Annotated in this window: 402 protein-coding genes, 9 tRNA genes and 2 pseudogenes (2 of these 413 cut by a window edge); 249 read left to right on the forward strand and 164 right to left on the reverse strand. The window is 58.3% G+C overall.

All coding sequences use genetic code 11. The annotated features are described in order from the left end of the window. From hutU to HKX41_00825, 5 genes are all read right to left on the reverse strand, one after another. Window positions 1-370 carry the 5' portion of a urocanate hydratase gene (gene hutU, locus HKX41_00805; protein NNC22697.1) on the reverse strand. The gene continues 1,328 nt to the left of window position 1, outside the view, so 370 of the gene's 1,698 nt are visible here — the first part of the coding sequence; its start codon is at window positions 368-370; its stop codon lies off the left edge, out of view. Between the two features lie 26 nt (window positions 371-396). Further along, complete coding sequence (locus HKX41_00810; GenBank protein NNC22698.1) at window positions 397-1,353, reverse strand: formimidoylglutamase; 957 nt, start codon at window positions 1,351-1,353, stop codon at window positions 397-399. Further along, window positions 1,346-2,554, reverse strand: a complete 1,209-nt coding sequence (locus HKX41_00815; protein ID NNC22699.1) for an imidazolonepropionase — start codon at window positions 2,552-2,554, stop codon at window positions 1,346-1,348. Before HKX41_00815 ends, HKX41_00810 begins: the two co-directional genes overlap by 8 nt. A gap of 358 nt (window positions 2,555-2,912) precedes the next feature. Continuing rightward, window positions 2,913-3,644 (reverse strand): histidine utilization repressor, encoded by a 732-nt coding sequence (gene hutC, locus HKX41_00820; protein ID NNC22700.1) that lies wholly within the window; start codon window positions 3,642-3,644, stop codon window positions 2,913-2,915. Window positions 3,645-3,986: 342 nt separating this feature from the next. Further along, the gene (locus tag HKX41_00825) at window positions 3,987-4,721 is read right to left on the reverse strand and encodes a class I SAM-dependent methyltransferase (protein NNC22701.1); all 735 of its coding nucleotides are present in this window, start codon (window positions 4,719-4,721) and stop codon (window positions 3,987-3,989) included. A 220-nt stretch (window positions 4,722-4,941) separates the two neighbouring features. Between HKX41_00825 and mnmC the strand changes: the two genes are divergently transcribed. Beyond that, the gene (mnmC, locus tag HKX41_00830) at window positions 4,942-6,942 is read left to right on the forward strand and encodes a bifunctional tRNA (5-methylaminomethyl-2-thiouridine)(34)-methyltransferase MnmD/FAD-dependent 5-carboxymethylaminomethyl-2-thiouridine(34) oxidoreductase MnmC (protein ID NNC22702.1); all 2,001 of its coding nucleotides are present in this window, start codon (window positions 4,942-4,944) and stop codon (window positions 6,940-6,942) included. A gap of 56 nt (window positions 6,943-6,998) precedes the next feature. On the opposite strand, the gene HKX41_00835 is transcribed toward mnmC, so the two are convergent. After that, a complete protein-coding gene (locus HKX41_00835) occupies window positions 6,999-7,556 on the reverse strand; it encodes a hypothetical protein (GenBank protein ID NNC22703.1) in 558 nt (185 codons plus the stop codon). A 238-nt stretch (window positions 7,557-7,794) separates the two neighbouring features. Here HKX41_00835 and HKX41_00840 point away from each other — a divergent pair, with 238 nt between their 5' ends. Next, a complete protein-coding gene (locus HKX41_00840; GenBank protein NNC22704.1) occupies window positions 7,795-9,504 on the forward strand; it encodes an FAD-dependent oxidoreductase in 1,710 nt (569 codons plus the stop codon). Window positions 9,505-9,538: 34 nt separating this feature from the next. On the opposite strand, the gene HKX41_00845 is transcribed toward HKX41_00840, so the two are convergent. Next, the gene (locus tag HKX41_00845) at window positions 9,539-10,132 is read right to left on the reverse strand and encodes a DUF2452 domain-containing protein (protein NNC22705.1); all 594 of its coding nucleotides are present in this window, start codon (window positions 10,130-10,132) and stop codon (window positions 9,539-9,541) included. A 196-nt stretch (window positions 10,133-10,328) separates the two neighbouring features. On the opposite strand from HKX41_00845, the gene HKX41_00850 reads away from it, so the two are divergent. Then, entirely contained in the window at window positions 10,329-11,075 is a 747-nt protein-coding gene (locus tag HKX41_00850) for a branched-chain amino acid ABC transporter permease (protein ID NNC22706.1), read from the forward strand. Beyond that, a complete protein-coding gene (locus tag HKX41_00855; GenBank protein ID NNC22707.1) occupies window positions 11,072-11,398 on the forward strand; it encodes an AzlD domain-containing protein in 327 nt (108 codons plus the stop codon). The genes HKX41_00850 and HKX41_00855 overlap by 4 nt, the downstream gene beginning before the upstream one ends. Window positions 11,399-11,405: 7 nt before the next feature. On the opposite strand, the gene HKX41_00860 is transcribed toward HKX41_00855, so the two are convergent. Further along, entirely contained in the window at window positions 11,406-12,287 is an 882-nt protein-coding gene (locus HKX41_00860) for an EamA family transporter (GenBank protein NNC22708.1), read from the reverse strand. A gap of 34 nt (window positions 12,288-12,321) precedes the next feature. Between HKX41_00860 and HKX41_00865 the strand changes: the two genes are divergently transcribed. Genes HKX41_00865 through HKX41_00880 form a run of 4 tightly spaced genes read left to right on the forward strand, consistent with a single transcriptional unit; the run spans window position 12,322 to window position 15,891 of the window. Continuing rightward, window positions 12,322-12,825 carry a hypothetical protein gene (locus HKX41_00865; protein NNC22709.1) on the forward strand — a complete coding sequence of 168 codons (504 nt, stop codon included), beginning with the start codon at window positions 12,322-12,324 and terminating at the stop codon, window positions 12,823-12,825. Beyond that, a complete protein-coding gene (gene murJ / locus HKX41_00870; protein NNC22710.1) occupies window positions 12,822-14,399 on the forward strand; it encodes a murein biosynthesis integral membrane protein MurJ in 1,578 nt (525 codons plus the stop codon). Before HKX41_00865 ends, murJ begins: the two co-directional genes overlap by 4 nt. A gap of 4 nt (window positions 14,400-14,403) precedes the next feature. After that, entirely contained in the window at window positions 14,404-15,384 is a 981-nt protein-coding gene (locus HKX41_00875; protein ID NNC22711.1) for a bifunctional riboflavin kinase/FAD synthetase, read from the forward strand. Between the two features lie 3 nt (window positions 15,385-15,387). Continuing rightward, window positions 15,388-15,891: a lipoprotein signal peptidase gene (locus HKX41_00880; GenBank protein ID NNC22712.1), complete on the forward strand. Its 504-nt coding sequence runs from the start codon at window positions 15,388-15,390 to the stop codon at window positions 15,889-15,891. Window positions 15,892-15,940: 49 nt separating this feature from the next. Here the strand turns inward: HKX41_00880 and HKX41_00885 are convergent, their stop codons facing one another. The 5 genes from HKX41_00885 to HKX41_00905 form a co-directional block, all read right to left on the reverse strand. Continuing rightward, complete coding sequence (locus tag HKX41_00885) at window positions 15,941-16,366, reverse strand: prepilin-type N-terminal cleavage/methylation domain-containing protein (protein NNC22713.1); 426 nt, start codon at window positions 16,364-16,366, stop codon at window positions 15,941-15,943. Then, on the reverse strand, window positions 16,356-18,923 hold the full coding sequence (locus HKX41_00890) for a hypothetical protein (protein NNC22714.1): 2,568 nt from the start codon (window positions 18,921-18,923) through the stop codon (window positions 16,356-16,358). The genes HKX41_00885 and HKX41_00890 overlap by 11 nt, the downstream gene beginning before the upstream one ends. Window positions 18,924-19,110: 187 nt before the next feature. Beyond that, window positions 19,111-20,400 (reverse strand): ISL3-like element ISPpu12 family transposase, encoded by a 1,290-nt coding sequence (locus HKX41_00895; GenBank protein NNC22715.1) that lies wholly within the window; start codon window positions 20,398-20,400, stop codon window positions 19,111-19,113. A gap of 21 nt (window positions 20,401-20,421) precedes the next feature. Beyond that, window positions 20,422-20,934 carry a signal peptidase II gene (locus tag HKX41_00900; protein NNC22716.1) on the reverse strand — a complete coding sequence of 171 codons (513 nt, stop codon included), beginning with the start codon at window positions 20,932-20,934 and terminating at the stop codon, window positions 20,422-20,424. 3 nt (window positions 20,935-20,937) lie between these two features. Further along, window positions 20,938-21,834 carry a cation transporter gene (locus tag HKX41_00905; GenBank protein ID NNC22717.1) on the reverse strand — a complete coding sequence of 299 codons (897 nt, stop codon included), beginning with the start codon at window positions 21,832-21,834 and terminating at the stop codon, window positions 20,938-20,940. Window positions 21,835-21,929: 95 nt separating this feature from the next. Here HKX41_00905 and cadR point away from each other — a divergent pair, with 95 nt between their 5' ends. Further along, complete coding sequence (cadR, locus tag HKX41_00910) at window positions 21,930-22,337, forward strand: Cd(II)/Pb(II)-responsive transcriptional regulator (GenBank protein ID NNC22718.1); 408 nt, start codon at window positions 21,930-21,932, stop codon at window positions 22,335-22,337. 8 nt (window positions 22,338-22,345) lie between these two features. Here cadR and HKX41_00915 read toward each other — a convergent pair whose 3' ends face one another. The 7 genes from HKX41_00915 to dacB form a co-directional block, all read right to left on the reverse strand. After that, window positions 22,346-23,419, reverse strand: a complete 1,074-nt coding sequence (locus HKX41_00915; protein NNC22719.1) for a hypothetical protein — start codon at window positions 23,417-23,419, stop codon at window positions 22,346-22,348. Window positions 23,420-23,523: 104 nt separating this feature from the next. Further along, the gene (locus HKX41_00920; GenBank protein NNC22720.1) at window positions 23,524-24,132 is read right to left on the reverse strand and encodes a hypothetical protein; all 609 of its coding nucleotides are present in this window, start codon (window positions 24,130-24,132) and stop codon (window positions 23,524-23,526) included. After that, window positions 24,119-24,973: a prepilin-type N-terminal cleavage/methylation domain-containing protein gene (locus tag HKX41_00925; GenBank protein NNC22721.1), complete on the reverse strand. Its 855-nt coding sequence runs from the start codon at window positions 24,971-24,973 to the stop codon at window positions 24,119-24,121. Before HKX41_00925 ends, HKX41_00920 begins: the two co-directional genes overlap by 14 nt. Next, window positions 24,925-25,449 (reverse strand): type IV pilus modification protein PilV, encoded by a 525-nt coding sequence (gene pilV / locus HKX41_00930; GenBank protein NNC22722.1) that lies wholly within the window; start codon window positions 25,447-25,449, stop codon window positions 24,925-24,927. The genes HKX41_00925 and pilV overlap by 49 nt, the downstream gene beginning before the upstream one ends. After that, entirely contained in the window at window positions 25,446-25,964 is a 519-nt protein-coding gene (locus HKX41_00935; GenBank protein NNC22723.1) for a prepilin-type N-terminal cleavage/methylation domain-containing protein, read from the reverse strand. Before HKX41_00935 ends, pilV begins: the two co-directional genes overlap by 4 nt. 257 nt (window positions 25,965-26,221) lie before the next feature. After that, a tRNA-Leu gene (locus tag HKX41_00940) sits at window positions 26,222-26,308 on the reverse strand. Between the two features lie 48 nt (window positions 26,309-26,356). Further along, on the reverse strand, window positions 26,357-27,835 hold the full coding sequence (dacB, locus tag HKX41_00945; protein NNC22724.1) for a D-alanyl-D-alanine carboxypeptidase/D-alanyl-D-alanine-endopeptidase: 1,479 nt from the start codon (window positions 27,833-27,835) through the stop codon (window positions 26,357-26,359). Window positions 27,836-27,949: 114 nt separating this feature from the next. Between dacB and tgt the strand changes: the two genes are divergently transcribed. The 4 genes from tgt (at window position 27,950) to secF (ending at window position 32,392) form a co-directional block, all read left to right on the forward strand. Further along, on the forward strand, window positions 27,950-29,095 hold the full coding sequence (tgt, locus tag HKX41_00950; protein NNC22725.1) for a tRNA guanosine(34) transglycosylase Tgt: 1,146 nt from the start codon (window positions 27,950-27,952) through the stop codon (window positions 29,093-29,095). Window positions 29,096-29,188: 93 nt separating this feature from the next. After that, window positions 29,189-29,521 carry a preprotein translocase subunit YajC gene (gene yajC, locus HKX41_00955; protein ID NNC22726.1) on the forward strand — a complete coding sequence of 111 codons (333 nt, stop codon included), beginning with the start codon at window positions 29,189-29,191 and terminating at the stop codon, window positions 29,519-29,521. A 65-nt stretch (window positions 29,522-29,586) separates the two neighbouring features. Further along, window positions 29,587-31,440, forward strand: a complete 1,854-nt coding sequence (gene secD, locus HKX41_00960) for a protein translocase subunit SecD (GenBank protein NNC22727.1) — start codon at window positions 29,587-29,589, stop codon at window positions 31,438-31,440. Between the two features lie 10 nt (window positions 31,441-31,450). Continuing rightward, entirely contained in the window at window positions 31,451-32,392 is a 942-nt protein-coding gene (gene secF / locus HKX41_00965) for a protein translocase subunit SecF (protein ID NNC22728.1), read from the forward strand. An 8-nt stretch (window positions 32,393-32,400) separates the two neighbouring features. Here secF and HKX41_00970 read toward each other — a convergent pair whose 3' ends face one another. Beyond that, entirely contained in the window at window positions 32,401-33,174 is a 774-nt protein-coding gene (locus HKX41_00970) for an inositol monophosphatase (protein NNC22729.1), read from the reverse strand. 69 nt (window positions 33,175-33,243) lie between these two features. Here HKX41_00970 and HKX41_00975 point away from each other — a divergent pair, with 69 nt between their 5' ends. The 13 genes from HKX41_00975 (at window position 33,244) to der (ending at window position 44,906) form a co-directional block, all read left to right on the forward strand. Continuing rightward, window positions 33,244-34,008: an RNA methyltransferase gene (locus HKX41_00975; GenBank protein ID NNC22730.1), complete on the forward strand. Its 765-nt coding sequence runs from the start codon at window positions 33,244-33,246 to the stop codon at window positions 34,006-34,008. Between the two features lie 82 nt (window positions 34,009-34,090). Further along, window positions 34,091-34,816: a serine O-acetyltransferase gene (gene cysE, locus HKX41_00980; protein ID NNC22731.1), complete on the forward strand. Its 726-nt coding sequence runs from the start codon at window positions 34,091-34,093 to the stop codon at window positions 34,814-34,816. Between the two features lie 45 nt (window positions 34,817-34,861). Beyond that, window positions 34,862-36,028 (forward strand): cysteine desulfurase, encoded by a 1,167-nt coding sequence (locus tag HKX41_00985; protein ID NNC22732.1) that lies wholly within the window; start codon window positions 34,862-34,864, stop codon window positions 36,026-36,028. 11 nt (window positions 36,029-36,039) lie between these two features. Beyond that, a complete protein-coding gene (locus HKX41_00990) occupies window positions 36,040-36,441 on the forward strand; it encodes a hypothetical protein (GenBank protein NNC22733.1) in 402 nt (133 codons plus the stop codon). Window positions 36,442-36,443: 2 nt separating this feature from the next. Then, window positions 36,444-36,791 (forward strand): iron-sulfur cluster assembly accessory protein, encoded by a 348-nt coding sequence (locus HKX41_00995; GenBank protein NNC22734.1) that lies wholly within the window; start codon window positions 36,444-36,446, stop codon window positions 36,789-36,791. A gap of 128 nt (window positions 36,792-36,919) precedes the next feature. Beyond that, window positions 36,920-37,345, forward strand: coding sequence for a nucleoside-diphosphate kinase (ndk, locus tag HKX41_01000; protein ID NNC22735.1), 426 nt, complete (start codon window positions 36,920-36,922; stop codon window positions 37,343-37,345). Window positions 37,346-37,376: 31 nt separating this feature from the next. Next, the gene (rlmN, locus tag HKX41_01005) at window positions 37,377-38,558 is read left to right on the forward strand and encodes a 23S rRNA (adenine(2503)-C(2))-methyltransferase RlmN (protein NNC22736.1); all 1,182 of its coding nucleotides are present in this window, start codon (window positions 37,377-37,379) and stop codon (window positions 38,556-38,558) included. Continuing rightward, window positions 38,555-39,310, forward strand: coding sequence for a tetratricopeptide repeat protein (locus tag HKX41_01010; GenBank protein ID NNC22737.1), 756 nt, complete (start codon window positions 38,555-38,557; stop codon window positions 39,308-39,310). The genes rlmN and HKX41_01010 overlap by 4 nt, the downstream gene beginning before the upstream one ends. Then, window positions 39,307-40,434 (forward strand): helix-turn-helix domain-containing protein, encoded by a 1,128-nt coding sequence (locus HKX41_01015; protein ID NNC22738.1) that lies wholly within the window; start codon window positions 39,307-39,309, stop codon window positions 40,432-40,434. Before HKX41_01010 ends, HKX41_01015 begins: the two co-directional genes overlap by 4 nt. Continuing rightward, entirely contained in the window at window positions 40,427-41,713 is a 1,287-nt protein-coding gene (gene hisS / locus HKX41_01020; protein NNC22739.1) for a histidine--tRNA ligase, read from the forward strand. The genes HKX41_01015 and hisS overlap by 8 nt, the downstream gene beginning before the upstream one ends. Window positions 41,714-41,722: 9 nt before the next feature. Then, window positions 41,723-42,385, forward strand: a complete 663-nt coding sequence (locus HKX41_01025; protein NNC22740.1) for a tetratricopeptide repeat protein — start codon at window positions 41,723-41,725, stop codon at window positions 42,383-42,385. After that, the gene (bamB, locus tag HKX41_01030; GenBank protein ID NNC22741.1) at window positions 42,382-43,557 is read left to right on the forward strand and encodes an outer membrane protein assembly factor BamB; all 1,176 of its coding nucleotides are present in this window, start codon (window positions 42,382-42,384) and stop codon (window positions 43,555-43,557) included. The genes HKX41_01025 and bamB overlap by 4 nt, the downstream gene beginning before the upstream one ends. Before the next feature lie 5 nt (window positions 43,558-43,562). Then, entirely contained in the window at window positions 43,563-44,906 is a 1,344-nt protein-coding gene (der, locus tag HKX41_01035; GenBank protein ID NNC22742.1) for a ribosome biogenesis GTPase Der, read from the forward strand. Between the two features lie 162 nt (window positions 44,907-45,068). Here the strand turns inward: der and HKX41_01040 are convergent, their stop codons facing one another. Then, the gene (locus HKX41_01040) at window positions 45,069-46,436 is read right to left on the reverse strand and encodes an exodeoxyribonuclease VII large subunit (protein NNC22743.1); all 1,368 of its coding nucleotides are present in this window, start codon (window positions 46,434-46,436) and stop codon (window positions 45,069-45,071) included. A 79-nt stretch (window positions 46,437-46,515) separates the two neighbouring features. Between HKX41_01040 and guaB the strand changes: the two genes are divergently transcribed. Together guaB and guaA are read left to right on the forward strand one after the other, a co-directional pair. After that, complete coding sequence (gene guaB, locus HKX41_01045; GenBank protein NNC22744.1) at window positions 46,516-47,988, forward strand: IMP dehydrogenase; 1,473 nt, start codon at window positions 46,516-46,518, stop codon at window positions 47,986-47,988. Then, window positions 47,978-49,600, forward strand: a complete 1,623-nt coding sequence (gene guaA / locus HKX41_01050) for a glutamine-hydrolyzing GMP synthase (protein NNC22745.1) — start codon at window positions 47,978-47,980, stop codon at window positions 49,598-49,600. The genes guaB and guaA overlap by 11 nt, the downstream gene beginning before the upstream one ends. A gap of 47 nt (window positions 49,601-49,647) precedes the next feature. On the opposite strand, the gene HKX41_01055 is transcribed toward guaA, so the two are convergent. Next, window positions 49,648-49,809 carry a DUF1328 domain-containing protein gene (locus tag HKX41_01055; GenBank protein ID NNC22746.1) on the reverse strand — a complete coding sequence of 54 codons (162 nt, stop codon included), beginning with the start codon at window positions 49,807-49,809 and terminating at the stop codon, window positions 49,648-49,650. A gap of 127 nt (window positions 49,810-49,936) precedes the next feature. Here HKX41_01055 and HKX41_01060 point away from each other — a divergent pair, with 127 nt between their 5' ends. Next, window positions 49,937-50,347, forward strand: coding sequence for a hypothetical protein (locus HKX41_01060; GenBank protein NNC22747.1), 411 nt, complete (start codon window positions 49,937-49,939; stop codon window positions 50,345-50,347). A gap of 245 nt (window positions 50,348-50,592) precedes the next feature. Here HKX41_01060 and HKX41_01065 read toward each other — a convergent pair whose 3' ends face one another. From HKX41_01065 to HKX41_01075, 3 genes are all read right to left on the reverse strand, one after another. Further along, window positions 50,593-51,549 carry an SMP-30/gluconolactonase/LRE family protein gene (locus tag HKX41_01065; GenBank protein ID NNC22748.1) on the reverse strand — a complete coding sequence of 319 codons (957 nt, stop codon included), beginning with the start codon at window positions 51,547-51,549 and terminating at the stop codon, window positions 50,593-50,595. A 298-nt stretch (window positions 51,550-51,847) separates the two neighbouring features. Continuing rightward, complete coding sequence (locus HKX41_01070; GenBank protein ID NNC22749.1) at window positions 51,848-52,609, reverse strand: FadR family transcriptional regulator; 762 nt, start codon at window positions 52,607-52,609, stop codon at window positions 51,848-51,850. A gap of 73 nt (window positions 52,610-52,682) precedes the next feature. Beyond that, window positions 52,683-53,774 (reverse strand): cell division protein ZapE, encoded by a 1,092-nt coding sequence (locus HKX41_01075; protein ID NNC22750.1) that lies wholly within the window; start codon window positions 53,772-53,774, stop codon window positions 52,683-52,685. Window positions 53,775-53,823: 49 nt separating this feature from the next. On the opposite strand from HKX41_01075, the gene xerD reads away from it, so the two are divergent. Beyond that, window positions 53,824-54,735 carry a site-specific tyrosine recombinase XerD gene (gene xerD / locus HKX41_01080; GenBank protein ID NNC22751.1) on the forward strand — a complete coding sequence of 304 codons (912 nt, stop codon included), beginning with the start codon at window positions 53,824-53,826 and terminating at the stop codon, window positions 54,733-54,735. A 78-nt stretch (window positions 54,736-54,813) separates the two neighbouring features. Here the strand turns inward: xerD and HKX41_01085 are convergent, their stop codons facing one another. Then, window positions 54,814-55,137: a ferredoxin family protein gene (locus HKX41_01085; protein ID NNC22752.1), complete on the reverse strand. Its 324-nt coding sequence runs from the start codon at window positions 55,135-55,137 to the stop codon at window positions 54,814-54,816. A 38-nt stretch (window positions 55,138-55,175) separates the two neighbouring features. Then, window positions 55,176-55,769 (reverse strand): NUDIX hydrolase, encoded by a 594-nt coding sequence (locus HKX41_01090; protein ID NNC22753.1) that lies wholly within the window; start codon window positions 55,767-55,769, stop codon window positions 55,176-55,178. Between the two features lie 144 nt (window positions 55,770-55,913). Between HKX41_01090 and ppc the strand changes: the two genes are divergently transcribed. Both ppc and HKX41_01100 read left to right on the forward strand, forming a co-directional pair. Then, on the forward strand, window positions 55,914-58,700 hold the full coding sequence (gene ppc / locus HKX41_01095; protein NNC22754.1) for a phosphoenolpyruvate carboxylase: 2,787 nt from the start codon (window positions 55,914-55,916) through the stop codon (window positions 58,698-58,700). A 53-nt stretch (window positions 58,701-58,753) separates the two neighbouring features. After that, window positions 58,754-59,131 carry a hypothetical protein gene (locus HKX41_01100; GenBank protein ID NNC22755.1) on the forward strand — a complete coding sequence of 126 codons (378 nt, stop codon included), beginning with the start codon at window positions 58,754-58,756 and terminating at the stop codon, window positions 59,129-59,131. A 221-nt stretch (window positions 59,132-59,352) separates the two neighbouring features. Here HKX41_01100 and HKX41_01105 read toward each other — a convergent pair whose 3' ends face one another. Both HKX41_01105 and HKX41_01110 read right to left on the reverse strand, forming a co-directional pair. Then, entirely contained in the window at window positions 59,353-59,934 is a 582-nt protein-coding gene (locus tag HKX41_01105; GenBank protein NNC22756.1) for a hypothetical protein, read from the reverse strand. A gap of 275 nt (window positions 59,935-60,209) precedes the next feature. Next, window positions 60,210-60,638 (reverse strand): CBS domain-containing protein, encoded by a 429-nt coding sequence (locus tag HKX41_01110; GenBank protein ID NNC22757.1) that lies wholly within the window; start codon window positions 60,636-60,638, stop codon window positions 60,210-60,212. Between the two features lie 201 nt (window positions 60,639-60,839). On the opposite strand from HKX41_01110, the gene HKX41_01115 reads away from it, so the two are divergent. Further along, a complete protein-coding gene (locus tag HKX41_01115; GenBank protein ID NNC22758.1) occupies window positions 60,840-61,388 on the forward strand; it encodes a DUF421 domain-containing protein in 549 nt (182 codons plus the stop codon). Between the two features lie 104 nt (window positions 61,389-61,492). Here the strand turns inward: HKX41_01115 and HKX41_01120 are convergent, their stop codons facing one another. The 17 genes from HKX41_01120 to ppsA all read right to left on the reverse strand — a co-directional run bounded on the left by HKX41_01120 (window position 61,493) and on the right by ppsA (window position 83,799). Next, window positions 61,493-62,515, reverse strand: coding sequence for a transporter (locus tag HKX41_01120; GenBank protein NNC22759.1), 1,023 nt, complete (start codon window positions 62,513-62,515; stop codon window positions 61,493-61,495). A gap of 38 nt (window positions 62,516-62,553) precedes the next feature. Next, window positions 62,554-64,218: an APC family permease gene (locus HKX41_01125; protein NNC22760.1), complete on the reverse strand. Its 1,665-nt coding sequence runs from the start codon at window positions 64,216-64,218 to the stop codon at window positions 62,554-62,556. Between the two features lie 121 nt (window positions 64,219-64,339). Continuing rightward, a complete protein-coding gene (locus HKX41_01130; protein NNC22761.1) occupies window positions 64,340-66,049 on the reverse strand; it encodes an alpha-keto acid decarboxylase family protein in 1,710 nt (569 codons plus the stop codon). 959 nt (window positions 66,050-67,008) lie between these two features. Continuing rightward, window positions 67,009-67,482: an Lrp/AsnC family transcriptional regulator gene (locus tag HKX41_01135; protein ID NNC22762.1), complete on the reverse strand. Its 474-nt coding sequence runs from the start codon at window positions 67,480-67,482 to the stop codon at window positions 67,009-67,011. Between the two features lie 160 nt (window positions 67,483-67,642). Beyond that, window positions 67,643-69,130 (reverse strand): aldehyde dehydrogenase family protein, encoded by a 1,488-nt coding sequence (locus tag HKX41_01140; protein NNC22763.1) that lies wholly within the window; start codon window positions 69,128-69,130, stop codon window positions 67,643-67,645. A gap of 64 nt (window positions 69,131-69,194) precedes the next feature. Continuing rightward, window positions 69,195-70,802 (reverse strand): glucose-methanol-choline oxidoreductase, encoded by a 1,608-nt coding sequence (locus tag HKX41_01145; GenBank protein ID NNC22764.1) that lies wholly within the window; start codon window positions 70,800-70,802, stop codon window positions 69,195-69,197. A 72-nt stretch (window positions 70,803-70,874) separates the two neighbouring features. Beyond that, a complete protein-coding gene (gene hpaD, locus HKX41_01150) occupies window positions 70,875-72,008 on the reverse strand; it encodes a 3,4-dihydroxyphenylacetate 2,3-dioxygenase (GenBank protein NNC22765.1) in 1,134 nt (377 codons plus the stop codon). After that, window positions 72,001-73,902 (reverse strand): 3-hydroxybenzoate 4-monooxygenase, encoded by a 1,902-nt coding sequence (locus tag HKX41_01155; protein ID NNC22766.1) that lies wholly within the window; start codon window positions 73,900-73,902, stop codon window positions 72,001-72,003. Before HKX41_01155 ends, hpaD begins: the two co-directional genes overlap by 8 nt. 44 nt (window positions 73,903-73,946) lie before the next feature. Next, window positions 73,947-74,738: an HpcH/HpaI aldolase/citrate lyase family protein gene (locus HKX41_01160; GenBank protein NNC22767.1), complete on the reverse strand. Its 792-nt coding sequence runs from the start codon at window positions 74,736-74,738 to the stop codon at window positions 73,947-73,949. An 8-nt stretch (window positions 74,739-74,746) separates the two neighbouring features. Then, entirely contained in the window at window positions 74,747-75,550 is an 804-nt protein-coding gene (gene hpaH / locus HKX41_01165; protein NNC22768.1) for a 2-oxo-hepta-3-ene-1,7-dioic acid hydratase, read from the reverse strand. Beyond that, window positions 75,547-76,425, reverse strand: a complete 879-nt coding sequence (locus tag HKX41_01170; GenBank protein ID NNC22769.1) for a fumarylacetoacetate hydrolase family protein — start codon at window positions 76,423-76,425, stop codon at window positions 75,547-75,549. The genes hpaH and HKX41_01170 overlap by 4 nt, the downstream gene beginning before the upstream one ends. A 59-nt stretch (window positions 76,426-76,484) precedes the next feature. Next, a complete protein-coding gene (gene hpaE, locus HKX41_01175) occupies window positions 76,485-78,008 on the reverse strand; it encodes a 5-carboxymethyl-2-hydroxymuconate semialdehyde dehydrogenase (GenBank protein ID NNC22770.1) in 1,524 nt (507 codons plus the stop codon). Window positions 78,009-78,021: 13 nt separating this feature from the next. Then, window positions 78,022-78,408, reverse strand: a complete 387-nt coding sequence (locus tag HKX41_01180) for a 5-carboxymethyl-2-hydroxymuconate Delta-isomerase (GenBank protein NNC22771.1) — start codon at window positions 78,406-78,408, stop codon at window positions 78,022-78,024. Window positions 78,409-78,951: 543 nt separating this feature from the next. Next, the gene (gene hpaR / locus HKX41_01185) at window positions 78,952-79,425 is read right to left on the reverse strand and encodes a homoprotocatechuate degradation operon regulator HpaR (GenBank protein ID NNC22772.1); all 474 of its coding nucleotides are present in this window, start codon (window positions 79,423-79,425) and stop codon (window positions 78,952-78,954) included. Window positions 79,426-79,705: 280 nt separating this feature from the next. After that, on the reverse strand, window positions 79,706-80,578 hold the full coding sequence (locus HKX41_01190; GenBank protein NNC22773.1) for a DMT family transporter: 873 nt from the start codon (window positions 80,576-80,578) through the stop codon (window positions 79,706-79,708). After that, window positions 80,575-81,402 (reverse strand): sulfurtransferase, encoded by an 828-nt coding sequence (locus HKX41_01195; GenBank protein NNC22774.1) that lies wholly within the window; start codon window positions 81,400-81,402, stop codon window positions 80,575-80,577. Before HKX41_01195 ends, HKX41_01190 begins: the two co-directional genes overlap by 4 nt. Window positions 81,403-81,423: 21 nt before the next feature. Then, window positions 81,424-83,799 carry a phosphoenolpyruvate synthase gene (ppsA, locus tag HKX41_01200; GenBank protein NNC22775.1) on the reverse strand — a complete coding sequence of 792 codons (2,376 nt, stop codon included), beginning with the start codon at window positions 83,797-83,799 and terminating at the stop codon, window positions 81,424-81,426. A 181-nt stretch (window positions 83,800-83,980) separates the two neighbouring features. On the opposite strand from ppsA, the gene HKX41_01205 reads away from it, so the two are divergent. Both HKX41_01205 and HKX41_01210 read left to right on the forward strand, forming a co-directional pair. Then, on the forward strand, window positions 83,981-84,820 hold the full coding sequence (locus tag HKX41_01205) for a kinase/pyrophosphorylase (GenBank protein ID NNC22776.1): 840 nt from the start codon (window positions 83,981-83,983) through the stop codon (window positions 84,818-84,820). Window positions 84,821-85,024: 204 nt separating this feature from the next. Continuing rightward, window positions 85,025-85,513: a DUF1249 domain-containing protein gene (locus HKX41_01210; GenBank protein NNC22777.1), complete on the forward strand. Its 489-nt coding sequence runs from the start codon at window positions 85,025-85,027 to the stop codon at window positions 85,511-85,513. 12 nt (window positions 85,514-85,525) lie between these two features. Here HKX41_01210 and HKX41_01215 read toward each other — a convergent pair whose 3' ends face one another. From HKX41_01215 to HKX41_01235, 5 genes are all read right to left on the reverse strand, one after another. Next, window positions 85,526-86,290: an SDR family NAD(P)-dependent oxidoreductase gene (locus HKX41_01215; protein NNC22778.1), complete on the reverse strand. Its 765-nt coding sequence runs from the start codon at window positions 86,288-86,290 to the stop codon at window positions 85,526-85,528. A 337-nt stretch (window positions 86,291-86,627) separates the two neighbouring features. Beyond that, the gene (locus HKX41_01220; GenBank protein NNC22779.1) at window positions 86,628-87,401 is read right to left on the reverse strand and encodes a sugar ABC transporter ATP-binding protein; all 774 of its coding nucleotides are present in this window, start codon (window positions 87,399-87,401) and stop codon (window positions 86,628-86,630) included. Next, complete coding sequence (locus HKX41_01225) at window positions 87,401-88,333, reverse strand: ABC transporter permease (GenBank protein NNC22780.1); 933 nt, start codon at window positions 88,331-88,333, stop codon at window positions 87,401-87,403. Before HKX41_01225 ends, HKX41_01220 begins: the two co-directional genes overlap by 1 nt. A gap of 110 nt (window positions 88,334-88,443) precedes the next feature. Continuing rightward, window positions 88,444-89,535 (reverse strand): sugar ABC transporter substrate-binding protein, encoded by a 1,092-nt coding sequence (locus tag HKX41_01230; GenBank protein NNC22781.1) that lies wholly within the window; start codon window positions 89,533-89,535, stop codon window positions 88,444-88,446. Between the two features lie 94 nt (window positions 89,536-89,629). Next, window positions 89,630-90,733, reverse strand: coding sequence for a galactose mutarotase (locus HKX41_01235; protein NNC22782.1), 1,104 nt, complete (start codon window positions 90,731-90,733; stop codon window positions 89,630-89,632). A gap of 262 nt (window positions 90,734-90,995) precedes the next feature. Between HKX41_01235 and HKX41_01240 the strand changes: the two genes are divergently transcribed. Beyond that, window positions 90,996-91,937, forward strand: coding sequence for a sugar kinase (locus HKX41_01240; protein NNC22783.1), 942 nt, complete (start codon window positions 90,996-90,998; stop codon window positions 91,935-91,937). Here the strand turns inward: HKX41_01240 and HKX41_01245 are convergent, their stop codons facing one another. From HKX41_01245 to HKX41_01275, 7 genes are all read right to left on the reverse strand, one after another. Next, window positions 91,938-92,579, reverse strand: a complete 642-nt coding sequence (locus tag HKX41_01245; protein ID NNC22784.1) for a 2-dehydro-3-deoxy-6-phosphogalactonate aldolase — start codon at window positions 92,577-92,579, stop codon at window positions 91,938-91,940. A 27-nt stretch (window positions 92,580-92,606) separates the two neighbouring features. Further along, window positions 92,607-93,599, reverse strand: a complete 993-nt coding sequence (locus HKX41_01250) for an FAH family protein (GenBank protein ID NNC22785.1) — start codon at window positions 93,597-93,599, stop codon at window positions 92,607-92,609. A 21-nt stretch (window positions 93,600-93,620) separates the two neighbouring features. Then, window positions 93,621-95,186 carry an aldehyde dehydrogenase (NADP(+)) gene (locus HKX41_01255; GenBank protein ID NNC22786.1) on the reverse strand — a complete coding sequence of 522 codons (1,566 nt, stop codon included), beginning with the start codon at window positions 95,184-95,186 and terminating at the stop codon, window positions 93,621-93,623. A gap of 12 nt (window positions 95,187-95,198) precedes the next feature. Further along, window positions 95,199-96,401 (reverse strand): fumarylacetoacetate hydrolase family protein, encoded by a 1,203-nt coding sequence (locus tag HKX41_01260; GenBank protein NNC22787.1) that lies wholly within the window; start codon window positions 96,399-96,401, stop codon window positions 95,199-95,201. Window positions 96,402-96,404: 3 nt separating this feature from the next. Continuing rightward, entirely contained in the window at window positions 96,405-97,175 is a 771-nt protein-coding gene (locus HKX41_01265) for an SDR family oxidoreductase (GenBank protein ID NNC22788.1), read from the reverse strand. Window positions 97,176-97,203: 28 nt separating this feature from the next. After that, on the reverse strand, window positions 97,204-98,937 hold the full coding sequence (locus HKX41_01270) for a dihydroxy-acid dehydratase (protein NNC22789.1): 1,734 nt from the start codon (window positions 98,935-98,937) through the stop codon (window positions 97,204-97,206). Window positions 98,938-99,536: 599 nt separating this feature from the next. Further along, a complete protein-coding gene (locus tag HKX41_01275) occupies window positions 99,537-100,037 on the reverse strand; it encodes a lactoylglutathione lyase family protein (protein NNC22790.1) in 501 nt (166 codons plus the stop codon). A gap of 96 nt (window positions 100,038-100,133) precedes the next feature. Here HKX41_01275 and HKX41_01280 point away from each other — a divergent pair, with 96 nt between their 5' ends. Further along, complete coding sequence (locus tag HKX41_01280) at window positions 100,134-101,030, forward strand: LysR family transcriptional regulator (protein NNC22791.1); 897 nt, start codon at window positions 100,134-100,136, stop codon at window positions 101,028-101,030. A gap of 43 nt (window positions 101,031-101,073) precedes the next feature. Here HKX41_01280 and HKX41_01285 read toward each other — a convergent pair whose 3' ends face one another. The 9 genes from HKX41_01285 to speB all read right to left on the reverse strand — a co-directional run bounded on the left by HKX41_01285 (window position 101,074) and on the right by speB (window position 112,727). Next, window positions 101,074-101,994, reverse strand: coding sequence for a glycosyltransferase family 2 protein (locus HKX41_01285; GenBank protein NNC22792.1), 921 nt, complete (start codon window positions 101,992-101,994; stop codon window positions 101,074-101,076). A gap of 23 nt (window positions 101,995-102,017) precedes the next feature. Continuing rightward, window positions 102,018-103,859: a hypothetical protein gene (locus tag HKX41_01290; GenBank protein NNC22793.1), complete on the reverse strand. Its 1,842-nt coding sequence runs from the start codon at window positions 103,857-103,859 to the stop codon at window positions 102,018-102,020. A gap of 346 nt (window positions 103,860-104,205) precedes the next feature. Next, the gene (locus tag HKX41_01295) at window positions 104,206-104,670 is read right to left on the reverse strand and encodes a pilin (protein ID NNC22794.1); all 465 of its coding nucleotides are present in this window, start codon (window positions 104,668-104,670) and stop codon (window positions 104,206-104,208) included. A gap of 473 nt (window positions 104,671-105,143) precedes the next feature. Beyond that, complete coding sequence (locus HKX41_01300) at window positions 105,144-106,592, reverse strand: aldehyde dehydrogenase family protein (protein NNC22795.1); 1,449 nt, start codon at window positions 106,590-106,592, stop codon at window positions 105,144-105,146. 10 nt (window positions 106,593-106,602) lie between these two features. Then, window positions 106,603-107,337, reverse strand: coding sequence for an MBL fold metallo-hydrolase (locus tag HKX41_01305; GenBank protein NNC22796.1), 735 nt, complete (start codon window positions 107,335-107,337; stop codon window positions 106,603-106,605). After that, window positions 107,334-108,653 (reverse strand): cytosine permease, encoded by a 1,320-nt coding sequence (locus tag HKX41_01310; GenBank protein ID NNC22797.1) that lies wholly within the window; start codon window positions 108,651-108,653, stop codon window positions 107,334-107,336. The genes HKX41_01305 and HKX41_01310 overlap by 4 nt, the downstream gene beginning before the upstream one ends. A gap of 46 nt (window positions 108,654-108,699) precedes the next feature. Next, window positions 108,700-110,334: a 5-guanidino-2-oxopentanoate decarboxylase gene (locus HKX41_01315; protein ID NNC22798.1), complete on the reverse strand. Its 1,635-nt coding sequence runs from the start codon at window positions 110,332-110,334 to the stop codon at window positions 108,700-108,702. 10 nt (window positions 110,335-110,344) lie between these two features. After that, window positions 110,345-111,715: a YjiH family protein gene (locus HKX41_01320; GenBank protein ID NNC22799.1), complete on the reverse strand. Its 1,371-nt coding sequence runs from the start codon at window positions 111,713-111,715 to the stop codon at window positions 110,345-110,347. 64 nt (window positions 111,716-111,779) lie between these two features. Continuing rightward, complete coding sequence (speB, locus tag HKX41_01325; GenBank protein NNC22800.1) at window positions 111,780-112,727, reverse strand: agmatinase; 948 nt, start codon at window positions 112,725-112,727, stop codon at window positions 111,780-111,782. Between the two features lie 196 nt (window positions 112,728-112,923). Here speB and HKX41_01330 point away from each other — a divergent pair, with 196 nt between their 5' ends. After that, window positions 112,924-114,339 (forward strand): sigma 54-interacting transcriptional regulator, encoded by a 1,416-nt coding sequence (locus HKX41_01330; GenBank protein NNC22801.1) that lies wholly within the window; start codon window positions 112,924-112,926, stop codon window positions 114,337-114,339. 172 nt (window positions 114,340-114,511) lie between these two features. Here the strand turns inward: HKX41_01330 and infA are convergent, their stop codons facing one another. From infA to HKX41_01350, 4 genes are all read right to left on the reverse strand, one after another. Beyond that, entirely contained in the window at window positions 114,512-114,730 is a 219-nt protein-coding gene (gene infA, locus HKX41_01335; GenBank protein NNC22802.1) for a translation initiation factor IF-1, read from the reverse strand. An 86-nt stretch (window positions 114,731-114,816) separates the two neighbouring features. Beyond that, complete coding sequence (locus HKX41_01340; protein ID NNC22803.1) at window positions 114,817-115,542, reverse strand: leucyl/phenylalanyl-tRNA--protein transferase; 726 nt, start codon at window positions 115,540-115,542, stop codon at window positions 114,817-114,819. Next, a complete protein-coding gene (locus HKX41_01345) occupies window positions 115,539-116,729 on the reverse strand; it encodes a GNAT family N-acetyltransferase (GenBank protein ID NNC22804.1) in 1,191 nt (396 codons plus the stop codon). Before HKX41_01345 ends, HKX41_01340 begins: the two co-directional genes overlap by 4 nt. A gap of 226 nt (window positions 116,730-116,955) precedes the next feature. Then, entirely contained in the window at window positions 116,956-117,312 is a 357-nt protein-coding gene (locus HKX41_01350) for a hypothetical protein (protein ID NNC22805.1), read from the reverse strand. A 161-nt stretch (window positions 117,313-117,473) separates the two neighbouring features. On the opposite strand from HKX41_01350, the gene HKX41_01355 reads away from it, so the two are divergent. From HKX41_01355 to HKX41_01365, 3 genes are all read left to right on the forward strand, one after another. After that, window positions 117,474-120,101, forward strand: coding sequence for a cell division protein FtsK (locus tag HKX41_01355; protein NNC22806.1), 2,628 nt, complete (start codon window positions 117,474-117,476; stop codon window positions 120,099-120,101). Between the two features lie 64 nt (window positions 120,102-120,165). Continuing rightward, complete coding sequence (gene lolA / locus HKX41_01360) at window positions 120,166-120,876, forward strand: outer membrane lipoprotein chaperone LolA (GenBank protein NNC22807.1); 711 nt, start codon at window positions 120,166-120,168, stop codon at window positions 120,874-120,876. A 267-nt stretch (window positions 120,877-121,143) separates the two neighbouring features. Further along, window positions 121,144-121,791, forward strand: a complete 648-nt coding sequence (locus HKX41_01365; GenBank protein ID NNC22808.1) for a response regulator transcription factor — start codon at window positions 121,144-121,146, stop codon at window positions 121,789-121,791. Between the two features lie 40 nt (window positions 121,792-121,831). On the opposite strand, the gene HKX41_01370 is transcribed toward HKX41_01365, so the two are convergent. Then, window positions 121,832-125,383, reverse strand: a complete 3,552-nt coding sequence (locus HKX41_01370) for a response regulator (GenBank protein ID NNC22809.1) — start codon at window positions 125,381-125,383, stop codon at window positions 121,832-121,834. A 57-nt stretch (window positions 125,384-125,440) separates the two neighbouring features. Between HKX41_01370 and serS the strand changes: the two genes are divergently transcribed. Continuing rightward, on the forward strand, window positions 125,441-126,730 hold the full coding sequence (serS, locus tag HKX41_01375; protein NNC22810.1) for a serine--tRNA ligase: 1,290 nt from the start codon (window positions 125,441-125,443) through the stop codon (window positions 126,728-126,730). Window positions 126,731-126,733: 3 nt separating this feature from the next. Here the strand turns inward: serS and cysB are convergent, their stop codons facing one another. Then, a complete protein-coding gene (gene cysB / locus HKX41_01380; protein NNC22811.1) occupies window positions 126,734-127,714 on the reverse strand; it encodes an HTH-type transcriptional regulator CysB in 981 nt (326 codons plus the stop codon). A gap of 404 nt (window positions 127,715-128,118) precedes the next feature. On the opposite strand from cysB, the gene HKX41_01385 reads away from it, so the two are divergent. Together HKX41_01385 and cobA are read left to right on the forward strand one after the other, a co-directional pair. Then, the gene (locus HKX41_01385; protein ID NNC22812.1) at window positions 128,119-128,934 is read left to right on the forward strand and encodes a sulfite exporter TauE/SafE family protein; all 816 of its coding nucleotides are present in this window, start codon (window positions 128,119-128,121) and stop codon (window positions 128,932-128,934) included. Window positions 128,935-128,959: 25 nt separating this feature from the next. Further along, window positions 128,960-130,399 (forward strand): uroporphyrinogen-III C-methyltransferase, encoded by a 1,440-nt coding sequence (gene cobA, locus HKX41_01390; GenBank protein ID NNC22813.1) that lies wholly within the window; start codon window positions 128,960-128,962, stop codon window positions 130,397-130,399. Between the two features lie 37 nt (window positions 130,400-130,436). Here the strand turns inward: cobA and HKX41_01395 are convergent, their stop codons facing one another. Continuing rightward, on the reverse strand, window positions 130,437-131,108 hold the full coding sequence (locus tag HKX41_01395; protein NNC22814.1) for a Bax inhibitor-1/YccA family protein: 672 nt from the start codon (window positions 131,106-131,108) through the stop codon (window positions 130,437-130,439). A 115-nt stretch (window positions 131,109-131,223) separates the two neighbouring features. Here HKX41_01395 and HKX41_01400 point away from each other — a divergent pair, with 115 nt between their 5' ends. The 5 genes from HKX41_01400 (at window position 131,224) to HKX41_01420 (ending at window position 135,549) form a co-directional block, all read left to right on the forward strand. Beyond that, on the forward strand, window positions 131,224-132,129 hold the full coding sequence (locus tag HKX41_01400; protein ID NNC22815.1) for a DNA/RNA non-specific endonuclease: 906 nt from the start codon (window positions 131,224-131,226) through the stop codon (window positions 132,127-132,129). A gap of 66 nt (window positions 132,130-132,195) precedes the next feature. Next, on the forward strand, window positions 132,196-132,963 hold the full coding sequence (gene recO / locus HKX41_01405; GenBank protein NNC22816.1) for a DNA repair protein RecO: 768 nt from the start codon (window positions 132,196-132,198) through the stop codon (window positions 132,961-132,963). Continuing rightward, window positions 132,960-133,715 (forward strand): pyridoxine 5'-phosphate synthase, encoded by a 756-nt coding sequence (locus tag HKX41_01410; GenBank protein ID NNC22817.1) that lies wholly within the window; start codon window positions 132,960-132,962, stop codon window positions 133,713-133,715. Before recO ends, HKX41_01410 begins: the two co-directional genes overlap by 4 nt. 37 nt (window positions 133,716-133,752) lie before the next feature. After that, on the forward strand, window positions 133,753-134,964 hold the full coding sequence (locus HKX41_01415) for an MFS transporter (protein NNC22818.1): 1,212 nt from the start codon (window positions 133,753-133,755) through the stop codon (window positions 134,962-134,964). A 117-nt stretch (window positions 134,965-135,081) separates the two neighbouring features. Next, window positions 135,082-135,549 carry a hypothetical protein gene (locus tag HKX41_01420; GenBank protein ID NNC22819.1) on the forward strand — a complete coding sequence of 156 codons (468 nt, stop codon included), beginning with the start codon at window positions 135,082-135,084 and terminating at the stop codon, window positions 135,547-135,549. Window positions 135,550-135,588: 39 nt separating this feature from the next. Here HKX41_01420 and pip read toward each other — a convergent pair whose 3' ends face one another. Then, window positions 135,589-136,554, reverse strand: a complete 966-nt coding sequence (gene pip / locus HKX41_01425) for a prolyl aminopeptidase (protein ID NNC22820.1) — start codon at window positions 136,552-136,554, stop codon at window positions 135,589-135,591. 216 nt (window positions 136,555-136,770) lie between these two features. Here pip and HKX41_01430 point away from each other — a divergent pair, with 216 nt between their 5' ends. The 5 genes from HKX41_01430 to HKX41_01450 all read left to right on the forward strand — a co-directional run bounded on the left by HKX41_01430 (window position 136,771) and on the right by HKX41_01450 (window position 145,584). Continuing rightward, complete coding sequence (locus HKX41_01430; GenBank protein ID NNC22821.1) at window positions 136,771-137,958, forward strand: O-succinylhomoserine sulfhydrylase; 1,188 nt, start codon at window positions 136,771-136,773, stop codon at window positions 137,956-137,958. 214 nt (window positions 137,959-138,172) lie between these two features. Then, window positions 138,173-140,326 carry a TonB-dependent receptor gene (locus tag HKX41_01435; protein NNC22822.1) on the forward strand — a complete coding sequence of 718 codons (2,154 nt, stop codon included), beginning with the start codon at window positions 138,173-138,175 and terminating at the stop codon, window positions 140,324-140,326. A 241-nt stretch (window positions 140,327-140,567) separates the two neighbouring features. Further along, entirely contained in the window at window positions 140,568-142,022 is a 1,455-nt protein-coding gene (locus HKX41_01440; protein NNC22823.1) for an aldehyde dehydrogenase, read from the forward strand. Window positions 142,023-142,628: 606 nt separating this feature from the next. Then, window positions 142,629-144,026, forward strand: a complete 1,398-nt coding sequence (locus tag HKX41_01445; protein NNC22824.1) for an MFS transporter — start codon at window positions 142,629-142,631, stop codon at window positions 144,024-144,026. Between the two features lie 46 nt (window positions 144,027-144,072). After that, window positions 144,073-145,584, forward strand: coding sequence for an alpha-N-arabinofuranosidase (locus HKX41_01450; protein NNC22825.1), 1,512 nt, complete (start codon window positions 144,073-144,075; stop codon window positions 145,582-145,584). A gap of 120 nt (window positions 145,585-145,704) precedes the next feature. Here HKX41_01450 and HKX41_01455 read toward each other — a convergent pair whose 3' ends face one another. Together HKX41_01455 and dusA are read right to left on the reverse strand one after the other, a co-directional pair. Continuing rightward, window positions 145,705-146,415, reverse strand: a complete 711-nt coding sequence (locus tag HKX41_01455; protein ID NNC22826.1) for a UDP-2,3-diacylglucosamine diphosphatase — start codon at window positions 146,413-146,415, stop codon at window positions 145,705-145,707. Next, window positions 146,412-147,518, reverse strand: a complete 1,107-nt coding sequence (gene dusA / locus HKX41_01460) for a tRNA dihydrouridine(20/20a) synthase DusA (protein NNC22827.1) — start codon at window positions 147,516-147,518, stop codon at window positions 146,412-146,414. The genes HKX41_01455 and dusA overlap by 4 nt, the downstream gene beginning before the upstream one ends. Window positions 147,519-147,595: 77 nt before the next feature. On the opposite strand from dusA, the gene HKX41_01465 reads away from it, so the two are divergent. Continuing rightward, the gene (locus HKX41_01465) at window positions 147,596-148,612 is read left to right on the forward strand and encodes a quinone-dependent dihydroorotate dehydrogenase (GenBank protein ID NNC22828.1); all 1,017 of its coding nucleotides are present in this window, start codon (window positions 147,596-147,598) and stop codon (window positions 148,610-148,612) included. A gap of 3 nt (window positions 148,613-148,615) precedes the next feature. Here the strand turns inward: HKX41_01465 and HKX41_01470 are convergent, their stop codons facing one another. Then, window positions 148,616-149,113, reverse strand: a complete 498-nt coding sequence (locus tag HKX41_01470) for an alpha/beta hydrolase (protein ID NNC22829.1) — start codon at window positions 149,111-149,113, stop codon at window positions 148,616-148,618. A gap of 190 nt (window positions 149,114-149,303) precedes the next feature. Between HKX41_01470 and HKX41_01475 the strand changes: the two genes are divergently transcribed. From HKX41_01475 to tsaB, 6 genes are all read left to right on the forward strand, one after another. Next, entirely contained in the window at window positions 149,304-150,707 is a 1,404-nt protein-coding gene (locus HKX41_01475; GenBank protein ID NNC22830.1) for a hypothetical protein, read from the forward strand. Between the two features lie 47 nt (window positions 150,708-150,754). Next, window positions 150,755-153,358: an aminopeptidase N gene (pepN, locus tag HKX41_01480; protein NNC22831.1), complete on the forward strand. Its 2,604-nt coding sequence runs from the start codon at window positions 150,755-150,757 to the stop codon at window positions 153,356-153,358. 258 nt (window positions 153,359-153,616) lie between these two features. Then, the gene (gene mrcB, locus HKX41_01485; protein ID NNC22832.1) at window positions 153,617-156,082 is read left to right on the forward strand and encodes a penicillin-binding protein 1B; all 2,466 of its coding nucleotides are present in this window, start codon (window positions 153,617-153,619) and stop codon (window positions 156,080-156,082) included. Between the two features lie 6 nt (window positions 156,083-156,088). Then, window positions 156,089-156,724, forward strand: a complete 636-nt coding sequence (locus HKX41_01490; GenBank protein NNC22833.1) for a hypothetical protein — start codon at window positions 156,089-156,091, stop codon at window positions 156,722-156,724. After that, complete coding sequence (locus tag HKX41_01495) at window positions 156,721-158,682, forward strand: ATP-dependent DNA helicase (protein ID NNC22834.1); 1,962 nt, start codon at window positions 156,721-156,723, stop codon at window positions 158,680-158,682. Before HKX41_01490 ends, HKX41_01495 begins: the two co-directional genes overlap by 4 nt. 33 nt (window positions 158,683-158,715) lie before the next feature. Further along, window positions 158,716-159,426 carry a tRNA (adenosine(37)-N6)-threonylcarbamoyltransferase complex dimerization subunit type 1 TsaB gene (tsaB, locus tag HKX41_01500; protein NNC22835.1) on the forward strand — a complete coding sequence of 237 codons (711 nt, stop codon included), beginning with the start codon at window positions 158,716-158,718 and terminating at the stop codon, window positions 159,424-159,426. A gap of 61 nt (window positions 159,427-159,487) precedes the next feature. Here the strand turns inward: tsaB and HKX41_01505 are convergent, their stop codons facing one another. The 12 genes from HKX41_01505 to HKX41_01560 form a co-directional block, all read right to left on the reverse strand. Further along, the gene (locus HKX41_01505) at window positions 159,488-160,360 is read right to left on the reverse strand and encodes a metal ABC transporter permease (protein ID NNC22836.1); all 873 of its coding nucleotides are present in this window, start codon (window positions 160,358-160,360) and stop codon (window positions 159,488-159,490) included. Further along, on the reverse strand, window positions 160,357-161,286 hold the full coding sequence (locus tag HKX41_01510) for a metal ABC transporter permease (protein NNC22837.1): 930 nt from the start codon (window positions 161,284-161,286) through the stop codon (window positions 160,357-160,359). The genes HKX41_01505 and HKX41_01510 overlap by 4 nt, the downstream gene beginning before the upstream one ends. After that, complete coding sequence (locus tag HKX41_01515) at window positions 161,286-162,062, reverse strand: manganese/iron ABC transporter ATP-binding protein (GenBank protein ID NNC22838.1); 777 nt, start codon at window positions 162,060-162,062, stop codon at window positions 161,286-161,288. Before HKX41_01515 ends, HKX41_01510 begins: the two co-directional genes overlap by 1 nt. A gap of 71 nt (window positions 162,063-162,133) precedes the next feature. Further along, window positions 162,134-163,075: a metal ABC transporter substrate-binding protein gene (locus tag HKX41_01520; protein NNC22839.1), complete on the reverse strand. Its 942-nt coding sequence runs from the start codon at window positions 163,073-163,075 to the stop codon at window positions 162,134-162,136. A 660-nt stretch (window positions 163,076-163,735) separates the two neighbouring features. Continuing rightward, window positions 163,736-164,482: a class I SAM-dependent methyltransferase gene (locus tag HKX41_01525; GenBank protein NNC22840.1), complete on the reverse strand. Its 747-nt coding sequence runs from the start codon at window positions 164,480-164,482 to the stop codon at window positions 163,736-163,738. Continuing rightward, window positions 164,483-164,806 (reverse strand): SCP2 sterol-binding domain-containing protein, encoded by a 324-nt coding sequence (locus HKX41_01530; GenBank protein ID NNC22841.1) that lies wholly within the window; start codon window positions 164,804-164,806, stop codon window positions 164,483-164,485. A 43-nt stretch (window positions 164,807-164,849) separates the two neighbouring features. Beyond that, a complete protein-coding gene (locus tag HKX41_01535; protein ID NNC22842.1) occupies window positions 164,850-165,086 on the reverse strand; it encodes a hypothetical protein in 237 nt (78 codons plus the stop codon). Between the two features lie 192 nt (window positions 165,087-165,278). After that, a complete protein-coding gene (locus HKX41_01540) occupies window positions 165,279-166,085 on the reverse strand; it encodes a slipin family protein (GenBank protein ID NNC22843.1) in 807 nt (268 codons plus the stop codon). 4 nt (window positions 166,086-166,089) lie between these two features. Beyond that, the gene (locus tag HKX41_01545) at window positions 166,090-167,505 is read right to left on the reverse strand and encodes a nodulation protein NfeD (protein NNC22844.1); all 1,416 of its coding nucleotides are present in this window, start codon (window positions 167,503-167,505) and stop codon (window positions 166,090-166,092) included. Window positions 167,506-167,880: 375 nt separating this feature from the next. Next, window positions 167,881-169,713: a translational GTPase TypA gene (typA, locus tag HKX41_01550; GenBank protein ID NNC22845.1), complete on the reverse strand. Its 1,833-nt coding sequence runs from the start codon at window positions 169,711-169,713 to the stop codon at window positions 167,881-167,883. A gap of 130 nt (window positions 169,714-169,843) precedes the next feature. Continuing rightward, window positions 169,844-170,263: a DUF1284 domain-containing protein gene (locus tag HKX41_01555; GenBank protein ID NNC22846.1), complete on the reverse strand. Its 420-nt coding sequence runs from the start codon at window positions 170,261-170,263 to the stop codon at window positions 169,844-169,846. Next, window positions 170,260-170,853 (reverse strand): biotin transporter BioY, encoded by a 594-nt coding sequence (locus tag HKX41_01560; GenBank protein NNC22847.1) that lies wholly within the window; start codon window positions 170,851-170,853, stop codon window positions 170,260-170,262. Before HKX41_01560 ends, HKX41_01555 begins: the two co-directional genes overlap by 4 nt. Before the next feature lie 404 nt (window positions 170,854-171,257). On the opposite strand from HKX41_01560, the gene cysM reads away from it, so the two are divergent. From cysM to HKX41_01605, 9 genes are all read left to right on the forward strand, one after another. Next, window positions 171,258-172,157 (forward strand): cysteine synthase CysM, encoded by a 900-nt coding sequence (gene cysM, locus HKX41_01565; protein NNC22848.1) that lies wholly within the window; start codon window positions 171,258-171,260, stop codon window positions 172,155-172,157. 46 nt (window positions 172,158-172,203) lie between these two features. After that, on the forward strand, window positions 172,204-173,532 hold the full coding sequence (rlmD, locus tag HKX41_01570) for a 23S rRNA (uracil(1939)-C(5))-methyltransferase RlmD (protein ID NNC22849.1): 1,329 nt from the start codon (window positions 172,204-172,206) through the stop codon (window positions 173,530-173,532). A gap of 237 nt (window positions 173,533-173,769) precedes the next feature. Further along, window positions 173,770-174,240, forward strand: coding sequence for a CYTH domain-containing protein (locus tag HKX41_01575; GenBank protein NNC22850.1), 471 nt, complete (start codon window positions 173,770-173,772; stop codon window positions 174,238-174,240). Then, complete coding sequence (locus tag HKX41_01580; GenBank protein NNC22851.1) at window positions 174,224-174,730, forward strand: L,D-transpeptidase; 507 nt, start codon at window positions 174,224-174,226, stop codon at window positions 174,728-174,730. The genes HKX41_01575 and HKX41_01580 overlap by 17 nt, the downstream gene beginning before the upstream one ends. After that, window positions 174,723-175,775 carry a beta-N-acetylhexosaminidase gene (gene nagZ / locus HKX41_01585; protein NNC22852.1) on the forward strand — a complete coding sequence of 351 codons (1,053 nt, stop codon included), beginning with the start codon at window positions 174,723-174,725 and terminating at the stop codon, window positions 175,773-175,775. The genes HKX41_01580 and nagZ overlap by 8 nt, the downstream gene beginning before the upstream one ends. Before the next feature lie 238 nt (window positions 175,776-176,013). Next, entirely contained in the window at window positions 176,014-176,592 is a 579-nt protein-coding gene (locus HKX41_01590) for a hypoxanthine-guanine phosphoribosyltransferase (protein NNC22853.1), read from the forward strand. 674 nt (window positions 176,593-177,266) lie between these two features. Beyond that, window positions 177,267-178,214, forward strand: a complete 948-nt coding sequence (locus tag HKX41_01595) for a substrate-binding domain-containing protein (protein NNC22854.1) — start codon at window positions 177,267-177,269, stop codon at window positions 178,212-178,214. Next, window positions 178,214-179,218 (forward strand): ABC transporter permease, encoded by a 1,005-nt coding sequence (locus HKX41_01600; protein NNC22855.1) that lies wholly within the window; start codon window positions 178,214-178,216, stop codon window positions 179,216-179,218. The genes HKX41_01595 and HKX41_01600 overlap by 1 nt, the downstream gene beginning before the upstream one ends. A gap of 40 nt (window positions 179,219-179,258) precedes the next feature. Beyond that, complete coding sequence (locus HKX41_01605) at window positions 179,259-180,062, forward strand: sugar ABC transporter ATP-binding protein (GenBank protein NNC22856.1); 804 nt, start codon at window positions 179,259-179,261, stop codon at window positions 180,060-180,062. Between the two features lie 129 nt (window positions 180,063-180,191). Here the strand turns inward: HKX41_01605 and HKX41_01610 are convergent, their stop codons facing one another. After that, complete coding sequence (locus HKX41_01610; GenBank protein ID NNC22857.1) at window positions 180,192-180,599, reverse strand: STAS/SEC14 domain-containing protein; 408 nt, start codon at window positions 180,597-180,599, stop codon at window positions 180,192-180,194. 99 nt (window positions 180,600-180,698) lie between these two features. On the opposite strand from HKX41_01610, the gene HKX41_01615 reads away from it, so the two are divergent. Continuing rightward, window positions 180,699-181,064 (forward strand): hypothetical protein, encoded by a 366-nt coding sequence (locus HKX41_01615; GenBank protein NNC22858.1) that lies wholly within the window; start codon window positions 180,699-180,701, stop codon window positions 181,062-181,064. A 3-nt stretch (window positions 181,065-181,067) separates the two neighbouring features. Here HKX41_01615 and mfd read toward each other — a convergent pair whose 3' ends face one another. Then, window positions 181,068-184,610, reverse strand: coding sequence for a transcription-repair coupling factor (gene mfd / locus HKX41_01620; protein NNC22859.1), 3,543 nt, complete (start codon window positions 184,608-184,610; stop codon window positions 181,068-181,070). Window positions 184,611-184,760: 150 nt separating this feature from the next. On the opposite strand from mfd, the gene HKX41_01625 reads away from it, so the two are divergent. The 8 genes from HKX41_01625 (at window position 184,761) to HKX41_01660 (ending at window position 194,276) form a co-directional block, all read left to right on the forward strand. Further along, window positions 184,761-186,014: a lipoprotein-releasing ABC transporter permease subunit gene (locus HKX41_01625; protein NNC22860.1), complete on the forward strand. Its 1,254-nt coding sequence runs from the start codon at window positions 184,761-184,763 to the stop codon at window positions 186,012-186,014. Further along, window positions 186,007-186,726: an ATP-binding cassette domain-containing protein gene (locus tag HKX41_01630; GenBank protein ID NNC22861.1), complete on the forward strand. Its 720-nt coding sequence runs from the start codon at window positions 186,007-186,009 to the stop codon at window positions 186,724-186,726. The genes HKX41_01625 and HKX41_01630 overlap by 8 nt, the downstream gene beginning before the upstream one ends. A gap of 112 nt (window positions 186,727-186,838) precedes the next feature. Then, window positions 186,839-189,136, forward strand: coding sequence for a DNA internalization-related competence protein ComEC/Rec2 (locus HKX41_01635; protein NNC22862.1), 2,298 nt, complete (start codon window positions 186,839-186,841; stop codon window positions 189,134-189,136). Continuing rightward, entirely contained in the window at window positions 189,057-190,943 is a 1,887-nt protein-coding gene (msbA, locus tag HKX41_01640; GenBank protein ID NNC22863.1) for a lipid A export permease/ATP-binding protein MsbA, read from the forward strand. Before HKX41_01635 ends, msbA begins: the two co-directional genes overlap by 80 nt. Next, window positions 190,915-191,937, forward strand: a complete 1,023-nt coding sequence (locus HKX41_01645) for a tetraacyldisaccharide 4'-kinase (GenBank protein NNC22864.1) — start codon at window positions 190,915-190,917, stop codon at window positions 191,935-191,937. The genes msbA and HKX41_01645 overlap by 29 nt, the downstream gene beginning before the upstream one ends. Continuing rightward, the gene (gene kdsB, locus HKX41_01650) at window positions 191,930-192,697 is read left to right on the forward strand and encodes a 3-deoxy-manno-octulosonate cytidylyltransferase (GenBank protein ID NNC22865.1); all 768 of its coding nucleotides are present in this window, start codon (window positions 191,930-191,932) and stop codon (window positions 192,695-192,697) included. The genes HKX41_01645 and kdsB overlap by 8 nt, the downstream gene beginning before the upstream one ends. Continuing rightward, window positions 192,694-193,200 (forward strand): low molecular weight phosphotyrosine protein phosphatase, encoded by a 507-nt coding sequence (locus HKX41_01655; protein ID NNC22866.1) that lies wholly within the window; start codon window positions 192,694-192,696, stop codon window positions 193,198-193,200. The genes kdsB and HKX41_01655 overlap by 4 nt, the downstream gene beginning before the upstream one ends. 140 nt (window positions 193,201-193,340) lie before the next feature. After that, the gene (locus tag HKX41_01660) at window positions 193,341-194,276 is read left to right on the forward strand and encodes a restriction endonuclease (protein ID NNC22867.1); all 936 of its coding nucleotides are present in this window, start codon (window positions 193,341-193,343) and stop codon (window positions 194,274-194,276) included. A gap of 2 nt (window positions 194,277-194,278) precedes the next feature. Here the strand turns inward: HKX41_01660 and HKX41_01665 are convergent, their stop codons facing one another. Both HKX41_01665 and HKX41_01670 read right to left on the reverse strand, forming a co-directional pair. Continuing rightward, a complete protein-coding gene (locus tag HKX41_01665) occupies window positions 194,279-195,523 on the reverse strand; it encodes a DNA cytosine methyltransferase (GenBank protein NNC22868.1) in 1,245 nt (414 codons plus the stop codon). A 377-nt stretch (window positions 195,524-195,900) separates the two neighbouring features. Next, the gene (locus HKX41_01670) at window positions 195,901-196,896 is read right to left on the reverse strand and encodes a hypothetical protein (protein NNC22869.1); all 996 of its coding nucleotides are present in this window, start codon (window positions 196,894-196,896) and stop codon (window positions 195,901-195,903) included. A 218-nt stretch (window positions 196,897-197,114) separates the two neighbouring features. On the opposite strand from HKX41_01670, the gene HKX41_01675 reads away from it, so the two are divergent. After that, window positions 197,115-198,029 (forward strand): hypothetical protein, encoded by a 915-nt coding sequence (locus HKX41_01675; GenBank protein NNC22870.1) that lies wholly within the window; start codon window positions 197,115-197,117, stop codon window positions 198,027-198,029. Further along, window positions 198,026-198,445, forward strand: coding sequence for a hypothetical protein (locus tag HKX41_01680; protein ID NNC22871.1), 420 nt, complete (start codon window positions 198,026-198,028; stop codon window positions 198,443-198,445). Before HKX41_01675 ends, HKX41_01680 begins: the two co-directional genes overlap by 4 nt. A 55-nt stretch (window positions 198,446-198,500) precedes the next feature. Here the strand turns inward: HKX41_01680 and HKX41_01685 are convergent, their stop codons facing one another. Next, window positions 198,501-200,156, reverse strand: coding sequence for a site-specific integrase (locus tag HKX41_01685; GenBank protein NNC22872.1), 1,656 nt, complete (start codon window positions 200,154-200,156; stop codon window positions 198,501-198,503). A gap of 434 nt (window positions 200,157-200,590) precedes the next feature. Beyond that, window positions 200,591-203,503 carry an Rne/Rng family ribonuclease gene (locus tag HKX41_01690; protein ID NNC22873.1) on the reverse strand — a complete coding sequence of 971 codons (2,913 nt, stop codon included), beginning with the start codon at window positions 203,501-203,503 and terminating at the stop codon, window positions 200,591-200,593. 285 nt (window positions 203,504-203,788) lie between these two features. Here HKX41_01690 and HKX41_01695 point away from each other — a divergent pair, with 285 nt between their 5' ends. Further along, the gene (locus tag HKX41_01695; GenBank protein NNC22874.1) at window positions 203,789-204,733 is read left to right on the forward strand and encodes an RluA family pseudouridine synthase; all 945 of its coding nucleotides are present in this window, start codon (window positions 203,789-203,791) and stop codon (window positions 204,731-204,733) included. A gap of 32 nt (window positions 204,734-204,765) precedes the next feature. Beyond that, on the forward strand, window positions 204,766-205,431 hold the full coding sequence (locus HKX41_01700; GenBank protein ID NNC22875.1) for an HAD-IA family hydrolase: 666 nt from the start codon (window positions 204,766-204,768) through the stop codon (window positions 205,429-205,431). On the opposite strand, the gene maf is transcribed toward HKX41_01700, so the two are convergent. Continuing rightward, entirely contained in the window at window positions 205,415-205,999 is a 585-nt protein-coding gene (gene maf / locus HKX41_01705; protein NNC22876.1) for a septum formation protein Maf, read from the reverse strand. The two genes, HKX41_01700 and maf, sit on opposite strands and share 17 nt — an antisense overlap. A 100-nt stretch (window positions 206,000-206,099) precedes the next feature. On the opposite strand from maf, the gene HKX41_01710 reads away from it, so the two are divergent. From HKX41_01710 to clpA, 5 genes are all read left to right on the forward strand, one after another. Beyond that, the gene (locus tag HKX41_01710; protein ID NNC22877.1) at window positions 206,100-206,624 is read left to right on the forward strand and encodes a hypothetical protein; all 525 of its coding nucleotides are present in this window, start codon (window positions 206,100-206,102) and stop codon (window positions 206,622-206,624) included. A 55-nt stretch (window positions 206,625-206,679) separates the two neighbouring features. Further along, complete coding sequence (gene rpmF / locus HKX41_01715; protein NNC22878.1) at window positions 206,680-206,862, forward strand: 50S ribosomal protein L32; 183 nt, start codon at window positions 206,680-206,682, stop codon at window positions 206,860-206,862. 47 nt (window positions 206,863-206,909) lie between these two features. After that, entirely contained in the window at window positions 206,910-207,926 is a 1,017-nt protein-coding gene (gene plsX / locus HKX41_01720) for a phosphate acyltransferase PlsX (protein NNC22879.1), read from the forward strand. Window positions 207,927-208,249: 323 nt separating this feature from the next. Next, window positions 208,250-208,564, forward strand: coding sequence for an ATP-dependent Clp protease adapter ClpS (gene clpS / locus HKX41_01725; protein NNC22880.1), 315 nt, complete (start codon window positions 208,250-208,252; stop codon window positions 208,562-208,564). A 54-nt stretch (window positions 208,565-208,618) separates the two neighbouring features. Then, complete coding sequence (gene clpA / locus HKX41_01730) at window positions 208,619-210,892, forward strand: ATP-dependent Clp protease ATP-binding subunit ClpA (protein ID NNC22881.1); 2,274 nt, start codon at window positions 208,619-208,621, stop codon at window positions 210,890-210,892. Window positions 210,893-210,978: 86 nt separating this feature from the next. Here the strand turns inward: clpA and pilB are convergent, their stop codons facing one another. Further along, window positions 210,979-212,691 (reverse strand): type IV-A pilus assembly ATPase PilB, encoded by a 1,713-nt coding sequence (pilB, locus tag HKX41_01735; GenBank protein ID NNC22882.1) that lies wholly within the window; start codon window positions 212,689-212,691, stop codon window positions 210,979-210,981. 488 nt (window positions 212,692-213,179) lie between these two features. Continuing rightward, window positions 213,180-213,767, reverse strand: coding sequence for an isoprenylcysteine carboxylmethyltransferase family protein (locus tag HKX41_01740; protein ID NNC22883.1), 588 nt, complete (start codon window positions 213,765-213,767; stop codon window positions 213,180-213,182). Window positions 213,768-214,005: 238 nt separating this feature from the next. On the opposite strand from HKX41_01740, the gene HKX41_01745 reads away from it, so the two are divergent. From HKX41_01745 to HKX41_01770, 6 genes are all read left to right on the forward strand, one after another. Next, window positions 214,006-214,515, forward strand: coding sequence for a disulfide bond formation protein B (locus HKX41_01745; GenBank protein NNC22884.1), 510 nt, complete (start codon window positions 214,006-214,008; stop codon window positions 214,513-214,515). Window positions 214,516-214,527: 12 nt separating this feature from the next. After that, window positions 214,528-215,010, forward strand: coding sequence for a ribonuclease E activity regulator RraA (rraA, locus tag HKX41_01750; GenBank protein NNC22885.1), 483 nt, complete (start codon window positions 214,528-214,530; stop codon window positions 215,008-215,010). Between the two features lie 248 nt (window positions 215,011-215,258). Next, window positions 215,259-217,091: an excinuclease ABC subunit UvrC gene (uvrC, locus tag HKX41_01755; GenBank protein ID NNC22886.1), complete on the forward strand. Its 1,833-nt coding sequence runs from the start codon at window positions 215,259-215,261 to the stop codon at window positions 217,089-217,091. Between the two features lie 46 nt (window positions 217,092-217,137). After that, entirely contained in the window at window positions 217,138-217,686 is a 549-nt protein-coding gene (pgsA, locus tag HKX41_01760) for a CDP-diacylglycerol--glycerol-3-phosphate 3-phosphatidyltransferase (GenBank protein ID NNC22887.1), read from the forward strand. Between the two features lie 51 nt (window positions 217,687-217,737). Next, a tRNA-Gly gene (locus tag HKX41_01765) sits at window positions 217,738-217,812 on the forward strand. Between the two features lie 64 nt (window positions 217,813-217,876). After that, a tRNA-Cys gene (locus HKX41_01770) sits at window positions 217,877-217,951 on the forward strand. A gap of 1,146 nt (window positions 217,952-219,097) precedes the next feature. Here HKX41_01770 and HKX41_01775 read toward each other — a convergent pair. The 4 genes from HKX41_01775 to HKX41_01790 form a co-directional block, all read right to left on the reverse strand. After that, on the reverse strand, window positions 219,098-219,379 hold the full coding sequence (locus HKX41_01775) for a hypothetical protein (protein ID NNC22888.1): 282 nt from the start codon (window positions 219,377-219,379) through the stop codon (window positions 219,098-219,100). A 105-nt stretch (window positions 219,380-219,484) separates the two neighbouring features. Then, window positions 219,485-219,817 carry an AzlD domain-containing protein gene (locus tag HKX41_01780; GenBank protein ID NNC22889.1) on the reverse strand — a complete coding sequence of 111 codons (333 nt, stop codon included), beginning with the start codon at window positions 219,815-219,817 and terminating at the stop codon, window positions 219,485-219,487. Next, a complete protein-coding gene (locus HKX41_01785) occupies window positions 219,814-220,110 on the reverse strand; it encodes a hypothetical protein (protein ID NNC22890.1) in 297 nt (98 codons plus the stop codon). Before HKX41_01785 ends, HKX41_01780 begins: the two co-directional genes overlap by 4 nt. A gap of 17 nt (window positions 220,111-220,127) precedes the next feature. After that, entirely contained in the window at window positions 220,128-220,466 is a 339-nt protein-coding gene (locus HKX41_01790) for an AzlC family ABC transporter permease (GenBank protein ID NNC22891.1), read from the reverse strand. Between the two features lie 209 nt (window positions 220,467-220,675). Here HKX41_01790 and HKX41_01795 point away from each other — a divergent pair, with 209 nt between their 5' ends. Beyond that, window positions 220,676-220,891, forward strand: coding sequence for a hypothetical protein (locus tag HKX41_01795; protein NNC22892.1), 216 nt, complete (start codon window positions 220,676-220,678; stop codon window positions 220,889-220,891). 194 nt (window positions 220,892-221,085) lie between these two features. Here HKX41_01795 and HKX41_01800 read toward each other — a convergent pair whose 3' ends face one another. Further along, window positions 221,086-221,430 carry a helix-turn-helix transcriptional regulator gene (locus HKX41_01800; protein NNC22893.1) on the reverse strand — a complete coding sequence of 115 codons (345 nt, stop codon included), beginning with the start codon at window positions 221,428-221,430 and terminating at the stop codon, window positions 221,086-221,088. Window positions 221,431-221,734: 304 nt separating this feature from the next. On the opposite strand from HKX41_01800, the gene HKX41_01805 reads away from it, so the two are divergent. From HKX41_01805 to HKX41_01815, 3 genes are all read left to right on the forward strand, one after another. After that, window positions 221,735-223,222, forward strand: coding sequence for a SulP family inorganic anion transporter (locus HKX41_01805; protein ID NNC22894.1), 1,488 nt, complete (start codon window positions 221,735-221,737; stop codon window positions 223,220-223,222). An 18-nt stretch (window positions 223,223-223,240) separates the two neighbouring features. Beyond that, window positions 223,241-224,098, forward strand: a complete 858-nt coding sequence (locus tag HKX41_01810) for a universal stress protein (protein NNC22895.1) — start codon at window positions 223,241-223,243, stop codon at window positions 224,096-224,098. A 303-nt stretch (window positions 224,099-224,401) separates the two neighbouring features. After that, a complete protein-coding gene (locus HKX41_01815; GenBank protein NNC22896.1) occupies window positions 224,402-225,541 on the forward strand; it encodes a DUF971 domain-containing protein in 1,140 nt (379 codons plus the stop codon). 92 nt (window positions 225,542-225,633) lie between these two features. Here the strand turns inward: HKX41_01815 and recD are convergent, their stop codons facing one another. From recD to recC, 3 genes are read right to left on the reverse strand one after another with little or no spacing between them, the layout of a single operon-like run. Continuing rightward, the gene (gene recD, locus HKX41_01820) at window positions 225,634-227,526 is read right to left on the reverse strand and encodes an exodeoxyribonuclease V subunit alpha (protein ID NNC22897.1); all 1,893 of its coding nucleotides are present in this window, start codon (window positions 227,524-227,526) and stop codon (window positions 225,634-225,636) included. After that, on the reverse strand, window positions 227,523-231,209 hold the full coding sequence (gene recB / locus HKX41_01825; protein NNC22898.1) for an exodeoxyribonuclease V subunit beta: 3,687 nt from the start codon (window positions 231,207-231,209) through the stop codon (window positions 227,523-227,525). Before recB ends, recD begins: the two co-directional genes overlap by 4 nt. Then, the gene (gene recC, locus HKX41_01830; protein NNC22899.1) at window positions 231,206-234,589 is read right to left on the reverse strand and encodes an exodeoxyribonuclease V subunit gamma; all 3,384 of its coding nucleotides are present in this window, start codon (window positions 234,587-234,589) and stop codon (window positions 231,206-231,208) included. Before recC ends, recB begins: the two co-directional genes overlap by 4 nt. A gap of 492 nt (window positions 234,590-235,081) precedes the next feature. Here recC and HKX41_01835 point away from each other — a divergent pair, with 492 nt between their 5' ends. The 9 genes from HKX41_01835 to HKX41_01875 all read left to right on the forward strand — a co-directional run bounded on the left by HKX41_01835 (window position 235,082) and on the right by HKX41_01875 (window position 251,909). Then, window positions 235,082-235,585, forward strand: coding sequence for a gluconokinase (locus tag HKX41_01835; GenBank protein ID NNC22900.1), 504 nt, complete (start codon window positions 235,082-235,084; stop codon window positions 235,583-235,585). Window positions 235,586-236,026: 441 nt separating this feature from the next. Beyond that, complete coding sequence (locus HKX41_01840; protein ID NNC22901.1) at window positions 236,027-237,382, forward strand: gluconate permease; 1,356 nt, start codon at window positions 236,027-236,029, stop codon at window positions 237,380-237,382. Window positions 237,383-237,543: 161 nt separating this feature from the next. Then, window positions 237,544-238,707 carry a mannonate dehydratase gene (gene uxuA / locus HKX41_01845; GenBank protein NNC22902.1) on the forward strand — a complete coding sequence of 388 codons (1,164 nt, stop codon included), beginning with the start codon at window positions 237,544-237,546 and terminating at the stop codon, window positions 238,705-238,707. 307 nt (window positions 238,708-239,014) lie between these two features. Next, window positions 239,015-240,451, forward strand: coding sequence for a cytochrome ubiquinol oxidase subunit I (locus HKX41_01850; protein ID NNC22903.1), 1,437 nt, complete (start codon window positions 239,015-239,017; stop codon window positions 240,449-240,451). 12 nt (window positions 240,452-240,463) lie between these two features. Further along, window positions 240,464-241,501: a cytochrome d ubiquinol oxidase subunit II gene (locus HKX41_01855; GenBank protein NNC22904.1), complete on the forward strand. Its 1,038-nt coding sequence runs from the start codon at window positions 240,464-240,466 to the stop codon at window positions 241,499-241,501. A 348-nt stretch (window positions 241,502-241,849) separates the two neighbouring features. Next, window positions 241,850-243,598 carry a thiol reductant ABC exporter subunit CydD gene (gene cydD / locus HKX41_01860; protein ID NNC22905.1) on the forward strand — a complete coding sequence of 583 codons (1,749 nt, stop codon included), beginning with the start codon at window positions 241,850-241,852 and terminating at the stop codon, window positions 243,596-243,598. Further along, complete coding sequence (cydC, locus tag HKX41_01865; protein ID NNC22906.1) at window positions 243,591-245,315, forward strand: thiol reductant ABC exporter subunit CydC; 1,725 nt, start codon at window positions 243,591-243,593, stop codon at window positions 245,313-245,315. The genes cydD and cydC overlap by 8 nt, the downstream gene beginning before the upstream one ends. Window positions 245,316-245,931: 616 nt before the next feature. After that, window positions 245,932-250,410 (forward strand): glutamate synthase large subunit, encoded by a 4,479-nt coding sequence (gene gltB / locus HKX41_01870; GenBank protein NNC22907.1) that lies wholly within the window; start codon window positions 245,932-245,934, stop codon window positions 250,408-250,410. Continuing rightward, the gene (locus HKX41_01875; protein ID NNC22908.1) at window positions 250,407-251,909 is read left to right on the forward strand and encodes a glutamate synthase subunit beta; all 1,503 of its coding nucleotides are present in this window, start codon (window positions 250,407-250,409) and stop codon (window positions 251,907-251,909) included. The genes gltB and HKX41_01875 overlap by 4 nt, the downstream gene beginning before the upstream one ends. A 74-nt stretch (window positions 251,910-251,983) precedes the next feature. On the opposite strand, the gene ntrC is transcribed toward HKX41_01875, so the two are convergent. Both ntrC and HKX41_01885 read right to left on the reverse strand, forming a co-directional pair. Next, the gene (gene ntrC / locus HKX41_01880; GenBank protein NNC22909.1) at window positions 251,984-253,453 is read right to left on the reverse strand and encodes a nitrogen regulation protein NR(I); all 1,470 of its coding nucleotides are present in this window, start codon (window positions 253,451-253,453) and stop codon (window positions 251,984-251,986) included. Beyond that, entirely contained in the window at window positions 253,450-254,499 is a 1,050-nt protein-coding gene (locus tag HKX41_01885) for a PAS domain-containing protein (protein ID NNC22910.1), read from the reverse strand. Before HKX41_01885 ends, ntrC begins: the two co-directional genes overlap by 4 nt. 296 nt (window positions 254,500-254,795) lie before the next feature. On the opposite strand from HKX41_01885, the gene HKX41_01890 reads away from it, so the two are divergent. Next, the gene (locus HKX41_01890) at window positions 254,796-255,269 is read left to right on the forward strand and encodes a YbhB/YbcL family Raf kinase inhibitor-like protein (protein NNC22911.1); all 474 of its coding nucleotides are present in this window, start codon (window positions 254,796-254,798) and stop codon (window positions 255,267-255,269) included. A gap of 124 nt (window positions 255,270-255,393) precedes the next feature. Here HKX41_01890 and HKX41_01895 read toward each other — a convergent pair whose 3' ends face one another. Further along, the gene (locus HKX41_01895) at window positions 255,394-256,671 is read right to left on the reverse strand and encodes a nucleotide sugar dehydrogenase (GenBank protein NNC22912.1); all 1,278 of its coding nucleotides are present in this window, start codon (window positions 256,669-256,671) and stop codon (window positions 255,394-255,396) included. A gap of 183 nt (window positions 256,672-256,854) precedes the next feature. Beyond that, window positions 256,855-258,261: an argininosuccinate lyase gene (gene argH, locus HKX41_01900; protein NNC22913.1), complete on the reverse strand. Its 1,407-nt coding sequence runs from the start codon at window positions 258,259-258,261 to the stop codon at window positions 256,855-256,857. 111 nt (window positions 258,262-258,372) lie between these two features. Between argH and hemC the strand changes: the two genes are divergently transcribed. The 5 genes from hemC (at window position 258,373) to HKX41_01925 (ending at window position 263,665) form a co-directional block, all read left to right on the forward strand. After that, window positions 258,373-259,293: a hydroxymethylbilane synthase gene (gene hemC, locus HKX41_01905; protein NNC22914.1), complete on the forward strand. Its 921-nt coding sequence runs from the start codon at window positions 258,373-258,375 to the stop codon at window positions 259,291-259,293. Next, window positions 259,290-260,051, forward strand: a complete 762-nt coding sequence (locus tag HKX41_01910) for a uroporphyrinogen-III synthase (protein ID NNC22915.1) — start codon at window positions 259,290-259,292, stop codon at window positions 260,049-260,051. Before hemC ends, HKX41_01910 begins: the two co-directional genes overlap by 4 nt. Window positions 260,052-260,087: 36 nt before the next feature. Next, window positions 260,088-261,575 (forward strand): hypothetical protein, encoded by a 1,488-nt coding sequence (locus HKX41_01915; GenBank protein ID NNC22916.1) that lies wholly within the window; start codon window positions 260,088-260,090, stop codon window positions 261,573-261,575. A gap of 2 nt (window positions 261,576-261,577) precedes the next feature. After that, window positions 261,578-262,759: a hypothetical protein gene (locus HKX41_01920; GenBank protein NNC22917.1), complete on the forward strand. Its 1,182-nt coding sequence runs from the start codon at window positions 261,578-261,580 to the stop codon at window positions 262,757-262,759. Between the two features lie 123 nt (window positions 262,760-262,882). Beyond that, window positions 262,883-263,665, forward strand: coding sequence for an SDR family NAD(P)-dependent oxidoreductase (locus tag HKX41_01925; protein ID NNC22918.1), 783 nt, complete (start codon window positions 262,883-262,885; stop codon window positions 263,663-263,665). A gap of 44 nt (window positions 263,666-263,709) precedes the next feature. On the opposite strand, the gene HKX41_01930 is transcribed toward HKX41_01925, so the two are convergent. From HKX41_01930 to HKX41_01940, 3 genes are read right to left on the reverse strand one after another with little or no spacing between them, the layout of a single operon-like run. Then, a complete protein-coding gene (locus HKX41_01930) occupies window positions 263,710-266,772 on the reverse strand; it encodes an efflux RND transporter permease subunit (GenBank protein ID NNC22919.1) in 3,063 nt (1,020 codons plus the stop codon). Between the two features lie 23 nt (window positions 266,773-266,795). Further along, on the reverse strand, window positions 266,796-268,223 hold the full coding sequence (locus HKX41_01935) for an efflux RND transporter periplasmic adaptor subunit (protein ID NNC22920.1): 1,428 nt from the start codon (window positions 268,221-268,223) through the stop codon (window positions 266,796-266,798). 21 nt (window positions 268,224-268,244) lie between these two features. After that, on the reverse strand, window positions 268,245-269,708 hold the full coding sequence (locus HKX41_01940) for an efflux transporter outer membrane subunit (protein NNC22921.1): 1,464 nt from the start codon (window positions 269,706-269,708) through the stop codon (window positions 268,245-268,247). Window positions 269,709-269,925: 217 nt separating this feature from the next. Between HKX41_01940 and HKX41_01945 the strand changes: the two genes are divergently transcribed. Next, window positions 269,926-271,146, forward strand: a complete 1,221-nt coding sequence (locus tag HKX41_01945; protein ID NNC22922.1) for a Bcr/CflA family multidrug efflux MFS transporter — start codon at window positions 269,926-269,928, stop codon at window positions 271,144-271,146. Between the two features lie 56 nt (window positions 271,147-271,202). On the opposite strand, the gene HKX41_01950 is transcribed toward HKX41_01945, so the two are convergent. The 3 genes from HKX41_01950 to aroE form a co-directional block, all read right to left on the reverse strand. Next, window positions 271,203-271,757 (reverse strand): hypothetical protein, encoded by a 555-nt coding sequence (locus tag HKX41_01950; GenBank protein ID NNC22923.1) that lies wholly within the window; start codon window positions 271,755-271,757, stop codon window positions 271,203-271,205. Between the two features lie 90 nt (window positions 271,758-271,847). After that, window positions 271,848-272,573: an endonuclease V gene (locus HKX41_01955; GenBank protein NNC22924.1), complete on the reverse strand. Its 726-nt coding sequence runs from the start codon at window positions 272,571-272,573 to the stop codon at window positions 271,848-271,850. 19 nt (window positions 272,574-272,592) lie between these two features. Then, window positions 272,593-273,420: a shikimate dehydrogenase gene (gene aroE, locus HKX41_01960; GenBank protein NNC22925.1), complete on the reverse strand. Its 828-nt coding sequence runs from the start codon at window positions 273,418-273,420 to the stop codon at window positions 272,593-272,595. 139 nt (window positions 273,421-273,559) lie between these two features. Between aroE and HKX41_01965 the strand changes: the two genes are divergently transcribed. Then, the gene (locus tag HKX41_01965) at window positions 273,560-274,354 is read left to right on the forward strand and encodes an undecaprenyl-diphosphate phosphatase (GenBank protein ID NNC22926.1); all 795 of its coding nucleotides are present in this window, start codon (window positions 273,560-273,562) and stop codon (window positions 274,352-274,354) included. Window positions 274,355-274,403: 49 nt separating this feature from the next. On the opposite strand, the gene HKX41_01970 is transcribed toward HKX41_01965, so the two are convergent. The 8 genes from HKX41_01970 to HKX41_02005 form a co-directional block, all read right to left on the reverse strand. Next, a complete protein-coding gene (locus tag HKX41_01970; GenBank protein NNC22927.1) occupies window positions 274,404-275,693 on the reverse strand; it encodes a multifunctional CCA addition/repair protein in 1,290 nt (429 codons plus the stop codon). Next, window positions 275,690-277,687 carry a transglycosylase SLT domain-containing protein gene (locus HKX41_01975; GenBank protein ID NNC22928.1) on the reverse strand — a complete coding sequence of 666 codons (1,998 nt, stop codon included), beginning with the start codon at window positions 277,685-277,687 and terminating at the stop codon, window positions 275,690-275,692. The genes HKX41_01970 and HKX41_01975 overlap by 4 nt, the downstream gene beginning before the upstream one ends. Then, window positions 277,671-278,633, reverse strand: coding sequence for a LysR family transcriptional regulator (locus HKX41_01980; protein NNC22929.1), 963 nt, complete (start codon window positions 278,631-278,633; stop codon window positions 277,671-277,673). Before HKX41_01980 ends, HKX41_01975 begins: the two co-directional genes overlap by 17 nt. Beyond that, window positions 278,630-279,583, reverse strand: coding sequence for an oxygen-dependent coproporphyrinogen oxidase (hemF, locus tag HKX41_01985; GenBank protein ID NNC22930.1), 954 nt, complete (start codon window positions 279,581-279,583; stop codon window positions 278,630-278,632). Before hemF ends, HKX41_01980 begins: the two co-directional genes overlap by 4 nt. Beyond that, window positions 279,580-280,098: an L-threonylcarbamoyladenylate synthase gene (locus HKX41_01990; GenBank protein ID NNC22931.1), complete on the reverse strand. Its 519-nt coding sequence runs from the start codon at window positions 280,096-280,098 to the stop codon at window positions 279,580-279,582. The genes hemF and HKX41_01990 overlap by 4 nt, the downstream gene beginning before the upstream one ends. A 98-nt stretch (window positions 280,099-280,196) precedes the next feature. Beyond that, window positions 280,197-282,743, reverse strand: coding sequence for a DNA topoisomerase I (locus HKX41_01995; GenBank protein NNC22932.1), 2,547 nt, complete (start codon window positions 282,741-282,743; stop codon window positions 280,197-280,199). A gap of 138 nt (window positions 282,744-282,881) precedes the next feature. After that, window positions 282,882-283,997, reverse strand: coding sequence for a DNA-protecting protein DprA (gene dprA, locus HKX41_02000; protein NNC22933.1), 1,116 nt, complete (start codon window positions 283,995-283,997; stop codon window positions 282,882-282,884). Then, on the reverse strand, window positions 283,994-285,190 hold the full coding sequence (locus tag HKX41_02005) for a LysM peptidoglycan-binding domain-containing protein (protein NNC22934.1): 1,197 nt from the start codon (window positions 285,188-285,190) through the stop codon (window positions 283,994-283,996). Before HKX41_02005 ends, dprA begins: the two co-directional genes overlap by 4 nt. A gap of 67 nt (window positions 285,191-285,257) precedes the next feature. On the opposite strand from HKX41_02005, the gene def reads away from it, so the two are divergent. The 28 genes and pseudogenes from def (at window position 285,258) to HKX41_02145 (ending at window position 309,764) form a co-directional block, all read left to right on the forward strand. Then, entirely contained in the window at window positions 285,258-285,770 is a 513-nt protein-coding gene (gene def / locus HKX41_02010; protein NNC22935.1) for a peptide deformylase, read from the forward strand. Then, on the forward strand, window positions 285,770-286,693 hold the full coding sequence (locus tag HKX41_02015; GenBank protein NNC22936.1) for a methionyl-tRNA formyltransferase: 924 nt from the start codon (window positions 285,770-285,772) through the stop codon (window positions 286,691-286,693). Before def ends, HKX41_02015 begins: the two co-directional genes overlap by 1 nt. After that, a complete protein-coding gene (rsmB, locus tag HKX41_02020; protein ID NNC22937.1) occupies window positions 286,686-287,999 on the forward strand; it encodes a 16S rRNA (cytosine(967)-C(5))-methyltransferase RsmB in 1,314 nt (437 codons plus the stop codon). Before HKX41_02015 ends, rsmB begins: the two co-directional genes overlap by 8 nt. After that, entirely contained in the window at window positions 287,900-288,832 is a 933-nt protein-coding gene (fdhD, locus tag HKX41_02025) for a formate dehydrogenase accessory sulfurtransferase FdhD (protein NNC22938.1), read from the forward strand. Before rsmB ends, fdhD begins: the two co-directional genes overlap by 100 nt. Window positions 288,833-288,904: 72 nt before the next feature. Next, window positions 288,905-290,185, forward strand: a complete 1,281-nt coding sequence (gene pcnB / locus HKX41_02030; protein NNC22939.1) for a polynucleotide adenylyltransferase PcnB — start codon at window positions 288,905-288,907, stop codon at window positions 290,183-290,185. Between the two features lie 38 nt (window positions 290,186-290,223). Next, window positions 290,224-290,706 carry a 2-amino-4-hydroxy-6-hydroxymethyldihydropteridine diphosphokinase gene (gene folK / locus HKX41_02035; protein ID NNC22940.1) on the forward strand — a complete coding sequence of 161 codons (483 nt, stop codon included), beginning with the start codon at window positions 290,224-290,226 and terminating at the stop codon, window positions 290,704-290,706. A 209-nt stretch (window positions 290,707-290,915) separates the two neighbouring features. Then, entirely contained in the window at window positions 290,916-291,752 is an 837-nt protein-coding gene (gene panB / locus HKX41_02040) for a 3-methyl-2-oxobutanoate hydroxymethyltransferase (GenBank protein ID NNC22941.1), read from the forward strand. A 7-nt stretch (window positions 291,753-291,759) separates the two neighbouring features. Then, on the forward strand, window positions 291,760-292,617 hold the full coding sequence (locus HKX41_02045) for a pantoate--beta-alanine ligase (protein ID NNC22942.1): 858 nt from the start codon (window positions 291,760-291,762) through the stop codon (window positions 292,615-292,617). Window positions 292,618-292,824: 207 nt separating this feature from the next. After that, window positions 292,825-293,205 (forward strand): aspartate 1-decarboxylase, encoded by a 381-nt coding sequence (locus tag HKX41_02050; GenBank protein ID NNC22943.1) that lies wholly within the window; start codon window positions 292,825-292,827, stop codon window positions 293,203-293,205. Window positions 293,206-293,220: 15 nt separating this feature from the next. Beyond that, on the forward strand, window positions 293,221-294,810 hold the full coding sequence (gene pgi, locus HKX41_02055; protein ID NNC22944.1) for a glucose-6-phosphate isomerase: 1,590 nt from the start codon (window positions 293,221-293,223) through the stop codon (window positions 294,808-294,810). A gap of 35 nt (window positions 294,811-294,845) precedes the next feature. Then, window positions 294,846-296,366 carry an NAD(P)H-hydrate dehydratase gene (locus tag HKX41_02060; protein NNC22945.1) on the forward strand — a complete coding sequence of 507 codons (1,521 nt, stop codon included), beginning with the start codon at window positions 294,846-294,848 and terminating at the stop codon, window positions 296,364-296,366. Then, window positions 296,363-296,842, forward strand: coding sequence for a tRNA (adenosine(37)-N6)-threonylcarbamoyltransferase complex ATPase subunit type 1 TsaE (gene tsaE / locus HKX41_02065; protein ID NNC22946.1), 480 nt, complete (start codon window positions 296,363-296,365; stop codon window positions 296,840-296,842). The genes HKX41_02060 and tsaE overlap by 4 nt, the downstream gene beginning before the upstream one ends. Window positions 296,843-296,907: 65 nt before the next feature. Beyond that, a complete protein-coding gene (locus HKX41_02070; GenBank protein NNC22947.1) occupies window positions 296,908-297,657 on the forward strand; it encodes a YebC/PmpR family DNA-binding transcriptional regulator in 750 nt (249 codons plus the stop codon). Further along, window positions 297,654-298,175, forward strand: coding sequence for a crossover junction endodeoxyribonuclease RuvC (ruvC, locus tag HKX41_02075; GenBank protein NNC22948.1), 522 nt, complete (start codon window positions 297,654-297,656; stop codon window positions 298,173-298,175). The genes HKX41_02070 and ruvC overlap by 4 nt, the downstream gene beginning before the upstream one ends. Further along, a complete protein-coding gene (gene ruvA / locus HKX41_02080) occupies window positions 298,172-298,801 on the forward strand; it encodes a Holliday junction branch migration protein RuvA (GenBank protein NNC22949.1) in 630 nt (209 codons plus the stop codon). Before ruvC ends, ruvA begins: the two co-directional genes overlap by 4 nt. 76 nt (window positions 298,802-298,877) lie before the next feature. After that, window positions 298,878-299,921, forward strand: coding sequence for a Holliday junction branch migration DNA helicase RuvB (ruvB, locus tag HKX41_02085; GenBank protein NNC22950.1), 1,044 nt, complete (start codon window positions 298,878-298,880; stop codon window positions 299,919-299,921). Continuing rightward, a complete protein-coding gene (ybgC, locus tag HKX41_02090; GenBank protein NNC22951.1) occupies window positions 299,921-300,325 on the forward strand; it encodes a tol-pal system-associated acyl-CoA thioesterase in 405 nt (134 codons plus the stop codon). Before ruvB ends, ybgC begins: the two co-directional genes overlap by 1 nt. After that, window positions 300,326-301,021 carry a protein TolQ gene (gene tolQ, locus HKX41_02095; protein NNC22952.1) on the forward strand — a complete coding sequence of 232 codons (696 nt, stop codon included), beginning with the start codon at window positions 300,326-300,328 and terminating at the stop codon, window positions 301,019-301,021. A 66-nt stretch (window positions 301,022-301,087) separates the two neighbouring features. Then, complete coding sequence (gene tolR / locus HKX41_02100; GenBank protein NNC22953.1) at window positions 301,088-301,567, forward strand: protein TolR; 480 nt, start codon at window positions 301,088-301,090, stop codon at window positions 301,565-301,567. Continuing rightward, window positions 301,567-302,565 carry a cell envelope integrity protein TolA gene (gene tolA / locus HKX41_02105; GenBank protein NNC22954.1) on the forward strand — a complete coding sequence of 333 codons (999 nt, stop codon included), beginning with the start codon at window positions 301,567-301,569 and terminating at the stop codon, window positions 302,563-302,565. Before tolR ends, tolA begins: the two co-directional genes overlap by 1 nt. Continuing rightward, window positions 302,562-303,872: a Tol-Pal system beta propeller repeat protein TolB gene (gene tolB, locus HKX41_02110; GenBank protein NNC22955.1), complete on the forward strand. Its 1,311-nt coding sequence runs from the start codon at window positions 302,562-302,564 to the stop codon at window positions 303,870-303,872. The genes tolA and tolB overlap by 4 nt, the downstream gene beginning before the upstream one ends. A 54-nt stretch (window positions 303,873-303,926) precedes the next feature. Beyond that, the gene (gene pal / locus HKX41_02115) at window positions 303,927-304,532 is read left to right on the forward strand and encodes a peptidoglycan-associated lipoprotein Pal (GenBank protein ID NNC22956.1); all 606 of its coding nucleotides are present in this window, start codon (window positions 303,927-303,929) and stop codon (window positions 304,530-304,532) included. A 9-nt stretch (window positions 304,533-304,541) separates the two neighbouring features. Then, entirely contained in the window at window positions 304,542-305,351 is an 810-nt protein-coding gene (gene ybgF, locus HKX41_02120) for a tol-pal system protein YbgF (GenBank protein NNC22957.1), read from the forward strand. Then, the gene (gene queE, locus HKX41_02125; GenBank protein ID NNC22958.1) at window positions 305,352-306,071 is read left to right on the forward strand and encodes a 7-carboxy-7-deazaguanine synthase QueE; all 720 of its coding nucleotides are present in this window, start codon (window positions 305,352-305,354) and stop codon (window positions 306,069-306,071) included. It abuts the gene before it with no gap. 7 nt (window positions 306,072-306,078) lie between these two features. Then, window positions 306,079-306,771, forward strand: coding sequence for a 7-cyano-7-deazaguanine synthase QueC (queC, locus tag HKX41_02130; GenBank protein NNC22959.1), 693 nt, complete (start codon window positions 306,079-306,081; stop codon window positions 306,769-306,771). Between the two features lie 61 nt (window positions 306,772-306,832). After that, window positions 306,833-306,908, forward strand: a tRNA-Lys gene (locus HKX41_02135). A 307-nt stretch (window positions 306,909-307,215) separates the two neighbouring features. After that, window positions 307,216-307,412, forward strand: a pseudogene (locus tag HKX41_02140) (recombinase family protein). Between the two features lie 246 nt (window positions 307,413-307,658). After that, window positions 307,659-309,764: a phospholipase C, phosphocholine-specific gene (locus HKX41_02145; GenBank protein ID NNC22960.1), complete on the forward strand. Its 2,106-nt coding sequence runs from the start codon at window positions 307,659-307,661 to the stop codon at window positions 309,762-309,764. Between the two features lie 240 nt (window positions 309,765-310,004). Here the strand turns inward: HKX41_02145 and HKX41_02150 are convergent, their stop codons facing one another. Then, entirely contained in the window at window positions 310,005-310,832 is an 828-nt protein-coding gene (locus HKX41_02150; GenBank protein NNC22961.1) for a sulfotransferase family 2 domain-containing protein, read from the reverse strand. Between the two features lie 281 nt (window positions 310,833-311,113). Here HKX41_02150 and HKX41_02155 point away from each other — a divergent pair, with 281 nt between their 5' ends. From HKX41_02155 to HKX41_02165, 3 genes are all read left to right on the forward strand, one after another. Continuing rightward, complete coding sequence (locus HKX41_02155; GenBank protein NNC22962.1) at window positions 311,114-311,782, forward strand: response regulator transcription factor; 669 nt, start codon at window positions 311,114-311,116, stop codon at window positions 311,780-311,782. Beyond that, entirely contained in the window at window positions 311,758-313,125 is a 1,368-nt protein-coding gene (locus HKX41_02160; protein ID NNC22963.1) for a hypothetical protein, read from the forward strand. Before HKX41_02155 ends, HKX41_02160 begins: the two co-directional genes overlap by 25 nt. A gap of 353 nt (window positions 313,126-313,478) precedes the next feature. Then, a complete protein-coding gene (locus tag HKX41_02165; protein NNC22964.1) occupies window positions 313,479-314,573 on the forward strand; it encodes a tyrosine-type recombinase/integrase in 1,095 nt (364 codons plus the stop codon). Between the two features lie 50 nt (window positions 314,574-314,623). On the opposite strand, the gene HKX41_02170 is transcribed toward HKX41_02165, so the two are convergent. The 6 genes from HKX41_02170 to HKX41_02195 form a co-directional block, all read right to left on the reverse strand. Then, window positions 314,624-315,040: a hypothetical protein gene (locus tag HKX41_02170; protein NNC22965.1), complete on the reverse strand. Its 417-nt coding sequence runs from the start codon at window positions 315,038-315,040 to the stop codon at window positions 314,624-314,626. Between the two features lie 15 nt (window positions 315,041-315,055). Then, complete coding sequence (locus tag HKX41_02175; GenBank protein ID NNC22966.1) at window positions 315,056-316,456, reverse strand: hypothetical protein; 1,401 nt, start codon at window positions 316,454-316,456, stop codon at window positions 315,056-315,058. 104 nt (window positions 316,457-316,560) lie between these two features. Continuing rightward, window positions 316,561-316,986: a hypothetical protein gene (locus HKX41_02180; protein NNC22967.1), complete on the reverse strand. Its 426-nt coding sequence runs from the start codon at window positions 316,984-316,986 to the stop codon at window positions 316,561-316,563. 109 nt (window positions 316,987-317,095) lie between these two features. Then, window positions 317,096-317,350, reverse strand: a complete 255-nt coding sequence (locus tag HKX41_02185; protein NNC22968.1) for a hypothetical protein — start codon at window positions 317,348-317,350, stop codon at window positions 317,096-317,098. A gap of 78 nt (window positions 317,351-317,428) precedes the next feature. Then, window positions 317,429-317,938 carry a hypothetical protein gene (locus HKX41_02190; GenBank protein NNC22969.1) on the reverse strand — a complete coding sequence of 170 codons (510 nt, stop codon included), beginning with the start codon at window positions 317,936-317,938 and terminating at the stop codon, window positions 317,429-317,431. Next, entirely contained in the window at window positions 317,935-318,360 is a 426-nt protein-coding gene (locus HKX41_02195) for a hypothetical protein (GenBank protein ID NNC22970.1), read from the reverse strand. The genes HKX41_02190 and HKX41_02195 overlap by 4 nt, the downstream gene beginning before the upstream one ends. 435 nt (window positions 318,361-318,795) lie before the next feature. Between HKX41_02195 and HKX41_02200 the strand changes: the two genes are divergently transcribed. Beyond that, window positions 318,796-319,071: a hypothetical protein gene (locus HKX41_02200; protein NNC22971.1), complete on the forward strand. Its 276-nt coding sequence runs from the start codon at window positions 318,796-318,798 to the stop codon at window positions 319,069-319,071. A 703-nt stretch (window positions 319,072-319,774) separates the two neighbouring features. Here the strand turns inward: HKX41_02200 and HKX41_02205 are convergent. The 3 genes from HKX41_02205 to HKX41_02215 form a co-directional block, all read right to left on the reverse strand. Further along, window positions 319,775-320,377, reverse strand: a complete 603-nt coding sequence (locus HKX41_02205) for a recombinase family protein (GenBank protein NNC22972.1) — start codon at window positions 320,375-320,377, stop codon at window positions 319,775-319,777. Window positions 320,378-321,047: 670 nt separating this feature from the next. After that, entirely contained in the window at window positions 321,048-321,452 is a 405-nt protein-coding gene (locus HKX41_02210) for a Rha family transcriptional regulator (GenBank protein ID NNC22973.1), read from the reverse strand. Window positions 321,453-321,488: 36 nt separating this feature from the next. After that, the gene (locus HKX41_02215) at window positions 321,489-321,653 is read right to left on the reverse strand and encodes a hypothetical protein (GenBank protein ID NNC22974.1); all 165 of its coding nucleotides are present in this window, start codon (window positions 321,651-321,653) and stop codon (window positions 321,489-321,491) included. Between the two features lie 128 nt (window positions 321,654-321,781). On the opposite strand from HKX41_02215, the gene HKX41_02220 reads away from it, so the two are divergent. Then, window positions 321,782-322,126, forward strand: coding sequence for a hypothetical protein (locus HKX41_02220; protein NNC22975.1), 345 nt, complete (start codon window positions 321,782-321,784; stop codon window positions 322,124-322,126). 78 nt (window positions 322,127-322,204) lie between these two features. Beyond that, on the forward strand, window positions 322,205-322,441 hold the full coding sequence (locus HKX41_02225) for a hypothetical protein (protein ID NNC22976.1): 237 nt from the start codon (window positions 322,205-322,207) through the stop codon (window positions 322,439-322,441). Between the two features lie 224 nt (window positions 322,442-322,665). Here HKX41_02225 and HKX41_02230 read toward each other — a convergent pair. Continuing rightward, window positions 322,666-322,741 (reverse strand) — tRNA-Asn (locus tag HKX41_02230). A 130-nt stretch (window positions 322,742-322,871) separates the two neighbouring features. Here HKX41_02230 and uvrB point away from each other — a divergent pair. The 11 genes from uvrB to HKX41_02285 all read left to right on the forward strand — a co-directional run bounded on the left by uvrB (window position 322,872) and on the right by HKX41_02285 (window position 332,619). After that, a complete protein-coding gene (gene uvrB / locus HKX41_02235; protein ID NNC22977.1) occupies window positions 322,872-324,887 on the forward strand; it encodes an excinuclease ABC subunit UvrB in 2,016 nt (671 codons plus the stop codon). Window positions 324,888-324,952: 65 nt separating this feature from the next. Then, a tRNA-Val gene (locus HKX41_02240) sits at window positions 324,953-325,029 on the forward strand. A 145-nt stretch (window positions 325,030-325,174) separates the two neighbouring features. Continuing rightward, window positions 325,175-327,082 (forward strand): threonine--tRNA ligase, encoded by a 1,908-nt coding sequence (gene thrS, locus HKX41_02245; GenBank protein ID NNC22978.1) that lies wholly within the window; start codon window positions 325,175-325,177, stop codon window positions 327,080-327,082. A gap of 81 nt (window positions 327,083-327,163) precedes the next feature. Beyond that, entirely contained in the window at window positions 327,164-327,706 is a 543-nt protein-coding gene (gene infC / locus HKX41_02250) for a translation initiation factor IF-3 (GenBank protein NNC22979.1), read from the forward strand. Between the two features lie 16 nt (window positions 327,707-327,722). Continuing rightward, window positions 327,723-327,920, forward strand: coding sequence for a 50S ribosomal protein L35 (gene rpmI, locus HKX41_02255; protein NNC22980.1), 198 nt, complete (start codon window positions 327,723-327,725; stop codon window positions 327,918-327,920). A gap of 38 nt (window positions 327,921-327,958) precedes the next feature. After that, window positions 327,959-328,309 carry a 50S ribosomal protein L20 gene (gene rplT / locus HKX41_02260; protein ID NNC22981.1) on the forward strand — a complete coding sequence of 117 codons (351 nt, stop codon included), beginning with the start codon at window positions 327,959-327,961 and terminating at the stop codon, window positions 328,307-328,309. Window positions 328,310-328,462: 153 nt separating this feature from the next. Next, window positions 328,463-329,464 carry a phenylalanine--tRNA ligase subunit alpha gene (gene pheS / locus HKX41_02265; GenBank protein ID NNC22982.1) on the forward strand — a complete coding sequence of 334 codons (1,002 nt, stop codon included), beginning with the start codon at window positions 328,463-328,465 and terminating at the stop codon, window positions 329,462-329,464. A 6-nt stretch (window positions 329,465-329,470) separates the two neighbouring features. Then, entirely contained in the window at window positions 329,471-331,858 is a 2,388-nt protein-coding gene (locus HKX41_02270; GenBank protein NNC22983.1) for a phenylalanine--tRNA ligase subunit beta, read from the forward strand. A gap of 3 nt (window positions 331,859-331,861) precedes the next feature. Then, window positions 331,862-332,152 (forward strand): integration host factor subunit alpha, encoded by a 291-nt coding sequence (locus tag HKX41_02275; protein ID NNC22984.1) that lies wholly within the window; start codon window positions 331,862-331,864, stop codon window positions 332,150-332,152. Further along, window positions 332,142-332,498: a MerR family transcriptional regulator gene (locus HKX41_02280; GenBank protein NNC22985.1), complete on the forward strand. Its 357-nt coding sequence runs from the start codon at window positions 332,142-332,144 to the stop codon at window positions 332,496-332,498. Before HKX41_02275 ends, HKX41_02280 begins: the two co-directional genes overlap by 11 nt. A gap of 44 nt (window positions 332,499-332,542) precedes the next feature. Next, window positions 332,543-332,619 (forward strand) — tRNA-Pro (locus tag HKX41_02285). Window positions 332,620-332,741: 122 nt separating this feature from the next. Here the strand turns inward: HKX41_02285 and HKX41_02290 are convergent. Continuing rightward, a complete protein-coding gene (locus HKX41_02290) occupies window positions 332,742-333,239 on the reverse strand; it encodes an integrase (protein ID NNC22986.1) in 498 nt (165 codons plus the stop codon). Next, window positions 333,230-333,508, reverse strand: a complete 279-nt coding sequence (locus tag HKX41_02295; protein ID NNC22987.1) for a hypothetical protein — start codon at window positions 333,506-333,508, stop codon at window positions 333,230-333,232. Before HKX41_02295 ends, HKX41_02290 begins: the two co-directional genes overlap by 10 nt. 998 nt (window positions 333,509-334,506) lie before the next feature. Between HKX41_02295 and HKX41_02300 the strand changes: the two genes are divergently transcribed. Both HKX41_02300 and HKX41_02305 read left to right on the forward strand, forming a co-directional pair. Next, window positions 334,507-334,671 (forward strand): hypothetical protein, encoded by a 165-nt coding sequence (locus tag HKX41_02300; GenBank protein NNC22988.1) that lies wholly within the window; start codon window positions 334,507-334,509, stop codon window positions 334,669-334,671. A gap of 51 nt (window positions 334,672-334,722) precedes the next feature. Beyond that, window positions 334,723-336,243: an APC family permease gene (locus tag HKX41_02305; GenBank protein NNC22989.1), complete on the forward strand. Its 1,521-nt coding sequence runs from the start codon at window positions 334,723-334,725 to the stop codon at window positions 336,241-336,243. 104 nt (window positions 336,244-336,347) lie between these two features. On the opposite strand, the gene HKX41_02310 is transcribed toward HKX41_02305, so the two are convergent. Both HKX41_02310 and HKX41_02315 read right to left on the reverse strand, forming a co-directional pair. Next, window positions 336,348-337,307, reverse strand: coding sequence for a bifunctional enoyl-CoA hydratase/phosphate acetyltransferase (locus HKX41_02310; GenBank protein ID NNC22990.1), 960 nt, complete (start codon window positions 337,305-337,307; stop codon window positions 336,348-336,350). Between the two features lie 79 nt (window positions 337,308-337,386). Continuing rightward, the gene (locus HKX41_02315) at window positions 337,387-339,000 is read right to left on the reverse strand and encodes a choline dehydrogenase (GenBank protein ID NNC22991.1); all 1,614 of its coding nucleotides are present in this window, start codon (window positions 338,998-339,000) and stop codon (window positions 337,387-337,389) included. A gap of 496 nt (window positions 339,001-339,496) precedes the next feature. Between HKX41_02315 and xsc the strand changes: the two genes are divergently transcribed. The 3 genes from xsc to HKX41_02330 all read left to right on the forward strand — a co-directional run bounded on the left by xsc (window position 339,497) and on the right by HKX41_02330 (window position 344,162). Next, the gene (gene xsc, locus HKX41_02320) at window positions 339,497-341,314 is read left to right on the forward strand and encodes a sulfoacetaldehyde acetyltransferase (GenBank protein NNC22992.1); all 1,818 of its coding nucleotides are present in this window, start codon (window positions 339,497-339,499) and stop codon (window positions 341,312-341,314) included. A gap of 153 nt (window positions 341,315-341,467) precedes the next feature. Further along, window positions 341,468-342,598 (forward strand): glycine oxidase ThiO, encoded by a 1,131-nt coding sequence (gene thiO, locus HKX41_02325; protein NNC22993.1) that lies wholly within the window; start codon window positions 341,468-341,470, stop codon window positions 342,596-342,598. Window positions 342,599-342,803: 205 nt separating this feature from the next. Beyond that, window positions 342,804-344,162, forward strand: coding sequence for an aminotransferase class III-fold pyridoxal phosphate-dependent enzyme (locus tag HKX41_02330; GenBank protein ID NNC22994.1), 1,359 nt, complete (start codon window positions 342,804-342,806; stop codon window positions 344,160-344,162). A gap of 158 nt (window positions 344,163-344,320) precedes the next feature. Here HKX41_02330 and HKX41_02335 read toward each other — a convergent pair whose 3' ends face one another. Both HKX41_02335 and HKX41_02340 read right to left on the reverse strand, forming a co-directional pair. After that, window positions 344,321-345,640 carry a HAMP domain-containing protein gene (locus HKX41_02335; protein ID NNC22995.1) on the reverse strand — a complete coding sequence of 440 codons (1,320 nt, stop codon included), beginning with the start codon at window positions 345,638-345,640 and terminating at the stop codon, window positions 344,321-344,323. Beyond that, window positions 345,637-346,323 (reverse strand): response regulator, encoded by a 687-nt coding sequence (locus tag HKX41_02340; protein NNC22996.1) that lies wholly within the window; start codon window positions 346,321-346,323, stop codon window positions 345,637-345,639. Before HKX41_02340 ends, HKX41_02335 begins: the two co-directional genes overlap by 4 nt. A gap of 155 nt (window positions 346,324-346,478) precedes the next feature. Here HKX41_02340 and dsbD point away from each other — a divergent pair, with 155 nt between their 5' ends. The 16 genes from dsbD to HKX41_02420 all read left to right on the forward strand — a co-directional run bounded on the left by dsbD (window position 346,479) and on the right by HKX41_02420 (window position 368,535). After that, a complete protein-coding gene (gene dsbD, locus HKX41_02345; GenBank protein ID NNC22997.1) occupies window positions 346,479-348,323 on the forward strand; it encodes a protein-disulfide reductase DsbD in 1,845 nt (614 codons plus the stop codon). Continuing rightward, complete coding sequence (locus tag HKX41_02350) at window positions 348,323-349,180, forward strand: TlpA family protein disulfide reductase (GenBank protein NNC22998.1); 858 nt, start codon at window positions 348,323-348,325, stop codon at window positions 349,178-349,180. Before dsbD ends, HKX41_02350 begins: the two co-directional genes overlap by 1 nt. Then, window positions 349,177-349,965: a thiol:disulfide interchange protein DsbG gene (dsbG, locus tag HKX41_02355; protein NNC22999.1), complete on the forward strand. Its 789-nt coding sequence runs from the start codon at window positions 349,177-349,179 to the stop codon at window positions 349,963-349,965. Before HKX41_02350 ends, dsbG begins: the two co-directional genes overlap by 4 nt. 467 nt (window positions 349,966-350,432) lie before the next feature. Further along, on the forward strand, window positions 350,433-351,995 hold the full coding sequence (locus tag HKX41_02360) for an aspartate aminotransferase family protein (protein NNC23000.1): 1,563 nt from the start codon (window positions 350,433-350,435) through the stop codon (window positions 351,993-351,995). After that, on the forward strand, window positions 351,988-353,343 hold the full coding sequence (locus tag HKX41_02365) for a SidA/IucD/PvdA family monooxygenase (protein NNC23001.1): 1,356 nt from the start codon (window positions 351,988-351,990) through the stop codon (window positions 353,341-353,343). Before HKX41_02360 ends, HKX41_02365 begins: the two co-directional genes overlap by 8 nt. Next, window positions 353,336-353,986, forward strand: coding sequence for an acetyltransferase (locus HKX41_02370; GenBank protein NNC23002.1), 651 nt, complete (start codon window positions 353,336-353,338; stop codon window positions 353,984-353,986). The genes HKX41_02365 and HKX41_02370 overlap by 8 nt, the downstream gene beginning before the upstream one ends. After that, window positions 353,983-355,794, forward strand: a complete 1,812-nt coding sequence (locus HKX41_02375; protein NNC23003.1) for an IucA/IucC family siderophore biosynthesis protein — start codon at window positions 353,983-353,985, stop codon at window positions 355,792-355,794. The genes HKX41_02370 and HKX41_02375 overlap by 4 nt, the downstream gene beginning before the upstream one ends. Before the next feature lie 618 nt (window positions 355,795-356,412). Then, on the forward strand, window positions 356,413-358,557 hold the full coding sequence (locus HKX41_02380) for an FUSC family protein (GenBank protein ID NNC23004.1): 2,145 nt from the start codon (window positions 356,413-356,415) through the stop codon (window positions 358,555-358,557). 74 nt (window positions 358,558-358,631) lie between these two features. Further along, entirely contained in the window at window positions 358,632-359,630 is a 999-nt protein-coding gene (locus HKX41_02385; GenBank protein NNC23005.1) for a hypothetical protein, read from the forward strand. Between the two features lie 203 nt (window positions 359,631-359,833). Further along, window positions 359,834-359,920, forward strand: a tRNA-Leu gene (locus HKX41_02390). Between the two features lie 114 nt (window positions 359,921-360,034). Continuing rightward, the gene (locus HKX41_02395) at window positions 360,035-360,970 is read left to right on the forward strand and encodes a hypothetical protein (protein NNC23006.1); all 936 of its coding nucleotides are present in this window, start codon (window positions 360,035-360,037) and stop codon (window positions 360,968-360,970) included. Continuing rightward, the gene (gene galU / locus HKX41_02400) at window positions 360,957-361,835 is read left to right on the forward strand and encodes a UTP--glucose-1-phosphate uridylyltransferase GalU (protein NNC23007.1); all 879 of its coding nucleotides are present in this window, start codon (window positions 360,957-360,959) and stop codon (window positions 361,833-361,835) included. Before HKX41_02395 ends, galU begins: the two co-directional genes overlap by 14 nt. 124 nt (window positions 361,836-361,959) lie before the next feature. Continuing rightward, a complete protein-coding gene (locus tag HKX41_02405) occupies window positions 361,960-364,899 on the forward strand; it encodes a 2-oxoglutarate dehydrogenase E1 component (GenBank protein ID NNC23008.1) in 2,940 nt (979 codons plus the stop codon). 48 nt (window positions 364,900-364,947) lie between these two features. Beyond that, on the forward strand, window positions 364,948-366,237 hold the full coding sequence (gene odhB, locus HKX41_02410; protein ID NNC23009.1) for a 2-oxoglutarate dehydrogenase complex dihydrolipoyllysine-residue succinyltransferase: 1,290 nt from the start codon (window positions 364,948-364,950) through the stop codon (window positions 366,235-366,237). Between the two features lie 53 nt (window positions 366,238-366,290). Continuing rightward, on the forward strand, window positions 366,291-367,730 hold the full coding sequence (lpdA, locus tag HKX41_02415; GenBank protein NNC23010.1) for a dihydrolipoyl dehydrogenase: 1,440 nt from the start codon (window positions 366,291-366,293) through the stop codon (window positions 367,728-367,730). Between the two features lie 367 nt (window positions 367,731-368,097). Then, window positions 368,098-368,535 carry a hypothetical protein gene (locus HKX41_02420; protein NNC23011.1) on the forward strand — a complete coding sequence of 146 codons (438 nt, stop codon included), beginning with the start codon at window positions 368,098-368,100 and terminating at the stop codon, window positions 368,533-368,535. 267 nt (window positions 368,536-368,802) lie between these two features. Here the strand turns inward: HKX41_02420 and HKX41_02425 are convergent, their stop codons facing one another. Together HKX41_02425 and HKX41_02430 are read right to left on the reverse strand one after the other, a co-directional pair. After that, the gene (locus HKX41_02425; GenBank protein NNC23012.1) at window positions 368,803-370,272 is read right to left on the reverse strand and encodes a catalase; all 1,470 of its coding nucleotides are present in this window, start codon (window positions 370,270-370,272) and stop codon (window positions 368,803-368,805) included. A gap of 60 nt (window positions 370,273-370,332) precedes the next feature. Further along, on the reverse strand, window positions 370,333-370,767 hold the full coding sequence (locus HKX41_02430) for a transcriptional repressor (protein ID NNC23013.1): 435 nt from the start codon (window positions 370,765-370,767) through the stop codon (window positions 370,333-370,335). A 185-nt stretch (window positions 370,768-370,952) separates the two neighbouring features. Here HKX41_02430 and mutL point away from each other — a divergent pair, with 185 nt between their 5' ends. From mutL to HKX41_02485, 11 genes are all read left to right on the forward strand, one after another. Further along, entirely contained in the window at window positions 370,953-372,791 is a 1,839-nt protein-coding gene (gene mutL, locus HKX41_02435) for a DNA mismatch repair endonuclease MutL (protein ID NNC23014.1), read from the forward strand. 35 nt (window positions 372,792-372,826) lie between these two features. Next, the gene (gene miaA, locus HKX41_02440; protein NNC23015.1) at window positions 372,827-373,732 is read left to right on the forward strand and encodes a tRNA (adenosine(37)-N6)-dimethylallyltransferase MiaA; all 906 of its coding nucleotides are present in this window, start codon (window positions 372,827-372,829) and stop codon (window positions 373,730-373,732) included. Between the two features lie 67 nt (window positions 373,733-373,799). After that, the gene (gene hfq, locus HKX41_02445; GenBank protein ID NNC23016.1) at window positions 373,800-374,069 is read left to right on the forward strand and encodes an RNA chaperone Hfq; all 270 of its coding nucleotides are present in this window, start codon (window positions 373,800-373,802) and stop codon (window positions 374,067-374,069) included. Window positions 374,070-374,095: 26 nt separating this feature from the next. Continuing rightward, a complete protein-coding gene (hflX, locus tag HKX41_02450) occupies window positions 374,096-375,418 on the forward strand; it encodes a GTPase HflX (protein NNC23017.1) in 1,323 nt (440 codons plus the stop codon). 102 nt (window positions 375,419-375,520) lie between these two features. Next, window positions 375,521-376,933 (forward strand): protease modulator HflK, encoded by a 1,413-nt coding sequence (locus tag HKX41_02455; GenBank protein ID NNC23018.1) that lies wholly within the window; start codon window positions 375,521-375,523, stop codon window positions 376,931-376,933. After that, window positions 376,930-377,847, forward strand: a complete 918-nt coding sequence (locus HKX41_02460; GenBank protein NNC23019.1) for a protease modulator HflC — start codon at window positions 376,930-376,932, stop codon at window positions 377,845-377,847. Before HKX41_02455 ends, HKX41_02460 begins: the two co-directional genes overlap by 4 nt. Window positions 377,848-377,910: 63 nt before the next feature. Next, window positions 377,911-378,042, forward strand: coding sequence for a DUF2065 domain-containing protein (locus HKX41_02465; GenBank protein NNC23020.1), 132 nt, complete (start codon window positions 377,911-377,913; stop codon window positions 378,040-378,042). 26 nt (window positions 378,043-378,068) lie between these two features. Then, complete coding sequence (locus HKX41_02470; GenBank protein ID NNC23021.1) at window positions 378,069-379,298, forward strand: ATP phosphoribosyltransferase regulatory subunit; 1,230 nt, start codon at window positions 378,069-378,071, stop codon at window positions 379,296-379,298. 4 nt (window positions 379,299-379,302) lie between these two features. Then, on the forward strand, window positions 379,303-380,595 hold the full coding sequence (locus HKX41_02475; GenBank protein ID NNC23022.1) for an adenylosuccinate synthase: 1,293 nt from the start codon (window positions 379,303-379,305) through the stop codon (window positions 380,593-380,595). Between the two features lie 136 nt (window positions 380,596-380,731). Beyond that, window positions 380,732-381,601, forward strand: coding sequence for a zinc metalloprotease HtpX (gene htpX / locus HKX41_02480; GenBank protein ID NNC23023.1), 870 nt, complete (start codon window positions 380,732-380,734; stop codon window positions 381,599-381,601). 294 nt (window positions 381,602-381,895) lie between these two features. Continuing rightward, window positions 381,896-383,194 carry an NAD(P)/FAD-dependent oxidoreductase gene (locus HKX41_02485; protein ID NNC23024.1) on the forward strand — a complete coding sequence of 433 codons (1,299 nt, stop codon included), beginning with the start codon at window positions 381,896-381,898 and terminating at the stop codon, window positions 383,192-383,194. An 850-nt stretch (window positions 383,195-384,044) separates the two neighbouring features. Here the strand turns inward: HKX41_02485 and HKX41_02490 are convergent. Continuing rightward, window positions 384,045-385,238, reverse strand: coding sequence for an OmpA family protein (locus tag HKX41_02490; protein ID NNC23025.1), 1,194 nt, complete (start codon window positions 385,236-385,238; stop codon window positions 384,045-384,047). A gap of 154 nt (window positions 385,239-385,392) precedes the next feature. Between HKX41_02490 and prfB the strand changes: the two genes are divergently transcribed. Beyond that, window positions 385,393-386,494, forward strand: a protein-coding gene (gene prfB / locus HKX41_02495) for a peptide chain release factor 2 (protein ID NNC23026.1) whose coding sequence is annotated in 2 segments (ribosomal slippage) — window positions 385,393-385,467 and window positions 385,469-386,494 — 1,101 coding nt in all. Because the reading frame shifts where the segments join, the coding sequence is not laid out codon by codon here. 28 nt (window positions 386,495-386,522) lie between these two features. Further along, complete coding sequence (gene lysS / locus HKX41_02500) at window positions 386,523-388,025, forward strand: lysine--tRNA ligase (GenBank protein NNC23027.1); 1,503 nt, start codon at window positions 386,523-386,525, stop codon at window positions 388,023-388,025. A gap of 16 nt (window positions 388,026-388,041) precedes the next feature. Here the strand turns inward: lysS and HKX41_02505 are convergent, their stop codons facing one another. Continuing rightward, window positions 388,042-388,938 (reverse strand): folate-binding protein YgfZ, encoded by an 897-nt coding sequence (locus HKX41_02505; protein NNC23028.1) that lies wholly within the window; start codon window positions 388,936-388,938, stop codon window positions 388,042-388,044. A gap of 101 nt (window positions 388,939-389,039) precedes the next feature. On the opposite strand from HKX41_02505, the gene HKX41_02510 reads away from it, so the two are divergent. The 14 genes from HKX41_02510 to era all read left to right on the forward strand — a co-directional run bounded on the left by HKX41_02510 (window position 389,040) and on the right by era (window position 400,437). Then, window positions 389,040-389,234 (forward strand): DUF1674 domain-containing protein, encoded by a 195-nt coding sequence (locus HKX41_02510; protein NNC23029.1) that lies wholly within the window; start codon window positions 389,040-389,042, stop codon window positions 389,232-389,234. Between the two features lie 81 nt (window positions 389,235-389,315). Beyond that, a complete protein-coding gene (sdhC, locus tag HKX41_02515; GenBank protein NNC23030.1) occupies window positions 389,316-389,702 on the forward strand; it encodes a succinate dehydrogenase, cytochrome b556 subunit in 387 nt (128 codons plus the stop codon). 28 nt (window positions 389,703-389,730) lie between these two features. Then, window positions 389,731-390,114: a succinate dehydrogenase, hydrophobic membrane anchor protein gene (gene sdhD / locus HKX41_02520; GenBank protein NNC23031.1), complete on the forward strand. Its 384-nt coding sequence runs from the start codon at window positions 389,731-389,733 to the stop codon at window positions 390,112-390,114. 9 nt (window positions 390,115-390,123) lie between these two features. Continuing rightward, window positions 390,124-391,914 (forward strand): succinate dehydrogenase flavoprotein subunit, encoded by a 1,791-nt coding sequence (locus HKX41_02525; GenBank protein ID NNC23032.1) that lies wholly within the window; start codon window positions 390,124-390,126, stop codon window positions 391,912-391,914. Between the two features lie 36 nt (window positions 391,915-391,950). Next, window positions 391,951-392,730, forward strand: a complete 780-nt coding sequence (locus HKX41_02530) for a succinate dehydrogenase iron-sulfur subunit (protein ID NNC23033.1) — start codon at window positions 391,951-391,953, stop codon at window positions 392,728-392,730. A gap of 54 nt (window positions 392,731-392,784) precedes the next feature. After that, window positions 392,785-393,051 (forward strand): succinate dehydrogenase assembly factor 2, encoded by a 267-nt coding sequence (locus tag HKX41_02535; GenBank protein NNC23034.1) that lies wholly within the window; start codon window positions 392,785-392,787, stop codon window positions 393,049-393,051. A 19-nt stretch (window positions 393,052-393,070) separates the two neighbouring features. Continuing rightward, window positions 393,071-393,493: a hypothetical protein gene (locus HKX41_02540; protein NNC23035.1), complete on the forward strand. Its 423-nt coding sequence runs from the start codon at window positions 393,071-393,073 to the stop codon at window positions 393,491-393,493. A 299-nt stretch (window positions 393,494-393,792) separates the two neighbouring features. Further along, the gene (gene rpoE, locus HKX41_02545) at window positions 393,793-394,368 is read left to right on the forward strand and encodes an RNA polymerase sigma factor RpoE (protein NNC23036.1); all 576 of its coding nucleotides are present in this window, start codon (window positions 393,793-393,795) and stop codon (window positions 394,366-394,368) included. A 4-nt stretch (window positions 394,369-394,372) separates the two neighbouring features. After that, window positions 394,373-395,062, forward strand: a complete 690-nt coding sequence (locus HKX41_02550; GenBank protein ID NNC23037.1) for a hypothetical protein — start codon at window positions 394,373-394,375, stop codon at window positions 395,060-395,062. Beyond that, window positions 395,059-396,069 (forward strand): hypothetical protein, encoded by a 1,011-nt coding sequence (locus tag HKX41_02555; protein NNC23038.1) that lies wholly within the window; start codon window positions 395,059-395,061, stop codon window positions 396,067-396,069. Before HKX41_02550 ends, HKX41_02555 begins: the two co-directional genes overlap by 4 nt. Before the next feature lie 108 nt (window positions 396,070-396,177). Next, window positions 396,178-397,980, forward strand: coding sequence for an elongation factor 4 (gene lepA, locus HKX41_02560; GenBank protein NNC23039.1), 1,803 nt, complete (start codon window positions 396,178-396,180; stop codon window positions 397,978-397,980). A 150-nt stretch (window positions 397,981-398,130) separates the two neighbouring features. Next, window positions 398,131-398,781 (forward strand): signal peptidase I, encoded by a 651-nt coding sequence (gene lepB, locus HKX41_02565; protein ID NNC23040.1) that lies wholly within the window; start codon window positions 398,131-398,133, stop codon window positions 398,779-398,781. Window positions 398,782-398,833: 52 nt separating this feature from the next. Beyond that, window positions 398,834-399,544, forward strand: a complete 711-nt coding sequence (gene rnc, locus HKX41_02570) for a ribonuclease III (protein NNC23041.1) — start codon at window positions 398,834-398,836, stop codon at window positions 399,542-399,544. Continuing rightward, on the forward strand, window positions 399,541-400,437 hold the full coding sequence (gene era / locus HKX41_02575) for a GTPase Era (protein NNC23042.1): 897 nt from the start codon (window positions 399,541-399,543) through the stop codon (window positions 400,435-400,437). Before rnc ends, era begins: the two co-directional genes overlap by 4 nt. Window positions 400,438-400,657: 220 nt before the next feature. Here the strand turns inward: era and parC are convergent, their stop codons facing one another. Together parC and parE are read right to left on the reverse strand one after the other, a co-directional pair. Next, window positions 400,658-402,907, reverse strand: coding sequence for a DNA topoisomerase IV subunit A (gene parC / locus HKX41_02580; protein NNC23043.1), 2,250 nt, complete (start codon window positions 402,905-402,907; stop codon window positions 400,658-400,660). 34 nt (window positions 402,908-402,941) lie between these two features. Next, window positions 402,942-404,852: a DNA topoisomerase IV subunit B gene (gene parE / locus HKX41_02585; protein ID NNC23044.1), complete on the reverse strand. Its 1,911-nt coding sequence runs from the start codon at window positions 404,850-404,852 to the stop codon at window positions 402,942-402,944. A gap of 104 nt (window positions 404,853-404,956) precedes the next feature. Here parE and HKX41_02590 point away from each other — a divergent pair, with 104 nt between their 5' ends. Beyond that, window positions 404,957-405,289, forward strand: a complete 333-nt coding sequence (locus tag HKX41_02590; GenBank protein ID NNC23045.1) for an exodeoxyribonuclease VII small subunit — start codon at window positions 404,957-404,959, stop codon at window positions 405,287-405,289. 86 nt (window positions 405,290-405,375) lie between these two features. On the opposite strand, the gene epmB is transcribed toward HKX41_02590, so the two are convergent. After that, window positions 405,376-406,380 (reverse strand): EF-P beta-lysylation protein EpmB, encoded by a 1,005-nt coding sequence (gene epmB / locus HKX41_02595; protein ID NNC23046.1) that lies wholly within the window; start codon window positions 406,378-406,380, stop codon window positions 405,376-405,378. 165 nt (window positions 406,381-406,545) lie between these two features. Here epmB and efp point away from each other — a divergent pair, with 165 nt between their 5' ends. Together efp and HKX41_02605 are read left to right on the forward strand one after the other, a co-directional pair. Continuing rightward, entirely contained in the window at window positions 406,546-407,115 is a 570-nt protein-coding gene (gene efp, locus HKX41_02600) for an elongation factor P (GenBank protein NNC23047.1), read from the forward strand. 25 nt (window positions 407,116-407,140) lie between these two features. Further along, a complete protein-coding gene (locus HKX41_02605; protein NNC23048.1) occupies window positions 407,141-408,079 on the forward strand; it encodes an EF-P lysine aminoacylase GenX in 939 nt (312 codons plus the stop codon). 12 nt (window positions 408,080-408,091) lie between these two features. On the opposite strand, the gene psd is transcribed toward HKX41_02605, so the two are convergent. After that, window positions 408,092-408,880: a phosphatidylserine decarboxylase gene (gene psd / locus HKX41_02610; GenBank protein NNC23049.1), complete on the reverse strand. Its 789-nt coding sequence runs from the start codon at window positions 408,878-408,880 to the stop codon at window positions 408,092-408,094. Between the two features lie 179 nt (window positions 408,881-409,059). Between psd and prmB the strand changes: the two genes are divergently transcribed. After that, entirely contained in the window at window positions 409,060-410,031 is a 972-nt protein-coding gene (prmB, locus tag HKX41_02615) for a 50S ribosomal protein L3 N(5)-glutamine methyltransferase (protein NNC23050.1), read from the forward strand. Between the two features lie 3 nt (window positions 410,032-410,034). Next, window positions 410,035-411,093 carry a chorismate synthase gene (gene aroC, locus HKX41_02620; protein NNC23051.1) on the forward strand — a complete coding sequence of 353 codons (1,059 nt, stop codon included), beginning with the start codon at window positions 410,035-410,037 and terminating at the stop codon, window positions 411,091-411,093. Between the two features lie 198 nt (window positions 411,094-411,291). On the opposite strand, the gene HKX41_02625 is transcribed toward aroC, so the two are convergent. The 3 genes from HKX41_02625 to betC form a co-directional block, all read right to left on the reverse strand. Further along, window positions 411,292-412,233: an ABC transporter substrate-binding protein gene (locus HKX41_02625; protein ID NNC23052.1), complete on the reverse strand. Its 942-nt coding sequence runs from the start codon at window positions 412,231-412,233 to the stop codon at window positions 411,292-411,294. Window positions 412,234-412,401: 168 nt separating this feature from the next. Then, a complete protein-coding gene (locus HKX41_02630) occupies window positions 412,402-413,793 on the reverse strand; it encodes a hypothetical protein (protein NNC23053.1) in 1,392 nt (463 codons plus the stop codon). An 81-nt stretch (window positions 413,794-413,874) separates the two neighbouring features. Continuing rightward, window positions 413,875-415,389 carry a choline-sulfatase gene (gene betC, locus HKX41_02635; GenBank protein ID NNC23054.1) on the reverse strand — a complete coding sequence of 505 codons (1,515 nt, stop codon included), beginning with the start codon at window positions 415,387-415,389 and terminating at the stop codon, window positions 413,875-413,877. A gap of 657 nt (window positions 415,390-416,046) precedes the next feature. On the opposite strand from betC, the gene HKX41_02640 reads away from it, so the two are divergent. Beyond that, a complete protein-coding gene (locus tag HKX41_02640) occupies window positions 416,047-416,919 on the forward strand; it encodes a LysR family transcriptional regulator (protein ID NNC23055.1) in 873 nt (290 codons plus the stop codon). Window positions 416,920-416,964: 45 nt separating this feature from the next. On the opposite strand, the gene HKX41_02645 is transcribed toward HKX41_02640, so the two are convergent. Next, window positions 416,965-417,159 carry a cupin domain-containing protein gene (locus tag HKX41_02645; protein NNC23056.1) on the reverse strand — a complete coding sequence of 65 codons (195 nt, stop codon included), beginning with the start codon at window positions 417,157-417,159 and terminating at the stop codon, window positions 416,965-416,967. A 78-nt stretch (window positions 417,160-417,237) separates the two neighbouring features. On the opposite strand from HKX41_02645, the gene HKX41_02650 reads away from it, so the two are divergent. Next, window positions 417,238-418,131, forward strand: a complete 894-nt coding sequence (locus HKX41_02650) for a dihydrodipicolinate synthase family protein (protein ID NNC23057.1) — start codon at window positions 417,238-417,240, stop codon at window positions 418,129-418,131. A 30-nt stretch (window positions 418,132-418,161) separates the two neighbouring features. Here the strand turns inward: HKX41_02650 and HKX41_02655 are convergent, their stop codons facing one another. Next, window positions 418,162-418,479, reverse strand: coding sequence for a multidrug efflux SMR transporter (locus tag HKX41_02655; GenBank protein ID NNC23058.1), 318 nt, complete (start codon window positions 418,477-418,479; stop codon window positions 418,162-418,164). 203 nt (window positions 418,480-418,682) lie between these two features. Further along, a complete protein-coding gene (locus HKX41_02660; GenBank protein NNC23059.1) occupies window positions 418,683-419,570 on the reverse strand; it encodes a LysR family transcriptional regulator in 888 nt (295 codons plus the stop codon). Window positions 419,571-419,680: 110 nt separating this feature from the next. Here HKX41_02660 and leuC point away from each other — a divergent pair, with 110 nt between their 5' ends. The 15 genes and pseudogenes from leuC (at window position 419,681) to HKX41_02735 (ending at window position 434,447) form a co-directional block, all read left to right on the forward strand. Further along, the gene (gene leuC / locus HKX41_02665) at window positions 419,681-421,120 is read left to right on the forward strand and encodes a 3-isopropylmalate dehydratase large subunit (protein ID NNC23060.1); all 1,440 of its coding nucleotides are present in this window, start codon (window positions 419,681-419,683) and stop codon (window positions 421,118-421,120) included. An 80-nt stretch (window positions 421,121-421,200) separates the two neighbouring features. Then, entirely contained in the window at window positions 421,201-421,842 is a 642-nt protein-coding gene (leuD, locus tag HKX41_02670; protein NNC23061.1) for a 3-isopropylmalate dehydratase small subunit, read from the forward strand. A gap of 37 nt (window positions 421,843-421,879) precedes the next feature. Continuing rightward, entirely contained in the window at window positions 421,880-422,956 is a 1,077-nt protein-coding gene (gene leuB / locus HKX41_02675; protein ID NNC23062.1) for a 3-isopropylmalate dehydrogenase, read from the forward strand. Between the two features lie 42 nt (window positions 422,957-422,998). Next, window positions 422,999-424,027: an aspartate-semialdehyde dehydrogenase gene (locus tag HKX41_02680; protein NNC23063.1), complete on the forward strand. Its 1,029-nt coding sequence runs from the start codon at window positions 422,999-423,001 to the stop codon at window positions 424,025-424,027. A gap of 101 nt (window positions 424,028-424,128) precedes the next feature. Next, window positions 424,129-424,839 carry a hypothetical protein gene (locus HKX41_02685; GenBank protein ID NNC23064.1) on the forward strand — a complete coding sequence of 237 codons (711 nt, stop codon included), beginning with the start codon at window positions 424,129-424,131 and terminating at the stop codon, window positions 424,837-424,839. Window positions 424,840-424,903: 64 nt separating this feature from the next. Then, complete coding sequence (truA, locus tag HKX41_02690; GenBank protein ID NNC23065.1) at window positions 424,904-425,713, forward strand: tRNA pseudouridine(38-40) synthase TruA; 810 nt, start codon at window positions 424,904-424,906, stop codon at window positions 425,711-425,713. 12 nt (window positions 425,714-425,725) lie between these two features. Beyond that, window positions 425,726-426,394 (forward strand): phosphoribosylanthranilate isomerase, encoded by a 669-nt coding sequence (locus tag HKX41_02695; protein NNC23066.1) that lies wholly within the window; start codon window positions 425,726-425,728, stop codon window positions 426,392-426,394. 8 nt (window positions 426,395-426,402) lie between these two features. Further along, window positions 426,403-427,647, forward strand: coding sequence for a tryptophan synthase subunit beta (trpB, locus tag HKX41_02700; GenBank protein ID NNC23067.1), 1,245 nt, complete (start codon window positions 426,403-426,405; stop codon window positions 427,645-427,647). Then, window positions 427,644-428,495, forward strand: a complete 852-nt coding sequence (locus HKX41_02705) for a tryptophan synthase subunit alpha (protein ID NNC23068.1) — start codon at window positions 427,644-427,646, stop codon at window positions 428,493-428,495. Before trpB ends, HKX41_02705 begins: the two co-directional genes overlap by 4 nt. Further along, on the forward strand, window positions 428,495-429,370 hold the full coding sequence (locus HKX41_02710; protein NNC23069.1) for an acetyl-CoA carboxylase carboxyltransferase subunit beta: 876 nt from the start codon (window positions 428,495-428,497) through the stop codon (window positions 429,368-429,370). The genes HKX41_02705 and HKX41_02710 overlap by 1 nt, the downstream gene beginning before the upstream one ends. Then, a complete protein-coding gene (gene folC / locus HKX41_02715) occupies window positions 429,367-430,632 on the forward strand; it encodes a bifunctional tetrahydrofolate synthase/dihydrofolate synthase (GenBank protein ID NNC23070.1) in 1,266 nt (421 codons plus the stop codon). Before HKX41_02710 ends, folC begins: the two co-directional genes overlap by 4 nt. Continuing rightward, the gene (locus HKX41_02720) at window positions 430,629-431,396 is read left to right on the forward strand and encodes a hypothetical protein (GenBank protein ID NNC23071.1); all 768 of its coding nucleotides are present in this window, start codon (window positions 430,629-430,631) and stop codon (window positions 431,394-431,396) included. Before folC ends, HKX41_02720 begins: the two co-directional genes overlap by 4 nt. Before the next feature lie 45 nt (window positions 431,397-431,441). Then, window positions 431,442-431,969: a CvpA family protein gene (locus HKX41_02725; protein NNC23072.1), complete on the forward strand. Its 528-nt coding sequence runs from the start codon at window positions 431,442-431,444 to the stop codon at window positions 431,967-431,969. A gap of 12 nt (window positions 431,970-431,981) precedes the next feature. Further along, entirely contained in the window at window positions 431,982-433,496 is a 1,515-nt protein-coding gene (gene purF, locus HKX41_02730; protein NNC23073.1) for an amidophosphoribosyltransferase, read from the forward strand. Between the two features lie 36 nt (window positions 433,497-433,532). Then, a pseudogene (locus HKX41_02735) lies at window positions 433,533-434,447 on the forward strand (zinc-dependent alcohol dehydrogenase family protein). A 51-nt stretch (window positions 434,448-434,498) separates the two neighbouring features. On the opposite strand, the gene HKX41_02740 reads toward HKX41_02735, so the two are convergent. Further along, window positions 434,499-434,930: an META domain-containing protein gene (locus HKX41_02740; protein NNC23074.1), complete on the reverse strand. Its 432-nt coding sequence runs from the start codon at window positions 434,928-434,930 to the stop codon at window positions 434,499-434,501. 161 nt (window positions 434,931-435,091) lie between these two features. On the opposite strand from HKX41_02740, the gene HKX41_02745 reads away from it, so the two are divergent. The 3 genes from HKX41_02745 to HKX41_02755 all read left to right on the forward strand — a co-directional run bounded on the left by HKX41_02745 (window position 435,092) and on the right by HKX41_02755 (window position 438,164). Further along, window positions 435,092-436,378: an MATE family efflux transporter gene (locus tag HKX41_02745; GenBank protein ID NNC23075.1), complete on the forward strand. Its 1,287-nt coding sequence runs from the start codon at window positions 435,092-435,094 to the stop codon at window positions 436,376-436,378. A gap of 134 nt (window positions 436,379-436,512) precedes the next feature. Next, window positions 436,513-437,022, forward strand: a complete 510-nt coding sequence (gene purE, locus HKX41_02750; protein ID NNC23076.1) for a 5-(carboxyamino)imidazole ribonucleotide mutase — start codon at window positions 436,513-436,515, stop codon at window positions 437,020-437,022. Continuing rightward, window positions 437,019-438,164 (forward strand): 5-(carboxyamino)imidazole ribonucleotide synthase, encoded by a 1,146-nt coding sequence (locus tag HKX41_02755; GenBank protein ID NNC23077.1) that lies wholly within the window; start codon window positions 437,019-437,021, stop codon window positions 438,162-438,164. The genes purE and HKX41_02755 overlap by 4 nt, the downstream gene beginning before the upstream one ends. 109 nt (window positions 438,165-438,273) lie before the next feature. Here HKX41_02755 and HKX41_02760 read toward each other — a convergent pair whose 3' ends face one another. Further along, window positions 438,274-438,696 carry an acyl-CoA thioesterase gene (locus tag HKX41_02760; protein NNC23078.1) on the reverse strand — a complete coding sequence of 141 codons (423 nt, stop codon included), beginning with the start codon at window positions 438,694-438,696 and terminating at the stop codon, window positions 438,274-438,276. A 77-nt stretch (window positions 438,697-438,773) separates the two neighbouring features. Between HKX41_02760 and hrpA the strand changes: the two genes are divergently transcribed. Both hrpA and HKX41_02770 read left to right on the forward strand, forming a co-directional pair. After that, complete coding sequence (hrpA, locus tag HKX41_02765) at window positions 438,774-442,691, forward strand: ATP-dependent RNA helicase HrpA (protein ID NNC23079.1); 3,918 nt, start codon at window positions 438,774-438,776, stop codon at window positions 442,689-442,691. A gap of 71 nt (window positions 442,692-442,762) precedes the next feature. Next, window positions 442,763-443,341, forward strand: coding sequence for an invasion associated locus B family protein (locus tag HKX41_02770; GenBank protein NNC23080.1), 579 nt, complete (start codon window positions 442,763-442,765; stop codon window positions 443,339-443,341). A gap of 5 nt (window positions 443,342-443,346) precedes the next feature. On the opposite strand, the gene HKX41_02775 is transcribed toward HKX41_02770, so the two are convergent. The 4 genes from HKX41_02775 to gloA all read right to left on the reverse strand — a co-directional run bounded on the left by HKX41_02775 (window position 443,347) and on the right by gloA (window position 445,687). Further along, entirely contained in the window at window positions 443,347-443,940 is a 594-nt protein-coding gene (locus HKX41_02775) for a DUF479 domain-containing protein (GenBank protein ID NNC23081.1), read from the reverse strand. Continuing rightward, window positions 443,937-444,506, reverse strand: a complete 570-nt coding sequence (locus tag HKX41_02780) for a methylated-DNA--[protein]-cysteine S-methyltransferase (GenBank protein ID NNC23082.1) — start codon at window positions 444,504-444,506, stop codon at window positions 443,937-443,939. Before HKX41_02780 ends, HKX41_02775 begins: the two co-directional genes overlap by 4 nt. Beyond that, window positions 444,458-445,051 carry a carbonic anhydrase gene (locus tag HKX41_02785; GenBank protein NNC23083.1) on the reverse strand — a complete coding sequence of 198 codons (594 nt, stop codon included), beginning with the start codon at window positions 445,049-445,051 and terminating at the stop codon, window positions 444,458-444,460. The genes HKX41_02780 and HKX41_02785 overlap by 49 nt, the downstream gene beginning before the upstream one ends. A 123-nt stretch (window positions 445,052-445,174) precedes the next feature. Further along, window positions 445,175-445,687, reverse strand: coding sequence for a lactoylglutathione lyase (gloA, locus tag HKX41_02790; GenBank protein ID NNC23084.1), 513 nt, complete (start codon window positions 445,685-445,687; stop codon window positions 445,175-445,177). Window positions 445,688-445,802: 115 nt separating this feature from the next. On the opposite strand from gloA, the gene HKX41_02795 reads away from it, so the two are divergent. Together HKX41_02795 and HKX41_02800 are read left to right on the forward strand one after the other, a co-directional pair. Next, complete coding sequence (locus HKX41_02795) at window positions 445,803-447,458, forward strand: acetolactate synthase large subunit (protein ID NNC23085.1); 1,656 nt, start codon at window positions 445,803-445,805, stop codon at window positions 447,456-447,458. A 54-nt stretch (window positions 447,459-447,512) separates the two neighbouring features. Further along, a tRNA-Leu gene (locus tag HKX41_02800) sits at window positions 447,513-447,599 on the forward strand. A 718-nt stretch (window positions 447,600-448,317) separates the two neighbouring features. On the opposite strand, the gene HKX41_02805 is transcribed toward HKX41_02800, so the two are convergent. Next, window positions 448,318-448,632, reverse strand: coding sequence for a hypothetical protein (locus HKX41_02805; GenBank protein NNC23086.1), 315 nt, complete (start codon window positions 448,630-448,632; stop codon window positions 448,318-448,320). Window positions 448,633-448,688: 56 nt separating this feature from the next. Between HKX41_02805 and HKX41_02810 the strand changes: the two genes are divergently transcribed. The 12 genes from HKX41_02810 to HKX41_02865 all read left to right on the forward strand — a co-directional run. Further along, window positions 448,689-449,339: a TetR/AcrR family transcriptional regulator gene (locus HKX41_02810; GenBank protein ID NNC23087.1), complete on the forward strand. Its 651-nt coding sequence runs from the start codon at window positions 448,689-448,691 to the stop codon at window positions 449,337-449,339. Continuing rightward, window positions 449,320-450,561: an MFS transporter gene (locus HKX41_02815; protein ID NNC23088.1), complete on the forward strand. Its 1,242-nt coding sequence runs from the start codon at window positions 449,320-449,322 to the stop codon at window positions 450,559-450,561. Before HKX41_02810 ends, HKX41_02815 begins: the two co-directional genes overlap by 20 nt. 465 nt (window positions 450,562-451,026) lie before the next feature. Continuing rightward, complete coding sequence (locus HKX41_02820; protein NNC23089.1) at window positions 451,027-451,794, forward strand: DeoR family transcriptional regulator; 768 nt, start codon at window positions 451,027-451,029, stop codon at window positions 451,792-451,794. A 53-nt stretch (window positions 451,795-451,847) separates the two neighbouring features. Beyond that, on the forward strand, window positions 451,848-453,146 hold the full coding sequence (locus tag HKX41_02825; GenBank protein NNC23090.1) for a D-tagatose-bisphosphate aldolase, class II, non-catalytic subunit: 1,299 nt from the start codon (window positions 451,848-451,850) through the stop codon (window positions 453,144-453,146). Continuing rightward, a complete protein-coding gene (locus HKX41_02830) occupies window positions 453,146-454,321 on the forward strand; it encodes an SIS domain-containing protein (protein NNC23091.1) in 1,176 nt (391 codons plus the stop codon). The genes HKX41_02825 and HKX41_02830 overlap by 1 nt, the downstream gene beginning before the upstream one ends. 28 nt (window positions 454,322-454,349) lie before the next feature. Next, window positions 454,350-455,330, forward strand: coding sequence for an N-acetylglucosamine kinase (locus HKX41_02835; protein ID NNC23092.1), 981 nt, complete (start codon window positions 454,350-454,352; stop codon window positions 455,328-455,330). Between the two features lie 197 nt (window positions 455,331-455,527). Next, on the forward strand, window positions 455,528-456,910 hold the full coding sequence (locus tag HKX41_02840; protein ID NNC23093.1) for a sugar porter family MFS transporter: 1,383 nt from the start codon (window positions 455,528-455,530) through the stop codon (window positions 456,908-456,910). Next, window positions 456,903-457,805 (forward strand): hypothetical protein, encoded by a 903-nt coding sequence (locus HKX41_02845; protein NNC23094.1) that lies wholly within the window; start codon window positions 456,903-456,905, stop codon window positions 457,803-457,805. Before HKX41_02840 ends, HKX41_02845 begins: the two co-directional genes overlap by 8 nt. A 1-nt stretch (window position 457,806) precedes the next feature. Further along, on the forward strand, window positions 457,807-458,856 hold the full coding sequence (locus tag HKX41_02850; GenBank protein NNC23095.1) for an SIS domain-containing protein: 1,050 nt from the start codon (window positions 457,807-457,809) through the stop codon (window positions 458,854-458,856). Window positions 458,857-458,907: 51 nt separating this feature from the next. Further along, window positions 458,908-460,089: an N-acetylglucosamine-6-phosphate deacetylase gene (gene nagA / locus HKX41_02855; GenBank protein ID NNC23096.1), complete on the forward strand. Its 1,182-nt coding sequence runs from the start codon at window positions 458,908-458,910 to the stop codon at window positions 460,087-460,089. After that, entirely contained in the window at window positions 460,070-460,912 is an 843-nt protein-coding gene (locus HKX41_02860) for a hypothetical protein (protein NNC23097.1), read from the forward strand. The genes nagA and HKX41_02860 overlap by 20 nt, the downstream gene beginning before the upstream one ends. A gap of 60 nt (window positions 460,913-460,972) precedes the next feature. Further along, on the forward strand, window positions 460,973-461,373 hold the start of the coding sequence (locus tag HKX41_02865; GenBank protein ID NNC23098.1) for a LacI family DNA-binding transcriptional regulator. It continues 583 nt past the right edge of the window; the window shows 401 of its 984 coding nt (coding positions 1-401); its start codon is at window positions 460,973-460,975; its stop codon lies beyond the right edge, outside the window.

The following is a 461,373-nucleotide window of genomic DNA, read 5'->3' on the forward strand; positions in this document are numbered from 1 at the left end:
AGTCGGCCCAGGCTGGCACTAGGTTGGAATTGGCTATGAGTACTCGGGGCGCATTTTCGTGCGTTTGAAAAACGCCCACTGGCTTACCGGATTGGATGAGTAGCGTCTGGTCATTCTCCAGCCGTTTTAGTGTTTCAACGATTTTGTCGTAACAGTCCCAGTTACGGGCTGCGCGGCCGATGCCGCCGTAGACGACGAGCGCTTCCGGATTTTCGGCGACATCGGGATGAAGATTGTTCATCAGCATCCGCATTGGCGCCTCGGTGACCCAGCTCTTGCAACTCAGCTCATTACCAGTAGGTGCAGTGATGTGACGACTGGCGTCGTAACGTGCATTGGTTTGGGTGGATGCGTGGCGTTGTTGGGTCATGGTTTTTCTCGTTCGGTGTGTCGGTTTCAGGTATGACAAGCCAATTGATGGACCAGGCGGGCGGCTACCCGGGCGGTGCGTTTGTCGATGTCATAGTCGGGGTTGAGTTCAGCGATATCTGCGGCGCACAGCTTGCCGCTGTCGCGTACAGCATCGATTAGCGGTTCGAATCGAGCCAACGACACGCCGCGGGCTGCCGGGGCGCTTACACCGGGTGCCTCGCTGCTCGGTAGGCCGTCGAGATCGATGGTCAGATACAGGTAATCGCAGTCAGCGATAAACGCCTGCAGATCATCAGCGACGGTATCCGGCCCCCGTTCGAGATCGCGATCCTCGTGTACGAGCACACCCAGCTCGTGGGCGCGTCGGTACAGCGCTGCTGTGTTGGATGCTCGGGCGACGCCGAGACAGGCATATCGAAACGGCCAGCCGCGCGCCTCGCAGTCAGCGGCGATCTGATTGAAGGGCGTGCCGGAGGAGCGGATTTCGGCCGGGTCGCGTAGATCGAAGTGGGCATCGAGATTGACGATGCCGATGCGCGGCTGGGTTTCGGACGATGCTAGGTGAGTCGCGATCCCTTGCCAGCTCGCGAAGGCGATTTCATGGCCGCCGCCCAGCAGAATCGGACGCTGGCCGGCCCTCATCAAGGCCGCGGCGCGCTGACCTAGATCGTACTGCGCCTGTTCCATCGCATGGCCGTTCGTGTCGTCGCCACAAACGATATCGCCGGCATCGTAGATGCGTTGCTGGTCGTCAGCATGCCAAGCCATATTGGCAAGTGCTGTGCGGATGGCTTGAGGTCCTCGACGTGCGCCCGGCCGGCCTTTATTGCGTGCCACGCCGGCATCGGATGCCAGACCCAGCAGTGCGATGCCCGGGTCAGTCTGGCCTGTCCATGGTTCGACGCACTGATGCCAGCGCAGGCTATCGGCCTCCGGATCGATACGGCCCTGCCAGGATGTCATGTCCACGGGATCAGCCATGGGTGATCTCGCCTGCGATCACACGCTGGTGAAGCCGGTTCGGCTGGACGGCATACGCCAACTCGGCCGGCGTTTCCACATTCCATACGCATAGATCAGCGGGGGCACCGGCGGCTAGCTGACCCAGCTCGGGATGGCCAAGTGCGCCAGCCGCATTGCTGGTCATACCGGCGAGCGCCTCCTGGGGTGTTAAGCGAAACAGTGTGCAGCCGAGATTGAGCATTAGTGTCGGCATAAACAGCGGCGAGCTGCCAGGGTTGGCATCGGTGGCCAAACTCATTGGGACGCCGGCTTGCCGTAATGTCTCGACCGGCGGCTTTTGAGTCTCAGCCAACGTGTAGAACGCGCCAGGCAGTAACACCGCCGCGCTGCCGGCATCGCGCAAGGCGGCTACGCCGGTCGCGTCTAGATACTCGATATGGTCGGCGGATAGGGCACCGAAGCGTGCCGCCGCAGCTGTGCCACCGAGATTCGACAACTGCTCGGCGTGCGCCTTTATGGGCAGCCCATGCGCTGCGGCCGCTTCGAACACGCGTTCGCATTGCGCCACGGAAAACGCGATTGTTTCGCAGAACACGTCTACCGCATCGGCCAATCCTTCGGCTACGGCGGCGGGTATCATCTGCTGACAGATGAGATCGATATAAGCGTCGCTATCGTTTTTATACTCGGGCGGAATGGCGTGGGCGCCGAGCAGGGTGGTTGTCACATGGATCGGGAAACGTTGTCCGAGATGTCGGGCAACGCGCAGCATTTTGAGTTCGTCGGCGACGGTTAGCCCGTAGCCGGATTTGATCTCGACCGTGGTGACGCCGTCATCAATCAAAGCCTGCAGACGCGGCGTGGCACGCTCGAATAGTTCGTTTTCGCTGGCAGCTCGGGTGGCATACACCGTGCTGAGGATGCCGCCGCCGGCATTGGCAATTTCGGTATAGCTTGCGCCTTCTAAACGCATTTCGAATTCACCGGCCCGCTGGCCGCCGAAAACCAGATGCGTGTGGCAATCGATCAGCCCCGGCGTCATGACCCCACCGCGCCCTTGTTCCGATGCCTCGTCAAGTGTGCGCGCGTCGAGCTCAGCCTCGGGGTAGATGGCTTCGATGGTCGAGCCGGCAATAACCACGGCCATCGGTTCAGTCATCGTCCGATGGCCGTCGAAAAGTGTCATGTCACGCCAGACCTGGCGATGCGGTGTCGTCATGGTTGCCCCGGTATCTCTATATGTATATACATTTCCAAAAGGCGTCGTTGGTTGCAATAGCTCTAATACCAAAGTAGAAGGCATAGAACAATTATTGACAAGCAACTGATATTGGTCGCAAGCAAGTTGGCCCGGAGACCTCGCCTGCTACTTGAGATCAGACCAGCTATATGTATATACAAATGCGGCGAAGTGGCTGGTTCTATCGGTGCTAAGCATCAACCGGGGGCATCCAGTTCATGTGCTGGCTATAAGTGTGCCGTCGTACGGGTTTGTGGGCGTCCGATTAACGCTCCCGCCTGTTGGGTGTTTATTGACGGCAATGCCGTTGCCTGATCGCGTCGTGCTGGCTGGTGCCTCAGGTGGAATGACGCCTTGAGCGTGCATTTTTGGCCATGATCGCGCGCAGCTTATAGCGCCCGCCCGGATAGATGAGGTGGGCGTAGCTGATCAGATGATCGGCTGACCAAGTCCGGTGTGCCAGGCGTAGACAGGCTTCGCTCGGCTCGAGTTCCAACCATTCAGCCGCCTGCGCGTCCACGTTCAGTGCCTCCACGATATGTTCCATATCGGAAATGGGGCAGGCGGCGACGAGAACTTCATTGGGGGTGTGGTGGGCAAAATCGGTTTGCAGGTAATGGGGCACCCAGTGTGGATTGACGTAACGATCCTCGAGCTGGATCGGTACGTCGTTTTCGCGGTGGATGATCGTGGTATGGAACACGGATGTGCCCAAGCGGACCCCCAGTCGCAATGCCACATCATCATCGGCGCTGGTGGTTTCACGACGGACTACGTCGTTGCGATATACATGATCGCGCCCGCGGACTTCATCGGCGATATTGTGAATCTCTAAGAGCGAGGATTCGGCCTTGCGGTGGGTTACAAACGTGCCTAATCCGGCATAGCGAACCAGATAGCCGTCATTCACAAGCTCCCGGATCGCTTTGTTCGCCGTCATGCGACTGACGTCGAAATCCTCGGCCAGCTGTTCCTCGGGAGGGATCTGGTGATCGGCCGGGAAGGTGCCGCTCTGGATGCGCTCGAGTAAATAGCACTTGATTTGACTGTAGAGTGGAGACGAAGCCATAAGTTCTGTCCAAGGGCTATGCCATCGTTGGCTGTGGATATACTCAGTCGATAGTGGCCATATACATGCGATCAACGCGATGGTGTCGCCGACCGAACCGAGCTCGCAAGCAGGGCCCGAAATGGAGAGCCTAACCTATGCATGCGATCGGGAGCAGGCGGCCGATGGGCGCGTTATTGTCGATCTCGCGATAAGTTCAAATTAAGTCGGCCCACATGCCTTGGTGGTCGCTTCTGGATGGGGACGCGATGCTAGCCTTTGCGCCGATTCTTGTTGGCGTGCTGATGCGTACGGTTATTACCTTCCAGTGCCTTGATCCGGTTGGTGGTCTGATTGTTGGCTTTAGTGGATGCGACAGCGCAGCAGTACTTCGCTGATGGCCTCCGTTGTGATGAGGCCGGTGTGCAGTTGAAGTGGCTTCTGTCGATGCAGTCCGATTAGCATGAACAGTTGGTTGTAGCACCACATCGCGCGCCGTGGATGACGGGCTAAGTAACGCATGCCCCAATCCACGAGCTGCGGATGGCTGGGTTTCATGCCAAAGGCGGCACTCGCTTCGATATGAAACCCGGTGGCGGCCGCTAGCGCATGCAGTTCGTCGGCGCTATACCGTCGACAGTGGCCAACGATGTCGTCGAACGCACGCCATTGCGAGGCATGTAGGGGCACCGACAACCACAGTTCGGCGCCGGGCCGTGCGACACGCGCGAGCTCATGTAATGTGGCATGGTCGTCGGCCGTGTGCTCGATGACATCGAACGCCGCAATCGCGTCGAACGTGTGGTCATCAAACGGCAGTTGTTCGACTGTGCCAGCACATATGTGACCACCGGCCTTTGCCAGTTTATCGAGGGCTGGTCGAGACAGGTCGACGAAATGCGTGCCGCTGATCGGTAGTCGTGGCCGCAGGCCCGGTCCTAGTTCGAGTCTTGGCGTATCGGGCGTGTTCAGATGCTCGAGGTGTGGCCAGGTATTGAATTTGGTCGGAGAAATCAGATGGGCCGAGCGCCAGAGGTCATTATAGAAAGATAAATTACGTCGGCGCGCTTTGGCTGCTGGGTTATGTGGCGTTGCCATGTTCTTGCTCGATCCGCTCGCATCGCGCGTTGCGCATCCTGTCCATGTCGAGAGCATACGCACGCTCGGCACAGCATATAAGCTCGTATCATCCACGTTGTGCACAATGCTTGGGGATAAGTATGTGTAGGAAGTGGGTGCGAAAGTCTTGATCGGTTATAAGGCGGCGGTTTGGCCAGCGTTGATTATTTTTTGATCAATTATCCGAGGGCGTTACGTGATGGCTGAGACAGCGGCGGATAAGCGCCTTGGGGGCGTAGCCAACGCCTGTATCTACTGGTCGGATCGTGTGCCGATCGATGCCGATTTTGGCGATGTCTATTTCTCCACGTCTGATCCGATCGCGGAATCGGATCACGTTTTTATCCAAGCCAATGATTTGTCCGCTCGATGGGCTGATTGGGGGTGGGGCCGACCATTCGTCGTAGGCGAGATTGGCTTCGGCAGCGGCTTGAATATCCTGCGCGCGGCGGCTTGCTTTTTGAGTCAGGCGCCGTGCGAAGCGCGCCTGCATTGTGTCTCGGTCGAAGCCCGGCCGCTTGACGTGGCCGATGCCGAAAGGCTTTTGGACTATGCCGAGGTTGGCGGCGATTGTCGCGCAGCATTACTCGATCAATGGCCGCATGCGGTGGCTGGCGTCCATCGGCTCGTGCTCCATCCACGTGTCACGCTGGACCTGCATCTGGGCGCGGTCGAGACAGCATTGGCGGATATGGACGCCTGTGTCGATGCCTGGTTTCTCGATGGTTTCGCACCGGCGCGCAATCCCGCGATGTGGCAGACATCGGTTTTGAACGCGGTGGCCGATCTCTCGCGACCAGGCACGACGTTGTCCAGTTTTACCAGTGCCGGTTGGGTGCGGCGTGGCCTCATGGCAGCCGGTTTCACCTGTAAGCGTGTGCCGGGTTTCGCCGGCAAACGCTCGATGTTGACCGCGCGGCTGCATACGGATGCTCAGCCACAGCCAAGCCGTGGCCGCGCTGCGTGGACGATGCGGCCAGAGCCGATCGAAAAACCACGTCGGGTTGTTGTCATCGGCGCCGGGCTGGCGGGCACGACAGCCGCGAATGCACTGGCCGCGCGCGGTTTGTCGGTTACGGTTTTTGACCCGGCCGGCGTTGCGGGCGGCGCCTCGGGGAACCGCCAGGCGGCGACCTATATTCGGCTACCGGCCGGGTTGGACGTGACCGGCGCGTTTTATCTTGCGAGCTTGAATTACACGCTTGCTTGGTTGAGGCAACTCGATCCGGCCCGGCATCTATGGCAAGACTGTGGTTTGTTGCAGATTGCGGCCAGTGCACGGGAGGCTGACCGGCAAAAGCGTGTCGCGACAGGCTGGGCGTTGCCCGAGACCATGTTGCGGTGTGTCGATCGCGTCGAAGCCGCCGCGTTGGCCGGTGTCGAGTTGGGCAGTGATGTGCGCGGTGGGCTCTACTATCCGGCCGCAGGCTGGGTTTACTCGGCCGAGCTCTGTGGTTGGCTCCTGGCACGCCACGGGCTAGAAGTTCAGGCTGAACGTATAACCAATTTGGTGCCGAGCCAAAATGGCTGGCGCGTCGAATCCGACACCGGGCGATCCGAAATATTCGATACGGTCGTAGTCGCCGCCGCTGACAAGGCGAGCTCACTTTGTCCGGATTTGCCCGAACTCGAATTGGTGCGTGGGCAGGCGAGTGAGTTCGCGGCCAGCGAGGTGAGGGGTGAGATCGCGCCCCGTTGCGTGGTGTGTGCTAACTCGTATGTGTTGCCGTCAGACGGCGCTCGGCTGACTGTCGGCGCGACGTATGCAAGCAACGATCCGGATGCCAACGTCCGCGCGAGGGATGATGCCGCCAACGTCGATGGTTTGGCTGCTACGACGCCGTTGCTCGCACGAGCACTCGGTGAGGCTGAACCAGTCAGCGGCCGTGTCGGTTGGCGTGCCGCGATGCCGGATAGTCTGCCGCTGGTCGGGGGTGTGCCGGATCGAAGTCAGTGGCTTTCGGCATATGCTGCGTATCGCCACGATGCGAAAACCCCGTTGTCAGCGCAGCCTTCGCACTGGCCTAATCTGTGGGTCTGTGCCGGGCATGCTTCGCGCGGCGTTGTCAGCGCGCCGCTGGCGGCGGAAATAAGCGCATCGATGATTTGCGGCGAACCGATGCCGGTTGCGCGATCACTGGTCGACGCGGTTAACCCTGGCCGATCCATGATTCGCGCGCTACGCCGGTGTGAAATCTAGGCCGGGGCGTGCCACGCAGCGCATGTGGCCCGCCGTGCCACACCCCGGCCGGGTATTTAGTTGCCGGTTACGTCAGCCGCGCTTTCGGCCGCTGAATGGACCGCGTTTTTCGCACTTTCGTACAGATTTTGGCTGCCCTGTTTAATATTGGTCCAGGCGCTGTTAGCACTGTCCTTGGTCTTTTGCCAGGCGTCCGAGGCTTGCTTTTTGCTTTTGGTCCACCACGAGTTCGAATATACTGGTTGGTCCTTGAGTTGTTTGGCACTCATGTCAACGATCACGGTGTAATCGGGGTGGGTTGAATCCTGGTTGCCTTGCGTTTTTACGCGCACCTGATTGGTATTGACGACGTACGATTTACCGTCCAGCCCGAGGGTATCGTCGCTTTCGACCACGAACGAGCTGATGCGCATGCTGTTATCGAAGACGATGTCGTCTAGCTCGCCAACCTGTTTATGGCCATCTTTGGTGTAGACATCGGCATCGAGTAATTGGTCGGCCGAATAAAGCCCTTGCGGCTTGTTATTGGCCAATGCCGTGCCGGGTACGGCGAGTGCGATTGCTAACGCGGCCGGGGCGATCAGCCCGAGCGTCTTGTTGTTTGAATGTTGCATCGAAATCTCTCCTTGAGTTTGAAGGCACTATGTTGGCGTTGTACCGCGTCGGTCGTGCGCCAACGTGTCACCCGTTCGGACAATATAATGTATCGAAAGTTTAGGTATTGTTGATAACGATATCCAACCTGTTTTTCATAAGCGCTGGAAACAGCGTAGGTCGGATGTAAAGCGCGAGGTTTGGGTGTGCCTAGCCGTTCGGCTGTGTAGCACGCCCAAACAATAATGGGAGACGCCGATGGGGCTTCGTGAAAGTAATATCACCCAGCTTAAAAATGATGTCTACGACGTTTTAGTGATCGGCGGCGGGATCAATGGCTCGGTCAGCGCTGCGGCGCTGGCTGGCAAAGGCGTCAAAACCGGCCTGATCGACGCTGGCGACTGGGCTGGCATGACCAGTGAGCACACCTCGAACCTGGCTTGGGGCGGCATCAAATACATGGAGTCTTATGACTTCAGGTTGGTGCGCGAACTTTGTAAGAGTCGCAATCATCTGATGCACAACTATCCCTCTACGGTTCAGGAAATCCGTTTTCTGACCACTATCATGAAGGGGTTTCGGCACCATCCACTCTATCTCTGGGCCGGCACTTGGCTGTACTGGCTCATGGGCAACTGTTTCACGCGCATGCCGCGGTTGCCATCGCTAGCCGCGCTCAACCGCGAGGAGCCGATTGTCGATACGTCGAATGCAACCGGGTGTTTCGAATATTCCGATGCCTATCTGCACGATAACGATTCGCGCTTCGTGTTCAATTTCGTGCGTTTGGCGATGAATAGCGGCTGTGCGGCCGCTAACTATGTCGAATCGGTATCTGCGACGCGCACCAACGGGCGCTGGCAGGTACAGCTTAAAGATTCACTCACCGGTGAAACATTCGATGTCGAGGCCAAGGCCATTGTCAACGCGTGCGGACCGCTGGCCGACGATTACAACGAGCGCATTGGCGTCAAGACCGAACACGCGCACGTTCTGTCCAAGGGCATCCACATAGTCGTCGATCAACAGACGCCGAACAAGCGCGTCCTGGCTTTTTTCGATGACGATGGACGATTGTTTTTCGTCATCCCCATGGGCAATCGCACCTGTATCGGTACGACCGATACGCGCACCGAGAATCCACGGCCGGAAGTCACCGACGCCGACGTCGATTTTTTGTTGAAAAATATCAATGAGCGGCTGACCCTCGACAGACCGCTGGCACGGTCTGACATCATCTCGACGCGCTGCGGCGTGCGCCCATTAGCGGTCCAAGCGGATGCTGGCCAGGGTCGAGATTTCTTGCAACTGTCGCGCCAGCATCACATCGATTTCGATGCTGACCAGGCACATCTCAGCATTTTCGGCGGCAAATTGACCGATTGCCTCAACGTGGGCGATGAGATCACTGAACGGATTGCGTCACTCGGCATCGCAGTGCCATACCCGAAATATCGCTGGTACGGCGAGCCGCCCGACAGCGTGCGTGACGAGTTTTTCCACCAAGCGCGTCTGATGGACCTGGATGCGATGACGTCGGCGGCCGCCTCCGAGCCGCTGTCCACGCGCCTGTGGCGGCGTTATGCGGCCAACGCTATCGGCATGCTCGAAAAAATCCGGGAAGACCCGAAACAGGCCGAGATCTTGATCGAGGGTACGGAATATCTACGTTGCGAGGTCGGTCAGGCCGCTCAGCGCGAAATGGTGACCAAGCTCGAGGATTTCTTGCGGCGGCGCTCCAAGATCTCGATGGTTAGTGACACCGCAACCATCCGCCAATCGGATGGTTTGATGGAAGCTTGCAGGATCCTGTTTGGCGACGATGCACAGGCGCGTTTCGATGAGTACTTCGTCGCGCGCGGGGTAGAGCCGAGCGCTGAAAAACAGTCGCCGGCTGACGCCGAGCCGCTGGGTCATAACGATGTGGTTGCAGCAGATGGTGAAGTGTCCGAACCGCTGAACTGGTAAGTGGTCGTATCGCTTGGAGGGCGGCGGTGCGGCCTCAAGACGCGTCGCTATCCGTGGTGTCTTGGCGCCGGTTGGCAATGAGCCCTTGGGCTTCGCGATAGCCGAGCTCGCGGATGCCTGATTGGGCCATGGAACTGCCCAGCGAATGTGACAAACCGTAGGCGAATGCCTGCCCGTAAAATGATGTGTTGCGTTTGAATGTCGGCAAACTATCGGCCATCGTATCGGCCGCTTCGAGGTCGCGTTCAAACGCTGCCCGCTTGTCGGCCAGAAATGCCATGAATGCCTCATCATTGGCCACGGCGTCGGCCAGCTCGAGGGTCCAGGTCAGATCGCTTTGCAACTCACAGACGCCGATAAAACGCCCGGCAACCGATTCGCCAAGACGTGTTGGCGGCGTCAGGGCCAGCCAAAATTGGTCGGGTTGTTCGTAGAGATAGTACGGTTTGCCGACAACCGGCTGAAATCGGAATGTCGATTCCAGTATAAATAGCGATGTAAAAAGCTCGGCCGAAACCTGTTCGATGTGTTTCGGTGGGACTTGGTCCGCGATCACACGCTGAGCATCGAGGTTTGCGAGGATCGGCGACAGACCCTTGCCCTGTGGGTTGGGAGTGTTCTGACTCATGGTGTCGGCGCGCCTAACGCGCCGGGTTGAAATTCACCATTACTCTAACAATCGGGGCGACTGATTTCGCGATTATTGCCAGTGCGCGCCATAATGGTTGCGCGTCGTCGTGGCCATGTTTTTTTGCTGATTTGATGAGAAACGCCATGAGCCGTATCCGATACAAGCTGCGCCTCCAGCGTGCGGCATTTAATTCGTGAAGCATCAGGCTGACAGCGAAGTAGCGGACAGTGCTTCAGCCGACGGGAATTGGCGCGCCGATTTCCTGGCCGGTGTACGCGTCGTGTCGCCGGTTCTGGTCGGCATATTGCCGTTCGCTTTGATTGTTGGCGTCTCGATGGCACAGGCTGGATTCTCGATCGCTGCGGCGGGGGTGATGTCGCTGTTGGTATTCGCCGGTGCGTCGCAGTTGGCCGCCGTCTCATTACTGTCAGCCGGTGCGCCGGTGGCAGTGGTGGTTTTGACCGTGGTCATCATCAATCTGCGCTTTGTCATGTACAGCGCTTCGCTATCGCTCTATTTGCACCGTCTAAGTGCGCCGGTGCGGGCAATGGTCGCCTATCTGTTGAATGATCAGGATTATATGCTGAGTCTCTACGCGTTTGAGCAGCGCTCGAATACGCGTTCGCGCCTGGCGTTCTTTATGGGGACAGCGTTGCCGCTCTGGTTGGGTTGGCAGTCGGCCACGCTTGTCGGTGCAAGCCTCGGCGCTGGGGTGCCGTCTGCCTGGCGACTCGATTTTGCCGTGTCGTTGACTTTTCTAGCGATGCTGGTGCCGGCCGTGCGTGACCGGGCAGGGCTATCAGCGGCCGTTGTCGGCGGTGGCGTGGCCGTTGCACTGGCAGGCTTGCCGTCCAATCTCGGCCTGATCATTGGCGCTGCGGCCGGGGTTCTAGTGGGCATTGCCGTGCGTCGTGTAACAGGCGTGCGAATCGCGCGATGAACGGCGTCGGACTTTGGTTGACGATTGTGGTCGCGGGCGTGGCGACGTATCTGCTTCGCTGGTCGTTTCTGGGTTTTCTCGGGCGCTATCGTATGCCTGATGTTGTCGCCGAGGCGCTGGATTTTGTACCGCCGGCCGTGCTCGCTGCGATAGTGGTGCCCGCTGTTGTTAGCCACGACAGCGGTGCGCTTGTATCGATATTCGAGCCGCGGCTCTGGGCGGCCGTGATCGCCGGCGTCGTCGCGTGGCGCACCCGGAGTATCTTTTACACGATCGTCGTCGGCATGGCGGCACTCTGGTTGCTGATCGCCCTCGGTGCGTAAAGCGGAGTCAGGCGGCAGTCGATGTGCTCGGTTTATGTGGCGGCGTGTCGCGCACGAGACGTGTGGCCGCCAGGGCCAGAAGAATCACGGCCCCGCCAGCGGTCAGGCGGATCAGGTTGGCGTCGTGGTTCCAGATGACGATGTTGACGAGCAACCCGGCCGGCACCAGCACGTTGTTCATGACCGCCAATGCCCCGGCGCTGACCTGCGTCGCCCCCGAATTCCACAACAGGTAGCCGACGCCGGACGAACCCAGCCCGAGCCAAGCCAGCACAGACCACTGCATGCCCGTCGTCGGCAGTTGGTGCCAGTCGCCGAACAGGCCGAACGCCAGCGCGGCTACTGGTATGGCGCCGATAAAGAACCAGCCAAATACATGCGTCGGGTTGTAGGAGGGGAGTTTTTGTACCAGCCGACGATAGGCGACTTGGCCGATCGCGAAACACAGATTCGCTGCCTGGATCAGACAGAAGCCGACCCAAATGTTGTTACCGACACCGTGGTAGCGGATGATTGCGGCACCGGCGACCGCGCCGCCCGCAGCCAGCAGATAGATAGGGCGGAAACGCCGTACCATCAGGTCGTCCAGCAGGCTGATATAGATGGGTGTGGCAACCGTAAATAATATGAGCTCCGGCACCGATAGCCACAGGTAGGCTTGATATAGGCAGATGTACATGAGGCCGATCTGTACGGCGCCGATCGCCATCAGACCGATAATTGCGCGTGGCGGGATCGCACGCGGCCGCAGAAATGGTGCGAGTAGTAGACTGGCCAGCGCGAGTCGGGTCAGTATCGAGAAATAATTGTCGACCTGGCCACTTAGATAGACGCCGATCAAGCTAAAGGAAAATGCCCAGAGGGCAGTAACGGTCCAGAGATAACCCATGCAAGCTCGACAGTCGGCGAATCACAACCACGCTATGATGCCAGCAATTTGGAATCGCTTGAACTGCGTTCGTTCGTTCACGACCGTTGTCCATGAAACCGAACCCACCGACGGCGTGACCCGGCGCGTGGTCGGGCACGCACAGCCGTCGTTGGAAGACGACGGGCAAACATTGCGCGTCGCTGAAAATGGTTGGCTATATTTGCCCGGCAGCACACGCACGCTGGCCACATCGAATGTTTATTGCTGGCGCGTCGAAGCAGGGCAGTTGGCGCTAAGCTATGACCGCGCGCAGATCGGACGTTCGGCTCGACTAGTTGTGTTCGAGCCCGCATCGGCGGTCGGTTTGCAAAGCGCGTCGCCGCACTGTTGTGGCGCGGATCGTTATTACGCACACGTGACGCTTACTGGCGAGGATATCGAGTTGAGGTGGCATGTCGTGGGTACGGCCAAGAATTACATCATGATCACCCGCTACAGGCCGCATACGCTGCAAGGTCAGGCGACAGTATCCAGCGTAAGCGCGACTGACCAATGAAAGGGCGAGCGACACTACTAAAAGCGGCCGGCTCGGTTGGCAGCATGACGTTTGTCTCGCGCATCCTCGGTTTCGTGCGCGACGTAGCGTTCGCTACGTTATTCGGGGCCGGCATGGGCATGGACGCGTTTTTGGTGGCGTTTAAAGTGCCCAACTTCTTCCGGCGTTTGTTCGGCGAGGGGGCGTTGCGCCAGTCGGTGGTGCCAGTGCTGTCGGATACGCGAACCAACGCGTCGGAAGCAGAGGCGGCCGACCTCGTGAATGCGGCGAGCGGGACGCTGGCGGTCGTTCTGCTCGGCGTAACTGTCGTTGGCGTATTGGCCGCGCCGGGGCTGGTCTATGTCTTCGCGCCGGGGTTTAGCGACGACGCGTCTCAGTTTCATCTGACCAGCCAATTACTGCGCCTGACATTTCCCTATCTGCTTTTTATCTCGTTGGTGGCATTGGCTGGTGCCGTGCTAAACACTTACCAGCGTTTCGCTGTGCCGGCCTTCACGCCGGTGTTGTTAAACGTGTGCTTGATTCTGGCGGCTGTGTTCGCCGCGCCTTTGCTGGAGCGCCCGGAGTTGGCACTCGCGATCGGCGTACTGGTCGCCGGTGCGGCGCAGCTTGGGTTTCAATTGCCGTTTCTCGCGCGCATTGGCTGTCTGCCGCGGCCGCGCTGGGCCTGGCGTGACCTACGCGTCCAACGCATCCTGAAGCTCATGCTGCCGATCATCTTCGGTGCTTCGGTTACCCAGATCAATTTGCTAGTCAATACTGTTATTGCTTCACTGCTGGCGGCAGGTAGTGTGAGCTGGCTTTACTACGCGGACCGGTTGATGGAATTCCCGCTCGGCGTGTTTTCGATCGCGATCGCGACCGTCATCCTGCCGAACCTGTCAGCCCGCCACGCCGAAGCATCCACGTCCGGGTTCGCTGCAACCATGGATTGGGCGTTGAAACTGCTCGTTTTGCTCGGTATGCCGGCCATGTTAGGTCTGTTCATGTTGGCTGGCCCGCTGGTGACTACGCTGTTCGGTTATCATTCGTTTACGCCACACGATGCGCGTATGAGTGCCTACGCGCTGATGGCGTACGCCTTGGGATTCATGGGCTTTTCATTCGTCAAGGTGTTGGTTACAGGGTTCTTTTCGCGCCAGGATTCGCGCACGCCGGTGCGCTGTGGCGTGATCGCTATGTCGTCTGCGATGCTGTTGAACGTGGTGTTTGTATTGTTTTTCCAATGGCGCGGTTGGACAGCACCGCACGCGGGGCTGGCACTGGCAACTTCGGCGGGGGCGTTTTTAAATGCCGGGCTGTTGTATTACTACCTGCGCAAAAGCGGGGTTTACGTGCCGGGGCGCGATTGGCTTGGCTTTTTATGCCGCGTTGCGTTGGCGTGTGGTGCCATGACCGTAGTGCTGGCGTTCGGTGGCTGGGATTGGTCGCGTTGGCTGGCGCGCCCATTGGCGCTCAGGATCGGCTGGCTCGCGGCGTGGATCGCAATTGGCGCGGCGGTGTATTTTGCCGTTTTGTTTGTTAGTGGCTGGCGGCCGCGACAACTCCAACGCGTGGAAATAAGCACCGGATGAGTCGGTGTCCAACGATACGAGCCCGGAGTTTCGCTTGAAACTCGTTCGCAACGTCCAGACGATGCCGCCGCTGCCATGCTCGTCGGCGCTGACCATCGGTAATTTCGATGGGTTTCATCGCGGCCACCAGGCGATCGTGGCACGAATCCGCGAGCACGCCCGGCAGACCGGCGGTGTGTCCGTGGTTATGAGTTTCGAGCCTATGCCGAGTGCTTGGTTCGACCCTGACAATGCGCCGGCACGCCTGCTCTCAATCCGTGACAAGCTGACGTTCATCGCCGAAGCCGGTGTCGATTATTTCGTCTGTGCGCGATTCAACGCGGATCTAGCCGCCATGTCGCCGGAACAGTTTCTGCAGGACCTGGTTGTGAGCCGCCTGCGCGCTGCGTTGGTAGCTGTCGGCGACGATTTTCGTTTCGGGGCACACCGTGCCGGCGATATCGATATGATCCGTCGTTTCGGCGCCGCTTACGATTTCGATACTGAATCTGTGCCGGAAGTCATCGATGACGGCGAGCGCATCAGCTCGACCCGTGTGCGGGCCGCATTGGCGGCAGGCGAGGTTGAGACCGCGAACCGTTTGCTCGGCCGGCCTTACGCACTCACCGAACGCGTCATTCGTGGCCAGCAACTCGGTCGCGAAATTGGCTTCCCGACGCTCAATCTTTATCTGGCGCACAGTCCGGGGCTGCGTTACGGCGTCTACGGCGTGCTCGTTAACGTTTGCGATGGTCCGCATGCAGGCGCCCAACTCACGGGCGCGGCCAGTTTCGGCGTGCGGCCGACCGTCAATGGTCAAACGCCGTTGCTCGAAATCTACCTGCTGGATTTTTCCGGCGATCTTTATGGTGCTCGCGTTTCTGTATCATTCGCTACGTTCATCCGCGATGAACACCGGTTCGACGATCTGATGACCATGACTGAACAAATGCACCGCGACATCGCGGCCATTGCCGAGCACTTCGGCCAACCCTCCGGCATTTGAGATATGAGTGATTCCGGCTCCAGTGACAGTGAGGCGCCGCCACGTGTGCGAAATGTGCAGTGGCTATGGCTCGCTGTTGCAATCATCGTGCTTGATCAGGTGGCCAAGCAGCTTGTTATCACCGAGTTGTCGCTCTACCGGCCGTTAACGCTTACATCGTGGCTCAACATAACGCTGATGCACAATACTGGTGCGGCGTTCAGCATTTTTAGCGAGGCCTCGCCGTGGATGTTTGCGGTGTTGGCCGTGGCCGTTGCCGCTGGCATCCTCGTCTGGCTTTGGCGCCACCCGTTCAGTGAGCGTCTAAGCGCCGCGGCCTTGGCTCTGATCGCGGGTGGTGCTCTTGCTAACGCCATCGATCGCGTTACCCGCGGTCACGTTGTGGATTTCATCGATTTCCATATTGGCGCGTGGCACTATCCTGCTTTCAATATCGCGGATAGCGCGATTGTAATCGGCGCGCTCGGGGTTGCACTCGCTGCGTTTTTACCGGCGCGGCAGGCGTAGCGTACGCGGCTGAGGCCGCTGCAGTTGCTGGGCGATCAGCCCGTGCGGGCTACCAGCAGTTGCCCGGATCTGAAGACGACTGCTGGCCGTTGGCTCGCAGTGTGTACTGTGTGCAAGCGTCGTTTGTTTGGTCGCCTCGAGCGTTGGCGATCACCTTGAAGCCGCTAACCGAGCTGTCCGCGGACACGGTGTATGCTTTGTTATCCGTAGTTTTGTCCACGTTGATGCTCGCCAGGTTCTGCGGGTAGTGGTGAACCTGTGCGTAGAACTGCTCACCGCGGTTCACGGCTTTTTTGAGTGTGGATTTGGCGTCAACTCGCCGTGCATGACGCACTTGTGACAGGTATAGCGGATAGGCGATGGTCGCGAGGATCGTGACCACCAGCACGACGATCATTAGTTCGATTAGTGTGAAACCGCGGTAGGACCGTGCGCTCTCGCGATACATGTGTGGCGTGCCCGTTTTAGCCGCCACGTCGGATTTCGCGCCAAGTGATGCGCTTGGCCGTTGAACCTTGAGCGGTGGTTAGCGTTTGGGTCGTCTCATCCGAATGTGGGGTCAATGTGGTCTTGGCGCCGTTGGCTTTGATCATCGTGATCGTGCCTGCCGAGATGCCTTGTTGTGTGGTCTGATAAATGGCCGCTTCGCCGCTATTGATGGTGTCCGTGGTGGTAAAGCGGCCGTCGCCGTTGACGTCGAATGCGGCATTGGCGACTGGACCGCCGGTATAAGGGTTGAGCCGATAGAGTCTGCTCGTGTCGCTGGGATTACAAAGCTGGCCGGAGGGCGCTGTGGAGGCGCCGGTTAACACGACCTTGCCTTTTTGCCGGATAAGCGCCCACTGGTTGATAATTCGTTGTCCATTGGTGCCGAGGTCAAGCCGCCAGCCACGGTCGATGTTGTCGTATGTGTCGGCTGTGCCGCGCTGGTAGTGCACATCGGTGGTGGTATCGCCGATGCTGCCGAATATCTGGTCGTTGTCGGCGGCTGTCGCCTTACCAAGGCTGCGGTCAGCGAGATCGCTTGGCTCGATTTGTGTCGAAACAAACCCACGATGGGTCGCTGTCTTTGTCGCGCCCGCATCCCAGAGGCCGTAGACGTAGTTCTTGCGTGTTCTTGCGTCGGTGCCGGACGCGTCGGCGGCTTCTAGATACTTGCCCGAGCCGAAAAACACCATGACCCCGCGCGGTTTGGCCACCTCCGGTGGTCCACGGCTGACAATCGGCGCCGCAGTGATTGGCCGTGGATGTTTTTGGTCGCCGTTGGTGCGCCGCTGCGTCGTCTGATAGAGCAGATGGGCAGTCCAGCTGCCTTTGTTGGTGTCACTCAGATCAAACCGCCACATATTGCCGTGCAGGTCGCCAGCATAGACGTAATCGGTAATTAAATCGCTGTCGCTGTCGATCGAGTACGGGCTGCTCATACCGTTTGGCCCTGATCGTGGCGCTGGTGCGTTGTCGTTACTGGCCACGAATTTCTTGATCAAAGCGCCATCGGACAGTTTGACGATATACAGAACCGCTTTGTTGTCCTTGCTGTTGTAGCCGTTGCCGAATATCGCAACCCAGTCGCCATTGTTCAGCTGTGCGATCAGCGGTTTGCTATAAGTCAGGCCGAGTTCGGCAAAATCGCCGTTGTCTGGGGTGATATCCCAGAGCACACCTTGCTCCAAAAATTCGCCGGGACGCGTCACATCCAAGGCGAAAACGCCCTTGCCGCCACCGCGCAGGCCGGCGACGAGCACCGTCGCCCAATTATTGTCGATGACGGCGTCGCTAACGGTCGGTGTTGCATCGGCGTAGAACCGATGTGCGGGCGTTTGAGCCGTTAGCTCATGGATTTTGGGGCGTACTGCGGACGGAATATAGGCAAACAACTCATTACCACCGCCGCGACTTTTCGGCTCGGCGCTGAACGCGTGCAACATGCCGTCATTGGCTTCGACATAAATCGCTGAGGTGCGGTTGTTGGTGTTATTCATGAAATCGCGGTAGCTGTTGATTGCGTCACCGCTGTATTGATTGATGTAACCAACAAGGTCAGGCCGAGAGCCTACGTAGGCGGGCGTCGAATGAACGATGTCGCCGAGCACGGTCCCGTTGCGGGTGCGGAAGTCGCCGAGCCGGGTGCTCGCGTTGGCCCTGTCGCCGCGAATGTATTGAATTGTGGCTTTAGTCAGCTTATCCGAGTTGGGGAAGCTGTTGGCTTGGTCGGGCGTGAATTCGACTGTGGTATCGGCTGTGTGGGTATAAATAGTGCGGCCCGAGGGATTTTGAATATCGCCGTTTTGTGCTTGCCAGCCGTCGCCGAATGGTATGGCGTTGAAATTCGGCATCGTGTTGCCGGTAAATGGGTAAGCTCGGAGTATGCCTTGGCGCCCCTGGAATGAAGCCTGATAGATGAACGTTCCAGCAGACGCTTTGTGTCGGTTGGCTGCGAGCTTATTGCCCCTTAGCGGCTTGTTCAGAATTTGTCTCAAGATTTTCGAAAACTGTTTCTTGAGTTCGGTTGGCCGGGTCGCGCTGCGTAATCGACCTCGACTGTTAACCGCCGCATGCCATAGGTCGTCGATTTGTCCTGGTGTTGATTTCGCAGCGCCGCGCGAGCCGGGTAGCTCGCTTTCGGAGGGCCAAATGCCAGCGGTCACATTGGTTTTTAGGCTTTTATTCTTATTTGCTGATAGATCAGCCCCGGTTTTGTATGGGTTAGGTTGGTTGTTCGTGCCGAATGTGTTGCCTGACTGCCTTAATGTGACGCCGAAAAATGTGACATGTTGTTCGGATCGGCAATCGAGTGATGCATCGTGGTTGGTTTTTTCGCATCGGTTATCCGTCCCAACCGGCGCATTCTTGACGAGCTCGTCCCAATCACCTTGCTCGTCACGGTTCCAGTTCGATGGTTCGGGTGGCGCATCTAAGTTGTAATAGTATTTGGCGGCTATGTCCGCCATCGTGTTTTTCACCCCGTCATTATCATTATCGCCAATATCGAGGTTGTTGCTACGTCCGTAGCCATCCATGACAAGAATCATATAATTCTTCTGACAGGGGGATTGCACGAACCCCTTCTTCTCGAACCTCGACCCTAGGAAATTCAACGCTTTTGTATCGTGTGCGCCGCTACTTAGATTGGCATCCAGGATTCGAGTATTGAATTTGTTGGGTATACGGATTTAATGGTTGATGGGGCACCTTCACCCCATCAATCTGATACCACTCTCAGATGGTTGATAGATCGACTCCGTAGTTGAGTTCCTCTGCGAAGTCCGGCAGTCCGTAACCGATGGTTTTCTTGTAGAAAGGAGAGACCTTCGCAGTCGGTGCCTTCTTCTTGTGCTTCGTGGTGTAGAGCATTCGTGCCCGCATCACCTCGAAGGAGTAACCGCGCCCTTCACGGTTCTTGTCCTTGGCCAGTCGGTTGATGGACTCCGTGTAAGCGTTGGTGACGGGCATGTCCGTCTCGAAGTAGGTCATGGTCTCTTCGCGCCAGTTTCCCACTGCCCTGACCAGATCGCTCCAGACTTCCTTTTGGCCCTTCGGGATGGTGGCTATCCACTCGTCCAGGGCGGCTTCTGCCTGGAGCCGTGTGGTGGCGTCCCAGATGCCGTAGAAGCGCTCCTTGTGCTCGTAGGCGGCCAGCAGTTGCGGGAACGCGCCTGTCCAGGTCTCCATGATGAGGCGCTCCCGGTCTGAGACTTCGTGAGCGCGTTTCAGCAGGATTTTCCGGTCTCCCTTGAGAGTCCGGCTCTGGGACGGTTTCAGCTCCTTTCTGAGGCCCTTGCGCACTCTCTCTAGGGCATCGTTGGCCATGCGCACCACATGGAACTTATCGACCACGATACGGGCCTGGGGCAGCACAGCCTTGACCGCTGCCCGGTAGGGGTTCCACATGTCCATGCTGACGATCTCGACCTTCTGCCGGTCTTTCAGCTTCATCAGGTAGTTGGTCACCACGTCCTGGCGGCGGGTGGCCAGCAGGTCGAGCAGGGTTCGCTCCTCAATGTTGGTCAGAATGCAGCGGTAGCGCTTGTTCAGGTATAGCTCGTCAATGCCCAGGATGCGGGGCGTCTCGAAGCGGTGCCAGCGCCCCAGGAACTCGGCGCGGGCGTTGAAGATGTCGCGCACCGTCTTCTCGTCCAGGCCGGTCTGTGCCGCCACAAAGGTGTAGGGGTGGTTGAAGGATTCCTTCTCCACGTACTCATGCAGCCGCAGTGTCATACGGAATCCGTCCACCATCTCCGGTAGCTGGGGCCTGAATGTTGTCTTGCAGGCCCGGCAGGTGTATCGGCGGCGGACCACCCAGAGAGTGACCCGCTTGCCGTGGATGGGCAGATCACGATAGGGAACGTCACGCTTGCCGAACCGTACGAACTCACCCTGCACGCCGCATTCCTCGCAGGCGATGGGATCGGGCACGTCCACCTGGAAGTGCATTTCGTCGTCGGTTGATTTGCAGCCCAGTACTTGGTATTGCGGCAGGTGAAGGATGTTGTCGGGAAGTTCGGTCATGGTGTTGTATAGGCGTAGGTGTCAGTCAGATCCATCCGGCTCGGCATTGGTGTTTGCTTTTTTACCCAACAAGCTGCTGGAAACGAAAAGTAAGGCACCGAGGACAATTGCAATATCAGCCAGGTTGAAGGCCGGCCAATGCCAGTCTCGCCAATAGAAATCAAAGGAATCCACAACATAGCCGCGAAAGACCCGGTCAATCAGGTTGCCCATGGCGCCACCGAGGATAAGACTGTAAGCGATGGCTTCTCCTTTATGACGATTTTCAAGGATCAGCTTGATCAGAAAAATCGAGACCACTACCGCGATTCCGATAAAAAAGTAGCGCTGCCAGCCTCCACCATTCGCAAAAAGACTGAATGCGGCACCGGTGTTCCATAGGTGCACCCAGTTAAAGAACGGGGTCACCGAAACATACTCGCCATAGGCCATTGATTGCTGCACCAGCCACTTTACAGCCTGATCAGACGCTGCCAGCAGGCCCGATATGGACAATAGGGCATACGGCGAGAGCTTTTTGCCAATAATGAGCATTATTTAACCCTTCAACGCCAAAATGCGTCTGGCACCGTTAAGTACAATGCCCCCCGCGATGGTGCCGATAATCAGATCCGGATAATTGGAACCGGTCCACGCGACCAGGGCGCCGGCGGTGATGACCCCCAGGTTGATCACCACGTCGTTGGCCGAGAATATCCAGCTTGCCTTCATGTGCGCCCCGCCTTCCCGATGTTTGGATATGAGCAGCAGACAACTGGTATTGGCAATCAATGCGACGAATGCGATAGCCATCATCACCAGCGATTCAGGCTCACTACCGAATACAAAGCGTCTCACCACCTCTACGAGCACGCCCACAGCCAAGATCAGTTGCAGTACACCAGCAAGATGCGCGGCACGTACCTGCATTTTCACGCTATGTCCAACCGCATAAAGGGCAAGCCCGTACACCGCCGCATCGGCAAAATTGTCCAGGGATTCTCCAATCAGGCCGGTGGACTGGGCGATCAGACCGGCAGTCATTTCCACCACGAACAGAAGTGCATTGATGCCGAGCAACCAGCGCAGGGTCCCGGATTCTTGCTTAGCAGAAGCTGCCGAAAACTCGGCGGCCTTGATGGTCTCCGGATTTGCAGCGACGGTTTCCTGAAGCGAGGCGCCTAGCCCCAAGGTCTTCAGTTTCGAGGTGACGGGCTCGACCTCGCCGTCATGCACGACCTTCAGCCGGCGGTTCGACAAGTCGAAGGACAGCGCCCGAATCTCCTCAAAGCCGTTCAGGGCTAGGCGAATCATTCGTTCTTCTGATGGACAGTCCATCTTCGGCACGGCATAAACACTGACCCATCTCCCTGGCGCCTCGGAGGAGGCCTGTATATCGGTATCCGCTGCGGACGTTGCATCACCGCCACAGGCGCCACCACAGGATTTGCTCATGATACGACTCCACTTGAACAATGTTGTGGTACCATTTAAAACTATAAAGCTACTATAAGGTCAATAGAGTAAAGAATCCGTTGGGGAGGAGGCTGATGCGCATTGGTCAGTTGGCGCAGTTGGTAGGGGTCGAAACACAGACGATCCGCTTCTATGAACAGCAGGGCTTGTTGCCGCCGCCTGATCGGCAGGACAACGGTTACCGTGTCTATACCGAGAAGCATGGTGAGGGGCTGGCCTTCATCCGTCGCTGCAGAATCCTGGGCCTGTCACTGGCTGAGATTCACGAACTACAGAGCTATCAGGACGACCCTCATCAGCCTTGTACCGCCGTCAACGCCTTGCTCGATGATCACATCTCTCATGTGCGGTCGCAGATAACCGCTCTGCAAGCGCTTGAGAAACAACTCGTTTCACTGAGAGCGAGTTGCAACGATGACCGGGAAGTTGAGGCGTGTGGGGTTCTTGCTGGAATTAGCGAAGGAAACATGCACCAGCAGTAGGTGAAGCATCAACCAGATAATCCGATGAGATGCCGGTCTGTCTCACTCTCATGCAAAGGTAAGATCAACCATTTAATCCGCTTACCCAATTTGTTTCGGTTGTCGTCGAGGTTATAAGGAACGTCGTTGGCAAACCTCGGACGATGATTACTAGTGCAGATGCCGACATTGAGATGGTCGAAATCGTTGAACGCACGCACCAGTGCGTTTTTGATGGCTCCGGAACGGTTTCTGTTATACGCGAACCAGTTGGTGAAGTTACCAACTGCCGCCCGATAATCTGCCGACTTGGTAAAGTTGTCCGGTTTGATTTGGAAACGATAGAAAGGTTGGCTGGTGTTGCCCGGAGCTCGGCTGGTGGATGGCTTGATTTTATTTGTTCTATAACTGGAAAAATATTTGCCGGCTCTGGATTGGGCGTCCTCTTTACTGGCTCCAGTTAAGTAAAACGTGGCAGGAAAAAAATCATATGCGCCCGCGTTGCAAACTGAAGCGCAGTCATCCGGCTTGGGCATACCCTGGCGATAATCAAACTCTCCTGCCGTGATGGCCGTCATGTCGATTTCATCGTCTCGCTCACCTGTTATTTTTCCAGGGACATAGCGGACACGAGTCAAATTTGAAGATTTATCACGATAGTCGGTATCGCCGGGCCAAGGCCTGTATTCCTGTGTTGGTGAGAAATACTGTCGGTTGAAGTCGGGGGATCTTATAAAAGCATAGTCCGGAACGGGTGGAATAGTACTCTTGGTCCTGTTTGGAAAGACCATTTGGTATGCGAGTCCGGAACTGCGCAAATCACCATTGCTGGTAACAAAAGAGCCGTCTCGCCAATACACGTGATTTTGTGCACCGAATAACATCTCGAACTTCATGGCGCTCGAGCCGTCGACTGCAAGCAGCACGGTGGGATCCACGTGAGAACTGGCGATTAGTGGGTTTCTCGGGATGCTTATCTGGTTCGCGTTCGTGTCGGCTTGAGCGCTAATCGCGGCATTAGCGATAATAGTTGACGCCAGAGGAATGACATAAGAAAGGCGCATATAGCCGCTGATACGTTTATTTTTTGTTTTAATTTTCATGATTGTTATCCGCTAGTTGGCAAAACTCGAATAACTTAATTTTTTATGTAAAAAAATTTTATAATCGTATTAAATGTCGTTTTTATTTTCAGTAAATTCTCGTGTTACCGATGGCCGTATTGTTTTTTAAACACACTTTGCGTCACGGTCGTCGTTTGGCTGCCTGGTCCTTGGGTACGCGCGGTTGTCGTGAAGAAATATATGCCGCCGCCGTTGGCTTGCGCGGTCTGGCTTAGCTCTACGCTCGATGCTTGTTGATAGGTGACCCAGTAATCAGTATGTGTGGGCGACGTTCCGCCGGTTGAATAAGGCTGTGCGGCGTTTGGATAGGCTGTGCCGTCAATCCATTTGGAGGGCGCTAAAGACTTTTTCGGTTGGGGCGCAACGTCAATTGCAGCATCACCGCATGAGGTTGTCTGTATCACCACACCGTTGGCCTTTAGCTTGTAGCAATGACTGTTGGGCGTCGGATACCCAGGCGTTGCGCCGAGTACGGACTCGCTGTAGCGGAGTGCGTTATTAGCGGTTTGTCGGGATGCGGCTTTAGCATTTGTGTTGGTTGCCATTTTCTGCTGTAGCGTCGACGAATTGATGCTGGAAAGTGCCAGCAACGTGATGATGACGAGAAACAACAGGGAGGTGATCAGAATGAAACCGTCTTCGTCATGCGTGCGGGTTATGCTCGGGATTGTGCTGACTTTAGTTGCGTGCATTGCGGAAGAGCACCGTTCGGTCGAAGAAGAGAAAGCCGCGACGTGAGTCGTTCACATCAATATCGGGCCCGTTGACGAAGCTAAAACTGCGTGAAATCGGTGTGGAGAGCACACGTTTACGTGTTTGAAATAGCGCTTGGATGCGCAGCGTCAATATCTGACGTTGTTGCCTTGGTTTTAGCGAATCGACGTAGTGATCGACCGACCCGTCGCCGTCGGTATCAAGAGCAAACCGCGTACGAAATGCCCGGATATTATTCAGCAATGGGCGAGTGATTGGGTAACCGGTGCCATCTTTCGGGGCATAGGTGTGGCATTTGATCTGGTTTTTGTCAGTGCCACTGATGTAATATTCGAGAGAGAAATCGGCTACTCTTTCCGAAACAACAGTATTATCGGTTTTTCCAATTTTTTTGCCAAGGCAGTTATGAAGTCCGCCAGCGGCTTGAAATCGGATACGCAAGATCGTTTTCTGTTTGGTTGTCGCTGCGCCGATATAGCTGCCCCGCGCGAGTGTTGGCGCGGATCCCGGGGCTGCATCGCTTTTTAGAATATTTGTCAATTTTTGTGATGGTTCGACGTGATAGCCAGCCTGCGCGATGGCGTCGTCGAGCATCACATTAAGAAGACGTGCGCGCGCCTGGAGGCCGGCTAAAGCGTTCTGTGCGCGTAAGCTGTTTCGGTTGCCGAGCATGATGTGTAGCACGCCGGCCAAAAGAATGAGGGATATGATGAGTGCGATCATCAGCTCGATCAGTGTGAAGCCGGTTTGTTCGGCACGTGAAAATCGCTTCATAGCGTCACCCGCCGTGTCATACAGTAAGTTTTGCGTGCCGAACAACTGTTTGTCACGTCGTCGGAGCTTCCCGAATTCTGATAATTAATCTTGTTGAGATGCCAGGCGATCGTGATTCTGAAGCGGTAGGGTGGCGTTCCCGCGTCGCCAATGCTTTCGATTGACCCTTCGCCACTTGGTAGCGTCCGTGCCAGCGATTCGGCCCATTGATGTAGATCGTGTGCTGCAACTTGCCTGGGCGTGCATGACGAACTGCAATCCTGGCTGGGCACACTGGCCGTGCTTTTCCCGGCATAGTGATTGTTGATGCGTGCTGCATCCGCTTTGTTAGCGCGTATGCGGCTTACCATGCTTTGCATGGCAACAGTGGCTTGAGTCTGGGCTGCAGATGTCTGAGTGTTTTTCAAACTGGCCGTTTGCAACCCAATCAGTCCGGTTAAACCGATCGAAATGATGACAATCGCAACCAGTGCTTCGAGTAGCGTGAAACCGTCCTCGAATCCATCTGTCGAGATCCTCATTCGATATTGGTGCAATGCGCGTTTTTGTCACCATGCACGCTTCGGATGCGCCCCGTTTGCGCGACGATCAGACAAGTTTTATTCGGGGTGTTACTTGTTTGCACGGAGAAACTACCGTTGGTCCCCCGCGCGAAACCATTAGGTCCGAACACAACTTTTGCTGATGCCCGATTCCACTTGATGGTCGGGCGGTTCGAAGTGGGTGTATGCACTGTAATCGGACTGCCAGTACCGTCGTGGCGCTGAATGATCCAGCCGTCACGCCACGCGTCGTTGTTACTGCTGCAGGTGGATTGGTCGGTGCTTGCGCAGAGGGTTATTTTTCGATCGCGTTTGACCGCGGCTGTGCGTGCATGGTGGAGCGCGGCAACAAGGCTGTTCGACGTTGCTTGTATCGCGCTAGTCTGGCCGAGTGACCGATAGGCTGGTACGGCCATGGTGGCCAGTACTGCCAGCACCGCAATCGTGACCATCAGCTCTAGCAGCGTGAACCCGTGGTCGTTTTTTCTTGGCATTGTTATGTGAGGCCGCGCAGCCCTGTTGCTCTACATTACGTCTTTCCTGGATAGACGCAAGTGTGAGCTGCGTGGATGCCCGATAGCGACGGCTGCGCGACCGTGTGATCGTCGCCGGCTGTCCATGAATCCTGTAGCACTTGAAAGTGGCAGCCGGCGTTTTGATTGCGCGGCTTATCTGCTTGATGCCGCGCGTGGCGTACGGGGCTGAATCGGGATCAGCGAGCTGCTGGATTGGCTTATCGCCAGAAGGATGGTGGTGCCCGGGGTGGGATTCGAACCCACACTCTGTTGCCAGAATCGGATTTTGAGTCCGACGCGTCTACCAGTTCCGCCACCCGGGCAGAGCCGATTAGTATACCCGGCTAGAAGGCAATGCTAAACCACCGTGTTCAATGATTCGCTAATAATCGCTCGAGGTCGGATTCGTAGACGGCGACTGTGTTGTTAAAGCCCGGATGCGGATTTTGCGCTGTGCCGTTGATGAGCACGGCATAGGCGACGAAGCCGTTGTTCTTCGTTCGGAAATAACCGGCCAAGGCGCGCGCCGAGACCGGCTCGGTCAGCGTGCCGGTTTTGGCCGTGATCCGTGTCAGGAAGTCCAGGTTGGATTGCTTGAGCATGTCATGGGGTGAAAATTTCGGCACTGGCATGCTGCCGTAAAAAGCCGGGAACAGGGCGCTGTCGCGATACATGGCGGTCAACAGTGCGACAAGATCACGCGCCGACATATTATTGCGTACGCTGAGGCCGCTACCGCTGGCGAGTCGAGGCGCCGATTTGCCGGCTTCAGGGCCATATACACGCTGACGAGCGTTACGCCCGAGGCGCTCCAGCGACTGGGCGGCTTGTTCCAGAGTTAACGGCGGCGTCTGGCCCTGGGCGGCCGCGATGTCCAATGTCAACGTATCGGCCAAATAGTTGTTGGAGTAAGCCAGCATACGGTTGAGTTGCGTTTGCAGCGTACGACTTCGAACGCGTGCCAGTGTCACGGCATCATCGGCACGGGATTGTTGTTGCGTCACCCGGGCAACGCCATCGATACGCACACCGGCGTCGGCCATGATGCGATTGAGCGCCAGGGCAGTCTCGCGTTCCGCATTGGCTACTGAGCGATGGATCTCAATAGGTTGGCCATCGGTTGGCAAACGCCCGCGCAGGTGGAGCACAGTCTGGTCTTTATCGGTTGTGCGCCAGACGCGTAGATGGGGGTGGCTGCCCGCTTTTTGGGTCGTTGAATGATTGTCGATGGCGTAGCCCGCTAGACCGATGGGGTGCAGTACGACACGCGTGCGATCGCCGCGTTGCGGTCCCGGATAGACGGTGGCGTGAAGTGTGCCGAAATTGATGCCGGCTGCCGATAGGGGGGCGTCGTAGCTGTGGGCCGATTTGTCCGCCGCCTCGCAGCGATCGGGCGTCAGACAGGGGATCTGGCCGAAATGTCCGGCGTTGATAACCAGGTCGCCCGTAACGCGTTGAATGCCACGTGCCCGAAGTCGTTGGGCAAGATGTTGCAGGTCACGAGTGTTAAGCGTCGGGTCGCCGCTGCCAATCAGGTTAAGGTTGCCGCGAACCGTTGTGTCGGTCACTCGGCCCTGAGTAGTCAGCCGGGTGATGAATTTGTGATTCGGGCCGAATGTGCGAAGCGCTTTGGCCGCTGTGAACAGTTTGCTGGTCGAGGCGGGCGTGAGCCGCTCGCGCGGATTGAGGGCCGCCAGGGTCTGCATGTCGCTTAGGCGCACGACCAGCGCAGAAACGTCCGCATTCTGCGCCAGATTCCGTAATCCGGGGAGCGTTTGGGAGGCGGCACCGGTGTTGATCGCGAGTAGTGCAAACGCGATCGGGATCAGCTTGGTTAACGGTTTATTCAACGGCTTATAGTTCGTTAAAGGTGGTGGCAGCAAGGTGTACGCTATCCGCGCCGGGCTGATGTGGCAAGTGCCCCCGGTTCGCCCCGTTGCGCTTATCGCCTAGACTTATGCGCCATGATCTATGAGCGATGCGTGAATTCCGGCGCTGCACGGCTTGGGCGGTTGTGTCTCACACACGGCATGCTGGATACGCCAGCGTTTATGCCAGTTGGTACCTACGCGGCGGTTAAAGGAGTGACGCCGGACGAACTTGCGGCGCTGGGGGCGCCGATCGTGCTGGGGAATACCTTCCATCTGATGTTGCGGCCGGGCGCCGAGCTGATTGCGCGTCATGGCGGGTTGCACGGCTTTATGGGCTGGCACGGCCCGATCCTGACTGATTCCGGTGGCTTTCAAGTTTGGAGTTTAGCCGCCAATCGGCATCTGACCGAGGACGGGGCCATGTTTGCCTCACCGCTGGATGGATCCCGTCGATTCCTATCGCCGGAGGGGTCGATTGATGTCCAGCGAGCGCTTAACTCGGACGTCGTGATGTGTTTCGACGAATGCACGGATTATCCGGTGGATAAGTCCGTCGCCGCGGCATCGATGGCGCGTTCAATGCGCTGGGCGGCGCGCTGCCGGACGCACCACGCCGACAGCGCTAACGCGCTTTTCGGTATCAATCAGGGGAGTGTCTTTCCGGATCTGCGCACTGAATCAATGGATGCGTTGACCGAAATTGGCTTTGATGGCTATGCCATCGGTGGTGTCTCGGTCGGTGAGCCGTGGCCTGAGAAAGCAAGTGCTATTGAAGCTGCCATCACTCGCGCGCCTGTCGATGCGCCGCGCTATCTGATGGGGGTGGGCACGCCGGCGGATTTGGTGCTAGCAGTTGGTTACGGCGTCGACATGTTCGATTGCGTAATGCCCAGCCGCAACGCGCGTAACGGCTATCTGTTCACAAACGCCGGTGCGGTCAAGATCAAAAACGCCGCTTATCGCGAGGATTTTCGGCCACTCGACGCCGAATGTGGTTGTCCAACATGCCGCGGGTATTCGCGCGCCTACCTGCATCACTTGTTTCGCTGCGGCGAAATGTTGGGCGCGCGCCTGAATACACTGCATAACCTGTGGTACTACCAGTCGGTCATGCGTCGGATTCGCAATGCGATTGCCGCCGAGCGCTATGACCAGTTCACACGGCAATTCCTGGCGGGCCCCGAGGGTGTCGGTACGCGTGCGGCGGAATTTTTCGGCGTGGCAACCGATTGCGGGTAAAGCGACTTGTCGTGCCGGCTATGGCATACTGATAGGTTGGATCAGTCGGCCTGGTTTGCCGACGCGTGCTGATTTTTCGGAGAAAATAAATTTATGACCGGTTTTATCGACACGGCGCAGGCGGCGTCGGGCGGCGCCAGTGGACAGGGAAGTATCTGGCCGACATTGATCATGGTGGTCGTGTTTCTGGTGTTCATGTTCTTCGTCATCATTCGGCCGCAGATGAAGCGCCAGAAGGAGCACCGTCAACTACTCGAGAGCTTGGAAAAAGGCTCGGAAGTCGTGACCTCGGGCGGTGTGGCCGGTAAGGTGCGCGAACTCGGCGAGAACTTTTTGACGGTCGAAGTCAGTCGGGACGTCCATCTCCAAATACAGAAAAGCTCGGTTACTCGCGTCATGCCTAAGGGAACGCTCGGTACGTTTTAGCGCGGCGCGCTAGTTGATGCATTGCGAGGGTGTTGTCGAGTAAGCGGACGTCGAGCTAGGAGTTTATGAACCGCTATCCGTTGTGGAAGTACCTATTGCTGGCCGTGGTCATCGTGGTCGGCCTCCTTTACGCCGCGCCCAATCTGTTCGGCAATCAGCCAGCGGTTCAAATCAGCCGCGCCAGCGGTGACCCAGTGCCGCAGTCTCTGGTTCCGCGTGTTCGCGAGGTGTTGAGCCAAAACGATATCGAGCCGGTTAGTGTTGGCTACAGCAAGGGCCGCATACTAGCGCGCTATAAAACGAATGATCAGCAGCTCAAGGCGGCCAGCCAGTTAAAACAAACGCTGGGTGACAAGAATACGATTGCGCTCAACCTCGCGCCGCGAACCCCCGAGTGGTTGCGCTCGATCAACGCCCAGCCGATGGCGCTGGGCTTGGATCTGCGCGGCGGCGTACATTTCCTGCTAAACGTTGATACGCAGGCGCTTTTCAAGAAACGTTATCAACAGCATACTCGCGATCTGGCCGCTCATTTGCGCGAGCAATCGATACGCTATAAGCGCGCCCACCGCGTCGACGATGGCGTGCGCATTAGCTTCGGCAGTGATCAGGCGCTTGCCAAGGCGCGCGATTCATTATCGGCCAAGTACAGCGCATTGGAATTCAAGCGTGCAAACGACGCACGTCATACCTTGGTCGCCAGCTATACCAGCAAACAGCGCAAGTCGATCGTCGACTCGGCGCTGACGACCAACCTCAATACGCTCCGCAACCGTGTCAACGAACTCGGTGTCTCGGAGCCGCTCGTCCAGCGCCAGGGCCGCAGCCATATCGTGGTCGAGTTGCCGGGCGTGCAGAATACTGCGCGCGCCAAACGACTACTCGGCAAGACCGCCACGTTGGAATACCACCTGGTGGATCAGCAGCACAGTCCCCAGAAAGCCAAGCGCACCGGTGACGTGCCCGAGGGCTCGGCGCTTTACCAAACCAAGGATGGCAGCCCGATTCTGCTGCAAAAGGACGTTATTGCGTCGGGCGATCAATTGACCGGCGCTTCTGCGGGTTTCGACAAGAAATCCGGTAGTCCGGATGTGCAGGTCACGCTGAACAGCCAAGCCGCCGACAAGATGTTCAATGTCACCTCGGCGCATGTCGGCGATCCAATGGCTGTTTTGTATACTCAGACCAAGCTGGATACGGTCTATAAAGACGGCAAGCGCGTTACCAACCGCACAACAGAGCAGAAAGTCATCAGCGTGGCGAACATCCGCAGCGCTTTCGGCAAGCGTTTCCAGACTACCGGCTTGTCACGCGGGCAGGCTCATGATCTGGCGCTGTTGCTACGGGCGGGCGCATTGGCCGCGCCGGTCCACATCGTCCAACAGCGCACCGTCGGTCCAAGCCTGGGTGCCGATAACATCGCCAAAGGGCGTATTGCGGTCATTATCGGATTCTTGCTGGTGGTCGTGTTTATGGCGTGCTACTACAAGCTCTTCGGCTTGATCGCTGATTGCGCTTTGTTCATGAACCTGGTGTTGATTGTCGCCGCGCTTTCCATTCTGCAGGCGACACTTACGTTACCTGGTATCGCCGGTATTGTTTTGACTGTGGGTATGGCGGTCGACGCCAATGTGTTGATTTTTGAACGTATTCGCGAAGAGCTCAGTGCTGGCAACGGCCCACAGTCGGCCATCAAGATCGGCTATGACCGTGCACTGTCTTCGATTGCTGACGCCAACGTGACGACATTGATTGCTGCCTTGATGCTGTTCGGCTTTGGCACCGGGCCGGTGCAAGGCTTTGCCATCACGTTATCGATCGGCATCGTGACGTCCATGTTCACGGCCATCATAGGTACTCGCGCTATCGTCAACCTCGTCTACGGTCGACGCCAGCGGCTAACCAGCTTGTCGATCTAAGCGTACGATTATGCGACTGCTCTCCTACCAAACGAATTTTCAATTCACGCGCTACGCTCGTTCAGCGACGGTGGTGTCACTGGTCCTCATCGCGTTGTCGGTTACTTCGCTGGTAACCGGCAATTTGAGTTTTGGCATCGATTTCACGGGCGGTGTTGTCGTCGACGCGCGCTATCCACAGGCGGTCAAACTGGATGCCGTACGCTCGGCGATTGAGAAGGGCGGCTATCAGCACGCATCCGTCACGCATTTTGGCAGTGCTCAAGCGGTGTCCATCCGTTTACCGCCGCAACCGAAGCAGGATAAGACTAAGCTCGGCGACCAGATGCTTAAAACCCTGGCTGCCGGACCTGAGGGTGCGTCGATCCAGCGTGTTCAAGTTGTGGGTCCGCAGGTTGGGCAAAACCTGTTATCTAAGGGCGGGCTGGCGTTCCTTTACACAGTGATCGCGATTCTGATCTACGTGATATTCCGTTTCCATTGGAAACTGGCGTTGGGTGCCGTGGCGGCACTGATCCATGACATCGTCATCACGCTCGGTGTGTTTTCCGTGACCAGCATGGAATTCAACTTGACGGTGTTAGCGGCGATCTTGGCCGTGCTCGGCTACTCACTCAATGACACCATCGTCGTGTTCGACCGCGTGCGAGAAAACTTCCGGCGCATGCGCAAGGCGACGCCGGTCGAAGTCATCAATACATCGATCAATCAGACCTTGGCTCGGACCATTGTCACGGCAGGAACGACGCTGCTGACCTTGTTTGCGCTGTTCTTTCTGGGCGGTCAGATCATCCACGGCTTTGCTGCAGCGCTTTTGGTTGGCGTCGGTATCGGCACCTATTCGTCGATATTCGTCGCCAGTGTGTTAGCGCTATGGTTGAAGCTTACGAGTTATGATCTATTCCCGCCCAAAGAAGAAGACGCCGAGCGCGACGCGCGGCCTACAGAGTAAGCCCGGCGTCAGCCGGACTTGATCCGTTCGTGGATTCTGGGCACCAGTTTCGGCGTCGACGCCAGAATGTGGCCCGATTCCAGTGGGTCGCTGTCGTCCGGTGGTGCCACGATACCGCCGGCAGCACGAACCAGCAGCATGCCAGCAGCCACGTCCCAAGCGTGCAGGCCGGCCTCCCAGAATGCGTCGAGCCGGCCACAGGCCACGTAAGCGAGATCGAGCGCGGCCGAACCGTTGACCCGCATGCCGCCGGCAGCGCGCGTCAGTTGCTGAAAAGCCGGCATCCAAGTGTCGACATCGGCATTGCGCCGGTAGGCAAACCCGCTGGCGAGCAATGCCGTGTCTAGATGCGTCGCGCCCGACACGCGGACACGCCGACCGTCGAGTTCCGCGCCGCGGCCGCGTTCAGCCGTAAACAGCTCATTGCGGACGGGGTCAAAGATGACACCGAGCTTAAGAATACCGTCTATGCGACAAGCGATCGATACACAAAAGTGGGGCAGCCCGTGCATGAAGTTGGCTGTACCGTCGATCGGGTCGATGATCCAAACGGTGTCGGTGTCGTCATTTTGTCCCGATTCTTCGGCAATAAAACCGTGTTGGGGGTAGCGCCGCGAGATCGTTTGGATGATGACTTGCTCGGCGTGCTGATCGGCCTCGGTGGCGTAGTCGTTAGGGCCTTTCCGGGTGATCTGGCCGGGGTCGCCGCGGCGGTAATATTCGAGAATTGTGTCGCCTGCAGCACGGGCGGCGGACACCGCGACGTTGGTCAAGGGATCCATCAATTGGCCTGAAAGTAGGAATTAACCTGTAATGTTATCAGCGCTGCAAGTAGATACTGCCATCTGGCCATGACGACATGTCAGATCAATCACAACCTGGCTAATGTTCGGATCGTGCTCGTGGGGGCCCAACACCCGGGCAATATAGGCGGTGTCGCCCGTGCGATGAAAGTCATGGGGCTGACCGAACTCTGGTTGGTTGCGCCGAAGAAGGCGCTGGACGAGGAGGCCGAAGCGCGCGCCTCGGGCGCTAGCGACGTGCTCGCAAGCGCGCGCTATGCCGATACACTGACCGAGGCGGTGGCCGAGTGCACGTTAGTCGTTGGCACCAGTGCCCGCGAGCGTCGAACAGCTTGGCCGCTTGACGACCCCCGAGATGCCGCGGAGCGGCTCTTGCCAAAAGCCGCTGAGGCGCCGGTTGCGGTTGTCTTTGGCTGTGAAAGAAGTGGTTTGGATAATGAAAGTTTGGATCGGTGTCAGCGACATATGCGCATCCCGACAAACCCCGCTTACAGTTCTTTGAATCTGTCTGCGGCCGTGCAGGTTGTGGTCTATGAGCTGAGGATGGCGGCCCGGCAGACAACCGAAGACGGTACGGTGACGACGGGGCGGCCCCCTGCGACTAGTGCCGAGATGGAAGGGTTGTTCGAACATCTCGAGGCGACGCTTCACACGGCCGGTTTTTTCAAACCCAACCGTTCGGGGGCGCTCATGCGGCGAGTACGCCGACTCTTCAACCGGGCGGCGCCAGATTCGTCGGAAGTCAATCTGTTACGTGGTGGTCTGCGCGCGCTGACCAATGCCGTACGCGGACGGGGTGACCCGCCATTGTAAAATGGTTGATATATCGCAATATCGCGAGCAACGAGCAGCGGTAACATGAAAACTTCTGCCTAACCCCCGATAGGTGAGTGATATGTGGCAGCGATTGCGAGAAGATATCGACGTGATTCTGGACCGCGATCCGGCGGCGCGGAGCAGGCTGGAAGTGCTGTTCTGCTATCCGGGGCTGCATGCGCTTTGGGCGTGGTATGTGTCGCACGCGCTTTGGACGCGGCGGGCGAAATGGCTGGCGCGGTTCGTTTCCAATACAGCTCGCTGGCTGACCAGTATCGAGATCCACCCGGGTGCGCAAATCGGCCGGCGGTTTTTCATCGACCACGGGTTGGGCGTGGTCATCGGCGAAACCACCGAAATAGGTGATGACTGCACGGTGTATCAAGGTGTAACGCTGGGGGGTACACGGTTGGTCGATCAAAAACGACACCCGACCCTCGGTGATGGCGTTGTGATTGGCGCCGGTGCGCAGATCCTTGGGCCGTTTACGGTGGGTGCTGGCGCGCGGGTTGGCTCCAACGCGGTGGTGGTCAAAGCCGTGCCGCCGGGTTGTACCGCCATCGGTGTACCAGCCAAGCTGGTCAAGTGTGCGGACGGCACGCCCGAGGACCGGCGCCAAGCGACCGCCGATCGCATTGGTTTCCCCAGCTATGGTGTGGCCCAAGGCATGCCTGACCCAGTGGCCAGTGGTATCGACGCCATGCTGGATCATATCGACACGCTGGAACGCCGTCAGGAGCAACTGGAAACACGTCTCGATCAACTCCGTGGTGAGCACGAAACCGAACGTACCGAGTCGTCATAGCCCAGCAGCCCACGCGCGCCCGATATGTTCAACGATGACATTGCCGTGACCAATTCTGACTCGGATCTGCTCTATTTGGATCATGCCGCAAACACGCCAGTCGTCCCGGCAGCGTGCACGGCGATGGGCAGGTCGCTGGAGCGAGACGTCGCCAATGCCGATGGCGTGCATCCGGCGGGGCGCGGCGCAGCCGAACAGATCGATCAGGCCGCGATCGAGGTGGCCGCGGCATTAAACGGCGAGCCAGAGTCGCTCGTCTGGACGTCTGGTGCTACTGAATCGATCGATCTGGCATTGAGTGGCGCCACTGATTTCTATGGCGGTGACCATGTCGTGACGTGGGCAAGTGAGCATCGGGCAACGCTCGATGTCACTGAGCAGTTGGCGCGTCGTGGAGTGGGTGTGACAACACTGGATGTTGACGCGCGTGGTCACCCCGATCTCGACGCGCTCGAGCATGTGCTGGCCGATGGGGTGACGCTTGTGTCGATTGCACATGTCAACAACGAGACCGGTGTCGTGGCGCCACTGGCTCGGATTGGAGCGCTTTGTAAGCGCTACGGTGCCCTGTTCCATATCGATGCCGCACAAAGCGTCGGTCGGTTGCCGATCGATGTCGATGCCGTCGGCGCCTCGCTCGTCTCAGTGTCCGCCCACAAGATCGGCGGTCCGACGGGCATCGGTGCACTTTATATACGCCGCGGCGTTGGTGTGACACCGCAACTGCGCGGCGGTGGCCAACAGGACGGGCGGCGCGGCGGGACACGCCCCACGCATCAGATTGTCGGTATGGGGGCGGCTGTCGGCGCGGTGCGCGCGGGTGCCGACGACGAGCGCGCGCGCCTCGAGGCGCTCGACGCACGGCTGTGGCAGCAGCTTGCCGCGGTGCCAGGCGTCACGCGAAATGGCGCCGGCGCGCCCCGCGCCCCGGGATTCATCAACGTCAGCGTCAGCGATATTCATGGCAAAGCACTTTTGGCGGGTTTAAACGAAGGCAGTCCGGCGTTGGCGGTCTCAGCCGGCTCGGCATGCAGCGCAGCGACTCATCAGTCATCCCATGTGTTGCGCGCAATGGGGGTCTCGCCCGACCGCGCGGCGGCGAGTGTTCGTTTCAGCTTGGGTTGGACCACCGACGAATCCACGGTTGATAACGCCGCATGGCGTTTCGCCGACGAAGTCGCGCGCCTGCGCGCGCTGGCCAGCGCGGCGTGAACACAGATCCCATGCCGTGGCGACCCCGGTTTTTGACGCCGCGTTACGCGTTGGCCAGCGAAGCGAATGAAGCCGGTTTTACGGTCGGTCGCGCGTCGACGCCGGCTGGCGATACACGCGTGGCCTTGTTTGTCGCCGCATCGAGCGACGCGCCCACTGGCTGGAGCGCGCGCTTTGCGGTGTTCGGGCCGCCGGTATTGATCGCTTGTGCCGACTGGGTGTGTGAATATCTTTCCGGGTCAGCGAACGCCCGTTGCTCGATGGCATTTGGCTCGGGCGGGGGTGATGCGGCAGCATGTCCAAGTATTATGGTTTTCGAACGCGAACTGAATCTGGCCGCGGCGGATCGTTTTGCCGCAATTATGGTCCAAGATGCAGTCGTTAACGCCATGAACGCAATCGATCGGCATTAAACATGAGCACTACAGCGCCTGATATCGACAGTCTTGCCTTAACCCAGGCTGCGGCCGAACGTATCAAACAACAACTCGTCAAGCGCGGCCATGGCATCGGCTTGCGCATCGGGGTGCGCAAATCCGGCTGCAGCGGTTACATGTACACCATGGATTACGCCGACGAAGTCACCGACAGTGATAGCGTGTTTTCGGGCCACGGCGCATCGGTGGTGGTCGACCAGCAACATCTGTCGGTGCTTGGCGGTACCACCGTCGATTTCCGAGCCGAGGGGCTGAATCGGATGTTTCGTTTCGACAATCCCAAAGCCCAGAATGCCTGCGGTTGTGGTGAGTCGTTTACGGTCTAAGACGACGCCAGTCTGACCGCCGTCGGCGCTTGGCCTGACGGGGCGTGCACGAGTGGTTACAATACGGGGTTTATTGAAATAATAATCTGACGCAGAACGAAAGGCGTCAGTCATCCTTTGGAGCCCCAATGGCCGTTGAACGCACGCTTTCCATTATCAAACCCGACGCCGTCGCGAAGAACAAGGTCGGCGAAATCACGCGCCGGTTCGAAGAAGCCGGTCTGCAGGTCATCGGTGCGCGTATGCTGTGGCTGTCACGCGCCCAGGCTGAATCTTTTTACGCTGTCCACGCTGAGCGTGGCTTTTTCAACGATCTCGTCTCGTTTATGATTTCCGGTCCGGTCATGGTGCAGGTGCTCGCCGGCGAGAACGCGATCGCGAAAAACCGCGAGCTGATGGGGGCGACCAATCCGGCTGAAGCAGCGCCGGGTACGATTCGTGCGGATTTTGCCGAGACCATCGATGCCAACGCGGTGCACGGCTCCGATTCCCCGGAAACCGCCGCGACCGAGGTCGAGTTTTTCTTTGGCGCCGACGACCTAGCTGAACGCTGAGTCGCGCGCCCACCCTGTTGATCAGAACCACATGACTACCGCCGCCCCCGAAACCGTCGAGCGCACTGAGGAAGCTGTTTCCCAGGCAACCAACCTGTTTGGGTTGGATCGCCAGGGATTGGTGGCGTTTTTGTCGGACCATGGCGAGTCGCCATTCCGTGCCAAACAGATCATGCGCTGGATCTACGCACGCGGCGAGACTGACTTCGCAGTCATGACGGATCTGGGTAAGGCGCTGCGCGAAAAGCTAGCGCGCGTGGCCGTTGTGCGGCCACCATCGCTGATCTGTGAGCAGCAGGCGGACGATGGCACCCGCAAATGGTTGCTGTCGGTCGCTGGCTCTCACCAGGGTGCGGCCGGCAACGCCATCGAGGCTGTACACATTCCCGAGCCCGATCGGCACACGCTGTGTATTTCCTCGCAGATTGGCTGTGCGTTGGATTGCAGTTTCTGTGCTACCGGCAAACAGGGTTTGAACCGGAATCTCACCGCGGCCGAGATCGTGGGTCAGGTCTGGATGGCGGAACACGAACTCCGGGCACGCGGTGAATGGCGTGGTGACCGTGCGCTTACCAATATCGTGTTCATGGGCATGGGCGAACCATTGGCCAACTACCGCGAAGTCGTCACCGCCATTCGCATTTTGCTCGACGATTACGGCTTCGGTCTGTCCAAACGTCGCGTGACCGTCTCGACATCGGGGTTGGTGCCGTTGATGGATCGTTTGCATGCCGAGGTCGATGTGGCGCTGGCAGTTTCGCTGCATGCCCCTGAGGACCAACTCCGCGACGAGCTTGTGCCCATCAATCGTAAATACCCGTTAGCCGATCTTATGGCTGCCTGCGATCGCTATATCGACGGCAAGGCGCGGCGTGCCCACGTTGTTTACGAATACGTTCTGCTGGCCGGCGTTAATGATCGGCCGAGTGACGCACATGCGCTTGCGAAACTGCTGGCGCAGCGTCCGGCTAAGGTCAACTTGATTCCCTTCAACGCTTTCGACGGCACCGGTTATGAACGGCCGTCGGACGATCGGATCGACGCGTTTCAAGATATACTCCATGCGCGCGGGTTGCGAACCACGGTGCGCCGTACCCGCGGCGAGGATATCGACGCCGCCTGTGGGCAATTGGTGGGTCGTGTCACCAATCGCCAATCGCGGCGGTTGGGCGATGTGCCGATCCGCGTTGAGAAACGGCAGGCCGACGCATGAGTCGATGGGTTCAGGGTCGGTTTCTCGTACTGATGCCCGCTGCGCTCCTGCTTACCGCCTGTGCCGGTGGCCAGAACCGCGTCGATGATAAGAACGCGGCGCGCGCCAACACCCAACTGGCTGGTAATTATCTGCAACGGGGCGATCTCGACAACGCAAAAAAGTATTTCCAAAAGGCACTCAAGTACGACTCGAATCGGGTCAGGGCGTTATGGGGGTTGGCCGTCGTTAACAGTCGGAACGGCCATACGCAGCGCGCTGGTGATTACTATCGGCGGGCGATGTCGGTCAAACGACAGCCCGAGCTTGCCAATAGCTACGCTGTTTTTCTGTGCCAGAATGGCAGATCGGATAAGGCGATGTCGCTATTCAGGCAGGTTGCGAACAATCCCGATTACGGCCACCAGGACGTGCCCTTGGCCAATGCAGGCCTGTGTCTTTTGAAAGGCGGGCAGACGGGCAATGCCAAACAGCTTTTCAAGCAAGCACTAGTCAAGAATAAATATAATGTGGTGGCGCTGACGCAGTCGGCGAAGCTGGCACTGCGGCAGGGCGATAATTCGCGTGCCGCCGCTCACATGAAGCGTGTCGCGCGACATAACAAGCTCAGTCAGTCACAGCTCAAACTCGCCGCGCGTATCCAATTAGCCAATGGCGTCCGGCGGAAGGCGCTCGAATACATAAGTCGGTATAACGACAATACGGATGAGTCGCCGCTAACCGTTGGTAAGCTCCAGAGCCAGGGTCTATGACTGACACAGTAAGCGGCGCTGATGTCGGGGCCCAGATCACGGAAAACCAGGCCGACAATCAAACACCGGGTGAGTTGATACGCGAAGCCCGTGTGCGTCTCGGTTTGTCGCTCGATGATCTGGGGCGTGAGACGCGTTTGTTCAAAGCGACATTGCAACAGCTCGAAGTCGACGACTACGCGGCGTTGCCGCAACCGGTGTTGGCTGCCGGCTACTATCGACAATGTGCACGCGCCCTGCGCTTGGACGAAGAAAAATTGATCGCCGCGTATCGCAACCATGGCGGTGCCAGTGTTGCCTTGTCAGATCGCCAGACTTTCGGGCCGATGGCCGTGGCACCGGCCGATGTGACGCCGACCGGTCACCGGCGACTAACGCGTGTGCTGCTGGTAATCTTGTTGTTGATTGCACTTGCAGTTGCTGCAGTCGTGGTGTTGTTGCCATCCGTATCATTATCGGGTGGCGGTAACGAGACACACGAGGCACAGGGGCGGTCGCTATCGGTTGGTCAAGCCACATCGACAGCGTCGGACACGAGCGCCGGTAGCGGACAAACGCACAATCAAGCGTCAGCTTCAGCTCAGCCGGAATCGGCAGAGAATGATCACGTGCAGACTGGCGCCACCCAGGCGACAGCCGGCGGTGGCGATGCTTCGTCGGATATGTCGTCCGCATCGGGCAGTGGCGTCACAGAGCATGACGATGAACAGATTGGCCGTCTGATTCAGCCGCCGTCCGGTGGACGCGAAGTGGCTGAGGTGTTCGGCGATCCCAATTCGCAGGTTGCGCTCGCTCGCTCGGTACAGCAGGCGCGTGCTAACAACAAGCAGCAGACCGAACCCGAAAAGCCAGCCGTGCCGGCCGATCAGCTTAAACTTAAGTTTAAGGGTAAATCATGGGTTCGCGTGACTGGCGCACATGGAAATCAGTTGTTTCAGGGGATTTTTAAAGCCGGCGATTCGCGGGTTTTCAAAGGCGCAGCCCCGTATCACCTAGTCCTCGGTAACGTGCCCGGGGTCGAGGTAGTCATTGGCGGCCAACCGTACGAAGTGCCGGATAAGAACGGCGACGGCGTGGCCCGTCTTACGATCGAAGCGCGCGAGGAGGAAAATACCAGTGGCTGAAACCATTCGCTCTGTGCGCGGCATTAACGATGTATTGCCGGATGAAAATCCGGCGTGGGCGCGTCTCGAACGAGTCGCCAGCGAAACATTCGCCACCTATGGGTATGATCGTATCCGTACCCCGATCATGGAACACACGCCGTTGTTCGAGCGGGGTGTGGGCGAGGCGACTGACATCGTCGAAAAGGAAATGTATACCTTTACCGACCGCAGCGGCGATTCGTTGACACTGCGGCCGGAAGGCACGGCGGGCGTGGTACGTGCGGGTGTCGAACACGGGCTTTTCCATAACGCGACTCAGCGCTTCTGGTATAGCGGGCCGATGTTCCGTCACGAGCGGCCGCAAAAAGGGCGCTATCGCCAGTTCCACCAGTTCGGTGTCGAAGCTTTCGGCCAGGCCGGGCCGGATGTCGATATTGAACAGATCGCGATGTCGGCGCGCCTGTTTGCCCGTCTTGGCATCACCGGGTTGGAGCTGCAGCTCAACACCCTCGGCACGCCGGAAGAGCGCACCGCCTATCGTCAGGCGCTGCAGACTTATTTCAGCACCCACCGGGATCGCTTGGATAGCGATAGTCTGGATCGGCTGGATCGTAACCCGCTGCGCATTCTGGACAGTAAAAACCCCGATTTGGCCGATTTGATTGCTGATGCGCCAACGCTTGATATGCATCTTAGCGAGGCGTCACGCAATCACTTCGACACCGTTTGTGCTGGGCTGACAGCGCTCGGTATTGATTATCGCCTCAATCCGCGGTTGGTGCGTGGCCTGGATTACTACACCCGGACGGTGTTCGAGTGGGTAACGACTGACCTGGGCAGCCAGGACGCGGTTTGTTCTGGTGGTCGTTTCGATGGCCTAGTGGGGCGCCTCGGCGGGCATTCGACGCCAGCAACTGGTTTTGCGCTTGGCAGTGAGCGTCTGATCCAATTGATGGAGGCTCAAGGGGTGCCGGGGGATGACGTAGCGCCGCATGCATATGTCATTGCCGCCGACACGATCCCGAGCGCGGAAGTTACGCGCATAGCCGAATGGCTGCGGGATGTGCTGCCGAGCCTTCGGCTTAGAGCCAACGCTGGCGGCGGTAGTTTTAAGTCGCAGTTTAAGCGTGCCGATCGCTGTGGTGCGCGGCTGGCTTTGATTCTGGGCGAAGCCGAGGTCGAGGCTGGGCGTATTGGAATTAAACCTTTGACTGACGCTCGGGAACAAACAACGGTTGAGCTTGCCGATGCACCGCAACAGGTGACGGCTTGGCTCGATGAGCTAGCGCTCGACTAGGGATCCGATTTGGCTGAATTTGACGAAGAAGACGAACTGACACGGTTCAAACGCTGGTGGGCCAACAATGGCCGCGGCTTGATTCTAGGTGTCGTGCTGGGGTTGCTGATTGTCGGCGGCTGGTATACATGGAATTGGTATCAGGATCGCCAGGCCCGGTATGCCGCGAGCCTCTACGGGAAAGTGACTCAAGCGCTGGACAAACAAAAGATGACGGCCGGTGCCAAGCAGGCTATCAAGGATTTGAAAAACGACTACGGCGCTACGCCGTACGCGACCGCAGCAGCGATGGCGCTCGGGCGGTTTGAGGTAAGCCAGGGCAACAGTAACAAGGCGAAAGAGCAGTTCGCCTGGGCTGTCAAAAATGCACCCAATGCCGGTATGCGATCGCTAGCGCGTACACGCCAGGTGCGAATGGTGTGGAACGAAGGAAAGGCCGACAAGGCGTTGAAGCTGTTGCGCAGCAGTGAACCAGCGCCGGGGTTCGCATCGCTCTACGCTGAAATCCGGGGCGATATATTGGTCGCTAAACACCAGCGTAGCGATGCCCACGCCGCGTACAAGAAAGCGCTCGCCGAACGATCCCACCACGTACCGAAACGCCGCTTGCAAGCCAAGGTCCGGTCGACTTCGCCGGCCGACAACGAATCGACGTCATCGAGTAACCCATGATGAAAAAAGCATACGCCCGATTGATAACGGCCGCGATGCTGCTCGCGAGTGTGTTCACGCTTGCGGCCTGCGGTGGCGCGCCGCCACTTCATCAACCCAAGGAATTGCAAAGCCTGCCAAATGCTGGCTATCGCATGGAAGTGGTTTGGTCGGCCGATATTGGTCGCGGCTTGGGGCAGAGCGTGACCGGTTTGCAGCCCACGGTATCGAACGAACGCGTATACGTCGCGGGCGCCGATGGTCGTGTCAGCGCTCTCGAGACGGCGACCGGCAAAACGACATGGTCGACTGAGACCGAGAAGCCGCTTATCGCCGGCCCGGCGGTTGGTAACGGCATACTTGTCGTGACCACCGGCGATGGCGGCTTGCAGGCGCTTGCGGCCGATACGGGCGAGATGCTTTGGCATCTCTCGTTTTCCAGCGAAATCATCGCGAGCCCTGCGATCGCCGAGCAAACCGTGGTTGTACGTACATTGGATGGCCACGTCGTAGCGATCGATGCCGAGACAGGCAATCGCAAATGGACAGTACAGCGGTCTGAGCCGAAATTAACCATGCGTGGCACATCCAGCCCCGTAATCCGTGGCAACACGGTCTACGTGGGAATGGATAGCGGCAAAGTGCTGGCACTGGGCCTGGCGACCGGCGAAAAACGTTGGTCGCAGGCAGTTGAAATGCCGACTGGGCAGTCGCAGTTGGCACGTATCGTTGACGTCGACGCCGATCCGGTGGTTCGAGACAACGTCATATACGCGGTCAGCGTTGGCCGACAACTCATTGCCATGTCGCGATCCGGCGGCAATATTCGCTGGCGCCACGAGACCTCATCGTCACAGGGGATGGTCGTCGATAGCAGCAGCATCTACGTGGTCAATTCGAGCAGCCATGTGCTTGCGCTGTCGCGATCCGGTGGTGCAAACCGCTGGCAGAATGAGACATTGGCGTACCGCAAGCTATCGGCGCCCGAGGTCTATCGCGGTGGTGTGCTTGTCGGCGACTATGAAGGATATTTGCACTGGCTCAGCACGGATAATGGCAAAGAGCTTGCGCGTGGGCAGCCGGTCGGTGAAGCGATTCGCGCCGCCCCGATCGTGGTCGGCAACAAGGCGTTGGTGCTCGGCAGCGACGGCACGCTCGCGGCGGTCAAATTCGTCGCCGCCGGCGGCGACTAAGTTATATGACTCGGACGGCGACGGGCGTGGTCGCGCTGGTTGGCCGTGTCAATGTCGGCAAGTCTGCGCTTTTCAATCGCCTGACGCGCTCGCAGGACGCCCTTGTTGTCGATCGCCCCGGTGTTACGCGTGATCGCCAATATGGGTTTGCGAATCTGGGGGCGCGACACTGTGCGGTGGTTGATACGGGCGGGCTGGCCGGTGACGACGCGACCATTGACGATCAGGCCGCCATGCAAGTGGATATCGCGCTTGATGAAGCCGATGCGGTCGTGTTCGTTGTCGATGCTCGTGTTGGATTGACTGCTGACGATCAAGTTATTGCCGACCGTCTGCGCCGCAGTCGGCTGCCGGTCCTGGTGATCGCCAACAAGGCCGAAGGGATGGAGCCGACCATGGCGGCCGCCGAATTCCATGTGTTCGGTTTGGGGGCGCCGTTAGCGATTTCAGCCACCCACGGGGATCGATTTGGCGTATTGGCCGACCAGTTGGACGCCGTACTGCCGTCCGCTGTACCGGCTAGTACGGACGACAACGACAACCAACCGATCCGCCTTGCGGTCGTCGGCCGACCCAACGTTGGTAAATCGTCGCTAGTCAATCATTTGGTCGGCAGCGAGCGCATGTTGACCCAGGACCAGGCTGGCACCACGCGCGATGCGGTCGAAACACAGTTCGAGCGCGACGGGCAGTATTTCACGCTCGTCGACACCGCGGGCATGCGGCGGCGCTCGCAAAATGCTGATGTGTTGGAGCGGCTTGGCACGATCAAAGCCATGCAGGCCATCAATACGGCCGAGGTCGTGTTGGTGCTGATCGACGCTGCCGATGGCCTGACGCAACAGGATGTCCGTTTGCTCGGTCTGGCGGTCGAGCGTGGGCGCGCTGTGGTGATCGCCGTTAATAAATGGGATCGCTTGGGCAAGCGTGATCGCGAGAGGCTGCATCAAACGGTGGTTGAACGACTAGCGAGTTTCAGCTTTTTGCCGCTTTGTTTTATTAGCGCGACGACCGGCGATGGCATCGACGTCATGTTCGATGCGCTGCGTGCTGGCTCGAATGCCGCACGTGCCGATCTATCGACCGCTGCGCTAACGCGCGTGCTGGGTGAGGCCACGACGGCGCATGCGCCGCCGCTTGTCAACGGTCGGCGCATCAAACTTCGCTATGCCCATCAAGGCGGACGAATGCCGCCCACGATTGTTGTCCACGGCAACCAGACGGATGCGGTGCCGGCAGCCTATACACGTTATCTCGCTCGCTGTTTTCGCGAGGCTTTCGACCTCTTCGGTACAGTGGTCGAGATCAGCTACCGCACTAGCAACAATCCGTACGCTGATTCGCGCTGAGCCGGCGACAATACGGTAATTGCCGGCTTGTAGCTGCCCGCAGATTCTGTCGCGAAGGTTGTCGCCCTTATTGTCTGACGATGGGCGACGTGCTTGGCTAAGGCGTCGCAGGCTGTGCGATTGGCGGTAGCCGACGTCGGCAAGGAGCAATCGCTTGGCTCGTCAGGAAACCGATTGTTCGTCCGGGTCGATATCGTCGATACGACAGCGCAGCCGACCGTGGGCGAGTGCGAGGTCGACCCGATCGCCGATGCGCAAGTTCTCGGCATGACGGACGATAGCGCCGGTCTCGTCACGCGCGATGGCGTAGCCGCGCTCGAGTGTACGCAGCGGGCTCAGGCTGTCCAGCGATCGCGACAGGCCGGCGAGCTGCTGGGCGTTTCCCGTGATTTGGCGCCGCTGCGTCTCGATCAGGCGTCGCCGCAGATCAGCGACTCGCGACTGCCAACGGTTAACGACAGGCTGTGGCGTGGCTCGGCGATGGCGCGCGGCGATTGACTGAAGCCGTTGATCCGCGTCATCGAGACGGCGTCTAACGACGCGCTCGAGCTGTTCGCCCGCCGTGTCGAGCCGTTGTGCTGCATGGTCGATTCGCCGTCGTGGGTGTTGACGTGCCAGTCGGGTTGCCATGGCGTCGAGGCGCTCGGTGCGCCCGGCCAACATTTTCTGTAATGCCCCGCGCGCACGTTTGGCCAATTCGTCGAGCTTTTGCGCGTAAGCCTGGCGGTCGGGGCAGACGGTTTCGGCGGCGGCTGAGGGGGTCGCGGCGCGTTGATCGGCGACGAGATCGGCGATCGTGACGTCGACCTCGTGTCCGACGCCGGCCACGACCGGGATCGGGCAGGCGGCGATTGCACGGGCAACGGCCTCGTCGTTGAACGCCGCCAGATCTTCCAGTGAGCCACCGCCGCGGGCCACGATCAGCACATCGCAGTCGCCGCGGTGGTGCGCATGGCCGAGTGCGGCAATGATCGCCGAGGGCGCTTGTTCACCCTGGACCGGAACTGGATAGATGCGCACCGCCGACAATGGGAAACGGCGAGCCACCACGCGCAGCACATCGCGTACGGCCGCGCCTGTGGGCGAGGTGATCACGCCGATGCGGCTCGCAACCGCCGGCAGCGACTGTTTGTGATCGGCATCGAACAGACCTTCGGCGTTGAGCTTCTGCTTAACCTGTTCGAATGCCCGTTGCGCAGCGCCCGCGCCGTCGTCCTCGAGATGCTCGATGATTAATTGATAATCACCGCGTGCAGCATACAGGCCGACGCGCGCCCGCACTCGGACTGCCGCGCCGTTTTCCAGCGCGGTTTTGACGTAATACGCGCGGTTTTTGAAAAGCGCGCAGCGCACCTGGGCTTGATCGTCTTTCAAGGTGAAATAGATATGCCCTGAGCGTGGCCGGGCAAGATTGGATACTTCACCGGCCACCCAGAGCAGGCGGAAGCTCGTGCCGAGTAGATCGGCGACCGCCTTGTTCAGTTCGGCTACGCTGTAGATCGGCGCGGTTTTATCGGCTGTTTCGGCCATGCGTGTTGTGGCTTTCGGTTTTATAATACCCGTTTGCCGTCGGCTCCAGCGTCCGGCGGCCCCATCGAATGGCGAGCCTATGACGCTACGTATGGATGAGCAAGCACTGACGTTCGATGACGTTTTGCTCGCGCCCGGTTACTCCGACATGCTACCGCAAGCGGCCGATCTGACGACCCAGCTCACCCGCGGTATTCGGATTAATCTGCCGCTGGTATCCGCGGCTATGGATACCGTAACCGAGGCCGATCTGGCGATTGCACTGGCACAGGACGGTGGTATCGGCATCGTTCACAAGTCCATGCCGATCGACGTGCAGGCGCGACATGTGCGCACGGTCAAAAAATTCGAGGCCGGTGTTATCACCGACCCGATTACGACCACGCCGGATGCAAAAGTCGCCGATGTCGTCGCACTGACGCGCGAGCGCCGTATTTCCGGCGTGCCGATCGTGGATCGCGGCGAGCCGGTCGGCATCGTGACGAGCCGGGATCTGCGCTTCGAAACCCGGACCGACGTGCCCATCACCGAAATCATGACACCGCGCGAGCGGCTTGTGACTGTGCCGGAAAATGCCGACCGGGACCAAATTCTGACGCTGTTCCATAAGCATCGCATCGAGAAGGTGCTGGTGGTTGCCGACAATGGCCAGCTGGCGGGCATGATCACGGTCAAGGACGTCCAGAAATCGTCCGATTTTCCGTCTGCGGCCAAGGACGAGCAGGGCAGCCTGCGTGTGGGCGCGGCGCTCGGCGCCGGCGCCGCGGGTGTCGAGCGTGCCGAGGCGTTGATTGAGGCGGGCGTTGATGTGTTGGTCGTGGATACCGCACACGGCCATTCCTCAGGCGTGATTGAAACTGTGGCCACGCTGAAGCGTCAATGGCCTGATGTTGAGCTGATCGCGGGCAATGTGGGCACAGGCGAAGGTGCACGCGCGCTCGTCGAAGCGGGCGTCGATGCAGTCAAAGTTGGTATTGGCCCGGGATCGATCTGTACCACACGCATGGTGGCCGGTATCGGTGTGCCGCAGATAACAGCGGTGGCCAATGTAGCGGCGGCGCTGGCCGAGACTGATGTGCCGTTGATCGCTGACGGTGGCATCCGTTACTCGGGGGATCTCGCCAAGGCCATTGCAGCCGGCGCTCATTCGGTCATGATCGGCGGCATGTTTGCTGGCACGGCCGAGGCGCCGGGCGAAATCGAACTCTATCAAGGGCGTTCATTCAAATCCTATCGCGGCATGGGGTCGATCGGCGCCATGTCTGGCGAAAGTGGTTCGGCCGATCGCTACGCCCAGGATCCGAGTGCGGAAATCGAAAAACTGGTGCCCGAAGGCATCGAAGGCCGCGTGCCGTACAAGGGGCCGGTGGGCGGTGTCGTCCATCAGCTGGCTGGCGGTCTGCGTGCGGCGATGGGTTACACCGGCTCGTCGGATATCGACGTGATGCGAACGCAGCCGCGCTTTTCACGTATCAGTGCCTCGGGCGTCAAAGAGTCGCACGTGCACGACGTCAACATTGTCAAGGAAGCACCGAATTATCGTGTCGACTAATGCCGACGCGCGCGCCGCTGACGCGCCCACGCCCGACATCCACGACGAGGCGATCCTGATTGTCGATTTCGGCAGTCAATATACCCAACTGATCGCTCGGCGCGTCCGTGAAGCTGGCGTGTACTCCGAGATCGTGCCTTGCGATATCGACCCTGAGCGTGTGCGGGCATTCGCGCCACGTGGTGTCATTTTGTCCGGTGGCCCGGAATCGGTCGCCGGCGAGTCCGGGCCGCGTGCACCGGCTGTCGTGTTCGAGCTCGGTGTGCCGGTGCTCGGCATTTGCTACGGCATGCAAGTCGTGGCCTCGGCATTTGGTGGCCGCGTAGCCGCGTCTGCCACACGCGAATTCGGCTATGCCCGCGTCGAGAATCTCGATGCCGGCGGATTGCTGGCCGGTCTGAGTGACGACCAATCAGACCATGAGTCATGTGAGACATCACAGCTCGATGTTTGGATGAGCCATGGCGACAAGGTTGATCAACTCCCGCCCGGGTTCACTGCAATAGCACGTACGCCGCATGCACCACTGGCCGCCATGGCTGATATCGAACGTGGTATCTACGGGTTGCAATTCCATCCTGAGGTTACCCACACCGAGCAGGGCCAGGCCATCGTTGAACGTTTCGTGTTGGGCATTTGTGGCTGTCATGGCCTCTGGCAGTCGGATGCTATCGCTGACGATCTGGTGGCTCGTATTGCCGATCAGATCGGTGATGGCGGCGTGTTGCTGGCGTTGTCCGGTGGCGTGGATTCGGCGGTAACCGCTGCACTGGTTCATCGCGCCGTCGGTGATCGGTTGACCTGCGTATTCGTCGATAACGGGCTGCTTAGAGAAAACGAAGGCGATGCCGTGATGGCCGCTTTCGGGGATCATTTCGGCATCGATGTGCGACGGGTGGATGCCGGAGAGCGCTTTATGACCGCGCTCGTCGGCGTCGACGATCCCGAAGCCAAGCGACGTATCATCGGCAACACCTTCATCGAGGTCTTCGAGGAAGAAGCCGGGCGGCTGACCAATGTTGCCTGGTTGGCTCAAGGCACGATTTATCCCGATGTCGTCGAGTCGGCCGGCGCGGCCACCGGCAAGGCCGATCTGATCAAATCGCACCACAACGTGGGCGGTCTGCCGGCCGAAATGAATCTCGGCCTGGTCGAGCCGTTGCGTGAACTGTTCAAGGATGAGGTCCGCGCACTTGGGCACACACTTGGCTTGCCGGGGTCGATGCTCAACCGCCATCCCTTCCCGGGCCCGGGGCTCGGCGTGCGTATCCTGGGTGAAGTCAATGCGAGTTACGCTGCCCGCTTGCGGCGCGCAGACGCGATTTTCATCGAAGAGCTTGTGGCCGCTGAGTGGTACGACCGAGTCGATCAGGCGTTTGCCGTTTTCCTACCGGTTTCCAGCGTGGGTGTAATGGGCGATGGTCGTCGCTACGAGCCGGTGGTTGCGCTGCGTGCGGTGCAGACCGTGGATTTCATGACGGCACGCTGGGCGTGGCTGCCGTTTGAGCTGATTGATCGCGTTTCATCGCGGATCGTGAACGAAGTCGATGGTATTTCCCGAGTGGTGTATGACGTGACCGGCAAGCCGCCGGGCACTATTGAGTGGGAATAGTGGCTGGGCCAAGGGCCGGATGGCGCTTTGGCCCAGCCAATGCTCGGTTAACGTCTAGCGACGTTCAGAATGATCGAGATAACGAGCAGGATCAGGAAGATAACGAAGATGATCTTGGCGATACCCGCAGCCGTGCCGGCAATGCCGCCGAAGCCGAAAATGGCCGCCACGATCGCGATGATGAAAAAGGCAATGGCCCAACCGAGCATTGCAAACTCCTGTACGAATCGGCGCTACTATTCGTAGCATTGTTCCGATATAAAACCAAAATTTTTAACGTGAGCGTACGCAGCCGCTCGGGCTGCTTTTTGTCTGCCATACAATACTGACACGACCGTGCGAAACGATATCAAAGCTGTCATTGCAGGAATCGGCGCTGCAGCCACGTTGCTGCAACTCGCCGCGTGGTTAATTGCGCGCCAACACTGGGCGCCATTTGCGCCGCTCGCGTTGGCAGAGCCAGCGCTTTGGCGTGTGCCACTGGTCGCACTCGAGTGCGTGAGTGGTGCTGTGGCTGGACCGATCGCTTGGCGCCTGATCCGAAATAGTGAAGCGGCCGGGTATTACATGGCCAGCATGATTCTCGCCGCACTGGCTGCAGTCGCCATCGTCGGCGTTGTCACTTGGGCGCACGGCGGTTCGCCAGCCCAGGGGTGGCTTATTCGCTGCGAAGCAGCGGCGTTGGCCGGCGGTTTCTGGGGATTTGGCTTTGCGCTTTACATGCATGGGCTGCGGCGTTTGCCCTGAGCGCTGTACTGAAAGGCTTGTGCATGCCGGCGGCGGCCTGGTGTCCGCGCAGCGGGTGGTTGGCGCAGGTAAGTAGGGCGCTCGCAGACCGCTTAGTCGTTGTGACAGCGCTTAGCCGCGGTATATGACGCGCCTCATTAGAGGGCGTCGACATGGCGTATCGGCGCAGAATTGACGGTATTCTGACCAGTCGGGACCCACGCGCATGCTCGGATAGGCTCCACCCGATGAGACGGGGCGGCGGATTACGGTGTCGAGCTGTTGCCGGGCGCTGGGTCGTGACGCGCTTGAAACGTGGGTTCCGGGATTCCAGCGACATTCGTGCGCGCGGCGAATAGACCGCCCGCATTTGGCCATTGCGCGATCGCGTCGTGGGTCATGCCTTCACGCGCGGTGGTGACGAACAATGTTTGCCGGTCGGCGCCGCCGAAACTGCACATGGTGGGATTCGGTGCGGCTAGCGGATAACGTTCGTGTAACTGGCCGGCCGGATCGAAGCGCGCGACGGCAAAGCCGCCAAACAATGCGCACCAGTAGTGGCCATTGGCGTCGACCGCGGCGCCGTCGGGATTGCCGGCGAGATCCAGTTGATTGAAATCGATCCAGACCTCACCGGGCCCGATTTTGCCGGTTTCGGCGTCGAACGAATGGCGATAGACGAGCCGGCGTGGTGTGTCGCTGTGGTAGCAAATACGCGCGTCGGGTGAAAACGCCAGGCCGTTAGAAATAACCAAGTCGTTTTTGTGAGCGGTGAGCCCGTGGCCGTCCCAGCTATACAAACCGGCGTCGGGTGTCGTTTTGTCGTCGGCCAGCGTGCCGAGCCAGAAGCGACCGTCCGGGCCGATTCGGCCGTCGTTGAAGCGATGATTGGCCGTATTTTCCGGATTGGCGCAGACTACCGGTTGCATGACGCCGGTTTCGTCGATTGGTCGGAGGCCGCTGCGGGTGCCGGCAATCAAGCCGCCATCCGCGCGTAGGCCGACACAACCAATCGCCTCGTCATAGTCGGCGCGCCAGTGCCGACCGTCATCCGGGTGCGCGAAGTGCAGGGCGCAGCCGTCGATATCGACCCACCACAGGCCGCGACGCTGTGCGTCCCACAATGGCGACTCGCCTAGCGCCATGTCGAGTGAGGCGATGGCCGACAGATGGCCGTCGGAGCCGGGGGGCACAAAAGAAGTCGTGGTCGATCGAAGCGTCATAACGATTGCTCGATTGTCGCGAATGCGCTACAAGTATCCATGCCCTTGCTAAAAGGTCAACATATGATGAGCGTATGTTGGCATGATGATACCGGCTTATTGTCGTGTTGTTACGGCTCGGTTCGGCTGGCGTTTTCTAACCAATAGCCAGCTTTACCGGGGCCATTCGATGGTTGCTGGGCGCAATCTGCCGACATGGTGGGATCGGCGGCTAGCGGGCGTGTTGGCGGAACTGATGGGAGCAGGGATGGCCCCGATGCTATCGAGACATCTTGCTGATGCGTGTCGGTGGCTTGGGTTAGCGTTCAAATAGACCCGCGAGGCCTGTTGTTACAGGTGCGTCTGCATGGTCAAAGCCCAGTGCTTCACGTGTGCCTTGAAGCACTGCGCGGGTTGCTTCGGCCGCTCGCTCGGGCTGGCGCATACGGATAGCGTCCATGACTTCGTAATGCCGGTCGAGGCTCGTTTGTGGCTGTGAAGTGGTGACGTTGGACTCCGAGATTACCAGATAAATAGACGGCCGCAGGATATGCGACAGTTGTGCCCAGACGATGTTGTGGGTGGCCTTGAAGATGGCTTCGTGGAAGGCGACATCGGAGTCGCTGTGGATGCGCCGTTCCTCAGCGACCTCACTGTAGCGAAAGTTTTGCCCCATGCCGTCGAATGCCTGTTCCATGGCAACCAAATCGTGTGCGGTGGCGTGGCGCGCCGCAGTCATGGCAACGAAGGGTTCCGCCGCCAGGCGAAACGTGAGAATCTCGCGCTGGATTTCCTGGTTGGGGGCGGCAAAACGGGTCATCCAGTCGGTCACTGTCGGGTCGAGGATGTTCCAGTCGGCATAAGCGCGTACACGTGAGCCGTAGCCGGATATGCGCTCGATAATGTTGCCGTCGACCAGTTCGCCGAGATGACGACGCACCACGGTGCGGCTGAGCCCGAAGCGCTCGCAGATTGCCATTTCCTTGGGAATGAAGTCACCGGGCTGGTAATTACCGGCGAAGATGTCGCGAATCAGCGCTTCGGTGGGATTGGGCGGTTCGCTATCGATCGAGTCAGTCATGGTCTGCTGAATCGCTTTTTATTCATTTTCTCTTGGTATACAAAACGACCGATAAATGCAACATAGGTGCTGTCTATGTACGTAAACAGCCGACGTGCGCCGTCGACTGTATCTCGTGCAGTCGGCTCGCGGTGCGCTCGAACTCCAGGGTCAGGCGTGTGCCTTGATAGAGATCGTCCGGTGCCGCATCGGCGCTTATGAAGACATTGGTCTTGCGGTCGTAGAAGGTGTCGATAGCGCTCACGAATCGACGCGCGGCGTCGATGCGGGTGTCGTCTAGAATCGGCACGTCGCTGATCAGGATCGTGGCGAATTCACGCGCCAGGGCCAGGTAGTCGGCAGCGGCGCGGTTGCCGCCGCACAGTACTTCGAAGCGGCACCAAACCACACCGGAGGCGTGGCATACGGTCGCGATCTTGCGGTCTTCGATCTTGACGTGATTGCTAGCGCTCGATTCGCCGCTCGCCAGACGTTCGAAATAGTGTGCCAGCACGGCATCCGCGGCTTCGCCGGTGGGTGTTTGATACATGTCATTATGATCAATATGCGCTAGGCGATAATCGTCGCCGTCCGGCATGTGCTCGATGCGGCAGTGGTGTTTAATGCGCTCAATGGCCGGTAGGAAACGATCCCGTTTGAGGCCGTCCTGGTAGAGATCGTCAGGAGCAACGTTAGATGTTGCGACCAACACGACCCCTTTTTCGAACAGACGTTCGGTCAGACGCGACAAGATCATAGCGTCGGCGATGTCGTCGACAAAGAATTCGTCGAAACAAAGCACTCGGTCTTCGGCCCACTCGTCGGCGATGATGCGCAGCGGATCGCGTTTATGTTTATGACGACTGCGGGCGGCATGCACTTTCTGCATGAATCGGTAAAAATGCAGTCGTGTTTTGTTTTCGAATGGAATCGCTTCGAAGAAGCAATCCATCAAAAACGTCTTGCCGCGGCCGACGCCGCCCCAAAGGTACAGGCCTTGAACGGCCGGGCGCTGTGCTCGGCCAAACCATGTATGCGGGGTGTGTCCGTTGACAAGCTCATCGAACACCGCGTCCAGTGTCTCGGCGGCCGATTGTTGGCCGGCGTCCAAGGCGTTGCGCCCGCCGGGCAGGCGGCGTGCAACGATATCGGAGGGCTGGGCGTGGCGACTGTCGCCGTCCGGCATCGGGCATTCGGTGATCGCGAAATGAACGCCGACATTATACGCTTGGTGTATGGCACGTATTGACCACTTAACCGCGCGCGAAGCCGCGACGATCGAGGCGTTTGTCGACGGGCTGTGGGCTGAGCGCGGTCTGGCGGATGCCACTCTGGCCGCTTATAAGGATGATCTGGCGCGTTTTGCTGCCTGGCTGGAGGCGCACCATAATCTGCTGGACGTCGATCGTTCGTTAATCACGAGTTTTCTCGCCGAGTTGGGTAATGCCGGTGTTAGTGCCCGCAGCCAGGCGCGGCTGCTGTCAAGTTTGCGCCAGTTCTATCGCTATCAGCGGCGCAATGGTGTTCTAGCGGCAGATCCGACGAGTGATATCGAGATGCCCACGACGGGGCAGCGTTTGCCTGCCACGCTTGGCGAAGCTGACGTCGAGGCCCTTCTGGCTGCGCCCAACGATGGTTCGGCGCTTGCCTTACGCGACCGTGCCATGCTGGAGCTCATGTACGCCGCCGGCTTGCGCGTTTCGGAGCTCGTTAGCGCTGGACGTGATCAACTGAACCTGCGCCAGGGCGCGATTCGGATCAGCGGCAAAGGGGGCCGCGAGCGTATAGTGCCGATCGGTGAGCCGGCGGTGGCGATCGTTAGCGATTACCTGCATCGAGGTCGTGGTGCGCTACTCGGCGCCGCGGTTTGCGATCGGTTATTCGTGACGGCGCGTGGGCACGGTATGACGCGCCAGAATTTCTGGCACCGGATTCGTCGACACGCAGTGAATGCAGGCATACAGGCGTCAATTTCGCCGCATGCCCTGCGCCATGCCTTTGCGACGCATCTATTGAACCACGGTGCCGATCTGCGTGCGGTGCAGATGCTGCTCGGCCACGCTGATCTGTCGACCACGCAGATCTACACACATGTTGCCAATGCTCGCTTGCAAAAACTCCACGCCGAGCATCACCCGCGGGGGTAGAACCCGAATCAAATGCGCGTTACGCCCGGGTGGTGCCGGTATTTCACAAGCGCTGAAACGAAGGGTTAGTTGCTCGCCTCAGCGCTCTAGGAGTTCGCGCTTGTTGGGTTTGTTGGCCCAGTCATCGGCGTCGGCGGGCGCTTCTTTGACTTCGTCGATGACCGGCCACTTGGCGGCCAGATCGGCGTTTAACTGTACGAATTCCTGCTGGTCGGACGGCACGTCGTCTTCCGCGACGATGGCCTCGACCGGGCATTCTGGCTCACAGAGCGTGCAGTCGATGCACTCTTCGGGGTCGATAGCCAGGAAATTCGGACCTTCGTGGAAGCAGTCGACCGGGCAGACTTCCACGCAGTCGGTGTATTTGCACTTGATGCAATTTTCCAGGACCACGTAGGTCATGGGCGGCGACCTCGTCGCTGATCGAATATACCTTTAGTTTAGCATCGGGCGTGCCGATTCGGCGTGGGGTCGCGGTCCAGGCCGAGTGTCTGCCAACTGTCGCGCTCCAGTGTTTCGATATGGGGCTCGAAATAACCCCGGCGACGGTCGTTGAAATAGTGGGTCAGTGTACGGTGTATTGATGGGAAGGCCAATTGCGACCATGCAATGTCTTGTTCGTCGATAAAACAACTTATCTCGGATTCTGGTCCCGGCGCCCAGTAGTCGCTGACCAGCGTGGCGCGATAGAAGATGTGAATCTGGCCGATGTGCGTGATGTCGATCATCGCGAACAATTCCCCCTGATCGACCTCCGCGTTGGCTTCTTCGCGCGTTTCACGCGCCGCCCCTGAAAACCCGGATTCACCAAGCTCGAGAAATCCAGCCGGTAGCGTCCAGAAACCGCGTCGCGGATCGATCGCGCGTCGGCACATCAGAATGGCGCCGTTGCGCTCGACGATGGTGCCGACGACGTTACGCGGGTTATCGTAGAAAATCTCGCCACAGGCGCTGCAGATATCGCGCGGTCGATCGTCACCGGATGGCACGCGATGCTCGATTTGTGCAGCGCAGGTAGGGCAGTATGTCCTCATAATTACGGTATATCGCGGCCGACCGGAATAGATTCGTTGTGTGGGGCCGATCCGTCAACGTCCCCGGTCGTGTTAAGGCCGCATTGGTCAGCGATAGGCATACGCTGCTATGTTGCCAGCCGTTTGTAGAACTGGATTCGAGCCGTGAGTCAAAATAACACTAAATCAGGTGACGCTTTGCCAGACGACGACAGTGCACTTCGCGCTCAGGTGCGATCTGCGGGTGCTTTACTGGGTGATGTCTTGCGCGCACAGGCAAGCGAAGGCGTGTTTGAAACCGTCGAAACGCTGCGTCAGGGCTATATTGCGCTGCGCGCTGATCCCAACGGCGATGCCAGCCGCGCGCATGAACTACGTGCGATCGTCGATGCGCTGCCGGCCGAGACCATGACCGAGGTTACACGCGCGTTCGCGATCTATTTCAATCTCGCCAATCTGCTCGAAGAACTGCACACACATCGGCGGCGGCGAGAGCAGCAGGCCGACATGTCTGCCGAGCAGCCAGTTGGTTTTTTTGCACGTACACTGGCCGATCTAAAAAGCGCCGATATGTCGTTAGACGACGTTATGGTGCGATTGAACCGGATCGAATTCGTGCCGGTGTTCACGGCCCACCCAACCGAGGCCAAACCACGCGCGATCCTCGACGCGCTTAGACGACTGTTTGAGTGGTTCCACGCGCTATCGTTTAGTGCGCCGGACGATCAGCGCCGCGCCGAAATCGAACAAAACATCCGCGAAAACATCGAGGTTATGTGGAAGACCGAGGAGCTGCGTGGCAGTCGCCCCTCGGTCGAGGATGAAATTCGGAACGGTCTCTACTACTTCCGAGCGTCGCTGTTTGACAGTGTGCCGGTGGTTTATCGCCAACTGGAACGCGCGCTAGCCGATCAGTACGGCGCCGACATCGAGGCCCCGGCCGTGCTTAATTTCGGCTCGTGGATCGGCGGCGACCGCGATGGCAACCCGAATGTCACTGCGCGCGAGACGCGGTTTGCACTGCGTTTGCAGGCGCGAGAGGTGCTCAAATTTTACCTTAAGCGTATCGACTATCTATCCAGTCGACTATCGTTTTCCGCGCGATGGTGTACACCCAGTGACGCCTTCTGGCGGGCTTTGGAAGCCGACGAGCAGCGAATCGCCTCACAGACAGGTATGCGCCCACAGCGCTATGCGGCCGAGCCGTATCGGCGCAAACTGTATTTGATCCGACGTCGACTGGCAGCCATGGTCGACCAGATCCAGCTTGAACTGCGCCTGACGGCCGAGCGTACCGAACGGCCGGCGCTTGCCTATGGCAATGCTGGTGAACTGATCGATGAAATCCAGATCATCCGCGATTCGCTGGTCGGACATAACGACAAAATGATCGCCGACGGCGAGATCAAAGATTTTCAACGTCAGATCGAGACTTTCGGGTTTCATCTAGCCCGGCTTGATCTGCGTGAGGAATCCACACGCCACACCGAGTGTGTCGATGAATTGCTGCGCGGTTTGGGTGTTGCCGATGATTACATCGAGCGTGATGATGCCGAGCGCTGCGCGCTTCTGCGTACCGAAATTGAGCGCGTCGAGCCGAGATCGATCGAGGGGTTGCCCACCTCTGATCCGGTCACCGAGACGCTAGCGAGCCTGCGCGTGGTGCGCGAATTTACAGCCACGCTCGGTGCCGACGCGTTCGGTAGCTACGTCATATCGATGACGCACCAAGTCTCGGATGTGCTGGCACTTGTCTGGTTGATGCGCGTTAGCGGGCTGTATGAACCGGGTCAGAGCCACGCCGCGCCGTTAGCGATTTCGCCGCTATTCGAGACTATCGCTGATCTTGAACACATTGAGCCGGTGCTGGATGCGCTGCTCGGTGAGCCGACTTATCGCGCGTATCTGGCTGCAGGCAATCAGAAGCAGTTACGCCAGGAGGTCATGCTCGGGTATTCCGACTCGTGTAAGGACGGCGGCATCATGACATCGCGTTGGCAGCTCTACCGAGCACAGCAGATCGCGGTCGACTGTTGCCAGCGCCACGATATTGATTGTGTGCTGTTCCACGGTCGTGGCGGTACCGTAGGCCGTGGTGGTGGCCCGACGCACGAAGCACTCGTGTCGCAGCCGGCCGGCACCGTGCGCTCGGCGGTCAAGTTTACCGAGCAGGGCGAAATGATCTTCGCCAAATACTCGAATCCGGAAACGGCGGTCGACGAACTCGCGCTGGGCGTAACCGGGACGCTCAAAGCCAGTACGCTCGAAGGCCCGGAAGCCGATTATTCGGCTGAAGCCACGAAGCTGGCGGACACCGGCGAGCGTTTCTATCGCGAGCTGACCGAAAATACCGACGGCTTTTTCGAGTATTTCTCGTTGGCTACGCCGACCGCGGAAATCGGCGCGCTAAATATTGGTTCACGCCCGGGGTCACGCCCCAAGCTGGAAGCTGGCAAATCGGCGATTCGGGCGATTCCTTGGGTGTTTGCCTGGGCCCAATCCCGACATACATTGCCGGGGTGGCTTGGCCTCGGTACGGCGTTTTCGGAAGCCGGCGTTGACGATGAAACGTTGCGCCAACTGTATCGGGAATGGCCTTATTTTCGGACGATCATCGACAACGCCGCGATGTCGCTGTCCAAGGCCGACATGCCGATCGCGGCTGATTATGCCGCGTTGGCCGAGAGCCACGAGGCGATCTTCGCTATCATCCGCGATGAATATGAGCGCACGGTTGAACGCATCCTAGCTATCACGGGGGAATCGCGTTTGCTGGAAAATCAGGCTGTGCTCGAGCGCTCACTGGCTCGGCGCCAACCCTATCTGGATCCACTCAACCAGATCCAGATCGTGGCGCTGGGACATTACCGCGAGGATGGTGATCGGGCTTGGCTGGATCCGGTGTTGCGCTCGATCAACGCCATTGCTGCCGGCATGCGCAATACAGGGTAAGTGCGCGGTGGTAGCATCTGCATCAATACTTACCACAATGTAACCGCGAAACCATGGCTGAATCCGGTATCCCCGACATCCAGATCGATGCTGATAATCTCTATCGGGAAGAGACATTCACAGATCTTACAACCGGCACCATACGGCTTCTTGTACCAGTCACCCGGACGGGCGAGGACGACCCGGACCGCGATGTGCGTTACGAGGGGTCAGCGAGCCTGATGACGCCGGCCGGTAATCTGCCGCTCCAATTTGACCTCGGGGCGAGCAGTCTTGCGGAAGCGATCGATAATTATGCCGAAGCGGCCAGCGCCGAAGCTGAACGTGCAATCGAGGAGTTGAAACAACTCCAGCGCGAACAGTCACAAAAGATTCAGGTACCGGGCCAGGGCGGCGCCGGTGGTCAGGGCGGCGGCCAGATACAGCTATAGCTCGGTGCGCCGATCAGTTCCAGCCGGGCCGGTCTGGCCCGGCTGGCAAGCGGCACCGTTGCGCGGTGTTTATCCGTTGTTTGCCGTATTGGCGCGAATCGCACGCACGTTTTTAAAATGACAGCGTTGTTGTGACGCCGTCACACGAATGATGGCTCAATCTCCTGTGAGCGCGAGTCCACCGGGGATAGATACGAGCAGCCCGGCGGCCATATGGTCAATCAGAATTTATTCGCGTTGGTGTTGCCGAGTTCCTTGTTGTGTAAACGGCGCGACTGCCAGTAGTGCCTACGCCAATAGGCGTTGCCGAGTCGTGAAATCGTGACGCCCTGACTGGATGACGCGTGCATGAAACGGCCGTCTTTCAGATAGACGCCCACATGCCGGGAGTGGCGGCCGGTTTTGAAAAACACCAGATCGCCGGTCTCCAGGTCCGAGCGCGGAATCAGCGACCCTGTTTTGACTTGCCCGCGGGTGGTACGCGGTAATTTATAGGATGCGGCGGTATCGACCGCTTGTCGCACGAAACTAGAGCAATCTACGCCGCTTTGCGTTGTGCCGCCATATCGATACGGCGTACCGGACCAGCGATTGTAGACGCGATGCAATGCGTTTCTAAGGCGTATCGGTGTGGTGGATTGTTGGGCTGTCGATTGTTGTGCGTCAGGTGATTGGCTATTTGCGTTGTCATGTTCACCAACGCTCACCGAAGCTTGTTGTTCCTTGTGCAGGCCCTGTGTCGCACAGCCGCTTATCAGTAAAACGCTAGCCGCAATCAGGCTGAACCGTAGGCTGAATGGCATTGACGTCTTGATTGCAAGACGTGGTTGATCCGACCATCTCATACGGTTGTGTTATCGGCCGGTCGCGCCATGGTGTTCCAAACAGGGCTGGATGTGGATGATTGCAAATCGTGCAACATCGTAACCAAAACGTCTTATTTTAGAAAACCGAAAATCATAGGTTTTGCCGTTTTTCATTTTCGGGTGTCCGGCCGAGCATAGAACGAATTCGTCCGCTTGTGCGGCGATATCGAGCTATTGGCCTGGAGACGCTTCTTGGTTAAGGACGTCGCAGCTCAGCCTGAAATATAGTGTTCCAATTGCTCGATCATGAACTCCTTATCCGCGAGAACGGCCTTGACGAGATCGCCGATGGAAACCAAGCCCACCAATTCGCCAGCGTCCATGACGGGCAGATGACGGAAGTGTTTGTCAGTCATCAGCGCTAGACACTCCTCGACATCGGTGGTTGGTGAAACGTAGGCAACATGCGTTGTCATAACGTCTCTAGCCGGTGTGTCGCGCGATGTGCGATTCTCAAGGGCCAGCTTGCGGGCATAATCGCGTTCCGACAGCAGGCCGACCAGGCGGCCTTCGTCGAGGACGAGAACAGCGCCGATATTCTGATCGGACATCAGTTGCAATGCATCGAAAACAGAGGTCTCAGGCGTGACGTTCCAGACTTCAGCGGATTTGTCACGAAGCAAGGCGTTCACGGTCGTCATACGCAAATCTCCTTCCGTCGATGGCGTGGCACTGCATAGATACCACGACTGAGAGATTACAATGCTGTTGCGTGAAATGCAGCCCCGGCCAATTCTTGGCCAGCGCTGGACCACAATCTCTGGCAGATTGACGTGGTGTAAGAACGTGGGTTGCGTGATCGTGAGGCCGCGTTTACACATCGAGTTGCGTCGAGGTTGTCCATGCTGAGCCAGTGGTTTTTGCCGCATTCGACTGCATTACTTGGCGTTGCCTTGTCGGTGCTTGCGATGTATCTCACGGTCATCGTGTTCGCGCGACTGTCCGGTGTGCGGAGTTTTGCCCAGATGTCGACATTCGACATCGCGGTCACGATCGCGGTGGGGTCGCTGCTGGCTACGGTCGTTACTAGCAAGGATCCAGCCCTTTTGCAGGGGATGCTCGCGCTAATGTTGCTCTATGGCCTGCAGCTTGGCGTATCGTGGCTACGCAATAGATTCCGAGGGTTCACAAAGGCCACGGATAACCCACCGATCCTGCTCATGGAGGCGGGCGGCGAGATTAAATGGGAAAACATGCGTGTGGCTCGAGTCACTGAAAACGATCTTCGTACCCATCTGCGCAAGGCTAATGTCACCGCCCGGCGCGAAGTTCAGGCCGTTGTTATGGAAGGTACGGGCACGATCAACGTGCTACATGCCGCCGAAGGCCAGGCCAACGCGCCAGACGATGATGCGTGGATCCTTCAAGACGTTCGCGATTACACGCGCTGATATTACTCTGAACGTCACCTGTACGGCCGGGGCCGTGTGTAGGCGCGCATCCCGACGCTTTGGTCATAACCTCGACTAAGGCATCCACATCCGGGTAATCTTATCTAAAAGAACATATTTAAAGCTGCCTGCGGCGTCACTACTGCACCAGTATTGCGGCCTGCAACAGTGATTTGGGCGCCGACTATCAAGCCATAGCGTTTGTTAAAAAGATACTCTACTGCAGGGTTTACTTCGAAATGTTCGCTGGAGCGCGTGTCTTCACGTACAGTGGTATGAGGCAGCCCTTGGTTACTGCTGATGTTATGGGCTGTCCCGGAAATACGGCCGCTGCCAGTATAACTATATAATATCTCAAGAGCGGGCGCCCAATGGCGTGTCAGGCTGTATTCAACGGATGCATTAGCGGTAAATGTGTTGGCTGGATTGAAACTTCCGGAAAAGCCAGGATCCGTGCCATAAATGCTGCGGCCGTTTACTGAGACTTTATTATCGTTCGGAAACTCGTAGGATATATTGAAGCGTGCCCTCAAAATATGTCCGTTCGGCATCCAGAAATAATCTTGGGTCCAGAACCCAATCTTGGTTGACCATACGCCACTGCCAAGACCGTTTGAAACCTTGTCCAGGCCATCATACTGACCGGTCGGAATACTTTCTGACACGGCTAATGCCATTGTCGGTATTTTGCTGCCCTTGTGAAACTTGTGGAACATGTAGTGCGCACGTAGTGTCATATCACCAAGCCGGACGCCATCGCTGCTCGGTGCGCCGCTGACTTGGTTAAAGCCAAACTGTGGCAGCACACCTACTGTTAAACGGTCTGTTACACCGTATGAGAACAGTGTCACGGAGCGAAAAGCATGGGTATCAGATGTATCACGCTGATGCCAATTATCGTTATATTTTCCGTATTGAATAGCGTCGACCAAATAGGGTTCGATGTTCCAGTGGCCAGCTGGTAAGGCCGTCGCATTCGAGGCAACAAGTGGCCCAGTAAAAGGAACATCGCTTATGCTTTGATGCGAGGGAGGGTCGTTGGAAGTGGCGGCGGATGCCCCGACTGCTCCCAACAAGATAAATGCGATAACGCTGCTACGGAACCAAGCATTGTGGGTCTTGAACATGATACTTCTCCTGTTTTTGGAAGTAGTGAGAGCTCCGCCTATGATTCAGCGCGATTCGTAGAAGCTGGTTCGGCGAATGAACCTGCGGCAGCTGAATCCTCGTTATACGCGCTGGGTGCCAGAATGTTATTTATAACTTGCTTGGTTATGGATGGCGTAAGGCTCGTGGCCACCGCGATCAACATGACGATCAGGCTCCAGACTGCAATAGTGACTAGGGCCCAGCCGAATGACAGCACGCCGATGCCGCCGAGAGTTCCGAGCCCAGACAATATCCACATGCCTCCAAACCATGGCAAAAGCCAGGCAATATGAAACCAACCAAATTCATGTGCTGGTTGCTTTGCTATAAAATGATAATAGAGCGCATAAACGATAAATCCTCCTGTTAGAAGCGAATATAAAAATTGGTTGGTCTCATAACCGGTCCAATAGATCACCCAGTTGGCGGCAATAAATGCAGCAGGGGCGATAACGATTGCACCGCGTAGGCGAAATGGCCGCTCGGCGGCTGGTGCGTTACGCCGCAGGCAGATTAGTGCTACTGGACCTAGCCCGTACGTTAATACTGTAATTGCCGAGATATAGCTAACTATTTGTTGCCATGCTGGAAATGGCAATAAAAAGATACAGCCGAAAATCCACATGACAATTACTGCCACCCATGGCACACCGAAACGGTTAATATGCGTGAGCCAGGCTGGTCCTACGCGTAATTCACCATTAGCCATGAGCACACGTGTGCCACCGGTTGTCATCAATAATCCCGTCCCGGCGGGCGAAATATAGGCATCTGTATAAATAATGCCCGCTAGCCATGTCAGACCGAGCGACATAGCTAACATCGCGAATGGGCCGCCACTATTTACGAAATTCAGCTGATTCCAACCATTAGCAATAGCTTCAGGCGCTATGGCGAGCAGAAAAGCAACTTGGAGCGTGATATAAATCACAGTGGCTAGCACAATCGATCCAATTACCGAAAATGGTATGTATCGGTTTGGATTTGTACTTTCACCGGCTAGGTCTATTGCTGTTCGAAAGCCGAAAAAACTGAAGACTACGCCTGCTGTGGGTAATGCAGTAAAAATACCCGTCAGTGCATAGCTGTCCGGTGCTGCAGAGAGGTTCTCGACATGTAGAACGCTCGTTAAAAGTGCGCTGGCTGTTATTAGCGGAACCAGAATTTTTAACCAGGTGATCGTCGTGTTGAGGTTCAAAAGCCAGCGAATCGACATTAAATTCAGCAACGCAAAAATGCCGAGAAGAACCATGGCGGATACCAGGCCGACATTAGTTAATAGCCCATCGGATTGGGGTTGAAGAAATATTGGTAGATAGCTATTGGCATAGGTAACAATAGCTTCGGCTTCGACCGTAGGAATAGGCACGTAGGCGAGAAATAATAGCCATCCCCAAAGGCGTCCCAGCCCGGGGCCATGACTCGCATGACTCATGTGCACAAGCGCACCGCTGCGCGGAAACATGGTCGCCAGCTCGGCGAAACAGAGCGCGATCAACATCATGATAGCCGCGCCAATCACCCAGGATAAGATACTCCAGGGGCCGGCTAACTTAGCAACATGAAAAGCACCAAAAAGCCAGCCGGAACCAATCATAGTGGTTGTGCTGGCGAACATTAGCCCGATAGGGCCCGCAGTACGCTTTAAATTACCATTTTTGTTGGAGTGGCTGGTTAACATAGGCAGGATCCGTTGGCGTATGCGGTAAGAGTTTTTTGCAATTTATTGCATTTATGAAATAAATCTATTTTTTATTGTTATATTTTATCCAATCGCTGGTTATGGTGAATTGGCTTATATTTCATATGGAACTATGTGAAGTGTCTTCCGAAGTGTATTGATTTGGGATGTTATGGCCATAATCGAATTCAGCTGTCGCAGATCCAAATTTTTTCAAAGATTCTGGTGCGTCCAAAGCATCGAGCTGGAGTTCCACGAGCGATAGCTTGTTGCTGGATTTTATTGTCGTTATTGCCTGCTCGAGTTGCCCTTCCGTCTGGACGCGGAAGCTTATATATTGGTCTGAACTGCTAAAAATTGATGGAAGAGCGCTATAATCCCAGTTTTTTATGTCGTTGTAAGACGCGTTTATGCCGTGAATAAAGCGCTCAATGGTATAGCCGAAGTTATTTATAATAAATATGATAGGTTTTTGGTCTTGGTGTAAAAGAGTCGATAACTCCTGCATGGTTAGTTGAAAGGAGCCGTCTCCAATAAACAACAAATGGCGGCGTTTGGGAGCTGCGAGACAAGTTCCAAGCACTGCGGGCAGGGTGAAACCGATTGCACCCCAGATATTGGAGTTTATATATGTCACACCCGATGGGAGTTTCTGACCACCCAAGCCTAGACTTGAAGTTCCTGATTCGGCGATTACGACATCATTCGGTGCGATAAAGTGGGCTATCCGAGGCCATAATCGGGTTTGGGTCAAGCAGGCGTGTTCCGGGATAGGTGGCGTTTGGATCTCTTGATTGGGGCTGTATTGCTTCTGATTTGTCTTGGCGTCTTCCTGCACAGACTCCAGAAAATGCGTTAAAAGTTCACATGGATTAACCGCGTAGTATGTGACGCCGCGAATGGAGATTGCATTAGTTTGTAAATTAATAATGCTTTCATTAGGCAGGCGGTCTGTGAAATGTCCGGAGTTGGCCTCTATCAGACGTGGCGATGTAGTTATAAGAAAGTCGGATTCTTCAATGAGATCGCGGCTCTCCGGGGCCGAATAAGAGCCTTGATATACTCCTATAAAAAGGGGGTGTTGCTCTGGCAGAACTGCTTTGCCAGTGGTGAGGGTTGCATATGAGGTGGACGTAGCCTCGGCAAAATCCAGTAACAACTTGTCGTAACCGAGGCGTTCGGCGTGCATATCGGCTAAAATCGCTGGCTTATGCGAGTCTTGCCAGAGGCATGTTAATGCTGAAATGGCTGAAGAAAGCTGTTCGGCGTTGCTCTCGTTGCCAAGTTCTAAGTGTGAGCTTTCGGCATCAATGGTTATATGCGATATATCCGATGGGATTTGGATATAAACTGGTTTCTTGTTGTGGTAGCAATTCGTTAGTAAACGATCGATCTCAAAGGCGGCGTTGTCAGGCGTCAGACAAGCGTAGTCGCTACAAACTTGAGAGAAGCAATTCATAACATTGTTATAGTTGCCATCACCCAGTGTATGGTGCAACGGTGTTCCCTGTTGCATGATATGCAATGGCGGTGCTCCACTAATACATACTAAAGGGACTTGTTCCGCTGCCGCGCCAGCTACGCCACTGATCGCTCCCAAATCACCGACGCCATATGTTGTCAGCAGGACAGATATGCCATTTAGACGTGCGTAACCATCTGCTGCATAGGCGGCGTTCAATTCGTTACAGCAACCGATAAAATCAATTTTTGAACATCGTTGTATCTGGTCCATCAATTGCAAATTGAAGTCACCTGGCACCCCAAATACGTGCTCACAATCGATCTGAGCGATACGGGAAACCAGGAAGTCAGCAATCGTGGTTCTCATAGATGCAAACCTGTTAAGTAATAATATATAAACTTATTGATATTAATTTAAAAATAAACTAAATCATGTGTTGGTTTATGACCTTATATATTATTTGGCACAATAGGTGTGCGTATTATTTGGTTTTTCATATATATCGCACAAATTATGTGCAATTTTTGAAAATATTTTAAAAGCTATACTTGGGATAAGAGGTGAGGCGCGGTGATTGCCAAAGGTTGGCGCCTAAACTTGCGTGACCTCTAGTGTTGAACTGTTTAGCCTGTCGGTAATGCAGTTGCGCTTGGCCAAATTGCTTAGTCGTGGTGCGGCACTGTTAAGTCGGGGATGGTTTGGCGGATAGCGCTGTGTCGGTGCGGTCTGCACTAGTCGCTGATCGGCATGTGCTGGCTGTGGCACTGGTATAGAATCTGGTGCGTTCTATATCGCCGGTTCGATAGAACTTTGAGCGGCCGTCTTAGGAACTGTGCGCAGTGCGTAGCTTGTGCGTCCTTGTTCTTAGGCGACTATTGGAATTAAGCCTTCGGCAGGAGAGCTGGCAGCTCTTACGATAACGCTTTGGCTAAAACCGAAACCGGCTGGTTCTAGGCTGGCGTGATCCGATAAGACAGTTTGTGACCAAGCCGGCGAGCCATCGAATCGGCTATGTCATTTGGGCCATGTAGGTTTGAGCATCGGAACTTGTTCGAGCCGGTCGGCGACACCCTACCAGTCGAATCTGACATGCATTCCTATGCCACAGTTATTGAGTCTGTTGAAGACAGTATGCTTTTAACCCACGAGTGTCAGTAAAATCAGAGCTGTTTACGGTGGCATGGGGCGCTTCAACCCGTATGGTTGATGGGCTGGGGCATTTTACTTTCAGCTGGATACGCCGCCTGTTTCAATTTTCCTATGCACTGCGATGAGCATAAGCTCTGATAATGTAGCCACTATTTATTAATCGTATTAATAAATTTTCAGTTTTTATAATTATTTAGCAAATCATTGTTTGATTTGATCGTTTTTAATGCGATAGCGCTGTTTATGTGTTGTACGCTTTCGTGTGGAAGGAGGGTGTCATTGATTAACTCCGTTAACCCTTCCAAATCGGGAACCATCACTTTCAAAATATAATCCATGGGGCCTGTAAGCTCAAATGCTTCCAGAATGGCAGTCTCTTCGTTAATAAGCTCAATGAAGCGCTCATTATTTTCTTGGTTGTGATAATTGGACGTGATTGATATTAAAGCGGTCAGGGCATAACCTAGTTTTCCGAGATTGAGGTCGGCATGGTAACCGCTGATGTAGTTATCTTTTTCCAGTCGTGCCCGCCGCCGCGAACATTGGGAAGCTGACAAAAAAATCTTGCTGGCCAGTTCATTGGTTGTTAGCTGCCCATTGTCTTTTAAATGAGCGAGGATCTTGCAGTCAGACCGATCTAGCTGGTGCATCTTATAACCACATATTGTGTCGTTGGCGTCGACGGATTTGAATGAATATTTTAGCTCGGAGCGTATCCTTTATATCTGGTTGGTTGCAATTTTTTCTAAACCCCAGCCAGATGACTTATTTAAATTTATTCGTGCACCGATTTCGAGCTGTTTTTACCTTTCAGTATCGAATCATAACGGATTTGAGTTCAGTGAAATCATCAATGAACGCATCCCCAAACTCGCGACCTATCCCGGATGATTTGACGCCACCAAAGGGAACTGTTGGATCAAGAATGGTGTGCATATTAACCCAGACCGTTCCGGCTTGAATTTCAGGAATCAGCCGCATGGCAGCACTTATGTTTTCTGTCCAAAGACTTGCTGCCAAACCGTAGGGGCCGTGATTCATATAAGCGATTAACTCATCTTCATCATCGTAAGGTAAAAAGGTGGCTATCGGACCAAATGTTTCATGGGTGGCCAAAGGGTCATCAATCGATTTCGCTATGAATACGGTTGGTTCAACGTAATAGCCTGGTTGGTCAAGCGTGTGGCCACCATGGACAATAGTGTTGCCATGATCGGTCGCTTGCTGAAAAAAGCTGGCTAGTTTCTCGTGATGCTCTGCATTGGATACCGGCCCGAAATCAGTGGTTTCGTCCATGGGAGATCCGATTTTGAACTGATTTAGGCGCTGAGACAGTTTCTCCATCAACTCGTCGAAGCGGGAGCGATGGACAAAGAAGTTTTCCGCCGCGGCGCAGATTTGGCCCGAATGTAGAAAGCCTGCCTCGATAATGCCGTCTGCGGCCTTGTCTGTATCCACATCGGGTAGGAAACCCATGGGGTTCTTGCCGCCGAGCTCCAGGGTTACTCGGGTCAAGTCGGATTTCATGGCGGTGGATCCGACCTGGCGACCGGTGGGAATTGAGCCTGTGAAGCTGACTTTGTCGGAGCCTTCGTGTTCGAGCAGGGTCTGGCCTAGCTCGCCGCCGCCGGTGACAACATTCAGGGCGCCATCCGGCAAACCGACGTCAGTGGCTAACTCCGCCAGTTTGAGCATGGTTAGCGGTGTATATTCGCTGGGTTTGATGATCACGCTATTGCCCGTAACTAAAGCAGAAGCTAGCTTCCAGATCGCGATCATCAACGAGAAATTCCAGGGGATGATGCCGATCACAACCCCTAGTGGTTCACGCCGGGTAAAGGCGGCGTATTGCTCCTGATTCATGGATGGGATCGAGGGCTGCATAGTCTGGCCGTTGATCCGTTGCGCCCAACCGGCGTAGTAGCGTAAGAAGAGCACAGCCTGATCAACTTCGAACGCACGCGCCATCTGGATGGTTTTGCCGGATTGGGACGTTTCGATTTGTGCCAGCGTTTCGCGGTTGGCCTCGATTCGGTCAGCAAGTGCGCGCAGAATTATTTCGCGCTGTGCCGGGGAGACTCGGCGCCAAGCTTGAAATCCCTCGCGCGCGGCGGTCACTGCTGCATCGGCTTCTGTCGAACCGGCGTTAGGCACCTCGGCTATGGTTTTGCCGTTAGCCGGGTTGACCACGGCTATTGTTGCACTGCCGTTATTGGGATGTTGTGCACCACCGATGAAGTGGTCGTGTCTCTGGTTCAGAAAATTGCGTACTTCCGTGCTTAGTTCGATCTCGCTCATAGCTGAATCCACCATGTCCCTGATATTGCATTTGATTGATAGTTCGTCGAAATATTTAGTCAGATCACGCGTTTTGGATAACAGCTGCGGCTGCCTTTTCCGCTACAGCAATGGTAGGGGCATTAGTATTGCCACTGGGTACGATTGGAAAAACCGAGGCATCAATGACGCGCAAGTTATCAACCCCGTGTACTCGGCACTCGGTATCGACGACGGCATCGTTCGCGCTGGGGCCCATGCGGCAGGTTCCGACCGGGTGATAGGTTGTCTTCAGCGTTCGGCGTATAAAATCCACGATCTGATCGCGATCATTCCAGCTATGAGGCGCGGGTTGAATGATGTTTTCGCAAAGATCAGCCAGTGGTGACGACTGTAGAAATGCCAAGGCAGCCTCAACGGCACGCACCATGCAGTCGACATCATCTGAGTGGGTTAGATAGCCGGCGCGGATGCTGGCCAGATCACTGGCGTCAGCACTTGCCAATCTGACCGTGCCGTGTGATCGGGGTTGGAGCAGGCCAGCCTTTATAGTCAGGCCGTGTTTGTAACCGACCAAAGCGTTGTCGGGATCATCCCAAGTATCCAGAACTGGCAGAAAGTGGAACTCGACGTCTGGCCGTCCTTGTTCACAGGTATCAATAAAAGCTGCGGCTTCAAGTACGTTCGACGTTCCCACGCCACTACCGAAAGCCAGCCACTGAAATCCATTCTTGAGAGCGGCCCAACCGCTTTCCTGCCCATATAGTGAGATGGGGTCGTGGGTTGTGGCGTTAATCGAGACATGAGGATGGTCCTGCAAATGGTCACCCACGGGCTGATCAGTTATACAGTCGATACCGTGCTCGGCCAGATGTTCGGCTGGGCCGATGCCAGACAACATAAGTATTTTGGGAGAGCCGATAGCGCCGGCAGAGAGGATTACTTCTGCGTTCGCTCGAACTGTGATCGCTGTGCCGCCCTTACGGCTATAGACGATCCCGCACGCAGTCCCATTTTCTAATATGACTCGGTGCACCAAGGCGTTGGTGACCACCCGTAGTCGTGGATTATCCCGTACTTCTTTCAAATAGGTTCGGGCAGTGCTAGCGCGCCGACCTCGGCTGGTGGTCGTGGTCTGAAAAAATCCCACGCCTTCTGGATCGGATCCGTTGAAGTCATTGACGTAGTTCAGACCTTTTGCCTGGCCAGCGCGGATGAAGGCCATCGACAGTGGGTGGCGATAGCGGTTTTCCGAAATCGGCAGTGGGCCGTTACTGGCATGAAATTCATTGTGCAGGCTTTCATTGGCCTCAGCTTTTCGAAAATAGGGCAGTAACTCGTCGAAACTCCATCCGGTACAGCCATGCTCACTGGACCAAGCATCATAATCTTGGCGATGCCCCCGGATATAGATCATGCCGTTGACCGAGCTGCTGCCGCCCATCAGTTTGCCCTGGGCCAGAGTCATTCGGCGATTAGCCGCTCCGGATTCAGGTTCGGTCATGTAAGGCCAGGTTTTGGTCGGAATCACCTTGCCTACACCTGAAGGCATATGAATCAATAAATTGTTATCTGAGCCGCCGGCTTCGAGTAAGAGCACGCTGGCATCGGTTTCGGTCAGTAGGCGGTGAGCAACAACACAGCCGGCAGATCCTGCTCCGACAACAATATAGTCATATTCAGCTGTACGCATATTGCCACCCCCATTATTTGAGTCATTGGGACAAAAGTTGGAAGGTCCGCTGCCAGGTAACCGCGAGGGGGATCACAATTGGTGCCCTTTCTCATGTTCGTCGCTCGCATCCGCTTTACGGGTATACGAGAACCCATCCGCGCCAACCGTCACGGCCATTTCGGAGTTGTCCGTTCGGGCAACGATAGGCTGCGGGTTGCCGTCCAAGTCGAGTACGCAGGAGGCATCCCTATACCACGAGGCAACGACCGGATTGCCCCACCAGTCGCGTCGCTGGTTGTCATGCACATCCCAGGTGATGACTGGGTTGTCGGGATCGCCGGTGTAGTAATCCTGAGTATAAACTTCGATCCGGTGACCATCGGGATCGTGCATGTACAAATAGAAAGCGTTTGATACGCCGTGGCGGCCTGGTCCGCGCTCGATGCAATCAGATATACGTAGCGCGCCAAGCTTGTCGCAGATCGCCAGGATGTTGTGTTTTTCGTGGGTGGCGAAGGCGATATGGTGCATGCGTGGGCCGTCGCCGCCGGTCATGGCTGTGTCGTGCACAGTCGATTTGCGGCGCAGCCACGATGCGTAGATGGTGCCCTGATTATCTTGGATATCCTCGGTGACACGAAAACCCAGATCCTGCATGAAGCGTGTAGCTCGTGGTACATCTGGGGTGAACTGGTTGAAATGATCAAGCCGAACTATCGCTGCCGGGCCTTGCAGGTCGTAACGCCAGGCAAGACGCTCGACGTGTTTGATGTCGTAAAAAAATTCACAAGGAAAACCCAGCGGATCCTCCACTCGAACTGAGTCGCCAATGCCCCGAGTGAAGCCATCTGACCGGCGCTCGACCCGGCAGTCCAGCTCTTTGTAGAAGGCGACAGCCTTGTCAAGTTCTTCGGGCGAACGTACGCGGTAAGCGAAGGCAGCGACCGCAGCGACCGCCCCTTGACGCAGCACTAAATTATGATGAATGAACTCCTCGGCGGTGCGTAGATAGATGGTGCTATCGTCTTCCTCGGTGACGACAAGATCCAGCACATCGACATAGAATGCGCGAGAGGCCGCCAGGTCAGTGACCACAATCTCCATATAGGCGCAGCGTAAGATATCCGGCGGCGGTGTCTGTGGGGTCGGGACCGGATTATCGGTCGGCACGAACGCCTCCGGCGCAACGTAGAAGCCGGCGGAAGTCAGTTGTGTTTCACTCATTTCGGCTACTCCCGTGCTGCATGCAACTGTTGAAGAACGCCACTAGTTCGTCGGTTGCAGTCAGTGGCAGCACGTGGGCGACATACTGATCCGGTCGGACCACTATCACAGCGCCTTGGCGACGATCTATACCGCGTGCATCAAAGATGTCGCTATTAGCATCCACAGCAAAAATCTTCTCCCTGTTGGTGAGCTCGAAGGGGCCAACCCGAGGCAGGAAGGCTGTGGGGACATTGTTGATTTCGACGTCGCGGTGGAGCTGCTGATAGATCACCTTGATATCGAACAGACTGTCGAAACCAGCCCCTGCTGGGGTATGTGCGCGGACGGGGGAGTCGGACGATCCTGCGACCCAAGAGGCCCAATTCTCGACGGCAGCAGGTCCAGTTGCTGGGTTATCAGCGAAGACGTAGATATGCCAGCGGCCATCGGCCCTTGCCTGATGACCCAGCTCAAGCGGGTTGGCATCACAGACCCGAATCACGGGCGCTGAGTGGAAACGCTTGCCGATGGGAAACCCCGTGGCGAGATGTTGGTGGGTGTTTTTGCCGGTGATCATCGACGGCTGGTATTCCGTCATGAAGCCGGCCGGGAATTCAAAAGTTTTGACGTAGAAATCCTCGAGCTCGGCCGGGTCGTCGAAATCTTCCTCCGGCGTCGCCATCAGGTTCGACCACTGCTGGTCGAAATCAATCAGGTTTTTAGCGACTTCCTTGCGCTCCGTGGAATAGGTGTTGAGCAAGGATTCCGGGCTGATGCCCTGCACAACATGGCCGAGTTTCCAGCCGATATTGAAGCCGTCCTGGATGGAGACGTTCATGCCTTGCCCGGCCTTGGCGCTGTGCGTATGACAGGCGTCGCCGGTGATGAACACACGTGGGGTCTGACTAGCCGGATCATCCACGTCATCAAATTTATCGGTTAGGCGGTGGCCGACTTCATAGACGCTATAACGCACAAGGCTTTTAACGTCGATTTGGTAGGGATGAAGGATTTCATTGGCTTTGGCGACCGTTTCTTCAAAAGTCGTTTCTTGCACTCTGCGGCTTTGCTCATCCGTTGCGACCTCGCCCAAGTCGACATACATGCGGAAGAGGTGGCCACCTTCGCGCGGAATGTGCAGAATATTTCCCCCAGACTTCGACTGGATGATGCATTTGGTGCGAATGTCCGGGAAGTCGGTATCCACGAGCACGTCGATTACACCCCAGGCGTGGGCCGCCTGTTGGCCCGCCATTTTTCGCCCGATTGCTTTGCGGACCTTGCTATGGGCGCCGTCACAACCGACCACGTATCGGGCGTGCACGGTGCGTTCCTCGCCTTGGCGTTCGCCGGCGGTATAACGTACCCGCACAGCGACCGGGTAATCACCTTGCCCGTTATTGTCTAAGCGGACGAATTCGATACCGTAATCGGGCTCGAGACGCGCCGGAGATTGCTTCATGAAATCGACGAAGTGATCCTGTACGCGCGCCTGATTGACAATCAGATGTGGGAATTCGCTGATGCCGCCCGGGTCATCTATGGGCACTGACTGCCGTTTGATGCAGGACGGGTTGTCTGGGTCCGGGCGCCAGAAGGCCATTTCCGTTATACGGTAAGCCTCTTCTATGATGCGATTGGCAAAACCAAAAGCCTGAAAGGTTTCAACGCTACGCGCCTGAATGCCATCGGCTTGGCCGACTCCCAGTCGGTGTGGCCGGGCTTCTATGAGCCGGGTTGTAACCTCCGGAAACTGCGACAGCTGGGCAGTGGTGACTACGCCAGCCGGGCCGGCGCCGAGGACCAATACATCGACTTCGTCGGGAAGATCCACGGGCCGGTCAATGCCAACGCCAGCTGCCTGTTCAATTCTGGGATCACCTGTAACGTAACCATAGTGATGGAATTGCATTACACGAACGCCTTACATGTTTGGGTCTGTTGTCTGCGTTGCTGTTATTGCTCGCGTCGATCCGATGCCGAATAACGCCTGAAAGATGTGCAAAGGTTTTGCGCCGATTTGACTAGCAAATTGACATCATTACCGACGGCGACAAAAGTTGCGCCCCGTTCCAGACAGCGGGTCGCCAGCTCCTGATTGGAAGTCAGCATGCCGGCTGGTTTGTCGGCGGCGACGATGCGGCTGATACCTTGTTCGACCGCTTGGATGACGTCCGGATGATTCGGGTTGCCACGGTGGCCCATGTCGGCGGCTAAGTCGGCTGGGCCGATGAATACGCCATTGACGCCACCTACCGCGAGAATTTTGTCGAGCGCTTGCAGTCCGACAGTGGTTTCAATCTGTACTAACAAGCAGACTTGTTCATCGGCGGTGGCCAGATATTCCGAATAGGTGTTGTAACCCGAGGCGCGGGCCAGAGCGGCGCCGATGCCGCGTTTGCCTTGGGGCGGGTAAGTTACCGACTTGACGGCTTCTTCGGCCTGCGCGGCCGATTCGATCATCGGCACCAGAATAGTTTGTGCGCCGATATCAAGTATTTGCTTGATGGTGGCTCGATTATCATCCGGGACGCGCACGACCGGGTGGGAACGCGCACCAACGGCGCGCAATTGGCCGAGTATGTCGCGCAGGCCATTGGGACCATGCTCACCATCGATAACAAGCCAGTCGAAGCCCGTTTGGGCACATATTTCCGCGACCGAGGGATCGCCGCAAGCGACCCAGAGACCGATCTGCGGCTGGTGCTGTTTCAGGCAGGTCTTGAAATGATTGGCGGGGGCAGGCATAGAAACCTCTATTCGAAATCGAGGCCAACGTGACCAAACGAGCCGAAATCGGCATGGATGGCAGTGCCCGGGGGGCATTCGATGGGGCTGATGAAGGAACCGGCGAGTATGGTTTGCCCCGCCTCCATATGCTGGCCATAGGTCTGCATGCGACGTGCCAGCCAAACGAGTCCAGTCACGGGATCGTCGAGTATGGCGGCACCAAGACCTGTGGCCACTGTTTCGTCGTTTTTCTTGACGATGGCGCCGACCCAGCGCAGGTCGAAGGCTTCCGGCGCATGCCGGGCTTTACCGACGACGAAGCCGGCATCGGCGGCATTATCGGAGACTGTATCCGTGATCCGACGCGGCTGGCCGGTTTCGGGATCCTGGCGCAGGATGCGGGTATCCAGGATCTCTATGGCGGGCACAACGTAATCCGTGGCGGCCAGCACATCCTCGTAACTGACGTCGCCTACCAATGGCGCCTTGAGCACGAAAGCGATCTCCACTTCCACGCGCGGCTGGATGAAGCGAGTGTCCGGGATGTTGGCACCATCAGCAAAGCACATATCGTCATACAGCACGCCGCTATCCGGGGTGCTAATGCCCAGAGCATCCTGCATCACCTTCGAGGTGAGGCCGATTTTCCAACCCAGGATGGTCCGACCAGCGGCTAGCTTGCGCTGCATATGGGCTGCTTGGATGGCGTAGGCATCATCGAGCGTCATATCTGGATAATCGCGAGACAGTAGCCCAATCTGACGCCGTTCAGCCTCTGCTTCGATCAAGGCTCCAGCTGCCGTATTGGTCTGCGCGTTGGTCAGCGTCATCGTTCAACCTCCACGCCGTTGGCGAGCACGCCGATGCCCTCGGCCTCCACCTCGATGCGATCTCCGGGCTGCAACCAAACCGGGGGATCGAAACGCGCTCCGGCACCGGTCGGCGTGCCCGTGACGATTACATCGCCCGGTTTTAGAGTGGTGAATGTGGAGATGTAACTAATGAGGTAACGAAACGGGAACATCATGCGCGCGGTGCGATCATCTTGGCGGATCTCCCCGTTGACACGCGTGGTCAGTCGAATATCGGCGATCTGGCTTTCTGCCTCGAAAGGCACCAGCCAGGGTCCCATGGCGCCAGAGCGATCGAAGTTCTTGCCCTGAGTGACATTGAACTTGGCGTGCCGGACCCAATCGCGGATCGTGCCTTCATTGCACAGGGTGATGGCTGCGACGTGATCCAGCGCATCGCGCTCTGAAATACGGCGTCCAGCCTTGCCAATGACGAGTGCGACTTCGCCCTCGTAATCGAGCTTTTCCGATTCCGGAGGCTGCAATAATGGTTGGTCGTGGCCAGTAAAACTTTCCGGAAAACGCACGAACACAGAGGGATAGGGCGGTAGATCCTGCCCATCTTTGTATTCGCTGTTTCGATCAGGGTAATTCACCCCAATGCAGATGATCTTGCCGGGCCGGGCAACCGGGATATCGAATTGCACATCGCCAACGTTGATATCGGGTGACGCCCCGGCTGCGGTTTCAGCCAGCCGCCTCAGGGCGCTATCGGCGATCGCGTCGTCCAGCGTCGGCCATTGCCTCCCATGGAACGGGCCCAGATCTAGAACGCCCTGGTCAGTTATCGCGCCATAGCTGCGCCATCCTTGGTAGAAGAAGCTAGCAAAACGTGGCCGGGAAAGTGTCGACATCGGATGCTGCCTTGTTGCTCAAAAACACTCGTTTTGAATCGGATGGAAGCCCGTGAGGTTTACCCGTCGAGCTGGGTGCTGGGCAGATCTTCCTTAGCGAAGGCAATGTTTTTGGTTTCCATATAGAAGTCGAACGACCAGTCGCCACCGTCGCGACCCAGACCGGAATACTTCATGCCGCCGAAGGGCGCGGGTAGGTGTCGTATATTCTGTGAATTGACCCAGATCATGCCGGCCTCCATCTGCTCGGTGAATCGCAGCGCCCGAGTGACATTCGAAGTCCAGACATAGCCAGCCAGGCCGTAAGGCACATCGTTGGCGAGTTGCAAGGCCTCATCCTCAGTGCTGAAGGACATGGCCGTGAGTACTGGCCCGAAGATTTCTTCTTGGGCGATGCGCATCGATGGGTTAGCGTTTGTGAATAGCGTCGGGCGGACATAGCAGCCGTTGACGAAGTCACTGTCATCGACTTTCTCGCCACCAGTGGCGATAGTCGCTCCTTCCTCACGGGCGATATCGAAGTACGACAATACCTTGTCTTCGTGGCTGGGGTGGATCAGCGGCCCGATGACCGTGTCCGGATCCAGTGGGTGGCCGATGCGGATATTGGCCGCCCGCTCGGCGAGTTTGGCTACGAACTCGTCGTGCACGGAGTCCTCGACTAGCAATCGGCTGGAGGACGTGCAGCGCTCACCGTTTAACGAATAGATCATGAACAACGCCGCATCGGCGGCGCGATCGAGATCCGCATCGGCGAACACCACCACGGCGTTTTTGCCACCCAGCTCGAAATGCACGCGCTTAAGCGTGTCCGCTCCTTGTTTCAAAATGGTTTGGCCGGTGCGGCTTTCGCCGACAAAACCGATCGCCTTGATCGCCGGGTGCTCGGTTATCGCCTTGCCGGCGTCTTCGCCGAAGCCATTGACGGTATTCCAGACCCCTTTCGGCAGTCCGGCCTCCTCGGCGATCTCCACCAGCAGGCGGGCGGTCAGGGGTGATAGTTCTGCCGGTTTGTGCACGACCGTGCAGCCAGAGGCCAAGGCTGGCGCGATTTTCCAAGTGGAGAGCATGAACGGCGTATTCCACGGCGTAATGATGCCCACTGGTCCAAGCGGCGTGCGGGTGGTGATATTGATCTGGCCCGGCGCTTGCAACGATTGGCCATCACGCGCCTGGGGCGCCTGGTCGGCGAAATAGCGGAAATTAGACGCGCCGCGTAAGGCTGCCTTTGACATGAAGCGCAGCGACTGGCCGGTATCCATACACTCGACGAGTGCGATCTCCTCGGCACGGGCTTCGATGGCATCGGCAACCTGATGGAGAATCTTCTTGCGCTCGGCGCCACTCAGTGCCCGCCAGCTTTGGAAGGCTTCTTGAGCGGCTCGGGCGGCCTGGTCAATATCTTCGGCGCCACCGTGGGCCACATTCGCCAGAGGTGTCTGGTCGATCGGTGAGATGGTTTCAAAGGTTTTACCGCTGGTCGCTGGCACGGTGTGGCCGCCAATCTGGTTCAATACGCCGCCGTTGCGAAAGCGTTCCAGGTAATACTGCGCCTTGGTAAGGTTTTCTTCGAAAGAGGTCATGAAAACTCCAGAATTAAGTCTGCCGCAGGCGTGAATGAATAGCGTTGTTCTTCCAGCTCAATTCACGTGAGATCTCGCGTATCTCAAACGACAGAGCGAAATACGGGGTCTCGAAAAGCGGCGCGAGCTCTTGCTGAAAGCAATCGAATAGCGCCGTGCCGAGCTGCTGGCAGTCCGATTCACTGCGTCCGACTCCGATACGAAGTGAGGCATCGAGAAAAGCGTTGTCGGACAGTCGATCGGCTATGGCGTAAGTCTCGCAGCGAAGAGCTCGCACCCGCACCGCACCCGGCTCGAAAAAACCGGTGTCCAGCAACGTTTCCAGTAATTGGCCGGATAAACCACCCAGGTCGACGCGATCTTCGAGATTGGCCGAATATTCCATGCACAGGTGAGGCATGAGTGGTGTGTCCTTAGATGATCTATGTATTAATTAGCATGTTAAATAAATATAGCGAATGTCAATCCCAATGGCCTTAGACCAAAGTCTAATTAGAGGTGAGCAGAACCATTAGCCGTGACTACATAAGTTGGGGATGCATCGGGCTTTGGCGCCAGTCGATCGGGTGGTTGCAACGCCGACTGGCGCGACTTGGATACCGATACCTCGAGTGCCCGTGGACCCAGAGCCAAAAAAGCAGGCATCGAACTGGATGAGCTTTATTGTCAGGCATGATTACTCGGATTCACTCCTGACCTGTTACCGGCGCGGCGCGCGGCGAGCGCGGTTTCTATTGAGCCAGCGCTGGTGCAGATACTCTAGCGATTTGTCGCCAAAGAAGATTTTGGATTCTTTGAATCAGTGTTGGTTGGTCCGGAGGCGTAGATATAGGCGGTTAGCGCTTATAGATACCACACCGTTGACTATAGGTCTGACACTTATAGCGAAAGGGTGGTAACGAGGCCATCGAGAATTAGCCAAGTGTTTTGGGCGAGCTTCGATTTAGTTTAATTCTGTAAGTTCATTAAGCATACTAATCAATATTGCGACACGCTCTTTTCCGAACTCTTTTTCGAGGTTGGTATAGATCTCAAGGCTTTCCGGAGTGAGCTTGCCAATCAGTCGATGCCCGTCTTCTGTCAGCCGTAAACGAATACGTCGCGCATCAAGCAAATCTTGGTCTCGCGCTACAAATTCTTGTTTTTCAAGTGTTTTTATAATTCGTGATAGGCTTGATTCGAAAATGCAAGCGCGTTTTGAGACTTCGGATGCATCAAGGGTGTCTTCCTCGGCCAGAATGCGCATAACGCGCCATTGCTGCTCGGAGACGCCGTGTGCGGTCAACATGGGACGAAAGCGAGCCATGATAGCTTCGCGTGCTCGGAGCAAGGTCATGGGTAAGGCGCGCCTTGTTTCGAGCGGATGCCTTGCGTAATCGTCCAATTGCTCCTGTTCTTGTGTATTTATTTCACTCATCATCATCTATGGTTGGAGGTTAATTGAGCGCTTGTGCAGTAACGTTCACTTAAAGAGGGCGGGTGGTACCGTTACATATGCTCAAGTTGGTTCGGCTTATCCCGATGCCCATAAAACGGATCTCAATAATCGCAAATCCGTGGTTCTACGGCGAAGCCCCGTAGATAACCACGGCGAATTGGTTTTAGATGATGCCGTAGCACGCCGTTGGTTGGGTAAGTCCGTGGCATTTACGGCAGGTAACGCGCGCAGCTGGGGATTGAATAATCCGGTATGGGCGTTATGCGCTTGACTCTCGTGGGCGTCGGGCAAAAACCACAATCGAGCCGGCTGCGATGACGAGTATGCCACCGAGTATGCTGATGTAATCCGGTGCCTCGCCCCAGAGCAACCATGCAATCAACGTGGCGAATACGACCGTGCTGTAGACCAGGGTGCCGACATGGGCGGCTGGGGCCAGTGTATAGGCGCGTGTCAGGCAGAGTTGACCGGCTACGGCGAAGCCGCCGGCACCGATTAGTGCCAACCATTCGGTCGGTGTCGGTGTTTGCCAGAAGGCTGCAGCCGGCAAGGCGGAAAAGAGGGTGGCTAGCAAACTGAAGTAGAACACGATGCGAAGCGCGGGTTCGGTCGTCGCCATGCGGCGTATCGAAGCCATGGCGGTTGCCGCGAGTAAGCCGGCCGTAACACCCGCGACGCCTGCGATGCCGACAAATCCCAGCCCGGGTTTGAGAATGCCGGTAATGCCGATAAACCCGAGGGCAACAGCGGGGAATATCCGCATAGGTGGCTTTTCGCCGATCCAGGCCCAGGCGATGAACGGCAGAAACAAGGGTTGGCTGTAGTTGAGTAGCACGGCGTTGGCCAGATGAATCTGCGAGATGGCGTAGAAAAAGCAGTACATCCCCGCCAGTCCGGTCCCAACACGGATCAAGTGCATGCCGAGGCGGTTGGTGCGAAATGATATGCCGGCCTGACGACTCTTCATGAGCACTAGCGGTATCAACAGCACCAAGGCGACGCAGTTCCGGAAAAAAACGGTCACCGATGGGGGCAGCTCGTGGCCGGCGATTTTGACAGCCGCGCTCATGCAGGCGAACGCGGCCGCGCCAGCGACGGCCAGTGCCGCGCCTCGGCCGAGCTGGTCAGTCACGCGTCGACTGGACCGCCGGTTTCTTTCGGCGTGTCGTCGCGGTTGCCCCAGTCTGACCAAGCGCCGGGATAGCCGCGTGCCCCCGTATAGCCGAGTGCCTTTAATACCAGATAGGCATAGGATGAGCGCATGTGGCTCTGGCAATAGGTGGCGACGTCCTGATCGGGCGACAGGCCTCGTTGCGACAACAGTGCTTCGATCTCGGAGTGCGGCTTCAGGCAGCCGTTGGCATCCTTGAAATCGGTCCAGTCTAGGTGGGCGGCGCCCGGGACATGGCCGCCGTAGGCACTGCGGACGTCGCGGCCGGCGTATTCATCCACGCTTCGCACGTCGAGGAACTGGGTATCGTCGGAATCGAGTCGTTTTTCAATCCAGTTGCGATCAGCAATCGTTGAATCCCGGCGTTCGACGCGGAAATCCGTACGCTGCACTTTGGGCTGGCCACTCGCCAATGCCTGTCCGGCATTCACCCAGGCCGCAAGACCACCGTCCAGGAGGCTGATGTGGTCGTGGCCCATGGCGTCGAGTGTATAGAGCAAACGTGCGGCCTGGGCATCGCCGGCGCGATCATAGGCGACGATCGTGGCGTCATTGCGAAGACCGGCGGCCGAGCAGGCATCGGCGATTACTTGTCGTTCGGGCAGTACCCCTTTGAATGGTCCCTGACTGGCGACGATAGCGCCGAGGTCGATGCGGTGTGCGCCCTCGATGTGGCCGGTCGCGAAATCGGCCTCGCTATCGACGGCGACGATTTGGACGTCGTCGCGGTCAACGATGTCGGCCAGGGTCTTGGGGTCGATAAACACAGGCAATGTGTTTGCCATGCCAGGCTCCGGATTATGGTTTCAGCGTGTATTGTCGCCTGCGAGGTAAAGCCACGTCGATACGACCGTGTCGGGGTTGAGCGACATGCTGTCGATGTCGCGTTCAAGGAGCCAGTGTGCAAGATCCGGATGATCCGACGGGCCTTGGCCGCAGATGCCGACGTATTTGCCCCGTCGCTTGCAGGCAGCGATGGCCGGTTCGAGCAGTGCTTTGACCGCGGGGTCGCGTTCGTCGAAAGCGTGCGAAACCAGCCCGGAATCGCGGTCGAGACCGAGTGTCAGCTGGGTCAAATCGTTGGAGCCGATTGAGAAGCCGTCGAAATAGTCGAGAAACTGGTCTGCCAGCAGGGCGTTCGTCGGCAGCTCGCACATCATGATCACCCGCAAGCCGTCGCGCCCGCGCTCGAGGCCATTATCGGCGAGGATCTGCGTGACAGCCTCGGCTTCGTCGAGTGTGCGCACGAATGGGATCATGATTTCGACGTTGGAAAGCCCCATGTCGTCACGCACGCGTTTGACTGCGGCCAACTCGAGCTCGAAACAGGCGCGGAAATCGTCGGCCTGATAGCGTGAGGCACCACGCCAACCGAGCATCGGATTTTCCTCGTCTGGCTCGTAAGTCGAGCCGCCGATTAAGTTGGCGTATTCGTTGGATTTGAAATCCGATAAGCGCACGATCACGGGCTTGGGCGCGAACGCGCTCGCAATGGTGGCGATGCCTTCGGCCAGCCGTTCGACGTAGAAGCTTACGGGGTCGGCGTAGCCACTGATCTGGGCGTCGATTGCCTGACGGGTTTCGGTTGGTTGCTCGGCGTAGGCCAGTGCGGCGCGCGGATGGATGCCGATCTGGCGATTGATGATGAATTCGAGCCGCGCCAGCCCCACACCGGCGTTCGGCACGGAGGCGAAATCGAATGCACGGTCTGGATTGCCGACGTTGACCATTAGTTTGGTGCCGATATCCGGCATGGTCTCAATGGATAGATCCTCAACCGAGAAATCAAGCTCGCCGTCGTAGACAAAGCCGGCATCGCCTTCGGCGCAGGATACGGTGACAGGCGTGCCCTCGGTGAGTCGTTGTGTGGCGTCGCCCGTGCCAACAACGGCCGCAATGCCGAGTTCTCGCGCGATGATCGCGGCATGACAAGTGCGCCCACCACGGTCGGTAACCACTGCGGCGGCGCGCTTCATGATTGGTTCCCAATCCGGGTCGGTCATGCCGGTGACCAGGATGTCGCCGGGTTCGACGCGGTTCATTTCCTCGATCGAAGCCAAGTTGCGAACGGGGCCAGAACCCACACGTTGACCGATGGCACGGCCTTCGGCGAGCACGTCGCTATTGGACGAATCCAGGTGGTAGCGCTGTAGCGCTGCGCCCGGACGGCTCTGAACGGTTTCCGGACGCGCCTGCAGGATGTGCAGTGCACCGGTTTCACCGTCCTTGGCCCACTCGATGTCCATGGGGCGACCGTAGTGACGTTCGATCGCCAACGCCTGAGCGGCCAATGCCTCGGCGTCGGCATCGGTCAGTGAAAAACGGGCGCGTTCGGCGGCATCGACGTCGACGAACGCAGTTGTCTGCTCGTGGCCGGTGTCGCGGGTATAGACCATCTTGGTCGCCTTATCGCCTTGGCTGCGCCGCAGCACTGCCGGGCGTCCGGCATCGACGTTCGGCTTGTAGACATAGTATTCGTCCGGGTTGACCGCGCCCTGTACAACAGCCTCACCGAGGCCCCAGGCGCTGGTGATGAATACGACCTGGTCAAAGCCAGACTCGGTGTCGATGGTGAACATCACCCCCGATGCGCCGGTATCGGCCCGAACCATATGTTGAATCCCGGCGGATAGGGCGACGCGGTCGTGTTCGAAACCGTGATGTACGCGGTAAGCGATCGCGCGGTCGTTGAAAAGCGAGGCGAATACGTCGCGGATCGCGGCCAGCACATTCTCGATGCCACGGATGTTCAGAAACGTTTCCTGCTGACCGGCGAAGGAGGCGTCGGGCAGATCTTCCGCGGTTGCCGAGGAGCGCACGGCCACGGCGATGTCGCCGTCTTTTTCGGCCAGGCTGGCAAACGCCTCGCGAATCTGGCTTTCCAGTTCGGGAGGGAACGGATGATCGTGCACCCAGCCACGGATGGTCGCGCCGGTTTCGGCCAGTGCGTTGACGTCGTCGACGTCGAGTTTTGCAAGCGTTGCGCTGATGCGTTCGGCGAGACCGTCATGGGCCAGAAACTCGCGGTAGGCGGCCGCGGTTGTGGCAAATCCGCCGGGCACATTGACGCCGGCGGATTTGAGCCCCCCGATCAGTTCGCCGAGCGAGGCGTTTTTGCCGCCGACGCGCTCGACGTCGTTCATGTTCAGTTCGTGTAACCAGACCAGATGTTTGTCGCTCACGTTGATTAAGTCGTGTTGAACACAGTGTGCCTACCCTAGCCTACTAATAGCGCTTTGCGTAAGTAGCTGCGTCTTTTGATTGAGCAAAATCGACATATCGTTCAAAAGATGAAACATGCAAGCACGACTGCTCAGAACATGGTCGAATGCAGGGTTACGTTTGTTAGATCGCGAGTCTCGCATGCCATCAGCTCATCACCACTTGCCGATATTCTTTGTTTCCGATGGCACCGGCATTACGGCTGAAACGCTTGGTTCGACACTGCTCACGCAGTTTGACGATGGTCGTTTTAACGAGTCGACGTTGCCATTTATCAATACGCCCGATAAGGCGCATGAAGCCGTCAACAAGATCGAAAACGCTGGGCGTGCCGCCGGCATCCGGCCGATTGTGTTCTCGACAACGGTCAACGATGACGCGCGTGCGGTCTTGCGCGACAACAGTAGTGCATTGTTTCTGGATTTGTTCGACGCGTTCGTCGGCACGCTCGAAAACGCGCTGGATCGGCCGTCCACGCATCGTGAAGGTCGGGCACACGGCATTGCCGACACCGCTGCTTATGCCTCCAGGATCGAGGCTATGAACTACGCGCTGGCACACGACGACGGCCTCAAGACGAACGGCTACGATCGCGCCGATGTCATCATTGTTGCCCCGTCGCGCTGCGGTAAGACGCCCGTGTCGCTCTATTTAGCCATGCAGTTCGGGGTTTTCGCCGCCAACTATCCGTTGACCGACGAAGATGAAATCGGCCGCGCCGGGATGCCGCAAGTACTGCGTGACCAGACCGAAAAACTCTATGGTTTATGGATCGAGCCGCAACAATTGCAGCGCATCCGAGACCAGCGCCGACCGGATAGTCGTTACGCTTCAAAAGCACAAGTCAGCGCCGAGCTGGAAAGGGCGACGGGGTTGTTTGAGCGCTATCGGGTGCCGTGGGCGAACAGCAGTCACAAGTCGATCGAAGAAATTGCGACGCTGATCATGCAATCGAAAAACCTTCGCCACCCCGGTTTTTAAACACTGCGGCTTGGCCGGCGCTAGAGCAGTGCTTCTGTCAAAAGCCGGTCGAGCAGTAGCGGCATTGTGTCGTATCTCGCCCACCGTCGCGTGCGACACGAAGCTGCCGGTTTGACGGTTTTCTTGGCATTGTCGGCTTGCCGCTGCCGGGCGGCCACGGTTGCCCGCGTTTGAAATACCAAGGCTGTGCCTTATGATCCGCCCATGACTGGCACCACACGTAACCATTGGCTGGCCGCCGCGCGGCCGCGAAGTTTTACTGGATTGATGGCGCTCTATGAGAGCAATTATCGGCGCTTTGAACGATTGGTACCGGAGGTTGATCTGCCGTTCCAGTTCGCCGAATCGAGGGGCGCCGACAACTGGCTCTACCTGCGCGTACTAGAGCGTTGTCGTTACACCACGACCGTGCATCTCACCCATTGGTTCGAGTTCGACGGCGAACTCCGCCCCGATCCCGATCTGCGCCTGCGGTTGTATGGCGATGCAGGGTTGGTTGAGGCCATCTATTGCGATCAGCGGTCGCGCTACGCGGCGCTGGCCGGTTTGCCCGCAATCGACCAGTCGGTTGTTGCCCATCAATGGCCACGCAACCTGATGCTCAATAAGTGGTTGGCTTACTGTCTCGCCCAAGGTCATAGCTTTGGCGGCGCGCATCGACCGCGTTCGCATTCAACCGAAGCGGCCGAGTAGCCGGCGCCGGGGTTACGTGTCACGTTCGACCGCGAACGGCGACCATGCTTGACGGGTCGGCATAACCTCTAGGCGGTTGACGTTGACGTGCGCCGGCAGGCTGGTCACCCAGAAAATCGTCTCGGCGACATCGGCTGGTTGTAGTGGTGTCGTGTCCTCGTAGAGTCGATCATAAGCGGCCTGGTCGCCGCGGTTGCGGACCAGCGTAAACTCGCTCTCGGCCAATCCGGGTGCAATGTCGGCCACTCGCACCCCCGTGCCTTGTAGATCGCAGCGCAGGTTGTAGGAAAACTGCTCCACGAAGGCTTTGGAGGCGCCGTAAACGTGGCTTCTGGGGTAAGGCCAGTGGCCGGCGACCGATCCCACATTGATAATACTGGCGCCCGCGCCGGTTTGGGTCAGCGTTGGCAGCAGGGCGTGGGTGACGTTGACGAGGCCGGTGATGTTGGTGTCGATCATGGTGTGCCAGTCGTCCAGAGCCGCACGCTGCGCCGGCTCGGGCGCCAGTGCCAGGCCGGCGTTGTTGATCAGAGCCGTGACTTTGGCAAATGTGGCTGGCAGATCGTCGATGACCTGGCGCACAGCCTCGGCATCACGCACGTCGAGTGTCGCTGTATGTACTGACGTGCGAGCTGACAGATCGGCAGCGATCTCGTCGAGGCGTTCGCGGCGTCGGCCTGTGAGAACGAGCGACCAGCCCGCTTCGGCGAAGCGGTAAGCCGTGGCGCGGCCAAAACCGGATGTTGCCCCGGTAATGAAAACGACGTTGGTCACGATGTGCCTCCTTGCGTGTTGGTCGGGTGCGTTTGAGCCGACGGGTGTCGGCACGGCCAGATTAACGGTTCGCGCATGATAGGAATGTCCGCAATACAGATGTGCAACGACTAGTCGAAAGCTTTTCAAGCGGACCACAAGCGACGCGTCTGGCGCCACTGGGTCAGCTCTAACAGCGCCAGAGGCAGCGCACGTAAGATAGCGCCGGGCGGTGCCGGAAACGGTGCGTGCCGCTGTCGCCCATGGTTGCCGGCGTGGTGGCATGCTGCGCTCATCCCGAACGAAAGCGCAGTCGGATCACCCGATCGCGTCAGCGCGCGACCGGGGCGATCTCGTCGACTTAGGCCGACTTTGCGGCAGCCTGGCGATACTGGTTGACCACGATGTCGGTCAGCTCCTGTATCGAGGTGTCCGCGGTGGCTCGGTTGAACGTAATCTGGCCATCCTGAATGAGGTTGACGCGGTCACAGACATCAAAGATATGCCCGTAGTTATGAGCGATGATGATGATCGAGACGTCGCCTTTTTCCTTCAGTCGGTTGATGACGTCGAGGATCATGGCGCCTTCTTTGGCGCCCATGGCGGCAGTCGGTTCGTCGAGCAGCAGAAGCTGTGCGTTGGAGTAGACCGAACGCGCCACAGCGATAGCCTGTCGCTGGCCGCCGGATAACTTGCCGATCGGCACGTCGACCGACGGTATCTCGACACCGATGTCGGCCAGGCATTCCCGTGCTTTATCCCGCATCGGCTTGTTGCGAAGGATCGACATGGGGCCACCGGTTAGCGATTCCCGCTGCAGAAACATGTTGTGGTAAACATTGAGCTGAGGAATCAGCGCCAAGTCCTGATGTACGCAGTCGATTCCGAGCGAGCGTGCATGCGTGACCGATTTCAGTGAGACCGGCTCGCCGTCGTAGATGAGCTCGCCGCGCGTGGGCTGGTGAAGGCCGCATAGGATCTTCATCAGCGTCGATTTGCCGGCGCCGTTGTCGCCCAGTAGGCCTAGCACTTCGCCGCGGCCAATATTTAATGACACATCTTGGAGCGCGGTAACAGTGCCGAACTCCTTGGCGATGTTATTGGCCTCGAGCAGTGATTGAGTGCTATTACGCATCACCGGCCTCCGAATAGCTTGAAACGTCCGAGATGGACGTTGACGATCATGGTCACGAGAATGGCAACCCCCAAAATCATGTTGAATGTATAGGCGGACACGCCGGCGAGCGTGAAGCCGTCTTTCAGAATGCCGAGCACCAGCGCGCCGAAGAAAGCGCCGATGATGGTGCCCACGCCGCCGGCCAGCAGCGTTCCACCGATGACGGCCGAGGCGATGCACATGAACATGATCTGTGTGCCGCCGGCCAGTGGCGTAATCGAACCGATGTGGTAGGCGTCGAGTACGCCGCCGAAACCCGCGAGCATGCTGCAGACCACAAAATTGCGGATCTTGACGAAATTGACCTTCACGCCGGCTTCGGTTGCGCCCTGGAGATTGCCACCAACGGCAATGGTATGAAGGCCCCAGCGCGTGCGTACCAGAACGAACTGAAACACAATCGCGATCGCCAGCGCCCAAGCAAACCCGGCGATGGCGCTACCGCCGAATATGGCCGTCGCAATGGGTCCGGCGTCCGGCTGTACCGGATAGCCGCCTGAGATCGTCAAGGTGAGTCCCTTGAGCAGAAACAACATGCCCATGGTGGTGACGAACGAGTGGACGTTGAGCACCACGGTGATCAGGCCGTTTAGAAGACCGACAATCGCGCAGCCCAGCAGGGCCAGAATGATCGCAGGTACGATCGGAATGCCGGCGCCCTGTGCGTAGAACATGAGAAAGGGCGCCAGCGCATAGACCATGCCCACCGACAGATCGAGTTCGCCGCTGACCAGGATTAAGACTTCGCCCGCTGCCAGGATGGCGGTGGCCGCTGCATATTGGCCGAGCGTGCCGACGTTGTTCCAGGTCAGAAATACCGACGTCGTGATTTGAAAATAGGCAATCAGCAGGATGCCGGCAATCACGATACTCGTCTCGCGACGCGTCATAAGGAAAACAGCTAACCGGCGCCAGACAGGCTGGCGCCGGTTGGCGGCGTCACTGGTCGAGGGTGGGGCGGTTTGTTTGCCCGTCGCAGTTGTTTTTGCCATCGACTAACCTACACGCTGATCGAATCGGGAGTTTCCAGGATTTTTTGGTCGCTGCTGCTGCCCTGGAAGCGAGTCTTCGTTTTGAGGTACGACTGGACGTTGTCCTGAGTGACGAATTTCAGGCCAGTATTCATCTCGGCGATACCGCTTAAGCCGCCGGATAGGTTCCAGAGGAACAGCTCGGCGACTGGGAAAAAACCCTGGAGATAGGGCTGCTGATCGATAGTGAAGCCCAAATCACCGCTGTCGATCGCGCGCAGCGATTGCGGCAGCATGTCGAAGCCGCCACTCACGACCCCCTTGTCCGCCAGGCCGTGCTTGGCCATGGTTTTGCCGACTGCCGCGGTCGAGCCGCCGTCGACGGCGAACATGCCTTTAACGTCTGTGTGGCCGACATAGTAGGACTCGACGCGGTTGATTTCCTCGTTCAGCGTCGGGCCGCTGGCCACCTGATGGAAGCGGATATCCTTGCCGGATGCTTCGATCGCCTGCTTGGCACCATCCATCCGGGGTTGGATGTTGAGCTGACCCGGTGTGGCAATAAAGCCGACCACATCGCCCGAATCGACCTGATCGGCGATTCGTTGGCCGACCAATTTGCCGGCCTCGAACAGTTTCTGGCCGATATAGGCCAGCCGGTTGTTGTCGGCATCGGCGTTGTAGGAAACCACCGGAATGCCTTTATCCAACGCCCGGTTGATCGGATCGCTGAACGCTTGTTGGTCGACTAGCGAGACCGCGATCCCGTCGACGCCGGCGGCAATGGCCGAATTCATGTGATTGACCATCACACTCGATTTCGATTTCTGTGAGCCGGTCCACTGATAGGTGCAGCCGAACGCGGCGCAGGCGTCGGCCGCACCGTATTGAGTGGGCACGAAAAACGGGTTCGTGGTCACGTGGTTGATGAACGCGAATTTGTACTGCGGATGATCCGGCAGCGTCGCATCGTGTTTACTGCCAGCAAGTGCCGAGGTGCTCGCCCCCAGGCCAGCACTGAGTGTTGCCAGCGTCGCGCCGGCACCAAGGGCACCGCCGAGTACGCCGCGTCGAGAAAGCTCGGGGGATTCGCCGTTATCGTCGTGTTTGTCATCACTCATCATTGATCTCCTTTCGAGGTCAGCAGCATCGGCCCGGAGGGCCGGATAAAGGTATAGGCGCCGGAGCTCCATGTTTAGGCACCGGCCGCTGGTGTTATTGCGGCAGAAACTTGTAAATGGTGGTGGAGCTGAATTTCTCTCCGGCTTGCAGTTGGGTGCTCGGAAAGGACGGATGGTTCGGTGAGTCAGGATAGTGCTGCGTTTCCATCGTGAATGCGCCCCAGTGGTTATAAGTTTTATCGTTTTTGCCCGCGAATTTGCCGCGCAGGAAATTGCTGAGATAGACCTGAACACCGGGTTCGGTTGTATAGACTTCAAGTGTGCGACCAGCCTCTGGATCAACGACGCGCGCGGCCAGTTCATCGAGGTTGCCGTCGGTATTCAGAATCCAGTTGTGGTCGAAACCACCTTGCTTGGATTCGGCGCGTAAAAGCTGTTTGGTTTTATCGCCGCTGTGTTTGCCGAAGGCAGTGGGTTGTGTGAAGTCGAATGGCGTTCCCTGGACTGAGCGTGCCTCGCCGAGCGGGATGAGGGTTTGGTCGATCGGCGAAAACTTGTCGGCGTTGATCATGGCGATGTCGCTGAGCACCTTGCCACTGCCAGCGCCTTCGAGATTGAAGTAGGCGTGGTTGGTCAGGTTGATGACGGTGTCCTTGTCGCTGACCGCCGAGTAGTGGATCCGCAGGTTATTGTCGTTATCGAGTGTGTAGCGAACGGTGACCACGAGGTTGCCGGGATAGCCCATTTCGCCGTCTGGCGAGAGATAACTGAACTCAACGCCCACCGCGTCTGTCGGTTTAATGACCTGGGCTTGCCAGAGTTGTTGGTCAAAGCCCTGGTTGCCGCCGTGCAGGCTGTTGGGTCCGTTGTTGACGGGCAATTCGTAGGTCTTGCCGTTCAGCTTGAATTCGCCGTTGGCGATGCGGTTGGCGTAACGACCAATCGTCGCGCCCATGTATTTGTTCTTGTTGATGTAGCCCGAGACATCGTTGAAGCCGAGCACGACGTCGGCTAGGTCGCCATTCTTATTCGGCACTTTGAGTGCTTGGATGCGGGCGCCGAAATCGATCAGGCTGACCTGCATGCCGTTGCGGTTGGTCAATTGATAGCGGGTGACTTTCTTGCCATCCGGTGTTTCGTCGAACTGCGATTTGTCGACGTTAAGGCCAGCCGCGCTGGCTGTGGTGATGGCCAGCATCGAGAGCGCAATAATGGCGACACTATTGGCCAGGCAATAACGTGGTGTGCGAAAGCTTCGCATTGCAGATCCTCCAAGCACTGATGCTCAGTGCCGGTAACGATATGGTTAACTTTTGCTGGTTATGGCGAACATAATTTAAAATGGCACCGGATGACAGCCTGTGTTGGCCGTTTCGGCTCCATCTTTAGTATTAGAATGATCTGAATGCGCGGAATCAGGCGGGTGTAACCCGCGTCACTTCCGTCCGAAGGAGCAGTTGATGCCCGATGTCGTAACCTGTGGCGAGACGATGGCGCTGATACATGCCGGGGGCGGTGAGCGCCTTCGACATGCCGGCGCGCTGCAGCTGCGGATCGGCGGCGCCGAAACCAACACTGCCATTGCCCTGGCGCGGCTTGGCTATTCGAGTGATTGGCTGTCGCGTGTCGGCGACGACGAACTCGGGCAGCTCATCGTCGAACGCGTCCGCGCCGAAGGCGTGGACGTGGGACGTGTGCAGCGCGGTACGGCGCCCACCGGCTTGTTTCTGCGTGACAGCGGGGCCAACGGCCAACGCACGTTTTTCTATCGTGCCGGATCAGCAGCCGCTCAGATGAGTCCATCGACTTTCGATCTGGACGGTGTCAAGCAAGCACGTGTTTTGCATTTAACCGGGATAACGCCGGCGTTGTCAGCTAGTTGCCTGGCGTTGGTCGAAAAACTGATTGAAACGGCGCGCCGGGCCGGTGTGACCGTCAGTTTCGATATCAATTATCGCGGCAAGCTGTGGTCGGCCGATGAGGCGCGCCGGTTCTGTGAACGCTGGCTCGCAGCGGTCGATATTCTATTCGTTGGTCACGAAGAAGCGACCGCGCTGTGGCCCGAAACCGACAACGAGACGTTGATCGAGCGCTGGGCCATGGCTGGGCCGGCCGAAGTACTGTTTAAGCGTGGCGGTGGCCAGTCGTCGGCGGTGATTGACGGCCAGCGCTTCGACGCACCGGCGTTCGAAGTCTCGGTGGTCGATACCACAGGCGCTGGCGACGCGTTTGCTGGCGGCTATCTGGCCGCGCGGCTGTCCGGTCACCCACCGGCTGAACGCTTACGCCGGGCGCAGGCACTCGGTGCGATTTGCGTGACGGGCGCGGGCGACTATGAAAACTTGCCGACAGATGAAGAACTGGCGGTGTTTCTTGGCGAGGAGAGCCCGCTGGGCCGCTGACTACTGCTTCGTTGTTTCGAGCGCTGCCGCGAATGCATCGGCGTTCGCGGCCAGTTGGTCTGTCTTGATGCCGGGCGCGTAGAGCGCACCGCCGAGCCCCGCGCCTTTCGCGCCAGCAGCTAGATAGGCGGTGATGTTGGCGGGTGTGACGCCGCCGACTGGCACCAGCTCGCAGTCGTTCGGTTTGACTGTGATCATGGCCTTGACGCTGGCCGGCGTGAGTGCCTCGGCGGGAAACAGTTTGACCGCTCGTGCACCGGCGCGATACGCGGCGAACAGCTCACTTGTGGTGAATACACCGGGTAGTGGGATCAGCTCGCGTGCCAGTGCGCGTTCAACGACCGCCGGGTCGAAATGCGGGCTGACGATCAACCGCCCACCGGCTTCGGCCACGGCGTCCACTTCGATGCACGTTGTCACAGTGCCGGCACCGATGAGCACCTCGTCGCCGAGTGCGCGCGCCAGGCGCGCGATGCTGTTATACGGTTGCGGCGAGTTCAACGGTACTTCGATGACGCGAAAACCACGCGTGTGCAGTATCTCGCCGGCATCATCGACTTCCCGCGGGTCGATACCGCGGAGAATAGCGATTAGTGGCAGTTGGGTGCCGAGCCATTCGGCGATATCCGGTGTTGGTGACATGGCGTTCACCTTCCATGAGCAAGTTGCTTAAAGCATAGCAACCGAGCCGGGCGTGAATGTGCTTACCGCACGGCCGATCGGATTGGTCAGCGCTGGTCCGAACTCTTGGGCGCTGATCTCGAACGTATCGCCGGCACGTGTTTCGATGCCATCGGCCAGCGACAGCGTGGCCGTGCCGAATAAATGGACGTGCACGTCGCCGGGCTGACGGAACTGTGCGTATTTAAAGTGGTGGTACTCCAGATTGGCCAGGCTGTGCGACATATTGGCTTCGCCGGAGACAAACGATTTTTCCCACAGCACGGTGCTGTCGCGCCAGATGCGGGAGGTGCCGGCGACCGAGTGTGGCAGCGCGCCGGTCGACAGCACCGGGCCGAACGCGCACGGCCGTAACTTCGAATGAGCGAGATACAGATAATTCTGGCGCTCGGTCACATGGTCGGATGCTTCGTTGGCTAGTGCATAGCCCATCCGATGTGGCTGGCCGCTAGCATCGACCACGTAGAGCCCCGCGATTTCTGGCTCTTCGCCCAGATCCAGTCCGAATGCGGGCGCCGGCAGTTCAGCGCCCGGACGCACGACAATGTGGCCGTCGCCCTTATAGAACCATTCGGGTTGCACGCCGGCTTCGCCGGTATCGGGGCGGCCACCGTCGACGCCCCAGCGGAACATCTTCATCGAGTCGGTCAGCTCGGCCTCGTCGGCGCCGGCATGCATGGTATCGCGGGTATCGGCACTTCCGGTGTGGGTTAGCCCCGTGCCGGTGACCAGGCAGTGGTGCGGGTCGGCGTGATCGATCGGTGGCAGCACCCGACCCGCGGCCAGCAAATCGGTCAGGCTGTCCGGATGGTCGGCCGTGCCCCGAAACGCGACTTCCGCAGCCAGATCCCGCCGCGCGTCGATCGCTGCCCGCGCCAGCGCGTATGTGGTGGCCATATCATTGACCGTGGTGACACAGTCGCCATTGACGACACCGACGCGCCGCTCCCGAGTCGCGGTTTCGAACTGGATGAGCTGCATATGCGCTGCTCGCCGAGGCGGTTAGAGGGTGCCGGTCGTCGACTCACCACGCACCAGCCGCCGGATGCCGAGCGGATTCGTGTCTTGCAACGGTTTCGGCAGCACGGCGGCTGGCGCGTTCTGGTAACAAACCGGTCGCAGGAATCGCTCGATGGCCAGCGTGCCGACCGAGGTGCCGCGTGCATCGGTCGTTGCGGGATGCGGCCCGCCGTGGACTATGGCGTCGTTGACGGCGACCCCAGTCGGGAAACCATTGAACAATACACGACCGGCGCGCTGCGACAGCATGTCGACGAGCTCGCCGTGGGCGTCGATATCCGTATCGTTGCCGGTTATCGTGGCCGTCAGCTGGCCGTTTATCACTTCAGCGGCCCGCGCGAGCTCGGCTGCGTCGTCCACTTCAATGACCACCGTGCTCGGCCCGAAAACCTCGTCCATCAGTGGTTTGTCAGCGTCAAACAGACGCGCCTTGTCGGCGGTGAACAGTCGGGCTGCGGCTTCGTTAGACGCCGCTGGCCCGGTCGCAGCCTCAGTAACCCCGTCGAGATCGTTTAGCCGTGCTACGCCATGCTGGTAGTTGGCCAGTAGTCCCTGGTTGAGCATCACCTGTCCGGGTTTGTCGGTCAGATGCTTGCCGAGCTCGTCGACAAACGAATCCATGGCCGGTGATTTAATGCCGATCACCACACCGGGGCCGGTACAGAACTGGCCGGCGCCAACGCTCACGGAGCCGGCCAGGTTTTCGGCGATTTCCGCACCGCGCGTCTCCAGCGCGGCCGGCAACATGAACATCGGATTGACGCTGGACATCTCGGCGAACACTGGGATCGGTTCGGGGCGGGCTGCAGCCAGGTCGAATAGGGCGCGCCCGCCTTGCTGCGAGCCGGTAAAGCCGACTGCTTTGATCGCCGGTTCTTGTACGAGTTGTGCCCCCACGCGGTCGCCGAAGATCAGGTTGAAAGTGCCGGCCGGCATGCCGGTTTTGTCGACCGCGGCCGTCAAGGCATCGGCGACCAGTTCGGCGGTCACCATGTGGCCGGGGTGGGCTTTGACCACGATCGGACAGCCCGCGGCCAGCGCCGAAGCGGTGTCACCGCCGGCTACGGAGAACGCGAATGGGAAGTTGGATGCACCAAACACGGCGACCGGGCCGAGCGCTTGTTTGATCTGGCGAATATCAGGTGCGCTCTCGGTTGCCGGATCGATGCGGGCGCCGAGATAGTCGCCGCGGCGTAGCACTGTGGCAAACAATCGGAGCTGGTTTGTGGTTCGGCTCACCTCACCGGTCAGGCGGGCTTCGGGTAACGCCGTTTCGCGCATGGCTTCGGGCACGGCTGCGTCGCGCCGGGCCTCAATTTCATCGGCCGCGGTCTCCAGAAAAACCGCGCGCTCGCTCGGTGTGGTCGCGGCAAAGGCGGGAAATGCCGCTTCGGCTGCCTTGGCTGCGGCGTTGATTTCGTCGGATGTTGCCTCGAAAAACGCGCATTCGTGCGGCTGATTGTCGACGGCCGATCGGCTTGAGAGGCTCGCTTCGCCGGCAGCGACGCGTTGGCCGTTGATGAAATGCTGGCCCGTAACTTGTGACATGGTGTACTCCACTTAGGTTGCTGTTGGTCCGCCCACAGGCGCGTATCCGCGTTGGGCGAGGTGGTGATAGAGCGCGCGAATCCCGAAGTTCCATGGCGGGATCGCATTCGAATGGCTGACCCGGTTGACCAGCGCGCCCAGGCGCGGTGTGTGAATGGTCACCTGGTCATCCGGGTGGTGGGTAAAGCCCGCACCCGCTTGGTCGCGGTCGGTGCTGGGCGAAAAAAGTGTGCCGAGGAAGAGTACGAAACCATCGGGGAATTGATGGTTGGCCCCGGCTGTCTGCTCGATTAGATCCAGCGGATCCCGGCTGATTTTTGTCATGTCCGACCGATCTTCGAGCCGGAATCCGTCGTCCCGGCCTTCGATGGTTAGATTGACCTGGGCTGTGCGGACGTCATCGAGCGTGAATTGTTCGTCGAACAGGCGCAGGAACGGGCCGATGGCCGATGAGCCGTTGTTGTCCTTAGCTTTGGACAGCAATAGGGCGCTTCGGCCCTCGAAATCGCGCAGGTTGACGTCATTGCCGAGCGTGGCGCCGCGAACGTTGCCGCGCGCATCAGCGGCCAGCACGATCTCCGGCTCAGGGTTATTCCAAACCGAGTCTGGATGCACGCCTACCGTCGCACCGAAGCCAACCGAAGCCATGGGCTGGCACTTGGTGAATATCTCGGCGTCCGGACCGATGCCGACCTCCAGATACTGTGACCAATGGCCGTTTTCGATTAGCGTGCGCTTGAGCGTGGCCGCGGCATCTGAACCAGGCGTGATCTTTGATAAATCCGAGCCGATGCTCGCCTGTAGCTGATGTCGAACGCTATCCGCCCGTGCGGGATCGCCGCCGGCCTGTTCCTCAATGACGCGTTCCAGCAGGCTGGTGGCAAACGTAACGCCGGCTGCTTTGACCGCAGCGAGATCCACCGGTGCTAGCAAATGCTCGGTCGCTGGCGGCTGCGTTGAGGCGTGCGCCAGCCAGTCTTCGACCGGGCCGAGGCTCTCGCCAGGGGCCTCGGCGGCGATGCGCGCGGGGTCGTCGGCGTCGAGCAGATCGCTCATGGTTGGCGCGTATGCCCCGAGATCGATAAGTTCTCCGCCACGGAGCGCCACTACACTTGGCCCGGCGCTCGGCGCCTCACGCCATACACGCCCGACCAGAATTGCGTTATCGACATCAGTCGGCAGGCAGTCACGCGGCGTGGGTGTCACCGGTGCCATCGCTTAGACCACGCCGCCGTCGACGATGAATTCCTGTGCTGTGCAGCCCGCACTCTCGTCGGCGGCCAGAAATAACGCCATCGGCGCAAGATGTTCGGGTAACAGGCGTTTTTTAAGACATTGCTGGGACTGAATCTGTGCTTCGTCGTCCGGACCGATCCAGTTATCGAGTTGGCGCTGGGTTATCACAGCACCTGGCACGACCGTGTTGACGCGAATATTGGCTTCGCCAAGATCTCGGGCCATGGTCCGAGACAGCCCGTGCACCGCCGCTTTGGCCGTCGTGTAGCCAGGCATATAACCTTGCGCCTTTTGCCAACTAACCGAGCCGAAGTTGATGATTGATCCGCCGCCAGCGTCAATCATCGCCGGCGCGACCGCCTGAATGGTGAAAAACTGCGGCCGTAGGTTGATGGCCATGCGTTCGTCCCAGTACTCCGGCGTAACGTCTCGCCAGTCGTGGCGATCGTCGTTGGCGGCGTTGTTGACGAGCGCGGTGATCGGGCCGAGTGCGGCGTTGATATCGGCAATCGTGGTCTGTAGTGAGGCGATATCGCGGATGTCGCAACGGTGGAATTCGACCCGATGGTCGCTGTTTTCGGTGCGCAGGGATTCGATCAATTGCTCGCTGGCGAGCGTGTCTATATCGATAAATGCAACCGTGGCGCCCTGGCGCACAAAGGCTGTGGTTAATGCGGCCCCGATACCGCTACCGCCGCCGGTGATCAGCACGGTTTTATTGTTTAGGCTCGGGTAAATTGTATTTGTCGTCATAGTGCGCTACCAGCAAACATTACGGCGGTTAGTGGTTTTCCCGCGGCACCTCGGCGCCGCGGCACCCGCGTAGGAAGTCTAGATCGGCGCCGCGATCGGCTTGTTCGACATGGTCAAAATACATTTTCTGGTAGCCGCCGCTCATCGGTGGCTCGGGCGTGGTCAGGTATTCGCGTCGATTAGCCAGCTCGGCGTCGTCGACGTCCAGTGTGAGCTCGCGGGATTGGGTATCCAGGCGGATCTGGTCGCCGGTCTCGACAAGTGCCAATACGCCGCCCGCAGTTGATTCGGGCGCAACATGGAGCACCACGGTGCCGAACGCGGTGCCGGACATGCGCGCGTCCGACAGGCGCACCATGTCACGTACGCCCTGCTCGAGGATCTTGGCCGGTAGCGGCATATTGCCGACCTCGGCCATGCCGGGATAGCCCTTCGGGCCGGCACCTTTTAAGACCATGATGTCGTCGGCTTTGATATCGAGGTCGGGATCGTCGACGCGCGCCTTGAAATCCTCGAGTGATTCGAAGACCACGGCGCGGCCATGGTGTTGCATGAGTTCCGGCGAAGCCGCCGAGGGTTTGATAACCGCGCCGTCGGGGGCGAGATTGCCGCGTAATACAGCGATGCCGCCGGTTTCGGTCAGCGGTTGGTCCAGTGGCCGGATGACGTCGTCGTTATAGCATTCGACACCCTCAAGGTTGTCGCCCACGGTGTGGCCGTTGACTGTAAGCGCGTCGCGGTCCAGCAAGTTTTCGATACGTTTCATGACCGCCGATAATCCGCCTGCGTAGCAGAAGTCTTCCATCAGATAGCGGCCCGAGGGCATAAGGTCAACCAGACAGGGCACGTCGTGGCCGACGCGATCCCAGTCGTCAAGCGTTATATCCACACCCACGCGGCCAGCGATCGCGAGCAGATGGACGACGGCGTTGGTCGAACCACCGATGGCGCCATTAACGCGGATGGCGTTCTCGAACGCCGGGCGCTGTAAGATCTGCGACGGCCGAATGTCTTCATGGACGAGGTCGACGATGCGACGCCCGGACAGACGGCCCAGTCGATTGCGGTTGGCGTCGACTGCCGGGTAGGCGGCATTACCAGGCAGAGCGAGGCCCAGCGCTTCGGCCATCGAGGCCATGCTGGAGGCCGTGCCCATGGTATTGCAGTGGCCCGGCGATCGGCTCATGCCGGACTCGGCGGCTAGAAAATCGTTGCTATCCATCTTGCCGGCGCGCACGTCCTCGGAGAATTTCCAGACGTGCGTACCGGAGCCGATTTCTTGGCCCCGGAATCGGCCGTTCAGCATGGGGCCACCGGAGACCACGAGCGTGGGTAGGTCGCAACTGGCTGCGCCCATGACCAACGACGGGGTCGTTTTGTCGCAGCCACACATCAACACGACGCCGTCAATCGGATTGCCGCGGATGGCTTCTTCGGTGTCCATGGCCGCGAGATTGCGGAACAGCATGGCCGATGGCCGCAGTAGCGTTTCACCGCAGGAAAATACGGGAAATTCCAACGGCGTGCCGCCAGCGTCCAGCACACCGCGTTTGATGTGTTCGACCAAGTCACGGAAATGCGCGTTACACGGTGTCAGCTCTGAAAACGTGTTGCAGATGCCGATGATGGGCCGACCGTCGAAAGCATCGTCGGGCAGGCCACTGTTTTTGAGCCAGCTTCGGTGGATGAAACCATCGCGATCAACGCCCCCGAGCCAAGCCTGAGAGCGGAATGGTTTGTTGTTTGTCGAATCGTTACTCATCGTGGATGTGGCCGTTGCGTGCCCCTTTTGAGCCATAATGTTTGACATTGAATACATATGTCAAACATTAGTCAGCCGAAATCCGCGATTGGGTGTGCTGGCGAGACGTTGTTAACGCATTGGCGCGCCGATTAACGGCAAATAATTGCTGCTCAACGCCGTCTTGGCCGGGCACGTTATGAGCCCGTGCCTAAAGGGAGATGTGGATAGTAAGCGCCCGCCAGCGATACAGCTCATGCCGCAGCAAGCACAATTATCTGAGCTGTGATCGGCGAGTGGACGAATCGACGCGGATACGCGCGAGATTGTGGCTATCCACGGCGGCTGCCTAGCCTTCGGGTATCACGGTTTTTGATGCTGTCGGCATCGATGATGGGGCCTGCCGTGAACCGTCGACTAATGCGCCACCGGTGGCTGTCCAATCCGCGACCGAGGTTGCTCGCCGTATCGGTGACTTAGACTGAGTGGGTGGGACTTGCCACTTCGGCCAGAGGTGGATCGCCCGGTCGCTTGCCGCCGTGCCACTGCCAGGCACGGCGACGCGTGGACATCGCGTTATTGTCGCGGATGGTTATATCCGGGCAGGGGCGCGGATGGGTTTATTGATAGGCGCCGACCGAGTAGGTCAGCTCATAGCTGTGGCTATAGATCTCGAATACGATGCCGAATGGATCTTCGACGTAGACCATCCGGTACGGTTTCTCACCTGGATAGTATTCGTGTACGGGCATGCGTTGCTTGCCGCCGGCGGCTACGATCTTTTCGACCAAGCCCTCGAGGTCCGGATCCTGCACACAGAAGTGGAATAAGCCGACCTTCTTGAAGTCGAGATTGTCGTCGGGCTGAGTGACGTCCTTGAACTCGAACATTTCGATCCCGATGCGGTCACCGGTCGACAGGTGCGCGATACGGAACGAGCTCCAACCCGAGCCGAAGACATCCTGACACATATTGCCGATTGCTGAATTGTCTTCCGGTACCTCGGTCGGCGGCATGATGAGATGCCACCCCATCACCTGAGTATAGAACTCGATGGCGGCATCCAGATCGGGCACCGACAGGCCAATATGAGAAAACGTGCGCGGATAGGGCGAGCTCATGAGAATCACCACTGTCGTATTTGATGGCTATTAATCGTAAACGCGGGTATTTATAATTAAAATATATAGATACTTATATTTGTATAAGAATTACTAATGCTTAATCCGCAGTGGTTACGCTCGTTCGTAACCCTTGCCGAGCTTGGGCAATTCACCCAGGCGGCGGAACATTTAGGACTTACGCAGGCAGCCGTGAGCCAGCATATTCGTCGCTTGGAAGATGAACTGGGGCCGGTGTTTGTGCGCCGTTCCAGTGGTGTCGAACTCACGCCGGCCGGGGAGGCTTTGACCGAATATTGTCGTGATTTGGGTCAGGCCGATCGGCGTCTTCGGCTTCGCTTGGCGGAATCGGAAGCGGAGCAGGGAGAGATCGGATTAATCACGCCCGGTAGCGTTGGCTTGTTTTTGTTCCCTGTACTCATGGAACTGCAGCAGTCCAAGCCGAGGTTATCGTTGCGGCACCGCTTCGCGCCGGACACAGAAGTACTCGAAGCTGTGCTCGATAATCATTATGACCTTGGCGTTTTGACCTTCGAGCCCGATGACCCGCGTGTCACGGCTTCACATTTCGCGGAGGAGCCACTCGAGCTCGTGGTGCCTGCTGGAGCGAGCGCCGATGATTGGGCAGATTTGGAGGCGCTGGGTTTTATCGACCATCCTGACGGACAGGCGATGGCGGGCCGGCTGTTGCAGCGCGTTTTTCCGCGTGCGCCTGGTATCGAAGCGATCCGACGACACATGTTTATCAATCAGATCGGGTTGATTCTCGAACCGGTGAGCCGCGGTATTGGCTTTACTGTCATCCCGCGCTATGCGCGTTGCGCATTCGCGCGTCAGGAAGAAATCCGGGCCATCGATTATGGGCAGTTGGCCATCGATACCCTCTGGATGATCCATCGGTCCGAATGGGCTTTGCCGCCGGCAGTGCATTGTGTGGCACAGCGATTGCGTACCAAGAGTCGATTCCAAAAGGCGCTGTCAGCATCTGCATGATCTGTTGGAAAAGCACCTGGGGCATCTGATTCGCCGTTGGCAGTTACCGGTCTGGCTCGTCGTCCTTCTGTGATGGATCGGGTGGGGCATCTCGGCTGGCGTAGACGAGCTGCGTAATCTGTTCGGAAACCAGGCCAATCAGAAACACGAGTATGGCGGTAATGAATAACAATCCCGTGCCGTTGGTGAACATAAGGTGCCCGTTGGCCACCGTTTTGAAGCAGTAGTAGCCGAGCCCCGATAAGAAAAACAGCATACTGACCGGCAGGAAGAGTTTGAGCGGTGAATAGAGCGTGCCGATCCGGAATATGATCAGGAAAAAGCGCGCGCCGTCGCGAAATGGCCGGATGTGACTTGGCTGGTTGCCATGGCGACGCACTGCCTCGATCGGCACATAGCCAACCGAGTAGCCGGCTCGGAAAAACGCCATCGTTGATGTCGTCGGGTACGAAAACCCATTCGGCAAAAGCGACAGGAATTCGCGAAACACCCGTGCATGGCAGGCGCGGAAACCGGAGGTCAAGTCGGCCACCGGGTGGCCGACGAACCAGCTCGCGAATCGGTTGTAGAACGTGTTGGCCGCCCAGCGTGCTGCACTGGCCTGTGCCGATCGGCCGCGTGCGCCGACGGCCAAATCGTAGCCTTCGACCAGAAGGGCTAGCAGGTTTTGTATCTCAGCCGGAGCGTGTTGGCCGTCGGCGTCCATAAACACCAACACATTGCCGCGCGCGCGGCGTGCACCAGCCTTGATCGCGGCACCGTTGCCTTTGGTTTGCGGGTGCGTTAAGCGCCTTACCCCGGATGCGTCGCAGACCGAGGCCGTGTTGTCGGTCGAAGCGTCGTCGACCACGAGTATTTCGGCCGCCGGATAACGTGTGGCTAGATCGGGCAGCAGACGCGCTAGCTCGGAGGCTTCATTATGTGCCGGCAGCACAATCGACAGATCGGCGCCGAGGTTGTCTATGGTGCGGGTAGACAATTCGCTCACTATTTCAACAACTTGGAGGCAGGTGGCTTCAGTATATTGGCTAGCGCGTGGCGATGAAGTTCTGGGAAACGCGCGTGGTTCACTGCATGCCGGGCCATGCGGCGACTGAGAGACGGATCGACAAGTTCGGCGGCGGCGAATTGACTGTAAGCTGCGAGCAAGTTGGATTGGTATGGACGCTTGGCCAGCGCGGCCAGAAAGATCGGCAGCATCTGCTTCGGCCGCGGCTGGCACGGACCGTTAATCTGACAATGAGTGAGCCGGGCAAGGGCGTCGATCGCGGCTGGCTGGATCGGCGCGCGGTGCAGCCGGGTGATAATCGTTTTGAACCACTGATCGTTGAGTGGTTCTGATGTGTGTCCAGCCATGTTGATGAGTGTCAGGCTGGGTAAAACACCACTGTTCGGCAGATTTTGGGCGGTAATCAATGCCTTGCGTGCGCGGGCGATGAGAACCTTGTCATCCTCGGCGGCGATGAGCAGTTGACGCCCGAGCGAATAGTGCGCCCCGGGCGAGTCCGGATGGGTCAGGGTGCTGGAAACAGCCAGTCGTATTGGATTCGACCATTCGTTTGAGCGCAGTGCGGTCACATTGGCTGACCACAGCACGAGTGCGGCCAGTAACACGAAGGCTGGTAGCCGGAATACCGATAGTCGGGCGATGCGAACCAGAATAGCCGTGATCGCCAGCAACAACCCAAGCGACGGAAAATAGTTGCGGTGTTCGTGGGCCAGATTCAGTGGAATAATCGTCGCGGTGAGTAGATGGCCGGCGAAAAACCACAGAATGCCCAGCGAAATCAGTGGCAGCCGCCGGCGTATGACGAATGCACATATGGCCAACGCGGCTAGGCCGACGATATAAACGATTGTGTGCCACGGCGTGAAAAGCCCGGTCGAGATACCGATGTCATCGTGGTAAAAGCTCAAATTACCGAGCCATGGAGCCACGGTCCAGTAAATATAGTGGCCCACGATTCGAGCCTCGGTCAGCAACCGCTCGATCGCGGTGAAACCACGGTGGGCGAAGGCACTGCCTTCGAACAGCCCCGGCAGCCGCATGGCAAGAAAGTAACCAAGCGGCAGCACGATCATGGTGGTTAAAAATACAACTAGCCGCCGATTTAGCCGGTAGCCGGCGGTGGCGAAGCCGAATACTGTCAATTCGAGCGCGTATGCGTAGGCAGGTGTCAGTACAGCGGTTTCTTTGCCGCCGAGGCCGATAAGCGGTAGGACAAACAGCCCGAGTGCAAGCCATGGCCAGCCGCGGTCGCCGTCCATCTGACGCCCGCGACCGATAGCGAAACACCACAGGCCCGCCAACACGAAAACTTGCGCGATAATTGCCATGCGCTGGACGACGTAGAGCACCGGTGTGACGTTGATCGGCGCCAGCAACCAAAGGCAGGCGACGGCCGCGGCGATAACATCGGCGCGGGGACCAGACAGTGCTGGTGGCAAGTCAATATCGCGTTTGCGCGCGGCCCGAAAAATCTGGCGTAGAACGCCGAAAACGAGCGCACCACACAAAAGATGCAGCGCGAGGTTAATCAGTTTGAGCCAGAAGGGGTTCAGCCCGGTGAAATAATAATTGGCACCGAAACTGAGCATGGCCACTGGTCGCCATAAGCTGCTCGGCGATCCCGTCGCAGCTTGCCACCAGTCAGGCAATGTAGATGCCGTCACGTGTACCGCGGCGTTGTGAACGATGTTTGGAAAATCGTCATACATGAAGCCGCCATGCAGCCCCATCCAGTACACCGCGAACGTCGCGATCAATCCCGCGCCGAGAACCAGCGCGGGGCCATAGTCACCGCGTCGGCATGCGAAAGCCATACTCATCCGCTACTCTTTTCATTGTTGCTGCCTGGCCGGTTTCGGTCTGGCTGCGCGGCACGAGGGCGTCGATCGTGGTGTTGGGCGTCGATATCGACGGCGACTGTCAGCTTACGCGTATTGGCTTCTAGTAACCGCGTCAAAACAGCGTAATCGTCGCACAAGAAATGCCTGAAAGTGCTGGCCAGTAGACGCCGGCGGCGGGTGCCAAAAGCACGGCGAGTGTAAGTAGTGGCCAGTGGGTGTGGCGCATAGTGGCGGTTATTGGACAAAAAAAAGAGCCGCCGGAAGCGACCCTGATTTTGGGATTCCAATCTGTGAGCGCTAGGCAAAGGCCTTGGTTAGAAAGCGTTTAGTCTTGTTGATTATTACGGCAATCGGATGGCAGATATTGGGTTGGGACATCTCCGGCATCAGTACATTGCAATTCAATGCTACTTCCGGTGGCGATCATCGAATATACGATTGTATGGCCGCTGAGTACTTCGTTTGCGGCATTGCCGAAAGTGATTGTGACGGCTTTCTTATTGGTGCTGCCCACATCAACACTTGTAACGTATTTGCCGGTTATGCTCGTTGCGGGCGCTTGAATGCCAGCGCTCTCGTTTGAGGTCGGGAAGTGACCCGTGGATGCATAAAATTCGGCGATCTGTGGACGAATACTGCCTAGTTCGGTACTAGCCTCTGCAGCCTGCGAGCGGATCACGTAGTTTTGATACTGCGGGATTGCGATCGCGGCGAGGATGCCGATGATTGCCACCACGATCATTAGTTCGATAAGCGTGAAACCTTGTTGTTTGCGCCTTTCGATTCTCATTGCGTGTCCTTGTGCCATGAATGGAAGAGTGCATCCGTGTTTTGGCAGATATCCCATCGCTAAAAATAGCAAATACCGTGCCAGATGCAACCTTCTGTTTTTCGGCCGGACGACGCCCACTACTGACGCCATACGACAGAGTATTGCGTCAGAAAGTGACGTTATACGTCAGAACAAGCAAAAAAAGGGCCGCCGGAGCGGCCCTGGATTCGGGGTCTGGCGTTTTTATTGTTATTAGGTTTGCCGTTTTATTGTTGTTATTTAAACCCCAGCCGCGCCTTCTTAATGGGCGCTTATTACAGATAAAGCAAACGCCGTGCCAAGTTTTAATCCCTTGTTTAACCGAGGCAAAACACGAAATTCGACGCAACACGTCAACTGATCGCGTCGTAAGATGACATCCAACGTCACCCGATGGCGCGTAAATACGCATATGCGGCCCTGCTACGTTTTCGTTGTAGTTCTCGTATCGATTAGTCCGCCGGCCCAATCAGGTGTTTGACTTCGAGGTAGTCGGCCAGCCCCCATGGGCCGAGTTCGCGGCCGATGCCGCTATGCCCGAAACCGCCCCAGCTGGTTTCGGGGATGATGATCTGCTCGCTGTTGTACCAGATGTTGCCGGCACGCAGCGCACGGCCGACACGCCGGGCGCGCTGTGGGGCGCCACTGATGACTGTGGCGGCTAGGCCGAACGCGCTGTCGTTGGCGAGGGCGATGGCGTCGTCGTCGGAGGTGGCTTTGTGTGCGCACAGTATTGGACCGAAAACCTCTTCACGCCAAAGACGGCTATCGGTGGGCACATCGCGATACAGCGTGGGGGCGATGAAGTAGCCATGTGGCGGTAATTGGCGGTGGCGTGCATCGCGCACCGCATGTAAGCCTTCTCGCTCGGCGATCGCCAGGTAAGCGTGAACTCGCTCGTGCTGATGCTGGCTGGTCATCGGCCCCATGTCAGTGTTCGCGCCTAGTGGGTCGCCCAGGCGTATGGCGTCGATGCGTGTAGCCAGCGCTTCAAACAGTGACTCGGCCAGTGTTTCGTGCACGATCAAGCGCGAGGTCGCCGAACAAATCTGACCACTGTTGAAGTAGATGCCGGCCATGACCCAGTCGGCGGCCTGGTCGATGTCGGCATCCGCCAGCACCAGAATAGGCGACTTTCCGCCCAGCTCCAACGAGACGCCGCGACTGCCTTCGGCGGCGGCCTGCATGACGCGTTCACCCACAGCATTGCTGCCGGTGAACGATAGTTTGTCGATGTCGCTGTGATGCGTCAGCGGTTTCCCAATGCCTTCGCCATCGCCATGCAATAGGTTGAGTACACCCGGTGGCATCTCGAGTTCTAGGGCGATCTCGGCGAGAGCCTGTTCTGGCAGCGGCGTGATTTCAGAGGGTTTGAAGACGACCGTACAACCAGCCGCCAGGGCTGGAGCGATCTTCCAGGCGCTGGTCACCAGCGGGAAGTTCCACGGCGTGATCAGGCCGACCACCCCGGCGGGATCTTCGTAGCAGTAAGCGTCGACGCCCTCGATGTCGTGCGTGATACGGCGCCCTTGCCGAGCTTCCAAGTCACCTGCCTGGCGTGCGTAGTAGCGATAGCAGGCAATAGCGTCGTCGAGATCGATGCCAGCCTCGGCTAGTGCCTTGCCATTATTGGTCGCGGACAGCTCCATCAACGCCTCGCGGCGTGCCGTCAGGGCGTCGGCCAGCGCGTTCAGGTAGGTGCCGCGTCGCTCACCGCCCAGGGCTTGCCACTCGGGCAGCGCGCGACGTGCTGCCTCGACGGCCGCTTCGACATCACGGGCATCGCCGGCCGTGACCTCGGTAAGCTGACGTTCGTGATAGGGATCCATCACGGGCAGGTGCCGTGTGCCGTGGCTATTGACCCAGCAGTTATCGATGAATTGGTGATTGAGTGCTTGCATGAAGGCTCCTTCAGAGGGCGTGGTCACGCAGCCAGTCGTCGATCATGGCGTGCAGGCGTGTCCCGGAAAAACTGGGGAAGTGGCCGCCGTGGACGACGCGCGCGGGTAACTCGCGCAGGCGTCGCATGCTGGCGGCATAATCGTGGACGTTGCTGTGATAGACATCCTCGATCAATGGGCCGTCATAAATGAGATCGCCCGAGATGAGTGTGCCGCTGCGGGCTTCCCATAATGCGATGCCACCGGGGGAATGTCCCGGTGTGTGGACGACCTCGAAACGGCGGTCGCCGAGGTCGATAGTTTCGCCATCCTCGAGCGTGGCGATGTGTGTCGGTGGGGCGATACGGTGGCTATGGTATTCAAAGGGGGCCGGCGGCAAGGCCTCGAACATGGCGTCGTCAAGGAAATCGGCGGCCAGGGTGCGCGCATTGTCGGGGCTAGCCAAAATGTCTGCTTCGGCAGTATGCACATGGCAGCATTCGAACTCGTGCGCGGCACCGATATGATCGAAGTGGGTGTGGCTGGCCACTGCGACCAGATCACGTTCGCTAAGTAGTGGCACCTGTCTGCGCAGCGGCACGGCGCCGAGTCCGAAATCCACCAACAGGTCGCGATCGCGGCCCCGCACATGCCAGATGTTGCAACGGTAGAACGGTTTGATGGCGGGCTCGTCGATCCGTGTGATGCTGTCATCGAGTGTTGTGGTGCGATACCAGTTCGTAGCATCGAGTCGGCTAAGGTTCATGCACGCATTCCTCTTGTGCGGCGTTGCCAACGAGTAGCGACGTAATAGAGCAAGCCGGTCACCACGAAGACAGGCAACGAGGCGCCGAACGACAGCGGTGCCACCCAATTCCAGTAGTAAGCCAGTGCCGCGCCCACCGCATAACTGAAAAAAGCGACGGGGTTGAATGTGGGCAGCCGCCCGGCTTGAGCGATCAAGTTTTGATGCGTGAAACGTCCGCGATCAATCAAAAAATAATCGACGATCATTAGCGCGAAGGCGGGGATGAATAGGCTGCCGATGATCAACAAGAAGTTTTGAAACTGATCGAGTATGCCCGGTATCAGCGAACCGAGTACGGAGGTGATGCCGATGATCAGCGCCGGTTTCCAGAACGGCGTCGAGGGGCGCACGCTCATGTAGGACAATGTCGCGCTATACACGCACATCACGTTGGTGGTGAGCACCGAGAAAAAGATCACGAAGGCAGCGGGCAAGCCGAAGCCGAAGTTGCTCAGCAATTGTGTGGGGTCGTAGGTCTGTTCGAGGCCGGTGGAGAGCGACAGCGCCGAGACAGTGGCTCCGAGTCCCATGGCGATTAGCGTCGCTGTGACGTAGCCACCCCAGGTGCCTGCGACGGCGGCTGTCACGCTCTTACAGTGACGATTGTAGTCGGCTGCTAAAGGGATCCAGGAAAAAGCGGTGGCGATCACAATGTCGAAGGCTATGCCGTTGCCCAGGCCGCCTTGCGCTGTGACCTCGGTGATGGAGGCTAGGTCGTAGTGGTGTGCCAAGGCGTAGAACACCACGGTGGCCAGCGCGAGCATCAATAGTGCCGCGATTTTCTCGGCGGTTTCGATGCCCAGATGCCCGCGCAGGGTGATCAGCACCACCAGGCCTTCGCAGAGCACAGTAAATAGCGCCACATTCGAGTACCCAGTAAGGCTTTCGACCGCGTAGTCGAGGCTCATGCCCGCCAGCAACGCTTGGATCCAGCTCCACGCGACCAGGACGCACAGGTTGACCCATGCCGGCATGCTGGCACCCACGCGGCCGAAGGTGGCGCGTGCCAAGATCATAGTGGTGAGTCCCGTGCGTTGGCCCATGACGCCGATCAATACCAGCGGCACGATGCCGATGGCCGACCCTAGCAGGACCAGCAGCATGGCATGCAAAAAGCTAAGGTTGGGTACCAGCAGCATGCCCGTGAGTATCGTGGTGACCACCACGTTGGCGCCCAGCCACATGGCAAAGGTGCCGGTTAGGCTCAGGCTGTGCTCGACATGCTCGGCCTCCAGAGTATTGTGCTCGAAGGCGCTGGGCGTGTGTTGGCTCATTATTGTTGCGCCTGTTGTCGTTATGCCTTGGTCACGGCGGCGAGTCTCAGCCGAGTGCTGCCTGCCAACGTCTGGCGTCGATCTCGATCAGCGTGGGCGACGTGCACGAGACATCGTTAAGCGCGCGCTCGAGCGCGATGGGGGAGTCGACGCGATGCGGGGCGAAGCCGAACCCTTCGGCGAGGTGCTGGAAGTCGGGAGGCGAGGGGGCGACACCGATGCGAGCGACGCCATGCGCCTCCATGTAGCGGCGGATTTCCTCGTAGCCGGCGTTGTTCCAGAGCACCACGACCACGGGGAGCTCTTCGTCGACGGCGGTGGCCAGCTCACTCAGGGTGAACATCGCACCGCCATCGCCTATCAGGGCCACCACCGGCGCACCAGGGGTGGCGATCTGGGCGCCAAGTGCCGCCGGCAGGCCGTACCCTAAGGTGCCGTAACCGGTCGACGCATTGAAGTAACGCCGAGGCATAGCACGTTCGACGAGGTGGTTACCGGCGTAGACCGGGTCGGTGGAGTCGCCGACGAGAATTGCTTCCGGTAAGGCCTTATCGATGGCCGTGTAAAGCGGCACAAAAGGCGCCATGTCAGGGCGTTCTGGCAGGGCCAGCGCGTCGTGTATGGCACGTACGCGGGCAGCTCCTTGACGTGAAAGCGGCGTCGGAAAGTGCGCCACTAGCGCGTCCAACGCGGTATGGGCATCGCTGACGAGGCCCAGGGCCGTCGTTTGGTTGCGCGCCAGTTGCTCGGCCTCCAGGTCGACACGAATGACGCGACCGGTCAACGTGAATCCGTCATCGAATACCACGTCGTAATCGGTTTCGCCGAGCTCGGTGCCTACGGCTAGGATGACGTCGGCCTCACGCGCCAGGGCGCGTGCCTCGGGCCAGGTGGCATTGGCGCCCAGGTCGAGCGGATGCTCGCGCCCGAGCACCCCCTTGGCATTGATCGTGGTTACGGTCGGGGCGTCGAGGCGCTCGACCAATGTTTGTGCCGCTGTCGAAGCGTCCGCGCAGCCGCCGCCTAGCAGCACTAACGGCATATGTGCTTGGCGTAGCCACTCGGCTGCCAGCGCAATGCCTTCGGGGTGTGCGGCGGGGCGATACAGCCGTGCCGGCGAGGCTGGCTCGGATAGGGCGATGGATGTATCGAAGAGGTCGGTGGGAATCTCGATGTGCACCGGCCCCGGCCGTGCGGATTGGAATACCGCGAAGGCGCGCGCGAGCACTTCCGGCAAAGCACTTGGGTCGAGCAGCGTATGGCTGAAGCGGCTGACGCCCGCCAGTACGTGCTGTTGGCTGGGCAGTTCGTGCAGGCGGCCTTGGCCGCGCCCCAGAGTGTCGCAACGATTGACGCTGGAAATCACCAGCATGGGTACCGAGTCGGCCAGGGCTTGGCCCATGGCCGTGGCGATGTTGGTCATACCCGGCCCGGTGATGATGAAGCAGACCCCGGGCTTACCACTGGCGCGGGCGTAGCCATCTGCCATGAAACCCGCGCCTTGTTCGTGACGCGGCGTGACATGCCGCAGGCCGCTCGCTTCTAAACCGCGATAGAGCGGTACGGTATGCACGCCGGGGATGCCAAAGACGGTGTCCACAGCATAGCGATCACGTAACAGTTGGACCAATGCCTCAGCGCAGCTGACATGCCGGGCAGAAGCGCGCGTTTCGTGTGTCATGGCAGGCTCCTCAGGCCACCAGCCAGTGGCCCATCAATACGATGATTGGCAGGGTGATGGCGGTACGCAGCAGGAATATGACCACCAGCTCCCAGAGTTTGAGTGGGATCTTGGATTTGAGCAGCAGAGCGCCGACTTCCGACATGTAGATCAACTGCGTCAGGGACAGGCAGGCGATCACGAAGCGGGTTAGCTCGCTTTCAATATCGCTGGCTAGCACAGCGGGCAGAAACATATCGGCGAAGCCCACCAGGGTCGCGGGTGCGGCTGCAGCGGCTTCGGGCACGCGCATCCATTCGAGAACCGGCACCATGGGGTAGGAAATCCAGGTGAAAAACGGCGTAAACTCGGCCAGAATCAGGGCTACGGTGCCGATGGCGACGACCAGCGGCAGCAAACCGAAAAAGATATCGGCCACGTTCAGCAGCGCGTGACGCAACAGTTGGTGTGGCCCGGGGGCCTTGTGGGCACGATCCACCGCCATGCCCAGGCTAGAGCGAAACAGGCTTTGGCTGCTGCTGTGTGTCTCGTCGAGACGGCAACCCATCGATTCATGGTAGGTCTCTGACTTGCGCGATAGTGGCGGCAGACGTGGCACGATCACGGCGGCCACCAGGCCCGCGACCACGACGGTGAGGTAGAAGGGGATAAAGAGGTGGTTGATGCCGATGAAGCTGGTCACTAGCAGTGCAAAGGCAATCGAGACGATGGAAAAGTTCGTCGCAATAACCGAGGCCTCGCGACGATTGTAGAAACCGCGTTCGTATTGCTGGGTGGTAATCAGCACACCCACGGTGCCGGAGCCCATCCATGAGGCGGTGGCGTCGATGGCGCTGCGACCGGGAAGCCCGAAAATCTTGCGAAAAGGGGCGCGCACCAGGCTGCCGATAAACTCCATGAAGCCGAAATCGACCAGAAACGGCAGCAGGAGAGCGGCGAAGAAGAAGAACGTCAGTAGCACAGGGGCGAGGTCGTTGAGCATGACACCGCCAGTGGTGGAAGCGGTTACGAACTCAGGGCCAACCTGGAAATAGGTCATGAGCGCGAACAGTGCGCCCAACGCACGCATCAGGATCCATAACGGCTCTACATCAAATAGTTCGTTGAGCGCGCCCGCGCGTGACCATCTCGGTTTGGCGGCCTTGACGTAGACCGTCAGCAGGACCGAAAGGCAGAGCACCAGCGTGGCGATAGCGGGCAAGGCATCGCCGAGCAAGGCCTTGAGGCCGTCGGCGAGCATGCCCATGCCTATGTTGATGGTGTCGCCCGTCGAGAAGGGCACCAGGAACATACCGACGCCGATCAGCGAGGGAATCAGAAACTTGAGGAGGCCGCGCGGGGTTAGTTGTGCGCCACTGGGGTCACCACTGTTAGTGGCGATGGAGTCGGGAGATGCGGACATAGATGTCACCACTTGTTGGATGGCCCCGTAACGGGGCATGAGATCAGCGGCGTTTGACGCCGGGCAGTACGCAGAGCATTTCGTAGAGCAAGGTGGCGCCCATCAGTGCGGTGTTGCCGCTGGCGTCATAAGGTGGCGCGACTTCGACCAGGTCGCCGCCGACCACATTGAGGCCCTGGGCGCCGCGGACGATCTCGAGCCCTTGCGCCATGGCTAGGCCCGCGGCCTCGACGGTGCCGGTACCGGGGGCTACCGAGGGATCGAGTCCATCGATGTCGAACGAGATATATACCGGGCCGTCGCCCATCTGTTCGCGCACCTCGGCCATCAAAGGGTCCAGCGATTTATGCCAGCACTGTTCCGCGGTCACGACACGGAAGCCCTGCTCTCGACACCAATCGAAGTCGTCGGCGGCGTAGCCGGTACCCCGAAGGCCGATTTGCACCACGCGTTGGCTGTCCAGCAAGCCTTCCTCCTGGGCGCGGCGGAATGTACAGCCGTGCGCCACTTCTTCGCCGAACATGTGCTCGTTGATATCGGCGTGGGCATCGATGTGGATCAAGCCGATGGGGCCATATTGGCTGGCCATGGCACGCAGGATCGGCCATGTCAGGGTATGGTCGCCGCCGAGCGTCAGAGGCACGGCGCCGTGAGAGAGCAGTTCTTGGTAGTGGCTCTCAATGATGCCGATGTTTTTCTTGAGGTCGAAGGTGTTGATTGGTGTATCGCCAATGTCGGCGACTTGCAGGCTATCGAACGGTGCGGCCCGGGTAGCCATGTTGTAAGGGCGCAGCATGCGCGATTCATCGCGAATCTGGCGCGGCCCCAGGCGCGTGCCGGGGCGGTTCGAAGTGCCGATATCCATAGGAATGCCCACGAAGGCGGCATCGAGTCCCTTGGCAGTTTCTTGTGTGGGAAGCCGCATCATGCTGGCGGGGCCGCCGAAGCGCGGCATGTCGTTGCCACCTAGCGGTTGGTTGAAACGCGGGATGTCGTGCTCGCTCATGCATCTCTCCTGGCAGTAAGGCGGGTAGTTATGGCGTGTTTTGCTTCCGCGCATGAAGCGTGCCAACGATCGCTAACTTAAAAATCAAATACTTAGCGGTTCCAGTGATGCAGATTTGCATTGTTTTAATGGCATAGATGATTTATTTTTGAATTCTAATTCAAAAATAAATCGGTACGGCATGTCCGACAACGATATTGAGGTTCAAACCCTCAAGGCTCTGGTGCATACCGGGCACGACCATGTGTTCATCGTCGACGCCAATGGCCGTGTTTTGGATGTCAGCCCCGGTAGTGCCGCGGTGTACGGCATGAGCCGCGAGTCGTTGTGCGCGACCACGGTGCACGAGCTAGAAACGCGCGGCGTATTGTCACCATCGGTATCGCTGGAAGTAATACGCACCGGCCAGCCGGCCCAGGTCATGCAACGTACTGGGACGGGGCGCCAAGTGATTGCCGAGGCGCATCCGGTTTATGCGGCGGGCACTTTGGTGCGTGTCATCAGCCGTTCCATGGACATGACCGACTTGCGTTTGCTGCAGGATGAATACGCGCTGCTTCAGCGGCGTTTCAACGAGCACCTAAAGCTTGGTGGTAGTCCGTCGTCGGACGATACGTTGGAGTTGGAGTCGCTCGAGGTGCATAGCCAAGTCATGCACGAGGTGGCGCAACTGATTAAGCGCGTGGCGGCGACCGACGCGACGGTGTTGATGCTCGGCGAGTCGGGCGTTGGAAAAACAGCCTTCGCGCGCCAGTTGCACCGTTGGAGCCGGCGTGGCGAGGGCGCGTTCGTGGACGTCAACTGCGCGGCGATTCCCGAGTCGTTGTTCGAATCCGAGATGTTCGGTTATCAGCCCGGCGCATTCAGTGGCGCTGCCCGGCTGGGCAAGGCTGGGCTGCTGGAGCAGGCCCACAAGGGAACGCTGTTTCTCGACGAAATCGGTGAACTTCCTCTGCCCATGCAGAGCAAGCTGTTGAAGGTGATCCAGGACGGTTATCTAATGCGGTTGGGCGACACGCGCTCGCGGCAGGTCGATTTCCGTTTAGTCGTCACGACTAACCAGGATTTGGCGCAACGCGTGGAAGAGGGACGTTTCCGACTTGATCTTTACTATCGACTCAATGTGATTCCCGTCACATTGCCGCCACTACGCGAGCGCCGCGAGGATATTCCCGCACTCGCAGAGCGCCAGCTGGCCCGGTTGAACGAGCGTTATGGCATGGATAAGGTTTTGCATCCCCGGGTTTGGCCAGAGCTGATGGGCGGCGATTGGCAGGGCAATGTTCGCGAGCTGGAAAACTGGCTCGAACGCGCGTGGCTATCCGCAGAAGGGGGTGTCATCGGAGCACCGATGGAGGCGTATGACGTAGCGCCGGCGCGAACCAGTACGGCAACAAGCGGGCGTGGCCCGCTAGCAACTTTGGAAGAAGGGCGCTCTCTGAGTGAAACGCTGGCGGCCGTCGAGGCCGAGATACTGGGTGACCTGGCCGCACGCCTGCCGAGCACTTATGCCATGGCCGAACGCTTGGGCATCAGTCAGCCGAGCGTCGTACGCAAGCTACGCCGTCATGGACTGCGGATTGTGTCGCGCGACTAGAGCGTCCCATGCAATACGCCGCCCGGTGGGAAGCGTATCAAGCATCGTACGGCGAGACTGATGATGTCTCAGGACGGCTCTTCTGCCTTGTCGTTGCCGCGCCTCTCCGTATGAGGCGCAGCGTGCAGGCAGTTGTTCGAGGTGCGCGGCTATGGCGGCTGCGCTGGCGATCTCAGCGGCCGCGGTAGGTGATCCGGCCCTTGGTGAGGTCGTACGGCGTAAGCTGCACGGTAACCGTGTCGCCGCGCAGGATGCGGATGTAGTGCTTGCGCATCTTGCCGGAAATATGTGCGGTGACGACGTGCCCGTTCTCCAGCCGCACGCGGAAAGTTGTGTTGGGCAGCGTCTCGACGACGGTGCCTTCCATTTCGATGTGGTCTTCTTTGGCCATGTAGTTCGTTGATAACCCGCGGTCAGGGCGAAAGTGTGGCGGCTAGATTGCCGTTCGGCAACTAATTGTGGTCAATGTGACTGGATTCAACATCTTGCGTCGGTTTCCAGTTCAAAATGCCAGCGATCGTGCGCCCGGTGCGCGGGTGCCGGCTGCTCGAGCGTCGCCAGAAATTGTCGCCGTGGCATGTCGAAGGCCCCCATGCGATAGAGATGGGGGGAGCCGATTTGGCCGTCGAGTAGCTCGAAACCCCAGGCCGCTAGTTGCCGGCCGAGCCAGACGAGGGCGATCTTGCTGGCGTCGCGCTCGCGCGAGAACATCGATTCGCCGAAAAAAACCGTGCCACTGGCGACGCCGTAGAGGCCGCTAATCAGCCGACCTTGGCGCCAGACTTCGATGGCATGTGCGTCGCCCGCCCGGTGCAGCGCGAGGTAGGCCGCGCGCATGTCCGTGCTGATCCAGGTACCGGCCGAATCCCCGCGTGGCTGAGCACAACCGTCGATCACGGCCTCGAATGCGGTGTCGAATGTTATGCGGTAATCGTTCCGGTTCAGCGTTCGCGCCAACCGTTTTGAGACATGGATGCCGTCTGGTTGGAATACAGTACGCGGGTCGGGGCTCCACCACAGGATTGGTTCGCCCGGTTCGTACCAGGGGAAAATACCGTGCGCGTAGGCGGCACGCAGTCGCGGCACCGATAGGTCGCCGCCGGCAGCCAGCAAGCCGTTTGGGTGTTCGAGTGCGGCCTGTGGCGACGGGAAGGGCGTGTCAGGGGTGGCCGGATCCAGCCAATAGAGTTGTTGTTCGCTCATGTGGGGCTGGTATTTTGCGTTGATTGGGCGTTGGGAAAACTGGAACGTGCACGCTCTTCGGCTTCGTGATCGGCGACCAGTGCACTCTCGCGTTCGACGAAATCCACGATGGCCGACCGTAGCGTTGGGTTGGCGATGGCATGCGCCGACCAGCTCGTGAATGGTTCGAAACCGCGGCGAATCTTGTGTTCGCCTTGTACGCCGGCGTCGAAAAACGCGAGGTTATTGGCGATGCAGTAGTCGATGGCCGCGTAATAGCACGTCTCGAAATGCAGATGAAGATAGTCGGTGTGGCAGCCCCAGTGGCGGCCGTAGAGCGCGTGTTTGTCACACATCATGAATGCCATGCCGACTGGATCGTGTCCGTGGAAAGCGATGAAAAACAGCGTTTGATCGGGCATGCGCGCGGCGAGTTCATCGAAAAACGCAGGGGTTAAATAGGGGTCCTGACCGCGTACGGCATAGGTGCGATCGTAGAAGCTGTATAGGGTTGACCACAATTCGGCGCTTATCTCGTGCGGGTGGCGAACTTCGATGCGCACGCCGGCGGCGTGTAGTTCACGGCGTTCGCGCCGGATTTGTTTGCGGCGCTTTGACGACAACTGTGCGAGGAAGGTGTCGAACGTGGCATAGCCGCGGTTATACCACCGATACTGACAGCCGCGCCGCATGGCTGCGGCTGGCGCGTTTATCAGCCCATCAGGTGCCTCGTCGGTGGCCGCTGCCAGCGCTGTTCGATCGTCGGCATCCGTAAAAAGCACATGGGCGCTGCTGTAACGTCGACCGTCGACCAGACGGGCGAGGGCGGCCGCAAGTTGTCGACGCGTATCGGCATCGCGGGCCAGTAGTCGTGGGCCGGTGACCGGCGTATAGGGCACGGCGGCGACCAGCTTGGGATAGTAGGCCAGGCCACACTGGCGATAGGCGTTGGCCCAGGCGAAATCGAATACGAATTCGCCGAACGAATCCTGTTTTTCGTAGATCGGCGCTGCCGCGGCGGCGTGGCCGTCGGTGTCGCGCAAGATCAGGTGACGTGGTTGCCACCCAGTGCCGGGCCCGACGCTGCCGCTGGCTTCGAGTGCCGCGAGGAACTCGTGGCGGATAAACGGTTGAGCTGTGGTCAGCAGTGCATTCCACTCGCTGGGCGGGATGTTGTCGATCCGGTCGACAGTAGTCACGCTCAGCATCGCTGCTTATTCACGCAGGGCGCTGGGTGTGCAAGCCGCCAGGCGCAGGCTGCCTGTAATACGTGCGACACATGCAGCAGTCCGAGGCGTAGCGTGTGTGCCGGGCCGTCGGCGCCAATGTCTGTGCTTGACGCGTAGCTTGTCAGTTGAAAACGTGAACCTGACTGGTCTGAGCTGCCCGGGGGGATCGCAAAACACCCAGTGCCGTTATACTGCGTTTCGCGTGTCAGTTGATAGCGTGCTGCTGACCGACGGTTTCTTTCAACGCGAACTGCACGCAAGCATCGTGCTCGAAAGAGGTTAGCTCCGCGCTATCCTCATCTGTGCGGTCGGCGTCGGTCAGTTGGCCGTCTGCATCGAAATGAACGATTGCGCCCATCGTTTGGACTCGGATTTCACCGTTATCGTTGGCTCGTTCGTCGAATGCGACCTGCACATAGCGCAGGCGCTCATCGGCGAAGCGCGGGATATACTGCGTACCTTCGGCGACGGCTGAGGCCTCGGCGTCCGAGAATTCCTCGATATTACCGTTCGAAGTCAGAATGAAGTGACGAGTCGACATATCGGTGTCGGATTCCATCATAAGCCTAATCCTGAAATAAGCCCGCGAGTCCGTTTTTCAAGCCACCGCAGACGATCGGCGAGAGTCTGTCAGCAGCCCTACGTTATACTGAGGAAAATGCCTATATTGCCGGAAAACCTTTTGATTCGCAGCGAACGTGGACTGTTCGGAGTGCAGCACTGATGGCGCGAGCCGCTGAACGTACGGCGAGCGGGAAGCCGAGTGTCGGCCCGCGCGCCCAATCATCGAAAAATGTTGTTAGCCAGTCGCGCCAAAGATTAGCCGCGCTTGCGCGCGAAGCGATCTTCTTTTTAGCCGCCGCCTGCAGCGTGTTCTTACTGGCTGCGCTTATCACCTATAGCCCAACGGATCCCGGCTGGGCCCGGGCCGGCGACGGCTCAGGCGTAGCCAACCTGGCGGGTGCGCCTGGCGCGTGGTTCGCCGACGTGCTGCTGCGTTTATTCGGCTATATCGGCTTCGTGGTGCCACTGGTGGTGTTCTACGGTGGCTGGGTTATCGGTGTACGTGGCGGTTTCAACGAAACCGATATCGTGACTGCGACAGTACGGCCGACCGCGTTGGCTCTTGCGGTATTAGCGCTGTGCGGGCTGGTTTGGTTGTGCATCGGCTCGGGGGCGCTATGGTTGCCATATTCCAGCGGCGGCCTGGCCGGTCTTGCTATTGCTCAGCCGTTGGTCGGAATTTTCAAGTGGGTTGGCGCGAGCTGGCTGCTAGCAACAGCTTGCGTGATCGCGTTGTCGATTGGGTTCAATATTTCCTGGTTGGCGGCGACCGAAGCCATCGGCGGCGTGGTGACTGACGTTGCGCTGCGCGCAGCACGTTTTATCGGCCCGCACGCGCGGCACGTGGGCGGCCTTTTGCTCGAGCGCGGTCGCGCGCTCCGTGCCGCCCATGCCGATAAGAAACGGGCCAAACGTAAAGATGCCGAGGCCAAGCGGGGCACCCAGTCGGCGCCGGTGTTCGATAACGCGGCGGACACGACGCCGCCGTACGCCAAGTCTGAAAAGCTTGCGGACGAGCAGGGTGTGGTGCCTGTGCCCGAGTCGACGCCGTACATAGCGCCCGAGCCTGACATCCCCCCTGAGCCCGCCACGCCGGCGGATACTGCGTCGTCACATGCGGCCACATCGGAGAAAAGCGCGTCAGCATCCGGCCAAGCGCAGCGCGCCGAAACTAGCGCGCCATCGCGTCCGACACCGCCGCCGGCTGTTGATGACCAGCTTGACCTTTCGATTGAGGATGATTCGGACGTCGAAATGCCGCGTTTCGAGGCGGGTGTCGACAGCCCGCTACCGCCGACGACGTTGCTGGACGCACCGCCGCCGCCGGCTGAAGGTCAGGATGACGAGACGCTGCAGCAGTACGCACACGCTTTGGAGCAGCATCTGGCCGATTTTCGAGTCAAGGCCACGGTTACGGCCGTGCAACCGGGGCCGGTGGTTACGCGCTTCGAGCTGCAGCCAGCAGCAGGCGTGAAGGTCAGCCAGGTTTCGAACCTGGCCAAAGACCTGGCCCGAGCCATGTCAGTGCGTAGTGTGCGTGTGGTCGAAGTCATCCCCGGTCGCAGCGTTATTGGGCTGGAAATCCCGAATCCGAACCGCGAGACGGTTGCGCTGCGCGCGTTGCTGGATTCGCAAACCTATATCGACGCTGAATCAGCGCTCACCCTTGCGCTGGGTAAGGACATTGCCGGCAACGCGGTCACTGCGGATCTGTCGAAAATGCCGCATCTGCTGGCCGCCGGTACGACCGGTTCGGGTAAGTCGGTGGCGGTTAACGCCATGATTTTGTCGATTCTGCACAAAGCCGGTCCGGAGCAGGTCCGCATGATCCTGATCGATCCCAAAATGTTGGAGTTATCGGTCTACGAAAAGATTCCGCACCTGCTGGCTCCTGTGGTTACCGACATGAAAGACGCGGCCAATGCGCTGCGTTGGTGTGTGGGTGAGATGGAGCGTCGCTACAAGCTGATGGCTGCTTTGGGCGTGCGTAATATCGCGGGCTTCAACGCCAAGGTGCGCAAGGCCAATGCGGCTGGCAAGCCGATCGAGGATCCGCTCCTGAAACAGGGGCAACCCGACGCCGAGGCGGCGGCCGGTGAGACCGTGCCCACCCTCGAGCCGATGCCCTCGATCGTGGTGGTGGTCGATGAACTTGCCGACATGATGATGGTAGTCGGCAAGAAGGTCGAAGAGTTGATTGCCCGCTTGGCGCAGAAGGCGCGTGCGGCCGGGCTGCACATGATTTTGGCGACACAGCGTCCGTCGGTGGATGTGATTACAGGCTTGATCAAAGCCAATATTCCGACGCGCATCGGATTCCAGGTGGCATCCAAAATCGACTCGCGGACAATTCTCGATCAACAGGGCGCCGAATCCCTGTTAGGCCACGGCGATATGCTCTATTTGCCGCCCGGCTCTGGATTTTCCGATCGTGTCCATGGTGCGTTCGTGGACGATCACGAAGTCCACCGCGTCGTGGAGTATCTGAAACAGACCGGTGATCCCGATTATGTTGATGAGATACTCGACGGCAATAGCGTTGCTGGGCTAGACGAAGATACTGAAGCGGGTGGCGAGGATGCCGAGTCCGACCCACTTTATGATCAGGCGGTCGACGTGGTGACGCGCTCGCGCAAAGCCTCTATTTCCTACGTCCAGCGTCGGCTACGGGTGGGTTACAACCGCTCGGCTCGGCTGGTCGAACAAATGGAGGCCAGTGGTGTCGTCGGACCAAGTGACGGTGGAACGCGCGAGGTGCTCGCGTCGCCGCCACCGGACGCTGATTAGTGCCGTGCGCCGTGTACGGCGCATGTCCGACACATTCAACGCTTCCTGCTAGGGTCTGCCTTCTATGACGTTATTTCGAGTAATCCATATGCGCACACTGCTGGTGCTATCCGCACTCGCCATCGGCTTGCCGTTAAACGCGGTTGCCGACGGCAGCGGTGGTGGCGAAGCCGCGCTGGCGAACTTCTATCGGCAAGTTCAGACGCTCAAAGCGCATTTCCATCAGGTTCAGCGCGATAGTAACGGCTCGGTTATGCAGACCGTTGACGGCACGTTCTATCTCGCTCGGCCGAAACGATTCCGTTGGGTCTATAAAAAGCCGTATCACCAGATCATCCTAAGCAACGGCAAGGTGTTCAAGTTCTACGATGTCGGTCTGAAACAGGTCACGATCCGCTCGATCGGCGCCAGCCTGAAAGCCACCCCGGCACGCTTGCTTTCGGGCGGCACGGGCTTGAAAAAAGCGTTCAAAATCGAAGATGTGCCCAACAAGAATGGGGTCGAATGGCTTGCTCTGACACCACGCTCGAACAACGCGCAGTTCGACAAGATTGAACTCGGGCTGAAAAACAACCGGCCAGAAGTGCTGCGCTTGCATGACAAACTTGGCCAGACAACTCGCATCAAGTTTAGCGATATCGAGCTCAATCCAGACATAGCCAAGAAGCATTTCAAACTGGATGTGCCCAGTGATGTTGCCGTGGTGGACGCGCGTGAGAAAAACAGTGGCGTGCCAACCGCCGGCAGTGGCAAGCAACCATCTGCAACGCCATGACAACGGCTTTAGCCAGCGTGGTATGCAAGCCTGCTGCGGTTCGTGCTGGTTGCCAGCGGTGCGCCGTTTCGGCAGGCTGGTCGGCGCGCCCAGGCAACACACACCGAGCGGTCAGTGCTTCGGGGGCTTGGGATTTTTGTATGACCAACACGGTGCGTTGTATATCTGTCGGTTAGCGCGTATGTTGCGCAATACCACCTACGCCTTTACGACTATCGTCTAGTACAACTATGCTACTTCGCATTAACATCGATTGGTGATGCCAACATGGCTTCTCAATCTGCGTCCGATACGCGCACCATCCTGATCGCCGATGACCATCCGCTGTTTCGGACAGCGCTGGGGCAGGCGATAAGCGATTCGTTACCCGATGCAACACTCGACACCGTGGGTGATTTCGAGCAGTTATCGAATCGGCTTACGCATGCTGACGACGTCGACCTGCTATTACTAGACCTGAATATGCCGGGCGCGAAAGGTTACGCCGCATTGGTCCACGCCCGGACTGCCGCGCCCACGTTGCCGATAATCGTGATTTCGGCCTACGAAGACCCGGACGTGGTCAGTACGGCGCTGGATCATGGCGCATCGGGTTTCATCCCGAAGTCGTCCGCATCGGAAACGCTGGCCGATGCCATCACAGCGGTACTTGCCGGCGGCGAATGGGTGCCGGCCGATGTACGCGCCGATCGCGCTGCGCGCGATAGCTTCTCCGACAAGCTGGCCACATTGACCGCACAGCAGCAGCGCGTGTTGGAAATGCTGACTGAGGGCATGCTGAACAAGCAGATCGCGATCGATCTGGCGATCTCCGAGGCAACCGTCAAAGCGCATATCACGGCGATACTACGTAAGCTCGCTGTCTCGACGCGTACCCAGGCCGTGATAGCCATGCAGAATCAGCGCTGGGACTGATATCGCGTCGACTCGCTTGTCGACGACACGGTGTCGTTTATCAGGCACCTGTTGATAGCTTAATGCCGAGCATAGCCGCGAGGGTGTCGGCGTCGATCGGTTTGTAAATAACGCGAGCGCCAAGCGCTTCAGCGCGCTCGGCCAGCATTGGATCGCGGTTCGCACTAGCCAACACGCGGCACGCTGGTTCCCCCGTGGGGCAATTGGCCAGTATTTCCAGTCCAGTAGGCGCGTCAGCGCCGAGGTCGTAGTCAACGATCAACGCGTCGACGACACCGTCGGCGACGATATCGACGGTATCATCGGGGTCAGCGACGAGCGCTTCGATCCCCCAGGAAGCCAGTATCGTCACGAGGGCGTCGCGCGAGGCGTTGTCGTCGTCCACAACCAGCGCTTGTTCGACATGCACATCGGCAATGGATTCGGTCGACGTCGTTGCTGTCAGCGTGTCAGCAGTGGGGACACTGGTGGTTTTGATAAGGATCGAAAAGCGTGTACCCCGGCCCAGTGTCGACTCAACCGTGACTCGATGGTCGAGTAAGCTGGCTAGCCGGTCGGCCAACGACAGACCCAGCCCAAGTCCGCGATCGGCGGTGCCGTCGGTGGAGTCACCGCGCTCGAATTCGTCGAAGATTGATGCTTTTTGTTCTTGGCTGATGCCCGGGCCGGTATCCAGAACCTGGATTTCAATCGCCTCGGGACGGCGCCGCACACCGAGAACGATGCGGCCGGATTCGGTGTAACGCACCGCATTCGATAACAGATTCTGGACAATCCGCCGAAGCAGTTTGGGATCGGTGTCGATGGCGGCCGTAGATGTGAGGTAATCCAGCCGCAGCCCGTGTTCGTCGGCGATCACCTGGAATTGGTCGGCCAATGGCCGCAGTACATCGTCGACTGATATGACATCGCGTTCGACGGGCCAGCGACCGGCGTCGATTTTGGAAATGTCTAGCAGTGGCTCGAGCAGTGCTTGAGCCGAGCCGAGTGCGTTTTGAATTTGCGTTATCGAAGCCGGGTCGATCGCACCGCGGCTTCGCCCGGCTGCGTCTGCGAACAAACGCGCGGCGTTTAGCGGCTGGAGCAGATCATGGCTCGCTGCGGCCAGGAAACGCGTTTTACTTTGGTTGGCCCGCTCTGCGGCCGCGCGCTCAGTCTCGGCCGCCTGTTCGGCGCGGGCGCGTTCAGCGTTTTCGCGCTGGAGTTGATCGTTTGAGTGCGATAGGGCCGCGGTGCGTTCGGAAACGCGCGCCTCGAGACGAGCATTGGCTCGGGCCAGATCCGCTTGTTTTTCCTTGAACGCCGTAATGTCGTTGAATGTGGTGACGAACCCGCCGCCGGGCACGGGATTGCCGGTCATGTACAGCACTGTGCCATCGCTTCGATGGCGCTCGAAGCGGTGTGGTTGGGCGCGGCGTAGATGCGCCAGGCGTCGCTGGACTAAATCTTCGACATTGCCTGGGCCGCACTCGCCGCGCTCGGCGTTGAAGCGGATTAGCTCGGCGATATGGCGCCCGGTTCGGACCAGGCCGGAAGGATAGTTGAACAGCGTCAGGTAGCGGCTGTTCCAGGTCACAAGCCGCAAGTCACCATCGATAACGGAGATTCCCTGGTCGCTATTTTCCAGCGCCGCGCGTAATACGCCACGGTTGAATTGCACGGCATCGGCGGTGCGATCGAGTACGCGAGCCACATCGTTGAAGTTGATATCGGCACGCGATGAGCCCGAGCGCAACAGCCAATGCGCGGAACTCGAACCGACGACACTAGCCAGCCGATGCTCGGCGAAGCGCACGAGTTCGGTATCGGCGATTTGAGGCGCAACAGCGCCGAAATCACGTTCGCCGGTGTACTCGCGGATGGTCTCGCGTGCGACCTGATCGCCTAGAAAACGGCGTAGGAGTGTGTCCAGTTCGCCGATGCGGATATTCGGGGCACGCGCTTTGGGTGGCTGTCGGTCACGGCGGCGGCCGCGACCTGGGTCGATGAATGCATCGGCCTGGGCACGCTCGATCAGATTGGCGCGCGTGTTGACTGATACGGCTGCCATGACCCCGATCTCGGTGATAAGTGTCCATATGATCCCCGCCGTCAGTGGATCGGATAATGGCAGGCTGAATATTCCGGCCGTGCCACTCCAGCCGATAAACTGGGCGCTGGACGTACCGGTGCCGAGCCGGCCAGCATGGAAAAACACGGGGATAAAGAGCGTGTAGAACCAGGCCGCTGCACCGGCAGCCAGCCCGGCGATCACCCCCTGGTGTTTGATCGATTTTATATAGAGACCGCCGAGCAGTGGTAACGCGAGCAAAGCGAGGCCGGTCAGGCCGACCATGCCTAGATCGACAAGGTTACTTGTTGGATTGGCGGCGACGCCCACACATATGGCGCTGAGATACAGGATCGCGACTAGCTTCTCCACGCCGCTTAGCAGGCTCGGCGACGGATGGTGCCGGGCGCGCCAGGGAGATAGCCCCTCATCGACCAGGCTACTGGCCACGCTCGCTGCGGCCAGGCAAGCAGTGGCGGTTGCCAGCGCGGTAACGGCCGCGAGAATGAAACCGCCCAGCCAGCTGGGACCCAGTAACGCGGGTAGTGCTAATGCCAGATGGTCGTCGATCTGGTTGTTGGCACTGATGAGGGCTAAACCTGCGCCGCAAATCAAGATGACGCCGCCGACGAGGACGACCATCAATATAGGCAGTGCGATGCTGGCAGTTCGGTGACGACGGCCAGAGGCGGGTCGTTTACCGGTCAACGAAAAACGGCTAGGCAATACGTAGACCGCGAGCGTCGCTATGACCACGATGGTTAAAAAGCGTGGCGTCACGGGGGGAGGTCCGAATATGTCGCCGATCGCGGTGAGGGACCACAGTGGTGTAATCGACAAACCGTGGCCGGCCGTTGCGTGATAGATGGCTAACGTGACTAAAACGACAAACACCGCCAGTGCGAGGCTCATGGTCGCGCGAACGAGAAGGATGAGCCCTGTGGCCAAGCCGTCGCCATCCGCGAAGCGGCCGGGCCGGGCGAGCAGGGCACCGGCGGCGATCACGGCCGGCAATGCGCCGGCGATAAATGGACTAGTCGGCAGTCCGAAAGCCACCCCGGCTGCCTTGGTGACGGTCTGGAACTCGGCGATGAGCAGCACACCGAGGCTAGCGGCCGCCATTAGTGACGAGACGATGGCAACTGCTGGTGAACGGCCGTAACGGGCGCTGATAAGCGCCGGCAGCGAGAGTGTGCTTTGTTGATGGGCCGTGACTTGTAGTCGGCGCGCGACTGGCCGCAACAACAACAAGGCGAGTACTGGTGCCGCAAAAATACCCAGTATTGCTTCATCACCGCGCGCAATGGCGCCGATCGCGCCAAATACTGGCCACGCACTTGCAAGTGAAGCCAGGGCCATCAAATAAACGCCAGCGACTGGATGCTTGTGCTGGTGCGCATGGCCAGCGCCTAAGCTGAGACGCCCCAGCGCTGGCGCGGCGAGTCCAATCACCAATAAAAGCAATCCGGCTATTATGGCGGCTAACGTCATCAATCCCTCGGCGAAACCCGAATACGATCGGCTGGTGTTCGTTGGCGTCACATGCAGTTGGCCAGACCGGTCGCTATAATGCCAGTCAAATCAGCCCTGGATACTACTATGCTCGATCCGCGCGTACTCCGCGAGGACACTGATCGCGTTGCCGATGCTCTGGCCGAGCGCGGTTATTTTTTCAATGCCGAGGCATATCTCGGCCTGGAAGAAAATCGCAAGGAGTTACAACAAGACGTTGAATCATTGCAGGCCGAACGCAACCGGCGTTCGAAAGAAATCGGCCAGGCCAAGGCCAACGGTGAAGATATCGAGCCACTCAAGCGCGAAGTTGATGGCCTCGGTGAACGCCTGGCCGAAGCCAAGCGCGAACTCGACAACATACGGGAACAGGCAGACGAATTCCATCGCGACCTGCCGAATCTGCCGCAAGCTGATGTGCCGACGGGCCAGGACGATACCGACAATGTCGAGCAATATCGCTGCGGACAACCGCCTGCGTTTGATTTCGAACCGCGCGACCACGTCGACATCGGCGCCGCCCTGGATGGGCTCGATAGCGATGCAGCCGCCACGATTGCGGGGGCGCGGTTCTCGGTGCTGTCCGGTGGGGTCGCGCGTCTGCACCGAGCGCTCGGCAATTTCATGCTCGACATCCATATGGCGAATGGCTATCGCGAAGTCAACGTGCCATTTATCGCCAATTCGGCATCGCTTTTCGGAACCGGCCAGTTGCCCAAGTTCGAGGATGATCTATTCCGCTTGAGTGAGCCGTCGAACTATTACTTGATCCCGACCGCCGAAGTACCGGTGGCCAATCTCGTGGCCGACCAAGTGGTGCCCGCGGAGGATTTGCCGCTGAAATACGTTGCACACACACCGTGTTTCCGCGCGGAAGCCGGGTCAGCGGGGCGTGACGTACGCGGCATGATTCGCCAGCATCAATTCGAGAAAGTCGAGCTGGTCTGGGTGACAACGCCCGAGCAATCGAACGAAGCACTGGCCTGCCTGCGTGCCGATGCCGAAGACATACTCGCCCGACTGGGGTTGGCCTATCGTGTGATGACGCTGTGTACGCGCGATATGGGCTTTTCAGCGGCACGCACCGAGGATCTGGAAGTCTGGTTGCCGAGTCAGGAGACTTATCGCGAAGTGTCCTCCTGCAGCAACTGCGAAGCGTTTCAGGCACGGCGCATGGGGGCGCGTTACCGCGATCCGGAGACGGGCAAGCCGCGGCTCGTACATACGCTGAACGGTTCGGCACTTGCGCTTGGCCGGACACTGGTCGCGATTCTGGAAAACTACCAACAGGCTGACGGCAGTATCGCCGTGCCCGAGGCATTGATTGGCTACATGGGAGGCACGACCCACATCGAGCCGGTAGCTGCCGACGCCTGAACGTCAACGCATTGGCAGGTCAGCGCTTAGCTCGCGGACCAGTGACTGGTAGCGCGGGCCGGGGAAGCTAGCCTGCGCGCGGTCCAGCTCTGCGTTATCGATCTGTGGTGCAAACGTTCGTATAAACGAGCGCATGAAGCCAGTCAGGAATAGGTTATGCCGAAAGGCGATGCAGGTCGTACTCGGCGCGAAAAGATGGCTTGCATCCAGGCGCACTAGATCAGTGTCGTTTTCAGCTTCGTAGGCCATGCTGGCCACGACACCGATGCCGAGATCCTGACGGACGTAGGTTTTGATCACGTCGGCGTCGACCGCGGTCAGCACAACGTCCGGCGTTTCGCCCGCGCCTTCGAACGCACGGTCGAGTTGCGACCGGCCGGTAAAGCCGAAGGTATAGGTGATGATGGGATAGGCGGCGATGTCGGCCAGTGACAGCGTCTCGACTGTGGCCAATGGATGGTCTTGGCGCACCAATACAGCGCGGTTCCAGGTATAGCAAGGCAGCAAAATCAGGTCATCGAAGTTTTCCAATGCTTCGGTGGCGATCGCAAAATCGGCCTGGCCGGACGCTGCCCAGGACGCGATCTGGGGGGGTGCGCCCTGATCAAGATGGAGCGCGACTCGTGGATAGGCCCGCCGGAACGCAGCGATCGTTGGCGGCAGCGCGTAGCGCGCCTGGGTGTGCGTCGTGGCGATAGTGAGATTGCCGGCGTCGGCGTCGGTGAACTCATTGGCGGTCCGGCCGAGGTTATCGACTTCGGTTAAGATGCGGCGTCCGATGTCGAGAATGCGCGAGCCGGCAGGGGTAATGCGTCCGAGGTGTTTGCCGTTACGTTCGAATATCTGCACCCCGAGCTCGGCTTCCAGCAGCCGAATCTGTTTGGACACGCCCGGCTGTGACGTGTGGAGCTTGTTGGCCGCTGCCGTGATATTCAGGTCCTGCTCGGCGACAGTATGAATATAGAGCAATTGTCGGAGCTTCATTGTGTCGCGCTTTTATGCCTCAAAAATCTGACAGCATGAATATATATCACTTCTGGCATTAAATGCGACCTGATAGCCTTGCTCGCCGTGTTCCAAATAAAGCGACATACACGCCAGCTACCCCGAACGTCGCCGTACGCCCGCGTTGTTGGCCGTGTTGTATCGTCAATTAATTCTGTGAGTGAGCTGCTAGGCCCGGTCGTGTCAGATCGACAATCAGCAATATGTTGTGGTGCGAGCGCGCGCGCCGCGCGTTTGGTGGCCCGCGTAGTGGTGTCATTCGCTCGTTCTGGACTCGGCTCGACAATCATTTCGGGTATCCAGCCGGTAGTACAACGCCCGGCCTTGAACAAGGTTGTTGTGCATGAGGCTATGGCCCTGTCCACTTGGATGGAATCGTACTGATGGGCATTATCGAATTTGTGCTCGCCGGGCTCGGCGTCGGTATCGCCATTGGCATGACTGGCGTGGGCGGTGGCTCGCTGATGACGCCGCTTTTGATTATGGGTTTTGGTTTACCGCCGTCGACTGCGATTGGGACCGACCTTCTGTATGCAGCCTGTACCAAGAGTTTCGGTGCGTTTCTCCACGGCCGGGCGCGTAGTGTCCATTGGCCCACCGTCGGGCTTATGGCGATGGGCAGTGTGCCGGCGTCACTCGGCATGATCGCCTGGCTGCATACCAATGGCATCACGCCGTGGGTTGAGCACTTGATGACGATCACGCTGTGTATCGCCATATTTGCCACGGCCGTGGTTTCGTTGTTGCGCACACGCCTGATGGGCAATCGTTCGATTGGTGCGGAAGCTGTCGCTACGGCACCTATCGACGGTCCGGCACGGGCGGTTATCACGGTCGTGGCCGGTCTCGCGCTGGGGGCGCTGGTCACGCTTTCATCCGTGGGTGCCGGTGTGCTTGGCACGACACTGCTGTTATTGCTTTATCCACGCCTGTCGATGTTCCGGGTGGTTGGCACTGACATCAGCCACGCTGTACCGCTGACACTTGTCGCCGGGCTTGGCCACGTCGAACTCGGCAGTGCGGAGCTGGCAACGCTCGGTTTTCTCTTGATCGGCTCCTTGCCCGGTATTTATATTGGTACACAGCTCGCGCTACGTGTCCGCGATCAGCTTCTGCGTGGGCTCGTAGCCATCCTCCTGCTCGCCGCGGGCGGCGGCATGCTCTGGCACACGCTTTCGGCATTCGGATTGGTTGCCTAGCGCCAGCTTATTGCGGCAGTAAGCGATGACCGAAACGGCCAGTTTCCCGATATTTGTACGGCTTGTCGGTGAACCGGTGCTCGTTGTTGGCGGTGGCCGAGTCGCCGCACGCCGTATCAGGCGGCTACGCCGCGCCGGCGCGGCGATCAGCGTGGTGGCACCGCGATTGACGCCGGCGCTGGCGGATCTCGCTGATGCGTCAGTGCTTAGATGGTGGGATCGCGCCTTTCAAGACGAGGATGTTGCTGGGTTTCGGCTAACCATCGTGGCGACCAACGATCCGGCGGTTAATCGGCGCGTGGCCACGGCCGCTCGCGCCCATGGCTCTTTCGTGGCGACCACGGATGACAATGCAGGCGCCGATGCGCCGATCGGGGACGCGGTATTGCCGGCGGTCGTCGACCGTGATCCCATCCAGGTTGCCGTTGCCAGCGACGGGCGGGCGCCGACGCTATCGCGGCGTCTACGCGCTCGGCTAGATGCGTTCATTCCGCGTGCCTACGGTGAGTTGGCTGCGTTAGCCGGCACGGTTCGACAGCGCGTTGCGCAAAGTGTGCCAACGCGTTTGCGCACGCAATTCTGGACCGACGTTTTCGAGGGCGAAATCGCCGAGCACGTTTTTGCGGGCCGGCTGAATACCGCACAGCAAGTGCTCGCCAAGCGAATCGAAGACGCGGAAAAACACGGCGAAGTGACCGGCACCGGGGCCGTGTTTCTGGTTGGCTGTGGTCCGGGTAACCCGGATCTTCTGACGTTTCGTGCGCTGCGGGCCATGCAGCGCGCTGACGTAGTGTTCTACGATAGCCTCGTGCCGACGGCGATTGTGTCCCTGGCCGCCCCGGACGCCGAATTTCGCCACGTCGGCAAGCGAGCGGAACACCACACCATTGCGCAGGGCGAGCTGAATGCACTGATGGTGGAGCATGCATCGGCTGGCGAACGCGTGGTGCGCCTGAAAGGCGGGGATCCGTTCGTTTTTGGGCGCGGTGGCGAAGAGATCGCCGATCTGGCGGCAGCCGGTGTCGGCTTTGAGGTGGTGCCCGGGATTACGGCGGCGGGTGGTAGCGCAGCATATGCGGGGATTCCGCTGACCCATCGCGACCATGCGCAGTCGGTTATTTTTACCACCGGCCATCGCCAGGCTAGCTCGCTAGCGCTGTCGTGGGCAACACTGGCCCAACGCGGGCAGACAGTCGTCTTTTTCATGGCCAGACGCAATCTCGCGACGATCTGTCGCTCACTGCTCGACTATGGGCTACCGGCCGATTGGCCGATCGCTTTGATCATCGACGCGACGACCAAACAGCAGATAGTGGCGAGTGCGACCCTCGGCGAGTGGGTCGATCCGGGCGAGCAGCCCGAGCTCGACGGCGATGGCGCCGGTTTGGCGATTGTAGGCGAGGTCGTGCGCTTGCGCGCTACACACGGCTGGTTCGAACCGAGCCGGGAACCGCCGGCCGACTAACCCGTCGGCCGGCTATCCTTAGAGGCGTCGGCCAGCTTTAATTATCGCCCATACCGAGGCCGAGTAGCATCAGCAGGCTCTGGAAGAGATTCAATGCGGCGACAAAAAGCATGACGGTGGCGCGGATATAGTTGTCCTCGCCGCCATGCACGATTTCGCCCGTCTGCCAGACGATGAGGCCGGACATCAGGAGTACGAATAGGAAAGAGACCGCCATTTCGAGGGCTGGAATCTGGAAGATGACGGCGATCAGGCTCATCACAAAGGCCACCAGAATCCCGACCATCAGGGTGGCGGTCCACTGGTTGAAACGCCGGCCAGAGGCCAGTGCATAGGCTGACATGCCGACGAAAATCGCGCCGGTACCGCCGAGGGCGAGCATCACGATTTGCCCGCCGTTAGAAAACATATGGAGATATGCGTTGATGATCGGCCCGAGCGTGTAGCCCATAAAACCGGTCAGCAGAAAGACGAACAAGAGTCCCCAGCCGCTATCGGCGGTCTTTTCCGTGGCGAATAGCAAGCCAAAATAGCCGACCAGCGTTATGATTAGCCCGGGATAGGGTAGCTGCAGTGCCATCGCGGTAGCCGCCATGGCTGCCGAGAAGAGCAGCGTCATCGAAAGCAACAGATAAGTGTTGCGAAGAACACTGTTAACGGCCAGCGCGGTCTGGGCGTTGGTCGCCGATATGTTCGGATTCGTTGCCATGGTTTTGCGTTCCGGGAGTTGCCGTGAAATCGGTTCGATTATGTAGGGCAATGAGCGTAGTTTGCAAGTGCCGCTTTAACGTAGATCCGGTTCTTGTCAAGAGGTGACGGCGTCTATGAGTGTGTTCAGCTTGGCGAATGCGTGGCGATGCGTAGGCGGGTTGATGGCAAGGCGCATGGTGTATGGTCCGGGCGCGTTAATCGGGATCGCCGCCCTGTTGCTGGCATGTGCCCAGTCGTCGCCCGGCAACCAGGCTCTGCCGGCAGCGGTTGGTCAGCCCACGGCGCACGCGCGTGATATAAGAGTTTTGGATAACCCAGGCTTTGTAGTCGGCTATGATTTGAAACGGCGGCGGGCAGCCTGGGTTGCGTTCCAGTTGCGGCCGGTGGGGCACAGCCAGCCGATGCAGCGACCGGATTTTAAGCCCGATTCGAGACTGGCGTCGAAGCGCCAGCGTACGCACTACGACAAACGTGGTTTCGATCGTGGGCACATGGCGCCCAACTACGCCATGCGCCAGCTCTACGGTCGTCAGGCCCAGCGTGCCAGCTTTTATTACAGCAATGTCGTAGTCCAGCGCAGCCGGCTTAACCAGCTCGTTTGGCAGCGCCTCGAGGAAATCGAGATCGACGATCTTGCGCCGCAGCTCGATGCGCTTTGGGTCGTAACTGGCCCAGTGCCGGCCGACAATGGTGGTTTGCCGAACGCGTTCTATCGAATTTGGCTGGCCCGTGGTAGTAGCGGCCAGTGGCGGACACTGGCATTTATCGTGCCGCAAAGCGTGCGCGGCGACGAAAGATTGTCGCGTTTTCGAGTCTCGATCGACCGCATCGAGTCGGCGACCGGACTCGAGTTTTTCCCGAAGTTGGACCACAAGACGCAGCAACGTCTGGAAATCGATCGTGCACCGGCTTCGACATTCGGGTTTGCACGCCACGCTTGCCAGCCCGCGCGCTATCGTTCCAAGTGGCAGGGTCGCGGCGGCATTCATCTGAACTTCGATCGTTGTGACGACCGGTGAGCGGGTTAATTTACACCGCGGGGCGGTATCGTGATCGGTCTGGTCGCCGTATAAACGGGGCGTGGTATGCACGTTGATCTAGCTGATTGTGTGGTTCTCCACCGCCGTGCCTGGCGTGAAACCAGCTTGATCGTCGATGTGCTGGCGCGCGAACATGGGCGTTTCGCGCTCGTGGCCAAAGGGGCGAGGCGGCCGAAAAGCCGTTGGTCGGGTACGCTCGAACCGCTGGCGCGTGTCTCGTTATCCTGGCGCGGTCGCGGTGACATGCCGACCCTTGCGGATGTCCAGCCCGGCGCGCCACGACGCCTGGGCGATAACCGACTATTGGCCGGCCTTTATGCCGCGGAGCTAACGCTGCGTCTGTGCGCGCGCGGCGATCCGCACCCGGCTCTGTTTGACAGTTTCGCGACGCTGCTCGAAATCCTGGAGCAGGGCGCGCCGGCGGTGGTGGCTTTGCGTTTTTTCGAACGTGACTTACTGGCCGAATTGGGCTATGGGTTGGATTTGTGGCATGCCGCGGACACCGGGCAAGCCGTGGTGGCCGGACAAGCCTATAATCTAGTGGCTGATGTCGGATTCGAGACAGCCGATAACGAAACGGTCGACGCTGTGGACGGACGCGTTTTGATTGGTTTGCGCAGCGGGCGCTTTGAATTGGGTGCGGACGTACGCACCGCTCGTGATTTGATGCGACGCGCGCTTGCACCGCATTTAGGCGATCGGCCCCTTAAATCTGTCGCCACAGCGCATGCGATGCAGCGGCTCGGCCGGCGGTCGGACGCTGTCGAGACCGCCGACGCCGCACACCGATCATCTGAGGAGCCCAGAACATGAGCGCAGAGACCAAGCCACTCGATACTGTACGGCTCGGCGTGAACGTAGACCATGTCGCGACGCTTCGCCAAGCCCGGCGGACCGATTATCCGAGTGTCCAGCGCGCCGCGCTTACCACGATGGCGGCTGGCGCGGCCAGCATCACGGTTCATTTACGCGAGGATCGTCGACATATTCAAGATGCCGATGTCGAAGCCTTGATTGCGGCCGACGACGTGCCTGTGAATCTGGAATTGGCGGCGACGCCTTCGATGCTGGCGATCGCGACTCGCTTGAAGCCGCGTGACGCGTGCCTTGTGCCGGAAAAACGCGAGGAGTTGACCACCGAAGGCGGCCTCGATGTGGCCGGCCAACCTGAGGCAGTGGCCGCTGCGGTAAAACGCCTAACCGAGGCGGGTATCCATGTTGCGCTCTTCATCGATCCCGATGTCGATCAGGTGATGGCGGCTGCGCGCACCGGTGTGCCGGCGATCGAGCTCCATACCGGTGCCTACGCCGACGCGCCGGCTGGTGCCGCACGCGAACGCGAATGTTCGCGCATCGCCGATGCGGCAGCGCGCGGTGCGGATCTTGGACTGGAAGTCCACGGCGGCCACGGATTGAATCAGACCAACGTTGGGCCGATAGCCGCCATTCCATCGATTGTCGAGCTCAATATTGGTCACGCGATCGTCGCCGATGCGATTGAGTTGGGAATGGCGGATGCCGTTCGCGCTATGCGTGAAGCAATCGACGCGACCGATTGCGATTGAGCCAACAGTCAAATCATTCGCCTACGGAGGCCGTTGTATGACTAACGCATCGGGTCTTATGCGCGGCACACCGGCGTATCGCCGTGCTGTTCTAGCCTTGGTGCTGGCCGGTTTTGCGACGTTTTCGACGCTATACAGCGTGCAGCCGCTGATGCCTGTTTTATCACGCGTTTTCTCGGTGGGCGCGGCGACCGCCAGCCTGGCATTGTCGGCGACAACTGGTGTGTTGGCCGTTACGTTGTTTGTGGCCGGTTTGTTATCCGGATCACTCCCGCGTAAGCCAGTCATGGGGGTGTCGATATTGGCCTCGGCCATGCTGTCGTTCGCGGCCGCCATGGCGCCGAACTGGTCGGTCTTGATCAGCGTGCGCGCGCTCGATGGGCTGGCTCTCGGTGGTGTGCCAGCATTGGCTATCGCCTATCTGTCGGAGGAAATACATCCGGCCGATTTGGGCAGTGCCGCTGGTTTGTATATCGCTGGTACGGCGGTTGGCGGTATGGGCGGCCGGGTGATCGCCGGCGTGATTGCCGATGTCGCCGGTTGGCGCACCGCGTTGATCGCGCTCGGTGCTATCGGCCTGGTGACAGCCGTTGGTTTTATGGCCTTGCTGCCTGCGTCCCGGCACTTCCAACCACAGTCCGGCCTACGCCTGCGCGAACATATGGCCCCCATTGGCCGGCATCTGCGCCACCCTGCGTTGCCGTTTGTCTTCGCTTGGGGACTGCTGTCGATGGGCGTGTTCGTTAGCGTCTACAACTACGTTGGTTATCGGCTCGAAGCACCGCCTTTCAACCTGGGCCAGTCGGCGATTGCTGCTGTTTTTTCGGTCTATATCGTCGGTGTCTTCACGTCGACGGCTGCCGGTCGCCTGGCCGATCAGTTTGGCCGGGTTCGTATCCTTGCGACTGGTTGCGTATTGATGTGTATTGGTGTCGGAATCATGGCGATGCCGTCAGTTGCTGCCATCGTGAGCGGTATGGCGTTGCTGACCGTGGGGTTTTTTGCCGGCCACGCGACGGCTAGCGGCTGGATTGGCCGTTTGGCTGAAACGGGCCAGGGCCACGCCGCCGGACTTTACTTGCTGGCGTACTACATCGGGTCGAGCGCGGTCGGTAGTGCCGTGGGTCTGTTTTGGTATGTAGGCCACTGGACTGGTGTCACGCTTGCGCTGGGTGTCCTTATGGTTGTTGGCGTTGTTGTCGTCATCCGGTTGATGTATTGGCAACGCCAGCAAATGCAAAAACGCTAACTCCTGCCCGATAAACCGAACGGGAGTGGGCACCTGATCTGTGCGAGTTGGCGACGCTGCGGCGCTCGTGCTCTAAGCGGGTTAATATGGTTCCCTGCTCCGCGCTTGTTAATGATCATGAAGTTATTTCGCTGTTGCCGCTGGTTCACCCTTATCCTGATCGCTACGCCGTTGATTTTGGTGGCTGATCCTGGTTCGGGTGGCCAAAACAAGAACGTTTTTGCGTCGTTGGATGCTGATAACAACGGCCAGATCAGCCGTCAGGAAATGCTGGCTGCGCAGTCCAAGCGCTTCCACAGCATGGATGTTGACGATAATGACAAGTTGAGCCGCGACGAATTCCGGCAGGCGATGGCCAAGCGCTACGGCGATCCGGATCAGATGTCGCCGCGCCAGCGCAAAAAGATCGGTAATCGCATCGACGCGTGGTTCAAACACATCGATCAAGACGGCGACGGTAACGTCACGCTATCGGAATATCAGAAAGCGATGAGCGTCTACTTCGACCGCCTGGATACCAACGACGACGGCCGGTTGACGTCGCAAGAGCTCAAAAAAGCACTGCAGTCGCCGAAAAAGAAGTGACCGAGCTCGCTTCGCGTTGGCCGAATTCGGTGATGGTGCTTAGTGCGCACGCTGTCGTTTGAAACGCTCGGTGGCGTGGACGAGCGCGCGAACGTTGCTCGGGTCAAATGCGGAGTGGCCGGCGTCCGGGGTGACGACCAGCTCGGCCGCAGGCCAGGCACGATGCAGCGCCCAGGCGTTTCGCATCGGTGTGATCAAGTCGAGCCGCCCCTGGACGATCGTGGCGGGGATGTCGCGGAGTCGGCCGACGCGTTCGAGAATCCAGTCGTCGCTTTCGAGAAACCCAGCGTTGGCGAAGTAGTGACACTCGATGCGGGCGAAAGCTACTGCAAAATTATCACTCGGTCCGTCGCTGTTGGTTATTTGGCCGAGTGAAGTAGCCGCGGCTTCCCAGGCCGTCCAGCGCCGGGCCGCAGCGACACGTACCGAGTAGTCTGAATCGGTCAAGCGACGATAATAGGCGCCGACGAGATCATCACGTTCAGCCGGCGGGATGAATTCATAGTATTGCTCAAACGCTTCGGGCAGCAGCGCGCTGGCCCCGGATTGATAGAACCATGCAATTTCGTGCCGGCGCAGCAAAAAGATACCGCGCAGGATCAGTGCGGTTACGCGCTGGGGATGGGTCTCGGCGTAGATCAGGCCGAGTGTCGAGCCCCAGGAGCCGCCGAAAACCAGCCATTGCTCGATCGCTAGATGTCGGCGCAGGCGTTCGATGTCGTCGACCAGATGCCAGGTCGTGTTGCTGGCTAATGTCGAGTGTGGCGTTGAGCGACCGCAGCCACGCTGGTCGAACACCACGATCCGATAGGCTACCGGGTCGAAAAAACGCGGGCTATTGGGGCCCGCACCTGCCCCCGGGCCACCATGCAAGATGATTGCCGGCTGGCCGTTGGGGTTACCGTATTGGCGGTAGGCGATTTCGTGGCCGTCGGACGCGGCCAAGCGACTGTCGTCGAAAGGCTCGCTGACGGAAAAAAGCGCGCTATGAGCGTTGCTGTCCATAATGGAAATCGTAAACTATCCGGGTGCCGTGTCGGGCTGGATGCGTAATGGCGACCATTACGGCACCTTGGCCTTGGACAAACCGTGAAGCGTTTATGCAATCGCCGATAGAAGCGCACAATACAATGGTGGCTGCCGGGGGATGCCTGGCGCGGCAAGGCAATAACCGCCGATATATCGCCGGCTGGCTGAATTCAGACAAAAAGTGATGCAGTGATGAGTGAATCCGAAGACCATTGGCAACTGGCGACGCAGGGCGTACGTGTCGGTACCGAGCGTACATCGGCCGGCGAGCACAGCGAGCCGGTGTATCTGACCTCCAGTTTCGCCTTTGCCTCGGCTGAACAAGCCGCCGCGCGCTTTTCCGGTGAAGAGCCCGGCAACGTCTATTCACGCTTTACCAACCCCACGGTCGATGCGTTTTGCCGGCGGTTGGCGGCGATGGAAGGTGGTCAGTGTTGTGTTGCCACCGGTTCCGGCATGTCGGCGGTTCTGGCGACTTGTCTGGCCACGCTCGAGGCCGGCGACCACATCGTCGCCGCGCACTCGCTGTTTGGCTCGACCATCGGATTATTCAATAATTATCTCGGCAAACTTGGTATCGAGACCACCTTCGTCTCACCGAACGATGTCGACGGCTGGCGTGACGCAATGCGGCCGGAAACGCGCATGCTGTTCGTCGAGACGCCGTCCAATCCGCTGACCGAAATCGTCGACATGACTGCCTTGGCCGAGATTGCCAACGATCACCAGGCACTTTTCGTTGTCGATAATTGTTTCTGTACACCTGCGTTACAGCGGCCACTCGAGTTCGGCGCACATGTGGTGATCCACTCAGCGACCAAGTATCTCGACGGGCAAGGCCGTGCGGTTGGCGGTGCCGTGATCGGCGATGCCGATGTCGTTGGCGACCGGGTTTTTAGATGTCTGCGCACCTGTGGTCCATCGATGAGTCCGTTCAACGCCTGGATTTTTCATAAAGCACTCGAGACGCTGGAACTTCGCATGGCTGCGCATTGCCGAAATGCATACGCGCTGGCCGAGTGGCTGGTCGAACAGCCGAATGTGGAACACGTCTACTACCCGGGGTTGGCCAGCCATCGCCAGCGCGACCTCGCCGCACGCCAACAGCCGGGCGGGTTTGGCGGCATCGTGTCGCTGCGTGTGGCCGGTGGTCGCGAGGGTGCGTTCAAACTCATCAACAGCGCGACGATGCTCTCGATCACGGCCAATCTCGGCGATACGCGTTCGACCATTGTGCATCCGGCGAGTACAACCCATGCGCGGATTTCCGCGGCTGAACGCGAACGTGCGGGCGTGGCCGAGGGATTGGTGCGCATATCGGTCGGTTTAGAGTCGGTCGACGACATCAAGGCCGATCTGGCGCCCGGCCTAGGTGGCTGACAAGAACGGTGAATACGCTGGGATCGGCTATCGGAGTCGGGCGTTAAATGGCGGCCGTTTGCATCGAACGTCGATCGATTGGTCCATATCCGTCACGCGAAGTGGCTGCAGCGCTGTGATAACGGTCAACGCGACCGAAATGAATTCTGGGGCTTTGTAAGCTATATTGAGTGGTTTTTATTGGATCCCGCCATCGCCGGATGGAGTCGATAGCTTGCAACATCAGGGATACTTCGCATCCAGTCAGATCGTTATACGCTGCCACTTCGCAGGCCGCGATGTTTGCCTTCGGCGGCTGCCCATAACTTCGGCGCTGGCTGTCGGCGCGTTAGTTATCGGCGTGTCCTCGAGCGCGCTGGCGGATGGCCGCGATCAGTCATCGACGCCCCAAACTTTCCGGCTGGCGCCGGTCGAGGTTCAAAGCAGCCGTTTGCATCAGAATGCGCTGGATACGCCGGCTGCCGTGCAGATGGTGCACGCGCATAAAACGCTGCAGGGGCGGCGCAAGGCCCAGCTCAACGATACACTCAATGAAGTGCCGGGCGTCTATGCAACCAACGGCAGTAACTATGTGCAGGGGTTGCGACTGTCGATCCGAGGCTTTGGTGCACGCTCGGCGTTCGGCATTCGCGGTATCCGTGTACGCGTCGATGGTATTCCGTCGACCCTGGTCGATGGCTCGACTATGACCGATGCCATTGATAGCGCGGCCATCAATGATATCCAGGTCCGGCGTGGCCCGTTTTCGGTGCAATATGGCAACGCCAGCGGTGGCATCGTCAACATCACCACACTCGAGCCCAGCGATGGGCCGCTAAACCGTGTCAACGTGTCCGCTGGCGGTGATGGGTATCGTCACTATGTGCTGCAATCGGCACACGAATTTGATGACTGGGGCGTGGCGGCAACAGCCTCGCGCCTGCATATTGACGGTTATCGCCACCATAGCCGTGTGCTGGAAAATCGTTTCACCGGCAAACTGACTCGCCAGATCGGCGAAACCGGGCAGTTGAAGCTCATCACCCGGTTGCTGGATCAGCCGGATTCGCTCGACCCCGGTGGAGTGGCACATGACCGCGCGCAAAACAATCCGAAAGATGCGCGTCCGGCCAATTTAAAGTACGACGCGCGAGAGACCGTGACGCAACAGACAGCGGGCATGGTCTACACCGATCAGTTCGACAAACAGACCGACTACCGGCTCAACGCGTTCTATACCCACCGCAAATTTGATGAATTTCTGCCGTTTGGTAAGACCAATAATGGCGGTGTGCCGTCGTATAACCGCAACTTTTTCGGCGGCGGCGGGAAAGTCACGCGCCATGACACACTCTGGGGCCATAAGAACCAGGCCGTTCTCGGCTTCGACGCGCATGCCCAATTCGACCACCGCAAGCGTTACAACAACGATTTCGGCAGCAAGGGCGCGCAAACCCAGAATGAAGACCAACACGCGACCGATTTCGCCATCTATGGCCAGGACGCGTTTCATGTCACGAAACGTTTGAAAGTGACGGCTGGACTTCGTTACGACTGGTTAAATTTTGATGTTGATGACCATTTCGTAACGGCGACTAACGGCGACGCTTCCGGCAGTCGCCACTATCATCGCCTGTCGGCGAGTGGTGGTGTCATTTACACATTGCCGAACAAGCAGCGCATCTACGCCAATATCGCCAACTCGTTCGAGTCGCCGACGTTCGACGAGTTTGCCAACCCCGAAGGCAACGGTGGATTCAATCCGTCACTTGGGCTGCAGAAGGCGGTCAACTATGAAATCGGTGTGAAGGGACCGATTGGCTCGCAAGGCCGCTATCAACTCGATGCGTTCTGGATCAACGTAGGGGATTCGATCGTCAACTACGCGAGCGGTAGTGAGCGTGATTATTACGCCAACGCGGGTAGTTCAACGCGCAAGGGCATCGAGGCGCGAGGGCATTATCGACTGCCGTGGCATTTGACGTTGCGCGGCGCCTACACATTGGCGAGCTACGAGTTTGACGATTACAGCAATACAAGTGGCTCGTTTGGTGGCAATCGGATTCCGGGCATTCCCGAGCAGACGTTGTTCGCCGGTATCAGGTGGGATAAGGCCGACGTCGGTTATGGAGCGGTCAATGTCCGTTATACGGGCTCGATTTACGCCGACAACGCCAACCAGACGAAAGTCTCGAGCCATACTGAGGTCGACGTGCGTGGCGGCAAGGTGCTGATTAGCGGTAAGCCCGAATTGACGTTGTACGGTGGCATCAAGAATCTATTCGATACGGATTACTACTCGAATATTCGTATCAACTCCTACGGTGGGCGTTACTATGAACCGGCGCCGGATCGTACCTGGTACGCCGGTATCAAGATCGGTTTCTGATGCGCGGGCGCGTTGTCAGGGGCTACTTGGGTTGAGGCTAGGGCGAGGCCCGTTTGTCCGAGCGGCCATGCCCGATTCGGTGCCTGTTTTTATGCGGCTCGCAGCAAGGTGCCCATGTCACCGTACAACCTGTGCCGATTGTGAATGTCATTTAGCCCATGCCGTGCTCGCTATATAACGACGGCACGGGCGTATCGGTGTGACTACGCCGAGAAACGAGCCATGAAGAGGACGGGCATCCATGCGCGAACAAGGACTTTTGATCGGCGGCCAGGCGCAACCGGCCAGTAATAACGCAACCTTTGAGCGACGCAATCCGGCCGGTGGGGACGTGGTTACGCAGGCTGCGGCGGCCCAGGTCGCGGACGCTGAAAACGCCGCCCGGGCTGCTGGTGCAGCCTTCGAGTTTTGGGCCGCGACCGGGCCCGGCGAGCGTCGGACCAAGTTGCTGGCTGCCGCCGACGCGCTTGAAGCTCGTAGCGATGAATTAACGCGAACCATGATCGACGAGGTCGGCGCCACTGCTGGTTGGGCCGGTTTCAATGTGCATGTGGCCGCCAATATGCTGCGCGAGGCCGCCGGTCTGACTACCCAGATCCAGGGCGCCACAATCCCCACCGACGTGCCGGACAATCTGGCGATGTCGATGCGTGTACCTTGTGGCCCGATCTTGGGGATCGCGCCGTGGAACGCGCCGGTGATTCTGGGCACGCGGGCGATCGCGACCGCTTTGGCTTGTGGCAACACGGTGGTGCTTAAAGCTTCCGAGCAGTGTCCGGGGGTCCATCATCTGATAGGCGAGGTGCTGATCGAAGCCGGGTTGGGCGAGGGCGTGGTCAATGTCGTGACCAATGCGCCGGACAATGCCGGCGAGGTGGTGCGCACGTTGATCGAGCACCCGGCCATTGCCCGGGTTAACTTTACCGGATCGTCGACAATCGGCCGCATCATCGGCCAAACGGCGGCGGGCGTATTCAAGCCGGCGCTGCTAGAGCTTGGCGGCAAAGCGCCGTTCGTGGTCGCTGACGACGCCGATCTGGACGCTGCGGTTGCCGCCGCGGCCTTTGGGTCCTTCTTCCATCAGGGGCAAATCTGCATGTCCACCGAACGTCTGGTGGTAGCCAATGATGTGGCCGAAGCCTTCGCCGACAAGCTTGCAGACAAGGTGGCGACCCTCCAGGCCGGTGATCCGCGCCACGAAGACACACCGCTGGGCACGTTGATTGGTGAGCCGTCGCGTTGCCATCTAAACGAGTTAATCGCGGATGCACGGGCCAAGGGCGCGACAGTGTTGGTCGGTGGCGAGGCGAATTCGGTGGTTATGCAACCAACCGTGCTCGATCACGTTACGCCGGATATGCGCATCTACTACGAGGAATCGTTCGGGCCAGTGGTTGCCATGATCCGAGTGGCCGGCGGCGATGACGAACTGGTGCGGGTGGCCAATGACACCGACTATGGCTTGTCGGCGGCCGTGTTTTCCGGCGATGGTACGCGTGGCATGGCGATCGCACAGCGAATTCGTTCGGGCATCTGCCACGTCAATGGTCCGACTGTGCACGACGAGGCTCAGATGCCGTTCGGTGGGGTCAAAGCCTCCGGCTACGGCCGTTTTGGCGGTCAGGCGGGCATCGCCGAATTTACCGAACTACGCTGGTTAACTCTGCAGCAGGGCCCACGTCAGTATGCGATTTGAGTCGCAGTTGCGACTCTGTGCGCGAGCCTTAGGCTGAGCTCAGCGCACTTTTTCTGGATCAGACCGGCGAGATAATCGCACCAGCGGTGTAGATACGCTGGCGCATTTCTCGCTGCCATCGGCGGCCTGGGCATACGGGAGCCCAGCGCTTGCCCACAGCCGTCGCCGTTATGACGGCCTGGCCATTTCCGCGTGGCGCCTATTACGACTAAAGTCCTTGTTGAACATATGTAAATAATGTTCGACATTAGATGGGCAATGTGTGCACGTGTTGGATCGAAACCGACGCACGCACGCCACTGAGGAGGTCGGAATGACTGCCCACATGGGTTATTGGGACACCGAGCGTTTTGCTCGCACCGCGATGACAACGTTGTCACCACACCATTGGCCGAGCGCAAGGCATGTCCCACCACGATGCCGGGTCGCCCACTGGTGGAGCGTGGCTCGGGGGTCGAGCGATCGTCTCGATCCGGGCCAAGATAACCTGATCCTATCCCATATCCCAGATAGTAGCGGCCCTCGTCGTGAAGGGAACACATCGTTCGCATAAAAAGCCGGCTTCCCAAGCGGTGACGACATAAATCCGCGAGATGGAGGAAAACCATGTCCCATGATTCGGTCACGCGCCGAGAAAAGCTCGGCTTCGGTATGGGCGATGCCGCGAACAACATGTCGTTCGCTGCCGTCGTCATGTACCTGTCCTATTTCTATACGAACATTTATGGCATTTCGCCGGCTGCGGTTGGCACGATCTTCATTGCTATGCGGGCGATCGATGCGATCACAGACCCGATCATGGGGATGATCGCTGATCGTACGTATAGCCGCTGGGGGCGGTTTCGGCCTTATCTGCTTTGGTTTCCGCTGCCGCTGACGGTGAGCTGTATTCTGATGTTTACGACGCCGGACTGGGGCAATACGGCCAAGGTGGCCTATGCCGCTGGTACCTACGGCGTCATGTCGCTGTTGTACACAGCCGTGAATATTCCCTATTGCTCGCTCGGCAACGTGATCACCGACAACAACCAGGAGCGGGTGTCCTGCCAATCGTATCGGTTCGTGATGGTTGGGGTGGTCTATATTTTTCTGACCACCTGCGTACTTCCACTGACGCAGTTGATCGGGCAGGGCGACGATGCCATGGGGTTTCAAATCACTATGGCGCTTGTCAGTGTGGTGGCGCTGGGTATGTTCATGTTCTGCTTCGCTAACGTGCGTGAGCGAATCGTGCCGAGCTATGAGCAACGGCGCTCGTTCGTCGCGTCGCTGGCTGGCGTGGCTCGTAACCGCCAGTGGCTGATTATCCTGGCGATCACGTTCTTCGAGGCACTCCAGTTCTTCATGCGCCAGGGAGCAACCATCTATTACGCCCAGTACGTGATGGGGCTGGGTACCGCGCTGATTTCGGTATTTATGACCACTGGTGTGGTGGCCAGTATTCTCGGCACCGCCACCTCGGGTTTCTATACCCAGTGGATGCAGAAGAAATGGGTGTTTTTCTACAGCTCGCTGCTACTAGCGGCATTCTCGGTCGCACTTTACTTCGCGACTGGCACCAACGCGGTGTTTGTGGGCGTGCTTTTCTTTATTCTCAATTATATGCACGGCATCGGCGCGCCGATTTCCTGGGCGATGATGTCGGACGCCGACGATTACGGCGAATGGCAGAGTGGCGAGAAAAATACCGGCACGACCATCGCTGGCAATCTTTTTTTTCTCAAGATGGGGCTGGCAGCCAGCGGCGGCATCACCGGCTATCTGTTGTCGTTGGGCGGTTATCAGGCAGATGCAGCCCAGCAAGGCGAGGCGGCGATCTTCGTGATCGTGCTGTTGCTTACTCTGATTCCAGCGCTAGTCAATCTACTGCTCGCCGCCGCGATCTGGGCATTTGGCGTCGACGACCGGCTTGTGGTTCGGATTCGACACGACATGGACGCTGAGTCCGCCGTAACCGAGCCCGATGGCGACGGCGAACCCGCCTACGACTCGACTAACCGCTGATGTCGATTGCAGGCACGCGCGACACAGCATAACGAGGAAATTGATCATGCAAGCGAAAATCACGGCCCACCCGCGATTCATTAGAGCCTGCATAGACGACCGGCTCTATGGCGCCTTCATTGAGCATCTCGGCCGAGCCGTGTACGGCGGCATCTACGAGCCAGGGCACGCGAGTGCGGACGGCAACGGCTTTCGCACCGATGTGCTCGAACTGGTGCGCGAGATTGGTGCCCCCGTTGTGCGTTATCCAGGCGGCAACTTTGTGTCGGCCTACGACTGGGAGGATGGCATCGGTCCGATCGAGCAACGGCCTACGCGCCTGGATCTGGCCTGGCACACGCGGGAGTCCAATGAGGTCGGTATTCACGAGTTCGCCGACTGGTGCGACGCGGCGAATATGGACATGATGCTGGCGGTCAATCTCGGTTCGCGGGGCATCGACGCGGCCCGTAATCTTGTTGAATACGTCAACCACCCGGGCGGTAGCTATTGGAGCGATCGGCGCATCGCCAACGGCCGGGCCGAACCTTGGGACGTCAAGCTATGGTGTCTCGGCAACGAGATGGATGGCCCCTGGCAGATCGGCCATAAGACAGCCGATGAATATGGCCATCTGGCTAACGAAACCGCCAAGGCACTGCGTGCCTTCGACCCATCGCTGGAACTAGTGGCCTGTGGTTCGTCCAACGCCGAGATGCCGAGCTATCCGGAATGGGAGGCGACCGTTCTTGATCGTTGCTACGAGTCGGTCGATTACATCTCTTTGCATATGTACTTCACCAACTATGCGGATGATCTGATCGACTATCTCGCTCTGTCGGAGAAAATGGATCGCTATATCGGCGCGGTCGCCGGCGTCATTGACTACATCAAGGCCAAGAAGCGGACGCGGCATCAGGTGGCGATCTGTTTTGACGAATGGAACGTCTGGTATCACAGCACCGAGCAGGATAAACAGGTGGTAGCGGGTGCCAACTGGCCATTCGCACCGCCACTGCTTGAAGATATCTACAACTTCGAGGATGCCCTGCTGATCGGCTGCGTGTTGAACACGCTTATTCGCCGCGCGGATCGTGTGAAAATCGCCTGCATCGCACAGCTCGTCAACGTAATCGCCCCGATCATGACTGAGACCGGTGGCCGAGCCTGGTGCCAGACTATTTTCTATCCCTACTATTTTGCCGCCCGCTATGGCCGCGGCGCGGTGCTGGATCTGGACGTCGATGTGCCCTGCCACGACACCGTGCACGAAAAACAGGTGCCGGCGCTGGATATCAGCGGTGTCTACAATGCCGATGCTGGCACCGTTGCTTTTTTTGCCGTGAACCGTTCGCCCGACGATACTCTGTCGCTTGATATCGACATGGCGGGCTTTGGCGCGGCCTCCTTGATCGAACACCAGATACTGCGCCATACAGATACAAAAGCGGTTAACACGGCCGATCGCCCGGAGGAAGTGGCACCGGTGCGTGGCGAGGGTATCTCCTGCAGCCGAACACGGGTGACGGGGCCAATCGAGCCGCTTTCCTACCACTTGATCCGCATCGAGGTGGGGTAGGTGCTCGGAACATGTGAATAGTGCCCGGCATCAGTTACCAACACGCATGCTGCAATCGACACACGACCGCTTATAGGGCAGTCGTGGAACGCACGAGGCCGGTCGAGGTAACGCAGGACGTTACGTTAGGGGGCAGCGCGTGACGGTGTCGCCGTCGATGCTCAGATATTCGCCGAACGCCGACGACCAAGCGGCGAGGACGTGACGGTCCACGCCGCCGACGTGGTCGTCGCTTGGGCGGTGTGTATGGCCGTGGATGACACGTGTCGCTCCCGTATCTGCGGCGGATTTTGAAATGGCCTCGGAAGCGACATCGAGATCCCGGCTATTATGCCGGTGCTTGTGGTGTGTCGAGTGGTTTTGGATGCGCTTTGCAATGTAGCGGCGGACTCGAAGCGGAAGTCGCAATATCGCCGCACGCCAGTATGGATTGTTGTATTGGGCGCGAAAGCGTTGCTGACTCGGGTCGTTCGTACACAGCGAGTCGCCATGCGTGAGTAATGTCGCGACCCCTTCGATTGGTCCGAACCACGGATCGTCAAGCAGTGTCGCGCCGGAGGTGGCGAAAAACCGTTGCCCGACGAGGAAATCACGGTTGCCGCGCATGAAATAAACGGCAACGCCGGCCTTCGATAGTTCGCCGAGCGCGTCGATTGTATGTCGATGTTGTTCGAAACAGGCATCGTCACCGAGCCAAAGGTCGAATAGGTCGCCCAGTAGATACACGGCATCGGCGTCGCGTGCGGCGCCGCGACAATAGTCACGCAAGTGTTTGGCGCATGGCTCGTCGTCACCCGTCAGGTGCACGTCGGCTAGTAGATGAGTGCTCATGCAGGCTTAGCGGAGTGGTGCGGCCGATCGGACACATCCGATTGGTATAGGGGCGAGCCGACACATGGTTCGTCGGCGCACGTTCGCCTCGTCTCCGCCGGTGTTCGACCTTCAACGGCTTCTAGCGCTTCATCGATCAGTTCGGGCCCCGCGTTTGTGTTCTGTGTCTGTGCCCCTTCGGACAGTATGCGTCGCCAACGTCGGCCGCCGGGGCAGCCGTGATACAGACCGAGTATATGGCGAGTGATGTCGCCGATTGGCGTCCCGGCCGCGGTTTGCCTGGCGGCGTAATCACGCATTGCTAGGGCGATCGTGCTCCGGTCGGATGCAGGGTTGGGCGCTTGGAAAAACCGCCGGTCGACGTCGGCCATTATGTATGGCGTTTGATAGGCCGCGCGGCCGAGCATTACGCCGTGCAGGCCGTGGCTTTCGGCTGCAGCCATGTCGAGATCACCAAGGCCGCCATTGAGGTTGATTGGCCAACCGGGAAAATCAGCGGCCAGGCGTCGGATGCGTGGATAGTCGAGTGGCGGCTTTGTGCGGTTCTCCTTAGGACTCAAGCCCGATAGCCAGGCTTTGCGTGCATGCACGATCAGGCGCTCGGCGCCCGCCCCATGGACGGCGTCGGCAAAGGTCCACAAAAACGAGTAGTCATCCTGATTGTCGATGCCTATACGCGTTTTGACGGTTACCGGCACATGGACACGTGCCTGCATGGCCTCGACACAGGCCGCCACGGTATCCGGTTCGGCCATGAGACAGGCGCCGAAAGCGTTGTGTTGGACGCGTTCGGAGGGGCAGCCGATGTTCAGGTTGATCTCGTCGAAGCCGGCCGATTCGGCTAAGCTCGCGCACTCGGCCATCGCGGCGGGGTCGCTGCCGCCGAGTTGCAGTGCGACCGGATGTTCGATCGGGTTGATCGCCAACGCGCGCTCGCGTGGGCCGTAGAGCAACGCGCCGGTAGTGACCATCTCGGTATAGAGTAGGGCGCGACGCGTGATCTGGCGCATGAAATAACGCTGGTGCGCCGTGGTCCAGGCCATCATAGGCGCGACTTCGACGTGCGAAGCGGGCATCGGTGTGGCAGCAATCGAGTCCGACATACGGGCCATTATTGCAACTCTCGGGTGCTGGGCCCAACCAGCTGGCATAATCGGCCAAATACTAATGGATCGTCGCTATGTATGCGCTGTCGCGCGCTGCACTGTTTAAACTCGACCCTGAGCGTGCCCACGAGCTCACGCTTTCCGCCATTGCGCGTAGTCCAGCGATCAATCACCGGCTTTTTGGCGCGCGTGTACCGAGCGCTCCGGTCGAGGTGATGGGGTTGTCGCTAGCCAATCCGGTTGGTGTGGCGGCTGGACTCGATAAAGATGCTGTTGCTGTCGATGGACTGGCCGGATTTGGCTTCGGCTTTGTCGAAGTAGGCACTGTCACGCCCAAACCGCAGGCCGGCAATCCACGGCCTCGCGTGTTTCGCCTGACCGGTGAGCGCGCGCTCATCAACCGTCTCGGATTCAACAATAATGGTGTCGGCGCGCTTGTCGAACGGCTGGGGCAGCGACAAACAAGTCGGCCGGTCGGCGTGAATCTCGGCAAAAATCGCGATACACCCGCCGATGCGGCGATCGACGATTATCGGGCCGGATTGGCCGCGGTTTATCCGCAAGCGGACTACGTCACGGTCAACATCTCGTCACCCAATACACCCGGTCTGCGCGACTTGCAGGCGGGCGCCCAAATGGAAGCGTTACTCACGGCCGTCGTGGCCGAGCGCGATCGGCTGGCCAGCTTGCATGCCCGGCGGATGCCGTTGGCCGTGAAGATTGCCCCTGATCTCGATCGCGCGTCGATCGACGTTATTGCCAGTGTGGTACGGCGTGCCGGTGTGGACGGCGTTATCGCCACCAACACGACTGTGAGCCGGCAAGGTGTCAGCCTCCGCTGGCAAGCCGAGACGGGCGGGCTGAGCGGCGCACCGCTACGCACGCAATCGAATGCGGTGATCGCCGCGCTGGCGCGACAGCTTGGCGACACACTGCCGATTATTGGTGTTGGCGGCGTGCAAAGCGCTCGCGATGTGGCCGACAAATTCGCCGCCGGTGCATCAGCCGTTCAGCTCTATACCGGCCTGATCTATCGCGGTCCTGGCTTGGTGCGCGAATGTGCGGCGGCGGCCAAGGCAGCTGTGATTTAACGCCTAATCGAGACAGCGTTGCAGCATGGCGTCGAACGCCTGCGCTAGAAAGTCGAGGCTCTCACTCAACCGATGGTCATCGTCCAGCACGTGGAGCCGCGCGTTGCGAGCCCGGGCGAATTCGATACTCGAGGCGACCGGTACCACGTCATCTCGCCAGCCGTGCACAACCACCGTTTGCTCTGGGCAGCTAGCCGGATCGCCCGGGAAACCATCGATATAGAATGCTGGCGCCATCAGGAACAAGGCGTCCGGTTGCAGCGTTTCACAGGCCATGGCTGTCACGTAGCCGCCCATGCTTGATCCGACCAGTACCAGGGGCGAGCCGGTCGGCGCATTTTGTTTTAAGTCTGCGACGCGATCGGTGGCTTCACGCAGATGTTGCTGGTCGGGGCTGGCGATTTCGAAATCGTAGGGGGCGGCCACCTCGGCAAGCCGTTGAATCTTGGTGCCCCATGGCGCACTCTCGCTACCGTGGGCGAAGACACAGTGCGGAGCCATCTCACTATCAAACGTGGCCATAGCCTTTGAACCTCCTTACTATTCTCAGCGCCATACTCTGACTTATATTGCATTAATTTATCGAGTCCATCCGCGTTAAACATTTATTGCCATGTAATTATTGGGCCCGTGTCGCATGTGCAGCTCGAAGCACTGTTGCCGCCGTGGCTGATGTGATTGGAAGTACGCAATGAACAGGTTTGGCTGGCGCCACTCGGCACGCTATTGGTCGCCGGCTCTTTGGCCGCTGGGGCTCGGCATCGCCTGGATTGTATTGGGTGCAAGTGCGGGGCCGGTCGCGCTGGTGCTCGGTCTCGTGGTTGGCCTCGGCCTGCTGGCCACTGGTGGTGGGGCGTTTTTATGGGGCCTCGACCGCATGATTGTGTATCACCTTGCATTGGCGGCCGTCGTGGCCGGGGTCGGCGGTGTCATTGCTTTCGTGGTTTTTGCGGCGAGCGTTGCGATTGTTCTGCTGTTGGCCGCGGTTGGTGTTTATCTTGTCGCGGGTTGGGCTGGTTTGTTGCTTTGGCAGGCGCAGTCCAAAAGCAACGAGGAACCGCCGCTCCGGCTCGTGCACCACGCCGCACTCGACTGCACGTTGATGGGAGCGTTTGTCCATTGCGCCGATATGCCCGGCGGCGCAAATGATTTCGCCAGTCAAATCGATGATCTGGAAACACTGGAAAGCGTCGTGCAACGACGCGGCACAATCACGGCCGCGGGCGCGGCGCCGAGGCCGCCAAGCGCGGTCGACATCCGGCCGCTATCGTCGTGCGGTATGGCGGCCGAATGGCTGGCATTCAACAGCGCTTACACGCCCGATCCAGCGTTGCCCGGCGCCGAACGTTGGCAATCGTTTACCGCCAATCAAACGGTGGGCGCCAGACTGCTCCGTCATACGGATGGTCCGCGGCCTTGGCTTGTCTGCATCCACGGTTATCGCATGGGATCGTCGCTCGACATGCACGCGTTTCAAGCCGAGCGGTTGCATCGCGAATTCGGCGTCAACATTTGTATGCCGCTTTTGCCCCTGCATGGCACGCGGCGCGCGACGCGTCTGACGGGCGGCTATTTTCTTGACGGCTCCATGATTAATGTCTGGCACGCCGTATCACAGACATTGGCCGATTTGCGCCAGATCGTTGCGTGGCTGCGTGCGACGCAGTCGCCGACTGGTATCGGCGCTTTCGGGTTGAGCCTCGGCGGTTACAGTGCAGCACTACTGGCGGCGTTCGAGCCGGCACTGTCACCGATTATCGCAGCGATACCAATGGTCGAAATCGCACCCACGCTGTGGCAGCACATGCATGTGCCGAGCCGTGCGCGTTTGGCGCATGCTGGATTTGATGCGGCTCGTCTGAATCAGATGTTGGCACCGGTTTCGCCGCTTGCCCATGCGCCGCCTGTGACCGCCGAGCGCGCAATCGTGGCGGCACGCGCTGACCAGGTCGTACCGCCCGATGGGCCACGCGCACTGTGGCACCATTGGCGCCAGCCGCCGATTCACTGGTCTGATGCCGGCCATCTGTCGATCCAGCGGCGCTCCGATGTGCGTGCCTTTATCGATCGATTTGTTGGCGCGATGCCGTTATAGAATGGTCCGCGCACACGGCGTACGGCATTATTACAAGAGACGTTTTCATGAGCGACCACCCCGAGCGTAAGTACCGCACCGATTACCGCGCCCCTGACCACCAGATCGAACACGCCGACCTTGCATTCGAAATTGATTCGGCCGATACGCGTGTGACGGCTCGCTATCAGGTCAGCCAAGCGGATGAGGCACGGCGAGATGATCTCTGGCTGGACGGGCATCAGATGACTCTCGAGTCGATCGCCATCGATGGCGAGGCTGTGTCCGATGCGCGCTATGCGGTGCATGACGAAGGCCTGTGGGTCTTCGACTTGCCGCGGCGCTGCGAGCTTGAGTTGGTGGTGCGCATCGACCCGAGTGCCAATACTGCTCTGGAAGGGCTGTACCAATCCGGCTCGGTGCTTTGTACACAGTGCGAGGCGACTGGATTTTCGCGGATTGTCTATTTCCCGGATCGGCCAGATGTGATGACGCGCTTTACTACGCGGGTAACGGCCGATGCGGCTGTGTATCCCGTGTTGTTAGCCGGCGGTGATCGTGCAAGCCATCAACGACACGAGGACGGCCGTCACACCGCCGTGTTTATCGACCCTTGGCCGAAACCCTGCTACTTGTTTGCGCTGGTCGCGGGCGATTTGGCCGAAATAACCGATAGCTACCGAACGAATACCGGCCATGATGTGGAACTGGCGTTCTACACCGAGCACGGCGCCGAAGATCAGTGTAACCATGCCATAGCTTCGCTCAAGCAGGCCATGGCCTGGGATGAGGCGACCTACGGCCTGACCTGTGATCTGAATCGCTATTCAGTGGTGGCGGTCGATAGCTTCAACATGGGCGCGATGGAGAACAAGGGCCTGAACGTTTTCAATACAGCCTGTGTGCTGGCCCGCGCCGACACCGCGACCGATGCCGATTTCGCCCGGGTGCGTGACGTGGTCGCGCACGAATATTTCCATAACTACACCGGCAATCGTGTGACTTGTCGCGACTGGTTCCAGTTGTCGTTGAAAGAGGGGCTGACGGTGTTTCGCGAGCACCAGTTCGCCGCCGACCAAGGCTCGCCCGGCGTGGCTCGCATCCAACAGGTGCGAACCATTCGCGACTTACAGTTTCCCGAAGATGATGGCCCGCATGCCCATCCGGTACGGCCGGAGTCCTATGTGGAAATGAACAATTTCTACACTGTCACGGTGTATGAAAAAGGGGCCGAGCTCATCCGCATGATGGCCTCGATAGCGGGCCGGGAAGCGTTCAATCAAGCCGTGCGGTTTTATCTCGACAAACACGATGGCCGCGCGGTCACGATCGAGGATTTTGTAGTCGCGATCGAAGAAGCGACCGGCTTGGACCTCGCTCAGTTCCGCGCTTGGTATGCTTATGCGGGCACCCCCACGGTGTCGGTCCGGCCGAGCTACGATAACGGACAGTTGACACTCGAGCTCGAGCAGTCCGTGCCAGCCACGCCGGATCAAGCGAATAAGCCGCCGTTCGACATCCCGATCGAGTTGGCGTTTTTTGCCACTGATGCCGATAGCGAGGCCAGCTCGTCCACGCTTCGACGCCTTACCCACGCGCACGAAACCTGGCGCTTCGAAGGTTTCGATGCTGAGCCGACGGTGTCTTTGCTGCGTGGCATGAGTGCGCCGGTACGCCTCGATCACCCGCGTGACGACGCGACGCTGGCGCACCTGGCTCGTGTCGACACCGATCCGGTTTCGCGCTGGGACGCTCTGCAGACACTGTTTCTGAACCAGCTCAGCGTCGATGTCGATGCCCTGAAGGCGGGCGGGTCGGCCGGTGAGCCGTCGGCTGTGCTGGTCGAGACCGTGGCCGCGATTCTAGAGGCGCCACCGGCTGACCATGCTTTGGCCGCCGAAATGCTCACGCTGCCGAGCACGGCGCGTATCGGTGATGCCACCGCACCTATCGATCCCATCGCCGTAGCCAAGGCCCGGCGCAACCTGAAACAACAGCTTAGCCAGCAGTTGCGAGCCAACTTTGAAACCATTTTGGCCGATTTCGCCCCGGCCGAAGCCTATGCATTTAATGCTGAGGCCGCCGGTCGTCGGCACTTGTTCGCTACCGCGCTCGATTACTACACGGCGACGTCGGACGGCGACGCACTGGAGCGCGCGCTTGCGGTATTTTATGCCGCTGATAACCAGACCGATCGCATGGCTGCGCTGTCCGCACTCAACGACCACTCGAGCCCACAGCGCCAGCGCGCATTGGCTGATTTCGCCGCGCGCTTTGCCGATTATCCCTTGGTTATGGATAAATACCGCGCATTGCAGGCGGGCGCACGACGTGACGATAGTATCCAGCATGTGCGCGCACTTTTGGCTGATCCAGCGCTGGACAACACAAACCCCAACCGCATCCGTTCGATCCTGAGCGGTTTCGCCCGTGGAAACCCTGAGGGATTCCACTGTGCGGATGGCTCCGGTTACCAACTGCTGGGCGATGAGATCGAGCGTCTCGACACGATCAACCCGCAACTCGCAGCTGCACTGGCGGGGTTGCTGGCGCCGTGGCGTCGCTATGCTGAACCATACGCTGGCGGTATGCGGGCGCAACTCGAGCGCTTGGCCGAGATCCGTCTGTCCGACAATAGCGCCGAGATCGTTCAAACGGCTCTTGCAAGCTAGTTCGCCGCGTTGCGTCAACCAGGTGCTAAGCATTGATGCTGGGTGTCGAGCATGGTTAGCACGGTTGGCCAATCCATGCAGAGACAGGCGAGGGTGCTGATGACAGCGTCTGATGTGAGTGCTGTGCGTGCGCGACGCCAGCATGCATGATGGCGATGCCTCGCATCGCATTGGGTGTCGAGCCAGTGCGGGGCTGCAGCCAACGTGGTCCGCGCGGCTTTGCTACCATTCATGGCTGACTTCCTTGGACCCGTAATATTGGCAGCCGGCAAAAAGTCCCGAGGTCGCCGTCGTGGCGGCTCCAAGCGAGCGAAGCCGAGTATTTCTCGGCGACTACTGGCCTATCTGTTTCTTGGCGGTTGTCTGGTGCTGGCTGGCATCAGCGTCTACGCCGCTTACTTGAACGGCACTGTTCAGGAAAAGTTTGCAGGCACCCGCTGGAAGTTGCCGGCCAAGGTTTACGCGGCCCCGATGCAGCTATACACCGGCAAGAAGCAATCGCTGGCTGCTGTCGTGGAGCAGCTCAAACGCCAGGGATATCGTGCAGCTGCCCAGTCACATCGTCAGGGCAGTTTCCACCGGGATGGCAATCAGCTGACGATCCACGCGCGCGGCTTCGACTTCCCCGACGGCGAGCGCGCGCCACGCACGGTGCAGCTACGATTCAAAAACGGCACCATTTCTGGGTTTAAGTCGGTCGACGATAAGGAATCACTATCGCTGATCCGTATAGATCCGCCGCTCATCGGCAGTATCTATCCGAACAAAGGGGCGGATCGCATCCTGGTCAAACTCTCCGACTTGCCGCCGATGCTCCCGGCCGGACTGATTACGGTCGAAGACAAGAGCTTCATGCACAACTTCGGGATCTCGCCGAAGGGCATCGTGCGCGCGGCATGGGAGGACCTAAAAGCCGGTAGCATTGTCGAGGGCGGCTCGACCATTACCCAGCAACTGGTTAAAAACTTCTATCTAAATAGTAATCAGACGTTCGCGCGCAAGGCCCGAGAAGGATTGATGGCGATCCTGCTCGATGCGCATTATTCCAAGCCGGCGATACTCGAAGCTTATATTAACGAGGTCTACCTCGGTCAGGATGGCAATCACGCGATCCGTGGCTTTGGCCTGGCAAGCTACTACTACTTCAATACGCCCGTGGATGAGCTTGGTCCAGCCCGCATCGCGCTGCTGGTTGCCATGGTCAAAGGACCGAGCTACTACGATCCGCGCGCGCATCCCAAGCGTGCCCGCCGTCGGCGAAACCTAGTGCTGGATATGTTTCACGAGGCTGGCTTTCTAAAGGAACAAGCCTGGAAACGCGCCAAGTCGGCACCGCTGGGTGTGTCGTCCGAAAAAAATAGGCGCACCAGCCGCTACCCCGACTTTATCGACCTCGTGCGGCAACAGTTACACGGTCAATATACTGAAGCCCAGCTTACCGAGGAGGGGCTGCGTGTATTCACGACGCTTCATCCCGGGATTCAGCGCCATGCCCAGGCGTCTGTGCGATCCCAGCTTGATGCCATCGAAAAGCGGCGTGGCAACATCGAATCTGACAGTTTGCAATCCAGCGCAATCGTGACCAGCGTGGAAGGAGGCCGCATTTTGGCGCTAGTCGGCGGCCGGAAATCAGGTTATGCCGGTTTCAATCGAGCGCTCGATATCCAACGGCCCATCGGATCGCTGATCAAACCTGTCACCTATCTGACCGCCATGAAATATCCGTCGAAATACAGCGTCATCACGCCACTCGACGATTCACCGCTGTCGGTCAAGCAGAAAAACGGCAAGGTTTGGAAGCCTGATAATTATTCCAAGCGCAGCCATGGCACCGATGTGCCGTTGTATTACGCGCTCGAACACAGTTACAACCTGGCCAGTTCGCGGCTCGCCCTGGATCTGGGTATTCCCAAAGTCATCAAAACGCTCAGACAGCTCGGTTATCCCGGCGAACCGACCGCTGTGCCGTCGGTGGCTTTGGGAGCGGTGAATATGTCGCCGTTGCAAGTCGCGCAGGTTTACAACACGATCGCATCGGGTGGTTATTACAAAAAGCTAACCGCAATCCAGGACGTTACCGATCGCCAGGGCAACCCACTCAGTGCCTATAAGCTGAAGTTGAAGCAGGTCATCGACAGTGCACCGGCTTATCTCGATACCTGGATGATGCGACGCGTTGCACGCCACGGGACCGGTTCAGGTATATACCGCGTCCTGCCGAATCAACTACAGCTCGCTGGCAAGACCGGTACCACGAACCAACTTCGCGATAGTTGGTTTGCCGGTTTTTCGGGCAATCGAGTCATCAGTGTTTGGGTGGGTCGGGACAACAACGATAGCGCCCATCTGACCGGGGCGACAGGTGCGCTCCATATTTGGTCGCACATCATGTCTGATGTCGGCGCACAGTCGCTGACGATGAGCCCGCCGGCCAATGTCCAGCGCGTGCCGTTGGCCATGACATTCCGGCCGAACAAACCGAATGCCCCCAACTTCTTCAATACCGGTTCGGACGCACAGTGCCCGGAAGCCACATCAGTACCGTTTACACGTGGCTATGTGCCCAGCGGCGTCGACGCCTGCGAAAGCGATATACTGGCACGTGATCGAAAACAGCAGCCAACTGGTGGTGGCACCGGCTCGGACTCGCGCGGTGGACACCAAAGCGAATCCGACGGAGGCGAGGATGATCAAGACAAAAGTTTACTCGACAAAATCTTCTAAGCTGTCATGCGAAAACTAGCGACCATCGTTTTTGCCGGTCTGTTGATGGCCGGCTGTGCGACTGATAAACCGTCTTTACCGCCCGGTGGTGGTAACGCGCCGCCGCCGCAATCGTCCGGTGACCAACAAACGGACACTGGCAGCGACTCGAAGCAGACCGGTGAAAAGATTGGACATGCCGACCCGTTAGAGCGTGGTCACGCCGAAACATCGGGGTCGCGTATCGGTGGTGGCGAGTCGTCAACCCAGTCGCAGGACCAAGGGCCACTGCCGCCCAAGCGTATCAAGGCGAATGCATCGTCGGCGGTTATGTCGCTGGTCAATAAAGCTGACAAGGCGATGGCGAATGAGCAAACGGGGCGGGCTGGATCGTTGATCCAGCGTGCGCTGAATCTGTCGCCGCGTAATCCGTTCTTATATCAACGTCTGGCGGCGATACGGCTTGTTCAGGACAAACCTGGCCAAGCGGTACAGCTCGCACGCAAATCGAACAGTCTGGCCAGCAATAACCCGTTCGTGAAAACAAACAACTGGCAATTGATCGCGGAAGCCCAGAAGAATCAGGGGCAAAAAGGCGCGGCGCATCAGGCTGTTTTGCGGGCTAACAAATTCAAGCGTATCGGCAAGCAATATCAACAATGAGCGCCGCCGACGGCGCGGCGCTGTTTAACGATACCGAGCGCTTCGACCGCGAACTGGACGCTTTCGATCAGCGTCCCGGGCAGGCCGAGATGGCGAATGCGGTCGCCGAAGCCGTCGACCATCGCGGCCGGTTGGTGGTTGAAGCAGGCACGGGAACCGGCAAGACACTTGCCTATCTGTTGCCGGCGTTGGCCTCCGACGGCAAGATCATTGTTGCTACAGCGACGCGCTATTTACAAAGCCAGCTCGCCGACAAGGATCTGCCGCTGGCCGAGCGGATACTGGGTCGAACGGTCCATAGCACTGTCCTCAAAGGGCGTGCAAACTATTTGTGCCTGCATCGGCTCGAGATGGCCGAACAAAACGCGAGTGCGGATAAACGGGCACGTTTGTCGGCAATCCGCGAGTGGGCACGTAAGACCGAGTCCGGTGATTTGGGTGAGTTCGGTGATATCGGTGATGGCGATTCGCTCTGGCCGCAAGTCACGTCCACGCCCGACAACTGCCTGGCGGCTGACTGCCCATTCTGGGATCAATGTTTCGTCGTAGCCGCGCGTCGCGAAGCGCAGGCCGCTGACGTTGTGATCGCCAACCATCATCTGTTTTTCGCCGACCTGACACTGCGTGACGCCGGCCTGGGCGAGGTTCTGCCTGGCGCCGATGCGGTGATTCTCGATGAAGCGCACAAGCTGCCGGATGTAGCCGGACATTTCTTCGGTCGGGCATTGTCGTCGCGCCAGATCGGTGAGCTGACTCGCGATCTTCGAGCCGAAGTCGAACGCCTCGGCGGTGACATGCCCGGGGTTGCCGATAACACGCGCGATCTGGCCGAACGACTGGCTGAGTTTGGGCAACGGCTGCCCGCTCAAACCGGCACCACCGGCTGGCGTGATGTGGCTGATAACAATGTGGCGGCCGCGCGCGATGCGCTTTTGGAAGCACTCGAGATATTGGCCGGGGCGCTCGACGAAGTTAGCGACCGAAGCGAACAATTGCAGTCGTTGGCCCGCCGCAGTGCCGAACATCGTGACCTATTGGCAACGCTTGCCGAAGCTGATGAAAACGACGCCGAAAACGTCAGTTGGCTCGACATCCGCGCCGAAAGTTGGACGTGGCACAGTACGCCGCTTGACGTGGCATCGCCATTCGCGCGCTCGATTGAGGCGTTGCCGAGTGCATGGGTGTTCACGTCGGCGACACTCGCTGTGGGCGACGACCTCGGATTTTTCTGTGCTCGGCTTGGATTGAGCGACGTCGAAACCCGCGTTCTGGCTTCGCCGTTCGATTACGCCAACAACGCCCTGTTATTTACGCCGCCGTCGATGCCGCAGCCGCGCGCCCCGGGCTATGATGACGCTGTCATCGAACAAGCGCGTTCGTTGATCACCGCAACTGGCGGCGGCGCGTTCGTGCTTTGCACCAGCTATCGCGCTGTCGAGCGCTATGGTCGGGCGCTACGGGCGGCCGGTTTTTCGACCTTGATCCAGGGCAGTGCTTCGCGGCCCCGCTTGCTGGCCGATTTTCGCGCCGACGACGCCAGTGTGCTGGTTGCGACCACGAGTTTTTGGGAGGGCGTCGATGTTCGCGGGCAGGCGTTACGTTTGGTTATTATCGATAAATTGCCGTTTGCCTCGCCCGCCGATCCTGTTCTCAAAGCGCGTTTTGCCGCTATGGAAGAGGCCGGGCAGAACCCGTTTATCGCTTACAGCTTGCCGCAGGCGGTCATTGCGCTCAAACAGGGTGTCGGCCGCCTGATACGCGATGCCACCGACCGTGGTGTGTTGGCGATCTGTGATCCCAGATTGACTAGCGCCGGCTACGGCCGTGTGATTCAGGCTAGCCTGCCCCCCATGACGGTCAGTGACAGTTGGCAGCAAGCCGAAACATTTCTTCGCGATCTCAAGCCCGCATCCGAGCCAATAAATTCGACTAACGATCATGCCGATGTTGAAAACTAGCCACGGCGAAGACGGAAGGCCGAGGCAAACGGCATGAAACTGTTGGCATTCGACGCAGCAACCGAAGCGCGCACCGTCGCCCGCCACGATAGTGAGCACCCCGGCGACGATGCCGAAATCTTCGAAGTGGCTGCCCGCAGTCACGGTCCGCAACTCGTATCGGATGCACGTCACTTGCTGGCTGACGCGGGTTGGCACTGGCAGCACGTCGATGCGGTAGTGTTCGGGCGAGGGCCGGGCGCATTCACCGGGCTTCGTATCGCGGCCGGCCTGGTCCAAGGCCTGGCTACTGGGCTCGACTGTCCGGTCGTGGGCATCGAGACGCCACGCGCGATTGCCAGGCGATGTCTGATGGGCGCCGCCGCTGGGGCCGAGATCGCGCAGATTGTTCAGGATGCACGGCTCGGCGAAATCTACACCGCACGTTACCGGCGCGATACGCATCGCGAGGTCACGAATCTGGATGACGTATCCCTTTGCGCCCCGGGGCAGTTAACGGTTGAGTCTGCCGCGACAGCTTGCGCCGGTGGCAATGGTTGGGCGCTGCTTGAGGCGCATGACGCCGATCGCGAACGGCCGCCCCTGATCGAGCAATGGCCGCACGCGCTTGATCTAGCGCGACTGGCCGCGTGCGACGTCGAAACCGATCCGCGTTGTTTAGCGGCCGCGAACGACGCGTTGCCGTTATACGTACGCAATGAGGTCGCTGTAAAAAGCGTCAAAAACGCATCGCCGAGCGCCTGAATAAGGCCGCGGCGGCCGTTACGTGGCTAGCCGCAACCGAGCCAACGCCTCTGGTTGTTTGTCATACCGATTCGCCCCCTGTCGTACGCCGTTGCCAGGCGACGCGCTGCCGGGAATGCCAGTGGGTCATGGCCAGCCGATAGATGAAGGCCATGATGAACAGCATGGTCAGAATTAGCACAATGGTTGGCGCTGGGCCGCTGTCCAGGAAAAAACTGAGATAGGCGCCTAGCAGCAACGCGAACAGGCAGGCTGCGACCGAAACCACCAGCATGCGAGCAAAGCTGCGCACTGTCAGAAAAGCAATGGCGCCGGGTGTAACCAGTAGCGCCACCGCCAGGATCAGTCCCACCGAGGTTAGCGTGGAAACGATGGTCAGCGACAGGCAGACCAGCAAGGCGTAATGCAGCAGTGTGGTGTTGAGCCCACAGGCTCGGGCTTGGGCAGGGTCGAAGGCATGTAGCAGAAAGTCTCGCCATTTCAGCAGTAGCGTCAGACTGACGAGTACGGCGATCACACCCGATGTCCAGAGATCCTGCGGTCCGACCCCGAGCATGTTGCCGAACAGCACATGGGTTAGGTGCTGGTTGGTATTGATCGATTTGAACATGATGATGCCGACACCGAACATGCCGGAAAATACCACTCCCATGATGGCGTCATACTTGACCCGGCAATGCCGCGATAGATATCCCATCAGTAGGGCGCAGCCCAGCCCCGCGCCGAACGCCCCGGCCACCAGTGGAATGCCGAGCATCCAGGCCAACACGATGCCGGGCAGCGTGGCGTGACTGACCGAGTCGCCCATCAGTGCCCAGCCCTTTAGAACCAGAAAGCAGGACAAAAGCGCGGTGGGGAACGCCACGATCAGCACCATGCCGAGCGCGTGTTGCATGAATGTGAACTGTAGCGGCTGCATCAGGGTCGCCATCATGGGCGCACCTGCGTGGCCGGCCTGTTAGCGGTGGACTGGCTGCTTGCACGCAACCTGCTCATCGGGCCAGCGGGTGATGTCGCCAGTGCCCGCCGAGCCTTGCGCTGCGAGGCCAGCATGCCGTGCTTGGGCGCGAAGACAAAGGCCAGAAGGAATAACAGTGTCTGCAACACGACAATGATGCCGCCGGTCGCACCATCCAGAAAAAAGCTGATATAAGCGCCGGAAAAGCTGGTTAAGGTGCCGATGACTACCGCGATGCCGATCAGTTTCTTGAAGCGGTCGCAGAGCAGGTAGGCTGTGGCTCCTGGTGTGACCACCATGGCGATGACCAGGAAGGCGCCGACCGTAATCATGGCGGCTACGATCGAAGCTGATAACAGCGCGAAGAAAATGAATTTGAGCCAGTTCGGCCGCAGGCCGATCGAGCGGGCGTGGTATTCGTCGAAGAACACCACCAGCATGTCCTTCCATTTCAATAACAGTATGGTCAGCGACACGAAGCCGATGATGGCCAGCTGCAGCGTGTCCTTGGGAGTGATGGCCAGAATATTGCCCATGACGATGGTCTGGATGCTGATCGCCATTGGATTGATCGAGGCCATGAACAGACCGGCACCGAAAAACGAGGTGAAGATGACGCCGATGATGACGTCCACCTTCAGCCCCGAGCGGCCGCTCAGAAATAGCATGGAACCAGCCGCCAGCGCACCGGCGATGAAGGCGCCGACCGAAAACGGCAGGCCCATCATGAAGGCGCCGGCTACGCCCGGCACCACCGAATGCGACAGCGCATCGCCGATCAGCGACCAACCTTTGAGCATCAGATAGCAGGACAAAAAGGCGCAGACGCAGCCGACCAAGGCCGACACCCACATGGCGTTGACCATGTAGCCGTAGTGGAACGGTTCGGCCAGCAGCTCGATCACGACGCGGTCTCGGCGGTTGGCGGTGCGTCGCTGCTGAAGTGGAAGTGGCGTAGCGTGCCACCGAAAGCGTGTTCCAGGTTTTTCTGGTTGAAGGTGGTCGCGGTCGGCCCGGCGGCCACCACCGTCCCCTTGATCATTACGGTGCGGTCGCAAAAATCGGGCACCGAGCCCAGATTGTGGGTGGAGACCAGCATGACCCGGCCTTCTTTTTTCAATTCGTCGAGTAAGGCAATGATGCGTTCCTCGGTACCGACATCGACGCCGGTGAAAGGCTCGTCGAGTAGGATTACCTGGCCTTCCTGCGCCAGTGAGCGGGCAAGGAATACACGCTTGCGTTGGCCGCCCGACAACTCACCGATTTGGCGTTTGCGGAAATCCTGCATACCGACTCGAGCCAGCGCTTGATCCACCGCTTCACGGTCCATGGCGCTCGCCCGGCGCAGAAAGCCCATATGCCCATAGCGGCCCATCATCACGACGTCTTCCACTAGCACCGGGAAGGCCCAGTCGACCTCCTCAGACTGCGGCACATAAGCCACCCGGTTGCTGCGCAACGCCTGCTCGACGCTCATCCCCATCAGACTAATCCGGCCGTGGGAGACCGGCACGAACCCCATCAGTGCCTTGAACAGCGTCGACTTGCCAGAACCGTTGACGCCCACCAGCGCGGTGATGGTGCCGCACGGAATGGCGAAGCTGGCGTCGTACAACGCCGTATGGCCGTTGCGGTAGGTCACGCTCACGTTATCAGCGTGGATGCCGGTAGTTCCCATATTGGTGGACTGTTGCTGCGGTGTATCCTGATTCGAGCCGCTGTCCACGCGGAAGTCGTCCAGGCGGCGCACTAATTATCCTTGTCTTTGCTCTTCTTGCTGGTCAGTGCGTCGGCGATACGCTTCGTATCCACACGCAACAGATCGAGATAGGTTGGCACTGGACCGCCCGGCTGCGATAGCGAATCAACATAGAGTCTGCCGCCGTAGCGGGCGCCTGTGTCCCGTGCCACCTGTTTGGCCGCTTTGTTGTTCACTGTACTTTCACAGAACACGGCCGGGATATTGTGCTTTTTGACGCCATCGATGACTTTGCGCACCTGCTGTGGTGTGCCCACTTGCTCGGCGTTAACCGGCCACAGAAACAGCGTCTGCATACCTAGGCTGCGAGCCAGATAATCAAAGGCACCTTCGCAGCTGACCAGCCAACGCTTGTCTTCATCGATTGAATGAATGCGCTTTTTCATCGGTTTGACGGTATCGCGGATTTCTTTCTTATATGCCTTTGCCCGCTTGCGGTAGCCATCAGCATGATCCGGGTCGTACTTGACCATCACATCGCGGATGTTATCGACGTATTTCACGGCGTCTTTGGGGCCCATCCACGCGTGCGGATTGGGGTAGCCCTCATATTCGCCGGACCCGATCATGATCGGCTTGATGCCTTTGTTTACTTTAACCGCCGGAACATCGCTTAGGTTGGCCAGAAACTGGTCGAACCAACGTCCCAGCTTGAAGCCGTTGCGCAGGATGATGTCGGCATCATTGGCCCCCGCGATATCTTGCGGTGTCGGCTGGTAGTCATGGACTTCGGCGCCTGGTTTGACGATCGAAACCACCTCCGCGTCGTCGCCAGCCACGTTCTGCGCCATATCTTTGATGATCGTGAAGGTGGTGACGCCCTTAAGCTGATCGCCCTTGCTGTCATCGCTCTTGCTCGCCATTGCCGGGCCGGTAAGACCCATAACGCCGGCTGTTAGAGCAGCAAGAATGCTTGATGTGCTTCGTTTCATCACATTGCCTTTATTAAATTTGTTGTTGAAGTGCCTCAGGTGCAATGGCGGGCTCCGTACCAATACGCCAGCCGCAACACCTGGTTGTTCTAGAAAAACAAGTGGTAAATGAACAATGAAGATCCTAGTTTAACCTTGGCTAAATTTCAAACCGTAAGGATCAAAACGTTTGCCAGCCTATCCGGCTGGCTACGCTCGGGTGGCCGAGTGATTGGCAACACGACGCTGAGTGATCGCGTCAGTATCGGATTTAATGCCGGGGATTAGAGGAGCCGATCATCGTCGGCATTAGCAACAACACCAGGGCGGTAAAGTCATGCACACCGGTCATGCGTTTCCACTGACCATCGAATTTGGCGTGTCAGTTGACTACCCGGCCATGGTGCGCGGTGTGACGGCGGGGTTTGCTGGTCAGCATCAAGGCCGTGGATTTTGACTGGTGGCTAGGCCACCACCGTTTGATTGCGCCGGCGCGCTCGTGCCTGAAGCCTAGGAGAGGTCCGATGATAGGCGGGTGCTCGGTATGCTCGGGCGCTTCAGACGTGATATGAGCTAATAATGAATATAATATTCATTCTATAACAATAGTTTATAGTTAAAAATTAATATTTTTTATTAGGTTTTCCGGGCTGTGTGATGCAGCCTCGGAGTTGGTTTGGCTTACTGGCTCAGGTAGATATCGAACCGAACCGCACGCTTGCCGAGGGAGAAATCCGGCTCGCCGAGCGCCAATTGCCGCGCATGGCGTTTAACCACAACGCGTCGCCGAGCAGTGGCGCGGGCTGCGGCAAGCAAGGTGGGCGCGTCCGCGTCCGGCCCCAGTATTTCATTGAGCCATGCAATGATTTTTTGAGGTTTCGCCTTGCGCCGGTCGGCTGAAAACATGGGATCGATCAGAACCACATCTGGTTGTTCGAGCGTCTCGTCGCTCAACCACCGCTGCGCGTCGCCTGTGGCTAGATGTGCCCAGGTTGCTTCGAAAAATCCCGCATCCCGTGCGCGCCGAAGGGCATCACGAGTCAGCGCGGCAGGTATGGCGTGACGCTCCACGGCGGTGATTGGGCAACCGAACGATGCAAGTGTGGCGCTATCCCGACCCAGGCCGGCGGTTGCGTCGAATATCGATAGGCCGGGGTGGCGGTGCAAGCCACAGGCACGTGCCAGCGGACTTGCACGGCGGTTGATGCCGCGCTGCCCGGCTGTCGTCGTTAAATCGGCACAAAATGACTGGTCCGTGCCGTTAGTGTTGCTGCGGAACAGCGCCAGGCCGTCGTCGGTCCGCGCAAGGAAAAAGTCGGTGGCGGGGCGCTCGGTCGTGGTGGCCAGGTCCAGCGCACTAGCCTCGGCGCGGTCAGTAGTGGCCCATGGCGAGCCTGAGTCGAGCCACCACGGTATTGAAACCAGCATCTAGTCGGTCAGTTTCTCGCGGTCAAAGATATGCTGGATCTTCGCGGCTAGTGTGTAGTCGCCATCGACTTTGAGTTTGCCGGTTGCGAACGCGGTAAGGCCCATCATGCGGCCAGTCATGAGCTTAATCAGGTGTTTGTCGCGGATCCTTAATACCACGTCCGGTGATTCGATGGCGCCGTCCATGACCTGACATACGCCGTGCTCCACGATGACCGTCATCGGTGCGTCGATCGCATACACGATGCGCAGCGACATACTGCCCGCCGCTTCCGGTTTGAAGGCCTTGGGCATACGTCGGATCAGCGTGTTCGCGTCGTGCATGGTCTCGTCTCGGTCGTTTGGCCCTCTATGGCCAGCGCAGTGTTTAATGAGAGTCGGCGAGTACGCTTTTGACCTTACGGTAGCCGGATTCGGTCAGTAGCACGGCATTGATGGTCGTGGCGTAGATTCGCTTGGTTTCTTTCAGCGCCTGGATTCGGTCGCTGTCTTTGCAGTTATCGAGCAACTCGAAATCGTCGGGTTCTTCGAGTGTGTCGTTATATTTGAACGCGCGAAAGGCGCTGCCTTTCGGATAACCGAATTCGATATCGATTTCGCGCAACGTCCAGCTTCGGTCGCACAAAGATGATTAAGGACGTTTGTAACTGCTAAACGATCACTGTATCAGGGCGGTATGCTTTCGACAACGCTTGCGAGTGCGCCCCGTCCGGGGCCTTGCGGCACCGTGTTTGTTGGCCGGTGTCGGATTGCCCGGACGTTGCTTGGTGTCGACTTTGTCCTAGACCGATGCGGATCAGGAGTCGGGCTGATCGTCGTCGTTGGCACTGGTGTCGACCGACGCCGAATTGCCGTTGCGCGTTAAATCCATCAGTGGCTCGATTAGGTCCATCGGGAGTGGAAAGACGATCGTTGAGTTATTGTCGCCGGCGATGTCCACGAGAGTCTGCATATAGCGAAGCTGTATCGCCTGTGGTTCGGTCGACAGTTGTTGCGCGGCCAGCGATAGATTCTCGGCGGCTTGGCGCTCACCCTCAGAGTTGATGACCTTGGCGCGCCGGGCGCGCTCCGCTTCGGCTTGGCGTGCGATGGCCTTGGTGATGTTTTCTTCGAGATCGACCTGTTTGATCTCGACGTTGGCGACTTTGATGCCCCACGGGTCGGTGTGCTGGTCCAGTATTTCCTGGATGTCGGTGTTGAGCTTTTCACGCGAGGCCAGCATCTCGTCGAGTTCATGCTGGCCGAGCACGCTGCGTAGCGTGGTCTGGGCGAGTTGGCTGACGGCATCGCGATAATCGGCAACCTCGACCACGGCCTTGTCGGATTCGATAACGCGGAAGTACACGACCGCATTGACCTTGACCGAGACGTTGTCGCGCGAGATGACGTCCTGCGGCGGCACATCCATGACCGAGACGCGCGTGTCGATCTTGAACATCCGCTGCAGGACAGGGACCACGAAAAACAAGCCTGGCCCTTTGACGCCGGTCATGCGACCGAGCGTAAACATCACACCTCGTTCGTATTCCGGCAGCACACGGAGTGATACCGCGATCAAGATCGCGACCAGCACGACTACGCCGACGATGATTTGCAGTCCCATGGCGCTATCCTTCCAGGTGGGTCGAATTGGATTGTGGCATGGGCTCGACTTCAACGGTAAGGCCGGATACGGCAACCACCTGCGCCCGCGCATCCTGCTTGAGCGGTGTTTGCGTGCGAGCGCGCCATGATTCGCCGTGTAGCCAGACCCGACCTTCACGTTCGAATGTGCCAATCGCCACACACTCGCTGCCGATCAGCCCGCCAGTGGCTGTATGGATGCGCGCCCGTCGCGCGCGTCTGAACAGGATCGCCGTTAGCGTGAGGATACTTGCAGCTGCCAGTGCGATCACGACAATCAGTGCAATGGGCACCTGAAACGCGGCCGCCGATGTGTTCATGAGCATGACACAGCCGAATACGAATGCCGCGGTGCCGCCGAGGCCAAGGGCGCCGAAACTCGGCACGAATGCCTCGGCAATCATGAGCGCGACGCCGAGCGCTGCCAGACCTAGGCCGACGTAGTTGACGGGTAGCATGTGAAAGCCGTAAAGCCCGATGAATAGAGACAGGGTGCCAATCGTGGCCGGCACGGCCGTCCCGGGCGCAAATAGCTCGCCGATCAGGCCGATGATACCGATCACGAAAAATACAAGTGCCACACTCGGCTGGGTGATAAAACCAATCAATTGGGTACGCCACCCAGGGTGTGTCTTGGTCACCGATAAACCGGATGTGTGTAGCGTTACGCTATTGCCGTGGATTTGCAGTTGGCGACCATCCAACCGGTTCAAAAGTTCGTTTGTGTTCGGCGCGATCAGGTCGATAACGCCTTTGGATCGGGCTGTCTGTGCGCTGATGCTCGCGCCGGCGCGGACGGCATTCTCGGTCCAGTCGGCGTTGCGATCGTTGGTTTCGGCCAGGCTACGAATATAGGCCACCGCGTTGTTGACGATCTTGCGGCGCTCGGCGGTTTGGCTGTCGGCGGGTGCGTTTTGATTGGCTTTGCCGGCTGAATCCTTTGGATTCGAATTGTTGGGGTTTGATGGGTCGTTTTGCGTTGAACCGGGCGTCGTCGGCACACCGCCGGGTCCGAGTGTTACCGGCGTTGCGGCACCGACATTGGTCGCCGGCGCCATCGCCGCGATATCGCAGGCATACAGGATATAGGTGCCGGCACTCGCCGCGCGGGCACCGCTGGGCGCTACGTAACAGATAATCGGCACCTGACTCGCCAGCACGGTTTTGACAATCTGGCGCATGGAGCGTGCGAGCCCGCCCGGCGTGTCCAGCCGCAGAATGACCGCTGGCGCGTCCGCGTTGGCGGCGGCGGGTAGTGCGTGATTGATGTGACGCACGGTGGCCGGACCAATCGGCCCGGTGACGGCGATTTCGTGCGCGGGCTCAGTGCTGGCGCACGGGGCGTATATGCCTGCGATAGACGCTGCGAAGAACAGGATGGCGAATATGCAGCGTCGCATCGGGCAGGGCGGTGAAAGCCCGGCCGCCCGCTGTGTGTTGCCAAAAACAGGGCTGTGATCGACCGCGTTTGAAATCACGAGCTGTCCTGAGCGTCGGAGACGACCGGTCGCCTGCTTGGGCGAACGGTTTGTTACTTGACTTTATCAGGCGCGGTGGATGGCGCGTCCATACAGTCCGATGATGCACGTGACTAATCCACGGTTGGTCCCGTGGCTTATGGCGAGTCCCTCGAGGTTAAATTTTCAAAGGACAGATCGGATCGTTTTGCCTTTTGATTGACCTCGCGGCTTCAGCCGCGAGGTCAGTCGATCCGCTTTCGCGCGAGCAGCGGCGAGCGGTTGTGGCACCGCTTCGTTGCTGCTCGATGGCAGGCTTTAGCTCGCCCGCCCCGCACGCTTGCGGTCGGCCTCGGTCAGGCCGCGTTTGCGTACACGGATTGCCGAGGGGGTGACTTCCACTAGTTCGTCGTCGTTGATGAACTCGATGGCTTCTTCCAGCGACATGCGAACGGGCGGCGTCAGGTCGATATTTTCATCGGAACCCGCTGCGCGCACGTTGGTGAGCTGCTTGGCCTTCTGCACATTGACAGTCAGGTCGTTTTCGCGAGCGTGGATACCCACAACCATGCCTTCGTAAATGTCGTCGTTCGGCGCGATCATCATCTGGCCGCGATCCTGCAGATTGAAGATGGCGTAAGCGACGGCTTTACCGGAAGCGGTGGCGATCATGGCGCCGGCACGGCGCTGGCCGAGCGCCGAGGATTGCATCGGTGCGTAGTGGTCGAACACGTGGGTGACGATGCCGGTGCCGGAGGTCAGGCTCATGAATTCGGTCTGGAAACCGATCAACCCGCGGGAAGGCACGGTGAATTCAAGCCGCACGCGGCCCTGGCTGTCCGGTTGCATATCGGAGAGTTGGCCGCGGCGTTGGTTGAGCGCATCGATCACCGAGCCCTGATGTTCGGTATCGATATCACACATGACACGCTCGAATGGTTCGCACACTTGGCCGTCGATTTCGCGCGTGACGACTTCCGGTCGCGACACCGCCAGCTCGTAACCTTCGCGCCGCATGGTTTCCAGCAGCACCGACAGGTGCAACAGGCCGCGACCGGATACGGTGAAACGATCAGCATCACCACCGGATGCGACGCGCAGGGCGACGTTGGACTGGAGCTCTTTGTCCAGCCGTTCGCGGATTTGACGGCTGGTGAGATAACTACCCTCGAGGCCCGCCATAGGCGATTTATTGACCTCGAACGTCATGCTCATGGTTGGCTCGTCAACGGTCAGCGCCGGCAGGGATTCCGGCTGTTCCGGATCACAGAGCGTATCGGAAATGGCCAATTGATTGCTGCCGGTAAAGGCCACGATCTGCCCGGCCGAAGCACGTTCGACTTCGACGCGATCCAGGCCGAGAAAGCCGAAAATCGATGCGACTTTGGCGGAGCGCACACCGCCGTCGCGATCCACGATTCGGACCTGGCTGTTGGTCTGGATGCTGCCGCGGGCCACACGCCCGATACCGATCTGGCCTACGAAACTGTTGTAGTCCAGCGTGGTTATCTGCATTTGGAATGCGCCCTCATCGGCCACCGGCGGTGCCGGTACTCGGTCGACGATGGTCTCGAAAAGTGGCGTCAAATCGCCGTCGCGCACATTCTCATCGTGTCCGGCGTAGCCACTAATTGCCGAGGAGTACAGCATCGGGAAGTCGAGCTGTTCGTCGGTCGCGCCCAAGCCGTCGAACAGATCGAACGTGCGAGTCAGCACGGTATCTGGCCGGGAGCCCTCGCGGTCAATCTTGTTGACCACCACAATGGGTTTTAAGCCGAGTGCGAAAGCTTTTTCGGTGACAAAGCGGGTCTGCGGCATCGGCCCGTCGACTGCGTCGACGAGCAACAAAACGGAGTCGACCATCGACAACACGCGCTCGACTTCGCCGCCGAAATCGGCGTGACCGGGCGTGTCGACGATGTTGATGTGGTAGACCGTATCCGATCGCGGGTCGCGCCACTCGATCGCCGTGTTCTTGGCTGTAATCGTGATGCCGCGCTCGCGTTCCTGATCATTGACGTCCATGATCCGGTCGGACGCGTCCTCGCGTGCCGTGAGTGTGCCGGACTGTTGCAGCAGACCGTCAACGAGCGTTGTTTTGCCGTGATCGACGTGCGCGATAATGGCAATGTTGCGAATCGTGGCGGGCATGGCTTGTGGCATTGCGTTCAGGTTAACGCGCCATTATGACATGTAAGACGCTTAGATGTGTGGCTCTCTGTCTTGCTAGTACCAACGACTGGGTTTGATCTTTCATCTTGGCGCTGTGGCGATGGTGGGATCAGAGTGCGGTGTCTGGGAAGCCGTTTGCCGAGATGGTGTTGCAGAGATTGGCCCATTCACAGCCGTGGCATGCAGCTCTTACATCGCCTGCAACAAATGCCTGGCGCAGCTGGGCAACGAGCTTGGGATCGAAATCAAGCGACGCGCCGGGACGGATGGTTTGGCCTAACAGAGGTTCAACATCCCGCGCGGCGAGCCGGTCGTTTTCGACCACACGTTGTTCCAAGCAATGCGGATGCGCATTGCCTTCGAGCAGTGGGGCACAAATATCATCCGGCCCCTCGACAATTCGAACGGGTTCACAGCCTTTAATACGTTCGATAACCCGATCGTAATTCGCTATGAAATCAGCGTTGTAGCCCTTGCCAATATAGGTGAGCGTACAAAGCAGGTGATGGGGCCGAAGACAAACGCTCAACTTTGTCTGAGTCGGCGCTTGCCTTGCGCGATCATCGTGAGCGTGAGCGTCGCTAATCCGGACTTAAGCAGTGCGCCGAGCAGAAACGGTGTAACCCCGGTGGCGATCGCCTTGCTCGGGCCGATCATGACGGCGAGCCAAGCCGCGCCGATAGCCAGTATCGCTGCATGGCCAGCCAAAATGTTGATAAAGGCGTAGCCGGGCCGGGATCCGTCGCAGCCGCGCTCGGCCAACCAACCGATCATCATGCTGGCCGGGATGAACGCCAATAGGTAGCCGCCTGTCGGGCCGAGAAAATGAATCAGGCCGCCGGTGCCATTGGCCAGAACGGGAAATCCGAGCGCGCCTTCAGTCAGCCAAGCCATAATGGTCAAGCCGCCGCGCCGCCAGCCGAATAGCGCGCCCACCAGCACCACAGCGAATGTCTGCATGGTGATTGGCACCGGCAACATGGGCACAGAAAGCCAAGACGCCAGTGCCAGAAAAAGTGTGCCGGCAAAGATAGCGGCGGCCTGCCACCCGATGGAACGACCCCGCCAAGTCAGAATGCTCGAAATAGGTTCGGCGGTGGATGAGTCGGAATAGGCCATGATGTCGGTCTCGGCGGTTTGTGGTTGCAAACAGTATCGGTGCCGGTGGCAATAGCCTTAGTTTAAGCACCGTTGCTGTCTATGACAGGTTTGTAAATCACGAACTGGCTCTGATTATGCCGCTATCGGGGCATTGGGTCTAATACGTTTAAGGCGATGCCGCGCTGCGGCTGACGAACGGTACAAACTGCCTTGATGACCGATGCGTTTTGGACGCAAGCACAAAAGTGCAGTTAGTTATCGTGAGTCGCTTGCGCCGTATTGAAGATTCGCGCCGTCCCCAGACAGCGCCGCTTGGATAGCGTAAAGATGGTCCAGAGTTTTGAGGCCCCGGTTATGCCTTGGGCCGTTGATAGCAGGGGCTCTATACGGAAGGATCTGCCAGCGGCTGCTAAAATTTGGCCATGACTGATTATCCGAGCTTGCAGCGCTGTGTTGGCGAGACGCCGCTTGTGCGGTTGCGCCGGCTTCCGGGCGCGACGTCGAATACCCTGTTGGCCAAGCTGGAAGGGGATAATCCGGCTGGGTCGGTTAAGGATCGGCCGGCGTATAGCATGATCCGCCGCGCGGCTGAACGCGGTGAGATCGAGCCGGGCGATACATTGATCGAGGCCACCAGTGGCAATACGGGCATCGCGCTGGCCATGGTCGCGGCCATGGAAGGCTACCGTTTGCGGCTGATTATGCCGGAGACGGCCAGCGAAGAACGCCGCGCGACGATGCGCGCTTATGGCGCCGAGCTCATTTTGGTGAGCGCGGACGAGGGCATGGAAGGTGCCCGCGATCTGGCCCAGCAGATGCAACGTAACGGTGAGGGACAGGTGTTGGATCAATTCGCCAATGCCGACAATCCGCGCGCCCACTACGAGACCACTGCGCCGGAAATCTGGCGTGCGACCGGCGGCCGGATTACCCACTTCGTTGCGACCATGGGGACCACGGGCACTATCATGGGCTGTTCGCGTTTTTTCAAAGAACAGAACCCGGATATCCAGATTATTGGTGTGCAGCCGGCGGGCGAGTCGAGTATTCCGGGGATCCGGGCGTGGCCCGAGGCGTATCTGCCGTCGATTTTCGAGCGCGAACGTGTGGATCGTATCGTCAATGTGGCGCAAGACGATGCCGAGTCGACCATGAAAGCCCTCGCACGTGAAGAAGGCATCTTTTCCGGACCATCGTCGGGCGGCAGCGCGTTCGGGGCACTGACCGTCGCGCGTGAGGCCAGTGATGCGACGATCGCGATGATTATTTGTGACCGCGGCGATCGCTATCTGTCGACCGGTGTGTACGACAAGCCGGAATGAGCGTGGTCGAGATATCGCGATTCATATCGCAGACTAGGTTGATGCCGTGAGTCGCCGTTCGCGGCAGAAACAACCGCACCCGCGTGGGCTAACCACGATCGTCGATTTGGCCGACAGCGGACGCGGTGTCGGGCGGGATGACGACGGTAAAGCGGTGTTTGTACGCGACGCGTTGCCGGGCGAGCAGGTCATCTATCGGCCAACGCGGCGGAAGTCTGGCTATGACGAAGCCGAGCTGGCGACGCTACTGAGCGCGACCGACGAGCGCGTCACGCCTGGCTGTAAACACTTCGGTGTTTGCGGTGGCTGCGCGGTCCAGCACGCTAGCCCCGAGGCACAACGCGCCTACAAACAACAACAGTTGGTCGATGCGTTGACACGTGTCGGTGGCGTGACGCCCGAGGCCATGCGCGAGCCGATCACGGGGCCAGCTTGGCACTACCGTCGCCGCGCCCGGTTGGGGGTGAAATATGTGCCGAAGAAAGGCGGCACGTTGGTCGGGTTTCGCGAGCGTGGGGCGCCATTTATCGCACAGCTATCGCGTTGCCACGTGCTGACAGCGGATGTCGGTCAGCGCTTGACCGAATTGGGCCAACTGATCGACGGCCTGTCGATTCGTGAGCGTGTGCCACAGATCGAAGTCGCCGCCGCCGACAACGTGACAGCCTTGGTTTTTCGTGTGCTCGATCCACCGAGCGAAGCCGACCATGCCCGGTTGCTTGATTTCGGGGCCCGTTTGGGTTTTTCCATCTATCTACAGCCGGGTGGTGAGCAAACCATTGCGCCACTGGCGGCCGATGCACCGGCGCTGTACTACGACCTGCCACGATTCGAAACGCGGTTGTTTTTCCAACCCAGCGATTTCGTGCAGATCAACGCGGCTATCAATGCGCGGCTGGTCGACGCCGTTGTGGCGGCATTGGATGTTGATGCCGATGACGCCGTGCTGGAATTGTTCGCCGGGCTTGGCAACCTAAGCGTTCCCATCGCTCGCCGAGCGGGGCGCGTTGTGGCCGTCGAAGGCGAAGAGGCGCTCGTCGCACGTGGTCGCGAGAACGCGGCATTCAATGGCGCGGCTAACATCGAACACCATAAGGCGGATTTGTTCGAGCCTGGCGAGGCACCCATCTGGGCGGGGCGTTATGACACCGTGGTTATCGACCCGCCGCGCGCCGGTGCGGCGCAAGTGTTGGATTTAGTGGCTGCTACCGGCGCACGCCGGGTCGTCTACTGCAGTTGTCATCCGGCTACACTCGCGCGCGACGCCGATGTGCTCGTCCATCAGCATGGTTACTGTCTAAGCAGCGCCGGCGTGGCCGACATGTTCCCGCATACCGCACATGTCGAGTCGGTTGCAGTGTTTGACCGGCCATAACGCTGGTGCGGATTACCCAGCGATTTATCCAGCAATTGGCTGCCAGCGGCATGCTGTCCTTCGGCTTTTCCTCGCAACCGGTTCGGAATCTCTTTGGTGTCGACCGAACCAGCAACTATAGCCTTGCGCTCGCACGTCGAGGCGCTTGGTATTCATACTGTTACGAGAATGGCTGATAGGGCGGCGATCCATGCCGCTATGATTTCAACGCAACAAGAGTTTGATTGAACGCAGATCATGGCAACGGAAATCGAACGTAAATTTTTGATCAGTGACGCCACTTGGCGTAACCAGACGCATGCCTCGCGCCACTACGAGCAGGGGTATCTCTGTGGTCGCGGACCTGCCTCGATTCGCGCACGCATCGACGGCGATAGCGCGCGGTTGAATATTAAAGCGGCTGAGATTGGTACTACCCGTGCTGAGTACGACTACGAAATCCCGCTGGCTGATGCTCGCCACATGATCGATCATATGTGTGTCGCCAGTCCGGTGAAAAAGATACGCTACTGGGTCGAACACGCGGGCCACATCTGGGAAATTGACGAGTTCGCGGGGGATAACGCACCGCTTATCGTGGCTGAGATTGAACTGGACGACGCCGACGAAGCGTTCGACAAGCCAGACTGGCTCGGCACCGAAGTAACCGACGACGAGCGCTACTACAACCACGCGTTGGCGTTGGCGCCGTATGCGACCTGGAGGTGATGTGAGCAGTGTCCCGCGCATTACGATCGACCTCGGTCGACAACGTCTGACTCTGGAGCGCGAAGCCGTCGCGGCGCTCGAATACCCCGTATCGACAGCGGCACGCGGTGCCGGCGAGCGTAACGGCAGCAATCAGACACCGCGCGGCACGCACCGTATTCGTGCTCGAATTGGCGATGGCGCACCAATCGGCACAGTGTTCAAAGGGCGTCGACCAACCGGCGAAATATACTCGGAGGCGTTGGCTGCCGAGGCGCCGCGGCGCGACTGGATCTTGACCCGCATTTTGTGGCTGTGCGGCTGCGAGCCGGGTGTCAACCGCTTTGGCGATGTCGACACCATGCGCCGCTATATCTACATCCACGGCATGCCCGATAGCGTTGACCTTGGCCAACCCGGCTCCATCGGCTGTATCCGTATGCGAAACGTCGACGTGATCGATTTGTTCGACCGGGTTCCCGTTGGCACGCCGGTTGATATTCATGAGTGAGCCACGCGCGCCGGGCGCGCTCTGGGTGGATGTGGCCGGTACGACGTTGACCGAGGCCGACCGCTCACTGCTGGCTCATCCCGATGTGGGCGGTGTGATTCTGTTTACCGCCAACTACCGTGATCCGGTGCAATTGGCATCGCTTACCGAGGCGATACGGCAGGTCGATCCCGAGTTGCTGGTGATCGCCGACACCGAAGGTGGCCGGGTGCAACGGTTTCGCGATGGTTTTACTGGCCTGCCGCCGATGCGTGCGCTGGGTCGTGCTTATGCCCGCGATGCGCAATGGACACTTGGCGCGGCGGAAGAAATCGGTTGGCTACTGGGGGGCGAGCTTCTAGCGGTTGGCGTCGATGTGCCGCTAGCACCGGTGGTCGACGTGGCAGCCGCAGTGTCGGCGGTGATTGGTGAGCGTGCATTGTCGGATGATCCGGAAGCTGTCGCCGAACTCGCGTGGGCGCTAATCAAGGGGTTGCGCTCGGGCGGCATGGTGGCGACCGCCAAACATTTTCCTGGTCACGGCGCCGTGACTGCTGATTCGCATCACGAGCTGCCGGTGGACGAACGATCGCAGGCGGCCTTGGCGTCGGAGCTGTTTATTTACGAGCGATTGATTGCCGACGGTTTGGAATCGGTGATGCCCGCTCACGTGCGCTATCCCGCATTCGACGATACACCAGCCAGTTTGTCGAGCACGTGGCTTGGCGAGTGGCTGCGTGGTCGGCTCGGTTTTACGGGCGCGGTGATCAGCGATGATCTGGCAATGGCTGGTGCCGCACCGGGTGGTATGCCATCGGCACGCGCCCATGCTGCGCTGGCGGCCGGATGTGATTTTCTGCCGCTGTGTCACGATCGCGCGTCGGTCGAAGTTGCGGTGCAGACAATTGCCGAGACCGATACCGGGGCCGCCGCCGTACGGCGTGCTGAATTCAGCGCACACGTGCGTGCGCGTCAGGCCGGTGCTATCCGTCTGGATAGCGATGCGGGCCGAGAGCGCGCTGATCAGGCACGCTCGTTGGCAGCGGCGTTAATCGACGAAACCTAACGCGCCTGCTATGGCCGGTTGAAGACGGATAATCGAACTTATGCACGATCTGCATGTGGCGCTGCTGCCGTGAATCTTAGACAATATTGCGCCTACAAGAACAGGCCTATGGCCGCGACCCCCGTTCGTCACATCCACCCCGATCGCAAAGAGTCTCGATGACCGGATTCAATCACCGATTAGAACGCCATTGCCCTCGTGTCGGCCGTAATGCGCGTCCCACCGGAGGCCAGTAAAAATGGCCAGCCCCGAAGCCAAACTCAGCCTGCACGATGAAGCCGATGCGGTGTATCGGCATGCGGAAAAAGTGGTAAGTGCGGAAGAGTTAGAGCAATGCTATCGCCGAATGGCGGACGAGATCAGCGCACAACTAGCGGGCCAGAACCCGGTTATCGTCTGTGTCATGCTCGGCGGCATGGTGCCGAGCGTGCGCATCATGGAGTGCCTCGATTTTGGGTTTGAGCTGGACTATCTCCACGCGACCCGCTACGGCAGCGCCATTAGCGGCAGCACCTTGGCCTGGAAAGTCAGCCCCCGGACCGATCTGACCGATCGGCATGTGCTGGTCTTGGACGACATCGTGGACGAGGGCCATACGTTAGCCGAAATTCAAGGAGCACTGCGCGCGCAGCGCCCGGCCTCGCTGACCACGGCAGCGCTTCTGAATAAACAGCACGCGCGCCGTGTAGACGATGTCTCGGTCGAGATTGTCGGCGCCAATGTGCCGGACCGCTATGTGTTTGGCGGTGGCATGGACTACCGCGGCTATTTTCGCCAACTGCGGGCGATCTGGGCGATGGCGGAAGACGCTTCGTAACGACTACAACCGTCGGCGTCATCGGCGACAGCGCGAGTCCAGCGTGCTCTGGACTCGCCAATGCCCGCACGTCGAGTCCAACAACGCTTGAGGCGGGACCGGCCGGGCCATGATAGTCCGTAGACGATGCACTACGAGGCAGGCAGCGTCAGGCACTGCATCGATTCACTTGCAAAAGTGGTTGAATCTAGAATCCAAAGTGGATAATCAGCCGGGAGCGGGCCCAGGGCATCGCGCGCTCAAATGGTGTTGCCACGATTCAAAAAGGGCCGACCTCGAGACAAAATAGAGTCGCTTCGCGGTCGTCAAACCCCCACCTGAGTGAATCTGGCGAGATTCATCCTTTTGGAAAAAATTGTCATAGCCTTTCCCAATGGTGTTGTTCGAGAACGCCTTGCCAGGGAATGGTGCGGCCTACAAAAATAAACCTGAATATGCGCCGCCAGTGTTAATCGCCGTTTATCTCAGGATTGGCAAAAGAATGATTTGACAATGGTTTAGAAATTTGAAAAAAGTTTCGAACCGCACTCGTATGAGCGATAAAATGGGGAACAAAAGGGAGTTCTTAGGCCATGAAAATCAGATATCGAGACTGCACGCGTCCGAGATCATCCTCTAATTGGGGAAAAAATTCCCGAAAAATCATATGCTATGGGGGCATTTTATTTGGCGTCATGGCTGGTGGAATCGCTTCTTCAGCAACGGCTGGATCGTCCAGTGGAGCAAGCCCAGACGTGTCCGTTGGAATGGTACTGAAGACTCTGTCGAATCCGTACTTCGGTGCGATGCAGTCTGCAGCTCAAAAGGAGGCAAAGGCTAAAGGCGTGGATCTTACGGTCAAGGCAGGCCGCTATGATGGCGATGTTTCCACTCAGATTTCGGCGGTCCAGACTTTCATAAGCCGCGGGGTCGATGCCATCGCTATTGTTCCCAATGTTTCTTCGGGCCTGGGCCGCGCTCTGAAGAAAGCTAAGCAGCAAGGCATCGCCGTGATTGCTGTCGATACCACCGTCAAGCCCAAGTCGTTGTCGTCGAGTTTCGTAGCGACTAACAACCTTAAAGCGGGCAAGCTCAATGGGAAGTGGGTCAAGCAGATAATGAAGGGCGAAGATCCAGTAGTTACCTTGTTGGAAGGTACGCCCAGCTCATCGGTTAACCGAGATCGGATGAATGGGTTCCTTAACGGCTTCGGAATGGAAAAGTCTGACGCCAATATCGATTTGATAACCCATGGTGACCGTGGCAAGGCGCAAACGGCTATGGAGAATGCGTTGGCTAAGAATCCCAACATCAACTTGGTGTGGACCATCAACGAGCCAGCAGCGCTTGGTGCTGCCGCGGCAATCAGAGAATTTGGAAAAACTGGGGAGGTCACAATCGTTTCGATGGATGGCTCGTGTCGCGGTATCAGAGCCGTTAAGGCGGGCAAAATCGATACCGACGTAATGCAATTTCCGTCCAAGATGGCGGCCAAGGCCATTGATTTGTCTCTCAAAGCAGCGCGCGGGGAGGATATTCCCAGCCGAATCGATACGGGTGAAGTGCTTATCACCCAAAATCCGCAAGACGGTGTCCCTAGCAAGGGCGTCGAATATGGTTTGAAACATTGCTGGGGTAGCTAATGGTTAACGCTTTGGCTACAACCGTTGGTCAACGTTTCGGTAAAGCAGTGGTATCGACCGCAAGAGTTGGCCAGCAGGCCGGACTTCTTGGGCCCGTTGTGGCGTTGGTTGCGTTGTGTGTGATTTTTAGCTTGGCAGCGCCCAGGTTTGGCACTGTAAGTAATTTCATGCTCATCGCGCAGCAGGTGGTCACGGTCGGTACGCTGGCCATTGGCCAGGCGCTAATCATCCTCGTCGCGGGGATCGATTTGGCCAACGGTGTCGTGATGGTTTTATCCACGGTCGTCATGGCGAGTTTGGCGACCTCCGGCGTGCCGATCCCGTTGGCCGTTCTCTGCGGCTTTGCCGTAGTGCTTTGCATCGGCGTATTTGAAGCCGGAACTGTGGCGGGGCTGGGGCTGACGCCGTTTATCATAACGTTAGGCCTGTTTACCGCCACACGTGCTGGAGCCCAGATTTGGGCTGGAGGTGCGCCGGTCACTGGCGTGCCATCGGGATTACTCGTGTTGGGCGACACGTGGTATATAGCTGGGGCCGCGGTTCCGATTGGACCACTTGTAATGATCGGCGTGTTGCTCGTGACGTGGTACGCGCTGAGCCAAACTGCTTGGGGGCGGCATGTTTACGCAGTGGGTAATGATCCTGCGGCTGCACGGTTGTCCGGCGTACGGGTCAAATGGGTGCTGGCGTCAGTTTATCTTGCGGCATCGATCATATACGGGATCACCGCGCTGCTCTTCCTGGGCCGCACTACTGTGGCTGATCCCAGTGCTGGCTTGATGTTTAATCTCGAAAGCATCACTGCGGTCGTGATTGGTGGCATAAGCCTCTTTGGCGGGCGAGGCAGCGTTATTGGCGCCTTGGTCGGCGCTCTTATTGTGGGCGTGCTTCGCAATGGTCTGACGATCGTTGGCATCGATGCTTTGTACCAACACATCGCCGTCGGTTTGCTCGTTATCCTAGCTGTCGGTTTGGATCGAGTGCGAACCCGAGAGAGAGGGTAATCCCGTGATCGGAGCAACCAACGATAAAGAGCGTACCGGGATGACGCCGGACTACACGGCTACTCCGGTACTTGAAGCCCGTGGTATTTCGAAGTACTACGGGCGTATCACCGCACTCGACCATGCCGACTTCGCCATTTATCCGGGTGAAATAGTTGCCATTGTCGGCGACAACGGAGCTGGCAAGTCCACTTTGACCAAGATTATCTCTGGGGCATTGGTTCCGGATACGGGATCGGTGTTGCTTAATGGTCAGCCCGTACACTTACAGAGCCCTCTGGATGCGCGAGAGCACGGTATCGAAACCGTTTATCAGACCCTCGCAGTTGCGCCTGCTCTCGATATTGCCAGTAATCTATTTCTCGGTCGTGAGAAACGTGTTCGCGGGATATTAGGAACTGTCTTTCGCAAGCTGGATAAACGAGGCATGCACCGCCAGGCGCACGAGAATCTGTCCACTCTCAAGATTGGTTTGAACTCAACGAGCCAACTCGTCGAAACGCTATCCGGTGGTCAGCGACAAGGCGTAGCCGTTGCGCGGGCAATTTCGTGGAGCCGTAAGGTCGTCATAATGGATGAGCCGACCGCTGCGCTAGGTGTCCAAGAGTCAAGCATGGTGCTGGACCTTATTCGGCAAGTGCGTGCTCGCGGTATTCCTGTTGCGATCATCAGTCACGATATGCCGCAAGTGTTTAAAATCGCGGACCGTGTTCAGGTGATGCGCCTGGGATGCCGTGCGGGCACTGCCTATCCAAGTCAGGACTCCATGGAGGACGTCGTTGGGCTAATCACGGGGGCGCGTACCCAACAAAAATCTGAAGCCGATATGGCCTCAGAATCGTAAATGCTGGCTTGGTCCACTGAGACGATGACGCCGACGACTGTGTTGCCGTCGGGTTGTAATCAAAATAGCGCACTTGGGCGCGAATGCGGTAAACATTCGTCGGTGTCGTTGGCCGTGGGGCTGGCCGGGTTATTCGTTGGTGCTACTTTGTTCGCTAATCCACGCAATAGCGTCGGCTTTGTCGTCGAATCGGTAGATGCCGAATTTGGCGTTGGAAAAAAGGCGATTGATCAGCGGGCCGCCTTTGGCTAGCCAGCGGTTGTCGGTGACCAGCGCGAGGCGATTGAATTGACGCCAGTGTTTCAATGCGCGCTTGAGATCGCTCAACATCGAGCGGACGGGCACGCCGCCTAAGCTGTGGAGCTCGACGTAGACGCCGAGTTTGTTGTGGCGCTCGAGTCGATCTTCGACAGCATCGATCACCGAGCTGGCGTCGTCGGAACTGATTGGCCCGTCGATGGCGAGGGCGAGGACGAAGTCGACTTCAAAAGGCAGTATTCTGATCATGACTGTCAGCAAGCTGTAATGTTGCGGCAAGTTTCGGCGCCGCTGCGCGAATCGTCAAACCCGGCGGGTGCGGCATTGCAAATGGCGCGTTGCATCGTCATATAGTGTCGCCGTAACACGGAGAGCCTTATGCACGAATCATCAGCCGACAACCAAACACCAGAAGGCGACGAGCCAGTCGATATCGGCGGCCTATCGATTAAGCGCTCGGTGATCACCGAAGTGCTGCCTGAGCCCGAACGTTTCGAGCGCCACCGCGCCGAAGCGCTGGCCGTCGACGAAGCCATGAGCAAAAACAACGGTGATATCCCGGCTTATGTCAACGAATGGCCGCAAGAGCGGATCGAAGCCGTAGTGGCGACGTTGAAAGAACTGGGGAGTCTGCGCTCCGAGGCCCAGCGTCAGCTAAAAGAAAGTAATGACAACGCCGGCGACGATAGCCAGCATTCCGAGGAGCGCCCGGTCAGCCAGCTTTTTCGCCACGGGAATGGTTAGAGACTAACTGGCTTCGGCGGCCAGCGTTTGTGGTGCGTTAGCCAGGCCCAGTTCAGCCAGTGGTGCGCGAGTTGGTGTGCCAAGTTTTTCCAGCAGCACGGCCAACGTTTGCGCGCGTGTGGCGACATCCGGCATGTCGACAAAAAATACCAGCCGTGCGTCGCCTTCCAGGCGATATGCCGTGGGGTCTGACTGGGCCAGGCTGATCAGCAATTCTGGATCGATGCGTCCGGCTGCGCCGAAATGCAGCCGACCGACGTCCGGCCCGGCTTCCAGTTTTTTCAAGCCTAATTCCTGCCCTGATAGTCGTAGCGCGGCGGCGGCCAGCAGTGTCTCGGCCGGTTCCGGCAGCAGGCCGAAACGGTCGATCAACTCGACTTTCAGTGCGCGCAGTTCGTCGGCGGTCGTGGCACTGCTAATGCGTTTATAAAGCACCAGCCGCATGTGCACGTCGGGGATGTATTCTTCGGGTAGCAGTGCGGCCGCGCCCAACTCGACTTCGGTGGCGGACGGCAAGGCGTCGACGTCGGTGTCCGGCACGTCTCCGCTTTGATAGGCATTGGTCGCGCGGTCGAGCATCTGGCGATACAGATCGAAGCCGACCTCGGCGATCTGCCCGGATTGGCCTTCACCGAGTAGTTCGCCAGCACCGCGGATTTCTAAGTCATGGGTGGCCAGCGCAAACCCAGCGCCCAGATCGCCCATCGAAGCCAGGGCGTCGAGGCGCTTCTCAGCGTCCGGCGTCATGCTGCCCTCGAGAGGGGTTAGCAGGTAAGCATAGGCGCGGTGGTGCGACCGTCCGACGCGGCCGCGTAGCTGATGCAACTGAGCCAGGCCGAAGTTGTCGGCGCGATCGATGATGATGGTGTTGGCTGACGGGACGTCGATGCCGGATTCGACGATGGTGGTGCATAGAAGCACGTCGAAGCGCCGGTGGTAGAAATCCAGCATAACGTTTTCAAGCTCGCGCTCGTGCATCTTCCCGTGGGCGATGCGGATCCGCGCTTCGGGCACGATTTCGGCAAGTTCGCGTGCCTTGCGGTCGATATCGCGGACTTGGTTATAAACGTAGTAGATCTGGCCGCCACGACGCATCTCGCGGCCGACGGCCTCGGTGATCAGTGCGCTGTCGTAGCGTGAGACGAATGTCTGGATCGCCAGCCGCGTATCCGGCGGTGTGGCGATGATCGACAGATCCCTGAGGCCGGAGAGGCTCATGTTCAGCGTGCGCGGGATCGGTGTCGCGGTCAGGGTCAGCAGGTCGACCTGTGCGCGCAGGTTCTTGATCTGCTCTTTGTGACGCACGCCGAATCGATGCTCTTCGTCGACGATCAGTAAGCCCAGCTTATTGAACTTGATATCGTTTGCCAGCAGACGGTGGGTGCCGATGACGATGTCGAGGTTGCCGTTGGCCATCTCGGCAAGCATCTGTTCGCGCTGCTTGCCGGTGCGCAGCCTCGATAGGGCGCCAATGCGCACCGGCCAATCGGCGAATCGGTCGGAAAAACTCTGGTCATGCTGTTGGGCGAGCAGGGTTGTCGGTACCAGCACGCAGACTTGATAGCCGGCATTGATCGCGGTGAACGCTGAACGCAGCGCGACCTCGGTTTTGCCGAAGCCGACATCGCCGCAGACGACGCGGTCCATGGGCGTCGGTGCGGCGAGATCGGACAGCACGTCATCGATTGCGCGTTGCTGATCGGGCGTTTCGGTGAACGGAAAATCGGCGACAAATGTGGCGTGATCGTTGGGATCCGCGACCAGCGATGTCCCCTGGCGTGCCGCGCGCCGTGCTTGAATTTCCAGCAGTTCGGCCGCTGTGTCGCGGGCGCGCTGGGCTGCTTTTTTGCGTGCCTTGGCCCAGCGGTCGTTGCCCAAGCGATGGAGTGGGGCGGTATCGGCGTCGCCGCCGGTGAATCGATGGACCAGATGCAGTGAGCCGACCGGGACATAGAGCAAGTCACCATCGGCGTATTCAATGGTGGCGAACTCGTTTTCAACGCCGCCAGCGGAAAGTTTTTGTAGACCGTGATAGCGACCAACGCCGTTGTCCTGATGGACAACCGGTGCGCCGGGGGCCAGATCACTTAGTTCGCGGATCGCGGTTTCGGGATCGCGCGCCGGGCGTTTGCGGCGTTTTTTCGTTGGCGGTTTCGAGCCGGTCAGCTGGCTTTCAGCGATGAGTGCCAGGCCATCTTCGGCGAGCACAAAGCCAGCCTCGAGCGGCGCGGATGTCACCGCGATCCGCTTGTTACCGTCCACAAAATCGTGCCAACCGTTGACGCGCGCCGGCGTGACGCCCAGACCGGTAAACCAGTCCGCCAGCGCTTCACGGCGTCCGGCTGAGTCACCGGTAATCAGTACGCGGCCGGAGAAATTGTCGATGAAGGTGCGTGCGCTTTGGCCGGTTTCAGCTTCGTTGGCGCCTGTTAAATCCGGTACTGGTGCGGTATCGAACGCAGTATCCGTGTCTGTGGCATGCGCTTCGCCAATCAGCCGGGCCGCTACGCGAGGTGTGAGCGCATCGCGGATCGCGGCCGGTGTCCAAAACGCGTCGCTGGGGGGTAGCAATGGCCGGTCCGGATTAACCGCGCGTTGCTTGTAACGCGACTCCACGCTTTGCCAACCGGCGGCCAACGCGGTGTCGACGTCGCCGATCTCGAATACGCGTGCGCTATTCGGCAGGTAGTCGACCACCGATGCGGTCTCATCGAAGAACAATGGCAGATAGGATTCGATGCCACCGGGGGGGACGCCACGCGAGATGTCGGTGTAGATCGCACTTTTCGACGGGTCGCCGTTAAACGCTTGGCGGTAGCGGCTGCGGAAATACTGGATCGCATCGTCGGCCAGCGAAAACTCGCGCGCTGGTAGCAGCCGCACCGAGTCGATCTTATCGGTCGAGCGCTGTGTTTCCGGGTCGAACGCGCGGATGGACTCGATCTCGTCGTCGAAGAGATCGAGCCGGTAGGGCTGATCGGCGCCCATTGGGAACAGGTCCATGACCGCGCCACGCACCGCGAATTCGCCATGCGTGCGAACTTCCGAGACACCGGCGTAGCCCGCGGCGGCCAGGCGTTCGCGGAGATCGTGGAAGTCTAGTTTTTGGCCGGTGGCGAACGAGATCGCGCGGGCGTCGACGAAACGCTGCGGCGGCAGCGGCTGGAGCAGCGTGTCGGCGGCGACGATCACGATCGTGCGCGTAGCCTGTGGCAATTCGGCCATAAGTGCGAGTCGCGCCGAGACGATGTCGGCATGCGGCGAGAACACATCAAATGGCAGGGTTTCCCAGTCCGGGAAATGGCGTACCGCGAGGTCGTCAGCGGCGAAGAACCGCAGCGCGTCTTCCAGCCGGTAGGCCTGCTGCTCGTCGGCGACTACGGCCAGGCAGAGCGCGTCGTCGCGTTCGGCAGTGCGGGCCAAAGTGAGTGCGTTGGCAGCGCTGGTTGAATTCGGCCAGCGTTGTTGGTCGCCAGCGCGCGCAAACGGTGGCGCGAGCGCACTGGCAGTCTCGATTACTGTATCGGCATCCGTCATAGCGCTCACTATTATCCCACATGCGTTACGACGACAGGCGTGCTGTGGAGCGCGTTGACGGTTATGCAATCGAGCGCGTGCGGCGTTTTCGAATCAGCTGGCATAGATCGTTCGAATTTTCGTGACGCCAAAGGGCAGCGATATGCTTAAATGCGCGCCATGTTTCGACCGCTTGAACTCGCTACCGGCCTGCGCTACACCCGTGCACGTCGGCGGCGAACCCGCTTTGTATCGTTTATCTCGGCAATCTCGATCGGTGGCATCGCGCTCGCGGTGATGCTGCTAATCACGGTGTTGTCTGTCATGAATGGCTTCGAATCGGAGCTCCGCGGCAAAATCCTCGGTATGGCTTCGCATGTCGAGATCACCAGCGCGAGTGGCCCGCTTCAGAACTGGCAGAAACTCCGCGATAAGATCGATGAACGCTATCCGCAGGTAACGGGTGCGGCGCCCTATATACACGGCCAGGGCATGGTGAAAAACGGCCGCCGCATCCAAGGTGTGCGCCTGCGCGGCGTGGTGCCCAAACGCGAGCGCGATGTGTCGGCAGTGGCCAGCAACATGGTTGCCGGCTCGCTGGACTCGTTGCAAAAGGGCAGCTACAAGATGGTCATCGGGAGCGCGCTCGCTGGCCAGCTCAACGTGGGGGTGGGCGACCACATTACGTTGATGGTGCCCAAAGCCAATGTCACGCCCGCCGGTATCGTGCCGCGCTTCCGCCGTTTCACGGTTAGCGGTATTTTCGACGTTGGCATGTATCAGTACGACAGCGGCTTGATCATGGTCGCGATGGGCGATGCCAGCGCGCTGTATCACACCGGCAAGGGTGCGAGCGGTCTGCGGCTACGGCTCAAGGATATGTTCGACGCGCCTCAAGTCAGCCAGACATTATCGAGTGAGCTGGCCTACCGGTTTCGGGTGACGAACTGGACCCAGCAGCACCAGAGCTTTTTCCAGGCCATCAGCACCGAGAAGACGATGATGTTCATCATCCTGAGTCTGATCATCGTCGTGGCGACATTTAATATGGTGTCGATGCTGGTCATGGTCGTCACCGACAAGCAAGGCGACATCGCGATCCTGCGCACGCTGGGGTTAAAGCCACGCTCGGTGATGGCAATCTTCATGATCCAGGGCGTGATGCTCGGTGTCGCCGGCACAATCATCGGCGTAATCCTGGGCGTTTTGTTGTCGGTTTACATGCAGGACATCATCCCCGCGCTTGAAGCATTGCTACACACGCGTTTCCTATCGCCCAACGTCTATTACATCTCCCAGTTGAAAGGGCAGGTCGAAATGGCACAGGTCATCATGATCGCCGCACTTTCTCTCGGGTTGTCGTTTATCTCGACGCTGTATCCAGCCTGGCGTGCGGCACGTGTGCAGCCGGCCGAGGCGCTTCGTTATGAATAGTCCCGCGTCTGCGAACGACGAGCCGATCATCGCTTGCCGCGGGCTGGTTAAGCATTATGACGGTGTCGATGAGCCGTTAACCGTGCTCGATGAACTCGATCTGGAGGTTCCACCGGGTGCCCGGGTGGCGATCGTGGGCACGTCCGGTTCCGGCAAATCCACGCTCATGCATCTGCTCGGCGGCTTGGATACGGCTACCCAGGGCCGCGTCGAGATCGCGGGGCAGGATATTATGCGGCTATCCAACGCCGCCCGCGGTAAGCTCCGTAATCAACAACTCGGTTTCATCTACCAGTTTCATCATCTGCTCCCCGAGTTCACTGCGGCTGAAAACGTGGCGATGCCGCTTTTCGTACGACGAAATCGCATCGCGCCGGCGCTGACCGAGGCACGTGCAGTACTGCAACAAGTGGGGCTTGGCCATCGCGCCGAGCACAAGCCGTCCGAGTTATCCGGCGGTGAGCGCCAACGGGCGGCTGTAGCGCGCGCGCTGATAACACGGCCGTCGGCGATAATCGCTGACGAACCGACCGGCAATCTGGACCATCGCACGGCGGAGCAGGTCTTCGAGACCATGCTCGAGTTAAACGCTTCGATGAACACCAGCCTAATTCTGGCCACCCACGACCGGGCGCTGGCGCGCCGCGCCGATGCTGTGTGGTCGTTGGAAGACGGTCGCCTTGTCCACGCAGATGTCGACGAACTGAACTGACCGGAATCGCACCGAGCGCGCACCGCGTTTAGCGCCGCGGCAAAACTGTGTAATCTTGGTAGCAAGCGGCCCCTGGCCGTAATCAGCGCAATAAACCAATAACAATCTAGCAATGCGTTTTGAGCAGCGCCTTGCGCGCGCCGTCCGGACGTTGGCGTGCGATCCACGTGCGTTGGCGATTGTCGTCGTTGGCGTGGTTGCGTGTGTCTATAACTGGCCGCACGCGCTGTCGTGGTGGTGGTTTGTCGCCGCGCTTTTCCCCATGCTTTGGCGATGGCCGGGCCGGGTGCTGTGGTTGGTCGCCGTGGCTGCGGCATGCTGGGCGACCTGGTCGATCCATGCCCATCAAGCACGCCTGTGGCCGACAGGGCATACAGGCGAGATACACCGCGTTGTCGGCTATGTGGTTGGCTTGCCGGAAAAGCTGCCTTGGCGCACGCGCTTTCGACTGGCCGGCAATAACGGCCGCACAATGCGTTTGAGCTGGTACCAGGATGCACCCGATCTGAAACCGGGCGATTGTGTCGATGTGCGAGCCAAGCTCAAAACCCCGCATGGCTCGGCCAATCCCGGTCTGTTCGACTACGAGGCCTGGTCCTGGCGCAAGAACATCGCTGCGACTGGCTATATCAAACATGCCTTCGGCTGTGATGACGGAGCGGTGTGGACGGTTGATCGTTTGCGAGCCCGCCTGAAGGACAAGCTGATTGCCACGCTCGGCGATGGGCCGGCAACCGGTCTCATTGAAGCGCTCGCGCTTGGCGCCCGTAGCGATATAACGGATACCCAATGGCGTGTGCTTCGCCGTACCGGCACGACACATCTGGTGGCGATCTCGGGGCTGCATATCGGCTTGATCGCCGGCTGGCTGTATTTCATCACACGCTGGCTTGTGCTCCGGTTGCGACCAGGGCGGTGGGCCGAATGGGCTGCGGTTGCCACGGCGGTGGCCGGTGCGAGCGGCTACGCCGCGCTTTCTGGCTTCGCTTTGCCGACCGAACGAGCGCTGGTGATGGTCGCCGCGGCAATGCTCGGTGCACTCGCGCTTCGCTCGGTGGAACGCAGTCGCTTGTTGGCTTTGGCAGCGATCATCGTTGTGATTCTCTGGCCCGCCGCGATACTCGCGCCCGGGTTCTGGTTATCGTTTGGGGCGGTCGCCTGGCTGCTGTATTTGATTCGACCCGCAGCTGGCTCGCGTTGGCGCCAAGCGTTATTCGTCCAGGTCGGGGTGGTTGCTGGCCTGATGCCGTTTACACTTTGGTTTTTCGGCCAAGCGTCGCTGATCGCGCCGTTGGTTAACGCGGTATTAATTCCTGCTGCTGCGATCTTTGTGCCTGCAGTTCTAATTGCGTGTGCCACGGCCTGGGTCGTGCCGAGTCTTGGCGCTGCTATTTTGCATGTCGTCGCTTGGGTGTTGGCGCAGGGCTGGGTAGCGCTGGCCTGGATTGCCGGGTTGCCCGGGATGTCTACGCATCTCGCGGTGCCTGGATTGGCAGCGCTGGTGTTAGCACTCGTCGGCCTCATCTGGTTATTCGCGCCGCGCGGTATGCCCGCGCGCTGGCTCGGGGTGGTGTTGCTTGGTCCGACGGTTTTGGGCTGGCAACCCGCCGATCAGCGGGTGGCCCCCGGTCATTTTATGTTGAGCGTGCTCGACGTCGGTCAGGGCGCGGCCAACGTTGTGCGAACTGCTCGACATACACTGATTTTCGATGCCGGGCCGGCGTATCGCAGCGGCTTCAACGCAGGCCAAGCCATTGTGGTGCCGTATCTTCGGTATTTGGGGATTAATCGAGTTGATGCTCTGGCGCTGAGCCATGGTGACCGCGATCACTCGGGCGGCGCGGCTGCAATTCGCACGGCACTGGATGTTCGCAAACGCCGGGGCGCCCAAAGTCAACATCCCTGTCGCGCTGGCCAGCACTGGCGCTGGGACGGGGTCACGTTCCGATTCGTCTATCCGAATGCGCGCGAGGCTGAATTAGCCGGCTCGGATAATGCCCGCTCCTGTGTTCTGCGCATTACCTCGAACGGCGGTCGGCACGTGCTTCTAACCGGGGATCTCGCAGCCTCGCAGGAGCGCGCGTTGATCCGACGCGAGCCCAATATTATTGCCGATGTTCTCGTTGTGGCTCACCATGGCAGCGCGACATCGAGTTCGGATGCTTTTCTGAATGCTGTCGATCCGCGCTACGCGCTGATTTCGGCCGGCTGGCATAACCGCTGGGGATTTCCGGCATCGGTCGTGCTGCATCGGCTTCGAGCTCGAAATGTCCAAATCGCCAATACCGCGACTGCGGGCGCGATCACGGTTAATGTTGGCGAGCACGTCGATGTATCACGCTGGCGTGCCGTGCACCGTCGCCTGTGGCAACGACCACGTTGGCCTGTGTCTTATAATTCATCCCATTAACTGTTGGCCCGGCCCGCAAAGGCGCTCGGGTTTTGGAGTGCACTTGGCGTCAAACGATGCGGCCGACCGCGAGTCGACACGGCAACTCTATCCGCGACTGCTTAGCTATACCTGGCGTTACCGCGCGATGTTGGCGGGCGCCGGGTTGGCGATGGCGGTTTATGCCGGCACCGATACAGCGCTGATCTACACCCTCAAGCCGCTTCTAAACGGTGGTATTGTTGACCGCGATCCGTGGGTGATTCGATGGTTGCCGTTTGCCATCCTGGCTTTGTTTTGTGTGCGCGGCATCTCGGGCTTCGGCGGCAACTATGGCCTCGAAGTCATCGCCAACCGGGTTATCTTTCGGATCCGTAGCGATTTGTTCGGGCATTGCCTGGTGTTGCCCAGTCGCTTCCTGGACCGTCAGACTACTGGGCGCATTACGGCGCAACTGACGTATTACACGGACCAATTGCGCGGCGCGGCGACCCGCGCGGTCATGTATATGGTTCAGGATTCGCTGCGCATACTGGGCTTTGGCGCGTTGATGTTCTGGGTTAACTGGTCATTGACGCTGATCACACTTGCCGTGGCGCCGCCCATCGCGCTGGTGCTGGCTTGGGTGGCACGCCGGTTCCGACGCTATAGCGAACGCATCCAGCGTGCGATGGGGGATATCACGCACTTGAGTGAGCAAGCACTTAAGTCGCAGCGCGTGGTCAAGATCTTTGCTGGCCATACAGCCGAGGAAACGGCTTTCAACGAGGTCAACGAACATAACCGGCGCATGGCGAATCGTAAGGCCGCGACGAGCGCGGCCAGTGTGCCGGTAACCCAGATATTGGGGGCCGTGGCGGTCGCGTTCGTGGTGGCGTTGGCGGTTCGTGATACCGGCGGCGGGGTCATGAATCCGGGCGATGTCGCGACCTACTTCGGCGCCATGCTGGGTATCATGGGGCCGCTGAAACATCTGACTCAAGTCAACGCGCTGCTTCAAACGGGTATGGCGGCGGCCAGCGCTATATTCGAATTCCTCGACCGGCCCGGCGAGAGTGCGGGCGGTCGCACACGCCTGACCAGGGCGACTGGCCATGTCGTCTACGACAATGTTTGGTTTCGCTACCCCGAAACTGAGACTGACGTTCTTCGTGGTGTGGATCTGACGGTTGCTGCCGGTCAGACCGTGGCAATTGTCGGCCGTTCCGGCAGCGGTAAATCGACGCTGGTGTCGTTGTTGCCGCGTTTTTACGATCCTGCCGATGGTCGGCTTACAGTTGATGGCGTAGATACACGCGATCTCGCATTGGCTGATTTGCGGCATCAAATCGCTTTGGTGGAACAGGAGGTGGTGCTGTTCAACGATACCGTGGCGGCCAATATCGCCTACGGCGCACTTGCGGATGCCAGCCGGCAAGATGTCATTGCAGCAGCCGAGCGTGCGCGGGCTGATGCGTTCATCGCCGAGTTGCCTGGCGGTTATGACGCGGAAATCGGTCAAAACGGCGTCCGGCTGTCGGGCGGCCAGCGTCAGCGTTTGGCGATCGCGCGTGCCGTTCTCAAGGATGCGCCGATTCTACTTCTCGACGAAGCAACCTCGGCGCTCGACAGCGACAGCGAGCATGCAATCCAGGCCGCATTGGCCGATTTGATGGCCGAGCGGACGACGATCGTGATCGCCCATCGGTTGTCGACGATCACCCACGCGGATCAGATTGTGGTGCTCGACGATGGTCATGTGGTTGATACGGGCACGCACGATGAATTGCTCGCGCGTGGCGGTATTTACAAGGGGCTGTATGACGGTCAGTTCGGACGTGCGGACTGACCGGCAGAGCCTGCGGCACTGGCTGGTTCGTCACTGGTACGCCGATACGCCGTTCCCGCTTCTTGCGCCGCTCGGGTGGCTTTATGCACGGGCAATGACGTTGCGGCGCCACGCCTACGCGCGTGGCTGGCTGACTCGATACGCAGTGGGCGCGCCGGTCATCGTGGTGGGCAATATCGATGTTGGCGGTAACGGCAAAACACCGACGGTGATTACACTCGCGCAGGCGATAGCCGAGCGCGGTTGGCGTGTCGGTGTGGTGGCACGCGGCTATGGGGCTACGAGGTGCCAGGCGGCAACTTATCCGATGGATGTGTCGCCTGCGTCGGATCCCGCGCAGGCTGGCGACGAGCCGGTGTTGATCGCGCGTCGCACCTCGGCACAGGTGGTTGTCGACCCCGACCGGGTGCGCGGCGCACGGCGGCTGGTCGAAACCTTCGGTGTTGACGTTGTGCTGGCCGATGATGGTTTGCAACATTTGCGGCTCGCACGTGATCTCGAAATCGCGCTGGTTGATGGCGAGCACGGCCTCGGTAACCGTCGATGTCTGCCGGCCGGCCCGCTGCGCGAAGCGCCCGCACGGCTTTCGAGTGTAGATTTTGTCGTGACACGAGGGCAGGGGCAGGACTTTGTAATGGTCGCCGGGCAGCCGCAAAATATTGCAACGAGCGAGCGCGCCACGCTTGCCGCATTCAGTGAGCGGCCGGTAGCGGCGCTCGCTGGGATCGCTCAGCCCAGTCGATTTTTCACTATGTTGGAGGCCGCCGATATTACGTTTACTGCCTGGCAGCCCGGAGACCACGGGCAAGCGCCTGACGTGCTGGTCGATGACGATGACGTGCCGGTCCTGATGACCGAAAAAGATGCAGTCAAGTGGCCAGCGCGCGCGGCGGCCCGTGCCTGGGCGATACCAGTGGAAGCACAGTTCGCGCCTGCCCTTCAAGCAACGCTCGTGTCGGCTATCGAGCGCGTTATTACTCGCTATCATGACTGAGTCAGAACAACCACCCATTGTGGTCGTGCCCGCGCGCATTGGGAGTACGCGTTTGCCGGGCAAGATGCTGCGCGAGATCGCGGGCGAGCCGCTGATCGCGCATACGGTGCGTGCTGTCCTCGCATCGGGGCTCGAGGCGCTTGTTGCTACCGACGATGCGGCCGTTGCAGACGCGGCACGCACGGCCGGCGCGGACGCTTTGATCACGCGCGCTGACCACCACTCGGGCACCGATCGTATCGCCGAGGTCGCCGAGCGGCTTGGCTGGGCCGAAATGCGGATCGTGGTCAATATCCAGGGCGACGAACCGCTGATGCCGGCTGTGCTGATTGAGCAGGTTGCGGCCACCCTCGCGGCGGACCCGGGCGCCGATCTCGCCACGGCGGCTACGCAGATCACCAGCACTGACGCTTGGCAAAGTGCGGATGTGGTCAAGGTAGTGACTAATGACGACGGTCGCGCGCTTTATTTTAGTCGTTCGCCCATTCCTTGCGACCGGGACGGTGACGTGGATCGCCCGCCAGTGACTGCGCGTCGGCATATCGGCATTTATGCGTATCGTGTGGGCGCATTGCGCACGCTGGCGGCTGCACCGGCTGCCAGCCTTGAAACACTGGAAAAACTGGAACAACTAAGAGCACTGGCGATCGGCCAGGCCATTGCCGTGGTCGATGCTTGTGAAACACCCGGGCCGGGTGTGGATGTCGCTGCCGATCTCGATGCCGTGTCCGCCCATCTTCAACCAAGTGACAAGCCATGACCCATCGCGTATCCGTTTTGTTCGTTTGCCTTGGCAACATTTGCCGTTCGCCGACAGCACACGGCGTGCTGCGTGCCAAGGTCGACGCCGCCGGCCTGTCATCGCACGTTGTGGTCGACTCGGCAGGCACGGGTAACTGGCATGTAGGTGCCACGCCAGACCGCCGTGCGCGAGCAACCGCGCGTGCGCACGGCGTGTCGATCGATGATCTGAGCGCTCGCCAAGTCACCGCGGCCGATTTGGCGGATTACGACTATGTGATTGCCATGGACGGTGAGAACCATGCCGACCTATGTGTCATGGCAACCGTCAATGGTGTGGCTGGCGACCGCGTGTCGTTGTTCACGCATTGGTGTCCGGACGACGAGGAATCGGAGGAAGGCGTGCCCGATCCCTACGCCGGTGGCGATGCGGGAGTTGAACTCCGGTTTTGTCTTCCCCAATTTCACCATAACGTACTGATTATAAAGAAACTCGCTATCGCTGGTTCAGCTGATGTGTAATTGAGCGTGTATAGGATACAGCCTCCTTAATAGCTGGAACAACCGCTGCCACTGAGATCGGTGTTGGTATAGACCACGGATCGACACTAATTACTTTATCTGATCTACTGAAAACCTCTGAAAAATAAGAGGTTAAAAAAATGAGGGCGAAGGGGAAAGACATCACTGAGCTGTTCGGCTATCAGTCGGATGACTTAAGCGATACTGCGCGTGAGTATCACAGGAATGCGGAGTGTCCATTCGTTGGAGGGATCTGCTCTAAAAGCAATAGTGATCAGTCTATTGTCTACGGTGTTTGCTCGGTCTCCAACGGTAATCAGAAGACTCCAGGCACTGAAGTTGTGGTGTGCCCTAAAAGGCTTTATGCAGAATCGTTTCGAACCTTGCGGACGGTGGCTGATGAGGTTTGGGGAGCACTCCCGTTCGTAATAGGTGGAACTACCAGTGAATTAAGAGCTGAGGCGCTCAAACATCAGGAGGCGGTCGTCGCCTTTGGTCAAGGGTCGGGGAATGAGGTTGGAGTTCCTGGTGAAGCTAAGCTGAGTATGGACTGGGTACTTCAACGCTATGCCTGTCAAAATGGCCAGCTGGTTCCGAAAGACTTCGTCGGCATCGAAGTGCAGAGCATAGACATAACCAATAACTATCGGGAGTGTCAGCTAGCTTATAGCGAAATGCGAGTCAGGGAAGATCCTGAGCATTATATTCCGAACTCTGGGCATGGCTTGAACTGGGCCAATGTGCATAAGCGTCTCATCCCGCAGATTCTCAGAAAAGGCAACATTTATCAGGATGTTGAGAGGTGCAGAGGGTTTTTCTTTATCGTTCCCGAGGCGGTCTTCCAAAAATTTGAATCTGTTTTGGGAAACTTGCCCACTTCGCCACAGGCGCGAAAAGATGTCTTGTCGGTGCACACCTATGTATTGGGGCGCCCTGTCCCAAGTGGTCAAATCCGTGCACTAGAGAAGTGTCGAACCGTGCACTTACCGCTCTCAGAAGTTTCGGATGCGTTTGTGAGCCGTCAATTTGAAGAAGTAGCTGAGCAATTTGATCAAAAGCTCCAAGGCTTCCTATAGGCTCATACGAGTGCGAGGTTTTGTTGAACGCCTTCCCCGATTGTTGGTAATTCTTCAGCGTGGCCGGAAAGCTGCGCTAAAACACGCGCCCCCAACTGTTCGGCGAACATTGGGGGGACCGCGTTGCCCACTTGTTTGTATTGCTCTGCAAGACTCCCGTAAAAGCGGTAGTGGTCAGGAAAAGCCTGCAGGCGTGCTGCTTCACGAACACTAAGAACGCGGTCTTGGTCCGGATGAATGTAGCTTCCCCAGTGGGGATCGCATTTAGTTAGGATCGTACTTGCTATACCGTCAGGGTGAAGGCGTCCATACCTCTTTGTATGATCCGATCTCCTGGCCCTCTTCATGCCCTTTGGAAGCAGGTCAAATGGTATGTCGCGCCAAGAGCCACCGGGGGGTATGTGTTCGAGCCTTGCGGTGTTGGAAGGGCCTAAACCTGCGCATATATGGTTGGTTAGTTCATTACTGTCCCGACGCATTTGAGTCTGATACTCGGAGGTTGGTTGCTGCGTGTAGGGTTGGATCAACTCTCCTCCACCATTGTCGATAGGCGGGAGATCGCCAATGGCCTCATCTATCGTTGTGTGGTTCGAATAGTTTGCAACCTGTCTCACGTAATCAAGATCGAGAGTAAGCTGATTGCCGGCAAACTTGGTGCCGAAGTTTGGCCGTCCTGAAGCAAAGTGGGTTGGGACAGGGAACAGTGATTCTGGCTGAATGGGTTGGGTGGTTGCTATGAAAACAGTACGCCAACGCATCTGTGGAATGCCATAGTGCGGCATAAATACGATGCGAACGCCAACTGTGTACCCAAGTTCCTCAAGTGCAAGGAAAATGTCTCTTATGGTTTTGCCTTTTTCAAAGGATACCATCCCTGGCACATTTTCGATTACGGCTACCTTGGGGCGAAACTCCTTCACAAACTTTAGATATTCAAGGAACAAATGGTTTCGCTCATCTTCAACTGAACGAATCGGAGCATTGATAGAGAAGCCCTGACAGGGCGGGCCGCCCGCTAGGAAGTCGAGTTCGCCTTTTTCCAGAGCCAATCCTCGCCTGATTCTTGCTGGGTCAATTTCACGAACGTCTTGGACTGAAATTTCAGTGGATGGATGATTGCCTTTGAGAGTTTGCGCAAAGGCTTCTTCGACCTCATTGGCAAAAACGACATCATAGCCTGCACTGATTAGCCCAGCAGATAGACCGCCAGTTCCGGCAAAAAGGTCAATAGCAGTGGGTCTTCTCATTTTCCGTCAGCCTAACTTCAAATGAATTACAACCGGCTTCTTTGGCTGCCCGTGTTAGCGCGTCCAAGGTTTTGAATACTCGCGTGTGGCCTCTCTGCGAGACTAGTCGCGAGGAGTGTTGATTCAGCGATGCTTCCAGTATGAATCCGTTGAGCTGCTCTATCGCGACCACGTGGGCTCCGGCGGCAACAAGATCTGTGAGTGTCTTAGTGTCCATAAGACTCTATCAGAAGTCAAATAATGACAAACAAAAATGCAAAAATGATTGTCGATGTTTGCTGCTTCGAACTATAGCAAGGTAAGAGCGCTCTCGATAGCGGCTGGGGGGGTCCAGAGCGCTGTTACCTGATGTATAACTCTCTGTCACCATAGTTGCATTAATCAACTAACTGAGCCCAGTAGCGTTTGACGGTTCTTAGTGATAGTCCAGATTTTTCCGCAACCCTTTTTTGAGTAGGGTTATCTGCTGACTCTTTGACACTGTCAATTGCTGCTTGGAGCTTAGACCCGCTCTCCTCGCGCCTCTTGCTGTTCGTGTGGTGAGCTCCGATTGCTTGGCGTTCTGTGCCGCTGAACTGTTTCTGCTCGGGCGTAAGAATGCCCAAACGATATGGGCGCGAGGGATCGTAGCTGTTCCAGCTCCACTTGCTTATAGACTTCGTTATTGCGCGGACTTCCTTTTCTCCTAGCGGATCAGAAAATAGTTGGTTCGCACGGTACGCAAATTGAAAAACCGCATCCTCAAAACCATCTCTTTGCCCTCTCTCCTTATAGCCTCCAACAATACTGTAAGCGAAGTGTCTTGAGCTTCTGAAGAGAGCCGAATTTCGCCCCAAGGCACTTTCGGAAGTGGTGGGAGTGCGAGCCTTGGTCAGCTCGTCGGGTATCCAGTCCAGCAGCTCCAGAAGCTCCCATTTTTTATCGTGAATAGGGATTCCGTTGAACTGGGGAGAGAGAGGGTTCTTGGTAATAAAATGTTGGTAGCCAATGTCTGCCCCCAACAAGCCAGTTAGGCCTCTCTTAACTGAGTGAAGGAGTTTTCTTGGAGGTAGTCGCCCGTTTTTTCCTGTGTTGACAGGAGTCTGAAGCTCATACAGTAGATGTCCCCTGGGGCCTTTTTCACCAGGCCGTATGGAGCTGTTAAGAGTTATGATATTCGGCTGAGGTGCAATTGCTGTATCCAGTGCGCCTAAGGCGTCGCCGTCGATGTCCAAGCAAATATATCGAGTTATTCCAGGAGGATTGAACTGGACGTATTTTTTTTCGGACACATGCTTTTTGGGCAGGATCTCTAAACCGTACTGCAAGTCATCAGAGCAATACGGCTTGTGGGGTAGGTTGCTGAAAAAATTAGATAAAATAGTGCATTCCATAGCTTTTCTCCTTATTGTTTTTCGAAATTGACTACAAGTAGCCAATATATACCAGCTATCATATTTTGCGGGCTTGTCAATACAGGGGGGTTGGGGGATTTCCCCCAACAAGAAGCAAACTCCGAAGGGGGTTTGCTATCTTGAAAAACCTCAACAAGCTGATTTGACAAAACTTTGTGGCGTGGTAAAACGATAAATAGGAAACAAAAAATGATGTTATGCAAGGAGTTAAGAATTGGACCGTAGTCGCTAAGACACTGAAAACTGAAAGCGAGACTGTTAACTATGCGCAGTATCTTTCAGACTCGAACCACCCGAACCATAAGAAGACGGAGATCATTCCTCTTCATGGCAACGCGACAAGGCTCGCTTATGAAGCGTGCGAAAGAGCTCAGAAGCTAGATGCCCTCAACCGGAGCAAAAAGGGAGGTCGACCTCCGGCTCAGCAGGTGAGTTTCAATCTGGTTCTGCCCTCTCCACTCGACATAAGGCCCACCAAGCAACAATGGAAATCGGTAGCCAAAACCGTTTTGAAGACCCTGGCAGAACGGTTTGACTTGCCTTATCAGGCTCTCTTGGCCAATTGTTTCGTAAACGCACACAATCAAGAAAACAGTCATCTCAACCTAGTTTTCGCAAACGTTTGGAAGGGGCAAGACGGCAGTCTAGAGACTGTCAGGTCTCTGAAGCAGCGGCAATTTCTCTCACACCTGAAAATTGCTTTTACTGAAGCTGCAAACATTGAATTTGGTATTGATAATCGACGCTACGAGCCAGAAAGAACGGATTTAGGGGCTCGACAGGATCGCCGGAGATCTCTCGAAGAGAAGAACCAGGAAAGGGAAGTATTACCGATTGATCTATATCTTAGTGAGAGATTAGAGCCGAATACCCTCAACCGCCTGAGAAAATTGGCATTCGCTACCGATACGGGGGATCAGAGGCAAATAAACCGCCAGAGAAACCGGATCGAGAGAAGCTATAAAGACGACCCGGACCTTCAAAGAAAGGTATCCGAGTTGCTTGATGACCCCGAAAAGATTCGGGGTTTACTGGAGCTGGCACCGCATGTTCAGGATGCCGGAAGAAAACCCGGCGGTTCAGGTCCCAAGTATCGGAGGGGGCCTTCATGATTGATTCAATTTTGGACAAGTTGGAGATCTCACTTTCGGAGTTGAAAGACTGGTTGAGCGAGCTGCTTGGCGATCTTTCTCCAACTATTAAAGACAAAGTGATTGACTATTTACTTCGAAACCCAAAGTATCTTTTGCCGTTTTTGAGGGGCGATGTCTCTTTGGAGGAAGTATTCAGCGCGGAATTGGATCCTCTACCTGATACAGAGATTGAATACCGTATGCCGGACTCGATGCTTCGACAATGGGCTGATGACGACGACCTGGCATCCCTGGTCGTCTTCGGGGGATTGACACTATTCCTGGCTGTAGAGTTCATCGAGCGGCGCAAACTTAAGCGTAAGCAAAGCGATGGTGAAGGCGTTCGTACACACCGTCGCCAGAGACCGAAAAATTTTCGATCTCTCGACCCTTAAAAAAACGTTCTTTCTCTGCGAGGCGGTGATTGTTCACCGCCCAATGGAGCTAATCTCAATCGGATTGATACTCTATTGCGTTCACTATTCGTGCAAGATCGCTTATGTCTCGGGTGGCGCCTCGTCCGTACACGCCAACCGTGATGTTTTCCGGGGCGTGGCCTACGAGAAACTGTATCAGGTGAATGGGGGCTGCCCCTTGTTGTTCGAGAGCTTTACTGACGAATGTATGTCGAAGAGAGTGGAAAGTTAGTTTCCGTTTCTCATCATTTTTTATGCCTTTTAATCCTTTCCAACCGCGATGGCCTCTGTGGGACTCGTTAAACCATCTGCTGGCGTTTTTAGAAAATTTACCGCCCGTGTAGGTGCAGTGCACAAAAAGCTGCTGGTCTTCACTATGCGTTCGTTTACGTGCTCTCCAGAATTCTAGGAATCCCGCTTGAATTAACTCATCATGTATCGGGATGATTCGTAAGGCGCTGGGGGTCTTGTAGGACTGCCTTGGATAGGTCTGTGTTAGGTCGAAGCAGGGGATGCCATTGATCTCGCGAATATTCCCAATATGCAGGGAGCAGATCTCATCTAGACGCATGCCGCTGTACGCGCCGATCTGGACTATCCATTTTTGATAGTCTTTTTTCAGTTCTTTCAGGTCTTCATTGGACGGCAAGAGGGCGAGCACCTCGTTGTCAGTGAAGCGCGATTGTCGCGCAGTTTGGCTCGCGTCTTTTTTGGTGCTCGGAAGCCAGCCCTTAAAGAAGTTCTCACTTGTGTAGCCGCGTGTAGAGGCGAATGAGAAGAGTGTCGATATCTTCGTGATGTAATTCCGGATTGTCCTCTCACTAAGGAGATCAACGCCTTTCGAAACCTGTAAACGGTCAAAGAGCTCTCTCTGGCTTAGGTTCCTGAAATTAGGGTCTTTGTTGAGGTTTTTCGGCATTTTTCGCAGGAATTTTTCGAACTCCCGAGCGTGCCGATGGGTGAAGGTTTCCATGATGAAATCCTCTCCCAAAAATGCGACGAGACGATCGAAGATAGCCCGGTAATTCTTGATCGAACCATCACTGAGCCGGCTTTCGTTAGCATCGAAGAAGTCTTCGATCAGCTGTCGGGGGGAGGTCTGTTCGACACCGCCCTGATTTTCGGTGTCCTGGCCTTGTGTGGGTGCAACGAAGTCCTCTACCTCCGCGAGCTTCGGTTCTGGAGGCGTAGGGTAGGTGCCGCTTGATTTGAAGCCGGATGCTTCCATGAATTGCACCAAGCGGTCGTTGACCTTTTTCATTTGCTCCTGTGTATCGATAGCTCTGTACGCGGCAATTGCCCCCGCATACTCCTCCAGGAGGGCCTCAGGAAACTCGCTGTATTTTCCACTGGCTAGAATGCGTTTAGTTTCCTCATCCTCGTCAACCTCAAATCGTCTTAGCTGACGAGAGAAGTCCGAGATCTGCTTGACTGCCTCTCGGATGCTTTGTGCCACTTGTTGAGCGACGACCGCGTAGTCGTACTCTGACGTCGCTCCAAGGTCATAGTTTTGCGCTGCTCTTTTGACGATCTCAGGAGACGGCTCATCGACAGATGCATAGCCCTTGTCTACTGCCGTATCCAGGATAGATAGATCGTATTCAGGATGGCGCATGAGGCATAGTTTGAAGCCGTTCAGATACTTCTCGTAGTGGTCCTTTAAGAATTTACGAACGTTCTGGGCGTGCATATGCTCGAGGTCTTTGCTCTCAAAAAAATTCGTGAATATACGAGCTAGATTCCAAGCAAGGTACCTTGCGGTGCGCAAGTCCCCAGTCCTTAGACTCTTTAAAAACTCCCTCGAGTGTAGTCGATCACCCAAGACCTTGGGGTAGGCGATTCTGAAATAAAACGTGTTGTTGATTCTTCGGAGATATGAGGGCTGGGACATGGCAGTACCTCGCTGTGTAAGGCAATGTGAATCAGCGAGGCAAGCCATTTAAGAAAATGCTTTAAGATCAGTTATCTACGTTATGTTTGGTGGAGACGGCGGGATTCGAACACGTTTTCTCGATGATTGATGCCGGCACCGATACGATGATGGAGCGTATCCGCGCCGACCTAGCGCCGCGCTGAGTGCGCGGCCCGGCGCGGTCGAGGATCATCGACCGCGCCGGTAGCCGGTTACGACGAGTGCTGTGCGTCGTCAGCCGATTTTGTTTCGACCTGACGCAACGACGTCGGTTCGCTTTCGGTGGCTCCAGACTTGTTGTTTGCGACCGGCCCATCAGCTGCGTCCGCGGCAGCACTTGACGCTACTTGGCCGTCTGCGCGCTCGCTATCGCTGTTATCGGCACGTTGCTTTTTATGGCCGGTTGGCTCGTTCGAGGCCTGTCGTGCGTTGTCGCTGGCTTCGATCGCCGACCATCCTTCGCTTTCGCTGGCGGGTTCGCTAGCGGGCGTTTTATTGGCCGTGTTGTCGGTGTCGTTGTTATTGGCGTTGTTGTTGCCACGGCGTTTCGGTTTTTGCTTCTGCGCCGACGATGAACGCTCGTTCGTCTGATTGGTCTCTGCGTTGTCATTGCCGCTGTCGTGGCCGGCGGTGTCGTTATTTTTGGGCGCCGCAGTAGTCGCTGCTTCGGCTTCGGCGTCCTTGTCTTTTTGTTGAGTGTCAGCCGACTGCTCACTCTGAGTCTGCTGTTCGTTGGCTTGATTGCTGTTGCGATCGCGCCCACTGCGCCGTCCACGGCCACCACGGCGCCGCCGGCGGGTCCGGGTCGAATCCGATTTGTTGGTGTTGGCTTGCCCGGTGCTATCGGCTTGTTTAGCCGTTGTCTCGGGTTGTTCGGTATTGGCGTTTGATGTCGGTGTCGCTGATTGGGCGTTCGAATCCTGTTTGGTCTGGGGATTCGTCTGTTGCCCACTGTCGGTTTGTTTCGATGACCGGTTAGTGTTTTTCTTGGAGCCGTTGTTGTTGGCGTTGGCCTGCTGCTTAGAGGCGCCATTGCCATTATCGTTTCCGGCACCACGCTTGGTTTGATTGTTTTTGTTCGACTGCTTGCTGGTCTGATTCGCGCTGCCGGTTTTACCGGACGAACTATTATCCGCGGCCGTTTTCTGGTTATCGTTTTTCTGGCTATCGTTGCCGCTCGTCTGATTCGCGGTGCTGTTTTTCTGGCTGCTGCGGCCACGCCCGCCGCGCCGGTTACGGCCACCGCGGCGGTTGTTGCTTTGCCGCTGGTCGTTCGAGGCGTTGTCTTGTTTGGTCGATGACCGTTGCTGGTTATCGTTGCCTGTGTTGCCCGTGCCTGTGTTGGACTTGCCGCCGGTCGCGGCTGCGTCACCGTTATCGGTGGTTTGCGCTTTTTGATTTGCTGTTTCGCTCGTTGTCTCGGCGCCCAGGAATTTCCGGAGCGTCACACGCACGGCCTGCCATGAATTCGGCAGCGAGCCGAGTAGTCCGGCAGCTGGTTTCGAGTGTGTCAACGAGGGCGCTTGGGGTCGGCTGATCCGGCTAACCGCAGGTGTTTCACGGCTCGTTTTGGAACCGTATTCCATGGGGTCGGGCGCACTGTCCGTTTCCGGCGCGCTACTCGCGAGTCGGTAACTGCGCGTAATCCCGTCGGTTTCGTCGGATTCGTCACTACGTACGCGTCGGATCTCGTAGTACGGCGTGTCGAACGCGGCATTCGGCACGACGGTTATATCCGTGCTGGCGCGCCTTTCCAAGGCCGCTATCTCACTACGTTTTTCGTTGAGCAAGAAACTCGCGACATCGACGGGCACCTGCAGTACGACGCGGCCGGTGCCCGGTTTGGTGGTTTCTTCTTCCAGCACCCGGAGCAATGAAAGCGCGAGAGAAGCGACGTTTCGTATTGTGCCGCGACCGCTGCAGCGTGGGCAGACCCGGCTGGCGTGCTCCGACAACGAGGGTTTTAAACGCTGCCGCGACATTTCGAGCAGTCCGAAACGCGAGATGCGACCAATTTGAACGCGTGCGCGATCGGACTGGGCGGACTCGCGAAGCCGGTTTTCAACTTCGCGCTGGTGTTTCGACTCGTCCATGTCGATGAAGTCGATAACCACAAGACCGCCGAGGTCACGAATCCGCAATTGGCGAGCAATTTCCTCGGCCGCTTCCAGGTTGGTATTGAAAGCGGTCTCTTCGATGCCGCTGCCCTTGGTCGCGCGCGCCGAGTTGATGTCGATCGACGTCATGGCCTCCGTATGATCGACGATGATCGAACCACCGGCGGGCAACTGGACCTCGCGTTCGAAAGCCGACTCGATTTGCGACTCAACCTGGAAACGCGAGAAAAGCGGTGTCGCGTCGTCGTAGTATTTAAGCTTGTCGAGCGCACCGGGCATAACCTGGCGCATGAAATCACGCCCGGTGTTGTAGACATCCTGGTCGTCGATAACCACTTCGCCGATGTCATCGCGGAGATAGTCACGCAGAGCGCGCACGATAATGTTGGATTCCTGATAGATCAGGAATGGCGCTTTGCTCTTGTCAGCGGCTGCATGGATGGCATTCCACACCTCGACCAGATAATCGAGATCCCACTGCAATTCATCGGCGTGGCGTCCGACACCGGCTGTGCGCACGATCACGCCCATATTGCTCGGTGCGGTGACTTCGTTGAGGGTCTCGCGGAGCTGTTCGCGGTCGTTGCCTTCGATGCGTCTCGATACACCGCCGGCGCGGGGGCTGTTCGGCATCAGTACCAGATAGCGACCGGCCAGGCTTATAAACGTGGTTAGCGCCGCGCCTTTTGTGCCGCGCTCTTCCTTTTCCACCTGGACAATCAGTTCCTGGCCTTGGGTCAGGGAGTTTTTGACGTTGTCGCTGGCGGTGTTCTGGAGATAGTGACTGGCAACTTCCTTGAGCGGTAGAAAACCGTGCCGATTGCCGCCGTAATCGATGAAAGCCGCCTCGAGACTTGGCTCGACGCGCGTGACCTTGCCTTTGTAGACGTTGGCTTTACGCTGCTCGCGATTGCCGACTTCGATGTCTAGATCATGGAGCTTCTGTCCGTCGACTATGGCAACCCGCAACTCTTCTGGTTGGGTTGCGTTGACTAAAATTCGTTTCATGAAGATTGTTTCCGAGCGGCGCTCGACTGCCATACCACGTATCGCGATATACGACGCACGGGCCTATAGCGGCCGGAGCAGTCGAAGGTATCTGGGTGGACGCGGGTGATTGCATAAAGCAGGAGCGCGTAAATGGTTGTATTCGTCTGCGACGCGGCTTGGGTGGTATCGGCTCAACTGCTACATTGAGCGCGTGTCGCGTAGCCCACGTTGTTTCGATTGTGCAGCGTATGCGGCACGCTGACGCACTAAGCGCGCGTTCCCATATAGTGTAATTATCGCACCGTGCAACCTCAAGTTCGTTACATCGACGTGGCCGAAGCCGATGCTGGCATGCGGCTGGATAACTTCATCCGACGCCAGTTCAAGCGCGTGCCTCGCTCGCGTGTCTATCGGGTGATTCGCAGTGGTGAAGTCCGGGTCAACCGCGGCCGCGGTCGCCCGTCCAGGCGGCTGGTGGCTGGCGATCAGGTTCGTTTGCCGCCGCTTCGCACTGGTGATGATACCGGCCGAACCGCAGTGCGGCCGCCGGACGCGATGATCGAGCGCGCCGTAGCCGCCATTCAAAGTGAGGCGCCGGACCACCTGGTGATCGCGAAGCCCGCGGATATGCCGGTACACGCGGGCAGTGGTGTGGATTTCGGCTTGATCGAGTGCCTGCGCGCGGCCCGGCCGGACGAATACCTCGAATTGGCACACCGACTCGACCGTGGCACCAGCGGTGCCATGCTGGTAGCGCGCTCGCGGCCCACACGGCATGAACTAGCCGAGGCACTCGCCGATGCGCGCGCTCGTAAGACCTACTTGGCGCTGGTCGATGGCATCTGGCCGAACGATGTGACGCGTGTCGACCAGCCGCTCGACCGCAACGGCATGGTTGGCGGTGAGCCGCGGGTTATCGTTGATCCGGACAACGGTAAGTCGGCGACTTCGGTGTTTACGGTGGTGGCGCGATCCTCGAATGCGACGTTGCTCGAGGTCGGTCTGTTGACCGGCCGCAAGCATCAGATCCGCGCCCACGCGGCCTATTTTAAATGTCCCATTGCCGGTGATCGGCGCTACGGTGACTCGAAACGCGCTGCGGCCTGGCGGCAATGGGGATTGAAGCGGCCCTTTTTACATGCACGCGATATGGCCGTGCCACGCCAGTCAGGATGGCTCCAAACCCATGTGCCATTGGCGGATGACCTGGCGGCTGTGATGCAGCGTTTGGGTCTACAGTGGGAATGAATTTCGAGGCGCTTGATGGCGCGCGTGCGGTTATGCCCAGCCTGATTATTTTCGATTGGGATGGAACACTGATGGATTCGGCGGGCGAGATCGTCGGCGCGATGCAACTCGCCATCCAGCGTGCAGGGTTGCCCGAACGCTCGCCTGAGCAATTGCGTTCACTGATAGGGCTGGGCATCCACGATGTGTTGGCGCGGCTTTTTCCGGATCGGGATCCGGCTCGGGTTCACAAACAGCTTGCGGCGCAGCGGGCCGATCGCGACGATGCGGCCACTAGAGCGCAATTTTTCCCGGGTGTGTTGGCCACCTTGGATCGCCTGATCGCCGGCGGCTACGAGCTCGCCGTGGCCACCGGCAAATCGCGTCGCGGACTCGATCAGGTTTTGACCGCGACCGATTGCCGGGGGTATTTCTCGCAGACGCGCTGTGCCGACGAGTCCGCCGCCAAACCGGCGCCGGCCATGGTCGAAGATTTGTTGCTGCGCACGGCGACTGAGCCGCAGGACGCACTTGTGATCGGTGACACCGAATACGACGTCGCCATGGCGCGAGCCGCGGACGTCAGCGTGCTCGGCGTAACCTGTGGCGTACACGACGCGACCCGCTTACGCGCCGCGGGTGCGACCGACCTGATCACCGATGTCACCGCATTGCCCGGCTGGCTGGCCGGTCAGGCGGCGGTTACGACGGCAGGCTGATCCCGCGTTCTGAGAGCAGGTCGGTCAACTGGATCAGCGGCAGGCCGATCAGCGTACTCGGGTCGGATGACTCAACCGCCGCGAGCAGCGTGATCCCGAGGCCTTCCGATTTCAGTGTGCCGGCTGTCTGGGTTGGGTCTTCGGCTTGGATGTAAGCTTCTATTTGTGCGTCGGTCAGTGGCCGGAACGTCGTTTTAACTGTTTCGAGCGCGACCCTGCTTTCGGATAGGTCGGGTGCGGCTACGGCCACGCTCGTGTGGAACAAAACCAAGCGGCCGGATTGTGCACGTAGTTGTTGCCGGGCGGCATCCAGCGAGCCGGGCTTGCCGACGGCGGTGCCGTCGACGTCGGCAACCTGGTCCGAGCCGATGACGATCGATTGTGGATACTCGGCGGCGACGGCTTCAGCCTTGGCTCGAGCTAGTCGCTCGGCCAGTGCAGGTGGCGGCTCGTTGTCGTATGCGGTCTCATCGACATCGGGCGAGACTGCCGAAAACGGAATCTGTAGGCGGCTTAAGAGTTCGCGCCGCCCAGCCGAGCTGGAGGCCAGTACGATATGGGGCGACACGTGCCAGGCTCCTTGAAAAGGCGATCGTAGAGCGCAAGCCTATCGACCAAACAGCGCGTTGAAAATAAGCTATGTTTCGGACGTTGGCGGAGGTTGGATTATGACGGCATTACCGGAAGAACTTGACTACCGCGACGTTGCGGAGCGCGGCGAAGTGTTTGAGGCGCGCTTGGCGCTGGCGGAAGTGCCCCGGGTCGCTGAATTAGCCTGCGACCCTCCGGCCGCGGGCGATCCCCCGGCGATCCATGTGCGACTGCAGTTTTTTGAAGACGAGCAGCGCTGGGCACACGTTAGTGGTCGTGTAGAATATGCCGCTTTGGTGGCATGTGATCGATGTTTGGCGCCTTTCAACCATCAGGGTGGCGCTGATATCAACAGTATAATCGTGGCTAGTGACGAGCAGGCGGCGGGTGTGCCGCGTCAGTTCGAGCCCACGATCGCCGAAGGCGGGAAGCTGGATCCGCGTAGCCTGATAGGCGACGAGATTTTGCTGGCCTTGCCACAGGCACTACACTGTGATCGCTCGGAATGCCGGGCCAATTATGAAAAACCGGATAAGCCGGATGAGATTGACGACGGTGCGCAAGGGGAAGATCGCTGGCGGCCGTTTGCAAATTTGAGATAATGGATTGAACAGGTCGCTGCGCCAGATGGCGACCGAAGTAAGAGTAGACTGTTTTATGGCGGTACAGCAAAATCGTAAGTCGCGCTCAAAGCGGGATAAGCGTCGCACCCACGACCAGATGTCGACCCCCACGGTCTCGACTGACGAAACCACGGGCGAGACACATCGTCGTCACCACGTAACCCGTGATGGGTTTTACCGTGGTCGACAGGTCGTTGAAACTGGAGACGACGACTAGCCAGCCCGCCAATTCGCCGGCGCCGGTCGCCGGACTCGCCAATGCCGATGATTCATATCGCCGTCGACGCCATGAGTGGCGACGAGGGGCCGTGTGTGGCCGTTGACGCTGCGGTTACCAGCTTGACGCACCATGCCGACCTGGTAATCGATCTCGTGGGTCAAACCGAGGTTCTCGAGCCGCTGGTCAATCAGGCCCGTATAAGTGACGATATACGCAACCGCCTGAACGTTCAGGAGGCCAGCGAGATCGTGAGTATGTCGGAGTCGCCGTCGGCGTCGCTGCGGCAGAAAAAAGATTCCTCGATGCGCGTGGCCATCAATCGCGTGCAAGCGGGTGATGACCAGGCCTGTGTCTCGGCCGGTAACACCGGCGCGCTGATGGCCACAGCACGGTTCGTTTGCAAGACGCTGGACGACATTGATCGGCCGGCCATTCTGGCTCCGATCCCGTCGCGTCGGGGTGGCACGCTGATGCTCGACCTGGGAGCCAGCACCGAATGCACGCCCGAGCAATTGTTTCAGTACGCGGTCATGGGGGCCGTGGTCGCGCGGGCCGTGTATGGGCTGGAATCGCCGCGCGTGGGGCTGCTGAATATTGGCGCCGAGGACATAAAAGGTAACCCGCAGGTCCAGCAGGCGGGTAGCCTTCTAAATGATAGTGAACTGAACTACATCGGATTCGTCGAAGGTGACGATATCTATATCGGCGAAGTCGATGTGGTGGTGTGTGATGGCTTTATCGGCAACGTTGCCCTCAAAACCAGCGAGGGGCTCGGCAAACTGATGGCCGAATACCTGCGGGCCGAGTTTTCCAAGAGTTGGGCGACGCGGATTGCCGGCTTGTGCGCCATGTCGGTGTTGAAACGCTTCCGGAGGCGCGTCGATCCGCGCCAGTATAACGGGGCAACGCTGGCTGGCTTGCAGGGAACAGTGGTCAAGTCACACGGCGACGCTGACGCTGTGGCCTTTGCGAGCGCGATTAGCGTAGCGCGCACCGAAGTTGTCGAAGGGGTGCCGAGCCGGATTCGGAGCTTGCTCGCCGAAAATCTGGGCGAGCCCTGATTCGACGCCTCTGTGCGTTACAGCATGGCAGGTGCTTGCCGGGCGATATTTGGTGACCCGGCGATCCGGCACACAGCGCTGTCTCCAACCGATGCTGGCAAATAGTGTCGATGCTGAGCCGCTAGATCGTGCCGGCTTGCCCTATGGTGACCCAGTTATAAATTGCTATAACGGGTCGGTAGTTGCCCTGTTGTAAACCTTGACCGACGTCGCAATATAGAAAGTGACGAGGAGCGGTATGGCGAGATGTGCCGGAGGTCGTCAGATCAGATGCATCGGCTGTTTTCAATGCGGTTTGAACCCATCGGTTTGCTAGCGGTCTCATGGTGAATCCCGAAACAGGCGAGGGCGATACGGCGCTTGCACCGAGCGACGCCGAGGTTCAGCCACCGCCGCAATATCACGTGATCATGCACAACGATGACTACACGCCCATGGACTTCGTGGTCGAAGTGCTGACAACTTACTTCAACCTTGATCGCGATCGGGCAACACAGGTCATGTTGACCGTGCATACACATGGTAAGGCGATCGCAGGTACGTTTAGCGCACAGATTGCCGAGACCAAGGTCGCAATGGTCAACGATCATGCGCGTGCTCACCAGCACCCGCTTTTATGTACGATGGAGAAAGCCTGACGCGCCGGCGTAGCGCGTAGAGAGCTAGTCACAACGAGGTCGGCCGAATATCCAATGCTAAGTCAGGAATTACAAACTGCACTCGACGCCGCGTTCATGGTCGCTCGACGCCAACATCACGAGATGCTCACTGTCGAGCATCTGTTGCTGTCATTGTTGGATAACGCTGAAGTCATCGAGGTGCTGAAATCGGTTAGCGCCGATGTCGGCCAGCTCGAACGCGAACTCAAAAGCTATATCGACACGCACGTCACGATCGTGCCCACGGATCAGGACCACGAAGTCCAGCCGACGCTGGGTTTTCAGCGCGTCCTGCAACGGGCGGTCTATCACGTGCAGTCGTCCGGCAAAAAGGAAGTGACCGCGGTCAACGTCCTGATCGCGATCTTTTCCGAGCAGGAATCGCACGCGGTATATCTGCTTGGTGAGCAGGGTGTAACCCGGCTCGATGTTGTCAACTTCGTGTCGCATGGTGTCGACAAAGCTGCGGGTGAAGGTGCTGGCGCCGAACAATCCGCCGGCCAGAAACAACAAGGCGAGTCGGGCGGCGACGATAGTCAGTCCGCGCTTGATCAGTACTGCACGAATCTCAATACAAAGGCCGCCAACGGTGAGGTTGAGCCGCTGATTGGTCGCGAGCAGGAAATGGAGCGGGTCATCCAGACACTGTGTCGGCGACGCAAGAACAATCCGCTGTTGGTGGGCGAAGCGGGCGTCGGCAAAACCGCCGTGGCCGAAGGATTGGCGGGCATGATCGTGGCCGAAGAGGTGCCGGACGTGCTGGCCGATAGTGTTGTCTATGCACTGGACCTCGGCGCGTTGGTTGCCGGTACCAAGTATCGCGGTGATTTCGAAAAACGTCTTAAGGCCGTTTTGTCCGAACTGGACGATATACCGGGCTCGATGTTGTTCATCGACGAAATACACACCGTCATCGGTGCGGGCGCCGCTTCCGGCGGCGTCATGGATGCGTCGAATCTATTGAAGCCGAAACTGGCCTCGGGCGAGTTGCGCTGTATCGGCGCCACGACGTATCAGGAGTTTCGAAGCGTCTTCGAAAAAGACCGCGCGTTGGCGCGTCGTTTTCAGAAAATCGACCTGCCCGAGCCGAGTGTGGCGGACACCGTGCAGATCTTGAAAGGCCTCAAGGACCGCTTTGAATCGCATCATCAGGTGCGGTTCACAGGGCCGGCGCTCGAATCTGCGGCTGAATTATCAGCGCGGCACATCAACGATCGACATCTACCGGACAAGGCGATCGACGTGATCGACGAAACCGGTGCACGGTTGCGGTTGCGGCCATCGGGCAAGCGCCGTAAAACGGTTCAGGTGCGCGATGTCGAAGATATGGTCTCGCGGATCGCGCGCATACCGACGAAGACGGTTACGCGCGACGATCGCGACATGCTGCGCACACTCGAGCGTGACATGAAACTGGTGATCTTTGGCCAGGACGAAGCTGTGTCGTCGCTTGCGAGTGCGATCAAGATGTCGCGCTCCGGACTGGATAGTCAGGATCGACCGACGGGCTCGTTCTTGTTCGCCGGACCAACCGGCGTCGGCAAGACCGAGGTGACGCGCCAGTTGGCATCGCATCTTGGCGTTGAGCTGGTGCGCTTTGACATGTCGGAATATATGGAGCGTCACGCCGTGTCGCGACTGATCGGCGCGCCGCCGGGCTATGTCGGATACGATCAAGGCGGCTTGTTAACCGAGGCCATCAACAAGCAGCCCTATTCGGTTGTGTTGCTTGACGAGATCGAAAAAGCCCACCCCGATATATTCAACCTGCTGCTGCAGGTCATGGACCATGGCACGTTGACCGACAACAACGGCCGCGAAGCGGATTTCCGCAACGTCATTTTGGTGATGACCACCAACATGGGTGCCGAGGCCATGGATCGACGCAGTATCGGTTTCGCGAACACGGATAATTCATCCGACAGTCTCGAAGCGATTCGTCGAGGTTTTGCGCCGGAGTTTCGTAACCGACTGGATTCGATTATCCAATTCTCGGCTCTGTCGGGCGAGGTGATCGAGCGTGTGGTAGACAAGTTCGTGGTTCAGCTCGAAGCCCAGTTGGACAAGCGGGGCGTGGAACTCGTGATTCAGTCGGACGCGCGCGAATGGCTGGCTAGGAACGGCTACGACGCCAGCATGGGGGCGCGGCCGATGAATCGCTTGATTCAGGACAACATCAAGAAACCGCTAGCCGAGGAGCTGTTGTTCGGCCGCTTGGCCAACGGTGGACGCGTGGTCGTCAGCGTAGGCGAAAACGACAGCCTGTCGCTGGACGTCTCGGAATCCGAACCCGTCGAACAGGCCTGATCCAAAAGAGCCCCGGGGTCGCCGACGCGACCCCGGCTGGCCGAATAATGGGCGTCGGGCGATTGAGTTTGGCTCGAAGTGTCGTTTTAGTCGATGGTTACTCGCTTGACCTCGGCCAGGTCGACAATGCCTTGTCGAACCTTGTTCAGCCCCGCCTGGTGTAGATTCATTACACCTTCGGCGCGGGCTTTTTTCTCCAGGTCATAGCCGGTGCCGCCTTCCATGATGAGCGTGCCCATAGCCTCGCTGATCGGCAATGTCTCGTAAATGCCCGTGCGGCCCGAGTATCCCTGTGAGCAGCGGTCGCAGCCTGCATGGTTGGCTTCGAATATTTCAAGCGAGTCGAGCTCGCATGCAGCAAAACCTTCTTCCAATAACGCATTATGCGGGATTGTTGCCGGCTGTTTGCAGCGTTCGCAGAGCTTGCGCGCAAGGCGTTGAGCGATGATCAGCGAGACTGTCGAAGCGATGTTATAGCCCGCCACACCCATGTTGATAAGGCGGCTGAGTGTCTGCGGTGCGTTGTTGGTGTGTAGCGTCGACAGCACCATATGGCCGGTTTGAGCCGCCTTGATGGCTATTTCTGCGGTTTCTAAATCGCGAATCTCGCCGACCATGATGACGTCGGGATCCTGACGCAGGAACGCGCGCAGACAAGTGGGGAAAGTGAGCCCGATGCCGGGGTGCACATTGACCTGGTTGATGCCGGGCAGGTTGATTTCGGCCGGATCCTCGGCGGTCGAAATGTTGCGGTTGTCGGTGTTGAGGATATTGAGTGCGGTGTATAGCGACACGGTTTTGCCGCTGCCGGTCGGGCCGGTAACCAACACCATGCCGTAGGGTTTGTGAATGGTGGATTCGAATAGCGCGCGCTGGTCGTGTTCGTAGCCCAGTTGGTCGATACCCATGCGGGCCGACGCTGGATCGAGGATGCGCAGAACCACTTTTTCGCCGTGCAGCGTCGGGCAGGTAGACACACGGAAGTCGATGTCGTTGTCTTGCGACAACTTAAATTTGAGTCGGCCGTCCTGCGGTATGCGCCGCTCAGCAAGATCGAGTCGCGCCATGACCTTAAGACGAGCACCAAGGCGGTTACCGATCTCGGCTGGTGGATTCTTACCGAGCGCTTCCAGCACACCGTCCTTGCGGATACGGACCCGGTAGTTTTTTTCATAAGGCTCGAAATGGATATCCGATGCACCGCGCCGTATCGCGTCGCGCATGACTTTGTGGACGAACTCAACGACCGGTCCGTCGCCTTCGGTGTCGTCGCTGCTGTCGAGGGCTTCGTTGTTGTTGGTCGTGCCGCCCGGCGCCAGTTTGGACAGTCCGTCGACAGCGTTGTCGATGGCAGTCGACTCGCTTTCCAGTAGCTGCGCGAGTTTGTTGTATTCGACGACGACCGGCATCACTTTGCAACCGGTATTGAACTTGAATTCGTCGAGCACCGACTGATTCATCGGATCACAAACAGCGATGTACAGCACCTTGCCTCGGCGATAAAGCGGGAATGCGCCCAATTTCCGTATCAGGGAATCCGAAACCTCGTCCAGCGGTGCGTGGTCAGTAATATTGAACGTGCTTAGGTCGACAAGCGGTGTCGCGAACTCTTCGCTGACGGCCTCAGCGAGCGTTAGCGGATCAACGGCTTTTTCGCTCGCCAGGAAGGAGACAAGCGAGATGCCCGAACGACTGGCACGACGCTGTGCATCGCTGGCGTATTCGGCCTCCAGCACGCCGGCGTTAACCAGACGTCGGCTGAGCCCGCCGAGGGGTGGTTGCTTGTGTTCGTCGCCCAAAAGCGCCGTTTTCTAGTTTTTCTGTCTATATGGAATCTAGCACAAACGGTTTTTGGAGCTGGATTCGCTCTGTGACCGGCATCAGGCTGGGGCCGTTTGCCTTGTCTTACCGTGCGGCGTCGATGATTGCGTTTAGATGGCGACCGTGTTGCGCGTCACTCAAGAGCTTGGGGTTCCAACATGTATGGATGGTCCACAGATGATGGGGATATGACGTGTATAAACCTGTGGATATGTAAGATGCGTCGTGCGGACGCGGGGGTGAGAACGCTTTGACCGCGCGGTGACCAAACGTGTTTGCCATGCTATCTAATGGGTGCGCACTGGTTAGCGAATCGCCATATCGGCGAATGCTCGCAGCGCTAAGTCTGGCGGGCTAAACGGCAACTGCCGGCCAGCGGATCAGGGGGCGGGATTGGTTGTCGACGGGCATCGGCCGGCGCGATCCGCATGTCACGATGCCAAGCAATGGCCGGAGAAAGTCTTTGCTAACCCAGCCACATCAGGCCTAGCGCCAAGCAGCACAGTGGTGCCCACGCCCATTCGGTGTTGTCCGAGATACGTGCCCAGGAAAAACGATTTCGCCGCCGATTGGGCCAGGGCCGAAGCCGTGGCCAGAAATCCGGGACATTAGCGGCGTGTTCACGTGCGTCGTTGCCGAAATCCGCTTCGAGTCGTGTGTATTCGACACGGTATTTTCGCGGTAGATAGCACAGCGTAAACCAGGCCACCGCTAACAGACCTGCAATCCATATCCCGATGCCGGTGGCTGTAGTGGCGTTACCGCCCGCGAGAAACAGGCCGCTGCCAACCAGAGCCGAACCGACGTAACCTGGATTGCGTGTATGCGCGTATGGGCCGCTGGTTACCAGTTCGCGATTTTTGGCCAAGTGACCAAAGGCCCAGATGCGAAGCAATAGACCCGCAGCAATGACGATACATCCAATAGTGAATGGAATCGGTGCCGGCTGTGCCGCAATGACTAGGGCAAGTGCAGCCACGTAAACGAGTATTTTTCTGATAACGGTGTGAAACCGAGGGCGTTTACGGCCATGTTGGTCGTCTTTCGCGGTCATTGAGTAGGTGTAGTTGGTCGAGCGCGCATGAGGGCAGTGTAGATGAATTTGGGCGTCAGTGGCAGCGCCCCCACATGGAACGATGCCAGGCTGTGGCCGTCCTATGGTTGGCCGTTGTGTGTTGAATCGTCGAATTGTGGTGAGTGGTATGCCTGGATTAATGCCCGATGTGTCGGCGGCGTTGCATCTGCTAGTACGAGCCGCTACGGTCCAAATGCTATCCGGAACGTAACCGCAGATGACGAATCGCAGACTGGCCATGCTCGGCGCCGCGAGCGCTTTCCTAGCCCTCGGGGTGGTGTACGGGTTGCAGTACGGCGCTGACTTGGTGCCGTGCCCGCTGTGTATTTTCCAGCGCATTGCGGTGGCGTTGTTCGGAGTTGTCTGCCTCGTTGCAATGGTTCACGGGCCGGGGCAGGTCGCGGCGCGCATCTACGCGGCGATGGGCGTGCTTGTTGCGGCGCTTGGTGCGACGATTGCGCTGCGACATGTCTATATCTTGCAATTGCCGCCAGGCGCTGTGCCGACATGTGCGCCCGAGCTCGGGACTCTGGTTCAGATGATGCCGTTGCGCGAAGTGGTGGCGACAGTGCTGCGCGGCGATGCAAGCTGCGCCGACGTCAAGGGCAGTTTCCTCGGGTTAAGCTTGCCCGTGTGGAGTGCTATATACTTCATTGGTTTGATGGTTGGCTCGATCGCGGCCGCCTTTCGTCAAACCCTCGGGCGCACCCCGTCCGATTCCACATAGATTTTTTAAACCATGGCTATTACTGCAACGATCTGTGACCAGCTCGGGCGCGACGCACACGTCGTCGACCCGCTTTTTACCGATTTCGGGGGCGCGTTGGAATGCGCCGGACCTATGGTGGTTCTGCGCACTTTTGAACACGGTGCACTGGCACCGACTGTGGTCGAAGAGCCCGGTGATGGACAGATTCTGGTCATCGATGCAGGTGGTTCTGAACGCTGCGCGGCAATTGGCACCGAAGTTGTCGAAAAAGCGCTAAGCAATGGCTGGGCGGGCATCGTTGTGAACGGCTGTGTTCGCGATTCTGAGGCGTTGTCACAACTGGAGATGCCGATCAAGGCGCTGAACGTCCATCCACGTGCCCCCGATGCGCGAACCGACGGTGAGCGTGATGTTCCGGTTAGCTTTGGTGGCGTAGTCTTCGAGCCGGGCGAGTGGCTTTATGCCGATCTGGACGGCGTGGTGGTTTCAGCGACACAGGTCGAATTCGAATAGTTTTATGTCGCGGGCGTCAGCGGCTCGGCGATTGCCGTGCGACGCACTTGTCGCTGCACGCCGGATGACTGGCATTGCTGCAATAGCCGTTCGTGATGAATTAGCCGCGGTGTATCGCTGCCGACGTCGCGACACATTCAATGCACGCCGGCTAACGGTGCCCATAATCGAGGCCGTATCACAGCGCGCGGCGAATTTTTTGACTACAACGGACTTGCCGGTGCGTGTAAAAACGCCATAGTCACCCTATGAGCGAAACTGCGTTCGATCCCGTTGCCTACGTCAAGCAGTTGACCACAAAGCCGGGTGTGTATCGCATGTTCGATGCCAGTGGCAACTTGCTCTACGTCGGCAAGGCGAAGAACCTGAAAAAACGGGTGTCGAGCTATTTCCTACGGGCGTCGGGCCATGCCCGGACCGAGGCCATGCTTGACCATGTCGCCGATGTTCAGGTCACGATCACGCATACCGAGGATGAGGCGTTATTGCTGGAGTCGACGCTGATCAAGCGTCACCGCCCGCGCTACAACGTCTATCTGACCGACGACAAGAGCTATCCCTACCTGTTGATCACTGGCGATAACCAGTTTCCGCGAGTGGTTTACCACCGCGGTGCGCAAAAACGTGAGGGTAATTATTTTGGTCCGTTCCCGAGCTCGGGTTCGGTCCGCCAGACACAGGACACGCTGACACGGTTGTTCAAGCTTCGAACCTGTCGCGATAGCTATTTCGAGAACCGCACTCGGCCGTGCCTGCAGTATCAGATCAAACGTTGCTCGGCTCCTTGCGTGGGTTACATTAGCGAAGCCGAGTATGCCCGTGACGTCGACAACGCTGCCGCATTGCTGAATGGGCGCAACGAGCAGTTGATTGAACGCTTAATCAACGACATGGAAGCCGCGTCGGCGCGGTTGGACTTCGAGAGCGCAGCCGAGCTGCGTGAGCGCATCGCGTCAGTGCGCCGCCTGCAGGCGCAAAGCCAGAGCGTGGGTGGCCGGGGCGATTTCGACATTGTGGCCGCCAAGCTGGATGGCGGCACCGCGGCCGTTATCGTCACCACTGTTCGCGGTGGTAATAACCTGGGGCACCGCAGTTTTTTTCCGCACGTGCCCGCCGAAGCCAACGCGGTTTCCATCGTCAGCGCGTTCCTGGGGCAGTACTACCTCGAACGTCGACCGCCCCCGGAAATAATGGTCGATCCGTTGCCGGACGATACCGAACTGTTGAGCGAAAGCCTTGGCCAGCGCGCCGAGCGTAAGGTAGCACTCAAGAATCGCGTGCGCGGTGAACGCCGGCGCTGGTTGGACAATACAAAACACACGGCAGACCAGTCGTTGTCGGCGCAACTGGCGAGCCGCGCCGGGGTCGAAAAACGCCTAAACGCGCTTGCCGAGGCATTGTCGCTAGATGCGCCGCCGTTACACATTGCTTGTTTCGATATAAGCCACACCCAGGGCGAGAAGACCGTGGCCTCCTGCGTGGTTTTTGAAAATGGCGCGGCCGACAAGTCAGCGTATCGGCGTTTCAACATCACCGACATCGAACCCGGGGATGATTACGCGGCTATGCGCCAAGCGCTTAGACGTCGGTTCGAGCGCGTCAATACGGGGGAGGCGAGAATGCCGAATCTGTTATTGATCGACGGCGGTCGTGGCCAACTCAGTGTAACCATGGAAGTGCTCGATGAGCTCGGTATTCATGAACCGGCCGTGGTCGCGGTTGCCAAAGGGCCGAGCCGTAAACCGGGCGAGGAACAACTGATGCGGCCGAACGCTAATGAGCCTATTATGTTGGCGCCGGATTCGGCCGCTCTACATCTGATTCAACAGGTGCGCGACGAAGCCCACCGATTTGCAGTCGCCGGCCATCGCGGGCAGCGTGGCAAGGCGCGCCAGTCGTCGACACTCGACGATATCGAAGGCCTCGGCCCGAAACGGCGGAAGAAATTGCTCCAGCGCTTCGGCGGTCCGCGTCAGGTCGCCCGCGCCGGCGTCAATGAACTCCAGCGTGTTGAAGGTATTAGTGGCAACATGGCGCAACGTATTTACGATCATTTTCATCCAGCGAATCAGAGCTTGTGATAACGAAGAGAAGAGAAGTCCCGTGCTGCGGGCAAGGTAGGCTGGTTTGAATTTGCCGACATGGTTGACGCTGTTTCGACTGGCGTTGATCCCATTCGTGGTCTGTTTGATCTTCGTCCCAGCGAATGGCTACAGCGAAGCAGCGGCCGCGCTTTTCGGTATTGCGCTTGTTACCGACTGGCTCGATGGCCATCTGGCGCGGCGCTGGAATCAGGCCTCGGCATTTGGCGCGTTCCTGGATCCGGTAGCCGACAAACTCGTGGTTTGCGCTGTGCTGGTGATGTTGGTCTATCGTGACCCGCATTACTATGTCGCCTTGCCTGCGACGATTATCGTCGGCCGCGAGCTGACTATATCGGCATTGCGCGAGTGGATGGCCGAGCTCGGCAATCGCGGCATTGTATCCGTGGGCCCGATCGGCAAATACAAGACCGTCGTCCAGATGATCGCCATCTTCATCATGCTGTTCAATCTGCAGGATGGCGGCGGATGGTATGTGGCTGGTACAATATTGTTAGCGATTTCAGCAGTGTTAACGCTGATATCGATGGTCAACTATCTCCGCCAAGCGTGGCCGCATCTGACGTCGGGTTAATCGCTTGTGGGTTGACACACAGCCGTATTACGGTAGCCTATTCGGCAATTCGCGGGAATAGCTCAGCGGTAGAGCACAACCTTGCCAAGGTTGGGGTCGCGAGTTCGAATCTCGTTTCCCGCTCCAGATTACCGCAGACCCCGACCTCGCGTCGGGGTTTGTTATTTGTAGCCTCGATGAGCGCCTCAAAGGCCAGGTGGCAGAGTGGTTATGCAGCGGCCTGCAAAGCCGCCCGACCTCGGTTCGAATCCGGGCCTGGCCTCCACTAATCTTCCAGCGTGTTCCAAAGAAACGTTAAGAGCCCGTTTAGACGGGCTTTTTTATGCCTGGAACCTTTGTTCAGCCACGCTCGTCCCTTTTAAAATCAAGGTGTTGGGGTGCATGGGTAGGTGCCCCAGCGCAGCACGGCCTCCCAAATAAAGCTGACGGCGTCCCAGATCAAGAGCGCTAAACCACGCAAAAAGTCGTGCAAGCTGAGCAATGGCGAGGGCAAGTACCAACGAGTGGCGTCGAAAGGCGGCAAGTTCTGATGGCTTCAAATACCGTATTAGCGGTAAAGAGAAGCTGCTATCGCTAGGGCGTATCTCCGAAGTATCGCTAAGGGACGCCAGAGAACGACGTGGGGCGCGCAAGGCTATCGCAGCGGATAGCTCCGAGTGCCAAGAAGGCCTAGAAACGTGCACAGACGGCTGCGGATACATTCGAAGCCGTTGCGTGCGAATGGATCGATGCGCGTAGCGGCGTGAATGGAGCGAGAATAACGGGCATCAGCTTACGCGTCGGCTTGAGTGCGATGCGTTTTCCCTGGATTGGGGAGGCTAAAATGCACGAGTTAGTGCCTTCCGAAGTACTCCCGATTCTACGTCGCCTAGAAGGACGGGGAGCAATCGAAACAGCACATCGTGTTAAGCAGCTGGTCGGTCAAGTGATGGGCTTTGCCGTCGCCACAAGTCGAACACAGTGGGATCCGGCGCTGGAACTTCCCGAGGCGCTCAAAACACGCCGAGTTAAACGCGACGTCAGCATTGTTCCCAACTCATTCCGACAACGTCTTAAAAGCACACCTTGAACCCGTTAAATCAGCCACCTTTCTTGAAGAGTTTCTTATATTCGTCACCGCACTCAAGATGAAGCATGTCGCTCCAGGTTTGGAGAAAACGCTGTAGAGAGGCGGAAAACATGGAAATACAAGCATGCCCCAGTACATCTAGGCTCTCGTTGGCTTCAATCCGCTCTTCGAGAAATGGAGGCTACGTTCGTAGCACTGCCGTATGCAAGCAGTTCTATCATTCAGGAAATAAAGTATGTCCATTTATAGTGCCTAACGCAGCGCTAACGCTGGCCGGAGCTAAGCGGAGGCCAGTCGGCGTGAGCGCCGTGTTAGGCAACGCGTGTTAGCCATGTGAGGGGTTTAGCCCCCTCCAAAAGTGCCCGCGAACACTGCAAGACCAATGAGGTATATTATTGGCGACGCAATCAGCGATGCAAGTAGTTGCCACAGGCCCGCACCGGCGCCGCATTTTGACATCGCAACGATGGCCAGAATGAACGCAACCAAGTTCAGTGGCCAACCTATAAAAAAACCTGTACCTGGAATAGGAACAATAAAAGCAATCCAGGCAATTGCAAGGCAAACCCAAGCGGCCTTGCCAGCAGTGTTATCGGTCGTTGTTATAGCGGTCTGTTCGTTCATGGATCTTCCTCAGAATCTCGTTTTTGCGGTGATGTAACAGATCAAGCCTGACGCCTGAATATATGACAACGTGTAGATATGGCGCCGTAGTATATTTGGTATATATCACGCATAGTCAGCCAGGCCAAAGGTTAAGACACCCACGATGATTGTTAGGCCAACACTTCGGGACCAATAGAAAACATCCACCGTAACTAGTCCGCCGATGCTGTAGGGCGCTAGCGTGGGCCAGGATGGGCTCTGCAACATTGGTTGCACGAGGGTCGCGATGGTCAGCCCAACCTGCAGTGCAAGGGCGACTATTTTGATGCTGGGTTGATCGCTCGACAGCAGTGTCAGTAAGCGGCTTTTACGGGGCAATAAAAAGGGAATGACGCGACAGAATCCCGTCACTATAGCTATGGCGGCGATCGCGATGAACAGCGTGGCGTAATTCATGGGGCAGGCCGTTGATGACACCAGCGAGACACCGCGACGCTCGCCGCAATGGCAGCAAACAAGGCGCCCACGATATTGCTGACAAAGATCGCGCCAAGGGCCGAAGCCGCGCCGGCCAGAAGCGGCCATGCAGTGTCCCGGTTTAAATTCTCGAGAGATAGCGCGAGAAATAGGGCGGGCAACGCAAAATGCAACGCCTGCGTGATGGCTGGAGCAGCGTCCTGAATAGCTGCGCCTATGGCACCGCCGATAGCGGTGCTCGCGACCCAACAAAGATAAGCGGCCACCGCCACGTTGGTCAGCCAAGCAGTTAGGCCCGTGTCGGTTCCGCTTCACGCTGTGTCAGGGTGGTAGCGAAGACCTCATCGGTCAGCGACATTGCCAATGGCAGACGTGCCGCCAGTCGATCGGGAAAAATGCGGCGTACCAACGAGCCATAAATGATATGCCGCGAGTCGATCAGCGCACACAGCGCTACGACATAGAGCCATGGCGTCCCATTTTGTATCGCCGCGAGCAGAATGAATTGGCTGCCGCCCGCGAAAATCATCGCCGAAAACAGAATGGGCACGTAAAGCGGGTAGCCGAAGCTTGTAGTGGCCGCACCGAAGGTGATCGCGACCGGCATATAACCCAAGAAGATCGGCACCGCCGAACGCAGTCTCTGCCCAATGGCATGCTAGACATTCATACAGCTTCGAGCTCGAGCGCGTGAAATCGATAGGAAGTGAGTTCGGGGATCGAGGGCCGTGCCGACAGATCGAGTCGATGGATCTGGTCTAGTAGCCGTCGCGCTTGGTCGGGGGCGATCTCGCCTTAACTGGCCAACGCGTTATAGAGCATGCTTGGATCGTTTCGGTGGCAAAGTTGAACCAGCTCTGCCTCGTCCCGGGTGATGTGAGCCAGACCCGCGTTGACCAACGTGTCATGGATATACCGCAGCTGGTGGGCGAGTCGGTGGTCGCGGCGTTCCGCTTGATTGCTGAACGGCGTGATCATTTTGTCGCTTACACAGAGCGCGCCGCCGACGTGTGGCCGGTTGCGGATCATATCCAAGAGCCGGTGGCCTGCTAGGTGATGCAGCGCAGATCGGGATAAATGACGGAGATGATCGCCTGAGCGCCGGATTCGCCAGCCTGATAAATGTGATCGTCACCGCCTTTGAAAGTTTTGGTGTCTCCGGCATGGAGCGTCGCCCTCACGAAGCGAGCCGCTTTCGAACGTCATTCGGAACGTTTCGATCTTGCGTTCGGATGCTTCGTAATCGATCAGCTCCACCGAGATCCCTTGGCGATCGAAGATTGCGGTGGTGCTTTGCCTGCGAGATCGCCGTAACCGACATCCAGCACTTGGGCCAATCGCCATATCGTTTCGATCGTTGGGTTGCCTTGGCCGCGCTCGAGATTCGACAGCGTCGACTTGCCGATACCGGTGAGCGCCGACAACCCGGTAAGCGTAATTTCACGTTCGGTTCGAAAGGTTTTGATGTTCTTCGCGATCTGATTGTGTAAGCCCTGGATCATCGTGGCGCTCACCGCATGAGCAACAACAACTCCGATGCTCAAAGTAGGTATCGGTTTCGGCCTTGCCATTACCGGGTTGGCCAGTACCACGGAATCGCAGTTGGGTCGCGAGATTGATCGGGCGTTCGCGCCGTTACGAGCCGAGCCCACATGCCGCCATCCGCGGTGCCGAGTCAGCGTGAGCGTGATTTCGAGCGCGCGAGAGCCTTGCAGATGACGGGGCGGAGAATTTGTTAGACTAACGTCGTGCTGGCTCTGAGCGTTTGGCTCGAGCTGGATTCCCCTATTTGCCCGATGCACATCGCTGCGATGGCGGCGGCCGTGATGCGGGCGCGCTTCCTTCAGAGGAAAGCGTGCCCGCCAGCGGCCGCGTCAACGCGGCTACGAGGACGTTATGCTCCAAACCATCCGAGAACATTGGTTCTCCAACGTGCGCGCCGACATGTTGTCTGGCGTGGTCGTCGCACTGGCGCTGATCCCGGAAGCGCTGGCGTTTTCCATCATCGCCGGTGTCGACCCCAAGGTGGGGTTATACGCGTCTTTCTGTATCTGCGCAGTCAATGCTTTCGTTGGCGGTCGTTCAGCGATGATTTCGGCCGCTACCGGTTCGATGGCGCTGATTATGGTGACCTTGGTCGCCAAACATGGCGTGGATTATCTGTTTGCCACCACGGTTCTGACGGGCATCTTCCAGTTCATCGCCGGCTCGTTGCGTCTGGCGAACTACATGCGCTTCGTCTCACGCTCGGTGGTCACCGGGTTCGTGAACGCCTTGGCCATTCTCATTTTCTGGGCCCAGATTCCCGAGCTGACTCACGTTTCCTGGGTCGTCTACGCGATGGCGGCCGGTTCGCTGGCCATCATTTATCTATTCCCTTATGTGCCGGTGGTGGGGCGCATTTTTCCGTCGCCGCTGCTCGCCATCCTCTTGATGACCGGTATCTACATGTCCGGCCATTTCGATATCCATACCGTCGGCGATATGGGCGAGTTGCCCGGCAGTTTGCCGAGTCTGATCTGGCCGGACGTGCCACTGAATTGGGAGACATTTACCATCATCGCGCCGTACGCGCTCACACTCACCGTCGTGGGCCTGATGGAATCGATGATGACGGCGACTATCGTCGATGACCTGACTGACACCGGCAGCAACAAGAATCAGGAATGCCGCGGCCAGGGCATTTCCAATATCTGTACCGGCTTCATCGGCGGCATGGCTGGCTGCGGCATGATCGGCCAGACCGTGATCAACGTGAAGTCCGGCGGCCGTACCCGCCTTTCCTCGCTTACGGCCGGTATTGTGCTGCTGTTCATGGTTGTATTTCTGTCCGACTGGGTCGGTCAGATTCCGATGGCCGCACTCGCCGCGGTGATGATCATGGTCTCGATTGGCACCTTTTCATGGGAGTCGATCCGCGATCTACCGAAACATCCGATGAGCACCAATCTCGTCATGATCACCGTGGTGGCGGTGGTGGTGGTCACCCACAATCTGGCGATCGGCGTGTTCGTGGGTGTGCTCCTGTCGGCGCTGTTCTTTGCCAACAAGGTCGGCCAGCTGCTGTATATCCCCAGCTACCTGACCGACGACGGCGAACGCCGGGTATACGAAGTCACCGGCCAGGTGTTTTTCGCCTCGGCCAACGCATTCCGACATCGTTTCGATTACAACGAGGCCTTGCCAGCCGTAACCATCGACGTGCATCGTGCTCACTTCTGGGATATCTCGGCCGTGGAAGCGCTGGATCGGGCGGTGCTGCGGTTGCGGCGCGAAGGCACGACCGTTGATATCGTCGGCATGAACGAAGCCAGCAAAACGCTGGTCGACAAAGTCGCCGTGCACGATAAGCCCGACGCCGAAAAGCTGCTCGAACAGCATTGATAAAGGAAGGAGAATTATATGGCCGATAAACGATCGGTCGTGGCGTGCATCGATGGGTCGGCCTATGCGGCGGCGGCTTGCGATGCTGCCGTCTGGGCCGCCACGAAACTCGATGCGCCTCTGACCTTTGTCAACGTCATCAGCCGCCGTAAACATGCGGCCTCAACGGACTATTCCGGCCAGATCGGGCTGGGCACGCGTGAACATCTGCTCACCGAGCTGGCCGACCTGGACGGCCAGCGCGCTCGCCTGATGCGCGACCGGGGTCGCGATTTTCTCGACTCGGCAAGCCGTCGTGCGATCGACGCTGGTCGTCCCGAGCCTGCAACGTGTCAGCGTAACGGTGAGCTAGTGGACGCCCTATATCACATGGGCGATGAACCTAGGTTACTGGCGCTGGGCAAGCGCGGTGAATCGGCCGCGGACGACTATCACCTAGGCTCTAATCTCGAGCGGGTGATTCGTGGCGTATCCTGCCCGATTCTCGTCACCAATAATAGTTTCACTGCTCCCAAGCGTGTGCTCATCGCCTTCGATGGCAGCCAGACCGGCCAGCACGTAATCGAGCGTGCGGTCGCGACGCCGTTGCTGACCGAAGTCGAGGTGCATCTCGTCTACGTTGGCCAGCCCAACGACCAGAGACGCCATCAGTTCGATGAAGCGGCCGAGAAATTGCGGACGGCCGGCGCACAGCTGACCACCGCCATCATCGATGGGGATGTAGAGCCCGCGCTGCACGACTACCAACGCCAGCACGATCTCGACCTGATGGTCATGGGGGCGTACGGCCACACGCGCATCCGTGAATTGCTGCTGGGCAGCACGACCACCGACATGATCCGGCGCGCCGATGTGCCGTTGCTGATTGTGCGGTAACAATCGGTAGACCGGGCGACGAGCCGATAGGGTTGGCTCGCCCGTTTGGTTTTTTCAGAGTCGGGTGCCGCGCTCGTGTATTTCGTGAAATCCCCGAATGCCTGCCGGTACATGGCGTTGTCGACAATTGATTAGTCGACATATGTCATGACGTATGACATGCCTTAGCCATGCTAAGGCTACGCCGTTGAATTTATCGTTTGTCGGGGTCGCGGCTCGCCCCCATTCTCTGCGCCGACATTCCGCAACCTCTAATCAAAAGAGAACTTCATGGCGCCCGTGATCGATCGAGAACGCGTTGAGATGAAAGAACTGGCCGACTACAGCGACGGTCCGTCGCTGATTTCGTCCGAGCTGATCCAGGTGGATGAGTCGCCGCGCGTCGCGCTGGCCTGGGATGACGGCGCACACACCGCGCTGCCGCCAATCTGGCTGCGCGATCATTGCCCCTGCGATGCTTGCCGGCATGCGAGCTCGCGCGAGCGTCTGTGCAAGATCATCGACATTGAAGTCGGTGTGCCGGATGTTTCGCTCGACCACGGCGCGCTGCTGCTGGTTTGGCCCGACGGTCATGAAAGCCGCTTCGACGGCGTTTGGCTGCATCAGCGTCGGCCCGGCCAGCACCAATTCCAACCGACGGTGCCCGCAGCGCGAGCCTGGCGTGAAGGCTTCATGCCGGCACAAGTGACGCACCGCGACTTCACGAGTACGGATGCCGGTCAACGGCAGTGGCTCGAGGCTTTGATCCGCGATGGCCTGGTATTGCTTGACCAAGGCCCGACCGAGTCCGATGAAGTCACCCGTATCGCCGAGTCCATCGGGCCGCTGCGGGCGACCAACTTTGGCGCACGCTTCGATGTGCAATCCAAACCCAACCCGAACAATGCCGCCTATACGGCGATCGAACTGGAGCTGCATAGCGACCTGCCGAACTGGCGTAATCCGCCGGACATTCAGCTTCTGTATTGCCTGGAAAGCGAGGCCGAAGGTGGGGCCTCGACGTTTGCCGACGGTTTTGCTGTAGCCGAGGCAATGCGCCATGAGTCGCCCAAGCATTTCGCCATGCTCGCCGAAATCCCCATCGATTTGCGCTTCCAGGACGACGACCACGACATCGTCGTGCGCGAGCCGATCATCCGCACCGACGACCGCGGTGAGCTACGCGAGATCCGCTTCAACAACTGGATTCGCGACGCCGTCGATGTCGCCCCCGACCAGATCGAAGACTGGTATGCGGCCTACTGCGATTTCTGGGCCCGCCTGCGCGCGCCGCGTTATCGCGCCGACTTCGAGTTGGCGCCCGGCCAGATGATCGCCTTCGACAACCGGCGCGTGCTGCACGGTCGCGGCGAGTTCAATCCGAATACCGGTAAGCGTCACCTGCAGGGCTGCTATCTCGATTACGACATGGTCGAGTCGAAGTTGCGCGTGTTGGCACGGTGAACGCACCGGGCGAAGATGGCCGCAGCCAGTATTTCTGGTGGCGGCCATTCTGCCGCCTGTTTAGTTATCGTGTGGTTGCGCCGGCGCCTGCTTTAGCCATCTGCCGCGGTTGTTAATAGGCGCGCCGCGAGGCCGGAAACACGACTAACCCGCCGGTTGATCGTTGTTTGTAATGCGTCGGGGTCGGAGTAAACCACGAGCTGGTTCCGAGCCCGCGTTAACCCGGTATAAAACAACTCACGTGTCAGAACCGGCACGTCATAAGACGGTAGCACGAGCGTTACCGCATCGAACTCGGAGCCTTGGCTCTTGTGGATCGTCATTGCGTATACGCTGCCGTGCGCGGGGAGGGCGCTCGGCAAAAAGGCTCGGAGTGTGTCGTCTTTTTCAAACCAGACTCGGAGTTGGTCCTCGGCGTTATAGAGCGCGATACCGATATCGCCGTTGTCGAGGCCGGTTCGGTCATCATTTTGTTGAATCATGATTGGGCGCCCGTGGTACCAGAGCGTTGCCGGATTGATCTCAAAGCGGCGGATGAGGCGCTCGGTTATACCGGCATTAATGGTTTCACTGCCTGCCGGCCCCTGGCGGACGGCGGTTAGCACGCATTGTTTGCCGAGCTCGGCCAGGGCGAGCGAGGGATCCGTGAATTCGCAGAGATTAGCGTGGTGATCGGCGAGGTGGTCCATAAGCCGGCCGATGGTCGCTGCATCGGTACGATCATGGTAGATAAGGTCGTCGTGGTTGGCGTTTAGCAGTGCTGTGGCGGTTTCGACGTTGCCAGCGTTCACGGCGGCGGCGAGACGGCCGATGGCACTATCGGCGTTGAAGCGTCGGCTGGTCTGGAGTGTGACGACGTGGTCGGCCAGCGCATGGTCGGCCGGTTCGGTGCGCTCGGCAAGCAGGTCGCCGGCGGCAGCTTGTTGCTCGCTCGTGAATCGGTTGATGCCCGTGTGCGAACAGATGTCGGCCAGCACGGCGCCGGATTCGACCGAGGCGAGTTGATAGCGGTCGCCAAGCAGGACAAGGCGGGCATTGTGGTGGATGGCGTCGGCCAGTTTGGCCATCATCGGCAAGTCGATCATCGAGGCTTCATCGACGATGACGACATCATAGGGCAGTGGGTTGTCGGCGTTGAAGCGGGGCCGGGTGGTCGTACCCGTCAAGCCGAGGAGTCGATGTAGGGTGCGGGCAGTCTGAGGGATATGTTTTTCGACGGTGGCTTGGTCGAAGTCGGCATCGGCGCCCATGTCGGCCAGGCCCGATCGAACGGATTCAGTCATGCGTGTGGCGGCCTTGCCCGTGGGCGCCGCGAGTGCGATGAGTGGCGGCGTCTCATGCGTTTCGAGTGCGGCTTCGATCAACACGCGTAGAAGTCGCACGATCGCGTAGGTCTTGCCGGTGCCCGGACCACCGGAAATAACCGTGAATCGGTGGCGCAGCGCGGCGCAAACGGCAACGGCCTGCCAGTTGGTGGCTGCCGGGTTGTTGGCATCCGCCGTGAACAGGCCATTGCCCGGCTTGAGTGTTTCGATATTCACCGGCTTCGGTTCGGTTGCCATCAACGCGCGCAGGCATGCCGCGAGCCGGGTCTCGTAAGCGTGGTAGCGCTGCAGATAGAGTCGGTCGTTTTCCAGGATGAGTGGGCGCGTCGGGGCGTTATCCCGCGATGCGTCGCCATCGAGCACAGTAACGAGATCACTGGTATTGAGCGCCGCTGACAGCTTCTGCTGTTTCGGTTTGCTCATCATCGCGCTCGTCATATGGTTCAGTGCGAGGCAGGTATGGCCTGCGGCGACTGCCGAACTTGTCAGTGCAAAAGCGTGGGCGACGAGCGGGTCTGCGCCGTGGCGACACGCCCAATGCGCGAGTGCTTGATCGAGATCGGATAAGCCCGTGTTCGTCGCCGCCGCAGCGTGTGCCGCCGATGCGCCCGAGGCAACGCCCGTGGATGTGGCCGGCGTGGTCGCGGTTGTCTGATTCATGCGGGGGCTGTCGCGTTGTCGAAAAGCGCGTCCAGTGTCTCGATCAGCTCGATAGCCGGTTGGTCGCTGAAGATACCGGTCGTCGTGTTGCCGTCCATGGCCCGGACGAATAGATATTGCACGCCGCCTAGGTGCGTAGCCGGGTGGTAGGACGCGCCGAGGCAGCGTTTCAGATGGCGATGCAGCGCTACGGTATAGATCAAGTACTGCAGGTCGTAGTGGGCGTGGCCGATGGCGTGCGTGAGTGCGTGGTTTCGGTAGGCAGCCAGCGTTTCGCCGAGGTTATTGGTTTTGTAGTCGATAATGATATAGCGGCCATCGACTTCCACGACCAGGTCGATGAAACCTTGCATGAGCCCGTGGAGCGTAGCCGCCGGATTGCCGCCGAGCGTGGCGGGCAGGTAACCGGCGGCGCGCAGTGTTTCGATGAGTTGCTCGAAACGACTGCCGCCGAGCCTTAGCATGAATTCCATTTCCACGAGACAGTGTTGTGGGTCGAGCGTGACCAGCGGGCCGATAGTCGGTAGCGGAGTGTGTAGCGTGCGGGCAATGAGGTGGGCGGTATCGTCCACGCGCGGGTCGATGTCCGAATCGTCGATCAGGCCGTATTGCCGTAGTCGGCGGGCGACGATGTCGTGGTGTTTGTTGGTCAGCGGTTCGCCAGGCGCGGGCCAGCTGATGTGGTTCCCGCTGCTGAGACAGGTTTCGAGTATGTCGTGTACGGCGGCGCCAAAGCCGATCCCGGACAAGCGCGAGTCGAGTGCTGGCAATTCACCATCGGGTTCAAGGTCGGTGTTGACTGTGTCCGGGGAGGCGGTGAATTCGTCCGCTGCCCCCGGTTCGGGTTGCTCGACGGTGTTCTTTTCGGCGCTCGCATGCGCGAGCCGCGAAAAGCTGTAGGTCGACCACCGGGGCCGTGCGGCGGGTAGGTCCTGCCGGGCCGCCGCAAGTTCGGGCGCACCCGCCGGTGCCAAGCGCTTGATGTGCGGCGGCGCCGTCGTCGTATCGATGGGTTCAAGCGCGACGTGGTCTGGGACTCTGTTTTTCAAGCGGTTGAGTGCGTCGCCAGTGCCGCTGGTGTCGCGATAGAACAAGTCGGCTAGCGCGCCACTCGGGCCGGTGTCGTCGGGCTCGCGCCAGCCGACGAACAGCGCTTGCTCGGCACGCGTGAGCGCGACATAGAGGAGTCGCAGTGCTTCGGAGCGTTGCTCGCGTTTGTCTTGTTCGATATGCGCCTGATGGCGGCCGATCAGGTCCACCACCGCTTGGCCGGTGTTGCCGGTTTGAGTGGCGTTGTCCGGCGGATGAAAGATCAGCGGCGGCTTGCCGGCTTGGTTGCTGGTGCCGAGCCACAGGCCAAACGGCAGGAAAACGATCGGATATTCGAGCCCCTTGGCGGCGTGCACTGTGCTGATGCGAACGAGGTCGGCGTCGGATTCCAGACGTAGTTGGCTGTCATCTTCAGGATTGTTGTTCGTGCCATCCTTGGCGGCGACTATGCGGTCGTCGAGCCAACGATTGAGGCTGGCTTTGCCGAAGCATTCGGACTCGGCGTCCGCGAGGAGCTCGCCGAGCTGCAGGAAGTTGCTCATACGTCGCTCGCCGTCGGGCAGTGCCAGCAGGCTGGGCGCCGCGGCGGCGAAAAGATTCTCCAGCGCCGAGAGCACGCCACGCTTCGTCCACGCTTCGTGCAAGGCGTGAAAATGTTTGATGGCGTGCTGCATAGCTTGGTCATCGTCGGCCAGTGCCACCAGATCGGTCAGGCGTTTACCGATAAGCGCGGTCGGCTGAGCCGCGCGCACCGAGGTGTTGTCGTCCGGTTGGGCCATGGCGCGCAGGACGAGTCTGAGATCGTTGGCTTCTTCGGTTTGGAACACCGAGTCGCGGTGTTGGCAGACCGCCATGATGCCTTTTGCGGCGAGCGCACCCTGTAGGATCGTGGCCTCGGCGTTCTTGTTAACCAGCACGACGATGTCGCGCGGGGCGACGGCCTGGACACTGCCATCGGCGTGTTGCCAGTAGCGGGATTGGCCATCGAGCAGGCCTGCGATGGCGGCGACCGTCTCGTCTATGAGACGTGCGTTGTCGTCGGGTTTATTGGGATTTTTTATTTTTTTATTTTTTTGTACGACTTCGCCGCCCTGCAACTGCCAGATTGTCAGCGCGGGCTGTGGGCTACCTTGTGCGTCCATGAGTTGACAGTCGCCCGCAGTCCGGCCGGCTTCGACGGGTGGGCAATCGATTTCGGGCACTACGAATGGAGTCTCGCCCGGCAGCTTGTAGAGCGCGTCTACAACGTCGAGGATGCCTTGCGTCGAGCGGAAGTTAGTAGTCAGCGTATAGCACGCTTCGCCGGCGGCTTTCGCAGCCGCGAGATAAGCGTAGATGTCGCCGCCGCGAAAACCGTAGATGGCTTGTTTCGGGTCGCCGATTAAAAGCAGTGCGCCGTAGTCGCGCGGGCGCTCCAGATAGATGCGCCGAAGGCTGGCGTATTGAAGCGGGTCGGTATCCTGAAATTCATCGACCAGCGCATAGGGCCAGCGAGCATGTAGCGCATCGGCTAGTCGGTCGCCCGTGCGCTCGTGGGTGAGCGCTTCGTGCAGGGCGGTAATGAGGTCATCGTAGCTATACTGTTGGCGCGCCATCTTGCGCTGTGCCGCACGCTCGCGCACCGCGGCGGCCGCGCGCTCGATGGCGACCAGCTTGGCGAGTGGTTGCAGCTTGGCCAGAATTGGCAGCGCCTCGAGCCTGATCAGCGGCTCGGCGCGGGCTTGATGCGCGGTTTTGTTTTTGAATTGCGATGCCGGATTGTCGAGTGCGACGAGCCAATCGGGCAGGACGGGCGCCGTACCCGCTTCGAGCGCGGCATTAATCCGTGTGTCCAGCTCGTCGAACAGGTGGGCTGGGTCGTCGGCCGCGGCCAGTGCGGTATAAACGCGTTCTGCTTTAAGCAGTGCGTCCGCTTTGAAAGCTTCGACAAGCGCTTCACGCAGTATGTCGGCAGTGCCTGCCCACGTATTGGTTAACTGGCTCATCAGTTGATCGAGCCGTGTGTGGTCGATACCGGCCAGCGCGGCATGTGGCCGCTTTAGCAACGGCGCCAGCGTGCTATAGAGCGCGTCGGGGGTTGGCCAGAGCGTGAGGATGTCGTCGGCCGCGGCGTTGGCGTCGAAAACGTGTTCGCGCCAATAATCGGTTGTGGCCTCGTGGTAGACGCTGGTGTCGTCGACTGGCTCGCCACGATCAAAGGCGAGCGCGGACTCGAAGGCATTTTCTGCGGCGGCGCGCTGGGCGAAGCCGTGGATGGTCGCGATAGTGGCCTCGTCCACGCGTGCGGCCGCGTCGGCTAGTCGGTGGGCTAGCCTGGCGCGGGGTTCGTCGTGACCCAATAAAATCTGCTGTGTAAACGCGTGTTCCGGATTAGCGGGGTCCGCGTTCTCGGGGTTGTGTGCGATGTGCGCGGCATCAGTCAGCCGCGCGCGAATGCGCTCGCGCAGTTCTTGTGTGGCCGCGCGGGTGAATGTCATCACCAGGATGTCGCGCACGCTGGCGCCTTGCTCGATAATCAGCCGTAGATAGAGACCAGCGAGGCTAAAAGTCTTGCCGGTGCCGGCACTGGCCTCGATCAGGCGCAGCCCGTGTAGCGGCAGCGTAGCGGCATCGAACGACTGGCGGACACTCATACCGACGTTTCGCTGTTTGGATCGAACGGCTTCAGCGTTTGCTTGAGTGACGCGCTCACAGCCTCGATCGCGGCGATAAACGCACTGTCGTTTTCGCTGTCGCCGAGTGGTGATGAGTCGTCGCCGAGCAGGCGCGCGAAGTAAGGATCACGAGTCAGGTGATGGGGATGATCGACGTTTTTTTGAAAGCGATGACTGAAGTTGGCGAACGCCTTGTTCTGATGTGCGATGTATTCGTCGTCCAGATCCGGATGATAAGCCAGCGGCTGTTGTTGGCCGTCGATATACAAACGGATCAAACCGGCTAGTTCGGTGCGTGCGGTGTCGCGATCCACATGGCCGACGTAGTGTGCTGACTCGGTAGTGTTCTTTTTGTTTACGAATCCGGCGATTTCGAGCGTAACGTCGTAGCCAGCGGCGACCGTGGCCAGATACTCGATCCAGTAGCGAAGCTGGAATCGGGTCCGTAGTCGACCTGGGCGGAGGCGTCGCAGGGCGCTGGGCCAAACGCGGTCGACGCGGCCGGTTACACGCACGCCGTCAATTGTTAAATCGATGTCGACGGTCGCTGGCGTGCCGTCGGTGTGCCAGGCGTGCCAGGTTGGCAACAGCGCGTTGACTGCCTTGGCTTCGGCGGCGTAATTGGCCTGGTCCAACGGCGGGGGCGGCAGTGTGCCGCGGGCACGTTCCAACGCGCTCGGCACGGTATCGACCGCTTCCAGGTCGGCTTTATGGGCGCTCTCAAACAAGCGTTGGCGCAGGCCTGATGCGCCAAGGGCATCGAGTGCGATTGGCTCGGTGTCGGTGATTTGTTGTTCCTCGATGTCGAGGTCCAATTTAAGACGCTCGCGGAAGAAGGCGCGCGGCGGATGATCGAAAAAACGTTTGAGGCTGGCTAGATCGATCGCTTCGATTGTCTCGGGCAGTGGGGCTGCGCAGCCGTCGAGCAGCGGCTTGCACGGTTCGCGCGCGCCGAGCGCGGCCTGGGTCGCGTCGCGCCAGTCGCCACCGAAGGTAAACACGCGTGGGTCGGTTTCGTGCGGCGAGAAATAGCGTATCGAAAATGGCTGCATCGGCTGTTCGTGGATGAGCCGGCGGTGGAATTCGTCGGTGGACCAGTCGCTGAAATAATGGCGATGTACGAACGATAGCGTTTCACCGACAATCGGCGAGGGCGGGAGGGTCTCGCCCGTGTGTACGTTTTGGCCGAGGTAGCTGATGTAGAACGCATCGCGTGCGGCGGTTAGAGCCTGCAGGAACAGGAGACGGTCGTCGTCGCGTATGTTGCGGTCGCCAAGGCGTGGTTGGTCGAAAATGACATTGAATCCGCGGCCGGTTTCCTGGCGCGGGAAGGTGCCGTCGTTGAGTCCCAGCAGGCAAACCACGCGAAACGGGACCGCGCGCAGCGGGATCATGCCGCAGAATGTGATGCCGCCGGCGATAAATGGTTGGCGTTCGCTTGGGCTGGACAGTCGGGTGCTCAGCATGTCGCGCACGGCAGCCCAGGATAGGCGTCGGTCATCGGTTAGCGAAATGTCGCGCGTGCAGTCCTCGGCGGTTTCTAGCTCGGCAAACACCGAGCGCAGCCCATCGATGGCGCGCTGCTCGTCTGGTGCGTCGTGGGCCGGCGCGATCAACGCGTCGAGTAATGCGTTCAACCGTGTCTGCCATTCGCCCGGCGTGGCGGGTTCTACCAGCTGCTCAGCGGTTTGTGCCAGCGTGGTTTGGAATCGCCAGAGTTTGCCAAGCGCGGCGGTGGCCGCCCCTTCCAGATCGGGCCATGGTGCGACGCCGTCGATCAATGTTTCAGCATCCGACTGCGCAACGCCGAGCAGCAGGCGGTCCACCCCGGATTGCCAGGTATTTTGTCCGAATTTGCCGGCGCCGAGTTCGGCGCGGTGGTCGGCGTCACGGCCCCAGCGGATGCCGGCTTCGTTGACCCAGTTGGTAATCGTGTCCAATTCGCTGGCCGACAATTCGAAGCGGCGCATGACCGCGGGAACCGCGAGCAGATTCAACAATTCGCTCGCGCTCCAGCGCGATAGCGGCAAATCGAGTAACGCCGATATCGTGGTTACGATCGGATGGTTAGCCGAGCGTGGCTGGTCGGCTAGGCCGTAAGGTAGATAGCGGTCGGCGGGGGCGCCGCCGAAAACCGCCTCGATGGCGGGTGCATAGGCGCCAACGTCCGGCAACATGACGATGATGTCGCGTGGAGCCAGCCGTTCGTGTTGCCCGGTTTTGCCGGCAGCGACGCACTTGTCGTCCGTGGCCAGCCGGTCGAGCAGCTGATCGTGTAGTACTTGAATCTCCCGGAGCCGGCTGTGACAGGCGTGGATCTCGAACGAGGTGTCGGCCGCGTGCATGCCCTGTGGCGGGTTGCTGCAGTCGAGCTCGACGATATCCGACTGGATGCGGTGCAGCAGCGTGTCTCGCCCGGGCACGTCGTAGGCCATGAGCGTGCCGAGCTCGGGCTCGATCATGCCGGTAAATTCGTCGGCATACAGTAGACGCAGCGTGTCGCGCGCCATACGCCCCAGCGCGCCCAGCAGAGGATGATCGGTCGCGACCTCGGCTTCGCCCGGCAGGCTGGCGCCATCGTCGTCGGCCGGCAGCTCCAGTGCCGGGCGACTCGTAGTGATGTCTCCCCAGTAGGCCGCACTGGGATTGGGCAACAGGAAATACACATCGACGTGTTCGGCCAACGCGTAGAGCAGCCGTAAATGGTCGGGCGGTAAAGCAATGAGGCCAAAGCAATACAGCCGCGTCGGGCAGTAGCGAATAACGCGTTCCTGGAGTGTCCGATCATTGCCGAGCTGGGAGACGAAATCGGCAAGCATGCGCGCACGATGTACGCGACCAAGCCGTTCCGGTTGGGTAAGCCAGCGCCAGACTTCGGCCTGCCAGCGGCCGGGGTTATCGGTTGGCGTCTCGCCGTTTTCCCAGCGTGCGAGCATATCGGCTCGGTATACGAGGTATTGGTCGAATACGTTGGCGAGCTGGCGGGCGAGTTGATAACGCCGCACCTCGTCGATCGGCGTGCCCAGGTAATCGGCGACCGCAGGGACCTCGGATGCGATTTCGGGCAGAGCAGCGTAGAGGTGCCAGGGCAGGCGATCCGACTCAAAGTGGCCGCCCATGTCGGCGCCGTCCATCACCGCGTGTAGCAGCCCCCAGATGAACTCACCGGGTAGCCGGCCCGTAATATTTGCGGCAACGCCTTCGCTCTCGGCGATCTGAATACGTAGCCAGTGCCCGATGCCGGCGTTGGGCGCGAGCACCGTGTCCACCGCCAGCGGTGAAGCTTTATGCTGGCTCCGGATTACGGCGAATAGCTCCGCTAGCCGTTCCAGGTTGTTGTGGTGGTAAAGATAGAACATGCAGTGCGGCCCGAGATTACCGCGTTTGCAACGTATGGCGCCGGAGACCAAGCATGGGGGGTGCCGTGTGTACTATCGACCTGGTCAAGGTGACAAACACCACCGTGGTTTTGCTCGCGGTTTCCATGTCAGTTCACTTCACAGATAGCTGGGTTATGGACTGTCCGAGACGGGCAGTTTAAAGGACGTGCAGAAGCCCTCGATAAAACGACGGGTTTGTTACTGGTCTGTAGCCGATAGCGCCCACGACTCAGTGTTTGTTCGGGAGTTATATGCGATGGTATGCCGGCTGGCTTCCCAGCCCGAGACGCAGCGACTACGCTTGGGATACGATCGCGTTTTTGGGATGGCCGTTTTATAGTTGGTTGGCGCATATCGAGGCCTGGCAGCAGCCGCATGATTGCTGCCATCAGGTATGCACAAAGCCTATTGCAAAAAAAATTTATGTTTGAATGCGTAATCTCATAAGTCGATAGTGGAATGTGTGTCAGTATGGATCGCCGGGTTATCGTGATGGGAGTTTCTGGCATTGGCAAATCAAGCTTAGGAGAAGCTATCGGTACAAACCTGTCGGTACCGTATATTGATGGCGATCAGTATCATCCCCAGGCTAATGTCGACAAAATGGCCCATGGGACGCCCTTAAATGATGATGATCGCGCCGGATGGCTTGACAAGCTGTCTAATTTGATTTCTGATCATCAAAATCAGGGCCAGTCGGCTTTAATTGGCTGTTCCGCTCTAAAAAAGAGTTATCGTGAAAAGTTACGGCAGGGTGATCCGAATTTGTTATTCCTGTTTTTAGAGGGAAGTTTCGAAGTGATTCGCGCCCGTATGCGCCAACGCGATCACTTTTTTTCGGATGATCTTCTCGTTACGCAGTTCGAAACGCTCGAAGCGCCCGGCGCGGATGAAGCGATAGCGGTCAATATAGACTCTGACTTTGACACGGTCGTCAGTCGGGCACTCGATTCGTTGCGTCCATACTTTACATAAACGATTCGTTGCGATTTCGATATGGCGGCCTTTACAGATCCAGCCAGAGGCCTGATCCGCAATCGGGCCATCTGAATACGGGAACCATCGTGGTCGCTGACTCTCCATGTGTTCCGCCTAATTCTTAAAATTGGCTGATTATCAAGCCATAGGCATGCCGAAGTGTTGTCGTTTAACAACTTTCCGGATGCGTGCTGGCGATACCTATGCATTACGAACGCGATTAGTATGGCGCTTGCCGCATGCCGGCTGTGCTTCGCGGCTTCTTGGCAAGCATGTATCGAAGGACCACGAGCATTCGGAAACGCTGGCGATGAAGACGCGTTTCCCAGCAGATATCGGCGCCATCAATCGTCGATATGCTTGCCAAAAGCAGGTGAGCAGTCTGAGGCCGAAGGCACTACACGCCCATTTCAATAGCAATTCTAAAAGGAGGAAGGAATGCCATTAGTCATAACCGTATTGGGATTAGCACTTTTGCTTTTCTTAATCATGAAGTTAAAGGTTCATACCTTTATCTCACTGGCCATTGTCACCTTCCTTCTGGCTCTGGCGCTCGGAATTCCGCTGGATAAAATTGTCGACACGGTCGAATCCGGTTTCGGTGACACGCTGGCCAGTACGGGGCTGATTTTTGGGTTCGGTGCCATTCTGGGCAAATTGATAGCAGATGCGGGCGGTGCACAACGCATTGCGGTCACATTGGTCGCTCGGTTTGGTGAGCGAAACATCCAGTGGTCGGTCGTTCTGGTTTCGGTCATCCTGGGGATCGCGCTGTTTTTTGAAATCGGCATCGTGTTGCTTGTGCCGATCGTCTATCAAATGGCCAAGCAGGTCAGGTTGCCGCTTTTGTATCTAGGGCTTCCCATGACGGTGGGTTTGTCGGTCATGCATGGCTTTTTACCGCCGCATCCAGGGCCGGTGGTTATCGCTAGCCAGTTCCATGCCAATGTTGGTTTGGTTCTGCTTTACGGATTCATTATCGCGATACCGACCGTCATTATCGCGGGGCCGGTATTTACATTTTTTGCATTGCGTATGGTGCCATCGGCTTTTGATAAAGATAAAAAGCCTGGTGCAATTGCTGTTCTGGGGGATGCCAAGCAGTTCGACTTGGAGCAAACCCCAAACTTCGGTATCAGCGTGTTCACCGCTGCGTTCCCGGTCATCCTCATGGCATTGGCAACGTTGGTGTCGCTTGCGGAGCGGGCATTCGGTTTAGCCGATAATCCGGTCACGAACTTTATCCATATGATTAGTGAGCCGACGACGGTTATGTTTTTAGCCGTTGTGGTCGCTATTTTCACAATGGGCATTCAGCGTGGCATCCCGATTCCTCGGCTCATGGAGTCGGCTGAAACCTCGGTTAAAACGATCGCTCTCCTGCTACTGATTATCGGTATCAGTGGTTCGCTGAAGCAGGTTTTAATTGAAGGTGGGGTTGGAGATTATGTCGCCACGCTCTTTGAAGGTAGCGATATGTCGCCAATCCTGCTGGTTTGGCTGATTGCTGCTGTTATCCGTATTACGCTGGGGTCTGCCACAGTAGCCGCATTGACGACGGCCGGACTGGCTTTGCCCCTGATCCAGGGTAGCGGCGCGAATTTTGCCTTGATCACATTAGCGACTGGCAGTGGCAGTTTGATTGCATCGCACGTCAACGACACTGGCTTCTGGATGGTCAAGGAAGCATTTGGCCTGACGATGAAGGAAACATTCTGCACCTGGACTGTGTTGGAGACGATTATTTCCGTGTGCGGTCTGGTTTTTGCATTGATGTTGAGCACCTTTGTGTAATGTTGGCTCAATAGCTGCCCAGAGGTGATATGCCGGTTCCATGCTACGAATAGCCGGTGACGTAGCACGCTGATGGTTCGCGGCGCCCAGATTTGGTTTGCTGGGCGTCGCGAATTGTTTGCGGCTTATGGCTATATCGGACCCTTAGAAGGTAGTCGGATATGGAATATACATGGCGTTGGTTTGGGCCGAATGATCCGGTTTCGCTGGCCGAAATACGCCAGACGGGAGCCACGGGCATTGTGACCGCCTTGCATGAAATCGATAATGCCAGTGCTTGGCCGGAAGCCGCGATCCATGAGCGTAAGGCGGCTATCGAGGCTGAAGGTCTGACCTGGTCGGTGGTCGAAAGCGTGCCGGTTACCGAGGCTATCCGGACCGCTGGCCCTGGCTGTGACGCCGATATCGAAGCCTACGCCACAACACTACTGCGGCTGGGTGCGGCTGGCATCAAGACGGTTTGCTATAACTTCATGCCGGTCGCCGATTGGACCCGCACCGATCTCATGCGCCCGCTGCCTAATGGCGGCGCGGCGTTGGCGTTTGATTATATTGCCTGCGTTGCGTTCGACTTGTTTATTCTGCAGCGGCCGGAAGCGGCTGGTGATTACACGGCTGCCGAGCGTGCCGCAGCCGCAACTTATATTGAAACACTGGATGACGCGGCGCGTCAGCGCTTGATCGACAATATTACCGCCGGGTTGCCCGGCGCCAATGCCGGTTACGATCTAACCGGCTTTCGTTCGGCGGTGGCCGCCTATGACCATATCGGTCATGCAGAGCTGCGCGAGAATCTGCGCTATTTCCTGGCGCGCGTGGTCCCAGCCGCCGAGCAAGCCGGTGTGCATTTGGCCATTCACCCGGATGATCCGCCACAGCCATTATTCGGGTTGCCGCGCATCGTCTCCAATGCTGATGATGCCCGTTGGATCCTGGAGGCGGTTGACAGCCCAGCCAATGGGTTGACGTTTTGCACGGGGTCCTACGGCGCCGCGGCGGAAAATGATTTGGCTGCAATGGCGGCGGCATTCGCCCATCGCATCCATTTTGTTCATTTGCGCTCGGTGGCGTGTGACCGAGCTGAGCCGAGATCTTTCTACGAGACCGAGCACTTGGGCGGCGATGTCGATGTGGCGGGAGTTATGAGCCAGTTGTTGAACGCGGAAGAACATCGGCATTCCTCGCTGCCGATGCGCGCTGATCACGGCCACCATTTGCTCGGCGATGCGGGACGACCCACCCGTGCCGGTTATCCACTCTATGGTCGGCTGAAAGGGCTATCCGAATTGCGCGGGTTAGCAATGGGGCTGCGATATTCGAGCTGAGCCTTGGTGCGAGCTTGAATGCTATCCATGCGCAGATGCGTAAGGCGCTGCCGCATAATGCCTATGCCGCTAAGGTGCCTGGGGTATAACATGGCCAAAGGTGTCGGTTGAAGCAGGCGAGGCTTGGCCGCTGCGAACGATTTTGGCCACGATCTGGGGCGCGACCCAGACCGAGGCTGGCCGCTATTTCGTATACTGGGGAAGGTAAGCGTTAGCCCGTCGGCAGGCGGACCCCAGAGCCAGGCTCGATTCTCGAACCTGCCAAGCGGCTTAACGGTTGGGCGATTGCGCTTGGCAGGATTCGACTATGGACCAATCATTGGCTGTTTTTCTGACGCGGATCGATTTCGCGTGGGTGACGAGCCTTCACTTTCTGTATCCGCCGTTGACGATCGGCTTGTCCGTGCTGCTGCTTTTTTCGGAATGGCGCTGGTTGCGCAGTGACGACGAATATTGGTACCGACTGGTTCGGTTTTTCGAAAAACTGTTCATCATCAACTTTGGGGCTGGTGTCGCGACCGGTGTGACCATGGAGATGGCCTTCGGCATTCTCTACGGTCCGTTTTCGCAGGCTGCTGGACCGTATTTCGGCAACGTTCTCGGCTACGAAACAATCACTGCGTTTATGTATGAGGCCGGATTCATCGGGTTGATGATTTTCGGCTGGGGCAAGATTAGCCGTGGTATGCATCTGTTTGCCACGTTTAATGTGATGCTGTCGTCGTCGCTATCGGCGTTCTGGATCATGAATGCCAACTCCTGGATGCATACACCAACGGGGGTGGAGCTTCGCGATGGCATATTCCACGTAACCGATTGGGGCGCGGCAATCTTCAACCCGAACTTTCTCACCGCTTTCCCGCATATGTGGGTTGCCTCGCTTGAGTTGGCGCTGTTTTTCGTCGCGGGGGTGAGTGCCTGGTTCGTGCTCAAGGGCCGCCATATCGCGTTATTTCAACGGCCGCTCAAATACGCACTTTTGGCGGCACTCGTGGTGACACCATTGCAGATCTATGTCGGCGATGAACTTGGCATGGTCGTGGGGGAAAGCCAGCCGTCCGCACTGGCGTCCATGGAAGGTCATTACAAGACTTACAGCGACGATGGCAGCGCCAACACCGGCTGGCATCTGCTGGGCTGGCCTGATGCTGAAGGGGAGCAGATGGCTTGGTCGGTCACGATCCCACAAGCGCTCAGCCTGATTGAGACTCGCTCGTTTGATAGCACGGTGCCTGGACTCGATCAATTCAAGCCAGAAAATACGCCGCCGGTCGGGATCCCGTTCTACGCGTTTCGGATGATGGTGGCGATCGGCGGATTCTTGTTCCTGGTTGCCCTCTGGGGCGGTTGGTTGATCTGTCGTAAGCGACTCACAGTGTCTGCAATCGCTCAGAACCGATGGTTTTTGCGGGTCCTGGTGTTCAGCGCATTTTTGCCGTTTCTAGCGATCTGGACCGGCTGGTGGGCACGGGAAATCGCGCGTCAGCCGTGGCTCGTTTTCGGCATGATGCGGGTCTCGGAAGGCGTGAGCAAAATGACCGTTTTCGAAGCCAGTCTCTGGTTGGTCGGTTTCACCTTTTTTGAGCTGATTGTTTGGTATTTCACCTGGTATTTCCTGGCCAAGGTCATACGCGAAGGACCGGATATGGACAGTCCCGTCGTCTATGGCGGTGACGAAGCGCTGGGCCACCTCGAAGAGGCGCCCGAAACCGATGAAGCCCAACCCACCTACGTTCGGCCATAGGAGGGTGACACGATGAACGAGCTGTCACAGGCCCATACTTTTGTCGTTTACGCGTGGTGGTTCGCGTTGGGCTTTAGTTTTTTGATGTACATCATGCTCGACGGGGCCGATCTTGGCGCCGGGGTGTTTTCACTGTTCGTACGTGATCACCAAGAGCGTGGTGCGATTATGGCCACGATGGCTGGCACCTGGGACGCCAACGAGACCTGGTTGGTGGTGGCTGGCGGCATTATGTTTGGCACGTTTCCCAATGTGTACGGCTCGGCGTTTCACTATCTGATGCTGCCGCTGGTTATCGTTCTCTGGAGCATCATGATGCGGGCGGTTTCGCTGGAATTTCGGCATCACGCCGAGCGCAGCCAATGGCTCTGGGATGGTTTGTTCGGGGGCGCAAGCCTGACAACTGTATTTTTTGCCGGCATGGCCATGGGCGCGGTGCTCCAGGGGTATCCGCTGACGTCCGAGCAGGTCCCGACTTACCCGGGTGGTCTGTTTCGTTTCATCAGTCCGTTCAGTATCTGGACCGGCGTCGGTGCGGTCATCGCGTCCTCACTGGCCGGTAGTCTGTTCATTCGTGCGCGGTTCAAGCGCACCGAGGATATTCGGCGACGCGCCGCGATCTGGACCGATTGGTCCTTCTACGCTTCGTTGGCCGCGGTGGTCATCACCGTCGTATGGAGTCTGTTGATCTTTCCCTGGGTTGCCGAGAAATGGCTTGGTCCGAACGTCTGGGTGTGGTTGTGCGTCGCATTCGTTATTTTCTTGGCGGTCGTGCAGATGCGCCGTGCGTCCCGAAAAGAGCGCGATCTGGTCGCGATTCTGTGGCTTAATTTGGCGATTGCGCTGATGTGGTTAAGCATGATGTTCACTATGCTGCCTTGGATCGTCCCCGGCACCTGGACGATTTTCGAAGGTGCCAGTCCATCGGTGTCGTTGTTCACCTTTACGCTCGCCATGAGCAGCTTTTTGCCAGTCATGCTCCTCTATAACTGGTATCAGATCTGGGTTTTCCGGGCGCGTGTTAGTCGGCTTGCCGGTTACGGTGATTAAACGGTGGTCATGTCGGACCAGCCGGCTCCCAACAACGTCACCACACAAGCATTCTGGAATAGACACTGGCCGACGGATTGCATCGATGATCCGCTAGCCGGTCTTGCCATGGTCGCTCTGTTCGCCGGTTGGCCGGCTCAACGCCGGTTACTCGTATCGGCAAACCGCTGCTTTTAGAGCCTTGCTTGTCGACGTCCGGCTGCGGAGTGAAATGCAGCGACTCCGCGAACGTCGCGATCCGGGGCGGCAGTTGTCGCGTACGCGGTATGCGTGCGGCGCGTGGGAACGGCGTAACGGCCCGAAATTGATTCGACAAAGACGCTGACTATGGCACGTCGCATTTCCCCCATGCCGCGCGCCACGGGTAAAGCGCTGGATGCTTGGCTGCGCGCGCAGGCCCGACGTGTGCGTGCGCCGTTGGCGCTAGCCGTCGGTGTCGGCGCCGTCGATGGTCTGCTTATCATTGCCCAGGCCGCGCTGCTCGCGCTCGTTATCAATGCTGTGGCGATCGAGTCCGCCAATCTATCGGTCGTGTGGCCGTGGCTATGGGGCCTTCTGGGCGTTTTCGCCGGGCGTGCGGTGACTGCCGCGCTGATGACCGTGACCGCATTCGAAGCCGGTGCACGCCTCAAACACGATATACGTCGTCGGCTATATGCCCATATTCGGGCGCTCGGGCCGAACTGGGTTCGCGGTCAGCAAAGTGGCGATCTCGCGACCATGCTGACCGATGGGGTCGAGGCGCTGGAGAACTACTACGTCGCGTATCTGCCGCAGATGCGACTGGCCGCGTTCGTGCCGGTTGCCATCCTGGTTTTCGTGTTTCCGGCCGACTGGGTAGCCGGTGTAATCCTGCTGATCACGGCGCCGCTGATCCCATTTTTCATGGTCGTTATCGGCAAGGGAGCTGAGTATCTGAATCAGCGTCAGTGGCGCCGACTTGCGCGCATGAGTGCCCATTTCTTCGATGCTATCGAAGGCCTGACGACGCTCAAGCTATTCAACGCCAGCCGCCGTGAAGCCGAAGTTGTAGCGCGCATGGCCGATGACTATCGAAGTCGGACAATGGCGGTGTTACGGGTAGCGTTTGTCTCCTCGTTGGTGCTGGAGTTCTTGGCCACGATCGCCATCGCCATGGTCGCGGTCTATGTCGGCTTCCGGCTTTATTACGGCGAGATGTCGTTTTTGCCGGGTCTGTTCGTGTTATTGCTTGCGCCCGAATTCTTCAAGCCGCTGCGCGATATGGGCACCCAGTATCACGCGCGCATGGAGGCAATCGGGGCATCTGAACAGATTGTCGACTTACTCAATACAACCGTGCCACCAGTGGCTGGGGATGCCAGCCCCGTGCGTGAGCAGGCGCTTACTGTCGCGTTCGAGAACGTCGGCTTTGCATATGACGACGGGGTGCAGGTTGTCGACGATGTCAGTTTCCGGGTCGCCCGGGGGCAGCGCGTTGCATTGGTTGGCCCCAGCGGCGCTGGCAAGACCACGCTCAGTCACTTGCTGCTCGGTTTCGTCGCACCGAGTCGTGGGCGTATCGTTGTCAATGGTGTGGATTTAGCCGAGTGCGACGACAATACCTGGTTGCAGAAGGTGGCGTGGCTGCCGCAGCGACCGACGCTTTTCTACGGCACCATCGGCGACAACATCCGGCTTGGTTGCCCGGCAGCCTCAACGGCGTCGGTTCGCCAGGCTGCTGCCGATGCCAATGCCGCCGCCTTCATCGAGGCACTACCGGCGGGTTACGACACGCACGTCGGCGACGGCGGTCAGGGCCTTTCCGGTGGGGAAATCCAGCGCGTCGCGCTTGCACGCGCGTTTTTGAAAAACGCTGAACTCGTGGTGCTGGACGAAGCTAGCGCCAGCCTCGACCCCGAAACCGAACGGCTGGTTACCGATTCGGTCGAACGGCTTGCCGAGGACCGCGCCATGCTGGTCATCGCGCACCGGCTGGATACGGTACGCCGGGCCGATCATATTCTGGTGCTCGACCAAGGGCGCATCGTGGAGCAGGGCGATCACGGTTCGCTGCTGGCTCAGGCCGGTTTGTATGCCGAAATGCTCGGCTTTTACCAGGGCAGCAGCTATGCGTGATCTACTTCGATTGCTGCGGCTGTTCGATGGTTATCGTCGGTTGTTGGCTGCCGGTGTGGCGTTATCGGTCGTGGTTATACTAGCCAACGTCGCCTTACTAGCGCTGTCGGGGTGGTTCATCACCGCCATGGCGCTCGCGGGGCTGGGAGTCGGCACGATTAATTACTTCACGCCGGCCGCCGGTATCCGGGCGTTGGCGATTATTCGCACGTTCGGTCGCTATGGCGAGCGGCTGGTCACGCACGAGGCGACTTTGCGTGTGTTGGCGCGGCTGCGTGTCTGGTTCTACGAGCATCTGGAGCCGTTGGCACCGGCGCGTCTCCAGTTTTACCGCGGCGGCGATCTGCTGAGTCGTATTCGAGCCGATATCGACACCCTCGACCATTTCTATTTGCGGGTGTTGGCACCGGGAATCGCTGCCGCCGTGACCGTCGCGCTATTGGCCGGTTTTCTATCTCTTTTCAGCGCGCCGATTGCGCTGATTAATATCGCGGGGCTGCTGCTGGCCGGTGTTGGATTACCGCTGTGGATGCAGCGCCTCGGCGTGCGGCCCGGTGCGCGTGTGGTCAATCGCCGTAGCGATTTGCGCGCGGCGGTGGCCGATGGAGCACGCGGGCTTGGTGAGCTCAAAGTGTATCAGGCCGTTGATCGGCAAGCGGAGCGCATCGAGCAGTTGAGCGAACAATTGACTGCGCCTCAGCGTCAGCAGGCGCGGATCGATGGGTTAGCGTCGGCGCTCGGTGGGCTCGCGACGCACCTTAGTCTATGGTTGGTGCTCGTGATCGCGATCCCGCTGGTTACCGCAACAAGGCTTGAAGCGCCGCAACTGGCGATGATCGTATTTTTCGTGTTGGCCAGTTTCGAAGCCGTGGCGCCCTTGCCGGTCGCGTTTCAATCACTGGGCGAAACGATCGCGGCGGCACGACGCATTTTTGAGATTGTCGATTCTGAGCCGGCAGTTGCTGATCCGCCGTACGAAGCCGAGCGGCCGGCGTCTTTCGGCTTACGGCTGGATCGCGTTTCGATGCGTTACGACGTCGCGAATGCGTGGGCGCTTGCTAACGTCGACTTGCAGGTTGCGGCTGGCGAGCGTGTTGCCGTGGTGGGGGCCACCGGATCGGGCAAGTCCAGTCTTTTCAACGTGCTCCTGCGGTTCTGGCCGTATCAGCATGGCCAAATCGAGATCGGCGGCCAACCGCTGGATAGCTTTTGCGGCGAAACCATGCGCCGCTGGTGTGCCGTCATCACCCAACAGACCCGCTTATTCAATACCACTATTCGCGCCAACCTGCGCCTAGCCTGGCCAGAGGCCGACGATACCGCGCTCTACGCCGCACTGGACCAAGCCTACGTCGGCCAGGAAATCAGGGCGTTGCCCCACGGTCTCGATACCATCGTCGGCGAAACCGGCACCCGCCTTTCCGGCGGACAGGCACGTCGGGTCGCGATCGCCCGGGCTTTTTTGAAGGATGCGCCGATCCTGTTATTGGATGAGCCGACCGAAGGCCTCGATGCGGTGTCCGAGCGCGCTGTTCTCCAAGCTCTGGAGACTTTGATGGCCGGCCGCACTACGCTCATTATCACGCATCGGCCGCAGACGCTTGCTTACATTGACCACGTTGTGGTTCTGGCGGGTGGCCGCGTGCTGGAGCAGGGTGCACCCGCCGATTTAATGCGGACCGGGCGCTATTTGCCGATTTATTCGGCCATTGGGTAATGGTGTGTTAAGCCTACGCCGCTAAGCGAGGCTTTTACCCATTCGATTGTGGGTGATGGCAAAGTTTGGCTTTATTCAATCGCCATCTAATCGGAATGGTCGCGCGGCTCAGCTCGATTGCCTTATGGCTAGATGGTGTCGGTATGCATCGCGCGATTGGCGTCCGGGTATTTGGGATACATGGGGAGCGCGGATGCGAGCGTGGGTGGTGATGGTGTGCTTGACTGGGGTCTGTACTTAAATACCCTCATAAGAGAGCCGTAATCAAAACAGCCCCGTGCACTTTTTTGGTGCGATGGCAGCCAGTATAGCCGAGGTGTCGTTATTAACTCAGCTGATCCGTTATCTAACGCACTGATTTTATTTAAGTGGCATTAAATTTGCGCAATATAAGAGATGCACTTGTTTAATTGACTATCTGGGGTCCCGAGGCATGTGTGATTCGGGGTTTCAGAGTGTATGACGGATGCCATAGTCACTGGCGTGAGGCTTTGAAACCTCTCGCGCCGGGCTTTAAGGCGCAGTTATAGTATGTTGCTGTTACATCAATCGAAAACGCTATCTCCGGTGGCAGATTCGAGGCTGCGCTCGAGAGCCGAACCGATAACTTAAACCTATGTCTGATAAAACCGAGTTTTCCGTTGAACGGCGCGAGCGAGCCAACTGTGGCGTTGGCGCTGTGGTCGATCTAAATGGCCAGGCGAGCCATCAGGTACTTCGCGATGGACTGAGTGTCCTTGAGCGACTCGACCATCGTGGGGCCCGTGGCGCCGAGGAAAATACCGGTGATGGGGCCGGCGTCATACTGCAAAAGCCTGATGGTTTTTTCCGCCAGCAGGTTGAAGGGCTGCCGAACGCGGAGTTTTACGCGGTTGGTCAGTTGTTCGTACCGCGCGATGCCGAGCGATGGCAGGCGATGCGAACGTGTATCGAATCGGTTCTGGTGCGTTGGCGTTTCGAGCTTGTGGCCTGGCGTGAGGTGCCGACCTGCAATGATCAGCTTGGGCGGGGGGCATTGGATCTCGAGCCACGTGTCGTACAACTGTTCATCCAACATGCCGACGGTTTGAGCGGCAGCGACCTGGATCGGCGGTGTTACGTCCTTCGCCTGGCGCTAGAAAAAGCGATGGCCGACAAACCGGAGGACGAAAGCTTCCATGTCTGCTCGTTGGAGCGTCGTCGCATCGTCTATAAAGGCCTGCTGACCAATCCGCAGCTCAGCCATTATTATCCGGATCTAGCTGATCCTGCGATGCAAACGACGCTTGCGATCACACATTCGCGTTTCTCCACCAATACTCTGGGCAGTTGGGATCGTGCGCATCCCCACCGTGTGATTGCGCACAACGGCGAGATCAACACCTACCGTGCTAACTTCAATCGCTTGCGCGATCGCGAAGTCGATCTCGATCACCCGGATATCGGCAACGATCTCGCCGAGCTTCGTCCGTTGGTCGAGAGTGGTGTCAGTGATACCGAATTGCTCGATGCCGTGCTGGACTTGCTGATGGCAGGCGGTCGCAGCCTGACCCATGCGCTGCGCATGGTGATCCCCCAGGCTTGGCAAAAAGATCCGGATATGGATGAACAAAGTCGTGCTTGGTACGACTTTCATGCCAACCTCATGGAGCCATGGGATGGCCCGGCATTGGTGGTTGGCACGGATGGCGAGCGTGTCGTCGCCGCGCTGGACCGCAATGGCTTCCGACCCTGTCGGTATGACATCACTTACGACGGGCGATTGGTTCTCTCTAGCGAAGCCGGCGTGCTCGACTATTCATCGGCAGATATCAAAGAGCGTGGTCGTGTTGGGCCGGGCGAGATGATCGCTGTCGATCCGCAAGCTGGCGGCCTTATCGACAATGAGACCTTGCGGCGAGATCTCAATAGCGATCATTACGGCGAGTGGCTCAAGCACCGGCCACGGCTTGCCGATGTGGCGCCGCCACGCGCCGGTGAGCGCGCGACCAATGTTTCTGATCTTGAGTCACGCCAGCGTGCGGCCGGCTATACGTACGAGCTCGTGGAACATTTGCTGCAACCCTTGGCTGAAGATGGCAAGGATGCACTGGGCGCGATGGGCGACGACGCGAGTCCGTCTGTGCTGTCGGACCACCCGCGCAGCATCTACAGTTATTTCAAGCAACTATTCGCGCAAGTCTCGAATCCGCCAATCGATTATCTGCGCGAAAGTTTGGTGACCTCGCTGCAAAGCAATATTGGCCCGCAACGCAATCTGCTGAGTGAGTCGCCAGACCACTGTCGCCGTATTCATCTCGATTCGCCGCTTTTAACCAACGGTGAGCTTGCCTCGCTACGTGGGCTCCAGTCCGAAGGGTTTACGCACCGCACACTGGATATAACGTACGACCCGCAGCAGTCGCTGCGTGAGGCATTGGAAGCACTTTGCTCGCAAGCCGAGGCAGCCGTTAATGACGGCTGCACTATATTGGTGCTTTCAGATCGAGCGAGTAGCGCCAGACAGGTCGCCATTCCCGGTCTCATGGGCGTTGGCGCTGTGCACCAACATTTACTGGAGTGCCAATTGCGGTTGCGCGTGGCACTCGTCGCGGAGATCAGCGACGCCTGTGCCGTGCACCATATGTGCACCTTGTTCGGTTACGGGGTGGACGCCGTGAATCCGTATCTGGCGATGGCGACGGTCGCCAGTCGGGTCTCTCACGATAAGGCGATCGTGAACTATCTTGCCGGTCTCGAAGACGGTCTTTTGAAAGTGATGTCCAAGATGGGCATCAGTACTCTGGAAAGCTACAAAGGCTCCCAGCTATTCGAAGCGCTCGGGCTGGCGCCCGAGGTCATTAGCACCTGTTTTGCTGGCAGCATCAGCCGCATCGGCGGCTGCGGTTTCGCGCAGCTTGAGGCCAATCTGTACCAGCAGCATCAGGCTGCGTGGACACCGCCGTTGGCGGCTAATCCAGTGCTCGATTTCGGTGGCGAATATTATTGGCGGCGTCACGGTGAAACCCACGACTGGGATCCGGATACGCTGGGTCTGCTGCAGGCCGCCGTGCGGACAAACGATGAACAACTGTTCCGTACGTTTAGTCAGCATATCGATAATCCCGAAGATGGCCCGCGCAACCTGAGAAGCCTGCTCGCGTTCAAATCAGCGACAGCCATATCGCAAGACACAGTGGAGCCGGCCGAAGCGCTCACCCGGCGGTTTTTCTCCGGCGCGATGTCGCTCGGCGCTTTGTCACCGGAGGCGCACGAAGCGATTGCCATTGGCATGAACCGGGTCGGCGCGACGGCGCATAGCGGTGAAGGTGGTGAACAGCCGGAACGTTTCGGCACTGAACGCGAGTGCCGAAACAAACAGGTGGCGAGTGGCCGTTTCGGTGTGACAGCACCTTATCTGGCGGCTGCCGAGCAGATAGAAATCAAGATGTCGCAGGGTGCCAAGCCGGGCGAAGGCGGGCAGCTACCGGGCGAGAAAGTCTTCGGACTCATTGCGCAACTGCGTTTTATGACGCCTGGCGTGCCGCTCATTTCGCCGCCACCGCACCACGATATCTATTCAATTGAGGACCTGGCGCAACTGATCCACGATCTCCGTGCGGCCAGCCCGAAGGCGGCCATACACGTCAAGCTAGTTGCCGCACCCGGCGTGGGAACAATCGCTGCCGGCGTGGTTAAAGCGGGGGCGGATACCATCCTCATTAGCGGTGACGCTGGTGGTACGGGAGCGGCCACCAAGACATCGATCAAATCGGCTGGATTGCCGTGGGAGTTGGGCCTTGCCGAGGCGCAACAGGTCCTTGTGGCCAATCGCCTGCGTTCACGCGTCACCCTGCGGGTCGATGGTGGCCTGAAAACGGCGCGCGATGTTGTTGTTGCCGCGCTTTTGGGCGCGGAAGAGTATGGCTTTGGTATGTCGGCGGTCGTCGCCGTTGGCTGCATCATGCTCCGCAAATGTCACTGCAACACGTGCTCTGTCGGCATCGCCACCCAGGATCCAGAACTGCGGAAATTGTTTCCCGGCGATCCCGAACATATCGCGAATTACATGCGATTCGTAGCGGCGGATATTCGCGGATATCTCGCCCAGCTAGGGGCGAGCACGCTTGACGAGGTCATCGGTCAAGTCGAGTTGCTGGAGCAAATTGACCCTGATATCGCCGGTGTGCCGCAGTTGGATCTCGATTGTATTGTGCAACCACCGTCCGATGCGGATGCACGACGCTGTGAAAAACGGCCGCAGGAGCGCGCTTCCGATAGTGTCGATGCTGAGTTTATCGAGCGGGCACGGCCGGCGCTCGAACAGGGGCAAGCCGTGACCATCGAAGATTCGATTGATAACCGTCATCGCAGTATTGGGACGCGCTTGAGTTATTGGTTAACCCAAAAGCACGGCAGCCAAGGGCTTGCCGATGCCACGCTACGGTTGCGCCTGAAAGGTGTTGCCGGCCAGAGCCTGGGCGCATTTGTGAACTGTGGCCTGGAAGTTAACGTTACCGGCGCAGCCAACGACTATGTGGGTAAGGGGCTGTCAGGCGGACGCATCATTTTGCGGGTGCCGTCGGATGCGGGCTATGACGCCGATCAGAGCATTATTCTCGGTAATGCGGCGCTTTACGGCGCCACAACCGGCGAGTTTTATGCACGCGGTATTAGCGGTGAGCGTTTTGGTGTCCGGAATTCTGGTGCGGTCGCGGTCGTCGAGGGCTGTGGTGACCATCCCTGTGAGTATATGACCGGCGGCACGGTCATGATTCTAGGTGATATCGGGCGTAATCTCGCCGCCGGTATGAGCGGTGGCGAGATTTATCTGCATCGCTCGTGTCAGACGGCGCTCGATCATTTGGATCGATCGGTGTTTCAGATCGGCGACGTCGACGAGCCGCGCGATCTGGCAATGGCCGAACGTCTGTTGCGTAACCACGCGCACCATACGGATAGCGATGTCGCATCAGCTCTTTTGGCTAATTGGCCTGAGAGTGCTGCCAACTTGTGCAAAGTGACGCCGATCAACTATGCCAACGTGATCGCCGAAAATCTCGCCGAGGGCCGTGATCTTCGTACGCCCTTGCCGAAAGCTGCCATCGAAGTACAAGCGGTCGAGGAAGTGTCATGAGCAACGAGAATCATCCCAACGGATACCTCGAGTATTCGCGGGCGTCGATCGGCTATCGCGATGCTGAGGAACGCGTTACGGACTATCACGAAATCTATAGTGAGCAGTGGGATGAGTCCGAACTGAAGGAGCAAGCCTCGCGGTGCATGGACTGTGGCGTTCCTACTTGTACATCCGGTTGCCCAATCGGCAACATCATCCCGGATTGGAACGACTTGGTCAGCAAGGGGCAGTGGCAAAATGCATTAGCTCGCCTGCATGCAACCAATAACTTCCCGGAATTTACCGGCTACGCTTGCCCCGCGCCTTGTGAAGACGCCTGCACGTTGAGTTTCAACCTCGAGCCGGTAACCATCAAGGATGCCGAACGTGCCATCGTTGACCGGGGCTGGGAAGCAGGTTGGATCGTGCCGCAGCCGCCACACGAACGAACGGGTTTCCATGTCGCCGTCGTGGGCAGTGGTCCTTCGGGTTTGGCATGCGCCCAGCAACTCAATCGCGCGGGTCATCATGTCACTGTCTACGAACGTGACGATGCACCAGGCGGTCTGGTGCGCTATGGCATCCCGGATTTCAAGTTCGAAAAGGATAAGCTGGAACGCCGTATCGCCCAATTAACGGCCGAAGGGATCGCCTTTCGTTGTAGTACGGGTTTGGGGGCGGACGTATCACTGGAACAGCTGCGCCATGACCATGATGCCGTTGGCCTGACCATCGGTGCGTTGCATCCGCGTGATGTTGAGGTGCCGGGCCGTGAGCTAGGTGGTGTTCATTTCGCGATGCGTTACCTGACCCGCGAAAACCGCCGGCAGGTGGGCCGCGACCACGAGGATGGCCCGGATGCACAGGGTCGGAACGTCATCGTGCTCGGCGGTGGCGATACAGGTGCTGATTGTGTTGCCACTGCGTTACGCCAGGGCGCGACGTCAGTTACCCAGGTTCAGATCAATGATAAGCCGCCGGCCACACGCCCGGCCGATAACCCCTGGCCATTGACCGCTCGGATTCACAAGACGAACTACGCCCAGAAAGAGGGGGCGATCGCCGAGTTCTCGCTTGATGCCATTGCATTCGAAGATACCGACGGCAACGGCCATGTCGACCATATGAAGGTTGAGCGCGTCGATTGGATACGCGATGACAATGGCCGCCGGATCGATAAACACGTCAAGGAATCCGATCTGGAATTGCCGGCGGAACTCGTGCTCATCGCGATCGGGTTTTCACGGCCGGAAACCGAGCCGTTGAACGCGTCCGGACTCGAGCTTGCCGATAACGGCACGTTCAAAACCGACGCTGATATGAGAACAAACCTACCGGATGTGTTTGCCGGTGGCGATTGCAACACGGGGCATTCGTTACTGGTCTGGGCGATTGGCGAAGGTCGTGACTTGGCGCGCATGATGGATATGCAATTGATGGGGCAATCCCGCCTGCCGCCAAGTCTCCGTACGCGCCATAAGCCTTTATCACTCGGTGGTTGGGAAAAGGCTGGCTAACAGCGCAAGGCACAGTATGAGTCTATGCAGCTTGTGCTGTGCGGTGTGTGCATTATCAGCATCAGGCGACGCATTTATTCAAAATGCTGCGTAAGGCCCAGCTTGTGCATTTTGCGTGTCAGCGTGTTGCGGCCCCAGCCCAGTATTCGGGCCGCTTCCTGCCGGTGTCCGTCGCTGTGTTTTAGGGCGGCGGTGATGACGGCGCGTTCCATATCTGGCGTCACCTCATCCAACAGACGATCCGCGCCCGACTCGAGGCGTTGCTCGACCCAACGTGTCAATTGCTCATCCCACCTGGTTGGAGCGGCGGGGGTAGAGGAGGCCGGCGTTTGTGTCGAGCTCGGCTCGGGTATCGGTTCGGGGGACGACGACGGGTTTTCGGCTCGAGCGTCGGGAGGCAGATCCTGTGGCAGGATTTCGTTGCCGGGGGTCATGATGGTCAGCCAGCGGCAGAGATTTTCCAGCTCACGTACGTTGCCGGCCCAATCGAGCTGATCGAGATATGCAATGCAGTCCGAGGTCAGTTTTTTGGCCTCTGTATTGAGTTCCTCGGCCGCACGCGCCAGGAAAAATTCCATCAAGGGGCCGATATCCTCGCGTCGCTCACGTAGTGGTGGCAGGCGAATCCGGATGACATTGAGTCTGTAGAACAGATCTTCGCGAAAGCTTTTTTGTTCAATTGCCGTTTCAAGGTTTTGATTGGTCGCAGCCACAACACGCACATCGACCTTGATAGGGCGGTGGCCGCCCACCCGGCAGAACTGTCCATCTTGTAATACACGCAGCAGATGGGTCTGAAGATCGAGTGGCATATCGCCGATCTCATCCAAAAACAACGTCCCGCCGTGTGCTTGTTCGAAATACCCCCGTCGTTGTGCGACGGCGCCCGTGAAGGCGCCTTTTTCGTGACCGAACAGTTCGCTCTCAATCAGATCCTTGGGCACCGACGACGCGTTGACAGCGACAAAGGCTTGTTTTGCTCGCGGGCTGTGTTCATGCAGTGCGCGCGCGACAAGTTCTTTACCCGTGCCGGACTCACCGGTAATTAAAACCGTTATATCGGAATCCGATAACCGTCCGATCGCACGAAACACTGCCTGCATCGCGGGGGCTTCGCCGATAAGTATGGCCTGACTTTCTGACGAACCTTGGGTCTCAACTGGGGTTTCCTCCTCGCTACGGGCTGCGCGCTGTACCAGGGCGAGGGCTCGATCTAGATCGAACGGTTTGGGCAGATATTCAAAAGCGCCGCCCCGATAGGCTGACACCGCCGCATCCAGGTCGGAATACGCGGTCATGATGATGACGGCAGGCTGTGGCGAAAGTTCGAGCTCGTCGAGGTGTTTCAAAAGCTCGATACCCGACATGCCGGGCATGCGGATATCCATTAATAGAACATCGGGCTGGCGGCTTTCGATGGCGCCGAGTAGTTCGTTGCCACTCGAAAAGCATGCCACCGTTAGGCCGGCGCGGCTCAGGGTGCGCTCGAGAATCCAACGTATCGAAGTATCATCGTCCACGACCCAGGCTTCGATTGCACTCATAAGTCGGTGTCTAATGGAAAGAAAACGGAAAAAACGGTGCGGCCGCTACGGCTGTCACATTCGATTCGGCCGCCGTGCTCTTGAATCAGATATTGAGCGATAGGCAGGCCCATGCCGGTGCCATCGGCACGGGCGGTCACCAGTGGATGAAAAATGCGTGGCAATAAATCCGCTGGGATCCCGGGGCCATTGTCGATGATATCAATGCGTGCGACCAAGCGATGCTGTACGCCACCAATCGTGAAACGGCGCTGGGTTCGTGTGCGAATCGTGATTTCGCCCGTATTTTCTAATACCTCAATGGCGTTGGTGGCTAGGTTGAACACCACTTGTATGAGTTGTTCCCGGTCGGCCAGGATATCCGGGATGCTGGGGTCGTAATCGCGTCTTAGCACGATTGATTCCGGGAGGTTCGTGGAGATCAGTGTGCATACGTGCTCGATCGGCTCATGCAAGCTGATCCAACGGCATTCCTGTTCACCCCGTGGGCCGAGCATGCCATCAACCAGTTTTTGCAGTCGGTCGGCCTCGCGGATGATGACGTTGGTGAATTGATGTAAATCGCTGTTATCGCTTTCGCGTTCGAGTAGTTGTGCCGCCCCCCGCAAACCACCTAGTGGGTTTTTTATCTCGTGCGCCAGGCCGCGAAACATGTCGCGATTGGCCAGATACTGTGAACGCATTTCAATGTCACGCGCTATGCGCAATTGTTGATCGCGCACCGTGAACTCCAAAGCCAGGCATCTGCGTGTGTCCGGATCGGTGAACGGCGTTAAAGTCACATCGACGCGTGATGACGATCCTGTTCCGGTTCCCAGATGCAATTCATGTAGCGTGTAGATCGTTCCTTCCGTTTGCGCCCACTGCAGATGTGGCTGATGCGATTCGAGCGAGGGCACGATGCGAGTCAGGGGCTGTCCACGGCATTGGCGAGCTGAAACACCGAAAAGGACTTCCCCGGCCGTATTGGTATAGGTGATCCGCAGCGTGTCGTCGACGCAGACGATGGCCGTGTTGAGGCTGCTTAAGAGTAAGTCAGGATCGATGCCAGTGCCTTCGAAGGTAGTCGTAAATGGGGTCGTGCATGAATTTTTTAATTAAAAGATGGATGGCAGCCGATTGGATCCTAAAAAAGCAATGAAAGGATTTGTAAATGAGCTGCGACCATTCCGAGTTTGATTGTTGGCCTGCGCGCTCAGTGCGTCAAGCAGAGGTGCCAGGGCGATAATCCGCCTGCGACTCTCAGTTCACCAGCGACGTTCATTAGCATTGTCTGGCCAGGCTGGTCGAGTGGCGCGGCGCGTAGATACAATGCATTGCAATCGAAAATATAGGAGCGATCATGGCTTTTGCGCTGTCGAACATGCATATCGAGACACCGGCTTTTGCCGCCGGCGACGCCATTCCGATGCGGCATTCAGCCGAGGGCGATAATCTCTCGCCGGCGCTGTCCTGGCAGGGGGCACCGGCGGAAACATCCGCGTTTGCCGTGATCTGTCACGATCCGGACGCGCCGCTGGTGCAGAATGGCACGTATGGCTTCGTGCACTGGGTGCTGTACAACCTCGACGCCGACACGATGCACCTCGACGAAGCGACCGATCTCGGCACGACCGGCCCCAACGATTTCGGCGAGCATGGCTACGGCGGCCCCATGCCGCCCGAGGGTCACGGCACGCATAATTATTACTTCTGGGTGTTGGCGCTCGATGAACCGGTTGCGCTACCAGACGGTCTGAATTTGCCGCAGTTACTGGCGCACGTCGAACCGCATCTCATCGGCATGGATCGCTTGATCGGCACCTACGAGCGTTGACTCCGCGCCGCTGCGGTTAGCGGCAGCGATCGTTCGAAATCGGGCAAGGCGTGGCGTTATTGGCTGAGTAACGTTATCGACCTGTCGTCGTTGCCTGTACTGCGCTGTTGAAGGGGCGCAGCCGTCAGGCGCGTACGACGTTTGGCGCGTGTTCGGATAGACGGGCCCGGGTATCGACGACTAGATCGGCGTTAGCCGCAATCGCCGCGTAGTCGAACGCGTCGTGGTCGGTAACGATGACTACGCAGTCCTGTGCGGCCAGATGTTCGGGCGTCGCATCGATACTGGAAAGATCGAACTGATAGGCGCGCATGGGCGCGAATGTCGGGATGTGCGGATCGCTGTAGGCCAATTCGGCACCGCGCTTGGATAATTCCGACATGATCTTGGCAGCCGGTGTTTCCCGCATGTCGTCGATGTTCTTTTTGTAGGCTAGGCCGAGTATAAGGATGCGGCTGCCGCGTACTGCTTTGTAGCGATCATTCAATGCCGCGGCAATCTTGTCGACCACGTACAACGGCATAGCGTGATTGATTTGTCCGGCGACTTCGGTCAAGCGTGTGTCGACACCATACGCGCGCGCTTTCCAAGTCAGGTAGAACGGGTCGATTGGAATGCAGTGCCCACCCAGGCCGGGACCGGGACGATAGGGGGTAAAACCGAACGGCTTGGTGGCGGCCGCAGTGATTACTTCGTGGATGTCGATAGCCATGGCGTCGGCGACGACTTTCATTTCGTTGACCAACCCGATATTCACGGCGCGGTGGATGTTTTCCAACAGTTTGGTCATTTCCGCCGCTCGTGCCGACGACACGGGGACGACCCGATCAATCATCTGTTCGTAGAATGCGATACCCCGCTCGCGACAGAAGGGCGTGATGCCGCCGAGGACCTTCGGGATCGCGCGGGTGGTGCACTGTTCGTTGCCGGGGTCGGCGCGTTCCGGACAAAACACGAGTGCGATATCGCGGCCTACGACGAGCTCGTGCCGCTCGATAATCGGCGCTACGGCTTCTTCGGTCGTGCCGGGGTAGCTCGTACTTTCGAGTGCGACCAACTGGCCCGCCCGAAGACGGGGCGCGATCGCTTCCATTGAGCTGGTTAAAAACGACAGATCGGGTGTCTGCTGCTCGTCCAGCGGTGTCGGCACGCAGAGTATGACGGCATCCACAGTGGTCAGCCGTGCATAATCACCAGTCGCTTCAAACGCGCGCTCGGGCAACCGCGCAATACGTTCGCTATCCAGATGCTGTAGATATGAGCGACCGCTGTTTAGCGCCTGGACTTTGGTTGGGTCGGTATCCAGTCCGATGACGCCCAAGCCAGAATCGATACATTGAAGCACGAGCGGCAGGCCGACGTAGCCCAGTCCGACGATGGCAACAGTCTGTGAATTTGCCATTCAGTGCGCGACTCGCGAGGGGGAACCGACAATGAATTCTGCCACAGGGGCACCCAGTGGACCGTCGCCCGACGACACTAATGCTGAAAACGCTTGGCGATTAGCTGCCTGGTTCGGCCATCATCCAGGCAGCTCGCTAACACTACATATGGAATGGCGTGCTATGACTGTATGGCGCCAGCATCAAACGACTTTGTCGCAATTGGCAGCCGGCAAGCGCTCGCGTGCGCGACCGGCGGCGGCTAGCACTTGGTTTGGTGCGGTACCGCCGATGTGATCGCGCGCGGCAACCGAGCCTTCAAGGGTTAGCACTTCGAAAACGTCATCGGTGATTGTCGGCGAGAACTGCTGCAGGGTCGTCAGCGCCAGATCGGCCAGATCACTTTCGGCCGAGATCGCGTGTGCGACAGCGTTGCCAACGATTCGGTGGGCATCGCGAAACGCCACGCCCTTGCGCACCAGATAGTCGGCCAGATCCGTGGCGGTGGCGTAGCCGCGCTGTGCCGCGAGTCGGCAGTTGTCGGCGTTGATCTGAACGTTGGCCAGCATATCGTTGAATACTAAGACCGAGTCGTGAACAGTGTCGACGAGATCGAAAAGCGGCTGTTTGTCTTCTTGATTATCACGGTTGTAAGCCAGTGGCTGGCCCTTCGACGCGGTCAGTAGCGCTGTTAGATGGCCGTTGGCGCGCCCAGTTTTGCCGCGGATGAGCTCGGCGATGTCCGGGTTTTTCTTCTGCGGCATGATCGACGAGCCGGTGCAGTAAGCGTCGGGCAATTCAATGAAACCGCAGGCCGGGGCGACCCACATAACGATTTCTTCAGCAGCGCGCGACAAGTGCGTCATGACTAGGCTCGCTACGCTGGCAAATTCGACTGCGAAATCACGATCGGAGACCGCATCCAGCGAATTGTCGATGACGTCGGCGAATCCGAGTTCGTCGGCAACCATGCGACGGTCGATGGCGAACGTTGTCCCGGCCAGTGCGGCGGATCCTAGCGGTAGGCGGTTCACGCGGCCGCGAACGTCGGCCAGGCGTTCGCTGTCACGCGCGAGCATGGCTTCCCAGGCCAGCATGTGGTGCCCGAACGTGACCGGTTGTGCAACCTGCAAATGCGTCAATCCCGGCAGAATCGTGTGCGCTTCGCGCTCGGCGAGCTCGATCAGTGTTCGCCGGAGCGCGTCCAGATTGTCGACGAGTTCGTCGATCGCGTCGCGCAGCCACAGACGGACGTCGGTGGCGATCTGGTCGTTGCGTGAGCGCGCCGTATGCAGTTTCTTGCCGAGTTCGCCGATCTCGTCGGTTAACGCCGACTCGATGTTCATGTGCACATCTTCGAGTTCGATGTGCCATTCGAAATCGTCATGCTCGATGCGCTCGCGGATACGCGCGAGGCCGGCCGCTATCGATTCGAACTCATCGTCGCCGAGCACGCCGATCTTGGCGAGCATCCGCGCGTGAGCGATAGATCCGCGGATATCGGCTTCGGCGAGCCGCTGGTCGAAACTGACCGATTCGGTGAAGGCTTGAACGCGGCGCGCCGGCGCACTGGCAAAACGTCCGCCCCAGGTTTTTTGGTTTCGGGTCATGCGTTCGGAGTGTAGCTTATGGCTTGATATGTCCCCGATTTTAGCAATTGGATATATCGGCGGTCGGCTTTGGTCTCGGCATTATCCATACGCCACGTTACAGTAGGACGAATGCAACGGACACTGCGTATCGCGACGCGCCAGTCGCAGTTGGCTCGCTGGCAGGCCGAACTGGTCCAGCAACGTCTCCAGACTGCCTGGCCAGACCTGGCTGTGGAATTGGTCGGTTTGAGCACCCAGGGCGACCGGGTCAGTGATCGGCCACTGGCTGAAGTCGGCGGTAAGGGCTTGTTCTTGAGCGAGTTGGAAGCCGCGCTCGAAAACGGTGATGCCGATATCGCAGTGCACTCGATGAAGGATGTGCCGGCCGAAATCCCGGCCGATATGGCGTTGCCGGTTGTTCTGGCGCCGGCCAGTCCGCTCGATGCGTTTGTCTCCAACCACTACGCAACGCCAGCCGATCTGCCGGCTGGTAGCCTCATCGGCACCGCCAGTCCACGGCGACAGGCATTGTTTCGACAATTGCGGCCAGATATACGTGTCGATTTCGTGCGCGGCAATGTCCAGACACGCTTGGCCAAACTGGACGGCGGTGATTTCGATGCGATTGTTCTGGCCTGTGCCGGACTCGATCGATTGGCGCTTGATAAGCGCATTCGGATGCGCTTGCCTCCGGAGCAATGCCTGCCAGCTGTGGGCCAGGGCGTTCTCGGCATCGAAATGCGTGCGGATGACAAACAAACCCTGGCACGGATTGAGCCGTTGGCGGAAAAAGATACCACGGTGCGGATTGACGCCGAGCGTGCGGTCGCGCGTCGACTTGGTGGCAACTGTCATCTACCGATCGCCGCGCACGGTGTCCATGATGGTCATCATTTAACGCTCCACGCCTGCGTGGCTGAGACTGATGGCACCCGTGTAGTCGCGGACCGGATCGATGGGCCGATAGCCGAAGCCGAAAATCTTGGGACCGAACTCGCAGATCGGTTATTGGCCGCGGGCGCAGACGCGATCTTGCAACGATTAGTGTGAATCGACACCTAGCCGATCGACGTGTGTGGCTGACGCGGCCGGCGGGCCAGAACGCACATTGGGCGAATGCGTTAACCGAAGCCGGCGCGATGGTGCACTGTCAGCCATTGCTGACTATCGACCAGCCGATCGACCCTGCTGCGGCGGTTGATGCGCTCGAACGTGCCGAGTCGGCGGATTGGGTTATCGCCAGCTCGACCAATGCCATCGACCGAGCGCTGAGTCTGAGGCCCGATTTCGCCCCGCGCGGACAGTTCGTCGCCGTAGGGACGGCAACCGCGGCCGCGTTCGAGCGCGCCTTCGGCCGGCGTGCAGTTTATCCTGAACGCTTCGACGCCGATGCGTTGCTCGCATTGCCCGAGTTGGCCGAGATCGCCGGCCGACGAATCGCGATTTTAGCCGGCGAGGGTGGCCGCACCGTGTTAAAAGACCAATTAACGGCGCGCGCTGCCATTGTCGACAAGATCGCGACGTATCGACGTGTCGCATGTGATCTATCGCGAGCACTTGTCACCGAACTCGTCGAATGGTCCCACGCGGTCGTGGTAACCAGCGGTGACTCACTTGCCAATCTCTGTCGTCTGCTGGACTTGGCGGATATCGAGCGTGATCGCCTGCCGGAACTGGTTCTGCCGAGCCAGCGCGCGAAATCCCGAATCGATCCGCGTAGAGTGTCGATGACAAAATGTCGTGTGCTGGAGCGTATGGATGCCGAGTCACTGCTGGCCGCACTTGCTAATCCAAGCCACGGCCATTAACAATAGTAGGCCGATCAAGCTTCTGGATCATCCTGGATGAACAATCAGAAAAAGGACGCCGATCCGGGCGGTTCTAACCGCGAACGGGACACGGGTGAGGCGTCCGAGCAACCAGCCGAATCGAACCTGGCCGATAAACAAGGCACTAAGGATACAAGCAGCGTGTCGTCGGACCAGAAGCGGCAAAACACAACCTCGAATGAAAACTCGGGCTCGGATACGGGCCACGATCGGGCGGCGGCTGCCGAACAAGCCAATGGCGCGGCAACAGCTGGCCGGGACACCACGCCTGATACCAAATCCGCGAACAACACCGCTCACAACGAGCCGGCTGGCACCAAACGCTCGCCGAGTTCGTCAGCATCGTCGGATCGCCAGGCGTCCGGGCCGCCGCCCGGCAACCGTGCGGCCAAAGGTGGCAAAGGGAGTCGGCCACCGCGCGGTGCATGGTTGATCGCTGCATTGGCGCTGCTGCTGGCTGCCATCGCGCTGGGTCTTGGTATCTGGTTGACGTTTTTCGGTCGGGCGCAGATCAATGACCTCCGCGGGCAACATGGCTCGTTGAAAAACAACGTCGAGCAAACCGCTAACCGTGCTCGCCACCAAAACAAACAGGTCCACAAACGAATCGAGGCGGTGCAGACGGATTTGCGCGCCGTCAAAAAACGCAATCAAAGCCTGGCCGACAAGATATCGGGGTCCAAGCGCAGTTGGCAGTTTCGCCGTATCCGGTCGCTTTTGCTGTCGGCTAATCACGCCGTTGAATTACGGCAGAATCCAAAAGCGGCACTCGCTGCACTCAAACTGGCCGATCAGCGTGTCGCAGCGCTGAGTGATCCGGATCTGCTCGGACTGCGCAAACAACTGACCCAAAATATGGGCGCCTTGCGTAGTGTTCCGATGCCCGACCGTGTCGGTATCGCACTCAAGCTTGCTGATGCCAGCAGTCGCATTGGTGACCTGCCGTTGGCGCGCGGAGTGCCGAAACGTTTTGTGAAATCTCAGGAACAGGCCGGTGACACCGCCAGCGCGACCGAAAGATCCACGCAAAACGCCGGTCAAGATCAAACTTGGCTGGCTGGCTTCAAGGCCGCTGGCAAACGTGCTGTCGATACTGTCGTGGACTCGATTGGCCGCTTAGTGACGGTTCGCCGCAGTGATACACCGCCGCCACAATTGATGCCACCGGACCGCGCGGCCTATCTGGTACAAAATATCGTTCTGGATTTACAAAACGCTCAAAAAGCCATCCTGGACCGGCATCCGCAACTTTATAAAAAGAATCTGGCTTCAGCACAGAAATGGCTCCGGCAATATTTCGACACCGATGATTCCGAGGTCGCCGGTCTGCTGGAGGAATTCAAGGAACTGCGCGATCAAAATGTTCGGCAAACAATGCCGGATATTTCAGGAAGCCTGAAAACCATCAACAAATTAATTGATCAACAAGCCTCGGCGCACGGTTCTATGGATCAGCGGGCAAGTCAGTCGACTGACGCCGCGGACACGGCAGTGGGGCAGTAGTCGTGCGGCGCGCCGTAGTAACCTTCTGTGTTTTTCTGCTGCTGGGCATTGCCGTTGCGGTCATTTTTCACGACCAACGTGGCCAACTCCTGATCACGTTTGGCGCATGGCGCATACAGACCAGCCTGGCTTTCGCTGTAATCGCGTTGATTGTTGTGAGCTGGCTCGCCCTGGTCATCCTGCGCGCAATTGTCAGCGGCGTTTTATTACCCGCACGCGTCAGTCGTGGATTGGCCGCTCGACGTGATACACGCCAATACACGGGGTTAATGGACGGCTTAGGTCGTTTCACTGAGCAACGCTGGCGCGCAGCTGAAACCCAGCTCAAACGGGTCGACAATAAGGGGGCGTTGGGCGCTATAGCACGTCTCGGTGCCGCGTGCAGCGCGGCCTATCAGGGTCGTGAAGCGGCTTGTGCGCAATACTTGGACGATGCCCGATACGCGCAAAGCCTCAGCGAACTTGCCGTGGAGCTGACCACGGCCGAATTGGCGGTTTACGCGGGCAGGCATGCGGACGCAGTCGAGCATCTGAGGCGGTTGCGCGCCACTGCGCCTCATCATCCGCGCGTGCTAACCCTGTACGCGGAACAACTGCATTGCACCGAAAATTACGATGAATTGCGCGGTGTGCTGCACGACGTCGAAAAATACGGCGAGCTGGGTGACGAACGTGCGCTGGAGCTCAGCCGGGCGGCCTGGTCGGCTGCGCTGACCCACAATGCCAAGCACGCCGAGGATCTGATCAGTACTTGGTCACGTATGCCCAAACGGCTGCAAAATGATGCGTCTATGGTCGAGTTCTATGTCGAGCGGTTGCGCTCGGTCAGCGCCGATCACGAAGCACGTCGCGCCGTGCGCAACTATCTCAATCACCACTGGGCGGCAGCACTTGCCCGTCTCTATGGGCAACTGGCCGGTGATGACATTGATACCCGTCTTAGCGACACGGAGAAATGGCTGCGCCGTTACGGCAACAAACCGGAGCTGCTCTTGGTTGCAGGCCGTTTATGCTTGCGCGCGAAGCTGTGGGGGCGGGCGCGCCATTACTTCGAACAGAGTCAGGAGCTAGAGGCGCGGAGCGACGTCCTGCTCGAGCTTGGCTCGTTGTACGAACAGATCGGCGAACCGGTCAACGCCCGGGCTGCTTATCGCAAGGGTTTGTCGCTGCAGGTCGCCGACTAAGCGCGTCGATCGCAGCCGCTTTGATCAACGACGAGCATCCATATCGCTAAACGTTGCCTGATTATCGGCTGTGGTGCGACGGGGCGACGCATCGCAGCGCGCGCCGTTGCCTGCGGACTCGAAGTGGACGCAGTTGTCTCGAGCCCCGAAAGTGCGCCCAGGGCACGCGCGCTCGGTGCGACGGCGCACATCCACGATCTCGATATGGCTGATCTCGCGCTCGAGCGCCCTGATTATCTATTTTATTGCGCGCCGCCACCACGCACCGGTAACACCGACACACGCCTAGCCGGCGTTATCGATTGTCTGGATGGCAGCGAACGGCCGACAAATACGGTCTATATCAGCACTGCTGGTGTTTACGGCGATCGCCAAGGCGAGTGGGTCGACGAAGATAGCGCGCTGATGCCTGAGACCGGACGTGCCAAACGACGCGTGGATGCCGAGACCCAAATTCGGGACTTTGATTCGGCCGCGCGCATCTTGCGCGCACCGGGCATCTACGGTCCGGGACGTCTGCCCGTGGCGGCTGTCCGGTCCGGCGCCCCGATTCTGACCGATGCCGAAGCAGGTTGGCGCAACCGTATTCATATTGATGATCTGGCCGCGGTTGCATGGCGGGCGAGTGCAGCCGACTGGCCGAGTGGTGCTGTCAATGTGAGCGACGGTCATCCGACGCCACTCGGCGCGTTTTATGACGAGCTTGCCGACATGCTGGGCGTGGCGCCGGTCCCACGTATCAGTTGGGCTGAGGCCCAGCAGCGTTACTCCGACACGCGGCTGTCTTTTCTGCGTGAGTCACGGCGGCTTGATAACCGGCGCTTGCTCGCAGCCCTTGGGCACGCGCTCTTCTACCCGGATTATCGAGACGGCCTCGCGGCGTGCCGACCGGGCGAGGTGGATTAGAACGCATCGGCACAGATACGGCTAACGGTCGCGCGAGCAGTCGGTTACGGCGTTTGGGGCGTGAAGCGGCTCGTAATGTCGTCGAGGATCACGTAGAAACAGGGCACCAGAATCAATGTGATGGCGGTGGCGAACAGTATGCCGAAACCCAGTGATATCGCCATTGGTACGATGAATTTAGCCTGGATCGACGTGGCAAAGATCATGGGGACTAGGCCACCGAAAGTGGTCAGTGTCGTCAGCAGAATCGGGCGGAACCGCCGAATTGCGGCGAGTTCCACTGCGCGCGCGGCGCTTTCGCCGGCGCGTTTGAGCGTGTTGGCGTAGTGAATTAGGACCAGCGAGTCATTAACGACCACGCCAGCTAGTGCGACTGTGCCCATCAAGCTGATGATCGACAGCGAAAATCCCATGATCTCGTGGCCGATAATCGCGCCGACGATGGCAAATGGAATGGACAGCATGACGATGATTGGCTGGGTGTAACTCGCAAATGGGATGGCGAGCAGGATGTAGATGCCGGCCAATGCGAAGAAAAAGCCGATAAAAAGTGAATCCAGCGAATCCTGTAGATCTTTTTGCCGGCTGCCATAGGAAAAGGTCAGGTCGGGGTATCTGGCTTGGAGTTGGGGCAATAATTTATTGTTCAGCGTATTGACGACCCGTTGACTATCGGATGGTGGCGTCACGTTGGCGCTGACTTCAATGTTGCGGCGGCCGTTGCGACGCGTGATCTTTGTTGAGGCACGTGTATTCTGGATATCGGCCACTGTGTTGAGTCGGACATAGGTGTCGGCCGGTGTCTTGATCAACAAATTGGCGACCGATGCCGCGCTGCCACGCTCGTCTTCTGGCAGCGTGACCATGACTTTGACCTCGTTACGGCCCCGCAGCTCGCGCAGTGCTTCGTTGCCGTAGAACGCTGCTCGCACCTGACGGCCGACGTTTTCGTTGGTCAGGCCAAGGCTCCGACCTGCCTCGTTGAGCGTGAAGTTGATCTGGCGTTTGCCTTCAGCGACGCCGCTGTCAACGTCGTCGGTGCCCTGGATGCCTTTCAATTCGGACGCCAGGCGCTGGGCTGCTTGGCGCAAGTCCTTGGAGTTACGCATCGCCAACTCAATAGCAACGGATTTGCCTGCGCCGGGGCCGCCCGCGTTCGACTGGAATTGTGTGGATTGCGAACCGGCGATGGGCGGTAACGCCTGTCGCCAATTATCGGCAAATGCGACGGTGCTGATCGGTCGCTGGTCCGGCGGGCTCAGGTATACCTTGGTCTGGATTTCATTGCGGTCGATATGGGAAAACACACCGGTGACGAGTTTGTTGCCGCCGTGCTTCGCTTTAACCTTATCGGCTGCGGCCTCGAGTTTGTCACGCACTTGTTTCATGCGTTGGCTCGAGGTGCCGAATGGCATCGTCAGAGTGGCGTCGGCGTGGTTGGATTCGACTCGCGGCATCAGCGAAAAGCCCATATGACCACCGCCGGCCCAGGCGATCACAACCATCAAAACGGCGAATCCGGTCGCGCTCGTAACGTAGCGCCAGCGTAATAAAGCGCGTACGGCGGGCGCGTAATAGTGTGCGACCAGCGTCGAAAAACGGTTGGCAAAACCCTGTTGGCCGGTGTGGATCGTTTTGATCAGTCGATTGCGATCGCGGACACGGCCGTGTGCCAGATGGGCGGGCATGATAAACAACGCCTCAGCCCATGAGATCAAGAGTACGCTGATAACAACCAGTGTTACGGGCGAAAACAACTGACCCATGACGCCTGGCACGATTAAAAGTGGCAGGAAAGCCACGATATTGGTCAGAATCGAGAACGAGATTGGCACCGCGATTTCGCGCGCGCCGGTAATCGCAGCGTCGATCGGGCCGAGACCCCGTTCGCGGGCCGCGTAGACGCTCTCACCGGCGATGATGGCGTCATCAACCACGATGCCGAGCGCGACGATGAACGCGAACATCGAGACCATGTTGATCGTGACATTGAACGCCGGTAATAAGATCAACGCGCCGATGAAGGCCGTCGGGATCCCCATCATCACCCAGAATGCGAGCCGCATTTCGAGAAATAGACCGAGGATGATGATGACCAGCAACAAACCCAGCCCGGCGTTGCGGAGCAACATCTCCAGGCGCTGCGCATAGACGCGTGAGGCATCACCATTGATCGCGTAGTGCAATTGCGGCGGCATGTTGTCGGCGATCTTGTCCATCGCTTGACGCGTGGCGTCGGCGATCGCGATCGGGGTCTGCTTGCCGGCGCGTGACACCGCAATACCGATGGATGGTTGACCGTTGTAAGTCGCCGATTTGTGACTTTGCTCGAAACCGTTGACGACCGTCGCGATCTGTCCAAGCCGGACCACGGATCCGTCGGGCTGCGTGATGATCGGGATGTGTGCGAATTCGCGTGCGGCCTCCTTGCGAGCTTTTAGACGCACGAGAATCTGTCCAGAGCCTGTATCGATACTGCCACCGGCGACATCGACCGCTGCTTGACGCACCTTATTGCCGATTTCCGGCAAAGAGAGGTCATATTTTTTCAACGTCGCCTGCGGCACATTGATCCGCACCACATACTTGCGTACGCCGGTCAGCGATACTTGGGTTATATCTGGCGAGGCCAGAAGTTTATCCCGGACTTTCTCGGCGTAAGACCGCAGCGCCGTGTGTCGAACTTTGCCGTAGAGCTGGACGTTGAGCACGCCGCGTTCGTGGTGCGACAGCGAAATAATCGGCTTGTTGGCGGCCTCCGGAAAGGTTTGCACCTGATTGACGGCCTGCGAGACATCTTGGAAGACTTGCTGGCCGTGCGTGCCTTGTTGAAGCTTGAGCGTCACCGTGCCAACACCTTGACTGGCGGTGGCTGTGGTCTTTTTGACGCCGTTGATGCCACGGACTTTGGATTCGATGGCCAGTACGACGTTTTGTTCGAGCTGTTTCGGTGTGGCACCGGGATAGGTGACTGTCACCTTGACGCGTTGCAGGCTGTACTGGGGAAACACTTCCTGCGTGATCGTAGTCGCCATTAGCAGCCCGCCGGCTAGCAGGACGAGCATGATCAGGTTGGCTGTCACTCGATTTCGGACCATCCATCCGATTGGCCCGTCCCCGGCTCCGTCGCTCATGTCGTGCGGGCCGTGTCATGGTCACCGGCAGTGGCACGCATCAAGCCGGCGGCCGGTGCCAGTTGGAGCCCATCATTGTGCTGGCCCAGGGTGCTTACTTTGGCGCTGGCGCTTTGTTGTTCGGTTTTGCCAGAAGCCTTGTTGGTTGTCGGTGAGGGCGGTTCGTTGGTTTGCGCGTCGCGGTTTTGGCCGCTGGTCGCTTCGTTCGAGCCAGCGCTAGCCGGCTTGTTGTGACGTGCACGCAGCGGTTCGCCGGCGATCGGCGCCGCCAGATCGGTTGTCACCACGGCGTCGCCGGGTTTTAAACCGCTTGTAACGATCGCACGCTGGTCATCCTGATAGGCAACTGTCACCTTGCGGATGGCCAGTTTGTCGTCGGCTGTTTTAATCCAGACGTGATCGTTTTCCCGTAGATTACTCGCGCGTATCGTGACCGCATCGTTGGGGGGTTGTGCTTGGATGCGAACCGGCACGTAAGCGCCCAGTAACAAGCGCTTATCCTTGTTACTGGCATCACCTAGCGGGTTAGGGATTTGCAGCAGAACCTGGGCCATGCGTCCTTTTTTCTCGAGCATGCCTTGAATGCGGAGGATCGACGCATTCAGATAGTCGTCCGGATGCCACGCTTCCGGATAATAAACGCGTGCAGCGGAGCCGGTTTGATGCGGTGTCGCTGCATGCAGCCAGCGAATCTGTTTGACCGGCAGTGAAATGTTGACCCAGTAACGATCGGTTGCCGCCAGGGTGGCGATCGGGGTGCTGGTCGCGACCACGTCGCCGATTGATGCGCTGCGGCTGGTAACGATGCCGTTAAATGGCGCGCGCACGGTTGTGCGCTTTAGATCGAGCCTGGCCTGTTTGACCGAGCTTCGAGCCGAGCGCACGCGTGCTTTAGCCTGGCGCCGTTGTGGTCCGCGCAAGGCCAGCCGTTTTTCTTGGGCGGTGACATTGTCTGCGCCGATTCGTTGGAGTTCACGTTTGGCAACCGCTTGCTGGCCTTTTTCGGTGGCCAGTTTGGCCTTGGCGGTGGCGAGATCGGTTTTCGCGCGTTCCAGCGCCAGCTTATAGTCGCTGCGCTCGATCTGCGCTAGCGCATCGTTTTTTTGGAAGCGCGTGCCGGGCGCGAGGCTATCGTCAAGTTTGACAATCCGGCCGTTGACGCGCGCCTGCAACTGTGTCGAATCGGCCGCTTCGACCTGGCCGTGTGCCTTGATCATGAAATGTTGCGGCGTCGACTGCGCGCGTTCGACCGAAACCAAGGCACCACGATGCTTGGTCGTTTGTTCCCCTTGGGGGGCCGACGGTGGGTGTGTTAACAGCCAGTAGGCTACTACGCCGCCGATCAGGATAACGAGCACGGCTACAATCGCCGATACCCAGGGCCCGAGGCGTGCGCGTTTGTCTTCTGGACCGTCCTCGCTCATATTTTCTTATCCGGATAGGCGTTAGTTGTCCGACGAGGCGCTCGGTTTGTGGCCGATTGACGACACGGGAACGCCACCGGCTAGTGCACGGTACAGATTGATGCGGTACTGAAGCAGGTTGAAACGTGCGGTGATTTGATTCGTTTGGAGATCTTGCCGGTTGATGACGGTGTCAAGCACTTTGAAATAATCAGTAGCGCCGCGCAGATAGCGTAAGCGTAGATTGGCTACGGTCTTTTTAGACAAACTCAGTTGGCGGTTGAGTTGTTGCAGAAACATTTTTTGTTTTTTTTCGTTCGATAGAGCCGTTTCGACTTGTTTGAGGGCTTTTAGCATTTTTGATTGATAATCGGCGACGGCCGCGTCGACTGTCGCGCGATTTTTTTCGACTTGTGCCGCCTTAGCGCCGGCATCGAAAAGTGTTTGTGAGATAGAGCCCGTCAACTGAGTCACCCAATGACTCAGTATTGAGCCGGGGTTGGCCGCGGCGTTGAAACTCGCCGACAGTGAAACATCAGGGTAACGATCGGCCAGCGCGGCAGCGACGCGGCGATTGTCGGCTGCTACCTGGAAAAATGCCCGGCGGACATCCGGACGGCGCATCACGAGCGTGCCGGGAACCCCGGTTTCCGGCAGCGGTGGCAGATCCACGAGTTGCCCTGGAGGCAGTGAAAATTTTTCGGGCGGGCGTCCAACCAGTACCGCGAGTGCATTATGCATGGACTGCTTCTGTGCGCGGGTTTTGGCGATCTGTCCCTTACTTCTGGCGACGGTTTGGCGTTGCCGTAGGACGTCCGCAGCTGATGACTGGCCGTTTTTGAATGAGAATCGGGTTAGCTCGAGGATGTTTTTATTGACCTTGAGCTGGCGCTTGAGAAGACGGATGCGAGTGCTTAGCTCCTGGAATTTGTACCAGTCGCTGGCAATGTCGCCGGCGGTGGTCATGGCAGCTGCCTTCAGCGCCTCGCGCTGGCCCCGCAGGTCATAGGTGGCGGCCTTCTTACGGTCGCGGTATTTGCCCCATATGTCGAGATTGTAGTTGATGTTGACGCCTGCGCTGCGCGAGGTTTGCCAGTTATCGCGATCGCGGGTGAGGCTTGCGGTTGACCCGGACTGGCTGCCATCATATGTGAACGAGCTAGTATTTTGCGTCGAGCGATCGGGGCGGTGGGTCGCCGACTGATCGACGCTGCCACTCGCGGTCGGGAACAGATTGGCATTGGCGGCCTTGACCATCGCCCGTGCACGTTTAACGCGCGCGTACCCGGCACGTAATGAAAAGTTGTCGCTCAGCGCGCGCTCGATGAGCTTGTTTAGCCCGGCATCATCGAAAGCACGCCACCAGTGCTGGGCGCGCGGTGCATCGCCGCTGAATTCGAAGCGTGCCGGCATCGTGAATTGGGGATCGCTTAGCTCGGACAGCGAGCGCGACGCGCAGCCGCTGACGCTCGAAGCGATCGTGACGCAGCCCGCGATCAGAATCACAGCACTAGATACCCGGCGGGGGAGCCACAACGCGCGTATCTTGCCGAGACGGCACATGAATCGCGCGGCGTTAGTTGTAAAAGACAAAAGCGGTGCTGCTCGCATCCGTTTACTTAATTTGCCCAGTATTCTACGGGCCACAGGCGAGCGTGACACGTTCGAAAAATGACGTGTCGTCTCGGCGCTCATAGGCCTGCTAATAAGAAGGAATAAATGTATGGCGGTAGAAGCGGTGTCTGATGTTAAGCGGCTGTCATTAATCGTCGTGCTCGGCGCGATCACTGCGATCGGGCCGTTGTCTATCGACACCTATTTACCGGCGATGCCGGCGCTCGCACAGGAGTTCGGGGTGGATGCCTCGGACGTCCAGTATACACTGAGTGTGTTTTTCATCGGTTTGGCCGCCGGGCAGTTGACTTATGGTCCGCTATCGGATCGCTACGGGCGGATGCCGATTCTTTATGGTGGTCTTTCGCTTTATCTCGTGGCCAGCGTGTTATGCGCTGTGGCGGGGTCGGTTGAAGCATTCACGGTCGCGCGCTTATTCGAAGGGTTCGGTGCCGCTAGTGCGCCGGTGATGGGGCGCGCGATCGTCCGTGACCGTTTTGCGGGCAACGAGGCAGCCAGCGTCATGTCATTTGTGGTCATGGTTATGGCATCCGCGCCATTGGTTGCGCCCATGCTGGGCAGTGCGTTGCTGACACTCGCATCCTGGCGCGGCATATTCGTTTTCATCTCCGCCTATGCCTTACTGGGGTTGTTCATTCTCCGGTTTCTGCTGGCGGAATCGCACCCGATCGAGAACAGGGTGCGTGACCACAGTCTCGCTGCGCAGTATCTTGGCTATATATCGCTAATCGGTCGACCGCCGGTTATGCTGTTTCTGATCTGCGGCAGCCTGATGTTTGGCGCTCTTTTTTCCTATGTGGCAGCCAGTGCGTTCGTCTATATAAGCGAGTTCGGTGTTGACCGCCAGCTATTCGGGCTCTATTTCGGTGCCAACGTTTGCTCTATGCTGCTCGGCACCTGGGCCAACGGCCGTCTGGTTCGGCGCTATGGTTATCGCCGCTTGCTAGGCTTCGCGGTTGCCAATACGCAGGCTTGTGGTCTGGTATTGCTGGCCACTACGTTGACCGGCTGGGGTGGTTTCTGGGGCGTGGCAGTCCCGCTGTTCTTCCTGCTGGCCACAGTAGGTATCGCCGGTGCCAACACAGTCGCAGGTCTTTTGGATTTGGTCCCCGATAGAGCAGGTGCTGCTTCTGCATTATTCGGCGTGTGTCAGTTCTCGGTTGGGTCGCTGACAAGTTGGTGGGTCGGCGCGCTCGGTGGCGACGCCGTTGCCATGGCCATTGTTATGGCCAGCTCAGCCGGCGGCGCCGTGGTTGCTTACATCGGCATGCTGGTTTGGGGCATTGGGGTTGGCCAGACCACGTCGTAGTCCATAAAAAAACCCGGCGCGGGGCCGGGTTTTTCGAGCTTTGAAGCGTTGGCGAGTTAGCCGGACTGCGGCTGGCTGCTCTTCGCCGAACTGCGCATCTTCTTTTGAATCTTACGCAGGCTCTGAATCAGCTTGTCGGTTTTCGAATTCTGTTTCTTCATTGCCGCCTGCGTGTCGTCCTGCAGCTTCTGACGCGCCTGCTTGATCTTCGGCTGGCTCATAGCCTGTTTGCGCGCCTTGCTCATTTTCTTGCGTTCCGACTGGAACTGCTGCATGACCTCTTTACGCTTGGATTTGCTCAGGTCACCGGACTGCAGCTTCTTCGACAAGCTTTGTAGCTTGTCACGCCCGGATTCCGTGTTGTACCCCTGTTTCTTGATCGCCGAACGAACCATTTTCTGGTAGTCGTTTTGCTGTTTTTTAAGCTCGGGGTTGTTCTTCAGCGTCTTCTGATGGATCTGCTGGAGTTCCTTGGATTTTTCCTGATACTTCTGGATCAGCGCTTGGGTGCCGTTGTTGGCTTTACCAGAGTTGGAGGCGGCCAGAGTAGGGCCGGCGACAAACGTCAGTGCCAGGGTGGCGAGGGCAGCGATCCGGAGACTGCGTTGCATAGAAACCTTGTGGTCGTTGGTAAAACTCGAGGCAGTATAGCAGGGCGCATTATGCGCTGAAAGTCGTAGTGCCAAAATGCTCATTACCAGTCAATGATCTCGGGTGAGTGCATCGGCCAGTCGTGTAGGCTCTGGTAGACGGCGTCCAGCCAGGGTGGAACGCACCCAGGCAAGTGCTGTGTCACTATCCATGCCGTCGCCCGGCGATATGAATAGCGGATTGGCACGTTCGCGTGTTTTTAAGACGTGACCGAGCAGGCTTTGTTCGTCTTGTAACAGCGAGACTTGCCCGGGGTCGGTCGGCGGTTGGTAATGGCCGCTTAACCGACTCTTGCCCACACCGATCGATGGCAGGCCGGTTACAAGCCCTAGATGCGACGCTGTGCCGACCCGGCGTGGATGGGCGATGCCCTGACCATCAACCATGAGCAGGTCCGGCGTAACCGGCAGTGAAGCAAGCGCGGCCAGTGCCGTCGGCAGTTCGCGAAAAGACAGCAGCCCAGGGATGTACGGCATGCGTGTGGCCGCGGCAGCACGAGCCGAATACGCAATCCGACGTGTTTGGGCCTCGAGTACCACCACCGCTGCGAGTGTCTGGCGGCCACGGCGCGGGAAGCCGACATCGACGCCGGCAATCCATTGAACATTGCCGACTCGGGGCGTTGGGTCGACATGCGCGGCGAGTTCATCTTGCAGCGCCCGACAGGTGGCCGCCTGCGTTGGCCAGTCATGGCAGATACGGCGACCGACCTTGGCATTGGCCGATAATATTTGAATCGGTGGTGTGCGCGGTTGGTTGCTAGTTGATCGAGCCATTGGCCCACGGGTCGTTTGCTTAGCCGGAGTTGCCGTAGCCGAGTTTTTCGATTACCGGCATTGTGTCGGGGCGCCGCCCGCGCCAGCAATAGAATGATTCCGCGGCCTGCTCGACCAACATGCCGAAGCCATCAGTAACCCGACGCGCACCGCGATCGCGCGCCCATTGGACGAATGGGGTTGGCGTGTCGGCGTAGAGCATGTCATAGGCGATGCTGTGGTGGCCGATGATTATGTCGGGAACTGCCGGCATGGTGCCGTCTAGACCGGCCGACACTGCGTTGATAACGATATCGTAAGTCTCGGTCAGTTCGGCTGGCGCGGCTGTTGCGACCGCGTTGTCGACTGCAGCGGCGACCGCTTCGGCCCTGGTGGTCGTCCGATTGGCGATCGTGATGCCGTATGGTTCCTGCGCCAGTAGCGCGGGCAGGGCGCCGCGTACAGCACCGCCCGCGCCGAGAATCAACACGCGTGCCCCGGCCAGTTGCGCGTCGGCGCGTTTTTCAAGGTCGCGTGCCAGCCCCACGCCATCAGTGTTGTCGCCGTGAATCCGGCCGTCATCGGCCTTTGACAGCGTATTCACGGCACCGGCCGCGGTTGCGCGCTCGCTGAGCTCGTCGGCAAACGCGGCGGCCTCGAGCTTGAAAGGCAGCGTAACGTTGGCACCGCGCCCGCCTTGGTTGAAAAAATCGGCGGCCGTGCCCGCGAAATCATCGGTCGGCGCCGCTAGTCTTTCGTAAGCCATGTTCTGGCTAGTGGCTGTCGCGAAAAGCGTGTGGATGGCGGGCGAACGACTATGGTCGACCGGCTGGCCAATGACTACGTAACGATCGGGCGGCGTCGACATCCGTGGTTGCTCTGGCTTGTTGCGGCGCCCGCTATGGTAGCTTATGCCGTCGTTGCGGCGCCGTTTTGGCCTATTATCACCGGCGTTACGGCGCATCAGAATTTCGCCGGAATCGGAGTGGATCGTGGACTGGGTTCAGTTGGTGTTAGTGTCGATCATGCAGGGATTAACCGAGTTCTTGCCTATATCGAGTTCAGCCCACCAGATTCTGTTGCCGCATATTGCAGGCTGGTCCGATCAGGGCGTGGCATTCGATATGGCGACTAATCTCGGCACCTTGACCGCGGTTCTCGTTTATTTCCGGCATGATTTGCTGCGACTGTTGATTGCGGGGTGGCAGTCGGTTTTCGGTGGCCGCCGTGACCACGATACGCGTTTGGCCTGGGGGCTGATTGTGGCTAGCGTGCCGGCGATTGGCTTGGGCGCGCTGATTGGTTTGACTGTCGGCGAGGCCGTGCTCCGTCAGCCTTGGATCATCGCTGTGGCGAGTATTGTATTCGGCGTGGCGCTGGGCTGGGCCGATCGCCCCAAAGCGACCAATCGTGCCCTCGATTCCCTGAGGCCGCGTGATTATCTGATGATCGGCCTGGCGCAGGCGGTGGCGCTAATCCCGGGCTCATCACGTTCGGGGATGTCGATGTTCGGGGCGCGCGCACTTGGACTCGATCGGCGGGCCAGCGCGCGGGTGTCGTTTTTCATGGCTGTGCCGGTGATAGGCGCTGCGATTGCGTTCGAAGCACTCAAGATCTCGGTCGAGCCGAGCCATACAGCGTGGTCCACGCTTGGCTGGGGCGCGCTCATCAGCGGTGTTGTCGCGATGCTGGCGATCGACGTTTTCCTGCGTGTGATTCGAGCGATCGGCATGATGCCGTTCGTGATCTACCGAGTCTTGCTCGGTGTTGCGATTTTGCTCGTGTTGACACTCGGCGGATAGCGCAACCTGACCATACCGCATGCTGCGACTTGCGGGTGATTGGTGTCGTCTATGGCGCGTCCATGGACGTCGTCGCCGGGCCACCGGCGTGACTGTGCAGGTGCTCGGGGTGGCGTAACACCTCGGCTATGGCGTCCATACGCTTTTGGCGCACGGCGTCACCGATTGCCGGCCCTTCGAGACCTGGCGTTGCCGCGATGGCGCTCGTATCGACGCTTTGCGCGGCGGCGAGTGCGTGTCGCGCTATTTCGGCTTGGGGGTAGGTGCGTTGTTCCATGCCTAGGCGGCCGCGCACATCGGCGCGGCAAATCGCGATCATCGATTCCAAGCGCTCGGGGCGGCGCAAGGCATCGGCTGCTTCGAGCATGTCGAGCGCTGTATTGGCCTGTAATTTAGTAAAGCGGTGTAGATGGGTATGCCAACGCGCGGCCAAGCCCGCCAGGTCGCGGGTTTGTTTCGGTACGCGCAGTCGTTCGGCCAGCGCCTTGGCCAGCGGTTCACCGGCCATTTCATGGCCTGCGTGTCCGGGACGTTGCGCGTGCGGCGTGCGGGCTTTGCCGAAATCATGGCAGAGAGCGGCGAATCGACAATCGACTGGGTTGTCCGCTTGGGCTGTCTGATCGAGGACCAGCAATGTATGCACGCCCGCGTCGATTTCCGGATGGTAGCGCACCGGTTGGGGCACGCCGAATAGTGCGTCCAGCTCGGGGAAGAGCCGGGCAAGCGCGCCGACTTGTCGCAATGTGTAAAAAAAGACGCTCGGTTCGTCGGTGGCGAGTGCACGACGGGTTTCGGCCCAGACCCGTTCGGGGACCAGTGCATCGATTTCGCCGTCGCTCGTCATCGACGCCATTAGCTGCTGTGTCTCAGCGGCGATGCGAAATCCGTAGGGCGCCAGCGCCGCGGCGTAGCGGGCTACACGCAGAAGTCGGACCGGATCCTCGGTAAACGCCAGTGAGACGTGGCGCAATATGCCCGCTTCGAGGTCGTCGTGGCCGCCGAACGGATCAATCAGTGTGCCATCGGCCGCCCGGGCCATGGCGTTGATTGTCAGATCGCGTCGGCTGAGATCCGCCTCGAGTGTCACGCTAGGATCAAAATCGACGGCAAAACCATGATAGCCGGGTGCGGTTTTGCGCTCGGCGCGCGCCAGCGCATACTCTTCACCGGTTTTTGGATGCAAAAACACCGGGAAACCGCGCCCGACCGCGCGATACCCGGCCTCGGTCATGGCTTCTGGCGTGGTGCCGACTACGACCCAGTCGCGGTCGTTATTCCGTCGCCCGATCAACTCGTCGCGCACCGCGCCGCCAACGAGATAGGTCTGATCAGTGCTCATCGCGAGGCGGTTGCGGCCGTGTAGTTCGGGGTGATTGGATGGAGCCGCTTGTCGAGTCGCTTGGCACCGCCACCGAGGCGTTTTTCGAACACGATGGTGTGCTTGAGAATGCGTTCGACGTAGCGCCGTGTCTCGGTGTAGGGAATATTGGCGATCCAGATGTCGGCTGCCCGTTTGCGGTTGGGCAACCAACTTCGGACTTTGCCTTTGCCCGCGTTATAGCTGGCAACAGCCAGCGCTGGGTTGCCGCCCCAGCGTTGGCGTAGATGCGTCAGCAAACGACTACCGAGCCGAATATTGATGGCGGGATCGGTCAATGGGCCGGCGGCCAGCGTGTTGTCGCTTAGACTGTTGGCAACATAGCGCGCGGTACGCGGTCTGATTTGCATCAATCCCACGGCATTGGCGCTGGAGCGGATCTTCGATTGGAACAGGGATTCCGTGCGCATAACCGCCAGAATGAGCGCGCTCGATATGCCATTTGCACTTGCGGCGTCTTGAATGAGTTTTTTGTGCGGTGTTGGATAACGGATCGCCAAGTCGTTCCAGTAATCAGCGCGGGCTAGCGTGGTGATCGCCCGTGCATGCCAGCCCCAGTTGTCGGCCAACGCGGCGGCCTGTGCGAGCGTCGATTTATCCGCGTCGGCAAGTGCGCTGCGCCACTCGCGGGTTGCACGGTGGTTGAGATTGGCACGGTATAACAGGCGCGCCCGCACGATCGCTGGACGCCTGGCGATCTGCCGGCGGCGTGCGTTGTCGGCTAGTGGTTGGGCGTTGAGTTGGTAAGCCTGGCCGACCCTGTCGGCGGCTAGGAAGCCGTAGTACGCGCGCTTCTGGCTAAGCTTTCGATAAATGGATTGGGCTTTCGAGCGGCGATCCAATTTGGCCAGGGTGCGGGCGCGCCAGTAGCGCCATTCCGGTTTGTCGGCGATTTGGCCCGACATCGCGTCCAACCAGCCAAGCGCCCTATGCCAGCGCCCCTGATAGACCGCACTTCGAACGGCCCAGCCAATAGCGTGTTCGTCGTCGGCCATGCGCTTGTCGGCGATCTTCTTGAACCACTTTAAGGCGGTGGCTTCATGGTTTTCGGCGTAGAGCAGGGCGATCCAGCGACGCATTTGGTAGCGGGTCGCGGTATTGATATCGAGCTGGTCGACAACGTCGGGCAGTATCGATGCGGCCCGATCGAGGTTCGATAGCGCCAAACGTTTAAATACAGCCAGGGCGATGCTGCCCGGCAGATCGCGTGTGCTGGCGAGCTGCGATGGCTGTTGGGTAACATCGAGCCAGTTTGTCACCCGTTGTCGAGCGCGTGAGCCGGTGTCGAGCTTGCGGCTTAAGTAACGCGCTAGGCCTTGTTGGTTATCGTTGAGTGCCAACCGGGCGCGTTCCACGATGACATCGGGCGTTAAATGACCACTACGTTTTAGCCAAGCGAAAACCGGATCGCAGGCGTTTGGCTGGCTATGGCCTGCATGCCAGAGGTCGAGCGCCGATTCGACCGGTTTTTGGCCGCGCACGATCTGTGCGTGTACGACGCCACAGCGAACGCGCGTGCGGTCCGCCCGTTGTCCAGTAGCGGCAAGCAGCTGTTGCCAGCGTTGGCGTTGGATGAGGCTGACCAGCCATCGTTGACGTAGGCGTCGCGCCGGCGGCCAGTCGCGATGGGTTTGGATGAACTGTTGGACTTGTCTGTCGAGCGCCGGTGTGGCATCGATCCTGAGAGCGCGGCGCAGACTTGCGGCCGTTAGATAGGGCGCCAGTGGATAATCGCTAAGCGTTTTTTCAAGTGTGCTATTAGGTTCGAGTTTGCCGGCACGCGCGAGCTGTAACGCTTGTCGGAAAAGTACACGCGTTATGGGATTGGCCGCCTCAGCATCCGTGGCGGTGGTTTGGGTCGGCGTGCCGAATGCCGCCGCCGGTATGGTGAGACTCAGCCCGACCAGGCCGACCAGAGCGGCGCGGCGGACTCGTTGGTTAGTTCGAGATTGCAATGTTGTCCGTCGCTTTATCGTCCATGGCGCCGATTGTCGTGACACCCGCTAGTTCACAATCGTGGGCGGCATTAGCCAGTGCGGTGATAGCGCCCGGCCGAGGGAAACTGGAACGCCAAGCGAGAGAGACGCGACGCATCGGCGGCGTGCCCGCTAATGGTCGTGCTGCCAACAGGGGGGATACGTTGCCGAGATCCGGAACCGACGACCGTGGTAGGACCGTCACCCCCAGCCCGCTGGCGACCATGTGGCGGATTGATTCGAGACTGGAGCCTGCGCACGGCTTCTGCTCGGCTTCGAAATCACGGCATTCAGGGCATAGTTCCAACACTTGGTCGCGGAAACAGTGGCCTGGGCCCATCAAAAGCAAGTTCTCGTTGGCGAGTTCGTTGGGATGGACTGCTTCGTGCTGCGTCCAGTGATGGTCGTGTGGTACGACAACGACGAATGATTCGTCGTACAGCGGCGTTGTCGACAGTCCGGGCAAATCGCATGGCGTGGCCACGATAACTGCATCGAGCTCGTTGTTGCGTAGTTGCTGGGCCAGCGTGCGCGTAAAGTTTTCTTCGATGACCAGCGGCATCTGCGGCGTGGTTTGTTTTAGGCGTGGTATCAGATGGGGTAAAAGATAAGGGCCGACGGTATAAATCACGCCCAGGCGCAAGGGGCCATCGAGCTCGTCACGGCTCTGGGCTGCGAGCGACGCCATTTGGTCGACTTCCCCGAGGACGCGGTAAGCTTGGTCGATCAGCCTTGCGCCCAGCTCGGTTATGCATGCTTCACCGCGCTTGCGCTCGAATACCGTCACGCCGAGTTCGCGTTCGACTTTCTTGACCGCGACCGACAACGTCGGTTGGCTGACATGGGCACGCTGCGAAGCGCGCCCGAAATGGCGCTCTTTATCGAGGGCGATTAAATAGCGCAGTTCCGTGAGCGTGACGTTCATGGGTGAATCTGCCCATCGTCCAGATCGAGCCAGTCCCGTGGGCGTAGATAATCGCGCGCTAGTAATTCTTCGCGGCCGCCCGGCTCGGGGCGGTAATCATAGCGCCAGGCAGCGAGTGGCGGCATCGACATCAGGATCGATTCGGTTCGACCTTTGGATTGTAGACCAAACAACGTACCTCGGTCGTAGACCAGGTTGAACTCCACGTAGCGACCACGCCGATAGCACAAAAAGTCGCGCTCGTGCTCGGTGTACGGTGTATGTCGCCGGCGTTGGGCGATGCCGGCAAACGCTCGGCCGAAGGTCTCGCCGATCGCGTAAGCAAACGACAGGCTTGCTTCGAATCCCAGTTCGTTGAAATCGTCGAAAAACAAACCGCCGATGCCGCGTGTCTCGTCGCGGTGGGGCAGATGAAAATAATCATCGCACCACTGTTTAAAACGTGGATAGAGGGAGGCATCGAAATCGTCGCAGGTTTTTTGCGCGGCCCGATGCCAAGCCAGCACGTCGGCATAGAAGGGATAAAACGGTGTCAGATCGAAGCCGCCACCAAACCACCATACCGGCGCCTCGCCCGGTGCCGTGGCGATGAAGAATCGGACGTTGGCATGCGCGCTTGGCACAAACGGATTGCGTGGATGGGCTACCACGGACACACCGAAAGCCGTGAAGCTGCGGCCAGCCAGGTCGGGGCGACGGTTGGACGCTGCGGTTGGCAGGCTGTCGCCGAACACGTGTGAATAGTTCACACCGGCGCGCTCAAAGACGATGCCGTCGTCGAGCACGCGTGTGTCGCCGCCACCGCCGGCGCTACGTTCCCAGGTGTCGACGTGAAATCGGTGCGTCGGCTCGAAACACTCGAACCGGTCGACGAGTTGTTGCTGGAGGTCGGTGAATGCTGCTGCTACGCGATCCGTGTCGGGGGCGTCGTGATCGGCTGGTTGTGTCATGGGCGCGCGGTGGTGCCGGATAGCGCATCCCGAATGGTACTGGGTTGGCCGGGGTGGGAACAGTGGCCGCCGAGGATATAGTCGAGCCGCTGGCCGAAATAGCGTCGAACTCGCCAACTGGACACGGGCGCCGGCCGGCCGGCGGGATTGGCGCTAGTCGACACGATTGCGCCGCCGGATGCGCGAGCTAGCGCACGGCACAGCGGATGTGCCGTGATCCGTAGCGCAATGCGATCGCCGCCGCCCGTCAAATAAAAACCGTTATGATTGGCTGCGGGCAATAGCCAGGTGGTATGCCCGGGCCATGTAGCGGTCGCCCGGGACCACGCATCGGCTGCGTTGGCGGCGACTCTGGCCGCAACGGCTTCGGGCTCGGCTGCAACGATAATCAGACCGCGGGTGGGCGCTCGCTGTTTGAGCGTCAGGATCCGTTTGATAGCCGTCTCGTTGGTCGGATCACAGGCCAGTCCCCAGACGCCTTCCGTAGCGTGGGAGACGACACCACCTGCGCGCACGATTCGCGCCGCGCGCCGCAGACGGTCACCTGGGGCGGCGAAGTGACAACGGTGTGGGTGGGAGTGTTCGCTATTCAGGGTGGCCAAACGGATTTTGATTATTGCTCGCTGCCGGACGATCCGCTGCTTGATGTCTTATTTGTATCGGCGCTTTTTTTATTGCTCGTCGTGCTCTTCTTGGAACTGCTTTTGGTAGTGCCGCCTGTCTTCTTCTGGGCTTGGGACGACTTGCTCTTGTTGGTCGTGCTCGCTTTTGATTTCGTGCTGCTTTTCTGGTTGTTCGCGGTCTGCTTGGACTTGGCGGACGAGGCATTCTTGCCGCGGCCACGTTTTTTCTTGTCCGGGGCTTTGGCCAGAATATCGCGACACTCGTCGACCGTCAGATCGCCGGGTTCCTGGCTTTTCGGCACACTAGCGTTCTTGCTGCCGTCGGTAATGTAGGGACCGTACGGGCCGTGCTGGACCTTGATACCGGCCTCAGCGAAGGTTTGGATGACCTTCTTGGCATCAGCTTCTTTTTTCTCGGCGACGACCTCGCGGGCACGTTCGGGCGTGATGGTATAAGGGTCGTCGCTTTTTAGCGAAGCGAATTTGTTGTCGTATTTCACGTAGGGGCCGAACCGGCCGATGTTGGCCTGCAGGGATTCGCCTTCGGCGGTTTCGCCGAGATCGCGTGGCAGGTTGAACAGATACAACGCTTTATCGAGCGTGATCTCGTCCATGTCCTGGCCTTTGCGCAGGCTCGCGAATCGCGGTTTTTCCTCGTCGTCCTTGGAGCCGAGTTGTGCGAATGGCCCGTATTTGCCGATGCGGACGATGACCGGTTTGCCGGTTTCGGGATCGGTGCCGAGCTCGCGTGCCTGTGCGACTTCTTCGCGGGTTAGATCCTGTTTGGCTTCGATCTGCTGCGAGAAACGCTCCCAGAATTCGGCCAGCAGCGGCTGCCAGGCTTCCTCGCCGCGCGACACGGCGTCCAGCCGGTCCTCCAAGCGCGCGGTGAAGTCGTAGTCGACATAGTGGGTGAAATGGTCGGTCAAGAACTTGTTGACGATCTTGCCGATCGGCGTGGGCATGAAAGCCTTGCCGTCCATTTCGACGTATTCTCGGTCCTGCAGCGTCGAGATGATCGCAGCGTACGTCGACGGTCGTCCGATATCGTATTCTTCCAGCGTTTTGACCAGCGCGGCCTCGGTAAAGCGCGGCGGTGGTTCGGTGAAATGCTGGCTGGGCTCGATCTTGTCGAGTGTGATGGCTTCACCCTCGACCAGCGCTGGCAAGCGCTTGTCCGAATCGTCATCGGCGTTGTCGTCGCGACCTTCCTTGTAGACCGCCAGAAAACCGGCCTCTCTGAGCGTTCGCCCGCTGGCCCGGAAAAGATGCTGGTTATCGCGGTCCGCCGCCAGGTCTGCCGAGACTGTGTCGAACACCGCGGGCACCATCTGACTGGCCACGGTGCGTTGCCAGATCAACTCATATAGCCGGTGTTGGTCCGAGCTCAGATACGATTTGATCGTGTCCGGGGTGCGCGCACTCCCTGTCGGCCGGATTGCTTCGTGGGCTTCCTGCGCGTTTTTCGACTGCGTTTTGAATGTGCGCGGTTTGTCCGGGCAATTATCGGCCCCATAGCGCTGGCCGATGGTCTCGCGGATTTCGTTGAGCGCTTCGTTCGCGAGGTTGACCGAGTCGGTTCGCATGTAGGTGATCAAACCGGTGGCCTCGCCGTCGCCGAGCGCGACGCCCTCGTAGAGCGACTGTGCCGTGCGCATGGTCCGGCGCGCGTTGAAGCCGAGTTTGCGCGCAGCTTCTTGTTGCAGTGTCGAGGTTGTAAACGGTGGTGCCGGGTTGCGGCGGCGCTGGCTCTTGTCGACTTTGGCGACACGCAGCGTGCCGTTATCGGATGTCGAGTCCTCGCCGTCGCTCGCGGCAGCCATGAGCTTTTCGTAAGCTGCGTTAGCGCCGGTCTGGTCGTTGAGCGTGAATTGCTCGACTTTCTCGCCGTCGAGTTGTGACAGGCGCGCGGTAAACGGCGTCGCGTCCTTATTCAGATGGGCTTCGATGCGCCAGTACTCTTCCGGCACAAACGCCGCGATCTCGGCGTCGCGCTCACAAATCAGCCGCAGCGCGGGTGACTGCACACGGCCGGCTGACAAGCCGCGCTGCACCTTCTTCCAGAGCAGCGGTGAGAGATTGAAACCAACGAGATAGTCCAGAGCGCGACGCGCTTGCTGCGCGTTAACCAGATCATTGGAGATCTCGCGCGGGTTTTCCACGGCATTCTGCACCGCACTCTTGGTGATCTCGTTGAATACGACGCGTTTGACCTGCTTGGTTTCTAGCTCGCCTCGGCTACGCAGCAATTCCAGCAGGTGCCAAGCAATTGCTTCGCCTTCGCGGTCCGGGTCAGTGGCCAGCACGAGTGATTTCGATTTTTTAAGCTCGCGCTCGATCTTGCCGACCTGTTTCGCATTCCGCTCGATGACGTCGTAATGCATCGCGAACTCATCGTCCGGATCAACCGCGCCTTCCTTGGGAATCAGGTCACGGACGTGGCCATACGAGGCCAGGACTTCGTAATCCTGCCCCAGATATTTTTCAATCGTTCGCGCTTTAGCCGGGGATTCGACTATAACCAGGTTTTCGCTCATGAACGTGACTAATGCGGCGGTCGTTTGTTGGTTTCAAGGGCGGCGGGCAGCAGGAAACTAACACAACGGCTCGATGCCGCAACGGGCACGCGGCGTTGCTAGACGATTTATGTGGTTTTTTCTGAGGGTCGGGGCAGCTCACATGGGCGCGTAAGCGCCACCCGGCAAGCTGACCACACGGCCTTCGAGTTCCAGTATCAGCAGCGTGGACGCCACATCCGATGCGTTCCAGTCTGTGCGCGCGGCCAGCTCGTCGATGCGCGCTGGTGCGTGGCCCATGGCTTGGATGAGTACCGAAGCCGAATCAGCGTCGGCTTGGGGCGTTTTTGATTCGCCTGGTTCCCCATGCGCTTCAGGCTGCGCCATGCCGACCGCGTGGAGTTTTGGCGCAAGTGATGTAAATATTTGATCGACCGACTCGACTAATTCCGCACCGTCGCGGATTAGCTGGTGACACCCACGCGCTAGTGGATTATGAATTGAACCGGGCACTGCGAATACATCACGGCCGGCCTCTGCGGCTAGGCGTGCCGTTATCAGAGATCCGGATTCGCGTGCGGCTTCAACCACGAGTGTGGCCTGTGTCAAACCGGCAATGACGCGATTGCGGCGCGGAAAGTTGCCGCGCGCTGGCTTCGTGCCGAGCGCGAACTCGGACAGGAGCAGACCATTCGCCACGATACGCTCGGCGAGTGTGGCATTGACGGCCGGATAAACCTGATCCAGGCCTGTACCGCAGACCGCGATGGTCATGCCACCTGCCGCCAGTGCACCTTCATGGGCGGCTGCGTCGATGCCGCGGGCTAGGCCGGAGACCACGACCAAACCAGCATTGGCCAATGTGCGTGCGAAATCGTGTGCGAGTTCACGACCACCGGCCGTTGGATTGCGGCTGCCGACAATGGCGATCGCTGGCCGATTAAGTAGATCAAGGTCACCGCTGGCATAGAGCCACGGCGGTGCGCCTTCCAGTTCCAGAATCGCGTTTGGGAAACGCGGTTCCGTGTGGACCAGGAAATGATGATCCGGGGCCTGGAGCCAAGCTCGGGCTGCATTGGACGCGCTACGGTCGTTCGCGCGTAGCTGTTCGCGTGGGCGCTGCGGCAGGCCGGCACGTGCCAGTTCATCATCGGATGCGGCCAAGGCGGCGGCCGGCGACCCAAAATAGGCGACCAACCGGTGCGCAAGCACCGCGCCGATGCCGGGCGTACAGGCTAACTCAAGCCAAGCTGCGCTCGATTGCGTCTCGGTCATTGGGCCGCCGAACGCAGTTGATAGCCGCGGTTGAGGACTTCGTCTGCGCGCAATACCAAGCCGAATGCGTAGTGGGTGTTGGTTTTGAAAACCATGACACGGCCCACCTGGTGGTCGGGCAGCACCACGTCTTGTCCGGATGCCGGATCGGTGACCGTCCGACCCGGTGCGAAAGCCGACAGGATCGTGCCGCGATCCAAGCAGTCGTGTGCGCCGGCGTTGATTGTGACCACTTGATACTGCGCCGCCACAGGTTGGCTACCGGACATGTCAATGATTTCGGTCTTAACCGGGACAGGCGGCGCATGCGGCTGATAGCCGCGGCCCAACGGGCGGGTTGGTAGCCGGAGCAGATGATCGCTCACGGCTGCCGTGCGTTTGCTATCGGTTACGACGCCCGTGGCCACCGGCCCGCGCTCGCTAATACGAACTTCTCCGATGTTGTGAACCTTCGTGCCGTAAACATGGCCGCTCTGTGGGTCTTTGAGCGACCCCGCCGCGCGTACGATCTGATAACGATCCGGCTCGCTCGAGCCAAGACCTTTGATGTAAGTGCGTCGTCCCGTGGTACCAGCTGGTCTCGAGTCGGCAAAGGCCACAATATAGGGCGCGCCAGCTAATTCTCGGCTTGCCACGATGCGGTCACCGTGTAGAAAGACCTGTATCGCGCGTTGCGGTAATGCCGGTATGGCACTGGCCAATGGTTGGGTGCGTATTTGCGGTTTGAGTTTCTGGTTGTTCGCGGGTCTCAACTGGAAGCGGCCATCGATGGTGCGCGTTAGAACCAAGCGTTCGCCCGGGTAGATCAGGTTCGGGTTATCGATGTCCGTGTTCTGAGCCCAGAGCTGCGGCCAGTGCTGTGGGTTTTTTAGGAAATTGGCGGCTAAATCCCAGAGAGTGTCGCCTTTTTTAACGGTGTATCGATGCGGTGCATTCCTTGTAAGCTGACGCTGGTGGCCACTTTTATCGGTAGACTGTTGTTCGCCTTGTTGCTGGGCTGTGTGGCCTATACGCGGCGATGTGTGCTTGTTGTCTATCGGCGCCTGGCATTGCGACGAGTCGGCATGCGCGCTCGACGCTGCGCGTTTGGGTGGCTGCTGATGGGCGCAGCCGGCCACCAGCCAGACAACCAACAACCCCGTCGTATATCGAAATTCGGTGTGTCGATTCGTCGCGCTGATCCGATTCAACATCCGTAGAATTTCCCGCTTATTCTTATACGACGACAGAACCGTTCCCCCCAATTCTGAAACATAGCATATGGCCGTTCTCGAGATACTGGCGTTCCCCGATCCTCGACTGCGAAAGACAACGACAGCGGTGACCGATTTTGACGCCGATTTGTCTGCGTTTATCGACGATATGTTCGAAACGATGTACGACGCACCGGGTGTTGGTTTGGCGGCGACCCAGGTGGGTGACACACGCCGCGTGGCGGTTATGGACTGCGGTGGGGATGTTCCCGATCCGATCGTGATGTGCAATCCGGAGATTATCTGGCAGCAGACGCTGACTGATGTCGATGAAGGTTGTTTGTCGGTGCCTGGTCACACTGATCGAGTCCAGCGTTACCAGCACCTGCGTTTCCGCGCACAAGACCGAGACGGCAACTGGTACGAGCAGGAAGCCAGTGATCTGCTTGCGCAGTGTGTCCAGCACGAACTCGCCCACCTCGACGGTGGGCTGTATATCGATCAGATATCGCGGCTCAAGCGTGCGCGTATCCGGCGACGCCTTCAGAAAACCGGCCGTGCCGACGGCGGCGAACGCTGATGCGTATTGTCTTTGCCGGCACGCCTGATTTTGCATTGCCGAGTTTGGCCGCCGTGCGTGCGAGTGGCCATGAATTAGTCGCAGTGGTCACGCAGCCAGATCGCCCGGCTGGCCGCGGCCAGCAACTGACGCCGTCACCGGTCAAAAAGGCGGCTGTTGAAGCAGACGTGCCAGTCATCGAAGCGGATCGGATGAAAGGCCGTGAAGCGGCTGAGCGCTTGGCATCATTTCAGCCCGATTTGATGGTGGTCGTCGCCTACGGCGCGATCCTCGGGCGACGCGTGTTGGATGTGCCTCGTTGCGGTTGCGTTAATATCCATGGTTCCTTGTTACCGCGTTGGCGTGGTGCGGCACCCATCGCGCGCGCTTTGCTGAGCGGCGACGAGACAACCGGCGTGACGCTGACCTGGATGCGCCCAAAACTGGATAGTGGTCCGATCGTCGATACACGTGCTATATCGCTTGATGAGGACACTACGGCCGCGGCGCTTCACGATAAGCTGGCGACTCTGGGCGGTCATCTTGTAAGCGGTTATCTCGTCACCGATTGCGACGATTGGCCAGCCGTCGAACAAGATGAGGCCAAAGCGACCTACGCACCGCCGTTGACCAAAGCCGAGGGCATAATTGATTGGTCGGCCGGCGCATCGGCAATCGTTCGGCGGATCCGTGCGATGCAACCGTGGCCTGTGGCTCACAGTGCTCTGGTTGGCGACAACGTGCGCGTGTTCGGCGCGCATGGCACTGACGCCGCGTCTACCCAATCGCCGGGCACCGTTGTCGCGGCCGGCGCCGAAGGCATTCGCGTGGCGACCGGCGATAAAGACATTTGCCTGACAGCCGTTCAATTCCCCGGCAAAAAGCGTATGCCGGCCGCTGAGGCGGCGCGTGGTCGGGCATTGGCAGGCCAGCGTTTTGACTGAAGCCGCATCGCATTCAGGCGCGCTACCGCGCGCTGCCGCCGCACGTGCGCTGAGTGGTGTGGTTGATCAGGGCCGCAGTCTCGATGACGTCCTGCCGGGCATACTCGATGGCTTGGAAGCCAATGATCGTGCGCTGGCCTCGATGCTTGCGCGTGAGACGGTGCGCTGGCATCGACGGCTGCTGGCTCAGGTTACGCCGCACTTAAAAAACAATAATTTACAGCCTTTTGTTCGAGCGATTATTGAAGTTGGCGTCTGGCAGCTCGAAGGCACGCGTGTGCCGTCGCACGCCGCCGTGTCGGCGACCGTGGCTGCGGCCAAGCCGCTGGGCGTCGGCCGCGCGGGCGGCTTGATCAACGCCGTTCTGCGCAACCATCAGCGCAGCCCCGTAGCGATCCAATCGTCACCGTCGGGTGTTTGCGACAGCATGCCTGATTGGTTGCTCGACGCGACGCGCGCTGATTGGCCGGAGCAATGGTGCTCGGTCGTCGCCGCGTTGAACGAACCGGCGCCCATGTGGCTTCGCAACAACGCCCATGCCCAGCCGCGCGATGCGTTGGCGGCGCAGCTGTCGGCCCGCGGCATGGATACCACGACATCCACAGTCGGATCGGATGCCTTGCGTCTGACCGAACCAGTCGCCGCCGAGACGTTGCCTGAGCTGGCAAAAGGGCAGGCATCGATCCAAGATATCGGCGCCCAATTGACCGCCGATATCGTGGCGCCGACGTGCGGCGATCGGATTCTCGATGCCTGTGCGGCCCCCGGCAACAAGACCGCACATCTATTGGCGCGCGGTGCGGGCGAGGTCGTCGCGTTGGATCATGATGCGAAGCGACTCGAATCACTTGAGACCAATCTCGCGCGCTGCGGCGTCGAAGCGTCGATGCATACCGCCGACGCCACCGATCCGGAACGTACTTGGTGGGATGGCCAAGGCTTCGATCGCGTGCTGATCGATGCGCCCTGTAGCGGCACCGGTGTCATACGCCGTCATCCGGACATCAAATGGCTGCGTCGGGCCAGCGATATCGAGCACATGGCTGAACGCCAACAGGCATTTTTGCGTGCCTTATGGCCGACTTTGGCGCCGGGTGGTGTGCTGGTCTACGTGACTTGCTCGATATTGCGCGCGGAAGGCGTCGACGTTGTGGCACGTTTTATGGCTGAGCAATCCGACGCCGTGGTACAACCGATCATGGCCGAATGGGGGCAGGCCGAAACCGTCGGTCGGCGACTCGCACCGGGCGAGATGGGCTGCGACGGTTTCTACTATGCGCGTCTTATACGCGGGAGTGCGGTGTGAGTAGCAATGCTGAATCGCGGGCCGGATACGCAGATCAGCGCCGGCGCGTGGGTATCTGCCGTTATCAGGACGGGGCTTATACCGAGCGTGACGATACACTGGCTATCGAGCGGCCGTTGGAGATTCAGGTTGCGGGTGCCCAGCCCGTCGTCACCATGCGCACGCCGGGTGACGATCTCGAACTGGCGGCGGGGCTGATGCACGGCGAGGGCGTTGTGCATGTGCCGGACGAGATTGTCTATCTCGACCACGCGCCGGATGAAGCCGATGTCGTGCGGCTGATGCTCAAGCCAAGCGCGCGCGAGCGATTGGATCACATCGAGCGCAGCACGGTCGTAACCAGCGCCTGTGGCGTGTGTGGCAAACCGAGTTTTGAGGCACCGAAGCCGCACGCCACTGACGATGACCCATCGCATTGGATGATGACACCGGCCGAGTTAACCGCGCTGCCGGACCGGTTGCGCGAAGCCCAGGGTGTGTTTGAGGAAACCGGAGGACTACACGCGGCTGGTTTGTTCGACAGCGACCGACATCTGATCGCAGTGCGCGAAGATGTGGGGCGGCATAACGCGCTCGACAAGCTAATTGGCTGGGCGCTTCTAAACGGACGTCTGCCGCTTGCCGACCATGCTGTCATGTTGTCCGGCCGCGCGAGCTATGAGCTTGTTCAGAAAAGTGTGGCTGCGGATGTGACTCTAATCGCCGCGATCTCGGCACCTAGCACCTACGCCGTCGATTTGGCGGCGACGTTTGATGCGACGTTGGTTGGCTTTGTCCGTGGTCATCGGTTTAATGTCTATACCGGTGCGCGGCGCATTGAGGGCGCAAATTGATCGCGCGGTACAATGCGCGGATTTATAGTGAATCACTAAAACACGAGGCCGATTATCCAAACGCCGGACGTTATCCCGCCCGAACAACATGAAATCGAGCGCGCGGATCTGAATTCCGCAGCGCTACAAGTGCTCGATGGACTGGCAGAGGCTGGCTACCGCGCGTGCCTGGTTGGTGGCGCGATCCGCGATCTGCTGCTTGGCTATAAGCCGAAGGACTTCGACGTTTCGACCAATGCCGAACCGGAGCAGGTTGCCGCGGTATTCGGACGGCGCGCACGCCTGATCGGACGGCGTTTCCAGATCGTGCACGTGCGCTTCGGACGCGAGTTGATCGAAGTCTCGACGTTCCGCGCCGATCCGAATGCTGGTACGCGTGATGAGCGTCGCGTTGATGCCAGTGGCCGGGTGCTCGCCGATAACGTGTTCGGGTCGATGGCCGAGGATGCCGGTCGGCGCGATTTTGGTATTAATGGCCTGTATTACGACATCTCCGATGGCTGTCTCTACGACTACGTCAACGGCATGGCCGATGCCCGTGAGCGTCGACTACGACTGGTCGGTGATCCAACGGTTCGCTACCGCGAAGACCCGGTGCGGATGCTACGCGTTGTGCGGCTGTCAGCCAGCCACCAACTGACAGTCGCGACCAACTCAAAACCGCCGGCCGAGTTAATTGAGCGCCTGGCCGATGTGCCGCCGGCCCGTTTGTTCGATGAATTCCTGAAGTTGTTCATGCAGCCGGCTGCGCCCGCGATTCACGGCGAATTGCGCCGCGCCGGACTATTCGGTGTGTTGTTTCCGCAAACCGAGGATGTGTTGGCCGGCCCGGGTGGCGGCGCGAGTGCCGCGCTGATCGACAAGGCTGTAGCGAATACGGCCGGCCGCATCGAGGCCGGCAAATCCGTGACGCCCGCGTTCATTCTGGCCGCGATCCTGTGGCCGGCCGTGCGGGAAACAGCGGCGACGTTCGAGCGCGATGGCATGCCGGCTATGCCCGCGCTTGCCAGCGCGCAGGCCGAAGTGCTTGCCCGGCAATCCGCACGTGTGTCGATTCCCAAGCGATTCAGCATGCCGATGCGGGACATCTGGCACTTACAGCCCCGGTTTCATCGTCGGCGAGGCAAGCAGCCGGCAAGACTGCTCGAGCATGACCGCTTCCGCGCAGCCTACGACTTTCTACTGTTACGTGCCGAGGTTGGCGAAGTCGATTCCGAGCTGGCGTCTTGGTGGACCGAGCGCCAGAAGCAAAAAGGCGATGACGCGGATGCAACGGCCAACGAAGACAGCGACCAACAGCGACGCTCGGGCAAGCGTCGTAATGGTCGCCGAGGTGGGCGCGGGCGGCGATGAGTGCGGGTTTGGAGCCGTCGTCCGACGTTGACACTGCCGTGCACGTCGCTTGGATTGCACTCGGCAGTAATCTGGGGCAGCCGGCGGATCACGTTGGACAGGCATTCGAGGCGCTCGCGGCCGTCTCCGGTTTGCGGCTCCTTGGGCGCTCCCGGCTCTATCGTTCGACGCCGGTCGGTGGTCCACCCGGCCAGTCGGATTTCTGCAATGCGGCGGCCGCCGTTGCCACGACATTGTCGCCGTTTGGTCTATTGACCGTACTGAATGCGATCGAGGCCGGTCAGGGCCGCGTTCGTATCCAGCGCAACGGCCCCCGCACACTGGATCTGGATATCGTCGCCTACGACGGCATGGCGTTTGAAAATGAGCGTTTAACGCTGCCGCATCCGCGCGCTGCCGAGCGGGCCTTTGTGCTAGAACCACTAGCCGATATCGCGCCAGCGCTATCGCTCGGGGACGCGGGCCGTGTCGCCGATCTTCGTGCCCAGGTCGACGCAACTGATCTGGCACTGTGGTATTAGTAGCGACCCTGCTCGTGCCTGCATGACGCGGGCTACCCAACGCGGACAATTCAACTTGGGTTGCCGCGTCAGCCGGCCGTTGCAGGCGTCGTCTTGTTGAACGATATCCGTTGCGGTGACAGACAAGCTAGACTGCATGCTTAATTCAGGCATGTTGCTAGCGATGATAGTCAGCGCTACGTTTGTGCCACCGGCCGCTCTGGATAATTATGAATAAACTCGTCGAAACCCGCCCGACACAACGCACACAACCAGTTTCGGTCGCCACACTCGGGCAGATGAAACGTGATAACCAGCCAATCGCCTGCCTCACAGCATACGATGCCAGTTTTGCCGCACTCGCTGAGCGCGCCAACATGGATCTGGTACTGGTCGGTGATTCGCTCGGCAACGTGATCCACGGTCAGGCGACAACGACCTCGGTAAGTGTCGATGACATCGTCTATCACACGCGCTGTGTGGCGGCTGGTCTGAGTACGCCACTGTTGGCGGCCGACTTGCCGTTTTTGTCGTTTGCCACGACCGCCGATGCGGTCGCTAGCAGCCGGCGCTTGATCGGCGAAGGCGGCGCATCGATGGTCAAGGTCGAAGGCGGGGCGGCTGATACCAGTATTGTCGAAACACTGGCTCAAAACGGTGTGCCTGTGTGCGCGCATCTCGGCCTGCGACCACAGCAGGTTCATAAAACCGGTGGTTTCAAGATCCAGGGCCGAAGCAAAGACGCTGCCAAAAAACTCGCGGCCGAGGCCCGACAGTTCGAAGCTGCGGGTGCCGACCTGTTGCTGCTGGAATGCGTGCCGAGCCCGCTTGCGCGCCGGATTGCCGCGACGGCCAAGGTGCCGGTTATTGGTATCGGTGCGGGCCCCGACGTCGACGGTCAAATCCTCGTTAGTCACGATGTCATCGGTCTATCGGCGGGTAAAAAACCCAAATTTGTCAGGAATTTCCTGGCCAGCCATGACTCGCTGGATGAAGCCGTCGAAGCCTACGTCGAGGCGGTGCGGCATCGGTACTTCCCGAGCGCCGACGAAAGTTTCGACTCGTAGTCCTAGCATGCAAGAGCTGTTCTCACGCCACGACGTCGACGTTTGGCGCCGCCATACAGCGGTTGGGCGTGTCGGACTGGTGCCGACCATGGGCAGCCTCCATACCGGTCATATGCGTCTCGTTGAAGCCGCTCGGGCCGACTGCGATACGGTGATCGCCAGTATCTTCGTGAATCCGCTCCAGTTTGGACCGGAGGAAGATTACGACAACTACCCACACGACTACGCTGGCGATTACGATCAACTCAAGGCGGCGGGCGTGGACGCCGTTTTCGCGCCGTCGGTCGAGGCCATGTATCCACGCGGATTGGCGGCAGCCACGTTCGTCGAGGTGCCGGAATTGACCGACATTCTATGCGGCGTGCACCGGCCCGGCCATTTTCGTGGCGTGGTGTCCGTCGTTGCGCGGTTGTTCAACCAAATACGGCCGAACGCTGCCTTTTTTGGTGAAAAGGATTTCCAGCAGTTGGCCGTTATCCGACGTATGGCCGACGATCTCGCGATGGACATTGACGTGCGCGGTGTGGCGATCGAGCGTGAGGCCGACGGGGTGGCGCGCTCGTCGCGTAATGCGTATCTGACGGGTGACCAGCGTGAGCGTGCGCTGGCGCTCAATCGAGCCCTTAATGAGGCGGCGGTATGTATTGCTGATGGTGATCGCGATTTTGCCGCGATCGAACGTCGTGGCCACGCGCGTATGACCGAAGCCGGTTTCGATGTGGACTATTTCGAAGTTCGTACAGCCGAACTCGACCCACCGAGCGTGAATAAGAGCAACTTTCGGGTGCTAGCCGCCGGGTGGCTCGGTGCGGCACGGCTAATCGACAATGTAGCCGCGCCGGGCACACCAGTCAGTGCTTGTTAATCCTATTATTTAACAAAATTAGTTTAAAATTAGAAGCTTATAAGTTAATTTTAATATTTTTTATAGGTATTTGGGTGCGTAAATAGCGGTCGTGCCTGAGGTGTGGCTGTATCGAAATACACTGACATACTTGGCGCCCGCGCCACGTTTTGGCCACGAGGCCGAATTGGGCTAGCATTCGATTATAGATATAACGGCGATACTGTTATGCAACTCACTCTATTGAAATCAAAGCTTCATCGCGCCTGTGTAACCGACGCTGAGCGCGATTACGAGGGATCGTGCGCGATTGACGCCGACCTGTTGGATGCCGCCGGGGTCCGGCCTTATGAACAGGTCGATGTTTACAACGTCAATAATGGCGAGCGTTTCACAACCTACGCGATTCGTGCCGAGCCTGGAACGCGTGTGATCTCGGTCAATGGCGCCGCAGCACATCTTGCCTCGCCGGGCGATCGTGTGATCATTTGTGGCTATGCCGCGATGACCGAGGCCGAAGCCGATGTGTACCAGCCCGATCTGGTATATCTGGATGCGGACAATCAGATCATCCGGACCAGCCATGTCATTGCCGATCAAGCCGTATAGCGACAAGGAAGCGATATGGCCGAATTAGATGCCGACTGGCAGTGGAATGTCCTCCATCATCTTGGTGAGTCGGTCGGCACCGCCTCGATGGTTGAAGCGTTCGCGACCGACGCGTCTCGTGCACGCCGTATGACGCTGGATGCCGCCGGCGTCACACTCGATTTCTCGAAACAGCGGCTTGATGATTCGGCGCTGTCCGCTCTGTACTCACTAGCCGAGACGCAAGGCTTCGAGGCCGCCCGCCGCGCCATGTTTGCCGGCGATGTCGTCAATCAATCCGAAGGGCGCGCGGCTTGGCATGTGGCCCTGCGTCGACCGGCCGACGATCCGCTGTACCAGCCGGTCCATGACGAGCGCGCGCGTATACGCGACATCGCCGATGCCGTGCGTTCGGGCGACTGGCAAGGCTATACCGGGCGAGCTATCACTGACGTTGTCAGTATCGGTATCGGCGGCTCGGATTTTGGCCCACGCCTGGTCACCGAAGCGCTGGCCGAGACCAGATCATCCGGACCACGTGCACACTTTGTGGCTAACGTCGATCCGGCCGACTTAAACGCCGCACTAACCGGCTTGGATCCGGCCACGACGCTGTTTGTCGTTATTTCCAAAACGTTCACCACCGCTGAAACACTGGCCAATGCGCACGCCGCCAAGGCTTGGTTGCTGGCCGACGGCGCTAGCGAGTCCGACGTCAATCGCCATTTTGTCGCGGTTTCGAGCAACGGCGAGGCTGTCGCGGATTTTGGTATCGAACGTATGGTCGGTTTCTGGGACTGGGTCGGTGGCCGATTCTCGTTATGGTCGAGTGTTGGGCTGCCGATTGCACTAGCGCTCGGCATGGAGACCTTCGACGCCCTTCTGGCCGGGGCCCATGCGATGGACAACCATTTTGAAACGGCCGATCTTGGCAACAATCTGCCGGCTAATCTGGCATTGATCAGTGTCTGGAACCGCAACATACTCGGCTTGACGAGCAATGTGGTGGTGCCGTACAGCCAGCGGCTGGCGCACCTGCCTGGGTTTTTGCAGCAGTTGTCGATGGAATCCAACGGCAAATCGGTGACCGTCGATGGCGATCCGGCAGCGCATGCCACGGAGCCGGCGATCTGGGGTAGCGTTGGCACCAACGCGCAGCACGCCTATTTTCAGATGTTGCATCAGGGTGATCTGCTAGCCAATGTGGACTTTATACTGCCGCTTGCCACGGCTGACAGCACCGACGTGGAACGCGAGCGGCAGCGTCTGGCGAATTGTCTGGCCCAGGCCGAAGCATTGATGTGTGGCCGCGGACCCGATGAGACCGGTAGTGATGACCCAGCGATCGCCGCCGCGCGCGCCTGTCCGGGTAACCGGCCGAGCAATATGCTGGTGTTGCCGCGGTTGGATGCCTACCATTTGGGTGCGCTGCTGGCCGCTTACGAGCACAAGGTTTTCGTCGAAGGCATTGTCTGGGGCATCAATAGCTTCGACCAATGGGGCGTCGAGCTCGGCAAGACCCTGGCCAAGCAACTCGTAACCGATATCGCGGATCCCGCCAACGCCGCGGCACACGATGGCTCGACAGCGTCGCTGATCCAACGCGCGGCGCGGGCTGGCGGCTGAGCGGTCACTACGATGATATGTGGGCTTGTCGCCTGATGTCGGGCCTCGAATTGCCCACAGGCTGCTACGACGGCGCCGGCGTGCGCGCGCTCGATCAAGCGTTCATGGCCGAGACAGGTGTAACTGGCGACGCGCTGATGCGCTGGGCCGGGGAATCGGCATATCGGGCGCTGGCTGAGCGCTGGCCGAATGCATATTCGATGCGCGTGTTTTGCGGCGGTGGTAATAACGCCGGCGATGGCTACGTCATTGCGCGGTTGGCCCTTGAGGCTGGCTGGTGTGTTGATGTAATCGCGCTGAAACCGATCGACGAACTACAAGGCGCCGCGCGTAGGGCAGCCGATGCGTTTCTGGTGGCCGGTGGGCGCGTCCAGCTAACGTTGGCACATGCCGGTATACACGCCGAGGTCGTGGTTGACGCCTTGCTTGGCACGGGTGTCGATCGGCCGGTCGAAGGGCAATATGCCGATGCGATCGGTGCGATTAATCAAACCCGGTCGCGTGCGGTGGGCATCGTCGCTGTTGATTTGCCGTCCGGTTTGGACGCCGGCACGGGGTCGATCCACGGCGATGCGGTGCGTGCCGACTTAACGGCGACATTTATCGGTTTGAAGCTGGGCCTTATGATCGGTGATGGGCCGGCCACGGTGGGGCAGTTGGTCTTCGATGACCTGGGCGCGCCATCGGCGATTTTTGATTTGCATCCGCCAATCGCCAGCCGAATCAGCGCGACTCGAGCACAAACGGCACTGGCGCCACGCGTGGCAACCGCCCATAAAAACGACCACGGTCGGGTGCATTGTGTTGGCGGCAATCGTGGCATGGGGGGATCGATTCGATTGGCCGCTGAAGGCGCGCTGCGGACGGGTAGTGGGTTGGTCAGCGTGGCCTGTCACCCCGATCACGCGTCGGCGATGAGTCAGGCGCGTCCGGAATTGATGGCCGCTGGCGTCGATGCGGATGGCGACGAGCGCGACTTGAATACGGCTGCCGACGTGATTGTTATTGGTCCAGGGCTAGCTGGTGATACTTGGGCCGAGCGGCGTTTTGCGAGCGCGATGGCCAGCGATAAGCCGTTTGTGCTGGATGCCGACGGTTTGAATTGGCTCGCGTGTGTGCCCGAATCCAGCGCGCACCGGAGGCGCGGCGATTGGATTTTGACGCCGCACCCGGGCGAGGCGGCGCGCTTGCTCGCCTGTTCGACCGGCGATGTCGTGCGTGATCGGCGTGCGAGCGTGCTCGAACTGGCACGACGTTACGACGCAGTCGTAGTGCTGAAAGGCGCGGGCACACTCGTTGCTGATAGCGATACGGTCATGATCAACACGACCGGCAACGCCGGCATGGCAGTCGGCGGTATGGGCGATGTCCTAGCCGGCATAATCGGCTCACTATGGGCGCAAGGTGTGTCGGCGTTCGACGCGGCCTGCGTGGGTGCGCACATACATGGTGCCGCTGGCGACGCGGCCGCGCTCGACGGCGGTCCACGCGGGCTGCTGCCATCGGATTTGTTGCCATATCTGCGCGACGCCGTTAATCCGTCGCATTCTGCATGACTGTCGCATTGCCCGATCCTGCGGCCACCGATGCCTTCGGTCGGCGCATTGCCGATGCATTAGCGGCATGGTCGGGCGGTCTGGTAGTGAGCCTCGCAGGTGAACTCGGTGCCGGCAAAACGGCGTTGACGCGCGCTGTGCTGGCCACGCTTGGCGAATCAGGCCCGGTTGTCTCGCCAAGCTATACATTGGTCGAGCCCTATACGGTGGCCGGCCGAACGCTGTATCACGTTGATCTTTACCGGCTTGCCGATCCAGCCGAATTGGATTTTCTTGGCCTGCGCGATGTCGATCCTGGGCGCGACTGGCTATTGATCGAATGGGCTGATAACGGGGGCGACGAATTACCGGCTATCGATATCCGGATCGATCTCGCTTATCGCGACGACCAAGGGCGAACCGCCAGCACTCATGCGCTAACCGAGCGCGGCGGTGTGTTTGTCGACACGTTGGCGCCGTCCGACAGCATGTTGTGAATCGTCGCGGCATCCTTATGATCCGCTGGTAAACTAAGGCTAATTTTCAACGAGTTGCGAACGCTATGGCGGGCCACAGTAAATGGGCCAACATCAAGCACCGCAAAGCTGCCGAAGATAAAAAACGCGGCAAGATTTTTACCAAGCTGATCCGCGAGATCACGGTAGCGGCGCGTGAGGGCGGTGGTGATCCGGACGATAATCCGCGTCTGCGGTTGGCTTGGGATCGGGCGCTTGCCAATAACATGCCCAAGGACACAATCCAGCGCGCCGCCGAGCGCGGTGCCGGCGGCGGCCAGGCCGAAGCCCTCGATGAAGTCCGTTACGAAGGCTACGGTCCGGACGGCGCGGCGATCATGATCGACTGCATGACCGATAACAAAAACCGCACCGTGTCCGATGTGCGTTATGTCTTCAGTCGCCATAACGGCAAGCTCGGTGCCGATGGTTCGGTCGGGTATCTGTTTTCACGGCAGGGTAGTCTGACGTTTGAACCGGAAGCGGATTCGGATCACGTACTAGAAGTTGCGCTAGAAGCCGGTGCCGACGACTTGATCCAGACCGACGATGGCGCTTTCGAAGTCGTGACCGCACCCGGTGATTACGCAGCCGTCAAGGCAGCACTCGAAGCCGCCGGCTTGGTGCCAGCGGCGGCCGACGTCACCATGCGTCCGTCGACCGTCGTTGAGCTTGGCGGCGATAGCGCGCGTGTGTGCATGAATTTGCTCGACGGCTTGGAAGATCTCGACGACGTGCAACGTGTCTACACGAACGTCGAGTTCACCGCCGACGCGCTCGCCGAGTCGACTGAGTGAATAGCGCGGGGCCACGCATCCTCGGTGTCGATCCTGGCTCGACCATTACAGGGTTTGCCATTATCGATGGTGGTGCCAAGCCAACGGCGCAGCGCGTGGATTGCATTCGACTGCCGAGTGCGGACTTCCCGACCCGGCTCGGCGTTATTTTCGAGCGTTTATCCGCCATAATTGCCGAGTTTGCGCCGGATGAGTTGGCCATCGAGGATGTGTTCGTCGCCCGCAACGCAGCTAGTGCGTTGAAGCTTGGTCAAGCGCGCGGAGCGGCGATTTGCGCTGGCGCCTCAGTCGGCATGCATGTTGCCGAATATTCGCCAACCCAGATTAAACAGGCTGTGGTCGGTCGCGGTCATGCGCAAAAGCAACAAGTCCAGCATATGGTCTCGTTATTGCTGGGGCTGACGACGCCACCGCAAGCCGATGCTGCCGACGCGGCGGCTGTCGCCTTGTGCCACGCTCACCACGCGCAAACCGAAGCCCGCTCGGTTTACGCGCACGTCGCGGCGGGGCGCGCATGATTGGTCAACTCCGGGGCAAGGTTGTCGCCAAAAAACCGCCCCAGATCGTCATCGACGTCGGCGGTGTCGGTTACGAGGTGCAGGTGCCGATGTCCACGCTGGCGGCGTTGCCGACTGGCGACACCGAAACGACGCTATTGACCCAGCTGATTGTGCGCGACGACGCATTAGTGCTCTACGGCTTTATGACTGACGACGAACGCGGCCTGTTCCAAGAGCTGACACGCGTTTCCGGCGTTGGGCCAAAAATGGCGCTGACGATTTTATCGGGCATGAATCCGGCCGATTTTGTCGCTACTGTCGATGCTGACGATAGCGACCGCCTGACCGGTTTGCCCGGTGTTGGTAAAAAGACCGCGGCGCGCCTGGTTGTGGAAATGCGCGACCGGCTTGCGGCGAGTAATTTGGCGTTGAGTACGCCACAAACGGCGGTGACCGGAAGCACACGTGCGGACTCGGCGCCCAGTAGTCGGACCGAGGCACGCGATGCGCTGGTCGCGCTTGGCTATAAATCCAGCGAAGCGGAACGGCTGCTGGCCGGCGCGGCTGACGAAGACGAAACAGCCGATGAAACGGTTGACGCCGAAACCTTGATACGCCGCGCACTCAAGCGCGCCGTGCGCTGATGCGTTCGGTCGCACGGGAACTATCGGCTTACACTTCGAGTCAGTCGATACAGCAACAACAACATTATGGCCGTCGATGACTGACGACCGGGCGATCGATGCCCACGCTAAAACCGAAGACAGTGCCGGCGACCGCGCCTTGCGTCCGGCCGGCTTGGCGGATTATATCGGCCAGTCCGATGTGCGCGAGCAACTCGAAATTTTCGTGGCTGCGGCGCGTTCACGCGCCGAGTCACTCGATCATGTGCTGATTTTTGGCCCGCCGGGGTTGGGCAAGACCTCACTGGCGCACGTGTTGGCTGCCGAAATGGGTGTTGGGTTTCGCCAAACCTCTGGACCGGTGCTCGAAAAACCGGGCGATTTGGCCGCGCTTTTGACTAATCTCGAGTCCAACGATGTGTTGTTCATTGACGAGATTCACCGTCTGCCGTCAGTGGTCGAAGAGGTGCTGTATCCCGCGCTCGAGGACTATCAAATAGACATCGTGATCGGCGAAGGGCCAGCCGCACGCTCGGTTAAACTCGATCTGCCGGCGTTTACGCTGGTGGGGGCAACCACCCGGGCAGGTGCGCTGACCTCGCCGCTGCGCGATCGGTTTGGCATCGTTAATCGCCTACGTTTCTACGAACCGGATGAGATGACCGCTATCGTTCATCGCTCCGCGAGGATTCTGGGCGTGAATATCGCCGATGATGGCGCCGATGAACTGGCCCGACGGGCCCGCGGCACACCGCGCATCGCCAATCGGCTGTTACGCCGCGTGCGCGATTTCGCCGAAGTCAAAAGCGATGGCCGCGTGACGGCGACCATTGCCAGCCAAGCCATGGATTTGCTCGCCGTCGACCAAAATGGTTTCGACGTGATGGATCGCACAGTGCTAACGATGTTGATCGACAAGTTTGACGGCGGCCCGGTCGGGATCGATAGCCTGGCTGCGGCTATTGGCGAATCGCGGGAAACTATCGAGGATGTTGTCGAGCCGTATTTGATCCAGCAAGGCTTTATCATGCGCACGCCGCGCGGCCGTCAGGCAACCCGGACCGCTTACACCGAAACGGGGCGTGTACCGCCACCGCGGACCGAGGATGCGGCGACCGAGCGCGATCTGTTCAACCGTTGATGAGTGACGTGGCTTCCCAAAACCGACTCAACGTACGTGTTTATTACGAAGACACCGATGCCAGTGGGGTGGTCTATCATGCCAACTACCTCAAGTATTTCGAACGTGGCCGCACTGAATGGCTGTCGGATGCTGGCTATGATCATCGCCAGTTGGCGGAGTCGCAGGGGTTGGGTTTTACGCTGGCGCGCCTACGTATTGATTATCGGCGCCCGGCACGCCTCGACGACCGGCTGTGTGTCGTGACGTCTATCGCTGATCACGGCCGGGCACGGATTGATTTCGACCAGCGCGTGTTTTGCGGCGAGCACGAGCTGGTCACGGCGAGTGCGCGGGTGGCGTGTATCGAGCTGACCGAGTTCAAGCCGCAGGCATTGCCGGCCGACCTTATACAAGGAGTCTGAATGGAAGTCGCGACTGATTTTTCGGTCTGGGGTTTGATTGTCCAGGCCAGTGTTTTCGTCAAACTGATTCTATTGATCTTGCTGACCGCCTCGGTTGCGTCTTGGGTCGTTATATTCTCGAAACGCCGGACCATTAAGCTGGCGATCGACGAAATGGAAGATTTCGAGGACCGTTTTTGGACGGGCGGAAATATCAAAGATATTTATGCCGAAACCATGGCGGAAAACGATCAGCCGCAAGGGATGTCCGCGCTGTTCAAGGTTGGTTACGAGCAGTTGTCACGCCAACGAAACGCACAGGACGTGCTGCCCGCTGACATTGTGTCGTCGGTGCAACGTGCCATGCGGGTGACTCTGTCGCGCGAAATGCAGCGTTTCGAGTCGGGGGTGGCGATGTTAGCGACGGTTGGCTCGGTCAGCCCCTACGTCGGCCTGTTCGGTACGGTCTGGGGAATCATTAGCGCTTTCAACGGTCTCAGTGAGATGGAGCGCGCGAGCTTGTCGATGGTCGCCCCGGGGATTTCCGAAGCGCTCGTGGCCACCGCGATGGGATTGTTCGCGGCTATTCCGGCAGTTGTGGCCTACAACTATTTGACCAATCGACTGGAATATCTGGAAAACCGGCTCGAGACCTTCACCGAGGAAATGACGGGGATCGTCGAGCGCGGTCTCAACGTCCAGCGGACTCGGGAATGACTCAAACCAATCTCGATAAGTCGATATGCGCAGTGCCGCTCGACGCAGACCAATACGTGAATTGATATGACGGTTCGCACGCGTCGCAAACGCCGCCTAGCCGCTGAAATTAATGTCGTACCCTATATCGACGTAATGCTGGTGCTGTTGATCATTTTCATGGTTACGGCGCCAATGCTGAAAACGGGTGTCGATGTCAGCCTGCCGAAGGCTGATGCCAAGCCGATGAAAAACGATAATAATGCGAAGCCAATTATCGTGACGGTTAAAAAGGGTGGCCGGCTCTATTTGAATGTGGCACCGAATCCGGAAAAGCCGGTCTCACCCGGTAAGCTAAAGCATATCGCTCGGCAGGAGATTGCTAACCATCCGAAGGCCCCGGTCTCGGTTAAGGGTGACGGTAAAGGTCAGTACGGCAACGTCGTACGCGCTATGACGTTGTTGCAGAAAGCCGGTGCTTCGGATATCGGCCTGCAGACCGATAACGTCGAGCCGCAGCAAGAATCCACCGGCGACAACACTCAGAAGACTAGCGATACCGGTTGATGTGGCGTTATCTGATCCGTAACTGGCGCGCCGTGCTCTTCGCTATCGGCGTTCACGTATTACTTGGCCTGCTGATCTTTTTCGGCGTGCGATACAACACGCAGCCGTCACCGAAGTCAGGCGGCAAGCAGCCCGAGATCGTGCAGGCGCAGCTGAAACAATCGCAGCCGGATCAGACAAAGCCGAAACAGTCCAAGCCCGAAGAGTCGGATAAAAAGTCGAATTCGACGGCTGACAAAGAGACTGAGCAAAAAGAACCGGCGAAGGCCGATAAAGAAGACGCCGATAAGGCCCAAGCTACCGAGGCTAAAAAGCAAAAAGCCGCCGAAGCTAAAGCCAAAGCCAAAGCCGAGGCCGAAAAGAAAAAACGTCAGGAAGAAAAACGTAAGGCTCGGCAAAAAGAGCTGGAAAAAGCTCGAGCCAAGAAAAAAGCGGCCGAAAAAGCTCGGAAAAAAGCTGAACAAAAGAAAAAAGCAGCCGCAAAGAAAGCACGCGAACAGGCTGAAGCGCGTCGGAAAGCACGTGAAAAGGCACAGCGTGAAGCTGAGAAAAAACGCGCTCAGCGCGAAAAGCGGAAAAAGGAGCAAGCCGCCAAAGACAAAGCCAGGCGTGAGTCGGCCCTTAAGGACCAATTAAAACGCGCTGAACAACAGCAAGAGACCCAGAGTAAGTTAGAAAAGCAATTAAAGCAGGAACAACAAGCCCGACAAGCGAGTCGGCAATCGGATGCCAGACAGCGCTATAAACAATCGATCAAGCAGCGTGTGGAAAACAACTGGATCAAGCCGCCCGATGCCGATAACGTATCGTGCAAGGTACGAGTCAAACAGTTGCCAAGCGGCCAGATAACGAGTAAAAAAATCGTGACAAGTTGTGGCAGTTCGGCGGCCAACCGGTCGGTCAAGCGCGCCATCGAGCGGTCAAGTCCGCTGCCGTCACCGCCGTCTCAGAACCTATTTGAGCCCGAGATCAATTTCACATTCGCGCCGAATCAATGAGTCGACCCTTGAATATACGTTTTACCGCCGTTGCGACAGCACTGGCTAGCGCCATGATGAGCTCAGCCGCCAGCGCGGCGCTGTCGGTCAATATCACTAAAAGCTCGGATCAGGCGATCCCGATCGCCGTGGTGCCGTTTAAGCAATCGGCGGGCAACACGTCGACCAATATCGCCAAGGTCCTCCGCGAGGATCTGTCATCCACCGGGCTGTTCAAGGCGATTCCGAAGACTAAAATGCCGGCGCAGCCTCATGCCGTTTCTGCGGTCGATTACGAGGCTTGGCAAAAAGCTTCGATCGATAACCTCGTGCTGGGCGACTTGGCACAGGCTGGCGGTGGCGACTACCAGCTCCGACTTCACCTAGTGTCGGCGGCTGCGAAAAATACAATGGCCGGTTGGCAAATCAAGGCTGGGGCTGGCGGCCTGCGTAATGCCGCCCACGTGGGTGCGAATCTCATTTATAAAGAGTTGCTGGGCACGCCTGGCTATTTCCAATCGCAGCTCGCGTACGTCACGGTCAGCAATGAGAATGGCAACCGCCGTTACAGACTGATGGTGTCTGACTACGACGGCCATAATCCGTCGGCGGTGTTCACGTCGTCGACCCCGATCATGTCACCGGCGTTTTCGCCGAACGGCAAGAAGCTGGCGTATGTGGCATTCGACATGCAAAAGGGCCGCAGCAGCTTGCGGGTTCAGAATCTGGCGACTGGCAAAATCCGCACCGTGTCATCGCGCCCCGGGATCAACGGCGCGCCGGCGTGGTCGCCGGACGGCTCGAAATTGGCTATTACGCTGTCCAAAAGCGGCGGTCCGGATATCTACATCTACGATCTGAATAGCAGCAATCTGCGTCGACTCACCCATACCGGTGGTATCGACACCGAGCCGACCTGGTCATCGGACGGCAAACAGATTGCGTTCACGTCGAATCGCGGTGGCCAGCCTCAGATCTATCGGATCAGCACCCAAGGCGGCGATGCAACGCGTATAACCTACGATGGCACCAGCAGCCAGAGTCCGGTTTACGGGCCGAACGGTAAGCGTATGGCGTTTGTGCGACAAAGCAAAGGTAAAGGCTACCGTGTTGCTATTCGCAACCTGAGCAATCAGCACACTCGGATTATCAGCGAGGGGTCGCTCGATGAACGGCCGGGTTTCGCGCCCAACGGTCAGGCTGTTATCTACGATGCACAAACGGGTGAGCACTCGCTTGTCATCGCCTCGGTTAAAGGCGATACAAAAACACGACTATCGCAACAGGGCCAAGTTCAAGACCCTGCGTGGGGCGCTTCGGGGCCCTAGGCAAGGGCTTAATGCGATACGATTTGTACCAATTCAATGACAGCAAGGACGACTATGCAAAGCATTCTCGGATATGAAAAAAAGCAGGGCACAACAGTGCTCAAAACTGGTTTGGTTGCAGCCGCAATCACAGCGTTGGCGGGTTGTGCCTCCGGGGGTGGCCCTGGCCCAAGCGGTGGCGCCGATCAGAATCCGGCCGGCAGTGGCCAGGCGGCATCCGGTCAATCACACGCTCAAGGCCAAGGAGATAAAACCGTTGCGCGCGGACTGCGTGGTATCCCGTCGGAAGATCGCGCCAAGTTCAAAGACCCCGACAGTCCGTTGTCCACCCGTACCCTTTACTTCAAGTTTGACAGAAGCAGCGTGAAGTCGAAGTATGCCAAAGTGATTCGGGCACACGCCCAGTATTTGGCGAAACACCCGGAAGTGCATATGCGAGTGGAAGGCCACACCGATCCACGTGGCACGCGTGAATACAATATTGCACTTGGCTCGCGCCGCGCCAAATCGGTCACACAAGCGCTGACGATGTCCAATGCGAAATCGAGCCAGATTTCGACGCTGTCATTCGGCGAGGAACGACCGGCGGTTATGGGCGACACCAAGTCGGACTATGCCAAAGACCGGCGCGTTGTTCTTGTTTACACCAATAATCAATAAGCATTGACCATGTCGGCGCTTCGATTGACGACTCGGCCCGCGCTGCTGCTGGTTAGCGCATTAGTGATTGGTGTCTCGCCTGCAATCAATGCCGCGGAGTCGTCCGGTGCGGACGGCTCCGATAGCGGTGCAAATGTGCTATCGCTTCACTTCAAAATCGAGAAGCTTGAAGCGCGGATCCGGCGGATGCAGGGTGAAATCGATACGCTAAAACACCGGCTGGCCCAGAATCGTGAGCTGCAAAAAAAGAACTACGAAGCGCTGAGCAAGCGTGTCAGTGGTGGTGGCGATGATGAGGCTGGGCAGGGCGCCGAAGCTGAGTCGGGTATGTCGCAATCGGCCGAAGACTCGGCGGAAGCTAAAGCCAGCGGCAAGGATGACACTGCGCAGAAGTCAGCGAGCGAGAACTCAAGCGGGCAAGAGCAGGCATCGTCTTCGAGTGAGTCGCAACATGCACAGTATATGGATGCGTTTAACACACTCAAAGATGGCGATTACAGCAAGGCCGCTGCCGGGTTCCAGCAGTTTGCGAAAAAACATCCTGATACCGGACTGACCGATAACGCTTACTACTGGCGTGGTGAAGCGCTGTATGTTCAAAAGCAGTACGCCAAGGCGAAAAAAGCGTATAGCAAGGTCGTTAATAACTTTCCGAATTCGCCCAAAAAACCGAATGCGTTGTATAAGATTGCTTTGATTCAAATTCGAAGCGGGCAGCAGGATAATGCCAAGTCAACGCTGGACCGGGTTATCAAGAATTACGGTGACAGTCGTGCTGCCACGCTGGCGGACAAAAAACGTGAGGAACTCGGCTCCTGAATGAATGAGGCCGAAGCCGAGGTGACTGACCAACTCGATACGACGCGCCTCGCTGGCGGCGAGGCGCGTAATGTCCGGCACGATAGTCTGCGCATCACGGAAATATTTTGTTCACTGCAAGGTGAAGGTCGAGATGCGGGAGCGTTATCGACGTTCGTGCGGCTAACGGGATGCCCGTTGCGCTGCAGCTACTGTGATACGACATATGCGTTTCACGGGGGTGGCTGGCAATCGCTCGACGACATTCTTGCATCCTGCGACGACAATCGAGCCCCGTATGTGTGCGTGACAGGTGGTGAACCGCTGGCGCAGCCAAACACAGCGCGGCTCGTTGAACGGCTCTGTGACAATGGCTACCAAGTCAGCGTTGAAACCGCCGGTGCGCTCGATATTCGCCCAATCGATACACGCGCCTCCCGCGTTGTCGACATAAAAACGCCGGATTCGGGCGAAGCGAGCCGCAATCTGTCGAGCAATATCGCTGCATTGACGGATAATGATCAACTAAAATTCGTGCTGTGCTCGCGCACCGACTACGAATGGGCACGCGACATGGTTGTTGGCCTCGAGCTTCCGCCTGGTTGTCCGGTGTGGTTCTCACCGGCTGCGGGCTGTCTCGATCCCGGTCAACTAGGCGACTGGATGGTTGCGGATCGGGTTCCCGCGAGGCTTCAATTGCAACTTCACAAACAACTCTGGGGCGACAAACCGGGGCGTTGATTTGACATTGTCAGTAGACGAAACATCGAAGCGCAGAGCGATTGTATTGTTGTCAGGCGGATTGGATTCGGCAACCTGCCTGGCTATCGCCGCGAATGAAGGGTACGCGTGCACTGCGCTTAGCTTCGACTACGGCCAACGCTCGGATGTCGAAATCAGCGCCGCGCAAAGGTTGGCGAGTGCCTACAAGGCCGATCACCGCGTCGCTCACGTTGAACTTGACCAGATGGGCGGCTCGGCGCTTACGGATGCGGCGGTCGACGTGCCCGAATCTGAGTCTGACGGCATACCAGATACCTATGTACCGGCGCGCAATACGATCTTTCTGTCGATTGCGCTCGGTTGGGCTGAAATCATGGATGCAGAAGCCATTTTTATCGGTGTCAATGCAATCGATTACTCGGGATATCCCGATTGCCGGCCCGAATTCATCGATGCGTTTCAAAAAATGGCCGGATTGGCCACACGTGCCGGTGTCGAAGATGAGCAGACCATCACGATCCGTGCGCCGCTGTTACACGAAACCAAAGCGGGCATCATTGCCCGGGGGGTAGCGCTTCAGGTGGATTACGGCCAGACCGTGTCCTGCTATCAGGCAGACGCATATGGTCGCGCCTGTGGCCGGTGCGATGCCTGCCGCCTGCGGCATGCAGGCTTCGAACAGGCCGGCGTGGCAGATCCGACAATCTATGCAGCGTAAAAAAGCCGATAGGGTGATGCGAAACCAGCTGCTCTTCGGTATACTGTGCGCCGTCGCAGACGGGCCGTTAGCTCAGTTGGTAGAGCAGTAGACTTTTAATCTATTGGTCGCTGGTTCGAACCCAGCACGGCCCACCATAAAAACAGTAGCCTACTGTACCCGACTAAGCGTCGGGTTTTTTGTGTCCGCAATTTGTCAGTGGTATGTCCATTACTTACTGAGCCCGCACGATCGCCATGCATGCGCCTAGAGCGTTACCAACACCCATCATCGTCAAGGTGAGGTGGTCGTGGGCTGATTCACTCCCAACAGCCGTGCTATGTGATGTGATGGGACGTGTTGGCTAAGATGATGCGAGTGAGTCGGCTATAAATGTTCACAGCCGTTCGAAATAACTAGTTTGGAACTGTCGCCGAAATCGCCGACAAGGCGTCCAGCAAAGACATGCACCGATCCGAGTTGGAGCGGTGCGCGCAACCTTGACGACCTGCAGCGCCTAGTACAGTGTTGACGTAACGCGGCGTCGGCATCGGGTTCATCAATGGGAATCTGACGTGCACCGCGAGGCGTCACCGGTAGCCAATCGCAGGCTATCGGTGATGGGCGCGATCGCTGAATTCGAACGCGCACTGATCAGCGAAGCTTCAGAAAATATCCGAAAGATAAGTTTCCATCATAAGCCTGCCACTAAGTAGAAAAATAAAATTGCAGCGATTGACCTAAAACTCGGATAGAGCCGGCCCAGTAGGCGGTGCTGTCCGTCAATGACGAAGTAGTAGTTGTGGTATTTACTCGAGTCCGCAGCTGACTTACGACGGACGCCTGTTTAATTCTGCGCCGTATTATATACAGATAAAAAACTCTAGCTCTTTAAAAGGTTCGTATCCATGGTGTCCAAAACACGTCGAGAATTTTTGCGTGACGCTGGAACGGCAGCTGGATCTGCCGCGGCTCTATCGGCGATGCCTCCTGGGCTTCGCAAGGCTATCGCCATGCCAGCGAACAAGCAAAAAGGCAGCATTGAGGATGTCGAGCACATTGTGATCCTCATGCAAGAAAATCGTTCGTTCGACCACTACTTCGGAAGTTTGAAAGGCGTGCGCGGTTTTGGCGATACACGATCAGTTACGTTGCCGAATGGTGAGTCCGTATGGCATCAGCCGTCCAACGATAGCGATAAAGACTACGAGTTACCGTTTAGTCCTAATGCTGACAATCTCGGCATGAAGTTTCTAGAAGATTTGCCACATGACTGGAATACCACGCAGCAGGCTTGGAACGCCGGTCGATATAATCAGTGGCCTCCGGTGAAAGGCACTTCGACTATGGCGTATCTTCAACGTGAGGATATTCCGTTTCATTACCAACTCGCCGACGCATTCACAATCTGTGATGCTTATCATTGTTCAGGGCTCATGCCGACCGACCCGAATCGTTATTATATGTGGACGGGCTGGGTAGGTAACGACGGGCAGGGTGGAGGACCAGTGATCACGAATGCTGAAGCTGGTTACTCATGGTCGACTTTCCCAGAATTGTTAGAACAAGCGAGTATCACGTGGAAAATCTATCAAGATGTGGGGGAGGGGCTCGATAGCAAAGGCGCTTGGGGTTGGACTAAACATGATCCTTATATCGGCACCTACGCTTGTAATTCATTACTGTTTTTCAAGCAATACCAAAATGCCCAACCTGGCGATTCACTCTATGAACGAGCGCGGCGGGGTACTAACGTTGCTGCAGGCGATCGTTATCTAGATGATCTTCGGCATGATGTCGAAAACAATAAGCTCCCACAGGTGTCTTGGATCGTATCCCCTGAAGCTTTTTGCGAGCATCCAAATTGGCCGACTAATTATGGCGCATGGTATATCGACCAAGTTTTGCAAATTTTGACGTCAAACCCGGAAATATGGAGCAAAACGGCGCTTTTTATCACATATGATGAAAACGACGGATACTTTGATCATGTGGTTCCGCCATTTGCATCCGGGCCAACGGCTCATGGGGTCTCTACGGTCGATACGACATATGAACACTTCCCGGGAGACGAAGAACATCGACCAGGGCCTTACGGATTAGGGCCGCGGGTACCAATGCTTGTGGTATCACCGTGGTCAAAGGGGGGTTATGTTTGCTCGGAAGTGTTCGATCATACTTCGATTATTCAGTTTGTTGAGCAAAGGTTTGGTAAAAATAATCATCTGTTCGAATCCCAAATTACAGACTGGCGACGTTCTGTCTGCGGCGATCTAACATCTGCATTTGATTTTACTAATCACAATGCCGATGTGCCTGATTTCACTAGTACCAGTGGTTACAAACCGACTGACCATAAGCGTCATGATGACTTTGTGCCTATACCACCTAAAGAGGTGCAACTGCCAGCTCAAGAAACGGGTACGCGACCGGCCCGCGCTCTCCCGTATACATATAATGTGTGCTTTCGACCCGGTTTAGGAGACGGGAAAGACACAATCGAAATTGTGAATAACGGCACAGCTGGGGTGAATTTGTTGCTCTATAGAACGGCAACTAACAGCGCACCACGTAGCTATACCGTCGAAGCCGGTAAACATCTTCTCGATAACCAGCTGCTTAGGGATTCCAGTGGGCGCTATGATATTTCAGTGCATGGGCCCAACGGTTTTTTGCGTCACTTTATCGGCAGTTCATTGGATGAGAGCCGGAGTGCATTACCCGACGTGATCGAGCTTGAGCCGAACGGCGAGCAAAAGTTTCAGCTGAAATTGGTTAATCGTGGCAACTCGGATTGTACGTTCACCGTGGTCAACACTTATGGCCCCAATAAAACTCGTAAACACCAGATAGGTGCTGGACATAGTAAGTCGCTTTCATTTGACTTGCGCAGCGCAGATGGTTGGTATGACTTTACGATAACTGCAGATGGCTTACAGTTTCAGCGTCACCTAGCGGGCCATATAGAAACGGGTTATGACAGTATCTCGGATCCTGCGTTGGGAAGATCCTAATGCTGTATCAAGCAATATTGGATATTGTCAGCGCCAGTCGCATTCATGTGGGTGCGTCGCCGAAGCGACATGAATGTGACTGGCTTAAATAACCGAATGCCTCTGCGGCGTTCTACGGTGTGTCAGTAAAAGGGTGTCCTGAAAGAGGCGGGGCCAAACGACAGCGTTGGCCCTCGCTCGTCCCGCGCTGCATGCCGAAAAGGTTAGCCCAATGGGATCTGTGACTGGCTCGGTCAGGTTTCAGGGGGTGTGCGCGGGGACTCGGTTTCTTTTGCTGGGCCAGCGAAAACCCGTTCGCCAGGCCGCGACAGCCGGTTTGTAAACACCGTAACGAAAACCGGCGTTGGCGATAAAACGGCCGTTGATCGACGCATGTCGTGGGCGACAGCCAAGCGTGGTTCGTGACGCGCGTTGGCGTTCGCGTGGATATATATGGCGCTCGACGTAGTCGTAAAGCTCGAGATCGCCGATGTTGGCGGCTCGAATGCGCGCTAACGCGTCTGGGTCAGCGAGCAACTGCTCGCGGATTTGATTGCTGTTGGCGGCGTTGACCTTCTTGCGCTGGGGGCGGATAACGGGGGAGTCGATCAATGACGGCATCATGGCGAGCGATTCTTCGAAGGCTTCGGTGAGTCCGATGAAGTCGAGATCATGTGCTGCAACCTTGATTGCGCCTTCGGTATCCGCCGAACCCACCAGGCTTTTGACTTGCAAGTCTTGCACATCTTCGCGTTGGATCCATTCATTGAAGGAATCGTCTGGCACGCGCCCGAGGGCGACGTCGTACTGATACTGCGAGATACAGCGTGCGATGGGTGCCCGTAAAAACGTGTAGAACGCGATGTTCGGCACCTCTGCGGACAAATCGCTATGCGCGCGGACACTATGGCCGGCAATGCTGCGGCACTGTGGCATGATGCGACGAAGCCTTCGCAGGCCAGCGGCATCCAGGCAGGCATCGTCGGGGTGCCAACGCTTGACATCGCAATGTCTCGCGCCGTATTCGCACCGCATGAGATGTTTGATCGTTTTGCCGGCCGTTTTCTTGATGTGGATGAGTGCGATCATATGGCGCGTGTAGACCCCGTCTTTGCGGCTGATAAGGGCTTAACCGTGAGCCACCGGTTTTTGTTTTTTTTGTACAGGCCAGTGAAGGCTGGTTTGAGGCGTTCGGCCACTGGGTAAGCTGTGGTCAGCAGGCGTTAGGGCTATTTGTTACAACGAGAGATATGACAACGGAAAAGACTGAGCCGAGGCTGAGGTGTCACGATGGGCCGTGAAATGCTCGCTGGCTTGCGTGTTGATGCTCGGGGCGGCCGGCGCATCATTCGCGCGGTGAAGTGCAAGCGATGCGTGTTCTACTCGTAGAAGACGATGCGATGCTCGGGCGCGGGCTTGTCGATGGCCTTGCGGACGACGCTTACGCTGTCGATTGGGTGCAAAACGCGGATCAGGCGATCGCGGCGATTGCCGCCCACGATTATGCGCTGTTACTGCTGGATCTTGGGTTGCCCGATATGTTCGGGCTCGACTTGTTGGACTACTTGCGGGATGAGCGCCGTATGCCACCGACCATTGTGTTGACAGCCTACGACAGCGTCGATGTGTGCGTGCAAGGTTTGGATACCGGCGCGAACGATTATATTGTTAAGCCGTTTTCAACTGCCGAACTGAAAGCTCGGATACGAGCTGCGATGCGGCGCACGCAGCCAGCCTCGGATCCTGTACTTCGCTGTGGCGCGGTGAGGCTTGATCCATGCACCGGTCGCGCCAGCGTCGGCGATGCGTGCACGGCTGTTCAGTTGTCAAAACGTGAATATGCGCTTTTTAACGCCTTGATGCGGCATCCGGGCGCGATCATGTCGCGCGAGCAACTCGAAAGCCAAATCTATGGCTGGGGAGAAGAGGTCGAAAGCAACGCCATCGAATACTTGATCCGGCGCGTGCGCCAGAAACTGGGCACCGAGGTGATACATAATGTCCGTGGGCTTGGATGGCTGGTTTCAGATCCGAGTTAGCGCATTCGCTTCGGTTTCGACTGCTACTGGTGCTCAGTGGCACGGTCGCGGTCACTGGCTTGATTGCCGCTACATTGTCTTTCGCGCTCGCTTTCCGCAGCGCGAGTGAAGTACAAGACAACTTATTGCTGCAAACCGCGGCGTTGGTCAGCGCAGGGGATCTGTCGGTCAATGATTATGCCAAGCCCACGGCGATCCCCGGCGTCGAGTTCGAAGATCGCATCATCATCCGTCGCTTGAGGCCCGCAAAAACGCAATTGCACCCGGATTTTGCTTCGACGCTGTCCCCGGGGTTGCATACCGTCGATACACAAGACGGATCGTATCGCGTTCTTATTCGCACACTTCAAACTGGAACGCGTGTCGGTATTGCGCAACAAACGGCAGTGCGTGATGAGACCGCGATGCGGTCGGCGTTAACAGCAATTTTGACCATTGCTTTGGCGCTCATTGCGCTACTCGGCGTGTTGACGTGGATATTGCGCAGATTTTTCAAACCAATAGAGGCAATGGCTCGGGCACTAGATGCACGCGATGAAGGCGATCAGTCGCCCATCGAGACAGCGGGGCTGCCGAGCGAGTTGTGGCCATTTTTGGCCGCCTTCAATCGCTTGATTACGCGTGTCGGCAAGCTAATGAATGCGCAACGACATTTTACGGCGGCCGCAGCGCACGAGCTAAGGACGCCGCTTGCGTCATTGTCGTTGCAAGTCGAACGTATAGTGCGCGACAGCCAACAGTCTGCGATCGATCGGGAAAGCGTGCGTGAATTGCAATCGGGACTGGAGCGCAACCAACGCATCGTCGACCAGTTGTTGCGCTTATCACGAAGCCAGGCTGTTGGCCGGATGGTTACCGAAACCTGTTGTATTGATGGCGTCCTCCGGGAGGTGGTCGCCGAATCAATGCCGCTTATCAATGCCAAACAGATCGATTTAAGTGTCGATTCGCAGCAACCGCTGTCTGTTCATATACCGCGCGAGGAACTTGGTTCGGTTTTGACCAATATCATCTCGAACGCGGTTGCTTACACGTCAGTAGGCGGGTGTGTTGTGGTTCGTGTTGGCAGCTCGGCGGACGACGTGTCTATCGCTATCGAGGACAATGGCCCCGGATTGAGTGATGCGGCCAAAGCACGTGTGACCGACGCTTTTTATCGGTGCGATGGCAACCGACAGCAGGGATCGGGGCTCGGCCTGGCGCTCGTGCGCGAGATTGTAGAAAAATGCTCGGGAACGGTTGCTATCGAGGATGCGACGGCGTTTGCATCCGGGCTGTTAGTCCGGATTGTGTTACCTCGGCACGAGGCAAGCTTGCCGAACTCAGGGCGGCGCAGCGATTAACCAGCTAGAAAGTGGCTCCCCGGGGCGGGCTCGTGTCGGGTTGTTTCTAAGTCGATGAATCCATTGATTGCCAATGGGTTGAGAAAGGAGGTGTGTGTGTATATCGTGTGTGCACGCTGGCTCGAAACGAGAGGGATATGTACTTAGAGCAACGTCGACGGACATGGTACGCGCTGCACTCCATTCCGCCGAAAGCGCGAGCGATTATCGGGAAAGACCGGTTCGTTAAATCGCTGGGGACGGATAGTCGACAAGAGGCGGAGCGTCGAGCATCTACGTTGGAACCCAAGTGGCGCGCACAAATTCAGAGAGCGCTAGCCAGCGACCCGGATGGCCTAGAGCGCGAGTTTGGGTTGTGGCGTCAGCGTATAGAAGAGGCTGAATCTGAAGCCGACCGTGAGGAGCAAAAAGGCCTGCTCGTGGATGAGCTTGAGAGACGGGACCGAGAGGCGGCTCGCCGTCAGGGGATCGACCCCTACGACTTAGAGGCGGTCCGAGAGACGGCCGAGCATGCCGACAACGTCGAGGCCTACCGATATGCAACGGGCCAGAAAGTACCCACCGACGAGCGGCTAGAGGAGTACCTTTCAAGCCTCGAAGGGTTCCGCAAGCCGAAGACGATAAAAATGCGACGCGGCGTTTTGCAGCGCCTGACCGAGCGCATGCCGTATCTCGACGAAGTGACGGGTGATGCGGTCCAGCGGTATGTAAACGAACGCATGCGGAACGGCACTGGCGTCGAGACAGTCAAGCGGGAACAGGGCGAGTACAAGGATTACTGGCGGTATCTGCGTTCGCTAAACCTTGTGCCGAAGGACCACAAGCCGTTCGACGACCTCTATTTTCCGAATCCGAGCACGAAGCGCGACCGACGTTGGATCGGGTTTACTCGCGCTGAGGCGGTTCAGCTACTGCACGTAGCGGAGCGGAAGAGGGCAGACAAGAACCTCCCCGATTTAATCCGGTTGTGCATGTTCACTGGAGCGCGTATAGGTGAGCTTAGCCACCTCAAGGTTGACGACGTCGACAACGGCTTCCTGGTAATCCGGGACGCGAAGACGCCGGCCGGTATCCGCGACGTTCCGATTCATCCAACCTTGCAGCCTGTGGTCGATCGTCTCGTTGCTGATAGCGGTGACGGGTATTTATTGCCTCACGAAGCGGCAGACGAATACGGAGACCGCAGTACGAACCCTAGCAAGCGCTTCGGTCACCTCAAGCGAAAGCTCGGATTTAGCCGGCAGCACGTCTTTCACAGTCTCCGGCGCACGGTTACCACCTGCTTGGTTAACGCGGGCGTTCTTGAGGCACAGGCCGATGACATTACAGGCCATGAATCGCCGGGAATGAGCTACGGGTATTACTCGGACGGGTCGTGGCGCGAAACGACGCGTGCGGCAATCGTGAAGCTGGAATATCCGGACCTCGCCGTTAGCGACATGGGCTAGAAAGCAAGCGCGGAAGCTAGGGAGCAATCCTCGCCCGGTGTCGTTCTCGCCTACGCTATACTTGATCCTCTTCCAAAAAAGGAGGGGAGAATGTCAAAAAAACCTGCGAATAGCGGCAAACCTTGGTCGAACGATGACGTAAAGCATCTAAAAGAGCTGGCCCGTGAATACCGCATCTCGCGCTCAGCCATCTTGCGGATATCCTGCTTGACCTCCAGCGCATTGGAGACGGTGCCGGTCTCGCCGCCATAGTCTTCGGACAGGTCCAGAAACGACGACACGTCCGTGATGCTGTTCACCGTGTCTTGCAGTTTCCCGAAGGACTCCGAGCTATAGAACGTATCCTCGTCGATGGGATTGGCGAGGTCGTGCTTGGCTTTGGCGTAGGCCGGCGTTAGGTCGCGTGTGCCGTCCTCGTTGCCGACATAGTCGCCGGACTCGGCATAGTCCTCGACCCGCTGGTACATGCGGCGGGCGTCCGGTTACAACAGGTTGTCGAGAAGACCTCGGGTCTGCGGGTCGTGCTTCAGCATCTTGTAGCGCTGATACCCGGCCCGAAACGCGTCGGGCATCGAACCATCGGGCGACGGTGCCTCAGCCCCGGCGTTCAGCTGCGCGGCTAGCCAGTCGTCCTTGACGCCGGCCACGCCCCCGGACAGCTCAGCCACGCGGGTAGCGTAATCCATGAAGGCTTGCTGTCGCCCCTCGGGCGTGTCCTCGTGCTGGCCGAAGATGCCCTCCCGCATATGACCGAATACAGCCTGCTGGTCGCTGTGTGTCTTCATACGCATGGCCACGGGCGAGACGCGGCCTGCCGTGGCGGCGGCTGCCTCGCGACGCTGCGCGGTGACCTTCTGGGCTTTGCTTTGCGACCGGGAGAGCATGGACGTCAGTTGGTCGGGCGTGTACCAGTCCGGGTGGTCATGGTTGACCCGCTGGATGTCGCTCATGGTCAGCGCGCCCGAGTCCATCTTGCGACGCAGGGCGTACCGCTGCTTTAACTCGGCGGCGGAGGTCTGCTGGTCTACGTCCGCCTCGATCTTCTGCCGCGCCCGCTCCACGGTGTCGTGGATTTCCGGGTAGTCCGACAGCGCCACGCCGTCGTCGCCCTTGGCATCGAGCACGTCGAGCATGGACGGGTCGGTAGCTTGGTCGGCCTTGTTGACCACCGCCTGCGCGATGGCTGCACGCGCGCTGTCCTGCGACACATTCAGGTTGCCGGCCATCTTGAGCGCGTGGTTCACGAAGTCGGGGCCATCGATGCCCTCGGACACCGCGTCGTCGATGAAGCCGTTGAGCTTGGCTTCGCCAGCGGTCTGCTGACGCTCGACCGCGATGCCCCGGGCCTTCTTCTTGAGCTGCTCCGCGTCGGAGGTCAACCGGTTGGCGAAGACGTCAACGGCCTCGGGGTCATCGATGCCCTGAATGGCACCGCTGGTGGTCGCATCGATGTACTGCTCCACCTCGTCGACCCCGACGTCCGGGTCGTTCATCATATCCTGCGCGTGCTGCTGGATATCCGACGACAGACCTTTGGCCTGCTGGCTGTAGCTCAGCCGCATGTAGGTCTTGCGGTAATCGTCGTTGCTGAACGCGGCACGCTTCTCGGCTTCGTCGCGGGACACGTCGTTGGTCGCATCCTTGTGGAAGTCCTTGAAGGCCTGCAGGCGCTGCTGCTTGGCGTCTTCCACGCGTTGGTGCTTGCCGTAAACCTCGGCGATGTCCGAAGTCGCGCCCAGGGCGGACGCTAGGGCATCCGCCGTCTGGGCGGCTTTGGCTCGGCCGGGGCGCTTCGGGGTGATGCCGCCACGGGTATGTACCGAGCGGCCACCGATTTGCGTGTCCGGGCGCGCGTTGGCCCGGCTCTTAGTGCCTCGTGGCATGGGTGTGGCTCCTAATCAATGAACAAAAAAAGCCCGCCAAGGCATGCCGGTGAGGCAAGCCCAAGCGGGCGCGGGTTGTCTTGGGTGTGGCGGGTGCCGCTGTCTCAGTGATGCGCGACCAGCTCCGGGGCCAGCTCCAGCATCTGGTCTTCGATATAGCGGCGCGCGTAACGTGCCAAATCGACCTTGGCTCGGGCGGTCTTCAGTTCCTCGCCGTACACACCGGACATGTCGCACTGCTGCATCTGGTAGACCTTCCAGTTATTGACCCGCGCGGCGTTCAGTGCCTCCGCATCGTCTCCCAGTTCGTTACAGGCGTGGTCATAGCTGACCATGGCATGGCGCGCGGTCTTCACCGTCTCGCCGGCCATTTCCAGTTCGATGTATGCAGCCTCGGTGCGAGCAATGGCAAGCGCATGGTCGGCGAGGTGCATAGCCTGTTCGGGCTCATCGTGACGGAGAGCCAGCGCGGCCGCGACGGTATCGGCGACGTTTTCGAGGCTGGCGTTGTCGGTGGTGTTGTCGGTCATGGTGATGGCTCCTTGTGGATTAGTGGTGCGATGAATCGCGTTAGTTGCTTCTCGGTTTTGCGTGTGTCGGGCGCTCGGTGATTGGTCCGGGCTCTCCAGCGGGTCGGGCCTAAGCGGCGCGCTGAATCAAGCGGGCAAGGCGAGCGTCGGGCCGTCCTTTCCAGAACGTCCCCGTGCTGCGCTGGCCGATGACAAGCCCGCAGTCGGCTGGGTCGAGACAGACACGGCGGCCAGTACGCCACGCGCGGTGCGCATCAAAGGTGGTCGTACTGCTGAAGACCTCGCCGCATCCGGTACATTGCGCTACACGCCCGGTAAAGCGGGTGACGTAAGTTTGTGGTTGGCGCGTGGTCGTATCGGTCATGGGTTTGGCTCCTTGCTTCAGGCATAAAAAAAACCCGCGCGGCGGCGGGCTGGTCGGGTCGAGGCGATGGCCTCGGCTTTACTGCTTGTCTTTACGCGAGCGCGGTTTGACGGACACACGCGGCGCGGGGCGGCTCGGTTTTGCCCGGCCCGGCTTCCGCTTGGCCGGCAAACGCGGCGGCGTCTTCGGCACAGCTGCGGGCGCGTCCCGCTGGCCGTCCTCTGGCTCATCCCAAGGCGCAGCCTTTCGCCACGTCTTGGGCTGGCGCTTCGGCTCCCGCCGTGGCTTTTTCTCCGGCTTGGGCTTGGCTGGTCCGCGCCGGTAGCTCATCGGCCGGGTGTCTTCCTCCGCGAGGCAGTCCTCGCCGTCCTTGTCGTCGAGGTCGTCGCGGCGGGCCAGCCGGCTGACCAGTGTGGCGCGGCTACAGACAGCGTCGGCTTGTGGCTCGACGTCGCTGGCAACCGCGCGGGCGGCAGGCGCGACATGACGCGGCAAGATGGGCGTCGTTGGCTGGGCCTTGGTCGGCTGGGGCGGTGACTCCGGCAGAGCCGGGCTCGACGAATCGGTTACGAATACGTGCTCGCTCATGGCGTTGTCGGAGTATCCGCCTGTTCCGGGTGCTGGCGGGCGTGGTGCTGTTCGCGGCGGCGCTTGGCGACCTCGCCGCCGAATCGGCGTTTGGTCAGGTTCGACCGGCGCAGGTCCAAGGCGTTGCCGTTGTCAGTGGTGACCCGCTCATCGGGGCCAGCGTCGAGGATGACGCGGGCAAGCGACGTCATGCGGATGGTGCCATCCGGGTGACGTGCCGCCTTGCGGGCGTAGATATGGCCTTGGGTGACGTTGGCGGTCCATCGGGTGCCGTAGTGCTCGGCGACACGATGCCAGTCGGCTGGCTCCACGATGACCTCGTGGCCCTGTGTGAGCGGAACAAAGACAACGCGGGTGCCTCGGTGAAACCCTTCGCGAACGGACACCGGGCGGCGCTGTGCTTGGTCTTTGGTTTGAACCATGGGAGCTGTCTCCTTGTTTATGTAACAAATCGGGAATAACTGGGCGACACGTGCAGACGCGTCGACACGATGGGCTGGGTTTCACCACGCCCGACCGCGACCAGACAGCGCGCAGCTCAAGCTAGAGCGCGTCGGCTCGGCTCTGGTCACGGGTGGATAAGCCGGGGAGGCCATGGACGACCAAGGAGCCACCGAGTACATCGCCATGGCTGACCCCGCCTTGTCGCCAACGCGTGCGCAGGCCTGCTCCTGTCGCGCTGGCTATCGGCTCGTACCGCTGCGCTCACGCCAGCGCCCGGGAGCCGGAAAATTCAATGTGGATAGGCTCTTACTGGATTCCATGCCGGTCGGCAGCTACTGCAATACGGCAAGTGTTGCGTGGGCTCGCTGTGCGGTATTCCCTGCCGCTGTCATTCAACAAAGCGAAGACACGCCATGACCGAATACAACATCATCGACAGCGCTCAGTTCACCGCCGACGACGGCGTACAGTTCAGCGGGACCATCGATGCATCGGGCCACGTCGTCATCGAGATGGACGACCCGGACAACGAGGTCGACAACCGGGTCCGCCTGCTGGCTGGTGACCTCGGCGACCTTACGGCGATGCTGCAGCGATTCCAGCGCGCGAGTATGGCGACAAACGTGCTCAAACTTGAGCAGACGTCCGCGCAAAAATGCGCTGACCCCAAACTTGGGGCGATGCTGTGACGAGCCATAGCTAAACCGATGACAGCACGCAGCTGCACGCGTGACGCTGACCTAGCGAGGAGACGACACCGCGAGGTGTCTCCCTACTGCGGCATCGACTCAGGCATCAGCCAAGGTGTCAGCCCTCGGGCGTCTGCAGTGAGCCACGGGCTTGCCTTGGTTGGTCCTGAGTATGGGTCTTCGGTGGATGGTCACCATGGCGGTGACCTCCCGGACAGGTCGAAACCTGCAGGCCAGTCACCGGATGGCCTTTGGTAGAACCTAGGCTGTACCTAGGATAGAAACCCTAGGAATAAGTCTGCGGTGCCCCCCCTTTCCCCCCCACGGCAAGCCAGCCATGCAGCGAAAGGGGAACACCGACAGCATGAAATCTGTCTGCGTCTGCCCCCCGGCAGAGTGTCGGGATACCGCCCGGAGCTTGAAGAAAATCCCCACGCGCAAGTGAGCCTTTCTTCCTCTATGGAAGGACTATCAAGCGGCCGACTGCAGATTGCGGCCTAGCTCGTGCCCGTCATGACAGCCTATACCACCGACCGGTTGGTGTCCGGGGCCGGCATGCGGCCCATCGAAGACAGCACCAAGGTCGCTCCGGGTCTGCGTATGGAGGCGCGACTGTGGCGGCGCTGTCACGGCAAGCGGTGGGAAGCCCCAGCCTCTACCATTAGCGGCGACTGTGGGTCGCGCCAGCGGAGCCTGTGGCCGACTATGGATTGGCCTCGGCCTCTTTCAGGATGCGCTGAACCTTGCCCACCGACACGCCCGCCATCTTCGCGGCTTGCCGATAGCTGTGGCCTTGCTCGCGCAGCTCTCGCACGCGGGCTTCGGTCTTTTCGTCGCCGACTCTCGGGCGACCCAGCGTCTTACCCATTGCCCGCGCTCGGTCGAGCCCGGCGTTCACGCGGTCTTGGATGATGGACCGCTCGAACTCGGCAAAGACGCCCATCATCTGGAACATGGCCTTACCGGCGGGCGTGGTCGTATTCACGTCCTGCTGGTGCAAGAACAGGTCGACACCGTTGCCCTGCAGCTCCGACAGGAAGCCGACAAGGTCTTGCAGTGAACGTCCGAGACGGTCGACCGACCAACTCATGATGATGTCGAACTCGCTGCGAACGGCGGCGCGATGAAGGGCGTCGAATTGCGGGCGCTTGTCGCGGCCCTTGGCCCCGGATATGCCCTCGTCGATGAACTCGGCCACGACCTCCCAGCCTTTCGCGGCTGCAACCTCGCGTAGCTTGTCGATCTGGTTACGGGTCGTCTGCTGGTCGGTCGAGACGCGGGCGTAGATGGCGGCGCGCTTGGTCATGACTGGCCCCTGTTTCGTGTCTGCTTGGCGATACGGAAACATCTGATTTCGATATGGTCAATGCGGGGCAGTCCCGGCAACCTAAAATCAGGTAGTTGTAGCTGGTCGATTCTCAGGGGTTTTCGATACAGGCGTATCGGAATGCCCGGCATCGCTACGATACAGGCGAGGCAAGACCGCATGGGCGAAGGCCGGACCTTGGTCCAAATTTGGACGCACCCACCGAACGAGCAGCACCGTATGAACTGACCGAACCGCACGGCCGGTGTTAGTGCTCGGACACGCCACAGCATCATCGTCAGCCCAGCACGGAATGCGCCTGAATTACTTGCGTGCCGGAGCGTGAGTCGACGCGTACGACGTAGGCGGTAGGGATGCCCCGGTAGGCCACGGGTCGAGCCACAGCTGTTCAATCGGAAGCGCAATCGACCAAGCCGACCGACCACCACCCACCCGGGTGCCCGTCGATTCAGCCGGGGTGGCCCTTAGATCGTCCGGGCAGGGTATGGGGGAACGCGCACGCGAACATCTATATATAAATGCCCGCTCAAAAATGCGGCGTATATATTTTTGGGCCTGCCCTGTTTTAGGCATCGACCTATTTGTGTGAAGAGGGGGCCTCATGGGACCCGCTCCGGTTGCTCGATATTAAACTGCCACCTCGGCCTCGTCAGCTCGCCCGTTCGGTTTCGTCCGCCGCCAGACGCAGCGCCTCGGCATAGCTCTGCGGAATCTGGTACTCAGGCTTGGCAGCCTCGGCCTGCTGTTCGTGCCACGGTGTGACCTCGCCAGACTCCAGAGCACGGAGCCGCTGGATAACCGCCATACGGAGCTGGACCTTGTAGCCCGAGACGAGGCACATGGTGTGGTCGTGGTCGAGGACGAAGTGCTTCTGCTTACGTCCACGGGCGTCAGTCCAATCGGACGAAAACTCGTCCGGTTGATTTTCCAGCTCGGTCAACATCTTACGAACGTCGGTCATGACGTGCTTGTGGCGCTTCCCAGTCAGCTCGGCGATTTCGAGCGAGGACATGGTGAGGTCAGTGGTCTGGTTGTTTACGGTCTCGAGGTTCACTTTCGTGTCTCCTAAATTGCTGCCAATTGGCAGGTATTACTGCAAGAAAAGGTTGGTCACGCGCTCGGCGCGGTTCGGTGTCTGCGTGGCCCAGTGACTGTTCAGACCTCGGCGCTTGGCTTCCTTGCCGTCGCCGGCCTTCACGGCCTTGAGCATGTTGGTGAATGTCAGCAGCCCGCCGACGCCCAGCTGGAAGCTCATGTTGATAAGCGCTCGACGCCACGGCGCGGGCAGGGTAGGGACGTAGGGCAGATGTCGGCACAGCTCGTTGAGAAAGAGACGGCGAATTGAGACCCTCCGCGACTGGAAACAAAGGCTAAGGGGTAGCCGTGGTTTATTTCATCGCTATTGTAATGGGGTATTTCGTCGGGACGAATGCGCTTGTTAATAAGCGAATGGGGGCCATGATTAACGGGCAGCCGTACTCTTCGGTTTGGCAGCTCATGTCGGGCTTAGGAGCCTTTGCCGGTTGGTTCTGTATCTTGCCGGCTGCTTACTTCGTGAGTACGGCTTGGGGTAACGACTTCTGGAATGGCCTCGGGTTTTGCGCTGCGGCGCTCGGCGGGTCTTTGCTGTCCGGCTTTTTCCAGGTGCCGGGCTTTAATCAACTTCTGTGCGCCGGGGCAATCGTGGTCAACGTGGCTTGTGTCGTGGCTGTCTACATTCTGACTTGACCAATAACCTGCGCGTTTCTTGGCGTCTCAAGTTTTGACACGCTGGTCCCTCACTCCAAGAAAACCACAGCTCACCCAATGCCCTACCAGACCACCGCGCAACGGTTCGCCATTCTGCCGGCCGGGTTCGCTCTCGCGGTGTGTGCCGTGCCCACGTTGGCCGATGACTACGGGCCGGAAGCGGTCGAGCGCGTCACGTCGATCTACGACGGCAGCACATTCCGGGCAGACATACAGGGCTGGCCTGCTGTGGTCTTCGCCGGCTTCGATTGGCTGTGCCATTTTTACCCTGCAATTGGCACGCTCGAAGCGTGACGCTGTTCACTCGCTACGTGTCGAGTGAATACGCATGGAGCGGAAAGCATGGGTAAGCCGTGTGTCTCTCTGGGTTACGCTTCGGGTAGTGGGGCAGGCGATTGAGAGACTGATAGACCACCTGAACGATAGACCTTAGTAGGTGTGCATAGCGAGTGTGCACAACGAAAAAAGGGGCCACGTAAGCCCCTGATTCCGCGCCATTTTTAGGCAATGGCAATGTCTGGCTCCCCGGGGCGGGCTCGAACCGCCGACAAAGTGATTAACAGTCACTCGCTCTACCTGCTGAGCTACCGGGGAATCGTCGGTGCGCCTGCAGCGCGTTGAACGCGTATCGTAGGGAAATTGCATCGCCCACGCAATATCTAAACGTCACTGAAGGTGGGTAAAATCTTTAATCAACGGCGTCGACCCTCACATACACGGACGTATGACGGCACTCGAACTTAAGGCAGACATGCAGCCGGCCGGCGATCAGCCGACAGCGATCGAAGGGCTGGTTGAAGGGCTGGAAGACGGCTTGGCACACCAGGTGCTACTCGGCGTCACCGGCTCCGGCAAGACCTTCACCATGGCCAATGTCGCCATGCGTGCCGGCCGGCCGATGCTGGTCATGGCGCCGAACAAAACGCTCGCGGCCCAGCTCTACGGCGAAATGAAAGAGTTTTTCCCGAACAACGCCGTCGAGTACTTCGTCTCCTACTACGACTATTATCAGCCGGAAGCCTATGTGCCGGCTTCGGATACGTTCATCGAGAAGGATTCATCGATGAACGAGCACATCGAACAGATGCGGCTGTCGGCGACCAAAGCGCTGATGGAGCGTCGTGACACGATCATTGTGGCGTCGGTCTCGGCCATTTACGGGCTTGGTGATCCCAGCGCCTATCTGGCGATGGTAATCCACTTGAATGAGGGCGATGCTGTCGGCCAGCGCGACATCGTCAAGCGTCTGACCGAACTGCAGTACACGCGTAACGATATGTCGCTGGAACGTGGCACCTACCGCGTGCGCGGTGAAGTTATAGACGTGTTTCCGGCTGAATCCGATGAAGAAGCAGTGCGCATCGAGCTGTTCGATGATGAGATCGAACGGCTGTCATATTTCGATCCGCTGACTGGCGTCGTCTCGCGCAAAGTGCCGCGCCTGACAATCTATCCGAAGACCCACTACGTCACACCGCGCGACCGTATCCTCGGTGCGATGGACGAGATCAAAGCCGAATTGAAAGAGCGCGTGGCCTGGTTCGAGTCACAGGGCAAGTATCTCGAGGCCCAGCGCATCGAGCAGCGCACGACATTCGATCTGGAGATGATCAACGAGATCGGTTTCTGTTCGGGCATCGAAAATTATTCGCGCTACCTGTCTGGACGCGCTCCCGGTGAACCGCCGCCGTGCCTGCTCGATTATCTGCCCGACGATGCCATCATGGTGGCCGACGAATCGCACGTAACCATCCCCCAGATCGGTGGCATGTACAAGGGCGACCGCGCACGCAAGCAAACGCTGGTCGAGTATGGCTTTCGTCTGCCGTCGGCGCTGGATAACCGACCGCTAACGTTCGAGGAATTCGAAAACGTCGCGCCGCAACTGGTGCACGTCTCGGCCACGCCGGGGCCGTACGAAACCCGCAATGCCGGCGCGACCGTCGAGCAGGTGGTGCGGCCGACCGGCCTGGTGGACCCGCAGATCGAAACGCGGCCGGCCAGCAGCGAAGTCGACGATCTACTGTCCGAAATCCAGACCGTGAGTGCCAACGGCGAACGTGTGCTGGTCACGACGTTGACGAAGCGCATGGCCGAGGACTTGACCGACTATCTGCACGAAAATGGCGTCGCGGTACGCTACCTGCACTCGGATGTGGACACCGTTGAGCGCAGCGAGATCATCCGTGATCTTCGGCTCGGCGAGTTCGAAGTGCTGGTGGGTATCAATCTCTTGCGCGAGGGCTTGGACATCCCAGAAGTGGCGCTGGTTGCCATACTGGATGCCGACAAGGAAGGCTTTCTACGCGCCGAACGGTCTCTTATCCAGACCATCGGTCGCGCCGCGCGCAACGTCGATGGCCGGGCGATCCTCTATGCGGATAAGCGGACCGGCTCGATGCAACGCGCGATCGATGAAACCGAGCGCCGGCGCGCGAAACAGATCGAGTTCAACGAACGCCACGGCATCACGCCGACGACCATTCAAAAAGCAGTGGCCGACGTCATGCGCCACGGCTACGAAGAATACGATACGGCCAAACAGCGCAAGAAAGTCGCTGAAGTTGGCGAAGACTACGCCAAGATGTCGCCGAGTCAGGTTGCCAAGGAAATCGAGGCGCTCGAGAAACAGATGTTCAAGCACGCCGAGAATCTGGAGTTCGAAGAGGCCGGTCAGGTGCGCGATCAGATTGCCAAGATCCGGGAACAAGCGTTGGAATTGCCGGCTGAAACCGGGTAGGGCGGCTTGATTTGGAGCACCCTCTTGTCTGCACGCCGTTTAATCGGTATCTTTCACGCTTCAACAGGCGCGTAGCTCAGCTGGTTAGAGCGCTACCTTGACATGGTAGAGGTCGGTGGTTCGAGTCCACTCGCGCCTACCACAGTTTTTAATAGACGCCCGGTGGGTGTGTGCAGCGTTGTTTGCAGCAATGCTTGCATTAGTACGCCCGTCTTACGATTGACCAATGACCCGGCGCGTTATCCGGCCACATAGGTGGTCAGGACATCGACCAGTAAGAACGCGCTATGCCCGCCATCACGCTGCCGGACGGTACTACTAAGCAGTTCGACCGCGCCGTGACTGGCATGGAAGTAGCTGAGAGTATCGGTGCTGGTCTCGCTAAAGCAACGCTCGCCGCGCGCGTCGATGGCAATTTGGTCGATACCTGCGTTCCGATCGAGCACGACGCTGCTGTCCAATTGGTTACGGCCAGCGAGCCGGATGGCTTGGATATCATCCGCCACTCCTGCGCACATCTTCTAGGTCAGGCGCTGAAAACACTATACCCGGGCGTTCAGATGGCGATCGGTCCGGTGGTCGAGAACGGCTTTTATTACGACGTGGCGTTGGATGAAGCCATCGGACCGGAAGAGCTCGAGACCATCGAAGCACGGATGCTCGAGCTCGCCCACCACGACTACGATGTTATCCGCGAAGTCGTCGACGCCGACACTGCCTGGCAAACATTCGGTGAACGAGGAGAGCCCTACAAGCAGGCGCTTGTGGATGCGATCCCATCAGATGCAACTATCGCGCTCTATCACCACGAAGAATACGTGGACATGTGTACCGGGCCGCATGTGCCGAACGCTAGGCATCTGCGGGCGTTTCGGCTGACTAGTACGGCTGGTGCCTACTGGCGTGGTGATTCGAACAACGAAATGCTGACACGTATCTACGGTACGGCTTGGGCAAACAAAGCCGATCTAGATGCGTACTTGACGCGTATCGAGGAGGCCAAAAAACGCGACCATCGCCGGATCGGCGTGCAGCAGAGCCTGTTTCATTTACAGGAGGAAGCGCCGGGCATGGTGTTCTGGCACGATCGCGGCTGGCAGATCGTGCTGACGATCGAGAATTACATTCGAACCAAGCTGGCGCGCTCGGGCTATCGCGAAATTAATACGCCCCAGCTTATCGACTTGTCATTGTGGGAGCGTTCCGGCCACGCGGACAAGTTTGCCGACGACATGTTCATTACCGGCTCCGAAGATCGCCAATTCGCGGTCAAGCCGATGAATTGCCCGGCCCATGTGCAGGTTTTCAATCAAGGCCTGAAAAGCTATCGCGATTTGCCGTTGCGGCTGGCTGAATTCGGGTGCTGTCATCGTAATGAGGCCTCGGGCACACTGCACGGGCTAATGCGCGTACGTGGTTTTACGCAGGACGATGCCCACATCTTCTGCCGCGAAGATCAGATCGGCGATGAGGTCAACGCCTTTATTGATCTTTTGTACCAGGTTTATCGTGACTTCGGTTTTGAAGAAGTCTTGATCAAACTGTCGACGCGGCCGGAAAAACGCGTCGGCTCCGACGCCATCTGGGACCGCTCGGAAGCTGCGCTCGAAGAGTGCCTGCAAACCAAGTCGATCGATTACGAATTACAGGCGGGCGAGGGCGCGTTCTACGGTCCGAAAATCGAATTTTCTCTCAGAGACTGCATCGATCGCGTTTGGCAGTTGGGTACGATGCAACTCGATTTCTCCATGCCTGATCGATTGGGCGCGAGTTTCATCGATACCGATGGTGAGCGCCGTGTGCCGGTCATGCTTCACCGCGCGATCCTGGGGTCGATTGAGCGTTTTGTCGGTGTGTTGATCGAACACTATGCCGGTTGGTTGCCAGTCTGGCTGGCGCCGGTCCAGGCCGTTGTGTGCACGATCACCGAAGCCCAGACGGATTACGCCGAGCGCGTGGCCGAACAGTTGCGCGACACTGGGTGGCGCGTCGAAACTGATACGCGCAATGAAAAAGTCGGCTATAAAATACGTGAGCATACACTCGAGCGTGTGCCGTATTTGCTGATCGTGGGGGATTCTGAGGTCGAAGCCGGCCGTGTCGCCGTGCGCACACGTGAGGGTGATGACCATGGCGCTGTATCTGTCGACGAGTTCATCGATAGTGCCCGTGCACGAATCAGTGCAGGAACTTGAAACGTCGTTGGGTCGCGCCAACCAATTTTGTTATGATATTGGGATAGCCAGCCGGATCGTCGGCTGGTAAATGGAGGAGTAATAATCGCAACTGCACAAAAAGACCGTCGCAATGAAGCGATAGTCGCCGAGCGCGTGCGCGTGATCGCGCCGGACGGCGAGCAGATCGGAATCATGGACCGGGATGCGGCGTTGGAAAAAGCCGCCGAATACGAGCTGGACCTGGTCGAAGTATCACCGAACGCTGATCCGCCGGTTACGCGCGTGATGGATTACGGCAAGCATGTTTTCGAGAAAAAGAAAATACAGCAGGCCGGTAAGCAGAAGCAGAAGCAAACTCAGCTCAAGGAAGTAAAGTTTCGCCCGGGAACCGATAAGGGCGATTACGACATGAAGCTTCGGAAGCTGAAGGCGTTTCTGGAAGATGGGGACAAGATTAAGGTTACGCTGCGTTTTCGCGGGCGTGAAATGGCCCATCAGGAGCTCGGTGTTGAGCTTCTGGAAGACGTCGAGGACGATCTGACGGACTGGGCGTCTGTCGACCAGCGGCCCGAAATGCAGGGGCGTCTGATGACGATGGTCATGTCACCGCTGAAAGGCGTGCCCAAAAACAGCAAGAAGTAGGACGAGCAGAAAGACGATGCCGAAGATCAAGACACATAGCGGTGCTGCCAAGCGCTTCAAGAAAACTGGAAGCGGCCGGATTCGTCGGCAACACGCTTATCACAATCATATCCTGACCAAAAAGTCGCCCAAGCGTAAGCGGCGATTGGAGAAGCCGGCCATAGCGGCAAAATCCGATCAGGTAGCGATTAAGCGGCTGATGCCCTACGCCTAGACTGGCTACTATCACCAATTCATCGAGGCTAATACACGATGGCACGAGTCAAACGAGGCGTCGTCAAGAAAGCGCGCCACAAGAAGATCCTGAAACAGGCCAAGGGTTATTATGGCGCCCGAAGCCGCACGTTTCGCGTTGCTAAACAGGCAGTCATCAAGGCGGGGCAGTATGCTTACCGCGACCGCCGGAATCGCAAGCGGGACATGCGTCGGCTTTGGATCACGCGTATTTCCGCGGCAGCCAAGACGCACGGCACTTCCTATAGCCAGTTGATGCAGGGTCTGAAGAAGACCGACATCCAACTCAACCGGAAGATGCTCGCCGACCTGGCGGTGCGTGATAAACAGACGTTCGGCGATATCGTCGAACGCGCGACCCGCGCCTAGGCGACGGGTTAAAACGCAAGGGCGCTTGGTGCGCTCGATAAGGGAAGGCCGGCGGCTTTCCCTTTTTTAATGGTTGCGCGTGGAGTTATTGCGGGCAGTGAATACTCAATGCTGCTCTCGCGCGCTAAAGAAACTGTCTGACGGCGTCTGCTCATGGCCGAATCGATAGAAACGCTGCGCTCGGAAGCACTCGCGTCTATCGCCGAGGCGGAGACATTGGAATCGCTCGACGCGGCGCGCGTTGCCCTGGTCGGCAAGAAAGGGCGAATTACCACCGAGCTCCGTTCGCTGGGGCAACTCGAGCCGGACGAGCGTAAACGCGCTGGCGCTGAACTAAACGCGCTGAAACAAGAGGTGGACGGTGCGATTCAGGCGCGTCGCGCGGCACTCCAACAAGCCGCGGCGCAAGATCGTGCCAAGCGCGAAGCAGTTGATGTCACATTGCCTGGCCGTGGCCACCACCCCGGTGCAGAGCATCCCATCAGCCTGACGCGTCAGCGTATCGAAATGCTGTTCGCCCAGCGCGCGTTCGAGGCCGTGCAAGGGCCGGAAATCGAGGACGATTTCCACAACTTCGAAGCCTTGAACGTTCCGCCTGATCATCCGGCGCGTGCGATGCAGGACACGTTTTACCTCGATGCAGGGCGCTTGCTACTGCGCACGCATACGTCGCCGGTTCAAATCCGGACTATGACTGGGCGTCAGCCGCCCATTCGCATCATCGCACCGGGGCGGGTTTTCCGCTGCGATTCGGATCGCACGCACAGCCCCATGTTTCATCAGATCGAAGGTTTGTACGTCGCCGAGGACGTTACGTTCAGTCAGCTGCGCGCCGAACTTGAGACCTTTCTCGAATCCTTTTTCGAAACGAGTCTGACGCTTCGCTTTCGTCCCTCGTATTTCCCATTCACCGAACCGTCGGCCGAAGTTGATATCGACGGTGCCAGTCTCGGTACTGGCCGTGGTTGGATGGAAGTGCTCGGGTGCGGCATGGTTCATCCGAATGTTTTGGCGGCCGCCGGTGTCGACAGCACGCGCTATACCGGCTACGCCTTTGGTATGGGCGTGGAGCGCTTGGCGATGTTGCGCTACGGCGTGGATGACCTGAGGCAGTTCTTTGCCAACGATCTTCGTTTTCTCGGCCAGTTTGTCTAGACGCCCATGAAAGTTAGTGCACATTGGCTTCGCCGCTTCGTCGAGACTGACGAACCACTCGATCGCATCGCTGAGCGTCTGACCACCGCTGGCCTGGAAGTCGACGAAGTCGAGCATTGGGAGGCCACGTTCGACGGCGTGGTTGTAGCGCAGGTGGTTGATGTAGCGGCGCGTGCCGATTTGATGGACGCCCGCGTTTGCACCATTGAGATTGACGCTCAAGGGACGACACGTGAAGTTGTCTGCGCTGCGCCGAACGTGGTGGCTGATATGCGCGTACCGTACGCCACGGTGGGGGCGACCCTCGGTGATGGGCGCGTCATCGAACACACGCAAATCGGTGGTATTGCATCCGCCGGGATGTTGTGCAGCGCAGCCGAACTCGGCCTTGGCGCCGACGATACCGGTTTGTGGCGTCTGCCGAATGACGCGCCGCTTGGACAGGATTTGGGCGCCTATCTTGGGTTGCCTGACGACTCATTGGTGTTGGACCTGACACCGAATCGTGGTGACTGTCTCGGCATGCTCGGCGTGGCACGGGAGGTCGCGCTGGTTTGCGGTTGTCAGCCGCCGGTTCACGACGTCAGGCCAGTGGCCGCTAGCGACGCGAGCGAGCGTGGCGTTTCAATTAGTGCGCCCGGGGCGTGTGCGGTGTATTGCGCGCGTGTCGTAACGGGGGTAGATGTAACGGTGACGCCGCCGCCGTGGCTGACCGAGCGTTTACGGCGAGCGGGCATCGGTGCGATCAATGCACCAGTCGATATAACCAACTACGTAATGCTGGCATGCGGGCAGCCGATGCACGCATTTGATGCCGATCGGCTGGCGGGCGCGATTAACGTCCGATATGCCGAGGCCGATGAGTCGATCGTTACGCTTGAAAACGAAGAAGTGGTGCTGTCGCCGGAAACGCTTGTTATTGCCGACGATAATGGGCCGACTGCGATTGCTGGCGTCATCGGTGGCGCGCGCACGGCGGTTGGCCCGGAAACTCGAAATATCGTATTTGAAGCGGCTTGTTTTACACCCGCGGCCGTTGCTGGGCAGGGGCGTCGCTACAAAATTCAGACGGATTCATTGCACCGGTTTGAGCGCGGCGTCGATTCTGCAATGGCCGAACCGGCCATCGAATATGCAACTGCACTTTGCCAGCAGATTGCAGGTGGCTCACCGGGGTTGGTCGTCCGCGCGGACGGACAAAACCTCGGGGCATATCAGCCAGCGATCGAACTCGACTCGACCGCCATCAAGCGCACATTAGGCCAAGTAATTGATCCGCAGTTTGTGACCGAGACTCTCAGTGCACTTGGGCTCGATGTCACCCAGACTGGCGACGACGCTTGGCGCGTGGTACCGGCAAGCTGGCGTTTCGACCTCGCGATCGCGCCTGATCTGATCGAGGAAATAGCGCGTATCTACGGCTACGAACGGATCGCGACACAGCCGGCGCGCGTGGCACTTGGAGAGCCCGTCAATCGACTCGCGGATCCACGTCCACCGCTACATGTTCTTCGTGCACGCGGCTATAGCGAAGCGATCACCTATAGTTTTGTGGATCCGGAACTGGAGGCAAAGCTAATCGGCGAACAGGGGGCGCTGGCACTCGATAACCCGATTGCCGAAAACATGGGGGTGATGCGCCGCACGTTATGGGCGGGGTTGCTCGAGGCCTATTTATATAACCGCCGTCGCGGCCAGAACGACATCCGACTTTACGAAGCTGGCTTATGCTTTGAGGCGAATGACCAGGCCGAGCACAGCGTCGCGCAAACTGCGCGTATTGGCGGATTGGTCGCCGGTAATGCGCAGCCACAGAGCTGGGATGCCGCGCCTCGTGGTGTCGATTTCTTCGACGCCAAAGGTGATGTCGAAGCCCTATTTGCCGCCGCCGGTCGGGATGATCTGTCTTTCGAGGCCGCTGAACATCCCGGGCTGCAAATGGGGCGGTGCGCACATATACGTTGTAACGGTGTCCATGTCGGCTGGCTGGGACAGCTAGCGGATGGCGTTATAAAAGACAATAAAAACAAAGACAAACCATATTTATTTGAGGTAGAATCTGCCTATCTGGAGCGGGCTGCAACCATCCATCACGAGCCGATATCGGACCAGCCACAAGTTGTTCGCGATCTGGCGTTGGTTGTTGCTGACGATGTGCCGGCTGGTGACTTGATTGAGTGCGCACGGTCGGTTGATGCGTCGACGCTCCAATCGGTCGACATCGTCGACGTGTTTTACGGCGGAAATCTCGAGGCAGGATTCAAGAGTGTCGCCTTGCGCTTGATTTTCCAAGATAAAACCAGCACTCTGACCTCGGAAGAGGTCGACCAAACCATCACACGAATCATGTCAGCGCTTACAACGACCTGTGGCGCTTATTTAAGAGGGGCTTGAGCATTGGCGTTAACGAAGGCGGATCTTGCTGAAACATTGTTCGAGGATCTAGGCTTCAACAAGCGCGAGTCGAAAGAGTTCGTCAATCGCTTCTTCGATTCAATCCGCGACACGCTCGCCGAGGGTGAGCAGGTTAAGATTTCTGGGCTCGGTAATTTCGAGCTCCGTGATAAAGGGGAACGACCTGGTCGGAATCCCAAGACCGGCGAGGAAATTCCTATATCGGCCCGCCGTGTCGTGACTTTCAAGGCGGGGCGCAAGTTGCGTTCATACGTTGAATCCGGTGGCGCCTGAATCCATAGAATCGCTGCCGGCGGTTCCTGATAAACGCTACTTTACGATTGGTGAAGTCAGCGAGTTATGCGCTCTGAAACCGCACGTTCTGCGTTACTGGGAACAGGAGTTCTCTCAACTCAAGCCGGTTAAGCGACGAGGCAATCGGCGTTACTATCAGCAGCGCGATGTCATGATCGCGCGTGAGATTCGATCGCTGCTCTACGAACATGGGTTTACGATCCCAGGCGCTCGGATGCAACTTAAAGGGAAGGGCAAGACACTGGCGTCGCTGCCTAGCTCAAATGCCGGTGACTCACTGGCCGCGGTCCGCGAAGAATTGGAAAATCTTCGCGACTCCTTATAAAGGTCGTCAGCGAACGCCGCATTTGATAGTCTATGCACCGCTGACGGGGTATGGCGCAGCTTGGTAGCGCGTCTGCATGGGGTGCAGAAGGTCGCAGGTTCAAATCCTGCTACCCCGACCATAAAATCAGGGACTTGCGGAGCGTCGCCACAGTCCTGCAGCAAAAAATAGCAAAACCCTCGCAAAACTACGCGGTTCCGGCCGGCGTCCACGGCGCTTCATGGCCTTAGAGGTGGTGCTGAGTCATGGCCTGGTTGGCGTGTCCGTAAAGCGCTTGTATCGCGGTGGCGACCAGCCCATCTGGCGATAGCGGTCGCCGCCCAGGCTTTTGATTTCGTAGAAAGCGGGCGGATTGTGGGCTGAGGCGAATACGCCGGATTTTTGGCGCGCGCTAGCGAACGCTTTCCCGAGCTTGTCGACGTAGACTTGCATCGGGTGCTCACGATTTGCAGGCGGGTTGCTTGGTAGTCGACGCGGTCGGTGATGGATGATGAAGGGGCATACCTTGCCGTCGCGTCTGTCTTCAATCACCGAGGCCAGCTCCGGTCCGATGGATATCGCGAGCTTGGTGCCAGTTTTGCGCTGCTGTATATAAAGCGCGCCGCTCTGGATGTCTGAGTAGCGAGCCATGACCAGATCTTCAGGTCGCTGTAGCGTGACGAGCGCCAGATCCATTGCGACCCTAAGCCAGTGTGGTGCCTCGGCATGTATTGCGCGGTAGCCGTCCAGCGTCAGTCGCATCCGCCTTCGGTCTTCATTGACGGTGCGTGTGACAGACGCGGGATTATCGGCGCCCAGCCGAGCTCAATGGCGCATTGGAATACCTGTATTAGCAGTTGGCGGTAGACGTTGCGCATGCGTCGACCGCTCGTTAGTTCGTCGAGTGATTCCGCAACGTGCGCGACTTCGATGTCGGCAACCGCCATTTTGCCGAGGCTGCGCTTCCGAATCTTGGCCAGATATGTCTCGTGCTGACTCTGTGTTTTGGCACTGTAGCGATGATCGGGCATGACATCGCGCTCATAGCGAGCGGCGGCTTCGCGAGCCAGTTCCTGATTGTTCGCTATCTGCCGGCAAACGCGCTAGCCGGAGCGCAGGTGTCACATGTCGGCAATATGTGCACCCTCAGCTATCGGCCAACATGGGAGTGTCGGCGTCGAAGTCATCGACCGACTGCACTCGGATCACCTGCTTGGTTGGCACTCCGAACACATTCCCACCACTCTTTGCAGGAAAGCAAGCTGCCATAAACAGCGGCAACTTGTAAGTACGCCAGTTGCACGGCTCGGCCAGTTAAGTCGGGTTCAGTGGGCTCGAATCTCGTCGCATTCCGGCGGGTTGGTGACGCTCAGCAATGGTTCATCCAAGTTCGCTCATTACCTTTTGCTCCCGTGCATAGGGAGAGTCGTCATCCACGAGTTTCTCGTACCTCAGTATGGCCGCATGCGGCATATCGATAACTGGCGTGCGAGTCTGCGACTGAAGACTGTTCTGATCCGACGATCGAGGTGAAACAGATGGCTCCGCTTAAAGTGCCTTTAATCGCTTTGAAGTCGCTCGTATTCCTGGTTTGACAATTTACAAAGAAGTGATACTAATAAAATAATTATATTATATAAGATAAGAACTAATACGAATATAAGCGCCAAGTGGGTCGTTACCGACGACAACTTTTGCTACGAGAACATTCTCGTTAGACTTTAGTCGTATAATGCGAGAATAAATTCGGTCTTCCGATTTTGTTTCTTCTGAAATTATTTACAAAAAAATATTAATTTCAGTAACTTATAAGAATGTTGAATCGGTATTTCCTTTCCAGAATCGTAGTTGATGTTGTTTTAATCTTCTTTCCCAGAATTCTGATTATGATCCCAGTCATTATTTGAGTCTGGTTCGCTTCGATCGGGTCGTATTTTCTTACGATTCGAACCATGCTAATGCAATTTCCGGCGGCAATAGCGTCGGTTATGAGCGCCGTCTCAGTCCACACGAGGAAGCAGGAGCGGGTATGACTGATATTGCCGACCAAATCGAACTAAACGAAGTGCTGGAGGCGATTTTCTATACCTCTTGTACCGCTATTACTACCGGCGCGACGAGCTGTTTTGAATCGTTAGCTTCGGCTGATTTGGCCACGTTTTCGACTACCGGGAAACAGGAGGCCATTCGTTGACAGCTTCTGTGCCAAATCCGCTGACAAAACCTCATCAAGGAGGTGACGGCCATGAGTGACCAGCGCAATACACTCGCAAAAACTTTCAAGCCGCACTGGATATGGGCAATGGCCTTTGGATCGGCCGTCGGCTGGGGCAGCTTCGTCTTACCCGCCAATTGGATAGCCCAGGCGGGCCCATTGGGTGTAATCATCGGTTTTGCAATCGGTGCCGCTGCCATGATCCTTATAGGCGTAAGTACTGCGTATCTGATACGCGCCTATCCAGTCACTGGTGGCCCGTTCGCGTATTCGTATCTTTGCTTCGGTCGCAATCACGCCTTTATCTGTGGCTGGTTTCTGATTCTGGGGTACGCTTCTGTCGTCGCGCTCAATGCGTCCGCGATGGGTTTGATGGTTAAGTTTTTGTTTCCCGGTTTTGTGAAGACGGGGCAACTCTATTCGGTGGCGGGGTGGAATATCTATCTCGTTCAAGTCCTCATCGTCAGCGGCATTCTCATTTTGTTTGCCTGGCTGAACTACCGTGGCGCGGGTGTTTCCGGCAGGACACAGTTTTTATTCTGCGTTTTGCTTCTCATGGCAGCCGTTGTCGTCACGATCGGCATGGCAAGCTCTCCGTCGACAACGCTTAGCAATTTAAGTCCGGCGTTTAAACCCGGCATTGGTTCTTGGTCTGCGATTGCCGGGATCGTGGCGATTGCACCTTGGGCGTACGTCGGCTTCGACACCGTTCCTCAGACCGCCGAGGAGTTCAATTTTTCGCCGCGTAAAGCCACCACGTTGATCATTAGTGCGTTGGCCATCGCTGCCATCCACTATTCCATCTTAATTGTGGCCACGGGACTGGCGATGCCCTGGACCGATCTCGCTGCACGGCACGAACTCTGGGGTACTGGGTATGCGGTCCAGAGCGTGCTCGGCTACGGTGGCCTCTCAGTACTGGTGGTTGCCCTGACGATGGGCATTTTTACCGGGCTAAACGGCTTTTATATCTCGACGAGTCGTTTGATGTTCGCAATGGGCCGAGCCAGGGCAATACCACCGATGTTCGCCCGCCTGCACTATAACCACAATACGCCCTACAACAGCATCGTCTTTGTCTGCGTCATCTCTCTGGTCGCGCCATGGTTTGGGCGCCCAGTACTGCTGTGGATTGTGAATATGTCGGCCATCGGCGTCTCGATCGCATATCTCTACTACTGTTTAGCGGCGTATCGGCTCTTTAGATGGCATGCGGGCAGCCCGGCCAATGGGCTCAATGCCGAGGTCGCACCATTCAAGAAGATTGTGTCTCTTGTTGGCAGTGGCTGTAGCATCGGATTTCTCGGTTTGCTGCTGATCCCGGGGTCGCCCGGCGCGCTTGGTATGCCGTCGTGGATTGTGCTGGCTTTCTGGGTCGCGCTCGGGGTCGGCTTCTACACCATGTACGCCGGCGATTACCAGAATTCGTCCACCGAAGAACTTGACTATCTGATACTCGGTGAGCAAGTCAGCGCCCAAGAAGACAAAACCAACTATCGGACGCATACAACGCGAAGGGCTGAATCTGCTTCGACTTGGGGGAAACAATAGGATGACTTTATCGAAATTATCCCAAGACCGAATGTATCGCAGCGTTGTGTGGCTCATGTAGTGGCCGCCAGGTCGTCGCTTTTGACCCGCGATGTGGCACCGCGTCAGCCGCCGTTGGCCATCAATGCCGCCAATGCAAACGATGTGAGCCGTGCGCTGGCTGGGTCGGCGCGCGAAGTCAGAACGATTGGCACGCGTGCGCCGACAACCAGCCCGGCGGCTGTGGCACCACTGGCGTAGACCAGTGTCTTGTAGAGGATGTTTCCCGCTTCCAGGTTAGGCACGATGACCACATCGGCACGGCCAATGACGGAGCCGTCGATCCCCTTGGCCTGGCCGGCCTCGGGTGAGATCGCCAGATCCATGGCCAAGGGTCCAGCGACCTCGCAGTCGGCCGACGTGTCATCGTTCAATTCGCGCGCGAGTTGTTCGGCTTCCATACTGGAAGGCATTCGCTCACTAGGTTTTTCGCTGCCGGATAGCAGGGCGATACGCGGTCGTTGACAGCCGGTGGCCTGCGCCACGGCGACGGCGTTGCGCGTGATGTGTCGTTTGGTCTCCAAATCCGGCGCAATATTCAGCGCGGCGTCGCTGACGGTCAACGGACGGGACCAAGTCGGTGCGGTCATATGAAATGCGTGCGTCAGCCGAGATTTAGTACGCAATCCACGCTCACGATCTAGTACTGCCGACATGAGTTGACTGGTATCGATATGGCCTTTGGCCATAATATCGCCGGCGCCGGCGAGAATTAGTCGCACGCTTTCGGATACAACATTTTCACTCGATGTTGGTATCAGTTCGGCATCGGCCATGTCCCAGCCGATGTCGTCGGCCGTCTGACGAATGTTATGCGCTGGGCCGACTAGAATCGGCTGGATCAAACCGCGTCGTGCGGCATCGGCAGCAGCCGACATCGGTAGCTCGTGATCGGCGCCAGCGATGACGACCCGCGGTACAGATCGGTTATCGAGACGGTCTAGTAGCGTTTGAGGCGTTTCAAAAACGAACCGCTGGGAAAACACGCGAACTATCTCCGATGGTTTGATGTAGACGCTAGGCAAGGCTAGTCACGCCCGCGATCGCCGGGTAGGACCAGTTGCTGGATTCGATTGGCGACAGCTGCCTTGCGTCGGTGCGGATTTAGGCGACCCGCGACGTAGCTTTGGCGAGATGCGCGTCCAGAATCAGGTCGGCCGCCTTTTCTCCGATCATAACCACGGGAGCGTTGGTGTTACCGGACGGAATATCGGGCATGATCGAGGCATCGGCCAACCGCAGACCGGGCACGCCGCGAACACGAAGCTCAGGGTCGACTACGGAATCCTGATCGGATCCCATGCGACAGGTGCCGCAAGGGTGGAATATGGTTGTGGCGTCATCGCGTATGAAATCCCGGAGACTATCGTCCGACATGTGGTGTGGACCAGGTGCGTATTCTTCGACGATGTAGCGCGACAGTGGCTCGGTGATGGCTAGCCGTCGAGCGAGTTTGAGCCCATCGACTAGCACGTCGATATCGTGATCGTTGCTTAGATAATTCGGGTGAATGGCTGGATAGCGTTCGGGGTCGGGCGACTGGATATGGACCGAGCCAGTGCTCCTGGGGTGGAGCTGACAAGCCGATAGCGTAAATCCTGGAAAACGATGAACGGGCGATCCGGGGCTGTCGGAGCTCAGCGTCCCGAAGTGGAACTGGATGTCCGGACGTGCGACATCCGGACGGCTATGCATGAAACCGCCGGCCTGATTGATGCCGACTGCCAGCGGTCCGCTGCGTGACGTGATATAGCGAAGACCGATGCGCAGTTTGCGCAATGGATTGTTCAGGTCGTCATTGGTGGTGATGCGGTCAGTACACCGATAGATCAGGCGGGTCTGTAGATGGTCACGCAGGTTCTCGCCGACGGCGTCGGATTGGCGCACCAGCGTGATGCAGTGTTCGCTAAGTTTTGCTTTCGGTCCGATGCCCGAGAGTTCCAGAATCTGCGGGGTGTTGATTGCTCCAGCGGCCACAATCACTTCGCGCGCGGCGCGCGCCGTGTATATCGTATCGCGCTGTCGATAGCGGACGCCGGTTACCCGACCATTCTCGAGCTCGACGTTCAGGCACTGGGCTCCGGTTGCGATTGTCAGGTTGGTCCGGCCCTGCACCGGTTTCAGATAGGCCCTGGCCGTGCTGCAGCGGTACCCGTTGCGGGTGGTGAGCTGGAAATAACCTATACCTTCCTGGCTTGCACCGTTGAAATCATCGTTGCGTGGAATGCCGACCGCCTGTCCCGACTCGATGAATGCGTCGCAGAGCGGGTGACTTTCGCCGATGTCCGATACCGTGAGCGGCCCACTCACGCCGTGATAGGCATCAGCGCCGCGGATGTGATTTTCGGCTTTCCGGAAATAAGGCAAAACGTCGTGATAGGCCCAGCCAGTACAGCCGGCGCGCGCCCACGCGTTGTAGTCCTCCGGTTGGCCGCGCACATAAATTAGACCATTGATTGAGCTGGATCCGCCGAGCACTTTGCCGCGTGGCCAATACATCCGGCGCGAGTTGATACCGGGATCCGATTCGGTGGTATAGCCCCAGTTCACGCGATAATCGAACATCGTTTTGCCGTAACCGATCGGCACGTGGATCCAGGGGTGGCTGTCCTTCGGGCCGGCTTCTAGTAACAGGACGGAAAATTGTTGTTCGACGAGTCGGCGCGTTAGAACACAGCCCGCCGAGCCTGCGCCGACGATAATGAAGTCGTATTGCATAGCCGATTGCTTTTGGTTTGTCGGATGACCGTCTGCGCGTCGGGTGGCTCGACGGCCCCGCCTCGAGTCACTTTGTCCGTGTTTTCGATGCTGGACGGTATGCAACGGGCGCGTGTATAAGCCGTTGTAAACGTAAACCCGGTGAGGGACCGCCTTGCCTGGGGTTATCAAGTCGTTGCGACGTCGAGGTCGAAGCTAGCACCGCACCAGGATGCGGCTTAGTACCAGTTGAATGCCCTGAATAGAGCCAGCGCCCATGCGGACGGTGTGGTGTTTGTCGACGTGCGTTGATTGAGCCTGCAGCCCGTTGGTCCCAAAGAAACGACTCTGCTGGTGCTATCCAAAGCGCCGTGAAGGATTCTAGTTTGGCAAGCAGTTGCGCTAGACGTGGCCGTATGCCGCACAACGGCAGCCGCGTTCAAAACAGATCCAATGATCGTTCCGTGGTTTTTAGTTCCAGCATCGAGGACATGACATGAGTAATCCCGCTGAACAGATGACAGAGACACCCGACGAGTCTCGCAGCGTCGTTTCTGGCAAACATAAGATGACCCCGTCCGAAGCCTTCGTTGAAACGATGGTCGCCAACGGTGTGACCAACATGTTCGGCATCATGGGCTCAGCTTTTATGGACGCAATGGACATCTTTGCGCCGGCCGGTATCGAATTGACGCCTGTCGTTCACGAGCAGGGTGCGGCCCATATGGCCGATGGCTACGCCCGCGTGTCCGGTCGCCACGGGGTGGTTATCGGGCAGAACGGCCCCGGAATCAGCAATTGCGTGACTGCGATCGCTGCGGCGTATTGGGCCCACAGTCCGGTGGTTATTGTGACGCCGCAGGCCGGTACTGGCGGTATAGGACTGGGTGGCTTCCAGGAAGCCAATCAACTCTCAATGTTTGAGGAATTCACCAAGTATCAGGGCCATGTCTGCAACCCGGCGCGTATGGCGGAGTTCACCGCTCGCTGTTTCGACTTGGCGAAGATAGAGAATGGCCCCACACAGTTGAATATCCCGCGCGACTATTTCTACGGCGAGAACGAGGTCGAGATTCCGAAACCACTGCACGTGGAACGGGGCCCCGGCGGAACACAAAGTCTGGATAATGCGGCCGAAATGTTAGCTGAGGCCGAATTTCCAGTCATCATTTCCGGAGGTGGCGTGGTCATGGCCGACGGTGTCGACGACTGTCGGACGCTAGCAGAGCGTTTAAATGCACCGGTCGTGAACAGCTATCTCCACAACGATTCCTTCCCAGCCAGTCATCACCTGTGGTGTGGCCCGCTCGGCTACCAGGGCTCCAAGGCAGCGATGAAGTTGATCGCGCAGGCCGATGTGGTACTGGCACTCGGTTGCCGGCTGAACCCATTCGGGACTTTGCCGCAACACGATCTGGACTATTGGCCCGAAAACGCCAGAATCATCCAAGTCGATACCGACGAGACACGTCTGGGGCTGACCAAGCGCATCAGCCTTGGCATCTGCGGCGATGCGGCCGCCACGGCGAATGCCCTCGAGCAGCGCCTCGAGCAACGTCGACTTGCCTCGGATGCGACACAACAGTCACGTCAGGCGACTATCGCATCGGAGAAGCAGGCTTGGGAAGATGAGCTCGATGCGTGGACGCATGAGATCGACGCCTACAGCATGGATGTAATCGCCGATACGGAGCGTGACAAACCGTTTTCAGGTGGCGAATATCTACATCCGCGCCAAGTGTTGCGCGAGTTGGAAAAGGCGATGCCGGAAAATGTCATGGTGTCGACCGATATTGGCAATATCAACTCGGTCGCCAACAGCTATCTACGATTCGAGCAGCCACGCAGCTTTTTTGGGGCGATGACTTTCGGCAATTGCGGCTACGCGTTCCCGGCCATCATCGGTGCCAAGAAAGCCGAACCACATCGCCCGGCGATCTCTTATGCCGGCGACGGGGCTTGGGCCATGAGCATGGGCGAGACTCTGACGTGCGTGCGGCATGGTATCCCGGTGACGGCGGTTGTATTCCACAATCGCCAGTGGGGCGCGGAGAAGAAAAACCAAGTGGATTTCTACAATCGTCGTTTCGTAGCCGGCGAACTGGAAAGTAACAGTTTTGCCGATATAGCTCGCGCCATGGGGGCAGAGGGCATGACTGTGGATAGCCTCGAAGGTGTCGGTCCGGCGCTTCGAAAGGCTGTTGATATGCAGATGAATGCCGGTAAAACCTGTGTAATCGAAATCATGTGCACACGGGAGCTGGGCGATCCTTTCCGCAAAGATGCACTCCGCAAACCTGAGCGTTTCTTGGATAAATACAAAGAATTCGCTTAAATCACCAAGCGTGTCTGCGCCCGTGGTGGCCGCTGGTCTCGGGCGCAGCGGCTGACGAATCAATCTTTTGACCGCTGTTCAACAACACCTGAACGAGCGGTGCGTGATTCCGTTCTCGCTGTGTCGTCGATTGTGAAGAAATACGGCTCAAACATATCTGATTTTTTGATAATTGGCGGCGGGGTTATCGGCATGGCGAGCGCCCTCGAGCTTGCCGAAGCCGGCCATACGGTTACGTTACTCGAGCGCGGATGGTGTGGTCACGAAGCCTCGTGGGCCGGCGGCGGAATTGTGTCGCCGCTTTATCCTTGGGAACAGCCGGACGCGATCTCTCGCCTAGCGATCGTGTCGGAATCGATGTATCCGACATTCACCGAACGTCTGGTCTGTGCCACCGGTGTTGATCCGGAATACCACATCCGTGGCCTGCTTTATCTCGATCCCGAGAACCCGACCCGAGCATGCGCCTGGGCGCGGCGTATGAAGCAAACTCTTCGAGTATTCGATCGTGATGCGTTTGAAGGGCAGGAGCCGTCGATCAACACGGATACAGGTGGGCTCTCGATGCCTGATCTTGGGAGTGTGCGTAATCCGCGTCTTGGTCGGGCGCTACGACAATATCTCGACCAGTCGCCACGAGTTACGTTGTATGAACATCTCAATGTTCAGAAATTGTGGTTACGAGACGGACATGATGTTGTCGTCGAGACATCGCGAGGCGCTTATACCGGCGGCTTTACCGTTATATGCGCGGGCGCATGGACGCCCAGGCTATGTGCCGATCTCGGGGTGGCGTTGCCGATACGCCCGGTCAAAGGCCAAATGCTTTTATTGCGGCCGCAAAAGCTTGATGACTTTCCGCTACTTAACCGGGTTGTCTTACATGATAGCCGTTATCTGATACCGCGCGCGGATGGCCGTATATTGGTGGGGTCGACGCTGGAACCCGAGGCTGGGTTCGACAAGCAGCCAAGCATAAAGGCGAGAGAGTCGCTCTGGCACACGGCGGTGGCGATGTTGCCGGCGCTCGCCGACTACCGCATCGAGCATCAATGGGCAGGTCTTCGACCCGGCACGCCTGATGGCATGCCGCTGATTGGCGCCGTACCCGGTATCGCTCGGCTGTATGTGAACGCCGGCCATCATCGGAGCGGTTTGGTTATGGCGCCCGCAGCCGCACAACTTTTAGCCGATATTCTGCTACGGCGTGATCGGATTGTAGATCCGGAGCCGTTTCAGCCAGTGGGTGCCAGTAATTCGCGATATGCCGGCATGACCGTGTAGTCATTGATTGGCATAACTTGTTGTACAAGAACTGGCGAATCACTCATACGCATAGGTGCGATCGTGGGTATCATTAACTATATTTTCGGTCATGCGTTACAGCGGCCAACTATGAGCCGTACTATATTGGACGACGACAGGATCTGGCCGCCGTTGCTTCAATCGGTGTCCGTTTTTACTTGACTAAAACACCAAGAGGTTGTTGATGGTGGGTGTAAAGGCCGATACCGCATCGCAAACGTTGATATCCACGCCTTCACCGGCTGAACTGGACGCTTACTGGATGCCGTTTACTGGTAACCGGCAGTTCAAGGCGGAGCCACGTATCATCACCGCCGCCCACGGTTGCCACTACTACGACGCCGATGGCCAGGCGATATTGGATAGCCTATCGGGGTTGTGGTGCGCCAGTTTTGGCCATGGCCGCACGGCAATCGCCGACAGCATTGCCGAAACAGTGCGTGAGCTCGATTACGCGCCGCCGTTCCAATTCGGTCACCCGGCCCAATTCAAGCTGGCCAAGCGTGTTGTCGATTTGACACCGGCAGGCTTGGATCACGCTTTTTTCACCAACTCCGGCTCGGAGTCGGCTGATACCGCATTGAAAATGGCGCGTGCTTACTGGCAAAAGCGGGGCGCCGATACCAAGACGCGACTGATCGGTCGTGCCAAGGGCTATCATGGCGTCAATATTGGCGGTACCAGTGTCGGCGGTATCGAGGCCAATCGGGCAGATCTTGGCGGTTTATGGCCTGCTGATCATCTGTCCCATACACTTGTCGACGAGAATCGCTTTTCGCGCGGTATTCCCGAGAGCGGCGCTGAACGTGCCGATGAGCTCGAGGCGCTCATCGCAACCCATGGCGCCGATAATATCGCTGCGGTCATGGTGGAGCCGGTGGCCGGCTCGGCTGGCGTCATCGTGCCGCCAGCCGGCTATTTGCAAAGGCTGCGCGCGATTTGCGATCGCCACGACGTGCTGTTGATTTTCGATGAGGTGCTAACCGGGTTCGGTCGAACGGGGGCCAGTTTTGGTGCGGAGCTGTTCGGCGTCCGGCCGGACATGATGACGCTGGCCAAGAACATGACTAACGGCACGGTGCCGATGGGGGCCGTTGTAGTCAGTGACGCGATCTATCGCACATTTATGGAACAGGACCTGCCGCACTATCAAATCGAATTTGCCCACGGCTATACCTACTCGGGCCACCCGCTGGCCTGTGCTGCCGGCCTGGCGGCGTTGGATCTCTATGAAAACGAACAAATGGTGGCTAAAAGCGCCGCGCTTGCACCTTATTTCGAAGAACAGATTCATCGGCTGCGTGGGCTTCCCCACGTATCGGATATCCGCAATATCGGGCTGGCTGGTGCACTGGAAATTGAAACTGTTGACGGTGAGCCGAGCAAGCGTCCATGGAAGCTATCGATGGGTGCATGGCAGCGCGGCATGTATCTGCGCTACGGCGGCAATACGGTGCAACTCGGCCCGCCACTGATCAGCGAACGCGAGCACATCGATCAAATGTGTAACGTGTTGGAAGATGTATTGCTGGCGATCGATTGAGCCTAGCGTCTCCAAAGTGCACTGAGTGACCGGCCGGGCTCAAATCGTAGGCGGCTTGATCTGAGGCCGGCCGGCACACGTAAGTTCGGTTCGCGCGCTCAAAACGTCAAGAGACGGTGCCAATAGGGGCTGGGGATGCAGCGTTTGTCGCCGCATGCTCAGATGAGACGCGCTAATCTTAGCCGTGCGTTCAAACCGCCGCCAGAGCGTGTTTCGAAATCCAGGTCGCCACCGAAACGGGCCGCGATCGCGGCGACGATCGTTAAACCCAGGCCGCTACCACTGCTGCGATCACGCTCAGTGGCGGCGCGCCAGAAACGTTGTGTCAGAACGGTGGTGTCGGCATGTTCTGGCCAGTCGCCTCGATCGGCCACCAGAAATTCGATGTGTTCGGTGGTTGTTGTCACGCTGAGTTCAACACATGCATCGACCGGTGAATGACGCAGTGCGTTATCCAGCAGGTTCCGCAATGCGGCCGCGGCCAATGCCGGCGGCAAGGCTAGGTTAATGGCGGGAATTGTCTCCGGCACATGAATACGGGCCGCACCCGGTAGGTCGGCACAGGCGTCGACTGCGACCTCACAGGCGGAGGCGGTATGGGCATCGCCATCCGAAGAGCCTGTTTCCTCCATGCGCGCCAGCAATAGCAGTTGTTCGAGTGTTCGCTGTAGCCGTGCGATCCCAGCTTCGGCGTCAGCGAGTACTTGTTCTGCCCGGTCCGATTCGACGCGCGAGGCCAGTTGTACGTGGGTCTTGATAGCGGTTAATGGTGTGCGCAGTTCGTGTGCCACCTCGCTGGTGAAACGCTGTTCGCGGGCCAGAACGTGATCGGTACGCACGAGTAAATGGTTGAGCGTTTCAATCGCTGGCGCCAACTCGGCAGGCGTGTGCGTAATTTCGATGGGCTCCAATGCGTCGGGGGTGCGTTGCGAGAGTGCGCGACGCAGTTGTTCGAGCGGCCGTAGCCCGCGACGTATACCGAGCCATAACACGAGTAACGTGCCGACGAGGGCGACCACAAATGGAATAACGGCCACCAATACGATGTTGCGTTGGAGCGTGTGTCGATTGGCCAGCCGGTCGGCAGTCGTGATGTACAGGCCACTTTCGACATAGGTGAACAATCGCCAACGCTGGCCGTCGATGACACGGTTGGTATAACCCGGCTTTGGGGTGTCGAGCTGCTCGTCGAAGTCTCCGTGTGTACGCACGAGCATGTGTCCGCGCGCTGAACGGATCTGACAAGCAATGTCGGCATAAAGTGGTGTCGAGAGTCCGGGGGAACCGGTGTTTTTCCAGGTATCGGTTGGCATCTGCGCGACTAATCCCGCAACCATGCGAGCCGAAGCCGCCAGACGCTGATCCAGCGTGGTGTGCATCTGCTGGCGCAGATCGCTGTACAACCAGGCCGCGACGCCCAGCCAGAGCACACAAAACGATATGCCTAGTGTCAGCAGCAAGCGCCAACGCAGGCTCATGTGTCTCGCTCGCCGTCGATCTGGTCGGCGTCGCCGAGCCGATAGCCCAGGCCTCGAACGGTGCGAATCAAGCCGTGACCAAGTTTGCGTCGCACGTTATGGATGTGCACGTTGATGGCATTACTTTCGATTTCGGCCTCCAGCCCATAGAGGCTGTCCTTGAGTTGCTCCACGCTCACGATACCGCGGCGCGCATGCAACATCTTGGATAATAGCGCGAATTCGCGTCGGGTCAGCTCGATTTCGTGGTCGTGTCGATATACAGCACGATTATTTGGATCTAAGGTGATTGGACCATGATGGATGACCGGACCAGCACGCCCGCCTGAGCGCCGCAACAACGCCTGCACACGCGCTGTGAGTTCGTCGAGATCGAAGGGTTTGAGTAGATAATCATCTGCGCCCGCGGTTAGCCCGGTTACGCGGTCGGTAACCGCGTCGCGCGCGGTGAGAACCAGCACCGGTACATCATTGCCAGCAGCTCGCCAGTCACGCAATAACATCAAGCCGTCTTCGTCCGGCAACCCGAGATCGAGCACGACAGCATCACTGGCGAGTGCCTGGAATGCCAGGCGCGCATCCTCGCCGGTCGTAGCCCAATCGACGGTATAGCCGGCCACTTCGAGCCCCGTCCGGATACCGCCGCCAACCAACGTATCGTCTTCGATCAACAGAATATGCATCGCGTTACCAAACGCTGGGTTTGGGAGCCCAACGTCTACGGTTTAAATCCAGGCCGAGCGTTCGCTACGCCACACGGCATTCGAAAGCCAAGCTAATACATTCTTAATTTTACGAGCGCAGAATCATCGATATGTATTTGAAACGCCCGAATGCCATGACACGTATCGCATATTGGTTGCTGCTTTTGCTTGCGGCTTGCCTGGTGTATAGCTCTACGACGCTGGCTGCGGAGGATCAGTTCCTGCCACCGGACAAGGCGTTTTCTTATCAGAAGCAGGTCACCGATAACGGTCGGATCGAGCTGCGCTGGCAGGTCGCCGATGGCTATTATCTGTATCGCTCGCGGATGCAGATTGAAGGCAAGGATGCGTCGATCAAGAAGGTGAAAAAGCCCGACGGCAAGCTGATTCACGATCAATATTTCGGCGACCAGAACGTCTACAACCACGATGTGACTGTAACCATCGATCCGGGGCAAGCCCGGCAGATCGATTTAACCTGGCAAGGCTGTGCCAAGGCTGGTTTATGCTATCCACCACAGCACGCCACGCTCGATGTTCCGACAGACGCCGGCGGCGGATCCACGACAGCATCGGCTGATAAAGCATCCGAGCAAGCGAGCGCTGCCAGCCAGTCACAGGCGCCGCAAACCGCGGCCGAGGCGAATCACCAGAGCGGCGATGACCAAGCACTCGTTAATCGGCTGGCACAGGGGTCGATTGCGTGGACGCTCGCCGTATTCTTCGGGCTAGGGCTGTTATTAGCATTTACGCCCTGTGTGCTGCCGATGGTGCCGATTTTATCCGGCGTCATCGTTGGCGCCGATGCGCGCGGGCTGCGTGGCGCCGTGCTATCGCTGGCTTTCGTGCTGCCTATGGCCGTGACCTATGCCGTATTGGGGGTGGCCGCCGCGCTGGCTGGCGCCAATCTGCAGGCAATCTTGCAGACGCCGGCTGTACTCGGTGCATTCGCGCTGGTGTTCGTGGTGTTGGCGCTGGCGATGTTTGGCGTTTTCGAGTTCCAGCTGCCGGCCGCGCTGCGCGATCGTCTCAATCGCGCCAACGAAAATCGGCGCGGCGGCCATATTGCCGGCGCCGCCGGCATGGGAGTGATTTCAGCAGTGCTCGTCGGCCCCTGTATGACGGCGCCGTTGGCGGGCGCGTTGTTGTATATCGCGCAAAGCGGAGACGTTGTTCTCGGTGGGTTGGCCCTGCTCGCGCTCGGGCTTGGCATGGGCGTACCGTTGCTCGTGGTCGGCACGCTGGGGGCGCAGTTCATGCCACGTCCGGGGCCTTGGATGAATGGCGTGAAAGCGGCGTTTGGTTTCGTGCTGCTGGCCACCGCGCTGTGGATGATCAGCCGTGTCTTGCCGGCATCGGTCACGCTGGGCTTGTGGGGCGTCTTATTCATTGCGGCCGGCTTGGCGATCGGCTGTGCTGTACGTCGACTGGGTTATTCGGCTGGTGTCGGCACTGTGGCGGCGGCTACCGGTGCGCTCGTGCTGGGGCTTTGGGGCGGTCTAATGGTTGTGGGCGCGGCCGGCGGCGCCCACGATCCGATGCGGCCGCTGACGTTTCTAAGCACGGGGTCGGGCGCTAACGCGACGCCAGCCAGCACGGATTTCAACGATCGGTTCCAGCGCGTGCATGATCTCGCGAGCCTGAAGCAGTCGGTGGGTGCCGCCAAGCAACAGGATCAGTGGACGCTCGTGGATTTCTACGCCGACTGGTGCGTGTCGTGCAAGGTGATCGAACGTCAGGTTTATGGCAACGCCAAGGTCCAGAAGGCATTGGCCAACGTTAACCTGGTGCGGCCGGATATAACCGACAATAACCAGGCGATTCGCAAGATGATGGACGCGTTCGATGTCGTCGGACCGCCGACGATCTTGTTCATTGGGCCGGATGGTCAGCGATACCGGTCGGCCCGGATCGTTGGCGAGCTGGACGCCGATGCATTTCTTGAACATTGGCGCCGCGCGCAGCGAGCGGCCTCCTGATGTCGGCGATCAGCATTGGTCCAATCGCGATGCCAGTTGGTCGTGCGCTGCTGCTTATCGCGCTTGGAGTCGCGTTGATCGTCGGCCGGCTCAGCGCGCGCCGCCGCGACGTGCCGATTGTCGACAAGCTGATCGTACTGGCGTTGGTCGCGATTGTGGCTGCGCGGGTAACGTTCGTGCTGCGCTACTGGGGCCACTATGTATCGAGTCCGCTCTCAATTATCGATATTCGGGACGGCGGCTTCGAGTCTTTCGGTGGTCTCATCGCCATGGCCGTATACGCCAGCGTCGTGGCTTATCGTTGGCCGGCCATGCGCCGCCCGCTGGCCATATCATTGTTGGCCGGTGGGCTTGTATGGGGTGGCGCAAGCGGTGGGCTGCATCTGCTGCAGCCGAACCAAATGACGCGTCCCGATATGCCATTAGTGCGCCTCGATGGTGGTGCGACCACACTGGACGAGCTTGCTGCCGAGGCCCCCGGCGCACCGATGGTGGTCAATTTCTGGGCAAGCTGGTGTCCACCATGCCGGGCCGAAATGCCCATGCTGACGGCCGCGCAAAAGGCACGTTCCGGGGTTAGTTTTGTGTTCGTCAATCAAGGTGAACCGCGGGACAAGATCCGGAATTTTCTAAAAACCGAGGCGATTTCGCCGCACAATATGTTGATCGATGATGATCAAGAGCTGGCTCGTGCCGCCAATGTGCAGGCATTTCCGACCACATTATTCTTTGCCGCCGATGGCCATCTAGTTGATCGCCACATGGGCTTATTGTCGCGCGCCACGCTCGCACGCGCGCTGAATCGAATCGATAACACCACAACCCAAAACCAGCGCAATACCAAGGAGAGATCATGATTCGCGTTTTTTTCGCAGCTGCCCTGATTGCCGGCCTATTGGTCGCTAATCCGGCGGGGGCGGCTGATGACGATGTGCCCGCGCCAGTCGCGGCACTGCAAAAGCAGGGCATGAAACTCAGTGGCACCTTCGAAACCAAGGGGGAACTCGCGGGGTATGCCGCGAATTTCAAAGGCCAATCAGTCGCGATCTATGTCACGCCCGATGGCAAACGGGCGATTGTCGGAACCATGGTCGACAGCCAGGGCCGCAATCTGAGCGCGAAACCGTTGCAACGTCTGGTGACAGGTTCGCAACAAAGCAACGTCTGGGGCAAGTTGGCAAAAACGACGTGGGTGGCCGATGGAGCGGACGATGCCGAGCGCATTATCTATATGTTCACCGACGCGAACTGCCCGTATTGCCACAGGTTCTGGCAAAAGGCGAGACCGTGGGTCAACGCCGGCAAAGTCCAGATCCGGCATGTATTGGTCGGCCTACTGAAACCGAGCAGTATGCCCAAAGCCGCATCTATTCTGGCTGCGGATGATCCGTCCAAAGCTCTGGATCGTTCCGAACACAATTATGAGGACGGCGGCATCGAGGCGATGGACAACCCGCCTGACAAAGTCGTCAAAAAGATCGGCCGGAACACCGACTTCATGAAATCACACGGCCTCCACGCGACACCGGCAATCGTCTATCACAACGCGGACGGTGACGTGACGGTCAAACAGGGCGTTCCGCAAGGCGAACAACTGGCCAAGGTGATGGGGTCGCCCAAACCCGAGCAGGAAGGCGATTAGCCTGAAAAAGGCCGCGCCCGTACCAGCCGATCCGGGATAGTCGAGCGGGGAGGGTGGATACGCGCGGCCGCTAGTCTTGGTCGGTGGCAGACAGCTACCGTCGCCGCATATTGACTGCTAGCGAGGCTCGTCGACAGCGGCCGTTCTGCAGCGCGCCTCTTCCGTCCAGCGAGCATACGGATGGTGTGCCGTGGTCGATAGCCGTGGCCCCGGTGGGGTCGCGGCCACCTGGCTCGTCATCGTGACCGCTTATCGGCGCAGCAGGCTGGGATTATCCGGCCATGCATTATTGTCGACCGACACCGGTCCGCTTTCGAACGAATATACGCAGCGATTGCTATTGCACTGCTGCTGCTATCTACATTTGCGAATGATTATTATTCGTATATAATCCAGCTCACCGACATGGGTACCCAGCGTTGGGTGCCACAGGTCAACAGCGGCATCAGTTAGCTGTAAGTGCATCAATGGGAGTTGGAATGACCACATCATCGATAGCGGTGCAGCGGCAAATCTCCGCGTCACCTCCTTTGCTGCTCGATCATCGCGGAGCGGAAAGTCTGGTCGAGCAGAGCCAGATCGCTTTGGATCGTACCGTCGAGGCGGTTCAGTTGGCTCGACATCCGAGTCGCGGCGATCAACCGAGCGACTTGGCAGAGCAGATCACTGCTATCGATCTCGATGCGGCGCCGCTCGGCTTTGAAGCTGCGCTCGACGAGCTGGGCCCGCTGTATTTTGAGCCGGCCGTGTATTTCCATCATCCGCGTTATGTCGCGCATCTGAATTGTCCGGTATTGACCAGTGCGGTCGCGGCAGAAGTTGTCGCTGCCGGTGTCAACACCTCGATGGATACTTGGGATCAAAGCACCGGGGCGACTCTTATCGAGCAAAAGCTCATTGCCTGGACGGCGCATCGAGCCGGCTTGGGGGAGGATGCCGATGGCATCTTTACCAGTGGCGGCACGCAATCGAATCTCATGGCGTTGCTTCTGGCGCGGGATTCTTATGCAAGCCGCTGTTTTGGCAGTGGTTTTATCCAAAAATACGGCCTGCCTGCCGAAGCCTCGCGTTGGCGAATCTTTGCATCCGAACTCAGTCATTTCTCGATCGCTAAGGCAGCTTCGGTGATTGGCCTCGGCGAGCAAGCCGTGGTCTCGGTGGCCGTCGACGTCCAGTGGCGGCTCGATGCGACTGCATTGGCCGAGGCAGTCGCCGCGGCCGAAGCTGATGGCGATATTCCGATTGCGGTTGTCGCGACTTTCGGCACCACGGATTTCGGTAGTTTGGATGATGTGATGGGCGCTGCCCACGTGTCCGAACGGCACGGCCTTTGGCTGCATATCGATGCGGCTTACGGGTGTGGGCTGATGGTTTCGCCGACGCGGGTGCAGGAAACTGCTGTCTTGGCCCATGCCGATTCAATCACCGTTGATTATCACAAATCGTTCTTCCAGCCGGTGGCCTGTAGTGCGCTGATTGTGGCGCGTGGTGCCGATCTCGGCCACGTCACGTATCACGCGGATTATCTGAATCCGGCCGAAGCGGCGGCCGAGGGAACACTGGATCAGGTCAATAAAAGTCTGCAGACGACGCGCCGCTTCGATGCACTCAAACTTTGGATAAGCCTGCGCTCGGTGGGCGTGAGAGCGATCGGTGAATTGTTCGACCGTGGTTTGAAGCTGGCCTATGCAACTTATCGCCGTATGCGATCCGAGCCGCGCTTTGATTTATTGCATACGCCGGAACTGGGCACGATCGTGTTTCGTTTTTATCCGGATCGGGCGCTGTCCGTGACTGACCTGGACGAGCTCAATGATGCGATACGTATCGATCTGGCCGAGCGTGGTGAGGCCATGATCGCGGCCACCCGCGTCGATGGACAGCGTTATCTCAAATTTACGCTGCTCAACGCCGAAACAACGCTGACCCAGATGGCCGAAATCTTGTCTCTGATCGTGTCCAGTGGCGAGCACTTGGTTGCACAGCAGCTAGGCATGGCCAGCGAGCATAAGGCTGCGTCCCATGCGTGACGAACATAATCCGCACGTACACGATGTTATCGGCGTTGGTGTCGGCCCATTCAATTTGGGACTGGCCGCATTAGCGGAGCCGATAACCGAGCTGGATGCCCTGTTTTTAGACGAAAATCAGACGTTCGACTGGCATCCCGGTCTGTTACTTGAAGGCGCGACGCTGCAGACGCCGTTTTTGGCGGATCTCGTAACGTTGGCCGATCCAACGAGCCGTTTTAGTTTTCTCAATTATTTGAAAGCGACGGGCCGCATCTACGCGTTTTATATCCGCGAGCAATTTTCCATCCTACGCGCAGAATACAATCAGTATTGTCGCTGGGTTGTCGAACAACTGGAGTCGGTCATTTTCGATCGGCGTGTGACGGCGATCCACTACGAAGCTCATCGCGGTTGTTACCGGGTGGAAACTCAGCAACTGTCTAGTGGCAGGTGCCATGTCTATTACGGTCGCCGCCTCGTGCTCGGGACCGGGCCGTCGCGTTATGTGCCGGCCTGCTGTCTCGGGGAAGGCGAAGGCGTACTGCATGCCGCCGATTATGTGGCACATCGTGACGAGCTAGCCGCGGCGTCGAATGTTGCGATTGTCGGCTCCGGGCAGAGCGCGGCCGAAATCTTTCAGGATCGTCTGCACTATGCCGGCGATGCACAACGCCTCGATTGGTTTACCCGATCACCGCGTTTTTTCGCCATGGCTTACGACAAACTGACTCTGGAATTAACGTCACCGGAATATATCGACTATTTCCACGAGCTGTCGGAACACAAGCGGGATCAACTATCCAAAGCCCACAAGCCGCTTTACAAAGGTATCGATCGCGACTTGTCAGCCATGATTTACGACACGCTTTACGAAAAGAATGTATACGGCAGCGCCAATGTTGGCATGCAGACGAATGCCAGCCTCGAAGAGGTTTCTCGGGACGCGGAAGGGCGGCTTGTTCTGACATTTATACAGAGCGAGCAGGGTCGATGGTTTAGCCATACCTGCGATGCGCTCATTCTAGCGACCGGCTTTGCACACCGAACACCGGATTATATTGAGCCGATTGTTGATCGGCTGCGTTGGGACGGATCGCAACGCTTTGCCGTCACGCGGAATTACGCTATTGATCATGATGCGTGCGACATTTTCGTGCAAAACGCCGAGTTGCATACCCATGGCTTTACGGCCTCGGATCTCGGTATGGCCTGTTATCGCAATGCCGTAATCCTGCGTGAACTGTTGGGTCGCGAGGTGTATTCGGTCGAACGATCGATTGCTTTCCAGAGTTTCGATGCTCGCAATTACCCGGCACCACAGACCGGAGTGGTTGCGGCTAATAAAGCGGAATCCATTCATGAGTGATCCAAAGACAATAGCCGAACGCACGGTCGGCGGGGTTGGGCACCTGACAATCCGGCCGTTTGCGGGGGGCAATGATATTGCTGCCGCCCATCGCTGGTTGACCGCGCCGCACGCGACTTTCTGGGGCATGCAGGCTAATCGCGAGGCTGATACGAAAGACTATTTCACAGCGATTAACAAGTCGGCGACGCATGAAGCTTGGATGGGGCATCTCGATGGCGAGCCCTATTTTTTGGCCGAAGTCTACGCGCCGGATGCAGATGCTATCGGCGACTATTACCCCGTTGATGCTGGCGATATAGGCATGCACCTGCTTATCGCACCGCCGGAGCAGTATATCCACGGCCTGACCTGGGCGGTATTCACACTCGTTGTCGACACGTTATTTGCACGCGAAGACGTGACTCGGATTGTCGTCGAGCCGGATGTCGAAAACAGCGGTATACATGTATTCAACGAACGCGCGGGCTTTGTTTACGAGCGCCAGATCGCGATGCGCGACAAAACCGCTTGGCTCGCGACTTGCAGCCGCGCGGGCCATCGCTGCGCGATGGCCGAATTATCACCTGTGTACGCCGCGCTTGCCGGACGTCGGGCTGGTTCGGCTGCCACCCATGCCGCCACTTCGGAGGTGTCCCAATGAATGAATTGCCGATCACGGCAAATGAGACCTGTATCCATCATCTGACGCCGGCACATTGGCAGGTCGCCGACGCCGCGTTGGTTGCCAAAATGTTGTCAGAGTTCAGCCACGAAGGTTTATTAGACCCCGAATCCGAAGGCGGCGCCTGGTATCGACTTATCGCTGATGATGGCGAGACCGTCTATCGTTTCGAAGCGCAGCGCTTCGCGCTGTATCACTGGCATATTCGACCCGAACGCATTCAGCGTCTACACCACGGCAGCTATTTAGCATTGGATGCCTCGACACTGCTGAGCGAATTCCACGAGCGGTTGGGCATGTCCGATGCGGTGTTATCGCTCTATCTCGAGGAAATCGCATCGACGCGTTATAGCGCGGCCTTCAAGTGTGCCAATGAACGGCTGAAGGCGAGTGATTTTCCAGCGGCGGATTTTCAGGCCATCGAAGCCGCCATGATGGAAGGGCACCCGGCTTTTGTCGCCAATAATGGGCGCATCGGTTTCTCGGGGGACGATTTCGCAGCCTACGCACCCGAAGCCGCGGCCCCGATTCGGCTGGTCTGGATCGCCGGACATCGCTCGCGACTGACGTACGCCACTGCCGCTGACCGAACGATCGAGACACATCTCGCAGATGAGCTTGGCCAGCGCACGCGGACATACTTCGATGAGCGACTGATGGCCCGTGGCTTGTCGCCGGAAGATTATCAATATCTACCGGTGCATCCGTGGCAGTGGCAACACAAACTTGTGTTCGCCTTCGCCGATGAGATCGCCAGTGGCCATCTCGTATATCTAGGCTTTGGAGCGGATGCCTACCAAGCCCAGCAATCGGTGCGAACCTTGTTTAATCGTGATGTGCCGAGCCGGTGTTACGTCAAGATGAGCCTGTCGATCCTCAATATGGGGTTTTCTCGCGGGCTGTCGCCATACTATATGGGCGGCACGCCGGCGATTACCGATTGGCTGGCGGATCTTGTTGCTGGCGACGCGTACTTACAGGAAAAAGGCTTTTCGACGCTGCGTGAAGTCGCGGCCGTTGGCTACCGCCATCCACGCTTCGACGCGGCATTGCCGCGGACCGACGGCGCCAACAAAATGTTATCCGCGCTGTGGCGCGAGTCACCCGTCACGCGAATCGGCGAGGGCGAATCGCTAATGACGATGGCTGCTCTACTGCACCGTGACACTAACGGCAGCTCGGTTTTGGCCGCCTTCATTGAAGCGGCGGGTGTTGGCGTTCAAGCCTGGGTCGATGCCTGGCTCGATGCCTATATGAGCCCGATCTTGCATTGCTTTTATGCCCATGACCTAGTATTTATGCCGCACGGTGAGAATCTGATTCTCGTGATGCGTAACCATCAGGTGGACCGCGTCATCATGAAAGATATCGCCGAAGAAATCGCGGTGATGAATCCGGACGCCGATTTGCCAGCCGATGTCCAGCGGATAGCGGTTCCAGTGCCGGAAGACTTACGGATGTTATCGATCTTCACTGATCTGTTCGATTTAATATTCCGTTTTGTCGCTCCCATCTTGTCATTTGACTGCGGCTATCCGGAGCAACAGTTTTGGCAGCGTGTGGCGCGATGCATCGAGCGCTATCAGCAGGCACATCCGGAATTCGCGACCAAGTTCGAGGCGTATGATTTGTTTGCACCGGACTTCGCTTGCTCTTGCGTCAACCGACTGCAATTGGCCAATAATCAACAGTTACTTGATCTCGCCGACCCGACGGCCAGTCTGCAATTCCATGGTCGGCTGACGAACCCAGTCGCCGCGATAAGCCATTGTGTACAAACGGCCTGATTAGCCACGAGAGCTCATATACGAGGCCGGTTTTGCCGCCCATCAATCAAGACTTAAACATCGAGCTGCGCTGATTGTTCGGTCAAATGGATCTATCAATTGGTATCTGGGTGTGCTCGTTGAATAATCTTGGCTGCTAGCGATAGCTAGCCTGATCTGATTGACCAGGTTGGCAAATCAGACGGGTGCTGGGGCGTGGCGAGGTGTCGGAATGATTTGCTTGGCGCAAATGTTCTTCGGCTGATGGCGCGTGCCTTAGAACGACGGTAGTCGCGGTCACGCGCAGGTAATGGGGGATCGAGCGAATCAAACAGGTTGCGATTATTGGGCCGGCGGTGTCATGCACCGAGGCAAAACCTATGATGTCGTCATCGGCTAAGCCTTTGAATGTCACGCTACATCTACTTGGCCGGTGATACGTTGAACCGGGCTGCCGAACTTGGCTGAATACGCAAGAATAGGGGGCGGCTAGAAGCTGGTTGTCTTCGCAGCGTTGATTCGTCGATAGGTTATGCCCCCAGGATTAGATAGAACAACTATAAGGTGTAACCGGCTATCCGGTGCTGCCGTGACTTGCAAAGTAATGCCGGCAGGTCGATATCGCGGCGCAGTGGAACGATGCAACGTCTAGCTTGGTTATACGCGCCGTCGACCGACGCGATCCTGTTCGCGCTCCGACTGTGTGTCGCCATGGCACTGACGCTGTATCTCGCGATGTGGTTGCAGCTGGATCGACCCTACTGGGCCGCGCTGGAAGTTGCTGCGATGATGCAACCGATCCCGGGCATGGCCGTTGCACGCGGTTTTGCACGCACAATCGGCACCATTATCGCGGGTTGTGTAGGTCTGCTGCTTGTCGCGTTGTTTGCACAAAGTCTTGTTTTAAGCGGCGCCGCGCTAGCTTTGTGGGTGTCGTTTTGTTCTTTTTTCGCCAGCCTGTCCCGCAACAATCTGATATTTGGCTTTGCAATCGCCGGGTTTTTGACTGGGCTCACGTTGGTTCTCAGCCATACACTCCCGCAGTCACCGTTCGAAATAGCGCTCGCACGCACATCTGAATGTGTATTAGCGGCACTCGTTGCCTCGGCCGTGAATGTGTTGCTGACGCCGCCGGTTTCGGCACGCGGTTACATCCAGGGCCGTGTTCGTCTGCTTCAGTCACTGGGTGCCGAAGTGTTAGGCGTAGGACGTCGGGCGGCAGGGCAGACGGGCGAGGAGGATGGTCGCACCAACACCGCGAGCGCAGACGCCGATCAAGAAAACGATCCGCATGTGTCACTTGATGCGCTTGCCCGACAGGCGTTGGCGCTCGAGCAAACGCGCCGCTACGCGATCTATGAATCGCCCGGCTTTGAGCGCGCCAACCGTTTAGCACGCCATCTCGACTACGAGTTACTGGCGTTGATAAGCGCCATATCGTCGTTGCGCATCTACATTGCCAACCGTATCGGTAAGATCAATGTCGACGTGCTGGTCGAGCTCGACGAGCCCGCCGCCATCATGCGCGATCACCCCGAGGATCCCGTGCGCATACGCCAGGCATTGAATAAAGCGCACGCACGTATTCTGGCGTATACACAGGCGCCCGCCGACGATGAGCAGGAACGACGATTAGCAGACTGGGTTGTTCTCAGTCGAAGTCTCGACCTGACGAACCGTTTGCGCGCGGCGGTCATCAAACATGAAATGCTGATCCATGATCGGCGATCAACATCGAATGAAGCCGAAGCTATACAAGCACGTTTTAGTCAGGCATTGGATGTCAAACATGCATTTCGCAATGCACTTCGCACGCTGGTTGCCGTTTCGTTGGGCGCAACGATCTGGGTCAATTTTCACGATCAGTTATCAGCTGTATTGCTCGTGATACTCCTGTCAGCGTTGACCACCATTTTGGCGACCGTGCCCAGTCCGGTCGCAGCGGCCGGTTTTTTTGGTCGTGGCGCGGCTATCGCGGCTGTCGCCGCATTCGGCGTGGATTTCTTGCTGCTGCCCCAAGCTAGCGGTTTTGTGATGCTCATGCTGTGCCTGTTGCCTATGGTTTTTGCCAGTGGCTTGGCCATGGCGAAACCCGATCCAAAAATCGCTGTCTCCGGCCGCATTTCGCTTATCATGTTTGCGCTGTTGACGCATGTTCAAAATGGCGCGATCCCACCATTTACGACTTACGTCGAGATACTGATAGGGATCACGATGGCGATCACACTGACCATGCTGTCGTTCAAGCTGATTATGCCGGTGTCGCCGAATCAGCGGCTGCGCGAACAGCTGGCTGGTGTTTTCAACGAAATGACGAGAGACCACAAGCAACACTCGCGTGTGCGTTTCGAAACCCGGATGTATGACCGTTTGAGTCAGCTTTCGATGAATGCGGCTGTAAATCCGACACACTTTTCAGCCCGTCAAGCGGTTATGGCGACGCTCAATATGGGGTTGGAGATCCGCAGTTTGCGCGTCTACGCGGAACGCGCGGGTTTTACCCAATCCATTGACCGCTCGATCGACGCCATGGTTGAGCAAATCGGTATTTTCTTTGCCCAACAGTCGCGCACACTGGGCGCAATTAATGCGTTACAGAACCAAGCACACGACCTTGCTCAACAAATGAGCCAGTCGGCGGTACTCGTCGAATCACCGGCGAGACGGCGTCTTGCTATTCGTGCCGCAGTGTCGGCGGAATTGGTGGCTTCGGCAGTCGCCGATTATGGGGTGGCTTTCGAGGCAAGCCAGTCGGCGAAATTGGATCCAGTCGGCGCGGTGTAGCCAAGCGATCGACGAACAGTCCTGACCGGGCAGCCGCATGGAGCTAGTGTGATAGTCGCTAACAAATCAATGTCATGTCGGCATTGCATTGCCTGTTAATCAATTCCGAAGAACTGTATTTATCGATCATCATGGAACAACCAGTGCAGACGAACCCCGCCCAAGCTGTAATTGCCCACCGTGGTGGCAGTGGACTGCGTCTCGAAAATACTTTAGCTGCCTTTGATAATGCCATAGCCGCCGGTTGCGACGGGGCGGAATTGGACGTTCACCTGACGGCCGACAATGCTTTGGTTGTTCACCACAATGCGCAACTCAATCACCGCTACACGAAAGCGCCGGACGGTCAATGGCTAACGCGTGATACTCAGCCCAAAATTGCCGATTTGACTTTGGCCGAGGTGCAACATTACCGGCTTGGACCGCCCAATCCGGACACTGATTACGCAGCTAGTTTTCCGGATCTGGTAGTGGATTATGAACAGTGGATTCCGACACTTGCTGAAGTAATCGATCGAGTTCAAACGCTTTCAAATAGCTTTCAACTGGTTATTGAAATCAAGTCGAGTTGTTTGCTCGACCCGCACGGCCGGGATTGGCAACCCCAGGTCGAAGCGATAGCGGCAACGGTTCAACAGTACGCATTCGCCCACCGTGCGATCCTGTGCGGCTTCGATTGGCGTTCGCTTCGCTACGCGCGAACGCTTTTGCCTACCGCCGCGCTTTGGATGAATACACATCCATTCGACTGGCTACGTGCCGATGCCGCGTCGGCTTCCGATTTACCTATCGGGAAGTCTTTCCTTGAAGCGCTGCGTGTGAGCTACGCTGCGGGCGCGCCATGGTATGACGGCTTGCAACCGCACTGTGCCGATGATGCCGGGCGTGCGGTAAAAGACGCAGGCGGCGATTGTTGGTTCGGCTATTACAGCGATTGCACTGATAGTGCGATCGACAGCGCACGGCGCGTCAACGTCGATGTAGGCGCCTGGACAGTCAATTTGCGGGATCCCGATAAACGCGCCGCGTTGCGAAGCCGCGCTCTAGATGCTGTTTGTGTCGACTATTTTTAACCCGCGCTGCACGATTATCAGCTGCCGGTAAAAGCCCGCATAGCCAATAGGGTGCGCGCGCCAGGACGGGCTTACCGGCCGGTCACTCGATGTGCTGTTGATCGGCAGCCGTGCATTTTCGGGGTGCCGATACTATTGCAGCGCATGGTTTAAGCCAGACCACCGTATGGCAAGTCATAATACGTTGCTACAATTCGCGTCTTGCCCGGATGGCGGAACTGGTAGACGCATGGGACTTAAAATCCCTGGGCCGCAAGGCCGTGCGGGTTCGATCCCCGCTCCGGGCACCAGCGATCATGCGCAGCGATGCATGTTCGGATCCACGTTAGCGCCAAGCATCGGGTTGGGTGCCGGCCGCTATTGGCGTAGATTACGCAGCGCACATTCAGATTGTCATTCGCTGCGTGCTTGATCTCGAGTTTAAACAGCCGCCAGTCGTAGCCCGCGGTTATGCGGGCGCTATCCGGAATGCAGTCCGGCGTCGTAGCGCCGGCTCTCTGCCTGATGTAGCGCGCGCCCAGGCGGCCAAGACTGCAATTGATCGCCGACGGGCGGCGAACTACAACGCGGTTTGTGGTTTCGGCAACGATGACATCGTGGCGTTCACCTATCCGCATGTGCTGGCTTTCGGCCTGCATATGGCGATTATGGCGCACCGCGATTTCCCGTTGAGTGTGCTCGGGCTAATCCACACCCATAACCGGATCCGGCGCTATCGACACATACGCTTCGATGAGCTGCTTAGCTTTTCAGTGCAGATCGATAACTGGCGAGCGCTCGATACTGGTTACGAGTTCGATATTGATACATGGTGCTACGCATACGCACCGGACGTGGGCGTGGTTGGTGAGTTGGTCTGGACCGAGCGCTCGACAATGCGCGCGCCCGAGCGTAGCGGTGGTTACGCGCAGTTAAGTGACAAGCCGTTACCCGAACTGTCATGGTCGACTTATGAAAAATGGTTGATGTCAGCCGATCTGGGCCGACGATATGCCCGTGTGTCGGGTGACTATAACCCCATCCATTTGGGCGCTGCGCCGGCACGTATGTTTGGATTCAAATATCCGATCGCCACAGGAATGTGGCTTCAGGCGCGAGCAGTGGCCGTGCTTGAACCGTATTGGGATCAGGCAGAGGCCGAGGCGAGTATCACTTTCAAAAAACCGGTACCACTACCCGCCGAGCGGGAATTTGTGGTCGACGATCATGTCGTAAGTGGCATGTCGTTCGGTCTTATCGACCGCGATTCGCGAGCCGTGCACATCCGGGGTAGCTTCGGCTCACTAACTGATCATTCATCCCCGGAATATACCGAGGAGCAAGATAATGCAAATTCGTAAGGCAGTATTTCCGGTTGCTGGGCTTGGCACACGCTTTTTGCCGGCAACCAAGGCCAGTGCGAAAGAGATCTTGCCGGTCGTCGACAAACCTTTAGTGCAGTACGCGGTCAAGGAGGCGATCGCGGCTGGCGCCGAGGAAATGGTGTTCATCACGAGCCACACTAAGAACTCGATCATGGACCATTTCGACCGCGACTATGAGCTGGAATCCGTCTTAGAAGCCGACGGCAAGCAAGAGTTGTTGACGGCGGTCAAAGACGTTTTGCCGGACGGTATCAATTGTGTCTATATCCGCCAGGCCGAACAAAAAGGTCTTGGCCATGCCATTCGCTGTGCTTTGCCGGCAGTCGGTGATCAGGATTTCACCGTGATTCTTGCCGACGACTTGATTGCCAATGGTTTCCAACCCGTGACCGCGCAGATGCACCGGGTCTATCAGGGCTACGGTACGAGTGTGGTCGCGGTCCAACGCGTGCCGGAATCCGAGACGCATAAGTACGGCATCGTGCAAGCGCGCGAGATCGAGCCGGGTGTTTCGGAGATTGAAAAGATCGTGGAAAAACCCGATCCGAGTGAGGCGCCTTCGAATTTGGCCGTGGTCGGCCGCTATATCCTGTCACCGCGTATCTTTCGCCTGCTCGACAAGACCGGCTTCGGTGCCGGTGGTGAAATCCAATTGACCGATGCCATCCATACTCTGATGAGTGAGCAAACGGTGCTGGCTTACGAGTTTGAAGGGGTGCGCTACGACTGCGGCAGTAAACTGGGGTATCTGCAGGCCAACGTGGAAATGGGCCTCCATCACCCCGAGATCGGCGACGAATTTCGAAATTATCTCAAAGACTTCGCGTCGAATCTGGATTAAGATACCTTACAAGCGTTGCTTAAAGCTATCGTGACCCCGCCTTGAAAGGGCGGGTTTGTTATCATGCAATCTGCGAGATGCTTTGGCTCGACAAACTTAAAATTCGCCGTACCGCGTCGACCTTATGAATAACGAGCTTAACGACCAATTCATTGCCAGCTCTGCCTTGTTCGGTGCTAACGCGGCTTATGTCGAGGCATATTACGAACAATATCTCCACGACCCGGATAGCGTTGATGCTGCCTGGCGTGACTATTTCGATCGCTTGCATGTCGAGCAGGCTCAAGCCGAGGTCGCCCATGGGCCGATCCGCGAGTCTTTCGTTGACACTGGCGCTAGCGCAGCGCAGGGCGCCAAGCGCGGGGGCGATCAGGGGATGTCGGCACTGGCGGCCGAGAAGCAAGCCGCGGTCCTACGCCTGATCAACTATTATCGGGTGCGCGGTCATCAGGTGGCGGACCTCGATCCGCTCGGCTTGGCCGAGCCGCCCCACGTTGCCGATCTCGATCCGGCCTTTCATGGCCTCGATAAATCCGACATGCAGTCAACTTTTAATGTTGGCTCATTGTTCGCGAGCCGCAATGAGATGCGGCTCGACGAAATCATCGACTTTTGCCAGCGCGCTTACACGTCGACGATCGGCAGTGAGTACATGCACCTGACGGATACCGATCAAAAACGCTGGATTCAGCGTCGGATCGAATCGTCGGTAGATAAAACGTTGTTCGATAGCAGTGAAAAACGCGAGATGCTGCGGCAGCTGACCGCAGCCGAAGGCATCGAGCGTTATCTGCATACCAAATATGTCGGCCAGAAACGCTTCTCATTAGAAGGCGCCGATAGCATGGTGCCGGCGCTGGATGAACTGATCCGCTCGTCGGCTCACCATAACGTCGATGAAATGGTCGTCGGCATGGCCCACCGTGGTCGACTGAACGTGCTGCTGAACGTGCTCGGCAAATCACCCGAAGAATTGTTCTCGGAGTTCGAAGACGACTACGACGTCAATGACATCGAGATGTCGGGTGATGTTAAGTACCACCTCGGTTTTTCCACCGATATCGAATATGACAACAAGCGTGTACATCTAACGCTTGCCTTCAATCCGTCGCATCTGGAAGCCGTCAATCCCGTGGTGCTCGGTTCGGTGCGCGCACGCCAGACACTTCGGGGTGACGACAACGGCGAGACCGTGTTGCCGGTTCTGATTCATGGCGATGCGTCGTTCGCCGGGCAGGGCATTGTGATGGAAACGCTGCAGTTGTCGCAGGCCGAAGGCTATGCGACCGGCGGCACGGTGCACTTCGTTATGAATAATCAGGTCGGGTTCACTATGAACAGCCCGATCGAGCTGGGTGATGCACGCTCCTCGCGTTCGTCGCGCTATTGCACGGACATCGCCAAAATCCTCGAAGCGCCTGTGTTTCACGTTAACGGGGACGACACCGAGGCTGTGGTTTACGCTACGCGTCTGGCCATGGAATTCCGCAATACCTTCAACAAGGATGTGTTGGTAGACGTGGTTTGCTATCGGCGCCAAGGCCATAACGAAGCGGACGAGCCAGCTGTCACCCAGCCTCTGATGTATCAGGCCATCAAGAACACGCCCACGACGCGCAAACGTTATGCGCGCCGGCTCGAGGCCGAAGGCATTATCCAGGAAGATGCTGGCAAGACATTCCTGGACGATTACCGTGCCGGTCTGGATCAGAACGAGCATATCTATCGATCGACGCTCGGTTTTGTCGGCAACGACTACACCGTGGATTGGAAGCGGTTCAGCCAAGGCAAGTGGTCCGAGGTTGTGGATACGGCCGTGCCGGTCGACCGGATCCAGACGGTGGCTGGACGCCTGCACGACTTGCCCGAAGAATTTACGCTCCACAAACGTGCCCAGCGCATCATCGACGATCGCCGTAAGATGACGGCCGGAGGGCAACGGATCGACTGGGGATTCGCCGAGCATATCGCTTACGCCACGCTGATCGACGATGGTTACTCGGTGCGGCTATCTGGCCAGGACTCTGGTCGGGGCACCTTTTTTCATCGCCACTCGGTCCTCTACGATCAAGGTAGCGGTAAGCACCACGTGCCGCTTAAGCACATCAGGTCCGAGAATCGCTACGCGTTCACGGTTAATGACACCTTGCTTTCCGAGGCCGGTGTGGTCGGCTTCGAATACGGTTATGCCACCGCTGACCCCGATACGCTGACCATCTGGGAAGCACAGTTCGGCGACTTTGTTAATGGCGCTCAGGTATTGATCGACCAGTTCATTGCCAGTGGCTACGCCAAATGGGGCCGGATGTGCGCGCTGACCATGTTTTTGCCCCACGGTTACGAAGGTCAGGGGCCGGAACACTCATCAGCGCGTCTGGAACGCTTCCTGCAACTCTGCGCCGAACGCCATATGCTGGTGACGGTACCGTCGACGCCAGCGCAATGGTTCCATCTATTGCGCCTGCAGATGATTCGCGATCTGCGCATGCCGCTAATCGTCCTTTCACCCAAGAGCTTACTGCGGCATCCGATGTCGACGTCGACGCTTGAGGATTTGTCCGAAGGTCGGTTTGAATTCGTTATTGACGACCCGGCCGAGCTGGATCGCGACAAAGTCGAACGCATCGTGTTCTGCAGCGGCAAGGTGTTTTTCGACTTGTACAAAGCCCGGGACGAGCGCGAAATCGATAATGTGGCGCTGGTTCGCATCGAACAGCTCTACCCGTTTCCGGCGGAAGACTACGCTGCGGTATTAAATGGCTACCCCAACGCTTCGGAGGTGGTGTGGTGCCAGGAAGAGCCGGAAAATCAAGGTGCGTGGTATCAAATCAAGCACCGGTTGCAGGTGCCGCTCGCTGACCACCACGCCTTGCTGTACGCCACACGCCCGGGGGCGGCGACCACTGCGGCCGGCTATCACCAATTGCATGTTAAGCAGCAAAACGCGGTGATCGAAGCTGCATTGACCGGTGGTGAGCCACTGATCGAGCGAGGTTCGGTCAAGGCTGATCCGCGTGGCAAGAAACGTGGCGCTCAAGCGACCCAGACATCGAAAACCGCCTGACGCGCGCCGAGCACTATATTCGAAAACAACCTATCAGGATCCTGTTTCATGGCTACAGAAGTCAAAGTTCCCGAGTTGCCGGAATCGGTTACCGAAGCATCCGTCGGTGAGTGGCAAAAAAGCGCTGGCGATAAAGTCGAGCGTGATGAAAACCTGATCGACCTGGAAACCGACAAGGTCGTATTGGAAACGCCGGCACCTGCGGATGGTGTGATAGCCGAAATACGAGCATCGGCTGGTGACACGGTCCACGCCGGCGATGTGCTCGCGCTAATTGACGAAGGGGTGAGTGCAACGGGTGGCGATCAAGCTGAGGCACAGCCGCAGCCTGAAGCGTCGAGTGCTACAACGGAAGCGGCGTCGGATGATACGGCCTCGGCGTCCGCTAGCGACGTGGCCAGCCCAGCGGCGCGTAAGATCATGGACGAAGGCGGGGTCGACAGCGGTGACGTATCCGGCTCGGGTCGGGACGGACGCATCACGAAGGACGACGCTAACCGGGCTGCGGCTGGTGAGAGCGCTGGCAAGGCCGACTCGGCACCAGCAGCGGATGGGGCCGCACCCAAATCTGACGGGCAAAGCGCCACCCAGGGCGACGCAATGGGCGAGCAGAGCGCGTTTGCGCAAAATGGAGAAGAGCGGCGCGAACAGCGCGTGCCCATGACGCGTATCCGTAAGCGCATCGCCGAGCGGCTTCTGGATGCGAGTCAGAACACTGCCATGCTGACCACGTTCAACGAACTGGACATGCAAGAGGTGATGTCTGTTCGCAGCCGTTACAAAGAACAGTTTCAGAAACAAAACGATGTAAAGCTTGGTTTTATGTCGTTTTTCGTGACGGCTGCAGTGGAGGCCTTGAAGCGCTATCCAGCCGTCAACGCTTCCATAGACGGCGGCGACATCGTCTACCACGGCTATTACGATATCGGGCTCGCTGTGTCCTCACCGCGCGGGCTTCTTGTGCCGATCCTGCGCGACGCCGATACCCAGTCGTTCGCACAGATCGAAGGCAGCGTGCAAGACTTTGGAGAGCGCGCTCAATCGGGCAAGATCGGTGTGGATGAGCTGACCGGTGGCACATTCACGATCACCAACGGCGGCATATTCGGATCCTATATGTCGACCCCCATTGTCAATCCGCCGCAGGCGGCGATTCTCGGTATGCACGCGACACGCGAGCGACCGGTCGTGGTGGACGGCGAGATACAGATCCGCCCGATCATGATGCTGGCGCTGTCCTACGACCACCGCCTCATCGACGGCCGAGAAGCGGTATTGTTCCTGCGTACGATCAAGGAGCAGCTCGAGGACCCGGCGCGGCTTCTGCTGCAAATCTAGGAGTTTGTCGCGCGACGTAAGAGTGTTGCGCCGACGCGTTGAAAAGGATTGTCATGAGCGACCATTACGACGTCATTGTTATCGGAGCCGGCCCAGCCGGCTATAGTTGCGCCATTCGTGCTGCTCAGCTAGGGCTTTCAACCGCATGTGTCGACAAATGGCAGGACGGCGAGGGCAAATCTTCGCTCGGTGGCACTTGCTTGAACGCCGGCTGCATTCCGTCCAAAGCGCTATTGGAGTCGAGTGAACTCTTCGAGCTTGCGGGTTCGGAATTCGCCAGCCATGGCATCCAGGTTGGCCAGCTCAGTCTCGATCTGGCGACTATGCAAAAGCGTAAAGCCGGCATTGTCAGCGAGTTAACCGGCGGTATCGGCGGCCTGTTCAAGGCTAACGGTGTGGCCTGGCTGGCGGGTGAGGCCGAGGTCCAAGGTACCGGCCGCGTGCATTTCGAGCCAAGTAATGGCGAGGCGACGGATTTAACGGCGGATAATATCGTTATCGCTGCCGGCTCGGAGCCGACTAAACTCGACATCGCACCGCTCGATGGCGATCGTGTTCTGGATTCGCGTGGTGCACTTGAAATGACCGAGGTGCCCGATCGGCTTGGCGTTATCGGGGCTGGATATATTGGCGTGGAGCTCGGTAGCGTCTGGTCACGTCTTGGCGCCGATGTCACGCTGCTGGAAGCGCTGGACGACTTCATGCCGATCGCGGATCGCGGCGTTGCCAACGAGGGATTAAAACAGTTCAAAAGCCAAGGGTTGGATATTCAGCTCGGCGCGCGGGTAACCAGCGTAGACGTTGGCTCCAGCGAAGTTGAAGTTACCTATCAATCAGGCAACGAGACCAAGAGTCAGACTTTCGATCGGATTGTGATCGCTGTCGGGCGACGGCCGCATACGGCGAATCTCTTGGCCGACAGCGCGCAGATTACACTGGACGACCGTGGTTTTATCGACGTCAGCGACGATTTTCGAACCAGCTTGCCTGGCGTCTATGCCGTCGGCGACGTGATTGGCAGCCCCATGCTCGCGCATAAAGGCATGGAAGAGGGCGTTGCGGCCGCGGAGCAACTGACCGGCCAATTACCGCACGTCAGTTATCGGACCATTCCATCGGTGGTTTACACCGAACCGGAAATGGCCTGGGTCGGCGATAGCGAGGCCGACTTGAAAGCCGGCGGTATCGCCTATCGAAGTGGGCAGATCCCGTTTGCGGCCAACGGCCGCGCCAAGGCGCTTGGCAACCAGGCTGGTTTCGTCAAGATATTGGCTCACGCTGAGACAGACGAGGTGCTCGGTGCCCATATGATTGGGCCGAACGTCTCCGAGTTGGTCCAAGAAATCGTGGTCGCCATGGAGTATCGCGCGGCCAGCGAAGACATAGCGCGCATCGTTCACGGTCACCCGACGCTTGGTGAGACCGTACACGAGGCGGCACTGGCGGTCGATGATCGACCGATCCATTTCCCGCCGCCGAAGAAACGCGGCTAAACACCACGGCGAGCGTCGCGTCACGCGGCGCTCGGCCGATCAGTACCCCGCGACGTTGATTGGTCATGATGGCCATCAACGATGCAATCCCCTGGTCGAACACTTAGAAACTTGTTCGAAAACTGTCATCTTCCTTAATATCACGGGGTATGAAATAGTATCCGGGTGACATCAGTCGTGAACAGTTTGGATTGCTCCACTGTATTCTCGGCGCAAGCGTATACAACCCCATAATCGTCCCCGTGCCTCTATACGACCGGGTTCAGAACTATCTGGCTGACGCTCACGAGCAATGTGGCATGGACGCGCCGGCTGGCGCGCGCCGATCTGTGACACCGCGGTAGCGATCTGATAACAAGGAAGAAACATGAATTGCCAACGCGACTTTAAGGCCGTCGTGGTGGGGTTGGTCACAGCCATTCTCACTGCAGCGTTCATGCTCATGGCGTTCAAGCAGGGTGTCTCGCCGCTGCCCGAGCCGCTGGGACTGGCCTTCGCCGAGGCCATATTTGGCACCACACTGCCCAACTCGGTGGGCTTCGAATTCCATGCGGCCTGGGTAATCCTGTGGACGCTGGTGTACGCACGTCTTTCCCCCGGAATTCGTTTCTCGCACGCGCTATATCTAGCGGCGGCCTTGTGGTTGTCTGCACTGGTGATCTTTATGCCCGTCGCCGGTTGGGGCTTTCTTGGCCTGGGGGTGACGCCCAAGCTGATCGTCGCCGCGATCGTGCCGCACGTGCTGTTTGCGGTGTTCATGTGGGGAGGCTGCCGATTACTCGGCATGGCCGAGCGCGCGCGATGACGCGCTTCTAATTTGCCAGCGCCGCCGATTATGTCGCGCGGTTCTAGCTGAAATTGCCGGCTGTTCGTCTTCTGGGCCTGGCTGCGGGCAAGCGCCTGGGGGTTCATTGGGCGTATTCTTGCTAGCGACTTTGGCCCTATCTACTGACGCGTATTATCTCGGGATAGGGGCGGCGTTGTCAGCACCGTCTGAGTTCGTTCTGGCAGGCAAAAAACGGCGCGCCGAAAACGACGCGCCGTTGGATGGGCGAGAAAGGTTGACTGCGTGCTATGCAGCCTTGCTTTGCTCGTCGCGAACGCCTTTCTCGATGCGCTCGCCAATCGTTTGATCGACGTTTTTCCAGTAATCGAACGCCCGTTGCAGGATCGGCTCGGTTACGCCACCGCAAAGATGGCCAACGACGTTATTGACAAGCCGCTCGCGCGCGGCCTCATCCATCACTTTATTGACTAAATCGTTGGCCTGATTAAAGTCACCGTCGTCGGCACGCAGCGTATAGGCCGCGCGCTGCATCTCGCCGCTGGCGTCCCAGACGTTGTCTTGCGGATGTGCGCTTGGATCCGCCTGGGGGCCGCCTTTGGTGTTCGGTGCGTAGACCGGATCGTTCACCTTCTGGATGCGCATGGCACCGCCTTTGGTGTAGCTATTCACCGGCGCTTTCGGCACGTTGACCGGAATCTGTTTGTAATTCACGCCTAGGCGGGCCCGGTGGGCATCCGCGTAGGAAATCGTGCGTGCCAGCAACATTTTGTCTGGTGACACGCCGGTGCCCGGCACCATATTATTGGGCTCGAACGCCGCCTGCTCGATTTCCGAGTGGAAATCGGTCGGGTTGCTATTGAGCGTCATCGTGCCGACCTTGTGCAGCGGATAGTCCTCGTGTGGCCAAACCTTGGTTAGGTCGAACGGGCTGATCCGATAGGTTTTGGCGTCCTCGTACGGCATGATCTGGACATAGAGGGTCCAGGTCGGATAGTCGCCACGCCCGATGGCGTCGAACAGATCCCGCCGATGGTAGTCGTTGTCGGTGGCACACATTTCGTCGGCCTGATCTTGGGTCAGACACTTGATGCCCTGATCGGTTTTGAAGTGGTACTTCACCCAGAAGCGTTCGCCGTCGGCATTAACCCACATGTAGGTGTGGCTGGAATAGCCATTCATGTGGCGCCAGGTTGCCGGAATACCACGATCACCCATGAGCCAGGTAACCTGGTGGGCCGATTGCGGCGATTGGGTCCAGAAGTCCCATTGCATGTCATGATCGCGCAAGCCGTTGTCGGCCCGGCGTTTTTGCGAATGGATGAAGTGTTGAAACTTCATTGGATCACGCACGAAGAAGACGGGCGTGTTATTGCCCACCATGTCGAAGTTGCCTTCTTCGGTGTAGAACTTCAGTGCGAAACCTCTCGGATCGCGCCAGGTGTCCGGGCTGCCGGATTCGCCGGCAACGGTCGAAAAGCGCGCAACCATTTCGGTTTTTTTGCCTTTCTGGAGAAAGTCAGCCTTGGTGTAGGCACTAAGATCTTCGGTCACTTCAAAGTGCCCAAAGGCGCCGCCGCCTTTGGCGTGCGGTTGGCGGTCGGGGATCATCTCCCGGTTGAATGCAGCCATTTGCTCCATGAGAAAATGGTCGTGCATAACGATCGGGCCATCGTTGCCTACCGTCAGCGAATTTTCATCGCTCGGGTAAGGCTCGCCAGCCGCCGTTGTCTCGGTATTTTGGGTTTTGCCAGTCATGGTTTTGCTCCTCGTCATTGTTGATGACAGTAGCCACGGTTATAAATCGTGGCGTCGCTCCTATGAATGAGGGGGGTTGCCGTGGCAGTCAGGGCAGCGACCCCAGAACACCACCTCGGCTTCGTCGAGTTCGAAGCCGTGATTCTGCGACGGCTCAAGGCAGGGTTGACCATTGGCAACGCAATCGACGTCATCGATCCGGCCGCAGTCGCGGCAGATCATATGGTGATGGTTATCACCAGCACGACGTTCGAAGCGTGCGGGGTGGCCCGCGGGCTTGATCTGTCGAACCAGTTGGGCATCGACGCAGTTGGTCAGAACGTCGTAAACGGCTTGCTTGGAAATCGATCCCAGCCGCTCATGAACACCGGCGTGTACTTGATCAGCCGTCGCATGTGGGTGATCGACCAGCCATTCGAGTACAGCGCGACGATGCGCGGTAATGCGTAGTCCGCTTTGACGTAGCAGTGTAGTTGCCGAGGTGTGTGCGGTCATCGAAGATTATGTTGATTTATTTTTTTTAATGAGTCAAGAAAACGCGATGCGATTTTGTTGCCGCTCGAGTTTCCCCGGGCAAGACCCTGTCCGGGGAAGCCGTTGATGCGATATCTGGCTTTGCTAGTGGCCGCGTATTGGCCGACACTAGTGCGAATCTTTTCCCGCACTTGAGGTGGCTTTGAATGTCGATTCATCCGTTGGATGACCAGTTAATCAGCCAGATTGCTGCTGGCGAAGTCGTCGAACGGCCAGCATCGGTGGTCAAGGAGCTCGTGGAAAACAGCCTCGATGCCGATGCCACTAACATTCGTATCGAGATCGAGCAGGGCGGCTTACGCTATATCGGTGTCGCGGACGACGGTCGGGGTATCAGTGCGGACGAATTGCGACTGGCCCTGGCGCGCCACGCGACCAGCAAAATCGATAGCCTGGCGACGCTTGAAGCGGCACCGTACCTTGGGTTTCGTGGTGAAGCACTGGCCAGTATCGCGAGTGTCGCGTCCTTACGTTTGAGTGCCCGATCAGTGGAAGCAGGGCATGGCTCGGTCGTGGATGCCAGCACACCGGGCGATATTCGTCCGGCAGCACTTGAGCAAGGGACACGCTGCGAGGTGTTCGAGTTGTTCAGCCAGGTGCCGGCACGGCGTAAATTCTTAAAAACAGCGGCCACCGAGTTTCGCCACATCCAGCGCGTGTTTAACCAATTGGCGTTATCACGCTTCGATGTAGGGTTTTCACTCATCCATGACAATACCTGCCGGGTCGCATTGCCCCCTGCAACTGAGCGTCAGGCGATAGTCGAACGGATAGGTAAAGTCGTTGGTACTGGGTTCGTCGAGCACGCGATCGCTTTGGACGAAGCTGTCGACGGCATGCGTTTAAGTGGTTGGTTGGCAACACCGGGGCTATCTCGCGCCCGCGCCGATCTGCAGTACTGCTTTGTCAACGAGCGACCCGTGCGCGATCCGGTTATCAACCACGCCGTGCGCGAAGCCTATCGCGATCTGTTGCATAGCCAGCGTTATCCGGCGTTCATCCTCTATCTCGAAATCGACGCGGCCGCGATTGATGTCAACGCGCATCCGGCCAAATCCGAGATCCGTTTCCGCCAGAGTCGGCCGACGCATGAATTTGTACGTCGCAGCGTCGCGCGTGCGCTGGCCGCCAACGAGACTCAATCGACTGGCGCGCATACCACGGATCTGCCGGTTGTCGAATCGCCCGCGCATCGCCCGGGTGACACCGCAACTAACCAAAGCCATGCAGCTATCTCGGCACCGAGAGAGGCGAGTGTTGCCGGCTATCCGGATAAGGCATACACGAGCCAGTATCAGTTTCAAATGCCGGCGGAGCCCTTGGGTGTTCAGGAGGTGCCAGATACGCAGCCGGATACGGCACCGGCAGGAGGCAGCGATACGCTGGGGCACGCACTCGGGCAGATCCATGACATCTTCATTCTGGCCGAAAATGAACAGGGTTTGATTGTGGTCGACATGCATGCGGCCCACGAGCGTGTACTCTACGAGCAATTAAAGACCAATCACGCGCGCGGTGCGTTGGCATCGTCACGCTTACTTGTGCCGGCCGCCCTGGATTTGGAGCCGGGTGGCGCCGAGGCGCTCGAGGCGTATCAAGACACGGTCGCCCATTTAGGCTTCGAAATAACGCCGAGCGCGCCTGACAAGGCGCGCATCACTGCAATACCTGAGTTGCTGACCGAGCGCGATTATATTGGCTTGGCTGGTGACCTCGTCGCACAGTTGATTGGCGAAAACACGTCTGGTGAAACAACGGGCGATGGCGCTGATGCCCACATTCGCGGTGTGGTTGATGGCGTTCTTGCCGATATCGGATGCAAGGCGGCCGTTAAGGCCGGGCATCGGCTAACGATTACTGAAATGAATCAACTGCTGCAGGATATGGCGCACACACACCACGCCGGCCATTGTAATCATGGCCGACCGAGCTGGATCCAGGTTGACCGTGCCGGACTGGATCGACTTTTCATGCGTGGCCAGTGACGCCGGTTTCGCGCCAGCCACCGCTCGTCTGGCTGATGGGGCCGACCGCTTCGGGCAAGAGTGAGCTCGCGGTATCGGTGGCCGAAAAGCTAAACGCTGAAATCGTGTCGGTGGATTCCGCGATGGTTTACCGCGGGATGGATATTGGAACAGCGAAACCATCGTGTGCGACACGCCGGCGTGTGCCACATACGTTGATCGACATACGCGACCCTTGGGTGGATTATTCAGCTGCTGAGTTTCGTGCAGACGCATTATCGGAAATCGACCGAATCCATGCGGCCGGGCGACCGGCGCTACTGGTCGGTGGCACTTCACTCTATTTTCGTGCGTTGGAGTTTGGGTTAAGCGATCTACCCAGTCGCGATGAAGCGGTGCGCGCAGAGATTCGTTCCGAAGCCGAAACGGTCGGTTGGCAGGCGTTGCACGCGCGTTTGGCACACTTCGATCCGATACGAGCCAACGAAATTCATCCCAACGACCGCCAGCGTATTGAACGAGCATTGGAGATTGTTCGTGTTACTGGCCGCCCACCGAGTGCTCAACGCGCAACAGGCCAGGGTGAGTCCATCTTGGGGAACCGATGTTGCAAGATTGTTGTCGCACCGGACAGCCGTGCTGAGCTTCATACTCGGATCGAACAGCGTTTCACCGAAATGTTGGCAAGCGGTTTTCTCGAGGAGGTTGAAACACTGGTTCAGAACCCGAACTTATCAATCAATAATGCAGCAGCTCGAGCGGTCGGGTATCGACAACTCTGGCCGGTCGTGCTGGGTGAAATAAGTCTCGATGATGGTGTGTATGGCGCCAAGAAAGCGACGCGTCAACTGGCCAAGCGCCAACTGACCTGGTTGCGTCGTCAAGCCGATACGGACTGGTTGATCAGTGGCCGCGCGAGCAATCGTGATCAAATATTATCAACGATTGATCGTTTTTTTTGACCTGATCGGGAGCGGCCGCAACGGGCCGGTATCATTAGGAAAAATAAGCTTTTATAGGAGTTGCAGCATGGCGAAAGGCCAGTCCCTACAAGAACCATTTTTGAACACCTTGCGTAAAGAACGCGTTCAGGTGTCGATCTATCTAGTCAACGGCATCAAGCTACAGGGACAGATTGACTCATTCGACTCGTTCGTCGTGCTGTTACGAAACGCAGTCAGCCAAATGGTCTATAAACACGCCATTTCGACTATCGTGCCCGCACGCAACGTTCGTATTGACAAGGTCGACGATGATGAAGCGGTCGAGGATATGTCAGTTGAAGATGAGTCGATGTAAATTGACCGCGGACCGGTCGCTGCGGCGTGTTTGAACGTCCGGCGATCGGGCAGACCGCTGTTATCGTTCATGTCGCCTTCGGCGAGCGTGACTACAGCGAGGCTGATCGCGAGTTCCGCGAACTTGTTCGTTCGGCCGATGCCGATGTAAAAGCGCATATCGGCGGTAGTCGTTTGTCGCCGGACCCGCGTTATTTCGTTGGTGGCGGCAAAGCCGATGATATCGCGGCCGCAATCACCGACAACAACGCCGCACTGGCGGTCTTTAACCACGACCTGTCGCCGAGTCAGGAGCGTAACCTCGAAAAACGTTTGGGGGCCCGAGTGCTCGATCGAGCCGGCCTCATTCTTGATATCTTTTCGCGGCGAGCGCGCTCGCACGAGGGCAAACTTCAAGTCGAGCTGGCCCAGCTGCGGCATTTGGCGACGCGGCTGGTGCGAGGCTGGTCGCATCTCGAGCGCCAACGCGGCGGTATCGGACTCCGTGGCCCAGGCGAAACGCAGCTAGAAGTCGACCGTCGATTGGTCGATGATCGTATTGCGCTTTTGCAAAAACGCCTACGCAAAGTTGCCGTACAGCGCGATCAGAGTGCGTCGGCGCGTCGGCATGTCAGCAACCCGCTGGTGTCGATGGTGGGCTATACCAACGCCGGCAAATCGACACTGTTCAATATGCTGACCGATACGAGCGCGTATACGGCGGATAAACTATTCGCCACGCTCGATCCAACGTTACGTCGTATGTCGGTCGACGTCGGCGATCCTTTGATTGTCAGCGATACGGTGGGCTTTATACGCGACCTGCCACATGAATTGATCGCGGCATTTCGGGCCACCCTGGAACAGACGCGTGACGCCGATTTGCTATTGCATGTCGTCGACGTGTCCAATCCGGAACAGCGCGATCAGATGCGCGAAGTCGAAACCGTGCTGACTGAGATCGGTGCCGGTCAGTTGCCAGTCATGGCGGTCTACAACAAAATCGATCAATTAGCCGAATGCGAGCCACGTGTCGAAGTCGACACCGATGGTCATCCAGTGCGAGCTTTTGTATCGGCAGAAACCGGCGAGGGCGTCGCAGCATTGCGCGAAGCGTTGGGTCAGCGTTGTCGACCCGACATCAGGCGTGAGCGTCTCGAGATACCGGCTGCGGCTGGCCGACTGCGAGCTGACATTTATGAGTTGGGCCAAGTGACCGAAGAGACAGGAACGGCCAATGGCAATCTGATCCTGGATGTTACGGCCTCGATCGGTGATCTCGAAGCCGCAGCATCACGAGCCGGCTGGTCGTTGTCGCAGCTAAGAGACGCCGATGATCAGTTGACGAGCGTGGATAATGCCGCAGGATGAAGTTCGTCAGCGCAGCATGAAGCATGCCGGCGGACACAATATTCGACAGGGCCAAGGTCGACCGCTAGAATTGCGGCGCATGTATGGTCAGAGTGACGTTTAATGGCGTGGAATGAGCCTGGAGGCGGAGGTAATAAGAATCCTTGGTCTGGCGGTGGGAACAACAAGAACAATAGCGGCCCGCCCGACCTAGACGAACTCTGGCGACGGCTCCGAGCCAAGCTAACGGGCGGCGCAAATGGTGACCGCGGCAGCGGTGGTAACGGCGGTTCTTCCGGCGTTAGTGGTGCATTGCTTGGCGCCATCATCGCCGTAATCATTGTCGTCTGGCTGTTAACGGGACTGTATGTCGTGCAGCCGGGTGAAAAGGGCGTTGTGCTTCGCTTCGGGGAATATACACATACGTCGGCGCCGGGCTGGCACTGGCGTGTCCCGTATCCTGTTGACAGTGTTTACAAAGTGGATACGCAGAAGGTTCGCAGCGCCAGCAAGCGCGCGGTGATGCTGACCACGCACGAAAACTACGTCGACGTCAAAGTCGCTGTTCAATATCGCGTTTCGAACGCGATGCACTACTTATTCCGGCTGCGCGAACCCGATATGACGGTGCTGCACGTGTTGCGCGCGGCGGTCCGTTCAGTGGTCGGAAATAGCAGCATGAATGAGGTTATTCAGGAAGGCGTCGACGTCCAAAGCCTGAAACAGGAAGCCGATAAGAAAGTCGACCTGAAAAAGGAAAAGCAATCGAGCGAGCCGCAAGAGTCGCCGATGGCTAATCTGGACGACGAGCTCGTGAGTAAAATCAAGGCGCAGCTCAAGCAGCAGCCGAAGATTACCAACCGATCGCGGGCAACTCTGCATACCAACATCAAGAAATTAATGCAGTATCGGCTCGATCAATACGAGGCCGGTATTGAGATTATGAGCGTTAACGTGAAGTACGCTCAGCCGCCAGAGCCGGTGCAAAACGCATTTGAAGAGGCAATCAAGGCGCGCGAGCAGAAAGTCAACAAGAAAAACACGGCGCGCGCTTACGCCCGCGCCCTTGTCGCGAGAGCGCAGGGCGAGAAAGCCCAGACCGTGGCCAAGGCCAAGGCGTATAAACAGCGCACAGTGGCACGTTCCGAAGGTCAGGCAGCGCGTTTTGCGAAGCTCGAATCTCAGTACGAAAATGCGCCGAACGTCACGCGTGACCGGCTCTATCTGCAAACCATGAGCAAAGTGCTGGGCAACAGTCACGTGATTCTCAATTCCGGCGGTCAAGGATCGATGAATTATCTACCGCTGGAACAAGTGCTCTCGGAAAAGACTGAAGCAGCAAAGCGTCAGCAGTCCTCGGATAATGAATCGGGTAGCCAGAATATGGCGGAGCCTGGTGACAGTCCCGCGCTGCCCGAGCCGATGACGAACGGTGACCATGGTTCATCGAATACGAATGCGTCGTCAGGTAATAACGGGCAGCAGACGAATCAATCGTCCGATAATAGTCTTCGAAACCGGAACCGCAATCGATGACGGGTAAACAGATCGCTGGCTTGGTCATCGCGGTAATCGCGGTGGTCGTTGCCTATAATTCGTATTTCGTAGTTACACCGCGCGAGCGCATCGTGCTGGTACAGATGGGCGACATCGTTGGCTCGAATTACCCGCCCGGATTGCACTTCAAGGTGCCTTTCATTCAGCAAGAGCATAACTTCGATCGGCGGATCCGGGCTCTGACCGGCAACATCGATCGTGTGCTGACCGCAGAAAGCAAGAACCTTGCTGTTAAATATTATGTGAAATGGCGCATCAATGACACGGTCGACTATTATCTGTCGACACACGGCAGTGCGCAGCGTGCCCAGGGGCTGCTCTCCGATCTGGTCAAAAACGATCTGCTGGCCGCGTTCTCAAAACGAACCATCGAGCAGGCGGTTGGCAATCAGCGTGATCAGATTCTCGCCGCGGTTGCCGTTCAAGTGAATAAGGATGCCAAGCAATACGGCATGCATGTGGCTGATGTTCGCATCATGAAATTGAACTTGCCGGAGCAAGTCAGCAAGTCGGTATACAAACGCATGCGGTCCAAACGCGAAGAGGTCATCAAGGCACTGCGTGCTGAAGGTGATGCCGCGGGTAAGGAAATTCGCTCGGATGCGCGGCGTGCGCGGACCGAGATTCTGGCCAAAGCTTATCGCAAGGCGGAAAAGCTGAAAGGCGCGGGCGATGCCAAGGCTGCTCGTATATACGCCAAGGCTTATAAGCAGAATCCGGAGTTCTATACCTTCTATCGGAGCCTGCAGCTCTATCGAAACAATATTGGATCGGGCGATCTTCTGCTGCTCAAGCCGAACGGAAAGCTGTTCCAGTTTTTCAATCCGCTGTCGCGTGACTCCGAAATGGGCAAATCGTCAAACGCGGCCAAGTCTAAGTCGAATAGCTCCTGATCTAACGTGGCTTGGGCCGACCTTTTTCGGGCGTTAGCGCTCGTTTGTGTCATCGAAGGATTGATGCCATTCCTGGCCCCCGATCGGTGGCGTAATACGTTGGCGCAGTTGACCGAAGTCGACCCACGGCAGATACGCGTTTTCGGCGGCGCACTGGTTATGGTTGGGCTGGTCGCGTTACAGCTCATCGCATAGCACCACTAAGGACCGAGGAAACACGCATGGCCGAGTCTCTCGATCTCTCGCAGGTCTCGTTCGAGCGGCTGTTGTTGCCGGAGGGCGTGCCTGAGACGTTGCCGCCGACATCGTGGCAATTAGAATGCGCGCGGCGTGATCTGCTCGATCTATATTGGCGTTGGGGGTTTGATCTCGTACGGCCGCCGCTGATCGAGTATCTCGACTCGCTTCTGACCGGCGCTGGTGCCGACCTTGATCTTCAGACGTTCAAGCTGACTGATCAGGTCAATGGTCGGACGCTCGGCGTGCGCTCGGATATGACGACGCAGATCGCCCGCATCGACGCCCAGCGATTCGCTACGACCGGTTCGGCACGCTACTGTTACATCGGCAGCGTCCTGCATACACGGACTGAAGAGCCGGGTGGTTCTCGCGCACCGCTGCAGATCGGTGCCGAGAAATTTGGTGACGCCAGTCTGTCAGCTGACGTCGAAATTCTGTCGTTGATGCTTGAATCGCTGCGGCTGATGGGCATCGTCGGTGTCGGCATCGATTTAGGTCATGTTCAAGTGTATCGACGGCTGGTCGAGCGCGCCAAACTGGATGTGCACACTGAAGCGCGGCTGTTCGACATCGTCCAACGAAAATCGCGCCCCGATCTCGATGCATTGGTGAGCGAAGGCGTACTCGACACACGAACGCATGCGCGTTTCGCCGCGGTCATCGATCTTAATGGCGATAGCGAGACACTGGCGCGGGCGCGGCAGGTCATCGGTGGGATCGACAATGCGATCGATGCGGCAATCGAGGAACTGGCATCGATAGTCGGGGCGATTCAACGCCGCTATCCCGAGCGCGCCATTTTCATCGATTTTGCCGAACTGCGCGGTTATCGTTACAAGACGGGGCTGTTATTTGCTGCGTTCGCCCCAGGCCACGGTCGGGAACTGGCACGCGGCGGTCGCTACGACAACGTCGGCGAAGCATTTGGCCATGGACGGCCTGCTACCGGCTTCTCAGCGGATCTCAACGTTCTCGCGGCATTGGGCGAGATAAACATTGAAACGACCGCGACAACGATAGTGGCGCCGATGCTTGAGGACGAAGCGTTGGATGCCGAGATTGCCCGGCTGCGTAACGCAGGGTGGCGCGTCGTAGTCGATAGCGATGATTCAGCTGACCCGGGTCGGCCGGACGAAAACTGCGCATACAGATTGGTGTATAGCGATGACGACACATGGCAATTGGCGCCAATAACTGGAGTTGGAGAATAAGATCATGAGCCGGCGCATTGTGGTTATCGGAAGCCAATGGGGCGACGAAGGTAAGGGTAAGATCGCCGACATGCTGACTGGGCGTGCCCGGCATGTGGTGCGTTTTCAGGGCGGGCACAACGCCGGTCATACGCTGGTCATCGACGGCCAGACCACGGTTTTACGCCTGATTCCGTCGGGTATTTTGCACGCCGGTACGACCAATCACATCGCCAATGGTGTGGTCGTGTCGCCGAGTGCGCTCGCGGCCGAGCGTGCCGAGTTGGAAGCACGCGACGTACCGGTTGCCGACCGACTGCGGATCAGCTCGGAATGTTCGCTTATCCTGCCGAGTCATGTGTCACTTGACGCTGCCCGCGAATCCGGCGCTCGGCAAGCTGCGCTCGGTACGACCGGGCGTGGCATCGGCCCCGCTTACGAAGACAAGGTGGCCCGACGCGGATTGCGGGTTGGCGACCTGTTCAATCCATCCAGGTTACGCGAGCGCTTGGAGGTCGCGCTGGATTACCACAACTTCGTGCTGACACAGTATTATCAAGTCGATGCCGTCGATTACCAGCAAACCTGCGACGACCTGCTGGCACATGCGGAGGCCCTCAAACCGATCACGACCGATGTAACCAACGCGCTCAGAGGCGCGTGCATGGCTGGCGACTCGATTCTATTCGAGGGTGCCCAAGGGGCGTTACTCGATATTGATCACGGCACTTATCCCTTCGTGACGTCGTCGAATACAATCGCTGGCGGGGCGTCGACTGGAACCGGTGTGGGTCCGGGCTATATCGATGATGTCATCGGCGTCGTCAAAGCTTATACAACCCGCGTCGGCGGCGGACCATTCCCGACCGAGCAAGACAACGCGACCGGTCGGCATCTCGCCGAACGCGGTAACGAATTCGGTTCTGTTACCGGTCGGCCGAGGCGTTGCGGTTGGTTCGATGCCGCCGCATTACGGCGAAGTGCGTTCAACAATGGCTTGTCCAGCCTAGGTGTCACCAAGCTCGACGTGCTGGACAAGCTCGAGTCTATCCGAGTTTGTATTGGCTATCAGCTGGACGGTCAGAGACTGGATTTCGCGCCAGCCGGGGCCGATGTGCTGGCACGCTGCGAGCCAATCTACGAAGATTTGCCAGGTTGGCAGTCGGACACATCCGGTGTGCGAGAACTTGCCGAACTACCGCCCAACGCGCGGGCCTATCTGGACCGCTTGGCCGAACTGGTGGACACACCGATCGATATTGTATCGACGGGCGCGGATCGTACCGACGCAATCGTTTGTCGCGATCCGTTCGGCTAAGCGGTCGAGCGAGTTCGTGGTTGTAGGCCAATATCACGTCTACTGAGCTACGCTTGATTTAAAACAGACGCGCGCCAAGGATTGGCTTTATCAGGATTCGTCGCCATATTTACGACATACGTAAAGAGGGGGCCTTATGAATATTGTCAAGACGACGTTTTTGCTTACCGGCCTTACAGTGTTGCTGGTGCTTATCGGCAGTGCACTTGGCGGCACCGCCGGCATGGTTCTCGCGTTGGTCGTGGCCGGTGCGATGAATCTCGGTAGCTACTGGTTTTCCGACCGGATGGTACTGCGAATGAACGACGCGCGTGCGGTTGATCGCGACAGCGCGCCCAAACTCTATCGCTTGGTCGAAGAGCTCGTGCAGAACGCGGGACTGCCGATGCCCGCGGTTTATATCGTGGACGCCGAAGCGCCGAACGCGTTTGCTACCGGCCGCAATCCGGAACACGCGGCCGTGGCGGTAACGACTGGGTTGCTGCGAACCATGAGCCGTGAAGAAATGAAAGGAGTGCTGGCCCACGAACTGGCTCACGTTCGCCATCGTGACACGTTGATTAGCGCACTGGCTGCAACGATCGCTGGTGCGGTTGCCATGATCGCCAATATCGCCCAATTCGCGATGTTGTTCGGTGGCATGCGCGGCGAGGACGACGAAGGGCCGGGCGGTATGATCGGGAGTCTGCTCCTTTTGATCGTCGCGCCCATCGCGGCATCGCTTATCCAACTGGCAATTTCACGCTCGCGCGAGTTTGGTGCGGACGCGGGCGGTGCTGAGATCGCTGGCAGTCCCGACGGTCTGGCCAGTGCACTCGCGAAATTGGAATCGGCCAATCGCCAACAACCAGTTCAAAGTGCTGAGAAAAATCCGGCGACGGCTCATCTGTTTATCGTCAACCCGCTTAGCGCTAAAGGGTTTAGCAAATTATTCGCCACGCATCCATCGACCGAGGAGCGAATCGCCCGCCTACACAAGATGGGGCAATCGTACATGCGGGTATAATCACTCGCCGTGGGCCGTTGGTGGATTGATTGGTACCAACGGATCGCCTTCCGGACACGGTGGTGCGCCCAATGCTGGATTCATATGCGTGCCGGCCAGAATATCCGGTATTGGTTGGGTTCGACGCGGGCGTTAATATCGGCTTGATGTAGTAGCGGCTCGTTCTGCCGTCGGCGCCGACGCCAAGCAAGTAAAATCGAGGCGCTTGACCGGGGTGGATGGAATTTTGATCGACCGTCGAAAGGTTGCTTCTGGTTCGCCCGGTATCTGACTTATTCCATAACTGGACATATGATGGAAACGCCAAGAATCGTTGTGGTCGGCGGTGGCGCCGGCGGTCTCGAGCTGGCTTCGCGGCTGGGGAAACGGCTGGGTCGCCGGGACAAGGCCCAGATTACGTTGGTCGACCGTGATTCGACCCATATCTGGAAGCCGCTGCTCCACGAAGTCGCCACCGGCGTGCTCGACCAGAGTTTGGATGAAACAGCGTATCAAGGCCATGGCGCCCAACACGGTTACGATTACCAACTGGGCACATTGACCGGTATTGATCGTACGGCCCGCGAAGTCGAACTGGCATCGCTACACGACGACGACGGCAATGAATTACTCAGTGAGCGTCGGCTTGGCTATGACTATCTCGTGCTCGCATTGGGCAGTATATCCAATGACTTTGGAACGCCCGGCGTCGCCGACCACTGCTATTTTCTAGACAGCGCGTCTCAGGCCGAAGCCTTTCGACGTGCCATGCTCAACACCTTCCTGCGCTATGGAGACGGCGAGGGCAGTGAGCGACCTTGCTTATCGATCGCGATCGTCGGGGGTGGCGCTACGGGCGTCGAACTTTCGGCTGAACTGCTCGGTGCGACCGAAATGCTGAAAAGCTACGGCTATTCGGGGATTGGCCGCGATCAACTCCAGGTCCATCTGATCGAAGCTGCGCCGCGTCTGCTGCCAGCATTGCCAGCACGTATCGGCCATGCCGTTCACCGACAACTGGAAAAAATGGGGATCCAAATTCACCTGGAAACGAAGATCACCCAGGCGGATGCACATGGTTTTAATACCGCGGATGAGCAGCGCATCGACGCGGATTTGACGGTCTGGGCCGCCGGGGTGCGTGGCGCCGACGTGTTGGCGAATCTAGGCTTGTCGACCGCAGCGAATAATCGAATCGATGTGCACCAGACGCTTCAGAGCGTGGACGACGAGCGTATTTTCGCCATCGGAGATTGTGCCGCCTGTCCGCAAGGCAATGACAGGATGGTGCCACCAAGGGCTCAGGCCGCGCACCAGATGGCTGATACGCTCTACGGCAATCTGCGTGCGGCTATTGCTGATAAGCCATTGAAGTTATTTCACTATCGCGATTTGGGATCGCTTATTTCACTATCTCATTTCGATGCTGTGGGCAACTTGATGACATCGGCCACGAAAGGCCATTTGTTCATCGAAGGGCGTCTAGCCAAACTCTTTTACGTCTCGCTTTATCGGATGCACCAGCGGGCGATTCACGGCACGTTCAACACATTGTTGAAAGTCGTAGTTGACCGGCTTAACCGTGTCCTGCGGCCGAATCTCAAGCTCCATTGATAAGGTTGTTCCTCAAGCTTCGAGGCTCCATGTCTCAACTTGGAAGTGACAATCCCATTTGGTGGCCGATCATGACTCTTGAGTGCTTGCCCATAATCGATCCTTAGTAAAGCCCCTGCTTCAAGGCGGACTCCTCTAGCTCACGTTTCGATAAACCAAGCTGCGCTGGATGCACGTATACAAAAAATAGTCGTTATCGGCAGGATGCAAGGCTCGCCCCATGGAAGCCGTGGCTCTAGATTGGGTGCCAAACGGGCGATTCGCGCCCAGCGTCACTTGGTTTGCATATGCCACTGATGCGCCGCTCATGAACGCGACTCCACATCAGGAATAGCGATCAATGGTCAATTCGTCGCGATTTCATTGATTGTTGAACTGTGACTGTACGTAGATCACAGGGATAGTTCATACCCGTGGCTTCGTCGCCTTGATGGCATGGAACTCCTCGTTCGCAGCGCGGCGAATCCCCTTTCGAGGCATTCTGTGGAATGCAAGATATGTACACGCCCGGGCCACTTCGGCGATGGACGCAGTGCTGTCTCTGGTATCTGCCGGAAGCGGGGGCTGCGTGTTTTCCCAAGTAGGAGTGGTTTTCGTGGAAACCAGATCACCTATAACCCGTTATCGGGATTGGACCCGTCAAACTGGTAGGGGAATAACTGGTCCGGCGCGCTTAAGTGGAAGGCGGTCAATCATTAAAGCCGCTATCCCTATTGGATAACGATGGTGATTGGCAACGGTTTCTAACCGAGCTCGCGAGCCTCATCGCTTGCTTAGAGGCGCGATTTATACACATAAAAAAGCCCGGACGCGCGGACGCGCCCGGGCTTTGTCGAAACGGTATATGGCCTTACTGGTTAGGGCCGTCGGTTACCGTGATTTCGACGCGGCGGTTCTTAGCACGACCCGCCTTGGTTTTATTAGTGGTTACCGGGTTTTTCTCACCGTGGCCTTTGGCGCCGGTGATCCGGGATCCGCTAATTTGGTGGTTAAGCAGATAGCTCTTCACGGAGTCGGTACGACGCTGCGATAGCCCCAGGTTATAGCTCTGTGGGCCGACGCTGTCGGTATAGCCGTCTAGACGGAAATCGACTTCCGGTGATTGCTGTAGTGCGCTGACCACGTTCTGCAGCCGACGGTTCGCTTGATCCGTCAGGCTCGAGTTGTCGAACCGGAAGGTTACGCCCTTGAGTTCGACTGGTTCCGGCTTGGTCTGCTTGATTTGACAGCCCTTGGCGTTGACTTCAGCGCCGGGTGCAGTGTCCGGGCACTGATCATTTTTGTTCAGCACGCCGTCGTTGTCACTGTCTTTCGGCTGCGGCTCGGGGGCCGGTTCGGTGCTGGTCGCTTGCGGTGCTGCACCGAGTGGGATTTGCAGACCCAACGACAAGATGTTGTCGCCGAATTTAGCATCGCTTAAGTGCTGACCCATCGTGTTAGATGAGCTGTTGACGTCGGTGTAGCGATAGCGCCACTCGGCCCGCACTTTGATGCCGTAATCCGTGATCGGGTACACATAGCCAATACCGGCATCCAGATACCGGGTGAACTCACGATTCGACGATTGCGTCTCTAGGTTGCCGTTGCTGCTGCCCTCGGGCGTGTTAACGCCGTGCTGGCCGAACGAGGCACCCAACAGCCCGTAGATCGGGAAGGTGTTGCGTGCGGGGAACAACATGGCATCGACACCAACGCCCCAGATCGAGCCTTTCCCGGTTTTGTGGTTGCCATCTAGTGCAGTGCCACTATTGCGGACTTTAGCGGTCTGGCTTGGATTGAAGTAGAAACCGTAAAGTTCCAGGTTCAACCATTTGTTGATTGGCTTACCAAGTGCCAGCGTGCCCCCGGGAACATTATCCCGCTCGAGCTTGCCATCGGGGTTATGGGTGATTGTGTCATCATCGAAAAAGCCGTAACTGACCATGGGCGCAATGTAGACACGCTTGTCCATCGGCTTATCAGCGTTAGCGGCAAACGCACCGCCTGATAGCGCCAGACTGATGGTGCCGGCCACACTGGCCGCCATGACTCGCTTGGTATTCATTTCTTCTCCTCTTACTCGTGGGTCGCCGCGGCATACGCCGCATAACTTATTAGTTATAATTTTCGCATAGCGTATCAGACCTTCGTCTGATGCCACCATAGCCTACCCAAATTTTTTCGCTTCAGCTTTGCTGTTGGCAGCTAAACGGTGACCCATGGCCGAAGAAAACACGCGTACGTCACGAATCGATACGCTGCGCGTTCGACTAGACAAACTCTGGGGGTATCTTTGACGTTGCTGACAAGCAGGACCGGTTAACCGAAATAGAAGCCGAACTCGCGCGCGGCGAGATTTGGGCCGATTCACCAGGGCGGGCGCAGCAGTTCGAGCGTGAGCGCGCGCAGTTGGCTGGGACGGTCGAGCCGCTCAAGCGCGCGTCGGCCACGCTCGATGATTGCGCCGAGTTGATTGAACTCGCAGCAACTGAAGCGGCTGGCGATGTGCTGGCCGATGTCGATGAATCACTGGCTGGCGTGGAAACAACGATCGAAGATCTGGAACTACGCCAGATGTTTTCGGGCGAGGCCGACGAATCGAATGCGTTTGTCGAGATCCAAGGCGGGTCTGGCGGCACAGAAGCCCAAGACTGGGCTGAAATGTTACTCCGGATGTATCTGCGTTGGTGCGAACACCGCGGTTTCGAGACCGAGATCACCGAATATTCGCCCGGCGATGTGGCTGGCATAAAAAGTGCGACATTTGCGGTGCGCGGCGACCATGCCTACGGTTGGCTGCGCACGGAGACTGGTGTCCACCGGCTTGTGCGCAAATCGCCGTTCGATTCGGGGGCACGCCGACATACATCGTTTGCGGCTGTGTTCGTGTCGCCAGAGATTGATGACTCGGTCGCCATCGAAATCGACCCATCCGAGCTTAGAACGGATGTCTATCGTGCTAGTGGCGCGGGTGGTCAGCATGTCAATCGCACCGAGTCGGCCGTGCGCATAACCCATGAGCCGACTGGCACCGTGGTGCAATGTCAGGCGAGTCGCTCACAACATAGCAATCGGGCGACGGCCATGACGCAGCTACGTGCCAAGCTTTACGAACGTGAAATGGCACGCCGCCGCGCCGAAGCCGAGGCAACCGAGGCCAACAAGGACGATATCGGCTGGGGCAGCCAGATCCGCTCCTACGTTCTGGATGCGGGGCGTATCAAGGATGTGCGCACCGGTGTTGAAGTTGGCAACACACAGAAAGTGCTCGATGGCGACTTGGATGAATTCATCGCCGCCGCGCTCAAACAGGGATATTGAACAACAATGGTTGGAATGAGGTCGATTAATGAGCGATAACGCCGAGCAGACCGGCGGCGACGATACGTTGGTGGCCCAGCGCAAGGAAAAGCTTGCATCGTTGCGGGCGTCGGGCCGGGTTTTCGGTAATGATTTCCGACCAAGTGCGCTAGCGGATACGCTGCAACGCGAGAATGCGGATTGCGACGGCGAGGCGCTGGACGCGCGCGGCGAGCATGTGGCCGTGGCCGGCCGCGTCTTGGCGCGTCGTGTCATGGGGCGTCTCAGTTTCGCCACGCTTCAGGATCGAAGTGGCAAGATCCAATTGATGGTCATGCGCGATGCACTAGGCGATGACGCGTACCAGGCGTTCAAATCGCTTGATATCGGCGACATTCTTGGCGTTGAAGGTACGTTGACCCGCACGAACAAAGGTGAGTTATCGGTCCGCGCGGACCGGGTCGAGCTGCTGACCAAATCACTGCGGCCATTGCCCGAGAAATGGCACGGTTTAACCGACCGCGAAGCTCGCTACCGGCAACGCTACGTCGACCTCATCATGAATCCGGATGTTCGCTCGGTGTTTGCCGCACGGAGTGCGTTGATCCATCGACTACGTAGTTTTTTCGTCGAACGCGATTTCCTCGAAGTCGAAACCCCGATGCTCCAGGCCATTCCCGGCGGAGCCGCGGCCCGGCCATTTGTGACGCATTACAACGCGCTTGAGCATGATTTCTACTTGCGCGTGGCACCGGAGCTTTATCTCAAGCGCCTTGTTGTCGGCGGTCTCGAGCGTGTGTTCGAAGTCAACCGCAATTTTCGCAATGAAGGTTTGTCGACTCGGCATAACCCCGAGTTCACGATGCTGGAGTTCTATCAGGCCTATGCCGACTATGCCGACCTGATGGATTTGATCGAAAGTCTACTCGGCGACTTGTCGCAACTGATTCGCGATACGCATGCCTCAGCACGCACCGACGAGGCGGTCGATTTGGGCCGTGACTTCGAACGGTTGACGATGACTGAGGCCGTGGCTCGATACGCGCCGGGTGCGGCGGCAACCGACTTGACCGATCAGGCGTCGCTCGCCCGCTTGGCCGGTTCGCTGGGTATCGACGGCGAAACGCATTGGGACCGCGGCCAATGGCTCACGGCGGTGTTCGAGTCCGCTGTCGAGTCGAAATTGGAAGCGCCCACGTTTATCACCGATTACCCGGCCAGCGTGTCGCCGCTGGCGCGCCGGCGTGACGACGATCCGGAAATCGCTGAACGTTTTGAGCTATTCGTCGCCGGTCGCGAGATTGCCAATGGCTTTTCGGAATTGAACGACGCCGAAGACCAGGCTGAGCGCTTCCGTGCCCAAGCTGCATCCAAAGCCGGCGGGGACGATGAGGCTATGTATTACGATGCCGATTATGTCGAGGCATTGGAATACGGCCTACCGCCGACCGCTGGCGCGGGGATCGGCATCGACCGGCTTTTGATGCTGTTGACCGGCCAAGGCTCGATCCGGGACGTATTGCTATTTCCGCAGTTACGCCCCGAGAAGTAGCTGGTTGCGGAACGATTCAGGCGGGGCGCACGTCGGCCGGCGTCGCATAAGGGAGTGCCAACGGGGTGAGTTCGGTGTCGCCGATGGCCAGGCTCGGCGCGTCAACCGCGCCGGTCTTGAGAACCGCCAACAGGCGACCTTCGGTGGACTCGGCGCCGGGTAGGCCGGCCACGCGCACCACGGTGCCGCGCACCTTGCCGTCAGCGTTGGTCACCTCATCACCAGCGTTCGGGCGTGTGCCGCGCCAGCTCAGACGAAAAATACGTTGAGTCAGTCGGCCACGGTTTTGTAGCCGAGCGATAACTTCTTGTCCCGGGAAACAGCCTTTGTCGAAATCCAGTGCGCCGAGCCAGTGCAGGTTGAGCATCTGCGATACGAACATGGCGCGGGTTGCGGTGGTAATTATGGGCACGCCGGCATCGACACGTGCCAACTGAAACCAGTCGGTGGCCGTCGAAAAGGCCTCGGTTAGCTCATGCTCGGATTCATGCGGCGACAACACCAATGCCAATGGTGAGTGATCCGTTGTCGCCAACCCAAGCACCACCCAGTTCGATGCAGCGCGCTGCGTACCGGCCGGAGGTGCGTCGCTGTGCATGTGTGCGGTCACCCGATGGCTGGCACGTAAATCCGTGATCTCAACTCGGGCACGCAGTACGAACATTCGCAGGCGCTGAATCAGCCCGTCGAGCAGATCGGTGCTAGAAAATAGGTGGAAGCCGCCGTCGAAAGGTGCGACGTAGAATAGGGCGATTGTGTTGCCCTGTGCGTCGCACCAGCCTGCAAAGCCAAATGTCTCGGTGCTCATGGTCGAGACATTGACGGTTAGCTGGGCGTCGAGGAAATCGACGGCGTCTGCGCCCGTGATGCGCAATGCGCCAAGCTCTGGGTTATCGATCGCGTGGTCGGTCATTTCTACATTCCGTTGTATAATGCAGCATATCTTAACGAGGTCGCCAAGCAGACGTCGGCGTATAGATTGTCACACCGGCGGGGCAGGTCTAGACTGCGCACATGGATAAGCCAAGTTCCGAATCGCCAGCCACATCCGAGTCCGCCGCCGAGGATAACGAGTCGGCGGCGAACAGCGAAGGTGACGCGTCCAACCAATGGTCGGCCGAGCGTCCTGCTGAATACGGTGGTCGGCGCGGTTTGGATCCGGTCCGCTACGGCGATTGGGAAAAAAACGGGCGCTGTATCGATTTTTAATGTCGACTGCAACTGAGGATAAAGTCATTGGCAGTGGCGTCCAGCCTCTTTTGACACCGTGTAACAACAGCGAATAACACCATGGCCCGACCCGCGAACGCACCGCTTTCTCCGCATCTTCAGATCTATCGCTGGCCGATATCGATGTTTACGTCGATCGCCCACCGGGCATCGGGCATCGTGTTGTCCGTCGGCACCGTCTTTCTGGCGGTCTGGCTCGTATCTGCAGCCATGGGGCCGGCCGCTTTTGCCGACATCAATGGCATTGCGGCAGCTTGGTACGGCCAGCTGTTGATGGTTGGCTGGTCGTTCGCGCTGTTCTATCACCTGTGCAATGGCGTGCGGCATTTGGTTTGGGATACTGGCATCGGGTTACGGCTGAGCGACGCTCGTATCACCGGCTATGTCGCGATCGCCGTGGCTGCCGGATTAACCATCATCACCTGGGTTTTTGCGCTGGCGCTTTAAGCGTCGGCCCAACAGACACGGATCCGATATGACCAATACGACACAATCGCCGCTGGCCGGCGCACGCGGGCTCGGTAGTGCCAAAACGGGTGTTACACACTGGTGGATGCAGCGAGTCACGGCTGTTGCCCTGGTGCCGTTGACGCTCTGGTTCGTGGCCAGTCTTGCTGCCCATCTGGGCGCCGACTACGCCAGCGTAATGAACTGGTTGACGTCGCCGCTTTCCGCCACGTTGATGATGATCTATCTAGCCGCGATCTTTTACCACGCTCAACTTGGCTTGCAGGTTATCGTCGAGGACTACGTCCACACCGAATTCGTAAAATTCGCCCTCATTATCGGCCTGCAATTCGCCAACACGCTACTGGGCGTGGCGTCGATCGTGTCGGTGTTTATTCTTCTCACGGGCTGACTTTTTGCCATGAACGACCAATACGAAATTATCGATCATCAACACGACGTCGTCGTCGTGGGTGCCGGTGGCGCCGGCCTGCGCGCCGTGCGCGGTCTGGCCGATGCAGGTTTGAGTACAGCCTGTGTGACCAAGGTTTTCCCAACGCGGAGCCATACGGTGGCGGCCCAGGGGGGTATTGCCTCGGCACTCGGCAACATGGGCGAAGACGATTGGCGTTGGCACGCCTACGACACGGTCAAAGGCAGCGACTGGCTGGGCGACCAAGACGCGATCGAACATCTAACCAAGGAAGCGATCCCATCGATCGTGGAGCTGGAACACGATGGTGTGCCGTTCTCGCGACTGGATAACGGCAAGATTTACCAGCGGCCGTTCGGCGGCATGACCACCCACTATGGCCAGGGTCAGGCCGAGCGGACCTGCGCCGCGGCCGACCGAACCGGCCATGCGTTATTGCATACGCTCTATCAACAGTCGCTCAAGGCCCGTGCTGAATTCTTTGTCGAGTTTTTCGCGACCGATCTGCTGACTACCGAAGATGGCGAGATCAAAGGCGTTCTCGCTTGGGATTTGCAGGGTGGCCGGCTTCATCGATTCCGTGGCCATCAAGTGATTCTGGCAACTGGCGGCTATGGTCGAGCCTATTTTTCCTGCACTTCGGCGCATACTTGCACCGGCGACGGCATGGGCATGGCCCTTCGAGCCGGCGTGCCGTTGCAGGATCCCGAGTTCGTGCAGTTCCATCCAACAGGTGTTTACGGTGCGGGTTGCCTCATCACCGAAGGCGCACGCGGCGAGGGTGGTTATCTGACCAATGGCAACGGTGAGCGTTTCATGGAACGTTACGCGCCGAACGCCAAGGATCTAGCCTCCCGAGATGTCGTTAGCCGTGCCATGACGGTCGAGATCAACGAAGGTCGTGGGGTCGGCGAAAACGCCGACCACATCATGCTGCATCTCGAGCATCTAGGCCCCGAAGTGTTGCACGAGCGTCTGCCGGGTATTACCGAGACTGCTGAAATCTTTTCTGGTGTCGATGCAACCAAGGATCCCATTCCGGTGCTGCCAACCGTGCATTACTGCATGGGTGGTATTCCGACCAATCCTTTCGGTGAAGTCGTAACCAAGGACGGTGACGACCCGGACAGCCTCGTGCCTGGCTTAATGGCCGTGGGTGAAACCGCTTGTGTATCAGTGCATGGCGCGAACCGGTTGGGCTCCAATGCGTTGCTCGACCTGGTGGTGTTCGGCCGTGCGGCGGCTAAGCGTTGCACGGAGTTGATAACGCCGGGGGCACGCCACCACGCCGACATTAGTGCCTCCGAACAACAAGCGCTCGAGCGATTCGATGCGCTACGTTATGCCAATGGATCGACGCCCACCGCTGAACTGCGCGCCAGCCTGCAGAATTCGATGCAGACCTACGCTGCCGTATTCCGCAACACCGAGAACCTGGCCAAGGGCGTCAATAAAATCGCTGAAGAAGTCCAGTCTTTCAGCGACGTCCACGTTAGCGATCGCTCCATGACTTGGAATAGTGATCTGGTGGAAACCATGGAGTTGCAGAATCTGCTGGAGTGCGCGATTTGCACGGTCAACGCGGCGAGCAACCGAACTGAGAGCCGCGGCGCACACGCGCATGAAGAGTACACCGAGCGCGACGATGAAAACTGGATCAAGCACACCTTGACCTGGTACCAGGGGGGCACGGACGTCGAAATCGACTATCGGCCAGTTCATATGAACCCGATGACCGACGAGATGGCCTATATCCCGCCCAAGGAACGTGTCTACTAGTGTGCCGCGCCGCCCGGCATTCGATGGAGTCGAGCCATGAGTAAATTCCGCCTGCCCCAAAATTCCCGGATCAGCAAAGGCCGCGTTTTCGCAGCGCCTGCGGATGCGACTAACACCAAGACGTTCCGGATCTATCGCTTCGAGCCGGAATCGGGGGAGAACCCGCGCGTCGATCGGTTTACCATCGATCTGGACCGGTGCGGCCCGATGGTTCTGGATGCCGTCATCAAAATCAAGAACGAATACGACGCCACGCTGGCATTCCGGCGTTCGTGCCGGGAGGGCGTCTGTGGCTCCTGCGCGTTCAATATTGACGGCAAGAACACGCTGGCCTGTACGACGCGGATTACCGACATCGACGGCGATGTCGCGATCTATCCGCTGCCGCACATGCCGGTGGTCAAAGACCTGATTCCGGATCTGACACATTTCTATGCCCAGCTCGAATCGGTCGAGCCATGGCTCAAGACCGACAGCGCAGCGCCTTCGCGCGAACGGCTGCAAAGTCCAGAGGAGCGCGAACAACTCGACGGTCTGTACGAGTGCATTCTATGTGCGTGCTGTTCCACCGCCTGCCCGAGCTACTGGTGGAACCCCGATAAGTATCTGGGGCCGGCGGTTCTGCTGCAGGCTTATCGCTGGATCGTCGACTCGCGTGACGAGGCCACTGGCCAACGCCTGGACGAGCTCGAAGACCCATTCAAGTTATACCGTTGCCATACCATCATGAACTGCACGGACACTTGTCCCAAAGGTTTAAACCCGGCCAAGGCCATCGCTGAGACCAAAAAATTAATGGTTGAGCGCCGGGGATAGTGATTGTCGGCGGCTATAGCAGGCACGGTTAACAGGGCGATCTGAATGCAGGCCATGCGAAGCGAACCCGCCGAGGAAAAATCGCGCGTTCGCTGGCACTGCCGGCGTGGCATGAAGGAACTCGACGTGCTGCTCGAGCGCTTTATGGTCACCGATTACGATGGCCTGACCGTGGCCGAGCATCAGGCGCTGTGTCACTTGCTCGACAATGTCGATCCCGACCTCTATATGATGATCATGGGGCGTATGGCGGCCGCCAGCGATACCGAGGCGCAGTTGCTCGCACGTATCCGGGCACATAAAAAACCCGCCGGCACGTGAAGCTCGTTCGTGCACAGTCGTGACCGAGCCGCTTGATGTAGTCATTGCGCGGTCGGCCGTGCTGACCGCGATCATACTGGTAGTTCATCTCACGGCACTGGCGATTGCGTGTTACATGGCCATCTTCCGCCCGAGCTTCGTGATACTGGTTCCGATGATCGTCTGGTCGGCCTGGCATGCGTGCCGTGCTGGAGCGGTTGAACGTTTCCAGCTGGATCCGGGGATGGTTTGTCATGTCTGGATGCGTGACGGTCATCGCGCGACCGGAACACTGGCGCATGCTGCAGTCTACGGTGCGTCGGCGGCCACTTTGGTTATGGCGTTCCGCGGCCCCGAGCCTCGCGTGCAACGTCTGCTGATAACCGCGGATGCGCTCGATACGGCAACATTCCGTCGTTTACGGATGTGGCTGCGTGTCTATGGCGATGTCACAGTCCGATAATGGCTCGATAGTTTGGAGCATTGCACTGATTAATTATGCGTCGCTCGTGCTAGCCTTGCCACACTCAGCGAATGCCAATGCATTTCGATTTCGAACGGGGACCAGAATTTGCGCGTAATTGGACGGGCATGCCAAGGCCAGCCCGATAAAGCGTTACTGCGCTTTGTTGTTGCAAACGATGGTAGTCCCAACGAGCGTGAACTTATGAGTTTTGGCGTGGTCTATTTAGGCAGTTGCCGTCAAAGTACAAAGCGTCATGTATGGAATCTGTCCCGCGTCGGCCCCATTGTTAGTGTCTTATGGCCGACGATGTAAGCGATGCCCAGCTCGTGGAGCGCGTACAACGCGGCGAACGCGCGGCGTTTGATCTGCTTGTTCGTAAATACCAGCATAGAGTTGTGAATCTCGTGTCGCGATACGTGAATCCATCGGAGGCACAGGATGTCGCCCAGGATGCCTTTATCAAGGCTTATCGTTCGTTGTCTGGATTCAAGGGCGATAGCGCGTTTTATACCTGGTTATACCGTATTTCGATCAACGCCGCTAAGAACCATATTACGGCGCGCTCACGCCGGCCCTCGAATCAAGACATTGATGTCGACGACGCCGAAGTTATCGGCCGGACCGATCGTTTCTCGGATCGCGCTTCTCCGGAAGCACTCGCTGAAAGCGATGAAACCCGTGACACAGTGCTTGCCACGATCCGGGAATTACCCGAAGACTTGCGCATGGCGATCATGCTACGGGAGCTCGACGGTATGAGTTATGACGAGATTGCCGAAACCATGGACTGCCCAGTTGGCACGGTACGTTCCCGAATCTTTCGAGCGCGGAGTGCGGTCGAAGAGCGTATCGCAGCCCTGAGCGAGAAGTAACGCTATGGACGAACGTTTTTCCGCTGCCATCGACAACGAAGCATCGCATGATGAAGTGGCGATGGCTATCGACGCCGCGATCGCAGACCGGGCGGTTCGGGATTGCTGGACGCGCCAATATTGGTTGCAGACAACACTCCAGCATCCGAACGAGACACCAGTGTCACACCTTGATATCGGCTTCGCCGATCGGGTGATGACAGCGATCGAAGCCGACCAAGGATCGACATCGGCACCTCCGGAAACGGAGCGCACGATCGACTTCGAGAGCAAGCGACGTGTGCGACGCGGCGATAGGGGGTCCGGCCGCGGTGGCTGGCGTACCAGCCTGGGTGCCGCGGCAGCGGCGTCGGTGGTTGGTTTTGTCGTTTATGCCTACGCACCACTCGGTGGCCAGCATCTCGTGCCCTCTAACGATACGGGTCACTCGACATCGCCCGTTGCCGAGAAGACATCAGGGGGCGGCGCAACGCAAACCGTGGCTAATACAAGTGCAAGCCCGTCGTCCGACCGCAGTCGGTCGGGGCGGACTCGGCGCGAAAGCGGGCACTGGTCGGTTTCGGATCCGGATCTACGTCGCGAGTTGAACGGCTACCTCGTTGAGCATAACGGGGTTTCCCGAAACTTTGGCCTGTCGGCGTCTGCTGCGTCGTTGGTCCAAGCAACAGCCTATCGAACGCAGACACATCAGTGAGTTTAAAAGCGACCGGCCTGTGCCTGGTCGGCGTCTTGGCTGCGGTCGACGTCTCTGCGGCGGCATCATCGCAGGCATCCGCGTCGGCCGACGAACAGACACCGACACCTAGCGAGCTACTCTCGTCCGCAACCCAGGCGATCCAGACAGCCAGCTATCGTGGTGTCCTGCTTAGCGCCCAGGCAGGGCAAATGAATACGATGCGTGTGTTCCATCGACAGAAAAACGGTGAGGAACAACAACGTCTGGTCAGCACGAGCGGCACGGCACGTGAGATCATCCGCACAGGATCTAAAACCGTCTCGATTCTGCCGAACAAAGAGTTGGTTCTGATCTCGCGAAAACGGCAAAATAGCTTGTTGAACAAGCTGACCCAATCGGCCGTCACACGTATTCAGACTTCTTACAGCCTTGAAGATAAAGGCAGTGATCGTGTCGCCGGACGTCAATGTCGACTCATCCAAATCAAACCGAAGGACCGATTTCGCTACGGCTATTGGTTGTCGATCGATGAAAAAACGCATCTGCCTTTGAAGCTCAAATTAGTGAGCAAGCATTCGGTTTTAGAACGGCTTTTATTCACCGAGATCAAGTTTGATAAGTCGTTGCCCGACAAGTATTTCGAATCGCAGCACAGCGTCAAGGGCTATCGTGTGGTCAAACACGAGTCAATTAAAAAGGTTGCAGATGACGAACACGATAAGCCATCCGTTCGCTGGAACGCTGAAAAATTGCCGCCGGGTTTCGAACGCATAAGACTCGGTGTGCGGCAGGTTTCGAAAAACGCCCAGGTACGCCAGATACTTTATACTGACGGCTTGGCGAGCGTGTCGGCCTTTATCGCACCTGCCGGTTTGCGTACGCCGCTGAAAGGTGGATCAGCACGCGGCCCAGTCCACGCATTCGGTCGGCAGTTGGATAATAAGCAGATCACGGTTGTGGGCAAAGTTCCCGCAGCAACAGTGAAGCTGATTGCCAAACACTTGACCTTGAAAGGCGAGCATTAACTCGATAACCACGATTGTTTCGCGGTCACTCTGAAATCACGCCTTTAGGGCGCGTATACTAAGCGCTTTTACGCGGTCTAGCCGCTTCCTCCTCATCTGAACGTGCGCATGCAGTCACGCATCCGGAACTTTTCGGTTATCGCCCATATTGATCACGGCAAATCGACATTGTCGGACCGGTTTATCCAGGCCTGCCGTGGACTGACCGAGCGCCAGATGGCCGACCAGGTGCTGGACACGATGGACCTGGAACGCGAGCGCGGCATCACCATCAAGGCGCAAGCCGTTACGCTCGACTATCTGGCCCGCGATGGGCATACGTACCAGCTTAATTTTATCGACACGCCCGGTCACGTCGATTTCTCCTACGAAGTCTCACGTTCGCTGGCCGCCTGCGAAGGTGCGCTGCTGGTCGTGGACGCTTCCCAGGGGGTCGAGGCCCAGAGTGTGGGCAACACTTATACCGCGATCGCCCAGGATCTGGAGGTTTTGCCGGTTTTGAACAAAACCGACCTGCCGGCCTCGGATCCCGAAGGTGTTGCGGATCAGATCGAAAAGATCATCGGCCTCGATGCTGATGATCGATTGCTGGTGTCGGCCAAATCGGGCGAGGGTGTTACCGACGTGCTCGAAGCCCTGGTTGAACAGGTGCCACCACCGGTCGGCGATGCCGATGCAGCGCTCCAGGCTTTGATCATCGATTCCTGGTTCGACAACTATCTCGGCGTCGTCTCGTTGGTCAAAATTGTTAATGGCCAGCTGGCAGTGGGGGAGCGCATACAGGTGATGGCGACCGGGCGTGACCACGCTGTTTCCGAGGTCGGTCGTTATACCCCGCGGCGCACCCCGGATGATGCTCTTAATATCGGCGAAGTCGGCTACGTTATCGCGGGTATCAAAGATATCGACGGTGCGCCGGTTGGCGATACGCTGACCCACGCACATCGCGCTTGCGAAGCACGCGTGCCCGGATTTCGCGAGGTGCAACCACGCGTGTTCGCCGGGGTGTACACCGTCGACTCCAACGAATACGAAGATTTCCGCGACGCCTTAGCCAAGTTGCGCCTGAACGATTCGTCGCTGTCCTATGAGCCAGAGACTTCGGCCGCGCTCGGGTTCGGTTTTCGTATCGGCTTTCTCGGCATGCTCCATATGGAGATCATGCAGGAACGGCTCGAGCGTGAATACGGCCTCAACCTGATCACGACGGCGCCGACCGTGGTCTTCGAGGTAGAGGATACGGCTGGCACGACCACGACGATCAGTAATCCGACGTCATTGCCAACGCCGGGGTATATCAACGCCATCCGCGAACCCATTATCCGCGCCAGTATTCTGACGCCGGACGACTACACCGGGCCAGTAATGCAACTCTGCATGGAAAAACGCGGTGTTCAAAAAGACATGAGCTACGTCGGCAACTCGGTGTCGATGGTATTCGAGCTACCGTTGGCCGAAGTGGTGTTGGATTTCTTTGACCGACTGCAATCGGTCTCGCGCGGTTTTGCCTCGTTTGAGTACGATCACGCCCGATTTCAGGAGGCCAATCTTGTGCGTCTTGATGTGCGCATCAACGGCGATAATGTCGACGCATTGGCCCATATCGTGCATAGCGACCACGCATACGAACGTGGCAAGGCGTTGGTCGAGAAACTGAAAAACATCGTGCCGCGACAGATGTTCGATGTCGCCATTCAGGCGACTGTGGGCAGTCGCATCATAGCCCGCTCGACGGTCAAGGCCATGCGTAAGAACGTGACCGCCAAATGCTACGGCGGCGATGTGTCACGTAAACGCAAGCTTTTGGATAAACAAAAGAAAGGTAAACGACGGATGAAACAACTTGGCCAGGTCGATATCCCGCAAGAAGCCTTTCTCGCGGTCTTGTCTACCGCCGACGACGATGACTGACGGAGACTCGACCTAGTGTCTGCTATCCATAACACGTTCGAAACATGGCTGACCCTCGTCTGTGTCCTAACGGGCCTGGTTTGGCTGTTGGACCGATTTGTTCTCGCACGCCGTCGCAGTGAGAAAGACACCCGTAACTGGGCGGTCGAGATGGCGCGTTCGTTTTTCCCCGTGTTGCTGTTGGTGCTGGTGGTGCGAACGTTCGTGTTCGAGCCGTTCCGGATTCCGTCCAAATCGATGGTTCCAACCCTGCTAGTCGGGGACTTCGTGCTGGCCGAGAAATTCGCCTATGGGCTTCGGCTACCGGTAACGCATACCAAGATACTATCGACCGGTGAGCCGCAGCGTGGCGACGTCATGCTGTTTCGATATCCAGAAAACCCCGCCGCGAACTACATCAAGCGCGTGGTCGGATTGCCCGGCGATACCGTCACGTATAAAAACGACCAACTCTACGTCAACGGCAAAAAAGTCGCGCGTACTAAAAAAGGCACCTACCGCGGTCCCAATGCCAGCGTGCGCCGGCCTATGACACTGTTTTCGGAAAAACTGCCCGGGTCCACGAACCCGCACCCGATACTTCATATTGTTACTCGCGGCGGCCTGAACCAAAAAACGGTTACGGTTCCCGAGGGCAAATATTTCGTCATGGGCGATAATCGCGACAACAGCGACGATTCGCGCGACTGGGGGTTTGTGCCGGCGCACAACCTCGTTGGGCGCGCCACTATGATCTGGTTTAGTATCAACTGGCAGAATTTTAATGTCCGCTGGTCACGCATCGGCGACTGGTTGAGTTGATTGTGCGCTGGCAGATGCCAATTAAAAAAGAGACAAAGGCAACAAGCATCACATGAATGCCGCTGAATCAATCAATCAGAGGCGTGGGGTGAGTGCTCTCGAGACACGACTCAACTACGAATTCGCGGATCGGCGCCATTTAAAACGTGCGCTTACGCATCGCAGCGCTGGACCCGATAACAACGAACGGCTGGAATTTCTCGGCGACGGCGTTCTGAATTTTGTCATTGCCGCCGAGTTGTTCGAGCGCCTGCCGGATGCACCCGAAGGTGATCTGAGCCGACTACGCGCCACGCTGGTCAACGAACCGACGTTAGCCGAAATCGCCGATGAGATCGGCGTGGCCGAACTGCTGACGCTGGGGCCGAGTGAGACGGGTGACGGTAGCCGGCGCCGCGATTCGGTACGCGCGGATACGGTTGAAGCCGTCATCGGCGCGGTTTACATCGACAGTGGCTTCGATGCTACGCGCGATTTGATTAGCCGGCTCTATACCGACCGTCTTGAGCAGTTGCCCTCAGCCGACGATACTAAGGATGCCAAAACTCGCCTGCAGGAGTGGTTACAGGCTCGCGGTCGTCAACGGCCACACTACGAACTCGTGCGCACCGAGGGCGCCGAACACTGTCGAACATTTGTCGCATACTGCCGACTGGTCGACAGCGACGTGGGCGCCGAAGGCCAAGGTAGTAGTCGCCGCAAGGCCGAGCAGGTCGCCGCGATGACAGTTTTAGAACGAGTGCGACGGGCATCAAGCGAATGAGCGATAACGACTTAACCCGGTATAGCGGACTCGTGGCGCTGGTAGGGCGTCCCAACGTCGGTAAATCCACGCTGCTCAATGCCTTGATCGACGAAAAGCTCAGTATCGTCACGCCCAAGCCGCAGACCACGCGCCATCGTATTGTCGGTGTGATGGGTAATGGCAACACACAGATCGGTCTGATCGATGCGCCGGGTGTTCACCTGGGCACTAAAACGGCATTGAATCGGGTCATGAATGAAAACGCCGCCACTAGTGTCACGGGTGTCGATCTGGCGGTTCTAGTGGTCGACCGTGGACGTTGGACAGACGATGACGCAGCGGCACTCAGGAACGCGAAAGCGAGCGGCGTGCCGGTTGGATTGGTCATCAACAAGGCCGATCTGGAACAGGATAAAAACCGTTTGTTACCGGCCATCGAACAACAAAGCCAACGCGACGATTTCGCATTTGTGGTGCCGGTCTCCGCACATCGAAGCGATAATCTCGAGGCATTGACCAGCGAGCTAAACAGCCGCATGCCGCAGAGCGAATTCCTATTCGATGACGACGCCTTAACCGACCGGCCCATGCGTTTTCTGGTCGCCGAAATCGTGCGCGAGAAATTGATCATTTTCTTGCAGCAGGAGCTGCCTTACCAGATAGCGGTCGAAGTCGAGGAATTCGACTCGAGCGACCCGACTAAAACCTATATTCAGGCCTTGATCTGGGTAGCCCGCGATAACCAAAAATCGATCGTTATCGGCCGCCGTGGTTCCATGCTCGAACAAGTCGGTCGTTCCGCACGCTTGGCACTAGCCGATTGGCTGGAAACGCGTGTCGATCTCCGGCTGTTTGTACGCGTTGACCCCGGGTGGCCGGATGATGAAGCCCGCAGCCGGACGCGCGCATAAAACACGGTTTGGGCCACAAATGGTTGGCCCAAGCTCGATCACAATCGAGCACCGGTTTATCGTTATTTGATCGCTACACACCACACGCTGGCGCGGTCGGAATCGATAGGGCTAGATTGCACTTTGCTAGTACCATCAATTGCCACAGCCGGCTGCTAGTGGTCTTTATATCGCCTCGATTCGCATAACTTACAGACCAACGACAATCGAGCCCGGCGAATTAGCTCGTTGACTCGATGGTGAGCGACGGCTTGCGGCGGAAGCCACGTGGTAACAGGGTGCCGCGACTAGCCCGTTTGCCGCGGTAGGAGTCGCGTTGGCCGGGTTTGATGCGCGTGTGACGTTTGCCACTGGTCACGATCAATGTGTCGCGAGTTGTGACGATTCGGACCTCGATCAAGCGTTCACTGCTGGTGTGATCGTCGCCGCCGGCCAGTGTGATTAGTTTGTTGCCGCGGCCACGAGCCTGATCGGGCAACACATCGAGTGACACAATCAATAGTCGGCCATTGTCCGCCAGCAGACAGACCTCGATTTGTGACTCGTCAGCCGCGGTCGTCAAGGTGGTTGGTGCGAGTGCGCGCGCACCTCTAGCCGGTTGCAACGCCGTTTTGCCGCCTTTCTGGCGCGAGGCTAGGGCGCTGAGGGTAGTGGTCAGGCCGTACCCCGAATCGGCGGCAAGAACACATCGAGTCGTATCCGGCCCGAGTGCCACGCCAACAAATCCGGTGCCTGTAGGCGCCGCTAGAAGTGAAGTTAATGGCTCACCCTGACGCCGAGCATCCGGTAGCTGTTGCGGGTCGAGACTAAACGTGCGGCCGTTGTCGCCGAGAACGAGCAAACGTTGGTCCGATCGCCCACGGACGCTGGTCAGATAACCGTCGCCACTGCGGTAGTTCAACGTTGTGGGGTCGATGTCATGATTTTTGGCGGCACGGATCCAGCCGTGGCGCGACAGGACGGCGGTAATATTTTCCGCGGGGGTGCGCTCGGCTTTGCTCATGGCTGTAGCCGCAGCGCGTTCGACAAGCGCGGTACGACGGTTATCGCCATACTGCTCAGCATCGGCGGCGAGCTCATCACGGATCTGGCGCGTCAAGCGTGCCGGATCGGCCAATGTGGCTTCGATTCGATCGCGCTCAGCAGCAAGTTCGTCGCGTTCGGTCTGGATCTTGAATTCTTCGAGCTTGATCAGGTGCCGCAGACGGAGGTTGAGAATTGCTTCGGCCTGGGTTTCCGACAAGTCGAACTGCCGCATGAGTTCAGGGCCTGGCTCATCCCAACCTCGGATGATCGCTATGACTTCGTCGATATTCAGATACGCCGTGTGCAGGCCGGCGAGGATATGAAGCCGGTCGGTGACCGCCCCCAATCGATGCCGCAGGCGTCGTTCAACGGTGTGGCGCCGATAGCCGAGCCACTCGTTGAGCAGGCCGACTAACGATTTGACCTGTGGTGCGCCATCGGTACCGACAACATTCAAATTCACGCGCACGGTCTTTTCCAGGCCCGTGGTCGCGAATAAATGTGTCATCAACGTGTCGTGGTCGACATTTTTACCGCGCAGTGCCAACACCAGTCGCACCGGCGTTTCATGGTTCGATTCATCGCGTAGATCGGTGACCATCGGCAGTTTTTTGGCCTGCATCTGGCCAGCGATTTCTTCCTGAATGCGCGCGGCCGACGCCTGATAGGGCAGGCTGTTGATGACGATCTCGCGCTCGGATTGCTGGTAAGTAGCGCGCACGCGTACTTGCCCGATGCCGGCAGCATAGATCGCCTTTAGCTCGTCGCGCGGGGTAATGATTTCGGCGCCAGTGGGAAAATCCGGCCCTGGGAGGTGCTCGGCGAGTGCATCACTGCCGGCGTCGGGATGATCCAGTAGATGAATCGCAGCCGCTGCGACTTCGCCCAGATTGTGTGGCGGAATATCGGTGGCCATGCCTACGGCGATGCCAGTGCCGCCGTTTAGCAACACATTGGGCAGGCGGGCCGGGAGCGTGACTGGCTCATCGAATGTGCCGTCGAAATTGGGCTGCCAATCGACCGTGCCCTGACGCAGTTCGCTTAACAGGGTTGCCGCGTAACCGGTCAGTCGCGACTCGGTGTAGCGCATGGCGGCGAATGATTTGGGGTCGTCTGTCGTGCCCCAGTTGCCGTGGCCGTCGACCAGTGGATAACGATAGGTGAACGACTGCGCCATGATGACCATGGCCTCGTAACAAGCGGAGTCGCCATGCGGATGGAATTTGCCGATGACATCGCCGACCGTGCGTGCCGCTTTTTTGGGCTTGGACGTGGCCGACAGGCCCAGCTCCGACATGGCGTAAATAATCCGCCGTTGTACGGGTTTCAAACCGTCGCCGATGTGCGGCAGCGCGCGGTCGAGGACCACGTACATGGCGTAGTTCAGGTAGGCGTTTTCGGCGAACTCACCGAGCGACTGGCGCTCGCTGTCGGTATCCAGCATGGAGGTTTTGTCCCGGTTTCGGGTTGCGCGATATTCAGGTGGTTAGCTCGGCCCGTGCGCCATTGGCTTCCAGCCAGGCGCGTCGGTCGCGGGCACGCTTTTTGGCCAGTAGTTTATCGAGCACGTCGGTTGCTGTGGAGGTGTCGTCGCTGTCGCCTGCCAGTGTTAGTTGTACCAAGCGGCGTGTATCCGACGCCATGGTTGTCTCCCGCAATTGCAAAGCGCTCATTTCGCCCAGCCCCTTGAAGCGCGTCACGCTGATTTTACGGTTCGGTTTTTCGCGCTCGAGGCGGTCCACGATCGCCGCGCGTTCGTCGTCGTCGAGCGCGTAATGAACTTCACGGCCGGCATCGATCCGGAACAGTGGCGGCATGGCCACGAAGACATGTCCGGCCTCGACGAGTGGCTGGAAGTGGCGCACAAATAACGCGCATAGCAGGGTGGCGATATGCATGCCGTCGGAGTCGGCGTCGGCGAGCACGCAAATCTTGTGGTAACGCAGATCATTCAGGCGCGGATTGCCGGGGTCGAGGCCGATAGCGACCGCGATGTCATGGACCTCGCGCGATTTCAGTGTATCCGCGGCATCGAGTTCCCAAGCGTTTAGAATCTTGCCGCGTAGCGGCATCACGGCCTGCGTATCGCGATCGCGCGCCTGCTTGGCTGAACCGCCCGCTGAATCGCCTTCAACGATGAAAAGCTCCGAGCGTGCTGGCTCGTTACTGACGCAGTCGGTCAGTTTGCCTGGCAATGCCGGCCCGTTATGTGCTTTTTTGCGGTCTACTTTTTTCGCTTTTCGGGCACGTGCTCGCGCCCGGGCGATGCATTGTTCGACCAGCGCTCGGCCGGCTGTCACGTGGCGATTCAGCCAAAGCGAAAACGCGTCTTTCACAGCGTTTGCCACGGTCTGGCTGACCGAGCGTGAGGCCAGGCGTTCCTTGGTTTGGCCGGCGAACTGCGGGTCGTTCATTTTTAGCGACAGCACGTAGCTCGCACCCGCCCAGACGTCGTCCGCGGCCAGCGTGACGCCGCGCGGCAACAACCCCTGAAAATCGCAGAATTCGCGTACAGCGTCGGTCAATCCGGTGCGCAGGCCGTTCACGTGAGTACCGCCAGCTGGCGTTGGGATCAGGTTGACATAGCTTTCACCGATCGCCTCACGCGAGGTGCCGGACTCGGCGTCCTGCCATTCAATCGCGAAAGCGAGTTCGACCGAGTCATTCTCGAAGTGGTCGACCACGACTTCGCCCAGGACCGTGTCGACGTCGGCCAGACATTCTCGGAGATAGGCGCCGACACCGCCCGAGTAATGCCAAGTTATTTCTTCGTCGGCCACGTGATCGACGAAATGTACTGTCAAATCAGGGCACAACACAGCCTTGGCGCGCAGCAGCGTCTTAAACGGCGCGACCACGAATGCCGGATCGTCGAAGTAGTCGGCGGGGGCAAACTCGATGCGGGTGCCGGTACGACGGGGGGATGCTGATTCAACGCTTGCCAATTCGGTCTGTTTGACGCCATGCGCGAACGCCATGCGCCAGTGCGCGCCGTCGCGCCAGACATCGACAGTCAAAGACGCTGACAGCGCATTGACCACTGATACGCCCACGCCGTGCAAACCGCCGGCGTAGCGATAGTTTCCGGCCGAGAATTTGCCGCCGGCATGCAACCTTGTGAGGATGAGCTCGACACCGTTTATGCCGTGCTCTGGATGGACGGCGACCGGCATGCCGCGGCCATTGTCGCTGATGGCGATACGGTCGTTGGCCAGGCGCTCGACAGTTAGCTGATTGGCGTGGCCGGCCAGGGCCTCATCCACGGCGTTATCGACCACCTCGCGCGCGAGGTGGTTCGGATTCTGGGTATCGGTGAACATTGCCGGCCGGCGCCGAACCGGGTCGAGGCCGGATAGGACTTCAAGATCGGCAGTTTCGTAGGCACTCATTGGGGCAGTCTCGGGTCGAGCCAAGCCGGCGATCGCCGCGTCACGGTAAGCCAGATGCCGGCCCCGGACAAGACAGGCGACATTATGCCGTATAATCAAGTGTGATGACGGATGCCGACGACAAGACAGGTTACAGGGACGACGACGCCGAATCGAGCCAAACGCCGGATTCGACCGGATTGGCCGAATTCGAAGCTGCGATTGTGGAGCTGGAATCCATCGTGGCTACGCTGGAGTCAGGTGAGGTCAGCCTGGAGCAGGCGCTGACGAAGTTCGAACGTGGTGTGGTTTTGACGCGTCAATGTCAAACAACGCTGAAAGAAGCCGAACACCGTGTCGATCAACTCGTCGGCGCGGGTAGTGCTGATGCATCAGTCGAGCCGGCGCCGTTCGCATCGCCAGCTGGTGAGCAGCAACCCGACGAATCCGGCGCCTAAAAAGCATTTTCTGGCAGAACAATACGCTCGGACACATCAGACGAGCGTTCCCGGTGCTGGGCAGCACGCGCTGCGTTATTCTTAGATTAGTACGCAGAATTAGCGTACGTTGTCTTCGCTTTTTCGCCCGCGATTTCTTGCGTGAGTTTGGGAACCAGGTAGCCGGGCAGATGTGCCGATAGCGATGCAACGAGTCGGGTCGCGGTTGTCACATCAACGTCAAAATGCGTTGCGCCCGCAACCGGATCCGACAAGTGCAAATAATAAGGCAAAACACGAGCTTGAAAGAGTTTTTTCGATAACTGCTTGAGAGTTTCGACGTCATTGTTGACCGCGCTCAGCAGAACGGACTGGTTTAAAAGGGTTATATCCGAACTCGCGGCTTTCCCCAGTCGTTCGGTTACGAACGTGGACAGTTCGTGCGGGTGATTGGCGTGGACAACGAGCACGGCGTGCAATCGGCTGTCTGCCAAGCGGCCAATCAGTTCGTCGTCGAGTCGCTTAGGGTCGACGATCGGTGTTCGACTGTGCAGTCGGAGTGTCTCGACGTGCGCGATTGATTCAATTTTTTCGAGCAGGCGGCTCAGCTTCTGATTGGTCAGCGACAGCGGATCGCCGCCGGACAGGATGACTTCGCAAATGCTGGTGTCGGCGGCAATCAGGGCCAGGGCCTGGTCCTCGTTGGAACCGCCCGCATGGTCAGCGGCGTAGTCGAAATGTCGACGGAAACAGTAACGACAGTGCACCGCACAGGCGCCGGTAGTTACGAGCAGTGCACGACCGTGGTATTTATGAAGCACGCCGTGACCAAGGCTGCTTGCCCGGTCGCCGACGGCGTCCACCCAGCCCGCTGAATCTACCGTCTCGGCTTCAATCGGCAGCACTTGCCGCAGCAGAGGATCGTCGATGTCGCCCGGCTGCATGCAGGCGAGGTAATGCCGCGGCACGCGTAGGCCGAACAGGCCCGCGGCGCGGCGCGCGGCTTCGCGTCGGCCGTCGTCCGGGAGCGAGAGTGCGTTAAACAGAGTGTCGATATCGCGAATCGGATCTGGCGTCGCACTATCGATGTGAGCCGCCGCTAAACTACTCATGGCATATACAGACGTGGATCGGCATGTTGCTTAGGCCAAACGCGTCTTAGCCCGATCCGGGGTGCCGGCGTCGGACATAGCGCGAGGATACGATACAATCTTGTCGAACGGGCGTGCGACACGCCCGGTATTTTGATATTGCCAGCATGCACTGGACAGGGATTTATGGCGCAGGTTGATACGAGTCAATTTAAAGGTGGTCTAAAGATCATTCTCGACGGCGATCCGTTTACGATCGTCGAGAACGAATTCGTCAAACCGGGCAAAGGCCAGGGGTTTTCCCGCGTTAAATTGCGCAATCTGCGCACCAACCGAGTCGTTGAGCGCACATTCAAATCTGGCGAGAACGCTGAGTTGGCCGACGTGCACGAAACGTCGATGCAGTTTCTGTTCTTCGATGGCGAGTTCTATCATTTCATGGATCCGAAATCTTTTGAGCAGGTTCAGGCAAACGAGGCCGTGCTGGGCGACGGTGCGAAGTGGTTAAAAGGCGAGGATCGCTGCGAAGTAACGCTCTGGGAAGGCGTGCCGCTTCAAATCGACGCGCCGGATTTTGTCGACCTGACCGTCACCGAAACTGATCCCGGTGTGCGTGGCGACACGTCGAACGGAGGTAGCAAGCCCGCCACCTTGGAGACGGGCGCCGTGGTTCGCGTGCCGTTGTTCATTGAAGAAGGCGAGGTCCTGCGGATCGACACGCGTAAAGGCGAATACGTCACACGCGCCAACAGCTAGGTGTGAGAACAAACGGCGCGCGTCAGTGGTAACGTCCGATGACTGGCGGCCGTCGGCTGATTGGCCTACGCTGCACCGCCGTGCCGCGCTGTTACGCACACTTCGCGCCTTTTTAGACGAACGTGGCTGCACGGAGATTGACGCGCCGATCGCCGCGCGCGGCGCGATCGTGGAGCGTGAGCTCGATAACCTGAGCACGCGCGATGGGGATCCATTCGTTGGTTCCCCTGAGGCCTCGTTGAAGCGTGCGTTGGCTGCCGGTAGCGGTGATGTGTATCACCTGGGCCACGTATTTCGTGCGGGCGAAGTTGGGCGCTGGCACAACCCCGAATTCTGCATGCTGGAGTGGTACCGGTGCGGTTGGGGACTGCAATCGATCATCGACGAAACTGGCACTCTGTTGCACCACACGCTCGGGCTATCGATGGCCGAGCCGCAGTATTTCGTGGATGTTTTTCAAGCGACGATCGGTTTGGATCCGTTTGAAGCATCAACGGCGTCGCTAGCCGACGCTGCGCGCCAGTTCGGCGTTGCGCCGTCCGACACGGATGCTGGCGACACACGCTCATTGTGGATTGACTGCTTGATGTCGCTGGTCGTGCAGCCTCGCCTCGGGGACCGACAACCCGTGTGTTTGACGCATTTCCCGGCCGCCGACGGTGTGTTGACCATGCCCGCGGCGGACGGCGTGACTGCGCTTCGGTTCGAAGTCTATTTTCGCGGCGTCGAACTGGCTAACGGAGCGGTGGAGTTGACCAATGCCGCATTGGCAGATGAGCGAATGCGCGCCAACGCCGAATGTGGCGATGGTGATACCCCCGTCGACGAGCATCTGCTATCTGCCATGCGCGCCGGTTTGCCGGAGTGTGCCGGCGTCGCTCTCGGCGTTGACCGGTTATTGGCGCTACAACTGGCGCACGATGACGTGGCGTCGGTGATGCCCTTCGATTGGCGTCGGCGCTAAGCCGTCCGGTTGTCATTGCAGGCGGCCGATAGGCTGCCCGACGCGACATGGCTGGCCTGGGCACAGATCGTCGGCGAGTGCGGTGCATTCGCCCTCGGTCAAAACAATCACACTCGAACCGATGGAGAAGTGACCGAGGTAGTCGCCACGAGCAATGCGCGTGTCCGGTGCGGTTTCGATTGGCGACGAGGCGGTTAGCGCTCGCGAATGCCAACGATGCGGTGGGCAGATACGTCCATGCCAGCGTGTATGAATGCCGCCGACGACGAATGCGCCGATGAAAATAACGGCTATAGCACCAGTATCGGTGGCGAATGAAAGCACTACGCGCTCATTGCGTGTAAATAGCCGTGGCACGGTGCGTACGAATCGCGGCCCGACGCCGAACAATCGGCCTGGCACGTAGCCCGCGGCCATCAGACGCGCATCGGTCGGCATATGAACGCGGTGGTAGTCGGCCGGCGCCAGATAGAACGTGGCGTATGAACCGCCGATAAAAGGTTGTGCATCGACCGCGCCGGCTAACAGATCGTCGAGATCGTAGTGCTGGCCCTTGGCTTGAACGAGTGTTTGGCTGTCTATGTGGCCGCAGGCGCCGAGCGTGCCGTCGACAGGCGCGGCCAGTGTAGCTGGATCATGCGGCATTGGCCGTGTACCAGGTGCCAGCTCGCGCGTGAAAAAGGCTTCGAACGAGGCGTAGTCTCGCGATGAAGTAAATGCGGCTTCCGACAGATCGAGCTGTGGATAGGCGCGAAGCCAGACATGAATCAACATGCGCCGCAACCAATACTGTCGGGACACTGCCAGCCGCCGTGCTAGACGTGATATCAAACGCGTCGGCAGTAAGCCGGTCAGCAAACATGCAAGCCGGTCGGTCAAACGTGCGTGAAGTGCTCGTGACATCCGCAGATTATACGAATACCGCGAGCGGGCGGGGGAATCAGCACTTGCGCGTGCCGGATCCGGTATCCTAGGCATCTATGAGAAATGGCACCGCTGATGGGACGGCCGACAAGCCGGCGTCCCGAACCGACGATGAAGAACTCGTGCAGACGCTGACGTGCCCACTGGACTATATCCGGTGGGGCGCATCATATTTCGGCGAAGCCGGTCTGGCGTTTGGGCACGGCAGCGATAATCCGGTGGACGAAGCCGCGCATCTGGTGCTGCACGCACTGTCACTCGCCCATGACCTGCCGGATACCTATCTACAGGGGCAGTTGACCGATGCTGAACGCCGCGCCATTGTCGAGCTGTTGCGAGCGCGGGTCACGACACGCAAGCCAGCCGCCTATCTCACCGGCACGGCATGGTTCGCGGGCCTGGCTTTTTACGTCGATGAACGCGTCATCATTCCGCGCTCACCGATTGCGGAGTTGATCGGCGACGGTTTTCAACCGTGGCTCGCTCACCGTGAACCACTGGCCATACTCGATCTGTGTGCCGGCTGTGGCGCGATTGCTATCGCCTGTGCGGAGTTGTTCCCCGATGCTCGCGTCGTGGCTAGCGATGCCAGTACAGACGCGCTGGATGTGGCACGCACCAACGCCACGCGCCATGATAGTGGTCCGCAGGTTGAATTGGTTCAGGCCGATCTTTTCGATGACTTGCCCGCCGAGCGGTTTGATCTGATCGTGACCAATCCGCCGTACGTGAGCCGCGAAGAATCAGAGGGGCTGGCGGCTGAGTACCAGCATGAGCCCGGTTATGCTTTTCACGGTAATCAACAGGATCTCTCGCTTTTAACGCGACTGCTTGTGCAAGCGCCGGATTATCTGACCGAAGATGGTCTGTTGATTTTGGAAGTGGGGGCACGTGCGTTTGAGCTCGAAGCCACACATCCCGACCTACCGATCAGCTGGGTTGAGTTACAGCATGGCGGCATGGGCGTGGGTGTACTCGAAGCTGAGGATCTGGCCGCCTGGGCCAGTGCGCAGACAATCGGGGGTTGACGCGTGGCTGGCGATACCTGGGGGCGTAATTTCACGCTAACATCGTTCGGTGAGAGCCACGGTCCGGCGCTTGGCGGCATTGTCGATGGCTGTCCTCCTGGCATCGAGATCGACGAAGCATTGATCCAGGCCGATTTGGACCGCCGCAAGCCCGGTACCTCGCGCTACGTTACCCAGCGCAAAGAATCCGATACCGCACGCATCCTGTCCGGTGTTTTCGAGGGACAAACCACCGGCACGCCGATTGGTTTGCTGATTGAGAATACCGATCAGCGCTCGCGCGATTATTCAAAAATCAAGGATGTTTATCGGCCGAACCACGCCGACTACGCGTATATGCAAAAGTACGGCGTGCGTGATTATCGCGGTGGCGGTCGCTCGTCGGCACGCGAGACCGCGATTCGTGTTGCTGCTGGGGCGATTGCCCGTCAAGTGCTGGCCACCACCTTCGGTGTGACGATTCGCGGGTTTGTGACGCAACTCGGCCCGATCGAATTGGGCACCGGCGATCCGGATGCCGCGCGCGATAATCCGTTTTTCTGCGCCGATCCCGAGCGTATCCCCGAACTGGAAACATTGATCAACAAAGTCCGCAAGGAAGGCGACTCGATCGGCGCACGGATCGAGATCGTAGCGGAAGGGCTGCCAGCGGGGTGGGGAGAACCGGTTTTCGACCGGCTGGATGCCGACCTGGCCAAGGCACTGATGAGTATCAACGCGGTTAAAGGCGTCGAAATCGGCGATGGTTTCGATGTCGTTGGCATGCGTGGCTCCGAACACCGTGATGAATTAGCCCCCGAAGGTTTTCTCGCCAATCATTCCGGCGGCGTGCAGGGCGGGATCTCGACCGGCCAGGCGTTGCGTGCCTCGCTCGCGCTCAAACCGACGTCGAGTATCGTTATTCCCGGGCGTACGGTCGATACCGAAGGTAACGCGACCGAAATGCGGACCACCGGCCGGCACGACCCGTGCGTTGGTCTGCGCGCCACACCCATCGCCGAAGCCATGGTCGCTCTCACGCTTGTCGACCACGCCTTACGTCATCGAGGCCAGAACACCTAAAAGACCGGGATTGTCCCGCGACCGGCGTGTTGTGTAGTCCTTAGGACTGAATGAGGCCAGCCTCTTGTCGACTGTTTGGGATTGTCGTTTGTGAGGTTTGACACGCGAAATGGCGCCCAGCCGAGCGGGGTTGTTGAATAACCCCGCATCTCGCTGTTTATTTCGGCTGGGCGAATCTCATTTCGGGTCGGTTAGCGACTACTGGTAGCGCTTTTGGTAAGCGGCCACGGCCGAGCCACCGTCGGCCGTTTTTACACCTTTAAGCCATTGGGTAACGGTGTCGCCGTGGTTAGCCAGCCATTGCTGAGCGACCTTGGTTTTTTTATTTTTCTTATGGCCGTACTTATTAATCCAGCTGCTTTGTATCGCGGCATCCACGTGCAATTGTCGCAACAGGCGCGCAACATTGGGACGTTGCTCGGAAAACTCAGCATTAGCGAGTGTAAGTACTCGGGCTGTAATACCAGCGATATCACTGCTGTCGCCATCTTTTAAGTAGCGAATATCGAGTGTCACGTTCATCCAGTGTGGTTTCCAGCCATAAAAGACAACGGGGTTTTGACGCTTAACCGAGCGTTTCACCTGGGTGACCATCGCCGCCGTACTACTGGCAACGACTGTCCAGCCGCCCATTCCTTTGTAATCATTTTGGATCGCTTCATTAAATGCCTGGTTCATGGCACTGCCCGATTCGATCCCATATATCTTATGGTCGAACTCAGCCGCATGATCGGTCAGGTCCTTGATCGTATGAATGCCCTTTTCCCAGATATACGCGGGTACCGCAAGCCCTTGAGTGGCGTCTGTTAAATTAGCGCCTAGTTTTACTATTTTCCCTTTTTTAAGCGGTGGTTCGAGCATATCTTTCTGGGGTGGTAACCATGCCCCCAGAAAAACGTCGACGCTGCCTTTGGCCAAACCGCGATAGATGAACGGTAAGTTCAAACGCGTTGTTTCGGACTGATAGCCCAAGGTGTCAAGAAGCTGTTCGGCGATTTCAGTTTTAACATTGACACCGGGCCATGAGGGCTCGGCAAATTTGACCGGCTTCGTTGCTGCCATGCCCGAGCTGGCGTATCCGGCTAGCAATAAGCAGGTGGCCATAGACACGTATAAAAATTGACGGGAAAAATAAGTCATAACGTCATACTCCAGAAATTGGAACCCATGGATTCTTAAAAACAGGTATCGCTAAAGCGTGTGCGACTTTTGCATAAAAATACGTGTATTCTGATTAGATTAATGCCGGCTTGTTGAGCTTAGGTTTTAACCACTGATGAGACCGAGTGCGATCGCGATGCACCGTCATTAGTTACTTAAAACGTCGCCGCCGAAATACAAACCGATAGCGAAGTTGTAGCGGGTGTGCCAGTCACCATCATTGCCGCCATTGAATGCCATGGCGGCATTTTTGCCGGATAACACGTCGAAATAGAACAGCAGCGGGCCGCTGCTCAATACGAAACCGGCGGCGTTGAATTGGACATCGCCAATGCGGTTGCCGCGGCTGTCGTAATCGCCGCTGCCGGCGTGTAGATAACCATAGTTGTTGTAGAACTGGATATTGCTTATCGGGCCGATGTCCAGTGGGAAAGTGCGGGCAATGTTAGCCGTGTAGAGTTGTCCTTCGGACGGGATTTGATAACCGAAGCCATAATTCTCGACGGTGATTGAATCGCTCGGCAGCACTTGCGTTCCTTCGCCGAGCGCGGAATTGTCGTCCGTCGTTTTGCCATCCGGAATGTTGTATTTGTAGTCGACGAACTGACCTTGCAGCGTCCATTGCCCGAGTTTGGCATCGATGGCAGCTGTGCCAGCCCAATGCGTGCCATTGGCGTTGTTGCCACCCACGGCAAGCTGGCCGCCACGCCCTGCAACCGAAACCTGCACGTTATTGTCATGGCCTTTGTTGAAAGTATAGGCAATGCGTGCATTGCCGCCGTTTAGCTGATTGTACCCCTCGAATGGATTGGAACCGTACAGGCTGTGTTGGCCGAGGTCGTCATCTTTGAAAAAGTCGAGATCAAAGCGCCAACCCCCTGATTCATATTTATAACCGACACCAGCCGCTTGATTGTCTGTGAAGCCGGCAAAATACCCGAGGTTTCCCCAGAAGGTCTGATAACCGTAACGCAAGTTGCCGAAGGGCACTTGAAACAAGCCGGCTTTGACCTGTTGGTTGTCGTTGGTACCGAAACTCAGAGCAGCCCAGCCGTAGCGAAGAAAAGTAGTATCCGCAAAGCTGTTTTGGGAAAAGCGTTGCTCGAGTCCAAAGGTCAAGTTTTTGTATCGACCATGGGCGTTGATCGCGAAAACGCCCTGGGTTGTATTGCCACCCGTGGCGTTATTTTGTTGCTTATTTTTGATCTGATACTGCTCGGTTAATATACCGCCGATATGCAGCGATTTTTTCGGCTTTTGCTTTTTCTTGTTGGCCGATGTTGTCGCTACTTCAGTGGTCGAGGATTCTCCCGATTTTTTATTATTCCGAGAATGGACTCGTTTTTCCAGCTTTTGAATCTGTTGCTGCTGGCTTTGAATCTGGTGTTTTTGCTGCTGAATTTGTCGTTGGAGATCCTGCATTTGCTGGCGCAGCGGCGCTGCCGAGTCGGCGCTGGCATCAGCCAGCACCGGCCCCGTCCACAGCATGGATGCACTTAGGGTCGCCCCAAGAGCCGTTTCTTTGAAATAAATTGTCATATACTCCCTAAGTTTCAAATTTTTAAATCAAAAACATGTTTGAGCATGCCCGCCGGAGTGGTCGACTTGGTCGAACATTGGCTATTCGCCGCGTGGAAATCGCTGGGATTCCTCGACCTGATTGAGGTCCATGTGGTTACGCATATAGCGTTCCGAGGCGACTTGGAGCGGCTGGTAATCCCAGGGGTAGTAGGCGCCGTTCCTGAGCGCTTCGTAGACGATTAACCGCCGTGCCTGACTTTCCCGCACTTCGGCATCGAACTGCTTTAAGCTCCAGTGCCTGGCAACTTTTTGATTGAACTCGGCGACTGTGGCGTCGTGTTCGGCGTCGGTGGCCAGGTTGTTTTGCTCGTCCGGGTCGTTTGCCAGGTCGAAAAGTTGTGGCGGGTCGATTTCACAGTAGTTATATTTCCAGCGGCCCTCGCGGATCGAGACGAGCGGCGCATACGAGGCTTCCGCAGCGTATTCCATCAAAACCGGTGTCTCACGGTTTTCGCCACGGGCAAGCGGCAACAGGGACTGCCCGTCAGTCCAGGGCTTGATCTCGCCCAGGTCGATGCCGGTCAGATCGGCGAGTGTCGGATTAACGTCGACCGTGCAAGCCGGTTCATCCACGCGTCCGGCAGGTAAATCCGGCGCACTGACCATAAGCGGTACGCGTGATGAGCCTTCGTATTGGCTCATTTTGAACCAAAGCCCTTTTTCGCCGATCATGTCGCCATGGTCGGAAACGAACAACACAATGGTGTTGTCGGCCATACGTGTGCGTTCCAGCACGTCCAAGATGCCGCCGACTTTGTCGTCGATATAGGAAATGTTGGCGAAATAACCCTGGCGTGCGCGGCGCACATCTTCCGGCTGAATATCGAATTTGGTGTAGTCGTTGGCCTCGAAGATGCGCTGCGAATGCGGATCAAGCTCGTCGAACGGAATCGCTCCCTCGCGTGGCTCGAGGTGTTCGCAATCGTTATACAGATCCCAGTATTTGCGCCGCGCGACATAGGGATCGTGGGGATGAGTGAAACTGGCACATAGACACCACGGTCGCTCATCGTGGCCGCGGGAGAGGTCGTATAGCTTCTGCTCGGCGTTAAATGCGACTTCGTCGTCGTACTCCATCTGGTTGGAGATTTCAGCTACGCCGGCGCCGGTAACCGACCCCAGATTGTGGTACCACCAGTCGATACGCTCACCGGGTTTGCGATAGTCCGGTGTCCAACCGAAGTCGGCCGGATAAACGTCCGTGGTTAACCGCTCTTCGAAACCGTGCAGTTGATCTGGTCCGACGAAATGCATCTTGCCCGACAAGGCAGTGTGATAGCCGGCGCGACGCAGGTGGTGTGCCCAGGTCGGCACGCTCGATGGGAACTCGGCGGCATTGTCATAGACACCGGTGCGTGACGGCATCTGACCGGACATGAAAGCCGCTCGAGCCGGTGCACAAAGTGGGCTCGCCGTATAGGCGTTGGTAAAGCGCACTGAGCGTTCGGCCAGCCGACGCAGATTTGGCGTATGCAGAAAATCGGCTGGTCCGTCGCCAAACAGTGTGCCATTTACCTGATCGGCCATTAGAACTAGGACATTGGGCTGCGTCATTGATCGCCTCTTGTTCAATAGAATTTCTTAGCTAAGGCGCAAATAAATGATTTATAAATATTTTTTATAAAAATAAATTAAATAAATGCCGTCCTAGGCTTTACAGAATGCAAATTTTTCACATGAGTTTACAAGCGATAAATTTAACGTCTGAGGCCAAGCAAGGCTGGGGCTTGGTTCTGATTGCTGGCACACAGGCAGTGCAGTGGTGATCGTTGGTCGATTGGATAGACCATCAATGAATGACCCCGTGACTAATCTAAGGGGTAAGTCAGGTAGGCAACGATCGCGCTGTGCCAATCCACGGGATGACGAGCCTATGCGTTATCGATGACACCGCTGGTGTGTCTCAGCGGAAGCGCTCCAAGCCATTTTAGGCGACCATGACTATTCGGCAGCCAGGCCTTCAGGGCGATTAATCCGTTTTGTGAAGTTCGCCGGCATGCACATATCGGGATGCGTTTTTGCCCATGAATTGGGGCGATCATGTGGATAAACAGGCGCTCAAAACCGAACTGGTTGGGCTCGCTCAGCAAGGGACTGCGCGAGCCCAAATACCGCCTGGCGTATTCAAAATGTTAGCTTCTGATCTGACTATGGATTTTTATGAGCTATTGATCAGGTTAAACACATACCGAATCCCGCGGCAGTCAGACTATGGCTAATTTGCCACCTGTGTCATGGCTTCAGGCTTTCGAGGCGGCCGCACGCACCCTGAGTTTTACACGGGCTGCCGAGGAGCTATGCGTATCCCAATCGGCAATCAGTCAGCGTATCCGGTTGCTGGAAACCCGCTTGGGACAACATCTCTTTATTCGGCATGCGCGTTCCTTGACGCTGACCGAAGTAGGGCGGGCATGGTTACCGAGCATCGAGGATGCATTCTCGCGACTAGCGGAAGGTACAGCGGAGGTTTTTGGCGTTGAACCGGAGGCGCCAGTCACCATTCGGACAACGCCAGGGTTGCAGCACTACTGGCTTGCGCCGCATTTGGCTAATCTCTGCCAGCTTCATCCCGAACTCAATCTGCACGTCGTAACCGGCGTTTGGAAAGATGATTTCATAAGCGACGATGTCGATATGGAAATCCGCTACGGCTATGGCGATTGGCCCGATGTTGTCGCCAAATCACTGGGCGCTGAAAATATGGTGCCCGTATGTGCACCGGCGCTTGCCGAGCAGCTGCATGAGCCACGGGATCTAGCCGGTCATACGCTTTTGCACGCCACCGGATTCTCCGTGGGGTGGCCCACATGGTTTGCCGCTGTGGGGTTAGAATCGTTAGAGGACAGCATGAACTCGTTGTGGTGTGATACTCACATCATGACGCTTCGGCTGGCCGCCCGCGGTATCGGTGTCGCATTGATATACGAGCGTTTTCTAGCCGATGTGGAAGGGCTCACTGTTCCTTTTGAGACACGCTGCACCACATCCGAGGAGTTCTGGCTGACGTGTACGGCACAGCGCTCACTCCGAGGGCCGGCGCGTACGGTATGGGATTATCTGGAAAATGACGCCGCCAATGCTTGATGGCCGACGTCATGAGGCGCTTGCCCGCCTATTAAATGTCAGCGCCTATTGGTGAAATTCGGCAACAGTCATCGTAAAGACGAGCTTGGATTCCCCATCATTTTCATAGTGATGAGGCACATCTGTCCGTGCCACGGCTGAACAGCCAGAGGGGATGGCCAGTTCAGCTTCACCCACTGTAATCTTCAAATTTCCTTGCTCGACATGAAATAGTTTGGGGCTATTGGTGGCGATCACCAACCGAGAAGGTTGACTGGCGCCACATGCAAGTTTTGCCCCAAGTTCCCCTGTTTCTCATTTTTCACCGATAAGGACCTTATGTTTTCCGGCTTGAGTGTTTTCCCCTTAACACCCATGAAACGAGGCGAGGTCGACGCGGCTGCTTTTATACGGCTGGTGGAACGCCTGGGAGAGGCGAGCGTCGACTCTATCGGTGCCTTGGGATCAACAGGCAATTACGCCTATCTCTGCCGGGAAGAGCGTGCACGTGTTGCACGGCTCGCAGTGAAGCACGCCGGCGATGTGCCTGTAATCGTCGGTATCAGTGCCTTGCGCACTCGAGAGGTGCTGGCTTTAGCCGAAGATGCGCAGAAGGCAGGGGCGAGCGCCGTGCTACTAGCGCCGATGTCGTATCAGAAATTATCCGATGCGGAAGTCTTCGAACTCTACGAAACCGTGACGCGTCACCTGTCAGTGCCGTTATGTGTCTACGACAACCCGGCTACCACCCATTTCGAGTTCAGCGACGAATTGCATGGGCGGATCGCTCAACTGCCCAATGTCGGCTCTATCAAGATGCCGGCTGTTTCGGCCACTTATGATGCGGCCAAAGCACGCATCGAACGTCTAAGAGGGCTCGTCCCGCCTCATGTCACGCTCGGAGCCAGCGGTGATCCTTTTGCTGCGACCGAGCTGAATGCCGGATGCGAGGCCTGGTATTCGGTAATCGGCGGCTTATTCCCCAGGACCGCACTGGCCATCACCCGAGCTTCCCAGGCGGGTGATGCCCGGGAAGTCTGGCGTCTATCCGAACAACTGCAACCGTTGTGGACATTGTTCAGTCAGTATGGCGGCAGCCTACGTGTGGTAGCCGCTGCGGCGGAGCTGGCGGGCCTGGCGGATTTTCCCTGCCTGCCACTGCCGCTCAAGTCATTAGAGGGTGCCGGTCGACAGAGGCTTAGCCAGCTATTGGATACGTTGCAGCTCGCTTGATGTCGAAACCAACCAGCAGAGACCTCGGTTTCAGGTGCTTGCGAGCTTCATTAACACCAGCCCTGAAAAAATGAGTAGTGCGGCAACAATTCTCATTGTATTAACCGGTTCTGCCAACAAGGTGATGCCGACAAGAAACGTCCCGATGGCGCCTGTGCCAGTCCAAACAGGGTAGGCAGTGCCAAGCGGAATCGAGCGCATGGCGATGGCCAACAACCAAAAGCTGGCCGTCATCGTAATGATTGTGATGAGTGATGGTGTGAGCCGAGTAAAACCCTGGGATTGATGCATGGAGTAAGCCCATACAACTTCAAGAACACCGGCGACGATAAGATAGACCCAAGGCATGGCCCTCTCCGAAAATTAACAGAGCCAGGTCGTCCTGGACGTGACAAACCATCATGGGGGGAGGCCGTCCTCCTAGACCGACCATGATAACGCATGGAGTGGTGTTCAAGCAGCCGGAAATGCCGCTGCTTTTATGACTTATTGGATCTCAAAACAGACTCATTAGCTCGTCGACGCTTTCTTGTCGTCCATTTTGAAACCATTTAGTAAGCGCCGGGTGGTTTGGGCACATCGCCCAGCAGGGCCAGTAAAGCTAGCGCCGCATTCGATAAGCGCCGCCGTGGGTGGTAAACCACACCCAGCCGACGCGTCATCTCGACACCATCGAACGAGAGACCGATCAAATCGCGATGCGACATGGCGCTGGGCAGCACGGTCCAGCCAAGGCCGATACCGGCCAGCATGCGCAGTGTTTCCAGGTAGTGGCTCTCCATGCGCGCTTCCAGAGCTACATCATGAGCGCTCAGCGTCCGGTCGATGATGGCGCGGGTATAGCTTGCGGTCGGCGGCAATACTGCGGGATGCTGGGCTAGGTCGGCCAGTGTCGCCGGTGGCGTCCCGGCCAGCGCATGTTCGTCGCTCACAAATACCTGCATCGGATCGTCCCAAACTGTTTTCTCGATCAGTATCGGATGAGGTGTCGTGGGCAGGGTGATCACGGCTAATTCACATTCGCCTTTGACAACGCATTCGCAGGCTGCCTCGGAGTCGGCGAAATTAATCTCGGGGTGAACGTCGGGATAGTGCTTGATGTAGGCACGCAGCACCGATGGCATGCGATGAAGGCTGACGTGATGTGACAAGGCCAACGTCAATGGCCCCGCCACACGATTACCGAGACTGTCGAGCGCGCGGTTGCCGTCGGCGACAACAGCAACCAATTCACGTGCATGCGGCAAGTAGGCACGCCCGGCCTCGGTCAAGGTCGCGCCGCGGCCGACCCGATCGAAAAGTGTATGGCCGAGTCGATCCTCTAGGTTCGACACGCGTTTGCTGACCGCCGGCTGGGTCAGGTAAAGCGCGTCCGCAGCCGCCTGGAAAGAACCAAGGTCGCATACCGCGATGAACGCCTGAACCGATTCTGTTTGCATACGCTGCTGACGCGTTAAATAAGTCGAGTTGGTTATAGGTTATATCAAAAAGATTTATTGGAGTTATGTACAACCGGCCCCTATAATTTTCGATAGAAAACGCGGAGGTCGTGATGGGATACACACTGTTCGAAAAGATATGGGATGAGCACTGCGTGCGCGAGACAAACGGTAGCGCGTTGCTCTATATCGATCGCCATATGGTCCACGAAGTCACTTCACCCCAAGCGTTCGAGGGATTACGCCTGGCCGAGCGCGATGTCTGGCGGGCCAACGCCAACCTCGCGGTTCCGGACCACAACGTCCCTACCATTGGTCGTGAAAGTGGTATCAATGATTCCATCGCTCGTGCGCAGGTCGAAGCACTGCAGACAAACTGCAACGACTTCGGCATCCGATTATTCGGCATGGGCGATCCGCGCCAGGGCATCGTGCATATCATTGGCCCGGAACAGGGTGCGACCCAGCCCGGCATGACGATCGTCTGCGGTGACTCGCACACCGCGACCCACGGCGCATTCGGCGCGCTGGCATTCGGCATCGGCACATCGGAGGTTGAACATGTGCTGGCCACACAGACGCTGCCACAAGCACGCCCGAAGACCATGCTGGTGCGGGTCGACGGGACACCGGCACCCGGCATCTCGGCAAAAGACATCATGCTGGCGATCATCGGCAAGATCGGCACTGCCGGCGGCACCGGTCACGTCATCGAATATGGCGGCGAGGCAATCCGCAATCTGTCGATGGAAGGTCGGATGACGATCTGCAACATGTCGATCGAAGCCGGTGCGCGTGCCGGCATAGTGGCAGTGGATCAAACCACCATCGACTACGTGTATGGCCGCACCTATGCGCCGACCGGCGACGAATGGGACCAGGCCGAAGCTTATTGGCGGACGCTGGTTTCGGATGACGACGCCGAGTTCGACCGTGTCGTCACGCTGGACGCCGCCGATATCGCGCCGCAGGTCACCTGGGGCACATCACCAGAAATGGTTGCGCCGGTCACCGCGACCGTACCGAGGCCCGAGGATGCGGCCAATGAAACCCAGGCTGAAGGCTGGCGTGGAGCGTTGGACTATATCGACTTGCGACCCGGGACCGCGCTGGCGGACGTCGCCCTCGACAAGGTTTTTATCGGATCTTGCACCAACGCCCGAATCGAAGATCTTCGTGTGGCTGCGCAATATGTGGAGGGCCGATATATCGCACCGGCCATCAAGCAGGCCATGGTTGTGCCCGGCTCAGGGTTGGTCAAACAACAAGCCGAAAAAGAAGGATTGGATCGGGTTTTCAAAGACGCGGGCTTCGAATGGCGCGATGCCGGTTGCTCGATGTGTCTTGGCATGAACGACGATAATCTGTTGCCCGGCGAGCGCTGTGCATCAACCTCTAACCGCAACTTCGAAGGCCGACAAGGCAAGGGTGGCCGCACGCATTTGGTGAGCCCCGCCATGGCCGCAGCTGCCGCCGTAGCAGGACACTTTGTCGACATCCGCGCGCTGGATGGTGAGGCCGTGACCGCCACGGCATCGGCCGACAGCTGAATTATCGGTGTTTAGTTGGATGGCTCTAAGAAGTCCGCAAACACGCATCGGCGTGAAATAAATTACGAAGGTTTCTGATTATGCAATCATTTATTTCCCACGAAGGGGTCGTGGCGCCGCTTGAGCGCACCAATGTCGATACCGATGCGATCATTCCCAAGCAGTATTTGAAATCGGTCCGCCGAACCGGGTTTGGCCCTTATCTGTTCGATGACTGGCGCTATCTGGACAGCGGCGATCTGGAAACAGCGATCGAAACAAGGCGCCCGGATCCCAGTTTCGTGCTGAATCAATCGCCTTATGACAAAGCTAGTATCCTGCTTGCGCGTGACAACTTTGGCTGTGGATCGTCACGCGAGCACGCCGTCTGGGCGCTGGCCGATTATGGCTTTCGTTGTGTGATCGCGCCAAGCTTTGCCGATATCTTCTATAACAACTGTTTCAAAAATGGCGTTTTACCTGTTGTTTTAGAAGAAAAAAATATCGAAAAACTGTTTCAGATCGTCGAGCGTACGCCGGGTACGACGGCGCGGGTGGATTTGACTGCCCAGCAAGTCGAATTCGGCGGTGAGCATGTCGCGTTTGATATCGAAGACCACCGGCGGGCCAACATGCTGGAAGGCTTGGACGACATCGGTTTAACACTTCAGCATGCTGATGCCATCCGCGCGTTCGAGGCTGAGCGATCGCAGCAAAAACCCTGGCTTTACAAGAATTTGTAAAAGAGAGTGCAACGCGACTCAAAATAGGTAACCCCAAATGACCGCGAAAATTGTAATGATGCCGGGTGACGGCATCGGCCCGGATATTGCTAACGAGGCCGAGCGCGTGCTCGACGCCCTTGGCGAACATCACGGGCTCGACTACCGGCTCGAACGTGTCGACGTCGGTGGTGCGGCAATCGACGCCACGGGCGACCCGCTGCCCGAAGCCTCGCTCGAGGCCGCGCGGGACGCCGACGCCGTATTGTTCGGTGCGATTGGTGGGCCGAAATGGGACGCCCAGCCGCGTGATAAGCGTCCGGAGTCGGGGTTGCTCAAGCTGCGCAGCGAGCTCGGCTTGTTCGCCAATCTGCGGCCCGCGATGCTATTCCCGCAGCTGGCGGACTCGTCAGCGCTGAAAGCTGAATTGGTAGCCGATCTGGATATCCTAATCGTACGCGAGCTGACCGGCGGTATCTACTTCGGTCAACCGGCTGGCACTGATACGAGCGCTAACGGGCAGCGCGAGGCGTATAACACGATGCGCTACGACGTATCCGAAATCCGACGTATCGGCGAAGCCGCTCTCAAAGCGGCCCAAGCGCGCGGCGGGCGGCTTTGCAGCGTCGATAAAGCCAATGTGTTGCATGTGTCACAGCTTTGGCGCGATGTCATGAACGAATTGGCGGGCGACTATCCCGATGTGGCATTAACCCATATGTATGTGGATAACGCGGCCATGCAGCTGGTGCGCGAGCCAAACCAGTTCGATACTGTGGTCACCGGCAATTTATTCGGCGATATCCTGTCGGATACGGCGGCCATGCTGACAGGGTCGATCGGTATGCTGCCTTCGGCGTCGTTAGACGCGGCGGGCAAGGGTATGTACGAGCCCGTGCACGGCAGCGCCCCCGATATTGCAGGCCGCGACGCAGCCAATCCATTGGCGATGATTCTGTCAGTGGCGATGATGTGTCGCTACAGTCTGGGACGCGGTGACTTGGCCGATCGTGTGGAATCTGCGGTCGGCCGTGTGCTGGATTCCGGCCTGCGCACCGCCGATATCGCCGATGGGGCCAAGGCCACGAGTGGTACGGCCGCGACGGGGCAAGCGGTCGCGAATATGCTAGGTTGAAAAAAGCTCCACGTTAATCCATAAGATAAAGCAGTTAGGATCATGGCGAACGTATTCGATGTTGCGGTTGTCGGCGCCACAGGCGCAGTGGGCCAGGTCATGCTCGAGATTCTCGAAGAGCGTGATTTCCCGGTCCGTAATATGTATCCACTGGCCAGCCCACGCTCGGCCGGCAAAACGGTTCAATTCAAAGGCCGCACAATCACCATCGAAGATCTGACCGAGTTTGACTTCTCGCAGGTCCAGATCGGTTTATTCTCCGCCGGCGGCGATATCTCCAAGGATTATGCGCCGAAGGCCGCAGAAGCGGGATGCGTCGTCGTAGATAACACGTCTTATTTTCGCCAGGCCGAAGGCGTGCCGCTGGTTATCCCCGAAGTCAACGGACATCGCATCGCTGACTACACGAACCGCGGCATCATCGCCAATCCGAACTGCTCGACGATCCAGATGCTCGTCGCGCTCAAGCCCTTGCACGATTTTGCGACTATCGAACGTATTAACGTCGCGACCTATCAGGCCGTGTCCGGGTCCGGTAACGCTGCCGTCAGCGAATTGGCCGATCAAAGCGCGCGGTTGCTGAACGGCCAACCAATCGAAGAGCCGACGGTTTACCCGAAACAGATCGCTTTCAACGTGTTACCGCATATCGATGACTTCATGGATAACGGTTACACCAAGGAAGAGATGAAAATGGTCTGGGAAACCGGCAAGATTCTCGAGAACGAAAACGTCCTGGTGAATCCGACCACGGCTCGCGTGCCCGTTTTCTACGGTCACTCGGAAGCACTGCATATCGAGACCAGTACGAAAGTCACGGCCGCCAAAGCACGCGAATTATTCGACGCCGCCGCGGGCACGAGCGTGATGGATACGCGCGAGCCCGGTGGCTATGCCACGGCTGCCATTGAAGGTGCGACAACCGACGATGTGTTCGTTTCGCGTATCCGTGAAGATTTGACGGCGGATAACGGCCTCGATTTTTGGGTGGTGTCGGACAACGTCCGCAAGGGCGCCGCACTGAACACGATTCAAATCGCCGAGCGACTGGCCGCCGACTATCTGAGCTGATTTAAGCGTTGGCTTTAAGCGGGCCAACGTCATATAAAACGCGAAAACGAGGAATCTCGATGCGCCAATGGTTCTGGTTCAGTGGTCTGATCGGAACCGCGATGTTGATGATCGCCGGCAACGCCAATGCGCTGCAGTTCGGCAAAGCCACGGTGACATCGTCGCTGAATGAGCCGTTGCAAGCAAAATTCAAGATTGACCAGCTGACCGCAGGCCAGCGCGAGCAGCTCAAGATTCGCAAGGCATCGTTGAAGGCGTACAAACGTTTTAACTTCAAACGCAAAAGCATCGTTGGACAGATCGCACTGAAAACCAACCACCACAAGCCTAGGTCTGTGGTCGTTCACTTGAGGTCAGACAAGCCGGTCACCACATCGGGCATCAGCTTTCTCGTTGAAGCCAAAACAAAAAATGGGCGCTATTTCCACCGCTACGATCTGTTGCTCAATCCATCCGAACAAAACACTAACGGCGGACAAGTAGCGATCGCCGACAATTCTGCGACCGCGAGCGGCGAGTACACCACACAGCCCGATAAATCACAGCCCAAGCAAGCTGATGGCCAACATAAACACGGCAACTACGGACCCGTGAAGAAAGATATGACGCTGTGGCGTATTGCCAAGAAACTCAAGCCAAAAGGCACGACTACGCCACAAATGGCGCTAGCCCTCTATCGCGCGAGCCCCAAGGCGTTCGACGGCGGCATCAACGGGCTGGAAGCTGGTACGTATCTGAAAGTGCCTGACGATAAGAAGGTGCACGCGATCGACGCGGCCAAGGCAAAACGCAAACTGGAAGGCAATACGTGACCCGCGCCAGCCCCTACGTCGTCCATCACATGTCATGGCCTGCCGTAGTAATACAGGCGGAATAATGCGCTGGGCGGCAGCAATCGAATACGACGGCGGCGCCTATCATGGCTGGCAACGCCAGCCCGGGCACCCGACGATCCAGGCTGAAGTCGAACACGCGATCGGGCGCGTGGCCAACGCACCGATAACCGTCGTGTGCAGTGGACGAACGGACGCCGGCGTGCACGCCGGTGCACAAATCGTTCACTTCGACAGCAGCGCGCGTCGATCCGCCGATGCCTGGCTTTTGGGCAGCAATCGCTACCTACCACCGGATATTGCCCCACAGTGGTTCGTGCCGGTCGCCGACGATTTTCACGCCCGCTACGATGCGTATGCGCGTGATTATCACTACGCATTGCTTGACCGACCGGCGCCGACCGCGCTCTGGCGTAATCGTGCATGGCATGTTCACCACCGACTGGACATTGATGCCATGCGTGAAGCGGCCCAGGTGCTCATTGGCGAACACGACTTCAGCGCGTTTCGGGCTTCTGCCTGCCAGGCGCATACGCCGTGGCGTAATTTGCACCATGTCTGGATGGAGAGAAATGGCGACTGGCTATCAGTTTGTATCCGAGCCAACGCGTTTCTCCACCATATGGTTCGCAACATCGTCGGTAGCTTGGTACAAGTCGGGCGAGGGCGGCGCGAGCCCGCATGGCTTGGTGCGGTTTTGGCCGGCAAAGACCGGCGACTGGCCGGCGCGACCGCGCCGGCACATGGGCTGACGCTGATGCATGTCCATTATCCAAGCGACAGTGGGCTGCCGCGAGCATCAGTCGACACGCTTGATACAGGTGGCCAGCACCCTATGGCTGGCGAATGCTAGACTAACCAACCAATGACGCAACGTTACGGTCGCTCTATCCGCCGGGTTCGCACCAAGATATGCGGCGTGCGCACTGTTGAGGACGCACTAGCTGCGGTCGAAGCGGGCGCCGACGCCGTCGGGCTGGTGTTCTATGCTGGCAGCTCGCGCGCAATTGACGTTGAAACCGCAAACCAGATCAGTCGGGCGCTGCCACCGTTTGTGAGCCGTGTTGCCTTGTTTCTGGACGCTGATGCGAACGACGTAGCCGACGTTGTGGATAGCGTGCGGCCAAACGTCCTGCAATTTCACGGTCGCGAGAGCCCAGGCTATTGCCGGCAATTCGGCCTTGACTACGTCAAAACCGTGCCTATGGGCGATGCTGACGTCGATGTCGGTGATTGGGCGGAAAGCTTTGATGATGCCGACGCATTGTTATTGGACGCCAATACCGCCGGTGCAACTGGTGGTGCTGGCACGTGTTTCGATTGGGACTTCGTCGACGGGTTGCCGGATACACCGTTGATCGTCGCGGGCGGACTCGGCCCCGACAATGTCGCCGAATCCATCCGAACGTTTGACCCGTACGCCGTCGATGTCAGCAGCGGTGTGGAAGACGCCGATGGCAATAAATCGCCGTCGCGCATGCGTGCCTTCGTCGACGCTGTACTGGCGACACATCCAACCATCCGGCAGGCATAGACAACGCCATGGCCACATCCGACAGCCAGGCCGGGAATAATCCGGCGGCCGCCACGCCTCTTGAATCGCTGCCCGACGCGCGGGGCCATTTCGGCCCTTACGGCGGTCGCTTTGTCGCCGAGACGCTCATGGCGCCGCTTTACGAACTGGAGGCCGCTTACGCGTCGGCGATGAACGATCCGGATTTCGCGCGTGATCTGGCCCGCGACCTGTCCGACTTCGTCGGTCGTCCGACACCGCTCTATCACGCGGCAGCTTTGTCAGCCGAGGCCGGCGGCGCGCAAATTTGGCTCAAACGTGAGGATCTGGCCCATACCGGCGCCCACAAGATCAATAACACCGTCGGCCAGGCACTGCTTGCCCAACGCATGGGCAAAACACGGATCGTTGCCGAAACCGGCGCGGGTCAGCACGGCATCGCCACGGCCTCGGTCGCGGCACGCCTCGGGCTAGAGTGTGTCATCTACATGGGCAGCGAGGACATGCGCCGGCAGGCGACCAATGTCTACCGGATGCGATTGGTCGGTGCCGAGGTGCGCAGCGTCAACGCCGGCTCGAAAACGTTGAAAGACGCCATGAACGAGGCTCTGCGCGATTGGGTCACCAACGTCGATGACACGTTCTACATTATCGGTACCGTCGCCGGGCCGCACCCGTATCCGCAGATGGTGCGCGATTTTCAGTCCGTTATCGGGCGCGAGGCGCGCGAGCAAGTCGCTAACGCACAATTTGGCGGCTTGCCGGATGCGTTGGTGGCCTGTGTTGGTGGCGGCTCCAACGCGCTCGGACTGTTTTATCCATTTCTCGACGACGCCGTCGCATGTTACGGCGTCGAAGCGGGCGGCAAAGGCGTGGCCAGCGGTCAGCATGCCGCACCGCTAGCCGAAGGCCAGTCGGGTGTGCTGCACGGCAACCGCACCTACGTCATGCAGGATGAAAACGGGCAGGTGCTGGGCACACACTCGGTTTCGGCCGGTCTCGACTATCCGGGCGTTGGTCCTGAGCACGCTTGGCTGAAAGACAAAGGCTTTGTGCACTACGTCAGTATCGAGGACGCTGAGGCGCTGGATGCGCTCCATGCCACTTGTCGGCGCGAAGGCATCCTGCCAGCACTGGAAACTGCACACGCCATCGCCTATGCACGCGAACTCGCTGCCAGTATGCGCCCCGATCAAACCATATTGGTGAACTGCTCGGGCCGCGGCGATAAAGATATGGCCAGCGTAGCCGAAGCTGAGGGCACGTCGCTGTGAACAGACTCGATACGACATTCGCCGCGCTACGCGACACAGGCCAGGCTGCACTGACGCCGTTTATTACCGCGGGCGACCCATCGCCAGACGCAACGCCCGCCCTCATGCACACCTTGGTTGCCGCCGGCGCCGACGTTATCGAATTGGGCGTGCCATTTTCCGATCCGATGGCCGACGGACCTGCAATCCAATCGGCTTGTGAGCGTGCGCTGGCCGCCGGCACAACACTAGCCGATGTGCTCGAAATCGTGGCCAAATTTCGCCGCGATGACGACAGCACGCCGGTTATATTGATGGGCTATTTCAATCCGATCGATGCCATGGGCCTGGCTGCGTTTACCGAACGTGCCACCGCTGCTGGCGTCGACGGCGTACTGGTTGTCGACATGACGGCCGAAGAAGCACCGGACACGCTCCCCCTTATCGCTGACGCCGGGCTGGCTCCGATATGCCTGGTTGCGCCGACGACCAGTGACGAGCGGATACAGCGCATCTGTAACCACGCCGGTGGCTTCGTTTACTATGTCTCGACGAAAGGCGTAACCGGCGGCGAGGGTATCGACACCGCCCGACTCGCCGATGAAATCACACGCATTCGGCCTTATACGTCGCTACCGGTTGCCGTGGGCTTCGGTGTACGCGAACCGGCCGATGCGGCAGCGGTGGCCAACGTGGCTGACGCTGTGGTCATCGGCAGCTCACTGGTCCGTCAAGTCGCAACATACAACGGTTCGCTCGATGACACACGCAACCGGCTACACGAGACACTGGCTGCTATGAGACAAGCCATGAATAGTGCTATGAATAGCATCCCGAAAACATCTAAAACAACGCGCGAGAACGCCTGATGAGCTGGCTAAGAAAACTAGTGCCGTCACAAATGCGTGGCGACCCTGCAAAGGCAAGTGTTCCGGAGGGACTCTGGGCCAAATGTGACGAATGCGGGGCAATGCTTTATACCGCTGAGATCGAGCGTTCGCTTGGCGTATGCCCGAAATGCGACGCCCATCAGCGACTCCCGGCACGGCGGCGGCTGTCGCTTTTTCTGGATAATGACACCGGGCAGCCGATTGCCAGCGATCTCGAAGCGAAGGACCCACTCAAGTTTCGCGATTCCAAGAAATACCGCGATCGCATAAGCCAAGCCCAGAAAAAATCCGGTGAACGCGAAGCAATCCTGATGATGAGCGGCAAACTCAAAGGGATGCCCGTGGTCGCTGGCGCGCTCGATTTCGATTTCATGGGCGGCTCGATGGGCAGTGTCGTAGGCGAAGCATTGGTGCGCGGGGTCGATGCCGCAGCCGAAAACAACATGCCACTAATCATGTTTTCCGCCAGCGGCGGCGCACGCATGCAGGAAGGGCTGTTCTCGCTTTTGCAGATGGGCAAGACCAGTACAGCGCTGAGCCGGCTGACCGATCGGCAGTTGCCATTTATCTCAGTGCTAACCAATCCGACCATGGGCGGTGTAGCGGCGAGCTACGCCATGCTGGGTGACGTCAATGTGGCCGAGCCGAAAGCATTGGTTGGTTTTGCCGGGCCGCGGGTGATTGAACAAACCGTGCAACAGACGTTGCCCGAAGGCTTCCAGAGCAGCGAATTTTTACTCGAACATGGGGCGATCGACATGATCGTGGAGCGGCGAGAAATGCGTAACCGGCTGCACACGATCGTCTCGACATTGACCCAAGCGCCAACCAGCGACGAGTCGCCTGCGGCGTGACATCCACCGCCGAACGTGACTTGGGCACCTGGCTCGACTGGCAGCTAAGCGTCCATCCCAACGCTATCGATCTCGGGCTGGCGCGCGTTGGTGAGGTAGGGCGCCGCCTCGACGTTATAAAACCAGCGCCCACAACCGTGCTGGTCGCCGGCACCAACGGCAAAGGGAGTTCCGCGGCCTGGGTGCGTGCGCTATGGCCGACCGGCCAACGCGTCGGTGTGTTTAGTTCGCCGCATCTGTGGCGCTATAACGAACGCGTAACCGTCGACGGCGTCACGGTGGGCGACGACATGATCTGCCGCGCGTTCGAGGCAATCGAGTCCGTGCGTGGCGACACCCGTTTGACTTATTTTGAATACAGCGCGCTTTGCGCAATGTGGTGCTTCAAGCAAGCCAGCGTCGACCTGGCCGTGCTGGAAGTCGGGCTCGGCGGGCGACTGGATGCGACCAACATCGTCGACGCCGACGCAGCGCTCATCACTTCGATCGGGCTGGATCACATGGCATGGCTCGGCACCGATCGTGAGCAGATTGGCGCTGAAAAAGCCGGTGTGATGCGCCCTGAGCGCCCAGTCGTGATCGCAGACCGTGACCCACCCGCTGTGCTGGCTCAGCACGCCGAAACGGCCGGTTCCGTGCCTGCCCAGATCGGCCGTGAATTTGATCTTGCCGCCGAAGACACAGGCTGGCAACTCCGCCTGCCACACGAAACATACCGGCTACCAACTTTATCGCTGGGTGTTGTACCGGAAAACTTTGCGGGCGCGGCCGCGCTAGTGGCGTCGCTTAATAAGCCACTGGCTGCCGAGCAAGTGATGCAGGCATTGCAAAAACCGCCGCATCTGCCTGGACGCTGCCAGATAGTCGACGGAACTGTGCGCCTGGTCTACGATGTCGGCCACAACACTGAAGCCGTAGCGGTATTGGTCGATCAATTGATGGCATTTCCGGTCCATGGTCGGACCCGCGTCGTGCTCGGCATGCTTGAAGACAAGCCGGTGGACGAGGTTATCGAGCGTCTGCGCACGGTTGCCGACATGTTCTATCCAGCCGGTCTCGACCAGCGCTCGCCGCGTGGTCTTGCGGGCAACACATTGGCCAAGCGCATTGGTAAAACCGAAGCCTTTTGGGCAACGGCGCCTGATGCATTCGATGCAGCCTGGGACGATTCGAACGCCGGCGACCGTATCGTAGTCTGTGGCTCGTTCCACACCGTTAGCGGTGTGCTAGCCGACAATATAGCGGTTGAATGCACAACATGAATGACCAAACGAAAAAACGCGCAGTAGGCCTGGCCGTCCTGATTATCATCGTGGTCGGACTACCATTTTTTCTGACCCACTGTTTTGGGAGTCAGGGCCAGTCGGACAAACAAGCTAAAACCCACGAGATCAGCCTCAACGCTGACCAAGAGAAACAATCCGGCCAGGCGGACACTACCGAACCGGAACAAACGGAACAAACGGAACAAGAATCAAAGAGCTTGGCACAAAGCTTAAGCGAAGAAGGGTCGCGAAACGCGTCCTCCGAAACCAGTTCAACCAAAGAACAACGTACGAGCGGCAGTGCATCCGCACCGGACAATGGTGGCCAAGCAACCGCGAGCAATGCAGGCAACGGCCATCAAACGGATCGCGAACGCTCGAGCGCCAGCAATAGCAGCACATCTACAAACGCATCCAGCACCCAATCTAGCCAAACCACGGCTGGCAACGTTTCGCAGAAACAAAACGAGTCGTCCGAGGCATCATCGTCCACCGACGACAGTAGTCGCAATAAAAACGACAAACCGCAAAGCAGCGGCAAATGGGTTGTTCAAGTTGCCAGCTTCAAATCGCGTGAGAAAGCGAAAAAACTCATTCAAAAGCTACAAGATCAATACACGGCGTTCTACGCGAGTGGCGAGGTCAAAGGAACCAGCTACTATCGCGTTCGCGTTGGCCCGTTCAAGAGCCGGGATAAGGCCGATCAAATTGAAAACAAACTCAAGACGGGCGGCTATAAGCCCTATGTGTCGCACCGCTGATACTCGTGTGGCGATCAACCTCCCGATCAACCATGGATTAACGGCGTGAACTGGGTTGATGCCGCCATTATCCTGATTGTCGCTCTGTCTGCCGGGGTCGGCTTTTTCCGCGGTTTTGGACGTGAGGTATTTGGGCTGGCGATCTGGATCCTGGCTTTCTATCTGGCGTTTAACTACGCGACCGAATTATCGGTATTTCTAGCCAGTTGGATCGACACACGTACGCCACGCCTCGTGGCCGCTTTCGGTGTGATCTTCGTGGCTGTCGTCGTACTCGGTGCCATAGTCAATGTTGCGCTCGGACGACTCATCGACAAGAGCGGGCTGGGGGGAACCGACCGAATCCTCGGCGTTGGCTTTGGTTTTATCCGTGGCGTCGCGCTGCTCGTGTTCCTCGTTTTGCTTGCAGGTATGACATCAATACCGCAGGACGGATGGTGGCAGCGTTCGTTACTCATGACGCATTTGGAATCCGGCGCGCTGAAAGCGCGGCCCTATCTACCGCCCGATCTTGCCGACTCGGTCAGTTATCCTGAGCGTGCGGCGAAGCCTTCTTCACCCCGACAAACCTAGACGCCAGGCGCTATGTGCGGAATCATCGGAACCGTTGCCCATAACCCCGTCAACCAGGAAATTTACGATGCGCTGACCGTGGTTCAGCATCGCGGGCAGGATGCGGCCGGCATCGTGACCACGGACGGCCGGCGCATGTATCTGCGCAAAGACAACGGCCTGGTGCGTGACGTCTTCCGGACCGACCACATGCTGCGGCTGGCCGGTAACGCAGGTATCGGCCATGTCCGCTATCCAACAGCCGGCGTCGAGACGAGCGCCGAAGCACAACCCTTCTACGTCAATACACCGTACGGCATCTGCCTGGCGCATAACGGCAATCTTACAAATGCCGAGCAACTTTCCGATGAGTTATATCGGACCGACCGGCGACATCTGAATACCAATTCGGATTCCGAAATTCTGTTGAACGTATTTGCGCACGAACTGATGCGCCATGTGGATCTTGAGCTGTCGCCCAGCGAGATCTTCAAAGCAATCGGTGCTTTACACCGGCGCTGCAGCGGTGGCTATGCAGCAACCGCGATGATCGCCGATTACGGGGTGATTGGCTTTCGTGATCCACTGGGCATCCGTCCGCTCGTTTATGGCAAGCGAGAAACTGCGGCCGGCACTGACTACATGATCGCGTCCGAGCCGGTCGCGCTCGACGCCATGGGCTATGAGTTAATCGACGACATCAAACCCGGTGAAGCGGCAATCATCACGTTTGACGGTCAACTCCATGTTCACCAGTGCGCCGATAATCCGGCACTGTGCCCGTGTCTTTTTGAATATGTCTATCTCGCACGGCCCGACTCGGTCTTGGACAACGTCTACGTCTACAAATCGCGCCTTCGAATGGGCGAACAACTCGCCGACAAGATAGAGCGGGAATGGGCGGACCACGATATCGACGTGGTCATTCCCGTACCATCAACCAGCCGTACTTCGGCGCTGGAGCTGGCCGGTCGGCTCGGTGTCAAATACCGCGAAGGTTTCATCAAGAATCGCTACATTGGCCGGACATTCATCATGCCGGGCCAGGAAAAACGTCAGAAATCGATACGCCAGAAGCTAAACGCCATCGATTTGGAATTCGCCGACAAGAATGTGTTGTTAGTCGACGATTCGATCGTTCGGGGCAACACCTCCCGCCAGATCGTCGAGATGGCGCGCGAAGCCGGCGCCAACCGGGTCTATATGGCGTCCGCAGCGCCGCCAGTACGCTACCCGAATGTTTACGGCATCGACATGCCCACGGCTCAGGAACTGGTCGCACACGGGCGGACCGAGGCCGAAGTCCGCGAATTCATTGGTGCCGACCGGCTGTTCTACCAGGACATCGAAGGCCTGTACGCAGCGGTGGCTGCCGGCAACAACGAGATGAATCGTTTCGAAGACTCGGTGTTTACCGGCGACTACGTGACCGCTGATATCAGCAACAACTATCTCGCCCAGCTCGAGCTATTTCGTGGCGAAAGCACACGCGCTAGCAACGACGCCGACCCTGATAACGCTGTGTTGGACCTGCATAACGCCGAATAACCAAGGACTTCTCATTGCTTATACTTTTAAGCAGTGATGACAAAAACGCCCAGAAATAACCTAGTTCTGCGTTATCGATCGTTTGGGCCGCCAACCGAACAACTCGTACTGGAGCGAAGCGAGTTAGCCAACACGCCTGAGCGTAAGCTGCGCGTCGCGATGTCGGCAGCGCCAGTCAACCCATCAGATCTGATCCCTGTGAGCGGTGCGTATGCGCATCGGATAAAGCTGCCGGCGGTCGCCGGCTATGAAGGTGTGGGGGTCGTGGTGGATGCACCACCTGCGTACGTCCACCTCATAGGAAGGCGCGTCCTGCCATTGCGAGGCGCTGGTACCTGGCAGTGCTTTGTTGATTGTGATCCAAGCCTGGCCATCCCTGTTCCGGATGACATTGATGACTGCACAGCGGCTCGCAGTTATATCAATCCCATGGCTACGCTTCGGATGTTAAATACATGGCCTGTGCGTGGAAAACGAGTTCTATTAACAGGCGCTGGATCCAGTTGCGCCAATCTCCTTGGACTCTGGGCGAAACGCCAAGGTGCCGCGGAGGTCATAGGGGTTTATCGCTCGCATCAACGCCAAGAGCAGCTCAAAGAAATTGGCATCAAACCATTGCCCATTACTGATCGTTCAGCGATTGAACACGCTGCGGCACAAGTCGATATAACTTTTGATGCGCTTGGCGGCACACTTGCAGCCTCCATCCTCGAGTCAATGGGATATGGCCGCATATTCGTCGCTTATGGCTTGTTAACTGGCCGTGCCATCATGCCGTCTATGCGGCCTGCAGCCCGGTATCATCGTTTCCATCTCCGGGATGAATTAAAAATAATGACTGCTGGCGTTTGGCAGCAGCAATTTCTTATGCTCTGGCCCTGGTTGCGCGAATCAGTGCTTCCAGAAACGAAGATGTTTAGTCTCAGGAACTGGTCCCAAGCATATGCCCAAGCGAGATTGATGGTCCCGTGGGCATCGTTTAAGTTCGGCAACGTTAGCTTTTCACTCGTTTTTGAACTGTTTAATCCGAGCGTGAAAACGAGCTAGCACATCACCGTTGGCATCCGAGAGCTTCAGCACGTGGTCGTGGACCTGAGCACGGCGGGTTTTTTTGAGTGCTTGGGTGAACGCACTTTCCATTTGCATGTCGCCACGACAAAACATCCGGGTCTGGGCGACAGACTTGAATCGCAGATGCTTGCCGCCACGTTGGTACTGTCCGTGGATATCGTTGCAACCGGCAAATCCCTGAAACCGGTGGTTGGCCTTGGTTAGCAGGATGTACGGCTGACGTTTGTCCTCGCCGGTTTCGATCGATCGACCAGCGATGCTCGTGGCTTGCCAATAAGTGCTGACGAGTTTGCTCTTCGGCGTGGCACCACCGCCGAACGGCGTCGTCGCCTGACAGCCAGCCAGTATGGCCACTCCTGCCATCGCTGCTGCCGCGCCCAGAGCGCCTCGAAAACAATACCGGCCTAAGTCACTTTTCATGTTGTACAAAAATCCATTGCTTGAAAGGGCCTGTTTTGCACTCTGAGTCCGATTATCTCGACTGGTCGACGCTACGGCGCCGATTATTCGCCCAGACCTGGCCCATGGCGATTGGCATAATGTCGTTGTTGGGTTTTCAGCTGGTCGACTCCGCCTTCGTTGCCCATCTTGGCACGCGGCCGTTGGCCGCGCAGTCATTCACTTTCCCCATCACTTTTTTGATGATCGGTGTGCAGGTCGGGCTGGGTATCGCTATTGCGGCACTCATATCCCAAACGCGCGGTGCCGGCGAAAGCCAGCGCTCGCAGCGACTGAGCAGCCTGGTTTTGGTCGGCGGCAGCCTGACGCTGGGCATTATTGCACTGGCACTTTGGTTCGGGCATCGCCTTATATTTACGGAACTCGGTGCCCACGGCAACCTGCTGACGCTTATTAGCGCCTATTGGGCGCCACAACTGTTTGCCAACTGGCTAGGTGCGGTGTTGTATTTCTTTTACACACTATATCGCGCGCATGGCAACACCCGACTGCCGGGGACGATGATGGTGGCGACCAGTCTCATGAACCTGGCACTTGATCCCATTTTCATCTTCGGGGTCGGCGATTGGCAAGGTTTTGGGCTGCCGGGGGCGGCCGTGGCCACCATTGCTTCTTTTGGCACCGGTCTGCTGTTCATGGGCACACAACTCAGCCGTGAGGATTGGCTGTCTCGATCCGGGTTGCCGACAGAAATCCGGCGCTCTGCGAAGCCGTTTGCCACGATCGCGGGGCCCGCCATGATCAGCCAACTCATGCCCCCCTTATCGGCGATGTTGGCGACCGGACTGCTGGCGACGCTCGGTAACGCTTCGGTCGCTGCGTGGGGGGTGGCGAGCCGCCTGGAGACAGTCTCTTTAATGGTCGTTCTCGGTTTGACCATGTCGCTGCCACCGTGGCTCGGCCATTGTTACGGCGCTGGCCATTGGGTCCGGATTCGGGCACTGATGCGTGTAGCACAACAGACCGTCGTCGTCTGGCAGCTGGTCTTCGGCGTCGCCATGGCAATTGCGGCCCCGTGGTTGGCCACGTTACTGACACACCATGCCGCAGTGGCCGACCGGCTAACGGTTTTGATCCGCTTTCTACTACCGAGTTACGCGCTACTGGGCGTGTGCATGCTGGTCGTTTCGGCGGCTAATGCGCTGGGGTGGCCCATGCGCGCCATGCTGATGTCCTTCGCCCGGCTGTTCATTTGCTATTTGCCATTCGTGGCACTCGGCGTGCTGGCCGGGCGGATGGATTATGTCGCACTGGGCGCGGCATTCGGCAATGTTCTAGCTGGCGCTATAACTTGGTTCGTGTTTCAACGCAGCCTGTTGCCGCACGCGTCGGCGACCACGCAACACACCTGACGCATAACACGCTCAACACATTGTCACTCGCCTGTGTCGCGGTGGGGTATCGCGTTGGATTGGCGACTTGTTGCATACTATTTGGTCTTTTCACTTGGCACGGCGCTTAAATACGTCGTCGCGTGGATAATCGAATGGCCACAAACGAGAACGCCAATCCGTACATCGGCCTGATCATGGGCAGTCACTCCGACTGGGACACGATGTGCGCTGCGCACGAACTACTTGATAGATTCGATGTAGCGCACGAGTGCGAGATCGTATCGGCCCACCGCACACCGGAGCGCATGCGCGACTACGCGCACAGCGCGGCCGACCGCGGCTTGGAGGCCATCATCGCCGGCGCCGGCGGCGCCGCTCATTTGCCGGGCATGGTGGCAGCGCAAACCTTGGTGCCCGTGCTCGGCGTGCCAGTTCAGAGCCGGATGTTGGGCGGCACGGATTCGCTGCTGTCGATCGTGCAAATGCCGGGAGGTGTACCAACCGCGACGTTCGCCATCGGCCCTTCGGGGGCACGTAATGCCGCACTTTTTGCCTTGGCATTCATGGCCAACACTCGGCCTGAACTGCGCCAAGCGCTCGCTGATTATCGTCAGCAACTTGCTGATGAAGCACTGGCCAAACCACTATCGGATACCGAATGATCTCGCCTGGCGCTACCGTAGGTGTTCTCGGCGGCGGCCAGCTCGGCCGCATGCTTGGACTTTCCGCCCGACGTATGGGTTATCGAGTGCATACACTCGCACCGGAGTCGGATTCGCCACTGGGTCAGATCGCCGATCGCACTGTGGTCGCCGACTACGATGATCTGGATGCTGTAGCCGATTTTGCGCGCGGCGTCGATGTCACAACCTTCGAGTTCGAAAACGTGCCGTTTGCCGCTGCCGAGACGGCGGCTGATTACGGCCAAGGACCGGTGCGGCCGAAAGGCGGCGTGTTGCATATCGCCCAGCATCGTCGGCGGGAAAAAGACTTTCTTTCCCAAACGGGATTCCCAACAGCCGATTTCGAGCACGTCGCCGATCGTGACGCGCTCACACATGCCTTGGAGCACATCGGTCGGCCGGCCGTTCTAAAAACGGCAGGGTTTGGTTACGACGGCAAAGGGCAGTCGGTCATCAGGCCGGATGACGACGCTGATGATGCGTGGCATGCGATAGGCGCTGGTGAGGCGGTGCTGGAAGCAATGGTGGATTTCGACCGCGAAGTTTCCGTTGTCGGCGCCCGTGGTGTCGACGGTGCTTTCACGCATTTCGGCGTAACGGAGAACCGCCACCGTGACCATATCCTCGACGTATGTTTGCCGGACGCCCCACTGGACTCGAACATCGCCGACGAGGCGGTAGCAATCGCGCGTGGTGTGCTCGAATCACTTGATGTCGTCGGTGTGCTATGCGTCGAGTTTTTCCTTACCAAATCGGGCGAGCTGCTGGTCAACGAGCTGGCGCCGCGGCCACACAATTCGGGGCATTTTAGCTTCGATGCCTGTGTAACCAGCCAGTTCGAACAACAACTCCGCACGGTTTGCGGGCTGCCGATGGGCGATACACGGCGGCTCGCACCGTCGGCGATGGTTAATCTGCTCGGCGATTGCTGGGCTAACGGCGATCCGAACTGGGGCGCTGCGCTTGCCGATCCGTCGATCAAGCTGCATCTTTATGGCAAAGCCGAGCCGCGGCCAGGGCGCAAGATGGGCCACATCACCGCCTTTGCCGACACCAGCGAGGCCGCTGCCGAAAAGGCATTGGCGGTGCGCGCTTCGCTCGCCGGCGCTACGCTCGATTGACAGCCCCATGCATTGGCGCCTTGCATTTTCAGTGTACTGAGAACGCTAGGCTGTCCAACGCGTGAGGCGCTATGTCGTTATGGCGCGTATGGCCACGTTCTGGCTCGATCTAAGCACTGGACTCAGGCTCATTGCCCAATTCGTTACCGACGAAATGATCGCGTGCGTAGGTGATTTCTTTCTTGCCATGCGGCATTGGATTGCCGCTTTCATCCACGGCGACAAACACAATCCGGTCGATCGTCAAAATAAGATTGCGCGTGATTTTGTTGCGTACCTCGCAACGAAGTGTCAGCGACGTTCGACCGAACTCGGTGGCCGTAATGCCGAGCTCGATGATCTCGCCTTGATAGGCGCTGGACAGGAAATTAATTTCGCTTATGTATTTGGTGACCAGTGCGGACGTATCGAGTTGAATCACGGCGTAAATGGCCGATTCCTCGTCGATCCAACGGAGCAGGCTGCCACCGAAAAGCGTGCCATTCGGATTCAAGTCTTCAGGCTTAATCCATTTGCGCGTGTGAAAATTCATTGTGTGTCGTACGTGCTTGATGCAATTCCCGCCATTCTAACCAACCCGCCTACCGAACCCCGGCTAAGCGTTCGCCGATGACACTGCCACCGGATGATAATTGCCCCGACTGGATCGATTCGGGGCTCTGGAGTGACCGTACGACCCGTGATCGCCATCGACTCAGTGCGCAGGCGCACCGGGCGACAACCGATACCGAGCGTAACCAGGTGCATCGCAGCGTCGAAAAAAGTGCGGCGATCACCCGCGACAACCGCGCCCAGCGGCCCGATGTGGCGCCGAACGCTGGACTGCCCGTCAGCACGCATGCCGATGCGATTGTCGATGCCTTGCAACGACACCGCGTTGTCGTCGTCTGCGGCGAGACCGGCTCCGGCAAGACCACGCAACTGCCCCAGATATTGATGCGGGCCGGGTGGGGCGACCGTGGGCGCATCGGCCATACCCAGCCACGGCGTCTGGCCGCCCGTAATGTGGCTGAGCGTATCGCCGAGGAGGTCGGCAGCCAGCCCGGCGAGCTTGCGGGTTTCGTGACGCGTTTCGATAAACAGATCTCGAACGCGAGCCGCATCAAGTTGATGACCGATGGCGTGTTACTCGCCGAAAGTGCACAGGACCGTTATCTGACCCGCTACGAGACGATCATCGTCGACGAGGCGCACGAACGGACGCTGAACGTCGACTTTCTGCTGGGCTATCTGAAACGGCTATTACCGAGTCGGCCGGACCTAAAAGTGGTCATCACCTCGGCGACCATTGATCCGGATCGGTTCTCGCGTTTTTTCAACGATGCACCGGTTATCAATGTTGAAGGGCGGCGATACCCGGTCACCTTGAGTTACCGGCCACCCGCCGAGGACACGAGCCTGGCCGAAGCCATCGAGTCAGCAGTCGGCGAACTCTGGCGCCAGGATACCGGTGACGTGTTGGTGTTTTTGCCCGGTGAACGCGACATCCGCGATACCGAACGCCACCTGGCACGTTCGCCATCGTTGGCGGGCACACCCGGTCTCGAAATCGTGCCACTCTACGCACGCCTGACGCGCAGCGCCCAGCAACGCATATTCGCGCCGAGTAGTGGCAAACGTATCGTCCTGGCGACCAATGTCGCCGAAACATCGCTGACCGTCCCGGGAATTCGTTATGTCGTCGACAGCGGCATAGCCCGTATTAGTCGCTATTCGCCGACAGCTCGCGTGCAACAACTGCCGATCGAGGCCATTTCACAGGCCAGTGCCAGCCAGCGTGCCGGGCGCTGCGGTCGTGTTGCGCCAGGTGTGTGCATCCGCCTTTTCAGCGAAGATGACTTCAACGCACGGCCAGCATTTACCGATCCGGAAATCCAGCGCACGAATCTGGCCAGCGTTTTGCTGACCATGGCCGATTTGAAACTCGGTCCGATCGAGCGGTTCGAGTTTATCGATCCACCGGCAAAGCGGCCGATCAAAGACGGGCGCAACCTGCTCACACAACTCGGCGCACTAGTCGATAACCAGATCACATCGCTCGGACGCCAACTCGCCCGACTACCGCTGGATCCTCGCTTGGCACGTATGCTTCTGGCCGGCACGGACACGGATGCGCCGGCCGCACTCCGCGTGCTGGCCGCGGGTCTGACCATTGTCGATCCACGCGAACGACCAGCGGACAGCCGGGCGGCGGCCGACGAATCGCAGGCCGCATTCACCGATAGCCGATCGGACTTCGTCGGCCTATTGAAACTTTGGGACGCATTCGCGGCCGCCCGGCGCGAGTACCGGGGCAACCAATTGCGCCAATGGTGCCGTCAACGTTATCTCAATTTCATGCGGCTCCGCGAATGGGAGGATCTGGTCCGCCAGCTACGCCAGACCAGCGATCAGCTCGAACTTGCGACACAGCCAGGCGCACGCGACCTGGCGAGCACCGATTATCGTCAACTCCACGAAGCGATACTGACAGGGCTTGTGGACCATGTTGGCCATCTGGATACAAAACATGACTATCGCGGCATCCGTAATCGGCGCTTTCGTATCTTTCCGGGTTCCGGGCTGGCCGGCCGGCAACCGAAATGGATTGTCGCCGCCGAGTTGGTTGAAACCCGGCGGCTGTACGCGCACTACGTCGCCACCATCGAGCCCGCCTGGGTGGAGCGCGTGGCGCCGCACCTGGTGGCTGTTGAGCATTATGGGCCGCGCTGGTCGAAGCGCCGCGGCCAAGTTATAGCCAATGAGCGTGTGCGCCTGTTCGGATTAACGCTGATCGACGGCCGGCGCCGTAACTTTGGCGCGATTGATCCAGCCAGCGCCCGCCAAGTGTTCATCCACGAAGCTCTCGTGCCGCATGCAGTGCACGATCGCCGCGGCCGCCTGCCGGCATTTCTTGCCCATAATCGCGAGCAGTTGCAAGCCGTAGCCGACGACGAAACACGCCTGCGCCGCGTTGATCTACAAATCAGCGAGACCGAGTTGGCCGAACTCTACGAGGCACGATTACCAGCCGAAGTCGTCGACCGCACATCACTGACCGCCTGGTTGAAAAAACACGACGACGCCGTCCTTCGCTTCAACGCCAATGACTTACGTCGTGATGGCGCACCGACGAGTGACGCAGCCAATTATCCGGATGCGGTTGACCTCGGCGGGGTGCGCGCACCAGTGCATTATCGATTCGAGCCGGGGGCCGAGGACGACGGTGTAACCATCCGCATCCCGTTGCCAGCACTCAACGATATCTCGGTCGCGTTGGCGGACTGGCATGTGCCGGGGTTGCTGACCGAATTGTTCACCGAATATCTGCGTGCGTTGCCCAAACGTTTGCGCCGCGAGTTCGTGCCCATCCCTGAGACGGCGAGGGCAGCCGCGGAACGTAGCCACTTCGGAATTGACGATCCGGATTCGGCGTTGCGTGATGCGCTCCGTGCCACGACCGGGGTCGAAGTACCGACCGATGCCTGGCAAAGCTTCGAACCGAGCCCACACCTAAAAACACGCTTCGAGATTGTCGACGAATCCGATCACGTGATCGAGAGTGGCCGTGATCTAAGCGCGTTACGCGCCTCGTTCGGCGAGCGCGCCGCCCAGGCGCTGGCCGATCAAGCCGACGATGGATTGAACCAGCACGGTCTGACTGACTGGCCCGACGTTGATTTATCGGCTGACGTCGACGTCGCACCATCCGGTGTGTCGATGCACGCCGCACCAACCCTCATTGACCGCGGTGAAGCAGTTGATCTGACGCTTCAACCACCCGGCGACAATAGTTGGGCTCATCATCGCCAAGGGGTTATACGACTCGTCCGGCTGGCCGCAAACCGAATCACGCGCCGCATCAAACGCGAACGTATCGGCACCCAAGCATTGCGGGCCACGGTGCTGCCAACCCCGCCAGCGACGGCCCGCGTCGGATCGGCGCGCTGGGCCAGCCTGTCGATCGATCCTGAACCGCTCCTGTTCGCCGATCTGCTCACGGCCGTGATCGGCTCGTTAATGGATGATGTGCCGCGCACGCGGGCAACTTTTGATGCGCTGGTCAAAACAGCACGGGGCAACCTGGAAACCGATGCTGTCACGCTTTGGTCACATGTTGCGGCCATCATCGAAAAACGTGATGTGCTTATCGAGCGCCTGGATCGAGCGTGGCCGACGGCTGCCGAACCGGCGCTGGCTGACATGCGGGAACAACTCGATCACCTTGTCTACGCTGGCGTCATCGGTGATTCGACGCGACCAATCGCGCATATGCGACGGTTGGCGCGCTATCTGCGAGGCATCGAGATACGCTTGGACAAACTAAAGGATGGCGGCGCCGCCGCTGACAAACAGCTACAGCGACAGGTCGAGCCGTATTGGCGCTATTATCAGCGCATTGCCACTGCCACAGAACCGCCGGGTATCGATATTGATCTGTTTCGCTTATTGATCGAGGAGTTCCGCATCCAACTCTTTGCTCAAGCGCTCGGCACAGAGGCAAAAGTTTCGGCAAAACGACTCGAACGGATGATCGGCAACGCCTGATTTGACTCTCTAGCGACTGTTTTTATAAGTTGCGTTACACTAAAGCGTTTATGGAACGAGAAATTTTGGCTATGTTGAAACGAACTGGGACGCTGATTGGGCTTGGATTTTCGCTCATGCTAGGTCCCATAGCGGCACAAGCGGTTGAGCAAGCTGACTTCGGGCAGGGCGGCACTGGTGCAAACGCCACCAGCCAGCAACAACCGCAAGGCCAGAAAAAACCGAATTTCACGGTCAGCCACTACCAGGATTGGGACGTGCGGTGTCCGGAATCGGACCAATCGCAGGCACGCTGCGAGATGACCCAGAAGGTCACAAACCCTGATAACGGCAAGCCGATTATGCGTGTCGTCATGGGCTATCCGCCGCAGGCTGATAGCGCGGCTATGATTTTCGTGACGCCATTGGGCACACGCCTTGCACCAGGCATCAAGATGGACATCGATGGTGGCCAATCGCACCAGTTCCCGTTCCAGATCTGCCTTAAGCAGGGATGTCGCGCCGACTATCCGATCAAGAGCTCGCTCAAGAACACGATGAAGCACGGCAGCAATGCGAACGTCGAGATCATCGGGCCACGTGGCAAGAAGATCAATCTAAAGATCTCACTGCAGGGCTTCACCGCCGCGAATCGACAAATTCGTCCTTAAGGCGTCTACGCGACAGCTGCGCCGAGCCGACGGTGTTCGGCAGCCACCTGTGTCTGCATACGTGACAATAGCGGATGCAGACACAGGTCTAGCGTCGCGGCAAGTGTTTCAATTTCACTAAACGCATCGACCAGCGCAGCTGGCCGCGATAATCGCCGCTCAATGCCCGCCAGGGCACGTTTAACCCCCTCCTGAGAGTCGTAACTCGCCAGCATGCCGGCTAGGCCTTTTAACTGTTCCGCTTGAAACGGCGCATCACTGGGCCAACTCTCAATCAATCGCGCTTCTGCCGAGGCGGTATACGCGGCCAACGTCTGATGCCCATATTGCGACCACTGGCGTGCCAGGCTGTAGTCGAACCCTATATCCAGCAAAATCGAAGCGTACCGGCGCGTACTACGGGAAAAGTGTTGTTTAAGCTGACAATATTCGGGCTGCTCGTCGGCGAGCCGATCAATCGTTCGATGCAATCGTATACCGTTGGCGATCGCCGGATCGAAGCAGCTCAAGTCGCGGCCTTTGACCCAGTCGCCGAGAAACTGGCCGCATAGAGAAGACCCGGTCGCATCCGCGAGCCAGAAATGCGCCAACCAATTCATGGCGTGCTCTCGAAAGGGCTCCCTTGTTCGAGTGCAAGCAAGGCGCGCTTTCGATCCAGACCGCCGCCATAGCCGCCGATTTCACCGCCGGCACGTACGACGCGATGACAAGGCGTAAACAACGTGACCGGATTAGCAGCGCAGGCACCGGCAACAGCACGGGCCGCGCCTGGTTGGCCAATCATGGCTGCCACCTCGGCGTAACTTCGCGTTTCGCCTACGGGTAGGGTGCGCAAGGCCGCCCAGACGCGAGTCTGGAACACAGTACCCGTGACATCGAGCGGCGGCGGTTCGACGCGACCGGCGTGCTGAAAAAACTGCTCGATGGTTGTCGTTTGGGCGCTCTTCGGATCATGTTCGAAATACGACGCCTGATCTCCGAGTCGTTTACAAAGTATAGACTCGGCCGCATCCCACGTCTCACACCAAGTCAATAAAGCCAGGCCTTGATCGGACTCGGCGACCAGCAACGCACCGATTGGCGATTGGTGCGTCTGCCAGCGAAGCGTCGACATGCTCAGCTGGCGTCGTCGAAGTCGACATGACCCGACGCTGTCTCGCAGCATGCGCCGACGATACGAAGCTGGTGACGGGCAACCCGATCGGCGAGTAATTCGGAATCGCTGACCAAACGTTCGCCTTGGTAGGCGACGTTGTGCCATACGGCAGCAGGTACGGCGTCGTTGTCGGCCTCTAACCGGTCGAGCGCCGGGTTGATTTGCGCCAGTAATTCCGAAAGCGCTCGTGTTGGTGCCGGGGTTTGAGTTTGTCGGGCATTGACGGCGGTGCTTACCGCGCCACAGCCGGTGTGTCCGAGCACAAGCACCAGACTTACATCCAATTCGGCAACGGCATATTCCACGCTGGCGATTTGCGCCGCGTCAGCAACATTGCCGGCAACGCGAATCACGAACAACTCACCAAAACCTTGGTTGAAAATCCGCTCAATCGGCACACGCGCATCGGAACAAGCCAACACCACCGCGAACGGCCGATGCTCGAGGGTCGGCATTGGATTCGCCGGGCCATTAGCTTGATGCGGGTTATTAATACCGGCCAGAAACGCGGCATTACCACGCTTGAGGCAGGCTAGGGCGCTGTCAGCGTTCACGATCTCACCCTGTTTTTGCTCACACTATATTAAGCATATTCAAATCGAACGCGCCATGAAAGCCGTTATATTGTTCGGCGTGGCACGTGATTGATCGCTGGGCGGTGCGCGTCGTCGGCAAACTCATTTTTGTTCGACAAGTTCGATCCAATAGCCGTCGGGGTCCAGCACAAAGGCGATGTGGTTCATCCGACCGTCTTCCGGGCGTTTCTGGAACGTGACATTGTTCGCATCCATCCACGCGACCGCGGCCTGCAGATCCGGCACGGTAAAACAGATATGACCGTAGCCCTGCGGCTCACTGTTGCCATTATGGTACGACGCGCTGGGATCGTTTTCGGTACCCCAGTTGTGGGTCAATTCCAAAATACCCGGTCGTGAGTTCAGATACGCTTGGCGTGCATCCGGATCTTCCGGGACTTCGTCACCCTCGGTCCGTGCCAAAAAGTAGAGCGTGAATTCGCCCTTCGGGTTTTCCTTGGACGCCAAAAGTCGCATGCCAAAAACCTTTGTGTAGAAGGCGAGCGACTGCTCGGGGTCGACGACGCGAACCATGGTGTGATTAAAGACAAAGCCGTTTGTTTCGGACGGAACCTCGGCATTCACGCCGGCTGCTTGCTCGGTATTGAAGCTCATTGGATACTCGGGACGATAGTCAGTGATCGGTGTATGCTGCACGAGTTATGGTGACAACGCCAAGCCTGATCAAGCCGGCTGGCCACATCGTTCGCCTCATGAAAGGGAGCCAAACGTGAAAGCATCCGATCTGTTTGTCGCCTGCCTGGAACAAGAAGGCGTCGAGTACGTTTTCGGCGTACCCGGAGAAGAAAACCTCGATCTGATCGAGTCGCTTAGAACGAGTGGCATCACACTTATCGTGACCCGTCACGAGCAGCATGCAGCGTTCATGGCTGCGACTTACGGTCGTTTAACCGGGCGCGCTGGCGTCTGTTTATCGACACTCGGGCCGGGCGCAACCAACCTGCTAACTGGCATCGCCTACGCCCAACTCGGCGGCATGCCTCTATTCGCGATTACGGGGCAAAAACCAATCCGCGATAATACACAAGGCGGATTTCAGTTAATCGACATCGTTCATACGTTTGCACCGCAAACCAAGTGGAACGATTCGATTACGGACGGCGCCGTCATCCCGCGCTCGATACGTCACGCCTTTAAGGTAGCCGAGGCTGAACGACCCGGTGCGACGCATCTCGAATTGCCCGAAGATATTGCCGGCGAAGAAGTTGGCGATATGCGGCCGCAGGGCAGCATCCGCACCCGGCCACCGATCGCCGACGAGTCCGCGATCGACAGCGCGGCCGAGGCAATTGCCAGCGCGCGGCAGCCGATCCTAATCTATTCGGCCGGCACCAACCGTGAAACCTGTGCACAAAGCCTGGCGCGTTTTGTCGAAAAAACGGGTATTTATGCGGTTGGCACCCAGATGGGGAAGGGCGTACTGGCCGAAGACCACGAGCAGAGCCTGTTCTGCATGGGTATTCACCAGCACGACTACGTACACACGGCGATCGACGAAGCCGATCTGGTGATAACGGTCGGCTACTCGCCCATTGAATACCCGCCCTATGTGTGGAATCCAAAAGGCGATAAACGAATCATCGACATCGATTACGATACGACGACGCCGGATGAGTTTTATTCGCCTGAACAGGAGCTTTTAGGTCTTATTTCAAGCTCCCTCGACAGATTGCGCAGCCGGCTGATCGAATACGATTTCGGCAGTCCGAGATTTGCGCGCCTGCGCGAATATGTCAGCGAGAAACTCCATATCGGCCATGCCGCTGTTGATTACCCACCATCGCCCGCCTATATCGTTGACCAGGTGCGACTAACACTCGACCGTTACGACATCATCAGCCTCGACAACGGCATCTACAAGATCTGGTTCGCGCGACTGTATCCCGCCTACATTCACAACACGGTTCTGCTCGATAACGCGCTGGCCAGCATGGGCGCCGGGCTAGGCGCGGCCATGGCGGCACGGCTGGTTCATCCGGATCGCCAGGTACTCGCGGTCTGCGGTGATGGTGGTTTTGAAATGAACAGCCAGGATTTGGAAACCGCAGTCCGATTGCAGCTCGACATGGTGGTGTTGATTGTGCGCGACTGTGGCTACGGTTTCATACGCTGGAAACAGCAAAGCGCCGGTTTTACCGATTTCGGCATGGGTTTCGGCAATCCGGATTTCGTTGCGCTCGCCCAAGCCTATGGCGCAAACGGTATACGACATACCGGCGAGCAAACGCTTTCGACAGTATTGACCACCGCGTTCGAGCAGCCCGGCGTAACCCTCGTGGAATGCGCGGTGAATTACGACTCGAACAGTGAACTCAGCAACGAATATCATGTGCCGCCGAAAGTACTCGATCATAGTAGCGACTAATACCGGTCGGCATGCCGCTTAAAGCACGCGCAATTAAGTTATAATCTTGGGCCTGCCGCTGTGGTGGAATTGGTATACACGCTAGGTTTAGGTCCTAGTGGCCGCAAGGCCATGAGGGTTCAAGTCCCTCCGGCGGCACCACCTCTGACAAACGTATAGCTACGCTTACGTAAACTCGTCATCAATGACATATGGTTACGCGTGTCGCCAATAGTCGACCAAGAACGTGGGCCACGTTTTGCGCCATCGTGCGTCAACAAGGCGCGTCAATGACCCGCGTTACGGCGTGAACGCAAATAGTTCGCCAAATGCGTCGTCAATTAATTACCCGGAAGGCCGTTCCGACCTTCAATCCCCGGCCAAGGACGATGCCACCGGGCCACGCTAACGTCCCCCAAGCCGTCGCCATGACGTAAGCCATTAGAATTTGTTTTAAGTCAGCGTCCCAAGCTTTTCCTGAGTCGTTAAGTGGCGAAAAAGTTGATAGGTGGTGTAACGGGTGCAGCCGTCTACATTGGGTGCTCCCCGCTTGGCTGCGACATCGACGCCATTGGCAGTTCGGCTTTCAAATGACAACCGGGGTCGGTCAGTGCTGTTGGGCACACTGGCGTGTAATTGAGCACCCGAAAAACACATGAGGTCGCCGAACAGGCTAATCGGCAATGCTTTAGCCCGTGGCAGCACTCGACTAGCCGTCGGAAGTAACGGATATTTCCCAGCGGTGCAATCTACTTTGAACTGGCGCCGTAATTCCTTGAAATTCCAATCGGTGCTGTTGTTGGCGACAGAATAGTCAAAATAAGTCGGAAATAGAGCCAGCGTACATCCCGTTGTAGTGGGAAATAACGGCGCCCACCAATTAGTTTGGGCGGCGATATGGCTCCCCACGTGTCTCGGTGCGCCGCAATGGACCAAGGGTGGATCTATCACTGGATCCAGCGGTTTGCACGCGCATCACGACGCCATCGCCGTAAGTGTCATCGAGACGCACACCGACAGCTTCCAGAGCCGCGTTGAAACAGTCAGCAATAGCCAAATCGTTGCGAACGGCCCGACGACACGCTGCACTTGTCTGCGCTATATCGCCTTCAGTGCTGTGCTCATAGATAAGCGTTGGATCGTCACCCAGATAGGTATAGCTGTGTGACCGCAGAGCTTCTACGAGTTTTGCCACCGGAACAAATCCCCGAAACACAATAATTTCGCCGGCATAAATCCGGGCGTTGCGTAATGCGCGATAGAGGACATGGCTTCATTGACAGACAGACCAGTCTGTATATCATGCCCAGCATGACCATGCCAAGGCAAACAACTGACGTCCGCGACGGCATCCTGGATGCCACCGAACAGCTGTTCATCATGCAGGGATATTGCGCGACCGGGATTAATCAAATCATCTACGAAGCCGGTGTCGCGAAAGCCAGCTTCTACCATCATTTCCCGTCCAAGGTCGCACTGGCCGAAGCCTTTATACAACGCCGCCATGAACGCTGGTTTCAAGCGGCAGAGCAACGACTCGCTTGGGAAGAAGGCCCGCGTGACAAATTACTGGCGCTATTCGAGCTTTGGACTGATCAAATTCGAGACGAAGGGTTTCGCGGTTGTCTGTTCGTCAACATGGCCGCTGAATTTCCCAATTATGAGTCACCGATACGTCAGCGGATCAAAGCGCACAAGGAGTCCGTTCGGGCTTTAATAGCCGATTTACTTTCAGATTACGCAGATTCTCAAAAGCAAGCCAAAGCCTGGGTGCCCGACGCGGACACAATCTATCTGCTCTACGACGGTGCTCTCGTGGAGACACAAAACTTTCAAGCCGATTGGCCGATTCATTCGGCCAATCGCACGGTGGCTCGCCTGCTTGCAGAGCCAACGCATTGATATGAGCCGCGCTCAGCATTCCATTCCAGGTTTTACCGACCCTACCTCGACTTTTCATATCGTGGGAGCAGGGCTTTTCATTGTGGCGTCAACCTACGGCCTAGCTCGTTACGTTTACGGTCTGTTCGTACCCGCCATTCAGGGTGAATTTCATCTATCCACCGCCACTATTGGCTTGCTGGGCAGCGCTTCTTATGCAGGCTACCTTTTCGCCACTCTTTTGGGATCGACGTTATCCGGCACTCTAGGCCCACGGGGCCCTATCATCGCCGGCGGTATTACCGCGACAGTTGGCATGGCTCTCATCGGCTTAGCCCCATCCTTACCTTGGTTGGCTGTCGGTATCGTGCTAGCCGGAACCAGCCCAGGCCTCAGTTATCCCCCGTTATCGGATGCCGTGGTGCAGTTACGCCCTCCGGAACGCCAAGGTCGCACCTACGCCTTGATCAATTCGGGGACCAGCTACGGCATCATGATTTCTGCGCCTCTAGCGTTTTGGGCGGGATCTGAATGGCAGCTTGCCTGGCTTGCTTTTGCCGGCATCGCGTTAGTTTCCACGGTGTGGAATTACTGGATCATGCCAACGGCGGCACCGCAAAACCAACAAGGCACAGTTCAGCCATTGCGCTGGCGGTGGCTCCTCCAAATTCACTCCTTACCGCTGTTCAGTGGCGCCTTGTTATTTGGCCTGACTTCGGCGGTGTACTGGACATTCGCAGTTGATCTCATCACACGCTATGGCGATCTGCCGGGTGGGGGCGCTCAACTTTTTTGGATTCTGGTCGGGCTTGCCGGAATCGTCGGGGGCGGTGCTGGCGACAGCGTGAGCCGCTTTGGTCTACGAACTAGCTTCCGGGCGACATTGATCGCCAATGCCGCCGCGTGCTTGTTACTCGGGCTACTACCCGGAAATTGGTGGGCGTTATTCGGTTCTGCTGTACTGTTCGGCAGCAGTTTTATTTTGATAACCGGCTTGTTCGGTATTTGGAGCGTTCATGTTTTTCAGGAACGCCCTTCAGCCGGTTTTGGTGCGACTTTCTTCTTGATCTCTGCAGGACAGATTCTGAGCCCAGCTATCGTCGGATGGGGTGCTGGCCAGTGGGGGCTGACGGCTGTTTTTAATGCGGCTGCCATAGCAACACTGGCTGTGATGATGTGTTTGCCGAAAGTTGATATTAGGGCAATGTCCGATTATGAGGAAGGATGTTCAGTGAATAAATAATATTTGAATTCATAGGATGCTTTACCTATTTGAATTCAGCGCGAAACGGCATACCCGCCCCTCAGGGCAGAATGCCGAGCACGGCCAGGTTCGGCACAATCAGTAAACCCCACTGCTGCGGAGTCATCGGCAAACATCCTTCTGATGCCCGATACGCACGAGCAGAACAATCAATTCCTGCTCTTCCAGGAGCACACAGCACGAAATCACTAACCCGGAACCGCCAGTATGTTCTCCATTGGCCGGCTAATGGGTGGTGGCCAGCAACGTGGATCATCGAGCGCCGCGACGCGCTCCGTTCCTCCGCCATAAATGCGCTTTCACGTATCGCAGTCTAACGGGGTACGAAGGCTGGACGACAAGAAATGACAAGCAAAATTCGGCAACCAAAATAAGACGAAAGTATATTGACTCAATAACAAAGCTAACCAAAAATAATCGTAAGTTACGCAGCGCATGTGCACCATGGCTACTGGGCCCGAACGTCGCGACGCGGTTATCCAACATCTGGCTTCACAGGGCCGGGCAAAGGTCGATGCGCTTGCAAGCCATTTCCACGTGTCGACCGTCACGATGCGTAACGATTTGAAGTTGCTGGAAGAGGCTGGCTTCGTGGCGCGGCTGCATGGCGCTGTCATCCTCAGCCAGCATACGGCGGCGGAGATAGCCTTTACCGAACGCCGGCACAAAAACGCCGATAACAAACAAAGCATTGGCGCCGCCGCAGCCGCGATGGTCGACAATGGCGACGCGCTCATCCTCGATGCCGGCACAACCACGCTCGAGATTGCACGCCAACTGACCGACCGCGAAAACCTGCTGGTGATGACCAACGGTCTCGATATCGCGACTATGTTGGCGCCCGCGCCAGGTGTGGAAATACTCATGCTCGGCGGACAGATTCGCAAGGCGGCGCTTTCCAGCTCTGGTGCGCAGGCTGAAATGAGTCTGTCGAAACATCGCTTCGACAAGTTATTTCTGGGCGTTGATGCTCTCGACCTAAAGCGCGGTTTGACCACGCCACACGAAAGTGAGGCGCGGCTGAATCGCTCGATGATCGAAGTTGCCGACACGGTTATTACGGTCGCGGATTCCCACAAATTCGGGCTCAAGACCGTGCATCTTGTCAGCACACTTGATCAGCTTGACCAACTCGTTACCGATGCCGACATACCGCAGGCAACCGTGGATACGCTCGGTCAGCAGCACGGCATCGAAGTGACCGTCGCCTGAACTTGCTGAAACCATTTTCCTAATAGATACATAATTGCGAACGCAGATAACCCATGCATGACTTAAAAACCCTCGTTGAGTGCCACAACGCCGATAACCCTGCGGGTATCACTTCGGTCTGTTCGGCTCACCCGATGGTCATCGAAGCCGCCGTTCGCCATGCGCGGGCCACCGGCAATGTAGCCCTGATCGAGGCAACATCGAACCAAGTCGACCAGGACGGTGGCTATACCGGTATGACGCCGGCCGATTTTTACGCCTACGTCGGCGCGATCGCCGACAACGCCGGATTGGATCGCGGGTGGCTCATGCTGGGCGGCGATCACCTTGGCCCGAACCGCTGGCAAGGCCAACCGGCCGAGGACGCCATGGCAAAAGCGGAGATGCTCATCCGCGACTACGTGGCCGCTGGTTTCAAAAAAATCCACCTCGATTGCAGCATGGCCTGTGCCGACGATACGGAGCCGTTGGCAGACGCCATTGTCGCCGAGCGTGCGGCACGACTGGCCCAAGTGGCCGAACGTACGGCGGTGGCTGCCTTCGGCACCAGCGATATCAACTACGTTGTCGGCACCGAGGTGCCCGTGCCAGGCGGTGCGCAGGAATCATTGGACGCCGGTGTAACGCCGACCGAGCCAGCCGCAGCCGACGCGACAATCCAGGCGTTTTATCAAGCATTTACGACAGCCGATATCGCCGACACCTGGAAGCGTGTTGTGGCTCTGGTGGTCCAGCCCGGTGTCGAGTTCAGCGACACCAGCGTCGTCGACTTTAAGCGCGAACCCGCGCACGCGCTTTCGAAAGTAATCGAAAACCATCCCAATATGGTCTTCGAAGCACATTCGACCGATTACCAGACCCGAGGCGCACTAACAGAGCTGGTGCAGGATCACTTCGCGATTCTCAAAGTTGGGCCGGGCCTGACGTTCGCGCTGCGGGAAGCACTGTTTGCGCTCGAAGACATCGAATCATTCCTTGTTTCCGCGGAGCAACGTTCGGGGCTCCAAGCAGTCATCGAGCGCCGCATGTGCGACGCACCGGCGGCATGGCAATCCTATTACCACGGCAGTGAAAACGATAAGCGTTTCGCGCGCCGTTTCAGCTTCAGCGACCGGATTCGTTATTACTGGCCCGACCCTGACGTCCAAAAAGCACAAGCAACATTGTTCTCCAACCTCGACAGGCACGATATTCCACTGCCGCTCCTCAGCCGTTTTATGCCGGATCAATATCGCCACGTCCGCGAACAATCGCTTTCGCCGACGCCACACGAGCTCGTAATCGACCGTGTTACCGACGTCCTGCGTGACTACGCCATGGCCTGCGCCGGCCCGAACAATCAAGCTCAGTAATGTCACATCAAACACCAACCACAAACAGCGCCTGCACGTCCGCGACCGCGACCGAGCGCGAGATCCGTCAACAGCCCGCCATCTGGCGTGCGGTGCACGCAGATATCCAGTCTCAACGCCAGGCCATCGACGATTTCCTGTGCTCGATTCTGACTCAAGCGGGAGTGCGTGTCGTTTTTACGGGCGCGGGCACCTCGGCGTTCGCCGGTGACATGCTGGCTTCGCTACTCGGGATGCAGCTCGACGCTCGCGTCGACGCGGTGGCAACGACGGATATCGTCGCGCGCCCAACCGAGTGCTTGGCGCCGGATAGCCCACTCTTGCTGGTATCGATCGCACGCTCGGGCAACAGTCCGGAAAGCGTGGCTGCCACCCGCATGGCCGAGCAATGTTCGGCTGGCTGCTATCACCTGATCCTTACCTGTAATCCAGAAGGTGAGCTGCACCGAATCCATGCCGGCACCGACCGCGCGTTGCTGCTCACCATGCCGTCGGGCAGCAATGATCAAGGCTTCGCGATGACGTCGAGTCTATCGTCGATCGTATGGGCCGCGCTCTGTGTCTTCATGCCGAATCAGGCCGATGCCGAGCGCACCGAGCAGATCGCGCGTGCCGCCGACAACTTACTTGCCACGGATGCCAAGCAGGTCCAAACGACATTCTGCGGCGACTACGATCGCGTGGTGTATCTCGGCAGCGGGGTGTTCCGTGGTCTCGCGCAGGAAGCCGCACTCAAGATTCTAGAGCTGACCGCAGGCGAAGTCGTCGCGCTGCACGATACGCCACTCGGTTTTCGCCACGGCCCCAAATCATTGGTCAACGATAAAACCCTGCTCGTGACGTTTGTCTCCAACGACGCGTACGCACGTCGTTACGACGAGGATATCGTGGCCGAACTTACAGGCCAGAACGGACACGAGCGCGTCGTGGCTGTAGCGGCAAGTGGCTGGGACACCTTGGATGGGGCAACGCTATGGCCCTGTGACGAACTGGCCGAGGCCCCCGACTGGATGCTTGTTTTCCCGTATCTGATCACAGCCCAGCTTGCCGCTCTATATACGTCGCTGGCACACGGCAAGACCGTCGATAATCCGTTCCCCGACGGCGACGTCAACCGTGTCGTGCAAGGGGTAACAATCCACCCATTCGCCGCGGGTTCAGGAGATTCAGAATGAATCTCGATCCGGTGCTGGGTGCCTGACCATGTACCTGGGCGTCGACGGCGGCGGCACCAAAACCGCATTTTGCCTCATGGCGTGCGACGGTCGCATTCTCGCGCAACACACGGATAGATCCTGCCACCACCTGTCTATTGGCTTGGACGAAGTCGAGCGTGTGCTGGTTCATGGGGTCCACACGGTCTGCACCGAGGCGAACGTGACGCCGGACGATCTGGCATTCGCGTTTTTCGGCATACCGGGGTATGGCGAAGTCCGCGACGACCTAGCCAGACTCGATGCCATGCCGGCGTATGCGCTTGGCCACGACCGCTACGCCTGCGACAACGATATGGTCTGCGGCTGGGCAGGGTCGCTCGGCGCGGTCGACGGCATCAACGTGATCGCCGGCACCGGGTCCATGGCTTATGGCCAATATCACGGGCGGCACCAGCGTTGCGGCGGCTGGGGTTGGCGGTTTGGCGATGAAGGGTCGGCTTACTGGATCGGTAGCCAAGGACTCAACCTGTTTACGCGGATGAGCGACGGCCGGACCCCGCGTAGTGCCTTCTACGATCTGTTTTTCGAACGCCTTGGCTTATGTGACGCGGGCGAGGTCATCACACGTTTTCTGTGTTGTGAGTCTGAGCGTCAACAAATCGCCGAGCTGGCTGTGATTGTTTTGCAAGCCGTAAAGATGGGCGATGCCGAAGCATCGGTTATCGCCGAGCAAGCTGCGCGCGAGTTGGCTCTTATCGTCGATACGACCCAGAAGCAGCTGGGGTTCGGGACAAACGAACCGGTGCCCGTTTCCTATTCCGGGGGCATTTTCAACGACGACACGATGGTGGACCGGCTGCATCGGCATTTAGCCGCGCTTGAAACGCGTTTTGATCTACGTGCGCCGCTCCATACACCTGATGTTGGCGCCATGCTTTATGCGGCGAAGCTGGCAAACGATCCGGTCACGGTGTCGACGGCCTCCTCGGCAGGGCCGCCCAGTATCACGCAAAACGCGAACACCTGATGCGCATAAGCCAAAAACAACGAGGTCGCGGGTGGGGCAACGCGCTGTATGCGGCGTCAGCCGAACGCGACACCCAGTTATCGCATTTCCGTCTACAGGCGGGCGACTCACGCAAGGCTATCGCGTCCTGTGGCGGATTCCACAAGGCATAGCGAACACTCACTAAAACCAGGGGCACTACGCCTTCGGAGGCATTTATGACAACCACTTCGCAAGAACAATTTTCACTCACCCGACTACCGCTCATGGCTTGGTTCACGATTGTCATCGCGGCGTTGGGCGGAATGCTCTACGGCTATGACATCGGCATCATCGCCGGTGCGCTCGAAGCCATGAAAACGGAATTATCTCTGTCCGGGTCGGAAATGTCGTTGATCGTAGCGGCAGTACTCGGCGGCGGCTCGATCGCCACCTTGGTCGGCGGCCCCATAGCCGATGCCATCGGCCGCAAACCCACGATTTTGATTTCCGGCGTCATATTCGCCATTGGCGTGATTGTGAACGCGTTGGCGATAGGCTATGGCAGCGTGCTTAGTGGACGATTGATCCAGGGCATTGGTGTGGGGCTGGTGACCATCGTGATCCCGCTGTACCTGGTCGAAGTCATGCCGCCGGTGATTCGCGGGCGCAGCGTGACGCTTTTCCAGCTCTTTTTGACGATCGGTATCCTGCTCGGCTATCTGGTGGGTTATTTTTTCCAAGGCACCGGCGATTGGCGAGCCATGTTCGCGACTGCGCTGGTGCCGGGTATTTCCTACCTCGTGCTCGGGGCAGTGCTACCGCGTTCGCCGCGCTGGTTGCTTAAACGCGGGCGTAGCGACGACGCCCGCGCGGCGCTGGCTCGTACACACAGTGCCGGTGAAGCCGAAACCACTTTTAACGAACTAACCGAGCAAATCGAGCAAGAAAGTCTGACAACACGCTGGTCGCTGTTGCTGGCACCGGGGTATCGCAAAGCCTTATCGATAGCTGTGGCCATCGGCATACTGCAACAGCTCACTGGCATTAATACACTGCTGCAGTTCAATACCGTCATCTTCGACCAGTCCGGCCTGAGCAGTGGCGCCAGCGCCGCACTCGGCAGCGTCACCATCGGCGCGGTGAACTTCGTGGTCACGATTGTTGGCTTGATGTTGATCGACCGCGTGGGACGACGTCCACTACTGATGCTGGGCACAGGGGGCTCGACTGTCGCGCTGACGTTCGTCGCATTGGCCCATCTATTTGCCGCACCTTCCGTGTTTCTGGGGTATGCGACCCTCATCGGCATACTCGTGTTCGTCATTTTCTATGCGATCGGACCGGGGATCGTGGTCTGGCTGGCCATTTCCGAAGTGTTACCACTGGCGATCCGTGCCCGCGGCATGGCGATCGCATTGTTTGCCAACTCACTCGTCTCCGCCGGATTCGCTGCTGTATTCATGAACATCGTGTCCGTGGCCGGCTACACAGGCGCCTTCGGGATAACGGCAGTCGCGGGCTTTTTGTATCTCCTGATTGCAATCTTCCCGCTACCTGAAACCAAAGGTCGTAAACTCGAAGATATCGAAAGGCATTTCCTTGGCTCGAAAGATGACTGATATAACTGAGCCCGAGTTATATGTCGGCGTCGATGGCGGGGCGAGCAAAACCCAGGTCGTTGTCATCGATGCCAACGGCATAATGGTCGATCAGGCTGCTGGCCCTGCCAGCAGCCTGACGGCGTCTGCCGATCATGCGAATGAGACGATCCGGGAAACGCTGGGCCGAATCGAAGTGCTTGCCGATCGCGACCCATCGACTGTGCGCGTCGGGATCGGCATTGCGGGTACTGAATTGTCCGCGGCGCGTGACCGCTTGCTAAGTCTATGCGCCGATTTTGCCGACGTTTGCATTGTTTCGGATGCTTTGGTCGCCTGTCTCGGCGCACACGGCGGTGCCGATGGCGCGGTTATCGCTATCGGCACTGGCGTTGTCGGTTATCGCATTGAAGCCGAACAAACCCGGCAGGTCACCGGGTGGGGCTTCCCGCACGACGATCGTGGCAGCGGAGCATGGATAGGCATGGAGGCAATCCACACCACACTGAAAACGATCGATGGACGTGCATCACCGTCGCCGCTGACCGAGACCATCCTCGAGCGGTTTAATCACGATACGAACGAAATCATCGCTTGGTCCTGCGAGGCTGACGCTTCGGCATTCGCCCGAATGGCACACAGTGTGGCCGATTACGCGGAGGCCAGCGATGTCCACGCTTGTTCAATCCTGAAGCGCGCCAGCGACGAAGTCATCGTGGCCGCACAAGCACTGCTGGATGGCTGCCACCCGGACTTGCCACTGGCCTTATCCGGTGGCCTGGCTGAGACGCTTATGCCGTGGGTCAGCGACGCATTGGGCGCACGTTTGACGCCGGTTCAATATAGCCCGGCAATGGGTGCGGCATTAATGATGCGAAACGCGAACTTATCTTCACAACTTTCTGATTATAAATAATATGACTAAATCGCTAATGCATCGCGAATTGTTCGAAACACCCGAACGACTGCGCGAACAATTGGCTGCGAACGCGCCCCATGCCGATGACATAACGCGCACCCTCAACGAGACAACGCCAACGCAATGGTTTGTCGTGGGCCGTGGCACATCCGACCATGCCGGCTCATTTTTCCGCTATGCCAGCGGGCTTTTGCGCGGCTGTATTGTCGGTGATTTGTCGCCGAGTTTGATGACCGTGTACGACCGCTCGCCATCGTTTATCGATGGTTTTCTGATCGCGATTTCACAATCCGGCGCCGGTTCCGATATCAATCATGTGGTCTCCGAATTCACAGCGGGTGGCGGCCTCACACTCGCGTTGACCAATGATGCCGACTCGGCATTGGCACATGCCGCCAAGTTCACGCTACCGCTGCATATGGGGCCCGAAACGGCGGTTGCCGCAACTAAAACGTTTCTGGGAACGCTGACTGCGCTATTGCAATTACTGGCTATCAGCAACAGCGACGACAAACTTACACAGTGTCTATCCGCGTTGCCGGATCGCTTGAGTCAAGCAGCCGGCGAGGGCCAAGCGAGGATCGATACCCAGGCGTTGTCCAGATTTTCGTCGCCGCTGTTCGTCATCGGCCGTGGGCTCGGGTTACCGATCGCTCGTGAAGTCGCGTTGAAGTTCAAAGAGGTCTGCGTCATGCACGCGGAGGCCTACAGTGCCGCCGAGTTCAAGCACGGCCCGTTGGCACTAGTCGGCTCGGCATGTCCGATTCTGATATTAAGCCTGGACGACGAAACACGACCACAGACGCTGGACCTGGCGCGCGAGGCCGACGCACTCGGTGCGCCGGTCGTTGTCGTCGGGCCAGATCTGCCCGCGCCGCCAGATGATACAAATGTCTCGTACCGATCGCTGCCGATAACAGGGTCGATTTATACAGACGCAGTCATGGCGAGCTTTTTGCTGTACGACGTCATCGAGCGTCTCGCGTTGGATCGCGGCATCGACCCCGACGAACCACCCCACATACAAAAAGTTACAAGCACTTATTAAACGGTCGTGACAACGAAAGTGACAGAATCTGCGTCAACAGGGCATTGGCACGTGACCGGTGCCCGCGTATATACCGAAACCGGCTCGCTGCCGGGCGCAACGCTGGCAATCGACGGTTCTCAGGTCAGTGACATTAATCGCCACCAAACAAACGGTGGCGACCATATCCTGCGATTGCCCGAAGATTGGCATGTTGTACCGGGATTTATCGATACGCACATCCACGGTGCGGCCGGTGCCGACGTGATGGACGGCTCGGACGACGCCCTCGGCCGCATTAGCCAACATGTTGTAACCGAGGGCACGACCAGTTTTCTGGCGACGACCATGACGTCGGCGCCGGACACGCTGGACAACGCAATGCGCGCACTGGGTTTATTTACCGCGCCAGCGGATGGCGCCGAAATGCTCGGTGCGCATCTGGAAGGGCCGTTCGTTAACGTCGATAAAAAGGGCGCTCAGCCGGCCGAATGGATTACGCCGCCGGATACAGCGCTTTTCCATCGCTGGCAACATCTGGCGTCACAACGCATAAAGCTAGCAACGCTGGCACCCGAAATCGAAGGTGCAACCGAGCTTATCGCTGAATTGAAGCAGCAAGGCGTGCGCGCGGCTATCGGGCATTCCAACTGTAGCGCGGCCGTTGCGCAGCGCGCGTTTCAATGCGGCTGCGGCAGAGTCACTCATCTTTTCAATGGCATGAGCGGACTGCACCATCGCGACCCCGGTGTCGCCGCTGCCGCACTCGCTGAGCCGGCTTGCGTCGCCGAGATCATCGCCGATGGGCATCACGTAGCGACCGAGATGCTACGGCTTGCGTTCCAGGCCAAGACATCACGCGGCTTGATTGCGATCACCGACGCCATGCGCGCGAAAGGGATGCCGGACGGTGTCTACGATCTGGGCGGGCAGCAAGTCACCGTCAACAATGGCATGGCACAGCTCGATGACGGCAGCCTCGCGGGCAGTGTGCTGACACTCGACCAGGCGCTGCGCAACCTGATCGAGGCCACCGACTGCTCGCTATACGACGCCATTCGGATGGTAAGCACAAACGCCGCCCAGGATCTCGGCGTCATCGATCGCAAGGGCACGCTTGCCCCCGGTAAAGATGCAGATTTCGTGGTTCTGGACGCGCAATTAAACGTGCGGCTGACCGTCTGCCGCGGCCGGCCCGTCTACGACAACGGCTGTTTCGCTGGATCCGGACTCGATGCAACTCGAAATCCTTGATCAGTTATCGGCACCCGGATCGAGTCATCGGCCGAATGAAGATGCGATCGCGGTTAACGGTCAGACCATACTGGTAATCGACGGCGCGACCGGGGTGGGCGAGCAAACGTATATCGCTGGACAACCATCCGACACGTACTGGTTCGTACAAGAACTTCAACGGCACCTGAGCGCCGATCTTGCTCGTGGACAACCGCTTGTACCCGCATTGGAAACGGCTTGTCTGGCCACTCGCGACGCTTTTGCAACGCACGCCGCTCCGAATTCAGTGCCGAAATATGCCTGGCCATCGGCTGTTTTCACAGCCGCGACAATCGAAAACGGCGCGCTCGCTTTGTATCGCCTCGGCGACTGTGGCGCCAGAGACTTGCAGCGGCCGGAGCGCGTATTTTTCGCACCGACACGGCTGGACGACCAGGAACAAACAGCCATAAACGCCTTGCGTGACGAAATGGCAGCAGGTTACTCGCAAGCCACAGCACAACAAAGGCTTATGCCACTACTACGGCGAAATAGACAGAACATGAACGCCGTAGGGGGCTATGGCGCATTGACGCTCGATACCGGCTTTGCCGGATTTATTCAAAAAACGGTCATAAGCAAAGCTGAGCTGGCAAAAACGGATCCACGCATTCTGCTTTTCTCGGATGGGTTCGACGGCGCGCTTAATCAAATGTACTTGTCGGCCGACAACATGGATTTAACTAACGCGCTTACAAAGCTGCGCCGCACCGAGCGCGAAGACGCCAACTGCACCCGCCACCCACGAATCAAACGCCACGATGACGCATCCGCGGTACTGATCCGACCCACGTGTTATTGACACCGCATCGCCTTCGTGATTAATTCAATGAAGAGTTAAACGTTTAACTTGGCGTGTACGGTGGCTTCAATCAAGGACATAGCGGCGCGTGCCAATGTCTCAGTGGCCACGGTCTCGCACGTGCTAAATAGCACTAAAGCGCTTTCTCCCGAGGTCGTACACGCAGTCCGCGACGCGGCCTCGGCGCTCGGTTACCGGCCGAATGAAACCGCACGTGCCTTGCGTACCGGTCGGAGTAACGCGCTTGGATTGATCGTTCCAGACCTGACCAACCCATACTTTCCAACCATCGCCCAAGTCATACAACAGCAAGCTTGGCGCTTGGGCTATGCATTGTTTTTAATCGACAGTGCCGGCGATGTGGACGCCGAACGAAACGGGTTTGATCGGCTCACGGACCGCGGTGTTGACGGCGTGATATGGGCACCGACCACCGATAACCCGTCGCTTGAGCCCGAAAT

Source organism: Salifodinibacter halophilus, from assembly GCA_012999515.1.
GTDB classification, from domain to species: domain Bacteria; phylum Pseudomonadota; class Gammaproteobacteria; order Nevskiales; family Salinisphaeraceae; genus Salifodinibacter; species Salifodinibacter halophilus.

Excerpts from the sequence above, each read along its gene's own strand:
- HKX41_00810 (NNC22698.1), bottom strand. The coding sequence starts at position 1,353 with ATGGCTGATCCCGTGGACATGACATCCTGGCAGGGCCGTATCGATCCG.
- HKX41_00815 (NNC22699.1), bottom strand. The coding sequence starts at position 2,554 with ATGACGACACCGCATCGCCAGGTCTGGCGTGACATGACACTTTTCGAC.
- hutC (NNC22700.1), bottom strand. The coding sequence starts at position 3,644 with ATGGCTTCGTCTCCACTCTACAGTCAAATCAAGTGCTATTTACTCGAG.
- HKX41_00825 (NNC22701.1), bottom strand. The coding sequence starts at position 4,721 with ATGGCAACGCCACATAACCCAGCAGCCAAAGCGCGCCGACGTAATTTA.
- mnmC (NNC22702.1), top strand. The coding sequence starts at position 4,942 with ATGGCTGAGACAGCGGCGGATAAGCGCCTTGGGGGCGTAGCCAACGCC.
- HKX41_00835 (NNC22703.1), bottom strand. The coding sequence starts at position 7,556 with ATGCAACATTCAAACAACAAGACGCTCGGGCTGATCGCCCCGGCCGCG.
- HKX41_00840 (NNC22704.1), top strand. The coding sequence starts at position 7,795 with ATGGGGCTTCGTGAAAGTAATATCACCCAGCTTAAAAATGATGTCTAC.
- HKX41_00845 (NNC22705.1), bottom strand. The coding sequence starts at position 10,132 with ATGAGTCAGAACACTCCCAACCCACAGGGCAAGGGTCTGTCGCCGATC.
- HKX41_00855 (NNC22707.1), top strand. The coding sequence starts at position 11,072 with ATGAACGGCGTCGGACTTTGGTTGACGATTGTGGTCGCGGGCGTGGCG.
- HKX41_00860 (NNC22708.1), bottom strand. The coding sequence starts at position 12,287 with ATGGGTTATCTCTGGACCGTTACTGCCCTCTGGGCATTTTCCTTTAGC.
- HKX41_00865 (NNC22709.1), top strand. The coding sequence starts at position 12,322 with ATGATGCCAGCAATTTGGAATCGCTTGAACTGCGTTCGTTCGTTCACG.
- murJ (NNC22710.1), top strand. The coding sequence starts at position 12,822 with ATGAAAGGGCGAGCGACACTACTAAAAGCGGCCGGCTCGGTTGGCAGC.
- HKX41_00880 (NNC22712.1), top strand. The coding sequence starts at position 15,388 with ATGAGTGATTCCGGCTCCAGTGACAGTGAGGCGCCGCCACGTGTGCGA.
- HKX41_00890 (NNC22714.1), bottom strand. The coding sequence starts at position 18,923 with ATGATTCTTGTCATGGATGGCTACGGACGTAGCAACAACCTCGATATT.
- HKX41_00895 (NNC22715.1), bottom strand. The coding sequence starts at position 20,400 with ATGACCGAACTTCCCGACAACATCCTTCACCTGCCGCAATACCAAGTA.
- HKX41_00900 (NNC22716.1), bottom strand. The coding sequence starts at position 20,934 with ATGCTCATTATTGGCAAAAAGCTCTCGCCGTATGCCCTATTGTCCATA.
- HKX41_00905 (NNC22717.1), bottom strand. The coding sequence starts at position 21,834 with ATGAGCAAATCCTGTGGTGGCGCCTGTGGCGGTGATGCAACGTCCGCA.
- cadR (NNC22718.1), top strand. The coding sequence starts at position 21,930 with ATGCGCATTGGTCAGTTGGCGCAGTTGGTAGGGGTCGAAACACAGACG.
- HKX41_00915 (NNC22719.1), bottom strand. The coding sequence starts at position 23,419 with ATGAAAATTAAAACAAAAAATAAACGTATCAGCGGCTATATGCGCCTT.
- HKX41_00920 (NNC22720.1), bottom strand. The coding sequence starts at position 24,132 with ATGCACGCAACTAAAGTCAGCACAATCCCGAGCATAACCCGCACGCAT.
- pilV (NNC22722.1), bottom strand. The coding sequence starts at position 25,449 with ATGAGGATCTCGACAGATGGATTCGAGGACGGTTTCACGCTACTCGAA.
- HKX41_00935 (NNC22723.1), bottom strand. The coding sequence starts at position 25,964 with ATGCCAAGAAAAAACGACCACGGGTTCACGCTGCTAGAGCTGATGGTC.
- tgt (NNC22725.1), top strand. The coding sequence starts at position 27,950 with ATGATCTATGAGCGATGCGTGAATTCCGGCGCTGCACGGCTTGGGCGG.
- yajC (NNC22726.1), top strand. The coding sequence starts at position 29,189 with ATGACCGGTTTTATCGACACGGCGCAGGCGGCGTCGGGCGGCGCCAGT.
- secD (NNC22727.1), top strand. The coding sequence starts at position 29,587 with ATGAACCGCTATCCGTTGTGGAAGTACCTATTGCTGGCCGTGGTCATC.
- secF (NNC22728.1), top strand. The coding sequence starts at position 31,451 with ATGCGACTGCTCTCCTACCAAACGAATTTTCAATTCACGCGCTACGCT.
- HKX41_00970 (NNC22729.1), bottom strand. The coding sequence starts at position 33,174 with ATGGATCCCTTGACCAACGTCGCGGTGTCCGCCGCCCGTGCTGCAGGC.
- HKX41_00975 (NNC22730.1), top strand. The coding sequence starts at position 33,244 with ATGACGACATGTCAGATCAATCACAACCTGGCTAATGTTCGGATCGTG.
- cysE (NNC22731.1), top strand. The coding sequence starts at position 34,091 with ATGTGGCAGCGATTGCGAGAAGATATCGACGTGATTCTGGACCGCGAT.
- HKX41_00990 (NNC22733.1), top strand. The coding sequence starts at position 36,040 with ATGCCGTGGCGACCCCGGTTTTTGACGCCGCGTTACGCGTTGGCCAGC.
- HKX41_00995 (NNC22734.1), top strand. The coding sequence starts at position 36,444 with ATGAGCACTACAGCGCCTGATATCGACAGTCTTGCCTTAACCCAGGCT.
- ndk (NNC22735.1), top strand. The coding sequence starts at position 36,920 with ATGGCCGTTGAACGCACGCTTTCCATTATCAAACCCGACGCCGTCGCG.
- rlmN (NNC22736.1), top strand. The coding sequence starts at position 37,377 with ATGACTACCGCCGCCCCCGAAACCGTCGAGCGCACTGAGGAAGCTGTT.
- HKX41_01010 (NNC22737.1), top strand. The coding sequence starts at position 38,555 with ATGAGTCGATGGGTTCAGGGTCGGTTTCTCGTACTGATGCCCGCTGCG.
- HKX41_01015 (NNC22738.1), top strand. The coding sequence starts at position 39,307 with ATGACTGACACAGTAAGCGGCGCTGATGTCGGGGCCCAGATCACGGAA.
- bamB (NNC22741.1), top strand. The coding sequence starts at position 42,382 with ATGATGAAAAAAGCATACGCCCGATTGATAACGGCCGCGATGCTGCTC.
- der (NNC22742.1), top strand. The coding sequence starts at position 43,563 with ATGACTCGGACGGCGACGGGCGTGGTCGCGCTGGTTGGCCGTGTCAAT.
- HKX41_01040 (NNC22743.1), bottom strand. The coding sequence starts at position 46,436 with ATGGCCGAAACAGCCGATAAAACCGCGCCGATCTACAGCGTAGCCGAA.
- guaB (NNC22744.1), top strand. The coding sequence starts at position 46,516 with ATGACGCTACGTATGGATGAGCAAGCACTGACGTTCGATGACGTTTTG.
- HKX41_01055 (NNC22746.1), bottom strand. The coding sequence starts at position 49,809 with ATGCTCGGTTGGGCCATTGCCTTTTTCATCATCGCGATCGTGGCGGCC.
- HKX41_01065 (NNC22748.1), bottom strand. The coding sequence starts at position 51,549 with ATGACGCTTCGATCGACCACGACTTCTTTTGTGCCCCCCGGCTCCGAC.
- HKX41_01070 (NNC22749.1), bottom strand. The coding sequence starts at position 52,609 with ATGACTGACTCGATCGATAGCGAACCGCCCAATCCCACCGAAGCGCTG.
- HKX41_01075 (NNC22750.1), bottom strand. The coding sequence starts at position 53,774 with ATGCCGGACGGCGACAGTCGCCACGCCCAGCCCTCCGATATCGTTGCA.
- xerD (NNC22751.1), top strand. The coding sequence starts at position 53,824 with ATGGCACGTATTGACCACTTAACCGCGCGCGAAGCCGCGACGATCGAG.
- HKX41_01085 (NNC22752.1), bottom strand. The coding sequence starts at position 55,137 with ATGACCTACGTGGTCCTGGAAAATTGCATCAAGTGCAAATACACCGAC.
- HKX41_01090 (NNC22753.1), bottom strand. The coding sequence starts at position 55,769 with ATGAGGACATACTGCCCTACCTGCGCTGCACAAATCGAGCATCGCGTG.
- HKX41_01100 (NNC22755.1), top strand. The coding sequence starts at position 58,754 with ATGGCTGAATCCGGTATCCCCGACATCCAGATCGATGCTGATAATCTC.
- HKX41_01105 (NNC22756.1), bottom strand. The coding sequence starts at position 59,934 with ATGCCATTCAGCCTACGGTTCAGCCTGATTGCGGCTAGCGTTTTACTG.
- HKX41_01110 (NNC22757.1), bottom strand. The coding sequence starts at position 60,638 with ATGACGACCGTGAACGCCTTGCTTCGTGACAAATCCGCTGAAGTCTGG.
- HKX41_01115 (NNC22758.1), top strand. The coding sequence starts at position 60,840 with ATGCTGAGCCAGTGGTTTTTGCCGCATTCGACTGCATTACTTGGCGTT.
- HKX41_01120 (NNC22759.1), bottom strand. The coding sequence starts at position 62,515 with ATGTTCAAGACCCACAATGCTTGGTTCCGTAGCAGCGTTATCGCATTT.
- HKX41_01125 (NNC22760.1), bottom strand. The coding sequence starts at position 64,218 with ATGTTAACCAGCCACTCCAACAAAAATGGTAATTTAAAGCGTACTGCG.
- HKX41_01130 (NNC22761.1), bottom strand. The coding sequence starts at position 66,049 with ATGAGAACCACGATTGCTGACTTCCTGGTTTCCCGTATCGCTCAGATC.
- HKX41_01135 (NNC22762.1), bottom strand. The coding sequence starts at position 67,482 with ATGCACCAGCTAGATCGGTCTGACTGCAAGATCCTCGCTCATTTAAAA.
- HKX41_01140 (NNC22763.1), bottom strand. The coding sequence starts at position 69,130 with ATGAGCGAGATCGAACTAAGCACGGAAGTACGCAATTTTCTGAACCAG.
- HKX41_01145 (NNC22764.1), bottom strand. The coding sequence starts at position 70,802 with ATGCGTACAGCTGAATATGACTATATTGTTGTCGGAGCAGGATCTGCC.
- hpaD (NNC22765.1), bottom strand. The coding sequence starts at position 72,008 with ATGAGTGAAACACAACTGACTTCCGCCGGCTTCTACGTTGCGCCGGAG.
- HKX41_01155 (NNC22766.1), bottom strand. The coding sequence starts at position 73,902 with ATGCAATTCCATCACTATGGTTACGTTACAGGTGATCCCAGAATTGAA.
- HKX41_01160 (NNC22767.1), bottom strand. The coding sequence starts at position 74,738 with ATGCCTGCCCCCGCCAATCATTTCAAGACCTGCCTGAAACAGCACCAG.
- hpaH (NNC22768.1), bottom strand. The coding sequence starts at position 75,550 with ATGACGCTGACCAACGCGCAGACCAATACGGCAGCTGGAGCCTTGATC.
- HKX41_01170 (NNC22769.1), bottom strand. The coding sequence starts at position 76,425 with ATGTCGACACTTTCCCGGCCACGTTTTGCTAGCTTCTTCTACCAAGGA.
- hpaE (NNC22770.1), bottom strand. The coding sequence starts at position 78,008 with ATGACCTCTTTCGAAGAAAACCTTACCAAGGCGCAGTATTACCTGGAA.
- HKX41_01180 (NNC22771.1), bottom strand. The coding sequence starts at position 78,408 with ATGCCTCACCTGTGCATGGAATATTCGGCCAATCTCGAAGATCGCGTC.
- hpaR (NNC22772.1), bottom strand. The coding sequence starts at position 79,425 with ATGAGTGAAATAAATACACAAGAACAGGAGCAATTGGACGATTACGCA.
- HKX41_01195 (NNC22774.1), bottom strand. The coding sequence starts at position 81,402 with ATGGCAAACACATTGCCTGTGTTTATCGACCCCAAGACCCTGGCCGAC.
- HKX41_01205 (NNC22776.1), top strand. The coding sequence starts at position 83,981 with ATGCCATCAGCTCATCACCACTTGCCGATATTCTTTGTTTCCGATGGC.
- HKX41_01210 (NNC22777.1), top strand. The coding sequence starts at position 85,025 with ATGACTGGCACCACACGTAACCATTGGCTGGCCGCCGCGCGGCCGCGA.
- HKX41_01220 (NNC22779.1), bottom strand. The coding sequence starts at position 87,401 with ATGCGTAATAGCACTCAATCACTGCTCGAGGCCAATAACATCGCCAAG.
- HKX41_01225 (NNC22780.1), bottom strand. The coding sequence starts at position 88,333 with ATGACGCGTCGCGAGACGAGTATCGTGATTGCCGGCATCCTGCTGATT.
- HKX41_01230 (NNC22781.1), bottom strand. The coding sequence starts at position 89,535 with ATGAGTGATGACAAACACGACGATAACGGCGAATCCCCCGAGCTTTCT.
- HKX41_01235 (NNC22782.1), bottom strand. The coding sequence starts at position 90,733 with ATGCTGGCCATCACCACAGCCAGCGCGGCTGGCCTTAACGTCGACAAA.
- HKX41_01240 (NNC22783.1), top strand. The coding sequence starts at position 90,996 with ATGCCCGATGTCGTAACCTGTGGCGAGACGATGGCGCTGATACATGCC.
- HKX41_01245 (NNC22784.1), bottom strand. The coding sequence starts at position 92,579 with ATGTCACCAACACCGGATATCGCCGAATGGCTCGGCACCCAACTGCCA.
- HKX41_01250 (NNC22785.1), bottom strand. The coding sequence starts at position 93,599 with ATGCAGCTCATCCAGTTCGAAACCGCGACTCGGGAGCGGCGCGTCGGT.
- HKX41_01255 (NNC22786.1), bottom strand. The coding sequence starts at position 95,186 with ATGTCACAAGTTACGGGCCAGCATTTCATCAACGGCCAACGCGTCGCT.
- HKX41_01260 (NNC22787.1), bottom strand. The coding sequence starts at position 96,401 with ATGGCACCGGTGACACCCACGCCGCGTGACTGCCTGCCGACTGATGTC.
- HKX41_01265 (NNC22788.1), bottom strand. The coding sequence starts at position 97,175 with ATGACGACAAATACAATTTACCCGAGCCTAAACAATAAAACCGTGCTG.
- HKX41_01270 (NNC22789.1), bottom strand. The coding sequence starts at position 98,937 with ATGAGTAACGATTCGACAAACAACAAACCATTCCGCTCTCAGGCTTGG.
- HKX41_01275 (NNC22790.1), bottom strand. The coding sequence starts at position 100,037 with ATGAGCTCGCCCTATCCGCGCACGTTTTCTCATATTGGCCTGTCGGTG.
- HKX41_01280 (NNC22791.1), top strand. The coding sequence starts at position 100,134 with ATGCTTAATCCGCAGTGGTTACGCTCGTTCGTAACCCTTGCCGAGCTT.
- HKX41_01290 (NNC22793.1), bottom strand. The coding sequence starts at position 103,859 with ATGAGTATGGCTTTCGCATGCCGACGCGGTGACTATGGCCCCGCGCTG.
- HKX41_01295 (NNC22794.1), bottom strand. The coding sequence starts at position 104,670 with ATGAGAATCGAAAGGCGCAAACAACAAGGTTTCACGCTTATCGAACTA.
- HKX41_01300 (NNC22795.1), bottom strand. The coding sequence starts at position 106,592 with ATGCAAGCACTCAATCACCAATTCATCGATAACTGCTGGGTCAATAGC.
- HKX41_01305 (NNC22796.1), bottom strand. The coding sequence starts at position 107,337 with ATGAACCTTAGCCGACTCGATGCTACGAACTGGTATCGCACCACAACA.
- HKX41_01310 (NNC22797.1), bottom strand. The coding sequence starts at position 108,653 with ATGAGCCAACACACGCCCAGCGCCTTCGAGCACAATACTCTGGAGGCC.
- HKX41_01315 (NNC22798.1), bottom strand. The coding sequence starts at position 110,334 with ATGACACACGAAACGCGCGCTTCTGCCCGGCATGTCAGCTGCGCTGAG.
- HKX41_01330 (NNC22801.1), top strand. The coding sequence starts at position 112,924 with ATGTCCGACAACGATATTGAGGTTCAAACCCTCAAGGCTCTGGTGCAT.
- infA (NNC22802.1), bottom strand. The coding sequence starts at position 114,730 with ATGGCCAAAGAAGACCACATCGAAATGGAAGGCACCGTCGTCGAGACG.
- HKX41_01340 (NNC22803.1), bottom strand. The coding sequence starts at position 115,542 with ATGAGCGAACAACAACTCTATTGGCTGGATCCGGCCACCCCTGACACG.
- HKX41_01345 (NNC22804.1), bottom strand. The coding sequence starts at position 116,729 with ATGCTGAGCGTGACTACTGTCGACCGGATCGACAACATCCCGCCCAGC.
- HKX41_01350 (NNC22805.1), bottom strand. The coding sequence starts at position 117,312 with ATGATGGAATCCGACACCGATATGTCGACTCGTCACTTCATTCTGACT.
- HKX41_01355 (NNC22806.1), top strand. The coding sequence starts at position 117,474 with ATGGCGCGAGCCGCTGAACGTACGGCGAGCGGGAAGCCGAGTGTCGGC.
- lolA (NNC22807.1), top strand. The coding sequence starts at position 120,166 with ATGACGTTATTTCGAGTAATCCATATGCGCACACTGCTGGTGCTATCC.
- HKX41_01365 (NNC22808.1), top strand. The coding sequence starts at position 121,144 with ATGGCTTCTCAATCTGCGTCCGATACGCGCACCATCCTGATCGCCGAT.
- serS (NNC22810.1), top strand. The coding sequence starts at position 125,441 with ATGCTCGATCCGCGCGTACTCCGCGAGGACACTGATCGCGTTGCCGAT.
- cysB (NNC22811.1), bottom strand. The coding sequence starts at position 127,714 with ATGAAGCTCCGACAATTGCTCTATATTCATACTGTCGCCGAGCAGGAC.
- HKX41_01385 (NNC22812.1), top strand. The coding sequence starts at position 128,119 with ATGGGCATTATCGAATTTGTGCTCGCCGGGCTCGGCGTCGGTATCGCC.
- cobA (NNC22813.1), top strand. The coding sequence starts at position 128,960 with ATGACCGAAACGGCCAGTTTCCCGATATTTGTACGGCTTGTCGGTGAA.
- HKX41_01395 (NNC22814.1), bottom strand. The coding sequence starts at position 131,108 with ATGGCAACGAATCCGAACATATCGGCGACCAACGCCCAGACCGCGCTG.
- HKX41_01400 (NNC22815.1), top strand. The coding sequence starts at position 131,224 with ATGAGTGTGTTCAGCTTGGCGAATGCGTGGCGATGCGTAGGCGGGTTG.
- recO (NNC22816.1), top strand. The coding sequence starts at position 132,196 with ATGCACGTTGATCTAGCTGATTGTGTGGTTCTCCACCGCCGTGCCTGG.
- HKX41_01410 (NNC22817.1), top strand. The coding sequence starts at position 132,960 with ATGAGCGCAGAGACCAAGCCACTCGATACTGTACGGCTCGGCGTGAAC.
- HKX41_01415 (NNC22818.1), top strand. The coding sequence starts at position 133,753 with ATGACTAACGCATCGGGTCTTATGCGCGGCACACCGGCGTATCGCCGT.
- HKX41_01420 (NNC22819.1), top strand. The coding sequence starts at position 135,082 with ATGAAGTTATTTCGCTGTTGCCGCTGGTTCACCCTTATCCTGATCGCT.
- pip (NNC22820.1), bottom strand. The coding sequence starts at position 136,554 with ATGGACAGCAACGCTCATAGCGCGCTTTTTTCCGTCAGCGAGCCTTTC.
- HKX41_01430 (NNC22821.1), top strand. The coding sequence starts at position 136,771 with ATGAGTGAATCCGAAGACCATTGGCAACTGGCGACGCAGGGCGTACGT.
- HKX41_01440 (NNC22823.1), top strand. The coding sequence starts at position 140,568 with ATGCGCGAACAAGGACTTTTGATCGGCGGCCAGGCGCAACCGGCCAGT.
- HKX41_01445 (NNC22824.1), top strand. The coding sequence starts at position 142,629 with ATGTCCCATGATTCGGTCACGCGCCGAGAAAAGCTCGGCTTCGGTATG.
- HKX41_01450 (NNC22825.1), top strand. The coding sequence starts at position 144,073 with ATGCAAGCGAAAATCACGGCCCACCCGCGATTCATTAGAGCCTGCATA.
- HKX41_01455 (NNC22826.1), bottom strand. The coding sequence starts at position 146,415 with ATGAGCACTCATCTACTAGCCGACGTGCACCTGACGGGTGACGACGAG.
- dusA (NNC22827.1), bottom strand. The coding sequence starts at position 147,518 with ATGTCGGACTCGATTGCTGCCACACCGATGCCCGCTTCGCACGTCGAA.
- HKX41_01465 (NNC22828.1), top strand. The coding sequence starts at position 147,596 with ATGTATGCGCTGTCGCGCGCTGCACTGTTTAAACTCGACCCTGAGCGT.
- HKX41_01470 (NNC22829.1), bottom strand. The coding sequence starts at position 149,113 with ATGGCTCCGCACTGTGTCTTCGCCCACGGTAGCGAGAGTGCGCCATGG.
- HKX41_01475 (NNC22830.1), top strand. The coding sequence starts at position 149,304 with ATGAACAGGTTTGGCTGGCGCCACTCGGCACGCTATTGGTCGCCGGCT.
- pepN (NNC22831.1), top strand. The coding sequence starts at position 150,755 with ATGAGCGACCACCCCGAGCGTAAGTACCGCACCGATTACCGCGCCCCT.
- HKX41_01490 (NNC22833.1), top strand. The coding sequence starts at position 156,089 with ATGCGAAAACTAGCGACCATCGTTTTTGCCGGTCTGTTGATGGCCGGC.
- HKX41_01495 (NNC22834.1), top strand. The coding sequence starts at position 156,721 with ATGAGCGCCGCCGACGGCGCGGCGCTGTTTAACGATACCGAGCGCTTC.
- tsaB (NNC22835.1), top strand. The coding sequence starts at position 158,716 with ATGAAACTGTTGGCATTCGACGCAGCAACCGAAGCGCGCACCGTCGCC.
- HKX41_01505 (NNC22836.1), bottom strand. The coding sequence starts at position 160,360 with ATGATGGCGACCCTGATGCAGCCGCTACAGTTCACATTCATGCAACAC.
- HKX41_01515 (NNC22838.1), bottom strand. The coding sequence starts at position 162,062 with ATGGGAACTACCGGCATCCACGCTGATAACGTGAGCGTGACCTACCGC.
- HKX41_01520 (NNC22839.1), bottom strand. The coding sequence starts at position 163,075 with ATGAAACGAAGCACATCAAGCATTCTTGCTGCTCTAACAGCCGGCGTT.
- HKX41_01525 (NNC22840.1), bottom strand. The coding sequence starts at position 164,482 with ATGCTGGTTTCAATACCGTGGTGGCTCGACTCAGGCTCGCCATGGGCC.
- HKX41_01530 (NNC22841.1), bottom strand. The coding sequence starts at position 164,806 with ATGCACGACGCGAACACGCTGATCCGACGTATGCCCAAGGCCTTCAAA.
- HKX41_01540 (NNC22843.1), bottom strand. The coding sequence starts at position 166,085 with ATGGGACTGCAAATCATCGTCGGCGTAGTCGTGCTGGTCGCGATCTTG.
- HKX41_01545 (NNC22844.1), bottom strand. The coding sequence starts at position 167,505 with ATGCGACGCTGCATATTCGCCATCCTGTTCTTCGCAGCGTCTATCGCA.
- typA (NNC22845.1), bottom strand. The coding sequence starts at position 169,713 with ATGCCCGCCACGATTCGCAACATTGCCATTATCGCGCACGTCGATCAC.
- HKX41_01560 (NNC22847.1), bottom strand. The coding sequence starts at position 170,853 with ATGGCCTATTCCGACTCATCCACCGCCGAACCTATTTCGAGCATTCTG.
- cysM (NNC22848.1), top strand. The coding sequence starts at position 171,258 with ATGACTGATTATCCGAGCTTGCAGCGCTGTGTTGGCGAGACGCCGCTT.
- HKX41_01575 (NNC22850.1), top strand. The coding sequence starts at position 173,770 with ATGGCAACGGAAATCGAACGTAAATTTTTGATCAGTGACGCCACTTGG.
- HKX41_01580 (NNC22851.1), top strand. The coding sequence starts at position 174,224 with ATGCGACCTGGAGGTGATGTGAGCAGTGTCCCGCGCATTACGATCGAC.
- nagZ (NNC22852.1), top strand. The coding sequence starts at position 174,723 with ATGAGTGAGCCACGCGCGCCGGGCGCGCTCTGGGTGGATGTGGCCGGT.
- HKX41_01590 (NNC22853.1), top strand. The coding sequence starts at position 176,014 with ATGGCCAGCCCCGAAGCCAAACTCAGCCTGCACGATGAAGCCGATGCG.
- HKX41_01595 (NNC22854.1), top strand. The coding sequence starts at position 177,267 with ATGGCTGGTGGAATCGCTTCTTCAGCAACGGCTGGATCGTCCAGTGGA.
- HKX41_01600 (NNC22855.1), top strand. The coding sequence starts at position 178,214 with ATGGTTAACGCTTTGGCTACAACCGTTGGTCAACGTTTCGGTAAAGCA.
- HKX41_01605 (NNC22856.1), top strand. The coding sequence starts at position 179,259 with ATGACGCCGGACTACACGGCTACTCCGGTACTTGAAGCCCGTGGTATT.
- HKX41_01615 (NNC22858.1), top strand. The coding sequence starts at position 180,699 with ATGCACGAATCATCAGCCGACAACCAAACACCAGAAGGCGACGAGCCA.
- HKX41_01625 (NNC22860.1), top strand. The coding sequence starts at position 184,761 with ATGTTTCGACCGCTTGAACTCGCTACCGGCCTGCGCTACACCCGTGCA.
- HKX41_01630 (NNC22861.1), top strand. The coding sequence starts at position 186,007 with ATGAATAGTCCCGCGTCTGCGAACGACGAGCCGATCATCGCTTGCCGC.
- HKX41_01635 (NNC22862.1), top strand. The coding sequence starts at position 186,839 with ATGCGTTTTGAGCAGCGCCTTGCGCGCGCCGTCCGGACGTTGGCGTGC.
- msbA (NNC22863.1), top strand. The coding sequence starts at position 189,057 with ATGTATCACGCTGGCGTGCCGTGCACCGTCGCCTGTGGCAACGACCAC.
- HKX41_01645 (NNC22864.1), top strand. The coding sequence starts at position 190,915 with ATGACGGTCAGTTCGGACGTGCGGACTGACCGGCAGAGCCTGCGGCAC.
- kdsB (NNC22865.1), top strand. The coding sequence starts at position 191,930 with ATGACTGAGTCAGAACAACCACCCATTGTGGTCGTGCCCGCGCGCATT.
- HKX41_01655 (NNC22866.1), top strand. The coding sequence starts at position 192,694 with ATGACCCATCGCGTATCCGTTTTGTTCGTTTGCCTTGGCAACATTTGC.
- HKX41_01660 (NNC22867.1), top strand. The coding sequence starts at position 193,341 with ATGAGGGCGAAGGGGAAAGACATCACTGAGCTGTTCGGCTATCAGTCG.
- HKX41_01665 (NNC22868.1), bottom strand. The coding sequence starts at position 195,523 with ATGAGAAGACCCACTGCTATTGACCTTTTTGCCGGAACTGGCGGTCTA.
- HKX41_01670 (NNC22869.1), bottom strand. The coding sequence starts at position 196,896 with ATGGAATGCACTATTTTATCTAATTTTTTCAGCAACCTACCCCACAAG.
- HKX41_01675 (NNC22870.1), top strand. The coding sequence starts at position 197,115 with ATGCAAGGAGTTAAGAATTGGACCGTAGTCGCTAAGACACTGAAAACT.
- HKX41_01680 (NNC22871.1), top strand. The coding sequence starts at position 198,026 with ATGATTGATTCAATTTTGGACAAGTTGGAGATCTCACTTTCGGAGTTG.
- HKX41_01685 (NNC22872.1), bottom strand. The coding sequence starts at position 200,156 with ATGCACGCCCAGAACGTTCGTAAATTCTTAAAGGACCACTACGAGAAG.
- HKX41_01690 (NNC22873.1), bottom strand. The coding sequence starts at position 203,503 with ATGAAACGAATTTTAGTCAACGCAACCCAACCAGAAGAGTTGCGGGTT.
- HKX41_01700 (NNC22875.1), top strand. The coding sequence starts at position 204,766 with ATGCCCAGCCTGATTATTTTCGATTGGGATGGAACACTGATGGATTCG.
- HKX41_01710 (NNC22877.1), top strand. The coding sequence starts at position 206,100 with ATGACGGCATTACCGGAAGAACTTGACTACCGCGACGTTGCGGAGCGC.
- rpmF (NNC22878.1), top strand. The coding sequence starts at position 206,680 with ATGGCGGTACAGCAAAATCGTAAGTCGCGCTCAAAGCGGGATAAGCGT.
- plsX (NNC22879.1), top strand. The coding sequence starts at position 206,910 with ATGATTCATATCGCCGTCGACGCCATGAGTGGCGACGAGGGGCCGTGT.
- clpS (NNC22880.1), top strand. The coding sequence starts at position 208,250 with ATGGTGAATCCCGAAACAGGCGAGGGCGATACGGCGCTTGCACCGAGC.
- clpA (NNC22881.1), top strand. The coding sequence starts at position 208,619 with ATGCTAAGTCAGGAATTACAAACTGCACTCGACGCCGCGTTCATGGTC.
- HKX41_01740 (NNC22883.1), bottom strand. The coding sequence starts at position 213,767 with ATGACCGCGAAAGACGACCAACATGGCCGTAAACGCCCTCGGTTTCAC.
- HKX41_01745 (NNC22884.1), top strand. The coding sequence starts at position 214,006 with ATGACGAATCGCAGACTGGCCATGCTCGGCGCCGCGAGCGCTTTCCTA.
- rraA (NNC22885.1), top strand. The coding sequence starts at position 214,528 with ATGGCTATTACTGCAACGATCTGTGACCAGCTCGGGCGCGACGCACAC.
- uvrC (NNC22886.1), top strand. The coding sequence starts at position 215,259 with ATGAGCGAAACTGCGTTCGATCCCGTTGCCTACGTCAAGCAGTTGACC.
- HKX41_01775 (NNC22888.1), bottom strand. The coding sequence starts at position 219,379 with ATGAACGAACAGACCGCTATAACAACGACCGATAACACTGCTGGCAAG.
- HKX41_01780 (NNC22889.1), bottom strand. The coding sequence starts at position 219,817 with ATGAATTACGCCACGCTGTTCATCGCGATCGCCGCCATAGCTATAGTG.
- HKX41_01805 (NNC22894.1), top strand. The coding sequence starts at position 221,735 with ATGCTCCAAACCATCCGAGAACATTGGTTCTCCAACGTGCGCGCCGAC.
- HKX41_01810 (NNC22895.1), top strand. The coding sequence starts at position 223,241 with ATGGCCGATAAACGATCGGTCGTGGCGTGCATCGATGGGTCGGCCTAT.
- HKX41_01815 (NNC22896.1), top strand. The coding sequence starts at position 224,402 with ATGAAAGAACTGGCCGACTACAGCGACGGTCCGTCGCTGATTTCGTCC.
- recD (NNC22897.1), bottom strand. The coding sequence starts at position 227,526 with ATGAATCAGACAACCGCGACCACGCCGGCCACATCCACGGGCGTTGCC.
- recB (NNC22898.1), bottom strand. The coding sequence starts at position 231,209 with ATGAGTGTCCGCCAGTCGTTCGATGCCGCTACGCTGCCGCTACACGGG.
- recC (NNC22899.1), bottom strand. The coding sequence starts at position 234,589 with ATGTTCTATCTTTACCACCACAACAACCTGGAACGGCTAGCGGAGCTA.
- HKX41_01835 (NNC22900.1), top strand. The coding sequence starts at position 235,082 with ATGGATCGCCGGGTTATCGTGATGGGAGTTTCTGGCATTGGCAAATCA.
- HKX41_01840 (NNC22901.1), top strand. The coding sequence starts at position 236,027 with ATGCCATTAGTCATAACCGTATTGGGATTAGCACTTTTGCTTTTCTTA.
- uxuA (NNC22902.1), top strand. The coding sequence starts at position 237,544 with ATGGAATATACATGGCGTTGGTTTGGGCCGAATGATCCGGTTTCGCTG.
- HKX41_01850 (NNC22903.1), top strand. The coding sequence starts at position 239,015 with ATGGACCAATCATTGGCTGTTTTTCTGACGCGGATCGATTTCGCGTGG.
- HKX41_01855 (NNC22904.1), top strand. The coding sequence starts at position 240,464 with ATGAACGAGCTGTCACAGGCCCATACTTTTGTCGTTTACGCGTGGTGG.
- cydD (NNC22905.1), top strand. The coding sequence starts at position 241,850 with ATGCCGCGCGCCACGGGTAAAGCGCTGGATGCTTGGCTGCGCGCGCAG.
- cydC (NNC22906.1), top strand. The coding sequence starts at position 243,591 with ATGCGTGATCTACTTCGATTGCTGCGGCTGTTCGATGGTTATCGTCGG.
- gltB (NNC22907.1), top strand. The coding sequence starts at position 245,932 with ATGTCTGATAAAACCGAGTTTTCCGTTGAACGGCGCGAGCGAGCCAAC.
- HKX41_01875 (NNC22908.1), top strand. The coding sequence starts at position 250,407 with ATGAGCAACGAGAATCATCCCAACGGATACCTCGAGTATTCGCGGGCG.
- ntrC (NNC22909.1), bottom strand. The coding sequence starts at position 253,453 with ATGAGTGCAATCGAAGCCTGGGTCGTGGACGATGATACTTCGATACGT.
- HKX41_01890 (NNC22911.1), top strand. The coding sequence starts at position 254,796 with ATGGCTTTTGCGCTGTCGAACATGCATATCGAGACACCGGCTTTTGCC.
- HKX41_01895 (NNC22912.1), bottom strand. The coding sequence starts at position 256,671 with ATGGCAAATTCACAGACTGTTGCCATCGTCGGACTGGGCTACGTCGGC.
- argH (NNC22913.1), bottom strand. The coding sequence starts at position 258,261 with ATGACCCGAAACCAAAAAACCTGGGGCGGACGTTTTGCCAGTGCGCCG.
- hemC (NNC22914.1), top strand. The coding sequence starts at position 258,373 with ATGCAACGGACACTGCGTATCGCGACGCGCCAGTCGCAGTTGGCTCGC.
- HKX41_01915 (NNC22916.1), top strand. The coding sequence starts at position 260,088 with ATGAACAATCAGAAAAAGGACGCCGATCCGGGCGGTTCTAACCGCGAA.
- HKX41_01935 (NNC22920.1), bottom strand. The coding sequence starts at position 268,223 with ATGAGCGAGGACGGTCCAGAAGACAAACGCGCACGCCTCGGGCCCTGG.
- HKX41_01945 (NNC22922.1), top strand. The coding sequence starts at position 269,926 with ATGGCGGTAGAAGCGGTGTCTGATGTTAAGCGGCTGTCATTAATCGTC.
- HKX41_01950 (NNC22923.1), bottom strand. The coding sequence starts at position 271,757 with ATGCAACGCAGTCTCCGGATCGCTGCCCTCGCCACCCTGGCACTGACG.
- HKX41_01955 (NNC22924.1), bottom strand. The coding sequence starts at position 272,573 with ATGGCTCGATCAACTAGCAACCAACCGCGCACACCACCGATTCAAATA.
- aroE (NNC22925.1), bottom strand. The coding sequence starts at position 273,420 with ATGTCGACGCCGCCCGATCGTTACGTAGTCATTGGCCAGCCGGTCGAC.
- HKX41_01970 (NNC22927.1), bottom strand. The coding sequence starts at position 275,693 with ATGAGCACTGATCAGACCTATCTCGTTGGCGGCGCGGTGCGCGACGAG.
- HKX41_01980 (NNC22929.1), bottom strand. The coding sequence starts at position 278,633 with ATGAACGTCACGCTCACGGAACTGCGCTATTTAATCGCCCTCGATAAA.
- hemF (NNC22930.1), bottom strand. The coding sequence starts at position 279,583 with ATGACACAACCAGCCGATCACGACGCCCCCGACACGGATCGCGTAGCA.
- HKX41_01995 (NNC22932.1), bottom strand. The coding sequence starts at position 282,743 with ATGAGCGAAAACCTGGTTATAGTCGAATCCCCGGCTAAAGCGCGAACG.
- dprA (NNC22933.1), bottom strand. The coding sequence starts at position 283,997 with ATGACCGAGACGCAATCGAGCGCAGCTTGGCTTGAGTTAGCCTGTACG.
- HKX41_02005 (NNC22934.1), bottom strand. The coding sequence starts at position 285,190 with ATGTTGAATCGGATCAGCGCGACGAATCGACACACCGAATTTCGATAT.
- def (NNC22935.1), top strand. The coding sequence starts at position 285,258 with ATGGCCGTTCTCGAGATACTGGCGTTCCCCGATCCTCGACTGCGAAAG.
- HKX41_02015 (NNC22936.1), top strand. The coding sequence starts at position 285,770 with ATGCGTATTGTCTTTGCCGGCACGCCTGATTTTGCATTGCCGAGTTTG.
- fdhD (NNC22938.1), top strand. The coding sequence starts at position 287,900 with ATGGGGGCAGGCCGAAACCGTCGGTCGGCGACTCGCACCGGGCGAGAT.
- panB (NNC22941.1), top strand. The coding sequence starts at position 290,916 with ATGAATAAACTCGTCGAAACCCGCCCGACACAACGCACACAACCAGTT.
- HKX41_02045 (NNC22942.1), top strand. The coding sequence starts at position 291,760 with ATGCAAGAGCTGTTCTCACGCCACGACGTCGACGTTTGGCGCCGCCAT.
- HKX41_02050 (NNC22943.1), top strand. The coding sequence starts at position 292,825 with ATGCAACTCACTCTATTGAAATCAAAGCTTCATCGCGCCTGTGTAACC.
- pgi (NNC22944.1), top strand. The coding sequence starts at position 293,221 with ATGGCCGAATTAGATGCCGACTGGCAGTGGAATGTCCTCCATCATCTT.
- HKX41_02060 (NNC22945.1), top strand. The coding sequence starts at position 294,846 with ATGTCGGGCCTCGAATTGCCCACAGGCTGCTACGACGGCGCCGGCGTG.
- tsaE (NNC22946.1), top strand. The coding sequence starts at position 296,363 with ATGACTGTCGCATTGCCCGATCCTGCGGCCACCGATGCCTTCGGTCGG.
- HKX41_02070 (NNC22947.1), top strand. The coding sequence starts at position 296,908 with ATGGCGGGCCACAGTAAATGGGCCAACATCAAGCACCGCAAAGCTGCC.
- ruvA (NNC22949.1), top strand. The coding sequence starts at position 298,172 with ATGATTGGTCAACTCCGGGGCAAGGTTGTCGCCAAAAAACCGCCCCAG.
- ruvB (NNC22950.1), top strand. The coding sequence starts at position 298,878 with ATGACTGACGACCGGGCGATCGATGCCCACGCTAAAACCGAAGACAGT.
- ybgC (NNC22951.1), top strand. The coding sequence starts at position 299,921 with ATGAGTGACGTGGCTTCCCAAAACCGACTCAACGTACGTGTTTATTAC.
- tolQ (NNC22952.1), top strand. The coding sequence starts at position 300,326 with ATGGAAGTCGCGACTGATTTTTCGGTCTGGGGTTTGATTGTCCAGGCC.
- tolR (NNC22953.1), top strand. The coding sequence starts at position 301,088 with ATGACGGTTCGCACGCGTCGCAAACGCCGCCTAGCCGCTGAAATTAAT.
- tolA (NNC22954.1), top strand. The coding sequence starts at position 301,567 with ATGTGGCGTTATCTGATCCGTAACTGGCGCGCCGTGCTCTTCGCTATC.
- tolB (NNC22955.1), top strand. The coding sequence starts at position 302,562 with ATGAGTCGACCCTTGAATATACGTTTTACCGCCGTTGCGACAGCACTG.
- pal (NNC22956.1), top strand. The coding sequence starts at position 303,927 with ATGCAAAGCATTCTCGGATATGAAAAAAAGCAGGGCACAACAGTGCTC.
- ybgF (NNC22957.1), top strand. The coding sequence starts at position 304,542 with ATGTCGGCGCTTCGATTGACGACTCGGCCCGCGCTGCTGCTGGTTAGC.
- queE (NNC22958.1), top strand. The coding sequence starts at position 305,352 with ATGAATGAGGCCGAAGCCGAGGTGACTGACCAACTCGATACGACGCGC.
- HKX41_02145 (NNC22960.1), top strand. The coding sequence starts at position 307,659 with ATGGTGTCCAAAACACGTCGAGAATTTTTGCGTGACGCTGGAACGGCA.
- HKX41_02150 (NNC22961.1), bottom strand. The coding sequence starts at position 310,832 with ATGATCGCACTCATCCACATCAAGAAAACGGCCGGCAAAACGATCAAA.
- HKX41_02155 (NNC22962.1), top strand. The coding sequence starts at position 311,114 with ATGCGTGTTCTACTCGTAGAAGACGATGCGATGCTCGGGCGCGGGCTT.
- HKX41_02160 (NNC22963.1), top strand. The coding sequence starts at position 311,758 with ATGGCTGGTTTCAGATCCGAGTTAGCGCATTCGCTTCGGTTTCGACTG.
- HKX41_02170 (NNC22965.1), bottom strand. The coding sequence starts at position 315,040 with ATGTACCAGCGGGTCGAGGACTATGCCGAGTCCGGCGACTATGTCGGC.
- HKX41_02175 (NNC22966.1), bottom strand. The coding sequence starts at position 316,456 with ATGCCACGAGGCACTAAGAGCCGGGCCAACGCGCGCCCGGACACGCAA.
- HKX41_02180 (NNC22967.1), bottom strand. The coding sequence starts at position 316,986 with ATGACCGACAACACCACCGACAACGCCAGCCTCGAAAACGTCGCCGAT.
- HKX41_02185 (NNC22968.1), bottom strand. The coding sequence starts at position 317,350 with ATGACCGATACGACCACGCGCCAACCACAAACTTACGTCACCCGCTTT.
- HKX41_02190 (NNC22969.1), bottom strand. The coding sequence starts at position 317,938 with ATGAGCGAGCACGTATTCGTAACCGATTCGTCGAGCCCGGCTCTGCCG.
- HKX41_02195 (NNC22970.1), bottom strand. The coding sequence starts at position 318,360 with ATGGTTCAAACCAAAGACCAAGCACAGCGCCGCCCGGTGTCCGTTCGC.
- HKX41_02200 (NNC22971.1), top strand. The coding sequence starts at position 318,796 with ATGACCGAATACAACATCATCGACAGCGCTCAGTTCACCGCCGACGAC.
- HKX41_02205 (NNC22972.1), bottom strand. The coding sequence starts at position 320,377 with ATGACCAAGCGCGCCGCCATCTACGCCCGCGTCTCGACCGACCAGCAG.
- HKX41_02215 (NNC22974.1), bottom strand. The coding sequence starts at position 321,653 with ATGAGCTTCCAGCTGGGCGTCGGCGGGCTGCTGACATTCACCAACATG.
- HKX41_02225 (NNC22976.1), top strand. The coding sequence starts at position 322,205 with ATGCCCTACCAGACCACCGCGCAACGGTTCGCCATTCTGCCGGCCGGG.
- uvrB (NNC22977.1), top strand. The coding sequence starts at position 322,872 with ATGACGGCACTCGAACTTAAGGCAGACATGCAGCCGGCCGGCGATCAG.
- thrS (NNC22978.1), top strand. The coding sequence starts at position 325,175 with ATGCCCGCCATCACGCTGCCGGACGGTACTACTAAGCAGTTCGACCGC.
- rpmI (NNC22980.1), top strand. The coding sequence starts at position 327,723 with ATGCCGAAGATCAAGACACATAGCGGTGCTGCCAAGCGCTTCAAGAAA.
- rplT (NNC22981.1), top strand. The coding sequence starts at position 327,959 with ATGGCACGAGTCAAACGAGGCGTCGTCAAGAAAGCGCGCCACAAGAAG.
- pheS (NNC22982.1), top strand. The coding sequence starts at position 328,463 with ATGGCCGAATCGATAGAAACGCTGCGCTCGGAAGCACTCGCGTCTATC.
- HKX41_02270 (NNC22983.1), top strand. The coding sequence starts at position 329,471 with ATGAAAGTTAGTGCACATTGGCTTCGCCGCTTCGTCGAGACTGACGAA.
- HKX41_02290 (NNC22986.1), bottom strand. The coding sequence starts at position 333,239 with ATGCGACTGACGCTGGACGGCTACCGCGCAATACATGCCGAGGCACCA.
- HKX41_02295 (NNC22987.1), bottom strand. The coding sequence starts at position 333,508 with ATGCCCGATCATCGCTACAGTGCCAAAACACAGAGTCAGCACGAGACA.
- HKX41_02300 (NNC22988.1), top strand. The coding sequence starts at position 334,507 with ATGACTGATATTGCCGACCAAATCGAACTAAACGAAGTGCTGGAGGCG.
- HKX41_02305 (NNC22989.1), top strand. The coding sequence starts at position 334,723 with ATGAGTGACCAGCGCAATACACTCGCAAAAACTTTCAAGCCGCACTGG.
- HKX41_02315 (NNC22991.1), bottom strand. The coding sequence starts at position 339,000 with ATGCAATACGACTTCATTATCGTCGGCGCAGGCTCGGCGGGCTGTGTT.
- xsc (NNC22992.1), top strand. The coding sequence starts at position 339,497 with ATGACAGAGACACCCGACGAGTCTCGCAGCGTCGTTTCTGGCAAACAT.
- HKX41_02330 (NNC22994.1), top strand. The coding sequence starts at position 342,804 with ATGGTGGGTGTAAAGGCCGATACCGCATCGCAAACGTTGATATCCACG.
- HKX41_02335 (NNC22995.1), bottom strand. The coding sequence starts at position 345,640 with ATGAGCCTGCGTTGGCGCTTGCTGCTGACACTAGGCATATCGTTTTGT.
- HKX41_02340 (NNC22996.1), bottom strand. The coding sequence starts at position 346,323 with ATGCATATTCTGTTGATCGAAGACGATACGTTGGTTGGCGGCGGTATC.
- dsbD (NNC22997.1), top strand. The coding sequence starts at position 346,479 with ATGACACGTATCGCATATTGGTTGCTGCTTTTGCTTGCGGCTTGCCTG.
- HKX41_02350 (NNC22998.1), top strand. The coding sequence starts at position 348,323 with ATGTCGGCGATCAGCATTGGTCCAATCGCGATGCCAGTTGGTCGTGCG.
- dsbG (NNC22999.1), top strand. The coding sequence starts at position 349,177 with ATGATTCGCGTTTTTTTCGCAGCTGCCCTGATTGCCGGCCTATTGGTC.
- HKX41_02360 (NNC23000.1), top strand. The coding sequence starts at position 350,433 with ATGGGAGTTGGAATGACCACATCATCGATAGCGGTGCAGCGGCAAATC.
- HKX41_02365 (NNC23001.1), top strand. The coding sequence starts at position 351,988 with ATGCGTGACGAACATAATCCGCACGTACACGATGTTATCGGCGTTGGT.
- HKX41_02370 (NNC23002.1), top strand. The coding sequence starts at position 353,336 with ATGAGTGATCCAAAGACAATAGCCGAACGCACGGTCGGCGGGGTTGGG.
- HKX41_02375 (NNC23003.1), top strand. The coding sequence starts at position 353,983 with ATGAATGAATTGCCGATCACGGCAAATGAGACCTGTATCCATCATCTG.
- HKX41_02380 (NNC23004.1), top strand. The coding sequence starts at position 356,413 with ATGCAACGTCTAGCTTGGTTATACGCGCCGTCGACCGACGCGATCCTG.
- HKX41_02385 (NNC23005.1), top strand. The coding sequence starts at position 358,632 with ATGTCGGCATTGCATTGCCTGTTAATCAATTCCGAAGAACTGTATTTA.
- galU (NNC23007.1), top strand. The coding sequence starts at position 360,957 with ATGCAAATTCGTAAGGCAGTATTTCCGGTTGCTGGGCTTGGCACACGC.
- HKX41_02405 (NNC23008.1), top strand. The coding sequence starts at position 361,960 with ATGAATAACGAGCTTAACGACCAATTCATTGCCAGCTCTGCCTTGTTC.
- odhB (NNC23009.1), top strand. The coding sequence starts at position 364,948 with ATGGCTACAGAAGTCAAAGTTCCCGAGTTGCCGGAATCGGTTACCGAA.
- lpdA (NNC23010.1), top strand. The coding sequence starts at position 366,291 with ATGAGCGACCATTACGACGTCATTGTTATCGGAGCCGGCCCAGCCGGC.
- HKX41_02420 (NNC23011.1), top strand. The coding sequence starts at position 368,098 with ATGAATTGCCAACGCGACTTTAAGGCCGTCGTGGTGGGGTTGGTCACA.
- HKX41_02425 (NNC23012.1), bottom strand. The coding sequence starts at position 370,272 with ATGACTGGCAAAACCCAAAATACCGAGACAACGGCGGCTGGCGAGCCT.
- HKX41_02430 (NNC23013.1), bottom strand. The coding sequence starts at position 370,767 with ATGACCGCACACACCTCGGCAACTACACTGCTACGTCAAAGCGGACTA.
- mutL (NNC23014.1), top strand. The coding sequence starts at position 370,953 with ATGTCGATTCATCCGTTGGATGACCAGTTAATCAGCCAGATTGCTGCT.
- miaA (NNC23015.1), top strand. The coding sequence starts at position 372,827 with ATGGGGCCGACCGCTTCGGGCAAGAGTGAGCTCGCGGTATCGGTGGCC.
- hfq (NNC23016.1), top strand. The coding sequence starts at position 373,800 with ATGGCGAAAGGCCAGTCCCTACAAGAACCATTTTTGAACACCTTGCGT.
- HKX41_02455 (NNC23018.1), top strand. The coding sequence starts at position 375,521 with ATGGCGTGGAATGAGCCTGGAGGCGGAGGTAATAAGAATCCTTGGTCT.
- HKX41_02460 (NNC23019.1), top strand. The coding sequence starts at position 376,930 with ATGACGGGTAAACAGATCGCTGGCTTGGTCATCGCGGTAATCGCGGTG.
- HKX41_02465 (NNC23020.1), top strand. The coding sequence starts at position 377,911 with ATGCCATTCCTGGCCCCCGATCGGTGGCGTAATACGTTGGCGCAGTTG.
- HKX41_02470 (NNC23021.1), top strand. The coding sequence starts at position 378,069 with ATGGCCGAGTCTCTCGATCTCTCGCAGGTCTCGTTCGAGCGGCTGTTG.
- HKX41_02475 (NNC23022.1), top strand. The coding sequence starts at position 379,303 with ATGAGCCGGCGCATTGTGGTTATCGGAAGCCAATGGGGCGACGAAGGT.
- htpX (NNC23023.1), top strand. The coding sequence starts at position 380,732 with ATGAATATTGTCAAGACGACGTTTTTGCTTACCGGCCTTACAGTGTTG.
- HKX41_02485 (NNC23024.1), top strand. The coding sequence starts at position 381,896 with ATGGAAACGCCAAGAATCGTTGTGGTCGGCGGTGGCGCCGGCGGTCTC.
- HKX41_02490 (NNC23025.1), bottom strand. The coding sequence starts at position 385,238 with ATGAATACCAAGCGAGTCATGGCGGCCAGTGTGGCCGGCACCATCAGT.
- lysS (NNC23027.1), top strand. The coding sequence starts at position 386,523 with ATGAGCGATAACGCCGAGCAGACCGGCGGCGACGATACGTTGGTGGCC.
- HKX41_02505 (NNC23028.1), bottom strand. The coding sequence starts at position 388,938 with ATGACCGACCACGCGATCGATAACCCAGAGCTTGGCGCATTGCGCATC.
- HKX41_02510 (NNC23029.1), top strand. The coding sequence starts at position 389,040 with ATGGATAAGCCAAGTTCCGAATCGCCAGCCACATCCGAGTCCGCCGCC.
- sdhC (NNC23030.1), top strand. The coding sequence starts at position 389,316 with ATGGCCCGACCCGCGAACGCACCGCTTTCTCCGCATCTTCAGATCTAT.
- sdhD (NNC23031.1), top strand. The coding sequence starts at position 389,731 with ATGACCAATACGACACAATCGCCGCTGGCCGGCGCACGCGGGCTCGGT.
- HKX41_02525 (NNC23032.1), top strand. The coding sequence starts at position 390,124 with ATGAACGACCAATACGAAATTATCGATCATCAACACGACGTCGTCGTC.
- HKX41_02530 (NNC23033.1), top strand. The coding sequence starts at position 391,951 with ATGAGTAAATTCCGCCTGCCCCAAAATTCCCGGATCAGCAAAGGCCGC.
- HKX41_02535 (NNC23034.1), top strand. The coding sequence starts at position 392,785 with ATGCGAAGCGAACCCGCCGAGGAAAAATCGCGCGTTCGCTGGCACTGC.
- rpoE (NNC23036.1), top strand. The coding sequence starts at position 393,793 with ATGGCCGACGATGTAAGCGATGCCCAGCTCGTGGAGCGCGTACAACGC.
- HKX41_02550 (NNC23037.1), top strand. The coding sequence starts at position 394,373 with ATGGACGAACGTTTTTCCGCTGCCATCGACAACGAAGCATCGCATGAT.
- lepA (NNC23039.1), top strand. The coding sequence starts at position 396,178 with ATGCAGTCACGCATCCGGAACTTTTCGGTTATCGCCCATATTGATCAC.
- lepB (NNC23040.1), top strand. The coding sequence starts at position 398,131 with ATGGCGCGTTCGTTTTTCCCCGTGTTGCTGTTGGTGCTGGTGGTGCGA.
- rnc (NNC23041.1), top strand. The coding sequence starts at position 398,834 with ATGAATGCCGCTGAATCAATCAATCAGAGGCGTGGGGTGAGTGCTCTC.
- era (NNC23042.1), top strand. The coding sequence starts at position 399,541 with ATGAGCGATAACGACTTAACCCGGTATAGCGGACTCGTGGCGCTGGTA.
- parC (NNC23043.1), bottom strand. The coding sequence starts at position 402,907 with ATGCTGGATACCGACAGCGAGCGCCAGTCGCTCGGTGAGTTCGCCGAA.
- parE (NNC23044.1), bottom strand. The coding sequence starts at position 404,852 with ATGAGTGCCTACGAAACTGCCGATCTTGAAGTCCTATCCGGCCTCGAC.
- HKX41_02590 (NNC23045.1), top strand. The coding sequence starts at position 404,957 with ATGACGGATGCCGACGACAAGACAGGTTACAGGGACGACGACGCCGAA.
- epmB (NNC23046.1), bottom strand. The coding sequence starts at position 406,380 with ATGAGTAGTTTAGCGGCGGCTCACATCGATAGTGCGACGCCAGATCCG.
- efp (NNC23047.1), top strand. The coding sequence starts at position 406,546 with ATGGCGCAGGTTGATACGAGTCAATTTAAAGGTGGTCTAAAGATCATT.
- prmB (NNC23050.1), top strand. The coding sequence starts at position 409,060 with ATGAGAAATGGCACCGCTGATGGGACGGCCGACAAGCCGGCGTCCCGA.
- HKX41_02625 (NNC23052.1), bottom strand. The coding sequence starts at position 412,233 with ATGACTTATTTTTCCCGTCAATTTTTATACGTGTCTATGGCCACCTGC.
- HKX41_02630 (NNC23053.1), bottom strand. The coding sequence starts at position 413,793 with ATGACAATTTATTTCAAAGAAACGGCTCTTGGGGCGACCCTAAGTGCA.
- betC (NNC23054.1), bottom strand. The coding sequence starts at position 415,389 with ATGACGCAGCCCAATGTCCTAGTTCTAATGGCCGATCAGGTAAATGGC.
- HKX41_02640 (NNC23055.1), top strand. The coding sequence starts at position 416,047 with ATGGCTAATTTGCCACCTGTGTCATGGCTTCAGGCTTTCGAGGCGGCC.
- HKX41_02650 (NNC23057.1), top strand. The coding sequence starts at position 417,238 with ATGTTTTCCGGCTTGAGTGTTTTCCCCTTAACACCCATGAAACGAGGC.
- HKX41_02655 (NNC23058.1), bottom strand. The coding sequence starts at position 418,479 with ATGCCTTGGGTCTATCTTATCGTCGCCGGTGTTCTTGAAGTTGTATGG.
- HKX41_02660 (NNC23059.1), bottom strand. The coding sequence starts at position 419,570 with ATGCAAACAGAATCGGTTCAGGCGTTCATCGCGGTATGCGACCTTGGT.
- leuD (NNC23061.1), top strand. The coding sequence starts at position 421,201 with ATGCAATCATTTATTTCCCACGAAGGGGTCGTGGCGCCGCTTGAGCGC.
- leuB (NNC23062.1), top strand. The coding sequence starts at position 421,880 with ATGACCGCGAAAATTGTAATGATGCCGGGTGACGGCATCGGCCCGGAT.
- HKX41_02680 (NNC23063.1), top strand. The coding sequence starts at position 422,999 with ATGGCGAACGTATTCGATGTTGCGGTTGTCGGCGCCACAGGCGCAGTG.
- HKX41_02685 (NNC23064.1), top strand. The coding sequence starts at position 424,129 with ATGTTGATGATCGCCGGCAACGCCAATGCGCTGCAGTTCGGCAAAGCC.
- truA (NNC23065.1), top strand. The coding sequence starts at position 424,904 with ATGCGCTGGGCGGCAGCAATCGAATACGACGGCGGCGCCTATCATGGC.
- HKX41_02695 (NNC23066.1), top strand. The coding sequence starts at position 425,726 with ATGACGCAACGTTACGGTCGCTCTATCCGCCGGGTTCGCACCAAGATA.
- trpB (NNC23067.1), top strand. The coding sequence starts at position 426,403 with ATGGCCACATCCGACAGCCAGGCCGGGAATAATCCGGCGGCCGCCACG.
- HKX41_02710 (NNC23069.1), top strand. The coding sequence starts at position 428,495 with ATGAGCTGGCTAAGAAAACTAGTGCCGTCACAAATGCGTGGCGACCCT.
- HKX41_02720 (NNC23071.1), top strand. The coding sequence starts at position 430,629 with ATGAATGACCAAACGAAAAAACGCGCAGTAGGCCTGGCCGTCCTGATT.
- purF (NNC23073.1), top strand. The coding sequence starts at position 431,982 with ATGTGCGGAATCATCGGAACCGTTGCCCATAACCCCGTCAACCAGGAA.
- HKX41_02740 (NNC23074.1), bottom strand. The coding sequence starts at position 434,930 with ATGGCAGGAGTGGCCATACTGGCTGGCTGTCAGGCGACGACGCCGTTC.
- HKX41_02745 (NNC23075.1), top strand. The coding sequence starts at position 435,092 with ATGGCGATTGGCATAATGTCGTTGTTGGGTTTTCAGCTGGTCGACTCC.
- purE (NNC23076.1), top strand. The coding sequence starts at position 436,513 with ATGGCCACAAACGAGAACGCCAATCCGTACATCGGCCTGATCATGGGC.
- HKX41_02755 (NNC23077.1), top strand. The coding sequence starts at position 437,019 with ATGATCTCGCCTGGCGCTACCGTAGGTGTTCTCGGCGGCGGCCAGCTC.
- HKX41_02760 (NNC23078.1), bottom strand. The coding sequence starts at position 438,696 with ATGAATTTTCACACGCGCAAATGGATTAAGCCTGAAGACTTGAATCCG.
- hrpA (NNC23079.1), top strand. The coding sequence starts at position 438,774 with ATGACACTGCCACCGGATGATAATTGCCCCGACTGGATCGATTCGGGG.
- HKX41_02770 (NNC23080.1), top strand. The coding sequence starts at position 442,763 with ATGTTGAAACGAACTGGGACGCTGATTGGGCTTGGATTTTCGCTCATG.
- HKX41_02775 (NNC23081.1), bottom strand. The coding sequence starts at position 443,940 with ATGAATTGGTTGGCGCATTTCTGGCTCGCGGATGCGACCGGGTCTTCT.
- HKX41_02780 (NNC23082.1), bottom strand. The coding sequence starts at position 444,506 with ATGCTGCGAGACAGCGTCGGGTCATGTCGACTTCGACGACGCCAGCTG.
- gloA (NNC23084.1), bottom strand. The coding sequence starts at position 445,687 with ATGAGCTTCAATACCGAGCAAGCAGCCGGCGTGAATGCCGAGGTTCCG.
- HKX41_02810 (NNC23087.1), top strand. The coding sequence starts at position 448,689 with ATGCGCGATAGAGGACATGGCTTCATTGACAGACAGACCAGTCTGTAT.
- HKX41_02820 (NNC23089.1), top strand. The coding sequence starts at position 451,027 with ATGGCTACTGGGCCCGAACGTCGCGACGCGGTTATCCAACATCTGGCT.
- HKX41_02825 (NNC23090.1), top strand. The coding sequence starts at position 451,848 with ATGCATGACTTAAAAACCCTCGTTGAGTGCCACAACGCCGATAACCCT.
- HKX41_02830 (NNC23091.1), top strand. The coding sequence starts at position 453,146 with ATGTCACATCAAACACCAACCACAAACAGCGCCTGCACGTCCGCGACC.
- HKX41_02835 (NNC23092.1), top strand. The coding sequence starts at position 454,350 with ATGTACCTGGGCGTCGACGGCGGCGGCACCAAAACCGCATTTTGCCTC.
- HKX41_02840 (NNC23093.1), top strand. The coding sequence starts at position 455,528 with ATGACAACCACTTCGCAAGAACAATTTTCACTCACCCGACTACCGCTC.
- HKX41_02845 (NNC23094.1), top strand. The coding sequence starts at position 456,903 with ATGACTGATATAACTGAGCCCGAGTTATATGTCGGCGTCGATGGCGGG.
- HKX41_02850 (NNC23095.1), top strand. The coding sequence starts at position 457,807 with ATGACTAAATCGCTAATGCATCGCGAATTGTTCGAAACACCCGAACGA.
- HKX41_02860 (NNC23097.1), top strand. The coding sequence starts at position 460,070 with ATGCAACTCGAAATCCTTGATCAGTTATCGGCACCCGGATCGAGTCAT.